The sequence below is a fragment of the Acidomonas methanolica genome, assembly GCF_004346035.1.
Taxonomy (GTDB): Bacteria; Pseudomonadota; Alphaproteobacteria; order Acetobacterales; family Acetobacteraceae; genus Acidomonas; species Acidomonas methanolica.
Window position 1 is genome coordinate 1 of sequence record NZ_SLZN01000002.1, and the last position, 350,949, is coordinate 350,949.

The window sequence follows — 350,949 nt, forward strand, 5'->3', positions numbered from 1 at the left end:
CGCTCCGCCGTGCCGCACGGCCATTGGAAAACCACGACGTTCATCGCCGGGTTGCGACTGACCGGTATCGTGGCGCCCATGGTGCTGGATGGTCCGATCAATAGCCGCAGCTTCCAAGCCTATGTCGATCGTATCCTTGTGCCCGACCTGCGACCCGGCGACATTGTCATCATGGACAACCTCGGTTCACACAAAGGGCCCGGCGTCCAGGCCGCGATCGAAGCGGCAGGTGCCACCCTGAGATATCTTCCCCCATATAGTCCGGACTTCAATCCAATCGAGATGGCGTTCTCCAAGCTCAAGGCCCATCTGCGCCACGCAGCCGAACGCACCCGCGACGCCTTGTGGGACAGGATCGGCATCCTGATCGATCAGGTCTCGCCAGCAGAGTGCGTGAATTTCTTCACCGCAGCAGGGTATGAGCCAGATTGAAAGGAAAATGCTCTAATGCCGGGCGAACGCTTCCCCATATTTTTTGTTGCTGAAGCAGTCCCAAGGGGGGCGCGGACAGCGATGGGGGCAGGCCCGGCTCCGCCGAGGCGGTGTTGAGAAGCATTAAAGGACGTAACCGCCCAGGCCGGCGGCAGCCCGGCCGATCCCCGACCGTCGCAACGCGATCCCCCTTCAGCTTCTCGAAACACGAAAGGGACGCCCCGAACCGGAGCGCCCCTTTCTCATCAGCCGCAATCCTCGAAGCCGCGCCTGCCTTGGATCACTTCCCCCGCGTCTGGCAGGTCATCTCCGTTTCACCAACAAGGTTCCCGCCCGAACTGCACGACACAGTCGCCTCAGCCGTGACTTTGTCATTCTCCGTCGTGGTCGTGTTAGCCGAAGCTGCCGGCGTAACGGCCGCAACAGCGATAACCCCAGGATTCTGGCTCAGCGGCGTCTGCCCGTAAACGCTGGTCTGATCGTCGGGCTTCACGACAACCGTCGCCGGCGTCACCACCCACGATCCGTTCTGGTAATTGATCGTGTAGTTCCCCAGGCCCGTTCCGACCGCCCCGGAAGCCGTCGTCGCATAAACCCCAACGCCGCTTGCAACGGTATGGCCGACATCGACGCTCACAGATGTCACCCGATCACCATTCACAAGCCCCTCAGCCGTCCAGCCCGGCAGTTCGGCCTGTTGCCCGTAAACGCTCGTCCCGTTCCCGGCCACAATCGTCAGCACCGCAGGATCAACAGTCAGAGTGCCGCTCTGGTAAGTGATCGCGTAGTTCCCCAGCCCGCTCCCGCTGGCATTGCTTGCGACGATCCCATACTGACCAACCCCAGACGCGCCCGTCGCCGCCGTTGTCAGTCGCACACCCGAAATCGTATCGCCATTAACCAGACCATCAGCCGTGAAGGCCGCCGTGCCGAGAGCCGGGTTCTGGCCATAGGTGCTGTTCTGGTTCAGGGCCGTGACGGTCAGCGCAGCCGGGTCGATGGTCAGCGTGCCGGACTGATACGTGATGTCATAATTGCCCAGACCCGTTCCCGTCGCTCCACCCGCACGGATCGCATAATCGCCGATCGAGGAAGCCGCAGTTGCCCCCGTGGTCAGATCAACACCGGAAACCGCGTCTCCGTTGACCAGACCGCTGGCCGTGAATCCGGCAGTTTTCGGGGTCTGACCATAGACCGACGAAGCATCATTCGCAGCGATCGTCAGCGTCGCGGGCGTGACGTTCCACGACCCGGCTTCATAGTCGATCACATAGTTGCCGAGGCCCGTGCCGACAGCGTTCGAAGCCGTCGTCGCATACGACCCGACCCCCGATGCCCCCGTCACCGGCTGATTGACAGAGACCCCGGAGACGGTATCGCCATTCACCAGCCCGGCGACGCTATACCCAGCAGCAGCCGGCATCGTTCCATAAACGCTCGAACCACTGCCAGCGGTCACCGTCAAAGGCGCGGGCGTGATCGTCAGCGTTCCCGGCTGATACGCAATCGTGTAATTTCCCAGGCCTGTCCCGACCGCATCGCTGGCATTGAGCGCATACTGCCCGACATTCGACTGCGCGGTCGCCGGGGTTGACAACGTGACACTATCGACAGTGTCTCCGTTCGCCAGCCCGGTTGCGGTGAAGCCATATCCGCCCGCCGTCTGACCATACTCGACCGAACCGCTATTGGCCTTGACGGTCAGCGTCTGCGGCGTGATTGACCAATCCCCAGCGACATACTGCACATTGTAATTGCCCAGGCCCGTGCCGGTCGCCCCCGAAGCATTGACAGCATAATCACCGACGGCGGATGTGGAGGAAGCAGTGTTGTCAACGCTCACAGCCGAAACGGTATCGCCGTTGACCAGGCCGCTGACCTTGTAACCGGGGGTGGACACAGCTTCCCCGTAAACACTGGTTCCGCTTCCGGCGGTCACAGTCAGCGTCGCCGGATCGATGGTCAGCATGCCGGGCTGATAGGCGATCGTGTAATTGCCGAGGCCATACCCGACCGCGCCCGAGGCCGTGATCCCATATGTCCCGACCCCGCTCGCGCCGGTTGCTGAGGTCGAAAGATTGACCCCGGAGATCGTGTCGCCGTTCAGCAGACCATTCGCCGTGAAGCCTGTCGTGCCGAGCGAAGGCGTCTGGCCATAAGTGCCGCTCTGGTCATTGGCAATAACCGTCAGCGCCGCCGGATCGATCGTCAGCGTGCCCGGATGATACACGACAATATAGTTGCTGATCCCCGTGCCGGTTGCGCCGGACGCGGTGATGTCATACGTGCCGACATCGCTGCTCTTCGTCGCAATGGTTGCAAGGTTCACGCCCGAAACGGAATCATTGTTGAGCAGCCCCGAAACCGTGTATCCGGCCCCCGACACATCCGGCACCTGACCATAAGTTGATTCCGCATTGCCAGCCTTGATCGTCAGCGCCGCATGGTCGATCGAAACATTCGCGCGATAAACGACCTGATGCCATGGCGCGGTCACCCCCTCGGCCCATGTCGCATAAGCGTTACCCGCTTTGCTCTGGGTATAGCCGTGCCACGGGCCGATCCCGGCAAGGGCGGATGCCGTATCGATCCCGTCCGAGGCCGTCGCCGTCACCGTCTTCGGCGCCGTCACGGTTGCGGAGCCATATGTTTCATGGGCATTTCCCGTGCCCGTCACGACGATGTAAGGCAGGGCCGACAACACCTTATAGGGCGCCCCGGTCACCCATGATCCGGACAGATACGCCTGGCCCTGAGCGAACTGCCCAGTCGTCAGGCCGTTGATATTGATGACGAACGTGTATTGATCGACCTTTCCGATCGCCGTCTTCGTTCCGGTCGTCACAGTGTCCCAGTAACCGTCAGATGCGCCGGGATTCCCCACACGCACCCCGGCAAACCCGCCGATCTGGCTGGTCTGGCCCGTGACAAGGCCGGTAGAATAAGCGTCAGAAACTGTGCCAGCACCCCACTTCCCGATCAGCCCGCCGGTGTAAGCGTTGACAAGCCCCGTCGCAGAACCTGTTGAGTATGCCTGCGAGATCGCCGCCTCGTTGTCGCCCACAAGCCCGCCGGCATACCCGAGGGAACCAGCAGAACCAGATGCCGTGGCATTGCCCGTCGCATAGGAAACGCTGATGCCGCCCGAGTTCTGCCCGACCAGGCCGCCGGCCGAGCCGCCGACACCTGTGGTCGCGTCCCCGATCGCGATTGCTTGCGTGACCTTGCCATAATTGCGCCCGGCCAGTCCGCCGACCATCGCGCCGTCACCGCCGGTCACATTGCCTGACGCGCGGACACTCGAAAGCGCACCGGATGCCTGACCGACCAGTCCACCAGCAACCCCGCTCGCGCCGGCCGTCACCGTGCCCGTTGCGATCGACGTGGAAATTCCCCCAGTCGTGAAGCCCACCAGGCCACCGGCTTTGACGCCACTCCCCGAGGCGGTGACGTTGCCGGACGAGGATGACCCGGAGACATCGCCCGTCATATAGCCGACCAGCCCGCCGACCCAGGAGCCGGCAACGGCGGAGATCACGTCGCCCGAAGCTGAGGAATCAATGATGGAAGACGCAGTCCCTGCCAGCCCGCCGGCATAGGGTGATCCGTCGAGAGCATAGACATTGCCCGACGCGGTCGAACGCTCGATCGTCGCCGTTCCCGTCGCCGACCCGCCGCTCAGGCCGCCGACATAATAGCCATAGACGGTCGCGGACGAATGGGAATCGCGCACCAAGCCGTTATTCTGGCCGACGATGCCACCAACATAAGACGATGTCGGCCCGCCGCGCCCGTCGATGATACCGGACACGGTGACGTTCGCAATCGTCCCTGACGAAATGCCGAACAGACCGCTGGCGGCATGGGTGGGATCATTGACGTTCAGATTGCTCACGGAATGGCCCAGACCGTCGAAAATCCCGGCAAATCGGCCGGTATGCGCGATCGGGGTAAACGCCGCGCCCCCGTTGTCAACATCTCCAGCAAGGGCATAATTGCTCGTGATGTAACCATCGCCGATGCTGTTCAGCCCACTGAGACCCCAAAGCAGGGTATAGGCCGCGCCGTTGATCGACAGAGAACCAGCGTTCTGGGTGGAATAGGTCAGCGAACCGCCGGTATTGAAAATGTCATCCCCGCCGGTCTTGATCACGACCGACCCGGCATCATTCACGGTGATCGGAGCGTTCACATTCAGATTGCGATACGCATCAAGCGTGAGCGTCGCATTGCCGCTCCAGGCGATGCCGGAATTGACGTTGATGTCTCCATTGCCTGCGGTAACAGTCCCGGCCCCCGACGTTCCGGTTGCTGTCGTCTGTTCCGTGACATTCGTGCCGGCGTTCAGCGATGCCTGGATCGTGCCGGCCGCATCGGAATCAATCGTCAGATCATCAGGGTCAGTCAGCCAGGTTCCGCCCTGGCCCGCATCGATCGTCAACTTGCCGGTCGTGACGTGGTGACCTGATGTCTCGATCTGGCCCGCGCCCTTGCCCCCTGCCGTCAGCCTCGCACCGCTTGCCAGTTTAACGGTCTGAGCCAGATCGCGGCCGTTCCCCGACGTGCCGATCAGGATGGTGCCACCATTGCGGCCCGAAGCGGTCGAACCCGCGTCCATGACAGCATCCGCCATGACCGCGACATCATGACCGTTTGCGACGATCGTCCCACCAGAGCCGTCAGCGTTATGAGCCGACGCCTGGCCGCCAACATCGACCGTGCCATCAGCGGCGGTCAAGAAAACCTCGCCGTTGACCTCTTTCGTGCCTGTCGACTGGATCGCGCCGGTATGATTTCCGCCCAGCGCATAGACGTTACCATGCGCCGATGCCAGTTCAACCGCCGCCGCCTGGATACGGCCCGCGTTCGTGACATCGCCCTTGCCGGTCGAACCTGCGGCGACATAGATACCGGACGGCCCGCCGCCTTCGCTCAGGACAACGGAATCGGCAGCGATCATAGCCGCTGTCCGATGGCCGGTTACGATAACGCCGTCATTCTCGACGCTCCGCCCGATGAGAACGACATTCCCGTCCTTCGACTGGATCGTGCCTTTGTTGACGACAGCGCCGGATGACCGACCCGAAGCCGTCATCGACCCGCCGCGCATAAACTGAGCGTTGTCGATGTCGCGGGTCGATGCAACGAAAGACCCGTTCGTGACAACCTGGCCGCCCGGCCCGACGACGATACCGTTGGGATTGATCAGGAAAACGGAACCGGTTGCCCCGAGACGCCCGTCGATCTGCGACATCTGACCGCCGGTGACCCGGTTCATGGTTGCCCCGGAGCCGTTGTTAAACTGCACCGAGTTACCTGAGCCGATCGAGAATCCGCGCCAGTCGATGACCCCACGGGCCGAGGACTGGTTGATGGTCATCGATCCCCCATGGGCGGTGATCTGGCCCTGGCCGGCAACGAAGGCGCCATCCGTCGGCAAGGTGGCGGCGAGTGACGCGCGGACTGAGCAAAGCGCGGTCGAGAAGAGGAACGCAGCAAAAATGCGATTGCGTGAGCGTGACATGTCATCAGACCTTCTTTGAGATATTGTTGTCAGAGGCGGCTTGTTTTGCCCGCCAGATCATGATCGCTCGCTTGATCGTCCTGTTGATCTGCGGACGGATGGCGAGAGGCACGAAACAACTGAAATCGACCCATCCCTGAGCCTTTTTCTTCGCCCGGTGCCGTGCCGACGCGATGCTCGATGCGGTCTGTTTCCCGCGCCGGCTCACTGCGAGAACTCCAGACGGCCCGGCGCTTCGAGGTTCGGCCCGATTGCCATCCCCGCCGGCGCGGTCGGGAATCCGGACGCGGAGATCGCACTCTCAGCAAATTGACGGATCGTGTCGCCGACCTCACCGATCGTCCGGACTGACGACGGAACCGCGCCGCCCATGCCCATCTGGTTCATGACGTTGACCGCCGGGTTGACCGCTGACAGGAACAGTGTTCCGGCCGCGATGTTCAGTCCGGCCTTGATGATCTTGACCATGATGACTCTCCTTCCTTAGTAGTCGCGCCGGCTTACCCAGCGGCGGGTCACGTCGCGAGGCGGCAGGGCGAGAATGAAGCGGATCAGGGGGCTTACGGCGACCCAGGCGACAACGAGCCGGACAGCGAGAAAACCAACAGTCCCGGCGAAGAGCAGGAACCAGGGCGCCTGGGCCTGAAGCCACCTGTCGAGTTGATCGTCGGGCACGGTGACGTAATCCATACTCATCGTCCCGACATACAGACCGACCGCGAACAGGATTGCCCCACAGGCCCATTGCGTGGTCGTCGCAATATCCAGTTTCGCCTCGGCCCGCTTATCCAGCGTCTGCTCGATCGCCGTTGCCAGCCGATCCGACACCGTCTGCGCCAGTTCCGTCGTGCGGGTCTCAAGCCGTGCCTGAGCCGCCGCTTCACCGTGCGCGGCAGCGTCGCCAAATTCCCGAATGGCCTTGCTCGCGGCGCTTTCCAGGTCGCCGGTCAGCGATGTCAGGGTCGCGCGGATATGTTCATTGATCAGCAGCCGCACCACCTCCGGATCGTCCGGACTGATCCCGGCGGCGCCGACGGCAGACCATGCGCGGTCACGGGTATCCTGAGAGACGCCCAGCGCAACGGCCGTATCGTTGAAGATCGTCATGGCACGTTCTCCCGTTACAGGCCGAGGAAGCCGGCGGCCGGTTCGATGGCCTTGCGGAACTCACGCAGAAACCGGTTCGCGCTGGAACGCTCTGTCACGGTCAGATCGGGATGCCGGGCGCAGTCCGAGAACCGCAGATTGAGCGCGTTGATCTTCGCCCTCACGCCGACCTGCATACCCGGCATTGCAACCTCAATCCCGCCGGCCGCAAGCAGACGGTCGCGTCCTTTGCCGAAGCGCCGCTCACCGTTCACGATGAAGCCGAACCAATAAGGGAAGTCCGTCTTCAGATCGCGGCTCTCACGCATGTTCAGAACGGCCACATGATCGACCCCGTCCGTTCCGAAGGCATTGAGATACTGGCCGACCGACTGGGCGCTTTCGATCTCGTTATCGATGACGTGGCAGAGGGTCAGGCGGACACCGTTGTCGCGCAGGGCTTCGAGGAATCCCTCCACCTGTTCCCCGTCGCCGCCATCGAGAATCTTGCTGATCTCGAAGCGCGAACCACCAGGGAGATCGTGGAGGATCACATCCGCGTCCTCGGCAGTTGAATCGAGAAGCGTGTGACGATCAGTGTCTGTCCGAAGATCATAGAACTTCACGCCCGCATCGCTATAGACGCGCACCAGTCCGCCGATCTGGCCGTCCGCATCGAAGATCGCCGCCTTCGTGCCGCGCTCACGATACACATCAGTCATCAGGCGACTGAACGTTGTTTTACCGACACCGCCTTTGCCCGAGACGGCGAGCACAAGGCGTTTCGTTTTTTCTCCCATTTGAAGCACTCCTGTTCCTTGGAACGCGATCTGCGTTTCCTAAGATCAGTATAGTGTGCTTCGGCGAAACCTCCGGATCGCTGCGCGACGTAACGCGGTCAGGCAGGCATGAAAAAGGCGGAACTAGGTTGCCCCAGTTCCGCCTCTGTCGGAATCAAGTCGCCGCTGTCGGCTGCTATTATGCGTCGAAAGCAGGCGGCGGCCTTGACGAAAAGCCATCCATCGAAGGTGACGCTGCTTTTGCCGGCGCGGAATCGGATGTCGGACGCGCAGACTTTGAAGCGCGGGAATCATCACCGGAATCAGACGAGGGCTTGGGCCGGACGCGGGAATCATTTGGGTTGCCAGCCATGTCGGAATTGCTCGCCGCAATAGCATCCGGCTTCGGTTTCCGTGCCTGGCGTGGACGACTGCTGCCGCGCGTTTCCTTGGCAATGCGCTTCATATATGTCGCAAACGTGCCGGCGCTGATGTCAATGCCCCGTTTCGTCAGCATGTCGCAGATTTCCGAATCAGTCCGGCCGTCCTGTTTCATCTTCAGGAGAGGTTCGTAAATCTGTTTGACCAGATCGTAAACCGTCTGCGGTTTACGAGACAGCCATTCCTCATGCTCCTGCGCCAGTTCCGCCGTCAGTTCCTCGACAGTCATCGTCAGATTGACAGCCGAACGCTTCGTTGTCCTTGCCATGTCGTATTCTCCCTTTCGATCTAACAGGCACATGCCTTGACGTAGAGTATAACCCAATCACGCATCTCAGCAGACCATGACGTATCACGCCCTCGCTTTGCTCACCTCATATACGCCCTGTCTCGCTTACCATGCTATCCGTTCAGACAGACAACATCCCATACGCAGAATCGATATAGCATCTCCATTCCGCCCATAACCTCACGATACCAACCCATATAATTTCCCTTACGCAATTCCCATCCTCATTCCACCATTTCATTCCTCTTATTCCCCATTCATATCCCTATCCCTCACATCATCATTTAATCCTCAATTTCATTCTCCAATTCCCTAAAATAGATATGAATCCGTAAATTCAGCTACGAAACCGAAACACCCAAATCTACTAGATTATATTTTTCAACACACCACGCATCTCTGACGCCCGTAAGCACTCGAACTGGCTGTAAACAGCCATTTCTTCGTTAAAAGCGTCGGGAACAATCGTGCCGATCACCCGACTGATTTCTGCCCTGACCCCGACCGGCTCAGGACAGAAAACGAGCGCGTTTACGAGGCAAACCCGTAGCGGTTCCGGGAACAGGATTCTGGCCTGACAGAGACAATCAGCGAGACTCCTTTTTGCCTCCGGCGGGGAGCGGAGCGTGTGTCGGCAGCCCTCGGCTCCGCCTCGGTCGCGTCTTCGTATCCAACGCGAAAAGCAACCTCATCCACGGATCACCACGACATCCTCCACCCCGGTTCCGCAATCCGATTCCGACAATGACACGGCATAAACGGCGGCATCCTGCCAACCATTGCTGGAACAGGAATCAACGCCTTTCCGGAACCCGCTCCATGCGGGAATCGGAACTACGATCAGTGAACAGAAACACCCATTCGAGGAACGGGAATCATGTTCACCTGCACACCGCTGTCATCCGTCGAGTATTACATCGAGTCGGTCAACCAGGAACTGGTAAACCAGCCTGGTCTGGATGGATCGGAGTCTCACCCGCACCAGCACGGGATAATTCTTCCCGCCAATCGGAAACGCGGAGACTGGTCTGACCGCGACAGAGCCAGCTATTATCTGGACAATGGAACCGGCGAGAAACCCGGCGTCTGGTGGACAAACGCTCGCGTCGAGGTGGGACAGGCATACCCATTTGTGATCGACGGCTCTCAGGTCGATTCAAAAGATTTCAGGAACCTCGCTGCCGGTCGTGATCCGCTCACCCAGGACATCCTTACCCAGAAGGGAAAGGAACACCGGGTCGGCTATGATCTGCAATTTGCAGCGCCGAAAACGGTATCGGTTCTCTATGCCGCTGGGAACAGGGATCAACGCGATATTATGGAAGACGTGCAACAGGAAGCCGTCTTCAAGGCGTTGGAATACATACAGCAGAACGGCCTGATCGTAACGCGATGCGGGAAAAACGGGAAGGATCGGCAGACACCGGCGGAACTGATGGCGGGAACATTCCTGCACACAACCAGTCGCTCCGGTGACCCCCAGCTTCACACTCATGCGGTATTGCTGAACGTGTGCCGAAGAGCAGACGGCACGACAGGAACCATCGACAATATGGAACTGCTGAAACACCAGCAGGAGATCGGCGCCATCTATCGTCTGGCCTTGATTGAGGGACTGGAACGCAGACTTGGCGTAACAGCGGTCAAGGACAATCGGAACTTCCGTATCCTTGGCGTTTCGGAATCACTGGAACAGAAATTCTCAAAGCGCCGCGATGATATTGTCGCTGAAGCCAAAGAAATGGGAATCGATACCGCGTCTCACAGGGATGCGGCGGAGAACATCTCGCGGAACACGCGGGGGTCAAAGGATGACCTGCCGACACGGGCGGAACTGAACGAGCGTTGGGACAGGGAAATCCGCGAAGAGGGATGGACAAGGGAATCGATATGGGAATCGGCTCTGGCTGCGACGGCGGACAAAGCTGCTCGTCCATCCGACAGCAAGACAGCATTTGAACGCGCCCTTGAGCAACTGACATCTACCGAGACCGTCATTGACGACCGGCATCTCATCGGGACAATCCTTGAACACTGTCAGGGACGTTCGATCACGGTCGATGCAGCGATTGCTATGGCAGTCGCTTCACGCAATTCGGAACGCCTGATCGAACTGACCGGGAACGACAAGACGGCGACACGGGAACTCTCCTACGCGACGCCCGAGATGATCGACATGGAACGCCAGATCGTGCGTGTCGCAATCAAACGCAAGGGTGAAGGGCAATGGGTTCCTGACAACCTGATCGAAGCGGCGATTGCACGAAAAGGAACTATCTCCGACGAACAGGCGGAACTGGTCAGGCACGCCCTGAACAGGGACGGCATCTCCGTAGTCGAAGGCTCGGCGGGAACAGGAAAGTCATTCTCCCTGGGAACGGCTGCCGAGGCCGCTCGGGACGCCGGCCTTCGTGTATGGGTAACCGCACCCAGCCACCAGGCGGTATCGGTCATCGCCAAGGACACGGACACGGATCAGACTCAATCCGCTGTCCTTAGGTCATTCCTGAACCGCATTTCTGATCCCGAACACAAACAGCGAATCAGGCTGACGCGCGGTGATGTGGTAATCGTCGATGAGGCCGGCATGACCGGCACACAGGAACTGAATGAACTGCTCCGGGAGACAGCGAAAGCGGGAGCAAAGGTAATTCTTTCCGGCGACACCCGGCAACTCAAACCTGTGGCACCAGGGTCACCTCTCCGGCTGATTTCGGAAACAATCGGCACGGAACGCATAAACCAGATCAGGCGACAGAAAGTGGAATGGCAGAGACGGGCCAGTCAGCACTTCGCTTCAGGCGATGTGGAACAGGCGGTCAATGCTTATGCCAGTCATGATCGCATCATCATCGGTGAAGGTCAGGGACTGAGAAACATGTTGATTGAGGACTACCTCAAGGACGTTCGAAGGAACCCGACCGGGACAAGGCTGGTGCTGGCCCGGACACATAATGAAGTCAAAGCGCTGAACACCGACCTGCGGAATCTTCTGCGGCAGGAGGGACAGATTGCGGGGTCTGATATTGATGTTGACGCACTGAGCCGGGGACAGAAGCCCAAGGCAGGATCGTTGTCCCTCGCAGTAGGCGACCGGTTGATCTTCGGCGAGAACATCCGGGCCGGCGGGAACACGGTCAGGAACAATGACACGGCGACAGTGAAGGCCGTCTGTCGAGACAATACCGACGGCGAACCGGTTGTCACCCTGGCCTTCGATCGCGGCTTTGAGGTGACAACGCGCTGGTCTGAGATGGAACGGCTTTCGAGGTCTTCGGGGAACGAGCCGGATACACGCCCGATCCGCGTCCAGCATAGTTATGCGGTCACCATCCATTCAGCCCAGGGTGCCAGTGTGAATAGGTCTTATGTGCTGAACGCCGCCGGGATGGATCGCGAAAGTCTTTATGTAGGCATGACGCGCCACAAGGAAGATTGCTACCTTTATACTGACGTGACGCGCATCGGAATCAACGTCAGGGACAATCGGATCAGGCGCGACGGCGTGAAGGCCCAAATCAGCAATCAGGGCAAGCTGGAGGCCCCCGATGCTCAGGATCGGGACGATGCTGGAGACAGGGTGAACCGGGAAACCGTCATCCGCCAAATCATCTATGAGGGACAGCAGTCGCGCTCAAAAGGGAACGCGGCAGACTTCAGTGTGGATCGGATGGCATGGGCGTTTTCACGGACTGCCCATGACGCCGTCCAGGGCGACATCGACCGCCGTCGTGTGATGCAGGAGAGAATTCGCGAAGAAGGGCCGTCTGAAGCGCAGCGGGCGGAGGATATGAAAGACGCATGGTCTGAGACAGCCGAGAAGAAGGCGAAGGTCGATAAGGGTGACGTGCTGGAGGTGAAGCCCGACGATAAGGCGGCAAAGGCCGAGAAGGAAGCGGCTGAGCGGATGGCGGCAGAGGCGCGGCGGCGGGCTGAGGAAGAGGCCAGAAGGCGCGAGGCCGGGCGGGGTATGAGCCGATGACCCTCAGCCGGGCTTAGGGTCATCATGATGAGCGGAGGCTCCGGCGCTGTCAGATGGACGGCGTCGGGCCGGGAGATGGCTTCTGACCAGATGACGGTTCAGGCTCAATCACCAGTGGCTTGAGCCTGCTCACTTCATTCAGGCACAGATCGATTGCAGCGGCTGAGAGACGATGCTCATGACCGGGACGCGGGCTGATGACCGCATGTGCCTGAGCTTCGTATGCCGGGCGCATCGCATGAAGGCGGGCTTCAAGCTGTTCGATGATGTCCGGCTGGGCCTTGAAGACCTCGACCGCCGGGTTCAGGACATCGGGCGACCATTCCAGGGCGGCGGCCAGATCGAACACATCGCGCGGCTTGAACGCATGCCGGCGATACAGGATTTTTCGTGCAAGAATCTCGGTCGGTAATTCGACGTTAATGATCCGATCACCATCCGTTCCGCTGTATGCAAGGCCGGACTGGGTGAAGATGTCGTCAAGCGTCATCCCCCGTGTCGGATCGCGGGTCAGGGGCGGCGGCGTCAGGAAATCGATTTCGCCATCGGCCAATTCCAGCTTCAGGTAATAGCCGGGAAACTGGCTCTTCCCGGACGCCCCCAGGACACGTTTCGTCTCGGCACAGAACTGGGAAGTCAGATGGATGAGCGATCCGCGTGTAAAGATGTCAATGTCGTAGCTGATCCTGTGATCCAGCCAGATCGCCAGGGCTGTTCCGCCACCGAATGTCCAGTCGTTGTGTCCGGCGGCGTCAAGGATACTGATCGCTTCAGGGAGCAGATCATACCATCTCGAACCCTGCCATCTCTGTGATCCATCTTCCATTTTCAGTCTCCGTCACGTCGAGGCCGAAGGGGCGGATGCGTTCCATAGCGGCTTTCAATTCATTGTAACTGAACACCCGGCGAGAGACGAGATTTGAGATGGTCGGCCCAGGGACTTCATCAATCAACGCGGCGATACGGACAGCGGCATGGAGGTCGGGATGTGCGCTGAGGACATAATCAACCATGTCTTCGAGCGGCGTCTCGACGGGAAGCGGCGCGTTGACGGTCTTCAGCGCGGCCCGGAGCCAGGCGCGGCCGTCCGGGTCGGCCAGGCGGTTCGATGCTGCGATTGTCATGCCGTCCTCCCGTGCCGGTTGGGGGTAATAGGGAGTGTATAGCACGGCCAGGGCGGGGAGGAGAACGGTGGTGTTGGTGCAGAGACATGCAGCTAACCACCCTTTGGACTGGCCGAGGTGGTTAGTAACCACCCTGGATGAGACGGGGTGGCTATCACATTATACAGCAATATCAATGAGATAACGGCATCTAACCACCCTAACCAACCTAACCAACCTGTTTTACGAGGATGTTTGTGGTGAGACGTAAATATGCGCGGATCGGCTCTGACCGGGGCGGATGGAAGGCGGGCGGGCGCGGGAGGAATGGGAAAAGTGTCGCGCGTGATAATAATATATGAAAATTGGTTGGTTAGGGTGGTTAGGTTGGTTAGTGGCCGGAAAAGTGGCGGAAATCAGCCGTTTTTTGCTAACCACCCTATATCGTCAAGGGTGGTTAGTTGAAGTGGAGGGTGGTTAGCCCCGGCAGAAGGGGGAGATCGAAACACTTCGAAGGGGTTCTGACAGTCTGAAGGGGGGTCTCCGAAGGAGTGATGGGCATGGCGAGGCTCCGCCTCGCGGGCGGTTGCGACGACATGAGTGTTTCGATCCACCATCATCCGTCTCGGACTTCTCTTACCGTCGAACCACCCCCAGGCCGGGCGGAGCGCGGCACTTCACCCAGCGCCCTTCGCGCCCCCCTTCAGCTTGCCACGTAAAGATCACCGCCCTCGGGGTGCCGCCCCGGCTCAGAGCAAAGAAAAACCCCTGCCCAATATCAGGGCAGAGGCCATTCAGATCAAATAGAAGGCGGCAGTCCTCCCCTCAGAACCCCACAGTCAACGCAACATTCCCGAAGCCGCCTTTATTCCCATACCCCTCATCCCGTCGCTCCTCCGGCATCCCCCTCAACCGCCATCCCACATTGAACGACACGCTCAGGTAATCCCTGATCTTCAGCTTCGCATCGACCCCGACACTCGCCAGGTCGAGACCATTCACCCCCTGCGGAATCTTCTTCACCTGCGAAACATGCCCATAATCGACGAACACCCCGACCTGTTCGGTATCCCACCCATTGAAAACACTCCAAGCCGGCGAGTGCAGTTCATTCTGAACCGTCACCCCCTGCGAGCCATACGCCGAACTCGTGAAATACCCCCGCGTCGTGTAAAGCCCGCCCAGGCCGATCTGGTTCGAATACATCAAATTCGACGACGAAACCTGTCCGACCGCGTCCATCGACCAGGACATTCCCCACGGCAAATACGTCAGCCTCGAAAGCGACATGGTGTCATAGACATACCACGCCGAAGCCCCCGGCACGATGACATCCATGGCTTTCCGGCTATTCCCCCTGGTCAATCCGCCCGGCGAAAACGTCAGTGTGTTCCTGAATGTCGTCTGGCCCCACTTGTCCGTCTCTGTCAGCAGATACGAGATCGGAAACTGCGCGACATCCGCATTTCCCGCGTAAACATTGACCCCGCCAAACTCGATCGAGTTGTTCGTCGTCTTGTAGTCAAACCCGCCCGAAATCTGCTGGCGGATCAGGACATCCCCCACGAAGAACGGCCGGAAATCGTGCAGATAACGAAATGACGCCTGCCCGGAATGGCCTTTCTCCGTCATGTGGATCATACCGACCGCGCTGCCCATCGTGATCTCGGGACGCTCCCACGCATAATCTCCGAAAATCTGAATTTTGTCTCGCCACGGGAGCGTCATCGAGTAATTGATTGCATGAGCCGAGTATCGCTCAGAGACAGCGTGGGTGAACTGATATGACAGCACCCCGTCAAGTGGCAGGTTCCCGACCGCCCCACCAACAAACCATTCCTGGCGGCCCAGTATCGGCGTCCCGCCCGTGTCGAAGCCAGCATAACCCCGCACAGGCAGATGATCCGTGACCTTGAGCGTCACATCGCTCTGTCCGCGCTCTCCTCCCGGCGATGCAACGGCCACGGCTGACCGAAACGGGTTGTCGTTGAGCCGGTCAAGCGCCTCCTGCTGCCTGCCGAGCGTCATTCTCTGCCCGGCACGCAAGCCCGCGATCTGGATCAGATCAGGCGTCGAGAACCACCTGTTCCCCGTCACGCTCACATGGTTCAAGGAATACTCGTCAACGATGATCTTGAGATACCCGCTGCTGATCTTCTGGGCCGGGATAGAGACGAAAACGTAAGGCCGGCCAGCGTGGCGATACTCTTTATATATGGTGTCCACCACGGCGTTGATGTCCGCCATCGTCAGCGGCTTGCCTATCCGGTCATTCATGCCCCTCGTAAACGCCCGATTCCTCAGTGTGTCATCGACGCCCCGGCCAATGAATACGCCGTCAGGCACGCCACCTCCTGAACCCGGCGGCAGGATCGCAATCCCCATGAGCCGCTTCGCCCCGACCTTGTCGCTGTCAGGCAACAGATTCCGCGTCTCAACCGGCGCGTTCGTCAGCGCCGGACGGCCCTCATCCATCTCGTGTGGCGCGACACGGTTATATGCCTGAGCGTGGGCATTTGACGAAATGCCAGCAATCAATGCGACAGCAGACACAGTCATCATCAGATGGCGGACAATCATTTGCGTGTTCTCCGAAGCCGAACCGCGACAACCGCAGTTCCAATATGGGCTTTTCAGAGAATTTTAATTCGCCCGGTCGCAATGATCCGGTCTGCCCCAGGCTCGCCCAGCCTTCATTCAGAGCATTGCTGGGCAATGTCGTTATATATCAAACACATATACGGAATACCCCGGAAGGGACAACGGGAATCCGACGGGAATCAGAAGCATCCGATTCCTAAATTTCCCCGTTGAAGGCATATTTTTTCGGAACACGGGAATCATCGAGAATCCTCCCCGGAACCATCCGGGAATCAACAGGAATCGTATCTCCCCGACAGCCAGAAAACCGCAGAAAACCGCCAGAGGCGCGGCGAGCGTCGCCATTCCTGACCAATCCGATTCCTAGCTGCGCGATGTCCCTCAAATTATTTCGCGTCAAGGCATCCGTGAAGAATACTCTTATTTTTCAATGTGTTATCTTGCTGTTCAGATATTTCCTGTCTCAGTCATCTCTTTTCCGCAACGTCCTCGCCCATTGCTGCCCCACATTGCTGCGCGATGCACGAAAATATGGTAATCTAACAGTGACGGCGATGCGATCCCTGCTTCGCCAAATCCGGAGACATCCTATGCAGGAGTTCCAAAAGTTGATCACACCCGGCCATGTCGCCGGGCACCGGGCCAGGGCGGCGCTGATGCCGTTCTATGCCCCGGCATGCGTCGCTTACGGCGCCGGTATCGTCCTTGCCGTTTGTGCGATCTCGGGCGTGGGCGGCAGCACCCTGGCAATGCCGGCATGGTTCGACCGTGCCTTCACAGCGGACGAGGCTGTCTATCAGCGTGCAGCCGAAGCCAAGGCGCAGGCTGCCATGAAGGCGGCGGAAGACCGGGCGGAGGCGGAACGCAAAGCCGCTGAAGCGAAGGCTCAGGCCCAGACGGCCGCGACTGCGTCAGCCCCCGCCATTGCCTCGGCATCCGCCCCGGCCACGATGCCGGTTCCGGCCGCCCCCGTCGCACCGGTTGCTTCGGCTTACACGCCGTCGCCTGTTCTGCTCAAAGCCGCGTCAGAGATCGCAGCGATGCACCCGCCGAAGACGCCGGCTGAAGGCATCCAGGCGAATATCGAGATCGATGCGCTGATCACGAACATCGTCAACGGCGACAAGGCCGTCAGTGACCGCGTCGTGGCCGGCTATGGCTCGTGCAGCAAACAGGCCGACGCGATTGGCGAGAGGGCCGTGGCTGAATCGCCCGATCACAGGGCCAGCCCCGAAGCGCAACTGAGGCAACTGGACTTCCGCCGCACTTGCGTCGGCGCCTTGCTCAACAGCCTGACCGAGAAGGAATAACCCCGTGAAACTCCTGAAGATTACCCCGTCCACCCGCCGCCTGATCGGAGCCGCGACCGGCCTGACCGCCCTTCTGGGTCTGTCCGTCGCACTCACAGCTTGCGGCCCGCTCCATGTCGATGGTCTGCCCCATGTCTCCCTGAGCGACGACGTGTCGGCATCGGAGCAGCCGCATCTGATGGGGCAGTTCATCAACGACCGCATCCTGTCCGTGCCGGACAAAGCATCGACATATGCACAGGCCCGTCAGCAGGCCGATGCTGTCGATGCCGCGCTGATGCAGTTTGCCGAGATGGAGCCGAGCCGGGGCGCGTTCATCCGCTCCGGCCTGTCCGTCTGCATCGGCCGAGAAGAAACGGCCCTGCATGCGAGCCAGATGACGAACACTCGGCGCATCAAAGCGGCGCTCGATCATGAGTCCTGCGCGAAGTCCATGGCAATTGAACTGAAGCCGAAGCGCACCTGACCGACCCCAGGCGCCACAACCTGAAACCTGCTTACACGAACGCACATAAACGCAAACTCGAAGGATTGAAACAATGCACATCGTCGCAATCATCGCTGCCGCCATCATCGCCGGTGGAGCCGTCTTCTCAGGTGGAGCCGTCGCCTACGGCAAGGTCTCAGCGTCTTACGACGTGACCTCGACCCATACGCGGGTCGCCACCTTCCTGCACGGCTGATCCAGCACCTCCCCACCATCACGGAGCCGCCCGATGCGGCTCCGACGCAAACAGAAGTGAGTAACGACAATGGATTTCTTCGGTCAAAACTCAGGAAACCTCGCTGACTCCGGCGCTCTCGATACAACGACCGCGCTTGTGTCAACGCTGTTCAATCTCCCGTCCCTCCACCAGACCGGCGAGGTCGTTGTCGGCCTGTCGATCGCCGCCGCCGTCATCGCCTTCGTGCCTCTCGCCTGGCGCATGAGCGTCCGCACCGCCCGCGCCCCGCGCCGCATCGCTTCCCGCCTCTGGGGCAAGATGATCGACCGCCTGATTCCGCATGGCGTTCAGGAGCGGATCGACCTGTTCTGTGCGCCCGAACGCCTGGACAAATGGCTCGAAGCCCGCACGTCCGGCTCGAACAACCCCCTCCTGGCCGGCGACATCCGCGCGGCTGCCAATACCACATGGCCCGAAACGAAATACCGCTGGCTTTACAAGGACATCCCGGCCGATCTGGTGCGTCCGCCGACCTGGGATGGCCGCCTGCCCGGCGGCGTGCCTGTCACCTGGCTGGCCTGGCGGCACATGACGATCAATGCGATCAGCGAAATCTCTCGCGCCCAGATTCACAAGAGCGTCCGCTATTCCGCCGGCATGGCTATTGTGTTTGCTGCGGCCGCTGTCGTCAGTGTCTGCCTTCAGGGCTTGCATAGCGCTATCCCTTTCCCGGATTGGGCGCGTGGTCTGCATGTGATCACGCCTCAGGCCGCCTGGTATGCGGACGCGATCGTTACGACCGCTGTTTCCGCTGTCGGCACGGTCGGGCTGGCCCTGCTTGCGGCGGCGATCATGGCTCCGGGCCTGGCTTTCTTCAATGTCGTGCGCGGCCTTCAGTCGTATTTCGGCCGAGCATCGGCGGCTCTGGCGACCCCGACGCGCGATTCCATCGTGGCTTGGGGCAACCGGTCGGACATCCGGCAGACCGAGCAGGAGGCATACGCCCGCCAGATCGATCTCGCGCTCATGAACCCCGACGCGCCGACGATCACCGTTGGCCGAGCAACCGGCATTGCCCGCGCCCGTGGCTCCATGCGCTCGCCGGGTGTCGGTCAGACGGTTGCACTCGATGCGGAAAGTATTCGTCAGCATGTCATCGCGTTTGGTGGCACGGGCGAGGGCAAGACACGCGCTTTCCTTCAGCCCATGGCCCGGCGCATCTTCGCCGCGAAATGGGGGGACGGCAGCAAGATCGGCGGATACATCACCGACGGCAAGGGCGTTCTCTATAAAGACCTCGTCGGTCTGCCCGAGATTGCTTCGCGTGGCGATGTCCGCGTCCTGGGAACCGACGACGGGCATTTCGGCGTCAACCTCGTCGCCGGCATGACTCCTCTCGAAGTCGCAACGATGCTGAAGACAGTCACGACCCAGGTCGTGGGCGAAAAAGAGGATGTCTTCTGGAGCGAACAGGCGTCGATCATTGTTTACCATGCGGCAGTGCTGTGCAGCGTGCTGGAGCGCATTGTCCCGCATCCTCTCTCGAAAAGCGGCGTTCAGGAACCCGCTGCTGACGATGTTACCGAAGCCGACGCGCACCCTGAAGTCACCTCAGATTCGTGGGAAGACCTGCTCGCCTCCGGCGTGGACATCGACGACCTGGCTACGTCCGGCGCGGCAGAGGCAGCCCAGGATCAGACCGACGAGGACGCGCCGGCGGGAGCATGGCAGAATTTCAGGCCGTGGTCGCTTCAGGGCATTGCTTACCTCGCAACCAATCCCGATGCGATCCTGGATGCTGCCGCTCAGGTCTCGAAGGAGAGCGAAGCCCTTGCGGCGATAGAGAAGGAACGCGCCCTGACAGTCGATGAGGCGGAACTCAAAGTAATGCTTGAGTCTCGCGAGGTCATTATTTCGCACGGCTATGTCCGCAGCGAATGGGAGAAGATGGCCCCTGATACGCGCTCTGGTGTGATTGCGAACGTGAGCACAATCACCGGCAAATTCGCGGGTGCTCCGCCGGTCGCCGCTCGCTTCGCATCAGGTCTGCTGCCCGCAGATCAGACCACGGATGTCGATTTCGCCCTGAACGGCGGGATTCTCGCCGTGGCCGTAGGTGAGAGCGAATGGGGAACGGTCGGCCAGGTCGTCGCTGTCTGGCTCAAGACCCGGCTGTATATCGCCGCACGCAAGCGCCAGATCGCCGATCCGGAGGCGGCGAAGCGGCAGTCCGTGGCCCTCCTGGTCGATGAATTCCAGATGTTGGCTACCAAGGGCGGCTCGGAATCTGACGCGGAATTCTTCAACATCGCCCGCTCAACAGGCGTGTTTATGGTCGCCGCGACTCAGGGTCTGCCGTCTTTGCAGAAGCGCCTGGGTGACAAACACACGCAAGACCTGTTGAACAACCTTCGCACGAAGTTGTGCCTGCGTATCGAAGAACAGGAAACGCTCGAATTCTTCCAGAAGCTGACGGGCGAAACCCTGCGCGGCCTGGTCATCGATGACGACTATTACGAGACTCAAGGTGTCCGTGAAATCGAGCGTCCTGATGTGCCGGTTCCCGCACTGACCGGCGCTGAACAGGTCAGCCTGATGCCGGCGTCGCCCGTGTTCAACACGTATCCGATGCGCCCCCTGAAGCGGTTCGATCCCCGATTCATCCTCCAGTTTCGTAAAAGCCCGCATGGCGGCAATCAGGATGCGGTCATCGGCAGTCAAAAAGACGCCTTTTGGCGCCAGGAGGACAAGGAGCGCGAAATGCGCGGCAACGGCGTCGAGAACAAGCCCCTGTTCACCGCGACTGACATCAAACAGGGCGGAAGCTACGCTCTGGCTTATGTCCAGCGTGCCGGGGGCCACTCGATCGACATCGTTGACCTGGCGGAGTGATGTGAGTTGCGGTGAGAAACGGTTGCGGCGAGCGCCCATTGCTCGCCGCAACGCCCCGTTGCTCCCCGCAACGCACCCGGCAAATTTGAAAACTGCGCTATAATATAAGCATAATAAGAAGAACGCTCAGTCATCCAGACCGCCTGACAAGTCAAACCTCAGACGGCCTGGATGCCGGAGCAAGTCACGGCAAACGAATGGAGAGTAATCATGTCACTCCACGAAGATGACCTTCTGAAACGTGTCCACCGCCGCCATTTCCAGACCGTCAGCGACGGGAATGTCGGTTTCGTCCAGGCCGCTCCTGCTGGTCTGATCTCAAATAAACAGGCCGAGAAAGAGCGCTCAGACGAGCGGTATGCGCTGCACGTCATTACGAAGATTCGCGATCCCGACAGCGAGGTTCGCAGGGATTATGAAGCCCTCATGGCGATGTCCGATTCCGATCTCCAGAAAGAGGCGGATGACCGGATGTTCTCGTCGAAACCCGGAGAACCATTCCCCAGCCGCGCTCACCTGCGAGCGCTGGCCGTGGGCGACGCTCGCGGGGTGACGGACATCTGGCGGCAGGATCGCGCTCCGGAGCAGGCTCAGGTCGTCAAAATGGAAGATGCAAAGCGGGCAGATTCAAAGATGGGCGATCCCAAGGCGGATTCCGCGAGCCGCACCGCTCCCCTGCCGAAACCGAAGCCCTTAATCCCGCCGCGTTTCGTGTCGCCGCTCAGGCAGATGATGACCCGTTATCAGGACGCAGATGCGCCTGTGATTCCACAGCAATCACGAGCCGTATCAAGGTAGGGCGGCCGATGATTCCTGCCGGTTTCGAGGCAGTCCCAGTCGGGGCTGCGTCGAAACTGGCAGCGACGGGCAGTCAGTTTGACCATGAAGGATGGATAAGATGACCGAAACGCAGGAAGAATACCGCAAGCGCCAGATCGAAGAGGCGGAAGCTCACCTCGACGACCAGATGGCCGCCGAGACCGAAGAGTATCATGACGAAAGGACAGAAGACGAGCGCAGGAAACTGCTCGCGGCGGACGAAACGATCGACGAAGAAGAACCTGAAATCGACAATGAGACATGGTCTTACATGCAGGGGACAGGGAAGAGCAACCCGAACGAAGCCCGCAGAGAAGCAGAAGCGATCATTGAGGCGGGGGTTGAAGACGTGCGGCGGCAAGCAGATGGATGGGAGCCCGGCCTCGACGACGGCGAGGACTACGAGGATGACGATCGCGATTACGGTCACGACGAAGAGCAAAAAACGATCACTGGCGACAAGAAAGATGCTTTGGGCAAAATGAGCGATGCAGAGCTTGTCGCTGAATTCCGAAAACAGACAGACATTGTTGCTGAACGCGAATTCTTCGCGGAAAAGGCCGCTTACGCGCTATCCAACGATCTGTATGACCGCGAAGCTGATCTGCGGAGCGGGGACGATAAAGGCCAAGCCGGGAATGAGGAATGGCAGCGCGTCGAAGAACGTGCTGGCGTCGTCGCTGGACTCAACCGGCAGATCGACCAGGATCACGACCAGATTCGTGATGTCGTTGACGAGATGAAGAAGCGCGATGATCTGCAAATCGAAGATCGTGAGACACGGGAGAAGTTTGAGACCTTCCGGGATCAGGGTGTTCATCGCTGGGAAGACCCGAAACGGGAGATCGATGGTTCGCTCGAAAAATTCAAGTCAGTTTCAGAACTGCGCGAACACAAGGCCGTGTCCTGGAAAGAGGCTGAAGAGCGGAACGAAGAATACCGAAAAGACCTCGCCCGGATGAGCGGCCCCGAACTCATCCAGGAATTCGAGACGCGCACGGCAGTCGCAGACGAGCGCGAATACCAAACCGAAAAGGCTGCTTACGGGCTGTCGAATGACCTCGATGATCGCAAGGCCGACCTGCGGAGTGGCGCTGACAGGGGAGAGAGCGGGAATGAGGAGTGGCAGCGCGTCGAGCAACGGGCCGGCATCGTTGCTGAACTCGACAAGCAGATCGACCATGACCACGATCGGATTCATGATGTCGTCGAGGAGATGAAGAAGCGCGACGATTTGAAGATCGAGGCCGGCGAAACGCGGGAGAAGTTTGAGACCTTCCGGGATCAGGGCGTTCAGCGATGGGAAGACCCGAAACGGACAATCAGCGACTCTCTCGAAAAATTCAGGGATGTGTCTGAATCCCGTGAAGATCGGGCTGAATTCTTGCGCGAGCAGCAGTTCGAGAGAGAACAGGAACGGACGCAGGATCGTCAGCCCGACATCTCAGCGTCTCACAACCACACCGACGATCGCCGCCCGAACCTGACCCAGTCAGACCCGGATCGTGGGCAGAAACGCAACGACGCCGAATTCCTGGGTCGAGAGGCCGCGCATGTTCTGCCCCAGGGCGAGCGTGATCGGCAGCGTGACGCGGCCCGGTTTCAGAACCCGGAGGAGAAACGTGGGCTGGAGCATGAACTGAAGCCGGAGATGTCCTTGGGTGGCGCGTCTAGTGAGCCGCAGGCGGCGCGGGCGAAGGGGGAGGAACGGGAGAAGGCCCCGGCACAGGCCGAGCAGAAGGCAGAAACGAAGGCGCCGGTTTCGGCTCTGGGCAAAGCGGCCGCTTACTTCGACAGGAAGCGCGACGAAGCCGCCAAGCCATCCGAACAGAGGCAGGCAGACCAGAAGGGGGAGAAGGGGGAGCAGAAGGCCGAGACGAAGAAGCCGCTGTCTGTGCTGGGTCGCGCTGCCGCTTATTTCGACCGGAAGCAGGCGGAGCAACCGAAGCCGGCTGAGGAGCAGTCCCGCAAGATGTGATCCTTCGCTTTCCGATTACGACTATGTCATCCTCAAAGGCGGCCACCGAGCCGCCTTTTTTTCTTTGCGGGACAAAACGCGGGATCAAGAAAGGCTGAAGGGGGCGCTGAGAGCGAGAGGTGCAGGGTCGGCTCCGCCTCCCATCGTTTCCGCAAACCTCGGCGGAGCCGAGGCATCCCCCCTGCGCCTACGCAGCCCCCTTCAGCCTTGCTTCGCATCACCCCCAGCGCGGACGCAACACTCTCCCTCTCGGCCTGGGCGCCCTGGGAGCCGGACTGCTTTTCTTGCCAATCCCGACCCGGCTCGTTCCACCCCCGGCAATCCGTCCACCGCCGCCCGGCCGTCCGTCGAACAGTTCCCAATCTCGTGATGAAATTGTCCCCATAATCCCGTGGATTCGTTCGCCGACTTCATTGTCTCGATCCAGCCCGCCCGCACACTGCCTATTCGTGTTGAACATAGCCGGCCCGATAGCATCTCCCAGATCGACGATGGCGGTTATCAGCAGCCGTTCCATTTCGCGCCCTGCGTTCCCGCGTCCGGTTGCCGCCACAAGCGACCTCACGATGACACTCCATGTTGGAACGTCCGGCGGGGCAACTCCCAGGTCGGGCAGAAGCCGCATCCGGACGGGCAATGCCGGCAGGACGAGGTCACCATTCTTGATACAACAATACGTCCGGATGTCCGGCGAGACGGCCCCGATCATGATCCGCAAAGCAACCATCGAAACGTAAATATCCCGGCCGTTCTGGGTAAGATTCTTCTCCGCCCACCTCAGAATCTTCACCTCCTGGCGCGTCAGAATCTGCCTGCCGTCGAGATACTGGACATCGCGCTCGTCGCAGCGAACTGTCGCATCCTCGGCCTGACCGCACATGTAATGGATGATCCGGGGGGCCTCCGGAACAAGCGCGGCAAGGATGGGTTCCATAACCCGACCGCCGCCAACGCGCGGACTCAGAAAAGGCCCCATCAAAGCACGAAGGATCATCTCACTAACGAAATACTCCTCAGCTATCCTCACCGCGACCGCATCGGCTGCCGGGGTGTCGTTCTCTTCGCTTGTCATGATTGTCTCCTGGGCGTTCGTTGCCTCCAGGAGAGTCTATCTACGGACACGGAAACGCCCGGCCTGTGATCACAAGCCGGGCGCGACAGGCAAAGCCATTACCTTCGAAATTGGTAGTTTTCTGCGGGGTGCAGCTATGTTCCGCCCATCACCACCGTCGGAATCAGATGCTTATGCGGCAGCCCCGATATTCGCCACCTTCAGTCGCATCTCTATCCCGTCCGACACAGTCAGCAGCAGGACATCGACGACCGGTGTCGGGCAGGCATCAGTCTTCATCAGCGTCCGAGCCTCCTCGATCGACAGCCCCGGCTTCCCCAGCGAAGGCCCGACCTCGTTCGCGATGTGATCCGCAAGCCATGCCTGAGCGCCATCTTCATCGGTCGAGACGATGGCGGAAAACGCATTGCCGTCATCGGAGATCGCGGCGAACAGCGTCTGTGAATACCCGCCGACGACAAGTGTCTGACCAGGCACGGTAAACGCCGAGATTTTGACATTCGGGTCTCGCATATACGCCTGAATCGCCCGCTCGAAGAACACGTCGATCCTGTCTGGATCAATGTCTTTATTCGACATCAGGAGTTCAATGTCAGGTGTAGTATATATCCCCGAAAACCAGTAAGGCGACAGTTCAGCCAGTTCCGGATATTGCTTTTCATGCGCGGCATGTTTTGCAGCCATTTCCCCAACGAACCCGGCCATCATCCGCATGCAATTCCGCTTCGATTCCGCGCCGAACGGATGGCAGACACCATCGACAACGAACCACCCGACATAGATGTCCCTGCCGTCGGCCGCGTCCTTCTTCTTCTCCGAGATGGCGACATCACGAGCGAGGAAGTCCTCGATCCCATTGCTCGCCGCAATGCCATTGCTCGCCGCAATTCCGTCCACGGGGCAGCGCTCGACGATCAGGCGATCGGGGATACTGCGAGACTTCATCTCCTTGATCAGCGTTGCGAACCACAAATACTCACGCATGGTCATCGGCTGCCCGCCGGCCTTGAAGTGCGAGGTCATCAGGTTGTCGAGCATGGAGGGCTTTCCCTGGCCCGCCCACGCTTCCATCGCCTGAGCCGTCACATACATCACGGTCATGCCGGCCGCTTCGACCGCCTGGGTCACAAGCGCCGCTTCACGCTGACTTGCCTCAAGAGCCGACACGGCACCCTCCGCCTGCTTCAGCCCGTCCTGAAGACGGTCACGATCACCCTGCACAGCCTGAAGAGCAGACTGGGTTCGGGAGGACTCATCCCGCACGGAAGCGAGCGACTGCCGTTCATGGGCAAGCGCATCCTGGGTCGCTCCCAGTGATCCGCGAACCCCGGCCAGATCGGCCTGAAGCTGGGATATGGAGGCGTCCTTCTCGGAGCAAAGCGCCGTCATTTCACGCAGTTCCCGGCCATTCTTTTGGCGAGCAGCAAGCGTGTTCTGATAATCAGCGAGCAGTTCCGTATAAAGCCGCTCATCCTGTGCAACGCGCTCATTGAACTGATGCACGATGGTTTCGGCGTGCCGCTTCCAGCGAAGGTTCTGCTCCTGAACGCCGCTCACAAGCTGACGGTTCACCCTGACCAGTTCGGTATTGGCGACCTCGAATTCATTACGACGCCGCGCGAGCGCTTCCGTCCGCTGAACCTGGGCCACAAGATTATGATACCAGTTTTCACCCGCGCTGAACGTCGCGTTGATGAATTGCGGATTGGTGATAATCGCTAGTTCTTCTGGCCCCATGATCCTGCCCCTTTCTGTCGAAGCGGCGACTGGAAATATGAAATCTCCAGCCCGGCACATTACAATAAGTAATGAGCAGAATCCGTGGTTTATGAACATCCGGGCGTCGTATTGACGTGCCCCGAAAACTACGGATCAGAAACGGGGTTTATGACGATGCGACGCTATGGTTATGCACGGGTTTCAACTGGAGAGCAGACAAACGATCCTCAGATCATCGCTCTGAGGCGCGAAGGTCTGTCTGATGACATGATCGTCCAGGACGTTGTGTCGGGCGGGGTGCCGGCCCTGTCACGGCCAGGAATGTCCTCGCTATTGAAAATGCTGGAGGCCGGAGACAGCCTGGTCGCCGCCAAACTGGATAGATTGGGCCGGGACACCGTGGACGTGATCGGCCTCATCAGGATTCTGAATGATCGCTCTATTAACTTGAGGATTCTGAATATCGGGGTCGAGACAAACACGCCAAACGGAAGGCTCTTCCTGACCATTCTGGCCGCCTTCGCCGAGTTCGAGCGCGAGATCATCAAGGAGCGGACCCTGGCTGGACTTGAGGCCGCTCGGGCCGCAGGGAAGAGATTGGGCCGCCGGCCAAAGCTGACGGTCCGACAGAAGGATCATGCTCTGGAGATGGCAGCGACGGGCAGCACGAACGGGCAAATCGCCGGTGTCCTGGGGGTCTCGATCTCCACGATCCAGCGCATTACAGCCTCAAATCCTCACCATAAAGCCGCTTTTTGAACACTTATTGTTGCGACAAAAGGATGAGTGCTTGACGGCGGTTCGTAAACCACCCTTTTTGAGTCGGATTCGAGGTCGCATATGCGTTTATGAGGATGGCTGAAGGGGCATCCGAAGGAGTGGGAGGCAGGCTCGGCTCCGCCTCGCTGGCGGTTTCGCCGGCTGAAGTGTTTCGAACCACCATCATCAATCTCGGACTTCTCATATTCTTGAACCGCCATACCCCCATCCCCAGCGCCCCTCTATCGGGTAACCAACGGAGCGGCCTCACTGCCCGCCATCCGGCACGCCGATGACGATAATCCCGGCACCAGCATGGAAGCGAAATCGGGTAACAATACGCCTCATGACAATAACGAAATGGCGCCATCTCACAAATACCAGGAAGATTATATCGAATTCAATATATCACGAAATGACAACAATATAATATCGAACATAACTCAGATTTATTTCCGTATTTTCTTGACAATGGGTCGTTTCTACCTAAATAAGTAGTGTGAGGCAGGTTTCCCGGCTTGCTTCACAATCAACGACATCTTCACTGGCGGGCACCACGCAATACGGTCTGCCGGGCATACAGGACGAAACGTCATGGCCTCAGCCGCGATAGAAAAAACACATCAACTCCAGACGATCCGCTGGAAGGACATCGCCGACAGGTTTCCTTGTTACGTCAACCGCGAAGCGCCGAGGACTCTCTACGTCTCGGATCGTGGTGACTTTGTGCGGTTCCACGCTAACGAATACTCCCGTTCGGCCGGCCAGGCCATCGTCGAGATCATCAAGAGCCGAGGTGGAAACTGGGATAGCGGCACTGGCTGGCGGATCACTGATCCCGACACCCTTGATGCTGTGAAGGCGCGAGCGTCCAGGAGCCGCCCGGCGTGGGCCATTGAGTCCGCGAGCCGCCTCCGGTCCCACGGCACCGTTCGCATCGAGGTATCGGACATCGCGGCTGGCTGGGTAATGATGCGCGTGGATCGTTCGGCGCTCGTTGAAGTCGCCGGAACCCTGCCCCACGAAATGCGTGATCTGGTATGGGCATTAAACAGGAAGGCGCCATGGTTCATTGACCCAGCCTCCCAGAATTCTCTCATCAGCTTCCCGATGCCAGCAGAGACAGCCGAAGTCGCCCTCGATCATGTCGAGATGGTGAGCCTCGCCGCCAGCCCGGACGAACGGAGTGCCTGGCGCTCACAACCAGTCATTGTCGTGAGCGATAGCGGGTTGGTCAGGGTCAAAATCGACCTCGCCAACCCCCTCCACCTGATTCCGTGGGTGTCGATGGCGCGAGCGCTGAAGCCGGGCCGCTCCATGGGATGCGAGTTTATGCTGACGGCCGAGAAATGGGCGGAGGCCGCGCAAACCCTGGCGGCAATAGGCATCCCTATCGAAGAAAAAATCGCAAGGTCTTTCTGCTTTAACCCTGAAAGCATCGACCTCACTAGCGTCCCAGGCTGGGCGCGGCCTGCGCCAAATGGTTACAGATTCTTCGCTCACCAGCGCGAGGGTATCCAATTCCTGGCAAGACGGGGCATGCGCGGCCTTCTCGGCGACGAGATGGGCCTTGGAAAGACAGGCACTGCTATCGGGACTGCTGTCGCCGGCGGCGCTCGGCGTATCCTTATCGTGGTGCCCTCCAACGCCCGTTGGGTCTGGGATCGTGAAATTCGCGGATGGGCTGGCCACGACAGCCGGATATTCCACATCACGGAATCGTTGCAGGATATGTCTGGCCTGCCTGATGCCGGTTGGGCAATCACGACCTATGACTTGTTGACGACGCGACAGGAGCAGTTCCTTCCACCGGACCAGCCCACGTCGGACTGGCTGCGGGAGACACTGCTGGCCGCCGGGCATTACGATGTCTTGGCCAGAGCAAAGGCCAGAAGGATCGGCAGTAAAAATGACGATGACGATGACGACGATTGCGCCGCCGATAACCGCCGTGCAAAACGCCACGCTGCGGAGGAAGGACGCCGAGATGAAAGGGGAAAATTCACTCCGTTTCGTTTCGACCATCAGGTCAATCCGCAAATTGGGGCCTTGCTGAAATCGCTGACGGTGCCGGCCGACAAGGGAATCTGCGCCAAGGCGGTCAAGCGGCTGAACCGGATCGGACTCCGCATGTCGGCCGAATTGCTCAACAGGATTCAGGAATGGGAGCCGGACCTGGCTTTCATCGACGAGGCTCATAGGATCAAGAACAGCAGCGCCGGGCGCACTCAGGCGGTCCGTTCTCTGATCGAGGCTCGCTCGCGTGGCGCGATCCTGATGACCGGGACACCGCTCAGGAATCACGGCGGCGAGGGTGCGAGCCTCATTGATGCGCTCCTGCCGGGCGCCAGGGACCACCTGGCCCAGAATCTGGCCACAGGTCACTGGCAGGAGGCCCGGAAGGAGGCGCGGGATAAGGCTGTAGCCGAAATCCTCAAGACCGTGATGATCAGGCGACTAAAGGAAGATACGCTCGACCTGCCAGAGAAGATCAGGCAATGGGTGGACATCGATCCTCAGGGTGACGATCTGGTCGCCTACCATGAGGTTATGGCCGAAGCGGCCCGATGTGTTGGCGAAGCGATCGACAACGGTGCCACGAAGGGGGAAGCCGCCAGGGAGGTCATGGGCCTGTTGTCGATAGCGCGGCGCCTTCTGGGGTTGGCCAAGGCAACCAATCCGGCGGTCGTGGACCTGATCGACGATGTGGTCGAGGCCAAAGGGGCGTGCCTGGTCTTTGCCCATCATCGTGACGTGATCGATCTGCTCGCCAAGCAGATTCGCGCTCAAGGCCGATCCGTGGTGGTCGTGACCGGGGAGACGCCTGCCACGGATCGGGCAAAGGCCGAGGCAGAATTCCAGGCAGGCAAGGTCGATGTCTTCCTTGCCTCGACTGGCGCCGCCGGCGAGGCCCTGACCCTGCACCGTGCGGACACCTGCATTTTCGTGGAACTCGATTGGGTGCCGGCGGCCATGCTGCAAGCTGAGGACCGGGGCCACCGGGCCGGCCAGAAGGCGAAAGGCTATCACATCATCAGTCTGCTCGCCCACCTATCCGACGACGGAAACCTGGACAGGCACGTTGCTGATGCCCTCGTTGATAAATTGAAAAATATCAATGAGATACTTGACGAGCATACCGAGATCAGCGGCCAGCGAATCGCCGGCGGCGACGCCAGCGTAAGGAGCCGTGTAGTTGCGGCCCTCATGTCAGACGCACAACACGCCGCAGCCGCGCAAAACGCAGAGACGCGCAATGCGGCACGAAAGACGCAGGCCGCCTGACCCCACAAAAAGGAGTCGCCGGGTTCCCGCCCGACGACTCCGTGTCAGCACTCGCGTAAGCGGGCACCACGCCCTCCCGCCTTACGCGCCCGATAAAGCTGGAGCAAGTAAAATGCTGAAAATTTCACCTATCCCTCCGACACCCACCGAAATCCGGGCTGCAAGGAAGGCGGTTCGTCTCACCCAGGCCGAGGCTGCTGAGGTCGTCTCGGTCAGCCAGGCAACCTGGAAAAAATGGGAGGCGGGTGTCCATCGCATGCCCCCTGCCTCGTTCCATGCCTTTCAGATGACGGCCTGGAAGTTCGGAGGACACAAATAATGATTCCGAACGCCATCGTCGCCGATCGCAACCTATGATGTAGGCGATGGCCAGTAGCCCGCCGCGAGAACGGCCAATGGTCAGACGATGGACGACCTATATGCAATCCTGACCACTGAAGCCAACCGGAAGGTCGGTGCCGTTCATCCCAAGGCCATGCCTGTTATCCTGACGCGGCAGGAGGAGATGGATTTGTGGATGACGGCACCGGCGGATGAGGCAACGCGGCTTCGGCGGCTGTTGGTGAGAGTTGCTTAATCAACACGGATAAATTGGTGATAGATACAACCAGAAGGTATGATATCTATACATCGGACTAAAAAATAATATTTCGAAGATATAGATTAAATCTAACTTTCCTCTCTGGGGGAGGCTTTATCTTGCACAATACGTCCAAAATAGAAAGCTATCACCGTAAACATTAAATTTTTCATGTATTCTGGTATATTATCAGCCGGTCGGAATAAAACAAGATAAATAAAAGATGAAATTATAACGAAAGAAATAAAAGCGCAGACTATTGATGTAAAATTTAAATTATTGAATATCGTTTTGCGACTCGCCGCAATCTGCATTTGTTGAATAAGTTGACTCTCAGTGTCCGCTGACCCTTCATGTTTTTTGGTTATGACAACCCACAACATATAATCTTGCCAATTTCCGGACTTCGAATCTCTATCTTTAAACTGAACTTGCGCTACAGAACCATCAAGGTATCCATCTTGGCTTAGTATTCTATGTGACGAACTGCTTGGCTTTGAACTCTTAATATAAGAGATAACAGGACTTTTATTTTCCTTCATCTTACACAACCACAATATGCGATCTCGCCAAGTACTCATCAACTCGGCCGCCGACATCAACTATTCTTGCAAAATTTACATCATCGCGACCAACGCTCAAATCAGTGGCTGACTTTGGCATCGGTAAAGTAGCTCTATGTCCGTCAACTGATACTAGAGTGTCTCTTTTGACAGGCGCTGCGCCGTATTTAACCACATACTCTACCGAGACTGCGTTAGGATTGGGATGGCGCGTGGCCCAGTCCTCATTAAACTCTCTGAAAGAATCATAATCTGCACGTTGAATATGTAGATTCAAGTCATGTCTATAAGTGAATGTCCCCGATTCGTCGTCCACGATCCAGTCATCTTGAGATGATGTAGCGAGTATCCGATTAACGTCCTGAATGTTCATCGTCGGCTCCTTTTTTTTCATTGTATCAGCAGCATGCTCTTTGTGAACACGAATTTGACAGTGCCGGTAGAGGCGCGATCATCTTTCTATCCAAGTGGTAAAGCCTTGGCTGCGCCCCATGCGTGATCCAGCCATCAGCGCGCAAACGTGGCGATGATTAGCCAAGCGGCCACAGTCGCCACAGCCAGGACGCTCACGGCTATTACCGCCGCAACGCTCGTGCGCCCTTTACGTGGCCGGACTGGACCGCGCTTGATCGCCGTCGTAGGCGCCACGTCTCCAACCTTGGCCCCATGAATGCCCCTCAAATCAGGAATCGGGGTAATGCTGGAGCCAAAGCTCACCATGATGCAGCACCCAAACCCCGCCGGCGCAAGACCAGGACGGCTACCGGACGCCGGGTCGAGGTCGAGGCTATTCTGGTGTCAGAGGAAGGGCGCGGCATGACATTGCGTCAAGTGGCGGAGATGGTCGGGGTCTCGCCTGCTACGGTAGTGAATCTAAAAAGGATCTTGCGGCGCAAATTCTTTATCGAAGGATAACACCCTTCTTTCGCATTGCGGCGATAAAACCTGGGCCATCCTCAACTAAATGACTTCCGTTTTCTCGGGTCGTGCCGTCGTCATCGGCAGCAAGGATTCCGTTGCCGCCATGCTCAAACTGCGCCTTCCTTAAACACTCTTCGCCAATTCCCTGCCTTTTATAGTCAGAAACGATATTCATGTGAGTCAGATACAAATACTCATCGTCATCGTCGCCACGCGAACTGGGCTCTCTAACCAATTTAAATGAAAATTGTCCAATTGATGCACCAGATGCATCGTATATATCCACCTGATTTTCGGACAAAACATCAATTGTCACCGGACCTTTGGATTTCGTTGCAAAAATATGCTTACACATGTTGATATACTTTATTCTCGCCAAGTTTGCATTCGCGACATTACTTCACGGAGCCAGGCGTGAATAGCCCGTATATTTCTGAAGACATTGGCTCGTAAAAATGAGGACAGGAGAGCCTTGACGATCGGCGCCGTACAGTGTGTTGCGACTCATCCGACATTATAGGCAGTCATGAAGTCCCTGTTGGCACACGAGAACCCTAGCCAAGCTCATCATTCTCCGAGATTTTCCTTCGCCTTGCTCTTCGCTTCTCTTGTCGCCTTCTCGCGACGTTTGTTAAAATGGACTAGCGTTTCATTTACCATCGAAACCCGCCAAGCATCCCGCGCTAGAATATCTTCTTCCTTGTGACTTCGCCTCCTGAACGAATATCTGATCTGAACAGCACGCGGCAAACGCTGCCTCCGCGTCTCTACGGGCATATGCAAAAGGATACGACGGCGACCGTCAGATAAATTGAATTCGGTTTCCAATACCTCTGGGCGCGCAATTCTGACGACATCAGATTGCTCTCGGAACTGATCCAGGGTTCGTTGAACGTTCGCTGCATTCGAAAAATAGACGTTCTCGTATGCGTTACCAAACTGCGCCAAATTCAGGTTAACAACATCCTGTTCCCGGCGCAGCGATGTTCTTCCAGCCTGCTTGTCAACCATGTAGGCTTTGGGATCGCTTAGAAATAAGATTGCCCTCGGGGATATTGGATACAGGATTATCAATCCCGGAGATGCGAAACCAAGATTGCGATCAGATGCTCTGATACCAGGCAAGCTATTGCATAGAACAATTGGATGATCGCTCGTCAGGAAATCTTCAGAAGTCTCGTTAAGGAGTAGCGTGCAATCCAAATCATCAATTAGTGGCCCCATCAATAAATGCTGGCCAATGGAGTCCATCACAGCATCTACCGTCGAAATTTCAACCTTTGGCAGATATTCCAGTAGGTCCACCTTTCCCTCTCGCTCAAAATGATGGCGGAGTAAGGATTTTCCGAATTGATTGGTCAGGTGGTCGGCCCGCACGACGGCAGAAGCGGTCCGCCCCGCTTGAAACATTATTCCACTCGACAACTCGCTTCGACGACGAGACCCCTGCTGAGGGACACTCCGAGAAGAAAGTATCTCATCGAGAAGAATTTTCTGCCTACCCTCAATTTTGGCAAACTCGTCCTCAAATATCGGGTTTTTTGTATAGAAATAATCACGCGAACATTGCGACTTCATTGGTGCTGACGTTATCGTTTTTTCAGACTTTATATTAAAGAGCGAAATCTCCCGATCACTCCCTGAGCGAAACCGTCGCAGATAGCTCCGAGGGACGAAGTGATTATTCTTTTTCTTCGATCTGGATGCCAAGGGCCGCAACTCCCGAAACGCTCTTCGTTACTCTTCATAACCTGCCAAAATAGCCATGACATCACCCCATCGCCAGCGCCCTTTCTCTGGCCCTGATCTGGGCGACGCGATCGACGATGCTTGGATTGTAATACCGCATCAGCATGCGCGGGTCTTTATGCCCGGTGGTCTTGGCCAGTTCGAAGCAGTCACGATGGAGTGGAGCCAAACGGGTGCATCCCACATGGCGCAGGTCGTGGAAGGTCAGTTCGCCAGCAAGCCCGGCCCGGCGTGTCGCGGCGCGGTAATTGTTCTGAACCATAGTCGTTGTGCATCCGCCGTCTTCGGGTGAGGCATCCGGGTCGCCAAAGACCCATCCATCCAACCGGCGGGGCAGAGCCTTCCGCATCTCCTGAACGCAGACCGACGCGGCAAGCGTAAGCGGCACATCGCGGGCAGAGCCATTCTTGGATCGGGGAATGTGGATATGGGTGTCGTGGACATCCTTCCACTTCAAGGCCCGAATCTCGCCCTGGCGCATAGCGGTGAACATGGCGATCTTCACGAACCAGACGAGCCAGCCCGGCCCCTTCTCACAGGCGGTCAGTAGCTTCGCTTCATTTTCGTCAGTCAGATCGACACATCGCCCTTCGTTCGGCTTTGGCCGGGAGACGCCTTCGCATGGGTTATCGACCTTGTATCCATGCTGCCGCGCCCATTTGAACACGGAGGACAGGAGATTCAGGGAATTATAGATGGTCGAGGGGGCCTTGCCATCGCTGACCCGGCGGTCACGCCACGCGACGATGTCACTGATCTCCACAGAGATGATGGGATAGGCCGCGATGACCTCTTTCTTCCACGCCTGAAGGCGATTCGCCTCCTGAACGGCGCCTCGCTTGGTCGGAGTTACCTGCTTGAGATACAGGTCGATGACATCCGAGAGCGAGGTTTCCCGCTCCCTGGTCTGGTCAACATAGGTGTTCCCGTCGATCTTGCTGACCGTCTCGTTCTTGAATTGGACGGCCTCGGCAAAACTGTCGAAGGTTCGGCTGGCGGCGACCCCCTTGCGTCGGATTTTGACCTCGTATTGGCCTGGGCCACGACGGTAAATCCCAGGCTCTTTCGTCTTCTCGTGCTTTGCCATCTCTGCATCCCCACACGAACGAACCCCGTTCGTCTCTGGGGATAATTTTAGCGATTGTCGCAAATTGTCGCAAAAAAGGCCGACGAAAGTCCGTAAAAGCCCCCGAACAGAGCCGGAACAGCCGGGAATCCGACTTCTTAACTTGTTGGTTTATATGGAGAAATTGGCGGAGGGGATGGGATTCGAACCCACGGTACACCTTGACAGTGTACAACGGTTTAGCAAACCGCCGCCTTCAGCCACTCGGCCACCCCTCCGCCTTGAGGGACGCTGTTGTTACACGGCGTTTGCAGGCCTGCTTGTAGGGGGGAACGGCAGCGCCGTCAAACCCCCTACATTGCGATTTTTTCTTATTCGGCGAGAAGTCTGGCCAACAGATCGTTGACCATCGCGGGATTGCCCTTACCCTTCATCGCCTTCATCGTCTGCCCGACGAAAAAGCCGAAAAGCTTCTCCTTCCCGGATTTGTATTCCGCCACCTTGTCGGCGTTCGCCGCGAGAATGTCGCGGATGGCGCCTTCGATCGCGCCGGTATCCGTGACCTGACGCAATCCCTTGCGTTCGACGATTTCCGCCGCGCTCTCGCCCGTCTCGACCATCGCCTCAAGCACGTCCTTGGCGATCTTGCCGTTGATGGTCGCATCCTTGATCAGGGCGAGCAGTTCGCTGAGCCCCGCGGCGCTGACCGGACTCTCATCGATCGACTTGCCCGTCCGGTTGAGCGCGGCGAAGAAGTCGCCGAGCATCCAGTTGACGGCCAGCTTCGGGTCCGACGCCTTTGCAACCTCCTCATAGAAATCGGCCACCGCCTGCTCAGCCGTCAGCACGCCCGATTCATAGCGGGACACGCCATATTCAGCCTCCAGCCTCAGCCGCTTGGCCTCCGGCAACTCCGGCAGCGCGGCCTTGAGCGCCTCCACCCAGTCACGCGAGATCACCAGCGGCAGCAGATCCGGGTCAGGGAAATAGCGATAATCATGCGCGTCCTCCTTCGTTCGCAGGGAGCGAGTCTCCCCCCGCGCGGAATCGAAGAGCCGTGTCTCCTGATCGACGACGCCGCCGGACTCCCAGATCTCCACCTGCCGCGCCGCCTCGACCTCGATCGCCTGCATGACGAAGCGAATGGAGTTGACGTTCTTGATCTCGCAGCGCGTGCGGTACGCCTCCCCTGCCTTGCGGACGGAGACGTTCACATCCGCCCGCATGGAGCCTTCCTCCATATTGCCGTCGCACGTGCCGATATAACGCAGAATCTGACGCAGCTTGCGCAGATACGCCCCCGCCTCTTCCGGCGAGCGGATATCCGGCTCGCTGACGATCTCCATCAACGCCACGCCCGCGCGGTTGAGGTCGATGAAGGAGCGCGTCGGGTCCTGATCATGCATCGATTTGCCCGCATCCTGCTCCAGATGCAGGCGGGTAATGCCGATCTCGCGCTGGCCGCCGTCGGCGAGGTCGATCAACACCTTCCCCTCGCCCACGATGGGATGCGCGAACTGGCTGATCTGATAGCCCTGCGGCAGATCGGCATAGAAATAATTCTTGCGGTCGAACCGGCTTTCCAGATGGATCGTGGCATTCAGCCCCAGCCCGGTGCGGACGGCCTGCGCCACGCATTCATGGTTGAGAACCGGCAGCATTCCCGGAAACCCGGCATCGATCAGGCTGACATGCGTGTTCGGCTCCCCGCCATAAGCCGCCGACGCGCCGGAAAACAGCTTGGCATTGCTGATCACCTGCGCATGAACCTCAAGCCCGACAACGATCTCCCACGCGCCGGTGCGTCCCTCGATGACGTAGCTCATGCCAGCCCCTCCGCGACAATGGCGGGACGATGGGTGAAGCCCGCCGCCTTTTCCATGACGCGCCCGGCAGCGAACAGCGTCTCCTCGTCGAAATACCGGCCGATCAGTTGCAGTCCCAGCGGCAGTCCCTGCCGGTCCAGCCCCGCCGGCAGCGACAGAGCGGGCGCGCCCGCCAGACTGGCCGGAACGGTGAACACATCGTTGAGATAGACCTGCACCGGATCGTCCGGCTTTTCGTCCCACGCAAAGGCGGCGGACGGCGCCGTCGGCGTCAGCAGCACGTCCACTTTCTCGAACGCCGCGAGGAAATCATGCTGAATCCTCGTCCGCACCTTCTGCGCGCGGAGGTAATAGGCGTCGTAATAGCCCGAGGACAGCACATAGGTGCCCATCAGGATACGCCGCCGCACCTCCTCGCCGAACCCCTCCCGCCGCGTCGCCTCATAGAGTGCGTCGAGCGACGCCCCCGGCACGCGCGCGCCGAACCGGACGCCGTCATACCGCGCGAGATTGGACGATGCCTCCGCCAGTGCCGCGATGTAATAGGTCGGCAAGCCGTATTTCGTATGCGGCAGCGACACCTCCACCGGCTCGGCCCCCGCCTCCCGCAACCAGGCAATGCCCTGCTCCCAGAGCGCGTCGATCTCGGGCGGCATGCCGTCGACGCGGTACTCCTTCGGAATACCGACCTTCAGCCCCCGCACACCTCGCTCAAGCGCCTCCGTATAGCGCGGAACCGGACGATCGACGGAGGTGCTGTCCTTGGGATCGAATCCGGCCATCGCCTCCAGCATCAGCGCGCAATCTTCCAGCGTCCGCGCCATCGGCCCGGCCTGATCGAGCGAGGAGGCGAAGGCGATCACGCCGAAGCGCGAGCACCGCCCGTAGGTCGGCTTCACCCCCGCGACGCCGCAATAGGCGGCGGGCTGGCGGATCGAACCGCCCGTATCCGTGCCCGTCGCGCCCAGCACCAGCCCCGCGGCCACCGCCGCCGCGGACCCGCCGGAGGAACCGCCCGGCACCAGCTTCGCGTCGGAGCCCTCGCGTCGCCAGGGATTCGTCACCCCACCGAAAGCGGAGGTGAGATTCGTCGAGCCCATCGCGAATTCGTCGAGATTGAGCTTGCCGAGAAAGACCGCGCCCTGCTTCAGCAGGTTCGCCGTCACCGTACTTTCATAGGGCGGGACGAAATCGCGCAGGATGTTGCTCGCCGCCGTCGTCCGCACGCCCTCCGTGCAAAAGAGATCCTTGATCCCGAGCGGAAGCCCTTCCAGCAGCCCCGCCTCCCCTTTCGCGATGCGCTCATCCGCAGCCCGCGCCGCGGCGCGGGCCCGGTCGAAGCTGGTGGTGATGAAGGCGTTGAGCTGCCCGTCCAGCGAGTCGACGGCCCCGATATGCGCCTCAACCAACTCGACGGCGGAAATCTTGCGCGCTTCCAGCGCCTTGCGCGCCGACGCCAGTGTCATCCCGGCCATTATTCAACCACCTTGGGAACGGTGAAGAACGCCTCGACGCGATCCGGCGCGTTGGACAGCACCGCCTCGCGGCACGCCCCGCCCGTGACCGTACCATCCGTCACCACGTCCTCGCGCGCCCGGGGCGCCGCGAGGCCGGTGCCGATCATCGGCGGCACACCGGCGATTTCCACCTCGTCGAGTTGTTCCACCCAACCCAGAATTCCCCCGAGTTCCCGGGCCAGCCCTTCGGCTTCGGCATCGTCGATGCCGATCCGGGCCAGCTTGGCGATACGCCTGACCGTGCGCGTGTCCAGAGACATGAAACTGGCAGCTTTCCTGATTGTTGGACGAGGGCGAAGCCGCGCTCCGCCACCGTGTCGTCATTGTTTTCCCCGCAGCGCTCCGCGACGCGGACACGGCGGGACGAAGAAACTCCTGGCTCGCAGGACGAGGCGGGATCATAAGCCTTTCCTATGGTTCTGTTCAATCCACACGCCCTGCGCGCCGCCCTCCCGCCCGGCAGGCGCGTTCTCGGTCTCGATCCGGGATCGAAGATCGTCGGCCTCGCCCTCAGCGACGCCTCGCTCACCCTCGCCTCGCCCTATCGCGGGCTGGCGCGGCGCAAGATGGGCGCGATGCTGGAGGAATTCGCCACCATCGTCAGGGCGGAGGAAATCGGCGCGCTGGTCTGCGGCCTGCCCCTCGGGTTGGACGGCAGCTTCGGCCCCGCCGCACGCGCGGCGCAGGACTGGGCGGGCGACCTGGCCGAGCGCCTCGCCCTTCCCGCCTGCCTCTGGGACGAGCGACTCTCCTCGAGCGCCGTGAACCGCTTCCTGATCACCGAGATGGACCTGACCCGCAAGCGCCGCGCCGAAGTCGTGGACAAGGTCGCCGCCGCCTACATGCTGCAAGGCTGGCTGGATGCGACGCAAGCGGCGGAGAAACGATCCGCCGATTGATCATCTCAGGGGAAAAGGCGGCGGGCCAAAAGAAAAGCCGTGACGTAGAACGTCAGATAAAGAAACGGAATAAAGAAGATATAGCGTTCGAGATCGCCGAGCATGGTCAGACCTCCTCACTCGGATTCTGTTCGTTCTGGGCATCCATGAGCACGGCGCCCGCCCCGGAAATGAGGACGATCATGACGGTGCCGATGACCCAGGCGAAATACCACGGCCCCTGATCGCCGACGAAGACGGCGAACAGAAGAGCCACGACGAGGGTGAGCGCAAGGCCCAGAAGGGTGGGAAGGCGCATGGCGCATATCCTCAATAGCTGTGGGTGTCGTTGACGATATCCGCCGTGCGCACCTTGCCGCGCATGACGTAATAGCACCACGAGGTGTAGCTCAGGATGATCGGCACGAAGATGGCGGCCAGCACGAGCATGCAGGTCAGGCCATAGGCGCTGGCGCAGGAATTCCAGATCGTCAGGCTCTGGTCCGGCGTGGTCGAGGACGGCATCAGGAAGGGGAACATCGCGATGCCGACGGTCTTGATCGTCGCGATCCACGATCCCGCGCCGATCCACCAGCCGAGGGCGGGCCGGTTGGCGCGCAGCACCAGCGGACCGACGATCATGCAGGCCAGACCGCCCAGCGGGACGATCCAGAGCGCCGGATGCGCGGAGAAATGGGCCAGCCATCCGCCCGCCACCCGCGCGACATGCTGTCCGCGGATCGGATCGGGCGCCATGCCGGACGCCCCGCCGCTGACGAGCACGTATCCGCTCATCCGGCTGATCCACACACCGCCCAGCGCGAAGAGCACGGCCGCCGTCCAGCCGCCCCAGACCGCATAACGTTGCGCACGGCCATAGATCGGCTCCTCGGCGCGCAGCATCAGCATCGCGCCGCCCTGATAGACGCTGAGCGCGACCGACATCAGCCCGCAGAGAATGGCGAAGGGATTGAGGAGATAGGAGAGGAAGGATTCATCCTGATAATACTGGCCGGTCCAGCTGAAGTGATAGCCGACGCCTTCCATCACGTTGCCGAACGCCGCGCCATAGACGAACATCGGAAACGCGCCCGAGATCAGGAAAGCCCAGTCCCAACTCGCCCGCCAGCGCGAACTCTCCACCTTGGAGCGGTATTCGAACGCCACCGGGCGGAGAATCATGCTGAACAACAGCAGGATCATCACGACGTAGAAGACGGAAAAGGAGGTGGCGTACAATGTCGGGAAGGCCGCGAAGATCGCGCCGCCCCCGAGGATGAACCACACCTGATTGCCGTCCCAGTGCGGCCCGATGATGTTCAGCGCCGTCCGGCGCTCGCCGTCATTGCGGCCCACGAAGCGCAGCAGCGTGCCGACGCCCATGTCCATGCCGACCATGATCCCGAGCCCCATGAACAGGATGCCGAGGATCGCGGCCCAGAAGAATTTGAGTATCGTATAGCTATCCATGATCGGTACCATTTCGTCCGGATGGGTGGCGGGGCGGGAACGTCATTCGCCGAGGGCGACGACGAGGCCGTCCTCATGGCCGGGATCGTCATGACGCGCATGAGCGCCATGCTCCTCGGGGCCGAGACGCGCGAACTTGAACATCAGATACAGTTCGGCGGCGATGAAGATCGAGTAGATCAACGCAAATCCCGCCAGCGAGAACAGCATGTAGCCGACACTGTGCGTCGAGGCGGAAAGATAGGTCGGCAGCAGGTCGAACACCGTCCAGGGCTGACGACCGGCCTCCGCGGTGATCCAGCCGAACTCCGTCGCCAGGATCGGCAGCGGGATCGACCAGAGGCAGAGTTTCAGCAGCAGCGGATTGCGTTCCAGCCGGTTCTTCAGGCTGACATAGGAGCCGAACGCGAACACTGCGAAGAACCACAGCGACAGAAAGACCATGATCCGGAACGCCCAGAAGGTGACGAACACATTGGGCAGGATGTCCGGCTTGGTCTCGTTCACGACCGTGTCGAGCTGGCCGGCGGGAATGGCGGTCACATCCTGGCCCGGCGCGTGGCGCGCGGCGAGGAAACCATACCCCATATCGGCCTTGTGCGCGTTGAACGCCGCCAGATCGCTCGCCGAACCGCTGGCGCGCCACGCCTTGAGGGCGGTCAGCGCCGCGATGCCCGAGCTGATGCGCGGTCCGGCCTGATCCTCCAGCTCCTTCATGCCCGTGATCGGCGCCGTGAAGCTGTGCGTCACCAGCGGCGTGAGAACAAAAGGAATGCCGATTTCGAGATCGTTTTCCTGCTTTGCGTCATCGGGGATGGCGAAGGCCAGCCAGGGCTCATAAGGCGGTTTCGTCGTCCGCCACACCCCTTCCATCGCCGCGAGCTTCGTCGGCTGATGCTCGTAGACCAGCCGCCCGAGCACGTCGCCCAGCGTGATGACCGCGACCGTCGAGATGATGCCGAACAGCGCCGCCATGCGGAAGGAGCGCGCGGCGAAGGCCTTGTGCCGTCCGCGCAGGATGTAGAAGGCGCTTATGCCCATGACCAGCATGGAGGCGCACACATACCCAGCGACGGAGGTATGGACGAATTTCGCCTGCGCGTCGGGATTGAAGATCACCTGCACGATGCTGTCGAACTGCATCCGCATCGTCTCGGGGTCGAAATGCGTGCCCTGCGGCACGTTCATGCTGGCATTGGCGACGAGAATCCACAGCGCCGAAAGATTGGAGCCCAGCGCCACGAGATACGTGACCGCCAGATGGGCGGGCTTGCTGAGCCGGTCCCATCCGAAGAACATCAGCCCGACGAAGGTCGATTCCATGAAGAAGGCCATGAGCCCCTCGATGGCGAGCGGCGTGCCGAACATGTCCCCGAAGAAACGGGAATACATCGACCAGTTCGTGCCGAACTCGAATTCCATGGTGATGCCGGTCGCGACGCCCAGGGCGAAGTTGATGCCGAACAGCTTGCCCCAGAACTGGGCCATGTCCTTGTAGATCTTCCGCCCGGTGACGACATAGACCGTCTCCATCGCGGCAAGCATGAAGGTCAGCCCCAGGGTGAGGGGCACGAACATGAAGTGATAGAGCGCCGTGACGGCGAACTGGAGCCGGGAGAGATCCACGACCTCCGAACTGATCGGTTCCATCAGATTGAGATCCTGTTGATGACGGATAGGGTAGGTAATCCGGGGAGGGGAAAATACGTTCGGGAAACCATGTGAAAGCCTTCCTGCCTAGGGCGGCCTGACGGGAGCGATCGATCCATTCTCCAGTCTCAGCACGTGAAACGCGCGAGCCTGCACGGCGCTCCGATGCGCGAGATGAAAAATGCCGGGATGCCACGGCAACGTGTCCAGCGCGTCCAGCACGCGCCGTTCCGTGTCCGCATCGAGCCCGACCGTCGCCTCGTCGAGAACGAGCCAGGGTTTGCGCCGCAGCAATGCCTGCGCGACGGCCAGACGGCGCGACTCGCCGCCCGAGAGACGGACTCCCGCCTCGCCCGGCCCCGCCGCGCCCAATAACGTGTCCAGCCCCTCGGGCCAGGATCGGACGAGCGGCCCGAGTTGAGCGGCGTGGAGCGCCTCCCATATGGCGTCGTCCTCCGCCTCGGGAACCGCCAGCCGCATGTTCGCGCGCAGCGTGTCGTGAAAGAGGTGCGTGCGCTGCGGCACGGCGGCGACGACGGACGCCCGCGCCCGCGTGTCGCACCCGGCCGCGTCATGCCCGTCGAGGAGAACCGCGCCCTGATCCGGCACGATCTGCCCCATGAGCGTCGCCAGCACCGTGCTCTTGCCGCTCCCGCTCGGGCCGGTGAGCACGGTGGGCTCCTCCCGACGCAGCACGAACGACGCGCCGGACAGCACCGCGTCGCCCTGCTCCGCATGACGCACCGTGACATGGTCCAGCGCGATCGTCTCCGGCACGGCGATCGCACGATCCGTTTCCGGCGTCGCGGCGGGAGTTTCCATCCCCGAGAGCCGCGCGACCGCCAGCCGCAGGCGAACCAGCGCCGCGCATGACGCACCGACGGGAATGAGCGGATCAAACACCGCCAGCGCGCCGAGCGCGAGCATCGGCAGGAACGCTGCCCCTGTTCCCGCCCCAGCATGGAATGTCGCGCTGCCCAGCAGCGCCACGCCCATTGCCGTCAATGCCGCCACGCAAACGACCATCGTTCCATGCAGGGTCTGACGCCCGGCGATACGGTCGGCGCAACCCTGCGCCTGCGCGGCGCGCCCCGTGATCTCCGCCGCAAGCGCCTCCCCGCCGCGTTCGATCAGCAGCGTCTCGAACCCGTCCAGCAGCGCGACCAGCGCCGCCTGATCCTCGATCCGCAGGGCTTCCAGCCGCTCAGTGTCGCCGGACTGGCGGCGCAGCAGGCAAACGGGCCAGACAACCCCCATGCCGAGCAGCGCGACTGCGAGAAGCAGCGCGCACCTCGCGTCGAAGGCCGACGCCGCGGCAAGTCCCGCGATTGCCATGACGCAAGCGACCGCCAGCGGCATCACGACATCGAGCCAGCCACGCCCGATCGCGTCGCTGTCGCTGACGCAGCGATGCAGGAGATCGCCCCCCCGATAGGCCGCCATCCGGACCGACCCGATCCGCGCGATCCGCCCGAACAGCCAGCTCTGGACCAGCCCGCTCTGACGCAGCGCCAGATCATGGGTGACCAGACGCTCGCCATAGCGGGCGAGGATGCGCGTCATCGCCAGCAACCGGACACACGCCGCAGGCAGGACGATGTTGAAGCTCGCCTGCACTGCGGCGGAACCTAGCCCCGCCACCGCCGTCGCCGCCAGGAACCACCCCGCCACCGCGAGCAACAGCCAGTTGCTCAACGCCGCGAGAACGGCCAGCCCCAGCCCCGCCCCGATCAGACCGGCGAAAGGACGGCCGAGACGCCCGAGAAAATCGCGCGTGGTCATGCGCCCGTCGCCTCCCGGGCCGCCGCCGCTTGCGACACGCCTTCTCGCGATTCGGGCGCCGCATCGAGATCGACCCGATGATCCGCCCGCGCGATCAGGGCCTCGTCATGAGTCGCCACGATGATGATCCGGTCCGTGCGAAAAGCCAAGAGCATGTCCGCGATCAGCGCGGCGCTCTGCGCGTCCACATGCGCCGTCGGCTCGTCGAGAAGCAGCACGTCAGGTCGACGCAGAAGCGCGCGCGCCAGCGCCACGCGCTGCGCCTGCCCGCCCGAGAGCGCCTCCCCCCGGTCGCCGACCTGCGTGTCGAGCCCGTCCGGCATGGCCTCGATCTCTTCCAGCACCCGGGCCGCCCGCAAGGCCTCCCGCATCGCCTGGACACTCGCATCCGGCACGGCCTGACGAAGGGCGTCGAGAACGGAGCCCGGCATGAGATGCGGACGCTGCGGCAGCCAGGCGAGACGGCGCGGGATCGCCTGAACCAGGCCGCCCTCCACGAGCTGCGTCCCGTTGATCACGAGGACGCCGCGGCTGACCGGAACGAAACCGAGCAGCCCCCTCAGCAACGTGGTCTTCCCCGCCCCGCTCCGGCCCGTCACCACTGTCAGCGTCCCACGCGGAAAGGCGGCATTGACGGGCGCGAACGCCTCCCCCGCGCCCCGCCGCACGGCGAATCCCGCGCAGTCCAGCCGCGTCACCGGCGTGTCCGGCAGCCGCGTGGCCGCCTGCGCGCAGGGCATGGTTTCCGGCAGGTCGAGGAACTGTCCGATGCGCTCATAAGCCGAAAGCGCGTTCATCCGCGTATGGTAACTCGCGGAAAATTCCCGCAGCGGCGCGAAGAAGCGCGGCACGATGAGCAGTGCGATGAAGGCCCGCTCGAAGCCGATCCCGCCATGCAGCAGACGGGCGGCAAGGAACACCGCCACCATCGCGATGGACAGGCTGGAGAAGAACTCCAGCACCGCGGAAGTCAGGAAGCCGATCCGCATGACCGCGAGGCTCAGGACGCGATGCCGCGCGCTCAGTATGCGGAGCGCGCGCATCTCCTCCCGCACGCGCCCGAACAGTTCGAGCATGCCCAGCCCCTGAAGCCGGTCGAGCAGCGCCGCCGAAAGCGTGAACATCTCCCGCCATTGACGGTCCATCACCGCCTGGGCGCGATACCCGACGATCACCATGAAAAGCGGCACGAGCGGGCCGCAGAACAGCAGGACCGTCGCCGTCACCCAGTCGATGGGCGCCATCGCCACGATCAGACAGACCGGCACAAGGGCCATCGCCGCCGCATTCGGAATCCATGTCCGGAAATACGGCCCCAGCGCCTCCGCCGCGCTCGTGAATAACGCCGCGATCTCTCCCCGCGCCGAGCGATCCGCTCCCGAGGGGCCGAGCCGCACCAGCTTCTCCGCCATTTCCCGCCGGAGCGCGAGCACGGCGGCGGCGGCGGCGCGGCGGCTGAACGCTTCTCCCCCCGTGACGCAGGTCCAATACAGCCCCACCAGCCCCGCGAATATGCCCAGCGCCCGTCTCTCCGCCCAGACGTTGGCGCCCGGACGAAACGCGAGATCGGCGGTCACATGCCCGAGCACGGCGAGCGCCCCGCAAAACAGCAATTCCCCAAGAGTTCGCAAGATGACGGCGAGGGCGAGCGCCGCACGCTCCTTCGAAATGCGGGCCGCGAGTTTTTTTCCGATCTCCCGGGGGCGGGCATCAGTGCGCATGACGTCACGCCCGCAACGGCGCGCGGCGCGCGCAAAGCCAGAGGGAAGCCGCGCCGAGACAGTCATATTTACATAAACTATTTAATATGATCGGCAGAAAGAAGAAGCGCCCGCCCTTCACCGACGCCACGAGCGACGCCACGAGCGACGCCCGACTGACCGCCCCGCCTCCAATGGAAAGCAGGCGGAGAGCAAAACGGCTGAAACGCACCGCGCGGGTCATGAGCCGGCAGGACTCCATTCAATGAGAGACAAGGCAGCAACACGCCTTCACGATCTCGTTGAACTGTCATCTCACATTTTCACAATTATATCAATTGTGAAAATGTGAAGGATAATCCATCCTCACAAGGACCATATCGCGGAAACCTCGCGACGATCTGAAGCCGAGCCACGCAGCACGGGGTATCCCCCCGCCGAAGATGAACGCAGGCGGAAGCGCGGGACGGAGACCGTCCGGCCCCTTCCAGTTTCTCATCTCCCCGCAAAAATGCTACCTCCCGCCCATGAGTGAAGAGCACGACCCCGCCGAGACCGAACCCGCCGCCGAAAACGACACGCCCGACATGGCGCGGGGCGAACGCATCGCCAAATGGCTCGCCCGCGCCGGAACGGCCAGCCGCCGCGATGTCGAACGCATGATCGAGGAGGGGCGCATCCGCCTGAACGGCGCGCCCGTCACCCACCCCGCCAGCTTCGTCACCCCCGGCGACATCGTGTTGGTGGACGGCAAGCCGGTGAACGCGCCGGAGCGCACCCGGCTCTGGCGCTATCACAAGCCCGACGGCCTCATGACCACCCATCGCGATCCGCAGGGCCGTCCCACCGTGTTCGATTCCCTGCCGGAGGGCATGCCCCGCGTGGTCAGCGTCGGGCGGCTGGACGTGAATTCCGAAGGGCTCCTGCTGCTGACCAATGACGGCGAACTCGCCCGCCGCCTCGAACTCCCTTCCAATGCGTGGCTGCGCCGCTACCGCGTCCGCGTCTTCGGTGTGGTGGACGAGAAGCGCCTGGCCGATCTCGCGCGCGGCTCGACCTTCGACGGCGTGACCTACGGCCCCATCGAGGCCGGGCTCGACTCCCGCAAGGGTGACAATGCATGGCTCACCGTCTCGCTGCGCGAAGGCAAGAACCGCGAGATCCGCCGCGTCATGGCCGGGCTGAACCTGCATGTCAGCCGCCTGATCCGCCTCGCCTACGGCCCCTTTTCCCTCGGCACGCTGAAGAAGCGGGAACTGGAGGAAGTCGCGCCCAAGATCCTCCGCGACCAGATTCCCGGCCTGTCCGGCACCACGCCGCCCCGCCCGCGCCGAAGCTGAGTCCATGCGGATCGTCGGCGGCGAGCGGCGCGGCCTCACCCTTCGCGCTCCGGCCGGAAACGCGACCCGTCCCACCGCCGACCGCGCCCGTCAGGCGCTGTTCGACATGCTGCTGCACGCGCCCTGGGGCGGTCGCGCCCTGCTCGACGGCGCGCATGTGCTCGACGCCTTCGCCGGGACCGGCGCGCTGGGGCTCGAAGCGCTCTCGCGCGGCGCGGCCTTCGCCACGTTCTTCGACACCAACGCCGCCGCCCGCGCCGCCATCGCCGCGAATATCGGCGCCGCCCGCTACGAAACCCGCACCCGCCTGCTCAAGGCCGATGCCGCCCATCCGCCCCGCGCCGTCGCCCCCTGCGGCATCGTCTTCCTCGACCCGCCTTACGCGGACGGCCTGATCCCCGCCGCGCTCGACGGGCTGACGCGCGAAGGCTGGATCGCGCAAGGCACGCTCCTCATCGCCGAAACCGCCGCGGATGCGCCGTCTCCCGCGCCGGACCCGCTCGCCACGCGGCGATTCGGTGCGGCGCTCGTCACCCTCTGGCGCGCCGCCTGACCATCAAATCACCATATTCCTCCCGCTAGCGTCGAAATCATTCGTTACACCGCCAACCGCAGGCCCGGACGGCGGCGCGACTCCTTTTCTCCGGAAACTTTCCTTTTTTGTTAATCACTTCGTCATTATAGTTCAGGAAGGAATCCAACACCGCCCCCGTCGCCGCCGGCGGGTCGCATGACAGGGCGGATCACATAACAGGATCGTATCGCTTGGCCTCGTTCAGCCGCCTGACCACTGCGGGGACAGCTTCCCCGGCCCTGCGCAGCGCCCTGCGCGCGCGCTTCGCCGAACTTGGGGGGCTGGTCCTGCTCGCTCTCGCCTTCGTCATCTGTGTGGCGTTGTGGAGCTACAATCCGCTCGACCCGTCCTTCAACACCTCCTCCGAGACACCCCCGTCGAATCTGCTCGGGCAGGTCGGCGCGTCCCTCTCGGATTTCCTCGTCCAGTGGCTCGGCCTCGCCTCGGCGGTGCCGGTCGTCGTGCTCGTCGCCTGGGCCTGGCAGATCGTCCGCACCCATACGCTCTCGGCGCCGTTCCTGCGCATCGTCGCCTTCGGCGGATTGCTCCCGGCCTGCGCCGCCACCTTCTCCGCGATCCAGGTGCTCGTCCCGAGCTTCGCCACCACCTGGCCTTCGCGGGCCGGATTCGGCGGGCAGATCGGCCTGTCCCTCGCCCAGCGCGCCGTCGCCGCCGGACACGCCGCCCTCGGCAAGGGCGGCAGCGTCATCGGTCCGCTTCTGGTCCTCTTCCTCACCCTCCTGCTCATCCCTCTGGCCATGGGCCTATCGCGGCGCGAATGGCGTTTCCTCGGCCGCATCGCCGCGATCCTTCTCCGTCAGCCGCATCGGCTCGTCGCTCGCGCACGCGGCAAACCCGCCGCCGAGCCGGACTGGCGCGCTTACGAGGCGCAGGTCGCCCCCATCGTCGATCGCCCCTCCGCGGCGCGCAACCGTCCCTTCACCCCTCCCAATACCGGCTGGCTCCAACCTCCCGGACAGGACGAGGAACAGGCCTACACGCCGCCTGCCCTGCGCCCGGCCGAACCCGCTCCGGCCAATCCGTACGCGGATCAACTCGCACGCATCGCTCGCGACCGCGCGCCGGAGCACGACGCACCGCACCAATCTTCCGTCGGGTCCACGGCCCTGACCGTGCCGGACGCAGCGGAGAATCCGGCCCCGGCCGAGCCGGTCGGCATGTTCAAGCGCGGCCTGTTCGGCATCTTCCGTGGCGAATCGACCGCCGAAAAAACCTCGGAACCGCGCTCCACCTCTTCCGGACACGCCCGGCGCCCAGGCTGGGACGCCTCCCCTTGGACATTCCCCGCGCTGGGCCTGCTGAAACAACCGCCCGCCGCCGCCTATACCGGACCGTCCAACGAGGTGCTGCAAGCCAATGCCCGGCTGCTCGAACAGGTTCTGGGAGATTACAGCGTGCAGGGCCAGATCGGCGACATCCATGCCGGTCCGGTCGTCACGCTCTATGAATTCGAACCTGCTCCCGGCATCCGCTCCGCCCGTGTCATCGGCCTCGCCGACGACATCGCCCGCTCGCTCTCCGTTCTCAGCGTGCGCATCGCCACCGTGCCCGGCCGCAACGTGATCGGCATTGAAGTGCCGAACGCCCGGCGCGAGACGGTCTATTTCTCGGACCTCCTCGCCGCCCCGCTCTGGACACAGACGCCCGGCGCGCTCCCGCTCGCGCTGGGCAAGGACATCGCCGGCGCGCCGATCTACGCCGATCTCGCGCGGATGCCGCATCTGCTGATCGCGGGGACGACAGGTTCGGGCAAGTCGGTCGGCGTCAACGCCATGATCCTTTCGCTGCTCTTCCGCCTCTCGCCGGAAGAGTGCCGCCTGATCATGATCGACCCGAAGATCCTCGAACTCTCGATCTATGACGGCATCCCGCATCTGCTCACCCCGGTCGTCACCGAACCGAACAAGGCCGTCGCCGCGCTGAAATGGACCGTGCGCGAGATGGACCGCCGCTACCGCGTCATGGCCCATCTCCAGGTCCGCAACATCGCCGGATATAACGACCGCGTGCGCGAGGCCCGCGGCGCGGGCGAATTGCTGACCCGCCGCGTCCAGACCGGCTTCGACCCCGAGACGGGCCGTCCCGTCTTCGAGGAACAGCAGATCAACCTCGAGTCCATGCCCTTCATCGTCGTGGTCATCGACGAGATGGCGGATCTCATGATGGTGGCGGGCAAGGAAATCGAGGCCGCCGTCCAGCGCCTCGCCCAGAAGGCCCGCGCCGCCGGCATCCATGTCATCATGGCCACGCAGCGGCCCTCGGTCGATGTCATCACCGGCACCATCAAGGCCAATTTCCCGACGCGCATTTCCTTCCAGGTCATCAGCAAGTTCGACAGCCGCACCATTCTCGGCGAGCAGGGCGCCGAGCAACTTCTCGGCCAGGGCGACATGCTCTTCATGCAAGGCGGCGGCCGCATCACCCGCGTCCACGGCCCCTTCGTCGCCGATGCGGAAGTCGAGGACGTGGTGCGCGATCTGCGCTCGAAGGGCGAGCCGGTCTATAATGACGATGTTGTCTCCGGCATGGAGGAGGAGGACGACGGCTCCCGCGGCTCCGCCTCCGGCAACGGCATGAACGGTGGCTACGACGCCGAGACCAGCCTGTTCGATCAGGCCGTGGATCTCGTCACCCGCGAGGGCAAGGCCTCGACCTCCTTCATCCAGCGGCATCTTTCCATCGGCTATAACCGTGCCGCGAAGATCATCGAGGAAATGGAAAAGCAAGGCATCGTCAGCGCCGCCAACCATGTCGGCAAGCGCGAGGTGCTGACGCGGCGCGCGGCGGAGGATTGACGCGCCGACCGGTGTTCTACTGCATCCTTTTCGAGAGCGATCAGTCAGATCGCTCGATCTGACCGCCTCCTGTCATACCCCGGCCATGCCGGACATCTGGAGATCAATCTCCCACCTGCTACCTCGCGTAGACATCCTCGAGGCGAACGATATCGTCTTCGCCCAGATAAGGCCCTGACTGGACCTCGATGATGGTCAGAGGGATTTTCCCCGGATTTTCAAGACGATGGATGATCCCGAGCGGCAGATAGATGCTCTCGTTCTCACGCACCAGAATGTTTTCCGTATCCCGCGTGACGATAGCCGTGCCGGCGACCACGACCCAATGTTCGGCCCGGTGGAAGTGCTTCTGGAGCGACAATTTCTGTCCCGGGTCCACATGGATACGCTTCACCTGAAAGCGATCCCCCTGCGTGAGACCTTCGTAAAAGCCCCACGGACGATACATGCGGTTGTGATTGATGGCTTCCGGCCGTCCCGCCGCCGTGAGACGGGCGACCATTTTCTTGACGTCCTGCGCCCGATCCCGATGGGACACCATGACGGCGTCGCCGGTCACGATCACGATCAGATCTTCGACGCCGGCAACGGTTGCGACGATCCCGTCCGAGCGCACGTAACAATTCTTCGCGCAATCGAGGAAGACATCGCCGAATATGGCGTTGCCGTCCGCATCCTTGGGCGTCAGTTCCCAGAGCGCATCCCAGCTCCCGATATCGGACCAGCCGAAAGAGGCGGGAACGACGACCGCGAGTTTCGTGCGCTCGGCCACGGCATAGTCGATGGAAATATTGGGGGACTTGCTGAAGGCGTCCGATGACAGACGCTCGAAATCATGATCCGTGACGCGATTTTTGACCGCGTCCTGAACGCAGCCATAAACCTCCCGCTCGAAGGTCTCGATCTCGCTGAGCAGGACGTCCGCGCGGGCGACGAACATCCCGGAATTCCATGAAAAGCGTTCATCCCGCACGAGTTCGGCCGCGCGGAGTGCATCGGGTTTTTCGAGGAACTGCGACACATGGAAGACGTCCGGCACATCCGCCACTTCAGCGCCGCGTTCGATGTAGCCGTACCCCGTTTCCGGCTTGGTGGGTTTGATGCCGAAGGTCGCGATATACCCTTTGGCGGCGGCTTGCGTGGCCGAGGCCAGCGCGTCCATCAGAAGCTTCTGCTCCTGAATCGCGGCATCCGCGGCCATGACCCATAAAATCGCGTCCGGATTCTGTTCGGCGACGAGAAAGGCCGCCGCCGCGATGGCGGGCGCGGAATTGCGCGCGCAGGGCTCAAGCACGATCCGCGCGCCGGTGACGCCGATTTCTCGCAACTGCTCCGCGATAATGAAGCGATGCGCCTCATTGCAGATGACGATCGGCGCATCCAGCCCGGCCGCCACGCCGCGCAAGGCCGTGTCCTGAAGCAGCGTCTGCTCGGAGAGCAACGGCCAGAACTGCTTGGGGAAACTGCTCCGCGAGATCGGCCAGAGACGACTCCCGGACCCGCCGGACAGAATGACGGGTATGATAGTCTGCAAGCCGGAAGTCCCTGAGACAGGGGCGTTACGAGACATGATATCGAGCAACCTTCAGAGGAACGACGCGCTGAATTATGTATGGGAAATCTTGGGTCGTCACCCTCAAATTTGGCCGGTGACGCCCATCACTCCGACGGATGGCGCGTGGGAGGACTTTCAGGCCACCCCGATCTGCCCGGACGGGACGTTCGCGCGGGCAAGGGGAACGGATTTTCCCCCAAAGACTGAAGCTCTTACGGAGAATCATGCATCTGGTGAACCGGGAGGGACTCGAACCCTCGACCATTCGATTAAAAGTCGAATGCTCTACCGACTGAGCTACCGGTTCAGCGCAGGCGCTCCGCTACCGTGTCTGCCGGGGAACGTCAACCGCCCTCCGGCAGACGCAGACCAAAAAGCGCCGCTCAGGCCGCGGGACGCATGGAGATGATGGTGTCGGGCTCCTTCACCGTGCCGGAGGAGCCGGCGCCGCGCTTGATCTGATCGACATGCTCCATGCCTTCGACAACCTGACCTACGATCGTGTACTGGCCGTCGAGATGCGGAGAGGGCTGGAACATGATGAAGAACTGGCTGTTGGCCGAGTTCGGATTCATGGTGCGCGCCATGCCGATCGTCCCGCGCTCGAACTTCGCCTCGCGTGTGAATTCGGCCTTCAGATCCGGCAGGTCGCTGCCGCCCGTGCCGGTGCCGGTGGGATCACCACCCTGAGCCATGAAGCCCTCGATGACGCGATGGAATTTCACCCCGTCATAGAACCCCTGTTCAGACAGGCTGCGCAGGCGCTCTGCGGCCAACGGGGCGATATCCGGGCGAAGCTGGATCACAACGTCGCCCGTCTTGAGCTTCATCACCAGACGGTCGGAGGTCTCGGTCATCGGAAAGAACCTTATCTGTCAGGCGCGGCGGGAGGCCGTGCCCTTCCGGTTCCCTATGTCGTCCGATTATGCAGTTTCGACAAGACGAGTCGCGCGGTGTATTCGGGAACGAAGCCACTGATATCGCCGCCGAGACGGGCGATTTCCTTCACCAGACGCGACGCAGTGCAGCGATGCGCCTCGCTGGCGAGCAGAAAGACGGTCTCGATCTCCGGCGCCAGCCGGCGATTGGCGCCGGAAAGCTGGGCCTCGAATTCGAAATCCCCCGCCGAGCGCAATCCACGCACCACGCATGACGCGCCGTAATGCCGCACCGTGTCGATCAGCAGCGTCGTGAAGCCGACGACCTCGATCCGGTCGGCGCCGGGCAGATCCGCGACCTCCCGGCGCAAACAGGCGACACGCTCGTCGAGACTGAGGAGCGGGTTCTTGGCTTCATTGTCGGCGACCCCGACGATCAGCCGCGTGAAAATCCCGGTCGCCCGGCTGATGACGTCGAGATGGCCCAGAGTGACCGGATCGAACGTCCCCGGATAGAAGCCGACGCACATCGGATCACTCCCCGGCGCTGTCGGCGGGAGTCGGATCGTCCGGCGCGGCGACATCGTCATCCCCCTCCTCGCCTTCCGATTCCATGACCGGGAAGACGGCGGCGACGCGCTCCTCATCTCCCACGCGGCAAAGAGTCACGCCGCTGGCCTGACGCGCCATGACGCGAATCTGCCCGACAGGCGTGCGGACCAGCCTGCCGACATCCGTGACCATCATGATATCCTCTCCCTCCAGCACCGGAAGTGTCGCGACGACCTCTTTCCCCCGGCGGGGATTGGCCAGGGTCATGTTGGCGATGCCGAGGCCCCCGCGCCCGCTCACGCGATAATCATACGCCGAGGACCGCCGGCCGAACCCCGCATCCGTGACGGTCAGCAGGATTTCCTCCTGCCGCTCCATCTCCTCGAATCGCTCCGGCGCGAGATCGCCGACCGTCGCTACGGCCTCGGAATCCTCGGCGAGTTCCTCTTCGGGCTCCTCCGTCTCCTCGTCCTGTTGCAGCGCGCGACGCTTGGCGTTCGCCGCCTTGAGATAGGCGGCCCGCTCCTCGACCGTCGCATCCACATGGTTGAGCACGCAGAGCGAGTTCACCTCATCCCCCGGCTGCAACCTGATGCCGCGCACGCCGGAACTGTCCCGCCCGGCGAAGACACGCAACGTGTCGTCGGTGATCTGGAATCGGACGCAGCGCGCCTTTCTCGTGGCGAGGAACACGTCCTGCCCCTCGCGACAGGTCGCGACGCCGATCAGCCGGTCCCCCTCGTCCAGCTTCATGGCGATGAGGCCGGATGCGCGGATATTGCGGAAATCGCTCAGCCGATTGCGGCGGACATTGCCGCTGGCGGTGGCGAAGACGAGGTGCAGCGGCTCCCACAACGTCTCGTCCTGCGGCAGGGGCAGCACGGCGGTGATCGAATCGGCGCCCAGCTCCGGCAGGAGATTGACCAGCGCGCGCCCCTTGGCGGTCGGGCTCGCCTCCGGGAGACGCCAGACCTTCTCGCGATAGGCCTTGCCGCCGGAGGAGAAGAACAACACCCATTGATGGGTATGGGCGTTGAAACTGCGGACGACCACATCGTCCCCCCGCCGCCCGGCGGCCGTCCGGCCGCGCCCGCCGCGATTCTGCGCGCGGAAGATATCGAGCGGCGTCCGCTTGATGAAACCGTCGCGCGTGATGGTGACGACCATCTGCCCCGGCTCGACCAGACTTTCGTCCGACTGGTCGCCGAGCGCGTCGGAAATCTCCGTCATGCGCGGCGAGGTCAACGCGGCGCGAACGGCGGTCAGTTCCTCGCGCATCACCTCCATGCGGCGGACATGGCTGCCGATGATCTCCAGCAAGTCGTTGATCTTCGCCGCCACCTCGTCGAGTTCGGCCTGGATTTTCTCGCGCTCCAGCCCGGTAAGACGCTGGAGGCGGAGTTCCAGAATGCCGCGCGCCTGCGCCTCGGTGAGACGGACCTTCCCGTCCTCGACGACATTGCCCTCGTCATGGATCAGCGCCAGCAGCGGAACGACGTCGGCGGCGTTCCACTGGCGCGTCATCAGCGCCTCGCGCGCGGCGGCGGCGTCCGGCGCCGCGCGGATCAGCGCGATCACCTCGTCGATATTCGCGACGGCCAGCACGAGCCCGACCAGCAGGTGCCCGCGATCGCGCGCCTTGTTGAGATCGAAGCGCGCCCGGCGGAGGATCACCTCCTCGCGGAAGCGGATGAACGCCTCCAGCACGTCGCGCAGCCCCATGGTGCGCGGTCGCCCGTCATCCAGCGCAAGGCAGTTGACGGCGAAGGAGGTCTGCAATTGCGTGAAGCGATAAAGCTGGTTGAGCACCACATCCGGCGTGGCGTCGCGCTTGAGTTCGATGACGATCCGCATCCCGGAGCGGTCGGACTCGTCGCGGATGTCGGAAATCCCCTCGATCTCCTTGGCGCGGACGAGATCGGCGATCTTCTCCTGCAACGTCGCCTTGTTCACCTGATAGGGAATTTCCGTGACGACGATCGCCTTGCGGTCCTTGCGGATATCCTCGATCTCGGCGCGCGCGCGGACGGGAATGGAGCCGCGCCCCGTCTCGAAGGCCAGACGGATGCCGCGCCGCCCCATGATGATGCCGCCCGTCGGGAAATCCGGCCCGGGGACGATCTTCATCAGTTCGTCCAGCGTGATCTCGGGATCGGCGATCATCGCCAGCGTCGCGTCGATGATCTCGCCGGGATTATGCGTGGGAATGTTCGTCGCCATGCCGACGGCGATGCCGGACGCGCCGTTGACCAGCAGATTCGGAAAGGCGGCGGGCAGGACGCGGGGCTCATCCTCGCTCTCGTCGTAATTCGGCTGGAAATCGACGGTGCCGCGGTCGATGTCGTCGAGCAGGAAGGAGGCCGATTTCGCCAGCCGCGCCTCGGTGTAGCGCATGGCCGCCGGGCTGTCCCCGTCCACCGAGCCGAAATTGCCCTGCCCGTCGATGAGTGGCACCCGCATGGACCACGGCTGCGCCATGCGGACCATTGCGTCATAGATCGATGAGTCGCCATGAGGGTGGTATTTACCCATGACGTCACCGACCGCGCGGGCCGATTTGCGATAGGGCTTGTCCGCGGTGAAGCCGCTCTCGCGCATCGCGTAAAGAATGCGGCGGTGAACGGGTTTGAGACCGTCCCTTACATCCGGCAGGGCGCGGGAGACGATGACCGACATCGCATAGGCGAGATAGGAGGAGCGCATCTCCTCCTCGATCGTCACCGGCAGGTGGTCGAGCGGGTCTTTCGGATCGTTCAAATCGGTCAAAGGCGGGTCCAGTTTTTACAACGAAACATACCGTTTTCAGACGGCATACGACAGGAGAGGCAGACTAGCACAGGTTCCGCCCTCGCCGGAACCCGAACGGCCCCCGACGCGATATCGGCGCGTCAGGGCGGCGCGTCAGACGGGCCGTACCGTCCAGCCCGCATGGAAACTCCCGCCCGGCGGCAAGTGGAACAGCCCCGACTTCGTTGCGAAATTCCCGTCGAACCCCTCCGGCGCGGCCGTGCCGTGCCAGGGCTCGATGCAGAGGAATCCCGCGCCAGGCTTCGTCCAGACGCCGAGATCGGGAAACCCGTCCCAACTCACCTCGATGCCCCGGCCTGACTGATCGAGAAAGCGCACGCCGCCGCTCGCGACGGGCGCGAAGATCAGCGCATCCGCCTCGAACAACGCATCGGCGAGCACGAGCGTGCGCCCCTCGACCGGGTTGGGAAAGAGCGCCGGGTCCAGCAGCCCACCCGTCACGCGGCGCAGCGGTCCGGTTTCCTCGCGCGAGAAGACGAGACGATGCCCCTCCCGGCTCGCGCCCGGCTGCTGCGGCCAGCAGAAGGCAGGATGCGCACCCAGACTCGCGGGCAACGTCCGTTCGGCATCCGGATTCCGGACGATGTAGCGCACGGACAGCGCGCCGTTCTCGATCGTGTAGCGAATCCGCAAGGAGAACGCGCGGGGAAAGAGAGCGCGGGTCTCGGCGTCGTCCGCCAGTTCCAGCATGCAGCCGGTTTCGGTCCGTTCCAGCCAGCGAAACACACGATCGCGCGCAAAGCCGTGCTGGGTCAGATGAACCGGCGCGCCGTCCAGCTCCGCCCGATCCTCCGGCAAACGCCCGACGATCGGAAACAGCACCGGCGCGTGGCGCGGCCAGGCCGGCCCCGCATTCCAGAGCAAGGGACGGCCATCGGGCCCCTCCACGTGGAGGCGCTCCAACTCCGCCCCTTTCGCAGCTACCGTGGCCGAGAGAGAAGAATCGCCAAAGCTGTGCGTGTCGACGGTCATAAGCGCCCCCTGCAATGAGACCTTCCCTGTATTACGAATGACGGCGCTTTCCAAAAAATGCGTGTCCGCCATGCATGGTTTCCTTTCCGGCGCCGAAGGAATATATCACAGGAATTCGTGATATATTCCTTGACCGACCGAGAGAGCCTCGTGAAAAAAGCGCCCCCCCCCGGCCGCCTTGCCGCCGATTTCGCCGCCCCGCGCGGCCGTGTCTACGACTCCATCACCGAAACCGTCGGCGGCACGCCGCTGGTCGCGCTCCCTCGCCTGACGGCGCAGGACGGGCTCAAGGCGCGCGTTCTTCTGAAGCTGGAATTCTTCAATCCTCTCGGCTCGGTAAAGGACCGCATCGGCGTCGCGATGCTGCGCGATGCGGAGGCGAGAGGGGACATCACACCCGGCAAGACCGTCCTCGTCGAACCTACCTCCGGCAATACCGGCATTTCCCTCGCCTTCGCGGCCGCCGCCATGGGCTACCGCCTGATCGTCGCCATGCCGGAAAGCGCGTCCATCGAACGCCGCAAGATGCTGCGCCTCATGGACGTGCAGCTTGAGCTTACGCCCGCCAATCTCGGCATGGGCGGGGCCATCCGCCGCGCCGAGGATCTGGTGAAAGCCCTGCCCGACGCCTGGATGCCGAGCCAGTTCCAGAACGACGCCAATCCCGCGGTCCACGCAATGACGACGGCCGAGGAAATCTGGACGGACACTTCGGGCGAGGTCGATTGCGTGGTCGCCGGGCTCGGCACCGGCGGCACGGCCTCGGGCATCGCCCATGCGCTGAAACCGCGCAAGCCCGGCCTGAAAGTCTATGGCGTCGAGCCCGCCGAAAGCGCGGTGCTCAACGGCGACGAGCCGGGCCCGCACGGAATCCAGGGAATCGGCCCCGGCTTCTGTCCTCACACGCTCGATCTCAAGGCGCTCGACGGCGTGCTCGATATTTCCGAACGCGACGCACTCGCCACGGCGCGGCGTTGCGCGCGCGTCGAGGGGATTCCGATCGGCATATCTTCCGGAGCCGCGCTTTACGCCGCCCTGCAACTGGCGGCGCAATCGGAGCATGAAGGCCGCACGATCGTCGCCATCGCGCCGTCCTTCGCCGAGCGCTATCTCTCCACGACTCTTTTCACCGGGCTCAGCTAGGCCGATATCAATTAACAAATTTATGTAAGTTGCATATCTTTCATGAAGAAAAACTGTTAACCGTCGCGCCGCCGATCTATACCGGCTCCGATCAGGGACACGCCTGACAGGGATCGGGCACCGCTCTTAAGGAACGACGATCATGACCGCAGCCGATGGCGTTGTCGCTCTCAACTCCGCCTCCCCCGCCGCCAATGCCGATGCCGTCGGCGACAAGGCCGTGCGCGAGCACGGGAAAGTCCGTCTGCGCATCATCGCGATGGTCGTCAGCATCATCCTCGCCCACGCCTTCGTCGCTCTGGCGCTGCACTACACCTGGATGGATGACGACAATAATTTCCATACCAGCTATCTCTCCTTCGGTGCCGCGATCCTCTGCTTCGTCGTCTTTTCCGTCTGCGTCGGGATGCGCTGACACGCATATTCCGCCGCTTATATTCCGCCGGGAGCGGCTGGGCGAAGCGGCGAAACCCCTTTAATAACGTCGCCCATGCTCAGGACTCTCCTCACCGTCGGCGGCTGGACGATGGTCTCGCGCGTGCTCGGCCTTCTGCGCGACCAGATGCTCGCACGGTATCTCGGGGCGGGCCCGACACAGGACGCGCTGCTGGTGGCGTTCCGCCTGCCCAACATGTTCCGCAGCTTGTTCGGCGAGGGCGCGTTCAACGCGGCCTTCGTGCCGATCTTCACCGCGAAGCTGGAACGCGACGGGCATGACGAGGCCCGGCGCTTCGCCGCCTCCGTCATGGGCGCGCTGACGGGATGGCTGCTGTTCCTGGCGATTCTGGGCGAAATCTTCATGCCCTGGGTGGTGCGGCTTCTCGCCTCCGGCTTTACGGTCGGCGGCGAACGCTTCGATCTCGTCGTCACGCTTTCGCGCATCACCTTCCCCTATCTCGTGCTGATCTGCATCGCAGCCCTCGCCGCCGGCGTGCTGAATGCGCTGAACCGCTTCACCATGGCGGCGGCGGCCTATGCCAGCTTCAACGTGGTCGGGATCGTGTCGATCCTGATCGGCGCCTACTGGCTGGGCGACACGGCGCTGTGCAGCGCCTGGGGTCTCACGATTTCCGGCGTGGTGCAGCTCGGCCTGCTTCTCTGGTCCGCCCGGCGCGCGGGCATCACGCTCGTTCCCGGCCTCCCCCGCCTGACCGCGACCATGCGCGACATGCTGAAGCGCCTCGGCTTCGGGCTGATCGGCTCCAGCAGCACGCAGATCAACCTCGTCATCAACACGAATATTGCTTCCTATCTTCCGGCGGGATCGATCGGCTGGATATATTTCGCCGATCGCCTCACCCAACTGCCCCTCGGCGTGCTGGGCGCCGCGGCGGGCACGACGCTGCTGCCCGCCCTCGCCCGCCACGCCGCACGGAACGAAACGCCGGAGGGCCACACGGCGCTGAACAACGCCATCGACTATACCGCCCTGCTCACCCTGCCCGCCTGCATCGGCCTGATCGCGCTCGCCCCCGGAATCATGGCGGGATTGTTCGGCTACGGGCATTTCACCACGCATGACGTCATCGCCTCGTCGCAATCCCTGACCGCCTACGCCATCGGCCTGCCCGCCTTCGTGCTGCTCAAGCTGCTGACGCCAGGCTTCTACGCCCATGGCGACACCCGCACTCCGGTCATGATCGGTTTCCTGTCCATCGGGTTGAATCTCGTTCTGAACCTCCTGTTCTTCCGTCCGCTGGCCCATGTCGGGCCACCGCTCGCCAGCGCCCTCGCCGCGACCGTCCAGGCCGGGATCTTCGCCGTCATCCTCCATCGGCGGAACGTCTTCCGCCCGTCGCCGACCCTGCTCGCGCGGCTGGGCAAGATGAGCGCGGCCTCGGTCGTCATGGGCGGCGTGGCCTGGGCCGCCGCCCGTCACCTCACGCCGGGCCTCGTCGCCTGGCCCGGCCTGGCGCGGATGTCCGCCCTCGCCGCGCTGATCGGCATGTCCGGCGCGCTCTATCTCCTCCTGCTCGCGCTTATGGGGATCGCGGCCCCGCGCGGCATGCTCCGGCGGCTTCGCCGGAGCTGAGCAGGGTTGTCCCCCGTTGCGAGATGGGCCAAAGGCAGAGGAACTTCCTTCACCGGCCCGGGACTGCATGATGAGCGACCGCATTTTCCCCACGATCGACCGCGCGACGGCGTGTCATGTCGTCGCCGCATCGTTCCTGGGATGGATGCTCGACGCCTGCGATTTCTTCATCGTGCTCTTCACGCTGGACAATGTGGCGAACAGTTATCACGCGAGCATCGGCGCGATCCTCTGGGCGCCCACCCTCACCCTGCTCACACGCCCCATCGGCGCGTTTCTCTGCGGGCGCGGCGCAGATCGTTACGGGCGCAAACCCGTCATGATCGCGACGATCACCATCTATTCACTGATCGAGGTCGCCTCGTCCTTCGCTCCCAGCCTGACGGTCTTTCTCCTTCTGCGCGCCCTGTTCGGCATCGCGCTGGGCGGCCAATGGGGGGTCGGCACCTCGCTCATCATGGAAAGCGTGCCGGCCGCCTGGCGCGGATGGTCGTCCGGCCTGCTGCAAGCCGGTTATCCGGCAGGCTACCTGCTGGCGTCCCTGATGTACCTGCTTCTGCCGGTCGTCGGCTGGCGCGGGCTCTACATCATGGGCAGCGCTGCGATTTTCGTGGCGATCTATATCTGGATTCGCATTCCGGAAAGTCCCGAGTGGCGCGGCCGCCTCGCACGGGGCGCGACCCATGCCGACGGTCCGGGCCTGCTGGCGGTGATCCGCGGGAACATGTCCCTGTGGCTGTTCGCCGTCGCGCTGATGACGGCCTTCACCTTCTTCAGCCATGGCTCGCAGGATCTCTATCCCAAGCTCTTCCTCCGCCTGCAACGCGGGCTGACGCCGTCGACCGTCACCCTCATCGTCGTGCTCTACAATGTCTCCGCGATTCTCGGCGGCCTGGTGTTCGGCGCGCTCTCGCAACGGATCGGACGGCAGTTCGCCATCGCCATCGGCGCCTTCGCCGTCCTGCCGCTGCTGCCTCTCTGGACATTGCCGCATTCTCCCTTCTGGCTGGCTCTGGGCGCGATCGGCGTGCAGTTCTGCGTGCAGGGCGCATGGGGAGTCGTGCCCGCCTATCTCAGCGAATTGTCGCCCGCTTCCGTCCGCGCCACCTTCCCCGGCCTCGCCTATCAGTGCGGCAACCTGATCGCGGCCAGCAACGCACTCCTTCAGAACAGGATTTCCGAGATGTTCGGCGGGAATCTGGCGCCCGCGCTGATCGCCGTGGTCGGTGCGGCGGCGGTGGTGCTCCTGACGCTCACCCTGCTCAACGCTTTCCTGCACCCCACCATCGTCCCGCGCCCTTCGAAGACCCGCGCCTGAAAGAGGGACGAGCGGAAGTTTCCGGCGCGATTAAGTCCCGATTAATACTTCGCACCTATCATTGCTGTTCCAATAGGCGGCCGGGGTGGGTAGAAATTCAGTCATGACGAACACGCGAAAAGAATGACCGCGCCCATTCCACCCTCTCCCTCTCCTGAGGGCGCGACTCCGGCCATGGCGCAATGGTTCGCCCTCAAGGCTCAGGAGCCCGAATCCCTGCTGTTCTTTCGCATGGGCGATTTCTACGAACTCTTCTTCGGCGACGCCGAAGCCGCCGCCACGGCGCTCGACATCGCCCTCACCACGCGCGGCCAGCACGCCGGCCAGCCGATTCCCATGTGCGGCGTGCCCGTGGCGGCGGCCCAGGCCTATCTCGCCCGGCTGATTCGGCACGGTTATCGCGTGGCTGTGGCCGAACAGACACAGTCTTCCCCCAAAGCGGGTGGAAAACCTCTGAAAGGCCCCCTGTCCCGGGCGGTCATTCGCGTCATTTCTCCCGGCACGCTGACCGAGGACGAACTTCTCGACGCCCAGCGGCCCAACCTGCTCCTGGCGCTCGCATCGCGGCCCGGACGGGGCGATAGCGCCGCCGCGCATGTCGGCGCGGCCTGGATCGACATCTCCACAGGTCTTTTCGAGACGCAAAGCCTCGAAACCGAAGCCCTGCCGGAACTCCTCGCCCGGCTCGACCCGGCCGAAATCCTGGCCGACGACGCTCTGGTGCCGCCTGAGTTCCTGCCGCGCCTCGCTCCCCCTGCCGCCCCGCTGCGCGCCGACGCGGCAGAACGTGTCGTCGCGGAGACGTTCGGCGTCCCGCAGATCGGCGTGTTGGGCGAGTATGCAACCGAGGAAATCCTCGCCTGCGCCGCCATCCTGACCTATGTGCGGCGCAGTCAGGCAGGGACGATTCCACGCCTCGCCCGTCCGACGCCGTTGGGGGAGCGCGGCACGCTGGGCCTCGATCCCGCCACGCGGGCCAGTCTGGATTTGTTGCAGGCGCGTGACGGAACGACGGAGCACACGCTTTTCGCCGCCGTTGATCGAACGGTCACGGCAGCCGGCGCACGGCTTCTGGCGAGCTGGATCGCGGGACCCAGCACGGAACGGACACTGATCCTCGACCGGCAGGAGGCCTGGCGCTGGCTCGCCGCAGCACCGCCGTTACGCGCCGCGCTCGCCGGATTGCTGCGCCGGGTTCCCGATATGGAACGCGCGCTCGGCCGCCTCTCCGCAGGACGCGGCCAGCCGCGCGATCTGGCCGCGATCCGCGATGCGCTGCTCGCGGCGAATGCCTGCGTGGACATGCTGCGGCCGCAATGCGACGACCACACGCCGAAGCTGATCCGCGCCATTCTCGGCGGTCTGTTCGGCCGGGCCGACGCTCTTCTGGCCCAGCTTGAAGCCGCGCTGGCCGAAGCACTTCCCGCCCGGCTCGACGACGGCGGCGTCATCGCGCCGGGTTTCGACGCCGACCTGGATCGCTATCGCGCCCTGCGCGACGACAGCCGCAAACACGTCGCGGCGCTGCAATCCCGCTACGCCGCGGCCTTTGGCCTTTCCAACCTCAAGATACGCCATCACGCGCAACTCGGCTTCGTCATAGAGGTTCCCGCCGCCGCCGCCGCCCGTCTGCGCGACAGGCCGGAGGTGACCCTCCGGCAGGGAACGGCGAGTCTCGCCCGGTTTTCCACCGGCGAGCTGGCGGAGCTGGACCGCGCGATCCTCGAGGCGGGCGAACGCGCGGCGACGCTGGAGCGGCAGATCTTCAACGGTCTGGTGGCGCAGACGATCGGCATCGCGGCGCTGCCGGAAATCGCGCGGCTGTTCGCTCTGGCCGACGCGCTGCAATCCGCCGCAGCAATCGCGCAGGGCGGCGACTGGTGCTGCCCGGACATCACTGAGGACCAGAGTTTCGAGTTGCGCGCCTGCCGCCATCCGGTGGTGGAGGCCGCTCTCGACTCCGGCGCGCGCTTTGTGCCGAATGACTGCGCTTTGCCGCCCGATCGCCGCGTCATGCTGCTGACCGGCCCGAACATGGCGGGCAAATCCACCTTCCTGCGCCAGACGGCGCTGGCCGTGATCCTGGCCCAGGCGGGCCTCCCCGTCCCCGCCGAAAAGGCGCGGATCGGGCTGGTGGATCGTCTCTTTTCCCGTGTCGGCGCCGCCGACGATCTGGCGCGCGGACGCTCGACCTTCATGGTGGAGATGACCGAGACGGCGGCGATCCTGCGTCAGGCGGGGCCGCGCTCGCTTGTCGTCGTGGATGAGATCGGGCGCGGCACCGCGACGCTGGACGGGCTCGCCATCGCCTGGGCGACGCTGGAAAGCCTCCATTCCCAACTCGGCGCCCGCACGATTTTCGCCACGCATTTCCATGAACTCGGCGCGCTCACGGATTCCATGCCCCGTCTCACGCCCTACACGATGGCGGTGCGGGAATGGCAGGGGAAGGTGATCTTCCAGCACGAGGTACGGCCCGGCGCGGCCCGCAAGAGCTGGGGCGTGCATGTGGCGCAACTCGCGGGCGTGCCACCGCCAGTCGTGCGCCGGGCGGCGCGATTGCTGAGCGCGCTCGAACGCGATCACGCGCAGATGCGCCCGTCCCTGCCGCTCTTCGACGACACGGCGAGAGCGGAAGAAGACGAGACGGGCCAGGAGCGCGACAGGGCACCCCCGCCGGATCGGCTGCGGGAAGTGGTGGAGCGCATGGACCCCGATGCGATGTCACCTCGCGAGGCGCTCCAGACGCTTTACGATCTCAAGAAACTCCTGCTTGAACAGAATGGGCCTTTGGCGTGAGGATGGCCGACGCTCTGCCCTGTCCCCTGATCCCCTTGCCCGGCATGACTGACGGAATTTGATGCGCGACCCGATCTCGACGAATGCAAACGACATGCGGCACCATCTTGCCACGGCGATGACCGCGGCGGGCGGCGTGGGGGAAATCGCGAGAGAGGAGGCGATCGGCATTTTCCGTCGCCATCTCGGCCGTCATTATGGCGAGATCCGCCGTCTGTTCGAGACGCGGAAAATGAAGGGAATCGCTGCGGCCGGAACGCTGGCGGCCCTGACCGACGGCGTCATCGCGACGCTCGCGCAGTTCGTCAGCACGAAGCACGGCGCGGCGGACGCGCCCTCTTTCTGCATCTGCGCCACCGGCGGCTACGGCGCCGGGCTGCTGGCCCCGTTCAGCGATATCGACCTGCTGTTCCTCACGGTCGATCCGCTGACGCCGGACGTCACGGCGCAGATCGAATATATCCTTTATTTTCTGTGGGATCTTGGCCTGCGCGTCGGGCATGCCACGCGATCCGTCGAAGGCTGCTTGCAAGCGGCGGCCGATGATCTGACCATTCGCACGACATTGCTCGACGCGAGACGGCTTTGGGGATCTCGCGCGCTCTACGAGGAATTCGGCCAGCATTTCAATCCCGACCGGGCGGCCGCCGCAACGTTCATCCGCGAGAAGATGAACGAGCGCGAGATGCGCCATCTGAGGTTTTCGGCCAATCCGCATATGGTCGAGCCCAATGTGAAGGAAGGGCCCGGCGGCCTGCGCGATCTCCAGACGCTGAACTGGATGTGCCGCGCGGCACTCGGGCCGTCCGGCCTCAACCCGGCGGCAACGCAGGATGATCCGGTCTTCACCTCCTGCGGCCTTCTGACGGCGCAGGAGGCCAATCGCGCCCGTCGCGCCTGGAACTTCCTCTGGACGGTCCGCATCCATCTTCATTACATCGCGGGCCGCGCCGATGAGCGCCTCCTGTTCGACATGCAGCCCGTCGTCGGCGGTCGTATGGGATATACGGGTCACGGACGCCAGGTCGGCGTCGAACGGTTCATGCGGCATTATTTCCTGACCGCCCGCGAGGTCAGCCGCCTGACGCAGGTGCTCGAACCGGCCATCATGGGACATCTCCTCGGCCTTCCGGCGCCGGACCCCGTCGGCGAGAGGCTCGCGGCGGAACTGGACGCCTGCGACGGGCAAATGCTGGAGGGACAACTCGCCCCGAAGCCGGATAACCGTTTCGAGACCGAGCCGGGCCGCATGATCGCGCTGCTCGATTGCGCGCGCCGACACGGGCTGCGACTCCACCCTCTGGTCCGGCAGCAGCTCATCCGGCATGAACGCCAGGGAATCGCCCTGCGCGCCGATCCTGCGGCGACGCGCATCGTCGCGAGCCTGCTCTGTCAGCCTACAGGCGCGGAGGAGGCGGAGGATCGCGGGATCATGTCCAGCGGCGCCGACTGGGCGGCGTTATTGAGCGAAACGGGGCTGCTCGGCGCGCTTCTGCCCGACTGGTCCCGCATCGTCGGACAAATGCAGTTCGACACCTACCATATCTATACGGTCGATATTCACAGTATCGAGGCGCTGAGAGTCCTCGGGCTTATCGAACAGGGAAAGATGGCGGATGAAATTCCGCTCGCCTATACGCTGGCGCATGACATCCAGTCACGCCGCGCGCTGTATATCGCGACGCTGATCCACGATATCGCGAAGGGGCGCGGGGGCGATCATTCCGAACTCGGGTCCGAAGTCGCGCTCCATCTCTGTCCCGCCCTCGGCCTCGACATGGAGGAGACCGAAACCGTCTCCTGGCTGGTCCTGCATCATCTGCTGCTCAGTCAGACGGCCTTCCGGCGCGATATCGACGATCCGCGCACCATCCTCGATCTCGCTGACACCATCCAGTCGCCCGAACGCCTCCGCCTCCTGTTCCTGCTGACGATCGCCGATATGCGCGCCGTCAATCCGACGGTCTGGAACGCGTGGAAGGCCACATTGCTGCGCGAAATCCACACCCGCGTCGCGGAAGTGCTCGAAGGCGGAATGGCCGCGGAAGAGCGCGACGTGCGTGTGGAACGGGCCAAGGAACTGGCGCGGGACGGCCTGGTCAAGCAAGGCCTGTCCAAGGAAAAGATCGAGCATTTCCTGAATCTCGGCTATGCGGGATACTGGCTCGGCTTCGATGCCGACACTCATATGCGCCATGCCCGGCTCGTCATCGAGTCCGATATCGACGACGCCCCGCTGACTATCGAAGCCCTGCCCATCCCCTCGCGGGACGTGACGGAAATCACGATCCTGAGCGCCGATCATCCCGGATTGTTCAGCCGTATCGCCGGCGCATTGGCGGTGGCAGGAGCCTCCATCGTCGATGCGCGCATCCATACATTGTCCGACGGCATGGCGCTGGATACGTTCTGGGTGCAGGACCCGTTCGGCAGCGCCTTCGAAACGCCGCAGCAATTGACGCGGCTGCATACGCTGGTGGAACAGTCCCTGGCGGGCAAGCTGAATGTGGACCGCGAGATCGAGCGCGCGAACATTCATCGTCATCCGGGACGACGCGTGCGCGCCATCCATGTCCCGCCGCGCGTGGTGATCGACAACAATGCCTCGGACCGCCATACCGTCATCGAAGTGAACGGTCGGGACCGCGCGGGCCTTCTGCACGACGTGACCCAGGCGATCAGCGAGCAGTCACTGCAAATCGCCTCGGCCCATGTCACCACCTACGGCATTCGCGCGGTGGATGTCTTCTATGTGCGGGATCTGTTCGGGCTCAAGCTGACGGATGACAAGCGCATCGCGGCCGTGCGCGCCGCGATTCTCGATGTCCTGCGGGAGCGCGATTCACTCACGGTTTCCGCCGCCTGAAAACGCCGCGAGTTCCTGCCCGATGCGCCGGATCAACCCGTTCCAGCATGTCGGCGGGGGCTCGAGCGTATCGACGTTGAAAATCCGAACGGAGCGATACCAGCGCGGCCCGCGCCACCGCCAGTCGCCCCCGAGGCGATTGAGCAGCCACGCAGGATGTCCCATGGCCCCCGCGAGATGAATCACCAGGCTGTCGACACCGATCACCAGATCACACCCGGCGATCGCGTCCGCCAGATCGCCGAGATCATCCAGCGGCGGACAGATCATGCCTCCTCGGCTCTCCGGCGACGCGTCCTTTTGCAGACAGACGAACTCTATCCCCGGCACGGCGAGAATCGGCGCGAGTTGATCGAAATCGAGCGAGCGCCGTGCATCGAAGCGATAGGTGGGATTGCCTGCCCAAGACAGACCCACCCGCCTGCGCCGTGCTGATGGTGAGAACGGGACATCCAGATACGGCGCATCGGCGGGAGGGCCGTTCAGCCCGAGCAGAACGGGGAGACTCAGCAAGCCGGCGCGCGCGCCCGTTCCGCGCCCCACACGCACGCGGCCATCCGGCACGTCGCGCATGGCCGGCATCCGTTCAAGCAACGGCACGACCTGCTCCGGAAGATCCAGCATCAGGGGCGCCCTTTCGGCCGCCATCGGAATGAAGCGCAAGAACTGGATCGTATCGCCCAAGCCCTGCTCGGCATGCACCGTCACGACCTGGTTCGTCGGCTGGCCGTCCCATGTCCCGCCGTCAGCAGGTCGTGCGCCCGGAAGCGCATGCCGTTCTTCGAAGCGTTTCCAGCCGCGCGCCATAGTCCCGCGCCCGAGATCGATCGTACCCAATGTGAAGAGCGCACGGGCCGTTTCGACAGGATTTTCCATTTCCACGACCTGATGCAACAGGCGCTCGGCGGCGTCATATTCGCCATATTCCGCCAAGCAGGCCCCCTTGCTGTTCAGAACGCGCGCATCCTGCGGCGCATCGGTCAGAGCTTCGTCGAACGCCGCGACGGCCTGCTGATAAAATCCGAGCGCTGTCAGGGCGATCCCGAGATTATGGACCGTCTCGACGCTGGGGCGTCCCAAATTCACCGCGTGTTCAAGCACCGTTCGGGCTTCGCTGAACGCCGCAACCTCGATGAGCGTCGCTCCGAGATTGGCCCAGGCCGCCGGATCGTTCGGGAGAAGGCGGCAAATGACCCGAAAATGCGGCAGGGCAAGGGAAAACGACCGATTTTCAAAATAATGGACCGCCAGAGCCTGTCGCACGCCGACATCCGCCGGAGCGAGGTCCACCGCCCGAGTGAACGCCGCCTCGGCCTCCTCCCGGCGATTCAGCCGCACAAGGCTCTGCCCGAGACGGGCGTGAGCATACGGATCGCCCGGGCGAAACATGACGGCGACCGCGAGGGCAGCCCGCGCGGCTTCGTCATGCCCCGCGCCGCTTAACGCCTCCCCGAGCGTACGATGGAAACGCGATGTCTGTTCATGAGTGAGCACCGGAACGGCGATCGCCTGCCCGGCGTGACCGATCGCGAGGCCGGGCAAACCGCGCGCCAGCGCCACGCAGGCGAGGCCGTGTATCGCCTCCGCATGGCCGGGCCTTTCCCGGAGAGCCATAGTGAAACAGGCTTCCGCTTCCGCCAGATTCGCGTTGGCGATATGGGAAAACCCGGCCGCGATCGCATCACTGTCAGCCATGCCGCTCCTCACGGTTCGACGCGTCCGGACTCCTCATGATTTCTTCGGGCCCGTTTACGATTGATTCAGATTTATGTCGGACACTCAACGCCTGCTGGCTCTCAGCAGAAGACGAGGGGAACCGATCGATGCATGTCGAGCAAAGAACGGGCTCAATCCCGGGGATAGTGTTCGCCACGGTCCGGCATGGGTCAACAGCCAGAACGATCACCGTCTCTGTTGCGCGCACGGAGACCGGCCGCTTCGTGGCCAAACTTCCGTCCGGCAAATGGAGTATCGAATGCATGACCGCGGAGAACGCCATTCTGATGCACGCCGCGCTGATCTTTCCCATAGAGATCGAATCGGCGCCATGGCTCGCGAATGCGCAGAAATGCCCGATCACGAAAAACACACTCTCCGCGACAAAAACGAAGAATCTCGCTTCCTGACATCCATGAGACGCGGCGCCATAACCAGACACAAGAGGGAGAGCCTTGCGTTCGATCCCGAACGGCGCGAGAACACGCCATGCCCGCCTCGCCTTCTCGTCCTTTGTCCCGCCGTGCGGCCTTGCACGGAGTGGGCGTGACTCTGGGAGCAGGCCTGCTTGCCAGACCCCGCCCCGCCCGAGCGGATCGTCCCTGGGCAGAGGCCGGACAGCGCGCCTCGATCATCGACACCCGGACCCTGCCGCCAGGGTCCGATCCATGGCGCGCCGTCGCCGCCGGCGAGGATGGACGGCTGATCGGGCTCGCGGCGAAAGGCGACACGACAGGCCTCCAAAGCCTGGATCAGCAAGGACATGTCACCTCATTCGATCCCGGCATCGTCGCGCCTGACATTCTGACGGTCGGCGGGGATGGGGGACTCTGGTGCGTCAGCCAGGGAAAGACCGGGAACGGCACCAGTCTTCACCTCCTCGACCGCGCGACTTCACGCGTGCGGGATAGCTGGCCGTTGCCTGCCGCGCTGCTCAGACCCGCCTCTCACCTCAGTGCGATGGCCGTTCATGGGCCGCTGATCTATCTGGCGGATGACGGTGTCCCCGCCCTCATCGTCTTCGACCGGCGAAACAATGCCGGACGGCGACTTCTGGAAAACAATCCCAGCCTTCGCGGTCGCCGGGCGACCGTCATCGGCGGCGTGACGCAGATGCGCGACGGGCATGTGCTGGAACGCGACGTCGCGATGCTCGCCCTGTCCCCCGACGGAACATGGCTGTTCTACCAGCCGCCGTGCGGCCCGCTCTATCGCATTGCGACGGAGCTGCTGACGGACCCCTCCATCGGGCCCGTCGAGCAACTGGACGGCTCCGCCGAATGGCGCGACACGCCGACATTGAGCGGCCTGGTCATGACGCCGCGCGGCACGTTGCTGATGATGGACGTCGCCGAGGGCCGTCTTCTGAGTTTCTCCGCCGCGCGCGATCCCCTCTGGCTGCTTGCCGATCCTCGCCTCGCCGGGGCCGGCGCGCCCTCACTCGACACCGACGGCACAGTGCTGGTCCCGATTGCGGCGGGCCCCGCCGTGCTGAAGATTTCCTGCCCCGGTACCTGACGCAACGCTCCACGCATCCGCCCAGCCATGTTATGAGCCTCATATGCGGTACATTTCGACACGCGGGGACGCCCGCCCTCGCTCGTTTTCCGATTGTCTTCTGGCCGGTCTCGCGGAGGATGGCGGCCTTTACATGCCGGAATCCTGGCCCCATTTCCCGGCAACGGAATGGCGCGCGTTGCGGGGCCTGCCCTATCCCGAACTGGCGGCACGCGTCATCGCGCCGTTCGCGGCCGGATCGCTCGACCTTCCGACGCTGGAACGGCTCTGTCACGAGGCTTATGCCGGGTTCGACCATGCCGCGATCGCGCCTCTGGTGGAGATCGAGAACGGGCTGTTCGCGCTCGAACTCTTCCACGGTCCGACCCTCGCCTTCAAGGACATGGCGATGCAGTTGCTGGGGCGGCTTTTCGACCATGTCCTGACCGAACGCGACGAGACCGTCACCATCGTCGGCGCGACTTCCGGAGACACCGGCTCGGCCGCCATCGAGGCCTTCCGCGGCAGCGCCCGCGTCTCCGTCGTCATCCTGCATCCGCAAGGCCGCACGTCCGAGGTGCAGCGTCGCCAGATGACCACCGTCCGGGACGCCAATATCCACAATATCGCGCTCGACGGCACGTTCGACGATTGCCAGGACATGGTGAAGGCCATGTTCGCCGATCTCCCCTTCCGGGACGAGGTGAGGCTTTCGGCGGTCAATTCCATCAACTGGGCGCGCATCGCCGCGCAGATTCCCTATTACGTCCGCGCGGCGCTCGCCTTCGGCGCGCCGGAAAATCCGGTCTCCTTCGCCGTACCCACTGGAAATTTCGGCAACGTGCTCGCGGCCTGGGCCGCGTCACGGATGGGTTTGCCGGTCCGCCGTCTGTGCATCGGCTCCAACCGCAACGACATCCTGACGCGCTTCCTGTCCAGCAACGACATGAGCATCCGAGGCGTGGAGCCGAGTCTCTCTCCCTCCATGGATATCCAGGTGTCGTCGAATTTCGAGCGCCTCCTCTTCGAACTTCTCGGACGCGACTCCGCCGCCTGCGCCGCGACCATGACGGCATTCCGCAAGACGGGCCACATGGCGATTCCGCCGGCGGCGTGGGAAAAGGCGTGCGAAACTTTCGCCGGGCTCCGGCTGGACGATGACGAGACGCTGGCGGAAATGCAGCGTCTCTTCCGTGAAAGCCGCTACCTCGCCGACCCGCATTCCGCGATCGGCCTCGCCGCCGGGCGCGCGGGGCGCGAGACCGGCGTGCCGATGGCCGCCGCCGCGACGGCGCATCCCGCGAAATTCCCTGACGCCGTGCGCGAGGCGACCGGCATGTCGCCCGCGCTCCCGCCCCGCCTGTCCGACCTCTTCACGCGCGAGGAGCGTTACGTCACGCTGCCGAACGATCTCCACGCGGTGCAGTCGGATATTCGCGCTTTTCTTGCGGCGCGCTAGGATAGCGCTGAGGGTCAAAAGACACGGGGAGGCTGGCGATCACGGCCTCGCCGCCCCATATTCGCCTCTGCCCCTTTTTTCGCAGGATATTTGCTTGAGCACCGATCCGATCTCCGTCACCCGCCTGCCCAACGGCCTCACCATCGTCACCGAGCGCATGACACGGGTGGAGACGGTCTCCTTCGGAGCCTATGTCTCGACGGGCGCCCGGCACGAGAAGGCGACCGAGAATGGCGTCTCCCATTTTCTCGAACACATGGCCTTCAAGGGCACGACGACCCGCAGCGCCGCGCGCATCGCCGAGGAAATCGAGAATGTCGGCGGCCATATCAACGCCTACACCGCCCGCGAGCAAACGGCCTATTACGTCAAGCTGCTGAAGGAGGACCTGCCGCTCGGCGTCGATATCATCGGCGACATCCTGACCCACAGCACCTTCCTCGCCGAGGAGGTGGAGCGCGAGCGCGGCGTCATCCTTCAGGAGATCGGCCAGGCCAACGACACGCCGGACGACATCGTGTTCGACCATTTCCAGGAAACAGCCTATCCCGGCCAGCCCATGGGCCGCGCCATCCTCGGCACCGAGGACCTCGTGGCCGGGATGAGCCGCGAGACGCTCACCGGCTATATGCGCGAGCATTACACCTCGCGGAACATGGTGATCGCCGCCGCCGGCAACCTGCATCACGACCAGGTGCTCGATCTCGTCCAGACTCATTTCCGCGACCTGCCGGACCATGAGACCGCGCCTGCGGCGGAGGCCCGCTATACGGGCGGCGAGCGGCGCGTGGCGCGCGATCTCGATCAGGCCCATATCCTGCTCGGCTTTCCTTCCGCCGCCTATCGCGACCCGGATTATCACGCCGTCATGCTGCTCTCGACCATTCTCGGCGGCGGCATGTCCTCGCGCCTCTTTCAGGAAATCCGCGAGAAACGCGGGCTGGTCTATTCCGTCTATTCCTTCGCGCAACCCTTTCTGGACGGCGGGCTGTTCGCGATCTACGCGGGCACGGGAGAGGAGCAGACGCGCGAGCTCATTCCCGTCGCGCTCGACGAACTGCACCGTCTGCCGCAGGGCATCGCGCCGGAGGAACTGTCCCGGGCGCGCGCCCAGCTCAAATCCTCGCTACTCATGTCGCTCGAAAGCACGGGAAGCCGCTGCGAGCAGATCGCCCGGCAGTTGCAGGTTCACGGCCGCGTCATCCCCACCGCCGAAACGGTGGCGAAGATCGACGCGGTGACGGAGGCCGACATCATCGCCGCGGCCCGACGCATTTTCTCGGGCGCGCCGACGCTGACCGCCATCGGCCCCGTCTCCGGAATGCCCGACCTCGACTCCATCCGCGCGAGACTCGCCGCATGAGCGACGACACGGCCCAGCAACTCCGGGATCTGCTGGAGGCGGCACGCAAGGCCGGGGCGGACAAGGCGGACGCCGTCGCGATCTCCTCCCTCACCGTCTCCGCCATGTGTCGCAAGGGCGTGCCGGAAGGGCTGGAGCATTCGGAAACGAGCTCGATCGGACTTCGCGTCTTCATCGGCCAGCGCGCCGCCACCGTCTCGGCGACCGAACTCGACCCCGCACGCTTCGCCGCTTTGGCGGAGCAGGCCGTCGCCATGGCGCGCGTGCTGCCGGAGGATTTCTATCTCGGTCTGGCCGATCCGGAAGATCAGGGCAGTGTGGACGCAGCGGCGCTCGATCTGGCCGATCCCGGTCCCGCGCCCGATCTCGCCGCCCTGCTCGAACGGGCGCGCGCCGTCGAGGACGCCGCTCTGGCCGTGACGGGCGTGACGAATTCCAGCGGCGCCTCGGCGTCCTATGGACGGAGTCGCGTCACCCTCGCCGACACCAACGGCTTTACCGGCAGCTACAGCCGCACCAGCCACGGCGCGGGCGTCAGCGTCCTCGCGGGCGTCGGCGAATCCATGCAACGCGACTACGCCAGCCACGGAACCGTCCATCTCGCCGATCTCGACGCCCCCGAAAGACTGGGGCGCGAGGCGGGCGAACGAGCCGTGCGCCGCCTCGATCCCGGCAAGCCGCGCACCGGCAGACTCCCCGTGGTCTTCGACCCGCGCGTCTCGGGAAGCCTGCCGGGGCATCTCGTCTCGGCGATCAACGGCGCGGCCATTGCACGCGGCACTTCATTCCTCGCCACGAAAATGGGCGAGGCGATCCTGCCGCAGGGCCTCAGCCTTATTGACGACCCCCTTCGCCCCCGAGGCTTGCGCTCCCGGCCGTTCGACGGGGAAGGCCATCGCGCCTCGGTCCTGGCCCTGGTCGAGAACGGCATCTTGCGCGAATGGGTGCTGGATACGCGCGCGGCCCGTCAGTTGGGGCTGAAGCCGAATGGACGCGCCGTGCGCGGCGTGGGCGCGCCGCCGGGTCCGGGAACGAGCAATCTCTATCTGGCGGGCGGCGCGACTCCGGTCGCGGAGTTGATCGCGGATATCGTCGAAGGTGTGTGGGTGGATGAGCTGATGGGGTCCTCCATCAACGGGCTGACCGGCGATTACAGCCGGGGCGCGTCCGGCTTCATGATCCGCAACGGCCAACTGGCCGAGCCGGTCGCGGAACTCACCATCGCCGGAAACCTTCTGGAGATGTTCCAGTCGCTGCGCGCCGCCGATGATCTCGTCTTCCGGCGCGGCATCGACGCGCCGACGTTGCGGATCGACGGCATGCGGGTCGCCGGCTCGTGACGGACGGAAAGAAGGAGTTATCCAGGATGCGCTTGATCCACGCTCTCGCCGCATTGGCGCTCCTCGCCGGCGCGGGGCTGCACCCGGCCGATGCCCGCCCCGGTCGCGGCACCTCTCTCGGCAGTCGCGGCAGCCGCACCTACAGCCTGCCGCCACCGACCGCGACGGCGCCGAATTTCGTGCGCCCCATGGATCGCAGTCTCACCGCCCGTTCGGCCATGCCCTCCGCCGCACCCGCGACGCCGTATCCGATGAACCGACCCTATGGCATGGTCAACCGCCATCCGTTCATGACCGGCTTCGCCGGGGGTCTTCTCGGAGCCGGTCTCTTCGGCCTGTTGTCCGGCCACGGGCTGTTCGGCGGCGTCCACGGGTTGTTCTCGTTCATCGGCTTTCTGATCCAGATCGCAATCATCGGCGCGATCGTCGTCTGGCTGCTGCGCCGCTTCGGGGGCGGCCGGAGCGCCTCGTCCCCGGGCGCCGGAATGAACCGCGCCCCCTCGGGCGGCGTCACCATCACGCCGGATGATTATCGCGCCTTCGAGCGCCTGTTGCTCGATATTCAGGCCGCGTGGAGCGCGCAGAATCTCCGGGCGCTCAATACGATGGCGACGCCCGAGATGGTGTCCCATTTCAGCGAGCAACTGGCCGATTACGCGAGCCGTGGCGCGCGCAACGTCACGTCGAACGTCCGTTTCCAGCGCGGCGACCTGTCGGAAGCCTGGCGCGAGGGCAATTTGACCTACGCCACCGTCGCGATGCAGTACAGCCTGACCGACGTCACGACGGACATGTTGGGCCATGTCATCGACGGCAGCGCGACCGAGCCCATGATGGTGACGGAACTCTGGACGTTCGTTCGCGCGGACGGGCGCGGCAACTGGATTCTCTCGGCAATCCAGCAGGCGGGATAATCCCCCGCCTGTCGCTCAAAGCCGCAGCAGGCCGATGGTGAAGAGGATTGCGCCCAGCAGGGCGATCCCCGCCGCCAGCCCGTAGATGCGGCCGCGCCGGTTGGCGTCGTTCATGCGAAAAACACCCGATCGACGAGCAGGCCCAGAAAGAGAAGGAACAGATAGGCCAGCGAATAGCGGAAGGCGAACTTTGCCGGACGATCGCCGGTCAGGCTCTCGCCGCGCTCGTTCTGCCGGTCGAACAGCACCCGGAAGGCGCAGGCGATGAAGCCGAGATCGAGCATGACCGCCGTGACCGTATAAACCGGCCCGCAAAGTCGCATCACGCTCGGCACCAGCGTCACGGCGCCGAGGATGAAAGTATAGACGAGGATGTTCCAGCGCGTGTGACGCGGCCCTTTCACGACGGGCAGCATGGGAATCCCGGCGCGCGAGTAATCCTTGCAAGCGTAGAGCGACAGCGACCAGAAATGCGGCGGCGTCCAGAGAAAGACGATCGCGAACATCACGACCGGCAGCACGGCCATGCCGCCCGTCACCGCCGCCCAGCCGATCATCGGCGGGAAAGCCCCCGCCGCCCCACCGATCACGATGTTCTGCGGCGTGCTGCGCTTGAGCCACATCGTATAGATCACGGCATAGAAGAAGATGGAGAAGGCAAGGATGCCCGCCGCCAGCGCATTGCTCGCCAGCCAGAGCACGACGACCGAAATCACCGCCAACACGACGCCATAGACCAGCGCGGAATCGGCATCCATGCGACCGCCCGGTATCGGGCGCACGGCGGTCCGCTTCATCACCGCGTCGATATCGCGGTCATACCACATGTTGATCGCCCCGGCCGCGCCGGCGCCGGCGCAGATGCAGGCCATATAGATCAGCCCCGCCGCAACGGGCGGCCAATGCGGCGCGACGGCCATCCCCGCGACGCCGGTGAATACGACGAGGGAAATCACGCGCGGCTTGAGGAGCGCCAGCCAGTCCCGCAACGCTGACCCCGCCGCGCCCGGTCCGCCAGCGCGTGACGGGGCAGCAATCTCCAGCGCGGCACTCATGCGCGTTCCCTCACATGGCTGAACGCCACCCATGCCACCAGAGGCATGACGATCAGAACCGCGAGGCTGGTCAGTTCCGCTCCGAACTGGCCGAGCACGGGCGACCCCCACAAGGTGCAGACCGTTCCCAGCGCCGCCAACAGCACATGCCCCACTTCGAACCAGCGTGGCGCGTCGAGCCCCATCACCCGGCGCATCCACATGTAGCACCCCCCCAGCCCGGCGAACACCGCGCCGAACAGCACGGCGGAATGGAAATCCTCCAGCCCGGATTGAAAGAGGCGGAAGGCCCAGCCTGCCGAACCCAACAGGAGCGCGCCAATCGCCCAGAGGGCGAAGGGTTCCAGCTCGACCCGCTTGCCCCACATGTCCCGGCACAGAACCGCCACGAATGTCAGAGCTGGCAACGCGCCGAACACGATCTCACTCCAGAACGGATAGGCGGCCCCTTCGAGATAATCATGCGCCCAGAGCACCGGCCCCGGCAACGCCATGACGGCAAGAAGCAGAGGCAGCGCACGCCCCGCGCGCAGAGGCGGCAGCGCCTCGCACGCTGTTCCGAAGGAGAGCACCAGGGCTAGCGCCGTCATCGGCGCCCTGCACTGCGTCAGAAGATGCTGCCATATGGCCGATGACGGCGTTGCCCGCGCCAGGTCGTGCGTCACCTCCGCCGCGATCAGCGGGCAGACGATCACGAGCGCCATCGCTCCGAGCAACTGCGACCACACGAACAACGACAGATCGCCGAAGCGGCCCGGCCGTTCTTCCAGCACCGTGACCACCGTGCCGAGCGCCAGTCCGAAAAGACCGGCGGCCCAGAGCAGTAGCGCCACGCCCATGTAGAGCGCGTCATGGGACGAAATGAACGATCCGACAGGCGACATCAGCATGACGGACAGCGCCAGCATCACCCAGCACACCCGGTCACATCCCGGAAAGACCGGCCCGCCTATCCCGAGCCGGGCGGGCAGTAGCCAGCGGCCGCATCCTCCCAGCAACGCCAGCGGCACGGCATAGAAATCGAGCAGGAAACCATGGCGCAGCAGCAGCGACTCGTCCGCGCCGCCCAGTGCCAGCATGCCGCCGGCCATGCCTGCCAGTGCGGAAAGTCCAAAAAAGAGCGCTCCGTCGGCCCAGCTTGCCGGCCGTGATGCGTCCCCGAGCGAGTTCGCCTGCGTCAAAACCCAGTCCTCGTGATCTGCCGCGCGCCCGTTCGTCCGGTCGCGAGGGGCCATCTCCTCTTCCGCCGCCTTCAGGCCACGAGGGCGGCTTGACCTTCTTTAGTCCCCTCGTGCCGCAATGTCACCAAGGTGAAAAGCCCGGCCGGCGGAACGGGAACGATCTCGGCGCGGGCGAGATCATCCGGCGGCAGGAGCGATTCCATCGCGAAATCAGGATGCCAGCCCAGCGAGCGCGAGGCCCGCGCCATGCCGCGCTCCACGGCGAGTCGCATGCCGCCGCGCGCGAGGAAGTGATTGACGAAGAGAATATGGCCGCCCGGCTTCACCACGCGCTTGAGTTCCGTCAGCAGGCGGCGGGGGTGGGGGACGACCGAGGCCACGAACATGGCCACGGCGATGTCGAAACTCGCCTCGGGAAAGCTCGTCTGCTCCGCGTCCATTTCGAGCAGGTCGTCGATATTGCTCAACCGCTCCCGCACCACGCGCTCACGGGCGCGGTCCAGCATGGCGTCCGAGAGATCGATGCCGGTGATGGATTTCGCGCCACTGTAAAACGGCAGGGCGAGGCCGGTGCCGACGCCGACTTCCAGCACCCGGGCGCCCGGCAGGGCGTTCACCGCCGCCACGGCACGGCGGCGGCCGAAGGCGGAAACCCCTCCGAACACATTGTCATAGACCCGCGCCCAGCGGCGATAGGCCGCCTTGACGGACTCGGCGTCCAACGCAGTGTGCGGCCTGTGCATGCCCAGTTCGCGGTCCTGATCCGGACCGACAGCAGACAACTCAGGTCGTTTCATCGGGCTTCCTTTTCCTGCTCGTGCCGTCATGTTCCTCCGGCCCGCGCGTCCCCGCCGGATGCACAGCGACTACCCGATAAAGAGGCGGCTGGCGAGAGGCGGTTTGCACCCGGGCGGCTCGGGCGGCTATAATTTCCATTCCCTTAGCCTGAGCGGATCACGCGAGACCATGCTGATCACACTTCTCGTCATTCTCTCGGTTCTGGCGTGGGTCTCGATCATTTGCGTCTATTTCCATGCGGAAATCGTCTCGGCCCTGGCCAACCGCTTCAAACGGGACAAGCCTCCCGCCGCTCCCGCCACTATGACCGGAAAACTCCCCGGCGCCCCCCCGCAGGACGCGCCCATCTTCGAACGCGCGCCGACCGGCCGCCAGAACTGAGCGCATTGCGTGGGCCGGCCTCATTCCCGCGCCAGCCGTCTCTCGATCGCGTCCCATATCAACCCGGCGCTGTTGATGCCCTCGAAACGGTCCAGTTCCTGAAGGCCCGTCGGCGAGGTCACATTGATCTCGGTCAGAGACGCGCCGATCACGTCGATGCCGACGAAGATCAGCCCGTTCTCACGCAGATGCGGGCCGATCGTCGCGCAGATTTCCCGGTCCCGCTCCGTCAGCACCGCCCGCTCGGCCCGTCCTCCCACATGCATGTTGGACCGCGCCTCGCCCTGCGCCGGCACGCGGTTGATCGCTCCGATCGGCTCGCCGTCCACGAGGATGATCCGCTTGTCCCCGAACCGCACCTGCGGCTCGTAGCGCTGCGCCATGAGAGGCTCGCGCGAGCGGCTGAAATGCATCTCCAGCAGGGAGGCGAAATTCTCGTCATCCTCGCGGATGCGGAAGATCCCCGCGCCGCCATTGCCGTAGAGCGGCTTGAGGATGATGTCCCCATGCCGGGCGCGGAACGCCGCGATCGCCTGCACGTCCCACGTCACCAGAGTCGGCGGCATCAGCTCCGGGAAATGCATCACCAGCAGCTTCTCCGGCGCATCCCGCACCGAGCGGGGATCGTTCACCACCAGCGCGCGCCCAGGGCCCACCCCATGCACATGCTCCAGCATATGGGTGGCGGTGATGTAACCCATGTCGAATGGCGGGTCCTGCCGCATCAGGATCACATCCATTCCGCCGAGATCGATGAGTTCCTCCGGGCCGAATCGCGCGTGATCGCCCTGGACGCGCTGCACCCGCGCCGGACGCGCCGTCGCCTGCAAACGGTCCGTCACCAGCCCGCCTGCCGTGACCGCGCCCTCGTTCAGCCGGAGGCCGCGCACGTCATACACGAAAAGTTCATACCCCCGGCGCTGCGCTTCGAGCATGAGCGCGAAGGTGGAATCTCCGTCGATATTGACTGACTCAAGCGGGTCCATCTGGACGGCGATACGAAATGTCATGCGGCGATTTCCCTAGGGCGAAGCCCTGCCCTTCTCTCCGGCATCGTCTCTCCGGCCCCGTCTTCTATCCGAAAGTATCCCGCTCTTGGCAAGCCGGACCTACGGATAGCCGATCGAGAGGATTTCCAGCACGCGCGCGCCGCCGGGCGTGTTCACCGTCACCTCGTCCCCGACCCGGGTTCGCAACAGGGCTCGCGCGAGCGGCGATACGAGGCTGATTTGCCCGCTCGCCGTGTCCACCTCGTCGCATCCGAGAATCGTGACGCGATGTTCCGCGTCGTCCTCATCCACGTAGGCGACCGTCGCGCCGAAAAACACGCGGTCCCGCAGGGACTGCGCCGCCGGATCGACGATCACCGCCTGGTCCAGCCGCTTCGACAGGAAGCGGATGCGCCGGTCGATCTCGCGCAACCGGCGCTTGCCGTAAATATAGTCGCCATTCTCCGACCGATCGCCGTTCCCCGCCGCCCAGGAGACGATCTCGACGATCTTCGGCCGCTCGACCAACCGCAGATCCGTCAGTTCCGCCCGCATCCGCGCCGCGCCGTCCGGGCTCAGATAGCGCGACAACGCCACCGTCCCGGCTTCAGCCACGGCGGTCCTCCAGCCGGAAGCGGATCACGCCGGAAATCCGCTCGCCCGGCGCCAGCACATGCAGCCCGCGTTCCAGGACGTCCGGATGATGAATCGCATCGTTCATGTTCGTGGCCGGCTCGACCGCGACGAAGGATTTCCCCGGCACGGCGTAGACGACGAGATGCCGGAAGATCGGGTCCGCGTCGATCGTCACCGCGTAGCCCTGCTCGGGCTCCGCCAGTTCCGCGCGCCCCGCCCAGCCCGCGAAGCAATTGTCGATCTTTCCCCCCGCGACCACGCGCGGCGCGGCGAAGGACCATGCGCCCTCCGCCGGAACGGCCCGTTCCGGCAGGTTCCGGCCATCATTCTCCCATACGGTCCCCGCCTTGAAGCTCAGCGTCGCCGAAGCGGAGCAGGCAAGAAAAGGATGGACCCCGAACCCGACCGGCTGCGGACGCGCATCCTGGTTCACCACCAGGATTTCGAGATCGAAGCCGTTGTCATGCAGCACGAAGGACTGCACGCAGCGATAGGCGAAGGGCCATTCCTTCGCGCGCGCCTCGTCCTCGGGCTTGTGATCGAACAGGAGAATGGCGCGGTCCGCGTCGGACTGGACGACCGTCCAGACATGTTCCCAGCCGTTGCCGTGAATGCTGTTCGCCTCGCCGACGAAATTCCCGGCCAGACTGAACGCCTGCCCTTCGAAGGAAAAGGCCGCGCCGCCGATCCGGTTGGAATAGGGCACCAGCGGATAGGCGCCGACAGCCGCGCCCTTCTGCGCCGGCAGGTTGGGGTCGGCCTGCGGGGCAAGGAGATCGCGCTCCGCCACGCGCCAATAGGCCACGCTGCCGCCCAGTTCCGGCAACAGGCCCAGCCGGCTCTCGCCTCGCGCAAGCTCGATCACTCTGCCACGTTCCGGTCCATCCGCTTCTGTCCCGAGTGCTTCAGCTCCAACCGTTTCAGTCATCGTCCCGCTCTTCCCCCTCCCCGCGCGCCGCCGCGTTTGCGCTTCGCCGGGTCATATCCGCCGCCGCCCGGCCCGAGCGGACGCGGCGTGCGATCCTGCCTCGTCCGTTGCGGCGATGCGACGGGCGGCGGCTCGATCCCGAGTTCGATCGCCTCCAGCCGCCGGATCTCGTCACGCAGGCGCGCGGCCTGCTCGAAATCGAGATTGCTGGCCGCCTCGCGCATCCGTTTTTCCAGATCGGTGATCGAGGCGGCCAGCGATTTGCCGACGAATTCCTTCGTGTCTCCGCCCGAATCGGGCGCGACCGTGACGTAATCCTGCTCGAACACCGAGGCAAGCGCGTCGCCGATCTTCGTCCGCACGCTTTGCGGGGTGATGCCGTGCGCCTCGTTCCATTCGTTCTGCCGCGCCCGCCGCCGCGCCGTCTCGGCGATGGCGTAATCCAGGCTGTCCGTCATCTTGTCGGCATACAGCAGCACCCGCCCCTCGATATTGCGCGCCGCCCGGCCGATGGTCTGGATCAGCGAAGTGCGGCTGCGCAGGAACCCTTCCTTGTCCGCGTCCAGAATCGCCACCAGCGAACATTCCGGGATATCCAGCCCCTCGCGCAGCAGGTTGATGCCGACCAGCACGTCGAACGCGCCGAGACGCAGATCGCGGATGATCTCGATCCGCTCCAGCGTATCCACGTCCGAATGGAGATAGCGCACGCGAATCCCCGCCTCGTTGAGATATTCCGTCAGATCCTCCGCCATGCGCTTTGTCAGCGTCGTGACCAGCACGCGCCCGCCCTGCGCGATGGTCACGCGGCACTCCGCGAGGAGATCGTCCACCTGCCCCTCGACCGGACGCACGATGGTCACGGGGTCGATCAGCCCGGTCGGCCGGATCACCTGCTCGGCGAAGACGCCGCCCACGCGCTCCAGCTCCCACCGCCCCGGCGTGGCGCTGACAAACACGGACTGGGGCCGGAACGACTCCCACTCCTCGAATTTCAGCGGGCGATTGTCGATGCAGGAGGGGAGACGGAAGCCGAACTCCGAGAGGATCGACTTGCGGGCGAAATCCCCCCGCTCCATCCCGCCGATCTGCGGCACGGTGACATGGCTTTCATCGACGATGAGCAGCGCGTCCTCCGGCAGATATTCGAACAGCGTGGGCGGCGGATCGCCCGGCCCTCGCCCGGAGAGGTAGCGCGAGTAGTTCTCGATCCCCTTGCACACGCCGGTCGTCTCGATCATCTCCAGATCGAAGGTCGTGCGCTGTTGCAGGCGCTCGGCCTCCAGCAGTTTCCCTTCCGCCGTGAACTGCGCCAGACGCTCGCGCAGCTCCTGCTTGATGCCGATCATCGCCTGGTTGAGCGTCGGGCGGGGCGTGACGTAGTGCGAGTTCGCATAGATGCTGATTTCCGCGAGATCGGCCGTCTTGTTGCCGGTCAGCGGATCGAACTCGATGATCTCGTCGATCTCGTCGCCGAACAGCGAGACCCGCCACGCGCGATCCTCGTTCTGCACGGGGAAAATATCGATCTGTTCGCCCCGCACCCGGAACGTGCCCCGCTCGAAACTCGCGTCGTTGCGGCGATATTGCAGCTCAACCAACCCCTTGATGAGCTTCTCCCGGTCGATCTCGCCTCCCGTCTCCAGCCGGACGACCATGCGCGAGTAGGTCTCGACCGAACCGATGCCGTAGATGCAGGAGACGGAGGCCACGATCACCACGTCGTTGCGTTCGAGCAGGGCCTGCGTCGCGGCATGGCGCATCCGGTCGATCTGCTCGTTGATCTGGCTGTCTTTTTCGATATAGGTGTCCGACCGCGGAACATACGCCTCGGGCTGATAATAGTCGTAATAGGAGACGAAATACTCGACAGCGTTGTCGGGGAAGAACTGCTTCATCTCCCCGTAGAGCTGGGCCGCGAGCGTCTTGTTCGGGGCGAGGATCAGAGTCGGCTTCTGCGTCGCCTCGATCACCTTGGCCATGGTGAAGGTCTTGCCCGAACCGGTGACGCCGAGCAGCACCTGATCGCGCTCTCCGGCCTCGATCCCGCCGACGAGTTCGGCGATCGCCGTCGGCTGATCCCCCGCGGGCTCGTATTCGGACTTGACGACGAGCCGCCGCGTCTTGGGTTTGGGCGGCAACCTCTCCGGCCGGAACCCGGAAAGAGTCTGGGCGGCGCGATCTGGCAGGGTCGAGCGGGCGGGACTGGACATCCCCGGAAGATGGGTGTTTCCGGACCATGCTTCAAGCGGAACTTCGGAAACGGCCCCTGATGATCGTCTGATGTGATATATTGTATTCTTCCATCTCTTGGGCTGAACTGGGCGCAGTTCATTTTTTCAGGATAACGACGTGCGCCTTGCCCTGCCCGCCCTTCTGCTCGCCTCCGTCTCATTGACCTTTCCGGTCTTCGCCGCGGACAAATCCCCTTCCGACGCCAAGACCCCGGACGCCAGGACCGCCGAAGCCTCCCCGGTCAAGGACGGCGTGATCAAGGAGGGTCCCGCGAGCCTGCTCCCCGCCGATTCCGTCACACATCATCGTCTGACCGCCGATGGCAGGGAGATCGCCTATACCGCCCATGCCGGCACGCTTCTGCTGCGCGACGACCAAGGCAAGCCGGGCGCGAAAGTCTTCTACATCGCCTATACGATGGATGGGGCGAAGCCGGGGACGCGCCCCGTCTCCTTCTTCTTCAATGGCGGCCCGGGCGCGGGCTCGGCCTATCTGAATCTCGGCGCGGCGGGTCCGAAGACATTGCGCTTCCCGGCCGACGACCCGACGGACGGCGCCAATGCGAAGCTCGTGGACAACCCCGATTCCTGGCTCCCCGCGACGGATATGGTGTTCATCGACGCCGTCGGCACCGGCTATTCCCGCCCGGTCGATGAGGAGAACGCCGCCAAGGCCTATTACAGCGTGAAGAAGGACGCCGCCGCCTTCGCCAAGGTCATCCAGATGTGGATCGGCGCCAACGGGCGCGAAGCCTCGCCGCATTATCTCGTCGGCGAGAGCTACGGCGGCATCCGCTCGATCCAGGTCGCCGACGCGCTTCAGGAGCAACAGAACCTGATCGTCAACGGCATCGTCATGATCTCGCCCGCCATCGAGATGGGCTTCCTCGACAGCACCGACAATCCGCTCGGCGCGGCGCTGACACTGCCGAGCTTCATCGCGGCGCATCTCGACGAGACCCATCAGTTGACCCCCGCCGCCATCGACGCCGCCTACAGCTACGCGCTCGGCCCCTATCTGACGACGATCGCCAATGCGCGCCCGCAGGGCGATGCGGCGAAGCGATTCTATGCCGAAGTCGCCGAAAAGACCGGAATCCCCGAAAACGTCGTCGCCAAGGAAGGCGCGATGCTCGACCCGATGGCGCATGACGTGCGCTCGCGCGACGGGCGGCTGCATGGGCTGTACGACTTCACCCAGACCATCGCCGACCCCTATCCGGACGGCATCGACAATTCCAACAGCCCGGAAATGACGCTGTCCGGCTTCGGTCGCGCCTATGGCAACGCCTTCACCGGCTATGTCGGCAACGATCTCGGCTTCCGCACCGCGCTCACCTATGACCTGCTGAGCATGAAGGTGAACGGCGCGTGGAAATACGCCGACGAAGGCCCCTTCCCCACCCGCCAGATTCCGGTGCTGCGCAAGCTGCTGGCGCTTGACCCGGCCCTGCATGTTTTCGTCGCCAACGGCTATTTCGACATGGCCTGCCCCTTCGGCACGACGCGCTGGACGCGGGATCACATCCCGGTGGGCGCGGACCGGATCGGCATACATCTCTATCCGGGCGGCCACATGCTCTATGCCCGCCCGGCCAGCCGCGCGGCATTGTGGCATGACGTGCAGGGCTTCTACGCCGCCGCGCGGGGAACCGAAACCCATTGACCACGGGCGGCGAAGGACGGAAAACACCGGCCATGCAACGTGTGTTTTCCGGCATCCAGCCGACAGGTGTCCCGCAGCTCGGCAACTATCTCGGCGCGATCCGTAACTGGGTCGTGCTCCAGCAGGACCATGAGTGCATTTTCTGCCTCGTGGACATGCATGCCCTGACGGTCTGGCAAGACCCCGACTCCCTGCGCCAGCAGACCCTGGGCCAGACGGCCTGCCTGCTGGCCGCCGGAATCGATCCCGCGCGGCATATCCTCTACAATCAGTCCGCCGTGAGTGCTCATGCGCGTCTGGGCTGGATCTTCAACTGCGTCGTCCGCCTCGGCTGGCTGAACCGCATGACGCAGTTCAAGGACAAGGCGGGGAAGGACCGCGAGAACCATTCCGCCGGACTCTATGTCTATCCAAGCCTGATGGCCGCCGACATTCACGCCTTCCATGCGACCCGCGTCCCGGTGGGCGACGACCAGCGCCAGCATCTCGAACTGGCCAACGATATCGGGCAGAAATTCAACCATGATTACGGCGTGGCGTTCTTCCCGATGGTCGAGGGGCTGATCCCGCCCGGCAGCGCGCGGATCATGAGCCTGCGTGACGGCACGAAGAAAATGTCGAAATCCGACCCGTCCGCCCAGTCCCGCATCGAACTGACCGACACGCCGGACGAGATCGCGCTCAAGATCCGCCGCGCCAAGACCGATCCGGAGCCCCTTCCCTCCGAGGAAGCCGGGCTTGAAAACCGTCCTGAGGCGCGCAACCTCGTGACGATCTACGCGGCGTTGACGGGCGAGACCGTGCCGGAGGTGCTGGCGCGTTTCGGCGGCGAAGGATTCGGCCCCTTCAAGGCGGCGCTGACGGAGCGTCTGGTCGCGGAACTCGGCCCGGTGGCGGCGGAGACGCGCCGTCTTCTCGGCGATCCGGGCCATCTGCTTTCCGTCCTGCGGGACGGCGCGGCGCGTGCAAGCGCCGTCGCCGAGCCGATCGTGGCGGAAGCGGAACGCATCGTCGGCTATCTGCGCTGAGATCGCGCCCGCCGCGCCGTCACCTGATCATCGGAGGGAGACCGTCATGCGGCAGGCGCTTCACCACCTCACCATCGAGACGCGCGGCAAGGGCCTGACGGAGATCACCCGTCCCGTCCGGCTCTGGCTGCAAGAGACCGGGATCACGACCGGCCTGCTGACACTCTGGTGCACCCATACCTCCGCGTCGCTGACCGTCCAGGAGAATGCCGATCCCACGGTGCGCCGCGATATCGCGGCATTCTTCGAGGATCTGGTGCCGGAACACAGACAGTACATCCATGACGATGAAGGGCCCGACGACATGCCCGCCCATCTGCGGACCATGCTGACCGGGGTGAATCTTTCCATTCCCGTGGCTCACGGCGCGCCGACCCTCGGCGTCTGGCAGGGGATTTACCTCTTCGAACACCGCCGCCAGCCGCACAGGCGGACGGTGGTGCTGCATGTACTGGGGGATTAGCCTGACGGCGCGCCCCTTACCAGTGCGGTATAAGGAATTGCGCCGGGCAGTTGTCCTGCGCTTCAGGCGAGGACACATAGGACGCCGCGGCAGGGAAATCGTCCAGATGCTTCGGCGAAAGCGTGAACCAGATCTGGGTCAGAACGACCCGTCCCTTGCGATCATAACGACACTGGGTCTGCAACGCCCGCTCCACGGGGCGCGCGCCGACGCTCCCGAAAGTGCTGGCCTCGAAGCTGGCGATCATCGCTTCATGCGAAACCACCCGGCCCTGATGCGCGACAAGCCAGAGCCCCGGCGCGGATTGTGCGAAACGGTCGCGCAACGCCAGCGCCTTGGCGAAGAAGGGCGTCGCGGCATAACCGAAACAGGCCGCGTGCTTGTTCCATTCATGCGGCACGAGCGGCTGGGCGGTATGCGGCACGACGGCCGAGAGCTTCTCCGCGACCGGCGGTTCCAGGACCGGCGCCGCGTCCGGCGCATCTTCAAGCAGCGGGCATCCCTTGCGCCACCACTCCTGAACCGGAACACCCTGCCCCTCCAGCGCATGCGGCTCCGAGGCCCAGAGTCCATGCAGCCCGATCAGGGGCGCATGAGGCTGGTCGGCCTCGCACCCTTCGGACGTGGAACAGAATCCCGGCTGCCAGGTGAGCGCCAGCGTGTCATGATCGAAATCGCCATGCCGCGCCGGAGCGAACGGGGCCGTCTCCGGCCGCGGGGCGACGGTGGCGCAGCCGGCAAGCAGAACCAGCGCGCTCCAGAAGCAGGCCTGCACCCTCATGCTTTCAGGATCGCTGCATGATGGGCGAGATGGTCCTCCACGAAGCTCTGGATGAACCAGTAGCCATGGGCGTACCCCGCATGGCGGCGCAGACGGAGCGGCTGTCCGGCCTCGGCGGCGGCGGTTTCGAAATCCTGCGGCCTGAGTTCCCGCTCAAGGAATTCGTCATCCAGACCCTGATCGACCAGAATCGTCGCCGGGTGGGAATGGCCGCTCCGCAGCAGCTCCGTCGCGTCCCAGCTCTTCCAGCTTTCCCGGTCCGGCCCGAGATAGGCGGCGAAACTCTTCTCGCCCCAGGGCACGACGACCGGATGGGCGATCGGCGCGAAGGCGGAGACGGAGCGCCAGGAGGACGGGTTTCTGAGCGCATGGACGAGCGCGCCATGACCGCCCATGGAGTGACCCATGATGCCGCGCCGCGTTCCGTCGAGCGGGAACGCCGCCTCGGTGAACGCCGGAAGCTCGGAGGCGACATAGCTTCCCATGCGGTAATGCGCCGACCAGGAAGAGTGCGTGGCGTCCAGGTAGAAACCCGCGCCGGTGCCAAGATCATAAGACCCGTCCTCGCCCTCGACACCGGCGCCGCGCGGGGACGTATCGGTCGCAACGAGAGCGACGCCGTGCTTCGCCGCATATCTCAGCGCATTGGCCTTGGTGAAGAAGGTCTTTTCCGTGCCGGTCAGCCCGGCCAGAACATGAATGACAGGCACGCGCCGGCCACCCAGCGCCGCCTCGGGCAGAAACACGGCAAATTTCGCATCCAGCCTCAAAACCTCCGAGGCGTGTCTGTAGAAGCCGACGCGCCCACGACAACACGCCGTTTCTGAAATCGTCTCCATCGTGGTTTTCCTGCCGCTCCTGACCCTGCTCCCAGACTCTCATGCCGTTGTTTCGAACGTATCCTCACGCGCTCGAACGAGTCCATCCGAGCCGGATATGCGCCGGGACGTTACTCCATCCCGCCCCGGCTTGCGAAGAGCTGTCATCACAAACGGTTGCGGCGGCGCGCAAAACGTGAGACCGACTCGCGCGTTCTGACGCGGGCCGGTCTGCATGCGCGCCCGCACCTGATTTGGGAGAATATGCCTCGTGATCATCGATAAAAGTCGCGGCTTGTGGATTCTCCTCCGGGAGACATTCCGGCCGCTCTTTATCCTTGCCATCTGGGACGTCGTGGTCGTCATCGGCTTTCAGATCTATCACCAGCAGTGGATGGAGCAGCCTGCCCTGCCGATCTCCCTGATGGGCTCGGCTCTGGCTCTGTTTCTCGGCGTGCGGAACAACGCCGCCTATGCGCGCTGGTGGGAGGGGCGCACGCTCTGGGGCGCGGTCGTCAACAACACGCGCTCCTTCGGGCGTCAGGCCGCGACCCTGATCGCGGCGCGGCCCGATCTCGCCCGCGCCATGGCGGCCTATCCCTATCTTCTCCGCATGGGGCTGGCGGGGCTCGCCGACAGTCCCGACGCCAAACGCCTGCTCGACCCCGGCCTCTATCGGCGCGTCATGGCGCGGACGAACAAGGCCAACGCGCTGCTCTACGAAATCGGCGTCGAAGTCGCGCGTCAGATCAAACAGGACGGGCTCGACGGGGTCGCCCACGGCTTCATCGACCGCATCCTCGTCGATCTCGCCAACGCACAGGGCGGGCTGGAACGCATCCGCAACACGCCGCTGCCGGTGCAATATTCCGTCCTGCCGCTGATGGTGACACATCTGTTCTGCGCCGTGCTGCCACTTTCCGCCGTGCAGACTCTGGGCTGGATCACGCCGCTCGGCTCCAGCCTCGTCGGCTTCCTCTTTCAGGCGCTCGACAAGAGCGGACGCGATCTGCAAACGCCTTTCGCCCCCGGGATTCATGCCCTGCCCATGCTCTCCATGGCCCGGACCATCGAGATCGACCTCCTCGAACCGATCGGCCAGCACCCCGCTCCGCCGGAAAAACCGATGAGGGGCGTTCTCCTGTAAGAGGCACGGCCGGGAGAAGACGTGGCGAAGACGTGGCGAAGACGTGGCGAAGACGCACACACCCTTCTCCCCTCCGTCTCGGCAAGCGGCGTTCAAGCCGCTATACCCACGGGAAGAAACTTTCTCTTCTCGGCGGGACGACCTGCCTGCCTTGAGCGAGCGTGCAAGTGTCCTATGGGGTGTGCAGGATGAAGGTTGCCGTCTGTCTGGTCGTCAAGGACGAGGAGGCCGAACTGCCCTACTGGATCGCATGGCATAAGGCGGTAGGGTTCGACAGCTTCATCATCTATAACGACTTTTCCGAAGATGCGACGGAAGCGGTCATTCTTTCCCTGCAGGACGGGCTGGACATCCGTTACCACAGAAACGCCGTCAATCGCGACAAGCACGATATCCGTCAGGTGCGGGCATATAACGACGCCGTTGCACGATATGGATCGGAATTCGACTGGATCGCGCTTTTTGACGCGGACGAATATCTGGATCTGTACGGGAAGGACATCAAGACACATCTCGCGGAACGTGGAGACGACATCTCACTCGTCTCGTTCAACTGGTGCTGCGCCGGCACGAACGGATTCATCAGCCGTCCCGCCGGACCTCCCTTCCTCAATTACACCCGCCATGGGCGGAACGACCTGAGATGGAACCGCCATACGAAAGTCGTGTTCCGTCCTGGCCACCTCTCGGGCCCCATCTACTATGTCCATAACGTCCCGGTGACGGGCATTTCCGTAGATAGCGAAGGGTCTGAGGTCACATGGACCAACGAACATGGCGGATTTATTGCGGACTCTCCCACATGGGCAGGCGGTCGTTTGCTTCACTATCAGTCCAGATCACTGGAACACTATGTCAAACGGGATCGCAATCTGGAGGAAATCCGCCGCAACACGGAAGATCCCCTCAATGCCGTGCTCAACAACCCGGAATACAATGCTGTCGAGACCGGATTAAACCCTCTGTACATCGAAAAATTCCGCCATTGGATGGGCGTCATCGTTCGGATTCAAGCGTATTACATGGCGAGAACCGTCAGATCGGTGTCCTCTTCTTTTCTTGAGCAGGCGAAGACGATCTGCGACGCGGCTCCCGTCGCGATATTCGATCCGTCATACCTCCCGGCACTGCATGAACTCGATCACGGCTGGATTTCTTTTCACAAGACCGCCGGCAACATATTTCATGACCAATTCAACGGAACTGACGATAAATTCATCGTGTTTCATATCAAAAACTCCTTTGGGAAATATTTATCGACCCGATCAGGGGAATTGACCGCAACTGAAGCGGATTCCTGTCCGGTATCCGCCCTCTATGTCCGAGGAAGTCATTACGTTCATCTTTTTTCAGCCGGAAGAGAAGGGCTCACCATCAATGGAGACCCACGTGCGCTGCCGGTGAAAACCTACAAGGTATGGGCCAATAGTAACGGCACCCTCTCCTTCTCTCATCCCCGCACGGGGCGCTATATGTTCTTCAGCCCTGAAGGGTCCATGGGCGTGGACAAGATGCGCGCCTTCGCCTGGGAATACTTCACGCCCCTCATCGTCAACCACGAGAAGTGCGAATCCTGGTTGAGGGATGCCGGCGATTACCTGTCGCGTGTGGACAGCGCCGAAGCCTTCAAGCGCGCCTGCGACGAGAACGACGTTCACGACGGTCTTTTGTTCAACGCCCTGACGGCGCTGGACGATGCCACCAGGCGCGCAGTCTCCTTCATCGTTCGCGGTTTCGCGGGCGAACACATTCTTTGAGTTCCGGCGCCTCAAGCCGCCGGGAAACGACAGCGGCACGAGTCTCCGAGACAATCTGACGCGAATGTGCTAGGATGTGGCCATGAGCACATTCAAGACACATCCCAAGGGCGGGATGACCGACGCGATGGCGCGGAGCGCCGCCGCGTTGACCGCAAGCCAGGCGGAATCTCATGGCACTGACGACGATCCTTTCCGCGAGGGCGATTCCATCGTCTACGCCGCGCATGGCGTGGGCCGGGTGGACCGGATCGGCATGGAGGAGATCGCCGGCACGAAGCTGGAGATGATCCAGATCTCCTTTCCCGGCAACCAGATGACGCTGCGCATCCCCCTCGCCAAGGCGCGGAAGGCGGGGCTGCGCAAGATCGTCACGCGCGACATCGTGGACAAGGCGATGGCGATCATCAAGGGCAAGCCGCATGTCAGCAAGGGCATGTGGGCGCGCCGCGCCGTCGCCTATCAGGACAAGATCAATTCCGGCGATCTCATCCAGATCGCGGAAGTCCTGCGCGACCTGCGCCGCAACGTGGACAGTCTCGACGGCAGCTTCAGCGAGCGCAAGCTCTTCGAGGCGGCGCAGGAGCGTTTCGTCTCCGAGGTCGCCGTGCTGGAGAACAAGGACCCGTCGACCGTGCTCCAGTCGCTCACCGAGACCATGAAAGCCGCCTGATCCGGGGACGGCCCTTTTTCGTCGCCGCGTGGCAGGGACGGGATTGTCGCAGCCCTCGACGGGCGCGCATTCCGTCTCATGCGATCTCCCCCATGGATTTCGAAACGAACCGGTCGTCATCGACAGGCGTTCAGAAGACACCCTATCGCGCGAGCCGCATGAATCGGGGCAAACATGAGCAGTCCTCTCTGCGTGCTGATCGTCGAGGATGATTTCCTCATCCGGGCCTGCCTCACCGAGTTCCTGCACGATGACGGCGTGACCGTTCTCGAAGCCGAAAGCTGCGCGGAAGCCTTTTCCTACCTCCGCTCCGAAGCCGTGATCGACGTCATGATCACCGACATTTCCCTGCCCGACGGCAACGGCAAATCTCTCAGCCGCGCCGCCAGGACGGATCGTCCGGACCTGCCGGTGATTTTCACCACCGGCTATAGCGCCGGTGCCGACGGCCTCGCCGGGGAACTGCGCTCCCGCGACCGCGTGATCTCGAAGCCCTATCCGCTCGCCACGGTCCTGCGGCTGCTCCATGAGGTCACGCAGACCGCCGCATGACATCCTCCTTCGCCACGAGACGCCTATTGAAAACCAGTGAGGGCCGCGCGAAGATCGCGGGGTGAAACCTAGCCGATCATGAGCATGTCCGCCCCCGCATCGTCGGCCGCCGACGAAACGCTCGCCGACTCCTTCATGCGTCGCGATCTCGCCGAACTGGCCCGGCTCAGCGCCGCGGAGGCGGAAAACGACCCCGTCGGCCCGCATCCCCTCGCCGCGCTGCTGGATCACGCCGCCTGCGCGAACCGGCGCGACGACCTGCTGGCCACGGTGGACATGCTGCTGGATTCGGGCGATCCGGACGACCCCCGGCTGCTCGAATTGCGCGGCCATCTCCTGCTCCAGACCGGCCGTCTGACGGCGGCCGAAGAGGCGGCACGGCGCAGCCTCGACCGCCGCCCGCATCACAAGGCGGGCATCAATCTTCTGGTCGGCGTTCTGATGCAGCAGGGCCGTCTGTCCGACGCGGAAGCCCTGCTGCGCGAACAGCTCGAACGCGAGCCCGACGACGCCACGCTCAACACCAACCTCGCGGTGATCCTCACGGGTCAGGACCGTATGGACGAGGCACTCCCCTGCTACCGTCGCGCGATCCTCGCCGCGCCCTCGCGGGCGCAGATCCGGCTCAACCACTCCATCACCCTGCTCAAGGCCGCGCAGTTCGCCCAGGGCTGGGCCGAACATGAATGGCGCCTCGATCTTCCGGGCCACAGCAGCCTGCCCCGCGACCGCATCCTCCCCAACATCGTCCCGGGCCTGGACCTGAGGAACAAACACGTCCTCGTCACTCAGGAGGAGGGGCTTGGAGATACGCTGATGTATCTCCGTTTCATCCCGCCTCTCGCGAGGCTGGGCGCGCGGATCACCATTTGGGGGCCGGAAGTGCTCGCACGGCTGGCCGCCCGGGTGGACGGCGTGGCGGAATGCAAGATCGGCGGCGAGACGCCCGAGTACGATTATCACTGCCCCTTCATCAGCCTGCCCCGCGCCTTCGCCGCCAGCCCGACGCCCTTCGGCGCGCCGGTGCCCTATCTGCCCGCCGATCCCGCCAAACGCGCGTACTGGTCGCGACGCCTTTCGGCCGACCGCCATTATCGCGTCGGGCTGGTCTGGAGCGGCGCGCCGCGGCCGGAAAACACCGAGGCCCATATGGTGGACCAGCGGCGCTCCATGCCGCTCGCCGCCCTCGCACCGTTGCGCGAGCTGGAGAACATGACCTTCTACAGCCTTCAGAAAGGCCCCGCCGCCGCTCAACTGGAGGAAGCGCCGTTCGACATCGTCGATCACACGGAGGAATTGACGGATATGGACGACACCGCCGCCCTGATCGCCAATCTGGACGTGGTGGTCTCGGTCGATACGTCCATCGTCCATCTCGCCGGAGGCATGGGCATGCGCGTGCTGATGATGGACCGCTTCAACCCCTGCTGGCGCTGGATGTCGGGCCGGACGGACAGCCCATGGTATCCCGGCCTGACCCTGTTCCGGCAGACGAAACCCTATGACTGGGCCCCTGTCGTGCAGGGCGTCGCGGGCGCGCTCAGGCGGGAAAGCGGGCGGTGACTGCTTTTGCCGAGGCTCTCGCCCGCGCGCGCCATCTTATGGAGTCTCCGGCGCGCGTCCTGCTGGGCATTGCCGGTGCGCCGGGAAGCGGGAAATCCACCCTGGCCACGACCCTTGCCGACGCTCTGGGGCCGGATGCAACGTCGATCGTGGCGAACGTGCCGATGGACGGGTTCCATCTCGCGAATTGCGAACTCGCCCGTCTGGGCCGCGCCGGTCGGAAGGGCGCGCCGGACACGTTCGACATCGCCGGTTTCGTCGCCCTGCTGCGCCGCCTCCGGGAGGAGCCCTCGGCCACGATCTATGCCCCGCTCTTCCGCCGCGAGATCGAGGAGCCCATCGCCGGCGCGATTCCGGTCCCGCCCTCCGTGCGCCTGATCATCATCGAAGGGAATTACCTCCTCTGCGACGGCCCATGGGCGCCGGTCCGCACGCTGCTCGATTCATGCTGGTTCGTGGATACGCCGGAGGACACACGCCTCGCCTGGCTCACGGCGCGCCACATGCGCTTCGGCCGCACCGCCGCGGAGGCGCGCGACTGGGCGACCCATGTGGACGGCCCGAACGCCGCGCTGGTGCGGGAGACCGCGTCGCGCGCCGACTGGAGAATCGTGAACGCCGTCGACGCGATTCCCCGCTCTCTTTCTCCAGAAAAAAGAAGAGATCCGGTCGCCCCTCAGTAATTGAGGCCCCAACCCAGCCCGACGCTGGAGCCGGGATCATTTTCGGGCGTGGTGAATCCGGTCACCTGCCCGCCCGTGCCGACCGTCGTGTTCAGCTTGAGGTGGCGCGTCAGATCGACCTGAACCTGCGCCTGCGTGCCGGAGCCGGACGTCGCCTGTTTCGCCCCGACATACACGCCCTTCATCACGTATTTTCCGGCTTCGACACTGGCCCCGCCATTATTCACGCCGCTGCCTCCGCCCACGGCCAGCCGGTCGAGCCCCAGCGCGCTGCGGAGCTTGCCCATGGGGTCGAAGGACGAACCCCCCGAAAGCTGGGCCACGGCCGCCGCCAGCTCCGCCAACTGGGTCGTCGAAAGTTTCGCCGTGGTTGTGCCGAAGAGCAGCATGGCGAGCACCTGATCGCGCGGCTCTTCCGGATTCGAGTGGAAGTCGATCTTCGGCGCGCTCGCATAGCCCGTCACCAGCAGGCTGGCGAGCGTGCCCTCGACATTGCGGTCGGCGCGGAAATTCAACGTCGGATCGAGCTTGTGGCTTACCCCGCTGCCGTTGAACGCCACCCGTCCCTGGGTGAAGTTGAGGTTGACGCCCGCGAGATTGAAATTGCCGCGCCGAAGATCGAACCCGCCGTCGATCGCCGGTTCCGACGCCGTGCCGCCGATATGGAGCTTGCCGGACATCACCGCGTCCAGCCCGTGCCCGCGCACGAAGAACTCGCCCGGCGAAATCACGGTCAGATCGAGCCCGATGACCCGTTGCGAGGCCGTCTCCTCCGGTGTCGGCGCTTTCTGTCCGGGGCGGATGACGTCGAGTTGCGGCACGGAGGCGGGCAGGGAATTGGGAATGTTTATGGTCGCGGTCGGGATCGTCACCTTCCCGTCCACGTCGATCCGCGTCATGGCCTGACCGTGAATGCGAATCGCCGCGTTCAGCCTCGCGGTCAGCAGGTCGCTGGCGACCGGCTGGGCGTTCTGCGCCGTGACGCGCAGATCGACCGGCAGGCCGGGCCGGAACGCGCCGACCGTGCCGCCGACACCGATCGTCCCCTGCCCCGCATGGGCCACGAAGTCTTCGAACGCGAAGCTGTCGCCCTGCGCCCGGATCGTCCCGTTGATGTCGTAGAGCCGCGCGCCCTGGGCATAATCGTTGATCGTCGCATGACGCAGGCTGACGGAGCCGGTCGCGCGCGGCGCGGACGCCGTGCCGCCGATCCCGAGATCGAGCGCCACCTGCCCGGAGGTGGAAATCCCCTGCGCGCCGAGCACCGCATCGGCGATGGAGAGGTCGACATGCCCGGTCGCCCGCAGGTCGAGCGCTCCCTGCGCGGAGACGGGAGCCGTGCCGCGCAGGGCCAGCGCGATCTCGTCACCCGCCTTGACGGTCGTGTCCAGCCGCGCGCTCCCGCCATGCAACTGCGCCTGCGCGTCGATCGAGGCGGCAGGCAGCGACGACGCCACCCCCTGCGTCATCCGCAGCCCGCGCCCCCTGAGCGTGATCGACCCTTCCGGCCGCGTCGTGCTGCCCGTCAACCGGGCCTGCCCCTCCAGCGTGCCCGCCGCGTTCAGCGACGGGGCGAAAGGCCGCGCCAGCGCAGGTGTGACGTTCTGGAACCGGGCCGTCACATCCAGAGCGGGCTTCACCGTCCCGCCCAGATCGAGGGACGCGGCCGCGCCACGCGGCGGAGTCAGCGTCAGGCGCAGACGGTCCACCCCCATGCGATCGCCGAAACTGACGGCAGCACCGGCCAGCAGACGCAGTTTCTCGCCCTTCACATCCGCGTTCAGGCGGGACAGCGCCAGTTTCCTGCCCGGCAGATCGAGCCGCAAAGCGGTGTCGAACGCAGCCGGACCGCCCATGAGAGTCGCCGCGCGCGCCTGAACCGCGATGTCCAGCGCCGAGAGCGGGCCCTTGAGGCGCGCCTCCGCGCGGGCGGAAACCCCCTTCGCGGCAAGCTGCGCCAGCGCGATCTTCAGATCGAGCGACGGCGTGCCGGAGGGATCGGCCACACTCCCCGACAGCGCCAGCCCGCCGACCCGCGCCTGCGCCGAATCGAACGCCCCGTCCAGCGTCAGATGCACGACTGGCGGCGTGGAGGCGGATGCGGCGGTTGTCGTCTCCGCCAGTTTGAGATGGCCGCTGATGCGCTGACCCAGCAGCGCGTTGAAATCCGCCAGCCGCTTCACCTCGAGGTCCAGCGTCCCCAGCGGCACCTTCGCGCCCGGCGGCAGGATGAGCGTTCCATGACCGGCGGCGCTGTTCCAGGACAGGTTGTTCAGCCCCAGATGCAACACGCCGTCCGCGCCCCGCGACACGGCGGCGTCGAGCGCCAGCGGCGCGCGGTCCAGCATTCCGCTCGCCTTCACCGTTCCTTCCGCATGACCCGGAAGATGCGTGAAGGCCGCATCGAGGGTGAGCGGCCCTTTCGGCACGTCATGCGCGCCGAAATCGGACTGGAGATGCGCGGTGGCCGCCAGATCGTCGAGCGGCCCCTCGGCATGGAGGTTCAGCGCCGCGTCGCCGCGCAGGCTGGGCGACAACTTCGAGAGATCGGACAGAGCCAGGGCGAGATCGGTGCGAAGCGCGGTTTTTGTCCCGAGTTCCACCATGCCCTGCCCCGTCAGAGTCAGGCTTTGCCCGTTGACGCTCACGGAGCGCAGTTCGATCTCCCGCGCAGAGTCCTTCGCGCCCGGACGCAGCACCCGGCTCGCGACGTCCAGAGCGAGCGTGCCGGACGGACCGATCAGCCCCATGATCGCCGGCATGCCGCCCGTCACCCCAAGCGTGCCGGTGAGCTTCAGCGACGCCGCGCCCGCCTGCTGGTCCGGCACGGCGAACGCCGCCCGGAGCCCCGCATGGCCCTTCAGCGCCACCCCGCCGACAGCCGCGAGCGGCGCGAGATCCGGCAGGTCGAGCGTCATAGTTCCGGAGGGCGCGGGCTTCAGCGCCGCCTGCCCGGCGAGATGCAGCAGCTTGTGCGTCACATCCAGTGTGACGGGCAGGGTCGGCAGGCCGGGGCGCAGCCGGAGATCGAGCTCCAGCGGCGCGGCGGCGAGAACCGTCGGCGCGCTCCCGGGCAGCCGTATGCCCTCTGCGATCGCATGGAGATGAACCAGCGCATCCTGGGCGCTCGCCCCCTCCGTTCCGTCGAAACGGGCACGCACTTCGCCCACCCCGGCTCCGTCGGCGGAGAGCGAGCGGATCACCAGATTGCCGGTGCCGACGGGCGCTTTCATCGACCCGCGCAGATCGGCGTCGAAATCGAGCCCGTCCCACGTCACGCCCGTCACCGGCGTCATGGCCGGCGCATGCGCGTGGACGGCCAGCGCGCCGCTTTGCCCGAGGAGATCGACCCGGCCCGCGACGCTCGCCTGAACCGGGCCGGCATCCGCGCCGAAATCGAGCGCCGTCGCGCGCAAGGGACCATGCAGCACCAGACGGAGCGTCGCCGGTTGCAGCGCGTCGAGATGCGTCAGGGAGGAGATGAATCCGCCCGCGCCGTCGGTGACGGCCAGATGCAGGTCGATGGCACCCTTCGGCGTGGCGGTATACAGTTTGAGCGAACCCGGCGCATCAAGCCGTTGCAGAACGACCCCGATTTCCGCCACCGGCAGCGCGGCGAGGGACGGGCCGTCAAGCAGCGTCGCCAGATCCCGCAACAGCAGATACCCGTCCAGCCCGAATACGGCCGGAATGCCCGCGACCGGCGCGGCGACTTCGATCCGTCCCACATGCAGGGAATCGACGATGATCCGCAGGTGAAGCGGGGACGAACCGCCGGAGGGCGAGGACGCCGCCGGAGCGGAAGACGAGACCGGAAGGCGCATGACCGCCAGCCGGTCCGCCGAGAGCGAATGGACGGACACGTTACGTCCGAACAGGGCGAGCGGCGACCACATGAGATGCAGCCCGTCCAGCTCCAGCCACACGCCCTTCGCGTCCCGCACGGCGATCCGGTCGAGGCGGAAATTATGCGGGAACCGCCCGCGCAGCCCCTCCAGCGCCACCATCCCGCCGGTGACGCTCGCGGTCTCCCGCTCGATCAGGCGGCGTCCGGCGCCGGTATTCGCGCCGATCAGCAGGACGGCGACGGCGATGGCCAGCAGCGTCACCGGCACGCCGATCAGCAGCGCCGCCAGCCAGATCAGCCGCCGCCGCCAGCGGCGCGGGCGCTTCCCGTCATCTGTCCCGCCAATCGGGCCGCCAGTCGGCCCGTGGATCATTCCGGGCATCAGAACGTCTCCCCCAGCCCGACATAGAGTTCCCATTTATCGCCCTGCGGCGGCCGGTTGACGGGCAGCGCCACATCCACCCGCACCGGACCGATCGGCGTGAAATATCGCACGCCCGCACCATAGCCGACCCGCAGCGTGCCCTGGAACGGACGACTCCCCGACGCGACCTGCCCGGCATCGGCGAACATGGCGGCGCCGAAACTCTTGAAAAACCGCTGCCGGAATTCAACGCTTCCGGCATCCATGGAGGTCCCGCCGATGGCGTATTTTCCATATTGCGGGCCGACTCCCTGATAGCGGAACCCGCGCACCGTCGCTGGACCGCCGGCATAGAGCCGCTGGTCCGGCGGGATCTCCCAGGTCGAGGCGCCCTGCACGGAGCCCGCGATCCCCCTCACGGCGATCACGCTGCGGCCCGGCCGGGACAGGCCGATGCGGTTGAGATCGAAATAGGTCGAGAACTGGGCGGACAGAATGGTGAAGAACGACGTCTGGTTCTCCAGCGACACCGAGGGCGTCGCCCCGACGGTCGCGCGCACGCCATGCGTCGCGGGTTCGATGGGGTTGGAGACGTTGGTATCGTCGAAGCTGACCTGGAGCGGAATGGAGGCGATCATATAGTTGCGCGTATCGCCGAATTGCCGGATCCGCTCCTGTTCGACGGACAGGCTCCCCGCCAGATTCCAGTAACGGCCCATGTGCCGGATGATGCCGCCCCGCACCAGGAACGCCGTCTGGCGGTAGGAATAGAGAAGCTGGCGGATGGCCTCGACGCGCAGGCTGAGATTCTGCCCGCGACGCAGGAAGTCGGGCTTGAGAAGATCGGCATAGACGTCGTATCCCAGCCCCTGCTGCGCCGTTCCGCCCAGCCCGGTCACGAGCATCGTCAGCTTGAGCTGCTCCGCCGCGCCGAGCAGATTGTGATGCGTCCAGCTCACGCCCGCCCGCCCGCCGAGATCGGTCGAGAACCCGGCTTGCGCCGAGACGGTATGGCGTTTCGCCTCCTGGAAGGTGAAGAGCAGCGGCATGGCCTGCGTCACGCCCGGCGTGCCCTCGCCCCGGGCCAGGCGCACGAGCGGCGGCGCGTTCCGCACCCCCACTGACGCGAAAACGCCGACCGAGGCGAGATCCTGGCGCGCGGCCTCGATCGCCGACGGCTGGTATAGCTGCCCCTCATGCAGTTGCAGCCGCCGCCGGACGAAGCTCTCGCGCACATGGCCGAGGCCGGAGAAGCTGAGCGGCCCGACATCCACCACCGGCCCCACCCCGACGGAAAAGACGAGATCCAGCGTCTTCGTCGCGGGACGCAGATAGGCGACGGGCGGCTGAACGTTCGCCAGCGCGTGCCCTTCCTCCGTCAGGGCGGTCTGGAGGCGCGATTGCGCCGCGAGAATATCGGCGGCGACGGCGGGCTGGCCGTCATGCAGCGCGAAGGCCTTCCGCTGCTCCGCGTTCAGCGTCACCGGCGTCTCGCCGGCGGGCGACCGAACGGCCGGAGCGGCGGCGCCGCGCGGCGTATTGGGCGTGATCGGCGGCGCCTTCCCCTCGTCCGCGAGGGGCCCGCTCACCAGCCGGATCGTGCCCACGTGAAAAAGCGGTCCTGTGCCGATTTTTTCCGTGATCGCCGGAACGACACCGGCCGGAAGCGTCTGCAACCATTGCGGCAGGGAGGGATCGCGGCCGTCCACGGCGGCTTTACCTCGTGCGGAAACGCTGATCGTCACCGTTCCGGCGTAATACCCGTTGCTTTCGAGCGCGGCGGCGACGCGGTCGTAATCCCCCCGGATGCGCCCGGCCAGCGCGAAGGCGCCGGGTGTCCCGGCATGCTGCAAGGAGACCAGCATGGAGGACGAGGTGATCATCCCGTCCAGAGTGGCATTGCCCGTCGGCGCGATGGTCACGGTATAGGCCTCCGCGCGCGGGGTCTTGTGAGCGGGCGCCTCGTGAGCGGCGGCCTTGTCCACCGCCGCCCGGCCGCTCTCCGGGAAACCCGACCCCGCGACACACAGCCCGGCGCAGCACAACAGAAGCGCCAGAACCTGCTGGAAATTCTTCCGCTTTCGCTTCACCGCCCCTCCCGTTTCCGCGACCGCCGACCCCCAGAAGGCGCATCGCGGCGCGGCCTGTCAAGGCGAAGCTCGGTCCAAGATTGCCGGGGCAGCGAGTTCCGGGTTATGTCCCGGCAATGCACCAAACACATGCGCAGCGACGGTCGCTATCGGAAGAGGACGGTCTGGAACCCTGGTTCAGACCCCTCGTGCCGGGGCAGAAACGCCGCGTGCTCCGCCAGATACGCTCGGCCCGGCGCATTCTGACCGTCGCGCTCTGGGCGCTTCCCTGCATCGCCATCCAATCCATTTTCATCCGCTCCTCCGGCACGTTGAAGATTCGCTTCGCCCGCCTCTTCTGGGCAGGGGTGTGTCGCATTCTCGGCCTGAAGCTGACCGTTCGCGGCACGCTCGCCGGCACCTATCGCGACCGCAAGGCGGTGGAGCGGGGCGCGCGTCCGGTGATCTTCGTCGCCAATCATTCCTCCTGGCTGGACATCGCCGTGCTCGGCGGCGTATTGCCGACCGTCTTCGTCGCCAAGAGCGAGATCGCCGACTGGCCGCTCATCAAGACCCTCGCGCGGCTGGGGCGGACCATCTTCGTCACCCGCCAGCGCAACAACACCGGGCGCGAACTCCGGGAAATGACGGATCGCCTCGCCGACGGTGACAACCTGCTGCTGTTCCCCGAGGGCACCTCGACGGACGGCACGCGCGTCCTGCCGTTCCTGTCCTCCTTCTTCGCGATCGCCAAGCCGGGCAAGGCCGAGCGTCCGGCGGACACCGTCGCGCCGCCGCCCGTCATCATCCAGCCCGTCTCGCTCGTCTATGACGCGCTGGAGGGCCTGCCGATCGGACGGACACGGCGCAGCATCTTCGCATGGTACGGCGACATGGACCTCGCGCCGCATGTCTGGCAGTTCGGCCAGTGGCGCAGCGCCCATGCGACGGTCCTGCTCCATCCCCCGATCGACCCGGATGAATTCCGCACACGCAAGGAACTCGCCAACGCCGTTCACCGGATCGTCAACGAGGGAACCGCCGCCCTTCGACAGGATCGCGTAACGGATACTTGACGTCGGCAGGCCGCGCCGCCAAGGTAACGGAAAGTAGCCCGTACCGAGATCCGCTTCCGGGAGACGACTCCGATCGAAACACGCCGCGACCCGCCTGTTTCCGTCCGCCGCGCCCCCTTCGGGAGCGCCAACCTGCATATTCGGGCTTGATCGCCTCTCCATTCCGCACGATGTGTGCGCGCGAGGACTTGCCTGCGGGCGAGGCCGGTCGAGAGGAGAAGCAGGCGTGACATCAGACATCATCAGGCAGGAAGAGGCGCGCGAGGCCGGGACGGGCAAGACGCTGCACGTCATCACCTGGGGTTGCCAGATGAACGTCTATGACAGCGCGCGGATGACCGACGTGCTGCGTCCGCTCGGCTATCGGCCGGTCGAGGCCGCGGAGGAGGCCGACATGGTCATCCTCAACACCTGCCACATCCGCGAGCGCGCGGCGGAGAAGGTCTTTTCCGAGCTCGGCCGCCTGCGGAAACTCGGCGAGGAGCGCCGGGCCGCGGGACACGGCAGGACGGTCATCGCCGTCGCCGGCTGTGTCGCCCAGGCGGAAGGCGAGGAAATCCTCGCCCGCGCGCCCTTCGTGGATATCGTTCTCGGCCCGCAGACCTATCATCGCCTGCCGGAGATGGTCGCCCGCGCCGCGCGCGCGGGGGGCGCGGTCATCGACACGGATTTTCCGGCGGAAACCAAGTTCGATTTCCTTCCCGCCGAGGCCGCGCCGCAGACGGACGGCAACCTCACCGCCTTCCTCACCATTCAGGAAGGCTGCGACAAGTTCTGCTCCTTCTGCGTCGTGCCCTATACGCGCGGCGCGGAGACGAGCCGCCCCGTCGCCTCCGTGCTGGCCGAAGCCCGGCGCATGGCCGCAGGCGGCGTGCGCGAGATCACGCTGCTCGGCCAGAACGTCAACGCCTATCACGGCGAGGACGGGGCCGGCGGCGTCGCGACTCTCGCCAGCCTCGCGGCGGAAATCGCGGCGATCCCGGGGATCGGCCGCATCCGCTACACCACCTCGCACCCCCGCGACGTGGACCAGTCGCTGATCGACGCCCATCGCGACAACCCCGCGCTGATGCCCTTCCTGCACCTTCCCGTGCAGTCGGGGTCGGACCGGATTCTCAAGGCGATGAATCGCGGCCACACGGCGGAGGAGTATCGCGACGTCATCCGCCGCCTGCGCGACGCGCGGCCCGATCTCGCCCTGTCCTCCGACTTCATCGTCGGCCATCCCGGCGAGACGGAAGAGGATTTCGAGGCGACGATGCGGCTCATCCGCGAGATCAGCTTCGCCCAGGCCTTCTCCTTCAAATACTCGCCCCGTCCGGGCACGCCCGCCGCGGGCGCGCCCCTGCAGGTGGACGAGGCGGTGAAGGATCGCAGGCTTCAGGCGTTGCAGGCGCTCCTGCGCGAGCAGCAGGACGCCTTCAACGCCGATATGATCGGCCGCACGCTGCCGGTGCTTTTCACCGCGCGCGGCCGCAAGCCCGGCCAGATCGCCGGGCGTTCACCCTATCTGCAAGCGGTGCATGTCGATGGTCCCGAGACGCTGATCGGGCAGACCGCGCCGGTGCTGATCACCCAGCGGAACAGCAATTCGCTGGGCGGAGTCCTCAAACGGGAGAGAGCCTGCGCTTGAGCCAGACCACCGCGTTCACTCCGTCTTCCCCGCCCGCAACGGGACGGGATCATGCCCCTCACGCCGGACGGGGCCGGAAGACTCCGGCCGACCCGCCTGAAACGGGCGGTCAGCGAACGGCGGCGTTGCGATTCAGCGACAACATCCTTCTCCAGCAGCTCCTCGGCGATCACGACCGCCATCTCGTCAGGCTCGAACAGGGATTCGACGTACGGCTTTCCTGCCGGGGCAACAAGATCGCCATCACGGGCGAAGCCGCCGCCGTCTCCCGCGCGCAGGCCGCGCTCGTGGCGCTCTACAACCAGATCGAGCACGGCGGGCGGATCGACAGCGCGGAAGTGGACAGCGTCATCCGCCTGACCGCCCTGCCGTCGGCCCGCCCTGCCCCGAATCGCGCGGCGTTTCCGCCCGCCTCGCCTCCCGGGGAAAGCGCGGGCGAAGACCCTCCGCGCCTCCCCCTGCTCGACCTGCCCGCCATCCGCACGAAGCGGGGCGCGATCACGCCCCGCTCCCGTGGTCAGGCGGCCTATATGGACATGCTGGCCCGCACGGAACTCGTCTTCGGTGTAGGCCCCGCGGGAACGGGCAAGACCTATCTCGCCGTGGCGCAGGCCGTGGCAATGCTCCAGGCCGGGCAGGTGGACCGGATCATCCTGTCCCGTCCCGCCGTCGAGGCGGGGGAACGTCTCGGCTTTCTGCCCGGCGACATGCGGGAGAAGATCGACCCCTATCTGCGCCCGCTCTATGACGCGCTCAACGACATGCTGCCCGGCGACCAGCTCGCCCGCCGCATGGCGACGGGGGAGATCGAGGTCGCGCCGCTGGCCTTCATGCGGGGCCGCACGCTGAGCCATGCCTTCGTCATTCTCGACGAGGCGCAGAACACCACCCCGGCGCAGATGAAGATGTTCCTGACCCGCATGGGACAGGGCACCCGCATGGCGGTCACCGGCGACCTCAGCCAGATCGACCTGCCCGGCGGCGTCAGTTCGGGATTGCGCGACGCGGTGGAAACACTGGAAGGTTTGCCCGGAATCGGTATAACGCGCTTCCATTCACAGGACGTGGTCCGCCATCCGCTGGTGGCGCGAATCGTGGATGCCTATGATCAGCGTGCGGTGGCGGCACGGGATTTTTCCCGAGGACGGTCGCGCCGGGAAAATGATGGAACCTCGAAGTAGTCACTCCCCTCTCCTTCCCCCGTCCTCCGACGCAGGGGAAGACCCCTCCAGATTTCCGGCGCCCGAACGCCGGGGGACGAAGGTCATCGTCGCCGATCACCGCTGGCGCGGCGCGGTGCCCGGTGTCGAGCGCCGCGTCGCCCGCGCCGTCTCCGCCGCCGGGCAATGGCTCGGCATGGCGCTCGGCCCGACCGTTCTGCTGGACACCGACCATGCGGTGCGCCGCCTGAACCACGATTTCCGCGGCCGCAACAAGCCGACCAACGTGCTGACCTTCGAGGCGATGCCCGGCGGCGGGGACGGCGACATCGTCCTCGCCTTCGAGACGGTGCGGCGCGAGGCGCAGGCGGCCGGCCGCAGCATGGCGGACCATCTGTCCCATCTCGTCGTGCATGGCGTGTTGCATCTGGCCGGGCACGATCATCACCACCCTGCCGAGGCGGGCGCGATGGAAGCGGCCGAGGCGCGCATCCTGCATCGCATCGGCGTGCCGAATCCCTGGCGCAACGGGGGGATCACGCCATGAGCGAGACCGGAGACGCCCCCCGGGCGCGCGGCGCACGCGGATTGTTCGCCTTTCTCGGCCGCCGGTCGAAGGACCAGGGCCTGCGCCATTCCATCGCGGCGCTCGTCGAGGAGGCGGCGACGCCCGATTCGGAAAATGGCGAGCGGCCCGAGCTCGACCGGCAGGAACGGGCGCTCATCACCAACGTGCTCCACCTGCGGGAGATCACCGCCGATGACGTGATGGTGCCGCGCGCCGACATCGTCGCCATGCCCCTCTCGATCACGCTGGATGAGGCGCTGGATTTCATGCGGCGGGAGAACCATTCCCGCGTGCCGGTCTATCGCGAGCAGCTCGACGACGTCGCGGGCATGATCCACGTCAAGGATCTCATCGCCTATGTCGGCACGTCGGAGGCATTCGATCTCGAAAATCTGCTGCGGCAGCCGCTGATGATCGCCCCGCAGATTCCCGTCCTCGACCTGCTGCTCCAGATGCGCCAGCGCCGCACCCATATGGCGCTGGTGATCGACGAATATGGCGGCATCGACGGGCTCGTCACGATCGAGGATCTCGTCGAGACCATCGTCGGCGATATTTCGGACGAACATGACGAGCCCGTCACAGCCATGATGGTCGAGCGCCCCGACGGCACCTACGATATAGACGCGCGGATGCCCGTCGAGGAGTTCGAGCGCCGCATGGGCGCCGTGCTGACGGAGGCCGAGCAGGAAACCGAGATCGAGACGGTGGGCGGCCTCGTCTTCCGTCTGGCCGGCCACGTTCCGGCACGCGGCGAGATCCTGACCCATGAAAGCGGGTTGGTCTTCCGCGTCACCGACGCCGATGCGCGGCATATCCGCTCCCTGCGGATGCGCGTGCCGGAAGGATGGACCATGCGGGAGCGCCGTCCGGCGGCGGAAGATCATGAAAAGCATTGATCGATCCGGGGCACATATTGATCGGGCGGCGCCGGTCCGTCTCTTGACGGCGAAATGAGGCGCGGGCTCTCTTGAGGACAGATCGTTTTCCTGGAGAGCTTTCATGTCGCTGAACCGCCGCTCGTTTCTGACTGCCCTGCCCCTCGCCGCCCTGCCCGTCACCGCGCTCACGATCGCCGCGCCGCGCCGCGCCCGGGCCGAGGACATCCGCCTCACCCCGCGCATGCTCGGCAACCCGCAGGCGAAGGTTCATGTCGGCGAATGGTTCTCGCTGACCTGCACCCATTGCGCCCATTTCCAGCAGACGGTCTTTCCGGAGGTGAAAGCCAAGCTGATCGACACCGGCAAGATCGCCTATTACTATCACGACTTCCCGCTGGACCAGCTCGCGCTTCTGGCCGCCATGCTGGCCCGCTCCCTGCCGGTGGACCGTTACGAGCCCTTCATCAACGCCCTGCTCTTCAGCCAGGATCGCTGGGCCTTCGGCCAGGACACCGACCCGCGCAAGGAACTCCAGCAGATGGCGGCCCTCGCCGGGCTCTCCAACGCGCAGTTCGACGCGGTGGAAAAGGACGACACCCTCCGTCAGGCCATCATCGCCCAGCAGGATCAGGACCAGTCGAAATACATGATTCGCGGCACCCCCTATTTCCGCTTCAACGACCATCCCTATACCCAGGAACTCTTGACCTACGACGATTTCGTCAAGCAGGTGCAGCAGGCCGGGGGCTGACATCCGGCAAAAAACCGCCGGGCGGAACGATCCAGTTCAAGAGCAGGCCCGAATAGAGTAAGTCCGGCCCATGACGGCCAAGATCACCCGCCTGCGCATCACCGGTTTCAAGAGTTTCGCCGACGCCGCGACCATCGACATCCTCCCCGGCCTGACCGGCATCGTGGGGCCGAACGGGTGCGGCAAATCCAACGTCGTCGAGGCCCTGCGCTGGTCGATGGGCGAAAGTTCGGCCCGCGCCCTGCGCGGCGGCGAACTCGACGACCTGATCTTCGCCGGGACCGGCGTGCGCCCCGCCCGCTCCCTGGCCGAAGTCACGGTCTGGCTGGAAGACGCGACGGGACTCGCCCCCGCCCCCTTCGCCGAATCCGCCGAGCTCGAAATCACCCGCCGGGCGGAGCGCGGCGCGGGCAGCGATTTCCGCCTCAACGGCAAATCCGTGCGCGCGCGGGACGTGACGACGCTGTTCGCCGATCTCTCCAGCGGCGCGCGCTCCTCCTCGATCATCAGCCAGAACCGCGTCAGCACGCTCATCGCCGCGAAACCGGAAGAGCGCCGCGCCCTGCTCGAAGAGGCCGCCGGGATCAGCGGTCTGCATGCCCGCCGTCATGACGCCGAACTCAAGCTGCGCCAGACCGAGGCCAATCTCGCGCGCGCCGAGGATCTGCGCGTCCAGATCGAGGCGAGGCTGGAGAGCCTCGGCGAGCAGACCGCGCAGGCGCGCCGTTATCGCGAACTCGCCGCCGCCCTGCGCGCCGACGAAGCCCATCTGCATGCCCTGCTCCACGCCCGCGCCGAACTGGCCGTCACCCGGACCGCCTCCGCTCTCGCCCAGGCTCAGGCAATGCTGGCCGAAGCCGGTGCTCTGGCCGAAGCCGCCGCGGCGGAAGAGACGCGCCATCGCGACGCGCTCTCCCCCACGCGGCAAAAACGCGATACCGCCCGCGCCGCCCTCGAACGGCATCGCGTGCTGGCCGAGAGCGCGGCTCAGGAAGAACAGGAGGCCAGGCGCGCGCTGGACGAGGCGACGCGCCGTGTCGACGAGGGCGCGAAGGACGAGGCGGCCGCAGCGGCCCGATTCGCCGAGGCCGCCGCGCTGCTTCGCGAGGACATCGAAACGGGCGACCGGTTGGAAGCTGCGGCGCGGCTCCTTCCGGACCGTCTCGCCATGGCGGAAGCGGATCGCGACGCGGCCGAGACCCGCTTCGAGACCGCGCGAGGCCAGAGCGAGCAGGCCAACGAGGCGCTGGTGCAGGCCCGCATGGCGCGCGACACGCATAGTCGCCGCCGCGAGGAAACGACCGCCCATCTCGCCCGCATCACGGCCGAACTGGCGAAACTCACATCGACACTCGATGCCCTGCGCGCCGATCTGCCCATGGAAGATGACCTCGCCGCCCTCGCCACGCAGTGCGACGCGCTGGACGGCGAAATCGCCGCCCGGCGTCAGGCGCTCGCCGAAGCCGAATCGGACGCTCAGGAGACCCGCCTCGCCGCCGAACTGGCGGAACGCGCCCTGGCCGAAGGCAGGCGGCTCGACCGGGAACGCGAGGCGGAGCGGCAACGCCTGAGCGCGCGTCTCGGCCAGATGCTGGAGCAGGAGAAATCCCTCCTGTCGGCGCGTGACGCCGCTACGCAGGCCCTGCGCGCGGAGGCGGCGCTGGCCGAGATGGAGACCGCGGAGGCCCGCTCCGCCGCCGCGCTGGACGAGGCCCGCCACGCGGAAGAGCAGGCCCGCGCGGCGGCATCCGAAGCCGCGACCGCGCGTCTGGAAGCCGAATCCCGCGCGCACACGCTGCGCGAGCGCGTCTCCCTTGCCCAACGCGACTGCACGGCGACCGAAACCGCTCTTCAGCGTGCCCGGACACAGGCTGACGAGGCGCGCCACGCCCTGGAGTCGGCACAGGAAAAGCTCGTGCCGTCCACGGAGATCGAGGCTCAGGCCGAAGCGGTGAAGAGGGCGGAGGATGCGCTCGCGGCCCTGCTCGCCGCCATCGCCCGTCTCGAAACCGATGCCGCCATACGGAAGACGGACGTCGAAACGCACGCCGCCGCCCTCGCCGAAGCGGAAACGACTGTCGTGCGTCTGCGCGCGCACTGCGAGGGGCTGGCGCCGGAGACGCCGGAAGCCGCTTCTGATACGGTCCTCCCGCTGATCCGGCAGATCACCTTTCCGCCCGAACTCGCGCGCGGCCTTGCCGTCGCCCTTGCGGACGGGCTGGACGCCCCCGTCGGCGCCGACGAATCGCTTCCGCTCGCCTGGAGGCCGCTCCCGCCCATGACGCCCGCCCCGCTTCCGCCGGGCGTCACGCCGCTGAACGAGCGGGTCGAGGCCCCTTCCGCGCTGGACCGTCTGCTTGCATCGATCGGCGTGGTGACGGACCCGCAAGACGGGTTCCGGTTCCAGCCGCAGCTTCAGCCGGGTCAGGCGCTGGTCACGGCGGAAGGCGCGCTCTGGCGCTGGGACGGGTATCGGATCGCCGCCAACCGCCCCAATCACGCCGCGCGCCAGCTCGAACGTCATCAGGCCTATCTCGCCCTGCAACGCCAGATCGCCGAGGTCGAATCGACTCTTCCCGCTCTTCGCGCCGAGGCTGACGCCAGGATGACGGCGCTGAAATCAACGGAGGACGCGCTGTCCTCGCAGCGGCGCGAGCGGGCGACAACGGAACAAACCCTCGCCCGCGCCCGCTCCGACGCCGCGTCCTGCGCCAACCGTGCCGCCTCGGCCCGTCTTGCCGCCGACGCCGCCGAACGCGGGCTGGAGATCGCCGCCGCCGCCCTTGCCGAGGCCGCCACCCGCGCGGAGGACGCCCGGAACGCCCTCGCCGCCCTTCCCGCCCTCGCCGAAATCGAACTTCAGGCGCATGATCTGTCGGACCGCTCCGAAACGGCCCGCGTCGCGATGGAGATGGCTGCCCGTCGGCGCGCCGAGGCGGCCCGCGCCGCCGAACTGGCCGGCGACACCGTCCGCCAGGCCCGCCTTCGCCATGACAGCGCGGCGGGCAAGCTCGAAACGCTCATCCCCGCCCTCGCCCGGCTGACGGATGACCGCACCGCCGCCGAAACGGCCCTCGCGGCGCTGGAGGTCGAGGCGCGGGCACAGTCTCTCGCCGTGCTGGAGGCCGACGCCGCACGCCATGGCGCCGCGCGCGATGCGGCTCTCAGGCGGCTTCAGGATCTCCGCGCCGGTCTGGCGAAAAACGAGGCGGATCGCGCCTCCTGCGCGACCCGCCACACGGCGCTGAGCCGGCGGCGCGCCGAGGCGCTGGCGCGGGAAGCCGCCCTTCTGCCCGAACATGCCGCGCGCCGTCTGGCGCTCGACGAGCAGCGCGCCGCGCTCGCCGCCCTTGGCGAGCCTCCCGCGCTCGATACCGTGGAGGCCGCCGCCCACGCTGCGCGCGGCGTGCTGGACGAGGCGAGCGCGACGCTGGACGGTGCGCGTACCCGGCTCGCTTTGCTTCACGCCGAACAGCAACGCATCGCCGAGACACTGCCCGCCCTGCGCGCGCGGATCGACTCCGGAACGAGCCGCCTCGACACGCTGCGCCGGGATCGCGAGGAAGCCGCCCGCCGCCTAGGACTCCTGCATGCCGCCCTGCGCGAGGCCGAGGCGCTTCCCGATCGTCTGCACGAGCGCGCCGCGCGTCAGGCCGAAGCGCTGACCCTCGCCGGGCAGGAGGCCGACGCGGCCGATCACGCCCTTCAGGAGATCGAAGCCGCCCTGCGGGATGTGGCCGTGCAGCGGGACAACGAAGCCGCCCGCGCCCGCGCGGCCCGCGAGGATGAAATCCGGCTGACGGAACGGCGCGAGCAGGTCGTTGCGGCGCTGGAGACGCTGCGCGCCGCCGGAGACGCGCCGGACGGCCCGCCGCCCGCCGATCTCTCGGACTCCGCCGAGACCGCGCTCCGCCGCCGGGTCGCGCGGCTGATTCGCGAACGTGACGCGCTCGGCCCGGTCAATCTTCGCGCCGAGCAGGACCATGCCGAGGCCCGCGCCCAGGCTGACACGCTGGCGGCGGAGCAGGGCGAGTTGCACGAGGCCGTCAACCGCCTGCGCGGTTCGATCGGCCATCTGAACCGCGAGGGGCGCGAGCGGCTTCAGGCCGTGTTCGCCCAGGTGGACCAGCATTTCCAGGCGCTCTTTTCCCGCATGTTCGGCGGTGGACGCGCCCATCTCGGCCTCGTCGGCAGCGACGACCCGCTGGAGGCGGGGCTGGAAATCTTCGCCCAACCGCCGGGGAAGAAACTCTCCACCCTCTCCCTTCTCTCAGGCGGCGAGCAGGCCCTGACCGCGCTTTCTCTCGTCTTCGCCGCCTTCAAATGCCAGCCCGCGCCGATCTGCGTGCTGGACGAGGTGGACGCGCCGCTCGACGACGCCAATGTGGAGCGTCTCTGCGCCCTGACGCGCGACATGGCGGAGGAATCCGGCACGCGTTTCCTCGTGGTCACGCATCACCAGTTGACCATGGCGCATATGAACCGGCTCTTCGGCGTCACGATGCAGGAGCGCGGGGTCAGCCGCGTGCTTTCCGTCGATCTTTCCAGCGCAACGCAATTCGCCGAGACCAGCATCGCTCCTCACCTCTCGTAATCTCATTCCCCCATCACCACTTTGTCATATAATGAATGCGTGAGAGGCTCGTTTGCATGTTGTTTCACAACGCAGCGGAAGCCATTGAACAGGATTCGGGCGCTGGATCAGATTCTTCCCCTCGTCGCGCGTCGCCCTACGGTGGCAGCGCCAGATTTGCCGGTCGTCGCGGCCGCGCGCGGGCTGCGCGTGGTCGGCGACGTGCATGGCGATCTGGCCGCGTTCGAACATGCCGTGGCGACCGAGCGCTTCATCATCCAGCTCGGCGATCTGGTCGATCATGGGCCGGACAGCGCGGGCGCGCTACGGCTGATGATCGACCTGATGGATGACGGACGCGGCCTCTTCATCCTCGGCAATCACGACCGCAAGCTCGGGCGCGCGCTCGCCGGGCACCGCCTCCGCCGCGACCCGCCGCTGGAAGCGACGTTGCGCCAGCTTTCCAGCCCGCTCCAGGCGGGATTGCGCGAACGCGCGCTCGACGCGCTGATCTCCGCCCCGGCCTGGCTGACGCTCGGCTCCCTCGTCTTCGTCCATGGCGGTTTCCATACCGGCATGCTGATCGAGGAGCCGCCCCCTGGTCTCGGCCCCATCACCCCGCTGCTGGCGCGCGCGCTGTTCGGCGAGACAACGGGAAAAATGCAGTCGGACGGCTATCCGGAACGAAAACTGAGATGGATAGATCACATTCCGGCCGGACATGTGGTTTATTGTGGCCATGACAGACGCTCGACAGATGGACGCCCCTGGATTCGCGCCGGCCGCAACGGCGGACGCGCGGTCTTCACCGATCTCGGCGCCGGCAAAGGCGGCCACCTCGCCTGGGTCGATATCGATCCCGCCTGAGGAGGCGCGCGCGCGGCTGGAGATGCATCGGCAGAGCATCGACAACATCGACGCCGCCCTGATCCATATGCTGGCCGAGCGCTTCCGCCACACCCAGAGCGTCGGGGAGTTGAAGGCGAAGGCGGGTCTGCCCGCCGCCGACCCGTCCCGCGAGGCCCGGCAGATCGCCCGGCTGCGGGAACTGGCGGCCAATGCGCGGCTGGACCCAGATTTCGCGGAGAAATTTCTCGCCTTCATCATCCGCGAGGTGATCCGCCATCACGACACCATCGCCGGACGCGTCGCGCCCGACGCGCCTGCCGAGGGCCGCTCATGACGCCGCATCTTCTCATTCTCGTCCGCCACGCCAAGGCGATGCCGCATGATTATTGCGCCGATCGCGATCGCCCGCTGGACGGGCAGGGCCGCGAGCAGGCACGCAGTACCGGCGAGGCGCTGGCCGAATCCGGCCTGTTGCCGGAGGGACTTCATGTCTGGTGCAGCCCGTCCGCCCGGACGCGGGAGACCCTCGAAGGGCTCCAGCCCTCCCTGCCCGCGGATACGAAGACGCTGATCGTCGAATCACTCTACGAGGCGGATACGGCCTTGCTGTCCGAGATGCTGCGCGAAACGCCCGAGGGCGTCGAGGCGCTGATGATCGTCGGCCACAATCCGACCATTGCCGAGACGGCGCATGAACTGCTCAGCGCCTCGACGGACCATCCGGACGTAACGATCCTGCTTTCGGGCTTCCCCACCGGCTCCGCCGCCGTTTTCCGTGTGAACTCGGATTGGGCCGGCCTCTCACCGGCGACGTCGAAGCTGATCTTCCACACGATTCCGTAAAAGCGGCGCGCGATCAAATCTTCCCCGGGGCAACGTCAGTCAGGGCGGCGTCAGTCGCAATCACACCCGCGCGTCGCCCCCTGATCGCCACGCACGATGTGATGGTCGATCCATTCGGAAACCAGCCGCCGTGCCTCATTGAGCGACGCCTCGGGATGATGAATCCGATAGAGCGTCGTGCATGCGGCGAAGGCCTGATAGTCAGGCTGGCCGACCTCGCGCAACTCCTGATAGGCGGTGACGACGGCACGTTCACAATTACGACCGATGCGGCGCGGGTCAACAGTCACGGATGGCAATTCCAATTGAGAGTGATTTGCAAGTCCTGCCTATAATAAGACCGGCTCCGCCTATGACGCAAGCACTACCTCCTGTATGAAGAATTTGTCAGCGGCCGCAGGCCGCGCGAGGTCAATTTCGGGAGCAGACGACACGATGACCAATGGCAATCGGGGGACCAACGGCAATCGGGGAACCAGCGGCGACCAGGGCAGCATCTTCGCGGGACGGCAGACCCAGTGGGACCGCGACGCGGCGCTCACCACCGCGCGTATCCTCCTTGAGATCAAGGCTGTGAATTTCCGCCCCGAGGAGCCGTACACCCTGACGTCGGGCTGGAAATCGCCGGTCTATATCGATTGCCGCAAGATCATCTTCTTCCCCCGCGCGCGCGCCAAGATCGTCGAACTCGGCGTCGAGAAGATCGGCCGCCATATCGGATATGAAAGCATCGACGCCGTGGTGGGCGGCGAGACGGCGGGTATTCCCTTCGCCGCCTGGATCGCCGACCGGATGATGACCCCCATGGCCTATGTGCGCAAGAAGCCGAAGGGTTTCGGCCGCAATGCGCAGATCGAGGGCGACGTGCCCGAGAACATGCGCACGCTTCTGGTGGAGGATCTGACCACGGACGGCGCCTCGAAGATCCGCTTCGCCAAGGCGTTGCGCGATGCCGGTGCGATCGTCGACCATACCTTCGTCATCTTCTTCTACGGTGTCTTCCCCGGCGCGCATCGCACGCTGGCGGAAATGAACATTTCGCTTCACGCGCTCTGCACCTGGTGGGATGTGCTCGAAGCCTGCGCGGGCGGTGATTATTTCTCCGAAAGCGACAGCGCCGAGGTTCGGCGCTTCCTCGAAGACCCCTGCGGCTGGTCGAAGCGCCATGGCGGCGTCGGCAGCGCGGAAGAGGCTCTGGCGCTCAAGGCGCAGGCCGAGGGCTGACGCCGTGCCGGAAGAGAGGCCGGGGCGCGTCCTGGCCTTCGATTCCGGGATCGGCGGATTGGGTGTGGTGCGCGCGCTGCGCGCCGCTCTTCCCGCCGCAACGGTGATCGACTACCTCGCCGATAACGCGCTCTTTCCTTACGGTGAACAGCCGGACGACCGTCTCGTCGCCCGCATCGTTGCGCTGATCGGGGCGGCGATCGCGGGTCGACGGCCCGATGTGGTGCTGATCGCCTGCAACACCGCCAGCACGCTCGCCCTCGCCTCTCTCCGGACGCGTTACGACCTGCCTTTCGTCGGCTGTGTGCCGCCTGTCCGCTGGGCCGCGCGCGTCAGCACGAGTCGCGTCATCGGCATCCTGGCCACGGCCGCCACCGCCCGCCGCCCCTATCTGCGCGCGCTGCGGGACGAATTCGCGCCGGACTGCACCCTCATCACCCATGGCGCGCGCGGCCTGGCCGATCTGGCCGAGCGTTCCTTTCTCGGCACTGCGGTGCCGGACGAACTGGTGGCGCGCGAGCTGGACAGTCTGTTCTCCCAGCCCGATGGCGCGCGGATCGACGCCGTCGGGCTCGGCTGCACCCATTACACCTTTCTCGCCGACGCCTTCGCGCGCCTCTCGCCGCCGGGCGTGCACTGGCTGGACCCGGCGGAGGCCGTAGCCCATCGGGTTGCGACGGTTCTCGCCACGCGGAGCTCGATTGCCGGGGACTTGACCGCAGGAGATACGCCACCTCCGTTCCTGGCGGAGGAAATGCTGCTCACCGGCCCGGCCCCGGATGCCGAGGCGCTGGATCGCGCCGTGCGCCGGATCGGCTATCGCGGTTTCCGCGTGCTGACCCCGGTCGAAACCGGGGAAGCGCCTCAGTTGGCGCGATTGACGGTATAGGCCGCCGTGTCGATCAACAGACGCCTGATCTCGCTATCCGGGAAGATCTCCAGCGCCTTTACCGCCGCATCGGCATAACGCGCGGCGCGATCCAGCGTGACGCGAATCGCATCGGCCTTCTCGATGAGCGCGAGCGCATGGGGCAGATCGTCATCCGTCTGCTCGCCCGTCTCGATCACGCGCTGCCAGAAGGCCCGTTCCTCCCCATCCGCCGCCCGATAGGCCGCGAGCACGGGCAGAGTGATCTTGCCTTCGCGGAAATCGTCGCCCACCGTCTTGCCCAGCACCTGCTGGTCCGCGGCGTAATCCAGCGCGTCATCGACAAGCTGGAACGCCATGCCGAGATTGGTGCCGTACGCGTCGAGCGCCAGTTCTTCCGCCTCTGGGCGGTCCGCCACCACCGCCCCCACACGGCAGGCCGCGGCGAAGAGTGCCGCCGTCTTGCCGTGGATGACCTCCAGATAGGTCTCGATCGGGGTCGAGAGATCGTTCTGGGTGGCCATCTGCAACACCTCGCCTTCGGCGATCGTGGCCGAGGCGGCGGACAGAATCGCCATGACTTTCAGCGAGCCGTCCGCCGTCATCAACTGGAAAGAGCGTGCGAAGAGAAAATCCCCGACCAGCACGGACGCCTTGTTGCCGAAGACGGCGTTGGCCGAGGCAAGTCCCCGCCGCATCACGCTCTCGTCCACCACGTCGTCATGCAGCAACGTCGCGGTATGAATGAATTCCACGCAGGCCGCGAGCGCGATATGGCGCTGCCGGTCCGGCCCCGCCTCGTAGCCGCAGAGATGCGCCGCCGCGAGCGTCAGCAGCGGGCGGATGCGCTTGCCGCCCGCCGCGACCAGATGCGCCCCGAGTTGCGGGATCAGCGGGACAGGACTGTGCATGCGCGCCACGATCTCGCGATTGCATGCCTCCATATCCGCCTTCAGATAGGCATTCAGCGCCGCCAGAACATTCGCAGGGGACGGAGCGCCGTGCCCTCTTGCTTGATCGGCGTCGGTCATGCTGTCAGCAGCACCCAAAACGACTCTCCACTTCTCACCGACGCACCACAATGCGTCGGCGTGATATATTGCGCTGCGCAACCGCCGCCCTTAGGCAAGCGCGACGATCCAGCCATGCGGAACAGGTGATGACCATATGAGCGGCGCCGGCGAGACGGTCAACCCGATGCCTTCTTCCAACACCCTTCCCGAAACCACCCAGGGCACGCTTCTGGGCGGGCGCGTGGTCTATCGTCAGTTCCGTCAGGGATATCGCACAGGGATCGAGCCGGTTCTGCTCGCCGCTCTCATTCCCGCCCGCGAAGGCGATTATGTGCTGGAAGGCGGATGCGGCGCGGGTGCCGGGTTGCTCTGCCTGAATGCCAGAGTCGGCGGCCTTCGCGGCATCGGCCTCGAAGCCGACCCTGCGACCGTCACTCTCGCCCGCGTCAATTTCGCCCTCAACGACGTGGCCGGGCTGCTGGACGCGTTGCCGGCGCGGCTGCCGGCTTTGCCCGATGGGCTGCGCACCCACGCCCCCATGCCGAACGGGCGCTTTCATCACAGCTTCGCCAATCCGCCCTGGCACCGCGCCGACTTCACTCCCTCTCCCGAGTCCCGTCGTCGCCTCGCCCTCAGCGCACCGACGGAGGGCTGGACGAGTTGGATCGCCACGCTCGCCCGATGGACTGCTCCGGGCGGGACGCTCAGCCTCGCCCTGCCCGCCGCCGCGACGGAAGATGCGCTTCCCGCGCTGGGCGCCGCCGGGTGCGGCAGCATCGTTCTCTTTCCCCTCTGGCCGAAACAGGGAGTCCCTGCCCGGCTCGTCCTTCTCCGCGCGACGATCGGCGGGCGCGGCGCGTTCCGGCTGGCCTCCGGTCTGGTGCTTCATGAAACCGACGGTAGCTTTACCGCGGAAGCCCAGGCGATCCTACGGGACGGCAGAAGCATCATGTTGTGACGTGGATTGCCCGAGGTTCTTCTTTTTCTGAAGAAAAGAAGCAAAATACTTTTGATACTTTGACTACGGAGTCTCATTGAGAGACTCCGTAGTCGAGTCGCAAATGCAGATTTACTCGAAAACGCTCGCCTCGAAGGCTTCCTCCCATGTCCCGCTCGTCGAGGCGCGCGAATATTCCGTGGCGCGGTTCTCGAAGAAATTGGCGTGCTCGACGGCATTGAGGAGATTATCCAGCCAGGGCAGTGGATTTTCCTCGATCTCGTAGATCGGATCGAGCCCGAGCTGCGTCATCCGGCGATCGGCGATGAAGCGGATATACTGCTTGACCTCCGCGGCCGTCAGACCGTCCACCGGGCCCATCTCGAAGGCGAGGTCGATAAACGCGTCCTCATGCTCGATGGTCGTGCGGCAGATCCAGGCGATCTCGTCACGGAAATCCTGCGTCCAGATTTCCGGATTTTCCCGCACGAAGGTGCGGAAGAGACGGATCATGGAAAGGCAATGCAGCGTCTCGTCCCGCACCGACCAGGTCACGATCTGCCCCATGCCCTTCATCTTGTTGAAGCGCGGAAAATTCAGCAGGATCGCGAAAGACGCGAAGAGTTGCAGCCCCTCCATGAACGCGCCGAAGGCCGCCATGGTCTTGGCGATCTCCCGCTTGTTGGCGATGCTGAAGGACTGCATGAAATCGTATTTGTCCTTCATCTCCTTGTATTTCAGGAAGGCAGAATACTCCGTTTCCGGCATGCCGATCGTATCGAGGAGATGCGAATAGGCGGCGATATGCACCGTCTCGATATTCGAGAAGGCGGAAAGCATCATCAGCACTTCGGTCGGTTTGAAAACCTGGCTGTAATACTTCATATAGGCCGAGTTCACCTCGACATCCGACTGGGTGAAGAAGCGGAAGATCTGCGTCACGAGATGCCGCTCACCCTCGGTCAGCGTGCGGTGCCAGTCCTTCACGTCATCGGCGAGCGGCACCTCCTCCGGCAACCAGTGGACACGCTGCTGGGTCAGCCACGCGTCATAGGCCCACGGGTAGCGGAACGGCTTGTAGACCGGATTGGCGGTCATCAGGTCGAGATGTTCGAGATCCTTGGCGATATCGTCACTCATCGGCGCGTCTCCGGTCCAAATCCAAACAAACAGGCTTCTGTCACTGGCAAGCGAGGCATTCCTCGTAATCTGGGCCGCCACCGGGCTTCTTCTCTGCCGCCGCCGGCATGGCTTCGTCCTCAGCCATGATGTCGTGTTTGACCGCCTTGTCGCTGACGGTGTCCGCGCGCTGCACGGAAAGGGAGCGGCAGTAATAGAGAGATTTCACCCCGCGCTTCCAGGCCAGCATGTGAATCTGGTGCAGGTCGCGCTTATGCACGTCGGCGGGCAGGAAGAGGTTGATCGACTGCGCCTGGCAGATGAAGGGCGCGCGATCGGCCGCATGTTCCACGATCCAGCGCTGATCCAGTTCGAACGCCGTCTTGAACACGTCCTTTTCCTCCTGAGTGAGGAAATCCAGATGCTGGACCGACCCCTTGCTGAGCGTGATCGAGGACCATACCGCGTCGGTGTTCCGGCCCTTTTCCTCCAGCAGCTTCAGCAGATGACGGTTGCGCACGGTAAAGGAGCCTGAGAGCGTCTTCTGGAGGAAGACATTCGCGGCGATCGGCTCGATTCCCGGGCTCGCATTGCCCGCAATGATGGAGATCGAGGCCGTCGGCGCGATCGCCAGCTTGTGGGAGAACCGCTCCATGATGCCGTATTCCTCGGCGTCCGGGCACGGGCCGCGCAATTCCGCCAGATGCCGGGACGCGGCATCCGCCTGCGCGCGGATCTGCTGGAAAATCTTCCTGTTCCAGACCTTCGCCATCACGGATTCGAACGGAATCCCGCGCGCCTGAAGGAAGGAATGGAAGCCCATCACGCCGAGGCCGACCGAGCGTTCGCGCGCCGCGGCGTATTTGGCGCGGGCCATGTCGTCCGGCGCGCGGTCGATGAAATCCTGAAGCACGTTGTCGAGGAACAGCAGCACATCCTCGATGAAGCGCGGCTCGTCCTTCCATTCGTCCCAGGTCTCGAGGTTGAGCGAGGACAGGCAGCACACCGCCGTGCGGTTCTGCCCGAGATGGTCGAGCCCGGTCGGCAGGGTGATCTCGGCGCAGAGATTGGAGGTCTTGACCTCGAGCCCCGCCAGCTTGTGGTGCTCGGGGCGGGCGCGGTTCACATGGTCGGAATAGATGATATAGGGCTCGCCCTGTTCCATCCGCGCCGTCAGCAGGCGAATCCACAACCCCCGCGCGGAGACCGAGCGGATCACCGACATGTCCTTGGGCGAGCGCAGCCCCCATTCCTCGTCCCGCTCGACCGCGCGCATGAAATCGTCCGTGACCAGCACGCCGTGATGCAGGTTCAGCGCCTTGCGGTTCGGGTCGCCGCCGGTCGGGCGGCGCATCTCGATGAATTCCTCCACCTCCGGATGCCAGATCGGCAGATAGACCGCCGCCGAGCCGCGCCGCAACGAACCCTGCGAGATGGCGAGGGTCAGGCTGTCCATCACACGGATGAAAGGGATGACGCCCGAAGTCTTGCCGTTCTTGCCGACATTCTCCCCGATGGAGCGCAGATTGCCCCAGTACGAGCCGATGCCGCCGCCCTTGGAAGCGAGCCAGACATTCTCGTTCCACAGATCGACGATGCCGCGCAGCGAGTCGTCCGCCTCGTTCAGGAAGCAGGAAATCGGCAGCCCGCGCGTCGTGCCGCCATTCGACAGAACCGGGGTGGCGGGCATGAACCAGAGCTTCGAGATATAATCGTAAAGCCGCTGGGCATGCGCCGCATCCGCCCCGTAATAGGAGGCGACGCGGCCGAACAGGTCCTGATAGCGCTCGCCGGGCAGGAGATAGCGGTTGTCCAGTGTCGCCTTGCCGAAATCCGTCAGCAGCGAATCGCGCGCATGATCGACACGGACCGGATGATGGCCTTCAAGCTGCACGACGCTGTCGAACAGCTCGGGCTCGGCGACGTCCGGCCCGGCGACGCCCAGTTCGGGAACAGCCTCCGGCACCGGCGCGTCCGTGACCTCGGAGCGCAGCGTTTCTCCTGACGGAGAAGAGCTTACGGACACGTCCTGTTCCGGAGCACGCTCAGTCACCGATCCTTCATAGAGGCTCACGCATCGTCTCCCAGAACTTTTTCAACGGTTTTCGCCAACAGGCCGCCCCTCGAAAGAGCCTCGCCCGATCCCCGATCCGCCCTCTTCATGGAAGGCATTTTCTTGCAGCACAAGGCTTGTATCATGCGACATTTAGTGATTACGCCGCCCCTGCACCCCTACATATTGTGATGGAAGCGTCAGCGCGTCTGTTTTCTCTAACGCTATCGGCGTCGCTTCCGCACGTTAAAAATGACTGTTCCGTCCAGAAAAATTCCTCCGCATGGCCAGGCGCGAGTCGCGCTCAAATGGCAACATGCGATGCAAATCGTAAACAGACGATGAACAATCCCCTCCCTCCCGCGTTCGCTCCGGCGAAGGGAGCGAAGAATCTCGCTCCTCAGGACCGGCAGGAGTCTCGCATGACCATCAAGAAAACCGCCTCGGCGCATTGGAGCGGGGGTCTCAAGGACGGCAAGGGCACGATCTCGACCCAGAGCGGCGCGCTGAAGGACCAGCCCTACGGGTTCAACACCCGCTTCGAGGAAACGCATGGCACGAATCCGGAAGAACTGATCGGCGCGGCCCATGCGGGCTGCTTCACCATGGCGCTCTCGCTCATCCTTGGCGAGGCGGGATTCACCGCCACCGCCCTCGACACCAAGGCCACCGTCTCGCTCGACAGGCAGGATGACGGCTTCGCGATCACCAAAATCCATCTCGACCTGACCGGCACCGTCCCGGGCGCGGATCAGGCGAAGTTCGAGGAGCTGGCGGGGAAGGCCAAGGCCGGCTGTCCCGTCTCCAAGCTGTTCAGGGCCGAGATCACGCTGAGCGCCAGACTGGTCTGAAAACGGCGGCTATAACAGCGTCTGACGGCGGCGTATTTCCACGGCGCCGCCGGTCATCAGCAGCCCGGCTCCGAGTCCTATCCAGAGGCCGGGCGCGCTGATGCCGTATGCGCCGGAGGCAAGCGCGGCCGCGTTGACCCGAAGCGGCATGCCGGACAGACCCACCGACGTCCCGTGCGTCACGATCTCGAGATTGCCGGCCATGAAAGGCAGAATCGGGCGGAAATGGCCGAGAACGAGCCGGGCCGCATGGCCGGTGCCGAAGGTCATGTACTCCAGGACGATCACGGCCAAGGGCAGGCCGAACGCCCAGAGAAACGGCGAGCGTCTGGCCGCCGCGGACACCAGCAGCAGCCATCCCCAAAGCGGAAACATCCAGAGGAACAGCAGCAGGGTCGCGCCTGTCTGAAACACCGCCTCGCCCGGCAGATGCGCCAGAGCGAGACCCGGACGCCCTCCCAGCAGCATGGAGAACATGATCAGCAGCAGGCAGGCGACCGCCGCGCAGATCATCGCGAACAGGGGCAGCACGAGAATGATGACCAGCATCTTCGCCGCGACCGCCATCGCGTCCGAGACGGGCATGGATTTCCAGAACAGCAACGATCGGTCACGCGCTTCGTTGTGCAAGGCGCCGAGACCATAAACGATTCCCGCCAGAATCGCCGCGGCGATCGCCGGACGGGTGCAGGAGGTGAGCAATGTGCCGGAATCGACATGAAAACCGCCCGTCACGTCCGCCCGGCCCCGCAAGACCATGACGGCGATCACCAGAAAGGCCAACGGAAGGAGCGCGGCCGCCAAGGCGGGCACGACCAGCAGGAACCGATTCTCCCATAATTCCCGCCGCATCGACCAGAACAGCACCTGCCCCCGGGAGCGGGACGCCCGCGTCACTGTCGCGCTCATCGCTCCGTCTCCTGTCGCTGCGTGCGCTCCTTGCCGAGCAGCACCAGAAAGAGATCCGCAAGTCCCGGACGCCGTATTTCGCCCAACGGCTCCAGCCGCTCCCGCGCAACCCCGTCGAACACCATCACGCTCAGCCCCATCAGCAGATGCTCATGCACCGGCCCCAGCGCCCGGGCCGCTTCCACGGCGTCGAGGCGCGGACGCAATTCGACGAAACGCCGCTCGATCTCCTCGATCGACCCGTCCAGCACGATGCGCCCCCGGTCGATGAAGATCGCATCCGTCAGGATGTCCTGAATTTCCTCGACCTGATGGGTGGTGACGAGAATCGTCCGGTCATGGTCGAAATAGTCGTTGAGCAGGGAGATGTAGAAGTCCCGCCGATAGAGGATATCCAGCCCCAGAGTCGGCTCGTCGAGCACCAGCAGCTTCGCATCGACCGCCATGATGAGCGCGAGATGCAATTGCGTGACCATGCCTTTCGACAATTCCCGCACGCGGGACGTTCTGCCGATATCGGTGCGGGCGAGAAAGCCCTCCGCCTTCGCCCGGTCGAAACGCGGGTGAACGCCCTCGACATAATCCAGCGCCTGCCACACCCGCATCCAGCGCGGCAGGACGGCCACATCCGCGATGAAGCACACATCCCGCATCAGCGCCGTCCGCTCCCGCCACGGATCGCGCCCCAGCACTTTCAGCTCACCCTCGAAGGAGACCAGCCCGAGAATGGCCTCCAGCGTGGTCGTCTTGCCCGCGCCGTTGGGGCCGATCAGCCCGACGATGCGGCCCGGCGGAATCGTCAGGTCGATCCCGTCCACGGCGACCTTGCCGCGATAGCGCTTCCGCAGCCCCCGCGCCTCGATGCAGGTCATGACCTCTCCTCCCCGTCCCGCAACAAGGTCTCGACATCGAGCCCGAGCCGGCGGATCGTGGCGCGGATCTCCGGCCAGCGCCCGCTCAGGAACTGCTCCCGCTCACGCCGGCGCAACCGCCCGACGGCCCCGGCCGCCACGAACAGGCCGAGCCCGCGCCGCTTCTCGACCAGCCCTTCTTCCGCCAGTTCCTGATACGCCTTCATGACGGTCAGCGGATTGACCTGACATTCCGCCGCCACCTGCCGCACCGAGGGAAGCGCCTCCCCCTCGCCCAGCCGTCCTTCGAGCATCATCGCGACCACCCGGTCCCGCAACTGCCGGTAGATCGGCTGCGTGTCGTTCCACGACCGCTCCATCCCGCACCCCGCTCACTCTCACGCATCTCGGCCATGCTCGTTCTTCCGTAAGACGCCTCGCTCCAGGCGATATGGTGTCTTACATAACTACATCACCGTGGCGACAGCAAGAAATCTTCACGCGAGTCTTCGCCCTGCGCGAAGTCAAAGCGCCGGACGAAGCGCCGGCCAGCCGCATTGCGCGTGATGGCGCAGGAGGTGATCGGCCAGCACGCAGGCCATCATGGCTTCGGCCACGGGAACGGCGCGGATGCCGATGCAGGGATCATGCCGCCCTTTCGTCGTCACCTCGATCTCCTGCCCCTCGCGATTGACCGAGGGAACCGGAACGAGGATCGAGCTTGTGGGCTTGATCGCAAAACGCGCCACGACGGGCTGGCCGGTGGAAATCCCGCCGAGAATCCCGCCCGCGTGATTGCTCTCGAAACGAACCGTCCCGCCGCTCATCCGCATCGGATCGGCATTCTGCTCCCCGCGCAGACCGGCGACCGCGAACCCGTCGCCGATCTCCACGCCCTTCACGCCGTTGATGCCCATCAGAGCCGCCGCCAGATCGGAATCCAGCTTGGCATAGATCGGCGCGCCAAGCCCGGGCGGCACGCCTTCGGCCACCACCTCCACGACCCCGCCGATGGACGAACCCTCCTTGCGGATAACGGTGAGCAACGTCTCCCAGGCATCGACCATGCCCGGATCGGGGCAGAAGAACGGGTTGCGCGCCACCTCGCTCCAGTCCCAGCGCGCGCGGTCCACGGCGATGTCGCCCATCCGCACGAGCGCCGCCCGGATCGTCACGCTCTCGCCCAGCAGCACCGCCAGCAGTTTCCGCGCCACCGCTCCCGCCGCGACCCGCATCGCGGTCTCGCGCGCCGAGGACCGGCCGCCGCCGCGATAATCCCGATGCCCGTATTTCAGATCATAGGTCACATCCGCATGACCGGGGCGATAGCGCGTGGCGATCTCGGCATAGTCCTTGGACCGCTGATCCGTATTCCGGATTTCGAGCGCGATCGGCGTGCCGGTCGTCCTGCCTTCGAAGACGCCGGACAGAATCCGCACCTCGTCCGCCTCGCGACGCTGGGTCGTGAATTTCGACTGGCCGGGCCTGCGCAGATCCAGCCAGGGCTGGATGTCAGCCTCGGACAGGGCGAGCCCCGGCGTACAGCCGTCGATCACGCAGCCGATGGCCGGGCCGTGGCTCTCTCCCCACGTCGTCACACGGAAGAGATGGCCGAAGCTGTTATGCGACATGACGGCGCGCCGCGCTCATTCGCCAGGTGACACGACGCTGATATCCGGCGCGGCCGGGTTCTTCATGCCGACGAGATGGTAGCCGCAATCGACGTGATGCACCTCGCCCGTGACGCCCGAGGAGAGACCGGACAGGAAATAGAGCCCGGCCCCGCCGACATCGGCGAGCGACACGTTCCGCTCCAGCGGCGCGTTCAGCTGGTTCCAGCGCAGGATGTAGCGGAAATCGCCGATACCATTGGCCGCCAGCGTCATGATCGGGCCGGCGGAGATGGCGTTCACACGAATATTATCGCTTCCCAGATCGGCGGCCATGTAGCGCACCGACGCCTCGAGCGCCGCCTTGGCCACACCCATGACGTTATAATGCGGCATCACGCGCTCCGCCCCGAGATAGGAGAGGGTCAGCAGCGACCCGCCATCCGGCATGAGGGCGGCCGCATGCTTCCCGACCACCGTGAAAGAGAAGCAGGAAATCTCCATCGCCTTGAGGAAGGCGTCCCGCGGCGTATCCAGATACCGCCCGCGCAGATACTGCTTGTCCGCCCAGCCGATCGCGTGGACGAGGAAGTCTATCTTCCCCCATTCCTTCCTGATTTCGGCGAAAGTCGCCTCGATCGCCGCGTCGTCCCCGACGTCGCACGGCAGCACCAGCGTCGAGCCGACACTCGCCGCCAGGGGAAGCACGCGCTTGCCCAGCGCCTCGCCCTGATAGGTGAAGGCGAGTTCCGCTCCCTGCGCCGCGCAGGCGGCCGCGATGGCCCAGGCGATGGAGCGGTCATTGGCGACACCCATGATAAGCCCGCGCTTTCCTGCCATGAGCGAGCCTTTGGGCGGATCGGACAGCGAGCCGGACATGAGAAATTCCCCCGATGACGTCAGATGTGCCGGATCAAGGCGGCCGGCAGGGTTCGACGAGAATAAAACTTCCCGTCCCTCGCACAAGCGCGCGCGGCAAACAAGAGCGCGCCGGAGAGTTTTGCGCGGGCGGAGAACGGCATATGATCGCGCATGCGCTCGGGACCGCTCCGGCCGCCCGGAGCGCATGCCCCGGAAGATATGCCAAGGAGGTTCGCGCGGATGACGGATAGAGCAGCTTCTCCCCTCATCGACCTTGCGGCCGATCCGTTCGACCTTTTCGCCGCCTGGATGCGGGAGGCGGAGGCGACGGAATCCATCGACCCCAACGCCATGGCGCTCGCCACGGCGACGCCGGACGGCCGTCCCTCCGTCCGCATGATCCTGCTCAAGGGCGCGGACCGTCGCGGATTCGTGTTCTATACGAATCTCGAAAGCCGGAAGGGCCACGAACTGCTCGTCAATCCGCATGTCGCCCTGCTCTTTCACTGGAAGAGCCTCCGGCGGCAGATTCGCATCGAAGGCCCGGTCTCGCCCGTCACGCCCGAGGAAGCGGACGTGTATTTCGCCAGCCGCAGCCGGGAGTCGCGCATCGGGGCCGTCGCCTCGGATCAGTCCCGCCCGCTTCCCGACCGCGCGCTGTTCGAACGCCGCGTCGCCGAAGTGCGGGAACAGGTCGGCGACGGGCCGATTCCGCGCCCCGCGCACTGGTCCGGCTTCCGCTGCCGCCCTGAAATGATGGAATTCTGGCAGGACCGCCCCCACCGGATGCATGATCGCGCCACATGGACCCGTAACGACGCCGTGACCGGCGGAGATACGTGGCGCGTGACGCGTCTTTATCCCTGATCCTCCCACATGTCGCTTCCGGCACCAGCAGGACCTCGCCCCATGCCGAACGAAATCCGCAGGATTCTTTTGCCGCTCAATTGCGGTCAGATCATCGAGCCCGCTCTGGATGTCGGCCTGCGTCTTGCCCGCGCCTTTCATGCGCATCTCGCGGCCGTGCTGATCGGCGACGACCCGACCGAGACGGCAACCCTCGCCGGAGAAGGGCTTTCCGGCGCGATGATCAACGACATGATCGTCAATGCCGAGCATGAAGCCCAGCGCAGGCTGCTCCAGACCCGCCTCGCCTTCAACCAGTTCCTGGCAACCCACGATATCGCCTGGACGGGGCAGGACCCCTCTCCCGCAACCGCCGAGGACGCGCGGGTGACGACGAGTCTCGACGTGCTGTCCGACTCCCGGCTGGAGCAGATCACCTGGCTCGCGCGGCTCTCCGACCTCACGCTGATTCCCCATCTGGATAGCGGGGACGACCCCCGCGCCTCGGAAACCCTCCATGCGGCGCTGTTCGACAGCGGCCGCCCGGTGATCATCGCGCCTCCCGCGATACCGGAGACACTGGGACGGCGCATCTGCATCGCCTGGAACGGCACTGCGGAAGCGGCCGTCGCCCTGCGCGCCATTCTCCCTTGCGCGCGGCAGGCGGAGGCCGTCTCCGTGCTGTGCAGCCCCGACTACCAGCGTCGCGGCCCCGAGGGGGAAAAGGCCGTCGAGTATCTCGCCCGGCATGGCGTCAACGCGACGCTGCTCCGCTTCACGCCGCAGGATTGCAGCGTCGGCGTGGCGCTGCTGGGCGCCTGCGCCGATTTCGGAGCGGACATGCTCGCCATGGGCGCCTATTCCCATTCCCGCCTGCGTCAAATGATTCTCGGCGGGGTGACGCGCCATGTCCTCGAACACGCCCCGCTCACCGTCATGATGACGCGCTGAACCGAAGCTTTCCAAGCCGGGTCCGGCGTGCTACCGGCGGCGCGATGCCGCACGCGCCGTCACCTGCCGCTGTCTTGTCCGCGCCATGCGCCGCTTCCCCGTGAGCGCGTTCCCGTGAGCCGTTTCCCCGCGAGACGCTTCATCGACGGTCTGCCCAGCCGCGCCGCACGCGCCTGGCTGGGCCTTGCCCTCCGCACCACGCGCTGGACCGTCACCGGCGCGCCCGCCGCCGTGCCGATCCTGCGACAGGAGAGCGCGCGGCACGGCGCCATCGTCGCATTCTGGCACCATTCCCTGCTGCAACTCGCGGCCCTCTGGCACTGGGTGCGGGACCGCCACTCCCATCTGCATCTGCATGTCGTCGTCAGCCGCAATCGCGACGGACGCCTCCTCGCGGACGCCATCGCCCCATGGGGGATCGTCGGCATCGCCGGATCGAGCGCCCGCAAAGGCAAGGAGAAGGGCGGATCGCGCGCCTTCCGTCAGGCGCTCACGGTGCTGAAAGACGGCTGCATGCTCGCCATCACGCCCGACGGCCCGCGCGGTCCCGCCCGTGTCGTGCAGCCCGGCGTCGTCGCGCTTTCCCGCCTGGCGCACCGTCCTGTCGTGCCGGTCGGCGCGGCCTGCCATGCCCTTCGCCTGCCGAGCTGGGATCGTCTGGCCATCCCCCTCCCCTTCGGGCGCGGCGAGATCGTCCTGGCTCCCCCGCTCGACCCTCCCGCCAGCACCGAAGATCTCGCCGCCGCCCTGAACGCCGCGCAGGCCGAGGCCGAGCGCCGCCACGCCACCTCCGGCTGGAGTGCTCCGGAACGGCTCTGGGCGCTCCTGGGCACGCTTCTGGCTCCGGCGCTGATCGTGATGCTGCGCATCCGCCTCGCACGCGGACGGGAGCTGGAAGACAGGCTGCGCGAACGCCTCGGGCTGACGCGCGTCCGGCGTCCGCGCGGCGCGCTGCTCTGGGTCCATGCCGCGAGCGTGGGCGAATGCCGGTCCGCCCTGCCGCTGATCGACGCGCTGCTGGAACTGCGCCCCGGCCTGTCCGTCCTCATGACCACCGCAACGGTGACGGGCGCGGGAATCGCCGCCGCCCATTTCGCAGCGTCCCCGCCGGAGCGCGCGGCGCGGCTGCGGCATCAGTTCATTCCCTATGACGTGCCGCGCTGGAGCCGCCGCTTCCTGAACCGCTGGCGGCCCGATGCGGCGCTTTTCGTCGAAAGCGAGATCTGGCCGGGGCTGATCGCCGCCTGCGACCGGCGCGGCATCCCGGTCGCGATCGTGAACGGCCGCCTTTCCGATCGCTCGGCCCGGCGCTGGGCGCGGCTGAAGCGCCTCGCCACGCGGCTCTACGGGAGACTGTCCTTCGTCGCGGCGCGCGGCGCGGAGGATGCCGCGCGCTTCCGGACGCTCGGCGTGCGCGAATGCACGGAATATGGCGATCTCAAACAGGCGGCCCCGCCGCCGCCCGTTCCGCAGGACGCCATGGCGGAATTGCGCGCCGCCATCGGCGCCCGCCCGGTGCTGCTGGCGGCCTCCACCCACCCCGGCGAGGAGGAGATGATCGCCGAAGCCGCCCGGCTGTTGCGCGAGACACGGCCCGACCTGCTCTGCATCATCGCGCCGCGCCATCCCGTTCGCGCCGGGGAGATCGCCGCCGGTCTCGGCCATCCGCCCCGCCGCTCACAAGGGAGGCTTCCCGGTCGAAGCGATTCACTCTACCTCGCCGATACGCTGGGCGAACTCGGGCTGCTCTACCGACTCGCCACCGTCGCATGGCTGGGCAACGCGCATCGGCCGCCCGGCGGCGGCCACAACCCCTACGAGCCCGTCCGCCTGGGCGTGCCGCTCGCCACGGGACCGCATATCGACAATTTCCGTCCCGCCTTCGCCCGGCTGGCAGGGCATGTCGCCGTCACCCATGATGCGGGCGCGCTGGCCGACTGGGCCGGACCGCTCCTCGGCGACGCCGCCCGCCGCCGGGAGATCGCGGACGGCGCGCTGAACGCAATCGGCGCGCAGGAGGAGGTTCCTGCCCCACTCCTAACACGGATCGCCCTCATGTTGCCCGCATGAAGATCGGCTTCCCCAGGCTCCGGCCTCCATCTTTCTGGACGACGCCGCAGGTCGGGCTTCCCTCGCGCCTGCTGTCTCCCCTGTCCAACGTGACGGCGGGCGTAAGCGCCTGGCGCGCCTCACGCATGACGACCGCGCATGTCGATGTGCCCGTCATCTGCTGCGGCAATCTCACGATGGGCGGCGCGGGGAAAACGACCCTTGCGCTCGATCTCGTCCGCCTGCTGACCGCGCAAGGCTATCGCCCCCATGTCCTCAGCCGCGGCTATCGCGGCAGCGCGCGTGGCCCGTTGCGGGTCGAGCCGGGGTATCACAGCGCCGCGACGGTGGGCGACGAGCCGCTGCTTCTCGCCCGCGTCGCTCCCACCTGGATCGGGCGGGACCGGGGCGAAACCGCGCGGCTCGCCGTGGCAATGGGGGCCGATTGCCTGGTGATGGATGACGGGCTGCAAAACCTCACCTTGCATCAGGATCTGCGGATCGTGACCATCGACGGCGCGACAGGCTTCGGCAACGGCAAGCTCTTTCCCGCCGGCCCGTTGCGGCAGCTTCCGCGCCAGGGGCTCGCCGCCGCGGGGGCCGCGGTCGTGATCGGACCCGACCGCACGGGCGTCACGGCCCGGATTCCCGGCGGCCTGCCGCTCTTTCACGCCAGGCTGATTCCCGGGCCGGAAATCCGCCGCCTGCAAGGTCGGCGCATCATCGCCTTTGCCGGACTCGCCCGCCCGTCCAAATTCTTCACCACCCTGATCGAGTCGGGCGTGGTTCCCCTGCGCTGCCTCTCTTTCCCCGATCACCATCGCTACACGCGCGCGGATTGCGAGCGTCTGGCACGCTTGCGCCGGGAAGAGGGCGTCACGCTCGTCACCACGGCCAAGGACGCCGTGCGCCTGCCCTTCTGGCTGCACGAGCAGGTGACGGTGATTTCCGTCGAGCTGCTCTGGTCGGAGCCTGACGCCCCGTACCGGCTGCTCGATCTGCTGCGCTCCGCCTGATGCCCGATCGCGACCCCGCCCGCCCCCGGTTCATCCATTATCTGGAAGCCGCGGCCGCGCGCGCGGCCCTTGGGTTATTGCGACGCCTGCCGCCCGCGACCGCCTCCAATCTCGGCGGCGCGGTGACACGCATCATCGGCCCGCTCCTTCCCGTTTCCCGCGTCGCGGAGCGCAATCTGCGCCTCGCCCTGCCGGAGCTGGACGCCACCGCCCGCCGCCGGATCGTCCGGCAGGTCTGGGACAATCTCGGCCGCACCGCCGCCGAATTCCCCCATCTCGCCCGGCTGAACGAATGCGAAGGCGACGAATGCGAGGACAACGGGCCGGGCTGGCGCGTCATCAACGCCCATCATCTGCGCGACGTCGCGGCGCTCGATCGCCCCGCCCTCTTCATCTCGGGCCATATCGGCAACTGGGAGGTGCTTCCACCGGCCGTGGCGCGCTACGGGATGCCCTTCGCCTCCTTCTATCGCGCCGCCGCGAATCCCCTGGTGGACAGGCTGATCGCCGACATGCGGCGCGACGCCATGAAGCAGGACGTGCCGAATTTCCCGAAAGGCGCGCTGGGCGCGCGGCAGGCGCTGCGTCATGTCGCGCAGGGCGGCCATCTGGGCATTCTCGCCGACCAGAAGATGAATGACGGGATCGAGGCGCGTTTCTTCGGCCTGCCGGCGATGACCCCCTCCGCCGCCGCGATCTTCGCCCTGCGTCATGATTGCCCGATCGTCACAGGGCGCGTGCGTCGCGTCGGCCCCGCCCGATTCGAGGTCATCGTCGATCAGCCGCTCTTCCCGGATGCGAGCGGGGACCGCGCCGCCGATGTCGCGCGTCTCACACAGGCGATCAACGACCGTCTCGAAGCCGCCATCCGTGCCGAACCCGGCGCATGGCTCTGGCTGCACCGACGTTGGCCAAAACATCTTACACCCTGATTTCAGAAGAAATTTACAATCCCGTTACCTTGCGAGTCATGCAAGGCGGATCGCTTTACCGTTCTGGTATGCATTTCGTGCATGGAAGAAATGTGGTAATGAACCATTGCTTTTTTGCAACAGGGACAAAGCTTTGTGACCAAAAAAGGCAGTTTCGTGAATTTCAGCGTTGTGAGCCGGAACTTCTGTTGGATAGCGTGAGCGACATCGCAGCCCCCAGAACGAGGATCCGACTGATGCCGCAGTTGCTTCCCCTGTCCAGCAGTTACAACGCCGCATGTCGGTCGCGGAATGTCGTTCCGTTCCGCTTGGGGATTCTACCGCGTCACCGGGAATATCTTTCGCGCTGGCTGGATGCCGGGCAGTGCATGGGCATTTTCGACGCGGACATCGCCATTACGCGCCTGCGTGATACGTCCGAGGTGCTGGATCACGTGCTGATCTGGGTGCGCGAGAACGCCGACCCGGCCTATATGATTCGTCCTCAAGGCACGCATTGGGTGTTGATCGACCAGATTCGCGGCAACGCGCTCGGCAGCTACAGAAGCTTCGAGCTCGCCCTGCACACGATCCGCCCCGTCCTTCCCCTGAACGAGACGGCCGCCGCCTGAGAAGCCGTTTCCGCGCCGTCAGCTCGGCGTATCCGTCAATGTCCTCGGCGCAGGCTGGGCGATCGAAGCTCCGCCGTCCGGCTGGATGGTGAAGATCGCCAAAGCCCGCGCCACATGCCCGCCGGGCTTCAGGATAAACACCCCGTCCACACCCGCGAAACCATCCTCCCGCATGAGCGAGGCAGGCGAGAACCTCTCCGGTTGCGCCGCGAGCGCCCCGGCCACGGCCGCCGTGTCATAGGCGACATCCGCCATCGGCGTCGGCGCCAGACCATAGCGACGACGATAGGCCTGCACATAGCTCGCGCGACTCGCGGGGTCCGGCGCCGCGAACCAGGCCCCATGGAGCGCCCCCAGCTTGCTGGCGAAAGCGCCCCATAGGGCGGGGCCCATGATCCGCACCGTCGCGGGATCGATCTTGTCATCCCGCAACGCATTGATGACCGTCGCCAGTTGCAGGCCCGTGTCCCCGAGCAGCAGGGCGTCAAAGGGGGGCGGCGGCACAGGCGCGGAAGCAGCGGACGCCGACGGCCCGGACGTGTCGGGCGTCGCATCAGGCACCGGATTGACCGCGTTGGGCTCCCCCGCAGCGGGAGACGTCGCGGTCTGGGCCGGGCTCTGACCCTGGGCCTGACGCGCCTCGATCGCCGACAGGGTCTTCAACCCGTCCTGAATGCTCGCGGCATCGGACGCATGGTAGACAACATTCGGCGCCACAACCCCGTTCGCCGCGCAGGCAGCGACCAGACCCGCTCCCAGCGCATGGCCGAACGCCGTGTCCGGCAGGAAGGCCGCGAAGGTCTTGCGTCCCTCCGCATGAGCGGCGGCGACCAGACGCGACACCTGCTGGTCCGGCGTCAGCCCCATGACCCACACGCCCTCCCGCGCGCGGGAAGGATCGCTCGTATAGGCCAGTTCCGGAATACCTGCCGCCACGGCGAGGCCCGAGACTTCCGCCGTCTGCCCGGCCGTCAGCGGGCCAAGGAGAATCTGGTCGCCCGCGCCGATCGCCGCCCGCGCCGCCGCCGCCGCGCCGCCCGCGCCGTCACTGTCCTTCAGATCGATCTGCGCCGTCTTCTGGGTGGCCGGGACAGCCAGAATCGCGGCATTGGCCATCTGCCGCCCGAGACCCGCATTGCGTCCGCTGAGAGGCAGGAGCAGCCCGATCCGCACCGGCCCTGTTGGAGCGGACTCCGCCGACCCGCTTGTCCCCGTGGCGGACGGCGAGGTGCCCTCGGAGCAGGCCGCCAGCGCCAGCGCCGCCCCCATGGACAGGAGCAGCCCCTTGCGCCGCGCCGCCGCGCCGCGCAAGCAGGAGGAAATCCGGAGCGCCGCGCCAGAGCCGGTCTCCGAGGAACCATCCTGAGAAGCGCCCAAAGACCCACCCAGAGAACCACCCCGAGAATTAAATGTCCGACCCGTCATCGTCTGCTCATGCTCCGTCGTCATCGTCATCCGCACCGGACGCGCCGCCTCCATACGTCAAATCCGCCCCACCCGCGACTCCTGCCGGAAAAGCAGGGCTGCTGAGTCTCGTCGCCACGCCGATCGGCAATCTGGGCGACATCTCGCAGCGCGCGCTGGACACGCTGTCCCATGCGGACCTTATCCTATGCGAAGATACGCGCGTCACCGCCAAATTGCTCCGTCATTTCGGCATCGCGGCCGCGACCCAGACCTTGCACGAACATAACGAAGAAGAACGCATCCCGTTTCTTCTCGGCCGTCTTCGCGAGGGCGCGCGGATCGCGGTGGTGTCCGACGCGGGCATGCCGCTCCTTTCCGATCCCGGTTATCGCCTCGCCCGCGCCGCCATCGCGGCTGGCGTGCAGGTGACAGGCATACCGGGGCCGAACGCCGCCTCGCTCGCCCTCGCCCTCTCCGGCCTGCCGCCCATCCCCTCGCTCTTTCTCGGTTTTCCACCGCCCCGATCCCAGGCGCGCCGCACCGCCTTCGCCACGCTGCGCGCCGCCGAACAGGCCGGGCTGAGCGCCACGCTGATCTGGTATGAGGCGCCGCATCGGCTGGTCGAGACCCTCGCCGATCTGACGGCCGTCTTCGGCGAGGCGCGCCCGGCGGCCGTCGGGCGCGAACTCACCAAGCGATTCGAGGAGATGGTGCGGGGCAGTCTCGCCGATCTGGCCGCGCATTTCGCCGCCATCGAGCCGCGGGGAGAAATCACGCTGCTGCTCGGTCCGCCGCCCGACGGGGATGACGGCGCTGAGACTCTCGACAACCACCTGCGCGCCGCACTGAAAACCCATTCCGTGAAGGACGCCGCGACGCTGGTGGCGGGGTTCGTCAACCTGCCCCGCCGCACCATCTACGCCCGCGCGCTCGAACTGTCGCGGGACGATGCGTGATCACCCGGCATCCTTCGGCAACACGAAGAGCGAGTCAGGCAGCGATTCGGGCGTGGTGATGTCGAAGAGATCGACCTGCGTGTCCCGCCCCTGCGCGTCCCGCACCACCCAGCCGCGCAGGGTCAGCGGCTGCTCGTCGAACATCAGCGTCAGACTGCCCTCGGCGGGCGCGGCACTCCGCACCATGGTCAGGTTGACCCGGCCGCCGACATGGCGCAGCGCCGTCACCGTCACATCGCCGGAAAGCTTGAGATCGGGCCGCAGCAGGAGACCGACCGGCGTGCGATCGACCGGGAGCGTCGTCACCTGACCGAGGTCACGATCCACATAGACGATCTGTCCATCATTGGCGACGAGCAGCAGCGGGCTTGGCTTGTCGTAATCGAAGCGCATCCGGCCGGGACGATCCAGCCATGCCGTCCCCGTACTCCGTTTGCCGTCCGGCGCGATCTGCTGGAACCGCGCCTTGAAGAGCGTCGTCGCCGTCAGCGCATCCTGAATGCGGGCGATCCAGCCCTGATCGGCGGGCGTCAAACGGGCCTGAGGCAGATCCTGGGCCGAACCGACCGTCGCGCTCCCCAAGCTTATGCCCGCGATCGCCAGCACCGCCGGAATCGCCTGTCGAATCGTCCGTCTCACCCTGTTCCTCATCGTCATCCTTGCCCGATCAGCACGCCCGCGGCGAAGACCAGCCCCCCGCCCAGCATGATTTGCAGGATCGCGCTGACGAAGGGCGTATCCTGATATCTCCAGCGAATCCAGGAGATCGCCAGCAATTCGAACACCACCACGGCCGTCGCCGCCAGAACGGCAAGATGGAACGCCGGAATCAGGAAGGGCAAGGTATGGCCGATGCCGCCCCCCATGGTCATCAACCCGCAGATCAGCCCGCGCAACAGCGGCCGCCCGCGTCCGGACAGCTTGCCGTCATCGGCCAGCGCCTCCGCGAAGCCCATCGAAATCCCCGCGCCCACCGAGGCGGCCAGCCCGACGAGAAAGGCGTTCCAGGAATCATGGGTCGCGTACGCCGCCGCGAAGACCGGCGCGAGCGTGGAGACGGACCCGTCCATGAGCCCGACCAGCCCCGGCTGGACGACCTGAAGCACGAAGCGCCGCCGCGCGCTTTCGTCCTCGCGCTCGCCACGCCCGCCGCCCAGCAGATCCGCGCGCAGGATCTGCGCATGATGCAGATGACCGTCCTCCACCACCGCGAGATCGCCCAGCAGCCTGCGCGTCTCCGCGTCGGTGCTGCGCGAGGCCGCCACGCGATAGAAGCGCGCGGCGTCACGCTCCATCTCCTCAGTCTGGTCACGGATCGCGTCGAGCCGCAGCGTCTTCATCCGCCAGGCGGGCAGGCGCATCGGGAACCCCCGGATATCCTGCCGCCTCACCAGCGGGATATGGGCGCCGAAACGCCGGGAGAAGAGGTCGATCAGATTGCGGCGATGACTTTCCTCCTCCGCCGCCATGGCCCGGAAGACCGCCGCGCTGTCGGGATAGTTCTCCGCCAGCATCTGCGCGAAATCGGCGTAGATGCGGCCGTCCTCTTCCTCATTCGCGATGGCGAGCGCGAGGATTTCCCGCTCGCCGAGATCGGAGAGACGCGGCATTCAGATCGCGGCGGCCGCGAAGATCGGCGTCACGTCGCCCTGCCACGCGCCATGATAGAGGGAGAGCCAGTGCTCGGCCTGGGTCGGCCCCCCTTCGGCGATCGCGAAAAGCGGGTCGAGATAACGGTCCTCGCCCAGCCCTCGCGCCGCCAGTCCCTGCGCCGCCAGCGTCACCACGCGCCGCGCCAACGCCCGCAATCCGCCCGGAAAACCTGCCTCCATCGCCCGCGCGGGCACCTCGCCGCGCAGCGTCCGATAGACGTCCCAGGGCTGCTCGCGCACGAGCGCCTCCGCGGCCATGAGCGTCGGCGCGTCATAGAGCAGCCCGACCCAAAGCGCGGATTGCGCCACCATCATGTCCGGCGTGCCCGCGTCGGCCCCCCGCATTTCGAGAAACTGCTTGAGCCGGACATCCGGGAAGACGGTCGTCAGATGATCCTCGAAATCGCCGACCGTCGGCGTCAGCTCTGCCAGAACGCCCGTCTCCCGCCCGTCGAGCCAGGCGCGGAAGGACCGGCCCGCCACGTCGATCAGCGTCCCGTCCCGCACGACGAAATACATGGGCACGTCGAGCACCCACTCCACATAGCGGGCGAAGCCGAATCCGTCCTCGAACACGCATTCCGGCATCCCGCTGCGGGCATTGTCCGTATCCGTCCAGATTCGCGCGCGGTTGGACAGATAGCCGTTCGGACGGCCGTCGCAGAACGGCGAATTGGCGAAAAGCGCGGTCGCCAGCGGTTGAAGCGCGAGCGAAACGCACATCTTGCGCGCCATGTCCGCCTCATCGGCGAAATCCAGATTCACCTGAACCGTGCAGGTCCGCTTCATCATGTCGAGGCCGAGCGCGCCGACTTCCGGCATGTAGCGGCGCATGATCGCATAGCGGCTCTTGGGCATCATCGGCATGGCGTCGCGCGGCCAGAGCGGCTGGAAACCGAGCGGCGCGAAACCCAGCCCGAGCGCCTCGGACGGCGCGCGCAGGGCGGCGAAATGCGCCGCCATCTCGGCGGCCGTCTCATGGAGCGTGGCAAGCGGCGCGCCGGAAAGTTCGAATTGCCCGGCCGGTTCGAGCGAGATGGAGCGCCCCGCCTCGGCCCCGCGCCCCTTCAGCCCGATCAGCGCGCCGCGATCCTCGATCGCCTGCCAGGCCGATCCGTCGTCCAGCAGCGCCCGCAGGATCGCCTCGATCCCGTCCGGACTGTAGGGCGGCGGCGAGAACGGGGTGCGACCCCGCGCCGCCTCGGGGCGGACGAAACCGAATTTCTCGTGCTCCGTGCCGATTCGCCACGCGCTCTCCGGCTTGCAGCCGCGCGACAGCACCTCGACAAGCTGCTCCATGTTTTCAATGGGGTGATCGTTCGTTTCGCCGGGATTGGACATGAACGCGGCAGAGTCCTTCAAAATCGCCGCGAATGTTCGCAGCCCGTAAATTTCGCACGTTCGCCGCCACGGCGACAAACGATGAGCCCCCAAGAATACTTACGAGGATATGCGCGGGACCACCCACCCGCCAGATTTCCCTTATGCTCCGGATTCGCCCTCTTACTTCAAGAGTCGATGAGAGTCGAACAATACGCCTTGCGCGCCGAGAAGCGCCAGGGCCGCGCAGGCCGCCGTATCCGCGCGCAGCACGAGCGCACCGAGAGAAAGGGGCGTCACCCCGCTCCGCCCTTCGATCCAGCGCCGTTCTTCGGGCGCGAAACCGCCTTCCGGCCCGATCAGCACGCCATATCCGGCCGCCCATTCGCGCGGGAGGGCCGCCGCGCCGTCGAACCGCTCCATGGCCGCGAAAAGAGGCAGCTCAGCCGGCCACGCCTCCATGGCCTGAACAAGAGGCACGGGATCGTCGATCCGCGGCACGTCCAGCCGTTCGCATTGTTCCGCCGCCTCTATCGCGATCGCCCGCAGACGCTCCGCATTCAGCCGATGCGTATTGGTCCGCGCCGTCATCACCGGCGCGAAACACGACACCCCGAGTTCGGTGCCCATCCGGATCACCAGATCGGTCGCGTCCCGCTTGAGCGGCGCGAAGAACAGCGTCGCCCCCACGCGGATGTCCGGCATGCGCCGCCGCTCCGCGAGCCGCAGCGTCCCCCGGTCCTTCCGCACTCCGGTCAGGACGGCGTCCCATTCCCCGTCCCGCGCGTTGAAGACGCTCACCGCGTCGCCCGGACCGAGACGCAGCACCGTGCCGAGATAGCGCGCATGATCGGGCGACAGCGCCAGTTCCGCGTCCGGGCGGAAGAGAGAAGCGTGACCGGGGTCGATATAGAGGCGTGGCGCGTCCTGCATGCCGCCGCTCTAGCATGACGGGCGCATGAAGGCGATTGACGCGCCGTCGGGGGCGGGACATCAGGGATCAGCACGGCTCAAGGAGGACGATGCCAGATGACGCCAGTCGCCCTGCCCCATTCCGATATTCACGCCGAAGGCTGGATCAGCCGTCTGCCGCCCGGTTTCCGCCCCTATGCCCTGCTCGCGCGGCTGGACCGTCCCGTCGGCACATGGCTGCTGCTGCTGCCGGGCATCTGGGGGATCATTCTCGGCGCTCCGGGCGATCTCCGGCGGCAGATCGGTCTTTCCATTCTCTTCGCCGTCGGCTCGCTGGTCATGCGTTCGGCGGGCTGCGTCATCAACGATATCTGGGATCGCGATATCGACGCGCAGGTCGCCCGCACCGCCGGACGGCCTCTCGCCAGCGGGGCGCTGACCGTGCGTCAGGCGCTCGCGGCACTTGCCCTGCTCCTGCTCGCCGGGCTCGCCGTGCTGCTCTGCCTGCCGCCGCTCTGCTGGGCGCTCGCACCGCTGGCGATGGCGCTGGTGATCCTCTATCCGCTGGCCAAGCGGGTGACATGGTGGCCGCAACTCGTCATGGGCTTCACCTTCGGCTTCGGCGCGCCCATGGGCTACGCCGCCGCGGCCGACCGGATCGACTCCGTCCTGCTGCTGCTCTATGGCGGCACGATTCTCTGGCAACTGGGCTTCGACACGATCTACGGTTTTCAGGACATGGAGGACGACGCGCGCATCGGCGTGCGCTCAACCTCCCGGCTGATGCGCGACCATGCGAAGCTCTTCATCGCGCTCTGCTATGCGGGCGCCGTGACGCTCTTCGCGCTCGCGGGATGGAAAAGCGAAGAGGGACCGGGTTTCTGGCTCGGCGGGACCTTCGCCGCCCTCATGCTCGCGCGGCAGATCGTCCTGCTCGATCCGGGCCAGCCGCGACTCTGCCTCACTCTGTTCCGGCAGAACGTCCCCTTCGGCATGGTGCTCGCCCTCGCCCTGCTGGCGGGACAACTGGTGCGCGGATGAACGCGGCGGAAGCGTTCATCACGGCCCAGACCGCGCCGGGTCGCGCCCCGCTCGTCCCGGAAATCACCCTCCATCTCGCCGGCGAAATCACGCCCATCTGGCAGGCGACCGAAGCCCTGCTGGCGGAGCACGGCATGGAGCCGCCTTTCTGGGCCTTCGCCTGGCCCGGCAGCCAACTGCTCGCGCGGCATATTCTCGATCATCCGGAACTGGTGCGTGGCAAACGCGTGCTGGATTTCGCCTGCGGCAGCGGTCTGGCCGCCATCGCCGCCGCATACGCCGGCGCGTCGGAGGTTCTGGTCAACGACATCGACCCCATGGCATTGACGGCGGCGATCCTCAACGCCGGGCTGAACGGCGTCACCCTGACATCGCTGCCGGGCGATCTCGTCGGCACCGCGCCATCCTGCGATCTCATCGTCTCCGGCGATGTCTGTTACAGCCGAAGCATGGCGGAGTCCCTTCTCCCCTGGCTCCGCGCCCGCGCCGCGCATCATCCGGTCCTGCTGGCCGATCCCGGCCGCGCCTACGCCCCGCGCGACGGCCTGACCCTCGTGACGCGCGCCGAGATCCCGACGACGCTGGAACTCGAGGACCGCACCTCGCGCACCACCACGCTCTACCTGCTGCATCCGGAGGTCGAGGGATAGGCAGACCCGTCGCGCATCCCTAATATTCCGGCAACAACATAATGTGCCGGAGTATCTTTCGTGACCCGTCTTCTCCTCTGCGCGACGGTGGCCTGCCTGGTTTCGCCGCTGACCCCGCTCCATGCCGAATCCGCCTCACACGCACCCGCCGCACACAGCCCCATCCCGGACAGCATCACCACAGGCAGCGTCGCCCTGCCCGGCGGCACGGTCGCCTACAAGGCCATCGCCGGAACGATTCTCGTCCATGCCCGGCACTATGACGATTCCAGCAGCGTGATCGCCTCCCGGACGGAGCAGCCGCCCGCGAGCGACAAACATGAAGGGGAAGACAAGGACGACGCCGTCGCCTCGATGTTCTACGTCGCCTATTTCAAGCAGGGCGTACCCGCCGGGAAGCGCCCTGTCACCTTCCTCTATAATGGCGGTCCCGGATCGGCGACGGTCTGGCTGCATATGGGCTCCGTCGGCCCGCTGCGGCTCGACACGCCGGGCGACACCCATCTTCCCGCGCCCCCTTACACGCTCATCGTCAACCCGCAATCCCTGCTGGACGTCACCGATCTCGTCTTCATCGACGCGCCCGGCACGGGATTTTCCCGCATTGCGGGCCATGATGCCGACAAGGCCTTCTATGGCGTGGACGCGGACGGGCACGCCTTCACCGATTTCATCGTCCAGTTCCTCGCCAAATATGATCGCTTCAATTCGCCGAGATATCTGTTCGGCGAAAGCTACGGCACGACCCGTTCGGCCGTCGTGGCAAACGATCTGGAGGACCGCTCCATCGACCTCAACGGCGTGATCCTGCTTTCGCAGATCCTGAATTACGACAACAGCGTCGACGAACCCGAGGCCAATCCCGGAATCGACGATCCCTACATCCTCGCCCTGCCGACCTATGCGGCGACGGCCTGGTATCACAAGCGCCTCTCGCCCATGCCCGCCGATCTGCCCGCCTTCCTGCGCGAGGTCGAGCATTTCGCCCTCACGGACTACAGTGCGGCGTTGCGTCAGGGAGCGGATCTGCCCGCCGATCAACGCAAGGCGATCGCAGCGAAACTCGCCGCCTATACCGGCCTGCCCGCGCCCTACATCCTGCGCAGCGGCCTGCGCGTCAATGGCGGCCAGTTCACCAAGGAACTGCTCGCCGATGCCGGCATGACGACGGGCCGCCTCGACACCCGCTTCTCCGGCCCGACCCTTGATCCGGTCAGCCGCGAGGCCGGTTACGATCCGCAATCCACCGCCCTGTCCTCCGCCTATGTCTCCGCCTTCAACGTCTATGTCCGCCAGACCCTCCATTACGGCGAGGGCGTGACCTACAAGGAGGGGATCGAGGTGAACTGGGACTTCAAACACCACCGGCCGGGCCCGGACTCGGACAATCCCGGCACCAATGTCATGCCGGACCTCGCCCGCGTCATGAAGGAAGACCCGAAGCTCAAGATCATGCTCAACAGCGGGTATTATGACCTCGCGACCCCCTATTTCGAAGGGGTGTATGAGATGAAGCACCTGCCGATCCCCGCCTCGCTATACGGCAACATTGAATTCAAGCAATATGCGTCCGGCCATATGGTCTATGTGAAGCCGGATGCGCTGCAACGCCTGCACGACAATGTGGCCGACTTCATCCGGCGCACGGACAACCTGTGAGCCTCTCCAACGTATCTTCCGGTTGCGGAATACCTCCGCAACCTTCCCCACTTTCCGCACGGAGCGTCATTCCATGCATCTGATCTGGACCATCATCGTCGGTTTTGTTGTCGGACTGATCGCCAAGTTCCTCATGCCGGGACGCGATCCGGGCGGCTTCATCATCACCGTCCTGCTCGGCATCGCCGGCTCGCTGGTCGCGGGCTGGATCGGGCAACATCTGCATTTCTATGCGCCGGGCCAGCCTGCGGGCTTCATCGCCTCCATCCTCGGCGCGATTCTCCTGCTGATCCTCTACCGGGTCATTTTCCGCCCGAACACTAACGCCTGAGGCGAATGCCGACAGCACCTCAGCCAAACAAAAAGGCCGGTCTCCACTTGGGAGACCGGCCTTTTTTTGAACCGCGGGGACGGAGGATCAGGCGGATTTCGCCATGATCTCGTCGGCCACGTTACGCGGCACCGGGTCGTAATGGTGGAACTGCATGGTGAAGGAGGCGCGCCCCTTCGTCGCCGACCGCAGATGCGAGATGTAGCCGAACATCTCCTTCAGCGGCACCTGCGCGCGAATGACGACCGTCGAACCCGCCGTCTCCTGGTTCTGGATGATGCCGCGACGACGGTTCAGGTCGCCCACCACGTCGCCGACGTGATCGTTCGGCGTCGTGACCTCGACATCCATGATCGGCTCGAGAATGACCGGACCGGCCTTCTTCATGCCTTCGCGGAAGCAGGCCTTGGCGGCGATCTCGAAGGCCAGGGCCGACGAATCGACGTCATGATACTTGCCGTCGAGCAGCGTGTATTTGAAGTCCACCGTCGGGAAGCCGGCGAGCACGCCCGTCGAGGACTGCACGCGAATGCCCTTCTCGACAGCCGGGATGTATTCCTTCGGCACCGAGCCGCCGACGACCTGGTTCTCGAAAGAGATGCCCCCGTTGCGCTCGACCGGCTCGAAGGTGATCTTCACCTCGGCGAACTGGCCCGAGCCGCCCGACTGCTTCTTGTGGGTGTAGGTCTCGGTATGCGCCTTGGAGATCGTCTCGCGATACGCCACCTGCGGCGCGCCGACATTGGCCTCCACGCCGTATTCCCGGCGCAGACGGTCCACGATGATGTCCAGATGCAGTTCGCCCATGCCGGACAGGATGGTCTGGCCGGTTTCCTGATCGGTCTTGAGCTGAAGCGAGGGGTCTTCCGCCGCGAGCTTCTGCAACGCCAGCGTCATCTTCTCGACGCCGTCCTTGGTCTTCGGCTCGACGGAGATGTCGATGACCGGCACCGGGAACTGCATGCGCTCCAGCACCACCGGATCGGCGGAATCGGCCAGGGTGTCGCCCGTGCCCGTGTCCTTGAGGCCCACGAAGGCGGCGATGTCGCCCGCGCCGACGTGATCGACCTCCTGACGCTTGTCCGCATGCATCTGATACATGCGCCCCACGCGTTCCTTATGGCCCTTGGTGGTGTTCAGGACGGTGTCGCCCGCCTTCAGCACGCCGCGATAGACGCGCACGAAGGTCAGCGTGCCGTATTTGTCGGAGATGATCTTGAAGGCGAGACCCGCGAACTTGCCTTCCGGATCGACCGGGATGACCCGCAGGAACGACTCGTCGACCTCCTCACCCTCCGGCGGCGCGACGCGGATGCCCTCGACCTCGTCCGGCGCGGGCAGGTAGTCGATGACCGCGTCGAGCAGGGGCTGCACGCCCTTGTTCTTGAACGCCGTGCCGCACAGGACGGGACGGAACTCGCCGCTGATCGCGCCCTTCTTGATGCATTTCTTCAACGACGCGACATCGACGTCGCCCGTCTCGAAATACTGCTCCAGCGCCGCGTCGTCCTGCGAGAGCACGGTATCGAGCAGGTTCTGGCGCGCCTCGGCGGCCTTTTCCTTCAGATCGTCCGGAATCTCGGCATAGTGGAACTTCGCGCCCAACTCGCCACCTTCCCAGATGATCGCGCGCATCTCGACCAGATCGACCACGCCGATGAAGTTCTCCTCGGCGCCGATCGGGAGTTGCAGCGGGATCGCGACGATATCGAGCTTCTCCTTCAGCGTGCTGAAGGCGTAGTCGAAATTCGCGCCCGTGCGGTCCAGCTTGTTGATGAAGATGACGCGCGGGACGTTGTAGCGGTCGGCCAGACGCCAGTTGGTCTCGGATTGCGGCTGCACGCCGGCCACGCCCTCGATGACGAAGATCGCCCCGTCGAGCACGCGGAGCGAGCGGTTGACCTCGATGTTGAAGTCGATATGGCCCGGCGTGTCGATGATGTTGATGCGGTGGCCGTTCCACTCGCAGGTCACGGCGGCGGAGGTGATGGTGATGCCGCGCTCGCGCTCCTGCGCCATGTAGTCGGTCGTCGTGTTGCCGTCATGCACCTCGCCGATCTTGTGCGACACGCCCGTGTAATACAGAATCCGCTCGGTCGTCGTGGTCTTGCCGGCATCGATATGCGCGGTGATGCCGATGTTGCGGATCTTCGACAGGGCGGTTTCTTGGGCCGACGTCTCGGCGGTGCTGCTCTCGGACACGGAATTACCTCCAGAATGAGGGCGGAATGACAAAAAGGCGCTATCAGAGCGAAACGGACCGTCGCGCCGCAGCCTTCACTCACCAGGCCCGCCGCATGAAGCGCACACAGACGGGGAATCAGGCTGCGCTGGACGAACGGTACGGGCTGAACTCACGAAACCGCCTCCATAACAGTGCGGCCGCACGGCTCAAAACCAATCTTCTATGACCACACGTGCCGGAAGCGAGTCGCCGCCTCCGGACGGGCCGACCCTCAGGCCGGCTGCGCGGCCTTGTGTTCCTGCACACGCAGGATGCGGCGCTTGATGACCTTCGCCTCTTCCGGCAATTTGCGGTCCGGCGTACCGAGCAGGAAGGCGTCGAGACCGCCATTATGCTCGATGGTACGCAGGCCGTGCGTGGTCAGACGCAGGCGGACGCCCGCGCCCAGCACGTCGGACAGCAGCGTCGTCTCCTGCAGATTGGGCAGGAAACGGCGACGAGACTTGTTGTTGGCGTGGCTGACATTGTTGCCCGTCAGCACGGCCTTGCCTGTAACCTGGCAGCGGCGTGACATCGTATCGATCCTCGGAACTGGTTTATTCGGCCGGGCGCAGGAGCCCAACGCAGGACTATCCGTTAAGGCGCGGCTTATGACCGAGAGCCCCTCCCGCGTCAAGCCGAAAGCGACTCAGCCGGGACGCGACGCGCCGTCCGGCCCGGAAACGGAGAGTTCGCCGGCCTTGATGCTGGCGATCGCCGTCTCCAGCATCCGCACCATGGTCGACGCATCCGCCGTGCGGGCAAGAATCCCCAGGCTCCCCGCGAGCAGGGCGGAGGCGATCATCTCCGGCGGCAGTTCCTTGCCCACCAGATACTCTATGGCGTTGTCCACCACCGCTCCGCATTTCCGCAATTCTTCCGGAATCTGCAAAACGGAGGGATCGAAACTCGCCGCCACATCCTCGCGCACCGCGTCTTCCATCGCGCGATCCGGCTCGAAAGCCTTTTCCGTCTCCGTCATGCCGACGCTCATTCCCTGTTCAGTCTTTGCGAAGGTACTTGGGCCGCAAACGCCGCCCTGTCCAGCCCCCTTCGCGCGCCAGCCCCTTGCGGATTTTCACGCCGCCTCCGCGGCTTCGCGCGCCTGCGCGAGCCACATGCGGGCATATTCTCCCCCCAGCGCCATCAGCGCGGCATGCCCGCCGCGCTCGACGATCCGCCCTTTTTCCAGCAGCAGGATCTCGTCGCATCCCACGACAGTGGAGAGACGATGGGCGATCATGACGGTCGTGCGTTCCCGCGCTAGGCGATCCAGCGCCGCCTGAATGCGCCGCTCCGTGCGCGTGTCGAGCGCGCTCGTCGCCTCGTCCAGCAGCAACAGCCGGGGATTGCGCAGCACGATGCGCGCGATCGCCACGCGCTGCTTCTCGCCGCCGGAGAGCTTGAGTCCCCGTTCGCCCACGACCGTTTCATACCCCTGAGGCAGAGCGGCGATGAAATCATGCAGCTCCGCCGCCCGCGCCGCCGCCTCGATCTCGCCGAGCGTCGCGCCGAGACGCCCATAGCCGATATTATAGGCGAGCGTGTCGTTGAACAGCATGGTCTCCTGCGGCACCACCCCGATCAGCGCCGCCAGATCCTCCGGATCGAGCGCCGGAAGCGGCACGCCGTCCAGCCTGATCTCGCCCCGGTCCGGATCGTAGGCGCGCATCATCAGCTTGCCGATCGTCGTCTTGCCCGAGCCCGTCGCCCCGACGATCCCGATCCGCGCACCGGGCCGGGCGGCGAAACTGATGCCCCTCAGCACAGGCCGTTCCGGCAGGTAATGGAAACGCACATCGTCGAAGACCAGATCCGCCGCGCCGGCCGCCGCCAGCGTCGTCGGCAGATGCACCGGCCGCTCCGGCGGCGCGACATCGGAGGGTTGCGCCAGCAGTTCCAGCCAGTTCTCCAGATCGACCCGCGCCGTCCGCCACCCCGCATGCACCGTGTTCAGCCCGAATACCGCCATGTAGAGCGATCGCATATAGGTGCCGATCAGCACGAAATCCGCCACGCTCTGCCGATGCGCGCCGATGTCCCTCATCGCCAGCCACAACACGATGCCGGTCATGCTCGCAATGATCGCATTCCGCAAAATACCGGCCAGCGCCACGATCCGCGTCAGCTTCAGACTGGCCGTTTCCAGCCGCCGCCGCGCCGCGCGATACAGCGACACCTCGTGCCCCGCGGCGCCGAAATGCCGCACGGCCTCGAAATTCAGCAGGGAATCCACCAGACGGTGCTGCACGGCCCCGCTCGCCTCGTTCCGCACCCGGCGCGCGGCCACCCGTCGCAGCGTGGACCAGCGCGCCACGGCCGCGTAACCCAGCAGGCCCGCCAGAATCACCAGCGCATAGAGTCCGCCGAAGACCCGCCAGATGACACCCAGCGTCAGGCCGCAATTCAGCAGGGCGGGACCGATATTGAACAGACACAACCGCAACAGCGTGTCGACCGCGTCCGTCGCGCGGTCGAGCACCCGGGTCAGCGCGCCCGTCTGACGCTCCAGATGGAAGCGCAGCGAAAGCGCATGCACCTGCCGCAGCCCCTCTTCCGCCACTGCGCTTTGCAGCCGCAGGCTGATCGGCTGATACGCCACCTCCTGCAGGCTGGAACAGCTCGCCCGCACCAGCATCAGCAGCGCATAAAGCCCCACCAGCCCGACCGGCAGCGCCATGACCGCCACATCCGGCGTCATCCGCGCCACCATGCGGCTGAACAGCCAGGGCAGCACGACCTGCGCACCATTCTCTCCCAGCAACAGCAGGAGCGTCAGCGCCGCCAGCGCGCAGATCCGTCTTTCCCGTCCTTCGAAGGCCGGACGCAGGCGCAGCAGCGCCGCCAGAAGAGTCAGGCGCGGCGGCGAGTCGCTTTGGGATCGGAGCGTCATACCTTATCTTTTACCCCCATCCCGCTCCGGCCTCGCATCCAGCCGGTGCCCCACCCGTCGGGCGGCCCGCAAACCGCGGGGCGCCTCGTTCCCGGAGTTTCTCTTGCCGCATTCGCCATCCGCCGCTCCTTTCCTCGCCCATATCGCGCGCTGCCACAACATCACGCTTCCCGGCGCCTATCGTCCGTTCTTCTGCGGGATGACCGGCATCGGCTGGGTACACCCTGGACATTTCGAGTCCCTGACGGCGTTCGGCTGCGCGCGCGACACCGGATTCGGCGTCGATCGCGGCGCGGACATCCACCTGCTCGGCGAGAAAATGGCCGAAGCGGGGCTGTATCGCTCCCATGCCGAACTCTTCGACGTCATCACCCCGGAGGGCGCCGTCATCGGCCGGATCGACCGTGGAGCGCTGCCGATTCTCGGTCTCGCGGCGCAGGGCGTCCATATGAACGGGCTGGTGCGAAAGCCGGACGGGCTCCATCTCTGGATGGGTCATCGCGCCCGGAACAAACGCCTCGATCCCGGCAAGCTGGACCATCTCGTGGCGGGCGGCGTCTGCGCCGGCCTTACCCCGCGCGATGCCCTGGCGAAGGAAGCCGCGGAAGAGGCCGCCATTCCCCCCGCTCTCATCGCCCAGGCCAGACCGGTCAGCCATTTGCGCTATACGATGGAGCGCCCCGAAGGATTGCGCCGCGACCTGCTGCACTGCTTCGACCTGTATCTGCCCGAGGCGTTCACCCCCGTTCCGGTCGATGGCGAGGTCGAACGCTTCGAACTGGTCCCCATCGCGACCGCCTTCGCCCTGGTGCGCGATACGGAGCGGCTGAAATTCAACGTCAATCTGGTCCTGATCGATCTCTTTCTGAGGCTCGGCATGGTCCCGGACGAAGACGCATCGGCGCTGCGGCAGGCGCTGGACGCCGTGTCATGAAGCGCCTTTCCTTTCCCGCCATTCTCCTGCTCGCCGGTTGCGCGGCCACGCCGCCCGCCGCCTGCCCGCTTCCCGGTATGCGGTCCATGCTCGATATTCACCTGATGTTCGGTCTCACCCGCCCGGATCATTCCCGGGTCAGCGAGGCGGAGTGGGACCGCTTCCTCGCCGCCACGATCACTCCCGCCTTTCCCGACGGGCTGAGCGTTCTGACGGCGGAAGGGCAATGGCGCGACCGGCGGAGCGACGTCATCGGGCGTGAGGCGTCGCGTCTCGTCCGGATCGTCACCCCGCCGGACGCCGCTCTCGCCGGAAAGATCGAGGCCATCCGCGCGGCCTACAAGGCGCAATTCGCCCAGCAATCAGTCGGACTCGTGATCGAACGCGGCTGCGCGGATTTCTGATCGCGGCGCTACCGGGAGACCCGCGCCGCACGGCATGCTATGAGGACATATCGCGGCTGGCACACGCCGCGCCGAAGAGGATCTCGATGAAGGACGAAAAAGGGCGCATGACGAGGGGCGAAGCCTATATGGAAGACGATGCATTCCCCCTCGTGCTTGACGAACCCGACCCGCCGACGGGAAGTCCGGCGCGCAACAGCCAGCGTCTGGCGCGCACCCTCCTGGCGGTCTTCGTGGTGGGAATCGCGCTCTATACGCAGTGGAATTTCGTCCCCGCCCTGCTCTGGGGCGGCGTGTTCGCGATCGCCGCATGGCCGCTCTATGACCGGGCCGAACGGCGCTTCGGGCGCAGCGACTGGCTCCCGCTGATCTTCACCCTCATCATCGCGCTCATCTTCCTGATTCCGCTGGCCATCGTCGGCGTGAAGGCCGCGGAGGAAATGCGGGGGCTGATCATCTGGATCGACCAGGTGCGGCATACCGGCATCCCCATGCCTGAGGCCCTGAACCGCCTCCCCTTCCGCCATGGCTGGCTTACGGCATGGTGGCAGGAGAATCTGGTCCAGCCCGACCGGCTCTCGGAACTCGTCCACTCCTTCGATTCCGCCCGGGGCATGGCCATGACGCGCCAGGTGGGCTCGCAGATGGTCCGCCGGACCACGCTTTTCCTTTTCTCCCTCCTCACCCTCTTCTTCCTGCTGCGCGACGGGCACGAAATCACCCGGCGCTCACTCATCGCCTCGCACCGCACCTTCGGCGCGCGGGGCGAGACGCTGGGCCGCCAGATCATCTCCTCGGTTCATGGCACCGTCGCGGGGCTGATCTTCGTGGGGCTGGGGGAAGGCGTGATCATGGGCGTGGCCTACGCCATCTTCCACGCGCCGCAGCCGCTCCTCTTCGCCATGGTGACGGCGGTCGCGGCCATGGTGCCTTTTCTCGCCCTGCCGACCATCATCTTCGCCGCGATTCTGGTGATGCTTCAGGGCAGCATGATCAGCGCCATAGCGCTGGTAGCGATCGGGTCCGTCGTCATCTTCGTGGCGGACCATTTCGTCCGCCCCTTCCTGATCGGCGGCAGCACGCGGATGCCTTTCCTCTGGGTTCTGCTGGGCATCATCGGGGGGGCGGAAACCTGGGGCCTGCTGGGCCTCTTCCTCGGCCCGGCCATCATGGCGGCGCTGCACATGCTCTGGCGCATATGGAGTTCGGAGCAGCCGATCAGCGACTGACGGGGAAGGGAACGACCGCAGGACAGGACATATCGGGCAGGCGGGATTCGAACCCACGACCCCCAGTCCCCCAGACTGATGCGCTACCAGGCTGCGCTACTGCCCGTCCGTCCTGCGGTGGTGGCCGTTTAGCAGTGCGGCCCCCGTCCGGCAAGCCCGGGACAGGTATTTCGGAAAGGTTTTTCCATCTCCGGATTCCGGCCCGCGAAATTCAGAAGGGCAGAAGCCGGCGAATGGCGTCGAGCTCTTCCAGCACGGCCCGCAATTCGGCACGCAGCCGCCCTTGCTCCTCGATCGCCGTCCGCAAGGCGAAAGCCGCCTGCTCATCAGAGGCCGCCGTTTGCGCCACGGGAGAATCCGCCGTTGGAACCACTTCCGTCCGGACGACGGGCGCGGGATCGCCCTCTTCCTCCCCAGATGGCTCCGCCCCGACATCCTCGGACGGCGCGACTGCGTCCCCGTCCTCGGTTTCGCCGTCGCGCAAGACACGCTGCACGCCCTTGATCGTATAGCCGCGCACATAGAGCAGATCGGAAATCCGCTTCAGAATCGCGATATCTTCGGGCCGGTAATAGCGCCGGCCGCCGCCCCGCTTGAGCGGGCGCACCTGCGGAAAGCGCGTCTCCCAGAAACGCAGCACATGCTGCGGCACGTGGAGTTCGTCCGCCACCTCGCTGATGGTCCGATAGGCGTGGGGCGCCTTCTTCAGGCGATCCGCAGTCGGGACATCCTCGTCGAACGCCTCATTGTCGTCCTCCATCAGAGATCGCCCTCATCCATCCCTTCCGTCGTATCCCCGTTCACTTTCGCCTTGAGAATCTGGCTGGGACGAAAAATCAGGACCGATCGCGGCAGAATGGGCACTTCCACGCCGGTCTTGGGATTGCGCCCGATTCGTCGCCCCTTCTGACGGACGGAAAATGTTCCGAATCCACTGAGCTTGACGGAATCGCCCTGCTCCAGAACCCGCATGATCTGCTCGAGTACGCTTTCCAGCAACTCCGCCGATTCGTGCCGGGAGAGGCCCACCTGGCTATAGATGTGTTCCGCGAGGGTCGCGCGCGTGACTGTGGTCATGACGTCATCGTATCATGGCATGCAGAAGCGTCAAATGAATCAAGCATCAAGCTGCGCCTTCTCCTCCAAATGGAGAGGAATCACATCCGCAGCAGCGCAGATCCCCAGGTGAGACCGCCGCCCAGCGCCTCCATCAGCACCAGATCCCCCGTCCGAATCCGCCCGTCCCGCACCGCCTCGTTGAGGGCGAGCGGAATGGAGGCCGCCGAGGTATTGGCATGACGATCGACCGTCACCACCACGCGCTCCTGGGGTAGCCCGAGCTTGCGCGCCATGCCGTCGATGATGCGCAGATTGGCCTGATGCGGCACCAGCCAGCGTACATCCTCGGCCTTGAGCCCGTTCGCCGCGAGCGCCTCGTCCACCGCCTCGGCCAGCTTGACCACGGCATGGCGGAACACCTCGCGCCCCTGCATCCGCAGCACGGCCGGCTGCTCTTCCCCGTGCGGCGAGACATAGAGAATATCGCCGAAGCGCCCATCCGAATGCAGATGGGTGGACAGAATCCCGCGCGCCTCTCCGTCCTCGGCCTCCAGCAGCACCGCGCCCGCGCCGTCGCCGAAGAGGACGCAGGTCGTGCGGTCGTTCCAGTCGAGAATACGGGAATAGACCTCGGTCCCGATCACCAGCACACGCCGGGCATGACGGCTGCGAATGAACGACTCCGCCGTGGCGAGAGCGAAGACGAAGCCGGAACATGCGGCGCTGACATCGAAGCCGAAGCCGTGCGTGATGCCCAGCTCCCCCATGATCCGCACCGCGACGGACGGAAAGGGATTGTCCGGCGTCGCCGTCGCCACGATCACGGCGTCCACCTCCGAGGCCGCGACCTTCGCCCAGTCGAGCGCGGCGCGCGCCGCAGCGGCCCCCATGGAGGCGGCCGTTTCCCCCGCGTCGGCGATATGCCGTTGCGCGATTCCCGTCCGCTCGCGAATCCATTCGTCCGACGTATCGATCCGTTCGGCGAGCTCGGCATTGGTGAGGATTCGCGAAGGCAGATAGCCCCCCACACCCGTCAGACATGCGCGAAGAGTCATTCCATTCCTCTCAACATGCCCGCTCACAGCGAGCCTTCAGACGTCGGCGGGGACCGCAGCGCCTTGCGTTTCGTCAGAGCTGAGCGTCAGCGTCGCGATCTGACCGAGACGAGCGCGGATCTTCTCGTTAATTCCATGCGTGACCGCATCCATGGCGACGTCGATCGCCGCCGCGAATCCTTCGGCGTCGGCCCCGCCATGGGATTTCACCACGATTCCGTTGAGCCCCACCAGCACCGCGCCGTTGTAGCGGCGCGGATCGATCCATTCGCGCATGCGCTCCAATCCGGGCCGAACCAGAAGATAACCCAGCCTCGTCAGCAGGTTGGTGCGGAAGACACGCCGCAGAAGCAGGGAGGCCAGCTTGAGCGCGCCCTCCCCGGTCTTCAACGCGACATTGCCGGTGAATCCGTCCGTCACCACCACGTCGGTCGTGCCCGCGGTGATGTCATGCCCTTCGACGAAGCCATGAAACTGCGCCGCCAGCGGCGAATCCCGCAGCGCGTCGGCCGCGAGACGCAGACGCTCGTCGCCCTTGAGTTCCTCGACGCCCACATTGAGCAGCCCAATCCGCGGCGCGGGCAATCCGAGCACCGCCTTGGCGAAAGCCTCGCCCATGACGGCGAATTCGACGAGATTGCGGGTGTCGCAGGAAATATTGGCGCCCAGATCGAGCATCACCACATCCCCGCGCGCCGAGGGATTCACGGCGGCCAGAGCGGGACGGGAAATTCCCGGCAGCGTTTTCAGGACGATCTTCGCCAGGGCCAGCATCGCGCCGCTGTTTCCCGCGGAAACGACACCTCCCGCTTCCCCGCGCGCCACGGCGTCGATCGCCACGCGCAGGGACGAATCACGCAGGCGGAGAGCGGCTGTCGGCTTCATCTCCATCGAGACGAGTCCGGGCGCATGGCGCACCGTGCAAATCTTCGCGGCCTTGGGAAAACGCATCAACGCGACGCGCAGGACCTCTTCGTCCCCGACCAGCAGAAAGCGGCAGCCGGGATGCCGGTCCGCAGCCCGTTCAAGCCCGCCCAGAACAATCTCCGGGGCGTTGTCCCCGCCCATCGCATCGATCGCCAGGCTGAACGGAACCGCCGGATCAGCCGCCGCGTTGTCTTCGCTCATACGCCGCCTCAAACCGATTTCGGACGCGCCGGACCAGGAGCCCGGCCAGACTCCGTTTCAGACTCGGACGGCTGTCTTCAGCGTCTTGCCGGCGGCCACCACCTCGCGTCCGTCATAATGGCCGCAATGGGCGCAGACATGGTGCGGGCGCTTCAGCTCGCCGCAATTCCCGCATTCGGCATGGGCCTCGACGGTGACGGCATGGTGGCTGCGACGCATTCCACGGCGGGACGGGGACGTTTTTCTCTTCGGAACGGCCATTTCAGGAGCCTCTTTATCGGTTACATGCCACGTTCAGTTCCGGGAAGCCCCCGGACACACCGACCGCGTTCCATCATCAGGATCAGGCGGGGGGCTCTAGCAGACACCGCGCCCGCTCGCAAGCATGACGTGATTTCACGCCATCGTAAAAAATCCGCAACCCGCTTTCCCCCGCCCGATCGCGCCCGGCGCCCTTATCTGGCGCGGGAGTCAGTTCTCCTTCCCGCGCAGATGCGCCAGAGCGGCGAAAGGATTCGGGCGGGAATCCTCCGGCTCGCCCGATTCATCGCGCGGCGCCTCGTCAACGGCCTCGTCGAGAAACGCGCCCGGCGCCCGGGGAAAGGGCGGCAGGGCAAGAGCGAACTGCTCCGCCGTCGCCTCGCCGAGATCGATCTCCCTCCCTTCATAAGGTACTTCGTCCACCGCCTCGATCTCCAGCGCCGCCTCCTCGCGGAAGCGGCGCATGGGCACGAAGCGCAAGGTGAACGCCTCCGAAACAACGTCCTCGAAGGGCTCGGCCGTCACCACGCAGTCCAGCGTCACGCGCGCCGTCAGCCACCCTTCGGCCAGCACCGCTCCCTCTTCGCCCGCCGTCAGACGATAGCGGCAGACGAGACTCGCTATCTCCGGCAGGCCGAAGCGACGCGCCAGGGCCGCGCATTCCGCCGGCCGCGCCTCCACTGTTTCCGTCGTGCCGTCCCGTGTCAGGCGGCTGAGCGGCATGCGACGGGAAAACTCCGCGTGCCCTGCCTCGGTCAACGCCATGCGTCTCTCCCTGGAAATCCTGGTGCCGCCCCTCTATGCTGCCACAGCGTGGTTGACAGCACCCTCTCACTGGGGCAGGCGATCAAAAGCACCGCCATGATGGCCGATCGACCGCCCCAAAGGCAACCAAGGACCGGAAAGACAGACGCAGGATGCAGAGCAGCACGAGTTCGCTCCGTGACGTGAACCGCGACAGGGCCCGTGCCATGCGCTTCTCCGCCGTCGCGCGCCACAAGCCCCTCCGGCGGCTGGCGGCGCTGGCCCTCTTGCCGGCTCTCCTCGGCGGCTGCGCCATCTTCCGCCCGATTCCGATCTCGCGCGGTTCGCTGATCGAGAAATCCGACTACGTCCAGCTCAAGCCCGGCACGAGCACACGCTCCGACGTGCTCGACCTGCTGGGCTCGCCCACCGCCAAGAGCACGTTCAACGACAATACCTGGATCTATATTTCACTGGTCACGGCGCCGACGCCTCTCGGCTTCCCGCATATCGAAAAGCAGCAGGTGGTCGTTCTCGCCTTCGATAATGGCGGCGTCCTGCGTCATCTCGAGACGCTGCACAAGAAAGACGCCATCGATGTCGGCATGGTGAGCCAGACCACGCCGACGCCCGGCAGCCACAACAATCTGCTCCAGCAACTGCTGGGCAATGTGGGCCGGTACAACCCGATGGCGAATATGGGCAGCACCTTCGCCGGCAGCCAGGGACCGCTCGGCGGAAGCATCGGCACCGGCAATGGCGGCCAGGGCAACTCGCTGCCCTGATCCGTTCGGCCTGACGACCCGTTCTCGTCACACCGGAATCGTCAGAACCACACGCAGTCCGCCCAACGGGCTGTCAGTCAGGCTGATCGCTCCCCCATGGGCGTGAACGATATCGCGCGCGATCGTCAGCCCCAGCCCGTTGCCTCCGCTCGGCCCGGCCGCGTCATAGGCGCGAAAGACCTGACGCCGCCGCGCGGGCGCAATGCCCGGCCCGTCATCATCCAATATGATTTCCGCCTCTCGCCCGGTCCGACGGACGGAAAACGCCATCCGGCCGCCGTGACGCCGCGCATTCTCAGCCAGATTCGTCAGAACCCGGCGCATCGCATCGGGCCGCACGCACGCCACCACGGCATCTTCCGCATGAATGGCGATCACCTGCCCCCCGGCGCGCTGCGCCGCCTGCGCCACCTCCTCCACCAGAGCACGCAGATCGGTCGGCACAGGCGTCTCCGCCCCCTCACCCCGCGCGAAGGACAGATAGCTCCCGATCAGGCGTTCCATCTCCGCAATGTCGCTGACCATGTCCTCGACATCCTCGCGAAGGATTTCGGCCGGCACCTGCCCTTGAGTCGGCAGCATCGCAAGCGTCAGCCGCAGGCGGGTCAGCGGCGTCCGCAGATCATGCGACACGCCCGCCAGAACCGCCGTGCGCTGTGCCACGAAGCGGTTGACGCGCGCCTGCATGCGGTTGAAGGCGACCGCCGCCTTGCGGATTTCCAGAGCCCCCTGCGGCTCGATCGGTCCGGGATCGCGCCCCTGCCCGAAGGATTCCGCGGCCTCCGCCAGCCGCCGCACCGCCCGCACCTGCTTGCCCGTAAACCATGTCGCCAGCAGAAACAGCGCCAGCGCACTCCCCGACGCCCAGGCGACGAACAGCCAGATCGGCTCGGTGTCCAGCCTCTTGCGCGGAATGGTCGCGGTCAGCACGCCACCTTCCACGAGCGGCACCTCCACGCGAATCAATTGCGCCGCATCATCCCATTCCAGCCGACACGGCTCCCCGAACGCCGCCGACACAGCGCGCCGCAGATCGTCATCCACCGGCCCCAGGACATGACTCGACGGCCCGGCGGGAAAAGGAGCATGCGGCGCGATCGACAGGCTGACCTGCGTGTGCTCCCGCAAGTCCGCGAAGATCCGCGCCTGATCCTGCGGATTGCGCCGCACCGCGTCCATGGCGAGCGCCATTTCCGCCGCCACCGAATCCGACAGGCGGCGCGACACCGTGTGAAGATGAGTGCCATAGAACAGGCCGAGCGCCACACCCTGCGTCACCAGCAGGGGAATGAGCACGATCAGCAGGGAACGCCCCATGAAGGAACGCGGCAAGACGCGCCGCACCAGCCGCTCCCCGCGCCGCAGCCATCCGTTCCGCCTCTCCGCCATCGGGGTCACGCTCCAGGCTTCAGCACATAACCCTTGCCGCGCACGGTCTGAAGAAAGCGCGGCTCCCGCGAATCCGGCTCGATCCGGCGACGAAGCCGCGTCACCTGCACATCCACGGCGCGCTCGCCGATCTCGTCGAGTTCCAGCGTTTCGGCGATCTCTTCGCGCGTCATCACCTCGCCCAGCCGGCGCGTCATCGCACCGAGAAGAGCCGCCTCGCCCCCGGTGAGATGCACCGACCCGTCCGGTCCCGTCAGCAGTCCCCGTTCCGTATCGAACTCCAGCCTGCCGAGCCGCACCAGACGCGGCGCCCCGACGGAGACAGGCGCGCGCCGCCGCAAATGCGCCCGCAGACGCAACGCCAGTTCGCGTGGTTCGAAGGGCTTGCCCAGATAATCATCCGCTCCCGCCTCCAGCCCCTCGATCCGGTCGGCCGGCTCTCCTCGGGCGGTCAGCAGCAGCACGGGCAGAACATGGCCCGCCTCGCGCAGGAAGCGCGTGAGTTCGAGGCCGGTTTCCCCCGGCATCGTCACATCCAGCACCAGCGCGTCGGGCGCCATCACGGAAAGGATCTGCCGCGCCTGCTCCGCCCCTTCGGCGGTGGTCACACGATATCCCTGTTCGCCGAGATAGCGCTGCAACAGACGCAGGAGCCGCCGGTCGTCATCCACGACGAGCACATGTTCGCCGCTCATCCGCCTTTCGCCTCCCCGTCGAGTTGCGCCAGCACGCGCCGGAATCCTTCCACCGCCGGACCGCCTGAAGCGAGATAGGCCTGCGTCAGCCGCTCGCGTTGCAGGGCGAAGAGCTTCCCCTCCAGCGCCTGCCCCGCCTCGGTCAGATAGAGCAGCTTCAACCTCCGGTCGGAGGGCTTCGACCGTCGTTCGATCAGGCCCCGCTCCGTCAAATCCTGCAAGACCCGATTCAGGCTCTGCTTGCTGATATGCAGGGCGCGCAGGAGGCCGCTCATAGTGATCGCCGGATGGCTCGCGATCAGGAACAGGCAGCGATGATGCGCGGCTCCCAGATTCTGCTCTCCCAGCGTTTCGTCGCATAGCCGCGCCAGCGCCCGGCCCGCGCGCAGCAGGGCTTCATACCCCTGCCGCAGTTGCTCCTCGCGCAAATAGAGATGCGCTTGCCCCGGCGCATCCTGTCCACGCGCGGAAAAACCGTCTCTCACGTCGCATTCTCCCGCGTGAGTTCGTCCGTGTATCCGAAGCTGCGGAAATCATCGATTCTCATCGTATAGAGAATACCGTCGAGGTGATCGTTCTCATGCTGCAGCACGTTGGCATGAAAGCCGCGGGCCTCGCCACTCACCGCTTCGCCCCGCTCGTTCCACCCTTCATACCGCACGCAGGCATGCCGACGCACGACTCCACGCAAGCCGGGAAGCGAGAGGCACCCTTCCACGCAGTCCATCCGCTCCTCGCCGACCGGGGAGATGACCGGGTTGATGAGCGCGCGCGGCGCAAGCGCCTCCTCCCCGTCGTCACGCCGCGCCGCGGGAACGTGATAAACGAAGAGCCGCAGCGAATGATGCACCTGCGGCGCGGCCAGCCCGGCACCGGACGCATCCAGCATGGTTTCGATCATGTCCTGCACGAGCGAGGCGATCTCGGGCGCGCCCGGACTCTCCACGGGAAGAGCCGGGCGTAGCAGCACCGGATGACCCATCCGCGCGATTTTCAGCAGTGCCAAGATGTCCTCCTTCCTCCGGCTTGCCCCGGCGAACCATGCGGGCTCGTCAAAACTCCCATGTTTTTCGTCGTCCCCGATGCAAAAAAATTGTGCTCCGGCGTTGAGCGTGCTATGGGCGTCCGCCTTGACGGCAGGGTTGCGCGAGTATGCCTTGTCGGGATGCGAAATCATACAGCACGGCCCGTTGGGCCAGACAGGAGATAACAGACCCGTGCAGGTTCTGGTTCGTGACAACAATGTCGATCAGGCGCTGAAGGCGCTTAAGAAGAAGATGCAGCGTGAAGGCGTGTTCCGCGAGATGAAGCTGCGGCGCCATTTCGAGAAGCCCTCCGAGCGCCGCGCCCGCGAAGCCGCCGAGGCCGTCCGCCGCGCGCGCAAGATGGAGCGCAAGCGTCTGGAGCGCGAAGGGTTCTGAACCCTTCCCGAAGCGTCCCTTCAGCTTCCGAAAAAAACCGCCGTTCCCGGCGGTTTTTTTATGCCCTTTCGGCGGGGCCGACGCTCAATGCGCCGGCTTGTCCATGACCGCGCGGGTCAAATAGACAGCTTCGAGCGCCCGTTCATGAGCGATTTCCCGCGCATTGACCGTGCCCGCATGTCCCCCTTCCGTATCCTCGTAATAGTAAAACGGCTTGCCATAGGCTTCGAGCTTCGCCGCGAAGAGCCGGGCATGAACGGGCCCGACACGATCATCCTTGGTCGACGTGAAAATGAAAGGCATCGGATATCGCGTATCGGGCTTCAGGGCCTGCAACGGAGAGATCCGCTCGAGAAAGCTGCGCTCCTCCGGAACACTCGTGCGCCCGTATTCCGCGGCCCAGGACGCACCCGCCGCCATATGCTCGAAATTCAGCATGTCGAGCAGCGGCACACCGATGACGACCGCCTTCCACATCTCCGGATGCTGGGTGAATTCGACCCCCATCAGCAGACCGCCATTCGACCGGCCACGTATGGCGAGATGCGCCGCGTCCGTGATCTTCCGAGCGAAAAGATCGCGGCCGATCGAGGCGAAATCGTCATAGGCGCGCTGTCGCCCGGACTTCATTCCGGCCTCATGCCAGGCCGGGCCGAATTCGCCGCCTCCCCTGATATTGCCGACGACATAAACCCCGCCGTGCTCGAACCAAGTTTTGCCGAGATCGGGATAATAAGTCGGCAGATAGGACAGATCGAACCCGCCATATGCCGTGAAAAGAACCGGATTCCGCCCATCCAGATGCCAGTTCCGGCGATGCACGACGAAATAGGGAATGGCCGTGCCGTCCGTCGAATGGGTCCAATATTGCTCGGTGACGAGATCGGCGGCCCTAAACAGATCCGGCGTGTGACTCACAGGACGAGTCTTGAACGACTTCGTATCCACGCTCATGAGGGCCGGCGCACGGATGTAACCTTGACTCTCGACATAGGCCGTCCGGTCATCCACGCTGGCGGAGACAATGGTCGCTGACGTGTTCGCCGGCAGCTTGACCTTATGTTCGCTCCATTTACCGTCATGCGGGGTGAAGACGGAGAGGCGCGGCTGAACGTTTTCATACACGACCGCCAGAACGCCGCCTTTCCCGATGTCGATATCGCCGGTGCTCTCACGAGAATTCGGGACAAATATCGTCTGGACCGCCTGCTCGGGCTGCGACGGATCGACGGCAACGATGCTGCCCCGCTGAAAATGCGCGCTCCCGGCTTGCCAGTCCTGATCCAGCCGGAGGACAAGTCTGCCGCCGAAATAGCCCAGAAAACCGATCCGCGACGGCAAGGCGAGCGGCGTCACCGCCGCGCTCACAGGATCAAAGCGGCTATATGTGACCGTGAAGAAATCCTTCGAACGCTCGATCAGCAACAAGCGCCGGCCGCTTTCGTCTCTCAAGGTGACCGGAGCGACCGACATGTCGTCCACACTGCCGCGGGCGACTTCAATGGCCTGATTCAAGGGCGCGCCGCGCCGGACCAGACGGACGATATAAGGATACCCGGATTTCGTCAGGCTGTCCGGCAGGTCATCCCAGGCGCGCGCCACCAGCAGGGACTCACGGTCGACCCAGACCGCCGTCTGCTTCGAATGTGGCAGCAGGAATCCGCCGGGCACGAAACGATGACGACGCAGGTCGAACTCCCGTAGCGTATTCGCATCCTCCCCGGAAATCGAAAGAGCGATCAGACAGCGTTCCGCATGGGGTTCGAGACACTCCGCACCCTGGAACACCCAGTCCGCGTGATCGATCAGGGCGAGGCGATCGACGTCGAATATGGTGGTCCATTCCGGCGCGCCGCTATTGAAAGCGGCGGGTTTGCTCACCCGCCAGATACCACGCGGATGCTCGGCGTCCTGCCAGAAATTGTAGATGCTGCCGTCAATCTGCTCCGGCAACGCAAGACGTTGCGGCGACTGCTCCACCTTGAGCACCTCATTATAGAAGTGCTTGTATCGCATGTCGGACTGCAGATCGGCCGTCGTTCTGGCATTCTGGGCACGAACCCAGCCCAGCGCCGCGTTGCCTTCCACGTCTTCAAGTTGAACACGCGATGGAATATCCGCAGCCCGCGCCAGCCCGAACGCGCTGCAGACGACAAGAAAAAGACCCCAATAACGCTTCACTTTCCACCCGCTCGTCTGATCGATCATTAAGAAGCCACTCTACCCAATCATAGCGCCAGCGAAAAGAATCCATCTCGGATGGCTGCTCCAGATATCCCGATGCCGGGCGGGAACAGGCGGACAACAAACATCGTGTCACACCCCGAGGGACTGCCCGCGGCGTACCTCGCGAAACAGGCCATCAGGCGGCTCGCCCGGCAAGCGCCTCTTCCGTCTGCTGAAAACTGGGCATGAAATCGCCAGGAACTTCCTTGCGGCCGATCTCGATCGCGACCTGCGGCGGATTGCCTTGCAGATGCGCGACGAGAACGGAGCGGATGAGGTTGTGATATCCCGCGTCTTCCCCCACGACTGAGCCGATGCGCGCGGCGAGCGGCCCGACGATTCCATAGGCCAGAAGAACGCCCAGAAATGTCCCGACGAGCGCACCCGCAATCATCTCTCCGAGGACGATGGGCGGCTTGCTGATCGACGCCATGGTCTTGATGACGCCGAGAACCGCGGCGACGATTCCCAGCGCCGGCAACGCATCGGCGATCGACTGCAAGGCGTGCGAAATATGTAAATCCTCCGACAGGTTCTTTTTCAGCTCCCGGGTCATGATCTCGTCAAGTTGGAAGGGATCTTCGACGTTCATCCCGATCATTCGCAGATAATCGCAAATCAGCAGACGCGTCGTCTCGTCGTCGCGTATCCTCGGAAAGGCCGCGAAGACGGAACTGCTCATCGGCTCCTCGATATGGCTTTCGATCGCCATGATCCCCTTCCCCTGAACGAGCCGCAGCAACTGGTAGAGAAGGTCGAGCAGGTCGAGATAATCCTGCTTCCCATAGCGCGGCCCTTTGAAAGCGCGGCCGACAGCCTCGATGAGATGCCTGATCGCCTTGGCCGAGTTCGCCATCAGGAAGGTCCCGGCCGCCGCCCCCAGGATGGTCAGCAATTCGAACGGCATGGACGCGACGAGCGGGCCGATCGCCCCGCCTGACGCAACGAAGGAACCAAAGACGCAGGCCAGAACCACGCCAAATCCGATCAGCAACATCATGGCTGAGCACCTGCGTTTTCATTTGGAGAACCGGAAGGCGGGATTGCCTTGCGCGTCATCGTCAGCACGATGCGCCGATTCACCGGCGAGAGCGGATGCTCCGGGTCCGCCAGACTGCGATCGGCCATGCCCATCACGCCGCCGAAGCGATCCGAAGGAAATCCGCTCTTTTCCAGCACGCCGCGCGCCGCATCGGCCCGCAACGCGGACAAGGACCAGTTATTGACCGGACCCGGACCATAACCGCTGGAATCCGTATAGCCGCTGATCGTGAGCGTGCCCGGCAACTGCTCGACCACCGGCACAATGGCCTCGAGCATCGCAACGACATGCGCGTCCGGCATGGTCTGCCCACGTGCGAACATCGGCTCGTGATCGCTGTCCTCTATGGAAATCCTGATGTCATCCGACGTACCCCCGACACGCACCCGCGCCAGGGCGGCCTTCCCGTCCGGCAACGCCGAAAGCGCCCGTCGCAACCGCTCCCGAACGGCGGCGACCTTGGTCGCGGCTGCCTGCCTGCCGCCGGACGACGCAGTCGCGCCGGGCGGCATCTCCTGCGGAGGCGCAGTCGGACTCACGCCTTGCGGTTTCCATTGACCGATGGAATCGTAGGGCTGTTCCCCCAGTGCGACCCTGCCGTCTCCACGCCGTGCGCCGCGTGTGACGACGCCTCCCGCAGCTCCCGGAGACCGTCCGGGCGGCGACTCGACCGGAGATTTCCTCATGGACCGGGCCAGCACACTGGGATCGGGCGGCGTCATCGCATCGAGCGGCTGGGACATGTTCGTCGCCAGCGGATCGAAGAAATTCGCGATTCCGCGCCGTTGCTCCTCGGTCGTGGCATTGATCAGCCACATCACGAGGAAGAACGCCATCATGGCGGTCACAAAATCCCCGTAAGCGATCTTCCACGCACCGCCATGATGCGCCGCCGCTCCGTCGCCGCCACGCCGGACGATGATCGTGCGTCCTGAGTTGTCGCCACGCCGCGTTGCGCCTCGTGCCATCCTGCCCCCCTGTTCTGCGGGCAGTCTGGGGGAAAGAGCTTAAGCTCTCGTTAATGGCGCCAAGGCAAAATCGTGACGATCTGCGGCGCCGCCCCGCCGCCGAGACGATAGACGTCGTAGCAGGCGCCGCGAAAACGGCATGCCGTCCCGATACGTTGCCCAACCCTGAGCCCCGCCACATCTTCCGGCGGCCGGCGATCGGCGCGCAGGAGAAAGACGCCCGGTGTCGCGCGAGTCTGCGGCAAGCCCGTCGCGCTCCAGCGGGTCTCGACCCCGCGCACCTGCAACACCCCGCCGTAATAGGCCAGTTCGGAGGCCACGCCGTAATCCTCGGCGTAGATCGCGTCACCGGGCGAGGCCGTCGCGCGCAGTGTCGCCGCGAGTTGCTCCCATCCCCCGGTCTGGCGCGCGATCACATCCAGCCGGGGCGGCAGAGGAAGCAGATGCGTGAGCGCCTGCACACACACCAGCAAACCCAGACCGATTCCAAGACCCGCCGCCGCGCCGACGGGACGCGCCAGTCGCGCCGCCGCCAACGCCAGAGCGGGATAGAGCACGACAGGCCAGTTCGCCTGCACGCGATCCCCCAACGCATGCTCAAGAAACACGGCGGCGGGAATGATCGTCCAGAACGCAAGAAACCGCGCGGCCTCGTTCCGGCGCGCCTCGCGCGCCACGTGCCACGCCCCGATCACGAAGAGCAGAAAGATCAGCGGCGTCGCGAGCGCGAATTGTCCCCCCAGCAACTCGCCGAGAAACTGCATCGCGCGCGCCGGACGCCACATGCCCGCACGCCCGCCCTGCTTGAGGAAACTGATCCAGCCATGTTCAACGTTCCAACAGACCACCGGCAGAACGAACAGCGTGCCCACGCCGCCCGCGACGAGCGTCCAAGCCCATTTCCGCCCGCCGCCGCGCGCCGTCACCACCCAGAGAATCGTGGCGAGACTCGTCAACGCCGCCGTATATTTGCTTGAAAACGCCAGACCGAGCGCCGCCGCGACCGGCACGAGCCAACGCCAGTCGGCGCCGGCAATGAGGCGAGCGGCGGCCCAGAGCGCGCAGGCCGTGAAGAACACCAGCGGCGTGTCCGGCGTCATGGTGATCGCGCCGAGGCCGATCATCAGCGTCCCGTTCAGCAACAGCGCCGCGCGCATGCCGCCCCGTCGTCCCGGCGCGAAGACACGCGCGGCGTCCCAGACCAGCGCCGTGCCGAGAAGCGCGGAGACCGGCCCCATCCAGCGCACGCCGAAAGGCGAGTCTCCGGCCAGGGCGGTGCCGATCCGAATCCACAGCGCCACCATTCCGGGATGGTCCAGATACCCGCCCTGAAGATGGTGCGACCACGTCCAGTAATAGGCCTCGTCCGGCGTCAGGGGCAGCACCGCCGCCATGACGAGGCGCAGAGCCGTCAGGGCGACGAACAGGATTATCAGCCAGGGTGCGGCCATCCCGCCTCAGCGCCAGACCAGCGTGGAAGCGATCGCATAATTCCAGACCACGCCGATCAGCGCGCCAATGGCCGAAGAGCGCGTCCAGTGATGCCCGTCCGCGGCGAAAATGACCTGCGCCACCCCGATATTGGCGATATTGCCCAGCGCGCAACCCGTGACGAACACCGCCAGACCCGGCAGCCAACGTGAGCCCCGCAAACGACGGTCGTGATAGGTCAGCCGGTTATTCAATTGAAAATTCGCGAGAATGGCGCATGCCGTGCCGAGAATCTGGGCATTCTTGAAGCCGAGCCCCATGCCGCGCCCGATTTCCATCGCGACGATATTCACGATCACGCCGATGAGCCCGACCAGGGCGAACACCACGAAGCGCGTCGGCAACCAGCCGCCGCACAGGCGCTCCGCCAGCATGCCGGCGAATTGCAGCATGATGACCGGACTCAGTTTGCTTTCACCCGCCAGACGCGGACGGAACACGGCGGGGATTTCCGTCACGCGCACCGTTTCCGGCACGGACAACACGAGTTCGAGCAGGATCTTGAAGCCGGTTCCCACCAGCTTCGGCGCCGCCGCCTCGAAGACATCCCGCCGCACCGCGAAGAATCCGCTCATGGGGTCGGTCAGCCGGGCGGGCAGCACCGTCTGCGCCAGCCGGATGCCGTTCCGGGAGAGCGCGTGACGCCATTTTCCGTTCAGGCCCGCCGCGCTGCCGCCTGCGAGATGACGGCTGGCCACGACGATGTCCGCCTCGCCCGCCAGAATGCGACGCGCCATCTCCGGCAGCACGGATTCGTCATGCTGCAAATCACCGTCCATGACGGCGACCACGCGCGCGGAAGAGGACATCGCCCCCTCGATGACGGCCGAAGACAGACCGCGCCGCCCGACCCGCTTGATGACGCGCACGCGCGGATCGCGACGGGCGATCTCGCGCGCAACGGCGGCCGTGCCGTCGGGAGAGTTGTCGTCGACGAAAACCACCTCCCAGCGCCATCCGGCGAGCGCGCGCGTCAGCGCCTCCACCATCGGCCCGACATTCGGCGCTTCGTCATAGCACGGCACCACGACGGTAAGATCGGCGGGAGCGAAATCGGGAAACGAGACCATCATGACGTCCGCGAAAACCTGCTCACCCTTCAAAGCGGCACACCGGCGCGATCCAGACTCGTGCGGATGGTCTGCAAGGTCTGCACACGCACGACATGCGGCACTTCCGTCAGACGCCGGGTCAGGAGATTCTGATGGGCGGCGTCGCGCGCCACGAGACGCACGAGGAAATCCCCGCCGCCCCGGATCATATGACACTCCCGCACTTCAGGCCATTCCGCCACCTCGGCCTCGAACGCCTCCAGCACGCTGCCCTTCTGGCTCTCCAGCCCGATCAGCGCGAAGAGCATCAATGACCAACCGAGGAGAGACGCATCCACTTCGGCGTGGAAGCCGCGGATGATCCCGGCTTCCTCCAGCCGCCTGACACGCCGCAGACAGGGCGGCGCGGAAATGCCCGTGCGCCGCGCCAGTTCGACATTGGTCATCCGCCCGTCGCGCTGGAGTTCGTCGACGATCTGCCGGTCGATGACATCCAGTTCGATGACTGCACCGCCGCCCGGGGCACCGCGCTGAAGGGCAGGACGATCTTCGGAGTCGCGGTCAATCATTCGTAGTCCGTCAAACAAATGCGCAGGGCCTATGGCATGAGCCACGGCCTATCCTATATCGGCATCTGACAGCGAGGGCCATCATCCGCCTCTCTCTCCTCCTTCCAGCGGCCCAGGGACCGGACATACCGATGAGCGATACCTTCCACACCGACCTTCTCGTCGTCGGAGCCGGACCGGCTGGCTATACGGCGGCGATCTATGCGGCGCGCGCCAATCTGCGCCCGATTCTCGTCGCCGGCCTTCAACCGGGCGGCCAGTTGACCATTACGACGGAGGTCGAGAACTTCCCCGGTTTCGCCGAGCCGATCCAGGGACCCTGGCTGATGGACCAGATGCGCGCCCAGGCCGAGAATGTCGGCACGCGCATCGTCTACGATCTCGTCACCGCCTGCGCTGAAGAAGACGGCGCGGCGTATCCATTTGTCCTCACCGGCGATTCCGGCGATCGCTACCACGCGCGCAGCGTCGTCATCGCGACGGGGGCGCAGGCCCGCTGGCTGGGAATCGAATCGGAGCAGCGGCTCCAGGGCGCCGGCGTTTCAGCCTGCGCGACCTGCGACGGCTTCTTCTATCGCGGCAAGAAGGTCGCCGTCGTCGGAGGCGGCAACACCGCGGTCGAGGAAGCGCTCTATCTCACCCATCACGCCGAACACGTGATGCTGATCCATCGGCGGGACAGTTTGCGCGCCGAGAAGATTCTCCAGGATCGCCTTCTGGCCCACCCGAAGATCTCGGTTTTCTGGAATCGCGAAATCGAGGAGATTCTGGCGGAGGGCACGCCGCCCGTCGTATCCGGCGTCAGGCTGCGCGATACGCGGGACGGCCATATCGAGACCGTCGCGCTGGACGGCGTGTTCATCGCCATCGGCCACTCCCCCAATGCCGGACCGTTCCGCGACTGGGTGGCGTGCGATGAAGAGGGCTATATCCGCACCGTCCCAGGCAGCACCCGCACCTCACGGGCCGGTGTGTTCGCCGCGGGAGATATCCAGGACAAGGTCTTCCGCCAGGCGGTGACCGCCGCCGGAACGGGTTGCATGGCCGCCCTGGAAGCCGAACGCTATCTTGCCGCCTCCTGACGTTTCGCGAAACCTTGACGAGGGATTGACGCACAGCCCAAATTCGTTCGTTAAATACCAAGAATGATTCGAGTGAGGCGCTTCAGCCTGACTCAGGGAAACGGGAATGGATTGGGACAAGCTGCGCATCTTTCACGCGGTCGCGGAAGCAGGGTCGTTCACCCACGCGGGTGAACGTCTGAATCTGAGCCAATCCGCCGTATCACGGCAGATATCGGCTCTGGAAGAGTCCCTGCGCGTCCCGCTCTTCCATCGCCATGCGCGCGGTCTGATCCTGACCGAGCAGGGCGAGACGCTGAATCGTACCGTGCGCGAGATGTTCGCCAAGCTTTCCCTCACCCAGGCCTTCCTGAGCGAGAGCAAGCTGAAGGCGGCCGGGCAGATCAAAATCACCACGACGACGGGTTTCGGCCTCTGCTGGCTGACGCCGCGCCTGAATCGTTTCATCGAGGCGCATCCGGAGATCGACGTCACCCTGCTGCTGGAGGATGACGAACTCGATCTCGGCATGAGGGAAGCGGATGTCGCCATCCGGATGCACCCGCCCAAGCAGCCGGACCTCATCCAGAGGCATCTCACCAATTTTCCCATGCCCATCTATGCGAGTCGCAGCTATCTGGACAAGCACGGCGTACCGACCGACCTCGCCTCGCTCGAACGTCACCAACTGATCGGCTTTTCAGGCTGGCATCCTCCATTGCCGAACGCCAACTGGCTGATCGAACTCAGCCACAAGAAATGTCACAGCCTTCTGCACAACCGGGTCGAGATCAACAGCCTGCCCGCGATCGCACACGCGATCTCTTCAGGCATGGGAGTGGGGTCGCTCCCCGTCTATATTGCAAATTACTATCCGGGGCTGGTTCAGATCATGCATGACCAGTCCCTGCCGGTCGTGGAAGCCTATTTCGTCTATCCGGAAGAACTGCGCACGTCCAAGCGCATCGCCGTCTTCCGCGACTTCCTGCTGGCCGAAATCGCCAGCTATCAGGGGCAGCACGGCTCGTCCGCCGCTTATGCCGAAACTGTCGCGGGTCAAGCCAGGGAAATGTGAGCAGGCCGGCAGCGTCTCGGCATAATCGCACGGGCCGCTTGCCGGCTCACATGTATTCAGCCCGACCGCTGCGAGATCGGTCCCAAGCCGCCCGACTCAGGTCGTCGGGGCTTTCTCGCCGCGTCGCCGCCGCCCGCCATTGCGGTTCACGCGCTCGCGCAACTCCTTGCCTGCCTTGAAGAACGGGACGGTCTTTTCAAGCACGTCGACGGTCTCTCCCGTGCGCGGATTGCGACCGGTCCGCGCTTCGCGCGTCTTGACCACGAACGCGCCGAAGCCTCGCAACTCGATACGTTCGCCGCGCGCAAGCGCCGCAGTGATCTCATCAAATATCGTTTGAACGATCAACTCGATATCGCGGCCGAGAAGATGCGGGTTGGCCGCGGCAAGATCAGCGATCAGCTCCGACTTGGTCACGACGGCAGCACATCTGACGATACCGGAGCGCGCGCCCCGCACGCAATCCCGCTGCCGATCATCAGCCCCTCCGCCATGCCACGCCAAACGCGATGAAGTTGCAATGCTGCAACGGACACGTCAAGAGGCGGATCGACTCGAAGGATTACGCCGTGCCGGAGCGGGTTCCGCCGCTTTGGCGACCGCCGTCTCGCCCTTGGCGCTGATCTTGCGCCCCAGGCCGATCTCTCGTGCGAGATGGGAACGGCGCTCGGCATAATTCGGCGCCACCAGCGGATAATCGGCGGACAAACCCCAGCGCTCGCGATATTGTTCCGGCGTCATGCCATAAGCGCTCTGCAAATGGCGCTTGAGCATTTTCAGTTTCTTCCCGTCCTCCAGACAGACGATATAATCGGGGAAGACGGAACGCTTGATGGGAACGGCCGGCTGAGGCCGCTCCGGTTCCGGCGCCGGACGCGCCACGCCCTTCAGCGCGTCGTAAACCTGCCGGATGAGCGTCACGAGCCCTTCGACAGGCACCGAATTTTTCGTGGTATGGGCCGAAACGATTTGTGCCGTGAGTTCCAGGAGCGCATCGTTGGGCTGGTTTTCCGACATTCTTCGCCTCGCTATTTAGGAATTCGGGAAATATTGCGCATGAATACATCGTTTCCAAGACAGACGCAAATGACAAGCCTCACATAAGGGATCATTTTTTCTCTCGACGGAATGCAGCCCTTCAATTTGCGCGCCTGAAAGGACCGAAGAGAACACTCCCTCTCATCATGTGCACGCACGCTTTTCGCTCGGAATTATTTTTTCCGTCAGATTTTATATTATAAATTCTTGTTTATACCTTCCGCGCAGCGGCAATCGAGGACCGGAAGACACGATCAGGTCCAGTCTCCCTGATCAGAATGAGCATGAGCAACCGCCGGTACAGACGACACAACCATATCGGGATTATGCCCGCGCGCTTGAAAGATGGGCGCCACGTCGCCACCCGCTACGACCGACGAGGCCCGATCCTTCGCTGGAGACGGTAAAACCGTTCAGTGCATGAGACGCTTCAGCGCAGCCTCGACATCGTCCGCCAGATAGGGCTTGTTCAGGAAAACGCCATTCGGAGGCACCCGGCTCGAATCCCGAGGCGTCACGCCGGACGTCAATACGATGCCGATCGGCGGCCAGCGACGCGTGACCTCGTGCGCGAGATCGTATCCGTTCATCGCCCCGGGCATATCGATGTCGGAAAAGATGAGCGCGATATCCTGACGCTGGTCGAGAAGCCTGAGCGCCTCCTGCGCATGCGCGGCCTCAATGGTCCGGAAGCCCGCCTCCTCGACCATCTCGACCGCCACCAGACGAACCAGAGCCTGATCCTCGACGATCAACACCACAGGCGGGGCGCCTAGCGGAGCGGGTCTTTCACAAGGGCCGACATGCGTCATCATACCGATGATATCGCGGGCCACACCGTCCGGTTGCCCATAAACCACTATCTTTCATGCATCTGACGAAGAGCTTTTCCAGACAGTGCCTCGGATGGCGCATCGATGTGCGTCATTATTCCCGTAAGCGTTGCAAATCCGCCACGCCCCGCGCGCGCCAGCACGGCCAACCCGGCGATCCGCCAGCGTCCCGCACCGTCCCGCGCCAGCAGCGGCGCGCCGCTGACCCCGCGCGTCCCGGCGCAATCATGCGCCAGGAGCGGACCCGGCAGCACCGCCGTCACATGACAGGCAAGATCGCCCGCCGCCTGCTCGGGCCGATCCTGCTCATACCCCGCCAGCATCGCTGCCGCGCCGGCCTGGACCCGACCGGCCGGCACGAGATCCTGCTCACGGCCAACGGCTTCGGCAAGCACGACCACGGCACGATCGGCGAACGGCGTGGCCTGTGGATCACGCGGATCATATCCCGCCGCAATCACATAGCGCCGTGCCACGGTATGGGCGCGAAACGCGCCGTCCCGATAGCCAAGCAGAAAATGAATGTCCTGCGCGGGAATGAAGCGCCCGGTCCGCGCGATGAACAGGCAATGGGCGGCGGTCTCGATCACCGCTGGCGCGATCAGAAACCCGGTGCATCGCGTGCCGAGCGGCGTCTGGACGCGCCCCAGAATGCGCCATGGCGCGGCATTCACGTCCACGGGAGTCCGTGTCCCGTCGCCCAGCCCTGGCAATTCCGCCCGAGCCGGCCCTGCGGTCAGGCAGCACGCCACGAGAAGGAGGGCAGCGCGCCTCACCCCCGAACCGAAGAATCCGGAGCCAGATGATCCGGCCCGAACGAATCGGGCAGCAACTCGCCCAGCGTCCGCACCAGCCGCGCGCCGCCATCCACCCCGACCATGCGGATCACAAGTTCCGGCGCGCCGAACTCCCGCAGGCGCTGCCGACACCCGCCGCACGGCGTCACCGGCGTGGCGCCGTCCCCCGCGATCACCACCTCGCGAATCTGGCGCCCTCCCGCCGCCACCATGGCCGAGATCGCCCCCGCCTCCGCGCAATTCCCCTGCGGATAGGCGGCGTTCTCGACATTGCAGCCGGCATGAATCCCCACCTCGCTGCGGATCGCCGCTCCGACGAAAAAGCCCGAATAAGGGGCATAGGCGCACAGGCGAACGGCGACGGCCGCAGCCACGAGATCATCGGCATATTCTGTCATGGTTCCCGCTTATATCGCCTTCTTCCCGCAGGAGCACGCTTGGAAGCGCGGCGAAGCCCCGATAATCTGGCCGGATGACCCGACCCGACCCCGATCCTCTCAACCTCCTCGCCTCGCGCCCCTCCCTCCGGATGGACGCGCAGGCCGGACTGTCGTTCGAGGACGTCCCGCTGCACCTCGTCGCCCGCACGCTCGGCACGCCCTGCTGGGTGACGGGAGCCGGCACGCTGCGCCGGCGCACGCGCAATCTGAAAACCGCCTTCGTCGAGGCCGGGCTCGATGTGGCGATCCATTATGCGCTCAAGGCCAACGATCATCTGGCGACCCTGACCGTCCTGCGCGAGGAGGGATGCGGCGCCGACGTGGTCAGCGGCGGTGAACTCCACCGCGCCATCCATGCCGGACTCGCGCCCGAAGACATCGTCTTTTCCGGCGTCGGCAAGACGCGCGAGGAAATGGCGCTCGCCCTGCGTCTCGGAGTCGGCCAGATCAATGTAGAAAGCGCCGAGGAACTCCACCGCCTGTCGCGGGTCGCGACCGGCGCCGACCGGTCGGCGCGCGTCGCCTTGCGTGTCAATCCGGACATCGACGCCGGAACGCATGACAAGATCAGCACTGGACGCGCCGGCGACAAGTTCGGCATCGCCTGGGATCAGGCCGCCACTCTCTATGCCGAGGCGGCGGCCCTGCCGGGACTCGAGCCGGTCGGACTGGCCGTTCATATCGGCAGCCAGATTCTTTCTCCGGCCCCGTTCCGCGCGGCCTTCGCCCGCGTGGCGGCGCTCGTCCGCCAGCTGCGCGCCGAAGGAATGACGGTGCGCACCGTGGATTGCGGCGGCGGGCTCGGCATCCGCTATCGCGACGAGATCGCACCGCCTCCCGCCGCGCTCGCGGGCGCCATCAAGGAAACGCTGGGCACGCTGGACGTCGCCCTCGCCGTCGAACCCGGACGCTGGATCGCTGCACCCGCCGGGGTGCTGCTGAGTTCGGTCATCGACGTGAAGCGCACGCCGGATGGCGCGCCGGACTTCCTCATTCTCGACGCCGCGATGAACGATCTGGCCCGACCGGCGCTCTATGAGTCCTGGCACGGGATTCTTCCCCTCTCTCCGGAGCGCCTGCACGTCGACCCCACGCCCCAGACCGTGGTCGGCCCGGTCTGCGAAAGCAGCGACGTCTTCGCCGAAGCGCGTCCGCTTCCGCCGCTGCGCGAAGGTGATCTGGTGGCGATCCTCGACACGGGCGCCTATGGTTCGGTCATGAGTTCGACCTATAATTCCCGCCCCTTCGCCGCCCAGGCGATGGTAGAAAACGGCGTCTGGCAGCCGATCCGCGCCCGCCAGCCCGTCGAGGCCCTCTGGGCGGACGAGACCCTCCCCGACTGGCTCCGGCGGGTATCATGAAAGCGCAAGGCGGCCGTTCCGCTGAACGCCGGAGCCAGATCGACAAAGTTCCTCGGTTCATTTTTACAAAAAAGAACGAAGACGCCCCTGAGCATGAACGCGATACCCGCACCACATGCGGGACATGCCCATGAGCGCCACCACCCTTCCCTCGCCCGATGCACTCGCCGCGCGGATCGCACGCGCCCGGCGGCAGGCGCGGCGCGTCCTGCTGCTGGAACGGTGCTGGCCCGCCCTGCGCCTGCCGCTGCTGATCCTCGGCCTTTACCTGCTCGCCAGCCTCTGGCGCATCCCGCAATCCCTGCCCGACTGGCTCCATGCCGTTCTGGAAGCCGGGCTCGCGGCCCTTGGCGGCACGCTTGCCCTGCGCGCCCTGCGCCGGATCGCCGTGCCCGGGGAAGGCGAGACGGATCGCCGCGTCGAGCACGCCTCCCGCCTGCCGTTCCAGCCGCTTCTGACCCTGACCGACCATGCATCTGGATCGGGCGACGCGCTCTGGTCCGTCCATGCCCGGCGCGTCGCCCGGACGCTCGGACCGCTGCGTGCCGGTTGGCCCCGTCCCGCCCTGACCCGCCCCGAACGCTGGACGGCCGCCACGCTGCTCGCCGCGCTCGCCTTGTCGGCCCTTGTCGCGGGATCGCACGCGCCATCCCGCATCTATGCCGGTTTCGTGCCCGGACAGGATGATGCCGACGTACCGCTGCCGCAGATTCAGGCCTGGATCGACATGCCTGACTACGCACCCGGCGCGCCCGTTTTCCTGAACGACCGCGACAGCCATGCCGAGGTTCCCCAAGGCGCAAGGCTCACGGCGACCGTCACCGACGCGAACGGCAGGCCTTATCTCTCAGGCGCCCCCATCGCCGCGCCTGAGACAGATCGACTCGATTCCCGAAGCTGGTCTCTGAAAGCCGCGCTCGAAGGCTCGGGAACGCTGGCTCTCCGCGTGCGTGGGCGCGACGTCGCAGACTGGCGCCTCACGGTCCAACCCGACCTCCCGCCCGCCGTCACCTGGAACGGCACACCGGGCAAGGCGGAGGAAGGCTGGGCGACTGAATTCCGCTGGAAAGCGTCCCAGGCTCATGGCGTCCGCGCGCTTGAAGCTGAAATTCGTCTGAAATCAATCAATTCAAAAAAAGTCCTTCGCGTCCCCCTGAAGTTGGACGGCACACCGAAAGACGCCACGGGCGATGAGGCCGTGGATCTTTCCGCCAACCCCTGGGCGGGCGAAGAGGTGTCCGCCGTGCTGCGCGCCACCAGCGTGAGCGGCCTTGACGGGCGCAGCCGCGCGGTCACCTTCCGCCTCCCTGCGCGCACGTTCCATGACCCCATCGCGCGTGCGCTCGTCGCTTTGCGGCGGCGTCTCGCGCTCGGGCAGGAGAACCGCATCACGGCCGCGAACGAATTGCGCGCCCTCACGGACGTCACGCCCGTTCATGAGACCGGCGTGCTTCTCGCCATGCTGCTTTCCGCCTCGGCCCTGACCGACAGCGACGAACCCGACGCGCCGGAAGAGGTGATCGGCCTCACCTGGGCTGCCGCCCTCTATCTGGAGGATATCCGCGAGTCGGGCCGCGACACCGCCCTCGCCAATCTCGATATCCGCGCAGCACAGGCCGCCGTTCAGGCGCAGATCGAGCATATGCGGCAACTGGGCGCGGCCGGTCAGAAGGAAGCGGAACAGGAAGAACTGTCCCGCCGCATGAAGACCCTGCGCGACGCGCTCGATCGCCGCATGCAGTTGCTGATGCGGGACGCCCTGAGTTCCGGCCTGATCATGCCCGACATGGGCGACGCGCAGGAAGACGCCGACGACGCATTTTCCCGCCTCATGCAACGCCTCCAGTCGGACGCGGCGAACGGTCACGAGGACGACGCGCTCAAACGCCTCCAGCAGCTTCAATCCATGACCCAGGCGATGCGGAAGGCGACACCGCAGGATCTCATGGCGCTCGCACACCAGCTTCGCGCGCAGCAGCGGGCCGCGCTTCAGCGTCAGGCCCTGCATGACCTCGTCCGGCATGAGACCGGCCTGCTCGACCACGCGCAGTCCCGACTGTCCGCCGCGCGCCGCGCCACCGCGACCGATCAGGAAGAGGACGCGATGCCTGACCGGGGGGAGCGCGATCTGGCGACCATGTCCACCGCCGAATTGCTGCGCCGCCTCGGCATTCGCCCTCCCGCCGACATGGAGCAGCCTCAGGCCGAGCCGCAAGCCCCCGCCGGCCCGCTGCCGGCCGAATTGCAGGCGAAACAGTCGGAGCAGCGGCGCGCCGATCACGCTCTCCAGCGCAGCCTGCAACACGCTTCCGGCGTTCTCAACGACGACGTGAAGGATCTCGTCGGGAAGAAGATCGAGGGGCTGACGAAGGCCGGCAAGGACATGGCCAAGGCCCGCAAGGCTCTCGCCGCCGCCAAGGACATCGACGCCCAGACGGCCGAAATCCAAGTGCTCAAGGATCTGGCCGAAGCCGGCAAGCAGATGCGCAAGGCGCAGCAGGGCAAGTCCCATGGCGGCGGTCCGCTTGCCCTGTTGCCAAGCATGGGACGAGGCAGCAAAAGCCATGGCGGCAAGCCCGGCAAGGGCCAGGGCGAAGGCGAGGCGGCCCAGGGCAGTGACGCGCAGACGAAGAATCTCGATCCGCTGGGCCGCAAGCTGGGCGAGGGCGACACCGCGACCGATTCCGACGGTCACATCCCGGAAGCCAGCCAGCGTGACCGCGCGAGGGAGATCGAACGCGAACTGCGCCGCCGCGATTCCGACCGCACCCGGCCGCAAAGCGAACTGGATTATCTCGACCGACTGCTGAAATCCTACTGACGCCCGGCCTTCGGGCTGGAGCCTCAACTCCCCCGATAGGTCGAATAACCATAGGGAGCGACGAGCAGGGGCACATGATAATGCCCCTCCGCTCCCAGACCGAAAACGATCGGCACGACATCGAGAAATGGCAGCCCGGCGATCTCCGTGCCGATCGCGCGGAAATAGGCGGCGACACCGAAATCCAGCCGGTAGGTCCCGGCGGGCAAGACCATCTCCCGCAAGGCGGGACACCGCCCGTCGGCATCGGCCGCGCCCTGAAACAGCAGCGTCTCCCCGCTCCAGAGCGAGACCGCCATGCCCGTGGCGGGACGGCCCGAAACGGTGTCGAGCACATGGGTCGAAAGTGTCGTCATGATGCCAGCCTGCCTTTCAGCCTCAGCGCCGCGATCCTGTCGATCTGCCGCAGCGCCTCGTCGCATTCCTCCCGCGCCGTATGCGTCAGCCGCCGCTCCAGCGCCGCACGGATCGCCGCCTTGCCGCCCGCCTCGCCCACGCAGATGACGAACGGCATGTCGAACCGGGCGCGATACGCCTCGTTCAACGCCCGGAATTCCGCGAATTCCCGCTCCGTCAGCCGGTCCAGCCCCGCCCCGGCCTGCTCTGCCGCGGAAAGCGCGCCGAGTTGCGGGTCCACGCCGAATCTGCGCGCGAGTTCCGGATGGGCGCGGATGAGGGAGAGTTGTGCCGCCTCCCCCGCCTCGCGCACGATGCGCGCCGTCGCGGCGATGAAGGCCGCCGCATCGGCGTAGGGCCGCCCCGCCCACGCCGCGCGAACGATCCAGGACGAATTCTCGTACAGATCGCCGAACCGGGCGACGAAGCTCTCCTCGTCAGGCGCGTCGATCATGCGGGATATGTCTCCAGCCAGTGACGGGCGATCTCGATCCGCCGCGCGACCCAGACCCTCTCATGCGCCGCGACGTGATCGAGAAACCGCCGCACGGCCAGCGCCCGCGCCGGTTTCCCCGCCAACCGGCAATGCAGCCCGACGGACATCATCCGCGGCGTCCGCGCGCCCTCTTCATAGAGCATGTCGAACGTGTCGCGCAGATAACGGAAGAACTGTTCGCCTTCCGTGAAGCCGTTCAACGCGGCGAATTTCATGTCGTTGGCATCGAGCGTGTACGGCACGATCAACTGCGCGCGCCCATGGCGGCGGTCGTAATATGGCACTTCGTCCGCATAGGAATCGGCGTCATAGACGAACCCCCCTTCCTCAGCCACCAGACGCGCCGTGTTCGGGCTCGTTCGCCCCTGATACCAGCCCAGCGGCCGCTCCCCCGTCACCCGCTCATGCAGGGCGACGGCCTCCGCGATATGGGCGCGCTCGACCGCCTCGGGAACGTCCTGATAGTCGACCCAGCGCAGCCCGTGGCTGGCGATCTCCCATTCCTCTTCCTTCATGGCCGCGACCGCTTCCGGATGGCGCGCCAGCGCCAGCGCCACGCCGAACACCGTCAGCGGCATCCCGGCCTCGGTGAAGATCCGGTGCAGCCGCCAGAATCCGACGCGCGAGCCGTATTCGTAAAGGCTCTCCATCTGCATGCAGCGCGCGCCCATGACCGGCCGCGCACCGATCATCTCGGACAGGAACGCCTCGGACCCCGCATCGCCGTGCAGGACCGTGTTCTCGGCCCCTTCCTCGTAATTCAGCACGAACTGCACGGCCACACGCGCCCCGCCCGGCCATGCGGCCCGCGGCGGCGTGCGGCCATAGCCGATCATGTCGCGCGGATAATCGGGCGTCACCATGCCGCCACGCCGCCATCGCTGCGCGGATCGGTCGCGCCCTCGAAACGCCCGTCCGGAAAGCGGCGGATCGCCCCGGCATGGCCCATGGCGTCGGAGAAATCGGACAGCACCTCCACATCGTGCCCCCGCGCGCGCAGCCCCTCGACCACCGCCGCCGGATAGCGCGATTCCAGCTTGAGCGTCGTCGTCGTCTCGCCCCAGGTGCGCCCCAGCAGCCAGCGCGGCGCGGTGATGGCGGGCTGAAGCGCCATGCCCGCGCGAATGGCGCGCGCGATCACCGCGCTCTGCGTTTGCGGCTGCCCCTCGCCCCCCATCGTCCCGTAGGTCAGCACGCTGCCGTCGCGCAGTTCCGCCATCGCCGGATTGAGCGTGTGGAACGGTTTCCGCCCCGGCGCGAGGCTGCGCAGACGCCCGGGACACAGATCGAAGCTCGCGCCGCGATTCTGCCAGTTGATGCCGGTCCGGGGCAGCACGACGCCCGAGCCGAACTCGAAATAGACGCTCTGGATCATGCTGACGACCCAGCCTTTCGCGTCCGCCACGCCGAACCACGTCGTGTCGCCCTGCTGCGGCACGTGCGGCCAGGGCGCGGCGCGCTGCGGGTCGACTCCCGCGATCATCCGGTCCAGCGCGGCGGAATCGTCGAGCAGTTCCTGCGGATCGGCTTCCATCAGCGCCGGATCGGTGACGTGGGAATCGCGCCAGATGAAGGCGCGCTTGGTCGCCTCGATCCAGGCATGAATATCCTCGACCGTATCCGCGCCCCCCGCGCCCAGACGCTCGGACAGGGCAAGAATGAGCAGCGACGCGATGCCCTGGGTCGGCGGCGGCATGTTGAGGAAGCGCCCATGTTCGAGATCGACGGAAAGCGGCGCGACGACGGACGCCTCATGCGTCCGGAGGTCCGCCAGCCGCACCGGCGATCCCGCCGCTTCCAGATCGGCGGCGATGTCCTCCGCCAGCGCGCCCCGATAGAAATCCTCCAGCCCGTCCGCCGCCAGCCGCCGGAAGGTCCGCGCCAGAGCGGGATTGCGATGCCGCTGGCCCATTTCGATCGGCGCGCCCTCCGTGAGGAGACAGGCGGCGAAACCCGGCACGTCCTTCAACACCGCGAAATGACGGCGCATCAGCGTCGCCATGCTCTCCGTGGCGAGCACGCCTTCCTCGGCATAGGCAGCCGCCGGAGCCAGCAGCGTCGAGAGCGGCACTTCGCCTCCCGCGTGACGGAGGGCCAGCGCCCAGCCGGAAATCGTCCCCGCCACCGTATTGGCCGCCAGCGGCCCGCGCCAGGGAATCGTCTCCCGCCCCGCATAAAGCTCCGGCGTGGCGAGCCCCGCCGCGCGCCCGCAGGCATCGATGGCGATCGTCCCGCCCTCCGGCGCACGGATCAGCCAGAATCCGTCCCCGCCGATCCCCGTCATATGCGGATAGACCGCCGTCAGCGTCGCGGCGACCGTCACCGCCGCCTCGACCGCGTTGCCGCCCGCCTTGAGCACGTCGAGCCCCGCCTGCGCGGCAAGATGATGCGGCGCCGTGACCATCCCCCGCAGGGAGCGGGCGCTATGCAACATCGGCATTCTCCCTCGGCAGCGCCGTCATACCGTCCGCCTCGAGACGCGCGGCAAGAGCGAAAAGCTGGTCCTCCCGCCCCGGACGGGCAACGAGTTGCGCGCCGAGGGGCAGTCCCGGCACACGCATCGGCAGGGAAAGCACCGGGAAGCCCGCAAGCGTCAGGGGCTGGGTGAACAGCCCGAGATTGGCGCGCGCCGAAACCTGCTCGCCGCCGATCTCGATCAGCGGCGCGTCGATGCGCGGCGCCGCGCAGGGCACGGCAGGCGCCAGCAGAATATCGACTCCGGCGAAGGCCGCATGCATCTGCCGCCTGAACCAGCCGCGCAGGCGATGCGCGCGGAAAATCAGACTCGCAGGCAATAACGCGCCCGCCAGCAGCCGGTCCCTCACCGCGGGATCGTAGGCCATGGCCCGATCGTTGAGGCGGTCCCGATGAAGCGCCCCGCCCTCCGACGCGCTGATGACGAAAGCGGCGGCGCGCGCCCGCGCCACCTCGGGCAGTTCGACGATCGCGGACACGCCGAGATGCGCCGCCAGCGCCTCCATGGCGTCCGCCATGTCGCGCGACATCGAGTCCATGAACCACCCGCCGAGCCGCGCGACGCGCAGGCCGGACGCCGCGACCGGCGCCAGCGCCGCGCCGTCCAGCGCCTCGAACGCCGCCCGCAGATCCCCCAGCGTCGCGCCGAACGGTCCGACCACATCGAAACTCGTAACGAAAGGATAGCTCCCCGCCACCGGCAGACGCCCCTGCGTCGCGCGCAATCCCCATACGCCGCACAGCGAGGCCGGAACGCGGATCGACCCGTTCGTGTCCGAGCCGAGGCCGAGCGGAAAGAACCCCGCCGCCACACCCGCCGCCGATCCGCCGGACGATCCTCCAGCCAGCCGCGCGGGATCGTGCGGATTGCGGGTGACGCCGTAATGCGCGTTGTCGGTGGCGAACCCGTAGGCGAACTCGTCCATGTTCGTCGTCGCCACCGGGATCGCCCCCGCCGCCACGAGCCGCGCCACCAGCGCCGCGTCCCGCCGCGCGGGTGGATCGGCGGCAAGGACCATCGACCCCGCCGTTGTCACCTCCCCTTCGAGATCGAAAAGATCCTTCACCCCGAAGGGCACGCCCGCCAGCGGGCCCGGATCGCGCCCCCGCGCGACGGCCGCGTCAACCGCCCGCGCCAGATCGAGCGCGCGCGTTTCCAGCACCCTTGTCACGGCGTTCCAGCGTCGGTTCCCGTCCGCGATCCGCGCGAAGGACGTCTCGACCGCCGCGCGCGCCGACAACACCCCCGCGCGGACCGCCGCCGCAATCTCAAGCGCGCCCCGGCTCACGCCTCCGCTCCGGGATCGTAGGTGAAGGCGGCTTCCTCCCGGTCGTCCAGTTCCAGACCCTCGACCAACGCCGCGTAGCGCTCCAGCAGCGCCAAATTCTCCCGCATGCCGGGCAGGCAGGCCCCATCGACCGTCACCCCGCAATGACGGGCGAGCAGCGCGATCTCCGCATCCGTCCGCGCGAACCCGCTCATGCGACCGTCCCCGGCGGCGCGTCGAGGCTGGTCAGTTCCTCGGTGTCATAGGCGAGCAGGTTCTCCAGATGCGCCTCCCCGTCCTCGACGAACAGGTCGTTGGCGATGCCGCGCGCCAGACGCTCGACCCCGAAACGCATCCCGCTGATCGACGCGCCGGACAATCCCATGCTCATCGTGGCGGAAAAGGTAAAATTATGGATCGCCGCCAGCAGCGGCGCTTCCGGCGCCAGGGCGCTGCGCGGCAGGAACTGGCTGTGCGCCCCGAGATAGGGATAGGACGACAGCACCGCGCTCTCCTCCCCGCCGGGCGGGGCGAAGCGATGCGTCCAGAGCGCCACGGCGGAGGCGAAACTCGCGGTCTCGGGCCGCGCGGCGAGGTCGATCACGAACCCCGTGCCGATGATGAGGAAATCGAAGCGCATCTCCCCCTGCGGCGTAACGATGACGATCTCCTCCCCGTCCATCCGCGCATCCAGCCACGGCGTACCGCCATGGAAGGAGAAAGTCGGATGAACGCTGCACCGCCAGAACGTATCCTGCGGCGGCGGCTGGTTGAGATCGAAGATCCGCCGCATGAAGCGCCAGCGCGTCAGATCCGGCAAGGCATGGAAAGATCCGAGAAAACCGGCATTCTCCATCCAGCGATAGGGATTGATGCGCGGCAGGGTCTCGCGCCGGATGCAGAGCGCGACGGACGCGACTCCCGCCTCCAGCGCGGTCGCGGCGTTGTCGAACGCCGACGCGCCCCCGCCGAGCACGCCGATCCGCCTGCCCTTCAGCGCCTCGAAATCGATGGCCTCATGCGTATGGGCGTAGCGCGCCTTCGGAATGGCCGCCTCGATGAAGGGCGGCACGAACCAGCGTCCGCCGCCATTGATTCCCGTGGCCAGCACCATCCGCCGCGCCAGCACGCTCGTCCGCTTGCCATCCGCCGTCGCGAAGCCCAGGCGCAGCAGCCCGTCCTCCCATGCGACGGAGTCCAGCGCATGCTCATGCGTCACGGGCAGGTCGAGCGTATCGCGAAACCAGTCGAGATAGGCCTGCCAGTCCTCCTTGCCGATCTTGTCCAGCGCCCGCCATTTTTCCGCGCCATAGCGTGCCTCGAACCAGCTTTGCGGTGTCAGCGACGGAATCCCGAGATCCGGTCCGGTCACGTGTTTCGGCGTCCGCAGCGTGATCATGCGCGCATACGTGACCCACGGCCCCGCGCCGCCCGGAGATTCGCGTTCGAAGATGCGCACGTTCGACAGCCCCAGCCGCCACAACGCGAAGGTCGTGGCGAGACCGCTCTGCCCGCCGCCGATGACGGCGACGTCCAGCACACGCTCGCCGTCCCGATGGCACGGCAGCGACCACGGCTTCGTCGCATAGGCGATCCGGTCGAGATCACGACGAACCTGTCGGGCGAGGGAATCGAGCTGGTCTGTCATGGCACCCGATAGAATGGATTCGGAAGAAGGAAGCCCCGCACGGCATGGCCACCCGCGAGATCGGAGGGCTGGTCGCCGATATTCGCGATGATGCTGTAGCCCTGAGCCTCGATGGCGGCGCGGGCCGGGGCCTTGTACGCCGCGGCGGACAGAGTCCGCGCGGCGTCCGGCCGAAGCACGAGCCCGCTCCATCCGGCATAGCCCGCCGCGCGCAGATTGGCGTCCGTCGCCGCGCGTTCGGCCTCGCGCCGCCCGGTGATGAAGAACACCGCGACATGCAGCGCACGCGCATGGCGGAACAGCGCCAGCGCGCCGGGAATCGCCGCGGCCTTCCCGCTCTTTTCCCATGCCGCCCAGCCGCAGGGGCCCTTCGGCAGCGCATCGCACGGCCCGTTCGGGAAATAAGCGAAACGGTCGGCGCGGATGACGGGCCAGTTGGAGAGAGAGGTCTCGTCGATATCCATCACGACGGCAGGCTTCGGATGTCTGGACGCCTCGGACGCGATCCACGCATCCGCCTCATTCAGGACGGCAGCGAGATCTTCCTCATAATGCCCGCTGTCATGATAGGCGCTCGCGGCCATCGCCGCGTCGCCGACATTCGCGGGTTCGCGCCCGACGGTCTGGGCCATCGCGGGACTGCCCGCGCAGGCAAGCAGGACGAGAAGGAGCCGCCTCATGCCAGCGCACTCCCGACCTGCGCATTCCGGACCTGCGCACTCCGGGCCCGGAAATCCGGGCCGAAGCAGGGCCGCGCGACATAGCGCCCATCTCCCCGCCTCGCCCGCAGATCCCCGTCATGCACTGCGATCCGGCCGCCGGAAATCACGGTCCGCGCCACGCCCGCGACCGTCATTCCCTCGAAGACATTGTAATCCACGCGCTGGCGCGAGGCCGCGGCGGAAATGGTGCGCGTCGCCTCGCCGTCCCAAAGCACGAGATCGGCATCCGCGCCGACAGCAAGACTGCCCTTGCGCGGGAACATGTTGAAAATCTTGGCGCTGTTCGCGGAGGTGACGGCGACGAACTCCATCGGTGTGAGCCGTCCGCTCCGCACCCCATGATGCCAGAGAACGCTCATGCGATCCTCGATCCCCGGCGTGCCGTTGGGAATCTTCGTGAAATCATTTCGCCCCTTCTCCTTCTGCGGCGCGCAGAAACAGCAATGATCGGTCGCCGTCGTATGCAGTTGGCCGGAGACGAGCCCTGCCCAGAGCGCCTCCTGATGCGCGCGGGGGCGGAAGGGCGGGCTCATCACATGCCGCGCCCGCGCCAGCCAGTCGCCCGTCTCATAGACGCTGTCGTCGATCACCAGATGCTGGGCCAGCACCTCGCCATAGACCCGCTGCCCGGCGGCGCGGGCGCGGGCGATGGCCTCGGCGGCGTCGCGCGTCGAGACATGGACGATATAGATCGGCGCGCCCAGCAGCCCGGCGATGGCGATGGCGCGCTGGGCCGCCTCGCCCTCCACGGCGGCGGGACGCGAGCGCGGATGCGACTCCGGCCCGGTCAGCCCCTCCGCGAGCAACTCCTGTTGCAGCCATGCGACGGCGTCGCCGTTCTCCGCATGGACGTTGCACAGCGCGCCGAGGTCGAGCGCATGACGGATCGAGTGCAGCAACACGTCGTCATCCACCATCAACGCGCCCTTATAGGCCATGAAATGCTTGAAGGAGTTCACGCCATGCTCCCGCGTGAGCACGGCCATCTCCTCCTTCACGCGCTCGTCCCAATGGGTGACGGCGACATGGAACCCGTAATCCGCGACGGCCTTCTCCGCCTTGCCGCGCCAGTCGCGATACGCGTCGAGCAGCGAGCCGCCGGGCGCGGGAATGACGAAATCGAGGATCGTCGTCGTCCCGCCCGCCAGCCCGGCAACCGTTCCGGACTCGAAATCCTCGGAAGCGACCTCTCCCATGAACGGCATTTCCATATGGGTGTGCGGGTCGATCCCGCCCGGAATGACCAGGAGTCCCCCGGCCTCGACCACCTCGCACGCCAAAGGCGCGTCCAGATCCGGGCCGACGGCCACGATCCGCCCGCCGCCGCACAGGATGTCGGCGCGATATTGCCGCTCGGAATCGGTAAGGAGCCCTCCCCGGATCAACAGCATCGCCTTCCTCCCTCCCGTCATGGTCACGGACATTCATTTTGTGCAACGATAAGCGTCAGGTCAAGTGTTGGAAACAGCGCCGGAAGAAGGAGGTTCGTTTTGGGCATGCCACGTGAGATGGCGGAAGCGCAGATTCTCGAGGCGGCGGAGCTGGAATTCGGACGCTCGGGCTTCGACGGGGCGAGCATGGCCGGAATCGCCCGCGCCGCCGGATTGCCGAAGGCCAATCTGCATTATTATTTCGGAACGAAAGAGGCGCTCTACCGCGCCGTGCTGGAAAACACGCTGACGGACTGGCTGGCTGACGCCGAACTCTGGCTCACCCCCGCCCGCGCCGCGCGCGAGGGGCTGCGCGGCTATGTGCTGGCGAAGCTCGTCTTCTCGCGCGACCGCCCGCATGCCTCGCGCCTCTTCGCCCATGAAATGCTCCAGGGCGCGCATCATATCCGCTTCTACCTCTCCACCACCCTGCGCGCCCATGTCGCGCTGATCGGGCGCACCTTCGCCCTCTGGGCCCAGCGCGGACAGATGCACAAGGTGGACACGCCGCATTTCATGTTCGCTCTCTGGGCCATGACACAGGCCTATGCCGATATGAGCGCCCAGATGGCGGCGGTGCTGGACCGTCCCGCACTCCTTCCGGAGGATTTCGAGCGCGGCGCGGCCACGATTCTCGGCCTGCTGCTGAACGAACCGTCTCTCGGGATGGCCGCCGGGGAGACGGGCGCAGGAACGTGGATGGAGCTTCGGGAGAAAAATTGACTCATGAGTCAGCTTTTTAATTGCATCCCGCAACGAAACCCGCAATTCTCCGGTCATCGACTGCAAGGGAGGGGTTGTCGTGACCGAGCGTATCGCCTGTGCACGCCTCGAGTCCGAAACGCTGCGGCACAATTTCAGCGACATCCATCCTCCCCTGTCCGCCCCGCAAGCCGTGATCGAAGCGGAACGGTGTCTGCGCTGCCATGACGCCCCCTGCATCGAGGCCTGCCCGACGGGGATCGACATCCCCGCCTTCATCAACCGTATCGCGACCGGCGACGTGAAAGGGGCGGCCTCCGCCATCCTTTCCTCCAATATCCTCGGCGGCTCCTGCGCCCGCGTCTGCCCGACCGAAATCCTCTGCGAGGGCGTCTGCGTTCGCGTGACGCTCGGCGAACCGGCCGTCGAGATCGCCGCGCTGCAACGTCACGCCACGGACTGGCAGATGGCGCATGGCCCGGCCTTCACCCGCGCCGCCGCGACCGGAAAGCGAGTTGCCGTGATCGGCACCGGACCCGCCGGTCTCGCCTGCGCCCACCGTCTGGCCCTGCTCGGCCATGAGGTGACACTGTTCGAGAAAGCCGCGCGGCCCGGCGGGCTGAACGAATATGGGATCGCCGCCTACAAGCTGGTGGACGATTTCGCCCGGCGAGAGATCGACTTCGTGCTCGCCATCGGCGGCATCACGCTCCACACCGGCATGGCACTCGGCAAGGACATGAGTCTGGAGGATCTGCGCGAGGCGTTCGATGCGGTGTTCCTCGGCCTCGGCCTGTCCGGCGTGCGCGCGCTGGGCCTTCCGGGAGAAACGCTTCCCCATGTCCGCGACGCCGTCGCCTTCATCGCCGAGCTGCGTCAGGCAACGGATCTGGGCGAGATCGCCGTGGGCCGGCGCGTGGTCGTGATCGGCGGCGGCAACACGGCGATCGACGCGGCGGTGCAATGCCGCAAGCTCGGGGCCGAGGAGGTGACGCTCGTCTATCGCCGCGGTCCCGAATCGATGTCCGCCACGCGGGACGAGCAGGATTTCGCCCTCCGGAACGGCGTCGTCATCCGCCATAACGCCCGCCCCCAGCACTTCGAGGGCGGACCGGGCGGCGTCACGGCGGCGGTGTTCCTCCGTGCGGACGGCGAGACTCTCACCCTCCCCGCCGATCTGGTGCTGAAGGCGGTCGGCCAACTCTACGAGGATGGCCCGCCCGCCCTCGAAACGGGGTCCGGACGCATCTGGACCGACGGGTTCGGCCGTACCTCCCTGCCGCGCGTCTATGCGGGAGGCGATTGCGTGGGCGGGCAGGAGCTGACCGTCGCCGCCGTCGCCATGGGGCGTGACGCCGCCATGACCATTCACCGTGATCTGGAGGAGCCGCGCCATGGCTGACCTGCGCTGCGACCTTGCGGGCATCCGGTCCCCGAACCCGTTCTGGCTCGCCTCCGCCCCACCGACGGACAAGGCCTATAACGTCCGCCGCGCCTTCGCCGCCGGCTGGGGCGGAGTGGTGTGGAAGACGCTCGGCGAAGACCCGCCCGTGGTCAATCTCAGCAGCCGCTACGGCGCGATCGGCTTTGAGGGCAGGCGCATGGCCGGGCTGAACAATATCGAGCTGATCTCCGACCGGCCGCTCGCCACCAATCTGGCGGAAATCAAGGAGGTGAAGCGCGACTTCCCCGACCGGGCGCTGGTCGTCAGCCTCATGGTGCCCTGCGTCGAGGAAAGCTGGAAAGCGATCCTCCCGCTGGTGGAGGAAACCGGCGCGGACGGGGTGGAACTCAATTTCGGCTGTCCGCACGGCATGTCCGAGCGCAACATGGGCGCGGCGGTCGGGCAGGTTCCCGAATATGTCGAAATGGTCACGCGCTGGGTCAAGGCCGGCACGCGGATGCCCGTCATCGTCAAGCTGACGCCCAACGTCACCAGCATCCTGCCGCCCGCCCACGCGGCGCTCGCGGGCGGCGCGGATGCGGTCTCGCTCATCAACACCATCCAGTCCGTCATCGGCGTCGATCTCGACCGCATGGCGCCCGAGCCCGTGGTGGACGGAATGGGCACGCATGGCGGCTATTGCGGTCCCGCCGTCAAACCCGTCGCGCTGCGGATGGTCGGCGAGATCGCCCGTGATCCGGAACTCTCCGGCCTGCCCGTTTCCGGTATCGGCGGAATCTCCACCTGGCGCGACGCGGCGGAATTCCTCGCCATGGGCGCGACGTCGCTCCAGGTCTGCACCGCGGCGATGCATCACGGCTTCCGCATCGTGGAAGACATGATTTCCGGCCTTTCCAACTGGATGGACGGGAAGGGCTACGCGCGGATCGCCGATGTCACGGGCCGCGCCGTGCCGAATTTCGTGCCGTGGAACCGGCTCAACATGAACTTCCACACGCTCGCCCATATCGACCAGGAGCGCTGCATCGGCTGCGGCCTTTGCTACATCGCCTGCGAGGATACCTCGCATCAGGCCATCGCCGCCCTGCGCATCGACGGAGCGCGACGATATGAGGTGATCGAGGCGGAGTGCGTCGGCTGCAATCTCTGCGCCCATGTCTGCCCGGTCCCGGACTGCATCGAGATGCGTCCGCAGCCGGTCGACGGCGTGCTGACCTGGCCGGACCATCCCGCCAACCCCCGGCGGCGGGAAAGCGAGAGGGCGGGATGAAGAAGACGGACGGCAGCTTCGGCAACATGACGATCGACCCGGGCGCGCTCTGGGACGACATCCTGACGACGGCGCGGTTCGGCGCCACGCCGAAGGGCGGCCTCCGGCGTCTCGCCCTGACGGAAGAGGACCGTCAGGTCCGCGCCTGGTTCACGCGCACCTGCACGGCGCTGGGCGCGACCGTCTGGACCGACACGCTGGGCAACCAGTTCGCCCGCGTGTCGGGAACGGACGCATCCCTGCCTCCGATCGCCCTCGGCAGTCATCTCGACACGCAGCCCACGGGCGGCAGATTTGACGGCATCATCGGCGTGCTGGGCGGCATCGCCGTCCTGCGCGCCTTGCGTGAGACGAAGCACAGGACGCGCCACCCCGTCGAAATCGTCAACTGGACGAACGAGGAAGGCTCGCGCTTCGCCCCCGCCATGCTCGCCTCCGGCGTGTTCGCCGGCGTCTTTACCGAGGATTACGCAAGGAACCGGCAGGACCGCGAGGGGGTGAGCTTCGGCGCCGCGCTCGAAGCGATCGGCGCCATCGGCGAGGAGTCCTGCGGCGCCCACGGTCTGGCGGCCTATCTCGAACTTCATATCGAGCAAGGTCCGATTCTCGAGGCTGAAGGCTGCGTCATCGGCACGGTGACCGGCGTGCAGGGCATGCGCTGGTACGATGTGACGGTGACGGGGCGCGACAGCCATTCCGGCACCACGCCGATGCCCCTGCGCGCCGACGCGCTTCAGGCAGCAGCCCTGTTGATGACCGCCGTGCGGGAAATCGCCCTCGCCCACGCGCCGGAGGCCGTCGGCACGGTCGGCAGCGTCGAGGTCCTGCCGAACAGCCGCAACGTCGTGCCCGGCGAAGTCCTCTTCACCGTCGATTTCCGCGATCCGCGCGATGAAACGGTCATGGCGATGGAGAACGCCTTCCGGGCGAAAGCGAGGGCCGTCGCCGAGGAACATGGCGTCACCGTCGAGATCAGGGACATATGGGACAGTCCCGCCGTCCCGTTCGACCGCCGCCTGATCGACGCCGTCAGCGAGTCGGCCCGCGAACTCGGGCTGCCCGCGCGCGAGATCGTCTCCGGGGCCGGGCATGATGCGGCCTATGTCGCGCGCATCGTCCCCACGACCATGATCTTCGTCCCCTGCGCCGGAGGGCTCAGCCATAACGAGGAGGAAAGCGCCACGCCGGACGATGTGGCCGCCGGGGCCAACGTGCTCCTGCGCAGCCTGCTCAAGGCCGACGCGCTCCTGTGATCCGCGCGATCAGGCCGCGTGGATCGACCCGTCCGCGATCGCCTTGACGAAAATCTTCCAATCTTCTCGCGTCTGCTCGGCATAGAGCTTGCCGAACCCCGCGATCGCCTCGGAGAAGCCGCGTCCCCGCCCGAGATACCCGGCAAGCGTCGGCAGATCGGCGGAACGCGCATGGGCGCGCGCCAGAGCCTGCCCGCAAAGCCGCGCATAGAACGGCAGGAGATCCGTCCCCAGATGCTCTCCGATCGCGGCCAGCCGCGCGTCCTTCACCTGCCGCACGTAAAAATGCCGCCCCGCCGCGTCGTCATCCGGCGCATCGGCGGTGTCGCGCGTCCAGCCGAGAAAGGCGTCCGACGCCGCCTGCATGATGCGCTGGCCGACGACGACGCGCTCGCCATGATTGGCAAAGCCCGCGCTGCCCAGATGCTCTTCCAGAACCGATTCCCCCGCTTCCTTGATCTGCAACAGCAACGCGTCGCCGTCCGATGAGCTGAACAACCCGATGGCGCAGAATGTCCCGACGCTCCCCACGCCGACGACCTTGAACACGATATCCGTCAGGGTATAGCGCTCCAGCAGGATACGACGCTCCTGCGGGAGTGCCGCGAGATAGCGCGCGAACGCGTCGCGCACCGATTCGTCACGCTCCGGCAGGCGCACCACGAGCGGCGGACGGTCCCGGAAGGTGGGAATTGGCCCCGGCTTGACCATCCCGAACTGGTCGGTGAAGCTGGCGAGTTGCGGCTTCAATCGGGCGCGCAACTGTTCGCGCACCTTGCGGTCGTTGACCGCGTCGATCACGCCGAGCAGATTGATGCGCGCGTTCCAGGCTTGCAGGGGCGGCAATTCGGCAAGCTTGGCGATCTCCATGACATAATTCGCCGCCATGCTCGCGGCGAGTGCCACGGATTTCTTCTCCGAATAGCCGTTCTCTCCGCCCGCGAGCACGAGGCTGGTGGAGAGGCGCTTGAGATCCCACTCGAACGGCGCGGGCGCGGTTTCGTCGAAATCGTTGATATCGAAGACCGGCACGCCTTCCGGCGTCGCATAGGTGCCGAAATTGTTCAGGTGGCAGTCGCCGCAGGACTGGACGAAAATCCCCGCATTGGCCGTGCGCGCGAGGTCGGACGCCATCACCGCCGCCGCGCCGCGCAGAAACGTCAGCGGCGTGGGACGCATCCGCGCGTAGCGGACCGGCAGAAGCTTGGGCAGGCGCGTCGCCCCTTGCCGGATCAGAATAGCCAGCGGATCGATCCGGTCCTTCGGCGAACTCCATTCCGCATTGGCCCGGCGCGGCGACAGGTGGCGCAGGGCCCGCCCCGCGGCGTAGCGCTCGGCACGAGGCAGTTGCGGCCTGAAATGCAGCCTCATGGAGATTTCAACCTGTCCCGAAAGAGCTTGCGCGCCTTGGCGACTTTCGGCGCCACCACGGCGGCGCAATAGGCCGTGTTCGGGTTGCGCGCGAAATAATCGTGATGTTTCGCTTCCGCCGGCCAGAAGCGCGCAGGGCCTTCGATGCTGGTCATGATCGGGTCGGACCAGATCCCCTCGGCGGTGATTTCAGCCGTCACGTCATGCGCGATCTCCGCCTGCTCCGGCGTCAGGGCGAAGATCACCGAGCGATATTGCTCGCCCACATCGTTGCCCTGACGGTTCAGTGTGGTGGGGTCATGCGTCGTATAGAAGACGCGCAGCAGATCGGCATATCCGATCACGCGCGGATCGAAGCGGATCTGCACCACTTCCACATGCCCGGTCGTATTGGCGCAGACCTGCTCATAGGTCGGATTATCCACATGACCGCCCGCATATCCGGGGGTCACGCTCGCGACGCCACGCAGTGAATCGAACACCGCCTCGACACACCAGAAGCATCCGGCGCCCAGCAGCGCGGTTTCCAGCGCTTCCTCCTGCGCGGCAGGCGTTTCGGTCGCATCGCTCATGTCATCTCCGCCCTTTCCGGCGTCATTTCACGACGGGGAGGTAAATGCTGCTCGCCGTGTCGCCGCCAAGATATATCGTCTGGGTCGCACTGTGGTAGTCGCCGGGTTTGGCCTTGAAAATATTCGGCACATAGGTTTGCGGGTTGCGATCGTACAGGGGAAACCAGCTCGACTGGATCTGCACCATGATGCGATGGCCAGGCTGGAACACGTGATTGATCGCCGGCAGGGTGAATTTATACTCCTGCACCTTGTTCGCGGGAATGGGCTGCGGCGTGCTGAAACTGCGCGCATAGCGCCCGCGGAAAATATCCATGGAGAGGGGCAACTCGTACCCGCCCATCTCCGGCCGGTCGCCATCGATGCCGGGATAGACGTCGATCACCTTCACCACCCAATCGGCATCCGTCCCCGTCGTCGCCGCGAAGAGATCGGCCGTGGGGATGCCGGAGACGCGCACCGGATCGGTCAGGACGTCCGTCTCGAAGGTCAGCACGTCCGGCCGCGCCTCGGCGAAGCGCTGATCGCTGGTGAGCCAGGGCTTCCACCGCGCGCTGTCCGCGAACGCATAGGGGCGCGAGATGAACGGCACCGGATGGGCCGGATCGGACAGGTAGGACGTTGTTCCCGGCAGGGCGCGGGAAAAGGCGAGCCCCTGACTCCGCTGGAGATACAGCCGCGTTCCCTGACCAAGACAATTCTCCAGGCATGCCGGCAGCCAGTTCCGGAAATGGTCCCAGTGATTCTCGCCCGTATTGTAGATGATCGCGTCGTCGAAATGCGTCTGCGGGCTGCCCGGCTTGAGATACTGGTTGAAGAACGGCAGCATCACGTTGGCGCGGTACCACAGCGCCGTATCGCCGTCGAAATGCAGCGGGCCGAGCGTCGATCCGTCATAATTCACGCCGCTATGCCGCCACGGCCCCATGACGAGAATGTTCGGCACGTCGGGATGACGCGCGCGAAGAGCCAGCCAGCTATGGATCGCCCCCCACATATCCTCCTGATCCCACAATCCCTGCTCCCATATCATCGGCACTTTCGCGGGATTGCGGGTGATCAGCCGGTCGAGCGCCTGATCCTGCCAGAACGCGTCATAGGCCGGATGGGCCAGCATCCGCTTCCACCACGGGAACTGATCCAGCCCCGCCTCTCGCGCGAAATCCTCGGCCGAGCCCGCCTTCAGGAAATTCGTGTAGTCGTCCGCATCCACGCGCGGAATCCCGTCGCCCTCGCCCCGCACGCTCATCTGCCCGGTGAAGTAGTCGAAGCTGCCCTGCCGGAATGCCCCGTAGTGGAACCAGTCGTCACCCATCCAGCCGTCGACCATCGGGCTTTCGGGCGAGGCGACCTTGAGCGCCGGATGCGGGTTCAGCAGCGCCATCACCACCGTCCAGCCCTCATAGGATGAGCCGGTCATCCCCACGCGCCCGTTGCTTTCCGGCACGTTCTTCACCAGCCAGTCGATCGTGTCCCAGGCGTCGGTCGTGTCGTCCGTCTTGCTGTCGTTCAGCGGGCCGATGGGCGGGCGCGTCATGACGTAATCGCCCTCGGAGCCGTATTTGCCGCGAATATCCTGGAACACCCGGATATAGCCCGCATCCACGAACACCCCGTCTCCCTGTGGCAGCAACGCCTTCATGGTCAGCGCATTCGGCACGCGGGACGCGCGTTTGGAGGCGTTATACGGTGTGCGCGTCAGAAGGATCGGGGCCCCCTGCGTGTTTTTCGGCGCTTTTTTCGACACGCTTTTCGACGCATTTTTCGGAATGATGATGACCGTGTGAAGCTTTACCCCGTCACGCATCGGAATCATGACCTCGCGCCGGATATAATCCTGCCTTTCCGTCATCTCCGTCACATGAGCCGGAATGTCATTGCCGCGCTGGATCATGTCCGGCGTCACCGCGGACGCCGGCGCATCGACGGCAGACGCCTCGGAATCGGACTGGAACGGCGCGGCGAAAACGGGCGACGAAAGGGCGCAGGTGGCAAGAAGCAGGCAAGAGGCCAGGCGAGACGACACGGTGACAATTCCTCCGGCGAAAGGACGATGAAAAGGAAACGACGACATCAACTCCGCATGATCACCCGCGCCGCGCCTCTCTGCAAGCGATCCTCCGGGGTCCGGATCTCGCCCGGTAATTTTCGTTCGTCCATCGCACAAGTGACGCAAGTTTCTCCATTGCGGCGCTTGGCCTGCGCCGCGTTTGACGTATAGTGCGCGCCCTCGACAACCGCCGGATCATCCCGCCATGCCCGCCTATCGCTCCCGCACCACGACCCACGGCCGCAACATGGCGGGCGCGCGCGCACTCTGGCGCGCCACGGGCATGACCGAGGGCGATTTCGGCAAGCCGATCATCGCGGTCGCCAATTCCTTCACCCAGTTCGTTCCCGGCCATGTGCATCTGAAGGATCTCGGCGCGCTGGTGGCCGGCGCGATCGAGGAGGCGGGCGGCGTCGCCAGGGAATTCAACACCATCGCCGTGGATGACGGCATCGCCATGGGTCACGGGGGCATGCTCTACAGCCTGCCCTCTCGCGAGTTGATCGCGGATTCCATCGAATACATGGTCAACGCCCATTGCGCGGACGCCATCGTCTGCATCAGCAATTGCGACAAGATCACGCCGGGCATGCTGATGGCGGCCCTGCGGCTGAACATCCCCGCCATCTTCGTGTCGGGCGGCCCGATGGAAGCCGGCAAGCTCGACGGTCCGGGCGTGGAACGCAAGCTCGATCTGGTGGATTCCATGATCGCCGCCGCCAACCCGAATGTGTCGGACGCCGAATCCGAGCGGATCGAACGCTCCGCCTGCCCGACCTGCGGCTCCTGCTCCGGCATGTTCACCGCCAATTCGATGAACTGCCTCACCGAGGCCCTGGGTCTCGCCCTGCCGGGGAACGGCAGCCTGCTCGCCACCCACGCGGACCGGCGCGACCTCTTCCTTCAGGCCGGAAAGCTCGCCGTCGAACTGGCGCGCCGTTGGTACGAACAGGAAGATCCGACCGCCCTGCCCCGCGGCATCGCCACCCGCGCCGCCTTCGAGAACGCCATGACGCTCGATATCGCGATGGGCGGCTCGACCAACACGGTTCTGCATCTTCTCGCCGCCGCGCGCGAAGCGGAGGTGGAGTTTCACATGGCGGATATCGACCGCCTCTCGCGCAAGGTGCCCAATCTCTGCAAGGTCGCGCCCGCGAAGGCCGACGTGCATATGGAGGACGTGCATCGCGCCGGCGGCATTCCCGCCATTCTCGGCGAACTGGACCGCGCCGGGCTGATCGACACCGCCGTCGCCTGCGTGCATGCGACCTCTCTGCGGGACGCGCTCGATCGCTGGGATATCGTCAACGGCGCGCCGGACGCCGTCACACGCTTCCGCGCCGCTCCCGGCGGCGTGCGCACGACCCAGGCCTTTTCGCAATCCAGCCGGTATCACGCGCTGGATCTCGACCGGAGCACCGGCGTGCTGCGCGATCGCGCCCATGCCTTCTCGCAGGATGGCGGGCTGGCCGTGCTCTACGGCAATCTCGCCGAGGCGGGAGCGATCGTGAAGACGGCAGGCGTTTCGGACAAAATCCTCAGTTTCAAGGGGAAGGCGCGCGTCTTCGAGAGCCAGGACGACGCGGTTTCCGCCATTCTGGCCGGTCGCATCGTGCCGGGCGACGTCGTCGTGATCCGCTATGAAGGGCCGAAGGGCGGCCCCGGCATGCAGGAAATGCTGTATCCGACCAGCTATCTGAAATCCAAGGGACTGGGCGAAACCTGCGCCCTTATTACTGATGGACGCTTCTCGGGCGGCAGTTCCGGCCTTTCCGTCGGGCATATTTCCCCGGAGGCCGCCGAGGGCGGCACGCTGGCACTGGTTGAGGAAGGCGACGAGATCGTCATCGACATCCCCAACCGTCTCCTTGCCGTCACCGTGAGCGATGCCGAACTCGCCGCCCGACGCGACAAGATGATCGAAAAGGGCGAGACCGCGTGGACGCCCGACCGCCAGCGCATCGTCTCCCCGGCCCTTCAGGCCTACGGGCTGATGACCACAAGCGCCGCGAACGGCGCCGTGCGCGATCTCAGGCAACTGACCCGGCGGTAGCGTCCCCGTTTGACGTGCCGGGGTCGGTCTCTCAGGCCCTGATCCGCTCCAGCGCGGCGGCCAGACGCTCTCTGTCCCGCAGGAAGCTGGCCAGCCGCTCGCGATTCTCCTCCACCACCTCCGGCTTCGCGCGGGCGACGAAATCGGGATTATCGAGCTTGCGCCGGGCTTTCTCGATCTCGCCGTCCAGGCGGGCGATCTCCTTCGCCAGCCGCTCGCGCTCCGCGTCGAGATCGATCAGCCCTTCGAGCGGCAGAATCAGCGTCGCCTCGTCCAGAACGCTCTGCGCCGCATAGCGCGGGGCGGCTCCGTCCAGCGGCGCGATCTCGCTGACACGCCCCATGCGGCGGATCGCCTCGCTCCAGCGCATCGCCCGCTCCAGCGTTTCCTGCGTCGCATCCCGCAGGAGCAGCGGCGCAAGCTGGGCCGGCGGCACGTTCATTTCCGAGCGGACAGCCCGCAACTCCGAGATGAGATGAATCACCCAGTCCAACTCGGCGCGTGCCGCCCCGGCTTCGGGCACCTCGTTTCCCCGTGGCCAGCCCGCCGTGGCGATGCTCTCGCCGAAGCCGAAAGACTGCCACAACACCTCGGTCACGAAGGGCACGGCCGGGTGCATCATCCGCAGGATCATGCCCAGCACATGCGCCGCGACGGCACGAATCTCCTCCTGCTCATCCCTGTCGCCCGAGGTGAAGACCGGTTTGGCGAGTTCGAGGAACCAGTCGCAGAAACGGCTCCAGACGAAACGGTAGCAGGCCGCCGCATAGTCATCGAAACGATAGGCGGACAAGGCCGCGTCCGCCTCGTTCGCCGCAGCACTTGCCTCGGCCAGCAGCCAACGCGCCAGCGGGCTGCGCACCGCCGCCGGATCGAAATCGGCCACCGGCGCCACACCGTTCATCTCGCAAAAACGCGCGGCATTCCACAATTTGGTGATGAAGGTGCGGTACTCCTCCACCCTGCCGCGTCCGAACTTGATGTCCCGTCCCGGGCCCGTCAGCGCGCAGATCGTCAGCCGCGTCGCATCCGCGCCGAATTCGGCGACGAGTTCGAGCGGATCGAGCCCATTGCCCTTGCTCTTGGACATCTTCTGCCCGCGTTCGTCGCGCACGAGCCCATGGATCAGAACCGTGCGGAACGGCACCTCGCCCATGAAATGCAGCCCCATCATCATCATCCTGGCCACCCAGAAGAAAATGATGTCGAACCCCGTCACCAGCACGCTGGTCGGATAATAGCGCGCCAGTTCGGGCGTCCTGTCCGGCCAGCCCAGGGTCGTGAACGGCCAGAGGGCGGAACTGAACCACGTATCCAGCACATCCTCGTCCTGCGTCAGCGCCACCTCCGCGCCGAGCGCCTCGCGCGCCTTCGCCTGCGCCTCCTCCGTGGTGCGGGCAACGAAAACCTGCCCATCCGGCGCATACCAGGCCGGGATGCGATGCCCCCACCAGAGCTGCCGACTGATGCACCAGGGCTGAATCGCGCGCATCCATGCGAAGAACGTGTTTTCCCACTGGCGCGGCTCGAACACCGTCCGCCCGTCCTCGACGGCGGCCATGGCAGGTTTGGCGAGCGTCGCGGCGTCGCAATACCACTGCGTCGTCAGGCGCGGTTCGACCACCGCCCCGCCGCGTTCGGCGTAGGGCACGCTCAGCGTGTGCGGCTCGATCTTCTCCAGCAGGCCGAGGCGTTCAAGCTCCGCCACGATCGCCTTCCGCGCCGCGTCCCGCGGCATCCCGCGCAGCGACAGAACGAACGATTTCGACGCCACTTCCGGCACGTCGGTCAGATCGCCCTCAATCTCGTTCAGCCAGATCGCCGCCGATTCGTCGAGAACGGTCAGAGCGGGAAGATTATGCCGCCGCCCGACCTCGAAATCGTTGAAGTCATGGGCAGGCGTGATCTTCACCGCGCCCGTGCCCTTCTCCGGGTTGGAATAGCTGTCCGCGACGACGGGAATGCGCCGCCCGGTCAGTGGAAGAATGACCTCCTTGCCGATCAATGCCGCGTAACGCTCATCTTCCGGATGCACAGCCACCGCGGCGTCGCCCAGCATCGTCTCCGGTCGCGTCGTCGCCACGGTAAGGCTGCCGCCATCGGCCAGCGGGTAGCGAATGAACCACATCGATCCTTTCGTCTCGCGGTTCTCCACCTCCAGATCCGACAGCGCCGAGTGGAACACCGGGTCCCAATTCACCAGCCTCTTGTCTCGGTAGATCAGCCCCTGCTCGAAGAGCGTGACGAAGACTTCCCGTACGGCGCGCGAGAGGCCATCATCCATGGTGAAACGCTCGCGCGACCAGTCGGCGGACGCTCCCAGCACGCGAAGCTGGCGTACGATCTCGCCGCCCGACTGCGCTTTCCAGTCCCAGACACGTTCGATGAAGGCGTCGCGCCCGATCGCCTTGCGCGCCACGCCCTGCCGATCCAGTTCACGCTCGACCACCATCTGCGTCGCGATCCCGGCGTGATCCGTGCCGGGCTGCCACAGCACGTTGCGCCCGTGCAGACGCTGCCAGCGGATGAGAATATCCTGGAGCACGAAATTCAACGCATGGCCGAAATGCAGCGTGCCCGTGACATTCGGCGGCGGGAACATGATGGCGAACGCCTCGCCATCTTCCTCCGGCCTGGCGTCGAAAAGACCCGCCGCCTCCCACGCGGCATAAAGACGGGCTTCGTGGTCGGCGGGGATATAAGCCTTGTCGAGCATGGGCGTCCTGTCAGTCTGCTAACGCCAGACCGCCGGGAGATCCCTACCGGCGGCTGGTGATCCGTGTAATTTCCGCGCGGACCATCGTCTCGACCATCGGCGGAAGATTGGTATCCAGCCAGTTGCGGACGAGTTCACGCACCTCCTGCCGGACCAGATCCTCGACGGTCAGAGACGCGCCGGTCATCACGGACGTCTTGCCGCCGATGGTATGGCCGGGCACGGGCCGCGCATCAAGCGTGGTTTGCAGGGAAGAGAGCGATCGCGTCGCGGCCTCGAACGCTTTTCCGTTCAGCAACCCTCCCTGGACGGGAGCGGGATCGCTGACGCGCATCGTCGGCTCCAGCGTCAGAATGTCATCGTCATGTGATGCGGCCACGCCGGCGTCCGGCGTGGGTAGGGTATCGAAATCCATGGGTTTCTCTCCGACAATTCGCCGGATGGTCCTGAGGAGATCAGCCGTACCCGAATCCATCATATCGACCTGATCTTGGGGCATGAGACTGTCCATGAGCTCCACATTTCCGTCCAGGCCGCTCGGTCAGCGGCCCGGCTGGTTTACCGCATAATCGTTAATGCCCCACAAACGATCCTTAACGGCGTTGTAGTAGGCTTTCTCGTCATAAAGCGGCACGTCGAGCTTGAGATCCGCGGCCGTCAGCCGCCCGATCGCCGCCGCCACGCCATAGGACGCGACGACGAGATTGCTGAGACTCTGGATCAGCGTCTGCTGCGCGGAGAGCAGAGTCGCCTGCTGCTGGAGCACTTCGAGCGTCGAACTCGTTCCGACGATGGCCTGACGCTCGACACCGTCCAGCGCCACGATTCCCGCGGCGATGGCCTGGCGCTCGCTGCCGATTGCCTCCTGATAGGATTGCAACTGCTGCCAGTTCGCCTCCGCCAGTTGCAGAGCGGTGCGACGCTGAATGTCCACATTCCGGTGCGCCGCCTCGAACGCCTGACGCGCCTGCCGGACGGCGGCGTATTCACTGCCTCCCTGATAGATCGGGATCTGGAAGTTCAGCATCGCATATTTATTGTCGCTCAACATATGACCATAGCCCTGGTTCGTCATACGCTGATAGGCGGCCGTGGCCGAGACCTTCGGCATGATGGCCGCCAGCGCCACCCCGATCGCGTCCTTCTTCTGCGCCTCGGTGAAGAGGGCATTGACGACGGTCGGATTGTTCTCGACGGCAAGCTTCACCGCCTCCGTCGCCGAATGGACCGGCAGTGCCAGGGGCTGGGGCGCCTCGAGATTGGGCGCGGCGGGGAGACCGACGACCTGCAGATACGTCGCCTGATCGCTACGCAGCGTCCCCTCGGCCTGCTGCCTTACGGCAGTCGCGTTCGCAAAGGCGACCTGCGCCTGGGCGACGTCGGTGCGCGTCAGTTCGCCCAGCGCCTTGCGCTGCTGGGTGGCCTTCACCTGCTCCTGAAGCACGTGCTCGTTGTTGATGCTGATCTGGAGCAGTTGTTCATCGCGGATGACGTTCACATAGGCCGTGACGACGGAGGCGAAGACCTGCTGTTCGGTGGAGATCAGGTTGGCGCGCTCGGCCATGACCGTGTTCACCGCCTGATGAGTCGCGGCGGAGGTCTTGCCGCCATTATAGAGCGGCTGGGTGATCGTGACGCCGCCCTGATAGCCGGGCGTATTGTAGACCCTGTTATAGGCGGGCGAGCCGAACTGGGAGCCCGGCGCCGGGCCCTGCGCGCCGTAGGAGGTACGCCCCTGATAATAGGTGAGCGCGGCCTGGCCCTGAATCGTCGGGCGCCATCCCGCGAGAGCCGCCGGCACGTTCTCGTCCGTCGCCCGCAGTGTCGCCCGCTCCTGCTGCAAGGTCGGATTGGTCAGATAGGCGGCGGCGAGCGCCTCGCGCAGCGTATGGGGAATGAACGCCGGAGCGCCCTTCCCGTCATATTGCTGGGCCAGCGACGTGCTGCTGTAGAGCAGGGAAACAAGACCGAGCCCCGTCGGTATGCAGCGTTTGAAAATCATGTTCCGCCTCTTGTCTCGCGCGCGCCTCGATGCGCTGTCATAGCACAGCATAACCCGTTCGGCGGCGGAGGGAAATTGCCGCGCCGATCCTCTTGACCTGTCGCGTCACGCAGTGGATATACGCGGGGCGCTCCGAGGTCCGGTGGCAGAATGGTGATGTAGCGGACTGCAAATCCGCGTATGTGGGTTCGATTCCCGCCCGGACCTCCAGCGTTTCCCCCACGTTCCGGACGTCACACCTGCCAGAAATGGCGAATGATCGCCCATTGCGTGACGACTCCGGAAAACAGCAGGAAGACCGCCAGCACTGCGCTATCCGGCCCGCGGCGACGTCCATCCTCTCGCGGCGCATGGGGCAGGAGCAACGCGCCCATGATCGCGACGGGCAGGAAATACCGCCCCTGTATTCCGTCAATTCCCGCCGCGCCGACCGGCGTCCAGATGAGATAGAGCGCGACGAAGACCAGCACCCCCGTCGCGACGAGACAGGCCAGGAGACCGCCCTCCCTGAGGCAGACGCTTCGCCAGTTCCTCACCCTTCGTCCTGGACGCAGGGAAAGCGCCGCGCCGAGGCACAGAAAGATCGCCAGCACGCGATAGCTGCCCGGAGGCAGGCCGATATTCAGCCGCCCCAGCACGCCGAGAAACTGGCGGGCATAGAGACCGCCGGCCACGCGCAGGGTCAACAGCAGCGCATGCGCGAAACGAAGTGGATGATGCAGGACCAGCATCGCCTGGGCATGGGCGTCGACATGATGGGAGATCAGGAAACCCACCTTGGCCGGGCGGCTGAAAATCAGGCCGCAGATCGCGACGATCGCCAGGGCCAGCCCTGTCGCCGACAGCCTGACCGACATCCCGCCACGGAGAAAGAGCGGCAGAAAGGCGAGCGGGACATAAGCCGGTTTCGCCGCGACGACGACTCCCAGCAGGAGGCCGCTCGCCACCATCGCGCGCCTGTCGTTCGACGCTTCCGCCCGGGCCAGCGCGGCCGCCGCGAGCGCGGCACAGGCGGTCTGGATGGCGTCCTGCGAACAGGAGACGCTCAGGGCGAGCGCCATGGGCAGGCCGAGCAGCATCGCCATGAACAGCCGGCCTCGCGGCGTCAGCGCGATGGCCAGCGCGGCGAGGATGCTTGCGGTCAGCAGATTGGCCAGCCGCGCGAGGTAATATCCAGCCAGGGCGTCGAGTCCGCCCCAGCGCGCCAGCACAAGGCACGCAGCCTCGGGAAGATAGAAGAACGGCGGGTAGATGGCCGTGTTGGGATACCCTGTCGGCACCATTTTTCCGGTCAACGGAAAGGTCACGCCGTCCGTCAGGGCGTGGAAACCATAAGATCGCGGCGGCGAGGAGTCCCAGAATTCATAATGCCAGCCGAAATTCGACACGGGTTCCGGCAGGTCTGAACCCGCATTCCCCGCATCGAACCGGTGCGCGACGAGACTCCCCTCGGCGATGGCATCCGCTTTGAAGAAATGGGTCATCTCGTCGGGCATCTGCATCGGCGGCAGCGTGAACAGCAGCGACGCCCCGAACACGATGGAAAAGCACAGAAAAAGCCGGGCGAGCGGGTCGGCGATAAGGCCGCGCGCCGTCGCGTGCCCCGAACGCCGCCCCATCGCCTCGACTCCCGGCCGTTACGGCAGGATTTCGGTCTCGGCGAAGAAGAACGCGATCTCCGACCGGGCGTTCTCCGCGCTGTCGGACCCGTGAACCGAGTTCGCCTCGATGCTCTCGGCGAAGAGCTTGCGGATCGTCCCTTCCGCCGCCTGCGCCGGATTGGTCGCGCCCATGACCTCACGGTTCTTCAGGATCGCATTCTCGCCCTGGAGAACCTGCACCACCACCGGCTCCGTGATCATCGACCCGACGAGGCTGCCATAGAACGGGCGCTCGGCATGGACGGCATAGAACGCCTTGGCCTGGTCTTCCGTCAGCTTGATGCGCTTCTGCGCGACGATCCGCAGGCCGGCCGCTTCGAACACGGCATTGATCTTGCCGGTCAGGTTGCGGCGGGTCGCGTCGGGCTTGAGAATGGAGAGCGTGCGCTCGATGGCCATGATCTGGCTCCTGTCACTTGCGTTGAGGGCCGGCCGCCTGTTGCCGCCGACCGGGAAACCGGCTGCCCTTTACCGCAGATTTCCGCCCCCCGAAAGCATAAGCGCGATATAAATTCCCCGCCTCGCCCATACCGGCGCGCGGCCGATTGCATTACTCTGCCAAGCCCGATCCCCCATAGCGGAGAAAGACCGTCCCGTGAGCCTGCTGACCATCACCGATCTCACCTTGCGCATCGCAGGCCGCACCTTGCTCGATCAAGCCAGTCTCAGCATCGAGGCCGGACGCCGCATCGGGCTGGTGGGACGCAACGGAGCCGGCAAATCCACCCTGCTCGGCGCGATCGCCGGCGATATCGCACCGGATGGCGGCAGCATCGCCCTCTCGGCCCGCGCCACCATGGGACGCGTGAAACAGGAGACGCCCGAAGGCGACCAGTCTCTGCTCGACACCGTCCTTTCCGGCCATGTCGAACGCGCCGCCCTGTTGCACGAGGCGGAAAACGCCGACGACCCGACCCGACTGGCCGATATCCATGACCGCCTCCTGGCCATCGACGCCCACGGCGCCCCGGCCCGCGCCGCGACCATCCTCGCGGGGCTGGGCTTCGACCATGAGGCGCAGGCGCGCCCGGTCTCGGATTTTTCCGGCGGCTGGCGGATGCGCGTCGCGCTGGCGACCGCCCTGTTCCTCAACCCGGACCTGCTGCTGCTCGACGAACCGACCAACCATCTCGATCTCGAAGCGACGATCTGGCTGGAAACCTGGCTCAAATCCTTTCCCGGCGCGGCCATCATCGTCAGTCACGACCGCTCGCTGCTGGACAACACCGTCCACGCCATCGCCCATCTCGATCGCGGCAAGCTTTCCCTGACGCCCGGCGGCTACGACGAATTCGTCCGCATCCGCACCGAGCAGGCGCTGCAACAGACCCGCGCCGCCGAGCGAATCGCGGCGCAGCGGGCGCATATGCAATCCTTCGTGGACCGCTTCCGCGCCCAGGCCACCAAGGCCCGGCAGGCGCAGGCGCGGATCAAGGCGCTCGAACGCCTGCCGCAGATCGACTCGGTGATCGAGGATACGCCGATGCGCTTCGCCTTCCCCGAACCTTCCCCCCTGCCGCCGCCCATGCTGAGCATGGAACGCGTGACGGTAGGCTATGACGGCCGGCCGGTGCTGCGCAATCTCTCACTCCGGCTGGATCTGGACGACCGCATCGCGCTGCTGGGCCAGAACGGACGCGGCAAATCGACCTTCGCCAAGCTGCTCGCCGGGCGTCTCGCGCCGATGACCGGCACGCTCTCCCATTCGCCCCGGCTGCGCATCGGCTATTTCGCCCAGCATCAGACGGACGAGCTGGTATTGAGCGACACGCCGATCGACCATATGGCCCGCCTCATGCCGCAGGCCGCCCCCGCCGCCGTCAGGTCGCAGCTCGCGCGGTTCGGCCTCGACGCGGCGCGGGCGGAAACGAAAGTCAGCGACCTGTCCGGCGGCGAGAAGGCGCGTCTCCTGCTCGCCCTCGCGACGCGCGACGCCCCGCATCTCCTGCTGCTCGACGAGCCGACCAACCATCTCGATCTCGACGCACGCGACGCGCTGATCCGCGCGCTCTCGGCATTCGAGGGGGCCGTCGTGCTCATCAGCCATGATCCGCATCTGGTGGAGGCCGTGGCCGACCGGCTCTGGCTGATCGAGGACGGCGCCATCCAACCCTTCGACGGCGACATGGACGCCTATCGCGGCTGGCTGCTCGACCGCGCGCGCAAGGCGGCAGCGGACCAACGCGAGACCACGTTGCGCCCCGCCGACACGGAACGTCGCGCTTCCCGACGCGACCGGGCCGAACTCCGCCGCGCGCAGGCGCCCCTCCGCAAGGAGGCAAAGGCCGCCGAGGCGCTGCTTGAGCAGATCCTTGCCGAAAGGCGGAAGATCGAAACCAGGCTGGCGGACCCCGTCCTTTACAGCACGGGCGATTCCGCCGAGATCGCACGCCTCAACTCCCGGCTCGCAGCCCTGTCGGCGCAGGAGCGAAAGGCCGAGGACCGCTGGCTGGAGATTCAGGCCGAACTGGAAGACGCCGAAGCGAGTTGAACACGAGTTGATCGACATAACCCCGTGCCGTCCGGGCATTCCTGCCGTGCGTCGTATCGCCGCTCCTTCCGACAAGGCTCTCAGACAGAAATGAAGAACGACCTCTCCGCCCCAGACTCCCTCGATCCCGCCCGCGTCGAACTCTCGAATATCTTCCGTCTGCTCCGCTTCGCGCTGATCGCGACACTCGTCATGATCGCGATCTGGCTGATCGGCGACGTGCTGACGGTCGTCTTCGCCGCCACCCTCATGGCCGTGGTGCTCCACGGTTTCGCGCGTATCGTGCGTCGCCGTCTCCCTTTCCTGCCTTATCAGGCGGCGGTCACGCTCGTCGCGCTGGCGGTCCTTCTGGGCGTGATTCTGCTGTTCTATTTCAGCGGCCCGCAGATCACGGACCAATTCGTGAAGCTGAAAGAAGCCATGATCGCCCAGTTCGGCGACCTCAAGACCCGGCTCTCCGCCTCCACATGGGGGGACATGGCGCTCAATTACCTGCCGCAGAGTCTCGGCGGTCACGAATCCGGAACGAACGGCCTGGGGATCGGCGTCGGCTTCGCCAATTCGGTGACGGGCATTCTGAGTTCGGCGCTCGGCGTGCTGGGCACCATCGTGGTCATCCTGATCGCGGGGCTGTATTTCGCCCTGACGCCGGCCCTGTATGTCGACGGCACAGTGCGCCTCATTCCGCCCGCGCATCGCCCGAAGATCCGGGAACTCGTGCTGGTCGCCGGCGATACGCTGTGGTCCTGGACCATGGGACAGGCGCTCGACATGCTCGTCGTGGGCACGGCCTCCGGCATCGGGTTGGCGCTGATCGGCGTGCCGCTCTCGCTCGCGCTCGGCGTGGTCGCGGGGCTGTGCAACTTCATCCCCTATATCGGCGCGATCATGGGCGCCGTTCCCGCCATCCTGATCGCCTTCTCCCTCGGCGGCAAGGCGGCCCTAACGGTGACGGCGCTCTATTGCGTGATCCAGTTCCTCGAAGGCAATGTGCTGGCGCCCTTCATCCAGCGCCATGCCGTCCATATGCCGCCCGCCCTGGCCATCCTGTCCCAGACCGTCTTCGGCTCCATTCTGGGCATGCCGGGGCTGATCCTCGCCTCCCCCCTCACCGCCGCGCTTCTCGCCATCGGCGACAGGGCGACCCCGCCCTTGGAGGACGAAATGCGCGTCAACAACCCTGCCGGAGAAGACTCCGCCCGCCAGGGCCGTTCGAACGGTCCCGCCTGAACAGACTCCGCTCCGGGACAATTTTCCGCTTGCTCCTGCCATAGTGTCAGGACCGCATAAAGGAGCCGGGTCCAACGGAAGGAGGAAACGGTGGGATGAACCGGCTGATGGCCATCGGCGAAATGGCGCGCGCCTACGGAATTTCCGTCCGCAGCCTGCGCCATATCGAGGCCTGCGGGCTGATCACGCCGTCCCGCAGCGAAGCAGGGCGCCGCTACTACGGCCATAAGGACGTCACACGTCTCGGCCGCATCCTCCTGCTTCGCCGCGCGGGCTTCACGCTCCGCCAGATCGCGGCCATGACCGCCTCCCTTCCGCCGGACCCGCTGGCGCTGCTCGATGCGCAGATCGCCCTTCTCGAAGCACAGCAGGCGCGCCTTGCCACGACTCTTGGCGAAGTCAGGTCAGCGCGCCGCCTGGCCGGGAAAGGGCACGATCTGGACCTCGACAGCCTGTGTCATCTGATCAGGGAAGGACAGAGTTTCATGGAACGGAAGGTCATGCAGCCGGTGCTCGACCGGTATTTCACGCCCGAAGACCAGCAGCGATGGAAAGAGGCGGGCGACATGCTTTTTCCGCCCGACGCGCAAACGGATTACGCCGCCCGGTGGCGTGATCTGATCGCTCGCGTCGAAGCCGCCCTCGCCCGTGGCGTCTCCCCGGACGAGGCGGAAGGACAGAATCTTTGCCGCGAATGGCTCCAACTGCTGGAGGTTCTGGAAAAAATCATGGGAAGCGAGACGGTGGCCAAGACCGGCCGCATGTATGCCGAGATGGAGCACTGGCAGACCCCGGAACGCCGCGCACCGTTCAGCCCGGCCGTGCGCGACTTCATCGCGGCGGCCGCGCGGGCGGGACGGGACGGTCAGGGGGGCGCGGAACGCTGATAGGTTCCCTGCTCCGCGATCTGCCGGAGCGGCGCGAACACGCTGCTTTTGAAATCATGGACGCGGAAGGGGGCGTCGGGTCCGGCCTGGACGATCACCGTATTGTCCCAGTCCGCCCCGCTCAGCCCCGTAAACAGGATCAGGCGGTAGCTCGCGCCCTGATCGGTCACGACGGAAACGACCGCGTCGCCGCTGGACGGCGCCGTCTTCGCCAAGGGCCCCCAGCCGCGCCGGTGGGTCTCGATCCACTGATTGAGACTGGCCAGTTCCCCCGGGTTCAGTGCGCGCTCCTGCCGGGCCGCGCCCACCGAGACGACGGCGCTCTTCGCATGCCCGAGGTTTAGCGGCTTGAAGGCAGGCAGGGCATAGGACCAGATCACCGCCACCGTGCCGAGCACCAGCGTCAGGAAACAGATGACGAGCAGCGTCTCCTTTCTCACGCGACGGCTCCTTCCACTTCACGCTGCTCGCGCCAGCTTCGTACCGCCGCGATCACGCGCGCCACCTCGGCATCGGTCAGTTCCGGATGGATCGGCAAGGCGAGAATCCGCTCGCCGAGCGCTTCGGCGACCGGCAACGACACGGAGTCATCGTGATGCTCCCGATAGGCCGGCTGCCAGTGCAGCGGCTTGGGGTAATAGATCGCCGTCGGCACGCCGCTTTCCCGCAACGCCGCCTGAAGCGAGTCCCGTTCCGCCGCGTCCTTCAGCAGGACCGCATACACGGCCCAGGCGCTTTCCGAATCCGCGACGCGCGCCGGAACGCCGAGAAGATTGCCCAGATCCGCATCATAGGCGCGGGCGATTTCCTCCCGCCGTCGCAGTTCGTCCCCGAACCCGCCGAGCTTCGCCAGCAGCACGGCGGCCTGAAGCGTGTCCAGACGCCCGTTCAAGCCGATGCGCAGCACCTCGTAGCGCATCTTCCCCTCGCCATGGGTCCGCAGGGAGCGGTAGAGCGCCGCGCGTTCCGGGTCATCCGTCAGGATCGCGCCGCCGTCGCCATACCCTCCCAGCGGCTTCGACGGAAAGAAGGACAGCGTGGTGGCGACGGCTTCCCGCCCCAGCTTGCGTCCATGATACGCCCCGCCGAAGGACTGGGCGCAGTCATCGATCAGGACCAGCCCCTCGTTCTCGGAAATCTCCCGCAGGACATCCCACGGCGCGGGCTGGCCGAAAAGATCGACCCCGATCACGGCGCGTGGTTCCAGCTCGCCGGCGGAGCGAACGGCGGCAATCCGCGCGCGCAGGCTGTCAGGCGCGATCTGGAAGGTCGCCGGATCGACATCGACGAAAACCGGCGTCGCGCCCAGGAGGAGCACCACCTCGGCCGTCGCCGTATAGGTGAAGGCGGGAAGAAACACCGCATCTCCCGGCCCGATTTCCTCGCCCATCAGCACCATGAGCAGCGCATCCGTGCCCGACGAGACGCCGACCGCCTCCGCCGCGCCGCAATAGGCGGCCAGGCGCTGCTCCAGCTCCTCGACCTCCGGCCCCATCACGAAGCGGCAATGACGCAACACCGTGTCCAGCCGCGCGCGAATCGCCGGTCCCAGCCGCTCCTGCTGGCGGGCGAGATCGAGAAAGGCGATAGGGGCGTTATCCGTCATGACGCGGAATCCTTTTCTGTTCCGGGCTCATCAATACCCTGCCCGCCCTGCCGGACAAGGGGGCCGGGCGAAGAGGCCGGCCACGAAGACGGCCGCGCAGGCTCGGCGCGATCCGGCTCGCCCGTCGGGTTATGTGCGAATTCCGGCACCAGATCGCGCACGATCTCCAGCACGCGCGACGCATCCCCCGCCAGCGCCGCCCGCTCCATGGCGTCCAGCGCAGCGGCGACGATCACCGGATCGACGCTGCGCGGCGTCGCGATCTTCAACCCCGGCGCGTCGGTCGGCACCGGCGCCTCCCGTCCGTGGAACAACTCCTCGAACAGCTTCTCGCCCGGACGCAGACCGGTGAAACGAATGGCGACATCCTCGTCGAGCCGCAATCCCGCGAGCCGGATCATCTGCCGCGCGAGATCGAGAATGCGTACCGGCTCCCCCATGTCGAGCACGAAGATGCCGCCTTCGCGCAGGCGCAGATCGGTCTCTCCCGCGCCGTCATTCGCCATGCCGCGGACGCTGGCCTGAAGCACCAGCCCCACCGCTTCCGGAACGGTCATGAAATAGCGCGTCATCTCCGGATGGGTGACGGTCAGCGGACCGCCCTGCGCGAGCTGCCGCTGGAAGAGCGGCACCACCGACCCCGTCGACCCCAGCACATTGCCGAACCGGACCGTCACGCAACGCATGCCGCGCCCCTCGCGGCGGCTCTCCTTGTCCAGCGCCTGACACCATATCTCCGCGCAGCGCTTGCTCGCGCCCATCAGGCTGGACGGATTCACCGCCTTGTCGGTCGAGATCAGGACCATGGCCCGCGCGCCGTGCCGCGCCGACGCGTCGGCCATGACACGCGTGCCGACGGCGTTGGTCAGCACCCCCTCGCAGGGATTGGCCTCGACGATCGGCACATGCTTGAGGGCCGCGGCATGGAAGACCAGCTCCGGACGATACATCGCGCAGATCGCATCCACCCGCGCCGCCTCGCGCACATCGGCCACCAGCGCGCGGCGCGGCACCTCGGGCGCGCGCTCGGAGAGTTCGAGATCGATCTGCCAGAGCGCATATTCGCTATGGTCGAGCAGCAGGATCAGCGAGGGGCCCAGCGAGGCGATCTGCCGCACCAGTTCGGAGCCGATCGTCCCCCCGGCTCCGGTCACGAGCACCACGCGCCCGCCGATCATTCTGGCCATGCCGTCAAGATCGAGCGGCCATTGGGGGCGATTGAGCAGATCCTCCAGCGCCATGGGACGCAGTTCCACCCGCGCCGCGGGTTGCAGGCTGGTGAGCGACGGCGCGCGCTTGACCGCGACACCGTGAGCATGCGCCCGCTCCAGAACGCGCGACACGATCGTGCCCCGCATGTGCGGATCGGTGAAGACGATCTCGTGAACCGCCTGACCCTGCGCGTCGAGCCGCGCCAGCACCGCGTCGCACTCTTCGGGCGTGCCGAGGATCGGCACGTTCTGGATACGCCGCCCCACCTGCCCGGCCGCGCCCGTCAGCAGGCCGAGCGGCTGGTACCGTCCGCCGCCATCCGCCTCGACCGCGCGCATGAAGAGATCGGCCGTCTGGTCGGACCCGATGAGCAGCACCCGCCGTCGCTCGCCCGCCGCCTGCTGCCGCAGGCGCGCGCCGAGACGGGTCGCCATCCGGACTCCGCCCAGCCCGACCAGCAGGACGAGCGCGAGGATGGCGGGGAAGGTCGGGGACGGCATCGGATATCCCGTCACCAGCAATCCCAGCGAGAAGAGAATCGCGCTGGCCACCGAGGCGCAGCCGATGCCGATGAGGTCCGCCACGCCGGAGAAGCGCCAGTATTGCTGCGGCATCCGGAACGGCAGACCGCTGATGAGCAGGGTGATCGCCCCGCCTGCCACGAACCAGAGCGGATGCAGCAGACCGCCATAGGGATCGGCCAGAAACCGCGCCAACGGGGCCGCCGCGCCGGAAATGAGACCGTCCAGCACGATGTTGAGTACGATCCGGCGGCCCGCGCGCCGATGGGAGACCGCGACGGGAGGGGAAGCAGGCGGGGGCTGTTGCGAAGCGTTCACGCGCATCTTATAGCCGCGAAAGCGCCCTCTCACACAATCCTGCCCTTGGCCCGCCACTCGGCCCGCTCCATGCTTCATCCCACGGGGCGCCCTTCGTAACGCTTGACTCTGGAGACCCGCCGCATGCTCTGGCCGATCTTCTCGCTTGTGGCGACGACGCTGATCAGCGCTTTTCTCGTGCGGGTGATGATGCAGATGCGCGTCATGGACGTGCCCGGTCATCGCAGCTCGCATACCCGGCCCGTCCCCAAAGGCGGCGGTGTCGGCATCGTCGGCGGGTTCCTCTTCGGCGTTCCCGCCCTCACCCTCGCCGTCGGGCTGCCTTTTCCCACCATGCAGACGCTGTGTCTGATGCTCGGCATGCTGTTGCTGGCGGCTTTCTCCTGGGCCGACGACATCCATCCTTTTCCGCCCAGCACGAAGCTGGTCATCCAGATCGTCGCCGCCGTCATCATATTGGCCGGGGCCGGGTGGATCGACACGCGTTCCACGCAAGGGATCACCGCGCTGCTGGGCCTCGGGCTGAGCCTGGGTCTGGGGCTGGGCTGGATGATCTTCGTCACCAACGCCCTGAATTTCATCGACGGGATCAACGGCCTTTCGTCAGGTACCATGGCGCTCACAGCGCTCGCCCTGAACATGGCGCTGACGGCTTCGGACAGCGCGGCCGCCGGGCTCGCCCCCATGGTGCTCGCCGCCAGCCTGCTCGGCTTTATCCCGTTCAATTATCCGCGCGCGAGCATTTTCATGGGGGATGTCGGCAGTCAGGCGGCGGGCCTCGCCCTCGCCTGGTTCAGCCTGGATTCCTTCGCGCGCCTGCCCGTGCCGTTGCTGGCGCCGCTGATGCTCTCCGCCGTGCTGTTCGACGTGGCCTTTACCCTCGGCCGGCGCGGGCTCGCGGGGCAGAAGCTGACCGAGGCGCATCGCGGGCATCTCTACCAACTCGCCATCCGTTCGGGCTGGCCCGCCTGGAGCGTCACGCTCCTCTATTGGGGGCTCGCCGTCTGGGGCGGCATTGTCGCCGCCCTCGCCGCGAGCTGGACGACCGAGGTGCTTTGCGTTCTGCCGCCGCTGATCGCATGGAGCGTCGTGGTCATCCGCCGCGCCCGGCGGCTCGTCCCCACGCCCTGGTGACGATTTCCGCGCAACAAAAACGCCGCCCTGAAAGGCGGCGTTCCTGTCGTGCCGGATGACGGCCGGATAGCGGAATGCTCAGCCCGCCGCGCGACGCGCGGAGAGACGGGCAACCGGCGCCGGGGCGGCCTTGACCGCGGGCGCCGTCTTCGTCGCCTTCGCGGTCTTGACGCCGCCGGCCTCGTTCATGACCGAGCGCACCTCGCGCAGATAGGCCGAGCCCTTCAGCGTGCGCTGCACGAGCACCGAGCGCCGATCCAGCGGATCGACCTTGCGGCGGGCGAGGTCGAGTTCGCCGAGACGGTCGAGCGCGCGGGTGATCGCCGGCTTGGAGACGTTCAGCTCGGCCGCCAGACCACGGACGGTGTGCGCGCCCTCCTGGAGGTAGCAGGTGAGAAACACGCCGAGCTGGCGGGCGGAAAGATCGGGACCATCCTTGCGGACCATCGAGACGATGGTATCCCGGAGGAGGGTCAGCATCTGGTCGTTATGAGCCTGTGCCATGACTGAATTCCTTTTTCATGCGGCGCCGTATCATGCGCCAAGAGTTCCGAACCTTGCCCGAAGCTCCCGCCTGCGATCAGGCGCCCCCGGGGTTTGTCAATTGCGTGCGCCTCTGCCACCAAACGTATCGTCAGCGCAAGTATTTCCGCTTCCGAACCTGACCGGAGAGTCAGGCTCTTTGAAACGATCCACGTTCATATAGGTTCGATGTGGCAATTGGTTCATTCCACCGGCATAAATATTTTTTGAGATTCTTCGCGAACTCGGCATCTCAATTCATAGTAATGCGCCGTATCGCCTCCGAAATCGCCCTCAGGCCAAGCGTCTCACCCCCTGCAGGACGCCCCGGCGCCGCCGTATCGTTCCAGGCATAAGTATCTAAATGTGCCCATTTTACTGAGGATTTCACGAATCGCCTCAGAAAGAGCGCCGCGGTGATCGCTCCGGCCATCGGCTTGTCGCTCACATTACCCAGATCGGCTGTCTTGCGATCGAGCCATGCGTCGTAAGCATCCCAGAGCGGCAACCGCCACAGATCGTCGCGCGTGTCATATCCTGCGCGCAGCAGGGTTTCGCAAAACGCATCATCCGTCCCGAACACCGCCGGAAGATCGGGGCCGAGCGCGACACGCGCCGCGCCGGTGAGAGTCGCCGCATCCAGCAGCAAATCGGGCTCGGCCTCGCATGCCTCGGTCAGCAGGTCGCACAATACCAGCCGCCCTTCCGCGTCGGTATTCCCCACCTCGACCGTCAGCCCGGCCCGCGTGCGCAGAATATCGCCCGGGCGCATGGCATGGCCGGAAACGCTGTTTTCGACGCAGCCCAGACGCAGTTCGAGGCGGATCGGCAGATCGCGCCAGATCGCCACCAGCGCCACGGCCAGCATCAGCGCCGCGCCGCCCATGTCCTTCTTCATCCGCAGCATCGCCGAAGAGGGCTTGATGTCATATCCGCCCGTGTCGAAGCACACGCCCTTGCCGACCAGCGACACGAGCGGCGCATCCGGCCCGGCCCGCGACCCGGACCAGCGGGCGACGACGACGCGCGGATGACGGTCCGACCCCGCGCCGACCGCGGCCAGACAGGGATAGGCGCCCTCCAGCATCGCCCCGCCGATCACCTCCACAGAAGCGCCGGCGGCGATCAACTCCGCCCGCGCCTGCTCCGCCAGTTCCACCGGCCCCAACTGATTGGCGGGAAGATTGACCAGATCGCGCCCGAGCCAGCAGGCACGCGCGAGCATCAGGGCGTCCTCGACACCCTGTGGCGTCACCACGCGCGCGCCCTCCTTCGCCGCACCCGGCCCGAAGCGATAGGCGCCGAGACAGACTCCCAGCACCGCGTCTTCCGCGAGGGCGGCCCCTTCCGCCTCCATCGCCGAGAAATCCAGACGCCAGAAGCCTTTGGGCAGGATGCCGGGCAGACACGCGAAACGATACGGATCGCGCCGCCTCTCCGCCGCGTCGATCACCAGCACGGCGGACGCGACTCCGTCGCCGCCCGGCAGGAGCGCGCATTCTCCCGAACGTCCTGCGAATCCCGTCTCCCGCAGATATCCCGCCATCGGCCCGATCGCCGCCGCCCAGTCCGCCGTGTCCGGAAGCACCCGGACCACCCGCGCCGCTTCCGGGACGACATCCTGCGCCAGACAGAATTCCAAAGGGTCACGCATCGGTCCAACTCCCATCAGTCTCACTTCGGGAACACGGTGCTTGCATTCCCGGGCCCCATGGGAAACCATCACGCCATGACGGGCAAGCAATCCGGCTCCTTTTCCTTCACCCGGCACCACGCCATGCCCGCCCGCGTGCGCGCCATCCTGGGCCCGACCAATACCGGCAAGACGCATTACGCGCTGGACCGCATGCTGGCCCATGCCTCGGGCATCATCGCCTTTCCCCTGCGCCTGCTCGCGCGGGAGAATTACGAGCGCATGGCGGCGCTCAAGGGCGCGCGCGCCGTCGCCCTCATCACCGGGGAAGAAAAGATCATCCCGCCCGACGCGCGCTGGATCGCCTGCACCACCGAGGCCATGCCGCTCGATCGTCACGCCGAATTCATCGCCATCGACGAAATCCAGCTCTGCGCCGATCCGGATCGTGGCCATGTCTTCACGGACCGCCTCCTGAACGCGCGCGGCGCGGTGGAGACGCTCTTTCTCGGGGCCGAGACCATCCGTCCCCTGCTCCAGCGCCTCGTGCCCGGCATCGAGATCGACACGCGGCCGCGCCTGTCCGCCCTCATCGGCACCGGCCACACCAAGCTCTCCCGCCTGCCGCCGCGCAGCGCCATCGTCGCCTTTTCCGCCGCCGACGTGTACGCCATCGCCGAGGCGATCCGCCAGCGCCGCGGCGGCTGCGCCATCGTGATGGGCCGTCTTTCCCCCCGCACCCGCAACGCCCAGGTGCAGCTCTACCAGAACAAGGAGGTGGACTACCTCGTCGCGACGGACGCCATCGGCATGGGGCTGAACATGGATGTCAACCATGTCGCCCTCGCCGCCCTGACGAAATTCGACGGGTCGGCCCTGCGCCCCCTCCAGCCGCAGGAAATCGCCCAGATTGCCGGGCGCGCCGGGCGCGGCACCCGCGACGGCACGTTCGGGACGACGGGCGAGGCGCGCCTGATGAGCGAGTCCACGACCGAGGCGATCGAGACTCACCGTTTCGACCCGCTGCAACGCCTCTATTGGCGCAACAGCGATCTGGATTTCTCCAGCCCCATGGCGCTCGCCGCCAGCCTTCACCGCCCGCCGACACGTCCAGGACTGACGGCGGGGCGGGAAGCCGCCGATCTTCTCACCCTGGAGGCGCTCGCCGAAGACAATGCCATCCGGGACGCCGTCACGGGGTCGAAGCGCACGAAACTCCTCTGGGAGGTTTGCCAGATCCCGGATTTCCGCAAGCTCGGCGACGATTCCCATACCCATCTCTGCCGGAAGCTCTTCTTCCACCTCCTCGAGGACGGCCGCATTCCCGCCGCGTGGCTCGCCAATCACATCGACTCCTTCTCCCGGACCGACGGCGATATCGACACGCTGATGCAGCGTCTGGCGGGCGTGCGCGTCGCGGCCTATGTCGCCGCCCGCGCCGACTGGACGGAGGAAGCCGGGCGCTGGCAGGAACACGCCCGCATCGCCGAGGACCAGCTCTCCGACGCGCTGCATGAACGCCTGACCGCCCGGTTCGTGGATCGCCGCGCGACCTCCATTCTTCGCCGCCTCGATCCGCAGAGCGACCGTCCCCTCCTCTCCGCCGTCACCCATGACGGCGAAGTGATCGTCGAAGGACATGCGGTGGGCCGGATGGACGGTTTCACCCTGACCAGCAGCCTCGGCGCGAGCGGGCCGGAGCAGCGGCTCATGCTCCGCGCGGGCCGCCGCGCCCTGATCCAGGAAATTCCCCGCCGCGTACGGGCGCTGGCCGAGTCGCCGGACGAGGCGTTCTCGCTGGACAGGGTCACGGCCACAGTGTCATGGCAGGACACGCCCGTCGCCCGGCTGCGCGCCGGCGCGACGCTGCTGGAGCCCGATCTCCGGCTTCTTTCGGGCGAGATCGAGGATGCCCGCCAGCGGGACCGTGTGCGCGATCGTCTGCACGCCTTTTTCCGCACATGCATCGCCCGGGATCTCGCACCGCTCTTCGCGGCGCGCGACTCCGTCACCCTGCCTGAAGCGCGCGGCGTCCTGCACCGGCTGTCCGAAGCGGGCGGCCTCGCGGCGCTGACCACCGCCGATCATGGTCTCGACCGCGCCGCCCTGGCGCAACTCCGCCGCCTCGGTGTCGTCATCGGCAGCCATCGCGCGTTCATCCCCGCCCTGCTGCGTCCCGCGCCGATGACCATGCGCGCCCTGCTCCTGGCCCTGCGTCACGGTTGCGCCCCGCCCCCGCTGCCAGACGCGCATCGCGTCTCCTTCCCGCTCGCGAAACTCGCCCCCGCCGCGCTGCCGTCGAGTGCAATGCTTCAACTCTGGGCGGAACTCGGCTGGATCAGGGCGGGCGACTATCTGCTCCGGCTTGATATCGCCGAGCGCCTGACTCGCGAGATCCGCCATCTGACACGCGGCGGGAATCGTCAGGCCGATCCGCATCTCCTTTCCCTTGCGGGCATTCCGGCACACGACCTGACTGCCGCGCTGCGCGATCTCGGACTCCGGGTCCACGCCCCGCATGCGCTGAATGCGGCGACATTCGGCCCCGCCAGCCCGCTCATGCTGCTTGCGCAAAGGGCTGCCACGCCGCGCCCGCCGCGCCCTCGCGAAGCGCGGGACGACGCCCACTCCCCCTTCGCCGTCCTGCGCACGCTTCAGGTGAAAGCATGACCGACGCCGCGCTGCGTCTCGACCTCTGGCTCTGGTATGCGCGCGTCGCACGGCAACGCTCCGCCTGCGTCAGGCTGATCGAAGAGGGGCGCATTCGCATCAACAGCCAGCCGGTCAGCAAACCCCATGCGCGGCTGCGGATCGGGGACGTGCTCACCCTTCCCGCGATCGGGAGCCGGAGCATACGCGTGCTCTGCGTGACGGGTCTGGGCGATAGACGCGGAAGCGCCGAGGCGGCGCGCCTGCTCTATGAGGAGATCGCCGAGACCTCCTTCTCGAAAAACCCCTGAAATCCACGCAGCAGACGCTTGCCTCCGCCGGCAAAGCGCCGCATACCTCGCCATTCTCTCATAGCCCGGCCGTGCGCCCTCCGGATCCCTGTTCCGGAGGCGGCGCGGTCAAGAACCGGATCGCTGGACGGTCCGCGCCAAAGACAATCGGAGACGACAATGACCTATGTGGTCACTGAGAACTGCATTCGCTGCAAATTCATGGATTGCGTGGAAGTCTGCCCGGTCGATTGCTTCTACGCGGGCGAGAATTTCCTCGTCATCAATCCCGATGAATGCATCGATTGCGGCGTGTGCGAGCCGGAATGCCCGGCCGAAGCGATTCTGCCGGACAGTGACGGCCGCGCCACGTCATGGCTCGAGACCAACGCCAAATATGCCATGTCCTGGCCCAACATCACCCGCAAAGGCACCCCTCCGGCGGATGCCGAGGAATGGAAGGACAAGCCGGACAAGGCCGCTCTTCTCTCTCCCGAGCCGCACAAGGACTGACGTCTCTGCCCCGAACGAGAAAAGGGCCGGTGGATCAAACCACCGGCCCTTTTCTTTTGTCTCCATGTCCAGGACACCGCGCGCGACCCCGGTAAGCCCCGGGACCGCGGCGTGCGCCAACAAAAGATGTCAGCGGGACATCATGTGCATGGCAGTATCGTGCATCACGAACAGGAAGCCGAACACGACGATCAGAACCACGAGGATCGCGAATGCGAACGCAAGGCGGTTCCAGGTCGTTTCGGGGTCGGTATTCATATGCAGGAAGTAGACCACATGAACGAAGACCTGCACGATCGCCAGCACCGAAATGACGGCGATGGTGGTGCTGGGTGACATCGCATGCACCATGACAGCAGCGAAGGCGCCGGCCGTCAGGATAAGCGAAAGGAAGAAACCGATCATATATGACCCGTAGGAGGCGTGGCCTTCCCCGGGTTCATCATGGCCCATGGCCGAATGGTGGGCGTTGCTCATCAGATCACACTCATCAGGTAGACGAAGGTGAAGACACAGATCCAGACGATGTCCAGAAAGTGCCAGAAGAGGCTCAGGCAGGTCAGCTTGCTCATGAAGCGCGGCGTCCATGCCTGCGAGCCGAAGCTCTGAAGCGCCACGACGGCGATCCAGATCAGGCCGCAGGTCACGTGCAGACCGTGCGTAGAGACGAGCGTGAAGAAGGCTGAGAGGAACGCGCTGCGGTCCGGCCCGTTACCTTCGGCGACCATATGCGAGAACTCGCGAATTTCCATGCCGACGAAGGAGAGGCCGAGCAGGAACGTCACGGCGAGCCAGAAGATGAACAGGCCATGCTTCTTCGCCTGGGCGCTGAGCGCCCCGAACCCGAAGGTGATCGAGCTGAGCAGCAGGATAAGGGTCTCAAGACCGACCCCCTGCAAATCGAACAGCTCCTTGCCGGTGGGACCACCGGCAAACTGGTTGCGCATCACCGCGAAGACAGCGAACAGGGTGCCGAACAGCACGCAGTCCGTCATCAGGTAGATCCAGAACCCGAACACCACGGGAGTTTCGTGATGCTCGTGCTCGTCATGCGCCGAACCGGCCGGCGTGATTGCTTGATGTGCCATGATTACTCCGCCGCCTGCGCCATCAGCTTACGGGAATGTTCATCCAGATCGCGCTGGACCTCGCTCGCCGGCACGTAATAGTCGATGTCGAGATTCGCACTCCGCAGAATGATCGTCGCCATGACGCCGAGCAGGCCGAGGGCCGCCAGCCACCAGATATACCAGATCGCGCCGAAGCCGATCAGGAAGGCGAACACTCCGATGAACACTCCGGCGGAGGTGTTCTTCGGCATGTGAATGTCTTCCAGCGGCTTGTCGGTCCCGCCCAGCCCCTGCTCCTTCTCGTTATGGAACGTGTCCAGACCGTTGATGGTGGGGATGACGGCGAAGTTATACGCCGGCGGAGGAGACGGGATCGACCATTCCAGCGTGCGGCCGTTCCAGATATCGCCCGTGAAGTCCCGGTTCGCGGGCAGTTTGCCGTCGCGGATGCTGACATAGATCTGCGTGAGCTGGCAGACCACGCCGCAGGCGATCAACAGCACGCCGATTTCGGCGATCTGCATCTGAAGGTGCCAATCGGGATTGTCGTAGTGGTTCAGGCGACGGGTCATGCCTTCGAATCCCGCGATGTAGAGCGGAACGAAAGCGAAGTAGAAGCCGATGAACCAGAAGAAGAAGGCGCGCTTGCCCCACGTCTCGTTCATCTTGTAGCCCATGATCTTGGGCCACCAGTAGTTCAAACCCGTCACATAGCCGAAATACACGCCGCCGATGATGACGTTGTGGAAATGCGCAATGACGAACAGGGAGTTGTGAAGCACCCAGTCGGCCGCCGGCATTGCAAGCATGACGCCCGTCATGCCGCCGATGCTGAACGTGACCATGAAGCCGAGCACCCAGTACATCATCGAGTTGAACTCGATGCGACCCTTATACATGGTGAACAGCCAGTTGAAGATCTTCACACCCGTCGGCACGGCGATGATCATCGTCATGATGCCGAAGAAGGCGTTTACACTCGGGCCGGCGCCCATGGTGAAGAAATGATGCACCCAGACGATAAATGACAGGAAGGTAATGGCAATCGTCGCCCAGACCATCGTCGCATACCCGAAGAGCGGCTTGCGCGAGAAGGTCGGAACCACCTCCGAGAACACGCCGAAAGCAGGCAGGATGAGGATATAGACTTCAGGATGGCCCCACGCCCAGATCATGTTGAGATACAACATGACGTTGCCGCCACCGTCATTGGTGAAAAAATGCATCCCGAGATAGCGGTCAAGCGACAGGCAGCCCAGCGTGACGGTCAGTACCGGGAAAGCGGCGAGGATGAGGATCGAGGCGCAGAAAGCCGTCCAGGTGAAGATGGGCATCTGCATCAGCCCCATTCCGGGAGCGCGCATCTTGAGAATAGTCGTGAAGAAATTCACGCCAGTGAGCAACGTCCCCACACCGGAAAGCTGCACCGCCCAGATGTAATAGTCGATCCCGACGCCGGGACTGAACTGCATCTCGGAAATCGGCGGATAGGCCAGCCAGCCGACCTGCGCGAATTCACCGACGAAGAGTGACACGTTGATGAGAACGGCGCTGATCGTCGTCAGCCAGAAACTGACCGAGTTCAGGAAGGGGAACGCCACGTCGCGCGCGCCGATCTGAAGCGGCACGACGACGTTGAACAGACCCGTCATGAACGCCATGGCCATGAAGAAAATCATGATCGTGCCATGGGCGGAGAAGATCTGATCGTAGTGATGCGGCGGCAGATAGCCGGGATTGCCGTTATAGGCGATCGCGAGTTGCGTGCGCATCATCAGTGCGTCCGCGAAACCGCGGAACAGCATGACGAGAGCCAGCACGATATACATGACACCCAGACGCTTGTGATCGACCGTGGTCAACCATTCGCGCCAGAGATATCCCCATTTGCCGAAATAGGTGATCAGGCCGAGAACGGCCACGCCGACCACCGCCACGCCGACGAAGGTACCGACGAGAATCGGCACGTCGAACGGTATGGCTGAGAGAGTTAATTTACCGAGCATTGCCTCATTCCTTCATCTGCATGTCGGACATGGCGGACTGCATATGTATGACCTTGCCCGTACTCTTGTCGATCACCGTGCCGTTATTGTACTTGGCCACGACCGCATCGAAGAGACCAGGCTGGACATGTGCGAAATATTCGACCGGGGCCGCTTCCTGCGGCGCGGCTACCTTCGGATAACTGGCGCTATCGAGCGTATCGGAAGACTGCTTGACCTTGTCCACCCAGGCGTCGAAATCGCTCTTCGTCATCGCGAGCGTGCGGAACTTCATGTCCGAAAAACCGCGCCCGGTGTACTGGGCCGCCTCGCCGCGATAATCACCCGGTTCGGACGCCAGCAGATGAAGCTGGGTCTGCATGCCCGCCATCGCGTAAATCTGCGATCCAAGACGCGGAATGAAGAACGACGTCATCACAGCATCGGAAGTCAGACGAAAATCGATCGGCGTATTCACCGGAACGGCCAACTGATTAATCGTCGCGATCCCGAGATCCGGATAGATGAACAGCCACTTCCAGTCGAGCGATACAACCTGGACATTGACGGGCTTGACCGGCGCCCCGGACGCATCGCTCACTTTCAGCGGGCGATAGGGATCGAACGCGAAGGACGACCACGCGCTGATGGCGCCGAGAGCCAGAACGATGATAGCCGGCGCGCCCCAGACGAACACTTCGATCTTCGTCGAATGCGACCATGTCGGCAGATATTCCGCCGAGGTGTTCGATGCGCGATATTTACGCGCGTAAATCAGCGTGGCGATGATCACCGGGATGACGATGAGAAGCATCACGCCCAGTTCCAGGAGGATAACGTTCCGGTTCGCCACGCCGATCGGCCCACGGGGCTCCAAAAGATCGAGCGTGCATCCGGAGAGCAGCAGTGCGGGAAGCCCCAGCGCGAACCGCCCCAATTTCGGCAAAATCTTGCTTTTCATATTGAAACCCCGCTCATTGATCCGTTCATCAGACCATATCGCGATGGGCCGCCAGTGCGGCAGGATCGCACCCTGCCTCGCGTGCCGACAGCTTTGTCAGAGAATATCACGCCTTCTCTCCTCCCGCAGCGAAGGACGGCCTGACGACCGGAGAGACTGGCTGACCGACACAAGGGCCGACTCCGCTTTGCCAGACCCGACGGTGACGGGCTTCATCGCTTCGCAACTCGCTTCTCCTAATGGCCTCCATCATTTTCCACCAATCATGTGGCGGAAAACCTCGCAAACCACCCAATTGCCGGGCTCCAATGCCCGGACATGCCTGCTGTCTTCCTCCCGATCGTCGCGCAACGCAAGTACTCTTCGTTCCAATTTTCACGAAAACCTGATCGAGGAAACCAATGAGTTTCTTGCGATTTCAATATGTTCGAAAAATTTACTGTCCTGCGGCCATCAAATCTTGCTGATTTTTTAGCTGATTGCCCGTGCAGCGCGGCAACACATACTATCAAGGAGACCGGAGCAGTCCTTAAATATTTCCGTCGTTTTTGTGGCCCAAAAATAAAAAAGCGGGGAGCTTCCGCTCCCCGCCTCATGTCCTTCCCGACTTCCGGGAAGTAAAATCAGTTATTGTTATTCGAACGCACACCCATGAACTGCATCAGGAACTGGAAGAGATTGATGAAGTTGAGGTAAAGACCCAGCGCGTCGTAAACACTGCGCTTCGCCAGTTCCTCCGGACCCACATAAGAAAGATATTGCATATAGGACACACGGATACGCTGCGTATCGTAACCCGTCAGGAGGGTGAAGATGCCCACCCCTACGATGCTGTAGATGAACTGCACCTCAGGCGAGTGCAGGAATATGTTGACGACTCCGGCGATGATGAGTCCGAAAAGCCCCATCAGCAGAAACGATCCCATCCGCGACAGATCTGCGCGCGTGGTATAGCCCCACAACGCCATCGCCGCGAAAGTGCCGGCCGTCACAAAGAACGTCCGCGCGATCGACACGCCGGTATAGATGAGAAGGATATTCGCCATGCTCGCGCCCATCACGGCGCAGAACACCCAGAACAGGGTCTGCACGGCCTGACGGGAGAGGCGGTTGATCCCGAAGGACAACACCATCACGAACACCAGCGGGGCGAAGATCGCCAGATAGCCGAGTCCCGTGGGACGCAGGGCGAGACCGCCCGACATCATGGGCACGACGTGATAGAAGACACTCCGGAGCGAGGTTTCGGCCACGGCCCAAGCCACGGCGCCCGTCACGGCGAGCCCGGCCGCCATCCAGCCGAACACCCCGACCATATAGGCGCGCAACCCGGCATCGACCGCATCGAACCTGGCGGTCGCACCGGGACGGGTTTGATCTCCAGAACGAAAATTTGGAACGAAAGCCATGACACCCTTTCCTGTGCCGGGGAAGAGCCCGGCGTCTCAATCCATCAAATGTGGCCCCGGGAGCCGGGAGGTCAAGTCTCGCGTGAGCTAATATCACGCACAAGTCGATTCCCTGTAGCCAGCGCCGGTCAACATGGCATGATGAGACGGGCGGCCCATCCTTGGCTGGAGGCGAACATGCGTCTTTTCACGGCACTCGAGATCGCCAGCGAGCAGAGGCTCTTCCTCGCCGAACGACGCGCCAACCTCCCTGGCGCGATCTGGACCCCACCGGAGAACTATCATCTTACCCTGCGGTTCCTGGGAGAAATCAAGAGTCGTCATATGGCTGAGGAGGTCGATTTCGCTCTCTCCCGCGTCGAGGCAACCACGTTTACCCTTCAGATCTCCGGCATCGGCGTCACGGCGACGCCGCGCGGCGAGCACCTCTGGTTCGGCGTGGAACCCAGCGAACCCCTCGTACGGCTTCAGTCACGCATCGAAACCGCCCTGCGCCGCATCGGCCTCTCGCCCGACACGCGCCGCTTCACCCCGCGCGTGACGGTCGCGTATCTTCCGTGGAGTCCGGCCGCGGCACGCTGGGTGCAACTCAACAATCTGAGCCGGCCGGAGCCCATGCTCGTCCACAGCTTCACCCTGTTCCGTTCCTTTCTCGGCACGGATGCGCCTCATTATGAAAATTGCGCCGACTACCCCCTTGCGCACCCGCTCGTCACCTCCGTCTGAGGCTTCGACGTCCGACACATCGGATCTCGACCGGCTGGTCACGGAGATTCGTAACTGCGCCGTCTGCACGGCGGTGCTTCCACTCGGCCCGCGCCCGCTCCTGCACGTCTCGCTCCGCTCCCGGATTCTGATCGCCAGCCAGGCGCCGGGCACGAAGGCCCATCTCGCCGGACGTTCGTTCGCCGATGCCTCCGGCGACCGCCTGCGCGCCTGGCTGGGCGTGACCGCGGAGGAATTCTACGACACCAGCCGTTTCGCCATCATGCCGATGGGCCTCTGTTATCCCGGCCGCAACCCGCTCGGCGGCGACAACCCGCCCCGGCCGGAATGCGCCCCGCTCTGGCGCGAGCGGCTTCTGACGCTCCTGCCGGACATCCGCCTGACCCTGCTGGTCGGGAGTTACGCCCAGAACCACGTGCTCGGCCCGGGGCGGGTAACGGATCGTGTGCGGGCGTTCCGCAGCTTCCTGCCCCGCTATTTTCCCCTGCCCCACCCGTCATGGCGCACGGGCGCATGGGAAAGACGCTCCCCATGGTTCGCGGAAGACGTTCTGCCCGCGTTGCGCGAGCATGTCGCCGACGCGTTCAGCCGGTAATGGAAAACCCGACCTTCCGCGCGAGCAGAAGCACGAATCCCTCGACGCCGGAAAAGGTGATCTGCACCCCGATACAGAGGAGAATCAGCGCGGCGAGCCGGCTGACGATCCGCGCGCCCATCTCGCCGAGTGCATTGACGATCCGATCGGCATAGACGTAGACGACCCAGATCGTCAGCGCCATGCTCAACGCGGCAAGGGTCAGCCCACAGAAATACCCGACCATCGGCTCCCCCGCCGGACGCTCCGAACTCAGCGCGATCGCCACGGAAATACTGCCGGGCCCGACGGTGAAAGGCATCGTCAACGGAAAGAACGCCAGCCCCCGCAAATCGGGAGCGGCCACGGTGCGGCCGCCCTGGAACGCCTGCCGTTCCTTGCGCGCCTCGTTTTCCTCCGGCGCCGCGAGCATCGTCCATGCCCGGGTCGCGACGACGAGGCCGCCAGCCACCCGGAGCGCGTCGATGGAAATGCCGAAGAACCCAAGAATACTCTCCCCGAACCAGATCGAGACGATCAGCACGACGAAGGACTGGACCGCCACCAGACGGGAAAGCTGCGTGATTTCGGAGCGCAGGCGCCCCATCGTCACCTGCGCGAAAATGAGCGCCGCGCCGAGGGGATTCACGATGGAGAACAATGCGGGATAGGCCAGCAGCCATGCCGTGGCCACGTAGCGGAACCCGACCTGCTGTATCACCCCATGAGCTGTCAGCATCATCGATAAAGACTTGAGGCGCACCCTTCCGCCTGACGCCCGGATTGCCCCCTTCCAAGTCGGCCGCTCCGTCGCCACTCGCTCGCCAGAGCCGCCTGGACAGCCGGAATGTCCTGCGGCAGGCAACACAGCGTGCCGCCCAGCAGTCCCACATGCGGCAAGACGGTCAGGCCGATATCGTAATACACGTCCAGCAAGGCCTGGCCGACGCGTATGAAGGCCGGATGGCGTCCTTCCTGAAGCGCCAGATCACGCAGACGCCAGATCGCCGCGACGCAGGCGTGCTGCGCCCCGGCGGGATCGCCCAGGCCGATGATGAACCGCCCCGTCCGAAGGAAGGGAATGCCCGACTTGCCACTCTCGTCGACAAGCAATCCGCTCGGACGCCGGGGACCAATCTCATCGAGCGCATGGTCGAGACGGCCATACCAGTTTTCGCTTTCCGAATCCCAGACCCGGATCGGAATACGCCCGCGTCGCATCATCTGCACGACCGCGGCCAGGGCGAGAAGCGCGGAAATCCCGAGCGCCCAGCGCGCGACCGAGGTATGCGCGTCGAAAATCAGGGCATGCCACCAGGCCACCCCCATGTGACGCCGCATCGCAAAGAGGCCCAGCGAGGCGAGGCTCAGAATCCAGAGCGTCAGGGACGCGATCATGGACGGACAGAGCGGCTCCACCAGCAGGCGCGCGCGGCGGTAATAACAGCTCCGGAAGGGGGCGATGAGAAACATCACCAACATCAGCGCAAGGGGGACACCCTGGGGCGCCGCCCTCAGCTCCACCAGGAGGATCGACAAGGCCAGCATGCCGAGGCTGGCCTTCCAGGCGAGGGTCACGCGCTGCGACAGGCCGATCGCCAGCCCCAGCAGCGTCACGCCCGCAAAACAGAGCAGCAGATTCGCCCCCTGCGGCACGAAACTTCCCAGAAGCCGGCGATCCAGCGGCGGCGGCACGACGATGGCGTAGAAAACGAGCAGCAATCCGGTGGCCGAAACGACGCCCGTCGCGACGCCCACCGAGAAATCGGCCTCGGATTCCCTGATGAGCTGCCGCTCCCGCCGCGCCACGACCGGCGGCGGAACCGTGCCGAGCCGTCGCGCCAGAACCGCCTCGCCACGCAGGAACAGCTCATGCCCCGCGAACATGAGGCCGGCCAGCAAGAGGGGGATCACATAATAGAAGAGCCGAAAGACCAGCACCACGCCCAGGACCTGGGGGGTCGTCATGTAGCTGCCCAGCGCCAGCAGCATGGCGCTGTCGAAAACACCCAGCCCGCCCGGCACGCTCGCCAGAAGCCCGGCCGTATAGGAAGCGAGATAGATCGCCAGAAACGCGCCGAAGGAGAGCGGCGTGCCGGCCGGGAGTAGCACATAGGCGATCAGCGCCGTCGCCGACATGTCGGCGGAAGCGACCACGACCTGCGCTATGGCGATGGGGGGGCGGGGAATCTCGATCCGCAATCGACGCCACGCGAATTCGCGGCGGCGGAAGGAGAGTATCACATAGGCCGCGACGACCGCCCAGCACGCTGCGCCGCACAGCCACAGCAGCGATCGCGGCAAGGCGCCGAACAGCGGGATATGCTCCGGCTGGAAGAGCAGCACCCAGCCGATCAGCGCGGCCGCGCCGAACAGATAGGTCGTGGAGCAGAAGGCGATGATCTGCGCGATCGCGCCGGGCGCAACGCGCCATGTGCGATAGAGCCGGAAGCGCACCGCCGCGCCGGAAATCGCCGCGCAGCCGAGATTATGCGACAGCACATAGGAGCAGAAGGCCGCGAAGGCGGCGCGGCGCCAGGATTTCCGGGCGCCGACATGGATGCAGCCCAGATAATCGTAAAAGGACAGCACGAAATAGGAGAGAACCGTGCAGGCCGCGCCCGCCAGCAGGGCGCGGTCCGGAATGCCCCGCAGCGCGATCCGGATATCCGCCAGCGACAGATGACGGACCTCGCGCTGGATGACGAAGAACGCGCCCACCAGCAGGACCAGCCCCACTGCCGCCGGAGCGGCATGCAACACGCGGCGTCCGGTCGAGACTGGCCGCTCCCCGCGTGCGCAAAATCCGTCGGGCTCCCCGTCCTCGATCTCCGCCGTCACCAGATCCCGCTGCGGGTTGGTGAGCATCGTGTCAGCCCTGCCCGGCCAGCATCGACGGAGCGCGCGCCGGATCATGGGCCGGATCGCGGGCCAGGGCGCCCTCGATCAGCGCGACGGTTTCCGGCAAACCGAAGAGTGCCGCGAAAATACCGAAGCGCGGCCCCTCGCTCTGCCCGAGCAACACTTCGTAGAGACAACCGAACCATCCGCGCAGGGGCTGGAACTGATGCCGCTTGCCGACCTCGAACACGATATCCTGCACCTCGATGGGCAACAGCTTCGGATCGGCGCGCCGCAATTCCGCCGCCAGATCCTCCAGCGCCAGGCGTTCCTGCTCCGTCGGCGCGCGGAAGGTTTTCGCGGGTTTCACGAACTCCTTGAAATAGACCAGCGCGTGGCGCACCAGCCGGTCCACATAGGGATGCGTCTCGGGCGAAAGCGCCGGGTCGTAGCGCCGCAGGAACTTCCACAACGTCTCCGCCGTCTCCGCGTTGGCGACCGAGGCCAGATTGAGAAGCTGGGTGAAAGAAACCGGACTGGACGTTGACTCATCAACATTTCCGCCCCGGATGAACCAGGCGGGATTGGCCTTCAGAACATCCGGATCGCTCTCCGTTTCCGCTTTCTCCGCATTGGCCAGATATTCATCCATCGCCCGGGGAATAACGTCGAAAAACAGACGCTTGGCACGGGTCGGCTGGTTAAACATGTATTGCGCGAGACTTTCCGGCGGCGCAAGACGAAGCCATTCCTCAATGGACAGTCCGTTGCCCTTGGATTTGCTGATTTTCTGCGCGTTCTGGTCGAGGAAAAGCTCGTAGGTCAGCCCCGCAGGCGGCTCCTTGCCGAGAATGCGGCAAATTTTGCTGGACAGCTTCACGCTGTCGATCAGATCCTTGCCCGACATTTCGTAATCCACGCCCAGCGCGTACCAGCGCATGGCCCAGTCGGCCTTCCACTGCATCTTGGCGTGACCGCCGAGCACGGAGGTCTCGAAAATCTCGCCCGTCTCCGGGTCCGCCCAGACGACCGTCGCCGCCGCCGGATCGACCCTCGTCACCGGAACCTGCATGACACGCCCGGTCCTCGGATGGATCGGCAGAACCGGCGAGTAGGTCGCCCGCCGCTCCGCGCCGAGGGTCGGCGCGATGGTCGCCACCACCTCGTCATGCACCTCCAGCATCCGCCGCAGGGCCGCGTCGAAACGACCGGCGGTGTAATAGCTGGTGGAGGACGCGAACTCGTATTCGAAACCGAAGCTGTCGAGAAACGCGCGGAGCATGGCGTTGTTGTGATGCGCGAAGCTCTCGTAGCGGCCGAAAGGATCGGGAATGCGCGTCAATGGCAGACCGAGATGCTGCGCCAGCATCTCCTGCTCCGGCACATTGGTCGGCACCTTGCGAAGCGCGTCCATGTCGTCGGAAAAGGCGAGGAGCCGGGCCTTTCGCCCCGTCAGCGCCTCATAGGCCTGACGGACCCAGGTCGTGCGCGCCACCTCGCCGAACGTGCCGATATGCGGCAGGCCGGACGGCCCGTACCCCGTCTCCAGCAGGGCGGGACGATCGGCATCGCCCTCAGCCGCCGCGCGGGATTCGACGCGCGCGACGATCTTGCGCGCCTCCTCGAAGGGCCACGCCTTGGGAACCGTCAAAGTCTCGGCGGCAGGAGGTGCATTCATCTGAACTGACATGATTGTGTGGAAACTAGGTATGCAACCCGTCGCGGTCAAGCAATCGCCAACTCTAGGCCCGGCGCGTCCGCCCCTGTAAGCTGCCCGCATGCCCGCCGCTTCATCCCCATCCCCTTTCGGCAGCCCGGCTCTGATCGCGGGCCGACGACACAGTTCGATTCTAACCGCTGATGGCGAACTCATTGACGTTGCAACAGATAATGCCATGCAACACCTCGTCGGCGCGCTACCGCTCCTCGTTCACGCTCCCGCAACGATGCGTGTTCTCGGCATCGAAACGCCTCCGGCGCGCAATGAATGCTTCGATCTGCTGGAACTCTTTCTTTTTGTTTCTCCGGGCCAGAGCGCGACCCCGACCCCGCGCGGTCTCGCCCTCGCGCTCGATCTGCCGCCCCCCGCGACGATCGAGGCGGATTTCCTCCATACGCTGTTGAACGCCCTGCTCCTGCGCCTCCGCAGCGCGCGCGAGACGCCTGCCGGCGCGACAATGCGGATCTTTCTTCCCGTTCTCTCCGCCGCCGGGTGGATCTGGACCGCCACGGTGGAGGAGGCCCTCGGCCCCGGCCCCGCGAACCAGCCCGCCCTGGACGCCGTCCGCATCTGGCGGAGACTGCCCAAATGGGAGGACGAGGCCCCGCGCCCGCCGCCCTCCAGTTTTCCCGTCACCTCCGCCGAAGCGCGCGCCCGCCTCGCCGCGCTGCTGGGGCCGGAAGCGGAGACCCGTCCCGGCCAGGCGGATTTCGCTTCCGTCGCCGCCGGTGCATTCGACCCGCGCCGGACGGTCGGATCGCCCCATCTCGTGCTCGCCGAAGCGGGCACCGGCACCGGCAAGACGCTCGGCTACGTCGCCCCCGCCAGCCTCTGGGCGGAGCGCAATGGCGGCACGGTGTGGATCAGCACCTATACCCGGCATCTCCAGCGCCAGATCGAGCAGGAGCTGACGCGCCTGCATCCCGATCCAGCCGCGCGGCGGAACGCCGTCGTCGTCCGCAAGGGACGCGAGAACTATCTCTGCCTGCTGAACATGGAAGACGCGGTCAACACCGCCGCCTCGCGGGGCGACTCATCCGGCCCCGCCCTGATCGCTCTCGCCCTGCTGGCGCGCTGGGCGGAAATCTCCAGCGACGGCGACCTGCTGGGTGGCGACCTGCCCGGCTGGTTCGGCGAACTCTTCGGCGCGGGGACGGTCTTTGCCGTGGCCGATCGGCGCGGCGAATGCATCCACGGCGCCTGCCCTCATTATCAGCGCTGTTTCGTCGAACATACGATCCGCCGCGCCCGCGTCGCCGACCTCGTCATCGCCAACCACGCCCTCGTCATGGCGCAGGCCGCCTGGACCGCCTCGTCGCCGGATGACGTGCCGGAGGAGGACGCCCCTCCCACGCGCTATGTTTTCGACGAAGGGCATCATTTGCCCGATGCCGCCGACGGTGCCTTCGCCCTCGTCCTGTCCGGGCTGCAGACCGCCGAACTCCGCCGCTGGCTGCTGGGCGCCGAGGGCAGCCGGTCGCGCGCCCGGGGCATCGCCCGCCGCCTTGAGGATCTCGTCGCGACCTTCCCCGCGCTGGACCCGCCGCTCAACGCGGTGCTTCAGGCCGCACGCGCCCTGCCCGCCCCCGGCTGGTCCAGTCGTCTCCGCGCGCCGGACGCGGAACAGGCCCATGTGGACGGGCTTCCCGCCAACCCGGCGGAAGCTTTCCTCGCGGCGCTGAAGCATCAGCTCGACGCCCGCGAGGCCACCCGCGCCGCATCTCCCCATCGCGGGACCGATTCAGAATGCGACCTTCACCCCGCCGATCCCTCTCTCGCCGATGCCGCCGAAGCCTTCTCCCGCGCGCTGAACCGGCTCACCACACCGCTTGAAACGCTGATCCAACGCCTTCACGACCAGCTTGAGGACGATGCCGAAAACCTCGACAGCGCCGCCCGATCACGAATCGAGGGAGCGATCCGCGCGCTGCGCCGCCGGGCGCTCAACCGCGTGCAAGGCTGGATAGCCCTGCTGGACTCCACCGCCGTCCCGCCCGAGCCGGGAGAACGGCCCGTCCATGTGGATTTCATCCGCGCCGAACGCCTCCCCGGGCGAGGCCCGTTCGGCGGCGAACACGATATCGGCCTGCACCGCCACTGGCTCGACCCGACCCTGCCCTTCGCCGCCGTGATGCGCGCGCCCGCCCATGGTCTGCTCATCACCTCGGCGACGTTACGTGACCAGCCGGGACGCGACCAGCCGGGCGAAACCGGTACGGAAAGCGAGGAAGCCGCCTGGGCCGCCGCCGAGACGCGGCTGGGCGCCACGCATTTCCCCGCCCCGGCAATCCGCGCGGCGCTGATGAGCCCGTTCGACTACGCCCGCCAGACCCGCGCCTATGTCATCGCCGATCTTCCCCGCGACGATCTTCCCGCCCTCGCAGGAGCCTATCGCGATCTCTTCCTTGCGGCGGGCGGGGGCGCGCTCGGCCTGTTCACGGCCATCTCGCGACTGCGCGCCGTCCATGCCCGCATCGCGGGGCCGCTCGATGAGGCAGGACTCCCGCTCTACGCCCAGCATGTGGACGCGATGGACAACGCCACGCTCATCGATATTTTTCGCACTGAGATCGATTCCTGCCTGCTGGGCACGGACGCGATGCGCGACGGGGTGGACGTGCCGGGCGAGGCCCTGCGGATGGTAGTGTTCGAGCGCACGCCCTGGCCGCGCGCGGACATCCTGCACCGCGAGCGGCGGCTGCATCTCTCCCACGGCCAGCCGGGCGCCTATGACGACCGGCTGGCCCGCATGAAACTGCGACAGGCCTTCGGGCGCCTCATCCGCAAGACCAGTGATCGCGGTGTCTTCGTCATGCTCGACCGGCGCATGCCTTCGCGCCTCGCCGCGGCCTTTCCAAAAGGCGTGACGCTGCGCCGCATGGGAATATCCGAAGCCATCGCCGACATCCGGGACTTCCTCGACAGCGCCGCCCCCGACACGATCTCCCCCAGCAGGAAAGCGAATTTCCCATGATCCGAGCCGTCCTCCTCGCGCTCCTCCTGTTCATGGTCCCGTCGACTGAAGCCCGCACGCACAAGAAAAATCCCGAGCACGCGACAAACGCAGCGCCCGGCCCTACGCCTGCCGGGCCTCCACCCCAAACCCCGCCCTCGCCCCATGACAGCGCGACGGATCAGATCGCCCGCATGCGAAGCGGCGCGCTCAGCCCCGAAGGGCTCCTCGCTCTCTATGCCGCGCAGATCACGAAGTATGACCACACCCTGCACACCATCATCGCCCTCAACCGGCAGGCGGAAAGCGCCGCCGCGTCGGAATCCCTCGCCGCTCCGCTTTACGGGCTGCCACTTCTGGTGAAGGACAATATCGAGACGGCGGATTTCATCGCCACCACCGCGGGGTCCACCGCGCTCGCCGCCAACCTCACCCATCGCGACGCGCCGCTCGTCACCCGGCTGCGGCAAGGAGGGGCCGTCATCCTCGGCAAGACCAACCTCTCGGAATGGGCCAATTTCCGCTCCAGCAGGGCAACCAGCGGCTGGAGCGCCGTCGGGGGGCTGACCCGAAACCCGTGGGACACGAACCGGAGTGCCTGCGGGTCGAGTTCAGGAAGCGCCGCCGCCATCGCCGCCGGCTTCGCGGGAGCTGCCATCGGCACGGAAACGGACGGCTCCATCACCTGTCCCGCTTCGGTGAACGGCGTGGTCGGGCTCAAACCGACGCTCGGCCTCATCTCCCGCACCGGCATCGTGCCGATCTCGCCCATGCAGGACACGGCCGGCACGCTGACCCGCACCGTGCGCGACGCCGCGTTGCTGCTCACCGTCCTGGCCGGCTCGGACCCCACCGACCCCGCGACGAAAACCGCCGACAAGCATTGGACGGATTACCTCAAGCACCTCGATCCCCACGCATTACAGAGCGTGCGCCTGGGTGTGATGCGCTTCGCCGAGGGTACGGACCCCGCCGTGCGAGTTGCCTTCCAGAAGAGTCTGGACACGTTGCGGGCGGCGGGCGCCACCTTGGTGGATATCCCGACATTCGACGCCCAGGATCTGAATGAGAAGGAATTCCAGGCGCTGCTCGGGGAATTCCATATGGCGATCGACCTCTACCTCGCCCATACGCCGCCGGCCGTGAAGACGCGCGATCTGGAAGCCGTCATCGCCTTCGACCGCGCCAACGCCAGGACCGAGATGCCGTATTTCGGACAGGACGTGTTCGAGCAGGCCGCGGACACCTCCCCGACGACGGACCCCCGCGAAACCCGGCAGGCAGCCTATGAGATCGCGGCCACCAACGGCATCGACGCGATGCTCGCCAAAAATCATCTCGACGCGCTGATCGCCCCGACCTATGGGCCGGCCTGGAGCATCGATCTTGTCTATGGCGATCGGACCGGCGGCGGATGGAACGCCGGGCAGCTCGCCGCCGTGGCCGGCTATCCGCATCTCTCCGTGCCCATGGCGCTCGTCCACGGCCTGCCGGTGGGACTTTCGTTCATCGGTCCCGCCTGGAGCGAGGCCCTGCTGCTGAGTCTCGGCGCGGGATGGGAAGCCGCGCGCGGACCCTGGGCGCATCCGCCCGGATACTGACCGGATGCGCCGGTGACGCCGTCCGACCGGCGCAAAAAAAATCGCCCCGTCCTGCGACGGGGCGACCTTTCTCGCGACACTCTGTGGGCGGAGGATCAGAAATCCATATCGCCCATGCCGCCCATTCCACCCGGGCCACCGGCCGGAGCGGCCTTCTTCTCGGGCTTCTCGGCGACCATCGCCTCGGTGGTGATCAGCAGCCCGGCCACCGAAGCCGCATCCTGCAACGCAGTGCGGACGACCTTGGTCGGGTCGATGATGCCAGCCGCGACGAGATCCTTGTACTCGCCGTTCTGGGCATCGAAGCCGAAGGCATAGTCGCCGTTCTCCAGCACCTTGCCCGCGATCACCGCACCGTCCTCGCCCGCGTTGAAGGCGATCTGACGCAGCGGGGCCTGAAGGGCCTTGCGGATGATCTCCGCGCCGACGCGCTGGTCGTCATTGTGGAAGTGCAGGTGCTCCAGAGCCTTGGACGCACGCGCCAGCGCCGTGCCGCCGCCCGGAACGATGCCTTCCTCGACCGCCGCGCGGGTCGCGTGCAGCGCGTCGTCCACGCGGTCCTTGCGCTCCTTCACCTCGACCTCGGTGCTGCCGCCGACGCGGATGACCGCGACGCCGCCCGCCAGCTTCGCCAGACGCTCCTGGAGCTTCTCGCGATCGTAATCCGAGGTGGTCTCCTCGATCTGGCCACGGATCTGGTTGCAGCGCCCCTTGATATCCTCGGAGTTGCCCGCGCCCTCGACGATCGTGGTGTTTTCCTTCTCGATGTGGACCTTCTTGGCGTGGCCCAGCATTTCGAGACCGACCGTCTCCAGCTTGATCCCGAGATCCTCGCTGATCACCTGGCCGCCGGTCAGGATCGCGATGTCTTCCAGCATCGCCTTGCGACGATCGCCGAAGCCCGGCGCCTTGACGGCAGCGATCTTCAGGCCGCCGCGCAGCTTGTTGACGACCAGAGTCGCCAGGGCCTCGCCGTCCACGTCCTCGGCGATGATCACCAGCGGACGGCCGGACTGCACGACCGCTTCGAGCAGCGGCAGCATCGGCTGGAGCGAGGAGAGCTTCTTCTCGTGGATGAGGATGTACGGATTCTCGAGATCCGCCGTCATCTTCTCCGCGTTGGTCACGAAATACGGCGAGATGTAGCCACGGTCGAACTGCATGCCCTCGACGACGTCGAGTTCGGTGTGCAGGCCCTTGGCCTCCTCGACCGTGATCACGCCCTCGGACCCGACCTTCTGCATGGCAGCGGAGATCATCTCGCCGATCTCATGCTCGCCATTGGCGGAAATCGTGCCGACCTGCGCCGTCTCGGCGGGGGTGGTGATCTTCTTGGTGTTCTTCTTGAGTTCCTCGACGACGGCGACGACGGCCTTGTCCACGCCGCGCTTGAGGTCCATCGGGTTCATCCCGGCGGCGACGGCCTTGGCGCCCTCGCGGATGATCGCCTGGGCAAGCACGGTGGCCGTCGTGGTGCCGTCACCGGCCACGTCGTTGGTCTTGCTCGCGACCTCGCGCACCATCTGCGCGCCCATGTTCTCGAACTTGTCGGCCAGCTCGATTTCCTTGGCGACCGAAACGCCGTCCTTGGTGATGCGCGGCGCGCCGAAGCTCTTGTCGAGCACGACGTTGCGTCCCTTCGGGCCGAGCGTCACCTTGACCGCGTCAGCCAGAATATCCACGCCGCGCAACATTTTCTGGCGGGCTTCACCGCCGAATTTTACGTCCTTGGCAGCCATTTCAATAACTCCGAAAGAGGTTCTTTTGCGAAATCAGGTCAAGCGGAGGCTGGCAGTCAGCCGATCACGCCCATGATGTCGCTTTCCTTCATGATCAGCAGCTCTTCGCCGTCGATCTTCACCTCGGTGCCGGACCATTTGCCGAACAGAACGCGGTCTCCCGCCTTCACGTCCAGCGCCACGATCTGGCCCTGCTCGTTCCGCGCGCCGGGGCCGACGGAAATCACTTCGCCTTCCATCGGCTTTTCCTTGGCGGTGTCCGGAATGATGATGCCGCCCTTGGTCTTCTCTTCGCCGGTGAGGCGACGAACCACGACACGATCGTGCAGAGGCCGGAATTTCGTCATGATGGATCGCTCCATATCTGAGGCCGCGTCCTCGTCGATAAGCGACGCAGCCGGTTTGCGCGCCCGCTAAGCCGCAGCGCGTTAGCACTCCCACTTAGAGAGTGCCAACGAGGTAGGCCCGCATCACCCCGGCGTCAAGACCGCGATCCGGTGATTTTTTTGATGATTTTTCGGAGACTCCCCGTCCGCCCGAAAGAACGCGCGGCCGCTCCCGGCCCGGGACGCATCCCGCCAGCGGCCCGCACGTTGCCGCTCATGGCGCAGGTTGACGATCTCGCCCAATAGTCCTTCCCTTCCCTCAGCCATTCTTCAGCAAGGAGACCGAAACATAATGGGAAAGATGATTTCGCTGACAGCCGCGGACACCCATCATTTCGCCGCCTATGAGGCCGGCAATCCCGAGTCTCCGCGCGCCGTCGTGGTCGTGCAGGAGATTTTCGGCCTGACCGACCATATCAGATCCGTCTGCGACGAACTCGCCGGCCATCACGGCTTTCACGTCATCGCCCCCGCGCTGTTCGACCGCGTCGAGCGGGACGCCGTCCTGCCTTACGATCAGCATGGTCTGGACAAGGGGCTCGCCCTGCGCGCGAAAATCGCGCCGGACGATCTGATGGCGGACATCACCGCCACGGCCCATGCGCTTTCACGCCATGGTCAGGCCCGCGTCGGCATTCTCGGCTTCTGCTGGGGCGGACTCGTCGCCTGGATGGGAGCCACCCGCACCCGCGACTTCGCCGCCGCCGTGAGCTGGTATGGCGGCGGCATCGCGGCGATCAGCCACGAAAAGCCGCATTGCCCCGTCCAGCTCCATTTCGGCGGCGAAGACGACCATATTCCGCATACCGACATACAGACGATCCGCGACAACACGGCGGATGATCGCGAGGCGGTGGAAATCTTCGTCTATGACGGCGCGGGCCACGGCTTCGGCTGCGACGACCGCCCCAGCTTCGACCGCGCCGCCCGCGACCTCGCCCACGAACGCACAGTTGCGTTCTTCAAGGAGAATCTCTGACGGCCGACCTCTCCGGAGGCAGGAGCGGCGGGACGACCCCGCCCTCCCCGCTCAGCGCCAGAGACTCAGCGCCACAGCTCAGCGCTTGAGAACGCGCCCGGCCACGGCGTCCAGCTTCTCCAGCAGGGCCGGGTCGCGCGCCTCCGGCGCGGTGATGATGGCATGCTCCAGCGCGCGGTCGCATCCGGCCGGGCATGGCGGCCGGACGCCGCCCAGCGCGGGGATCACCGCCCGGATGAGATTCCGCGCACGCTCGCTGTTGCGTTGCATGACCTCCACCACCGCATCGACGGTCACGCTGTCATGCCCTTCGTGCCAGCAGTCGAAATCCGTCACCATGGCGACGCTCGCATAATCCATCTCCGCCTCGCGGGCGAGCTTCGCTTCCGGCATGTTGGTCATGCCGATGACCGAGCACCCCCACTCGCGATAAAGCTCGCTCTCCGCGCGGGTCGAGAATTGCGGCCCTTCCATCACCAGATAGGTGCCTCCCTTGCGCATGGTGATGTCGAGCAGTTCCGCCTGGCGCAGGATCACTTCGCCCAGACGCGGGCAGGTGGGATCGGCCATCGGCACATGCGCCACGCAGCCCGTCGTGAAGAAACTCTTCTGCCGCGCGAAGGAGCGGTCAATGAACTGATCCACCAGCACGAAGCTGCCTGGCGGCAGATCGTCACGCAGCGAGCCCACGGCGGAAAGGGAGATGATGTCCGTCACGCCGGAGCGCTTCAGCGCGTCGATATTGGCGCGGAAGTTCAGCTCCGAAGGCGGGATCGGATGGCCGCGCCCGTGACGGGGCAGAAACACGCAGCGCACACCGCGCAACCGCCCGAACAGAAGCTCGTCCGACGGCTCCCCCCAAGGCGTGGCGACTCGCCGCCACACCCGATCCTCCAGCCCGTCGATATTGTAGAGTCCGGAACCGCCGATCACGCCGATGAGCGGCTCGATGCCCGCCTCTTGGCCTACGTCTTGCGTCATTCAGATCTATCCCCCATCAAATCCGGCATGTCCGTCCGCCCCCCTATGTCCCTGCAATCACATTTCTGATATCCGAAAAGCGGCCCTGCCGGCTCGGCCGGGCAAGGGCGAAACTTTGGAGCCTGACAATGAGCGAGACGGCAGAACCCGTCACCTTCGCCGACCTGATACGGGCCGACGTACCCCACGACAAGCTCAAACGCGCCGCAACGGCGTGGTTCGAGTCCCTGCGCGACAGAATTTGCGCCTCGTACGAGGCGATCGAGGACGACGCCGCTGCCCTCGGCTCTCCGGTGCTGAAAGACCGCACCGCGCCGGGCCGCTTCGAGCGGACCCCCTGGACCCGGGAAGGGTCGGACAGCCAGTTGCGTGGCAGCGGCGTGATGTCCGTCATGCGCGGCCGGGTCTTCGAGAAGGTCGGCGTCAACGTCTCGACCGTCTGGGGCAGCTTCGCGCCGGAATTCCGCGGTTCGATCCCCGGGACCGAGGACGATCCGCGTTTTTTCGCCACCGGCATCTCGCTAGTCGCGCATCCCTGCAATCCGCATGTCTGCGCCGCGCATTTCAACACGCGGCTCATCATCACCGGCCATGGCTGGTTCGGTGGCGGCGGAGACATCACGCCGATGTTCCCGGACAGCGCGGCCGCGCGGGAAGACGCCCGCCTGTTCCATGCCGCCTTCGAGAGCGCCTGCAAGCGCCACGACCCGGATTATTATCCGCGCTTCAAGAAATGGTGCGACGAATATTTCTTCCTGCCGCATCGGAACGAAGCGCGCGGGCTGGGCGGCATTTTCTACGATCACCTGACGACCGGCGACGCCGAGGCGGATTTCCACTTCACCCGCGATGTCGGCGACGCCTTTGCGGAGGCCTACCCCGTTGCGGTACGCGCCCGCATGATGCAGCCTTGGACGGAGGCCGAGCGTGACGCGCAGCTCATCCGGCGCGGACGCTATGTGGAGTTCAATCTGCTGCGCGATCGTGGTACGGTGTTCGGCCTGAAGACGGGCGGCAACACGGACGCAATCCTCATGAGCATGCCGCCCGAGGTGAAATGGCCCTGATCCGGATGGACCTCCGGATGGACCGGACGCCACCATTTCGCCGCAAATCCGGCGCAGCTCCCCGTTCCGGCGGCGAGTGATGGCGCGCAGATATGAGACGAGACCGTGACTGATCGTGACCAGTCCTCCGGAGCACCGCAACGGCCCTCCTTCGTCCTGAAGCGACGCGGGTTCCTGTCTGCGGCCGCGACCGGATGGCTGGGCGCCACGGTGCCGGCTCACGCGCTGGAAGCGCTCAATGCCGCGCTCTCGGAGGAGACGGAGGCGGAGCCGGCGCCGGAGGTCACGCTCCTGCTCGGCGGCATGGCCGATACACTGATCGGGCAAAGCGCCCCGCTTCTGGCGGGAAACCTGGCTGCCGGTCTTGGCCTCTCCGCGCCGCCGCGCCTGCGCCGCGATGTCGGACGCGACGGCGTCACCTCGGCCAATAATTTCGACATCGCGATGGATGCGAGCGGGCGGACGGCGCTGCTCGTCCCGGGCGCCGCCATCATCGCCACGCTGGCGGGCGATCCGCGCGTGCATTTCGATTACAGCCGCTGGGTGCCTCTCCTCATTGCGCGCCAGCCGGTCCTCACCCTCGCCCGCGCCGACCTGCATCAAAACATCGAGACGCGTTTCAGCGCCCTGATCCGCGACCGCGCCATCCGGCTCGCCGTCTCGCAGCCGACGGGCGTCGAACTGGCCAGCCTGCTCGGCCTGACCCTGCTCGGCCTGCGTCCCATCCCCGTCCCGGGCCTCGCGTCGATGGAGGACGCCATGAACGCGCTGGCGAAGGGAACGGTCGATGCCGTTCAACTCGTTCCCGACGGCAAGGAGGGTTCGATCGCGGAGATGATCAGTCACGTCCCACCGGGCGTCGTCCCGCTTTTCCACATGGGGCCTTTTCCCGCGGGGCTACAGCCGGATTCCGTGCCCAGTTTCGAGCAAAGCTATGCCGCCCTGCGCCGCCGCAAGCCGACAGGTCCGCTTTACGACGCCTGGCAGGCCGTGTCCGCCGCCGCCGCGACAGGGCTCCTGCTCGTGTTGCCGATGCTGTCCTCACCGGCGCAGGTCGCGCGCTGGCGTCACGCCGCCGGCCTGGCCGCCGGGGACGCGAACGTGCGGCGCTGGAGCGACGCGGAACATCTCTCCCTCGTCGCGGGCGCGGCCTCAGCACCCCTTCTCGGCGACCTCACCCCGGATCTGACGGCCTTGCTGGCGCTCCGCCGCTGGGTCGCCATGAATACCCCGCGCTGGCGCGCCGGACAGGAATCCAAACCGGGTTGAGAGGCAGGCTTTCGTAGCCTTTCAGCGCGTGGGTCGTCGCTCGGCCCTCCCCCGCAGCAGGATACGCACCGCCCCCTGATTGCGGGCATGGGTGTGGACCACGGCCAGGATCAGCGGGCGGAGATCGCCCCGCGCCAGCCAGTGCGGCAATTCGCGCCGGATGACGCCGCCCTCGCGGCCGCTGCCGAGCCCCGTCACCACCTCGACACAGCGAACGCCTTCCGCGCTGCACGCCAGAAGAAAACCATGCAGCCGGGCGAAGGCGTCCTGCGCAATATGGCCATGCAGGTCGAGCCGACGCTGGACGCGCATCTTTCCCGAGACGAGCGCGCGCCAGCTTGTCGTATCCAGCCCCGGCAGGCGCTTGCCGATATCGATCCGCGTCGCATGCGAGGGGGGCACGCGGCTCGCCGCGACCGGACTGCGCGCCGAAACGGCGACAGAAGGCGTAGGGGCCGGGATCGCCGGAGCGGGCTGCTCCCCCGACATATCAGGCAGCGCCGCCTTCCGCCCCTGCCTGTCGACGGAGCGCAATTTCCCCCTCTTTCCATGCAAAGGTGCGATATCGCGGGTGAAGGCGGCCCAAAGCGCAGCCTCGTCCTGCTCCACTTCCCGCCGCGCCACCATCCCTCCTCATCGCCGTCCGCATGCGGCCGCCATTCCTGACCGCTTCGTCCCACCCTCTTTGTTCGGACCCTGTCAGTCAACGGGCCAGAGCCACGCCGCGCCACGCACGCCGGAACTGTCACCGTGCCGATTGCGCAGGATGGGCGTGGTGCAGACAGGCGTGATGACATGCCGCGCCAGCAGGGGAGGAACCCGCGTGTAGAGCGTTGCCAGATTCGACACGCCGCCTCCCAGCACGATCACATCCGGGTCCAGAAAATTGATCGCCATCGCACAGGCGCGGGCGAGCTTGTCCACGTAGCGGTCCAGCGCCGCCGCCGCCCCGGCATCCCCTTCCGCTGCCGCCGCCTCGATTCCATCGGCGCTGTGCGCGTCCGCGCCTTTCCAGTCCCGGGCGAGGGCGGGACCGCAAAGATAGCGCTCGAGACATCCCTCATTGCCGCAAAAACAGCGCGGTAGCGGAAATTCCTCCTGCCGCACCCAGGGAAGCGGCACATGCCCCCACTCCCCGGCGATATGATGCCGTCCGGGCATCAGCCTGCCGTCATGCACGATCCCGGCTCCCATGCCGGTACCGATGATGACGCCCAGCACGACGCTTGCCCCCGCTCCCGCACCGTCCGCCGCCTCGGACAGCGCGAAGCAATTCGCGTCGTTCTCCACCCTGACCTCCCGCCCGAGCGCGCGGGTGAGATCCACGCCGAACGGCTTCGCATTCAGCCAGGTGGCGTTGGCATTCTTCACCAAACCGCTCTCCGGAGAAATCGAACCGGGAATGCCGAGGCCCAGCGACGAGGTCGGATATCCGGCTTCCGCCGAGTCATGCGGCCTGCTGCCCAGGCGCCCGTCGAGTCCGGCCACCAGATCACGGACGGCCAGCACGGCCGCCTCATACACGCCGGGATTGGGGATGCGCTCGCGCAGCAGCATCCCGCCACCGCGATCCAGCACCGCGATCTCGATCTTCGTGCCTCCGAAATCAATTCCCATCCGGTAGTCAGCCATTCTCGCTCCCTGATTTCCTGCCCGGCCCCGTCCGGGATCAACTCCAAGCGACACGGAGCGGCGGAACTTGGCCGTCCGTCCCGGCTCGGGCATAGTGCGCCCATGACCATTCCGACGCCCGTCAACGCCCCGACAAGGGCCGCCCAGACCGGAACCACACAGACCGGCGATACGCTCCTCGACGTTCGCGGACTGAGTTGCCCGCTTCCCGTACTCAAGGCCAATCGCCTGCTGCGCGATCTCGCGCCGGGCCAACGACTCCGCGTCCTCGCCACGGATCGCGCCAGCGTCGCCGATTTCCAGTCCTATTGCCGTGAAACCGGGCATGCGCTGGTCGCCTTCAGCGAGGAAAACGGGCAGTTTTCCTTCGTCATCCGGCGCAAGACTCCTACCGTCCCAGTGTGAAACCGTGTGATTTTTACAGCACAACGACGTCCGATACACGAGTCAGGGTTGGAGTTCACGCTCAATAGGGCTATCCCGACCAGCGGTCGGCGGCGTTGCACGCGGATGTGACCGTATGACGATGCGGGGCAAGAGACAACCGGCAAGGATTCGATGACTGACGCGATTGCAAGACTTTCTTTCGAGGACGCGCTCACGGAGCTGGAGAAGATCGTCCGTGGGCTGGAGAGCGGCCAGATGAAGCTGGAGGACGCGATCAGCGCCTATGAGCGCGGCGCGGCGTTGCGCCGCCATTGTGAAAGCAAGCTCGCCGAGGCGGAGATGCGCGTGCGGGCGATCGTGGTGCGGGAGGACGGATCGGTTGCGACCGAGCCCCTCGCCGACGATACGGCACCCGGCGCGGACGCTCCCTGACGATGCCTTCCGGAACAGACGAGACCATGAGCGACACGCAGATATTCGACCCTGACGCCGGCGCGGCGGAACTGAAGACGGCCCTCGCCCGTGCGGCGGCCGAGATCGAGACATCCATCGACACGCTGCTTCCGCCGGTGACGGGCGGCGAGGCCGTCCTGCTCGACGCGATGCGTTACGCGACGCTCGGAGGAGGCAAGCGCCTGCGCGGTTTCCTCGTCACCGAGATCGCGTCCCTGTTCGGCGCGTCCCGCGACGCCGCCCTGCGGGTCGCCGCGTCGGTCGAGATGCTGCATGCCTACAGCCTCGTTCATGACGATCTGCCGGCCATGGACGACGATGATTTGCGTCGCGGCCGCCCTTCCACCCATCGCCAGTTCGACGAGGCGATCGCCATCCTGGCGGGCGACGCGCTTCAGACCCGCGCCTTCGAGGTGCTGGCGGAGGAGGCGACCGACGCCGATCCGGCCATCCGCGTCGCCCTCGTCGCCGCCCTCGCCCGCGCCTCCGGCGCTGCGGGCATGGTCGGCGGGCAGGTGATCGACATCGAGGGCGAGGGCAAATCCCTGCCGCTCGAACAGGTCCGGCGCCTCCACGCCCTGAAGACCGGCGCGCTGATCCGCTACGCCGCCGAGGCCGGGGCCATTCTCGGACGCGCGGGCGTGAAGGAACGTGCCGCGATCGCCGCCTATGGCCGGGATCTCGGCACCGCCTTCCAGATCGCCGACGACGTGCTGGACGCGACCGCCAGCGCGGAGGAACTCGGCAAGACCGCGGGCAAGGACGAGGCGGCCGGCAAGTCCACCTATGTCTCTCTGCTCGGCATCGAGGGCGCGCGGGCCGAAGCCGCCCGCCTCTCCGGCGACGCCGTCGACTCGCTGAAACTATTCGGCGCCCCCGCGGCGACGTTACGCGCGCTCGCCCGTTATGTCGTCGAACGCAGGAACTGATAGAATGACCAAAGACACCTCGTCGCCTTCGTCCGCCACTGAAACGAGCATCCCGACGATGGGACGATTCCCGGTTCTCGACCGGGTCAATTATCCGGCCGACCTGCGCAATTTCTCTCCCGAGCAGCTCAACCAGCTTGCCGACGAGCTTCGGGCCGAGACCATCGACGCCGTCTCCACCACCGGCGGCCATCTCGGCGCGTCGCTGGGCGTGATCGAACTCACCGTCGCCCTGCACGCCGTGTTCGACACGCCGGACGACCGCGTGATCTGGGATGTCGGCCACCAGGCCTATCCGCACAAGATCCTGACCGGCCGCCGCGACCGCATCCGCACCCTGCGCCAGCCCGGCGGCCTCTCCGGCTTCACCCGCCGGTCCGAGAGCCCCTACGATCCCTTCGGCGCCGCCCATTCCTCGACCTCGATCTCCGCCGGGCTGGGCATGGCCACCGCCCATCATCTGCTGGCGAAGAAGAACCCCGCCTACAGGGAGCGCAACGTTGTCGCCGTGATCGGGGACGGGTCGATCTCCGCCGGCATGGCCTATGAGGCGATGAACAACGCGGGCGCGGCCGACGGCGCGGCCTCCCGCCTTATCGTGATCCTCAACGACAATGACATGTCCATCGCCCCGCCCGTCGGCGCGATGTCGAACTATCTTTCCAAGCTCATGTCGTCGCGCAAGTTCCTCGGCCTGCGCGATCTCGCGGGCAAGATGGTCAAGCATCTCCCCTCGCGGCTGGAGCGCACCGCCAAGCGCGCCGAGGAGCTGACGCGCGGCATCATCACCGGCGGCACGCTCTTCGAGGAGCTGGGCTTCTACTACATCGGCCCCGTGGACGGCCATGACATGAACCAGCTCGTGCCCATTCTGCGCAACCTGCGCGACGCCGAGACGCATGGTCCGATCCTCCTGCACGTCATCACGGAGAAGGGTCGCGGCTACAGACCCGCCGAATCGGCGGGAGACAAATATCACGCCGTGACGAAGTTCAACGTCGTGACGGGCGAGCAGAGCAAGGCTCCGGCCGGACCGCCGAGCTATACCGCCGTCTTCGCCAGGGAACTGGTCGCCCGCGCGGCGACGGACGAGAAGATCGTCGCGATCACCGCCGCGATGCCCTCCGGCACGGGGCTGGACAAGTTCGCGAAGACCTATCCCGACCGCTTCTTCGATGTCGGCATCGCGGAGCAGCATGCCGTCACGTTCGCGGCGGGCATGGCCACCGAGGGCTTCCGCCCCTTCTGCGCGATCTACTCGACCTTCCTGCAACGCGCCTATGACCAGGTCATGCATGACGTGGCATTGCAGAACCTGCCGGTGCGCTTCGCCATCGACCGCGCCGGGCTCGTGGGCGCGGACGGGGCGACCCATGCCGGATCGTTCGATCTCAACTATCTCTGCTGCCTGCCGAACATGGTCGTCATGGCCCCGTCAGACGAGGCCGAGCTGACGCATATGACGGCCACCGCCGCCGCCCACGATTCCGGGCCGATCGCGTTCCGCTATCCGCGCGGCGCCGGCACGGGCCTCGCCCTGCCGGAACAGGGCGAGGTGCTGGAGATCGGGCGCGGACGCATTGTCCGCCAGCCCAACCGCAACGGCGGGGGCAAGGGCGGCATCGCCATCCTTTCCCTCGGCACGCGGCTCGGCGAGTCGCTCAAGGCGGCGGAGCAGCTTTCCGCGCAAGGCTTCGTCGTCACCGTCGCCGACGCCCGCTTCGCCAAGCCGATCGACACGGCGCTGGTCGAGCAGCTCGCCCGCCAGCATGATGTGCTGATCACCATCGAGGAAGGCGCCGTGGGCGGGTTCGGGGCGCAGGTCGTCCAGCATCTGGCGAATACCGGCCTGCTTGATCAGGTCAGGTTCCGTCCGATGGCGATGCCGGATCTCTATATCGACCACAACACGCCGGATGCGCAGCACGAGCAGGCCGGGCTGACCGCCCGCCACATCGTCGCCACCGCCATGACGGCGCTGGGCGCCGGCTGCTCCGCCGCCCAGCAGACGGCCTGACATCTTGACCAGACGCCGGGCGGACCAGCTGCTCGTGGATCGCGGCCTCGTCGAGAGCCGCGCCCGGGGGCAGGCGCTGATCCTCGCCGGACTCGCCTGGAGCGGGGACAGGCGCGTGGCCAAGGCGGGCGACATGCTTGCCGAGGACGCGCCGCTCGCGCTCAAGGGGCAGGATCATCCGTGGGTCTCGCGCGGCGGCCTGAAGCTGGATCACGCGATCCGGCATTTCGGCCTCGACGCGACGGGCCGGACCTGCATCGATGTCGGCGCATCCACCGGCGGTTTCACGGATGTCCTGCTGACGCATGGCGCGGCAAAGGTCTTTGCCGTCGATGTCGGCCACGGCCAGCTGGCGTGGAAGCTGCGTTCCGACCCGCGCGTCGTGGTCATGGAGAAAACCAACGCCCGCGCGCTTTCGGCTGACCAGATCGCCGAACCCGTGCAGTGCGTGGTTTGCGATGCGAGTTTCATCGGGCTGCGCACGGTGCTGCCCGCCGCGCTCGGCCTCTGCGCGCCGGACGCCTGGGCCGTGGCGTTGATCAAGCCGCAATTCGAGGCCGGACGCGCGGAAATCGGCTCGAAAGGCGTGGTGCGCGACCCCGCCGTTCATGAGCGTGTCTGCGCGGAGATCGAAAGCTGGTGGCGCGCCCTGCCGGATTGGCAGGTGCTCGGCGTGGAAAAGAGCCCCATCACAGGGCCGGAAGGCAATCTTGAATTCCTGATCGCCGCGCGTCATGTTGTTCGACGCAAATCGGACAAGGAGGACGTCACGTCATGTCCAGAGCCGTAATCGTCGCTCCTGGAGGCGGCTTCGACAAGGTGAGCATGGGCGAGCGCGCCGCCCCCGCGCCGGGACCGAGCGAGATCATGGTGCGTCTGCATGGGTGCTCGCTGAATTATCACGATTATGTCGTCGTCAGCGGCGCATGGGGGCCGAAAGAACCGCGCATTCCCATGGCGGATGGCGCGGGCGAGGTCGTGGCGGTCGGCGACGGCGTGACGGAATTCGCCGTGGGCGACACCGTGGTCAGCACCTTCTTCCCCGGCTGGCTGGACGGCGCGGCCCAGGTCTTCGCGTTCGGCACCGTGCCGGGCGACGGCGTGGACGGCTATGCGCGCGAGGAGGTCACGGCCGCGGCGACGTCCTTCACCCATGCGCCGGAAGGCTGGTCCGCCGTCGAGGCCGCGACCCTGCCGACAGCCGCCGTCACCGCATGGCGTGCGCTGTTCCGCGACGACCATGTGAAGCCGGGCGACACGGTGCTGATCCAGGGCACGGGCGGCGTCTCCATCTTCGCGCTGCAATTCGCGAAGATGGCGGGCGCCACGGTGATCGCGACCTCGTCGAGCGACGAGAAGCTGGCGCGGCTGAAGGCGCTCGGCGCGGACCATCTCATCAACTACCGTCAGGACGCCGAATGGGGCCGCACGGCGCGCCGCCTCACCGACGGCAAAGGCGTGGACCACGTGGTGGAGGTCGGCGGCGCGGGCACGCTCCCCCAGTCGATGACCGCGCTGCGCGTGGCGGGTCACATCTCGCTGATCGGCATTCTCAGCGGCATTGCCGGCCAGATCGACCTGATGCCTGTTCTCGCCAAGCAGATCCGTATTCAGGGCGTCCTGGTCGGCAGCCGCGCGATGCAGCAGGAGATGATCCGGGCCATCGACGCGCACGGCATGCGCCCGGTCATCGACCGGATCTTCCCGCTGGACGGACTCGTGGACGCCTTCCGCCATCAGGAGAGCAATACGCATTTCGGCAAGATCTGCCTCTCTTTCTGAGGCGGGCCTGCCGAAGCGCGCGATTTCCCTTGCTTCCTGCGGGCCGCCTCATGCTATGCGTCCGGCCGCCATGCATGCCGACATCCTCCCCGCGATCCGCAGCCCCTCCGACCTCGCCGCCGACATGAATGCGGCGGAGCGGGAGCGCATCCGCGCCAAGGCCGCGCTCTTCGCGCCGCCGCCCGCCCAGTTGGCCGACGGCCGGCGGGATCTCGTCGGCCTTTCGCGGGAGGAACTGGTCGCTGAGCTGGACGCGATCGGCGAGAAGCCATTCCGCGCCAAGCAGCTCTGGCACTGGATCTACCATCAGGGCGCCACCGATTTCGCGCGCATGAGCAGCATCGCCCGACCCCTTCAGGAGAAGCTGGCCGAGCGCTTCGTCATCGGCCGCCCCGAGACCGCGACGGCCCAGACCTCCTCCGACGACACGCGGAAATGGCTCTTCCGCTTTCGCGACGGGCAGGAGGCGGAAACGGTGTATATCCCCGACCGCCGGGAGGATCGCGGCGCGGTCTGCATCTCCTCGCAGGTCGGCTGCACGCTCTCCTGCACCTTTTGCCACACCGGCACGCAGAGGCTGGTCCGCAATCTCGGCGCGGCCGAGATCGTCGGCCAGTTCATGGCGGCGCGCGACTCCTACGGCGAATGGCCGAGCCCCAAGGGCGAGACGCCGCGCCTGCTTTCGACCATCGTGCTGATGGGCATGGGCGAGCCGCTCTATAATTACGACAACGTCGCCAAGGCCATGAGGATCGTCATGGACGGCGAGGGCATCGCCCTCTCCCGGCGGCGCATCACGCTCTCGACCTCCGGCGTCGTGCCGATGATGGACCGCTGCGGCGAGGAGTTGGGGATCAACCTCGCCGTCTCGCTGCATGCCGTGCGGAACGACCTGCGCGACGAGATCGTGCCGCTGAACCGCAAATACCCGATCGAGGCCGTCCTCGACGCCTGCCGCCGCTATCCGTCGGCCTCCAACGCGCGACGCATCACGTTCGAATACATCATGCTGCGCGGCGTGAACGACAGCGAGGCCGAGGCGCGCGAGCTGGTGCGCCTGATCCGCGGGCTCCCCGCCAAGGTGAATCTCATCCCCTTCAACCCGTGGCCCGGCTCCAGCTTCAAGCCCTCGACGAAGGAACAACTGGCGAAATTCGCCGCCATCGTCATGGATGCCGGCTTCGCCTCCCCCATCCGGATGCCGCGCGGCCGGGACATCCTCGCCGCCTGCGGCCAGCTCAAGACCGCCAGCGAACGCCTGAGCGCCGGAGTGAAGTCCTGAAGGCGATCCCCGGACGACGGGGCTGAAACACTGTTCGTCCGATCCCGGGAATGCTAGTGTCCCGCCGCCGCGGTCCGCGAATGGATTCCGGAGAGAAACAGTCTCCAATACGTTGATTTATCTACTATTCCGAAACGAAGAGGATTTCGTCAGAATGAGCGCTCCGGACGCCAGGAAAGACATCAGGAAAGTCGTTCTCGCCTATTCCGGCGGTCTGGATACCTCGGTCATCCTCAAATGGCTGCAAACCCGCTACGGCTGCGAGGTCGTCACCTTCACCGCCGATCTCGGACAGGGCGAGGAACTGGAGCCCGCCCGCCGGAAGGCCGAGATGTTCGGCGTGAAGGAAATCTTCATCGAGGATCTGCGCGAGACCTTCGTGAAGGATTTCGTCTTCCCGATGTTCCGCGCCAATGCCCTCTATGAGGGCCAGTATCTCCTCGGCACCTCCATCGCCCGCCCGCTGATCGCCCAGCGCCAGATCGAAATCGCCGAAGCGGTCGGCGCGGACGCCGTCTGCCATGGCGCGACCGGCAAGGGGAACGATCAGGTCCGTTTCGAACTCGCCTATTATGCGCTGAAGCCGGATGTGAAGGTCATCGCCCCCTGGCGCGAATGGGATCTGACCTCCCGCACCAAGCTGCTCGCCTTCGCCGAGGAGCACCAGATTCCCATCGCCAAGGACAAGCGCGGCGAAGCGCCCTTCTCGGTGGACGCGAACCTGCTGCACTCCTCCTCCGAGGGCAAATTGCTGGAAGACCCGGCCCTGCCGCCCGACGAGATCGTCTTCCAGCGCACGATCTCGCCCGAGACCGCGCCCGACACGCCGACGGAAATCACGATCGACTTCCTGCATGGCGATCCGGTGGCGCTGAACGGCGAGACGCTCTCCCCGGCGGAACTGCTCACCCGCCTCAACAGGCTGGGCCGCGACAACGGCATCGGGCGTCTCGATCTCGTCGAGAACCGCTTCGTCGGCATGAAGTCGCGCGGCGTGTACGAGACGCCGGGCGGCACCATCCTTCTCGCCGCGCACCGCAACATGGAATCCATCACGCTTGACCGCGAGGCGGGACATCTCAAGGACAGCCTGATGCCGCGCTATGCGGAGCTGATCTATAACGGGTTCTGGTTCTCGCCCGAACGCCGGATGTTGCAGGCGCTCATCGACACGAGCCAGCACTCGGTCACGGGCCGCGTGCGGCTGAAGCTCTACAAGGGCAACATCATCGTTCAGGGCCGCGAGAGCCCCAACAGCCTCTACGACACCCGCGTCGTCACCTTCGAGGAGGACGAGGGCGCGTACAACCAGCAGGACGCGCAGGGCTTCATCAAGCTCAACGCGCTGCGCCTGCGCCTCGGCGCGCAGATCGGGCGTCGTGGCGGCGCGCTCTGAAAAACGACATTCGGAGGAAGCGGAACACGTGATGGAGCGTTGAATTCCCATCACGTTTTTCATTCGAGACCAGCACGGATGATTTCTTACCATGTCGCATATTTCGACCTTCGCCAGACGACTCCTTTCCGGCGTCGCGCTGGCTGCCCTCGTGGCATGCTCCTCCGGTCCCAAGCCGGAGCCGGAACTCACTCCCGCCCAGTTCATGGCCAAGGTCCGCGCCGAACCCGGCGTCGTCACCCTGCCGGACGGTCTGGCCTACAAGGTGCTGAAATCGGGCCCCAAGGACGGCGATTCGCCGCATAAGGGCCAGATGATGATGCTGATCTACGAAGGTCGCCTGCCGGACGGCGCGATCTTCGACAGTTCCGACCAGCACGGCAACGGCGCCTACATGCAGATGCCGCTGGACGGCCTCGTGAAAGGCTGGATGGAGGCGCTGCCCATGATGCACGTGGGAGATACATGGATGCTCTACGTGCCGCCCCAGCTCGGTTACGGCAAGCGCTCCATGGGCATCATCCCGCCCGACAGCCCTCTCGTCTTCAAGATTCAGCTTCTGGGAGTCGGCGGCGAGGAGCAGTGACGCCGCAAGGCGCGCTGCGGCCGCCTTGCGCGACGCCCCATCGCCGTGCCAGCCTCGCGCGATGCGCCTGCCTTCCCTCGACCGTTCCCTGCGCCTGCCTCTGCTGCTTGCGCTGATCATGGTGGGAGGCGTTCTCACCTGGCGGCTGGAGAAAAATCGCGACGTGGGTCTGCGGCTCTATGAGGAGGAATGCAGCATCTGCCATCACGGCGGAAGCGGGCAGGCCGCCGAGACGCCGCCGATCTTCGACCGGCTGAACGTCATCGCCGCCACGCCCGAGGGCAGGATCTATCTAACCGATGTGCTGCTGAACGGGCTGAGCGGCAAGATCATGGCCGCGGGCAAACCCTTCGACTGGTCGATGCCGAATTTCCGCCGCCTGAGCGATGCGGAACTGGCCGCCATTCTGAACTGGGTCGCGGCCCAGACCTCTTCAGAACCCCAGCCGCATTTCACCGCACAGGATTTCGCGGCGCGCCGGACGCCGGTGCGCTCCTCCGAACTGGTCCATGCCGAGCGCGCGACGCTCGACACGGCTCATCCGCTTCCCTGAGGCGCAGGCGAGGGGGAGAGCAATCCCCCTCGCCGTCTTTCACGCCTGCTCGACCTTATGGCCGTCGATCACCAGCCCGCCATCATCGGCCGTGATCTTCACCGTCTGCCCGTCATGGATCGAACCGTCCAGCAGGAGCCCGGCCAGCGGGTTCTGGAGGTTCCGCTGGATCACCCGCTTGAGCGGACGCGCGCCATAGACGGGATCGTACCCTTCCTGCGCGAGCCAGTGGATCGCCGCCGCGTCCAGATCCATGGCCACCTTCCGGTCCTCCAGCAACTGCCGCAGACGCGCGAGCTGGATGTCCACGATCTTGTCCATGTCCTCGCGCTGGAGCCGCGAGAACAGCACGATCTCGTCCAGACGGTTGAGGAATTCCGGCCGGAAATGCGCCCGGACGACCGCCATGACCTGCGCCCGCACCAGCTCCGTCGGCTCGCCGTCCTTCTGGGTCGCCAGCACGTCGGAGCCGAGATTGCTCGTCAGGATGATGATCGTGTTGCGGAAATCCACCACACGCCCCTGCCCGTCCGTCAGACGCCCGTCATCGAGCACCTGCAACAGGATGTTGAACACATCCTCATGCGCCTTCTCGACTTCGTCGAACAGGATGACCTGATAGGGCCGGCGCCGCACCGCCTCGGTCAGCACACCGCCTTCCTCATACCCGACATAGCCCGGCGGCGCGCCGATCAGCCGCGCGACGGCGTGCTTCTCCATGAACTCGCTCATGTCGATCCGCACCATCGCGCGATCGTCGTCGAACAGGAACTCCGCCAGCGCCTTGGCCAGTTCGGTCTTGCCGACGCCGGTCGGGCCGAGGAACAGGAACGAGCCGATGGGACGGTTCGGGTCCTGCAATCCGGCGCGGGCGCGACGCACCGCGTTGGCGACCGCCTTCAGCGCGTCCTCCTGACCGATGACCCGCCTGCGCAACTCGTCCTCCATGCGCAGCAGCTTGGCGCGCTCGCCTTCCAGCATCCGATCGACCGGAATCCCCGTCCAGCGGGACACGACCGCCGCGATCCCCTGCTCCGTCACGGTATCGGCGAACAGGCCCGATTTCGAGGCCTCCGCCTGCTCGGCTTCCTGCGCCTCGTTGATCTGCTTCTCCAGGCCCGGAATCGTCGAATAGGTCAGCTCGGACAGCTTGGCGAGATCGCCCTTGCGCTGCGCGACATCCATCTCGGACCGCGCCTGATCCAGCTGCTCCTTGAGCTTCTGGATCGCGTTCACACGGTCCTTCTCCGCATGCCACGCGGCGCTCATCGCGTCGGACTGCTCCTGAAGATCGGCGAGTTCCGCCTCGAGCTTGACCAGCCGCTCCCTGCTGGCGGAATCGCTCTCCTTGCGGATCGCTTCCCGCTCGATCTTGAGCTGGATGATCCGCCGGTCGAGTTCGTCCAGCGCCTCCGGCTTGGAGTCGATCTGCATCCGCAGACGGCTCCCCGCCTCGTCGATCAGGTCGATCGCCTTGTCCGGCAGGAAGCGGTCCGTGATGTAGCGGTTGGAGAGGGTCGCCGCCGCCACGAGCGCGTTGTCGGTGATCCGCACGCCGTGATGAAGCTCGTATTTCTCCTTGATCCCGCGCAGGATCGAGACCGTGTCCGACACGGAGGGCTCGCCGACGAAGACCGGCTGGAAGCGGCGGGCCAGCGCCGCGTCCTTCTCGATGTATTTCCGGTATTCGTCGAGCGTCGTCGCGCCGATGCAGTGCAGCACGCCGCGCGCCAGTTCAGGCTTGATGAGGTTGGACGCATCCATTGCCCCGTCGGACCGCCCGGCGCCGACCAGCGTGTGCATCTCGTCGATGAAGAGGATGACCTCGCCCTCCGCGCTCTCGATCTCCTTGAGCACAGCCTTCAGCCGCTCCTCGAACTCGCCGCGATACTTGGCGCCCGCGACCAGCGCTCCCATGTCGAGCGAAAGCAGCTTCTTGTTGCGCAGGGCCTCGGGCACGTCGCCATTGACGATCCGCAGCGCGAGCCCTTCCACGATGGCGGTCTTGCCCACGCCCGGCTCGCCGATCAGCACCGGATTGTTCTTGGTGCGGCGCGCCAGGACCTGGATCGCGCGGCGAATCTCCTCGTCACGCCCGATCACCGGATCGAGCTTGCCCGCCTGCGCCACGGCGGTCACGTCGCGGGCGTATTTCTTGAGCGCGTCGAATCCGGCCTCGGCATTCGCGCCCGTCACCGTGCGCCCCTTGCGGATCTGCGCGACGGCGCGCTCCAGCGCATCGGCCGTGGCCTTGCCGGCGATCAGCGCCTGCCCCGCCGCCGTCTTGCTCCCGGCGATCGCCACCAGAAGGCGATCCTGCGCCACATGGCTGTCTCCGGCGCGCTGGGCGGCGGATTCGGCGGAATCCAGCAGACGCACGAGGTCGGGCGTCGCCTGCGGCTGTCCGGCTCCCGCGCCCTCGACCTTCGGCAGCTTCGCCAGCGCCGCGTCATTCGCCCGACGCACGACGGCGGGATCGCCGCCCGCCGCGCGGATCAGTCCGGACGCCGCGCCCTCCTCGTCGTCCAGCAGCGCCTTGAGCAGATGCTCCGGCGTCAGTTGCTGGTTGTAGTCCCGGAGCGCGATGGTCTGGGCGGCCTGAAGAAAGCCCCTGCTGCGCTCGGTGAATTTTTCGATATCCATCTTGGTCCTGTCTCCCTTCTGCCCCGTTACGGCGGCAAAGCGGCTGACGACGTCCCTTTCATGGCAACGGCGTCCGGCCTTTCGCCCTGAGAAATGGGGATGTTCATCCGTTCCGCAAGAGTATCGCCTCACTCATGGGTTCGGTTTCCCGGAAGCGGGTTTCCGCGCCTCATACAGCCGGTAGCCATAGTCTCCTTCCGCCCGCAGGACGGGACGCCAGGACGTGGCCAGCGCGCCGCAGACGCGCGGCCAACTCCTTTCCTGACAAAGATCCGGGCCGGTCAGGACAAAGGCGGGACGGCGCGCCAACGCGTCGAGATAATATGCCTCCGCCCCGACGCCGAAAAGCCGCCGCACATGGCCGGGAAACAGGAAATGCCCCGCGGGGCTCAGCCCCGCCAGCACCACCGGCACCGGCGTCACCTCGATCCCGAGCACCGGCGCTTTCCCCACGAGTTTCCGCAGCGTCCCGACATGCAGCTCCGCCTCCCGTGCCCGCTCCCGCAGATTATGCCGCACGTCATGCACCAGCCCGACCAACGCCAGCGCGCCCAGCGGCAGGAAGGCCGCCACGCGCCCACGCGTCCAGCCTTCAGCGGTATGGGGCCGGGGCAGTCCCGCCAGCAGGCCGGGCAACAGGACGAGCAGGACATAATGGGGGAAGGGCCGCCCGGAGGCGAGGCAGGCCAGCAGCCCGCCCAGAGCCCACAGACGCAGCACCCGGTCCGGTCGTTTCACGCCCGCCGGCAGGAAGATGCAGAGGGCCCAGACGAGAACGAGGACCGTTGCATGCAGGCGCTCCGCGTCATGCGCGCCGTAATGATGCAGGTAACGCCATTGCAGCGCGAAATACGCCGCTCCCGTGGCGGGATGAGCGAGATAGGGCAGCAGCGGCAGGGCAAATCCCGTCATTCCGCCCGCCAGCAGGGGAAGAATCCGCCGCCGATCCTGCGCCGCCAGAAAGAGCAGCGGCAGGGCGAGGCAGGGAATGGCAAGGTAATTCACCTCAGCCGCCAATCCGCCCAGCACGCCGCCCCAGAACGGTCTTCCGTATCGGACCAGCGTGAGCCCGGCGAAGATCAGCGGCAGCAGCACAAGCTCCGAGTTCCCGCCGAGCACCTGGAACGGCGCGCCGAGCAGGATCATCCCCAGAGCGACGCCGAGCGCGGAGTACCCCTGCCGCGCGGCGATCCAGGCGATTCCCGCGATCGACACGAGCGCAAGGGCCGTGAATTCCCCCGCGCGGAACGGGTAGAGCGCGTCCCAGACGCCATAGACCACGTAGAGCCCGACGGGCTTGTGATCGAACACGCCGCCATAAGGCAGCACCCCCTGCCCGACCAGTTCCCGCCCGATCAGCACATAGAGCATCGTGTCCCGGTCGGCGAAATCCAGCCGCAGGTAGCTCCAGCCGCAGAGGACCGCCGCCACCGCGCCCATGACGAGCGCCAAATTCTTGACCCGCGACATCTCCGGCCGCCCCCTCCTGCCGTTTCTCGGGGCTTTCGCCCGCTCTCCATCCCGTGCCAAACTCCTCCGGCCGCCTCTCATGCCACAGGATTCCATGCCGCCGCTCTCTCTACGCCGTCTCCTCGCCGTCGGCACCCTCCTCCTCGCCGCTCCGGCATACTCGTCCTCCAGCCCTGCGGCGGAAAGCTGCTTTTCGACCCTCGCCACCACGCGCAACTTCAGCCTCGGCCTGCCGCGCGCGGCCGTGCTGACGCCTGACGGCCGCTCGGTCCTCTTCCTGCGCAGCTTCCCGCGCGACACGGTGCTGCATCTCTACCGCTACGATCTCACGGACGGAACGACGCACGAACTCGCGGCGGCGGGCGGCGACACGCCCGAGCATCTGTCCGTCGAGGAGAAGGCCCGTCGCGAGCGCGCGCGGCTTTCGCTGAGCGGCATCACCGAGTTCCATGCCGCCCCGGACGGCGCGACGCTGATCGCCGCGCGCGGCGGTCAGATCCTGCGCGTCCCTGTCGCCGACGGCGCGGCCACGCCGCTCCCCGGCAGTTGGACCGCCCCGCGCCTCTCCCCCGACGGCACGCGCATGGCCGCCGTGCGCGATGACGATCTCTATGTCGTCGATCTCGCCGGCGGCGCGACGACCCGCCTCACGCAGGGCGGCAGCCCCGATTTCACCCACGGTCTCGCAGAGTTCGCCGCCGCCGAGGAACTCGAACGCCCCGACGGTGCCTGGTGGTCGCCCGACGGCACGACGCTGCTGTACGAGGAAGCCGACAGCCGCGCGGTGGAAAAACACTACATCGCTAACCCCGCCACGCCGCAGACGCCGCCGATCATGTTCCGTTACCCGCGCGCGGGCACGAACAATGCCCGGCTCCGCCTCGGCCTCGTTGCGGCGAAGGGCGGCGAAACGCGTTGGGTGGACTGGGATTCGACGGGTTTCCCCTATCTGGGCCGCGTGGTCTGGCGAAAGACGGGCGGACTCTTCCTTGTCGTGCTGAATCGCGCGCAGACGGAAGAGCGCGTGCTCGCCGTCGATCCCGCGACGGGCGCCACCCGTGTCGTCCTGACCGACACCGATCCCGCCTGGCTGAACCTCACCCCGGTCGAACATGCGGGCGGCCTGGCGCTGCCTTACGCGCTCGAAGACGGGCGTTTCCTCTGGGCGGCGCAGCGCGGCGCGCACTGGCAACTCGAACTGCATCGCGCCGATGGCGGCATCGAGCGCGTCCTGACGCCGCAGAGCCTCCCCTATCTCGCGCTTCTCGACGTGGACGAGGCGAAGGGAGCGGCCGTCATCGCCGCCGATCCCTCGCGCATCGACACGCGGATTCTCCGGCTTTCCCTGAAGGACGGCGCCGTCACGCCGCTCGTCACGAGTCCGGGCCGCCACCTCGCCCGTTTCACCAAGGACCTGCATGGCCGCTTCGTCGATGACGCCAATCTGGCGGACGGCACGCGCGCCGTCACCGTCCGGGACGCCGCGACGGGCGCAGTCATCGCAACCGCGCCCTCCGTGGCGGAGCACCGTTCCTTCCCGGTCCACGCGGCGTTCACCAGGGCGGGGCCGCTCGCTCTCGATGCGGTCGTCATCCGCCCGCGGAATTTCACGCAGGGCCGCCGTTACCCCGTGATCCTGTCCGTCTATGGCGGACCCGGCGTCAAGCTGGTGAACGACACGCCCGCCACCTACGCCCCGGAGCAATGCCTGGCGGATCACGGCTATATCGTCGTCAGCATGGACGGGCGCGGCACGCCGGAGCGCGACCATGATTTCGAGCGCGCGATCAAGAACGACCTCATCGACCTGCCATTGCAGGACCAGATCGACGGGCTGAAGAGCCTCGGCGCGCGCATCCCGGAAATGGACCTCTCCCGCGCCGGGGTCTATGGCTGGTCCTTCGGCGGGTATTTCACCGCCATGGCCGTTCTCCGCCGCCCGGACGTGTTCGCCACGGGCGTCGCGGGCGCGCCGCCGGTCGATTTCGCCGATTACGACACCGCCTATACGGAACGCTATCTCGGCACGCCGCAGGCCGATCCGGAGGGCTACCGCAGGAGCAACGTCCTCACTTATGCCGAACATCTGTCCCGCCCCCTGCTGCTCCTGCACGGGTTGACGGACGACAATGTCTATTTCGAGAACACGATGAAGCTCACCCAGGCGCTGCTCCGCGCGGGCAAGCCCTACGACCTGATGCTGCTGCCGGGCACGCATATGCTGGCCGACCCGGTCCTGCGCGCCCGCGTGGACGAGGCGCGGGCGGCTTGGTTCGCCCGCGTTCTCCATCCGTAGAGACCGTTTCTTTCAGGGGTGGAGTTCGTCATAGGCGGGCGATCCCGCCGCCGCGCCGGGAGGGATGGGCGGCTCGTCGGAGACGCGCATCGCCTGGGCACGGCTCGGTCCGAGAATATCGACGCGCACCAGCAGGCCCCAGCTCGTCCGGTATCCCGCGCCACTGGCATAGACCGCCCGCCCCGGCGTGAGATCGGATGACTTCACCCCGGCGGCCGGCACGCGGAGCACCGTACCGTCCTTCAGCAGCGCACCGTTCACCGCGCCGTCGCCGTCATGCAGCAGACGCTCGATGACGCCCTGCGCGCTCACGGGCGGGGCCGCCGTCACCATCTCGGGCACCGGAATGGCGCAGAGCGGCGGCGTACCCGCGAGGGCGAAAGCGCGGATGAGATGCTCGGATGCGGACCACAATCCCCGCACGGAGAGCTTCGCGCCGGGCTTCAATCCCCGTGCCAGAGCCGCCAGCCCCGGCGGCATGACGAGCTCCGCGCCGTTATCGAGCAGCGCGCCGACCACGTCGCCGTTCGTTCCCGGCAAAAGCCGCGCCACCGTGCCGCCGAGCACCGGCAGAACGGAAACGTCGAAGACACAATCGGAACCGCTGACGATCGGCGCGGCCGGCGTGGCGGGACGCGCGTGCCGGCTCAGGAAAGGCGCCGCCTGCGCTCCCGGAACCGCAAGCGTGACGCCCAAGATCCATGCCCCCGCCACTTTCCCGCACGACATCCGTCTCTCCCTGTCTGGATTGAACTGCACTCAGTGCCGGAAATGACGCATCCCCGTAAAGACCATGGCGATGCCGGCGCGATCGGCCGCGTCGATCACCTCCTGATCGCGAATGGAACCGCCCGGCTGGATCACGGCCACGGCCCCGGCGGCGATGACGCTTTCCAGCCCGTCCGCAAAGGGGAAGAACGCATCCGAGGCGGCGACCGAACCGACGGTCAGCGCCTGGCTTTCCCCGGCGATCCCCGCCGCGTCCTCGCTCTTGCGGGCGGCGATCCGCGCCGAATCGACGCGCGACATCTGCCCGGCCCCGATTCCGACCGTCGCCCCGTCCTTCGCATAGATCACTGCGTTGGATTTCACATGCTTGGCGACGCGGAACGCGAAGAGCAGGTCGCGCAGTTCGGCCTCCGTCGGCCTGCGCTGCGTGACCACCTTCAAATCGGCCTCGCCGACGCGCCCGCCATCGCGAGTCTGGCTCAGAAAGCCGCCCGCCAAGGATTTGAACGTCAGCCCGGACGCGGTGGCGTCCGGCACGCCGCCCGTCAGCAGCAGGCGCAGGTTCTTCTTGCGCGCCAGCACCTCGCGGGCCGCGTCGTCCGCCTCCGGCGCGACGATCACCTCGGTGAAGATCTCGGAAATCAGCGCCGCCGTCGCCGCGTCCAGCGGCCGGTTCACCGCCACGATGCCGCCGAAGGCCGAGACGGGATCGCAGCGCAGCGCGGCCGTCCACGCCGCCTCCAGCGAGTCCGCCACGGCCGCGCCGCAGGGATTGGCGTGTTTGACGATCACCACCGCCGGGCGCTCGAACTCCGCCACCGCCTCGAACGCGGCGTCCGTGTCATTGAGATTGTTGTAGCTCAGCGCCTTGCCCTGCATCTGACGCGCCGTCGCGACACCGGGGCGCGCCTCGCCGGTCACGTAGAACGCTGCCTCCTGATGCGGATTCTCGCCGTAACGCAGCACTTCGCGCCGCGCGCCGGAGATTGTCAGCACGGGCGGAAACGTCTCGCCGAGCTGCCTGGCGAACCAGCCCGCGATCATCGAATCATAGGCCGCCGTATGGGCATAGGCCGCCGCCGCCCAGTGCCGACGCTGGTCCGCAGTCGTGCCGCCTTCCGCGAGCGCCGCCGTCAGCGCAGCATATTGATCCGGCGCGGTCAGGATCGCGACGTGATCGTGATTCTTCGCCGCGGCTCGGATCATCGCCGGACCGCCGATGTCGATATTCTCGATGCAGTCGTCCCAGCCCGCGCCGGACGCTACCGTCGCGGCGAAGGGATAGAGATTGACGCAGACGAGGTCGATCGGCGCGATGCCATGCTCCTCCATCTGCACCGCGTGGTCCGCGAGATCGCGGCGGCCCAGGATGCCGCCATGAATCTGCGGCACCAGCGTCTTCACGCGCCCGTCCAGAATTTCCGGGAAGCCCGTGTGCTCGGATACGTCCGTCACCGCGAGCCCGGCCTCGCGCAGCGCCCGCGCCGTCCCGCCAGTGGATATCAACTGCGCCCCATGCGCCGCCAGCGCGCGCCCGAGTTCGATCAGGCCGGACTTGTCCGAAACAGACAGCAAGGCCCGGCGGATCGGCTGGCGGTCACTCGTCGAGGAAAGGGCGGTCATGGGCGTGACAACTCCGGTATAAAGAGACGCGGGAATTGCCGGTAGCTCTTATTGCGCCGCGCCGCCGGACGCAATCTCCGTCATCAGCCGATCCGGGGGCGTCAGGCCCGGGCAGGCCGCCGCCTTTTGGAAACCGTTATCCTTTCCCGGCGGAGCCCGAAAGCCAGACATCCGGCGATAGGAGTCTCACTGCATCCAACGGGGCGGAACGGGTCCCGCGCAACTCAGCCGCCCTCCCGTCGAGGGAGACGACACACCCGTCGTCCCCGGCAGCGACAGGGGCAATCCGCGCAGGCTTCGCACGGCGAGAAAGCCGAAACATTCCGCTTCCAGACTGTCTCCGTCCCAGCCGATCGCCTCGACGGGCTCGACCGCCACACCGAGGCGCGCGCGCAATCCGTCCATCAGCGTCGCGTTGCGCCGTCCGCCGCCGCACACGAACCAGCAACGCGGCCTCTCCGGCAGAATCGTGCGGGCCACCGCCTCGACGGTGAAGGCCGCCAGCGTCGCCGCGCCGTCCGCCGCCGACAGTCCCGCGACGGCGTCCAGCGCCCGGGCGAAGGTCAGGCGGTCGAGCGATTTCGGCGGCGGCAGGGCGAAAAACGGATCGCTCAGCAGCCTCTCGACGAGATCGTCCCGCACGATGCCCGCCGCGGCAAGCGCCCCGTTCTCGTCATAGGGCCGTCCCGTTCGCCGCATCACCCAGTCGTCCAGCAGCGCATTGCCCGGCCCGGTATCGCAGGCATGGACGGCACCCGAGGAGCCGATCAGCGTCACATTCGCGACCCCGCCGAGATTGAGCACCCCGACCGGACCGGGATGACCGCGCAACAAGGCAGCATGATAGAGCGGCGCAAGCGGCGCGCCCTGCCCGCCCGCAGCCACGTCGTCGGCCCGAAAATCATGCACCACCGGCAGGCCCGTCGCCCGCGAGAGCAGCAGCGCGTCTCCCGCCTGAACCGTGATCCGCCGATCCGGCGCATGAAGCAGGGTCTGCCCGTGAAATCCGACCACATCCACCACCAGTTCGGGATACCGCCCACACAGGGTCTGCACCGCCTCGACATGACGCAGGGTCAGGGCTTCAAGCGCCGGATCGTCCGCCCAGCCTCCGCCCATGCTCACCCGCTCCAGAAGCGCCCGCAGGGCGGCGCGCAGTTCCGGCGCGTAAGGCAGCGTCAGTCCCTCGAAGCGGCGGGAAATCTCCTCGCCATCCGTCTCGATCAGCGCCGCATCGACCCCGTCCAGCGATGTCCCGCTCATCAGCCCCAGTGCGACGAGTCTCATGGCTGCTCCAGCGCGCGCCGCAGGCTCCCCCCGTGCCGCGCCAGACGCGCCTCCACCTCGCCTTCGGGGCACCCGGTCCGCAGCAGCACGGCCCGCTTGACGTTCCCTCCCGCCGCGTCGAGCGCCCCGGCGATCTCGGCCTCGGTTCCGCCTGCCAGCGTCGCCACCATGCGCGCCGCGCGCCGCGCGAGCTTGGCGTTGGTGACCTTCATATCGACCATCATCCCGCGATGCACATGGCCGAGCCGGATCATCAGGGCTGTGGAGAACATGTTCAGCGCCGCCTTCTGCGCCGTCCCGGCCTTCAGCCGCGTCGAACCCGCCACGACCTCCGGGCCGGTGGGCAGGGAGACGGGACATGCGGCCAGTTCCAGCAGACGCCCGTCCGGCGTGTTGCTGACCCCGATCGTCAGGCTGCCGCAAACCCGCGCCGCCTCGATCGCCGCGCAGGTATAGGGCGTGGACCCGCTCGCCGCGACGCCGATCACCACGTCGTTTTCTCCCGGCCCCCGCGCGAGAAGATCCCGCCGCGCCGCCGCCTCGTCATCCTCCGCGCCCTCCACCGCCTGCGCGACGGCCTCCGCGCCTCCAGCCAGCAGCAGGACGAGGCGCTCGACCGGAAAACCGAAAGTGGGCGTCAATTCGACCCCGTCCTGCATCCCGATCCGCCCTGACGTGCCCGCGCCGACATAGACCAGCCGCCCGCCCGCCGCGATGCGCGGCGCCGCCGCCTCCACCGCTCTCGCGATCTGCGGCGCCGCCGCGCGCGCCACGGCGGTCGCCGTCATCTGCGCCTCGCCCAACGCATCGAGCACGGACTCCACCGGCCATACATCGAGATCGGCGTAGCGTAGATCGGCCTCTTCCGTCCGGATCATATCGGCATCACTCCCCTGCCCTGCATCCCGCGAGCGTATAAAGTCGCCCCGGACATCACAAGCCGGGCGCGACGCTCGACCCACCCCTTCCCGTTGCACATTTCAGTCCACGGCCTGCCTGTGATAAGGAAGCACGCCCGTCGAACAGGACCAGGTCATTTCGTGCTCATCACCGCGCCCATCGCTTCCCCCTCCATACCGGCAGCCAGCCAGGCGACGCCGCTCGTGCTCGCCCTGCCCAAAGGCCGGATTCTCAAGGCGCTCAGGCCTGTCCTGGCCCGCGCCGGGCTCCTGCCGGACGTGAACTGCCTGGAAGGCGAGAGCCGCCAGCTCCGTTTCCCCACCACGGAGCCGGGGCTGGATGTCGTGCGCGTGCGCTCCTTCGACGTCGCGACCTTCGTCGCCTATGGCGGCGCGCAGATCGGCGTCTGCGGCGCCGACGTGCTGATGGAGTTCGATTACCCCGACATCTATGCGCCGCTGGATCTCGGCATCGGCGCCTGCCGCGTCTCCGTCGCGCGGCCGAAAAACGCCTCTCCGCGTGAAAACGGCGCGGCCAGCTCGCAGATTCGGGTCGCGACGAAATATCCGGCCATCACCCGTCGTCATTTCGCGGCGCGGGGCATCAATGCCGAAATCGTGCATCTCAACGGCGCGATGGAACTGGCCCCGACGCTCGACCTCGCCAGCGTGATCGTCGATCTCGTCGATACCGGCTCGACCCTTCGCGCCAACGGCCTGGAAGAAACCGAAGTGATCGCCCATGTCACCAGCCGCCTGATCGTCAACCGCGTGGCGCTCAAGACGCGGCCCGAGGCCATCGCGGCGCTCATCGCGCGCTTCCGCGACGCACTTCGGGAGACCGCGCCATGAAACGCCTCTCCACCGCCGAGGCGGCGTTCGAGGCGGATTTCGCTGCCCTTCTCGCCGCGCGGGGCGGAATCGAGACCAGCGTGACCGAGCCCGTCCGCGCGATCATCGCGGAGATCCGCGCCCGAGGCGACACCGCGCTGATCGATTATACCGCCCGCTTCGACCGTCTTGCCCTGACGGCCGAAACGCTCCGCATCGCGCCGGAGGAAATCGAGGCGGAAGCCGCGAAAGTCCCGCCCGAACTGCTCGACGCGCTCCGCCTCGCCGCCACGCGCATCGAAAGCTTTCATCGTGCCCAGATGCCGCAGGACCTGCACTACACCGACGACGCCGGGCTGACCCTCGGCCTGCGCTGGACCGCGCTGGACGCGGTGGGGCTGTACGTGCCGGGCGGCAAGGCGGCCTATCCGTCCTCCGTCCTGATGAACGCCCTTCCGGCCCGCGTCGCCGGAGTCGGGCGCATCGCCATGTGCGTCCCGTGCCCGGACGGCGTGCTGAACCCCCTCGTGCTCGCCGCCGCGAAGATTTCCGGCGTGACGGAGATCTATCGCGTCGGCGGGGCGCAGGCCGTGGCCGCGCTGGCTTACGGCACGACGACCATTCCGCCCGTGGACCGCATCGTCGGCCCCGGCAACGCCTATGTGGCCGAGGCCAAACGGCAGGTCTTCGGCCATGTCGGCATCGATTCGATCGCCGGGCCGTCGGAGGTTGTGATCGTGGCGGACGGGCGGAACGAGCCGCGCCTCGTCGCGCTCGACCTCCTGGCGCAGGCCGAGCATGACGAACTCGCTCAGGCCGTCCTCATCACGCCCGATGCGAGCTTTGCCGGGCAGGTCGTCGCGGCCGTGGCGCGGGAACTCGAAACCCTCCCCCGCGCCGCTATCGCCGGACGGTCCTGGGCCGATCACGGCGCGGTCATTCTGGTGCGCGATCTGGACGAGGCCGCGACGCTCGCCAACCGCCTGGCATCGGAACATCTGGAGGTTCTGCTCGACAATGCCGAGGCGTTCGCCGCGCGAATCCGTCATGCCGGTGCGATCTTCATCGGCCGGTGGTGCCCGGAGGCCGTGGGCGACTATGTCGGCGGTCCCAATCACGTGCTCCCCACCAGCCGCACCGCGCGCTTCGCGTCGGGCCTCTCCGTGTTCGATTTCCTCAAGCGCACGACCTCCATCGCCACGGGGCCGGACGGGCTGCGGCGCGTCGGCCCCGCCGGGGTGGCGCTCGCCGAGGCGGAGGGTCTGAACGCCCACGCCATGAGCATTGCAGCTCGGCTCGCGCTGCTGAATGAGCGGAGCGTCTGAGGCGCAGTGATGTCCTTGACGCCAGGAGTTTCCAGAAGGCGCGGCATGGCCGGATGTAGTCACCGCTTGACGCGGGCCGCGCCGATCAGCACATAACGCCAGACCGATTTTCCGGGGCAGGATTTGCCCCGTTTTTTTGATTCGCCCCATCCGCAAGACACCGAGAAAGACCCAGACACAGCATGTCAAAAGAAGATATGATCGAATTCAGCGGCACCGTGACGGAACTGCTGCCCAATGCGATGTTCCGCGTGACGCTCGACAATGACCACACCATCCTCGCCCATACCAGCGGCAAGATGCGCAAGAACCGCATCCGCGTGCTGGCCGGAGACCGCGTGAATGTCGAGATGACGCCATATGACCTCACCAAGGGCCGCATCACCTTCCGCTTCAAGTAAGACACGCGCCATGCCGCCCTCGGCCACCGTAGCGCGGCCCCGCCTGATCCTGGCGTCCGAATCCCCGCGCCGCCTCGCGCTGTTGCGGCAGATCGGGATCGAACCTGACGCCGTCCTTCCCGCCGCACTCGATGAATCGCCCCGTCAGGGAGAGCTTCCTCGCCCATGCGCGCAGCGGCTCGCACGGGAAAAAGGCGCCGCGATCGCCGCGGGGGAAACGACGCCTGCGCTCGTGCTCGCCGCCGATACGATCGTGGCGCTGGGACGCCGTATCCTGCCCAAGGCGGAGACGGAGGAGCAGGCGCGGCGCTGCCTCGCCCTGCTTTCGGGCCGCCGCCATACGGTGGTGACGGCCGTCACGCTGACTCCCGGCGGCGGATGGGAACAGGGGCGCGCCTGCGAGCGTGTGGTGGAAACGAGCGTCGCCTTCTCGCGCCTCTCCGCCAAACAGATCGACGCCCTGATCGAACAGGGAGACTGGCGCGGCAAGGCGGGCGGCTACGCGATCCAGGGCATGGCGGCCGCGTTCATCCGCCAGATCGGCGGCAGCTATTCCGCCGTCATGGGCCTGCCGCTCTTCGAAACGGCGCAGTTGCTGCGCGGCCAGCCGGGCGGCTGGCTGGCATGATCGAACTCCGCGTCGCCTGCTCTCCGGGCGAAGCGCGGATTGCGGCGTGCGACGGCGACACCGTACTGGACCATGCGCTCTGGCGTCCCGGTCTGCCGGACGGCTTCGGCGACCGGCATGTCGTGCGCGTCACACATCCTGTCGAAGCCATGGGCGGCGCGTTCGTCCTGCTCGAAGACGGCGCGACGGGCTTTCTCACCGGCTCGCACCGGCAGGACGACCTGGTCGCCGCCATCGTTACGCGCAGCCCGCAAGGCGGCAAGGGGCTGCGCCTGAAGCCGCTGCCGCCGCCACTGGACGACGCGGCGCAATCCGACGGTCCGCGCCTGCTCAGCCGTGGCGCAACGCCGCTCGCCTCTCTGGCGGCGCTGCATCCGGACGCGCCGATCCTCATCGACGCGCCGGCCTTCACGGCGCGCGTTCCGCCCGCTCTCCGCGAGAGAGTCACGCGCGTCCCCTCCGCCTTCGACGCCGCGCTCGCATCCCGGGTCGCCGCGCTTGCCGATCCCCGAGCGGAACTCTCCGGCGGGGTCGTGGCCACGATTTTTCCCACGCCGGCCCTCGTCGCCATCGATCTTGACAATCCCGCCGCCGCTAGGACCTTGCGGTCCACAATGCTCGTCGGCGCGAACATGGCCGCGATTCCCGCTCTTTGCCGGGAAATCCGGCTGCGCAATCTCAGCGGCGCGATCCTCGTCGATCCCGCCGGGGTTCCGCCCCGGAAACGCCGCGCACTTCTCGAACCTTTCCGCACGGCCTTCGCGGCCGATCCGCTGACACCCCAAACGCTCGGAACAACCGCGCTCGGCCTGATCGAAATCGTCCGGACCCGCACCCGGCCGCCCCTGCACGAATTGCTGTCGAGCCCGCACGGGATCGGACTAGCGGCCTTGCGTTCCATCCTTGCCAGTCGCCCGACGCGCGTGGAGAGACCGCCCGTCCTGAAGGCGTCGATCGCGGTCGTCACGGCGCTCGAAGCCGATCGTCTCGCGCTGGACGAGTTCGCGACGGCGTGGGGCGCGCCGCTGCGGCTGGAACTGGCGCCCGATTATCCGCTCAGTTTCTGGAGCCATGAACCATGAGTTCATGCCCCATCTGCCAACGCCCTTCGGTCCCGGCTTTCCGCCCCTTCTGCTCCCGCCGCTGCGCCGATATCGATCTCGGGCGCTGGTTCAACGGCAGCTACCGCGTGCCTTCGACCCGCGAGGAGGAAGAGGAGGAGACGAAAGATGAAAAAACCGTGTCGCCCCCGCTTGATCCCTCCCCCCGCATAAGCTAAATCCCGCCTCGCCCGGATCGGACCGATCCGGACGTCCGGTGCCCAAGTAGCTCAGTTGGTAGAGCATGCGACTGAAAATCGCAGTGTCGGTGGTTCGATTCCGCCCTTGGGCACCATCAGCCTCATTCCCTCGTGTCTCGGAGCGTTTCCGTGTTGGCCTCGGGAGTCGATCCCGGAGCCGAAAACGCCGCGGCTCTCATGGCTGCCTTCTCGGCGACCTACATCTTCGAGGGCGTTGGCGGGGAATTTCCGCACCTGACGGAGCCCTGACTCATCCGGAAACTGTTTCGGACGTCCCGGTGCTCCTGATCCATTTCCGGTCGGAATCGACCATATAATCGCGCGTGAGCGGCGTCGCGTCGATCGAGCGCGTCAACTGAAGCTGGAAATTCATGTGGCCCTGCACGCGGAAGGAAAGCTCCGCGCCGGTCAGATAAAAAGTGAACATGCGATAGAAGCGCTCGTCATACAGGGCGACGATCTGCTCGCGATGGGCCGCGAAACGCTCCCGCCAGATCGCGATCGTTTTGGCGTAATGCAGTCGCAGGATCTCGCAATCCGTCAGCCAGAGGCCGGAGCGCTCGACAGCCGCCAGCGTCTCGCTCACGGCCGGAGAATAACCCCCGGGGAAAATATATTTCTTCAGCCAGGGATTGGTCGATCCGGGACCATCCTCGCGGCCGATGGAGTGGACCAGCGCCACGCCGTCCGGCTTCAGACGATCGTGGATCACCTGGAAGAACTTCTGATAGTGATCCAACCCGACATGCTCGAACATGCCGACTGAAACGATACGGTCGAAGCTGCTCCGGACGGCGCGGTAGTCGCAAAGCGCGAAACGCACGCGATCCGTCAGCCCGGCCGCCTCCGCGCGCCGCCGGGCTTCCAGCAACTGTTCCTGCGACAGGGTGATGCCCGTCACCTCCGCGCCGTAGTCGCGCGCCAGCGTGAGCGCCATGCCGCCCCAGCCGCAGCCAATGTCCAGCACCGTCAGTCCCGGACGGTCGAGCAGCAGTTTCGAGGCGATATGATGCTTCTTCGCGACCTGCGCCTCTTCGAGAGTCATGTCCTCACGCGCGAAATAAGCGCAGGAATATTGCCGGTCCTCATCGAGAAAAAGCCGGTAGAGTTCGCCGTTGAGGTCGTAATGATGCGCGACATTGCGCCGTGCGCGCCAGCGGGGATTGAACTGCTGGACGCGCCGGAGGAAGAAGCGCCCATATTCTTCCAGCCGGTTGAAGAAGTGATTCGACCCCTTGAGGTTGACCATCAGGACGGTCAGCAGGTCTTCCAGCACACAATCCACCGGAAGAATCTCGCCATTCATATACCCCTCGCCAAAAGCGAGACCGGAATTGAACAGCAGCGCCTTCTGCGCGCGCTCGGTCGTGATCCTCATGCCGGCGGCGGGACCGGGCCTGCGCCCTGCATAGATCTTCTCCGTTCCGTCGGGAAAAACGACGCGGAGCGTTCCCTCGGCAATGAAGTGACGCATGATGCGGTCGAAAACGAACGACATATGGCAGCTCCCGGGCGAGTGTCTCTCCCGTGATTCTGCGAGGCGGAAGGCGTCGCCGTCAACGCAAGGGACCGTCCCGGACAAAAAAACCCGGCGGAGCATGGCTCCGCCGGGTTTCCTCTGGCTTATCCGGCCGGAAGCGGGACGCGATCAGGCTTCGGGCGCGTCGCCTTCCGTCTCCTCGACGGTATCTTCAGTCTCGAGGACGAAACTGTCTTCCTCGGGAACGGTCGCCTCACCCCGCGCCTGACGCTCCGCCTCTTCGGCCGAACGCGCCACGTTCACGGTAACAGGAATCGACACCTCAGGGTGCAGCGCGATCCGCGCGCCGATCAGGCCGAGGCTCTTGATCGGGTGCTCGAGCACGACCTGATTGCGGGTGATCGTCAGCCCCGCCTCCGTCGCGGCGACGGCGATGTCACGCGTCGTCACGGAGCCATACAGGCCGCCCGACTCGCCCGCCTGGCGGATGATGGTGACGGACAGGCCCTGCATGCGCTCGGCGAGACGCTCGGCCTCTTCGCGGCGCTTGATGTTCTGCGCCTCGAGCTGCGCGCGCTCGGTGTCGAAACGGGCGCGGTTCTGGGCGTTGGCGCGGAGCGCCTTGCCCTGGGGCAGCAGGAAATTGCGCGCGTAACCCGGCTTGACGCGCACGACGTCGCCCATCTGGCCGAGATGTTCGACGCGCTGCAAAAGGATCAGTTCGGTCTGGGACATGCCGCCCTCCTCAGCTTACGACGTAGGGCAGCAGCGCCAGGAAGCGGGCGCGCTTGATGGCCTGGGCCAGTTCGCGCTGCTTCTTGGCGGAGACCGCAGTGATACGGCTCGGCACGATCTTGCCGCGCTCCGACAGGAAGCGGCTCAGCAGACGCACGTCCTTGTAGTCGATCTTCGGCGCGTTCGGGCCGGAGAAGGGGCAGGACTTGCGGCGGCGGTAGAACGGCCGGCGGGCGCCCACCGCGAGACGGCGGGCCGCGGGGTTCACTTCAGTGGTGTTGGTCTCGGACATGGCGGTCACTCCACTCCCAGGTCAGCGTCTTCGCGCTCGCCGCGCGCGCGGAATTCCTCGCGATCATCGCCGCGACCGCTGTCGAAACGGCCGGCGGGCTTGCCGCCCACGCCGCGCGGCGCGGCGCGATCGCCACGGTCCTCACCCTTGCGGGAGAGAATGGCCGAGGGGTTCGGGTCGATCTCGTCGACGCGCAGGGTCAGGACGCGGAGGATGTCCTCGTTCAGGCCGAGCTGACGCTCCATCTCGCGGATCTGGTCGGGACGCGCATTCAGCCCCAGCAGGACGTAATGGCCCTTGCGGTTCTTCTTGATGCGATAGGCCAGCGAGCGCAGGCCCCAGAACTCGCGCTTCTCGATCACGCCGCCATCCTGGGCCAGCAGGGTCTCGATATCGGTGACGATCGTCTCGACCTGCGTCTGCGATACGTCGTTACGTGCAATCAGCACGCTCTCGTAAAGTGGCATTGTCACTCCCTTCGGGTTGGTTCAACCCGCTCACGCCGGCCACCGGGCCGAGTGATGTCTCCATTTCGTGAGACGGCGGGTATAGCCGGGAGACGCCACATCCCCCGGCAGGGGAAGCGCGGCGTAAAGCATATCCACCCGGCGAAGGCAAGGGATTTTACGCGGCCCCGTCTCAGGAGAGGCGCAGATGCTCCGGGATCGTCAGGCCGAGATCCTCCGGCACGTCCCAGATTTCGCGAACGGTCGAGGTCTTTTCGAAACCCGCCCTGTAATAGGCCGGCAATGCGCGCTCGTGATCGGCGGTGCAGGTATTGACGCGCAGAACGCGGCAGGACGGACCCCATGCCTGCCGCACCGCCGCATCCAGGAAGGCGCGGCCCAACCCAAGGCCCAACGCATCCGGCGCAAGACCGAGATAGCAGAGATAGGGCGCCTCGGGCGTGCGAAGATCGAGCTCGAAGAAGCCGCGGGCACCCCCCTCGGCATCCAGGAGCAGATGCACCTCGACATCCGGATCGCCCAGCACGCGGGCCAGTTGTCCACGCTCCATTTCGAAGCGCATCCACCAGCACCATGGGGCGCCGACACGGCGATACAGCGCAAGATAGTCGTCCACATGGGGCGCGGGCCAGTGGGCCAGCCGCCATGGCTCCGGCAGAGGAAGCGGCGGCGTGGACGGCCGTACGCGCATCTCGAGGAAGGTCACGTCCACGCCGAGCCGCGCGACGCGCCGCGAGCCGCGCCCCTCCGGCGCGGTGACGTCCGGCATCGTCACGGCTCAGTTGTCGTCGAGGAAGGACCGCAGCTTGCGGCTGCGGCTCGGATGCTTGAGCTTGCGGAGCGCCTTCGCCTCGATCTGGCGGATGCGCTCGCGCGTGACGTTGAATTGCTGCCCGACCTCTTCCAGCGTGTGATCGGTGTTCATGCCGATCCCGAAGCGCATCCGCAACACGCGCTCCTCGCGCGGGGTGAGCGAGGCCAGGACTCGCGTGGTCGCTTCGCGCAGATTGGTCTGGATGGCGGCGTCCAGCGGAATGACGGCCGTCTTGTCCTCGATGAAATCGCCGAGGTGACTGTCCTCCTCGTCGCCGATCGGCGTCTCCAGGCTGATCGGCTCCTTGGCGATCTTGAGCACCTTGCGGACCTTTTCCAGCGGCATGCCCAGCTTCTCGGCCAGTTCCTCCGGCGCGGGCTCACGGCCGATCTCGTGCAGCATCTGCCGGGAGGTGCGGACGAGTTTGTTGATCGTCTCGATCATATGCACCGGGATGCGGATGGTGCGCGCCTGATCGGCGATCGAACGGGTGATCGCCTGACGTATCCACCAGGTCGCATAGGTCGAGAACTTGTAGCCGCGACGGTATTCGAATTTGTCCACGGCCTTCATCAGCCCGATATTCCCCTCCTGGATCAGGTCAAGGAATTGCAGGCCGCGATTGGTGTATTTCTTGGCGATCGAGATCACGAGGCGCAGATTGGCCTCGATCATCTCCTTCTTGGCGCGCGTCGTATCGCGCTCGCCGCGCGAGACGGTGGCATACACGCGACGGAACTCGCCCACCGGCAGGCCGACACTGTGGGACAGCTCGGCCACCTGCGTGCGCAGATCGACGATGCGCTCGTAATAGCGTGTGGTGAAGGTCTTCCACGATTTGGCGGGAAGGGCCGAGACGGTGTCCAGCCAGTTCGGATCAAGCTCGTTGCCGCGATATTTCAATAGGAAATCGTCCCGCGACACCTTGCAGCTCTCGGCGAGACGCAGCATCTGGCCTTCCAGCCCGTTGAGGCGCTGGAACTTCATCTTGAGCTGAAGAACCAGCTCCTCGATCCGGTTATTATGCAGTTGCACCTGCTCGACCATCGCGACGAGTTCATGCCGCAGGGCGTGGTAGCGTTCCTCGGAGGCGCCGACGCTTTCCGAGCCGCTGGTCATGGCCTCGATGCGTTTGACCTGAAGCTGGCGCAACTCGTCGTAAAGCGGCTCGATGATCTCGAAGCGCGCGAGAATCTCCGGCTTCAGCTTCTCTTCCAGCGCCGAGAGGGACAGGCCGCCGCCTTCCTGCTCGCCGCCCTCGTCGCCGCCGGAATCGCTGTCGAACGCCTCGTCGCTCTCCTCGCCCGACACCTCGCTCTCGCCCGGCTCCTCGCCGCCATTCTGGCTGGCTTCGAGGTCGACGATGTCGCGCAGCAGCATCTCGCCTTCCTTGAGGCGGTCATGCCAGGACACGATGGCACGGATGGTGAGCGGGCTCTCGCACAGGCCGCCGATCATCTCGTCGCGCCCAGCCTCTATGCGCTTGGCGATGGCGATCTCGCCCTCGCGGGACAGCAGCTCCACCGCCCCCATCTCGCGCAGATACATGCGAACAGGATCGTCCGTGCGCCCGACGCTTTCGGCGCTGATATTGCCCGTCGGCGAGTCCTCGCTCTCGGGCTCGACCTCCTCGTCCTTCTCCTCGACCGGCTCGGCCTCGTCGTGATCCTCGTTCTCGACGACCTGGATGCCCATTTCGGAGAAAATGGCCATCACATCCTCGATCTGCTCGGAGGACATCTGGTCCTGCGGCAGGACGGCGTTCAACTCGTCGAAAGTGATGTGCCCGCGCTCGCGCCCCTTGGCGATCAGGCGCTTGACGGCGGCTGACTGGGTATCGAGAACGCTGGTGTCGACATCCTGCTCCTGCGCGCCACGATCCGTACTTGCTGCCGCCTTGGTCGCCATGCCTTGCTCCCTGCCCGCGTGTCGCCCTGACGGACGCCGCGCCCTCTCCTCAACTGATCCCGCCGCGCATCTGCCAGAAACGGGCCTGACAGAAACGGGCCTTGCGGAAACGGAAAAGAGCGGCGCTTCCATGACGGAAAGCCCGCTTCCCCGCCGCCTCTCCAGCCGGCAAAGCCAGCCGGAAATTCCGGTAGCGTGCAGGTGGGGGAAAGGAGGGGCGAAGTCAAGAGGCGCTCCCCGCGCCCGGCCGAATGCCGCTTCCAATGTGGCGCGGCAGCCTCACTCCTCTTCGGCCATCGACTCGCCGCGTTGCAGCCGGGCATGCACCTTCAGCCGGGCGATGACCGCCTCCGGCGCTTTTTCGAGACTTGTATCGGCAAACATCAGACGAAGATCCTCCGCGACGAGGCGCTGGAACTCCTCGCGATTGGCAAGGCTGTAGAATTCCCACCAGCGCTCCAGCGGCCCGGCCTCCAGAAGCGCGTCCCCCTCCCCGCTGCGCGGCAGGCGCGGCAGGCGGCTCTCCAGCACGGCCTGCCGCTGCGTGCCGACCCCCCGCTCCACCAGCCACGCATGCAGGGACTCCGCGTCAAGATCGCGTCTGCCGCCCTGCTCGCCCAGCCAGTCGAACATCGCTTCCCGCAGGGTGTCCAGCGGCTCCGGCAGCGCGACCGCCGCCCAGGCCTGCTCCACATCGGGCAAACAGGCGGGATAGACGAGCAGGATCGCCGTCATGGCGTTCAGCCGTTCCCGCGCGCCGGAAGGCGGCGCGGCGGCGACGGGCATCCGGGCCGGGAGCGATCGCGCGAAGACCGGGCTCCCCGCGCGATGCTTCCCGCCACGCGCCATCGCGAAATAGCGGTCCAGCAAACTGCGGCGATATTCGGAAGCAAGCGAGCGATCTCCGATCAGCGCGGCCGAGGCTTCCAGCTTGGCACGCAGGGCGGCGCGCTGCTCCGGCCCCTCCCCGGACACGCCCGCCGAAAGGACGGAGAACAATTCATCCGCAAGCGAGGTCGCGCCGCCCAGCACACGCCGCATCGCCTCTGGCCCCTCGCGACGGATCAGACTGTCCGGATCGTCCTTCGCGTCCAGACGGCAGAAACGCAGGGTGCGTTCCGGACTCAGCAGCGGCAGCGCGGTTTCCGCCGCGCGCAAGGCGGCGCGCGCGCCCGCCGCATCGCCGTCGAGACAAATCACCGGCGCGGGCGCGGCCTGCCAGAGCAGTTCGAGCTGCTCCACACCCAGCGCCGTGCCGAGCGGCGCGACGGCGGCGCGAAATCCCGCCTGATGCAGCGCGATCACATCCATGTAGCCCTCGACCACGAGCAGGGTCTGGCCGTCGTCGCGCAGGGCCTGACGCGCGCGGTCGAGATTGAAGAGTGTGCGCCGCTTGGAGAAGAGCGCGGTTTCCGGCCCGTTCAGATATTTCGGCTGCCCGTCGCCCAGCGTGCGGGCGCCGAAGGAAACGAGTCTGCCGCGCCGGTCGCGAATCGGGAAGGTGACGCGGTTGAAGAACAGTTCTCCCCGTGGCGCGCCGCTTTCGTCGAGGCGCATCAGCCCAGCCTGGGCGAGCATCTGCGGCGTGATCTCCTGCCGCTGCATCTCGTCCGCCAGACCGCCACGCCCGTCGCCGGACCACCCGAGCCCGAACGTCTCGATCGTCTCCTCCGTCAGCCCGCGACGGCGCAGATAGTCCAGCCCCGCCTTGCCGTCCGGCTCCCGCAACTTCCGCCGCCAGACCGCCTGCACCGCCTCCAGCACGTCGCCCAGCGATTTCGCCTCGCGGGCCCGCGCCTCGGCGCGCGGGTCCTGCCGGGGCACGTCGAGTCCCGCCTCGCCCGCGAGCTGCTCCACCGCTTCCGGAAAGCTCCTCCCCTCGGACTGCATGACGAAAGAGATCACGTCGCCATGCGCGCCGCAGCCGAAGCAGTGGAAATGATCGTCATAGACATAGAAGGACGGCGTCTTCTCCCCGTGAAAAGGGCAGCACGCCTTCCAGTTCCGTCCCGACCGCACGAGCTTCGTCTTCCGCCCGATCACCGATGAAAGCGGCAGGCGTGTGCGAAGCTCGTCAAGAAAGGCCGGGTCGAACGCCATCGCTCAGTCTCTCATGGCGCGACGAGGAAGGTCGAAACGTCCAGCGTGAAGCTGCCGTCGGATTCGACTGCGAAGTGCCGGATGACCTCCGGCGGCGCGGCGCGCTGCAGGGACCGAATCGCCTCGATCCGCTCGGCGGGCGTTCTGGCGCGCGCGACCCAGCTTTCGAACGCCATGCGCAGGCGGTGAGTCGCGATCTCGGTGACGGTGAAGCCCGCGCGCGCCAGGAGTTCCGCCCATTCGGCGAGGGCGTAATCCCGCACATGCGTGATGTCGCGCAGGAGTTCCAGCGTCTGGAGCCAGCTATCCGCCAAGGCCGAGGCCGGGGCGGTGACGTCGATAAACAGGGCACAGCCCGATGACGCGAGGACGCGGCGCTCCTCGCGCAAGCCGGTGGCGGCGTCGGCCCAGTGATGCGTCGTGAACCGGCAGAACACCGCGTCGAACAGGCCGTTCGCGAAGGGCAGGCATTCGGCCGGAGCCTGGATCGCCGTGATGTTGGAGAGTCCCTGACGGCGGGCCTCCTCCGTGACCGCCGCCAGCATCGGCGCGGTCACGTCGCACGCCACCACCTCCCCGACATGCGGAGCGAGCCGGTAGCTGACATGACCGCCGCCGCACCCCAGGTCGAGCACCCGGCGCATTCCCTTGCCGGCGACCAGCCGCTCGATCGCGTCGAGATCGGCGCCCTGGCTATGGACCGCGCTGGCCACATAGTCTCCGGCGCGCTCGCCGTAGTGTCGCGCCACGTAATCCCCACTCATCGCCCTCTCCTGCTCCAATGGTGTGAAATCCGTGAGGCCCGCGTCCCAAAAGCTTATGACAACCTGGCCTTCACCACCCCGTTGACGCGCCCCATGTCGAGATCGCCGCCGAACTTCGCCTTCAGCGCCGCCATGACCTTGCCCATGTCCTTGACGCTCGCGGCCTCCGTCTCGGCAATGGCGGCATCGACCGCCGCCGCCAGGGCGGCGTCGTCCATCTCCGGTGGAAGATAGGAGCGGATCGCCGCGATCTCGCCTTCCTCCTTCTCCGCGAGTTCCGGTCGGCCGCCCTCGCGGTAAAGCGTCGCCGACTCCGTGCGGGACTTGATCATGCCGCGCAGCATGGGGACGATTTCGCCGTCGCCGATCTCCTTGCCCGAGACGCGGGCCGCGACGTCCAGATCCTTGATCTTCGCCGTGATGCCGCGAAGCTGCGAGACGCGCTCGGCGTCCTTGGCCTTCATCGCGGTCTTGAGGTCTTCGGCAATCTGTTCGCGCAATCCCATGACGGGCTCCTTGTTGTCTGTGTGACTCTCTGACGGGCATCCGCCTGCGCGTCTGCCCCGGGGGCGGAAGGGGCCGGGAAGTTTCGTCCCACTTCGCACTCATAAAAAACATGTGGGAAAAAACTTCCCACCGCCCCGCCGTGTCGGCTAGTTAGCATGATCGGCGCAAGCGTCCGAGAGGGCAAAGACGAATGGACATCGACGGCATCATCACCCGCATCGGCGGACCGGAGGCGCTGGCCGCGCTGACCGGAGTCGGCACGGAGGCCATTCGCAAATGGCGTCAGGCCCGGGCGATTCCCGCCAGACACTGGGCCGCCCTGCTGCGCACGGGCATCACCCTCGCCGATCTCGCGCCCGGAACCACCCCTGAAGAAGAGACCCACGCCGTGTCCGACGCTGCCCAGAAAACCGTGCCGGCAACGGCCCCGATGACGGGCCCGCCGGGCGCCACCGCCGTTCTCGTCCTCGCCGACGGAACGGCGTTCTGGGGGCGCGGCTTCGGCGCATACACGGACATGGGGGGCGCAGCCGTCGGCGAACTCTGCTTCTCCACGGGATTGACCGGATATCAGGAAACGATGACCGATCCGTCCTTCGCCGGGCAGATCGTGACGTTCACTTTCCCGCATATCGGCAATGTGGGCACCAATGCCGAGGATGACGAAGCCCCGCGCGTCGCGGCGCGTGGCGTGGTCGTCAAGGAGGACGTGACCGCCCCGGCCAACTGGCGGTCCACCGCGCCGCTGGCCGACTGGATGGCGCGGCGGGGCCTGACGGGCATCGCGGGCGTCGACACCCGCCTCGTCACCCGCCGCCTGCGCGACGGCGGCCCACAGACCGCCGTTCTGGCCTTTCCCGAACATGGGCGATTCGATCTCGACTCGCTGAAAGCACAGGCGCGGGACTGGCCCGGCCTGGAGGGCATGGACCTCGCCGGAGAGGTCACCTGCGCGCAGAGCTATACCTGGGCGCTCGGCGTCTGGGAGCGGCCCGTGCCGGAGCGCGCCGTACGCCGCCGTGTTGTCGCGGTGGATTACGGCGCCAAGCGCAACATCCTGCGCTGCCTCGTGACGGCGGGGTGCGACGTGACCGTCGTTCCGGCCACCGCGACGGCGGAGGAGATCCTCCGCCACGATCCGGAAGGAGTGTTCCTCTCCAACGGGCCGGGCGATCCGGCGGCGACGGGCCGCTACGCCGTCCCCACGATCCGCGGCATTCTGGAGAAGGGTGTGCCCGTCTTCGGCATCTGCCTCGGCCACCAGCTTCTTGCCCAGGCGCTGGGCGCGCGAACCTACAAGCTGGAGCGCGGCCATCGCGGGGCGAACCAGCCGGTGAAGGATCTGGAAACCGGCAAGGTGGAGATCACCAGCCAGAATCACGGTTTCGCCGTGGACGAATCGTCCCTCCCCGCCGATGTGATCGTCACCCACAAGAGCCTGTTCGACGGGTCGAACGAGGGCATCCGCTCGACGACGAGAGACGCCTTCTCCGTGCAGTACCACCCGGAGGCGAGTCCGGGACCGACCGACAGCTTCCATCTCTTCGAGCGATTCGTCGCGCTGATGGACAAGAGAGCCGCCTGAGCCATGCCGAAACGTACAGACATCACCTCGATCCTCATCGTCGGCGCGGGGCCGATCGTCATCGGCCAGGCCTGCGAGTTCGATTATTCGGGAACGCAGGCGTGCAAGGCGCTCAGGGAGGAAGGCTATCGCGTCATCCTCATCAACTCGAATCCCGCCACGATCATGACCGACCCGGGGCTGGCCGACGCCACCTATGTCGAGCCGATCACGCCGGATTTCATCGAGCGCATCATCCTCAAGGAACGGCCGGACGCGATCCTGCCCACCATGGGCGGGCAGACGGCGCTCAACGCCGCCATGGCGCTGGACCGCTCGGGCTTCCTGAAGAAACACGGCGTCGAACTGATCGGCGCGGACGCCGATGTCATCGACCGCGCCGAGGACCGGCTAAAATTCCGCGAGGCGATGGACGAGATCGGCATCGAAAGCCCCCGCTCCGCCATCGCGCACACGATCGAGGAGGCGCGCGCCGCGCTGGACGAGGTGGGCCTGCCCGCCATCATCCGCCCGTCCTTCACCATGGGCGGCGCGGGCGGCGGCATCGCCTATAACCGCGAGGAGTTCGACCAGATCGTCCTCGGCGGGCTGGACGCCTCGCCGACGACCGAGGTGCTGATCGAGGAATCGGTGCTCGGCTGGAAGGAGTTCGAGATGGAGGTGGTCCGCGACCGCGCGGATAACTGCATCATCGTCTGTTCCATCGAGAATATCGACCCGATGGGCGTGCATACCGGCGATTCCATCACCGTCGCCCCCGCGCTGACGCTGACCGACAAGGAATACCAGCGGATGCGCGACGCCTCGATCGCGTGCCTGCGCAGGATCGGGGTGGAGACGGGCGGCTCGAACGTCCAGTTTGGCGTCAACCCGGCGGACGGGCGCATGGTCGTCATCGAGATGAACCCGCGCGTCTCGCGCTCCTCGGCGCTGGCGTCCAAGGCGACGGGATTCCCCATCGCCAAGATCGCCGCCAAGCTCGCCGTGGGCTACACGCTCGACGAACTCGCCAACGACATCACCGGCACGACGCCCGCCAGCTTCGAGCCGACCATCGACTATGTGGTGGTGAAGATCCCGCGCTTCACCTTCGAGAAATTCCCCGGCGCGCCCGCACTGCTTTCGACCTCGATGAAATCGGTCGGCGAGGCGATGTCGGTCGGCCGCTCCTTCGCCGAGGCGTTGCAGAAGGGCCTGCGGTCGATGGAGACCGGGCTGACGGGGCTCGATCCGGTCGAACCGCCGGGCGACGGCTCGCTGGACGCCTATCGCGCAGCACTTTCCGAGCCGCGGCCTGAGCGCATCCTGATGGCCGCGCAGGCGATGCGCGCGGGCCTCAGCCTCGACGACATCCACACCGCCTGCCGCTTCGAGCCCTGGTTCCTGCGTCAACTCCACGAGATCGTCGTCACCGAGAACGAAATCGCCGCCAACGGTCTGCCGCACGACGCGCTGAACCTGCGGCGCGTCAAGGCCATGGGCTTCTCCGACAGGCAACTCGCCCGGCTGACCGGCCAGACTCCCGGTGCGATCGCGGCGCGGCGACACACGCTCGGCGTCACGCCGGTCTATCGCCGGATCGACACCTGCGCCGCCGAATTCGCGTCCGACACGCCCTATCTCTATTCCTCCTATGAGGGCGGGTTCGGCACGCCGGAATGCGAGAGCCGCCCGACGGGCCGCGACAAGATCGTCATCCTCGGCGGCGGGCCGAACCGCATCGGACAGGGAATCGAGTTCGACTACTGCTGCGTCCATGCCGCCTACGCGCTGCGCGAGGCGGGGTTCGAGACCATCATGGTCAACTGCAACCCCGAGACCGTCTCCACCGATTACGACACCTCGGACCGGCTCTATTTCGAGCCGCTGACCGACGAGGACGTGATCGCGCTGATCCGCACGGAGCAGGCGGGCGGCACCGTGCTGGGCTGCATCGTGCAATATGGCGGCCAGACGCCGCTCAAGCTCTCCCGCGCGCTGGAGGAGGCCGGGATTCCCCTGCTCGGCACCCCGGCCGACGCGATCGACCGCGCGGAGGATCGCGAGCGGTTCCAGACCATGCTCCGCAAGCTCGGGCTGCGTCAGCCGCATAACGGCATCGCCCGCACGCCCGGCGAGGCGGAAGCCGTGGCGGAAAAGGTGGGGTATCCCGTCGTCGTCCGCCCCTCCTACGTGCTCGGCGGCCGCGCGATGGAGATCGTGTACGACCGCGCCGGTCTCCAGCGTTATCTGCGCTCGACGCTGATCCAGGCCGGAACGGAGGTCTCCTCCGGCCCGATCCTGCTCGATCATTATCTGAACGACGCGATCGAGGCGGATGTGGACTGCATCTCCGACGGCGAGACGGTCTATGTCGCGGGCGTCATGGAGCATATCGAGGAGGCGGGCATCCATTCCGGCGATTCCGCCTGCTCGCTGCCGCCCTACACCCTCCCCCCCGCCATCGTGACCGAACTCAAGGCCCAGACCGAGGCCATGGCGCGGGAGCTGGGCATCGTCGGGCTGATGAACGTGCAATACGCCATCAAGGATGACGAGGTCTTCGTCCTCGAGGTGAATCCGCGCGCCTCGCGGACGGTGCCCTTCGTCGCCAAGGCCACGGGAGTTCCGGTCGCCAAGATCGGCGCGCGGGTCATGGCCGGGGCGAAGCTGGCGGATTTCCGTCTGGACGACGACGCGGTCGCGCCCCATGTGGCGGTGAAGGAGGCGGTCTTCCCCTTCCATCGCTTCCCCAACACGGACACGATCCTCGGCCCGGAGATGCGCTCCACCGGCGAGGTCATCGGCCTCGATTCCAGCTTCGAGCGCGCCTTCGCCAAGTCCCAGCTCGCGGCCGGGGTCAAGCTGCCGCAATCCGGAACGGTCCTGCTTTCCGTCCGCGAGGGGCAGAAGGCGCAGATCACGGCGCTGGGCCGCAAGCTGGTCGAGATGGGCTTCTCCATCATGGCCACGCGCGGCACCGCGGCGCGGCTGGAGGAGGCGGGGCTCGCCGTCACGCATGTCAACAAGGTGCTGGAAGGCCGCCCCCATTGCGTGGATGCCATCCGCTCCGGCGACGTGCAGATGGTCATCAACACCGCCCAGGGCGCGCAGTCGGTGCGGGACAGCTACGATATCCGTCGCTCCTCCCTGCTTGCCGGCGTCCCACACTTCACCACCCTCGCGGGCGCGCGGGCGGCGATCTACGCGATCTCGGCCATGAAGGAGGGCGCGCTGGACGTGGCGCCGCTGCAATCCTACTTCAAGGCGGCGTTCTGACGCAGGGGCAGGTCAAGTGACCGCGATGGAGAGGTCAGGAACGGATCAGCCTCATCTCGTCATCCTCGGCCTCGGCTATATCGGCACGGTCGTCGCCCGGACCGGCGTGGCGCGGGGCTGGAGGGTGACGGGCACGCACCGTCACCTGCGCGAGGGAGAAGAGGACGGCGTGCGGCGGGTGTGTTTCACGCAGGTCGGAGACGCCTTGCGGACCGCCACGCATGTCCTGATCTCGACACCGCCCGAGAATGGGCGCGACCCGGCATTCGCGCTTTTCGCCGACATCATCGCCGATGCGTGCCGCCTGCGATGGATCGGCTACTACTCGACGACAGGCGTGTATGGCGACCGGGCGGGCGGCACCGTCGACGAGACCACGCCGCCTCGTCCCACGCAGGCCCGGGGGAGGATGCGACTCGATGCCGAAACCAGCTGGCAGGCTCTGGCGGCGCGTCGGCGCGTGGCCTGCGATCTCATGCGCCTCGGGGGGATCTATGGGCCGGGCCGCTCCGTTCTGGACGCGTTGCGGGCGGGGACGGCCCGGCTGATCGCCGCGCCGGCTCATCTCTTCAGCCGAATCCATCGTGACGACGCCGCAGGCGCCACATGGGCGGCGATCGACACGGCGGCGGGATGCCGGGTGCTGAACCTGGTCGATTCCCGTCCGTCGAGCCAGAGCGAGGTGACGCGCTTCGGCGCGGAGTTGCTGCGTATCGCGCCGCCGCAGGCCGTTTCGCTGGCCGATTCATTGACCGGCATGAGCGAGACGGGTCAGAGTTTCTGGAAGGAACGCCGGGTCGTGCGGTCCGACATGACGGAGCGGAGTCTGGGCCGATGCTGGCTCTATCCCTCCTATCGCGAAGGGCTCGCGGCGATTCTGGCGGCCGAAGACGGGGTGGGGTAAGCACGGGAGCCCATGACAGACTGCCCTCTCCCTTCCCGCCCGGCCCGCATCATGTCCCGCGTCCTGCCCCGCGCGTGCGGTCTGGTCGGCACGCTGGCGCTGGGCGGGTGTTTTTCCATCGGACCCGGACGGCTGACCCACGACCAGCTCGACTATTCCCGCGCGCTGGGCGAGACGCAGAAGCACGAGATGCTGCTGAATATCGTGCGCATCCGCTACGCCGATCCGCCCACCTTTCTCGACACGACTCAGGTGATCGCCGGATATCAGCTCAGCCGCACGCTGAATGGCGGATTCTATGCCTATCCGGCCGCAGTGACGAGCTATCTCTTCGGCTCGGGAAGTGCAACGATGCAGGAGACGCCGACTTTCACCTACCAGCCCGAGACCGGGCAGCAATATGCCGAGAACGTCGTCCGCCCGATCTCGCCGGTCGTCGTCATGCCGCTCAGCCTCGGCGGATTGCCGATCGATTCGCTGTTGCGTCTGACGGCGCAGTCCATCGACGGGCTGAGCAACGTGCGCGCGCTGGGCGCCGGGCCGGGCGGGGGCGGCTCGCTGAAATTCTACCTGTTGCTTCATGATCTGCGGCAGCTTCAGGTCGCGGGGGCCATGACCATCCGCATCGCCACCGATCCGCCCAAGGGCGGACAGGCTGACGACCACGACAAGTCCGACAGCGCCCATGGCGGCACGGGGAGCGGTTCGGGCGGGGCGAACGGCGTCGAGCACGCCTTCCTCGTTCTCCCCGCGACCTCGGACCCTGCGCTGGCCTCCATTCAGGCCGAGGTGCGCCGCCTCCTCATGCTCTCGCCCCATGCCGAGGAGGCGGAGATCGTCTATGGCCCCTATCCCAAGGTGCCGGGGCAGATCGCCATCCTCACACGCTCGATGTTCGCCATCCTTTCGCAGATCGCCTACGAAATCATCGTCCCGGACGAGGACGTCACCTCCGGCCGCACGCCGCCGACCATCAGTCCGGTCGGAATCGAGACACGGCCGGATGTGGTGGTGCATAGTGGAAAAGAATTGCCCGACGACATCTATACGGGCGTAAAATACCGCAACCGCTGGTTCTGGATCGAGGATTCGGATTTCCATAGCAAGCTGAGCTTCACCATGATCCAGATTCTGGCCGCGCTGGCGGCGACCAGCCATTCGCCCGGCGCGGTCATCACCATTCCGGCGAATTGAGAGGAGAAGGCATCATCATGGCGCGCAAGGAAGAGAGCTTCGTCGGCTGGGGCGTGATCGGCCTCCTCGCCCTGTTCGGTTTCGGCGTCGCGGCGGTGCTGGTGACGGCCATGGCGAATGGCGGTCCCGCGCTCGAGTTCATCCCATAGACCCTGCCCATAGTTCTCGCTCACAGGCCGCGCGTCAGCCCTGGCCAGAAATCCGGTCCGCCATGACATCCACGAGCATCTTTGAATTTCTTCTCTACATCCTCGTGGCGATTCTGGCGCTCGAGGTCGTGGCGCGCCGCCTTGCCCTGCCGCCCGCCGTCGCGCTGATCGCGGGCGGCGTCGTGATGGCCGTCCTGCCCGGCGTCCCGGATTTCGCGATCGAGCCGGAACTGGTGCTCGTCCTGTTCCTCCCGCCCCTGCTGATGGAAGGCGGGTATTTCACCTCCTGGCATGATTTCAGGCGGCATATCGGCGGCATCCTGTCGCTGGCCGTCGGAGCGGTACTGTTCACGACCCTCGCCGTCGGACTGGCGGCACACTGGGCGATGCCGTCCCTCCCCTGGGCGGCCTGTTTCGCTCTCGGCGCCATCGTTTCCCCGCCCGACGCCGTGGCGGCGCGCGCGGTGCTCGAGCGCGTCGAACTGCCGCGCCGCCTGCTGGTGGAACTGCAAGGCGAGAGCTTGCTGAACGACGCGACGGGGCTGACGCTGCTGCAATTCGCGATCGTCGCCGCCATGACGCATCATTTCAGCGCCGGGGCGGCTCTGGGCAAATTCTTCATCCTGGCGGCGGGCGGCGGGATCGTCGGCGTGACGATCGCCTGGGGGTGGCTGAAGACGCTGCCATTGCTGAAAGACAGCTCGCTCACCATCCTCTCCTCGTTTCTCGTGAGTTGGGCGGCCTATATTCTGGGCGAGGGGCTCCGCGTCTCCGGCGTCCTGGCGGTGGTCGCGGCTGGCATGGTGGTGGGCTGGCGCCAGCACGAGGCCTTTCCGGCCTCGCTGCGGGTCCGGATAACGTCCTTTTGGCAGGTCATGGTGTTCCTGCTGGAAGCCTTCGTCTTCATCCTGATCGGCCTGACATTGCGGGAAATCACCCGCCATATCGGCAGCCCGTCCGAGGCGCTGGCCCTTTACGGCAAGCCGGTTCTCGTCGTTATCGCGACGGTGATCGCCGCGCGCTTCGTCTGGGTCTACGGCGCGGGGCTCGCCTATAGCGGCCTGGCGCGTCTGCTGAAACGCCGGGCCGTTCCCTTCTCCTGGCGTTCGGCCTTCGCGATCAGCTGGGCGGGCATGCGCGGCGTGGTGACGATCGCCATCGCCCTCGCTCTGCCCGATGCGATGCCGGGACGCGGCTTCATCATCATTACCGCCTTCGCCGTGGTGTTCGTGACGGTGATCGTGCAGGGCACGTCTCTGGGCCGGGTTATCGGCCTGCTGCGCCTGCGGAAAACGGAGGGGGGCACTCTCTCGCGGCGCGAGGCTTTGGCGCGCGTGATCCGCGCGCAGCATGCGGCCATCGAGACGCTGGCCTATGACGAGAGCGGCACCCTCGTGCATCCGCGTCTGCTGGAACAGTTCAGCCACCGCGTGCGCGCCTCGCAGAACTATGTGGACAACAGGGAGGCTCTTGCCGGGGCGCGTCAGGCCCATTACGAGACGCTTCTCGCAACGATCGAGGCCGGAAGGCAGGAATTGCTGGCGCTGCACCGCGCCGGACGGGTGGAGGACGAGCTGATGCACAATCTGGAACAGCAGCTCGACCTTCAGGAACTCGCCGCCGATCTCGAACGCTCGGCCCCCTGACGCCGACGCCGGAACCCACCCCGCCTGCCTTCGGGCGTACAGGACCCGTCCATCTTTCAATGCGCCCTTCCGCTCCGTCCCCCACCATCCTTCAGGTTCTGCCCGCGCTGGGAACCGGCGGAGTCGAACGCGGGGCGCTGGAAATCGCACAGGCCGTCATCGCCGCCGGCGGCCGCGCCATCGTGGCCAGCGCGGGCGGCCCGGGCGTCGAGACGCTGCGGCGCATGGGCGCGTCACACGTCACGCTCGGCCTGAACCGGAAATCCCCTCCGTCCATCTGGCGCAACCGGAGTGCTCTCGCGCGGCTGATCGAGCGCGAGGGAATCGATCTCGTCCATGCCCGTTCGCGCGCGCCCGCATGGGCGGCGATCGGCGCCTGCCGCCGCAGCGGCGTACCGCTGGTGACGACGTGGCACGGCGTCCATCACGAGAATTTTCCGGGGAAAAAGCGCTATAACGCGGTGCTGGCCAAGGGCGCGCGGGTCATCGCGATCAGCGCCTACGTCGCCGAGCGGCTGACACGGGATTATGATGTCGGGCCGGATCGTCTGCGACTGATTCCACGCGGCGCGGATGTGACCCGCTTCGACCCGGCGCAGGTTTCGGGGCAGCGCGTGCAGGCGCTCGCCGAAGCGTGGAATCTGCCCGAAGACGCGCGGATCATCATGCTGCCGGGGCGGCTGACGCCTTGGAAGGGGCAGATGCTGATGGTCGATGCCCTGCTCCGGCTGGAGCGGCTGATCCATGAGAACTGGATCTGCGTGCTGGTCGGCCCCGTCGATCCGAAGGACAAATTCGTCCGCGCCCTTCATAAGCGAATCAGGTCACTGGGGCTTTCCGACAGGCTCCGCTTCGCCGGAATGTGCAAGGACATGCCTGCCGCCTATGCGCTGGCGGATGTGGTCGTCACGCCCTCGTTGCGTCCCGAGCCGTTCGGAAGGGTCGCCGTCGAGGCGCAGGCCATGGGCCGCCCGGTCATCGCGTCCTCGCAGGGCGGGGCGATGGAAACGGTCCTGCCGGGCGAAACCGGCCTGCTGGTCCCGCCAGGCGATGCGGAGGCGCTCGCCCGGGCGCTGGCTGATGTCATCGCCGCCCCGCCGGACGCGCTGGCATGGCTGGCGGAGCGGGCGCGCGCGCATGTGCTGGCGCATTTCACCACGCGGCGGATGCAGCATGAGACGCTGGCAGTGTATGACGAGGTGCTCGGCACGTCGCTCGCCGCGCGCTTTCCGCTCCCGGAGGAGACGTTTTGAGCGAGGATGACAGGCGGCCGGACAAGCCGCGTCCGACCATGAAGGAAAAGGCGCGGGCCGAGCTGGACGCGCGGCGCGCTCGGGAGGCCGCGGCCTTGCGGGCGAATCTCCGCCGCCGCAAGCAGCAGGTGCGCGACCGGACGGAGAAGGCGCCGGAGGATCGCGAGGGCTGACCCGCCGCCTCCCCGCAGACGCAAATTGCGCCTCTGCGGGCGAAACGCTATGGCTGGGGACAAGAACGATGGGAACGGGGCCGCCCGTTCCGCGAGGGCAGCAAGGAGAGTACCGATGCCGATCATGCCCGATAGCTGGATCCGCCGGATGGCGCAGGAGCATGGGATGATCGAGCCCTTCGTGGAAAGCCAGAAACGTCAGGGCGTGATCTCCTACGGCCTGTCCTCCTATGGCTATGACGCGCGGGTCGGCGAGGATTTCAAGATTTTCACCGATGTGGACAATGCGGTGGTCGATCCGAAGAATTTCGCCGAGAACAGCTTCGTCACGCGCACGGGCGACATCACCATCCCGCCCAATTCCTTCGCGCTGGCCCATACGGTCGAGTATTTCCGCATTCCGCGCGACGTGCTCGTCGTCTGCCTTGGCAAATCGACCTATGCGCGCTGCGGCATCATCGTCAACGTCACCCCGCTGGAGCCGGAATGGGAGGGGCAGGTGACGATCGAGATCAGCAATACGACGAAGCTGCCCGCCCGCATCTACGCCAATGAGGGGATCTGCCAGTTCCTCTTCTTCCAGGGCGCGGAACCCTGCGAAGTGAGCTACGCGGACCGGGCGGGCAAATACATGCGGCAATCGGGCGTCACGCCGCCGCGTCTCTGAATCCGAATTCCCGGGAACTCCGAATCCCCGGCATCAAAAAGCCGCTTTTATCCATCATCGGCCCTGCTCTTCTGACAGGAACGGCAAATCGGGAGTCTTGCATTGGATCGTTTCATCATTCGCGGCGGCAACCGGCTCGAAGGCGAAATCACCATTGGCGGCGCAAAGAATGCGGGGCTCAAGCTCATGGTGGCGGGACTGCTGACGAGCGAGCGCCTGCGTCTTTCGAACGTGCCCCGTATCGCCGACATCGCCACCATGCGCGACCTGCTGATGCAGCATGGCGTGGCGGTGGAGGATGTGACCGGAGACGGGCGCACGCTGTCGATCGGCGGCGCGATCACCTCCGTCGAGGCGCCGTACGACATCGTCTCGAAAATGCGCGCCTCGATCCTCGTTCTCGGCCCGCTTCTGGCGCGGATGCATGAAGCGCGCGTCTCGCTGCCCGGCGGCTGCGCGATCGGCACGCGCCCGGTGGACATGCATCTGAAGGGGCTCGAAACGCTCGGCGCGCAGATCGCCCTGGACGGCGGCTACATCCACGCCCGCGCGCCGGGCGGCCTGAAGGGCGAGCGCGTGATCCTACCCTTCGCCTCCGTGGGCGCGACGGAAAATCTGCTCATGGCGGCCACGCTCGCCAGGGGGCGGACGGAGATCGTCAATGCCGCGCGCGAGCCGGAAATCTGCGATCTCGTGACCTGCCTCAATCGCATGGGCGCGCGGATTTCCGGCTCAGGGACGGGCACGCTGGTCATCGACGGCGTCGAGGCGCTGCACGGCGTGGAGCACGCCATCATGGCGGACCGCATCGAATGCGGCACATATGCGTGCGCCGCCGGCATCACCGGCGGCGATCTCCGCCTGATCGGCGGCCGCGCGAGCGATCTGGGCGCGGTGATCCGCGCTCTGGAGGAGGCGGGCGTCGAGGTCATCGCGGAAGAGAACGCCATCCGCGTGCGGCGCAACGGCCCGCTACGCGGCGTGGACATCATGACCGAGCCCTATCCCGGATTCCCGACCGACATGCAGGCGCAGTTCATGGCGATGCTGTCCATCGCGGAAGGCGCGTCGATGATCACCGAGACGATCTTCGAGAACCGCTTCATGCATGTGCCGGAACTCAACCGCATGGGCGCGCGCATCAACGTCCATGGCTCGTCCGCCATCATTCGCGGCGTGGACGCGCTTTCCGGCGCGCCCGTCATGGCGACCGATCTGCGCGCCTCTTTCTCGCTGATCCTGGCCGGGCTGGCGGCGCGCGGAGAGACGGTGCTGAGCCGGATCTATCACCTCGATCGCGGCTACGAAGCCGTGGACCGCAAGCTCGCCGCCGTCGGCGCGGCGATCGAGCGCGTATCGGACTGACCGGGGAAACGCGAAGAGCGTCAGGCCGCGCCGTTCGGAGCCGTGCCGTCCGGCGTGTGCTGGTCCACGGCTTTCGGCAGGAGTTCGGCGAGGGCGGGCAGGATCGCAGCGGCGGGCAGCCCGGTCTTGGAGACCAGCGTCTCGACCTGCTCGCTCGTCAGGAGGCTACGCAGTTCGTCCGCCGAGATGGGCAGGTTTTCGCCCGACCCGATCCAGGAATGGACCTTATCCTCCAGCCCGGACTTGCGCGCCTGGTCCAGCAGCGTCTGGAGGCCCGGCCCCTGGATGAATTCGCTCACGCTGGAACCGAATTTCTGTTCGAACTGAGCGCCCAGCGCGCCGACGGCGCTGTTGACGAGATTACCAAAAAATCCGCTCACCGATGACGATCCTTTTCTGCTCTGCTCCCGCGCGAGAGCGGTCAGGCGGAATGCCCGACTTCAGTATGGGAATCGAGACGCGGCACCTCGATGTCGATTTCCAGCATCGAGCGGCCGTCCGTTCCCCCATCCAGCTTTATCTGAACCTTGTCCTGATCGACAGCCACATGGCGCTTGATGACTTCGAGAATTTCGCGGTGCAGCTTCGCGATCAGATCAGACTCGCCGCTCCCGGACGATCGCTCATGCGCAAGAAGGATCTGGAGCCGGTCCCGTGCGACGGCGCTCGTATTTCGCTTGGCGAAGAAGTTGGCGAGAAAGCTCATGCGACCCTCTTCTTGAACAGCCAGTCCAGCAGCCCCTTGCGCTCGACGGGAACGGAGATGTCCAGCTTCTCCCCCATCAAACGCCGGGCCGAATCGAAATAGGCGCGCGCGGGGGCGGAGTCCGGATGGGCCAGCGTCACCGGCGAACCGACATTCGAGGAGCGCAGCACTTCCTCGCTTTCCGGAACGATGCCGAGCAGGGGAATGGACAGAATCTCCAGCACGTCCTCCGTGCTCAGCATCTCGCCCTTCGAGGCGCGAGCGGGATCATAACGCGTGACGAGGAGATGTTTTTCCATCTTCTCTCCACGTTTCGCGCGCTCCGTCGTGCTGTCGAGCATCCCGATGATGCGGTCGCTGTCGCGCACGGAGCTGACTTCCGGATTGGTGACGACGACGGCCAGATCGGCGTGGTACATCGCAAGCTGCGCGCCGCGCTCGATTCCGGCGGGGCTGTCGCACAGCACCCAGTCGAACTTCTCGCGCAACTCGCCCATCACCCGCTCGACCCCCTCGGCGGTCAGCGCGTCCTTGTCCCGGGTCTGGGACGCGGGGAGAATCGAGAGAGTCTCGCACCGCTTGTCGCGGATCAGCGCCTGGGCGAGCTTCGCGTCGCCCTGGATGACGTTGATGAGATCGAATACCACGCGGCGCTCCGCCCCCATCACGAGATCCAGATTGCGCAGCCCGACATCGAAATCGACCACCGCGACATTCTGGCCCGTCTGGGCGAGAGCCGCCCCGAGTGCCGCCGTCGAGGTCGTCTTGCCTACGCCCCCTTTGCCCGACGTGACAACCAGAACCTTGGCCATGCGCTCTCCAGTTTCATGATCAGTCTGTTTCCGTTATAACGGAAATATTTCGCCGATATTACATGCAGTTTGCCGATTTTCGCAATGAGCAAACTGCGGGACGCCCCAGCTTCGCAGCTTCAAGCCAGTTTACGGATCACAATACGCTCGTCGTCCAGCATCGCCTGAACGGGTGCGCCGATCATATCCGCAGCCATTTCCTCCGCCATCATGTAATAGCCGTCGATCGCGATCAGTTCCGCATTCATACGGCGGACAAAAATCCGTGCGGTGGCCGCGCCGCCGATCCCCGCAACGGCGCGGCCGCGCAGATTGCCATAGACGTGGATCGATCCGGCGGCGGCGATTTCCGCGCCCGAGGCGACGGAGCCGAGAATGACGAGATCGCCCTCCATGTTGACGACGGTCTGCCCGGACCGGACGCTCTCCTCATACACCACGGCGCCGGAACGGGCCGCCTTCGGCGGCACGGCGTCGTCCCGCGTCTCCCCGCCGTCCTCAGGGAGATCGACCTCCCCGCTGGCCCGGCCGCCCTCGAACGTGGCCGGCCAGTCCCAGCCGGCCAGGGCGGGCCAGTCCGGATTCCCGCCCTCGACGCCGATGATCCGCACGCCGCGTTCGCGCAGCGCCGCCTGAAGCCCCGCCAGTCCCTCGTCATCGGGTTCGAGCAGGCCGAGATCGAGGATCACCGGCTTGCCCATGAAAAATCCGGCCGAACGGGCGATCTGGTCGTCCAGCGCCTCGATCCAGCGGGCAAGGGGACGCTCCGGCGAAAGGACGAGGGCCAGGAAAGACCGTCCGCGCGCGCGGATACGCATGGGCGCGGGGGAATCGGGGGCGGAGGTGGACATCGGCGGGACAGGTTCCGAAACGGGCTCGGGCATGTGTCAGGAATACGCCATCATATCTTGTTGCGCCTCTGTCACATGCCGTAGGATGGGGCCATGCGTATTCTGTACCATTTGCCGCTCTCTCCGCAAAGCCGTCAGGTCAGACTCATGCTCGGGGAGAAGCGCCTGCCCTACGAGCCGATGACCGAGCGCGTCTGGGAGGAGCGTCCGGAGTTCATCCGGCTGAATCCCGCGGGTGACGTGCCGGTTCTCGTGGAGGAAAACGGACTCTCCATCCCGAATGCCGGCGTCATCTGCGAGTATCTCGAGGAAGCCTATCCGGACACGCCGCTCATGGGGCGCACCCTGGCCGAACGGGTCGAGGTGCGTCGCCTCGCCGCGTGGTTCAACGAGAAATTCGCCAGCGAGGTCACACGCAATCTTCTGGGCGAGAAGGTGGACAAGCGGCTCGCCGGGCGCGGCAACCCCGACGGCAACGCGTTGCGGGCGGGATACGCCAATATCCGCTTCCATCTCGACTATATCGGCTGGCTGGCGGAGACGCGCGCATGGCTGGCGGGGGGCATGCTCTCGATCGCGGATTTCGCCGCGGCAGCCCATCTCTCCTGCCTCGATTTCATCGGCGATATCGACTGGAGCCGCGCGCCCGCCGCGAAGGACTGGTACGCGCGGGTGAAATCCCGCCCCTGTTTCCGATCCCTGCTGAACGACCGCATCGTCGGCTTCACCCCGCCCGAACATTACGCCGATCTCGATTTCTGAGGTGGCCGGAACGGAGAGACCATGGGATGTCGCCGTGCTCGGCGCGGGCGCGGCGGGTCTCATGGCGGCGGCGGTGGCCGGCCGGCGCGGCGCATCGGTCCTCGTGCTGGACCATGCCGCGGAAGCCGGGCGGAAAATCCTCATCTCCGGCGGCGGCCGCTGCAATTTCACCCATCTCGATGCCGGGCCGGAGCGTTTTCTCTCGCGGAACCCGCATTTCGCGCGCTCGGCGCTCGCACGCTACACGCCGCGCGATTTTCTTGCCCTCGTGGAGAAACACCGCATCGCCTGGCACGAAAAAACGCCGGGGCAGCTTTTTTGCGACGAGTCCGCGCGGCGGATCGTCACGTTGCTGCTGGACGAGGCGCAGGCGGCGGGAGCGGCGCTCCGGCTCCGGGTGCGCGTCAACGACATCGAAAAAGGCGAGGCGTTTCGCCTCGTCACGGATCATGGCGACGTTCTGGCGCGGCGCGTGATCCTCGCGACCGGCGGCCTTGCGGTGCCCAAGCTGGGCGCGACGGATTTCGCGCTCCGGATGGCGCAGCGTTTCGGGATGCGGCTCGTGCCCCCTGCCCCGGCGCTGGTCCCCCTGACCCTGACCAGCCCCGCGCCGGATCTCGCCGGCGTTGCGCTGCCCGTCGCCGCGCGGATCGGCAAGACGGTTTTCAGCGACGCCATGGTCTTCACCCATCGCGGGATCTCGGGCCCCGCCATTCTCCAGATTTCGTCCTACCGTTCCGGGGACGGACCGCCGCTGGAACTCGATCTGCTGCCCGGCATGTCAGCGGAGGCGGAGATGCGCCGCATCAAACAGGCGCGGCCGAGAGCGGGCGCGGCCGCGCTGCTGGAGGGGATACCCCAGCGTCTCGGACGGGCGATTACAGCGGAAATGCTGCCCGACTTCACCGATCATCTGGCGAATCTGCCGGACAGGCGGATCGCCGCCCTGGCGCGGCGCGTGTCGGCCTGGAGTCCGGACATCAGCGGGACCGAGGGCTACGCGAAGGCGGAGGTGATGCGCGGGGGGATCGACACGCGCGATCTCTCGTCACAGACCATGGAATCGCGCCTCGTGCCGGGGCTGTACGCCATCGGCGAAGCCGTCGACGTGACCGGCTGGCTGGGCGGATATAATTTCCAATGGGCGTGGTCGAGCGGTTACGTTGCCGGGATCGGAGCCGCATCGTGAGCCTTCGTCCTCCCATCGCAGGAGCCTCGCCCGTGATCCCTGAGAGTCCCTCCACCTTCCGCGCCCTGCTCGAGTCCGATCATGTCACGGCGCGCACACGCGCAGTGATGGCGGCGCGCGCTAAACCCGTCTCCGGCGCGCCCCGCGCGCTGTCGGCGGAGGGGCTGGAGCGCCTCCGCGCCCTGCTGGACGGCGTGCTCCCGCAAGGCGACCTCTTCGGCGACGCACGGATCGATCTGGCCGAACGGATCGACGCCCGGCTGGCCGGACCGGGAGACGGCTGGCGCTTCGCCATCCTGCCGCCCGACGCGATCGCCTATGAGCAGGCGCTCGCCACGCTGGACGCCGCCGGACGCGACTCGTTCGGCGCCGGTCTGCCGGCGCTCGACGCGGCGGCGCGCGACCGGCTGATCGCCCGTCTGGCGGAAGGGACCATTTCCGGCCTGCTCGACGGCGCGCAGATGCAACGCTGGTTCAGCGATCTGCGCGCCGACGCGGTGCAGGAGTTCATGGCCCATCCGGCGGTGCAAGGCGCGTTCGGCATCAGCGCCGTGGCGACCGGGGGCGATCGGGAGATTCAGGGCTTCGAGGAGATCGGAGCGGATCGGCGCGAGCGGTGGGAGGCCGGGCTGTGAAGGGCGCGCGCCATGCGCTGACCGATCCGGTGGATGTGCTCGTCATCGGCACCGGCGCGGGCGGCGCGCCTGTTCTGGCGGAGCTGGCGCGCGCCGGCCTCAAGGTCGTGGCGCTCGAAGCCGGGCCGCGCTTCACGGCGCGGGACTACACGCCGGACGAGATCACCGCCGCCACATTCTACTGGCGCGAGGAGCGTCTTTCCGCAGGGGAGACGCCACAGGCCTTCGGCGGCAACAACAGCGGTTTCGGCGTCGGCGGGTCGATGCTGCATTACGGCGCGTTCATGCCGCGGATCGACGCGCGGGATTTCCACCTCTTCTCCGAAACGGGACAGGGCGTGGACTGGCCGTTCGGGCGCGACACGCTGCTACCCTATATGGAGCGCGTCGAGGAGGAGATCGGCGTCTCCGGCCCCATGCCTTATCCGTGGGAGCCGACGCGCCGCTTCACCGATGCCCCGCCGCCGCGCAACGCCGCCGCCGAGGCCATGCTGCGCGGCTGCGCGGCGCTGGGCATCCGCGCGTCGGACGGCCCCGCCGCGCTGATCACCCGGGCGCGGAACGGGCGCGGCGCCTGCGTGAATTGCGGGGCCTGCCATCAGGGCTGCCGCAACGGCGCGAAATCGGGCGTGGACAACAGCTTTCTCCGTCGCGCGGAGCAGGATGGGGCGGAGATCCGGCCCGGCTGCTTCGCGCATGGCATCGAGACGAACGCGGCGGGCCGCGTGACCGGCGTGGTCTATCGGCATGAGGGGGTGGATTACCGGCAGGCCTGCGGGACGCTGATCCTCGCCGCCGGTGCGGTCGAAACGGCGCGGCTGCTCCTGCATACGGGGCTGGCCAACCGGAGCGGTCAGGTCGGGCGCAACTACATGGCGCATGTCTCCACGCAGGTCTGGGGGCGCCTGCCGGAGGAAACGCGGCCGAACAAGGGCTACCCCTCGCTTGCCATCACGGAGGAGATGATGCGTCCCGCCGATGCGGATTTCGTCGGCGGGTATCTGATCCAGTCCCTCGGCATGATGCCGCTCACCTGGGCGACGAATGTCGCGCGCGGGCGCGGCCTCTGGGGGCCCGACCTCACACGCGCGCTCGCGGGATACAACCACGCCGTCGGGCTGGGGGCGCATGGCGACTGCCTGCCCCATGACGGCAACCGGGTCACGCTTTCCGACGAGCCGGGCATGGCGTCCGTGCCCAAGCCGCTGATCTCCTTCAGCTATGGCGCGAATGAGCGCGCCATGCACGCCCATGCGGAGCGCACGCTGCGCGCGATCCTCGCGGCGGCGGGAGCGGAGGATATCTGGGCCATGCCGCGCGATGCGCATATGATCGGCACCTGCCGCATGGGGAACGATCCGGAGTCGAGCGTGGTCGATCCGTTCGGGCGCAGTCACGACATCGAAAATCTGTGGATTTGCGACCACTCCGTCTTTCCCAGTGCGACGGCGGCCAATCCGGCGCTCGCCATCATGGCGCTCAGTCTCCGGATGGCGGAAAATCTGACGGCACGGCGCGGACGCCCATGACGAGCATCGTCATCAACGGGGCGAACGCCGCCGAACTGGCAGCCTGGCGCAAGGAATTCGCGGCCTGTGCCCCGGATTGGGACGTGCTGGACTGGAACGATCCCGCGCTCGATCCGGCGAAACCGGACTTCGCCTTCGTTTACCGTCCGGAAGGGAAACGCCTCGCGGCGATGCCGAATCTGCGCGCGGTCATCAGCCAGGCGGCGGGCGTCGATCATATTCTCGACGACCCCGATTTTCCCCGCTCCCTGCCGGTCTATCGCATGGGCGGCGAGGAGGTGAGCGGGCAAATGGGCGATTATGTCTGCTGGGCCGCCTTCACCCTGCTCCGCAAGACATGGCGCTGGGCGCGCCTCCAGCAGCGGCACGAATGGCACACGGACGCCCTCGACCGCCGCATGGCCTCCGAGGTCACGGTCGGCGTCATGGGGCTCGGTCAACTGGGCCTCGCCACGCTGGAACGGCTGAAGGGCGCGGGATTCCGCGTGGCCGGCTGGGCGCGGAGCGCGCATGTGATCGACGGCGTCGCGACCTTCCACGGCGCGGACGGTCTGGCTCCGTTCCTGCGCGGGCTCGATTTCGTGGTGTCGCTGCTTCCCGCCACGCCCGAAACCGACGACCTGCTGAACGCACGGATGCTGGCGCTGTTGCGACCCGGCGGCGGCGTCATCAATGCTGGGCGCGGCAATCAGGTGAACGAGGCCGATCTGATCGCCGCCCTGCGGTCCGGCGCGCTGAGCGGCGCGGTTCTGGACGTGTTCGCGGAGGAGCCGCTGCCGCCCGACTCGCCGCTCTGGGACTGTCCCGGCATCATCATCTCGCCTCACTCAGCCTCCGACGCCTCCTACCGCGCGCGGGCGCAACGGGCGGTGGAGATCATCCGCGATCTTCTCGCGGGCCGGGAAGCGCCGCTAAAGGTCGATCCCGCCCAGGGATATTGATGGCGGCCACGCGGCCGCTTGCATTTCGACGCAGCCGCGCAGGCTGAAACGCGACGGCCAGCGGGTAGTGTCTCAGGTTGAAATATCCGGTTTTTGGGGGGATGCGGAAGGTCGGCTATTTGTCAAAAATCATGATCAAGCTGCCATGATTTTTCTCTTTATGGAGCTGTCCTTCAAATAATCAGAGCCGTATTATTGAGGTCCAGGCGTAGAGGACGGATAAAGTCTGCGGGCAACCCGCTCCATCGTTAGCCCCTGCACAATGATCGTAAACACCACGACGCCGTAACAGACAGGCAGCAGCAGGTCACGCAAGTTTCCGGGCGGCAACCCAAGCGCCAGCGAAACCGAAATGCCGCCACGCAGACCGCCCCAGGTCAGGATCCCAAGAACACGGCCCCGCTCCCATTGCCTGAAGTGAACCGGAAGCGTTGAAAACAATACGCTCAATACCCGCACGGCAACGGACAGTGGGATCACGGCTAGGGTCGCCAGCACCGTAAACAGATGTGGCGTGACCTCAAGGATTTCAAAGCCGATCAGCATAAACAGCAGGACGTTCAGCACCTCGTCAATGAGTGTCCATGCGATGTCGAGTTCCTTTCGGGATGCCTTATCGAAAACGGAATGGCTATAACTCGTTCCGAAGCACAGTCCCGCCGCCACGACGGCAATCGCACCCGACATGCCAAGCTGGTTGGCAATGCTGAAGGTTCCCGTCGCCAGAGCCAGCGACGTCAGCAGATCGATATGCGGATCCCGCTGTCCCTTAAGCACACGGAGCGCGATCCATCCGGTCAGTGCGCCCAATAGGCCGCCACCGATCGCCTCGCGGCAAAAGCTCAGAGCAATCTCGGAGGCGGTCACTTCCTGACTGTCCCCGGTCGCCAGTCCGATCGTGACGCCGAAAATCACCACGCCCACGCCGTCATTGAACAGGCTCTCCCCTGCGAAAACGGCCTGAAGGGGGGCGGGCAGTCCGAGACGTTTCAGCATGCCGACAACTGAAACTGGATCAGTTGGCGCGAGAATGGCCCCAAGGACGATGCACCACGTGAAAGGAATGGCATGACCCAACACAGGGAAGACGTACCATGCCGCGATCGCCAGAAAGGCAACAGCCAGAACGGTTCCCAGAACAGAGAGAGCGGCCACGGAGGCAAGCTTTGCGCGCAGATGTCCGACATCCACCTGCGTGGCCCCGGCAAACAGAAGCAGGGACAGCGCGCCACTCAGGAGGGCCGTGGGAAGATTGATGGCTCCGAGCACAGATCGCGGGAGAGCCTGAAGGTCATAGGCCGGTATCAGCGGATTCAGGATCATGACCAGCAGGGAAGCCAGCAATGAGAAGACCAGCACGCCGATCGTCACAGGAAGGCGAAACGTGTGGTGATTGACAATGCTGAATCCTGCCGAGAGGGTCAGAAGCAGAGCGAGGAGGCTGATGGTATCCATGCCTTCACCGCTGGCCGCTGCCGTCCCCCACGTCAAGAAAAACCGGCGATGGTCCGCTATCGGAGATAGCCTGACTGGTCTTCCCATGTCCGAGATGAGGCGTGAACAGTCGTTAGGCAAACGGGAATTGAGCTTCAATCGCACTCTATATCCGTCGGAACATGTAGATTGTTGAATGCCGCGTCCTTCCATCTGGGTCCCAAGCATAACCCGGAATGACGCCGGCGACCTCAAAACCTAGCGAGGCGTATAATGACTCCGCAATATCCCCGCTTCGAGTATCCAGCGTGACAAGGGTCTTGCCGAGTTCCCCGGCGCGCTTAATCGCGTGCTCCATGAGAAGGCGCCCCACCCCCAGCCGTCGGAACTTGGGATGAACCATCATCTTTGCAATCTCGCACCGATGCGGCTGGTTGGGCGGCATTGCGATGATGAGCTGTACCGTGCCGACGACCCTTCCGTCATGCACCCCGGCAAACAGCGTACGTCGTTTCGCCGTCACCTCTGTTCGGATATCGTCGGACCAGTAGCGCGCTGCGTCGTTATGTTGCAGGGGAGCCATGAAGCCTATGGCGGCTCCCCCGCTGACGCTCGCCACAAGAATAGCGGACAACGCACTCACGTGCTCGTCCACGGCGAGTGCGTCGACTTCAATGACATTGGTGTTCATCAAGAACTCCTTAGGCCATGGCGATGACATAGCGGGCGGGCAGGTCTCTGGTCTCGAACGAGGAAGGGCCGTGCAGCTGATATCGCAGGCAATCACCTGGCCGCAGATCGCGCGCGACACCGGCCACCACGATCGTCAGTAACCCGTCAAGCATGACGAGATGATGTTCGTGGCCCGGGAAGGCAGGCAGATCGTAAAAGATGCGTTGGTGAGGCTCGATCGAGCACTCGATCATCTCAAGCTTCAGCTCCTGGTTGGGCGGGGAAACAGAGCGCCGCACAAAGCCCTTCTGCGGATCCGTCCAGACGTTTTGCTCTGCGCGCCGCACCAACGGCGGAAAGTTGGGCTCAAGCGGAGCAAGGAGCCGGGACAGTGGTATGGCGAAGGCGGATGCCAAACGACCAAGTGTCTCTGCCGTAGGGCTGACATCTGCGTTCTCGATGCGTGAGAGAGTGGCACGGCTTATGCCACTCTTATCGGAAAGCGTCTGCAAGCTGAGACCGCTGTCGACCCGCAGCAGCTTCAGATGTTTCGCCAAGGCCAGATGGGATTTATCCATTTTGTCCATATATGGGAAATATTCCCACTAACGAGACGATGCAAGCAAAAGTGAGTTCCCTGGGGCGATATGTAGGGGTTGCCTTGAAATGTCCGCACTTGAGACGGATCAGCAAGCGTCAGAATGTCTGAGAAGAGGCGAAACCCAAATTTCAAACTGAGTCGCGGCCGGCCAGCGATAAGGATGGACAAGAGCGGAGCGAGCGACTAAGAGGCGTTCTTAACTGTTTTCGCGGGACGCCGGACATATGGATCTGAATGCTTTGCCGAAAGGTGGCCATGCCGTGATCGACCGTGTCGAGGCCCGCGGCGGTGTCGATCCGATCATGACGCGGTTGCTGGAACTCGGCTTCGTTCCCGGCGAAGCGGTGGAGATGGTGGCGCGTGGTCCGCTGGGCGCTGATCCGGTGGCGGTGCGCGTCGGCACGGCGCGTTTCGCGCTCCGTCGGGAAGAGGCGGCCAGGGTGCATCTTCGCCCGCTGCATCTTTCCCCGGCGCATCTTCGCTCCGCCGCCTGAGCGACGACATCCGGCCTCCTGATGAACGTCGTCGAGCCGCGCACCGCCACTCTTTATGCTGCGCTGGTCGGCAATCCCAATTGCGGCAAGACCGCGCTGTTCAATCAGTTGACCGGCAGCCGCCAGAAAGTCGCGAATTACGCCGGCGTGACGGTGGAGCGGAAGGAAGGGCGCTTCGTCACGCCCCAAGGCCGTCCCGTCAGGCTGCTCGATCTGCCGGGCGCGTACAGCCTCACCGCCACGAGCCCGGACGAGACCGTCACGCGGGCCATCTGTCTGGGCGAACACCCCCGGGAAGGCCGTCCTGAGCTTCTGATCTGTGTCGTGGATGCGACCAATCTGCGCCTGCATCTGCGGTTCGTGCTGGAGGTGCGGCAGCTCGGCCAGCCGATGATCCTCGTCATGAACATGATGGACGAGGCGGAACGGCGCGGCATCGTCATCGATGTGAAGGGACTGTCCTACGAACTCGGCGTCACGGTGATCCCGGCGGTGAGCGTCCGCAAGGGCGGCGCTCACGGCGTGCTCGACGCGCTGGACGCCCCCCTGCCCTCCGCGCCGCCGCCGCTTCCCGAAGGCACGGATCTGCATGCCGAGGTGCGGCGGATTCTCGCCGTCTATGTCACGGACCGCTCGCGCGAGAGCGTGGTGCTGGCGGACCGGCTGGATCACTGGTTCCTGCATCCGGTCATCGGTCCGCTGATCCTGCTGACCGTGCTGTTCACAATGTTCCAGACGGTGTTTTCCTGGGCGCAGCCGCTGATGGATGCGTTGCAGGCGCTGGCTGACGGGCTGGGCGCCGCCGTGCGCGCGACCCTGCCGGACGGATTGCTGCGCAGCCTTCTGGTGGACGGAATCATCGCGGGCGCGGGAACCGTGATCGTCTACCTGCCGCAGATTCTCATTCTCTTCCTCTGGATTCTGGCGCTGGAGGAATCGGGATACCTGCCCCGTGCGGCGTTTCTGCTGGATCGCATCATGGCGGCGGCGGGGCTGTCTGGCCGTTCCTTCATCCCGCTGCTTTCGAGTTTCGCCTGCGCCATTCCCGGCATCATGGCGACGCGGACGATCCAGCATCCGCGCGACCGTCTGGTGACGATCCTCGTCGCCCCGCTCATGACCTGTTCGGCGCGCCTGCCCGTCTACACCCTGCTGATCAGCGCCTTCATTCCCAAGCGGCATGTGCTGGGCGTCTTCGGGTTGCAGGGCCTGGTCCTGTTCGGCCTCTATGCCTTCGCCATTGTCAGCGGCCTGATCGTGGCGCGGCTGATGACGCGCGGCGTCGCGGCCGCGGAACATCCGCTGCTCCTGGAACTTCCGGCCTATCGCCTTCCTGTCCCGCGCAATCTTGCGCTGGGGTTATGGCAGCGCGCCACGATCTTCCTTTCCCGCGTCGGCACCATCATCGTGACGCTGAATGTCCTGCTCTGGGCACTGTCGAGCTTTCCGCCTCCGCCGGCGGGGGCGGCCGGCGCTGCGATCGACTGGAGTCTGGCCGGGCGGATCGGACACTGGATGCTGCCGGTCTTCGCGCCGATCGGCTTCAACTGGCAGATCTGCGTGTCGCTCATCCCCGGCATGGCGGCACGCGAGGTCGCGGTGTCGGCGCTCGCGACGGTCTATGCGCTGGGGGAAACCGGGGATGCCGCGGTAGACAAGCTCACGCCGCTGCTTTCCGCGCAATGGAGCCTCGGCACCGCCCTTTCGCTCCTGGTCTGGTATGTCTTCGCGCCGCAATGCCTCTCGACGCTCGCCGTGATCCGGCGCGAGACCGGAACGTGGAAATGGGTCGCGGTGACGGCGGGCTATCTCTTCGCCCTTGCTTATGGCGCGGCGCTCATTACGTATCAGGGAACCCGGTTTTTGGGGGGAGGCTGAGACATGGTGGAATTGCTGAGTGTCGGGCTGATCGTGGCGCTCTGCGCGGGGTACTGGGCGCGACGGCTCCTGCCCGCGCGAGGCCGCGCGGCGACCGCGCCGGTCTCGAAATGCGGCGGATGCAGCGCCTGCGACAGAAACGGCGGCTGCCACTGAACGACGGACCGAACGGGCGCCTCAGACGTGGCCGGGCGCCGAGCGCCGAGCGCCGGGCGGAGTTTCCGCGGGAAGCGCTTCGGTTGCGCCTGACGCCTCCTCGTCCAGCGCCTTCGCCACGGCGGCGTCGAGGGGTTGAAGCCCCGGCAATTTCGGTTGACGCCCCTTCACGCGGTCTTCGAGCGCCGCGTTCACTTCCGCCCCGAACAGCACGACATAGGCGCTGACCCACAACCACATCATGATGGCGGCCACCGCGCCCAGCGGGCCGTACGTTGCGCTGTAGGCGGCGTAATGCCCGACATAATATGAGAAGCCCAGCGACGCGCCGACCCAGACGATCGTCGCCAGCAGGGAGCCGGGCAATATCCAGCGCCACGCCACATGGTTCCGGGCCGTCCCGTACTGGTAGAGAATCGAAAGCACCATCAGCACGAAGAGCAGCATCAGCACCGGACCGCCCATGCGGATCGCCAGGCGTGTCCCGACGCCCATCAGCAGGCTCGCGGGCCATGGCAGACTCCCCAGGCCGAAATGGACGGGAATGAAATCGACCAGCGCCGGAAGCCCCACCATCAGCGCCAGGGTCAACACCGCGCCGAGCACGGCACAGAGCGTCGTGGCGAGCGCGAAGGCCTGAAAGGCGAGGAAGCTTCGTTTCTCCTCGACGCCGTAGGCGATGCTGAGCGCCGAGAGGATGGATTTCGTCGCCGCCGAGGCGGACCACAATGCGACGGTAAGCGAGAAGACCAGGCCGATGGTCAGCGAACTATGCGGCTGGGACACGAGGTTATGGATCTGGCCGCCGATGAGGTTATAGGCCGAGCGGGGCAGGAGATTCCGCATGACCTGCAATTGCGGTTCGACCGTCTCGAGGCTGAAGGCCAGGCCGTAGAGCGAAATCAGCGTGGTGAGCGCGGGGAACAGCGACAAGGTGGCGTAGAACGCGCAGCCCGCCGCGGCGAGGGAGATCTGGCTGGTGCCGAGTTCGGCGAAGGTCTGCTTGAAAATGATGCTCCAGCCAGCCCGCGGCATCCGCCATGGCGACGCGACCCCGGTGCCCGGCGCGTGAAGCCCCCGTTCCCGCGCCTGCCGAATCGCGATTTCATCCTGACGCAGACGCTCCCGCCCGACTTTCCGTCTCAGGCGATCGTCTTCCGGATCGAACGCCTCGATCGTGGGGTCCGGGATCATGGGGTCCGGCAAGGGCGGTGCTCCTGATGCTGCGGTGGGAGATGCGAAGGCGGCGAGCCCGGCAATCGGCACGGATTGCACTGCGGGACGCGCCCCGGTTCCCTGCGATGTTTCAGCACGTTAACCGGGACGGACGGCGAAGAATATGAAATTTGCGCCTCGACCCGAAATCATTGTTGCACTCCCCTGCGTTTGGGCCCATATGCGCGCCCACGCAGCAACGCACGTGCCACTGGCCCTCTGAAGGTTACGCAACGACGTCAAGCGTTCTGGCAATCGGGTTGCCCCAGTGTGTCTCGGCCTTCCATCCGGGGCGCAGCGTAGCAGCCGAAGTTTGATCGCCGGTCCGTTCGACCGTTTCGCAACACGTGCCGCTCCGCAAGGGCGGCTATTGGGGAGGGAGTAGCCATGACCCCGAAAATCGACCGATTCCTCGCCGAGCAACAACCGGCGACCCCGTGCCTCGTGGTGGATGTCGATCGCGTGGCGGAGCGTTATCACGCGCTGCAAGACGCGCTTCCGCTCGCGCACATCTACTATGCCGTGAAGGCCAATCCGGCGCGCGCGATCCTGGAGCGTCTCGTGACGCTCGGCTCCTGCTTCGACGCGGCCTCCATCGGCGAGATCCGCATGTGCGTCGCGGCGGGCGCGTCGGCGGACCGGATTTCCTTCGGCAACACGGTCAAGAAGGTTTCCGCCATCCGCGAGGCGCGCGAGTTGGGCGTCGATCTCTATGCTTTCGACAGCATGGAAGAACTGGAGAAGATCGCGGCCCACGCGCCCGGCGCGCGCGTCTATTGCCGTCTCGCCGTGGAGAACCAGGGGGCCGACTGGCCGCTGTCGCGCAAGTTCGGCACGACGATCGAGCATGGCCGCGTGCTGATGCTGCGCGCGCGCGAACTCGGCATGGACCCGTACGGCCTGTCCTTCCATGTCGGCTCCCAGCAGACCGACACGGCGGCCTATGAGGCGGCAATCGCCCGTGTGGCCATGCTGCACACGGACCTCGCCCGCGCGGGCATCGAGATCCGCATGGTCAATCTGGGCGGCGGCTTCCCGGTCCGCTACACCAGCGACGTGCCGGAGATCGATGCGTTCGGCATGGCGATCAGCCAGGCGATGACGCGTCATTTCGGCAACGACCTGCCGCTGATGCTGGTCGAGCCGGGGCGTTTCCTCGTCGGCGACGCGGGGGTGGTGTCCACGGAGGTCGTGCTCGTCAGCCGTCGCGGCGGCAAGCAGAGCGATCCGCGCTGGGTCTATCTCGATATCGGCCGTTTCAGCGGTCTGGCCGAGACCGAGGGCGAGGCGATCCGCTATGATTTCCGCACGCCGCGCGACGGCGACGCCTGCGGTCCGACGATCATGGCGGGGCCGAGCTGCGATGGCGTGGACATCATGTATGAGAAGCGCCGCGTCGGCCTGCCGGTTACACTGGAGTCCGGCGACAGGATCGAGATTCTCTCGACGGGCGCCTATGTCTCGACCTATTGCTCCACCGGCTTCAACGGCTTCCCGCCGCTGACCGAATACTACATCTGATCCGTCACGGAACGGCCCGCGCGGCGGGGTGCGGGCCGATCCAGGCGAGAATCCCGGCGAGCGTCACGATCGAGACGATCGTCGTCAGCAGCGTGGCGCGGCTGGCGATCGCGGCCTCGCGGTCGTAAAGCTGGGCGAGCATGAACGGCCCGGTTCCCGTCGGCAGGGCGCTGAGCACCAGCGCCTCCTCCACCCAGAGCGTCGGCAGGGCGAAGAGATAGATCGCCGCGAGCACGGTCAACAGCGGCTGCACGAACAGCTTGAGCAAGGACACGCGCAGCACCGCGCCGAACGGCGCGGGCTGGTCGCGCGTCTCGGCCAGGAAGAGGCCGATCGTCACCAGCGCGCAGGGGCTGGCCGAATCGCCGAGCATCGTCATGAAGCGCGAGATCCCGGCGGGCAAAGGCAGGGCGGCGGCGTTCCAGGCCAGACCGGCCAGCGGCGCGAAGACCAGCGGATTCAGCGCGAGGCCCTTCATCACCCGCCCGAAGGCCGATCCCCCGGCCGTCTTCTCCTGCTCCTCGATTTCGATGAGAAGAATGACCCCGGCCATCAGCAGGCAGACCGTCAGCAGGTTGGAGATGGTCAGGGCAGCGTTCACATGCGCGCCGAAGACGCTGAGGCAGATCGGAATCCCCATGAACGCGGTGTTGGCGTATCCCGCCGCGAGCCCCTCGATCGCGGCGCCGGACAGGCGATGCGCCGTCGTCGCCGGGCGGCCCCAGTCCCAGATCCAGCCCAGCGCGAAGGTCGCCATCATGCCCAGCGCGAAGGCGGAGGTGAAGCCGGCGTGCCGGAGATCGGAAAGCGGCAGGGTCGCCGTGATCTGGAACAGTTCGGCGGGCAGCGCGAGACGGAGGACGAAGCGGTTGAGCACGGTCGTCGCGTTGGCCCCCAGCCAGTTCCGCAGCGCCGTGACATAGCCGAAGGCGATCAGGCCGAAGATCGGGATCAGGAGGGTGAGAATTTCATTCAAGACGGACCGGCCTCCGGGCTCGCATGATCGCTTCGATGGCTGCCGCCGTCCCAACGATGGAAATGTGATTTCCGCGCTCAATGTCACATTTGCATCGTGCCGCGCAAGAGACGCCCGCCCGGCCTTTCACTTCGGCTTGAAAACCGGGCGGTTTCTGTTAGCACCATGGGGTATCACCGGGTCCGTTCATGGACCGCGTCAATCGAGGATCGCCGTCATGACCGCTTCGCCCCGCCAGACAGACGTCGCCATCATCGGCGCGGGGCCGACGGCGCTCTTCGCGGCGTTCGAATGCGGCATGCTGCGCCTGTCCTCCCTGCTGATCGACGCGCTCGACTGCGTCGGCGGCCAATGCGCGGCGCTTTATGCGGAAAAGCCGATCTACGATATTCCGGCGCATCCGGCGATCGAGGGCGGCGCGCTGATCGAGGCGCTGGAAGCGCAGATTACCCCATTCAACGTGCCGCGCCTGCTGGGCCAGCGCGTGGAGGGTCTTCAGGGCCAGCGCGGCGACTTCACGCTCACGACCAGCGCCGGAGAGACGATCCGCGCCAAGGCCGTCATCATCGCCGCAGGCGCCGGAGCGTTCGGGCCGAACCGCCCGCCGCTCGACGGGCTGGACGCGTATGAAAAGACAGGCGCGGTGCAATATTACGTCCGCAGGCGGCAGGATTTCACGGATAGGCGCATCGTCGTGGCGGGGGGCGGAGATTCGGCGCTGGACTGGGCCCTGTCGCTGTCCGACATCGCCAGACATGTCTATCTGCTGCACCGGCGCGACAGATTCCGCGGCGCGCCGGAGACGCTGGCGCGGATCGAGGCGCAGGTCGCCGCCGGGAAGATCGAGAAGGTGGTGCCGTATCAGCTTTCCGGATTGCGGGGCGAAAACGGCCGTTTGCAGGCCGTCGAGGTTGCGACGCTCGATGGCGCGGCGCGTCTGCTCGAAGCCGACACGCTGCTGCCGTTCTACGGACTTTCGACCGATCTGGGGCCGATCGCGGTCTGGCCGCTCGACACCCATCGCAGCCAGATTCCCGTCACCCCGTCCACGCTGGAGACCTCCCTGCCCGGCGTGTTCGCCATCGGCGACGTGGCGAGCTATCCCGGCAAGCTGAAGCTGATCCTGCAAGGCTTCAGCGAGGCCGCCATGGCGGTGCATGCGATTCATGGCGTCGTCCATCCCGACACGCCGCTGCATTTCGAGCATTCGACCAGCCTCGGCCTGCCGGGGGTGGCTTGATTTCCCCCGTCCGCGATATCGGGAACGGGGCCGGCGGCCGGCTGCGCGTCGATCTCGGAGCGCTGGCGGGCAACTATGCCCGGCTCCGCGCCGAGGTCGCGCCCGGTGTCGGCGTCGGGGCGGCGGTCAAGGCGGATGCCTACGGGCTCGGGGTCGCGCGGATCGCGCCGGTCCTGCACAAGGCGGGATGCCGGAGTTTCTTCGTCGCCACTCTGGACGAGGCGCTGGCCCTGCGCGCGCTTCTTCCACCCGATGCGACGGTTTTCCTGCTCAACGGACTTTTCCCCGGCGCGGCGCGCGAGGTGGCCGAGGCCGGAGTCATTCCGGTTCTGAACAGTCTCGATCAGGCGAAGGACTGGGCGCGAGAAGCGGCCGCGCGGGGCCGCGCCCTTCCTTGCGCCGTCCAGATTGATTCGGGCATGTCGCGCTTTGGCATGAACGAGGCGGATCTCGTCGCATTGGCGCCGGAATGCGGGGCGTTCGACATCCGGCTGGTCATGAGCCATCTGGCCTGCGCCGACACGCCCGGCCATCCGCAGAACGCCGCGCAACTCGCCGCCTTCCGCCGCCTGCGGACCATGCTGCCTCCCGCCCCGGCGAGTCTGGCGGCGTCGAGCGGGATTTTTCTCGGTCCAGACTATCATTTCGATCTCGTGCGGCCCGGCTATGCGCTGTACGGCGGCAATCCCACGCCGGACGCGCCGAACCCCATGACCCCGGTCGTTTCGCTGTATCTGCGCCTGGTGCAGGAACGCCGCATCGCGGCCGGAACGAGCGTGGGCTACGGCGCGCATTTCGTCGCCGCCCGGCCGAGCCGGATCGGCACCGTCGCGGCGGGTTACGCCGACGGACTCCTGCGCGCGTCGGGCGGGCGGGCGGTCGCCGTGCTGCCGGACCGGCCCGGGATCGTGCTGCCGGTCATCGGGCGCATCTCGATGGATTGTCTGGCGCTCGACCTCACCGATCTCGGGGAGACGGACCTGCCGCCCGGCACGGTCTTCGAATTCATCGGCCCGCACCTCCCGCTCGACGACGCGGCGGCGCGACTCGACACGATCGGCTATGAGGTGCTGACGTCGCTCGGCCATCGTTATCAACGCGACTATATCGAGAGCATTGCATGAAGATCATCGTTCTGGGCGCTGGTGTCGTCGGCGTGACCACGGCCTGGTATCTGGCCGAGCAGGGCCACGAGGTGGAGGTCATCGACCGCCAGCCCGGCGTTGCGCTGGAAACCTCCTTCGCCAATGCGGGGCAGGTTTCGCCGGGCTATTCCACGCCCTGGGCCATGCCGGGCCTGCCGCTCAAGGCCGCGCGCTGGCTGGTGAGCCGCCATTCCCCTCTGGTCGTCCGCCCCGCCTATGCAAGCCTGCCCATGGCCCGCTTCGTGGCCGGTCTGCTGGCGAACTGCACTTCCCACGCCTATGAGATCAACAAGGGGCGGATGCTGCGCATCGCCGAATACAGCCGCGACTGCCTCCGCGCGCTGCGGCAGCAGACCGGCCTTCAGTACGAAGGGCGGCAGAACGGGTTGATCCAGCTCTTCCGGACGGAAAAGCAAGTCGAGCACGCGCACGAGGATATGAGGCTGCTCGATGACAGCCATATCCCTCACGAGTTACTGGACGTGGACGGCATCCTCAGGCACGAGCCCGGCCTCGCGGGGGCCCGTCACCTGCTCGTCGGCGGCCTGCGCCTGCCGGGCGACGAGTCGGGCGACTGCCACCTGTTCACGAAGCGCCTGGCGGCCCTGGCGGAGGAAAAGGGCGTCACCTTCCGCTTCCGCACGCGCATCGAGGCGATCGAGGCGGCGGCGGACAGCATCACGGGCGTGCGCACGAATGAGGGCCGTGTGCAGGGCGACGCCTATGTGCTGGCGCTGGGCAGCTATTCGCCGCGGATGCTGAAGCCGATCGAGTTGCGCATGCCCGTCTATCCGGTGAAGGGCTATTCGCTCACCGCGCCGATCACCGACGAGACGCGCGTGCCGGTCGGGACGGTGAATGACGAGACCTACAAGGTGGCCATCACGCGCTTCGAGGACCGCATCCGCATCGGCGGCACGGCGGAGCTGACTGGCTGGCGGATGACGCTCTCGCCGGACCGGCGCGAGACGCTCGAACTCTCCTTCGGGGACATGTTCGGCGGCGCCGACCTGTCGAAGGCCAGCTACTGGACCGGGCTGCGTCCCTGCACGCCGGACGGCACGCCGATCGTCGGTCCCGCGCCGCGCTACGGCAATCTGTGGCTGAATACCGGCCATGGCACGCTGGGCTGGACGATGGCGTGCGGCTCGGCGAAGCTGCTGGCGGACCGCATCGGCGGACGGCGGACGGAGATTCCGGCGCTGGATCTCTCGCTGGACCGCTATACGGGCTAACGCCATTCCCATGTCCTCCAGGGCGGCATCCTTTCGAACCGTATTCTGGCCGCTGGCTCTGCTGGCGCTCATGGCGCGGCTCGGCTTCGGCGGCGTTCCGCTGCCGCACGCCGCTCTGGACGACCCGTTGCGCCGCCTCGCCGCCATCGCGATCCTCTGCGACAGTCACGCGGCGGAACACGGCCACCCCGATCATCCGCATCCCGTCGATGGAGATGACGGCTTCCTCCTGATCGACCAGGCGCTGGCCGGCGCGGTTCCGGCGGACGCGCCGGCTTTCCATGCCGCGCGCCTCCGCGTCCCGACCGGCCGAATCTGGTGCTTCCCGCCCATTCGCGGGCCGCCCGCGCGCCGCGCCGCCAGCCTTTACGCACAAGGCCCCCCGTCCCTCACCTGAAAAACGCCTATCCACCCGCCCGAGCCGTGCTCGCGGCGGATCGCGTCATCTTTCAGGTGAGGACACATCATGTCTCCCTTCGCATCCGGCGTCCGTCGCCTCGGGCTGACGGCCGGGCTCTTCGCGCTTTCCGCTCAGCCCGCCGCCTTTGCCCAAACCGCCGAATCCGCCGCACGAACGAAATCCGCCGCGCCGCGTCCGAGGAAAATCCCGACGACGCTCCCGGAGAACATCACCGTCACAGGACTGGCGCGCGGCCCCGCGCTCCTTTATCCCGTCGGCGAGACGACCTATTCCTCCGACCGCAAGGATTTCGCCAATCATGCCGCGCAGAGTGTTGCGGCCATGGTCGTCACCGTGCCCGGCGTGAGCTTCATGCAGGGCAACGGCCCCCGTGACACGGTCATCTCCGTGCGCGGCTCGGGGGCGCGGCAATCCTACGGGTTGAAGAACCTTCAGGTCACGGAGGACGGCTTCCCGGTGACCCAGCCCGACGGCACGGCGCGCGCCGATCTCATCGACCCTCATGCCTATGCGGGAGTCGACGTGTTCCAGGGCCCGGCCTCGACACTCTACGGCAATTACGCCATCAACGGCGCGATCAATTTCCGCACGCGCGACGGCGCCGACATCGAGGGGCTAGAACTCGGCTCCGATTTCGGCAGTTTCGGGATGGTCAACACTTACATGACGCTGGGGACGGGAAACCGGCGCTACGATTTCACTCTCTTCGGCAGCGATGTGCGCGCCGACGGCTTCCAGCCCAATAGTCGCTACGAGACCTCGACCGAGAACATGCGCCTGCGTGTCGCGCTGACCTCATCGGACCGGCTCGTGCTGAAAGTCATCAACAACGTCACGGATACGTACCTGCCGCTCCGTCTCTCGCTGGATCAGTTCCGGACGAATCCGTTCCAGCGGGGCTGCGCGAACGCAGCCGACGCCGCGCCGGGTTGCGCGTCGGTCAGGCTCTTCGTCAACGGGCGCGACGGCGCGACGCAGGCCACGAGCCCGCAACAGGCCGGTCTCGGGCGCTTCGATCGCCGGACCATCGTCGGGCTGCGCTGGGAGCACGACTTCACGCCCCGAACCCTCTGGCGCACCCAGTTCACCTATGACCAGCGTCATATCGACCAGCCGACCTCAACCGCGGCCTATGTCGGTCCCTATAACTCCTATAATGTGCAGACGGATCTGACGTCCCGCTCCCATCTCGGCAAAATGCCGCTGACGAGCTTCGCCGGTGCGAATTTCGACTATCTCGATTACGGCTCTCAGGTCTACGACCTCACCCCCCAAGGCGGCGCGACGCGCGGGGCGCTGAACTCGACCTCCTACGGGCACCAGCAGAATATCGGCCTGCGCTTTCAGGAGGACTGGCAGTTCGACCCGCTCTGGCACGCGGTGATCGGGCTGGGCGGCACATGGTCGAATATCGGCGCGGTCGAAACGCTGTACAGCTACGGGACTCAGCCGCAAGCCCCGCGCTTCGTCACGGCCGACCGGAGTTTCCTCAATCTCGCGCCCGAAGCGTCGCTGGTTTATGCGCCGGACACGGCGTGGACGCTGCATACGCGTGTCGGCACCGCCTATGCGACGCCGGGCTATTCCAGCTTCTTCGTCACGCCGCAGGGGACGTACGGCAATAACGCGCGGTTGAAGAGCGAGACGAGCCTGGGCTTCGATCTCGGCGCGGAATGGCATCCGCGCGCAGGGCTGAGCGTGCAGATGACCGGCTTCTACGAATTCTATCGCAACGAGCTGGTCAGCCAGTCGGCCGGGGTCAATGCGCCCGCCGGGCCTTATACGTTCAACGCGCCCGAATCCGAACATCGCGGCGTCGAACTGGGCGCGACATGGCAAGTCCTGCGGGAAACGCTGCCCGGCGCGCGGCTGAAGCTCTCCTATACGTACGACAACCAGATCTACACCAGATACACGCAGGTTCTCTCCAACGCGACAGCGTCGCGCGGCTTTTCCCTCAAGGGCAATCGCATTCCCGGCGTGGCGCCGCATTTTCTTGACGCGCGCGTGCTGTACGACCAGCCGGACGGCCTGCTGGAGGGAGTCGGCGGCTTCGTGGAAATCAACTGGCGCAGCGATATGTGGATCGACAACGCCAATATGCTCAGGCTGCCGGGCTATACACTGCTCAATCTCGAACTCCATTACGATCCGCCCGCGCGACTGGGCTGGGCGCATCGTCTGCACAGCTATTTCGAAATCATGAACGTCACCGATCAGGTCTATCCGGCGGGCGGCACGGTCATCAGCGACTCCCTGCTCGCCAACGGGCAGCAGGCCGGAGCGGCGGTTCTGGCGAACAAGACGGGTTCGATCTATGCCGGATCGCCGCGCGCCTTCTTCGGCGGCGTCCGGATCAGGTTCTGAGGGAGGGCGAGATGAGCACCATGTCCTCCCGCTTCTGGCCTGATGAACGCACGGTCTGGCGCTGGCATTTCTTCGCCGGACTGTTCTGCCTGCCCTTCGTGGTCCTGCTCTGCCTGACGGGCACGATCTATCTCTTCAAGCCGCAGATCGACCAGTTGATCGACCGGCGCTTCGACCATCTGCCGGGACACCCCACGGCGACGCCCGCCCGGGAGGTGCGCGCCGCCCTCGCCGCCCTGCCCGGCGCGCATCTGCTGGCCTATGAACTGCCGCCCGGTCCCGCCGCCGCCGCGCGCGTGATCCTTGTGCGGCGGGGCGAGGCGATCCGCGTTCTGGTCGATCCCGCCACATCCGCCGTCCTCAAGATCGTGCCGGAGGAGTCGCGCTTCGAGCGGATCGTGTTCAGGCTGCATGGCCAGTTGCTGCTGGGCAATGCCGGCTCGGTCGTCATGGAGATGGTCGCGTCATGGACCTTCGTGCTGATCGGCACCGGGCTTTTTCTCTGGTGGCCGCGCGGAGGGCGCAACGCGGGCGGCGTCCTGCTGCCGCGCCTGGGAAAAGGCCGCAGGACCTGGCGCGATCTTCATGCCGTGACCGGGCTCTGGGTTTCGCTCCTGCTGGCGCTGTTCCTGCTGTCCGGCCTGCCCTGGTCCTTCCTCTGGGGTCATGCGCTGGCGCGGGTCGAAGCGACCGTCGGACGGCTGACCACGATCAAGGCATGGGAGATCGGGGCGGTTCCGGCGGCGGTGTCGATCGCCGGACAGCCGATGGCGGGCATGAACATGGACGCTCCCGCGCAGGAATCAGGCGACGATCTCGCCGGGCTCGACCGGGCGGTGACGGCGGCCTCCCGGCTGGGATGGCCCGCCCCGGTCTTGCTCACCCCGCCCCGATCATCCGGCGGAAACTGGACGGTACGGTCGGACGCGCAGGACAGGCCGCGCCGCGTCAGCGCCGAGATCACGCCCTCCGGCGCGTTGCGCGGAGTCCGCCGTTTCGCGGACAAACCGTTGATGGACCGGCTCGTCGGCTATGGCGTCGCCATGCATGAAGGGCAACTTTTCGGCTGGGCGAATCAGGCGCTGAACCTGATCGTCGCCCTCGGATTGCTGGTGATGAGCGCGGCGGCGCTGGTGATCTGGACACGCCGCAGGCCGCCGGGACGACTGGGCGCGCCGCCACGCCTGTCGAACCGGCGCGTGGGCTGGGGCGCGGTTGTCTCGATGGTCATCTTCGGCGTGATCCTGCCCGAACTCGGCGCGGCGCTGCTCATGCTGGGTCTGGCAAGCGCGCTCGCCGATCTGCGGCGGAAAGGCAAGCCGAGGCCGCCGCGTCAACTCGCGGGCAGGTAGCGCGCGATCTGACGCGCCAATGCGCGCGGCTCCGTCTCCACCGGCAGCACCGCGAGAAGATGGTTGTCGCCGTCCATCAGATACAGCACGGAGCTATGGTCGATCAGTTGGGAGCCGGTGGCGTCCCCTTGCGTCGGCTGGGGATGCACGGCAATATGGAAACGATCGAGCACGGGGCGCAGCGCCGCCTCATTCGCCGTCAGCCCGACGATCCGGGGCGAGAAACGACGGATATACTCGCGCATGACTTCCGGCGTGTCGTGCGCCGGGTCCACGGTGACGAAGATCGGCACCACGGCGCGACCGCGCGGCCCGAGCAGATCGAGCGCCCGGGTCATGACGGCGAGGGTCAGCGGGCAGACATCCACGCAATGAGTATAGCCGAAATAGATCAGCGTCAGCCGTCCGTGGAAGCTGGCTTCGGTGACGGCCTTCCCGTCCGTGTCGTTCAGCGCATAGGGGCCGCCCACCGCGGGGACGGCGCGATCCACGACCAGCATCCGGATGACGGCCCCGCCGCCCAGCAGAAGCACGGCGACGGCCAGCAGCAGGGGAAGCGGGTTTCCACGGGGGCCGGGTCGTCTCGCGGGAGGAACCGAGGGCTTCTTCATCCCGCGAGACATAGCATGACTGCCGGACGAAAAAAGGGACGGCATCAGCCGTCCCTCTTTCATACCGTCAAGGTCTCACGTCGCGAAGGACATGCGCCCGGAACGTCTGTCAGTGACCGGCCTCATCCTGCATCGCGGCCTTCGGGGTCTTGCGGCCATGATGCTTCGCGTGATGATGCTTGTGATGCTTCTTCTTGCCCGTCTGCTCCGGAGCCGCGGCGTCGGAGGAAGCGGGAGCGGGTTCAGCAGCCGGGGCAGCCGTCGCGGGGGCGGCCGCGGGCGCTTCGGTCGAAGGCGCGGGAGCGGTCTGGGCGAACGCGGGAGCGCCCGCGAGGAAAGTCAACGCGGACGCGGTGGCGACCAGACCACGGTTCAGGGAAAGCATCGGGAAATCTCCAAAAATCCGGTTTTACTTGACGTCGGGCTTAGTGACACTGTCCGGCAGTGTCTGGCTGCATCCATCCATCCCCGTCAGTCGCGGTGAATACCATATGAAGACGGGGCTGTCTGCCATTAAACTTTTGTTTTTCTTGCCCATGTCAGAACACGGGCAAGAATATGCCTGAATTATGCCAAGATTGCGGATAGGGCGCGGATCAGGAGGCCCGTGTCTTTTCCATGCGCTTGCGCTCGTTGGGGTCCAGATACCGCTTCCGGATACGAACGGCGGAGGGCGTGACCTCGACCAGCTCGTCATCCTCGATATAGGCGATGGCCTGTTCGAGGCTCATCTTGCGGGGCGGGGTGAGCAGGAGCGCCTCGTCCTTGCCGGCGGCGCGGATATTGGTCAGCTTCTTCTCGCGGATCGGATTGACTTCCAGATCGTTCTCGCGCGAGTGCTCGCCGATGATCATCCCGATATAGACCTTCTCGCCCGCATCGACGAAGAGCGTGCCGCGATCCTGCAACGAGAACAGCGCATATTGCGTGGTCGCCCCGTCCTCGGACGAAATCAGCGATCCGTTGCGCCGTCCCTCGATGACGCCCGCATAGGGACCATATCCCGAAAAGAGCCGGTTCATGATGCCCGTGCCGCGCGTGTCGGTCAGGAATTCGCCGTGATAGCCGATCAGCCCGCGCGACGGGATCGCGAAGGTCAGGCGCACCTTGCCGCCGCCCGAGGGACGCATGTCCTGCATGACGCCCTTGCGGAGCGACATCTTCTCGACGACGACGCCGGAATAGGGCTCGTCCACGTCGATCAACGCCTCCTCATAGGGTTCCTCGCGCTCGCCCGTCTCCGGATTCTCGCGGAAGAGCACGCGGGGACGGCCGATCGTCAGTTCGAACCCCTCGCGGCGCATGGTCTCGATGAGCACGCCGAGCTGAAGCTCCCCGCGTCCCGCGACCTCGAACGCCTCGCTCTCGGGGCTTTCCGTGACCTTGATGGCCACGTTGCCCTCCGTCTCCTTGAACAGACGGTCGCGGATCTGGCGTGACGTGACCTTCTTGCCCTCGCGGCCGCCGAGCGGGCCGTCATTGATGCGGAAGGTCATGGAGAGGGTCGGCGGATCGACCGGCTGGGAGTCCAGCGGCGCCTCGATTTCAGGCGAGGCGATCGTGTCCGGGATGGTGGCGTCGGACAGGCCGGCCACGGCGATGATGTCGCCCGCCCCGGCTTCCTCGACCGGCACGCGGTCCAGCCCGCGGAAGGACAGCAGCTTGGTGAGACGCCCCGTCTCCATCACCGTGCCGTCCGCGCGGAGCACGCGCACCGGCATGTTGACGCGCGCCCGGCCCTGCTCGACGCGGCCGGTCAGGATTCGCCCGAGGAAGTTGTCGCTCTCCAGAATGGTCGCGACCATGGCGAAGGGCTTCTCCGCATCCAGCCCCGGCGGCGGCACATGCCGCAGCACGAGGTCGAAGAGCGGGGCGAGATCCTTCTTCGGGCCGTCCAGCGTCTCGTCCGCCCAGCCCTGCCGCCCGGAGGCGTACAGCATCGGGAAATCGAGCTGCGCCTCGCTGGCGTCGAGCGCGGCGAAGAGATCGAAGATTTCCTCATGCACCTCGTCGGGGCGGGCGTCCTGACGGTCGATCTTGTTGACGACGACGATGGGACGCAGGCCGCGCGCCAGCGCCTTGCCGAGCACGAACTTGGTCTGCGGCAGCGCCCCCTCGGCGGCGTCCACCAGGATGATCGCGCCGTCCACCATGCTCAGGATGCGCTCCACCTCGCCGCCGAAATCGGCGTGGCCCGGCGTGTCGATGATGTTGATGCGCGTGTCGTTCCAGACGACGGAGGTGCATTTCGCCAGAATGGTGATGCCGCGCTCGCGTTCGAGGTCATTGCTGTCCATCGCCCGTTCGGCGACATGCTGGTTCTCGCGGAACGCCCCCGATTGCTTGAGGAGCTGATCGACCAGCGTGGTTTTCCCATGATCGACGTGCGCGATGATGGCGATGTTACGGATGTCCATGCGATTGTCCTGAGCGTGCGGGGCGTGACTGAAGGGGGTTGAGCGCGCTTCTGCCCGCTCTTCCGCCGCGTTGCAAGCATGACGTGCCGTGTTCAGGCCCCGAGAGCGAAGTCCGGGCCCGGCCGCGCGCCGATCCGGGCGATGATCGCCCCGGCGGCGCGGTTGCCGAGCGCGGCGCAGGCGGCGAGACCGTCCCCCCTGCCGAACGCGGCGAGGAAGCCCGCCGCGAAGGCGTCGCCCGCGCCGGTCGTGTCCACCACCCTGACCGGACTTGCCGGAACGTCGTGACGCGTGGCGCCGGACAGCACGACAGCCCCCAATTCGCTGCGCGTGACCACCGCCAGTTCGACGTCCACGGCGGCGAGCGCCAGCGCGGCTTCGAGATCCGCCGTCCCGTACAGCGCCAGGATTTCCGCCTCGTTGGCGAAGAGAATGTCGATATGTCCGGCCACGAGATGCCGGAAGGCGGCGCGATGACGCTCGACACAGAAGGAATCGGACAGGGTCAACGCCACCTTGCGTCCTGCGGCGTGGGCGATCTCGGCGGCATGAATGAAGGCGGCCTGCGCGCCGGGCTTGTCGAAGAGATACCCCTCCATATAGGTGACGGCGGCGGCCCGAACCGTCGCCTCGTCCACGTCCTCCCGCCCGAAATCGGTGCAGATTCCGAGATAGGTGTGCATGGTGCGCTGCCCGTCCGGCGTGACGAGCACGATGCAGCGGGCGGTCGGCGTCGCCGCGCCTGCGACGGGGCGCGACGGATAGACCACCTCCTGCGCCAGAAGATCGCGCGCGTAATGCCGCCCGGCATCGTCGTCGGCGACCTTGCCGAGATAGGCCACGCGCGCGCCGAGCCGCCGCGCGACGACGGCGGTGTTGGCAGCCGAGCCCCCGCCCATGATCGCGGCGGGCGAGAACGTCGCCTCGATGGCCTCCGCGCGGGCCGCGTCCACCAATGTCATGCCGCCGGGCGGCGACCCGAGCGCGGCCAGCGCCTCATGCGTGACCTCGCCCAGCACGTCCACGATGGCGTTGCCGATACAGAGCAGGTCGAGCGACGGCGGGACGATCCCGAAGGACGAAACGGTGGACGGCGTGGACGACATGGAGGCTCCGAAAAAAAGCCCCGGGAGACAGGGGCCAAAAAATACGGCGAAATGCAGCATTCCGCCATGAAACGGACATGATCATAGGCAACCCATTGAAGAACGCCAAATGATGAAGGCGACACCGCTTGTCGCCCTCATCCGGAAGCGTATAAGCGAAGAGCGCGGGAGAGGCCGAGCTTCTGGATTTCCCGAACGGAAGAGCGGCAGATCCGGCACCCGGTCCGCCGTTCCGAAAAGATTGCGTAGCGGGGTTTTCTTGTTCAAACGACGCAAAACCGAGGACAGTTCGAAGACGCAGGCGTCCGAATCCAGCCCGACGCCTCAGGTTGCCTCTGGTTCCTCCCAGTCGATTTTCGACGCACAACAGCCCGACTCCCCCTCCAGCCAGAAGGACAGCTTCATGGGCCGCTCCCCCTTTCCGTCCCCGCCCTCTCCCACGCCGACGGCTCCGGCGCGTCCCGCCGCGCCTGCCGCCACGCCGCCTGCCCTGCACGGCGCCCAGCCGCGCCGCGACGCGGTCGAGCGCCGCACCCTTGTCGTCGGGCGCGGCATTTCGGTTCAGGGCACGGTGCAGGACGCAGAACGCCTCGTCGTCGAAGGGACGGTCGAGGCCAGCATGATTCACGCGACCGAACTCTCCGTCACGCAGGGCGGCGTGTTCCGGGGCGAGGTCGAGGTCGAGGATGCGGAACTCGCCGGCACGATCGACGGGACGCTGACGGTGCGCGGCAATCTCTTCATCCGCTCCACGGGGCGTCTGATCGGCAAGGCGAAGTGCCGCCGTCTCCAGGTCGAGGATGGCGGGCAGGTCACGGGGCATCTGGAAATGATCACGGATGGCGTGTCCACGCGCCCGCTCATGAGCGAGCCGGCCCCGGCCGCCACGTCGACGATAGAGGCGAGCGAGTCGTAAGACCCGTTCGCGTTCATTCCGGCGGATCAGGGCGCGCGCCTCCGGGCGTGCGCCTTTTTTCTTTCCGGACCCGTTCAGGGCATGGCGTCCAGCAACTGCCGCATGGCGTCCAGATAGGCCACGAAAGCGGCGCGGCCCGCATCCGTGATGCTGATATGCGTGACGGGTCGTCGACCGAGAACCGCCTTGACCTGACGGACGTATCCGGCCTCTTCCAGCTTGCGCAGATGGGTGGAGAGATTGCCGTCCGTCGCGTGGAGCCGTGTCCGCAAGCTGCTGAAATCCGCCGTTCCTGTCGATGCGAGATAGGCCATGACTCCCAATCGCATCCGGCCGTGAATCACCTCGTCGATCCGATCGAGTCCGAAATCCTCATCCATGACCGGCGTCTCGCGCGAGACGCATCAGGCGCCAACCGGGAAGAGCGGCGACGCACAGGATCAGCACCCCGTAAACCAGAAACAGCGCGCTGGTGCGGAAGGCCGGGAGAAGCGCCACCGCGCCGATGAAGGACAGGACGGCCACCCAGCGCAATTCCCGCCGCCCCGCTATGAGGCCGGTCACGCTCCAGCCCGCTCCGTAAGTCGCGAGAACGAAGGACGGGAAGGTCATCCAGACGATCTGGGAGCCGGACGTCCATGCGGCGCAACAGGCGGCAAGGAAACTGGCGAAGATCGCCCAGCACACGAGGCTCGCCATGCCATAGATGAGTCCGGCCGAGAAGATCCACGGCCCGGCGGTCAGCGGCCTGTCCCGCCCCTCTGCCGCGATCGCGCGCAGGAAGGAAAGATCGTCGCGGAGCGTTTCATATGGGGCGGGCACGGTCGTCGCGCTTTCGGGTCAGCTATGGTCTCGACAAGCTTTGCGTTTCAAAGTAAATAATGTCAATGCCGATTTCGGTCATGTCCCGTTTCGAGTGACGGACCCTGCCCGAACCCGCGAGGAACCACAGGCCACATCATGCGCAAGCTCTTTCCCTATGGTCTCGACGCACCTCCGGTCGTCGCCGGTTTCGGCGCGATTTCGGGTCTGTGTCTGCTTGTCTGGCTTCTGGACGCGGCCCGTCTGTTGCCGATCCGCGTCACCGGAGCGGAATGGCCCGCGCTCGGTTTCGCCTGCCCCTGCCTGGGGATGATCTGGGACAGCGCGCGCGGAAAATTACGGGAGCGGGAACGGCTTCTCGATCGCCTCACCTGGCGCGGGAACGAGCATGTGCTGGATGTCGGCAGTGGCGCGGGACTCCTGGCGATCGGAGCTGCACGGCGCGTCCCGCAGGGTCAGGTCGAAGCCATCGACATCTGGCAGCGCAAGGATCTGAGCGGCAATTCCGCCGATACGCTGAGGGCCAACGCCGCCGCCGAAGGCGTCGCCTCCCGCATCCGCGTCGTGACGGCCGATATGCGCGACATGCCGTTTCCGGCCGCGCATTTCGAAAAAATCGTGTCGCGCTTCGCGGTCCACAACATCAACGGCGCGGAGGAACGGGCAAGGGCCATTCATGAGATGGCCCGCGTGACTGCGGCCGGCGGCGATATCCTGATCCGCGATATTCTTTATCTCGACGCCTATGCGGCCGTGCTGCGGCAGGCGGGATTCCGGGTGAAGATCACACGCTCGCTGACGGACAGCTTCTGGAGACTGGGCAGTTTCGGCGCCCTCAATCCCGGTCTTCTTGAGGCGACGCAGCACGCGCCGTGAGTCTTTCGGGCCGGAATCCCGTCGCCACGACATAGAGTTCGCTCGACTCCTTGCGGGAGGCAGGCGGCTTGACGTGTCGCACCGTGGCGAAGGCCAGTTTCATCGACTCCAGGATCTGCCGTTCCGATCCGCCCTGGAACACCTTGGCGACGAAGGTGCCTCCCTCCGCCAGAACCTGCATGGCAAAATCCAGCGCGCCCTCCGCCAGCCCCATGATGCGGAGGTGATCCGTGGGGGCGTGGCCCGTGGTGTTCGGGGCCATGTCGGAAAGCACCAGCTCCGCCGGGCCGCCCAGCATGGTCTTCAGACGATCGGGCATCTCCGGGTCGGTGAAATCGCCCTCGATAATCTCGGCGCCCGCGACGGCATCGACCGGCAGGAGATCGACCCCCACCACCCTTCCCGCCCCGCGCTTGACCGCGACCTGCGTCCAGCCACCGGGGGCCGCGCCGAGATCGATCACCTTCATGCCGGGCTTGATCATATGGAAGCGGTCGTCGATCTCGATCAGCTTGAACGCCGCGCGCGACCGCCATCCCTGTTTGCGCGCCGCGGTAACATAGGGGTCATTCAACTGACGGGCCAGCCAGCGTTGCTGGGCCGTCGTGCGTCCGCGCGCCGTGCGCAGGGCGACGGTCTTCTGCCGCGCGATCGCGACCGCGTCCGCGTCTTCGGCGCTGTTCTCGCCGCCGGGGGCGCGGGCGCTCCTCAGGGCGCGCCCCGGAATGCGGGGCGCAGACGTGTCCGACGAAGCCGTGCTCCCGCGGCGTGGTTTCTTGCTCATGTGGAGGTCATAGCCGGAATGGGGCCGGATGCGCCATATCTCCCCGGCACCGTGACGATGGCGATGACGTGAGCATCGTCACACGCGCCTCGCGGGCCATGCGGGTCAACAGCCCGTCGCGCAATCCGCGATCGGCGACGGTAATCGCATCCACCGGCCAGAGACGATGGATCGCCTCGAAGATCGCGCAGCCCGGCAGGACATAGGACGCACGATCCGTTCCCACGCAAGGATGCACCATCAGCCCTCGCATGCCGAGACCGCGCAGGATGTCGATCGCTTCGAGACTGGCGACATCGGTCAAGGTGACGCCGTCGATCACATGGCGATTATAACGCTCCAGCCCGAGTGCTATTCCGGCCAGTGTCGTGATCGTGCCGCTTGTTCCCAGCATCGCGACGTTCCGCTGCCGCACTTCCTCGTCAATATTGTGGAGGCGGCCGAAGGCCTGCAATTGCTGCGTCACGAAGCGGACCATCGCGTCGTACTGCGCGACGTGAACCTCCTCCGGCGCGTCCGGGTCCGGCGCGACGAAATGCTCGGCCATGGTGATGACCCCCCAGGGGATGCTGACCGTGCCGACGAGTTCATGAACGCGGGTGACGGGGTCGAGGTGAAGCCAGGCGATTTCCGTCGAGCCGCCGCCGATATCGAACAGCACGGCGCGCCTGCGGCGATGGTTGTTGGCGTAGAGCAACGACGTGCAGCTCTCCATCGCCAGTTCCGCCTCTTCACGCGGCGAGATGATTTCGAGCGTCAGGCCGGTTTCCTCCCGCACGCGCCGCAAGAAGGCCTCGCCGTTGCTCGCGCGGCGACAGGCCTCCGTCGCCACGCCGCGAATGGCGCGCAGGGACCAGTGACGCATCCGGGCCGCGCAGGCATGCAGGGCGTCGACGGCCCGCTGCATCGCGGCCTCGCTCAACGCGCCGGTATGATGCAGCCCCTCGCCCAGACGAATCGAGCGGTTGAAATTATCGACGACGCGCATCGACCCCGAGCGACCGCCCGCGATCATCAGGCGGCAATTATTGGTGCCGAGATCGATCGCGGCGAAATAGATACCCCCTTCTCCTCGAAGGGCGGTCTTGACCTCGGGCGCGTGATCACGCGAACGCTTCTGGCTCATGGGCGGCTCTCCCGACACCGTCCTGACTGACGTCCTGTTACTCTGGCCACATGAAACGCGAGCCGCAAGAAATTTATAACACTCCGCGATCATTCACCGCCGCAGGCCTGACCGCTCCCCTGCCAAATTCTCGCAGAAAGCGTCTTGCGTCCCGTCCGGCATGATGATACCTCCCCTGCCACCGCGCGCTGGTCGGACCGACCGGCTCGTCTTGGGGGATAGTTTAGCGGTAGAACTACCGGCTCTGACCCGGTCAGCCCTGGTTCGAATCCAGGTCCCCCAGCCATTTCGCGGCAACGCCTTGATTTCCAACTCCTGAGCACGGCCCAACAGGCCGAAAGCGGGTTCGTGACCCGTTTGTAGTACACGCCCCGTCCCGGCCGCATCAGGGATCGGACGAGGTGGGCACAGGAATCAATCATCTCTTCAGGCGCGGGGCAGTCTATTGGTGGCCGCGGCGTCTGCCCGGTCCCTTAAAAGCGAGCTGGCGATGCCCCTCTCACGCGCGGATCGCCCGCTCGCTGCGGACGTGCGATCCCGATCTCGCTCGACAGCGCGCGCGGCGATTTTCTGCTGCCTTCGATCGCGTTATGCTCGACGTCATGACCGCCGAACACCCCCTGACCCGCAAGGACTTGTCGCAGATGCTGGATGTGTCCGGCAAGGGAAACTGCTTCGATAACGCTGCCGTCGAAACCTTCTTCAAGAGCCTGAAAGCCGTCAAGGCGGCAGGCAACCACCGCCATCTCCCAATACATCAATAATCCGCGGCGGCGCCATCCATACCTCGGCAGCATCAGCCCGCTCGCTTTCGAGGACGAAGCCGCTTAACAAGAACACATACCGGCACAAAACCGTATCAAGTCCACTTTTGCGTCGTCTCACTCCAGGAGACATACACATGTGCCAAGCGCGGCGTCATTTTATTCATCTATAGAGGCATGCCGTGCACGTTCGCAGACAAAGTTGTCTCATCCTTGCCCTGGCGCTTCTCGAAGGTTGCGTGCCGCCCGATTTCAACCGCCCCGGTCCCCTGCGTGACACAGCGGTCTACGATGCGTTGTTCTCCGACTGGGCAGAACTTTGTGCCGTGTCGCAGATTTCAAAGAAGCCCGGCAATGGCGCCGACACCTCCGGCGGCCCGGGCGGACATGCGGTGATGTACCTTCAGGGGGCCTGCCTGGACGCACGTTCTCCCTACCCCGTGCTGCACGCCTGTCGCGAGGATGGCACGGGCATCAGCATGAACGCGCATTTCGTTAACGCCAACTGGGTCGGCATCCCGGGGCGCACGCTTTTTTACGATGGAATTTTGCGTCCCGGCGAGGGTCTGACACCAGCGGCATATCAGGCCACGAAAGCCGAAGGGCAACGCCGGGGCCTATATAGCGCAATTGTCTTTCGTGACTGGGCGGTGCGCGACCGTCCGACGGGCACACCACGCGAAGACTGGAAATACGAGGTGTCGATCGGCACGGATTATGCCGTGTCCTATGCCCGCGCCCGGTATTGTGCCCGCGTGCCGATGACACAGCCGCAGATGCAGCGCGTGATCGATTTTCTCAATAGCCGAAACGCGCTCTATCGTAATGGGCCGAAGACGTTCGAGACCAACGTATTGCAGGACAATTGCAACCACCTGACCCACAACGCGCTCGCCGCCGCCGGCATCTGGCGCGCCTGGCCAGTGGACCAATTCATCCTTGCCGCGGCCTTCAGTTTTCCCGTGCCGAAGAACGAGGTCGTCAATCTTCTGGACCGGATGGCCAGACATGATCCCGGCGACCTGCGCGCGCTCTATCGCGACCCATTGACGCGCCGGACGTTGTTGCGTGACGGCTGGTTGCCGGGCGAACCGGGTGTCACTCTCGATTCCAATCCGGTCCGCGCGCCCAATGCGCTCTACAACACGAACTTGTCGTTGATTTTCTATGACGATCCGGTTCTTGGCCATTATCACAAGGCATTTCGAACCTATCTCGACCAGCCACGCTATCACGATCTGCGCGCGAACCTGTTGTGGTATCGCGCGCTCTACCGGCGGATCGAGGGAGAGAAGAAACCCCGCAAGTGGTGGCTGGCACGCGAGCCGGCGGATTTCGCGGCCTTCTATGACGCATATTATGCGTGGCTGGACCGGGAACAGGCATTGGTGGAAACCGGTCTTACGCGTCTCGATGCCGGGCATGATGCCAGCGCATCAAGCCCAACACTGTCCGGAACGCCGCAAGGGACACCTGCACCCGCACGCGTCCCGTGAGATCCCCAGCCAGAAGGGCGATGACACCGTCGCGCATCCGCAGGATGTTCTTCGGATTGAGAAACAGCATACGTTGAACGGGATCGTTGATGCCGTAGATCATCCACGACACTCGGCGCATTTCAGCGCGCGTGCGCCGTTCCTCACGCGTGGCCGCCCGACGGCCGGCTTTAGGGTCGCGCAACCATGCCCGGGCGACGCGCGCGCCGCGATAGGCGCTCCGGGTGGCGAGCAGCACACCCGACGAAAAGACAGGATCGAGGAAAGCATAGGCGTCGCCGATCATGTAATACCCCTCCCCCCAGTTGCGATCGGCGCAATAGGAATAATTCCCGGTGGTCGTGAGATCACCGAGCAGTTCGGCCGAGGTCAGTCGCGCGGAGACGCTTGGGCTTTGCGCGGCCTTCACCCAGAACAGGTCGGTCTTCTGCCCGTTGTGGGACTGAAAGGAATTCCGGTTGCCCACGAATCCGACGCTCATGATATTGTCGCGGAGCGGGATCATCCAGAACCAGCCATCCTCGACCAGATGGATCGAGATATATCCCTCCATCTCCGCCTCGCGCCGTTGGACGTTGCGGAAATGCGCGAAGATCGCCGCCGTCGCGTTATTCTTGTCGGCGTGGCGCGTGCGCAGGCGATGGGCGAGAAACCCGTCGCGCCCGGAGGCGTCGAGCACGAAGCGCGGCGCGAAATGATGCTCCTGCTTCTCGCTGTCCACGGCGATGACGCGGGTTGGCTTCCCGGGCGTGAACTCAGCCTGCGTGACGCGCAGACCTTCATGCGTTGTAACGCCATGGGTCTGCGCATTGCGGAACAGGATTTCGTCGAATTCGGACCGCCGCACCTGATAGGCGTGATCATCCTTCGCACCGATAGCGAAGCGGAACGGAAAGGCAACGCGCCCTTCCCCCTGGTCTGAGACGAACTCCGCGCCGGGTTTGAAGACCCCGATCTCCCGAACTTTTTCAAGCACACCAAGATCGCGCAGGATCGGCAGGTTGCACGGCAGCAGCGATTCGCCAATGTGAAAGCGTGGGTGCGGGTCTTTCTCCAACATGACAACCGACCACCCCTCGCGCGCCAGGAGAGTCGCCGCCGTGCTGCCTGCCGGGCCACCGCCGATGACGAGAATATCGCATGTTTCCACGGAATTTTTCTCGGCGCTCACGCCATTCCTCCGTTGATCCCGATCGTCTGGCCGGAGATATAGGCCGCCTGGTCCGATGCCACGAACGCGACCAGATCCGCGACCTCGTCCGGTCGGCCGAGCCGCCTGGCCGGCACGATCGCGCTAATATCGTTGGCCGTGAACCCGACTGTCGCGGGTGAGTCGATGATGCCCGGCGCGATCGCGTTGACCGTGATACCCCGGCTGCCGACCTCGCGCGCGAGCGACCGCACCGCTCCTTCGAGGCCCGCTTTGGCAGCTGCATAGTTCACCTGCCCCCGGTTGCCGAGCCGCGCGCTGACCGACGAAAGAGCGATGATCCGCCCCCAGCGCGTGCGCGTCATTGGCAGCAGCAGCGGTTGCACGACGTTGAAAAACCCGTCGAGCGAGACTGAGAGAACGCCGCGCCACTGCGCCTCGGTCATGCCGGCCATCGTCACGTCATCATGCGTGCCCGCATTGTGGACGATGACCTGCGGCACGCCTCCGGCCAGCAAGGCGGCCAGCGCATCCCGTGTTGCCGCCGTATCGGCGATATCGCAGCCCCATATCCCGGCGGAACCGCCGCTTTCGCGAATCGCGGTAGCGACCTGCTCAGCCTGCGGCATCGAGCGGTTGGCATGTACGATCACATGCAGACCGTCCGCAGCCAGCCGGCGACAGATCGCAGCACCGATCGGGCTCGCGCCGCCCGTGACCAGCGCGCGCTTCATGACGAGGCGACGGCCGGGCGGAACATCACGATGCCGCGCCCCGATACCAGAGGCTCATCATCTTGCGCGCGCACGACAAAGCCATAAATCATACCCGCCGGGTCCATCTGTTCGCGCGCCACGTCGATGCTCAGCTCTCCGTATTCGGAACGATCGAGACGGTCGCAGTGGAATTCGAGATCCCGCAATGCGGCGAGATAGCCCGCGGCGCGCCGAGATGGCGATGCAGCCTGCCCCTCACCTGCAAGGGTCGCGTGCAGCGCGGCAGCCTGCATCGCCATCTCGGCGCCCACCAGCGGATCGACCCTGTCGCCGAAACGCAGAGGGTTGTCGGAGCGCAGATGGGCCATGGTATGGGCGCGCAACGCCGTCGCCGTCCTGCGCGTGCAGGAATCGATAAGACAGCTTGTCCCCTGATGTGGGACGCAATGCAGAATTTCGTCGCGCCCGATCATGTCACCTCTATCGTCAGATGGCCAGGCAGGCAGGGTATCCGTACTGGCGACCGCGCACCCGTTCCATGACGCGCGATGGCAGCCATTAGAGGAAGCGATGAAGCCGCAGGATTGTTGTCGATCAGGATGCTGCCCAACTGCTCGCCGGCTTCCGCCGGCCCGATCGGCCCCGTCTTATATGAGAGGTCGAGCATGGCGCCTGCACCGGGCGTGCCGCAAGGGACGAGCATCAGCGCGCAGCCGAATGCGTCGCGTGTGACACGGGCAGTGCCGATCGGCCCGGGGATGGGCAGGTCATAGGCCACCAGCAGCACCGGAGCGTCCTCGACCACGCATTCCGCCGCGGCCTTGAGCAGCCCCTGCCCGAACGACCAGTCGAAACAGCCTAGCGCCACCGCCGGGGCAAGCGAAGCATGGCCGATCGTCCAGTATCCTGCGGCGGTGTTGTGGACGGAATTGTGGAATCGCGTAGGCGACACGTCACCCCCCGGCGTGGTCAGGGCGCGCAGGATATCGTCGAGCACCGCGCCGTCGCCATTGGAACTGGCGAACACGCCGCGCACCTCGGCTGGCGCAAATCCGGCCTGGGTGCATGCATCTTCGGCCAGCGCCAGCGCGAGACGAGTGACCGCACCGGCGCGGCGGCGCTCGTTGGCCGGCAGGCTGGCGGGGGGTGGCGGCTGGACCGGGGCGGCTACCCAGGGGGCCTCCCCGCGCAAGACCGGAGCCGCCTGCGCCCAACCCGATAATCCCGGCCCCCAGACGGACACACCGCGCACCGCCACCCGCATTATGCCGCTCCGAATACGAGGCTACAGTTGGTGCCGCCAAATCCGAACGCGTTGCTCATGATCGCGCGGGGCGTAGCGGCGCGATTGCCGGTCAGGACATGGCTGCGGAACATAGGGTCGACAATCTCCACCCCCAGACATCCGGCCAGGAACCCATCGCGCATCATCAGCACGGAGAAGAGCGCCTCGACGATGCCTGATGCACCCAGCGTATGCCCGGTCCAACCCTTTGTCGACGCACAGGGCACGGCATCGCCGAAGACGGCATGCACCGCCAGATCTTCCATTGCATCGTTGGCGATCGTGCCGGTGCCGTGCAGGTTGACGTAATCAATCTCCGAGGGATCGAGCCCGGCGTGGCGCAGGGCCTCGAGCATGGCGCGAATTGCGCCGCGCGCCTCGGGGTCCGGGGTCGACATGTGGTGGCCGTCGCTGCTGACGCCATAGCCGAGCCAGCGCGCCATGGTCCGCGCGCCGGGACGCGCGCCTTCGCGCTCCAGCAACATGAATCCCGCGCCCTCGCCCACCGAGATGCCGCGTCGCCCGGCGTCGCACGGGCGCGCCCTGTCTGGCGCGACCAGCCCCAATGAGTCGAAGCCACGCAGGGTCATTCGGCACAGGCTGTCCGCGCCCCCGACCACCACCGCGTCGCACAGCCCTGTTTCCAGCCAGTGCCGCGCATCCACGAAGGCGCGCGAGGACGATGCACACGCGTTCGAAACACTCAGCAACGGGCCGTCGAGCGCAAGCCGGGCGGCGACGAAGCGCGGCAGGGAGAACAGGTCGTGCGTGCGCGCCTGATCGAACGAGGGCGGCAGGGCGCCGGTCGCAGGGTCGGCCCGCGCGTAAGCGTCCTCCGCACTGAGGATGCCTGAAGTAGAGGTGCCGAGTACGACGGCGATGCGTTCCGGACCATAGAAGGCGCGCGCCTGCGCCACGGCCTCGTCGAAGCCGTCAGTCGTCAGGGCCATATCGGCGAGACGGTTGTTGCGGCAGTCGAAACGCGGATCGGAGCCGCCGATCCTGTGCGCCTGCACACCGCGCACCACGCCCGCGAAACCAACCGCGATCCCCGCGAAATCACATGGCGCCAGCCCCGATCGCCGCGCGCGCAGGGCGTCGGCCGTCTCCGCCAAGCCGCGTCCAGCCGCGCTGACCACCGTACCGGACGTGATGAGCAGGGGCTTCATGATGCGTACGTGCGCTCCGTCTCGCGCCGTTGTCCCGCCAGCAGGAAACCGAAGATCATCGCCAGAATGACACCGGGCGCCACCGTCGTTCCGATATGCCGCAGAATGACCGTGTGACACAATCCAAGCAGTCCGAAGGTGAGCACCGTCATTGCGTTGCAGGTCAGGAGCGTACGCATGGTGCGGGCGCGCTCGGCGTCGTCGAGCTGCGGCCGCGCGAAAAACAGAGCGTAGTCCAGCCCGACCCCCACGACGAATTGCAGCGCCACGCAATGCACCAGCGTCACCCGCACACCCGCGAGCGCGAAGAGCCCCAGCAGGGTAACGACCGCGCCCCCCACGGCGGCGATCACGCGCGCGACACGCAGCCAATCCCGCAACCCGAGCGCGAGAACCACCACAGCCAGCACGGCGCCGAGCACCATGAGACGCAGCGTCCGGCCCATGTAGCGCGCGGCGAGCCCGTCCATCTCGCTGTGTATATCGAGCAGCAGAACGCCATCCTGGCCGGCGAAGGCGCGCGAGAGGGCCAGCGGATCGCGCACGCCCTCGGGCAGGATCACCCCCCACCAGCGCCCGCTGCGTTCAAACAGCAGCGGGCCCAATGCGGTGCCGAGCGGCGTGTTCACGAGGTCAGCGGGCATCAGCGGCGGCATCGCACGGGCAGCCGCGACGTCAGCCATGAACCCGTCCAGAGCTGCCTCGCGCAGCGGCAGGCCCGCGCGCGCGTTCGTCACTGCCTTCCGGAGCGTCACCACGTCCGGCAACTTTTCCAGCCGCCGTTCCTGAAGAGCGCGGGACGGCAGTAGACGCGCGGCATCCTGGATGCCGGCGATCGCACCCTGGGCGCGCAACCGCGCGATCAGCGGCGCGAGGGCTTCCTCGCGTTGAAGCACAGCCTGCGCGTCGGCACCGGAGACGGCGAGCATCAGCGACGGATCGGGCGCGCCGAGTTCGCGGCGCATCGTCGCATCGAGCGCGCGCTGGCTGGCGGGGATCGGGCTGAGCGCGGACAAGGTTGCGTCGATCTGGAGCGGGTGCAGCGCCAGCGCGCCGAGGGCGAGCGCCGCCGACAGCAGGCAGAGCATACGCCAGCGCCGCCATCCCTCCACCTTTCGCAGCACCCGCGACGGACCACTGATGCAGGGCGCGAGATCAGCCGACACGATCAGGCCGGGCATGACCAGCAACGTGACCGCCGCGGCCGTCACAAGCCCCGTCGCCGCGAAGAGCCCGAGTTGGCCGAGGCCCGGCAAGCCGCAGAAGATCATGCCCGTCAGACCCAGCACCGCGGTTGCCACACCGAGGCGCAGGCTGCGCCGGATCCGGTGCAGCGTGGCCTCTGGCCCTTCTCCCCGGTCGCGATGCCCGATCAGCAGCACCGGGTAATCGAGCGAGACGCCCAGCATCGTCATGCCGAAGCCGAACGCGATGCCGTGCACCGAGCCGAAGACCAGACGCACGACGATCATCGCCACACCCAGCGACAGCAGGAAAGGCACCCCGATCGCCGCCAGCACCCAGAGCGAGCGAAACCGCCAGATCAGGATGGTCGCGACGATCAGCAACGAGAACACGGCCATCATATCGATATCGGCGCGCATGGCGGTCGCGGACGCCACCGCGAACACGCCCGGCCCGCTGAGGACAAGGTGCGCGCTTCCCGGATTCAGGCGCGCGAAGGCCGCGCGGATGGCCGATTGCGCGCTGGCCTGTCCGGGGATGTCCAGGCCGCCCGCGCGCGTGCGGATCAGCAGCAGGGCGCGCGGCTCGGCCGCCCGATGGTCGGACGCGAACCAGACGCCATGGTGCAGCGCGACATGCACGTCGGGCTGGAGCGCCATAACTGTCTGAATGAACGCCCCGGTGGGATCGCGCAGCAGGAGATCGCCCATCCCGGTGGCGGCATTCGAGCCCAGCGTGTCGATGGTCCTGGACAGGTCCTGTTTCAGTGCGGCGGGACTGAAATCGCGGGTCGCATCGTCTGTGGCCAGTGCGTAACGATGATCGAACAGCAAGTTCCGCAATGCCTCGCTTTCCGCCGGGGCGAAAGCCCCGTCCAGCACCGCGACGAAGCGGGCGTCATGGGCCAGCGCATCACGCAGGCCGAAGCTGAGGCGCGCCAGATCGGCCTCATCCGCCCCGTCGATGCCAAGGGTGATGACCGTGCCGGCCATGCCTTGCTGCATTTCGCGCAGCAGAAACCGCGCGCCGGCATCCTGCCCTTGCGGCAGGAAACCCGCCATGTCCGTGCGCACGGGCACGAGCATGCAGACGACCGCGGCGAACAGGGCGGATGCCAACAATGTCAGCGCCAGCCGCCATGGCGCGGCCGTCCGAAACGTGACACGCCGGAGCACGGGTCGCCGGATCACGGGTCGATCGTCAGCGTCTGCACGTCGCCATTGGCCAGCACCACGCGCAGCCTGTCGATCGCATTGTTGCGGCCCCACAAGCTGACCGTGCGCACGAGACGCGCCGCGTCCGGGTCGGACGGGGTCATGACCAGCATCCAGGCCCGATCGTCGCCCGTGGCGGACAGGGTATAATACCGCTCGAGCGCCGCGATATCGCCCTCCAGCGGCGCGCGCAGCGTGGTGGCCAGCACGGCCAGCGCCGGGCTCTGGTCGAGCGCGACGACATGGGCACTATCGGTGCCGCGCTGGATCGAGGCAGCGTTGCCGTCGAGGATCATTTCCTCATGATGCGGGACGAGCGTGGATTGCCGCAGATAGGCCGGGCGATGGAAGATGAGTACGCCGCTGGTGACGAGCGGGCGCGTCAGGGCCGCGATCTCGCGCGTTTCGTGAAACGGGCGAGTGCGCTCGGGTACCTGTCCGAGGCGAGTGATGATCTCGCGCGCCAGAGCGCGATCGGGGGCGGTGGCCGGGTCCGGGGCGGCTGGAGATGGCGCGGCGGGCGTGGCGCGGGCATCGTTCACACCGCAGGTCAGCCCGCATGCGACGAGGGCCGCGGCGCATATCTGCTGCACCCGCCTCATGCCACATCCTCCCAGTAATCGTAGAAATTGAACCAGGCGAAGGGCTGCTCGCGGCAAGCAGCCTCCATCCACGCGGCGTAATGCGAGGCCGCTTCCCGGATGAAGCGCGCACGATCCGACGCCGTTGAGGGCATCGTGACGGAGAGCGGTTCGAACCGAACCTCATAGCCGCCATCGCGCTGGCGCAACGCACGAGCCAGCACCACCGGCGCGCCCGTCGCCAGTGCGAGGCGGAACGGCCCATCGGGAAGCTGCACCTCCCGCCCCAGGAACGGCACGCGCACCGTCCGCTCGACCGAGGCGGTGCGGTCGCCCAGCACGCCCACGACCTCCCCCCGCGCAAGGCTTTCGGCGACCCGAAGCATCGTGTCCTCACGCCCGATGGGGATGATGGAAGCGGCATAGCCGGGCGCGAGAGCCTCGAGCGCCGCAGTGGTACCGCCGAGAATTGCGCGATACATCAGCATGCGCATGCGGATGTCGTGACCCAGGCCGATGACCCGCAGGGCCTCGAACGAACCGATATGCGCACTCAGAAGCAGGCAGCCACGACCCTGGGCGACAGCGTCCTCGACCACCGCGCGCCCAGTCACACAAATGGGAGGCCGGTCTGGGGCGTCGAGCAGGAAAAACACGCGGTCGAGCACGTACTGAGCGAAAGCATGCATGTGACATAGCGTGTCGCGTGCCGTCGGCGCGCGGTCGAGCACACGCCGAAGATAGGTCACCGAACCGCGCCGCGCAGCCGGATGGGTCAGGAAGAAATACAGGCAGATCGGCCAGAGCAGCCCCCCTACCCGCCGTCGACCAAGACGCCGTGCCAACGCCAGCAGCATGCCCATGGCGAGCCGGTTGCCACGTTCCGGCACCACCCAGCGCGGATCGGTGCGTGTCATGATCCGGACCGCTGCCGCAGGATGGCTTGCAGCACGGGTTCACCGTCGTTGCGGCCGGTCAGGCGAACGGTGTCGCCCGCGCGGCGCGCGGAGAACGCCACCACCTGTCCCGGCAGAACGGGGCGCACGAACTTGACCGTACTGACCGACAACCCCGGCGCGGACAACCCGGCGCGTTCGAGGCAGGCGAGGCCGCCTAGCACCAGCAACACGCCCGGGACGACGGGTTGGCCGGGGAAATGCCCTGGCAAGGCGGGATGGTCCGGCGGCAGGCTGAATGTCCCGAGTTCCTCCGTGCCATCCGTCCGGTCGGCCAGACCGCGCAGTGCCTGGACAGTGAGCTTACCCACTGCATTGCGCGGCATGGCCGGCACCAGATGGATGCGGCGCGGCAGAAAAGCCGGCTCGATCCGGGCCCGCAGCGCATTGAGTAGTTCGTCGGGATCACGTCCCGGGGCGACCGCGAAGGCCCGCATGCGCGCCCAGGCACCCACCGCCGCCTCATCAGGCGCCAGAAACGCGCCATCTTCCACTCCATCGAGGGCCAGCAGCGTGGCGTTGAGGGCGGCGAGCGAGGCGCGTTTGCCGGCGAGCTTGACGACATCGCCGACACGGCCCAGCAGCCGGAACCCCCGCGCGCCCTCACGCGCGACGAGGTCGGACAGTGGATGAGGCGCGGCACCCGGCGCCGCGATAGTGGCATGCCCGTCAGCCACATCCAGCACGATGCCGTCATAGAGACGCCAGCATGGACCATCGAGCGTGCGGCGCGTAGCGACCGAACCAGTCTCGGTCGCGCCGTAGATCTCCATCACCTCGGTCTGTAGTGCGCGCTCCGCTTCCGCCGCCAGGGCGTCCGGCAATGGTGCCGCGGCCGAGACCACGCGCCGGATCGGAGGCATCGCGAGCCCGGCCCGGGCAAGGCTGCGCAATTGCAGCGGCGTCGTGATCAGGATGCGTGGCACGGACGCCTGTTCGAACTGTCCCTGCCAGTCGGCGGGATAGCGATCCGGGCCAGTGATGGCGGTGACGCGGGTATGCAGCGTCTGAAGCACCAGCGTCTCGAACCCATACATGTGATAAGGTGGCACCGTACCGATCAGGCTGGCTGCCTCCAGGTCAGGGTCGAGCAGGCCACACGCGACGACGCTGCGCGCAACCAGCGCCCCCCAGTGCTTGACGTGCCCCACGGGCTCGCCAGTGCTGCCGGAGGTGAAGACGAGTGCCACCAGCCTGTCGGGCGGCAGCACGGGGTTCGGCGCCAGGGCCATGCCGGGCTGGTACGCACCATGGAACGGGTCGGGGAAAACGAGACCGTCTTCAGGCAGGTGACCGCTTTCCGGATCGTCGGCAATAGTCGCGCAGATCGCGCCGTGCCGGGCGGCAAGCGCGCCGAGATGGGCCGATGTCCGGTCGCTGCTCAGGATCGCGTGCTGTCCTCGCAACAAAGTCGCGGCGAAGAGTAACGTGAAAGCGCGAACCTCCCGGCACATGATGACGACGGGCCGGTCCGGCAAACGGGCCGCGAGCGCGTGGGCTGCATACAGAAATCCGTGCCCCGTCACCGAGCCGCCTTGCCCCCGGAACAGCACCCGGTCGGGCGCAAAGACGAGGGAGAGATCGGGCCAAGCCGGGCGCGCGAAGGTGGGGCTGTCGTACGGCATCAGGCCGCCTTGCGGTGAGCCTGTATGTGGGCGGACAGCGCGCGCAAGGAGGCGAAGATCGTCTTGTTGTCGGGGTCGTCGGATTTCAGCGTGATGCCATAGTCGCGGCTGACCAGCAGGGCGATCTCCAGCGCATCAATCGAGTCGAGGCCGAGTCCATCGCCGAACAGCGGAGCATCGGGCACGATTTCGTCCACCAAGATGTCGAGCTGCAACGCCTGAATCAAGCGTTCGGCCATCTCGTGTTCAAATGGTGTTTGTGCCGCTGCTGTACTGTTCGTATTCACCAGAGTTCATGCCATTAAAGGAATTGAGCGCCGTGCTATCACAGATGCCTACTGACGCAAAGTGGCGCGCCGGTGCCCGGAATGTGGCGGTTCGGCGGAGGGTTGCCACGTTGTTTCTCATCGCTTCGCTCGTTTGCGCGCATCTCCCGCCCATCGGCGGAACGCGCCGGCTCGCGGCAGGGGCGTTGCTTGTGTCGCAAGGGTGTGCCACGGGTCTGGTGCTGGGATCCTGGTTTTCGGTGCCCCTGACGCTCCTCGCGCTGCCACTGGCGCTCCGATGGCCGGTCCTGGCCGTCGACGTTGACGGCGGCCTGATTTACGTCGTCGTTTTCGGCGGGTGTCTGCGTCTGTTCGCGCTGTCGCTCTGCCCCGGGCACGAACCGCTGATTTCGGCCCTCGCCCGGCGCGTCCATGGCGCGTTGCGCCCGGATGTCGCGCGATACACGAGGTGGCTGACAGTATTCTGGAGCGTGTTTTTCGCACTGGCGCTGGCTGCACCGCCCTTTCTTTACGCGCTCGGTCCGCGGGGTGCGTGGCGCTGGCCGATGCGCGGCGGCTCGATCGGCTGCGTGCTGGTGCTCATGATCGCCGAGACCGGGGTAAGACGGATGATTATCCGCGACTTCGCGCATGTCTCAATTAGAACGACCGTGGCGGCATTCCGTGATGCGACCGCACGCTCCGCCATACCCACGTGCCGCCCAGATGCAGATACATGAAGCCGAGCCGGAGATTGTCGCGGCCATAGCGAAAATGCGATATCCCGCCCTCGGCGCGCGAAAGATAGTGCACCACTGTCGGCACGTTGATGGCCGGCACCCCACGCCAACACAGCCGCACGGCCAATTCCGGATCGAAATCGAAGCCCTTCATGAAACGCGAGGGACGCATCACGGCCAGCAGGTCGGCCAGCGGATAGACTCGAAACCCGAACAGGCAATCCCGCACCGCTCCGGCCGTCTTCAGCCTCGCCAACCCGTTGGCGATCTTCCGGCCCCAGACTCGTACAACAGGCGCATCGGCGCCGAAAACCGGCGCGCCGAGAATCATCGCCCCCGGATGTGCGCGGGAGCGTTCGATGAAGCCCCGGATCGCCTCGGGCGGGTGCTGCCCGTCCGCGTCCATGGTGAGCACATGGGTAAAGCCCCGCGCCGATGCCCGCAGGGCTCCGGCCAGCACCGCACTGCCTTTGCCCCCGTTGCGGACGCGGCGGACGATCTCCAGCCCCGGATTGCCGGGGAGCAGCGAGGCCAGAGTCGCGTCGCTACCATCGGTGCTGCCGTCGATCACCACGATGACATCGGGCCATGCACGCAGCACGCCCACGACCGTTTCCAGCAAGAGCGGGCCGGAATTATAGGATGGCATGAGAACGACGTGGCGGCAGGCAGACATCATGAGGATATCTTAAACGCAGGGTAGGCCCGAGACTATCCTGTGCAATCCGTCTATGAGAAACACGATATCCGCCCACATGGCCAGTTGGAGGGATCGAAGAACCGTTGGTTGATGCGCCTGGCTCCTGATTTCGGACTTTTGGTGTGTTGATTGATGGTTGCCATAGTGGCTTTTTATCTGCGTTTTGAGCGGATCGGGAGATATCATCCGCCAGGTTGCTACGCTGCGGCGTTCAACCTCTCGAGGAAGAGGAAGCGGCGCATATTGTAGACGATATTGGCCAGCCCGATCCTCATGGTGGCCCGGGTGATACCCACGGTCCGGACGAACAAACCCATCTGCGATTTCTGGTCGGCAAAGACATGCTCGACGCGGGATCGGATCACCGACTTCCCCGCGTTGGACCGCTGGATAGGCCGGGGCATGGGCTTGAGATGCGGCTTTTTCCTGTGGACCTTCGAGACGAAACCCTCTTTGTCCATGAAGGCCTCATTGGCTTTCGAGCGATACGCGGTGTCGGCCCAGACGCCTGAGGCCGTATTGGTTTTGTCCAGCAAGCCCTCGCGCAGCCTGGCGCCATCACTGGCGGCGGCATCCGTCGCTTTCCATTTCCGGATCAGTCGAAACTTCCGATCGATGGAAACATGCGATTTGTAGCCAAGGAACGGGATGGCGAGGCTCGTGCACATGACGCTGAGCGAGGCCATCGACGCCGTCAGCCCCACCGACGGACTCAAGACCCATCGTTCCTGGTGGGTTGCGCGTCATGCCGTCGAGCGCATCGAGGGCACTCCGCGCGCCATGCGCCTGCATCTGCGCGGCGGTGTTTCAGCGCCCGTCGCGCGCGGGGCTGTTGTCTTGCTCCGCGAAGCGGGCTGGCTCGGGGCTACGGCGGCGTAAGCCAGTGTCGGCGATGAGCGCCCCAGCAACCTCACGTCAGCCAACGCCAGATACCGGCTGGAATTCCGGATAACGGGATGTGCGCCCAGCTTGCCACTATCCACAGCACAAGCCCACCCAGCAGGGAATATGCCCCGAACTGCCCGAACCGCGCCTTGCCCTGCACGATCGCCGCGAATGGCAGGTAGCTCGTCCGGCTTTTCCATGCGGCCCACCCTGCCGGATCGAGGCGTGTTTTCTTGCGATCCTGCAGAAACGAACCGACGAGCGACAAGAAGACGATCGCGCCCGAGAGAATGATATTCCGGGTGATCGGCAGGATCAGGATATGGCTCGTGCCCCAAAGCGCGAAAGACCACATCATGGGATGGCGCGTGATGGCAAAGACGCCGTGCGCCTGCATGGTTGCCGCACTTCCCCCCGCACCCGGAAGGGCCGGATTGCGGATTAACGACCCCATAAGAAGGATCGAGGCCCCCAGCATCATCACGGTCGCCATTGCCCACAACCCGTTACCGACTGGCCAGACAGGCGGCGTTGTCGGTGCTCGCATAAACGTCCAGATCATCGTCCCCAGCGTGATGGCGGCGATGGTCGAATAAAGGCCCGCAAACGCGGCTTCGCCCATCCAGCCGACCAGCATCCTGCGCAACGGGTGCGACAGCGCCAGATGCGTTGCAACGAACGCGATGGCGGCTACCAGTAGCAGAACTGATCCATCCCTCATGATCGCATACCTCCGGGAAATATCAGACCATCGTGTCGGCAGCGTCTTGGCGTTGCGATGGAAATCGTCAGCGGAAAACCTGTTCCAGAAACGCGTCGATCGTCTGCGGGCTGTCTGCGGGGATCAGCCCGCTCAACATCCCGTCTATGGCGAGCGTGGCCACCCCATGCACCTTGCCCCACAGACCGACCATCATAGCCGCGCGATCCGCGCCCGGCGTCGCCTGTGCGAGGCCCGCCAGACATGCGAAGGCGCGTCCCGACGCGGCGCGCAAGCCTGGATCCTGCCGGTCGATCGCATCGCTGCGGAACATCAGGGTAAACAGCCCCGGATTGGCAATCGCGAAGCGCACATAGGCCAGGGCAACATCGCGGGGCTGCACCGCATGTTCGGGCGCCATGACTTCGGCGAGTTCCGTGAAACCAATGGCCGCCAGTGCACTCAGCAGGCCGGTCAGGTTGCCGAAATGCGGGGCGGCGGCGGTTGCCGAAACCCCGGCGTGACGCGTGATCGCGCGCAGCTTCAGGGCGGCAACCCCATCCTGTTCCAGCATCGACCGGGCCGAAAAAAGCAGGGCCGTCGGCAGGTCGCCGTGGTGATAGGGCGTTTTGGCGGGTTCGATCATCAGCGCATCGGAGCCTCCGCCTTATCTTTACGATGTAAAATTTCTCTTGGCCAGATTTTCCGCACGGACGATTCTTTACGCCGCAAAGAAAGAGGCCGGCATGTTGACCGACCACGAACCGATCGCCCACGACGTGCACGTTGAAGCGCTGACAATCGACGGTGCCCTCCCGCCTGAACTCTGCGGCACGCTGTACCGTAACGGCCCCAATCCAGCGGAGGGAACAAAGCCTGCGCACAGGTTTCTCGGAGCAGGCAGGCTGACGACGCGTCCCCTTCCGCCGTGTCCATGAGCGTGGCCCGCTTCGGCAGCGTGGGTCGCATCTGGTCCGCAACCGGGCCTTGACCGTGGCGATGAAGGCCGCGACCACCCTGCGGCGGCTCTTGCCGGCACGGGCGAGCGCATTGCGCTGGAATTGCTCCGGATCGCGCTGCCGGATTGGTGGACAGGACCCGGGCCATAGCCGCATCGCTGATTGCCAGCTTCACGCCCGAGAGGCCGCGGCGGACTGGATCGGGGAGAAACGCCATCCGGAACGGCTCGGCCCCGAAAGCCCCAAGCGCCATGCCCGGCACTTCACGGCGGCCGTCGGTGTTCACGCCCACGGCAATCGTCACGGCAACGGAGACGATCCGACTTCCTTGGCGCAGCTTGAGATATGTCGCGTCGATCCAGAGGCAGGGCCATTCGCCCTCGATCGGGCGGGTGAGGAAAGCATCGACCCGTTCGTCGATCTCTTCGCAGAGCCGGCTGACCTGGCTCCCGGAAGGCGAATGGCACGCGACGCTTACGGCCTGTGGAGCAGCAGGATACCGGCTGGCAGATGCGTCACCGTCATTCCGGCTGTCGCAGCAATGGTCGTGATGGCCGCGTCCGCCTGATCGATACGAAAGGCGCCGCTGATGCGGGGCGTTTCCACATCGTTGGCCAGGACATAGACCCGACCCCGCCGGTATCGTGCAATGGCCGCGATGGCTTCGTGGATCGGCGCGTTGTCCAGAATGAGATCACCATGTGCCCAGGCGGCGATCTCTTCCGCCGCGATGCCGTGTTCGACCGGGGCGATCCTGCCGTCGGTATAGCTCGTGCGGTCCCCGGCCTCCAGCCTGACTGCGGTCGGGGCGCCACGCGGCGCATGAACGTCCACGACGCCGCGCGCGACCGTCACGCGAACACGCGCCTCTTCCCGGCGCACCTCGAACACGGTTCCCACATCCTCCGTCGCCCCATCCCGCGCCACCACCCGGAAGGAGCGGCGCGGATCGTGCTTTACCTCGAACAGCGCGTTACCCTTCAGCAGCGTGATCGTCCGGGCCGACGCGGTGTAGCGCGTGGCGATGGCGGTATCGCTGTCGAGAATGGCGCGCGATCCGTCGGCCAGCGTCAGCGTCTTTATTGTGATTCCTGTCCATTGATCGGCCCTGAGCCAGATCGAGGCGACCGGGGCATACAGCACGAGAGCCAACGCAACCATGGCGGCGCTGCCGAGGAACAGGCCCCGACGCAGGTGGCGTCTCCGGCCCAGCCGTTGCCATGTGCCCCGCGTGATGCGATCCTGTTCCGGCGTGACGTGAAGCGCGCGCCACAGCGCCCGCTCCTGCTCGAAGACCGCGTTGTGCTCCGGGGATGCCGCACGCCACTCCCGGAATGCGCTCAGTTCCTCGGCCGTCATGGCGCCGGACGCCATCCGGACGATCCAGCGGCGCGCCGTTTCCGCGATATCGTGCGGTTCGTCTGTCACATAGTGCCCTTCGCCGTGTCTCCGCCCCTCTTTCTGGGACGGATGACTGTCGCACGATTTAACAGACGATCCATTGAACCGGGAAGATCAGCCCGATCGAGATGACGAAATGATGTCCAGCGCGCGGCAAATATGGCGGCTGACAAGCGCGATGGACCGGCCCATGCGCGCGGCGATCTCCTTCTGGGGGACGCCATGGAAGCGGTTGAGCGTGAAGATGGTTCTCATCGGTTCCGGAAGGGCCGCGACGGCTTTTTCGAGCGCCTCCAGCTCGTGCCGGGCGAACAGAGCGCGTTCGGGCGACGGCGTGTCGTCCTCGATCCAGAGAAGGTCATGGATGTCGCTCTGGACTTCCTCGCGCCGTCTGACCTGCCGGGCATAGTCGACCGCAAGATTGGACGCGAGGCGATAGAGGAAGGCACGCGGATTGACGATGTCCGCCGCGTTCTCGATGCGTCGGATCTTCTCGAACAGGGACTGTACCGCATCCTCGGCCGTCTCCGGGTTGCGGACGATCCTCTGGATGACGTTGAGCAGTTTCGGCCGTTCCGCGGAAATCAGGTCCGTCAAAACCGCGATGTTGTCCTGCATGACGCGCCACCTGTCCGATGCTCTTTCCCGCCTCCTACCATTCATGAGAATGATTCGCAAATCCGTCTGACGTGACAGCTGTTCCGCTCGGTCGACGAAACCATCAGCCTCACTTCCCGAGCGAAGGGCAAAAAAAAGAGCGTGGCAGGTGTAGAGAACGGCGCCGCTGCGTCGTCATAGGTCTGTGCTTATTAAGAATACGTTTCATTTGCAGCGAGGAAAATTTTGGTGACAGCCCATGAGCGCCATCGCGGAATCAGATCACTCTCGCGGCTTTACGCCTTTGCCCTGCTGACGGGTTCTTGCCTCGCGGGTCCAGGAGTCCGCGCGGCTGAAGGGCCAATTGCCCCCTCGCCCCCTGCGGCGATCCGGCATTTCTCGATCCCGGCCCAGCCTCTGCAAAGCGCGTTGCAGGCGTATCTTCGGCAAACCGGTGTTCAGGTCGCCTATCCGACGGCCGAAGCGAGAGCCGTCAGCAGTGCTACCGTGACGGGTGACTTCACGCCTCAGGAAGGACTATCCCGCCTGCTGAACGGAACGGGCCTGACCTACCGTTTCACAAGCGCGAACAGTGCGATGCTCGGCAAGGCGTCTTCCGCCATTACGCTTGGTCCGGTGCGCGTTGGGGGCACCGTGAGGTCATCTGGCGGGGATGCACAATCCGCCTACGGTCCCGGCGTGGGTTTCGTCGCCACGCGGAGCGCGTCGGCCACCCGGACCGATACGCCGCTGATCGAAACGCCGAAATCGGTCTATGTCGTGACGCGCAAGCAGATGGACGATCTGCAGCCGCTCACGATCGGTGCGGCGTTGCGCTATACGCCGGGCGTGGTCAGTCTGAGCTCCAATGACAGCACGCCTTCGGCCAGTCTGTTCCAGCCTGTGCATCAGCGTGGTTTCGAATCCTACACCTTCGTGGACGGGCTTCTGAATGGCACCTCCGTGAGCGATCCCTTCTTTCTGGACCGGATCGAAGCCTTGAGTGGTCCGTCGTCGGTTATGTATGGGCAGGCCAATCCCGGCGGCCTCATCAACATGACGCTCAAACGCCCGACCGAGCGGGCGCAAGGGCAGGCGAATGTGGGTTTTGGCAATTACGACCGTTATGAGGGGCAAGTCGATTTCAGTGGCCCGCTCAATAAAAGCCGGACCTTGCTTTATCGGCTGATCGGTGTGGGTATCACTCAGGGATCGCAGACCCGATACAATCATTACAAGCGATTGGCTGCGCAGGGTGATCTTGAATGGAAGATTGATAGAAAGACCGATCTTACCATTATCGGGCAGTTTTCCTACGATCCTCAAAGCTGGAGTCCCTGGATCGGCGTTCCTGCTTACGGAAGTCTCATAAAAAGTCCGACCGGACGTATTCCGGTCTCAACATTTTATGGCGACCCGGCTTTCAACGAAAACTGGGATCGGGAATATATGCTGGAAGCTATCTTCCATCATGAGTTCACGAGAAACCTCCAATTCAATATGACGGCGCGGTTTGACGCACAAAGTGGCGGAACTTGCAGCCTGATGGCTGGAGCCGTGAATATTGCCAGGAATACGATCGCACGATCGGCGTTTTGTAATAGTCATATTGGTGGGCGTTCGTCGCAGATGACGGCCAATCTCAGTTACAAACTGCGCACGGGACCGGTGTCCCATTCCTTTCTCGTCGGCGTCGATTATCGCGGGCAATGGGCTAAAGGCAACTGGGCATTTGCTACGGCACCTGCGGCAAGCATTACCAATCCCATCTATAATCAATATACATACGTCGATTATTTTCAGGCGACAAATGGCAAATCCAGATGGGCCAAATATGCGTATTGGCAGGACGGCATCTATTTTCAGGATCAGATCAAATGGCGTCGTTTCTACGTAACGCTCGCCGGACGTCAGGACTGGAACGGGTATGGCACTCTTTTCAATCGACCCTTCACATGGAATGCAGGGATCAACTATGTTTCCAGTATCGGGCTCGCGCCCTATTTCAACTATGCGAAATCTTTCATGCCGCAGATTGGAAAAGTGTATAGCGCGGGAAATATCATACAGCCTGATCCATTGAATGGGCATCAATGGGAAGTTGGATTGAAATACCAGATTCCGCACACCCAGTCCCTTTTGACCGCTGCCTATTACGATCTGGCCGAAAACAATGTTCTGGTGAGCAATCCGGACTTTCCACAATATAGCAGTGAAATCGGGCAGGTGAGGTCGAAGGGTGTCGAATTTTCGGCTCATGCCAATCTGGCGCAGGGTCTGGACCTGATCCTGAACTACACATGGAACCGGGTCTATAACTCCCGCACCACGCTGACAGGGCAGACGATCGGCGGCCAGACGGTCTCTCTGGCCGGCAAGCGTCTGGTCCAACAGCCGACGAACGCCGCATCGGGCCTCCTCGATTATACACTACCGAAAGATCTCGTGCCGGGTTTATCCGTGAATTTTGGGGTTCGGTATCAGGGAAAAAGCTGGGCGGATCAGGCCAATTCATTCCGGAATCCCTCCTTTATTCTATTTGACATGGGGTTTAGCTGGGATGCGGGACAGGTGTTCAAATCGGCCAAGGGTCTTAATGTCAGGCTGAGCATGACCAATTTCGCCAATAATACCTATGTTCAGTGCGGGAGTGCCCGGTTCTGTCATTATGGCGATCAGCGCATCGCGTATGGGACGATCGGCTATCATTTTTGAAGAATGATGCCTTCAGGCCGGCGCCGATTTTCCAAAGCAAATTTCAGGGTGCTCCGCGCGCAAGTTCGTTCCGAAAAATTTCCATTAGAAAATCCGGCCTCATAATCGTCTTAGAAGAAGAGGGCTGAAATCAGGCAGGGCGAGACACGGAGACGATGACGCTTTATATCTTCAAGAAATGCGACTTAGTATCATCATCATTTTCAAACGATGAGCGAACGCCATGACCACCACGACGTTGCGCCGCTGGTTCGTCGTCCACAAATGGACGAGCCTGATCTGCACGCTGTTCCTGCTGGTGGTCTGCGTGACCGGGCTGCCGATGCTGTTTTCCGAGCAGATCTGGGATGCGTTCGTGGGGGATGACGATCCGCCCTATGAAGTGCTGCCGCCCGGCACGCCCAACGCCAGTCTCGACGTCATGGTCGCGAAGGCGCGGGTGATGTTTCCCGGCCAGATCGTCACACAGGTCAACCCCGACGACGATGAACCGGCGGTGCTGGTGTCGATGGCCCCGAGCTGGCAGGCGCTCAAGGACGACGAGAAATACCCCGACCGCCATTCGGGTCACTGGATCAAGTTCGACGCCCGCACCGCGAAGGTGCTGAAACAGTCTCCGCCTTCCGATGCGCCGAAAAAGCCCCGCACCTGGACCGGGATCATCCTCGGCACGGCGACACGCCTGCATATGAACCTGTTTGCTGGCCTGCCCGGCGCGCTGTTCATGGGTGTTATGGGCGTTCTGTTCGTCGCCTCTCTGGTCTCGGGGACGGTGCTTTACGGCCGCTATATGAAGCGCCTGCCTTTCGGCACCGTGCGGCGTGATCGGGCGGCGCGCCTGACATGGCTGGACCTGCACAATCTGCTGGGCGCCGCCACGCTGGCCTGGGCGCTGGTGGTTGGTTTCACCGGCTTCGTCAATGAATTGCAGACGCCGCTCTTCGGATTGTGGCGCATCACGGATGTGCGCCAGATCCTCAAGCCTTATGCCGGTTTGCCTGAGGTCTCGCAGGCGCATCTGTCCTCGGTGCAGGCGGCGTTCGACACGGCGGCGAAGGCAGCACCCGGCAACAAGGTCACGGGGCTGTCCTTCCCCGGCGCGCCCTTCGGCAGTCCGGTGCATTATGTGCTGTGGACGCATGGTGCAACACCGTTGCGCGGCCGCCTGTTCACGCCGGTTCTGGTCGATGCACGCACGGGTGCGCTGACCGGGGCTTACCCGATGCCATGGTATCTGCGCTTCCTCGAAATCTCCCGCCCGCTGCATTTCGGCGATTACGGCGGACTTCCGCTCAAGGTGCTCTGGGCGTTGCTCGATCTGGTCGTGATCGCCGTTCTGGTCAGTGGTGTCGTGCTGTGGGCCGCGAAGCGTCGGATCGCGACCGATATGCGCCTGCGCGCGCTCGGTTTCGATCCGGACGATGTGGAGACTGTGCCGACACTTGGGGAGGCGATGCGATGAACGCCGCGCCGCCGATGCCGCCACCGTCATCTTCCCCCTCGCGCACGCCTGTCGCGGTCTGGCCCTGGCCGATTGCTCTGAGTCTGCTGACGGTATTCGGTTTGCTGTCGGCACTGTTGGGCCAGCATGGCATCTGGCTCGCGCTGTCCTGGACAAGCCTTTCCATTCCCCTCGTCGTGATGTTCGCCTGCCTCGTCCGGGCACGGCGCCGCACGCCCCTTTCCAATGGAGGTCAGTCATGACCCCGATCTCGTTTTCTCCGTGGGATATGTTCCTCAACGCCGGCAGCGTCGTGCGCGGCGTCATGGTTCTGCTGGCCGTGGCCAGCCTGCTGAGCTGGACGATCCTGATCGCCAAGTCGGTGGAACTCGTGCGTGTCCGCCTGGCACTCAGCCGCGCGGAGCGTGTGCTGGGCGAGGCCAACACGCTCAACCTTGGCGAGGAATGGACGCGCGATCGCGGTGGCATCGCCCATCGCCTGGTCATGGCCGCCGAAGCGGAGCGAGAGCAGTCGCAGGACATTCCCGATGACCGTGAAGGGCTCAAGGAACGGATCGTCCTGCATCTGGAGCGGCTGGAAGCGGCCGAGGGCCGCCGCCTGATGCGCGGCACCGGCCTGCTGGCGACCATCGGCGCGACCTCGCCCTTCGTCGGCCTGTTCGGCACGGTCTGGGGCATCATGACCTCCTTCACCGGCATCGCCGCCAGCAAGGCGACGAGCCTCGCCGTTGTCGCGCCCGGCATCGCCGAAGCCTTGCTGGCAACGGCGCTGGGACTGGTGGCGGCCATTCCGGCCGTGGTGATCTACAACCATCTCGCCCGTCAATCCGCCGCCTGCCGGGCGCAGGTCGCGGACCTGACGTCACTGGTCATGCGGCTGGTGTCGCGCGATCTGGGGCGCATGCAGGCCCCGACGACAAGTGGACAGATTGTGCGCCTCGGCACGACACGCGATGCCCGTACGGCGGGAGGGGAATGAACGGCGATGATCCGCATCCGCCACGCCGACGAAACGCCGCATGAGGCGCACGAGATCAATGTCACGCCGTTCATCGACGTGATGCTGGTGCTGCTGGTGATCTTCATGGTCACCGCTCCGCTGACGACCGTGAACGTGCCGGTCGATCTGCCCTCCTCCTCCGAGAAGCCGACGCCACGACCGGACGATCCGGTGTTCCTGACCGTCAAGGCCGATCATGGTCTGGCGCTCGGGGAGGATGACATCGCTGCCGATGCACTGCCCGGCGCATTGGAAACTGCAACCAAGGGCAACAAGGACGAACGGATTTTCCTGCGTGCCGACAAAACCGTGGATTACGGCACGCTGATGGGCGTGATGGACAGGCTGCGCCGTGCTGGCTATCTCAAGGTCGCGCTGGTCAACCTCCAGGGCCAGGAAGAAGGAAGCGAAGCGGGGGCAACAGCCGGGTCCGTTGGCAATGTCGCTCCTGCCGTGGCCGCTCCTCCGGGAGGGCGACCATGACCGACGGAGCCACGACTTCCACCGCTCCCGCCCCGGCGTTCGCCGAGTGGTATGAAGGTCAGCTTCACCGGGAACGCCGGGCAGAGGCGATCCGCTGGGGCGCTTCGCTGCTGATCGTGGCGGCGGTGACGGGCGGCATGATCGGGTGGATCATGCGTCTGCCACCTCCGGTGATGCCGACGCCGGAGCCCCCTCCCGCCGCGATTGCCATCGACATGGCCCCTGAACCGGTCTCGACCCCGGCGCCGCCGACCGATGTCCCGCCCGGTCCACAACAGACCCAGTCCATTCCCGATCCGGAACCGGTCGATCCGCCCAAGATCACGGCGCCGCCGTCGCCTGCGCCCCATCCCTCGGTTCCAGTGCCCAAACCGGAAAAACCCCGCAAGGTGGTGAAGAAACACAAACCCGCGCCGATGCTCAAAAAGCCGATCCCGGACAAGACGCCACCCGCCGACGCCACGACCGCGCCGCCATCGTCGGAAGCTCCGCCTGCGCCAGTGCAGGCGGCCCCCGCGCCGGGCGCGTCGTCGTCAAAAGCGTCGCACGACCCGGCAACCTGGCAGGGCGCGCTTCTGGCACGGCTTGAGCAGTTCAAGCGCTATCCGTCCGACGCCATGGAAGACCATCAGGAAGGCGTGCCGATCGTTACCTTTTCCATGGACCGCAAGGGTCATGTGCTCTCGGTGCATCTGGAGAGCAGTTCCGGGCACAGGCTGCTGGACCAGGAAGCCGTGGCGCTGCCCAAGCGCGCTGATCCCCTGCCGCCGCCACCAGTCGACGTGACGGGCGATCCGGTCACGCTGACCGTGCCGATACAGTTTTATATCAACCAGGAACACAACTGATATTCGCCGCCTTTCCCGCAGATCGTGACAGGATCAATGCCATGCTCGCCTCTCCCGAACACCGCCTTTCGCCTCCCGACGTGCAGAAAATCCGGGCCGGCATGGGGGCAAGCGGCAAGCGGGTCCGGCAGATCGAACGGCGCTGTCGCGCGGTCGGCTTCAAGATGACCGACGTGCGCCGCGTTCTCCTGCACGGTATTGTGGAAGCCGGTGAAGGCGCCACGGCTGTCGAGATCTGGAAGGTCCTGCGTGGGATGATCGCAGGCCATGTCCCCAGTCAGGGCTCCCTCCAGCGGAACCTCAATCTTCTGGTTGAACACGGCGTGCTGCATCGTGATGTCGGCAGCGACAGGGTGTGGCGTTATCGCGTCGCGCCGAAAGACAGGCCGACGCTGGCGGTGACGTTCGTGGACGCCGGCACCGGGCGCGAGATCGCCTGTCATGCGCCGGAAGTCGCGGAGCTGCTGCGCCGGATCGCTGCCCGGCACGGTCTCGCCGTGCGGGAAGCCTCGATCACCGTTGCGCCGTCATCGGTCTGCGCCGGGGAGGCTCGCTGAATTCCGGAATATTTTTTCGTCCGGCCGGTGAAAAGCCGCCGGCGTCGATCGTCTTATAGACAGAGCCCTCCGGCGGGGACGGGGCGTTCCCTTTGACCTTCATCGCCTTTTTCGTCCGTCGCCCGGTCGCGACGACGCTGCTTCTGGTCGCCGCCGTGCTGTCGGGTCTTCTGGCCCTGCCGTCGCTGCCCGTTTCCGATCTGCCGGATGTCAGTGTCCCGGTCATTTCCGTCTCCGCCAGCAATGCGGGCGGCACGCCGGAGACCATGGCCCGCACGGTCGCCGCACCTCTGGAGCGTCATCTCGGCGCCATCGCCGGCGTCACGCAGATGCAGTCGGTCTCCACGCGCGGCGAGACCATGATCTCGCTCGGCTTCGAGGTCGGGCGCGATCTCAACGGCGCCGCGCGCGACGTCGAGGCGGCTATCCGCGCGGCGCGGGCCGATCTGCCGAAAACACCGGGTTTCGATCCCCGCTATCATCGCGCCAATCCGAATGCGACGCCGGTGCTGATCCTCGCGGTCACACCCGGAATGATGGCGATGCCGCGTCTGTATGATCTGGTGAACGTCACGCTGCGCCCCATGCTGCTTCAGGTGCCGGGGGTGGGCGATGTCAAGCTCCTGGGCAGTTCGGCGCCCGCCGTGCGCGTGGCCATGAATCCACTGGCCTTCTTCAAATACAGCATGGGCTTCGAAAACCTGCGCGCGGCGCTGGCCTCCGCCAACGCGCATACGCCCAAAGGCGTCATCGATACGCATGGCCAGCGTTTCCAGCTGTTGGTCAACGATCAGGCGGAACGCGCCGCCGACTACCGGAACCTGATCATCGCGTACAAGAACAATCGTCCCATCCGGCTCAACGACGTCGCGACCGTGAGCGACAGCATGCAGGACGTCAACGCCGCCGCCTTCTTCGATGGCAAGCCGGCCCTGACGCTCATGGTGCGCGCCCAGCCGGGGGCCAATCTGGTCGGCAGTCGATGCGGTGACAGCGCGCCTGCCACGCCTGCGCACGCTGATGCCGCCGGGGGCGGACATCGTCATCGCCCGGGACGGCTCCGTCGTGATCCGCTCCTCCCTGCGCCATACGATCGTCACCCTGCTGCTCGCCTGTGTGCTGGCGCTGGGCGTGGTCTGGGCGTTCCTGCGCTCCGCCACCGCGGCGCTGGCGGCGGCAATCGTCGTGCCATGCTGCCTGATCGCCAGTCTCGGCCCGATGCACCTGGCAGGGTTCGGGCTGGACAATCTCTCGCTGATGGCCCTGACCGTGGTGACGGGGCTGGTGGTGGATGACGCCATCGTGGTGATCGAGAACATCATGCGCCATCGTGCTCTCGGGCTGTCGATCGAGGATGCGGCGATCATGGGCGGAAGCGAGGTGGTGTTCACCCTGCTGTCCATCACGATCTCGGTGCTGGCGGTGTTCGCGCCGATCGGACTGGCGCCCGGCCTCACCGGGCGGCTGTTCGGGGAATTCGCGGGCACGGTCGGGATTGCGGTTACGGTGTCGCTGGTGCTGTCCTGTGTCGTGACGCCTTGTCTGACGGCGACCCTTCTGCGGCTCACGGAAGCCCGGCATCCCGCCAGGAGCGGGAACGCGCCGAGCGAGGAGGAAAGCCGGGTCGCCGGTCTCTATCCGCGCATCCTGGATCTCTGTCTGCTTCATCCGGGCAAGACGGTGCTGCTGCTGCCCCTGACGCTTCTGGTCGCATTGATCCTGTTCGCCCGCATGCCGAAGATCGTGTTCCCGAAACAGGATATCGGCATCGTCTCCGGCGGCTCGCGCGCCGACGGCGCCACGTTGGAGGATACGAGGGCACGCATCGCGCGCTTCAGCCGGGTCATGCTGTCCGATCCGGCCGTCTCGCATGTCGTGGCCTATCTGGATACCTCGGAGGGATCGAGCCATGGCATGGTCTTCGCGACCTTGCGCGATATGACCGACCGAAGGGACAGCGCCGCCACGATCGCCCGGCGCATCGCGGCGGCCATGCGGCATGAACGCCACGGCGAATATCATGCCCAGGCCCCCGGCAACCTGATGACGCGGGTGGGGTCGAACAGTTCCGGCCTCAGCTACATCCTGCGCAGCGACGACGAGCGGCTGCCCGGCCCAGCGGCCCGACGACTGGCGCGGGCGCTCAGGCGACATCCGGAATTCACCAATGTCGAAGAGGACAGCGATCCGCCAGGCGAGAGCCTGTCCTTTGCCATCAACCGTGATATCGCCGCCCGGCTGGGTGTCACGCCGCAGGTGATCGGCTCGGCCCTCTCCGACGCATTCGGGCAGATCACCGCCTCGGTCGTCTATAGCTGGCGGGGGCAGTATAATGTCGTCATGACATTGCAGGACCAGTTCCTGCACGATCCGGCGCTGCTTCGGAATTTCTGGGTCAGCCCGTCCGGCGGTTCGGCCTCCGGCAGTGCGGCGTCGAACACGATCCGTGTGACCACGCAGGGAGCGGCCGGCGGGTCGTCCGCGCTTGCGGCGACGGCGTTTCGCAACCAGATCGCCAATGCGCTGGCCGGCGGCGTCACGGCCTCCACAGGGGCGGCCGTTGCGACAGGAACCGAGACGCTGGTGCCGCTTTCAATGGTGGCAACGCTTGCCCCGACCCTTGACCCGGCAAGCGTCACGCATCTGGGCTATGCCAGCTCGGCCTCGATCGCGCTGGACCTGGCCCCCGGCGTGAGTCTTGAGCGCGCGCACGCCATCATCGATGCGGAAAGCCGCGCGCTGTCTTTGCCGGCGGCCCTCAGCGGCGTCCTGCAGAGCGATGAAGGGGACGCGGGCAAAAGCACGCAGGATAGCGAGATGCTGGTGCTCGGCGCGATCGTCGCGGTCTATCTCACGCTGGGCATCCTCTATGAAAACCCGTTTCACCCGCTGACGATCCTGTCCACCGTGCCCTCGGCAGGCATCGGCGCGGTTCTGGGGCTCGACCTGTTCGGGCTGCCGTTCTCGGGCATGGCGGTCGTGGCGATGCTGCTGTTGACCGGCATCTCGCTCAAGAACGCCATCATGCTGGTCGATTTCGCGGTGCTGGCCCAACGCACACGGGCTCTCACACCCCGCGCCGCGATCCGCGAGGCGGCCCTGCTGCGGCTGCGGCCCATCCTGATGACCACTGGCGCCGCCGCTCTCGGCGCGCTGCCGCTGGCCGTCATGGGCGGCTACGGCATGGAATTGCGTCAGCCGCTCGGCATCGCCCTGATCGGCGGCCTCGTGGTCAGCCAGATCCAGACCATGCTCACCACGCCCGCGCTTTATATGCTGATCGCACATCTCCAGGCCGCCAGCCGCGCATATCGGGCGCGCCGCGTCGGAGAGAAGGCCAAAGGCAGGGGGTGTGATGCGCCGCACGACCACGGCAAACGTCGATGACAGCTTTGCCTCCGGCCATTTCGCTCGACAGTCTTGCGCCCGCGGAGCGGATCGCCCTGTGTTGGATTCGTGCGTTGATGGGACGCGTCATGCACGGCAAAAGCGTTACATGGAAGGGCGCGCGCCGAAAGCTCCGCGAAGCCCTCTATATCGCGGCCACATCTGCCTCCCGCCGCGTGCCCGTACTCATCGCCATGCGGGATGAGCGCCAAGGGCAAGGCACCCAGACCATCCTTATCGCCGTCGCGCGCCAGCTTCCCGTCATCCTCAATGCCATGATCCAGAAAGGTCAGCCTTTGCAGATCACATGATCAACACAGTTGGCCCCCCGTAACTGCCTGTAACAACCGGGCGTCACATAGCGCTGGCGTTCCGACGCATGGCCTGGGGCGGCTGGCCAAACGCTCGGAGAAACGCCCTGCGCATGCGTTCGGGATTATGGAAGCCCGCGTTGGCCGCGATGGTCTCAATAGGGGTATCGGAATGCTCCACGCGCTCTCGGGCGGCTTCGAGACGCAGCCGTTCGACGGCTTTGGCCGGACTCATGCCGACGGAGAGGCGGAACGTCCTCGTGAAGTTGCGTGGGCTCATCGCCATCCGGTCGGCCAGCGTCTCGACGGTCAACCGGTTATGGAGATGGGAGCGTATCCAACCAAGCAACTCGGTGAAGCGTCCCTCACCCCCGCCCATCTCCAGCAATGCCGAAAACTGCGATTGTCCGCCTGGTCGCCGGTGGAACACGACCATCTGTTGTGCCACGCGTCGGGACAGCGCGTCCCCCAGATCGTCGCCGATCAGGGCCAGCGCCAGATCAATGCCCGCGCTGATCCCTGCCGAGGTCCAGACGGCCCCATCCTGAATATGGATGGCATCGGGGTCGACCCGCACATGGGGAAACAGTCGTATAAACTCCTCGGCTCGCTGCCAGTGGGTTGTGGCGCGTCTTCCATCGAGCAGACTGGCCGCCGCCAGCAGGAAGGCTCCGGAGCAGACACTGCACAGCCGCCGTGTATCGTTCGTCCGCGCGCGAAGAAACGCACGCAGATCCGGACAGTGCATGGCGTTACGGCTGCCGTCACCGCCGACCACGATCAGCGTGTCGAGCGGGCCTGCGTCCCGCACCCCCGTCGTGTCCAGCACAATGCCGGCGGAAGACCGGATGGAGCCACCGTCGCGTGACAGGAGCGTCAGCGCATAGGCGTCGCCCGCCATGCGCCCGGCAATCTCGAACGCCGTAATCGGACCGGCTGCGTCGAGGAGCTGGAAATCGGGATAGAGCAGAATGCCGATGCATCGTGTCATGGCCCGGAATGAGGGATCATTGTCCTTTCGTCAAGCGCGGCTCCGGGGAACAGTGATGCCCGTGCCCGAAGGAGTCCCTCATGAGCCGATTGCCGTTCCGCATCCTCTTTGCCGTCTATCCTGGCATGACCCAGCTGGATTTTACGGGACCACACCAGTTTCTCTCCCGCATGCCCGGCAGCGAGACCATCGTCGCCAGCCTCATCGGGGGCGCGGTGCCCAGCGAAGGCCTGGTCTTCGCCGACACGCGTCGGCTGTCTGACGTGGCCGGGTGCGATCTGCTGTGCGTGCCAGGGGGTCTCAATGCGCTCGATGTGGCGCTGGACGACGCATTCGTCGCAGAAATCCGGCGGCTCGGCGGTGGCGCGCGTTACGTCACATCGGTCTGCACCGGCTCTCTCATTCTTGGAGCAGCGGGTCTGCTGCATGGCAAACGGGCGGCCTGCCACTGGGCGTGGCGTCATCTTCTGCCGCTGTTTGGCGCCATACCCGACGAAGGGCGCGTAGTGCGGGACGGGCGCGTGTTCACTGGTGGCGGGGTAACCGCAGGTATTGATTTTGCTTTGACCGTATTGGCCGAGATCGCTGGCGCGGAGGTGGCTCAGACGCTACAGCTCGGTCTCGAATACGCTCCCGCACCGCCATTCACTTCCGGCAGGCCGGAAACCGCATCGCCAAAGATTTTGGCTGGTTACCGCGATCAGATCGCACCGCTTCTGACCAGACGCGAGGCACAGGCGCGGGAAGCGGCAGCCTCTTTATCTTTGATCTCTTGAACAGGAGGCATACCATGTCCCGTCCGCCGTTGCCGCCTTTCGATGCCGAGACCGCCGCGATCAAGACACGGCTGGCCGAGGATGCATGGAACAGTCGTGATCCCGAGAAGGTCGCGCTCGCCTATACGCCTGACAGCCAGTGGCGCAACCGGGAAACATTCGTGCGGGGGAGGCAGGAGATCGTCTCTTTTCTGGTCCGCAAATGGGCCCGTGAGCATGAGTATCGGCTCATCAAGGAGGTCTGGGCGTTCCGGGAGAACAGGATCGCGGTGCGGTTCGCTTATGAGTGGCATGACGAGGAGGGACGGTGGTTTCGGTCCTACGGCAATGAAAACTGGGAGTTCGACGAGAGCGGTTTGATGCGACGTCGCATCGCCTCGATCAATGATCTGACGATCGATGTCGGCGCCCGGCTTTTTCATTGGCCGCAAGGGCGCCGGCCGGACGATCATCCGGGCCTTTCGGATCTGGGACTTTGAAGGATCAAACGATGGGAGAGAAGAAAGCTGTGCATTTTTCAGTCATTTGGCGACGCTTCCAGACGTTCGGTCCGGCACTCGGCCTGTAGAGCCTTCCGGGAAAGCGGTTCTGCATGCCTTCGAGATCGCTCAGAAATGCACAAGCACATAAACGCATGATCTCCGTCCCCTCCTTGATTGTCATCCGCCGTCATGAGCGATGTCGGCGATCAGGGCGGTCAATTTCGAGACCGAACGGCCCAATTTTCGGTTCTTCCGCACTTTTCGTGATGGGTATCTTGTACTGAGGTTCCGGAACTGGGAAATCCAGAAAGTCGTTCACTTTCATGGATATTCCCCAGTG

Annotated in this window: 313 protein-coding genes, 6 tRNA genes and 6 pseudogenes; 156 read left to right on the top strand and 169 right to left on the bottom strand. The window is 65.5% G+C overall.

The genetic code is table 11. The features are described from left to right. A partial coding sequence (locus tag EDC31_RS01875; RefSeq protein ID WP_132126883.1) for an IS630 family transposase occupies window positions 1-432 on the top strand: 432 nt, incomplete at its 5' end. A 280-nt stretch (window positions 433-712) separates the two neighbouring features. Here the strand turns inward: EDC31_RS01875 and EDC31_RS01880 are convergent. From EDC31_RS01880 to EDC31_RS01905, 6 genes are all read right to left on the bottom strand, one after another. Next, complete coding sequence (locus EDC31_RS01880; RefSeq protein ID WP_042056769.1) at window positions 713-5,956, bottom strand: MBG domain-containing protein; 5,244 nt, start codon at window positions 5,954-5,956, stop codon at window positions 713-715. A gap of 4 nt (window positions 5,957-5,960) precedes the next feature. Then, complete coding sequence (locus EDC31_RS01885; RefSeq protein ID WP_042056767.1) at window positions 5,961-6,164, bottom strand: hypothetical protein; 204 nt, start codon at window positions 6,162-6,164, stop codon at window positions 5,961-5,963. Beyond that, a complete protein-coding gene (locus tag EDC31_RS01890; RefSeq protein ID WP_042056766.1) occupies window positions 6,161-6,424 on the bottom strand; it encodes a hypothetical protein in 264 nt (87 codons plus the stop codon). The genes EDC31_RS01885 and EDC31_RS01890 overlap by 4 nt, the downstream gene beginning before the upstream one ends. 15 nt (window positions 6,425-6,439) lie before the next feature. Further along, entirely contained in the window at window positions 6,440-7,063 is a 624-nt protein-coding gene (locus EDC31_RS01895) for a hypothetical protein (RefSeq protein WP_042056765.1), read from the bottom strand. A gap of 14 nt (window positions 7,064-7,077) precedes the next feature. After that, entirely contained in the window at window positions 7,078-7,842 is a 765-nt protein-coding gene (locus EDC31_RS01900; RefSeq protein WP_042056763.1) for a nucleotide-binding protein, read from the bottom strand. 178 nt (window positions 7,843-8,020) lie between these two features. Then, on the bottom strand, window positions 8,021-8,530 hold the full coding sequence (locus EDC31_RS01905) for a hypothetical protein (protein WP_042056761.1): 510 nt from the start codon (window positions 8,528-8,530) through the stop codon (window positions 8,021-8,023). 898 nt (window positions 8,531-9,428) lie between these two features. On the opposite strand from EDC31_RS01905, the gene mobF reads away from it, so the two are divergent. Beyond that, window positions 9,429-12,533: a MobF family relaxase gene (mobF, locus tag EDC31_RS01910; RefSeq protein ID WP_081797446.1), complete on the top strand. Its 3,105-nt coding sequence runs from the start codon at window positions 9,429-9,431 to the stop codon at window positions 12,531-12,533. A 49-nt stretch (window positions 12,534-12,582) separates the two neighbouring features. Here the strand turns inward: mobF and EDC31_RS01915 are convergent, their stop codons facing one another. The 3 genes from EDC31_RS01915 to EDC31_RS01925 all read right to left on the bottom strand — a co-directional run bounded on the left by EDC31_RS01915 (window position 12,583) and on the right by EDC31_RS01925 (window position 16,021). After that, window positions 12,583-13,359: a nucleotidyl transferase AbiEii/AbiGii toxin family protein gene (locus tag EDC31_RS01915; protein ID WP_042056759.1), complete on the bottom strand. Its 777-nt coding sequence runs from the start codon at window positions 13,357-13,359 to the stop codon at window positions 12,583-12,585. Further along, window positions 13,316-13,657 carry a hypothetical protein gene (locus tag EDC31_RS01920; RefSeq protein ID WP_042056758.1) on the bottom strand — a complete coding sequence of 114 codons (342 nt, stop codon included), beginning with the start codon at window positions 13,655-13,657 and terminating at the stop codon, window positions 13,316-13,318. The genes EDC31_RS01915 and EDC31_RS01920 overlap by 44 nt, the downstream gene beginning before the upstream one ends. Before the next feature lie 804 nt (window positions 13,658-14,461). Beyond that, window positions 14,462-16,021, bottom strand: a complete 1,560-nt coding sequence (locus EDC31_RS01925; protein WP_165920195.1) for a ShlB/FhaC/HecB family hemolysin secretion/activation protein — start codon at window positions 16,019-16,021, stop codon at window positions 14,462-14,464. An 806-nt stretch (window positions 16,022-16,827) separates the two neighbouring features. Between EDC31_RS01925 and EDC31_RS01930 the strand changes: the two genes are divergently transcribed. From EDC31_RS01930 to EDC31_RS01950, 6 genes are all read left to right on the top strand, one after another. After that, window positions 16,828-17,547 carry a hypothetical protein gene (locus EDC31_RS01930; protein WP_052511703.1) on the top strand — a complete coding sequence of 240 codons (720 nt, stop codon included), beginning with the start codon at window positions 16,828-16,830 and terminating at the stop codon, window positions 17,545-17,547. A 4-nt stretch (window positions 17,548-17,551) separates the two neighbouring features. After that, window positions 17,552-18,013 (top strand): hypothetical protein, encoded by a 462-nt coding sequence (locus tag EDC31_RS01935; RefSeq protein WP_042056754.1) that lies wholly within the window; start codon window positions 17,552-17,554, stop codon window positions 18,011-18,013. Between the two features lie 73 nt (window positions 18,014-18,086). After that, complete coding sequence (locus tag EDC31_RS17610; protein ID WP_158310307.1) at window positions 18,087-18,230, top strand: hypothetical protein; 144 nt, start codon at window positions 18,087-18,089, stop codon at window positions 18,228-18,230. A gap of 69 nt (window positions 18,231-18,299) precedes the next feature. Next, window positions 18,300-21,104: a TraM recognition domain-containing protein gene (locus tag EDC31_RS01940; RefSeq protein WP_042056752.1), complete on the top strand. Its 2,805-nt coding sequence runs from the start codon at window positions 18,300-18,302 to the stop codon at window positions 21,102-21,104. A 210-nt stretch (window positions 21,105-21,314) separates the two neighbouring features. After that, window positions 21,315-21,902 carry a hypothetical protein gene (locus EDC31_RS01945; RefSeq protein WP_042056750.1) on the top strand — a complete coding sequence of 196 codons (588 nt, stop codon included), beginning with the start codon at window positions 21,315-21,317 and terminating at the stop codon, window positions 21,900-21,902. A 100-nt stretch (window positions 21,903-22,002) separates the two neighbouring features. Further along, window positions 22,003-23,901, top strand: a complete 1,899-nt coding sequence (locus tag EDC31_RS01950; protein ID WP_132126884.1) for a hypothetical protein — start codon at window positions 22,003-22,005, stop codon at window positions 23,899-23,901. A 217-nt stretch (window positions 23,902-24,118) separates the two neighbouring features. Here the strand turns inward: EDC31_RS01950 and EDC31_RS01955 are convergent, their stop codons facing one another. Together EDC31_RS01955 and EDC31_RS01960 are read right to left on the bottom strand one after the other, a co-directional pair. Next, entirely contained in the window at window positions 24,119-24,973 is an 855-nt protein-coding gene (locus EDC31_RS01955) for a hypothetical protein (protein ID WP_042056747.1), read from the bottom strand. Window positions 24,974-25,144: 171 nt separating this feature from the next. Next, window positions 25,145-26,710 (bottom strand): hypothetical protein, encoded by a 1,566-nt coding sequence (locus EDC31_RS01960; RefSeq protein ID WP_042056746.1) that lies wholly within the window; start codon window positions 26,708-26,710, stop codon window positions 25,145-25,147. A gap of 84 nt (window positions 26,711-26,794) precedes the next feature. On the opposite strand from EDC31_RS01960, the gene EDC31_RS01965 reads away from it, so the two are divergent. From EDC31_RS01965 to EDC31_RS01980, 4 genes and pseudogenes are all read left to right on the top strand, one after another. After that, the gene (locus EDC31_RS01965) at window positions 26,795-27,451 is read left to right on the top strand and encodes a recombinase family protein (protein ID WP_243697787.1); all 657 of its coding nucleotides are present in this window, start codon (window positions 26,795-26,797) and stop codon (window positions 27,449-27,451) included. A 594-nt stretch (window positions 27,452-28,045) separates the two neighbouring features. Further along, the gene (locus EDC31_RS01970; RefSeq protein WP_042056744.1) at window positions 28,046-30,736 is read left to right on the top strand and encodes a DEAD/DEAH box helicase; all 2,691 of its coding nucleotides are present in this window, start codon (window positions 28,046-28,048) and stop codon (window positions 30,734-30,736) included. A 112-nt stretch (window positions 30,737-30,848) separates the two neighbouring features. Beyond that, window positions 30,849-31,055: an Aca2/YdiL-like domain-containing protein gene (locus tag EDC31_RS18480; RefSeq protein WP_158310306.1), complete on the top strand. Its 207-nt coding sequence runs from the start codon at window positions 30,849-30,851 to the stop codon at window positions 31,053-31,055. 66 nt (window positions 31,056-31,121) lie between these two features. Continuing rightward, a pseudogene (locus tag EDC31_RS01980) lies at window positions 31,122-31,313 on the top strand (SOS response-associated peptidase family protein); the annotation flags it as partial. Between the two features lie 92 nt (window positions 31,314-31,405). Here EDC31_RS01980 and EDC31_RS01985 read toward each other — a convergent pair. The 9 genes from EDC31_RS01985 to gatC form a co-directional block, all read right to left on the bottom strand. Further along, window positions 31,406-31,858, bottom strand: a complete 453-nt coding sequence (locus EDC31_RS01985; protein ID WP_132126885.1) for a hypothetical protein — start codon at window positions 31,856-31,858, stop codon at window positions 31,406-31,408. A gap of 1 nt (window position 31,859) precedes the next feature. Continuing rightward, window positions 31,860-32,252 carry a hypothetical protein gene (locus tag EDC31_RS01990; RefSeq protein WP_132126886.1) on the bottom strand — a complete coding sequence of 131 codons (393 nt, stop codon included), beginning with the start codon at window positions 32,250-32,252 and terminating at the stop codon, window positions 31,860-31,862. 528 nt (window positions 32,253-32,780) lie between these two features. Continuing rightward, on the bottom strand, window positions 32,781-33,155 hold the full coding sequence (locus EDC31_RS01995; protein WP_132126887.1) for a hypothetical protein: 375 nt from the start codon (window positions 33,153-33,155) through the stop codon (window positions 32,781-32,783). Between the two features lie 212 nt (window positions 33,156-33,367). After that, window positions 33,368-34,510, bottom strand: a complete 1,143-nt coding sequence (locus EDC31_RS02000) for a DUF4238 domain-containing protein (RefSeq protein ID WP_158310305.1) — start codon at window positions 34,508-34,510, stop codon at window positions 33,368-33,370. A 61-nt stretch (window positions 34,511-34,571) separates the two neighbouring features. Beyond that, on the bottom strand, window positions 34,572-35,636 hold the full coding sequence (locus tag EDC31_RS02005; protein ID WP_042056743.1) for a tyrosine-type recombinase/integrase: 1,065 nt from the start codon (window positions 35,634-35,636) through the stop codon (window positions 34,572-34,574). A gap of 164 nt (window positions 35,637-35,800) precedes the next feature. Continuing rightward, window positions 35,801-35,893: transfer RNA gene (locus EDC31_RS02010), tRNA-Ser, on the bottom strand. 93 nt (window positions 35,894-35,986) lie between these two features. Next, window positions 35,987-37,441: an Asp-tRNA(Asn)/Glu-tRNA(Gln) amidotransferase subunit GatB gene (gene gatB / locus EDC31_RS02015; protein WP_042056742.1), complete on the bottom strand. Its 1,455-nt coding sequence runs from the start codon at window positions 37,439-37,441 to the stop codon at window positions 35,987-35,989. Then, window positions 37,438-38,916 carry an Asp-tRNA(Asn)/Glu-tRNA(Gln) amidotransferase subunit GatA gene (gene gatA, locus EDC31_RS02020; RefSeq protein ID WP_042056741.1) on the bottom strand — a complete coding sequence of 493 codons (1,479 nt, stop codon included), beginning with the start codon at window positions 38,914-38,916 and terminating at the stop codon, window positions 37,438-37,440. Before gatA ends, gatB begins: the two co-directional genes overlap by 4 nt. Continuing rightward, entirely contained in the window at window positions 38,916-39,218 is a 303-nt protein-coding gene (gene gatC / locus EDC31_RS02025) for an Asp-tRNA(Asn)/Glu-tRNA(Gln) amidotransferase subunit GatC (RefSeq protein ID WP_042056740.1), read from the bottom strand. Before gatC ends, gatA begins: the two co-directional genes overlap by 1 nt. A gap of 153 nt (window positions 39,219-39,371) precedes the next feature. Between gatC and ruvX the strand changes: the two genes are divergently transcribed. Then, a complete protein-coding gene (ruvX, locus tag EDC31_RS02030; protein WP_042056738.1) occupies window positions 39,372-39,857 on the top strand; it encodes a Holliday junction resolvase RuvX in 486 nt (161 codons plus the stop codon). A 106-nt stretch (window positions 39,858-39,963) separates the two neighbouring features. On the opposite strand, the gene EDC31_RS02035 is transcribed toward ruvX, so the two are convergent. From EDC31_RS02035 to EDC31_RS17620, 6 genes are all read right to left on the bottom strand, one after another. After that, on the bottom strand, window positions 39,964-40,155 hold the full coding sequence (locus EDC31_RS02035; protein WP_042056737.1) for a hypothetical protein: 192 nt from the start codon (window positions 40,153-40,155) through the stop codon (window positions 39,964-39,966). Between the two features lie 11 nt (window positions 40,156-40,166). Next, window positions 40,167-41,306, bottom strand: a complete 1,140-nt coding sequence (gene cydB, locus EDC31_RS02040) for a cytochrome d ubiquinol oxidase subunit II (protein WP_042056736.1) — start codon at window positions 41,304-41,306, stop codon at window positions 40,167-40,169. 42 nt (window positions 41,307-41,348) lie between these two features. Then, complete coding sequence (locus EDC31_RS02045) at window positions 41,349-42,956, bottom strand: cytochrome ubiquinol oxidase subunit I (RefSeq protein ID WP_042056734.1); 1,608 nt, start codon at window positions 42,954-42,956, stop codon at window positions 41,349-41,351. 87 nt (window positions 42,957-43,043) lie between these two features. Next, a complete protein-coding gene (locus tag EDC31_RS02050; protein WP_042056732.1) occupies window positions 43,044-44,738 on the bottom strand; it encodes an amino acid ABC transporter ATP-binding/permease protein in 1,695 nt (564 codons plus the stop codon). Beyond that, window positions 44,735-46,459, bottom strand: coding sequence for a thiol reductant ABC exporter subunit CydD (cydD, locus tag EDC31_RS02055; RefSeq protein WP_052511701.1), 1,725 nt, complete (start codon window positions 46,457-46,459; stop codon window positions 44,735-44,737). Before cydD ends, EDC31_RS02050 begins: the two co-directional genes overlap by 4 nt. A 4-nt stretch (window positions 46,460-46,463) precedes the next feature. Next, window positions 46,464-46,682 carry a hypothetical protein gene (locus EDC31_RS17620; RefSeq protein ID WP_148303891.1) on the bottom strand — a complete coding sequence of 73 codons (219 nt, stop codon included), beginning with the start codon at window positions 46,680-46,682 and terminating at the stop codon, window positions 46,464-46,466. A gap of 343 nt (window positions 46,683-47,025) precedes the next feature. Between EDC31_RS17620 and EDC31_RS02060 the strand changes: the two genes are divergently transcribed. The 3 genes from EDC31_RS02060 (at window position 47,026) to EDC31_RS02070 (ending at window position 51,168) form a co-directional block, all read left to right on the top strand. After that, on the top strand, window positions 47,026-47,778 hold the full coding sequence (locus EDC31_RS02060) for a pseudouridine synthase (protein WP_239641568.1): 753 nt from the start codon (window positions 47,026-47,028) through the stop codon (window positions 47,776-47,778). A 4-nt stretch (window positions 47,779-47,782) separates the two neighbouring features. Then, window positions 47,783-48,331 carry an RsmD family RNA methyltransferase gene (locus EDC31_RS02065; protein ID WP_042056729.1) on the top strand — a complete coding sequence of 183 codons (549 nt, stop codon included), beginning with the start codon at window positions 47,783-47,785 and terminating at the stop codon, window positions 48,329-48,331. A 212-nt stretch (window positions 48,332-48,543) separates the two neighbouring features. Continuing rightward, entirely contained in the window at window positions 48,544-51,168 is a 2,625-nt protein-coding gene (locus EDC31_RS02070; protein ID WP_042056727.1) for a DNA translocase FtsK, read from the top strand. Between the two features lie 118 nt (window positions 51,169-51,286). Here EDC31_RS02070 and EDC31_RS02075 read toward each other — a convergent pair whose 3' ends face one another. The 6 genes from EDC31_RS02075 to EDC31_RS02100 all read right to left on the bottom strand — a co-directional run bounded on the left by EDC31_RS02075 (window position 51,287) and on the right by EDC31_RS02100 (window position 57,933). Next, window positions 51,287-52,738 carry a mannose-1-phosphate guanylyltransferase/mannose-6-phosphate isomerase gene (locus EDC31_RS02075; protein WP_042056778.1) on the bottom strand — a complete coding sequence of 484 codons (1,452 nt, stop codon included), beginning with the start codon at window positions 52,736-52,738 and terminating at the stop codon, window positions 51,287-51,289. 216 nt (window positions 52,739-52,954) lie between these two features. After that, window positions 52,955-53,030 (bottom strand) — tRNA-Lys (locus EDC31_RS02080). A gap of 76 nt (window positions 53,031-53,106) precedes the next feature. Further along, window positions 53,107-53,580: a peptidylprolyl isomerase gene (locus tag EDC31_RS02085; RefSeq protein ID WP_042056726.1), complete on the bottom strand. Its 474-nt coding sequence runs from the start codon at window positions 53,578-53,580 to the stop codon at window positions 53,107-53,109. Between the two features lie 53 nt (window positions 53,581-53,633). Next, on the bottom strand, window positions 53,634-54,131 hold the full coding sequence (gene coaD, locus EDC31_RS02090) for a pantetheine-phosphate adenylyltransferase (RefSeq protein WP_042056777.1): 498 nt from the start codon (window positions 54,129-54,131) through the stop codon (window positions 53,634-53,636). A 4-nt stretch (window positions 54,132-54,135) separates the two neighbouring features. After that, window positions 54,136-56,919: a DNA gyrase subunit A gene (gene gyrA, locus EDC31_RS02095; RefSeq protein ID WP_042056725.1), complete on the bottom strand. Its 2,784-nt coding sequence runs from the start codon at window positions 56,917-56,919 to the stop codon at window positions 54,136-54,138. Window positions 56,920-57,054: 135 nt separating this feature from the next. After that, on the bottom strand, window positions 57,055-57,933 hold the full coding sequence (locus EDC31_RS02100; protein ID WP_042056776.1) for an aldose 1-epimerase family protein: 879 nt from the start codon (window positions 57,931-57,933) through the stop codon (window positions 57,055-57,057). A gap of 150 nt (window positions 57,934-58,083) precedes the next feature. Between EDC31_RS02100 and cysK the strand changes: the two genes are divergently transcribed. The 6 genes from cysK to EDC31_RS02130 all read left to right on the top strand — a co-directional run bounded on the left by cysK (window position 58,084) and on the right by EDC31_RS02130 (window position 68,091). After that, window positions 58,084-59,076, top strand: a complete 993-nt coding sequence (cysK, locus tag EDC31_RS02105) for a cysteine synthase A (RefSeq protein WP_042056774.1) — start codon at window positions 58,084-58,086, stop codon at window positions 59,074-59,076. Between the two features lie 142 nt (window positions 59,077-59,218). Next, window positions 59,219-59,491 (top strand): hypothetical protein, encoded by a 273-nt coding sequence (locus tag EDC31_RS02110; protein WP_052511699.1) that lies wholly within the window; start codon window positions 59,219-59,221, stop codon window positions 59,489-59,491. A 75-nt stretch (window positions 59,492-59,566) separates the two neighbouring features. After that, a complete protein-coding gene (murJ, locus tag EDC31_RS02115) occupies window positions 59,567-61,108 on the top strand; it encodes a murein biosynthesis integral membrane protein MurJ (RefSeq protein WP_042056723.1) in 1,542 nt (513 codons plus the stop codon). Window positions 61,109-61,178: 70 nt separating this feature from the next. Next, on the top strand, window positions 61,179-62,426 hold the full coding sequence (locus EDC31_RS02120) for an MFS transporter (RefSeq protein WP_239641565.1): 1,248 nt from the start codon (window positions 61,179-61,181) through the stop codon (window positions 62,424-62,426). Window positions 62,427-62,549: 123 nt separating this feature from the next. Continuing rightward, complete coding sequence (gene mutS / locus EDC31_RS02125) at window positions 62,550-65,225, top strand: DNA mismatch repair protein MutS (RefSeq protein ID WP_243697788.1); 2,676 nt, start codon at window positions 62,550-62,552, stop codon at window positions 65,223-65,225. A gap of 61 nt (window positions 65,226-65,286) precedes the next feature. Further along, on the top strand, window positions 65,287-68,091 hold the full coding sequence (locus EDC31_RS02130; protein ID WP_042057636.1) for a [protein-PII] uridylyltransferase: 2,805 nt from the start codon (window positions 65,287-65,289) through the stop codon (window positions 68,089-68,091). Here the strand turns inward: EDC31_RS02130 and EDC31_RS02135 are convergent. Next, window positions 68,068-69,786, bottom strand: coding sequence for a tetratricopeptide repeat protein (locus EDC31_RS02135; RefSeq protein ID WP_052511811.1), 1,719 nt, complete (start codon window positions 69,784-69,786; stop codon window positions 68,068-68,070). The two genes, EDC31_RS02130 and EDC31_RS02135, sit on opposite strands and share 24 nt — an antisense overlap. A 128-nt stretch (window positions 69,787-69,914) precedes the next feature. On the opposite strand from EDC31_RS02135, the gene EDC31_RS02140 reads away from it, so the two are divergent. From EDC31_RS02140 to EDC31_RS02165, 6 genes are all read left to right on the top strand, one after another. Next, window positions 69,915-70,217, top strand: a complete 303-nt coding sequence (locus EDC31_RS02140; RefSeq protein WP_042057637.1) for a hypothetical protein — start codon at window positions 69,915-69,917, stop codon at window positions 70,215-70,217. Window positions 70,218-70,353: 136 nt separating this feature from the next. Beyond that, window positions 70,354-71,325, top strand: a complete 972-nt coding sequence (locus EDC31_RS02145; protein WP_052511815.1) for an L-dopachrome tautomerase-related protein — start codon at window positions 70,354-70,356, stop codon at window positions 71,323-71,325. Between the two features lie 43 nt (window positions 71,326-71,368). Further along, window positions 71,369-72,763, top strand: coding sequence for a threonine synthase (thrC, locus tag EDC31_RS02150; protein ID WP_042057639.1), 1,395 nt, complete (start codon window positions 71,369-71,371; stop codon window positions 72,761-72,763). Between the two features lie 94 nt (window positions 72,764-72,857). Next, window positions 72,858-74,126 (top strand): M16 family metallopeptidase, encoded by a 1,269-nt coding sequence (locus EDC31_RS02155; RefSeq protein ID WP_261753694.1) that lies wholly within the window; start codon window positions 72,858-72,860, stop codon window positions 74,124-74,126. Next, window positions 74,123-75,466, top strand: coding sequence for a TldD/PmbA family protein (locus EDC31_RS02160; RefSeq protein ID WP_042057641.1), 1,344 nt, complete (start codon window positions 74,123-74,125; stop codon window positions 75,464-75,466). The genes EDC31_RS02155 and EDC31_RS02160 overlap by 4 nt, the downstream gene beginning before the upstream one ends. 26 nt (window positions 75,467-75,492) lie before the next feature. Then, a complete protein-coding gene (locus EDC31_RS02165; protein ID WP_042057643.1) occupies window positions 75,493-76,380 on the top strand; it encodes a Tim44 domain-containing protein in 888 nt (295 codons plus the stop codon). A 110-nt stretch (window positions 76,381-76,490) separates the two neighbouring features. Here EDC31_RS02165 and EDC31_RS02170 read toward each other — a convergent pair whose 3' ends face one another. The 3 genes from EDC31_RS02170 to EDC31_RS02180 are packed head-to-tail and all read right to left on the bottom strand — an operon-like array spanning window position 76,491 to window position 79,359. Then, on the bottom strand, window positions 76,491-77,468 hold the full coding sequence (locus EDC31_RS02170; RefSeq protein WP_408735056.1) for a heme o synthase: 978 nt from the start codon (window positions 77,466-77,468) through the stop codon (window positions 76,491-76,493). Further along, on the bottom strand, window positions 77,432-78,670 hold the full coding sequence (locus EDC31_RS02175; RefSeq protein WP_042057647.1) for a heme-copper oxidase family protein: 1,239 nt from the start codon (window positions 78,668-78,670) through the stop codon (window positions 77,432-77,434). The genes EDC31_RS02170 and EDC31_RS02175 overlap by 37 nt, the downstream gene beginning before the upstream one ends. A 17-nt stretch (window positions 78,671-78,687) precedes the next feature. After that, window positions 78,688-79,359: a class I SAM-dependent methyltransferase gene (locus EDC31_RS02180; protein ID WP_042057689.1), complete on the bottom strand. Its 672-nt coding sequence runs from the start codon at window positions 79,357-79,359 to the stop codon at window positions 78,688-78,690. A 223-nt stretch (window positions 79,360-79,582) separates the two neighbouring features. On the opposite strand from EDC31_RS02180, the gene EDC31_RS02185 reads away from it, so the two are divergent. Next, a complete protein-coding gene (locus EDC31_RS02185) occupies window positions 79,583-79,795 on the top strand; it encodes a hypothetical protein (protein ID WP_132126889.1) in 213 nt (70 codons plus the stop codon). A 20-nt stretch (window positions 79,796-79,815) separates the two neighbouring features. On the opposite strand, the gene gshB is transcribed toward EDC31_RS02185, so the two are convergent. The 4 genes from gshB to uvrB form a co-directional block, all read right to left on the bottom strand. Then, on the bottom strand, window positions 79,816-80,805 hold the full coding sequence (gene gshB / locus EDC31_RS02190) for a glutathione synthase (RefSeq protein ID WP_042057650.1): 990 nt from the start codon (window positions 80,803-80,805) through the stop codon (window positions 79,816-79,818). A gap of 99 nt (window positions 80,806-80,904) precedes the next feature. Beyond that, window positions 80,905-81,399, bottom strand: coding sequence for a transcription elongation factor GreB (greB, locus tag EDC31_RS02195; protein WP_042057652.1), 495 nt, complete (start codon window positions 81,397-81,399; stop codon window positions 80,905-80,907). After that, a complete protein-coding gene (locus tag EDC31_RS02200) occupies window positions 81,392-82,348 on the bottom strand; it encodes an aldose 1-epimerase (protein WP_239641613.1) in 957 nt (318 codons plus the stop codon). The genes greB and EDC31_RS02200 overlap by 8 nt, the downstream gene beginning before the upstream one ends. Beyond that, entirely contained in the window at window positions 82,345-84,561 is a 2,217-nt protein-coding gene (gene uvrB / locus EDC31_RS02205; protein ID WP_042057656.1) for an excinuclease ABC subunit UvrB, read from the bottom strand. Before uvrB ends, EDC31_RS02200 begins: the two co-directional genes overlap by 4 nt. A 139-nt stretch (window positions 84,562-84,700) precedes the next feature. Here uvrB and EDC31_RS02210 point away from each other — a divergent pair, with 139 nt between their 5' ends. The 3 genes from EDC31_RS02210 to EDC31_RS02220 are packed head-to-tail and all read left to right on the top strand — an operon-like array spanning window position 84,701 to window position 87,739. Continuing rightward, window positions 84,701-86,248: a S10 family peptidase gene (locus EDC31_RS02210; RefSeq protein WP_042057658.1), complete on the top strand. Its 1,548-nt coding sequence runs from the start codon at window positions 84,701-84,703 to the stop codon at window positions 86,246-86,248. 32 nt (window positions 86,249-86,280) lie between these two features. After that, window positions 86,281-87,276 (top strand): tryptophan--tRNA ligase, encoded by a 996-nt coding sequence (trpS, locus tag EDC31_RS02215; RefSeq protein ID WP_042057659.1) that lies wholly within the window; start codon window positions 86,281-86,283, stop codon window positions 87,274-87,276. A 46-nt stretch (window positions 87,277-87,322) separates the two neighbouring features. Continuing rightward, window positions 87,323-87,739, top strand: a complete 417-nt coding sequence (locus tag EDC31_RS02220; RefSeq protein ID WP_042057661.1) for a secondary thiamine-phosphate synthase enzyme YjbQ — start codon at window positions 87,323-87,325, stop codon at window positions 87,737-87,739. Window positions 87,740-87,755: 16 nt separating this feature from the next. On the opposite strand, the gene EDC31_RS02225 is transcribed toward EDC31_RS02220, so the two are convergent. After that, a complete protein-coding gene (locus tag EDC31_RS02225; RefSeq protein WP_042057663.1) occupies window positions 87,756-88,520 on the bottom strand; it encodes a ribonuclease T2 family protein in 765 nt (254 codons plus the stop codon). Beyond that, window positions 88,517-89,359, bottom strand: a complete 843-nt coding sequence (fghA, locus tag EDC31_RS02230) for an S-formylglutathione hydrolase (RefSeq protein WP_042057665.1) — start codon at window positions 89,357-89,359, stop codon at window positions 88,517-88,519. The genes EDC31_RS02225 and fghA overlap by 4 nt, the downstream gene beginning before the upstream one ends. Before the next feature lie 250 nt (window positions 89,360-89,609). Here fghA and EDC31_RS02235 point away from each other — a divergent pair, with 250 nt between their 5' ends. The 6 genes from EDC31_RS02235 (at window position 89,610) to EDC31_RS02260 (ending at window position 95,713) form a co-directional block, all read left to right on the top strand. Next, on the top strand, window positions 89,610-90,485 hold the full coding sequence (locus tag EDC31_RS02235; protein WP_042057666.1) for a bestrophin family protein: 876 nt from the start codon (window positions 89,610-89,612) through the stop codon (window positions 90,483-90,485). 188 nt (window positions 90,486-90,673) lie between these two features. Continuing rightward, window positions 90,674-92,242: a glycosyltransferase family 2 protein gene (locus tag EDC31_RS02240; RefSeq protein ID WP_042057668.1), complete on the top strand. Its 1,569-nt coding sequence runs from the start codon at window positions 90,674-90,676 to the stop codon at window positions 92,240-92,242. Window positions 92,243-92,324: 82 nt separating this feature from the next. Further along, the gene (locus tag EDC31_RS02245) at window positions 92,325-92,915 is read left to right on the top strand and encodes a CarD family transcriptional regulator (protein ID WP_042057670.1); all 591 of its coding nucleotides are present in this window, start codon (window positions 92,325-92,327) and stop codon (window positions 92,913-92,915) included. A gap of 174 nt (window positions 92,916-93,089) precedes the next feature. After that, entirely contained in the window at window positions 93,090-93,467 is a 378-nt protein-coding gene (locus EDC31_RS02250) for a response regulator (protein ID WP_042057672.1), read from the top strand. 78 nt (window positions 93,468-93,545) lie between these two features. Continuing rightward, entirely contained in the window at window positions 93,546-95,030 is a 1,485-nt protein-coding gene (locus EDC31_RS02255; protein WP_052511817.1) for a tetratricopeptide repeat protein, read from the top strand. After that, window positions 95,027-95,713, top strand: a complete 687-nt coding sequence (locus tag EDC31_RS02260; protein ID WP_132126890.1) for a nucleoside/nucleotide kinase family protein — start codon at window positions 95,027-95,029, stop codon at window positions 95,711-95,713. The genes EDC31_RS02255 and EDC31_RS02260 overlap by 4 nt, the downstream gene beginning before the upstream one ends. On the opposite strand, the gene EDC31_RS02265 is transcribed toward EDC31_RS02260, so the two are convergent. Both EDC31_RS02265 and EDC31_RS02270 read right to left on the bottom strand, forming a co-directional pair. Beyond that, window positions 95,707-99,942: a translocation/assembly module TamB domain-containing protein gene (locus tag EDC31_RS02265; RefSeq protein ID WP_239641614.1), complete on the bottom strand. Its 4,236-nt coding sequence runs from the start codon at window positions 99,940-99,942 to the stop codon at window positions 95,707-95,709. The two genes, EDC31_RS02260 and EDC31_RS02265, sit on opposite strands and share 7 nt — an antisense overlap. Beyond that, window positions 99,942-101,909 (bottom strand): autotransporter assembly complex protein TamA, encoded by a 1,968-nt coding sequence (locus tag EDC31_RS02270; protein ID WP_042057696.1) that lies wholly within the window; start codon window positions 101,907-101,909, stop codon window positions 99,942-99,944. Before EDC31_RS02270 ends, EDC31_RS02265 begins: the two co-directional genes overlap by 1 nt. Before the next feature lie 221 nt (window positions 101,910-102,130). Here EDC31_RS02270 and EDC31_RS02275 point away from each other — a divergent pair, with 221 nt between their 5' ends. From EDC31_RS02275 to EDC31_RS02320, 10 genes are all read left to right on the top strand, one after another. Then, the gene (locus EDC31_RS02275) at window positions 102,131-103,069 is read left to right on the top strand and encodes a lysophospholipid acyltransferase family protein (protein ID WP_052511819.1); all 939 of its coding nucleotides are present in this window, start codon (window positions 102,131-102,133) and stop codon (window positions 103,067-103,069) included. A 226-nt stretch (window positions 103,070-103,295) separates the two neighbouring features. Further along, complete coding sequence (gene miaB, locus EDC31_RS02280; RefSeq protein WP_081797514.1) at window positions 103,296-104,702, top strand: tRNA (N6-isopentenyl adenosine(37)-C2)-methylthiotransferase MiaB; 1,407 nt, start codon at window positions 103,296-103,298, stop codon at window positions 104,700-104,702. Window positions 104,703-104,827: 125 nt separating this feature from the next. Further along, complete coding sequence (locus EDC31_RS02285; protein ID WP_042057674.1) at window positions 104,828-105,883, top strand: PhoH family protein; 1,056 nt, start codon at window positions 104,828-104,830, stop codon at window positions 105,881-105,883. Continuing rightward, window positions 105,867-106,409, top strand: coding sequence for an rRNA maturation RNase YbeY (gene ybeY, locus EDC31_RS02290; protein ID WP_042057676.1), 543 nt, complete (start codon window positions 105,867-105,869; stop codon window positions 106,407-106,409). Before EDC31_RS02285 ends, ybeY begins: the two co-directional genes overlap by 17 nt. Next, the gene (locus tag EDC31_RS02295; protein ID WP_042057679.1) at window positions 106,406-107,329 is read left to right on the top strand and encodes a hemolysin family protein; all 924 of its coding nucleotides are present in this window, start codon (window positions 106,406-106,408) and stop codon (window positions 107,327-107,329) included. Before ybeY ends, EDC31_RS02295 begins: the two co-directional genes overlap by 4 nt. A gap of 103 nt (window positions 107,330-107,432) precedes the next feature. Then, complete coding sequence (locus EDC31_RS02300) at window positions 107,433-108,062, top strand: thioredoxin domain-containing protein (protein WP_042057680.1); 630 nt, start codon at window positions 107,433-107,435, stop codon at window positions 108,060-108,062. A gap of 70 nt (window positions 108,063-108,132) precedes the next feature. Next, window positions 108,133-112,656: an AAA family ATPase gene (locus EDC31_RS02305; RefSeq protein ID WP_132126892.1), complete on the top strand. Its 4,524-nt coding sequence runs from the start codon at window positions 108,133-108,135 to the stop codon at window positions 112,654-112,656. Between the two features lie 141 nt (window positions 112,657-112,797). Next, window positions 112,798-113,502, top strand: coding sequence for a metallophosphoesterase (locus tag EDC31_RS02310; RefSeq protein ID WP_042058016.1), 705 nt, complete (start codon window positions 112,798-112,800; stop codon window positions 113,500-113,502). Then, on the top strand, window positions 113,486-113,818 hold the full coding sequence (locus EDC31_RS02315; protein WP_256888309.1) for a chorismate mutase: 333 nt from the start codon (window positions 113,486-113,488) through the stop codon (window positions 113,816-113,818). The genes EDC31_RS02310 and EDC31_RS02315 overlap by 17 nt, the downstream gene beginning before the upstream one ends. Next, window positions 113,815-114,327, top strand: a complete 513-nt coding sequence (locus EDC31_RS02320) for a SixA phosphatase family protein (RefSeq protein WP_052511823.1) — start codon at window positions 113,815-113,817, stop codon at window positions 114,325-114,327. Before EDC31_RS02315 ends, EDC31_RS02320 begins: the two co-directional genes overlap by 4 nt. 50 nt (window positions 114,328-114,377) lie before the next feature. Here EDC31_RS02320 and EDC31_RS02325 read toward each other — a convergent pair whose 3' ends face one another. After that, window positions 114,378-114,617, bottom strand: coding sequence for a hypothetical protein (locus tag EDC31_RS02325; RefSeq protein ID WP_042057721.1), 240 nt, complete (start codon window positions 114,615-114,617; stop codon window positions 114,378-114,380). A gap of 145 nt (window positions 114,618-114,762) precedes the next feature. On the opposite strand from EDC31_RS02325, the gene EDC31_RS02330 reads away from it, so the two are divergent. Together EDC31_RS02330 and EDC31_RS02335 are read left to right on the top strand one after the other, a co-directional pair. Next, window positions 114,763-115,551, top strand: a complete 789-nt coding sequence (locus tag EDC31_RS02330; protein WP_239641619.1) for an orotate phosphoribosyltransferase — start codon at window positions 114,763-114,765, stop codon at window positions 115,549-115,551. Window positions 115,552-115,555: 4 nt separating this feature from the next. Continuing rightward, a complete protein-coding gene (locus EDC31_RS02335) occupies window positions 115,556-116,440 on the top strand; it encodes a glutamate racemase (protein WP_239641620.1) in 885 nt (294 codons plus the stop codon). On the opposite strand, the gene EDC31_RS02340 is transcribed toward EDC31_RS02335, so the two are convergent. Beyond that, complete coding sequence (locus EDC31_RS02340; RefSeq protein ID WP_081797522.1) at window positions 116,416-117,450, bottom strand: polyprenyl synthetase family protein; 1,035 nt, start codon at window positions 117,448-117,450, stop codon at window positions 116,416-116,418. The two genes, EDC31_RS02335 and EDC31_RS02340, sit on opposite strands and share 25 nt — an antisense overlap. A gap of 136 nt (window positions 117,451-117,586) precedes the next feature. Here EDC31_RS02340 and EDC31_RS02345 point away from each other — a divergent pair, with 136 nt between their 5' ends. Then, a complete protein-coding gene (locus EDC31_RS02345; protein WP_081797523.1) occupies window positions 117,587-118,390 on the top strand; it encodes a tRNA1(Val) (adenine(37)-N6)-methyltransferase in 804 nt (267 codons plus the stop codon). Between the two features lie 111 nt (window positions 118,391-118,501). Here the strand turns inward: EDC31_RS02345 and EDC31_RS02350 are convergent, their stop codons facing one another. Beyond that, window positions 118,502-119,509 carry a ribonucleotide-diphosphate reductase subunit beta gene (locus tag EDC31_RS02350; protein WP_042057724.1) on the bottom strand — a complete coding sequence of 336 codons (1,008 nt, stop codon included), beginning with the start codon at window positions 119,507-119,509 and terminating at the stop codon, window positions 118,502-118,504. Between the two features lie 40 nt (window positions 119,510-119,549). After that, window positions 119,550-121,433 carry a ribonucleoside-diphosphate reductase subunit alpha gene (locus EDC31_RS02355; protein ID WP_252349628.1) on the bottom strand — a complete coding sequence of 628 codons (1,884 nt, stop codon included), beginning with the start codon at window positions 121,431-121,433 and terminating at the stop codon, window positions 119,550-119,552. Window positions 121,434-121,963: 530 nt separating this feature from the next. On the opposite strand from EDC31_RS02355, the gene EDC31_RS02360 reads away from it, so the two are divergent. Further along, on the top strand, window positions 121,964-122,392 hold the full coding sequence (locus EDC31_RS02360) for an OsmC family protein (protein WP_042057726.1): 429 nt from the start codon (window positions 121,964-121,966) through the stop codon (window positions 122,390-122,392). A 9-nt stretch (window positions 122,393-122,401) separates the two neighbouring features. Here the strand turns inward: EDC31_RS02360 and EDC31_RS02365 are convergent, their stop codons facing one another. The 5 genes from EDC31_RS02365 to fabI all read right to left on the bottom strand — a co-directional run bounded on the left by EDC31_RS02365 (window position 122,402) and on the right by fabI (window position 126,641). Beyond that, window positions 122,402-123,301: a hypothetical protein gene (locus EDC31_RS02365; protein ID WP_042057728.1), complete on the bottom strand. Its 900-nt coding sequence runs from the start codon at window positions 123,299-123,301 to the stop codon at window positions 122,402-122,404. Continuing rightward, window positions 123,298-124,173, bottom strand: coding sequence for an ABC transporter ATP-binding protein (locus EDC31_RS02370; protein WP_042057731.1), 876 nt, complete (start codon window positions 124,171-124,173; stop codon window positions 123,298-123,300). The genes EDC31_RS02365 and EDC31_RS02370 overlap by 4 nt, the downstream gene beginning before the upstream one ends. Beyond that, window positions 124,170-124,532, bottom strand: a complete 363-nt coding sequence (locus EDC31_RS02375) for a GntR family transcriptional regulator (RefSeq protein ID WP_042057733.1) — start codon at window positions 124,530-124,532, stop codon at window positions 124,170-124,172. Before EDC31_RS02375 ends, EDC31_RS02370 begins: the two co-directional genes overlap by 4 nt. A gap of 144 nt (window positions 124,533-124,676) precedes the next feature. After that, complete coding sequence (aroC, locus tag EDC31_RS02380; RefSeq protein WP_042057735.1) at window positions 124,677-125,783, bottom strand: chorismate synthase; 1,107 nt, start codon at window positions 125,781-125,783, stop codon at window positions 124,677-124,679. A gap of 15 nt (window positions 125,784-125,798) precedes the next feature. Then, window positions 125,799-126,641, bottom strand: a complete 843-nt coding sequence (fabI, locus tag EDC31_RS02385; protein WP_042057737.1) for an enoyl-ACP reductase FabI — start codon at window positions 126,639-126,641, stop codon at window positions 125,799-125,801. Between the two features lie 222 nt (window positions 126,642-126,863). Here fabI and pdxH point away from each other — a divergent pair, with 222 nt between their 5' ends. From pdxH to EDC31_RS02415, 6 genes are all read left to right on the top strand, one after another. Next, window positions 126,864-127,490, top strand: a complete 627-nt coding sequence (gene pdxH / locus EDC31_RS02390; protein WP_081797524.1) for a pyridoxamine 5'-phosphate oxidase — start codon at window positions 126,864-126,866, stop codon at window positions 127,488-127,490. 42 nt (window positions 127,491-127,532) lie between these two features. Then, a complete protein-coding gene (locus EDC31_RS02395) occupies window positions 127,533-128,420 on the top strand; it encodes a universal stress protein (protein ID WP_042057740.1) in 888 nt (295 codons plus the stop codon). Window positions 128,421-128,534: 114 nt separating this feature from the next. Beyond that, the gene (locus tag EDC31_RS02400) at window positions 128,535-130,490 is read left to right on the top strand and encodes a glycosyltransferase N-terminal domain-containing protein (RefSeq protein WP_052511825.1); all 1,956 of its coding nucleotides are present in this window, start codon (window positions 128,535-128,537) and stop codon (window positions 130,488-130,490) included. Beyond that, window positions 130,487-131,485: a tetraacyldisaccharide 4'-kinase gene (lpxK, locus tag EDC31_RS02405; RefSeq protein WP_042057742.1), complete on the top strand. Its 999-nt coding sequence runs from the start codon at window positions 130,487-130,489 to the stop codon at window positions 131,483-131,485. Before EDC31_RS02400 ends, lpxK begins: the two co-directional genes overlap by 4 nt. After that, entirely contained in the window at window positions 131,485-132,417 is a 933-nt protein-coding gene (locus EDC31_RS02410; RefSeq protein WP_042057744.1) for a lysophospholipid acyltransferase family protein, read from the top strand. Before lpxK ends, EDC31_RS02410 begins: the two co-directional genes overlap by 1 nt. A 236-nt stretch (window positions 132,418-132,653) precedes the next feature. Next, the gene (locus EDC31_RS02415; protein WP_042057746.1) at window positions 132,654-133,028 is read left to right on the top strand and encodes a hypothetical protein; all 375 of its coding nucleotides are present in this window, start codon (window positions 132,654-132,656) and stop codon (window positions 133,026-133,028) included. A gap of 18 nt (window positions 133,029-133,046) precedes the next feature. Here EDC31_RS02415 and EDC31_RS02420 read toward each other — a convergent pair whose 3' ends face one another. Continuing rightward, entirely contained in the window at window positions 133,047-134,339 is a 1,293-nt protein-coding gene (locus EDC31_RS02420; RefSeq protein WP_239641621.1) for a penicillin-binding protein activator, read from the bottom strand. A gap of 98 nt (window positions 134,340-134,437) precedes the next feature. Between EDC31_RS02420 and rsmI the strand changes: the two genes are divergently transcribed. Next, entirely contained in the window at window positions 134,438-135,391 is a 954-nt protein-coding gene (gene rsmI, locus EDC31_RS02425; RefSeq protein ID WP_081797525.1) for a 16S rRNA (cytidine(1402)-2'-O)-methyltransferase, read from the top strand. On the opposite strand, the gene EDC31_RS02430 is transcribed toward rsmI, so the two are convergent. From EDC31_RS02430 to EDC31_RS02445, 4 genes are all read right to left on the bottom strand, one after another. After that, window positions 135,392-136,030, bottom strand: coding sequence for a LolA family protein (locus EDC31_RS02430; RefSeq protein ID WP_239641622.1), 639 nt, complete (start codon window positions 136,028-136,030; stop codon window positions 135,392-135,394). A gap of 14 nt (window positions 136,031-136,044) precedes the next feature. Then, window positions 136,045-137,001, bottom strand: a complete 957-nt coding sequence (mbfA, locus tag EDC31_RS02435) for an iron exporter MbfA (RefSeq protein ID WP_042057750.1) — start codon at window positions 136,999-137,001, stop codon at window positions 136,045-136,047. After that, window positions 137,002-138,384 (bottom strand): glutamate--cysteine ligase, encoded by a 1,383-nt coding sequence (locus tag EDC31_RS02440; RefSeq protein ID WP_042057752.1) that lies wholly within the window; start codon window positions 138,382-138,384, stop codon window positions 137,002-137,004. Window positions 138,385-138,546: 162 nt separating this feature from the next. Continuing rightward, window positions 138,547-139,296: a 16S rRNA (uracil(1498)-N(3))-methyltransferase gene (locus EDC31_RS02445; protein WP_042057754.1), complete on the bottom strand. Its 750-nt coding sequence runs from the start codon at window positions 139,294-139,296 to the stop codon at window positions 138,547-138,549. Window positions 139,297-139,392: 96 nt separating this feature from the next. Here EDC31_RS02445 and ubiA point away from each other — a divergent pair, with 96 nt between their 5' ends. The 4 genes from ubiA (at window position 139,393) to EDC31_RS02465 (ending at window position 142,956) form a co-directional block, all read left to right on the top strand. Then, complete coding sequence (gene ubiA, locus EDC31_RS02450; RefSeq protein WP_042057755.1) at window positions 139,393-140,316, top strand: 4-hydroxybenzoate octaprenyltransferase; 924 nt, start codon at window positions 139,393-139,395, stop codon at window positions 140,314-140,316. Next, a complete protein-coding gene (locus EDC31_RS02455) occupies window positions 140,313-140,966 on the top strand; it encodes a class I SAM-dependent methyltransferase (RefSeq protein WP_042057758.1) in 654 nt (217 codons plus the stop codon). Before ubiA ends, EDC31_RS02455 begins: the two co-directional genes overlap by 4 nt. 60 nt (window positions 140,967-141,026) lie before the next feature. Next, complete coding sequence (locus tag EDC31_RS02460; RefSeq protein ID WP_052511827.1) at window positions 141,027-142,625, top strand: S10 family peptidase; 1,599 nt, start codon at window positions 141,027-141,029, stop codon at window positions 142,623-142,625. A gap of 73 nt (window positions 142,626-142,698) precedes the next feature. Next, window positions 142,699-142,956, top strand: a complete 258-nt coding sequence (locus EDC31_RS02465) for a GlsB/YeaQ/YmgE family stress response membrane protein (protein ID WP_042057761.1) — start codon at window positions 142,699-142,701, stop codon at window positions 142,954-142,956. Window positions 142,957-143,043: 87 nt separating this feature from the next. On the opposite strand, the gene fusA is transcribed toward EDC31_RS02465, so the two are convergent. The 4 genes from fusA to EDC31_RS02485 all read right to left on the bottom strand — a co-directional run bounded on the left by fusA (window position 143,044) and on the right by EDC31_RS02485 (window position 148,073). Next, a complete protein-coding gene (gene fusA, locus EDC31_RS02470; RefSeq protein WP_042057763.1) occupies window positions 143,044-145,158 on the bottom strand; it encodes an elongation factor G in 2,115 nt (704 codons plus the stop codon). A 254-nt stretch (window positions 145,159-145,412) separates the two neighbouring features. Next, on the bottom strand, window positions 145,413-145,715 hold the full coding sequence (gene rpmB / locus EDC31_RS02475) for a 50S ribosomal protein L28 (RefSeq protein WP_042057765.1): 303 nt from the start codon (window positions 145,713-145,715) through the stop codon (window positions 145,413-145,415). A gap of 114 nt (window positions 145,716-145,829) precedes the next feature. Continuing rightward, a complete protein-coding gene (locus tag EDC31_RS02480) occupies window positions 145,830-146,162 on the bottom strand; it encodes a hypothetical protein (RefSeq protein ID WP_239641623.1) in 333 nt (110 codons plus the stop codon). A gap of 96 nt (window positions 146,163-146,258) precedes the next feature. Then, window positions 146,259-148,073 carry an ATP-binding cassette domain-containing protein gene (locus EDC31_RS02485; protein WP_042057767.1) on the bottom strand — a complete coding sequence of 605 codons (1,815 nt, stop codon included), beginning with the start codon at window positions 148,071-148,073 and terminating at the stop codon, window positions 146,259-146,261. A gap of 103 nt (window positions 148,074-148,176) precedes the next feature. Here EDC31_RS02485 and EDC31_RS02490 point away from each other — a divergent pair, with 103 nt between their 5' ends. From EDC31_RS02490 to EDC31_RS02500, 3 genes are all read left to right on the top strand, one after another. Next, complete coding sequence (locus EDC31_RS02490; RefSeq protein ID WP_042057770.1) at window positions 148,177-149,007, top strand: NUDIX hydrolase; 831 nt, start codon at window positions 148,177-148,179, stop codon at window positions 149,005-149,007. Next, window positions 149,004-149,411, top strand: a complete 408-nt coding sequence (locus EDC31_RS02495; RefSeq protein WP_042057773.1) for a DUF3574 domain-containing protein — start codon at window positions 149,004-149,006, stop codon at window positions 149,409-149,411. Before EDC31_RS02490 ends, EDC31_RS02495 begins: the two co-directional genes overlap by 4 nt. An 86-nt stretch (window positions 149,412-149,497) precedes the next feature. Next, complete coding sequence (locus EDC31_RS02500) at window positions 149,498-150,640, top strand: AI-2E family transporter (protein WP_239641624.1); 1,143 nt, start codon at window positions 149,498-149,500, stop codon at window positions 150,638-150,640. 32 nt (window positions 150,641-150,672) lie between these two features. Here the strand turns inward: EDC31_RS02500 and EDC31_RS02505 are convergent. From EDC31_RS02505 to EDC31_RS02535, 7 genes are all read right to left on the bottom strand, one after another. Continuing rightward, window positions 150,673-150,746: transfer RNA gene (locus EDC31_RS02505), tRNA-Pro, on the bottom strand. A 105-nt stretch (window positions 150,747-150,851) separates the two neighbouring features. Continuing rightward, on the bottom strand, window positions 150,852-151,400 hold the full coding sequence (locus tag EDC31_RS02510) for a MerR family transcriptional regulator (RefSeq protein WP_042057774.1): 549 nt from the start codon (window positions 151,398-151,400) through the stop codon (window positions 150,852-150,854). Next, complete coding sequence (locus tag EDC31_RS02515; protein WP_042057776.1) at window positions 151,400-151,717, bottom strand: integration host factor subunit alpha; 318 nt, start codon at window positions 151,715-151,717, stop codon at window positions 151,400-151,402. The genes EDC31_RS02510 and EDC31_RS02515 overlap by 1 nt, the downstream gene beginning before the upstream one ends. 80 nt (window positions 151,718-151,797) lie before the next feature. Beyond that, on the bottom strand, window positions 151,798-152,754 hold the full coding sequence (locus EDC31_RS02520) for a beta-ketoacyl-ACP synthase III (protein WP_042057778.1): 957 nt from the start codon (window positions 152,752-152,754) through the stop codon (window positions 151,798-151,800). Window positions 152,755-152,790: 36 nt separating this feature from the next. Continuing rightward, complete coding sequence (gene plsX / locus EDC31_RS02525) at window positions 152,791-153,882, bottom strand: phosphate acyltransferase PlsX (protein WP_042057781.1); 1,092 nt, start codon at window positions 153,880-153,882, stop codon at window positions 152,791-152,793. Between the two features lie 57 nt (window positions 153,883-153,939). Then, window positions 153,940-154,143, bottom strand: coding sequence for a 50S ribosomal protein L32 (rpmF, locus tag EDC31_RS02530; protein ID WP_042057784.1), 204 nt, complete (start codon window positions 154,141-154,143; stop codon window positions 153,940-153,942). A gap of 210 nt (window positions 154,144-154,353) precedes the next feature. Further along, window positions 154,354-154,908 carry a YceD family protein gene (locus EDC31_RS02535; protein ID WP_042057786.1) on the bottom strand — a complete coding sequence of 185 codons (555 nt, stop codon included), beginning with the start codon at window positions 154,906-154,908 and terminating at the stop codon, window positions 154,354-154,356. Between the two features lie 206 nt (window positions 154,909-155,114). On the opposite strand from EDC31_RS02535, the gene EDC31_RS02540 reads away from it, so the two are divergent. Beyond that, complete coding sequence (locus EDC31_RS02540; RefSeq protein ID WP_042058047.1) at window positions 155,115-155,672, top strand: outer membrane protein assembly factor BamE; 558 nt, start codon at window positions 155,115-155,117, stop codon at window positions 155,670-155,672. A gap of 27 nt (window positions 155,673-155,699) precedes the next feature. Here the strand turns inward: EDC31_RS02540 and EDC31_RS02545 are convergent, their stop codons facing one another. From EDC31_RS02545 to def, 4 genes are read right to left on the bottom strand one after another with little or no spacing between them, the layout of a single operon-like run. Next, window positions 155,700-157,061 carry an ATP-binding protein gene (locus tag EDC31_RS02545; RefSeq protein ID WP_042057789.1) on the bottom strand — a complete coding sequence of 454 codons (1,362 nt, stop codon included), beginning with the start codon at window positions 157,059-157,061 and terminating at the stop codon, window positions 155,700-155,702. Between the two features lie 5 nt (window positions 157,062-157,066). Next, window positions 157,067-157,756 carry a response regulator gene (locus EDC31_RS02550; RefSeq protein ID WP_042057792.1) on the bottom strand — a complete coding sequence of 230 codons (690 nt, stop codon included), beginning with the start codon at window positions 157,754-157,756 and terminating at the stop codon, window positions 157,067-157,069. Beyond that, window positions 157,753-158,241, bottom strand: a complete 489-nt coding sequence (locus EDC31_RS02555) for a MarR family winged helix-turn-helix transcriptional regulator (RefSeq protein ID WP_042057795.1) — start codon at window positions 158,239-158,241, stop codon at window positions 157,753-157,755. Before EDC31_RS02555 ends, EDC31_RS02550 begins: the two co-directional genes overlap by 4 nt. Next, window positions 158,238-158,762, bottom strand: coding sequence for a peptide deformylase (def, locus tag EDC31_RS02560; RefSeq protein WP_042058049.1), 525 nt, complete (start codon window positions 158,760-158,762; stop codon window positions 158,238-158,240). Before def ends, EDC31_RS02555 begins: the two co-directional genes overlap by 4 nt. A 211-nt stretch (window positions 158,763-158,973) precedes the next feature. Here def and rpsU point away from each other — a divergent pair, with 211 nt between their 5' ends. Next, window positions 158,974-159,177 (top strand): 30S ribosomal protein S21, encoded by a 204-nt coding sequence (gene rpsU, locus EDC31_RS02565; RefSeq protein ID WP_007283570.1) that lies wholly within the window; start codon window positions 158,974-158,976, stop codon window positions 159,175-159,177. 84 nt (window positions 159,178-159,261) lie between these two features. Here rpsU and EDC31_RS02570 read toward each other — a convergent pair whose 3' ends face one another. The 6 genes from EDC31_RS02570 to EDC31_RS02595 all read right to left on the bottom strand — a co-directional run bounded on the left by EDC31_RS02570 (window position 159,262) and on the right by EDC31_RS02595 (window position 166,525). Further along, entirely contained in the window at window positions 159,262-161,385 is a 2,124-nt protein-coding gene (locus tag EDC31_RS02570) for a prolyl oligopeptidase family serine peptidase (protein WP_052511829.1), read from the bottom strand. Window positions 161,386-161,539: 154 nt separating this feature from the next. Further along, the gene (gene motA, locus EDC31_RS02575; RefSeq protein ID WP_042057800.1) at window positions 161,540-162,403 is read right to left on the bottom strand and encodes a flagellar motor stator protein MotA; all 864 of its coding nucleotides are present in this window, start codon (window positions 162,401-162,403) and stop codon (window positions 161,540-161,542) included. Continuing rightward, window positions 162,400-163,413 carry a flagellar motor protein MotB gene (locus tag EDC31_RS02580; protein WP_042057803.1) on the bottom strand — a complete coding sequence of 338 codons (1,014 nt, stop codon included), beginning with the start codon at window positions 163,411-163,413 and terminating at the stop codon, window positions 162,400-162,402. The genes motA and EDC31_RS02580 overlap by 4 nt, the downstream gene beginning before the upstream one ends. A 50-nt stretch (window positions 163,414-163,463) precedes the next feature. Further along, window positions 163,464-164,864 carry an ArnT family glycosyltransferase gene (locus EDC31_RS02585; protein WP_052511831.1) on the bottom strand — a complete coding sequence of 467 codons (1,401 nt, stop codon included), beginning with the start codon at window positions 164,862-164,864 and terminating at the stop codon, window positions 163,464-163,466. 6 nt (window positions 164,865-164,870) lie between these two features. Further along, window positions 164,871-165,977, bottom strand: coding sequence for a glycosyltransferase family 2 protein (locus EDC31_RS02590; protein ID WP_042058054.1), 1,107 nt, complete (start codon window positions 165,975-165,977; stop codon window positions 164,871-164,873). Window positions 165,978-166,003: 26 nt separating this feature from the next. After that, entirely contained in the window at window positions 166,004-166,525 is a 522-nt protein-coding gene (locus tag EDC31_RS02595) for an Lrp/AsnC family transcriptional regulator (RefSeq protein WP_081797526.1), read from the bottom strand. 131 nt (window positions 166,526-166,656) lie between these two features. Here EDC31_RS02595 and trxB point away from each other — a divergent pair, with 131 nt between their 5' ends. Next, on the top strand, window positions 166,657-167,607 hold the full coding sequence (gene trxB / locus EDC31_RS02600; protein ID WP_042057805.1) for a thioredoxin-disulfide reductase: 951 nt from the start codon (window positions 166,657-166,659) through the stop codon (window positions 167,605-167,607). A gap of 106 nt (window positions 167,608-167,713) precedes the next feature. Further along, complete coding sequence (locus EDC31_RS02605) at window positions 167,714-168,661, top strand: LysR family transcriptional regulator (RefSeq protein ID WP_042057808.1); 948 nt, start codon at window positions 167,714-167,716, stop codon at window positions 168,659-168,661. A 96-nt stretch (window positions 168,662-168,757) separates the two neighbouring features. Here the strand turns inward: EDC31_RS02605 and EDC31_RS02610 are convergent, their stop codons facing one another. The 5 genes from EDC31_RS02610 to EDC31_RS02630 all read right to left on the bottom strand — a co-directional run bounded on the left by EDC31_RS02610 (window position 168,758) and on the right by EDC31_RS02630 (window position 171,727). Continuing rightward, on the bottom strand, window positions 168,758-169,078 hold the full coding sequence (locus EDC31_RS02610) for an integration host factor subunit beta (protein ID WP_042057810.1): 321 nt from the start codon (window positions 169,076-169,078) through the stop codon (window positions 168,758-168,760). 120 nt (window positions 169,079-169,198) lie between these two features. Continuing rightward, window positions 169,199-169,678 (bottom strand): MucR family transcriptional regulator, encoded by a 480-nt coding sequence (locus EDC31_RS02615; protein ID WP_042057813.1) that lies wholly within the window; start codon window positions 169,676-169,678, stop codon window positions 169,199-169,201. A 434-nt stretch (window positions 169,679-170,112) separates the two neighbouring features. Beyond that, a complete protein-coding gene (locus EDC31_RS02620; RefSeq protein ID WP_204366651.1) occupies window positions 170,113-170,460 on the bottom strand; it encodes a response regulator in 348 nt (115 codons plus the stop codon). A 98-nt stretch (window positions 170,461-170,558) separates the two neighbouring features. Further along, window positions 170,559-171,308: a trypsin-like serine peptidase gene (locus EDC31_RS02625; RefSeq protein WP_186819977.1), complete on the bottom strand. Its 750-nt coding sequence runs from the start codon at window positions 171,306-171,308 to the stop codon at window positions 170,559-170,561. After that, window positions 171,305-171,727, bottom strand: a complete 423-nt coding sequence (locus EDC31_RS02630) for a cytidine deaminase (RefSeq protein ID WP_042057815.1) — start codon at window positions 171,725-171,727, stop codon at window positions 171,305-171,307. The genes EDC31_RS02625 and EDC31_RS02630 overlap by 4 nt, the downstream gene beginning before the upstream one ends. Window positions 171,728-171,801: 74 nt before the next feature. Between EDC31_RS02630 and lysA the strand changes: the two genes are divergently transcribed. Continuing rightward, the gene (gene lysA / locus EDC31_RS02635; RefSeq protein ID WP_042057818.1) at window positions 171,802-173,130 is read left to right on the top strand and encodes a diaminopimelate decarboxylase; all 1,329 of its coding nucleotides are present in this window, start codon (window positions 171,802-171,804) and stop codon (window positions 173,128-173,130) included. A gap of 130 nt (window positions 173,131-173,260) precedes the next feature. Then, window positions 173,261-175,951, top strand: a complete 2,691-nt coding sequence (locus EDC31_RS02640; protein WP_052511844.1) for a DUF4175 domain-containing protein — start codon at window positions 173,261-173,263, stop codon at window positions 175,949-175,951. 23 nt (window positions 175,952-175,974) lie between these two features. Here EDC31_RS02640 and uraH read toward each other — a convergent pair whose 3' ends face one another. From uraH to hydA, 9 genes are read right to left on the bottom strand one after another with little or no spacing between them, the layout of a single operon-like run. Continuing rightward, the gene (gene uraH, locus EDC31_RS02645; protein WP_042057819.1) at window positions 175,975-176,307 is read right to left on the bottom strand and encodes a hydroxyisourate hydrolase; all 333 of its coding nucleotides are present in this window, start codon (window positions 176,305-176,307) and stop codon (window positions 175,975-175,977) included. Beyond that, window positions 176,304-176,801: a 2-oxo-4-hydroxy-4-carboxy-5-ureidoimidazoline decarboxylase gene (gene uraD / locus EDC31_RS02650; protein ID WP_042057821.1), complete on the bottom strand. Its 498-nt coding sequence runs from the start codon at window positions 176,799-176,801 to the stop codon at window positions 176,304-176,306. Before uraD ends, uraH begins: the two co-directional genes overlap by 4 nt. Further along, the gene (gene puuE / locus EDC31_RS02655) at window positions 176,798-177,706 is read right to left on the bottom strand and encodes an allantoinase PuuE (RefSeq protein WP_042057824.1); all 909 of its coding nucleotides are present in this window, start codon (window positions 177,704-177,706) and stop codon (window positions 176,798-176,800) included. The genes uraD and puuE overlap by 4 nt, the downstream gene beginning before the upstream one ends. Beyond that, window positions 177,700-179,277 (bottom strand): gamma-glutamyltransferase family protein, encoded by a 1,578-nt coding sequence (locus EDC31_RS02660; RefSeq protein WP_042057825.1) that lies wholly within the window; start codon window positions 179,275-179,277, stop codon window positions 177,700-177,702. Before EDC31_RS02660 ends, puuE begins: the two co-directional genes overlap by 7 nt. Continuing rightward, window positions 179,267-180,607: an AtzE family amidohydrolase gene (locus EDC31_RS02665; protein WP_042057827.1), complete on the bottom strand. Its 1,341-nt coding sequence runs from the start codon at window positions 180,605-180,607 to the stop codon at window positions 179,267-179,269. The genes EDC31_RS02660 and EDC31_RS02665 overlap by 11 nt, the downstream gene beginning before the upstream one ends. After that, window positions 180,604-180,801, bottom strand: a complete 198-nt coding sequence (locus EDC31_RS02670; RefSeq protein ID WP_042057830.1) for an AtzG-like protein — start codon at window positions 180,799-180,801, stop codon at window positions 180,604-180,606. Before EDC31_RS02670 ends, EDC31_RS02665 begins: the two co-directional genes overlap by 4 nt. After that, complete coding sequence (locus tag EDC31_RS02675; protein ID WP_042057832.1) at window positions 180,798-182,234, bottom strand: SidA/IucD/PvdA family monooxygenase; 1,437 nt, start codon at window positions 182,232-182,234, stop codon at window positions 180,798-180,800. The genes EDC31_RS02670 and EDC31_RS02675 overlap by 4 nt, the downstream gene beginning before the upstream one ends. Further along, the gene (locus EDC31_RS02680; protein ID WP_052511833.1) at window positions 182,231-182,914 is read right to left on the bottom strand and encodes an HAD family acid phosphatase; all 684 of its coding nucleotides are present in this window, start codon (window positions 182,912-182,914) and stop codon (window positions 182,231-182,233) included. Before EDC31_RS02680 ends, EDC31_RS02675 begins: the two co-directional genes overlap by 4 nt. Next, a complete protein-coding gene (gene hydA, locus EDC31_RS02685; RefSeq protein WP_042057835.1) occupies window positions 182,911-184,347 on the bottom strand; it encodes a dihydropyrimidinase in 1,437 nt (478 codons plus the stop codon). The genes EDC31_RS02680 and hydA overlap by 4 nt, the downstream gene beginning before the upstream one ends. 105 nt (window positions 184,348-184,452) lie before the next feature. Here hydA and EDC31_RS02690 point away from each other — a divergent pair, with 105 nt between their 5' ends. The 4 genes from EDC31_RS02690 (at window position 184,453) to EDC31_RS02705 (ending at window position 189,016) form a co-directional block, all read left to right on the top strand. After that, window positions 184,453-185,109 carry a TetR/AcrR family transcriptional regulator gene (locus EDC31_RS02690; RefSeq protein ID WP_042057836.1) on the top strand — a complete coding sequence of 219 codons (657 nt, stop codon included), beginning with the start codon at window positions 184,453-184,455 and terminating at the stop codon, window positions 185,107-185,109. Between the two features lie 79 nt (window positions 185,110-185,188). Further along, window positions 185,189-186,490 carry an NAD(P)-dependent oxidoreductase gene (locus tag EDC31_RS02695; protein ID WP_042057838.1) on the top strand — a complete coding sequence of 434 codons (1,302 nt, stop codon included), beginning with the start codon at window positions 185,189-185,191 and terminating at the stop codon, window positions 186,488-186,490. Next, window positions 186,483-187,763: an NAD-dependent dihydropyrimidine dehydrogenase subunit PreA gene (gene preA / locus EDC31_RS02700; RefSeq protein ID WP_042057841.1), complete on the top strand. Its 1,281-nt coding sequence runs from the start codon at window positions 186,483-186,485 to the stop codon at window positions 187,761-187,763. Before EDC31_RS02695 ends, preA begins: the two co-directional genes overlap by 8 nt. Continuing rightward, the gene (locus tag EDC31_RS02705) at window positions 187,760-189,016 is read left to right on the top strand and encodes a Zn-dependent hydrolase (protein ID WP_042057844.1); all 1,257 of its coding nucleotides are present in this window, start codon (window positions 187,760-187,762) and stop codon (window positions 189,014-189,016) included. The genes preA and EDC31_RS02705 overlap by 4 nt, the downstream gene beginning before the upstream one ends. 9 nt (window positions 189,017-189,025) lie before the next feature. Here EDC31_RS02705 and EDC31_RS02710 read toward each other — a convergent pair whose 3' ends face one another. From EDC31_RS02710 to EDC31_RS02720, 3 genes are read right to left on the bottom strand one after another with little or no spacing between them, the layout of a single operon-like run. After that, complete coding sequence (locus EDC31_RS02710) at window positions 189,026-190,387, bottom strand: DUF2252 domain-containing protein (protein WP_042057846.1); 1,362 nt, start codon at window positions 190,385-190,387, stop codon at window positions 189,026-189,028. Beyond that, complete coding sequence (gene msrA / locus EDC31_RS02715; RefSeq protein WP_042057848.1) at window positions 190,384-190,959, bottom strand: peptide-methionine (S)-S-oxide reductase MsrA; 576 nt, start codon at window positions 190,957-190,959, stop codon at window positions 190,384-190,386. Before msrA ends, EDC31_RS02710 begins: the two co-directional genes overlap by 4 nt. Window positions 190,960-190,981: 22 nt before the next feature. Then, a complete protein-coding gene (locus EDC31_RS02720; protein ID WP_042057851.1) occupies window positions 190,982-193,033 on the bottom strand; it encodes a CocE/NonD family hydrolase in 2,052 nt (683 codons plus the stop codon). A gap of 181 nt (window positions 193,034-193,214) precedes the next feature. Here EDC31_RS02720 and ilvD point away from each other — a divergent pair, with 181 nt between their 5' ends. Next, window positions 193,215-195,062, top strand: coding sequence for a dihydroxy-acid dehydratase (ilvD, locus tag EDC31_RS02725; RefSeq protein WP_042057854.1), 1,848 nt, complete (start codon window positions 193,215-193,217; stop codon window positions 195,060-195,062). A gap of 31 nt (window positions 195,063-195,093) precedes the next feature. Here ilvD and EDC31_RS02730 read toward each other — a convergent pair whose 3' ends face one another. The 3 genes from EDC31_RS02730 to EDC31_RS02740 form a co-directional block, all read right to left on the bottom strand. After that, window positions 195,094-197,778: a valine--tRNA ligase gene (locus EDC31_RS02730; RefSeq protein ID WP_042057855.1), complete on the bottom strand. Its 2,685-nt coding sequence runs from the start codon at window positions 197,776-197,778 to the stop codon at window positions 195,094-195,096. 43 nt (window positions 197,779-197,821) lie between these two features. After that, window positions 197,822-198,193, bottom strand: coding sequence for a DUF2497 domain-containing protein (locus EDC31_RS02735; protein WP_158310320.1), 372 nt, complete (start codon window positions 198,191-198,193; stop codon window positions 197,822-197,824). A gap of 126 nt (window positions 198,194-198,319) precedes the next feature. Beyond that, window positions 198,320-199,780, bottom strand: coding sequence for a TolC family outer membrane protein (locus EDC31_RS02740; protein WP_042057857.1), 1,461 nt, complete (start codon window positions 199,778-199,780; stop codon window positions 198,320-198,322). 136 nt (window positions 199,781-199,916) lie between these two features. On the opposite strand from EDC31_RS02740, the gene EDC31_RS02745 reads away from it, so the two are divergent. Beyond that, a tRNA-Cys gene (locus tag EDC31_RS02745) sits at window positions 199,917-199,990 on the top strand. Window positions 199,991-200,013: 23 nt separating this feature from the next. Here the strand turns inward: EDC31_RS02745 and EDC31_RS02750 are convergent. Both EDC31_RS02750 and ndk read right to left on the bottom strand, forming a co-directional pair. Next, window positions 200,014-201,399, bottom strand: a complete 1,386-nt coding sequence (locus EDC31_RS02750) for a DUF2142 domain-containing protein (RefSeq protein WP_042057859.1) — start codon at window positions 201,397-201,399, stop codon at window positions 200,014-200,016. Window positions 201,400-201,417: 18 nt separating this feature from the next. Further along, on the bottom strand, window positions 201,418-201,840 hold the full coding sequence (gene ndk, locus EDC31_RS02755; RefSeq protein WP_042057862.1) for a nucleoside-diphosphate kinase: 423 nt from the start codon (window positions 201,838-201,840) through the stop codon (window positions 201,418-201,420). 196 nt (window positions 201,841-202,036) lie between these two features. Here ndk and EDC31_RS02760 point away from each other — a divergent pair, with 196 nt between their 5' ends. The 3 genes from EDC31_RS02760 (at window position 202,037) to EDC31_RS02770 (ending at window position 206,049) form a co-directional block, all read left to right on the top strand. Beyond that, on the top strand, window positions 202,037-203,932 hold the full coding sequence (locus EDC31_RS02760; RefSeq protein ID WP_042057864.1) for an ABC-F family ATP-binding cassette domain-containing protein: 1,896 nt from the start codon (window positions 202,037-202,039) through the stop codon (window positions 203,930-203,932). A 90-nt stretch (window positions 203,933-204,022) separates the two neighbouring features. Then, the gene (locus EDC31_RS02765; protein ID WP_042057866.1) at window positions 204,023-205,162 is read left to right on the top strand and encodes an AI-2E family transporter; all 1,140 of its coding nucleotides are present in this window, start codon (window positions 204,023-204,025) and stop codon (window positions 205,160-205,162) included. Between the two features lie 95 nt (window positions 205,163-205,257). Next, complete coding sequence (locus tag EDC31_RS02770) at window positions 205,258-206,049, top strand: MerR family transcriptional regulator (protein WP_042057868.1); 792 nt, start codon at window positions 205,258-205,260, stop codon at window positions 206,047-206,049. Here the strand turns inward: EDC31_RS02770 and EDC31_RS02775 are convergent. The 3 genes from EDC31_RS02775 to EDC31_RS02785 are packed head-to-tail and all read right to left on the bottom strand — an operon-like array spanning window position 206,028 to window position 209,712. Continuing rightward, window positions 206,028-206,489 carry a hypothetical protein gene (locus EDC31_RS02775; protein ID WP_042057871.1) on the bottom strand — a complete coding sequence of 154 codons (462 nt, stop codon included), beginning with the start codon at window positions 206,487-206,489 and terminating at the stop codon, window positions 206,028-206,030. The two genes, EDC31_RS02770 and EDC31_RS02775, sit on opposite strands and share 22 nt — an antisense overlap. Continuing rightward, window positions 206,486-207,655, bottom strand: coding sequence for a DegT/DnrJ/EryC1/StrS family aminotransferase (locus EDC31_RS02780; RefSeq protein ID WP_042057873.1), 1,170 nt, complete (start codon window positions 207,653-207,655; stop codon window positions 206,486-206,488). The genes EDC31_RS02775 and EDC31_RS02780 overlap by 4 nt, the downstream gene beginning before the upstream one ends. Continuing rightward, window positions 207,652-209,712 (bottom strand): polysaccharide biosynthesis protein, encoded by a 2,061-nt coding sequence (locus EDC31_RS02785; RefSeq protein ID WP_081797527.1) that lies wholly within the window; start codon window positions 209,710-209,712, stop codon window positions 207,652-207,654. The genes EDC31_RS02780 and EDC31_RS02785 overlap by 4 nt, the downstream gene beginning before the upstream one ends. A 117-nt stretch (window positions 209,713-209,829) precedes the next feature. On the opposite strand from EDC31_RS02785, the gene EDC31_RS02790 reads away from it, so the two are divergent. Continuing rightward, on the top strand, window positions 209,830-210,840 hold the full coding sequence (locus EDC31_RS02790; protein ID WP_042057876.1) for a glycosyltransferase family 4 protein: 1,011 nt from the start codon (window positions 209,830-209,832) through the stop codon (window positions 210,838-210,840). Between the two features lie 78 nt (window positions 210,841-210,918). Here EDC31_RS02790 and EDC31_RS02795 read toward each other — a convergent pair whose 3' ends face one another. Together EDC31_RS02795 and EDC31_RS02800 are read right to left on the bottom strand one after the other, a co-directional pair. Continuing rightward, window positions 210,919-211,344 carry a MarR family transcriptional regulator gene (locus tag EDC31_RS02795; RefSeq protein ID WP_042057878.1) on the bottom strand — a complete coding sequence of 142 codons (426 nt, stop codon included), beginning with the start codon at window positions 211,342-211,344 and terminating at the stop codon, window positions 210,919-210,921. Window positions 211,345-211,615: 271 nt separating this feature from the next. Beyond that, entirely contained in the window at window positions 211,616-213,016 is a 1,401-nt protein-coding gene (locus EDC31_RS02800; RefSeq protein ID WP_132126895.1) for a leucyl aminopeptidase family protein, read from the bottom strand. Window positions 213,017-213,091: 75 nt separating this feature from the next. Here EDC31_RS02800 and EDC31_RS02805 point away from each other — a divergent pair, with 75 nt between their 5' ends. The 3 genes from EDC31_RS02805 (at window position 213,092) to fdxA (ending at window position 216,447) form a co-directional block, all read left to right on the top strand. Further along, a complete protein-coding gene (locus EDC31_RS02805) occupies window positions 213,092-215,665 on the top strand; it encodes a helicase-related protein (RefSeq protein WP_042057882.1) in 2,574 nt (857 codons plus the stop codon). Continuing rightward, the gene (locus EDC31_RS02810) at window positions 215,662-215,955 is read left to right on the top strand and encodes an RNA-binding S4 domain-containing protein (protein WP_042057886.1); all 294 of its coding nucleotides are present in this window, start codon (window positions 215,662-215,664) and stop codon (window positions 215,953-215,955) included. Before EDC31_RS02805 ends, EDC31_RS02810 begins: the two co-directional genes overlap by 4 nt. Window positions 215,956-216,114: 159 nt before the next feature. Then, window positions 216,115-216,447 (top strand): ferredoxin FdxA, encoded by a 333-nt coding sequence (gene fdxA, locus EDC31_RS02815; protein ID WP_042057889.1) that lies wholly within the window; start codon window positions 216,115-216,117, stop codon window positions 216,445-216,447. 129 nt (window positions 216,448-216,576) lie between these two features. Here the strand turns inward: fdxA and cyoD are convergent, their stop codons facing one another. The 5 genes from cyoD to EDC31_RS02840 form a co-directional block, all read right to left on the bottom strand. Beyond that, the gene (cyoD, locus tag EDC31_RS02820; protein WP_042057891.1) at window positions 216,577-216,924 is read right to left on the bottom strand and encodes a cytochrome o ubiquinol oxidase subunit IV; all 348 of its coding nucleotides are present in this window, start codon (window positions 216,922-216,924) and stop codon (window positions 216,577-216,579) included. Then, window positions 216,924-217,535 (bottom strand): cytochrome o ubiquinol oxidase subunit III, encoded by a 612-nt coding sequence (gene cyoC, locus EDC31_RS02825; RefSeq protein WP_042057893.1) that lies wholly within the window; start codon window positions 217,533-217,535, stop codon window positions 216,924-216,926. Before cyoC ends, cyoD begins: the two co-directional genes overlap by 1 nt. 2 nt (window positions 217,536-217,537) lie before the next feature. Next, window positions 217,538-219,523 (bottom strand): cytochrome o ubiquinol oxidase subunit I, encoded by a 1,986-nt coding sequence (gene cyoB, locus EDC31_RS02830; protein WP_042057897.1) that lies wholly within the window; start codon window positions 219,521-219,523, stop codon window positions 217,538-217,540. Window positions 219,524-219,527: 4 nt separating this feature from the next. Continuing rightward, complete coding sequence (cyoA, locus tag EDC31_RS02835; protein WP_042057898.1) at window positions 219,528-220,463, bottom strand: ubiquinol oxidase subunit II; 936 nt, start codon at window positions 220,461-220,463, stop codon at window positions 219,528-219,530. Window positions 220,464-221,086: 623 nt separating this feature from the next. Further along, a complete protein-coding gene (locus EDC31_RS02840; RefSeq protein ID WP_081797528.1) occupies window positions 221,087-221,872 on the bottom strand; it encodes a Bax inhibitor-1/YccA family protein in 786 nt (261 codons plus the stop codon). Window positions 221,873-222,049: 177 nt separating this feature from the next. On the opposite strand from EDC31_RS02840, the gene thpR reads away from it, so the two are divergent. Next, entirely contained in the window at window positions 222,050-222,598 is a 549-nt protein-coding gene (gene thpR / locus EDC31_RS02845; RefSeq protein WP_042057900.1) for an RNA 2',3'-cyclic phosphodiesterase, read from the top strand. Next, complete coding sequence (locus tag EDC31_RS02850; RefSeq protein ID WP_081797530.1) at window positions 222,546-223,193, top strand: uracil-DNA glycosylase family protein; 648 nt, start codon at window positions 222,546-222,548, stop codon at window positions 223,191-223,193. The genes thpR and EDC31_RS02850 overlap by 53 nt, the downstream gene beginning before the upstream one ends. Here the strand turns inward: EDC31_RS02850 and EDC31_RS02855 are convergent. Genes EDC31_RS02855 through EDC31_RS02865 form a run of 3 tightly spaced genes read right to left on the bottom strand, consistent with a single transcriptional unit; the run spans window position 223,183 to window position 227,691 of the window. Next, on the bottom strand, window positions 223,183-223,911 hold the full coding sequence (locus EDC31_RS02855; protein ID WP_081797539.1) for a MarC family protein: 729 nt from the start codon (window positions 223,909-223,911) through the stop codon (window positions 223,183-223,185). The genes EDC31_RS02850 and EDC31_RS02855 overlap by 11 nt on opposite strands. After that, window positions 223,911-226,040 (bottom strand): lysylphosphatidylglycerol synthase domain-containing protein, encoded by a 2,130-nt coding sequence (locus tag EDC31_RS02860; RefSeq protein ID WP_042058075.1) that lies wholly within the window; start codon window positions 226,038-226,040, stop codon window positions 223,911-223,913. The genes EDC31_RS02855 and EDC31_RS02860 overlap by 1 nt, the downstream gene beginning before the upstream one ends. 4 nt (window positions 226,041-226,044) lie before the next feature. Beyond that, a complete protein-coding gene (locus EDC31_RS02865) occupies window positions 226,045-227,691 on the bottom strand; it encodes a lysine--tRNA ligase (protein ID WP_042057904.1) in 1,647 nt (548 codons plus the stop codon). A 100-nt stretch (window positions 227,692-227,791) separates the two neighbouring features. Between EDC31_RS02865 and EDC31_RS02870 the strand changes: the two genes are divergently transcribed. Next, complete coding sequence (locus tag EDC31_RS02870; protein ID WP_042057906.1) at window positions 227,792-230,707, top strand: ATP-dependent DNA helicase; 2,916 nt, start codon at window positions 227,792-227,794, stop codon at window positions 230,705-230,707. Beyond that, window positions 230,704-232,287, top strand: a complete 1,584-nt coding sequence (locus EDC31_RS02875; protein WP_239641626.1) for an amidase — start codon at window positions 230,704-230,706, stop codon at window positions 232,285-232,287. Before EDC31_RS02870 ends, EDC31_RS02875 begins: the two co-directional genes overlap by 4 nt. Before the next feature lie 95 nt (window positions 232,288-232,382). Here the strand turns inward: EDC31_RS02875 and groL are convergent, their stop codons facing one another. Both groL and groES read right to left on the bottom strand, forming a co-directional pair. Next, a complete protein-coding gene (groL, locus tag EDC31_RS02880) occupies window positions 232,383-234,026 on the bottom strand; it encodes a chaperonin GroEL (RefSeq protein WP_042057908.1) in 1,644 nt (547 codons plus the stop codon). Window positions 234,027-234,082: 56 nt separating this feature from the next. Continuing rightward, window positions 234,083-234,373, bottom strand: a complete 291-nt coding sequence (groES, locus tag EDC31_RS02885) for a co-chaperone GroES (protein ID WP_042058078.1) — start codon at window positions 234,371-234,373, stop codon at window positions 234,083-234,085. Between the two features lie 331 nt (window positions 234,374-234,704). Here groES and EDC31_RS02890 point away from each other — a divergent pair, with 331 nt between their 5' ends. Continuing rightward, the gene (locus EDC31_RS02890; protein ID WP_307188340.1) at window positions 234,705-235,391 is read left to right on the top strand and encodes a dienelactone hydrolase family protein; all 687 of its coding nucleotides are present in this window, start codon (window positions 234,705-234,707) and stop codon (window positions 235,389-235,391) included. A 78-nt stretch (window positions 235,392-235,469) separates the two neighbouring features. Here EDC31_RS02890 and EDC31_RS02895 read toward each other — a convergent pair whose 3' ends face one another. Next, on the bottom strand, window positions 235,470-236,372 hold the full coding sequence (locus EDC31_RS02895) for an S-methyl-5'-thioadenosine phosphorylase (RefSeq protein ID WP_042057910.1): 903 nt from the start codon (window positions 236,370-236,372) through the stop codon (window positions 235,470-235,472). Between the two features lie 128 nt (window positions 236,373-236,500). Between EDC31_RS02895 and hemF the strand changes: the two genes are divergently transcribed. Both hemF and EDC31_RS02905 read left to right on the top strand, forming a co-directional pair. Then, window positions 236,501-237,439: an oxygen-dependent coproporphyrinogen oxidase gene (gene hemF / locus EDC31_RS02900; RefSeq protein WP_042057913.1), complete on the top strand. Its 939-nt coding sequence runs from the start codon at window positions 236,501-236,503 to the stop codon at window positions 237,437-237,439. A 105-nt stretch (window positions 237,440-237,544) separates the two neighbouring features. Then, a complete protein-coding gene (locus EDC31_RS02905) occupies window positions 237,545-238,708 on the top strand; it encodes a hypothetical protein (protein WP_052511839.1) in 1,164 nt (387 codons plus the stop codon). 21 nt (window positions 238,709-238,729) lie between these two features. Here the strand turns inward: EDC31_RS02905 and EDC31_RS02910 are convergent, their stop codons facing one another. Together EDC31_RS02910 and EDC31_RS02915 are read right to left on the bottom strand one after the other, a co-directional pair. Then, complete coding sequence (locus EDC31_RS02910) at window positions 238,730-239,335, bottom strand: Smr/MutS family protein (protein WP_186819978.1); 606 nt, start codon at window positions 239,333-239,335, stop codon at window positions 238,730-238,732. A gap of 72 nt (window positions 239,336-239,407) precedes the next feature. Then, a complete protein-coding gene (locus EDC31_RS02915; RefSeq protein ID WP_042057915.1) occupies window positions 239,408-240,340 on the bottom strand; it encodes an ROK family protein in 933 nt (310 codons plus the stop codon). A 102-nt stretch (window positions 240,341-240,442) separates the two neighbouring features. Here EDC31_RS02915 and EDC31_RS02920 point away from each other — a divergent pair, with 102 nt between their 5' ends. The 10 genes from EDC31_RS02920 to EDC31_RS02965 all read left to right on the top strand — a co-directional run bounded on the left by EDC31_RS02920 (window position 240,443) and on the right by EDC31_RS02965 (window position 249,725). After that, complete coding sequence (locus tag EDC31_RS02920; protein ID WP_081797531.1) at window positions 240,443-240,745, top strand: sulfurtransferase TusA family protein; 303 nt, start codon at window positions 240,443-240,445, stop codon at window positions 240,743-240,745. A 153-nt stretch (window positions 240,746-240,898) separates the two neighbouring features. Beyond that, a complete protein-coding gene (locus EDC31_RS02925) occupies window positions 240,899-241,159 on the top strand; it encodes an exodeoxyribonuclease VII small subunit (protein ID WP_042057917.1) in 261 nt (86 codons plus the stop codon). A 26-nt stretch (window positions 241,160-241,185) separates the two neighbouring features. Then, window positions 241,186-242,109, top strand: a complete 924-nt coding sequence (locus EDC31_RS02930; protein ID WP_042058091.1) for a polyprenyl synthetase family protein — start codon at window positions 241,186-241,188, stop codon at window positions 242,107-242,109. 4 nt (window positions 242,110-242,113) lie between these two features. Continuing rightward, window positions 242,114-244,126 carry a 1-deoxy-D-xylulose-5-phosphate synthase gene (dxs, locus tag EDC31_RS02935; RefSeq protein WP_042057919.1) on the top strand — a complete coding sequence of 671 codons (2,013 nt, stop codon included), beginning with the start codon at window positions 242,114-242,116 and terminating at the stop codon, window positions 244,124-244,126. A gap of 4 nt (window positions 244,127-244,130) precedes the next feature. Next, window positions 244,131-244,916 (top strand): TlyA family RNA methyltransferase, encoded by a 786-nt coding sequence (locus EDC31_RS02940; protein WP_042057921.1) that lies wholly within the window; start codon window positions 244,131-244,133, stop codon window positions 244,914-244,916. Beyond that, window positions 244,901-245,908 (top strand): zinc-dependent alcohol dehydrogenase family protein, encoded by a 1,008-nt coding sequence (locus tag EDC31_RS02945; RefSeq protein WP_042057923.1) that lies wholly within the window; start codon window positions 244,901-244,903, stop codon window positions 245,906-245,908. Before EDC31_RS02940 ends, EDC31_RS02945 begins: the two co-directional genes overlap by 16 nt. Before the next feature lie 70 nt (window positions 245,909-245,978). Next, window positions 245,979-247,190 (top strand): 23S rRNA (adenine(2503)-C(2))-methyltransferase RlmN, encoded by a 1,212-nt coding sequence (gene rlmN / locus EDC31_RS02950; RefSeq protein ID WP_042058093.1) that lies wholly within the window; start codon window positions 245,979-245,981, stop codon window positions 247,188-247,190. Window positions 247,191-247,344: 154 nt separating this feature from the next. Then, the gene (locus EDC31_RS02955) at window positions 247,345-248,586 is read left to right on the top strand and encodes an argininosuccinate synthase (protein WP_042057925.1); all 1,242 of its coding nucleotides are present in this window, start codon (window positions 247,345-247,347) and stop codon (window positions 248,584-248,586) included. Between the two features lie 91 nt (window positions 248,587-248,677). Continuing rightward, complete coding sequence (locus EDC31_RS02960) at window positions 248,678-249,172, top strand: FKBP-type peptidyl-prolyl cis-trans isomerase (RefSeq protein ID WP_042057927.1); 495 nt, start codon at window positions 248,678-248,680, stop codon at window positions 249,170-249,172. 61 nt (window positions 249,173-249,233) lie between these two features. Next, window positions 249,234-249,725 carry a c-type cytochrome gene (locus EDC31_RS02965; RefSeq protein ID WP_042057928.1) on the top strand — a complete coding sequence of 164 codons (492 nt, stop codon included), beginning with the start codon at window positions 249,234-249,236 and terminating at the stop codon, window positions 249,723-249,725. Window positions 249,726-249,764: 39 nt separating this feature from the next. Here EDC31_RS02965 and clpB read toward each other — a convergent pair whose 3' ends face one another. Together clpB and EDC31_RS02975 are read right to left on the bottom strand one after the other, a co-directional pair. Beyond that, window positions 249,765-252,368, bottom strand: coding sequence for an ATP-dependent chaperone ClpB (gene clpB / locus EDC31_RS02970; RefSeq protein WP_042057930.1), 2,604 nt, complete (start codon window positions 252,366-252,368; stop codon window positions 249,765-249,767). A gap of 132 nt (window positions 252,369-252,500) precedes the next feature. After that, on the bottom strand, window positions 252,501-253,838 hold the full coding sequence (locus tag EDC31_RS02975; RefSeq protein ID WP_132126896.1) for a hypothetical protein: 1,338 nt from the start codon (window positions 253,836-253,838) through the stop codon (window positions 252,501-252,503). 94 nt (window positions 253,839-253,932) lie between these two features. On the opposite strand from EDC31_RS02975, the gene EDC31_RS02980 reads away from it, so the two are divergent. Then, window positions 253,933-256,134, top strand: a complete 2,202-nt coding sequence (locus EDC31_RS02980; protein ID WP_239641627.1) for a DPP IV N-terminal domain-containing protein — start codon at window positions 253,933-253,935, stop codon at window positions 256,132-256,134. Window positions 256,135-256,146: 12 nt separating this feature from the next. On the opposite strand, the gene EDC31_RS02985 is transcribed toward EDC31_RS02980, so the two are convergent. From EDC31_RS02985 to EDC31_RS03000, 4 genes are all read right to left on the bottom strand, one after another. Continuing rightward, entirely contained in the window at window positions 256,147-256,863 is a 717-nt protein-coding gene (locus tag EDC31_RS02985; protein WP_132126897.1) for a hypothetical protein, read from the bottom strand. Between the two features lie 30 nt (window positions 256,864-256,893). After that, complete coding sequence (gene purH, locus EDC31_RS02990; protein WP_042057937.1) at window positions 256,894-258,486, bottom strand: bifunctional phosphoribosylaminoimidazolecarboxamide formyltransferase/IMP cyclohydrolase; 1,593 nt, start codon at window positions 258,484-258,486, stop codon at window positions 256,894-256,896. Window positions 258,487-258,672: 186 nt separating this feature from the next. Continuing rightward, a complete protein-coding gene (locus EDC31_RS02995) occupies window positions 258,673-259,773 on the bottom strand; it encodes an anhydro-N-acetylmuramic acid kinase (RefSeq protein ID WP_081797533.1) in 1,101 nt (366 codons plus the stop codon). Beyond that, window positions 259,770-260,651, bottom strand: coding sequence for an N-acetylmuramic acid 6-phosphate etherase (locus EDC31_RS03000; protein ID WP_042057942.1), 882 nt, complete (start codon window positions 260,649-260,651; stop codon window positions 259,770-259,772). Before EDC31_RS03000 ends, EDC31_RS02995 begins: the two co-directional genes overlap by 4 nt. Before the next feature lie 162 nt (window positions 260,652-260,813). Between EDC31_RS03000 and hisG the strand changes: the two genes are divergently transcribed. From hisG to EDC31_RS03035, 7 genes are all read left to right on the top strand, one after another. Continuing rightward, the gene (gene hisG / locus EDC31_RS03005; RefSeq protein WP_186819980.1) at window positions 260,814-261,524 is read left to right on the top strand and encodes an ATP phosphoribosyltransferase; all 711 of its coding nucleotides are present in this window, start codon (window positions 260,814-260,816) and stop codon (window positions 261,522-261,524) included. Further along, a complete protein-coding gene (gene hisD / locus EDC31_RS03010) occupies window positions 261,521-262,828 on the top strand; it encodes a histidinol dehydrogenase (RefSeq protein ID WP_042057944.1) in 1,308 nt (435 codons plus the stop codon). The genes hisG and hisD overlap by 4 nt, the downstream gene beginning before the upstream one ends. Before the next feature lie 182 nt (window positions 262,829-263,010). Then, a complete protein-coding gene (gene infA / locus EDC31_RS03015) occupies window positions 263,011-263,229 on the top strand; it encodes a translation initiation factor IF-1 (protein WP_042057947.1) in 219 nt (72 codons plus the stop codon). 10 nt (window positions 263,230-263,239) lie between these two features. Then, window positions 263,240-263,857: a Maf family protein gene (locus EDC31_RS03020; RefSeq protein WP_042057949.1), complete on the top strand. Its 618-nt coding sequence runs from the start codon at window positions 263,240-263,242 to the stop codon at window positions 263,855-263,857. Then, on the top strand, window positions 263,854-264,939 hold the full coding sequence (locus EDC31_RS03025) for a ribonuclease E/G (protein ID WP_042057951.1): 1,086 nt from the start codon (window positions 263,854-263,856) through the stop codon (window positions 264,937-264,939). The genes EDC31_RS03020 and EDC31_RS03025 overlap by 4 nt, the downstream gene beginning before the upstream one ends. Beyond that, a complete protein-coding gene (locus EDC31_RS03030) occupies window positions 264,936-265,136 on the top strand; it encodes a DNA gyrase inhibitor YacG (protein ID WP_042057954.1) in 201 nt (66 codons plus the stop codon). Before EDC31_RS03025 ends, EDC31_RS03030 begins: the two co-directional genes overlap by 4 nt. A 40-nt stretch (window positions 265,137-265,176) precedes the next feature. Then, a tRNA-Phe gene (locus EDC31_RS03035) sits at window positions 265,177-265,252 on the top strand. 155 nt (window positions 265,253-265,407) lie between these two features. Here EDC31_RS03035 and EDC31_RS03040 read toward each other — a convergent pair. The 9 genes from EDC31_RS03040 to EDC31_RS03080 form a co-directional block, all read right to left on the bottom strand. Continuing rightward, window positions 265,408-266,655: an SAM-dependent methyltransferase gene (locus EDC31_RS03040; protein ID WP_042057956.1), complete on the bottom strand. Its 1,248-nt coding sequence runs from the start codon at window positions 266,653-266,655 to the stop codon at window positions 265,408-265,410. A gap of 150 nt (window positions 266,656-266,805) precedes the next feature. Beyond that, the gene (gene rplI, locus EDC31_RS03045) at window positions 266,806-267,372 is read right to left on the bottom strand and encodes a 50S ribosomal protein L9 (protein WP_042057959.1); all 567 of its coding nucleotides are present in this window, start codon (window positions 267,370-267,372) and stop codon (window positions 266,806-266,808) included. 10 nt (window positions 267,373-267,382) lie between these two features. Then, window positions 267,383-267,664, bottom strand: coding sequence for a 30S ribosomal protein S18 (gene rpsR / locus EDC31_RS03050; RefSeq protein ID WP_042057961.1), 282 nt, complete (start codon window positions 267,662-267,664; stop codon window positions 267,383-267,385). A gap of 5 nt (window positions 267,665-267,669) precedes the next feature. Beyond that, entirely contained in the window at window positions 267,670-268,131 is a 462-nt protein-coding gene (gene rpsF, locus EDC31_RS03055; RefSeq protein WP_042057965.1) for a 30S ribosomal protein S6, read from the bottom strand. Window positions 268,132-268,303: 172 nt separating this feature from the next. Next, window positions 268,304-268,900: a GNAT family N-acetyltransferase gene (locus tag EDC31_RS03060; RefSeq protein WP_042057968.1), complete on the bottom strand. Its 597-nt coding sequence runs from the start codon at window positions 268,898-268,900 to the stop codon at window positions 268,304-268,306. Window positions 268,901-268,909: 9 nt separating this feature from the next. Next, on the bottom strand, window positions 268,910-270,853 hold the full coding sequence (gene rpoD, locus EDC31_RS03065; protein WP_042057971.1) for an RNA polymerase sigma factor RpoD: 1,944 nt from the start codon (window positions 270,851-270,853) through the stop codon (window positions 268,910-268,912). 279 nt (window positions 270,854-271,132) lie between these two features. Then, window positions 271,133-272,953 carry a DNA primase gene (dnaG, locus tag EDC31_RS03070; RefSeq protein WP_042057973.1) on the bottom strand — a complete coding sequence of 607 codons (1,821 nt, stop codon included), beginning with the start codon at window positions 272,951-272,953 and terminating at the stop codon, window positions 271,133-271,135. Between the two features lie 11 nt (window positions 272,954-272,964). Further along, window positions 272,965-273,717: a class I SAM-dependent methyltransferase gene (locus EDC31_RS03075; protein WP_042057975.1), complete on the bottom strand. Its 753-nt coding sequence runs from the start codon at window positions 273,715-273,717 to the stop codon at window positions 272,965-272,967. A 53-nt stretch (window positions 273,718-273,770) separates the two neighbouring features. Then, complete coding sequence (locus EDC31_RS03080; protein WP_042057978.1) at window positions 273,771-274,223, bottom strand: GatB/YqeY domain-containing protein; 453 nt, start codon at window positions 274,221-274,223, stop codon at window positions 273,771-273,773. A gap of 191 nt (window positions 274,224-274,414) precedes the next feature. Here EDC31_RS03080 and carA point away from each other — a divergent pair, with 191 nt between their 5' ends. From carA to murA, 10 genes are all read left to right on the top strand, one after another. Beyond that, a complete protein-coding gene (gene carA, locus EDC31_RS03085; RefSeq protein ID WP_042057980.1) occupies window positions 274,415-275,809 on the top strand; it encodes a glutamine-hydrolyzing carbamoyl-phosphate synthase small subunit in 1,395 nt (464 codons plus the stop codon). Between the two features lie 3 nt (window positions 275,810-275,812). After that, the gene (gene carB / locus EDC31_RS03090; protein ID WP_042057983.1) at window positions 275,813-279,067 is read left to right on the top strand and encodes a carbamoyl-phosphate synthase large subunit; all 3,255 of its coding nucleotides are present in this window, start codon (window positions 275,813-275,815) and stop codon (window positions 279,065-279,067) included. A 25-nt stretch (window positions 279,068-279,092) separates the two neighbouring features. Further along, entirely contained in the window at window positions 279,093-279,971 is an 879-nt protein-coding gene (locus EDC31_RS03095) for an SDR family oxidoreductase (RefSeq protein ID WP_042057985.1), read from the top strand. Window positions 279,972-279,983: 12 nt separating this feature from the next. Then, complete coding sequence (locus tag EDC31_RS03100) at window positions 279,984-281,165, top strand: hypothetical protein (RefSeq protein ID WP_239641628.1); 1,182 nt, start codon at window positions 279,984-279,986, stop codon at window positions 281,163-281,165. Between the two features lie 17 nt (window positions 281,166-281,182). Further along, window positions 281,183-281,314, top strand: coding sequence for a hypothetical protein (locus EDC31_RS18340; RefSeq protein WP_256888105.1), 132 nt, complete (start codon window positions 281,183-281,185; stop codon window positions 281,312-281,314). Between the two features lie 62 nt (window positions 281,315-281,376). Then, window positions 281,377-282,960, top strand: coding sequence for a Na+/H+ antiporter (locus EDC31_RS03105; protein WP_042057990.1), 1,584 nt, complete (start codon window positions 281,377-281,379; stop codon window positions 282,958-282,960). A gap of 59 nt (window positions 282,961-283,019) precedes the next feature. After that, window positions 283,020-284,213, top strand: a complete 1,194-nt coding sequence (locus EDC31_RS03110; RefSeq protein WP_042057992.1) for a glycosyltransferase family 4 protein — start codon at window positions 283,020-283,022, stop codon at window positions 284,211-284,213. Next, window positions 284,210-284,386 carry a hypothetical protein gene (locus tag EDC31_RS17625; RefSeq protein WP_158310321.1) on the top strand — a complete coding sequence of 59 codons (177 nt, stop codon included), beginning with the start codon at window positions 284,210-284,212 and terminating at the stop codon, window positions 284,384-284,386. The genes EDC31_RS03110 and EDC31_RS17625 overlap by 4 nt, the downstream gene beginning before the upstream one ends. 115 nt (window positions 284,387-284,501) lie before the next feature. Then, the gene (dcd, locus tag EDC31_RS03115) at window positions 284,502-285,053 is read left to right on the top strand and encodes a dCTP deaminase (protein WP_042057994.1); all 552 of its coding nucleotides are present in this window, start codon (window positions 284,502-284,504) and stop codon (window positions 285,051-285,053) included. Between the two features lie 102 nt (window positions 285,054-285,155). After that, entirely contained in the window at window positions 285,156-286,418 is a 1,263-nt protein-coding gene (murA, locus tag EDC31_RS03120) for a UDP-N-acetylglucosamine 1-carboxyvinyltransferase (RefSeq protein WP_042057996.1), read from the top strand. A 20-nt stretch (window positions 286,419-286,438) separates the two neighbouring features. Here the strand turns inward: murA and EDC31_RS03125 are convergent, their stop codons facing one another. From EDC31_RS03125 to minC, 4 genes are all read right to left on the bottom strand, one after another. Beyond that, window positions 286,439-286,843, bottom strand: a complete 405-nt coding sequence (locus EDC31_RS03125) for a YidB family protein (RefSeq protein WP_341767852.1) — start codon at window positions 286,841-286,843, stop codon at window positions 286,439-286,441. After that, window positions 286,840-287,124 (bottom strand): cell division topological specificity factor MinE, encoded by a 285-nt coding sequence (gene minE / locus EDC31_RS03130; RefSeq protein ID WP_042058001.1) that lies wholly within the window; start codon window positions 287,122-287,124, stop codon window positions 286,840-286,842. The genes EDC31_RS03125 and minE overlap by 4 nt, the downstream gene beginning before the upstream one ends. Next, window positions 287,121-287,936 carry a septum site-determining protein MinD gene (minD, locus tag EDC31_RS03135; protein ID WP_042058005.1) on the bottom strand — a complete coding sequence of 272 codons (816 nt, stop codon included), beginning with the start codon at window positions 287,934-287,936 and terminating at the stop codon, window positions 287,121-287,123. Before minD ends, minE begins: the two co-directional genes overlap by 4 nt. 119 nt (window positions 287,937-288,055) lie before the next feature. After that, a complete protein-coding gene (gene minC, locus EDC31_RS03140) occupies window positions 288,056-288,787 on the bottom strand; it encodes a septum site-determining protein MinC (RefSeq protein ID WP_042058007.1) in 732 nt (243 codons plus the stop codon). Between the two features lie 93 nt (window positions 288,788-288,880). Between minC and fzlA the strand changes: the two genes are divergently transcribed. Genes fzlA through EDC31_RS03165 form a run of 5 tightly spaced genes read left to right on the top strand, consistent with a single transcriptional unit; the run spans window position 288,881 to window position 293,843 of the window. Further along, the gene (gene fzlA, locus EDC31_RS03145; protein WP_042058009.1) at window positions 288,881-289,549 is read left to right on the top strand and encodes an FtsZ-binding protein FzlA; all 669 of its coding nucleotides are present in this window, start codon (window positions 288,881-288,883) and stop codon (window positions 289,547-289,549) included. 1 nt (window position 289,550) lies between these two features. Then, window positions 289,551-290,738 carry a BaiN/RdsA family NAD(P)/FAD-dependent oxidoreductase gene (locus tag EDC31_RS03150; protein ID WP_132126898.1) on the top strand — a complete coding sequence of 396 codons (1,188 nt, stop codon included), beginning with the start codon at window positions 289,551-289,553 and terminating at the stop codon, window positions 290,736-290,738. Between the two features lie 32 nt (window positions 290,739-290,770). Continuing rightward, window positions 290,771-291,373, top strand: a complete 603-nt coding sequence (locus EDC31_RS03155) for a gluconate 2-dehydrogenase subunit 3 family protein (RefSeq protein ID WP_052511841.1) — start codon at window positions 290,771-290,773, stop codon at window positions 291,371-291,373. Continuing rightward, window positions 291,370-292,902 carry a GMC family oxidoreductase gene (locus EDC31_RS03160; protein WP_042058105.1) on the top strand — a complete coding sequence of 511 codons (1,533 nt, stop codon included), beginning with the start codon at window positions 291,370-291,372 and terminating at the stop codon, window positions 292,900-292,902. Before EDC31_RS03155 ends, EDC31_RS03160 begins: the two co-directional genes overlap by 4 nt. Beyond that, complete coding sequence (locus tag EDC31_RS03165) at window positions 292,899-293,843, top strand: 2-hydroxyacid dehydrogenase (RefSeq protein ID WP_042058010.1); 945 nt, start codon at window positions 292,899-292,901, stop codon at window positions 293,841-293,843. The genes EDC31_RS03160 and EDC31_RS03165 overlap by 4 nt, the downstream gene beginning before the upstream one ends. A 192-nt stretch (window positions 293,844-294,035) precedes the next feature. Here EDC31_RS03165 and EDC31_RS03170 read toward each other — a convergent pair whose 3' ends face one another. From EDC31_RS03170 to EDC31_RS03180, 3 genes are all read right to left on the bottom strand, one after another. Further along, window positions 294,036-295,298: a cation:proton antiporter gene (locus EDC31_RS03170; RefSeq protein ID WP_132126899.1), complete on the bottom strand. Its 1,263-nt coding sequence runs from the start codon at window positions 295,296-295,298 to the stop codon at window positions 294,036-294,038. Between the two features lie 145 nt (window positions 295,299-295,443). Beyond that, window positions 295,444-295,968, bottom strand: a complete 525-nt coding sequence (locus EDC31_RS03175; protein ID WP_042060899.1) for a GNAT family N-acetyltransferase — start codon at window positions 295,966-295,968, stop codon at window positions 295,444-295,446. Between the two features lie 10 nt (window positions 295,969-295,978). Next, window positions 295,979-296,536, bottom strand: coding sequence for a helix-turn-helix domain-containing protein (locus EDC31_RS03180; protein ID WP_042060901.1), 558 nt, complete (start codon window positions 296,534-296,536; stop codon window positions 295,979-295,981). Between the two features lie 238 nt (window positions 296,537-296,774). On the opposite strand from EDC31_RS03180, the gene EDC31_RS03185 reads away from it, so the two are divergent. The 3 genes from EDC31_RS03185 to EDC31_RS03195 are packed head-to-tail and all read left to right on the top strand — an operon-like array spanning window position 296,775 to window position 299,078. Further along, window positions 296,775-297,044, top strand: coding sequence for a FeoA family protein (locus EDC31_RS03185; protein WP_042060903.1), 270 nt, complete (start codon window positions 296,775-296,777; stop codon window positions 297,042-297,044). A 21-nt stretch (window positions 297,045-297,065) separates the two neighbouring features. Then, window positions 297,066-298,922 carry a ferrous iron transporter B gene (gene feoB, locus EDC31_RS03190; RefSeq protein ID WP_042060905.1) on the top strand — a complete coding sequence of 619 codons (1,857 nt, stop codon included), beginning with the start codon at window positions 297,066-297,068 and terminating at the stop codon, window positions 298,920-298,922. 3 nt (window positions 298,923-298,925) lie between these two features. Beyond that, window positions 298,926-299,078 carry a FeoB-associated Cys-rich membrane protein gene (locus EDC31_RS03195; RefSeq protein ID WP_132126900.1) on the top strand — a complete coding sequence of 51 codons (153 nt, stop codon included), beginning with the start codon at window positions 298,926-298,928 and terminating at the stop codon, window positions 299,076-299,078. 21 nt (window positions 299,079-299,099) lie between these two features. On the opposite strand, the gene EDC31_RS03200 is transcribed toward EDC31_RS03195, so the two are convergent. Next, complete coding sequence (locus EDC31_RS03200) at window positions 299,100-300,284, bottom strand: YihY/virulence factor BrkB family protein (RefSeq protein ID WP_408735065.1); 1,185 nt, start codon at window positions 300,282-300,284, stop codon at window positions 299,100-299,102. Between the two features lie 396 nt (window positions 300,285-300,680). On the opposite strand from EDC31_RS03200, the gene EDC31_RS03205 reads away from it, so the two are divergent. After that, window positions 300,681-301,814, top strand: coding sequence for a type III PLP-dependent enzyme (locus EDC31_RS03205; protein WP_042060907.1), 1,134 nt, complete (start codon window positions 300,681-300,683; stop codon window positions 301,812-301,814). A 4-nt stretch (window positions 301,815-301,818) separates the two neighbouring features. Here the strand turns inward: EDC31_RS03205 and EDC31_RS03210 are convergent, their stop codons facing one another. Then, entirely contained in the window at window positions 301,819-302,790 is a 972-nt protein-coding gene (locus tag EDC31_RS03210) for an AEC family transporter (protein WP_042060909.1), read from the bottom strand. Window positions 302,791-303,007: 217 nt separating this feature from the next. On the opposite strand from EDC31_RS03210, the gene EDC31_RS03215 reads away from it, so the two are divergent. From EDC31_RS03215 to EDC31_RS03240, 6 genes are all read left to right on the top strand, one after another. Further along, window positions 303,008-304,030 (top strand): NAD(P)/FAD-dependent oxidoreductase, encoded by a 1,023-nt coding sequence (locus EDC31_RS03215; RefSeq protein WP_042060912.1) that lies wholly within the window; start codon window positions 303,008-303,010, stop codon window positions 304,028-304,030. Beyond that, on the top strand, window positions 304,027-305,154 hold the full coding sequence (alr, locus tag EDC31_RS03220) for an alanine racemase (RefSeq protein WP_042060914.1): 1,128 nt from the start codon (window positions 304,027-304,029) through the stop codon (window positions 305,152-305,154). Before EDC31_RS03215 ends, alr begins: the two co-directional genes overlap by 4 nt. Continuing rightward, complete coding sequence (locus tag EDC31_RS03225; protein ID WP_042060916.1) at window positions 305,151-306,410, top strand: D-amino acid dehydrogenase; 1,260 nt, start codon at window positions 305,151-305,153, stop codon at window positions 306,408-306,410. Before alr ends, EDC31_RS03225 begins: the two co-directional genes overlap by 4 nt. Before the next feature lie 10 nt (window positions 306,411-306,420). Then, window positions 306,421-306,807: a hypothetical protein gene (locus EDC31_RS03230; RefSeq protein WP_042060918.1), complete on the top strand. Its 387-nt coding sequence runs from the start codon at window positions 306,421-306,423 to the stop codon at window positions 306,805-306,807. Window positions 306,808-306,876: 69 nt separating this feature from the next. Then, complete coding sequence (locus tag EDC31_RS03235; RefSeq protein WP_042060920.1) at window positions 306,877-309,198, top strand: TonB-dependent receptor family protein; 2,322 nt, start codon at window positions 306,877-306,879, stop codon at window positions 309,196-309,198. 11 nt (window positions 309,199-309,209) lie between these two features. Then, window positions 309,210-310,550: a PepSY-associated TM helix domain-containing protein gene (locus EDC31_RS03240; RefSeq protein WP_042060922.1), complete on the top strand. Its 1,341-nt coding sequence runs from the start codon at window positions 309,210-309,212 to the stop codon at window positions 310,548-310,550. Here the strand turns inward: EDC31_RS03240 and EDC31_RS03245 are convergent. From EDC31_RS03245 to EDC31_RS03260, 4 genes are all read right to left on the bottom strand, one after another. Continuing rightward, entirely contained in the window at window positions 310,532-311,161 is a 630-nt protein-coding gene (locus EDC31_RS03245; RefSeq protein WP_158310350.1) for an SCO family protein, read from the bottom strand. The two genes, EDC31_RS03240 and EDC31_RS03245, sit on opposite strands and share 19 nt — an antisense overlap. Window positions 311,162-311,270: 109 nt before the next feature. Further along, window positions 311,271-311,546: a hypothetical protein gene (locus EDC31_RS03250; protein WP_042060924.1), complete on the bottom strand. Its 276-nt coding sequence runs from the start codon at window positions 311,544-311,546 to the stop codon at window positions 311,271-311,273. A 211-nt stretch (window positions 311,547-311,757) separates the two neighbouring features. Continuing rightward, window positions 311,758-313,578, bottom strand: coding sequence for a translational GTPase TypA (typA, locus tag EDC31_RS03255; protein ID WP_042060926.1), 1,821 nt, complete (start codon window positions 313,576-313,578; stop codon window positions 311,758-311,760). A 92-nt stretch (window positions 313,579-313,670) separates the two neighbouring features. After that, window positions 313,671-314,684, bottom strand: coding sequence for an adenosine kinase (locus tag EDC31_RS03260; protein WP_042060965.1), 1,014 nt, complete (start codon window positions 314,682-314,684; stop codon window positions 313,671-313,673). 403 nt (window positions 314,685-315,087) lie between these two features. Between EDC31_RS03260 and EDC31_RS03265 the strand changes: the two genes are divergently transcribed. Further along, a complete protein-coding gene (locus EDC31_RS03265) occupies window positions 315,088-315,600 on the top strand; it encodes a bactofilin family protein (RefSeq protein ID WP_042060928.1) in 513 nt (170 codons plus the stop codon). A gap of 74 nt (window positions 315,601-315,674) precedes the next feature. Here EDC31_RS03265 and EDC31_RS03270 read toward each other — a convergent pair whose 3' ends face one another. After that, on the bottom strand, window positions 315,675-315,980 hold the full coding sequence (locus EDC31_RS03270) for a winged helix-turn-helix domain-containing protein (protein WP_042060929.1): 306 nt from the start codon (window positions 315,978-315,980) through the stop codon (window positions 315,675-315,677). Beyond that, window positions 315,973-316,422 carry a hypothetical protein gene (locus EDC31_RS03275; RefSeq protein WP_042060933.1) on the bottom strand — a complete coding sequence of 150 codons (450 nt, stop codon included), beginning with the start codon at window positions 316,420-316,422 and terminating at the stop codon, window positions 315,973-315,975. The genes EDC31_RS03270 and EDC31_RS03275 overlap by 8 nt, the downstream gene beginning before the upstream one ends. 138 nt (window positions 316,423-316,560) lie before the next feature. Here EDC31_RS03275 and EDC31_RS03280 point away from each other — a divergent pair, with 138 nt between their 5' ends. After that, on the top strand, window positions 316,561-317,298 hold the full coding sequence (locus tag EDC31_RS03280; protein ID WP_052512131.1) for a class I SAM-dependent methyltransferase: 738 nt from the start codon (window positions 316,561-316,563) through the stop codon (window positions 317,296-317,298). Here the strand turns inward: EDC31_RS03280 and EDC31_RS03285 are convergent. Further along, window positions 317,258-318,082: an RlmE family RNA methyltransferase gene (locus EDC31_RS03285; protein ID WP_042060935.1), complete on the bottom strand. Its 825-nt coding sequence runs from the start codon at window positions 318,080-318,082 to the stop codon at window positions 317,258-317,260. The genes EDC31_RS03280 and EDC31_RS03285 overlap by 41 nt on opposite strands. Before the next feature lie 7 nt (window positions 318,083-318,089). After that, entirely contained in the window at window positions 318,090-319,208 is a 1,119-nt protein-coding gene (locus EDC31_RS03290; RefSeq protein WP_052512133.1) for a Ppx/GppA phosphatase family protein, read from the bottom strand. Between the two features lie 212 nt (window positions 319,209-319,420). On the opposite strand from EDC31_RS03290, the gene EDC31_RS03295 reads away from it, so the two are divergent. The 4 genes and pseudogenes from EDC31_RS03295 to EDC31_RS03305 all read left to right on the top strand — a co-directional run bounded on the left by EDC31_RS03295 (window position 319,421) and on the right by EDC31_RS03305 (window position 321,468). Then, window positions 319,421-319,494, top strand: a tRNA-Gln gene (locus tag EDC31_RS03295). Window positions 319,495-319,609: 115 nt separating this feature from the next. Continuing rightward, a pseudogene (locus EDC31_RS18485) lies at window positions 319,610-319,738 on the top strand (DUF6538 domain-containing protein); the annotation flags it as partial. Between the two features lie 117 nt (window positions 319,739-319,855). Next, a pseudogene (locus EDC31_RS03300) lies at window positions 319,856-320,039 on the top strand (IS3 family transposase); the annotation flags it as partial. 115 nt (window positions 320,040-320,154) lie between these two features. Then, the gene (locus tag EDC31_RS03305) at window positions 320,155-321,468 is read left to right on the top strand and encodes a hypothetical protein (RefSeq protein WP_132126902.1); all 1,314 of its coding nucleotides are present in this window, start codon (window positions 320,155-320,157) and stop codon (window positions 321,466-321,468) included. Here EDC31_RS03305 and EDC31_RS03310 read toward each other — a convergent pair. Genes EDC31_RS03310 through EDC31_RS03355 form a run of 10 tightly spaced genes read right to left on the bottom strand, consistent with a single transcriptional unit; the run spans window position 321,374 to window position 331,636 of the window. Then, on the bottom strand, window positions 321,374-322,639 hold the full coding sequence (locus EDC31_RS03310) for an FAD-dependent oxidoreductase (RefSeq protein ID WP_042060940.1): 1,266 nt from the start codon (window positions 322,637-322,639) through the stop codon (window positions 321,374-321,376). The two genes, EDC31_RS03305 and EDC31_RS03310, sit on opposite strands and share 95 nt — an antisense overlap. After that, window positions 322,636-323,352 (bottom strand): 3-oxoacyl-ACP reductase FabG, encoded by a 717-nt coding sequence (fabG, locus tag EDC31_RS03315; RefSeq protein ID WP_042060941.1) that lies wholly within the window; start codon window positions 323,350-323,352, stop codon window positions 322,636-322,638. Before fabG ends, EDC31_RS03310 begins: the two co-directional genes overlap by 4 nt. After that, window positions 323,349-323,807, bottom strand: coding sequence for a hypothetical protein (locus EDC31_RS03320; RefSeq protein ID WP_042060943.1), 459 nt, complete (start codon window positions 323,805-323,807; stop codon window positions 323,349-323,351). Before EDC31_RS03320 ends, fabG begins: the two co-directional genes overlap by 4 nt. Further along, window positions 323,804-324,598 (bottom strand): beta-ketoacyl synthase chain length factor, encoded by a 795-nt coding sequence (locus tag EDC31_RS03325; protein ID WP_081797796.1) that lies wholly within the window; start codon window positions 324,596-324,598, stop codon window positions 323,804-323,806. Before EDC31_RS03325 ends, EDC31_RS03320 begins: the two co-directional genes overlap by 4 nt. Then, window positions 324,598-325,788, bottom strand: a complete 1,191-nt coding sequence (locus tag EDC31_RS03330; RefSeq protein ID WP_042060946.1) for a beta-ketoacyl-[acyl-carrier-protein] synthase family protein — start codon at window positions 325,786-325,788, stop codon at window positions 324,598-324,600. The genes EDC31_RS03325 and EDC31_RS03330 overlap by 1 nt, the downstream gene beginning before the upstream one ends. Continuing rightward, a complete protein-coding gene (locus EDC31_RS03335; protein ID WP_239641732.1) occupies window positions 325,785-328,163 on the bottom strand; it encodes an MMPL family transporter in 2,379 nt (792 codons plus the stop codon). The genes EDC31_RS03330 and EDC31_RS03335 overlap by 4 nt, the downstream gene beginning before the upstream one ends. Then, the gene (locus tag EDC31_RS03340) at window positions 328,160-328,789 is read right to left on the bottom strand and encodes a LolA-related protein (protein ID WP_052512135.1); all 630 of its coding nucleotides are present in this window, start codon (window positions 328,787-328,789) and stop codon (window positions 328,160-328,162) included. Before EDC31_RS03340 ends, EDC31_RS03335 begins: the two co-directional genes overlap by 4 nt. Further along, window positions 328,786-329,685 (bottom strand): LpxL/LpxP family acyltransferase, encoded by a 900-nt coding sequence (locus EDC31_RS03345; RefSeq protein WP_042060949.1) that lies wholly within the window; start codon window positions 329,683-329,685, stop codon window positions 328,786-328,788. Before EDC31_RS03345 ends, EDC31_RS03340 begins: the two co-directional genes overlap by 4 nt. Then, window positions 329,682-331,349, bottom strand: coding sequence for an AMP-binding protein (locus EDC31_RS03350; RefSeq protein ID WP_052512137.1), 1,668 nt, complete (start codon window positions 331,347-331,349; stop codon window positions 329,682-329,684). The genes EDC31_RS03345 and EDC31_RS03350 overlap by 4 nt, the downstream gene beginning before the upstream one ends. Beyond that, window positions 331,349-331,636 (bottom strand): phosphopantetheine-binding protein, encoded by a 288-nt coding sequence (locus EDC31_RS03355; protein WP_081797798.1) that lies wholly within the window; start codon window positions 331,634-331,636, stop codon window positions 331,349-331,351. The genes EDC31_RS03350 and EDC31_RS03355 overlap by 1 nt, the downstream gene beginning before the upstream one ends. A gap of 110 nt (window positions 331,637-331,746) precedes the next feature. Between EDC31_RS03355 and EDC31_RS03360 the strand changes: the two genes are divergently transcribed. Continuing rightward, entirely contained in the window at window positions 331,747-332,355 is a 609-nt protein-coding gene (locus EDC31_RS03360) for a COG4648 family protein (RefSeq protein WP_042060956.1), read from the top strand. Here the strand turns inward: EDC31_RS03360 and EDC31_RS03365 are convergent. Together EDC31_RS03365 and EDC31_RS03370 are read right to left on the bottom strand one after the other, a co-directional pair. Continuing rightward, the gene (locus EDC31_RS03365; RefSeq protein WP_042060959.1) at window positions 332,276-333,034 is read right to left on the bottom strand and encodes a glycosyltransferase family 2 protein; all 759 of its coding nucleotides are present in this window, start codon (window positions 333,032-333,034) and stop codon (window positions 332,276-332,278) included. The two genes, EDC31_RS03360 and EDC31_RS03365, sit on opposite strands and share 80 nt — an antisense overlap. Window positions 333,035-333,252: 218 nt before the next feature. Beyond that, window positions 333,253-333,711, bottom strand: a pseudogene (locus EDC31_RS03370) (transposase); the annotation flags it as partial. Between the two features lie 10 nt (window positions 333,712-333,721). Between EDC31_RS03370 and EDC31_RS03375 the strand changes: the two are divergent. Continuing rightward, window positions 333,722-333,934, top strand: coding sequence for a LytTR family DNA-binding domain-containing protein (locus EDC31_RS03375; protein ID WP_042061596.1), 213 nt, complete (start codon window positions 333,722-333,724; stop codon window positions 333,932-333,934). Between the two features lie 31 nt (window positions 333,935-333,965). Here EDC31_RS03375 and EDC31_RS03380 read toward each other — a convergent pair whose 3' ends face one another. Continuing rightward, window positions 333,966-334,661: an NnrU family protein gene (locus EDC31_RS03380; RefSeq protein ID WP_042061595.1), complete on the bottom strand. Its 696-nt coding sequence runs from the start codon at window positions 334,659-334,661 to the stop codon at window positions 333,966-333,968. 67 nt (window positions 334,662-334,728) lie between these two features. Next, window positions 334,729-335,286, bottom strand: coding sequence for a TetR/AcrR family transcriptional regulator (locus EDC31_RS03385; RefSeq protein ID WP_042061592.1), 558 nt, complete (start codon window positions 335,284-335,286; stop codon window positions 334,729-334,731). 100 nt (window positions 335,287-335,386) lie between these two features. On the opposite strand from EDC31_RS03385, the gene EDC31_RS18490 reads away from it, so the two are divergent. Beyond that, complete coding sequence (locus tag EDC31_RS18490; protein ID WP_132126910.1) at window positions 335,387-335,578, top strand: carotenoid oxygenase family protein; 192 nt, start codon at window positions 335,387-335,389, stop codon at window positions 335,576-335,578. Here the strand turns inward: EDC31_RS18490 and EDC31_RS03395 are convergent. The 3 genes and pseudogenes from EDC31_RS03395 to EDC31_RS03405 all read right to left on the bottom strand — a co-directional run. Further along, a pseudogene (locus EDC31_RS03395) lies at window positions 335,556-336,053 on the bottom strand (transposase); the annotation flags it as partial. The gene EDC31_RS18490 and the pseudogene EDC31_RS03395 overlap by 23 nt on opposite strands. Window positions 336,054-336,073: 20 nt before the next feature. Further along, entirely contained in the window at window positions 336,074-337,027 is a 954-nt protein-coding gene (locus tag EDC31_RS03400; protein ID WP_042061590.1) for a FecR family protein, read from the bottom strand. A gap of 87 nt (window positions 337,028-337,114) precedes the next feature. After that, on the bottom strand, window positions 337,115-337,618 hold the full coding sequence (locus EDC31_RS03405; RefSeq protein ID WP_042061587.1) for an RNA polymerase sigma factor: 504 nt from the start codon (window positions 337,616-337,618) through the stop codon (window positions 337,115-337,117). A 228-nt stretch (window positions 337,619-337,846) separates the two neighbouring features. Here EDC31_RS03405 and EDC31_RS03410 point away from each other — a divergent pair, with 228 nt between their 5' ends. The 10 genes and pseudogenes from EDC31_RS03410 to EDC31_RS03450 all read left to right on the top strand — a co-directional run bounded on the left by EDC31_RS03410 (window position 337,847) and on the right by EDC31_RS03450 (window position 348,360). After that, window positions 337,847-340,312 carry a TonB-dependent siderophore receptor gene (locus EDC31_RS03410; protein ID WP_239641747.1) on the top strand — a complete coding sequence of 822 codons (2,466 nt, stop codon included), beginning with the start codon at window positions 337,847-337,849 and terminating at the stop codon, window positions 340,310-340,312. Between the two features lie 223 nt (window positions 340,313-340,535). Further along, the gene (locus EDC31_RS03415; RefSeq protein ID WP_042061585.1) at window positions 340,536-341,774 is read left to right on the top strand and encodes a PepSY-associated TM helix domain-containing protein; all 1,239 of its coding nucleotides are present in this window, start codon (window positions 340,536-340,538) and stop codon (window positions 341,772-341,774) included. Next, a complete protein-coding gene (locus EDC31_RS03420; RefSeq protein ID WP_042061583.1) occupies window positions 341,771-342,016 on the top strand; it encodes a hypothetical protein in 246 nt (81 codons plus the stop codon). The genes EDC31_RS03415 and EDC31_RS03420 overlap by 4 nt, the downstream gene beginning before the upstream one ends. Next, window positions 342,013-342,753 (top strand): tonB-system energizer ExbB, encoded by a 741-nt coding sequence (gene exbB, locus EDC31_RS03425; protein ID WP_042061580.1) that lies wholly within the window; start codon window positions 342,013-342,015, stop codon window positions 342,751-342,753. The genes EDC31_RS03420 and exbB overlap by 4 nt, the downstream gene beginning before the upstream one ends. A gap of 6 nt (window positions 342,754-342,759) precedes the next feature. Beyond that, window positions 342,760-343,257 carry a TonB system transport protein ExbD gene (gene exbD, locus EDC31_RS03430; protein WP_042061578.1) on the top strand — a complete coding sequence of 166 codons (498 nt, stop codon included), beginning with the start codon at window positions 342,760-342,762 and terminating at the stop codon, window positions 343,255-343,257. Then, the gene (locus EDC31_RS03435) at window positions 343,254-344,105 is read left to right on the top strand and encodes an energy transducer TonB (protein WP_042061576.1); all 852 of its coding nucleotides are present in this window, start codon (window positions 343,254-343,256) and stop codon (window positions 344,103-344,105) included. Before exbD ends, EDC31_RS03435 begins: the two co-directional genes overlap by 4 nt. A 41-nt stretch (window positions 344,106-344,146) precedes the next feature. After that, window positions 344,147-344,662: a Fur family transcriptional regulator gene (locus EDC31_RS03440; protein ID WP_042061574.1), complete on the top strand. Its 516-nt coding sequence runs from the start codon at window positions 344,147-344,149 to the stop codon at window positions 344,660-344,662. A gap of 155 nt (window positions 344,663-344,817) precedes the next feature. Beyond that, window positions 344,818-345,573: pseudogene (locus EDC31_RS18345) on the top strand (efflux RND transporter permease subunit); the annotation flags it as partial. 109 nt (window positions 345,574-345,682) lie between these two features. After that, the gene (locus EDC31_RS18350; RefSeq protein WP_261754083.1) at window positions 345,683-348,049 is read left to right on the top strand and encodes an efflux RND transporter permease subunit; all 2,367 of its coding nucleotides are present in this window, start codon (window positions 345,683-345,685) and stop codon (window positions 348,047-348,049) included. Further along, window positions 348,046-348,360, top strand: coding sequence for a hypothetical protein (locus tag EDC31_RS03450; RefSeq protein WP_132126904.1), 315 nt, complete (start codon window positions 348,046-348,048; stop codon window positions 348,358-348,360). The genes EDC31_RS18350 and EDC31_RS03450 overlap by 4 nt, the downstream gene beginning before the upstream one ends. Before the next feature lie 43 nt (window positions 348,361-348,403). Here the strand turns inward: EDC31_RS03450 and EDC31_RS03455 are convergent, their stop codons facing one another. After that, the gene (locus tag EDC31_RS03455; protein WP_042061572.1) at window positions 348,404-349,351 is read right to left on the bottom strand and encodes a GlxA family transcriptional regulator; all 948 of its coding nucleotides are present in this window, start codon (window positions 349,349-349,351) and stop codon (window positions 348,404-348,406) included. 80 nt (window positions 349,352-349,431) lie between these two features. Here EDC31_RS03455 and EDC31_RS03460 point away from each other — a divergent pair, with 80 nt between their 5' ends. Both EDC31_RS03460 and EDC31_RS03465 read left to right on the top strand, forming a co-directional pair. Continuing rightward, window positions 349,432-350,127, top strand: coding sequence for a DJ-1/PfpI family protein (locus EDC31_RS03460; RefSeq protein ID WP_042061570.1), 696 nt, complete (start codon window positions 349,432-349,434; stop codon window positions 350,125-350,127). 14 nt (window positions 350,128-350,141) lie between these two features. Beyond that, complete coding sequence (locus tag EDC31_RS03465) at window positions 350,142-350,606, top strand: nuclear transport factor 2 family protein (protein WP_042061568.1); 465 nt, start codon at window positions 350,142-350,144, stop codon at window positions 350,604-350,606. The last annotated feature ends 343 nt before the right edge of the window (window positions 350,607-350,949 follow it).

What these genes read in the sequence shown, in the direction of transcription:
- mbfA (WP_042057750.1), bottom strand. Translation starts at nt 137,001, where the DNA reads ATGCCGCGTCTCTCCGATCTCGGCGAGCGGGAAATCCTCGCGCTCGCC.
- cyoA (WP_042057898.1), bottom strand. Translation starts at nt 220,463, where the DNA reads ATGAAAAGCAAGATTTTGCCGAAATTGGGGCGGTTCGCGCTGGGGCTT.
- lpxK (WP_042057742.1), top strand. Translation starts at nt 130,487, where the DNA reads ATGAAGATCGGCTTCCCCAGGCTCCGGCCTCCATCTTTCTGGACGACG.
- EDC31_RS02535 (WP_042057786.1), bottom strand. Translation starts at nt 154,908, where the DNA reads ATGGCGTTGACCGAGGCAGGGCACGCGGAGTTTTCCCGTCGCATGCCG.
- dcd (WP_042057994.1), top strand. Translation starts at nt 284,502, where the DNA reads ATGCCGATCATGCCCGATAGCTGGATCCGCCGGATGGCGCAGGAGCAT.
- uraH (WP_042057819.1), bottom strand. Translation starts at nt 176,307, where the DNA reads ATGACGACACTTTCGACCCATGTGCTCGACACCGTTTCGGGCCGTCCC.
- EDC31_RS02160 (WP_042057641.1), top strand. Translation starts at nt 74,123, where the DNA reads ATGAGCGACGACACGGCCCAGCAACTCCGGGATCTGCTGGAGGCGGCA.
- EDC31_RS02945 (WP_042057923.1), top strand. Translation starts at nt 244,901, where the DNA reads ATGTCCAGAGCCGTAATCGTCGCTCCTGGAGGCGGCTTCGACAAGGTG.
- purH (WP_042057937.1), bottom strand. Translation starts at nt 258,486, where the DNA reads ATGACCGCCCTTTCCTCGACGAGTGACCGCCAGCCGATCCGCCGGGCC.
- EDC31_RS03385 (WP_042061592.1), bottom strand. Translation starts at nt 335,286, where the DNA reads ATGATCGAACCCGCCAAAACGCCCTATCACCACGGCGACCTGCCGACG.
- EDC31_RS02780 (WP_042057873.1), bottom strand. Translation starts at nt 207,655, where the DNA reads ATGACGGATAACGCCCCTATCGCCTTTCTCGATCTCGCCCGCCAGCAG.
- EDC31_RS03075 (WP_042057975.1), bottom strand. Translation starts at nt 273,717, where the DNA reads ATGAGTGGGGATTACGTGGCGCGACACTACGGCGAGCGCGCCGGAGAC.
- EDC31_RS02265 (WP_239641614.1), bottom strand. Translation starts at nt 99,942, where the DNA reads ATGCCCGGAATGATCCACGGGCCGACTGGCGGCCCGATTGGCGGGACA.
- feoB (WP_042060905.1), top strand. Translation starts at nt 297,066, where the DNA reads ATGAACGTCGTCGAGCCGCGCACCGCCACTCTTTATGCTGCGCTGGTC.
- EDC31_RS02465 (WP_042057761.1), top strand. Translation starts at nt 142,699, where the DNA reads ATGCATCTGATCTGGACCATCATCGTCGGTTTTGTTGTCGGACTGATC.
- rpsR (WP_042057961.1), bottom strand. Translation starts at nt 267,664, where the DNA reads ATGTCCGAGACCAACACCACTGAAGTGAACCCCGCGGCCCGCCGTCTC.
- EDC31_RS02985 (WP_132126897.1), bottom strand. Translation starts at nt 256,863, where the DNA reads ATGTCGTGCGGGAAAGTGGCGGGGGCATGGATCTTGGGCGTCACGCTT.
- EDC31_RS02045 (WP_042056734.1), bottom strand. Translation starts at nt 42,956, where the DNA reads ATGGAACCGATCAGTTCGGAGGTCGTGGATCTCTCCCGGCTCCAGTTC.
- EDC31_RS02515 (WP_042057776.1), bottom strand. Translation starts at nt 151,717, where the DNA reads ATGACCACAGTCACGCGCGCGACCCTCGCGGAACACATCTATAGCCAG.
- EDC31_RS03170 (WP_132126899.1), bottom strand. Translation starts at nt 295,298, where the DNA reads ATGGATACCATCAGCCTCCTCGCTCTGCTTCTGACCCTCTCGGCAGGA.
- EDC31_RS03320 (WP_042060943.1), bottom strand. Translation starts at nt 323,807, where the DNA reads ATGATCGGGCGCGACGAAATTCTGCATTGCGTCCCACATCAGGGGACA.
- EDC31_RS02320 (WP_052511823.1), top strand. Translation starts at nt 113,815, where the DNA reads ATGACGCCGCATCTTCTCATTCTCGTCCGCCACGCCAAGGCGATGCCG.
- motA (WP_042057800.1), bottom strand. Translation starts at nt 162,403, where the DNA reads ATGATGTTGCTGATCGGATTTGGCGTGGTTCTGGCCTGCGTCTTTGGT.
- EDC31_RS01985 (WP_132126885.1), bottom strand. Translation starts at nt 31,858, where the DNA reads ATGAAGGAAAATAAAAGTCCTGTTATCTCTTATATTAAGAGTTCAAAG.
- EDC31_RS02690 (WP_042057836.1), top strand. Translation starts at nt 184,453, where the DNA reads ATGCCACGTGAGATGGCGGAAGCGCAGATTCTCGAGGCGGCGGAGCTG.
- mutS (WP_243697788.1), top strand. Translation starts at nt 62,550, where the DNA reads ATGACCGCGCCCATTCCACCCTCTCCCTCTCCTGAGGGCGCGACTCCG.
- rlmN (WP_042058093.1), top strand. Translation starts at nt 245,979, where the DNA reads ATGCATGCCGACATCCTCCCCGCGATCCGCAGCCCCTCCGACCTCGCC.
- EDC31_RS02540 (WP_042058047.1), top strand. Translation starts at nt 155,115, where the DNA reads ATGCGCTTCTCCGCCGTCGCGCGCCACAAGCCCCTCCGGCGGCTGGCG.
- EDC31_RS02165 (WP_042057643.1), top strand. Translation starts at nt 75,493, where the DNA reads ATGCGCTTGATCCACGCTCTCGCCGCATTGGCGCTCCTCGCCGGCGCG.
- EDC31_RS03175 (WP_042060899.1), bottom strand. Translation starts at nt 295,968, where the DNA reads ATGAACACCAATGTCATTGAAGTCGACGCACTCGCCGTGGACGAGCAC.
- EDC31_RS02800 (WP_132126895.1), bottom strand. Translation starts at nt 213,016, where the DNA reads ATGCGTGACCCTTTGGAATTCTGTCTGGCGCAGGATGTCGTCCCGGAA.
- carA (WP_042057980.1), top strand. Translation starts at nt 274,415, where the DNA reads ATGGACATCGACGGCATCATCACCCGCATCGGCGGACCGGAGGCGCTG.
- EDC31_RS02680 (WP_052511833.1), bottom strand. Translation starts at nt 182,914, where the DNA reads ATGAGGCGGCTCCTTCTCGTCCTGCTTGCCTGCGCGGGCAGTCCCGCG.
- EDC31_RS02630 (WP_042057815.1), bottom strand. Translation starts at nt 171,727, where the DNA reads ATGACAGAATATGCCGATGATCTCGTGGCTGCGGCCGTCGCCGTTCGC.
- EDC31_RS02100 (WP_042056776.1), bottom strand. Translation starts at nt 57,933, where the DNA reads ATGACCGTCGACACGCACAGCTTTGGCGATTCTTCTCTCTCGGCCACG.
- EDC31_RS02305 (WP_132126892.1), top strand. Translation starts at nt 108,133, where the DNA reads ATGACGGCCAAGATCACCCGCCTGCGCATCACCGGTTTCAAGAGTTTC.
- fabI (WP_042057737.1), bottom strand. Translation starts at nt 126,641, where the DNA reads ATGTCCGGCTCGCTGTCCGATCCGCCCAAAGGCTCGCTCATGGCAGGA.
- EDC31_RS01990 (WP_132126886.1), bottom strand. Translation starts at nt 32,252, where the DNA reads ATGAACATTCAGGACGTTAATCGGATACTCGCTACATCATCTCAAGAT.
- EDC31_RS01920 (WP_042056758.1), bottom strand. Translation starts at nt 13,657, where the DNA reads ATGACAATCGCAGCATCGAACCGCCTGGCCGACCCGGACGGCCGCGCC.
- EDC31_RS02075 (WP_042056778.1), bottom strand. Translation starts at nt 52,738, where the DNA reads ATGTCTCGTAACGCCCCTGTCTCAGGGACTTCCGGCTTGCAGACTATC.
- EDC31_RS01955 (WP_042056747.1), bottom strand. Translation starts at nt 24,973, where the DNA reads ATGACAAGCGAAGAGAACGACACCCCGGCAGCCGATGCGGTCGCGGTG.
- EDC31_RS02785 (WP_081797527.1), bottom strand. Translation starts at nt 209,712, where the DNA reads ATGCGCGTGAACGCTTCGCAACAGCCCCCGCCTGCTTCCCCTCCCGTC.
- EDC31_RS02370 (WP_042057731.1), bottom strand. Translation starts at nt 124,173, where the DNA reads ATGACCTGCATCGAGGCGCGGGGGCTGCGGAAGCGCTATCGCGGCAAG.
- EDC31_RS02035 (WP_042056737.1), bottom strand. Translation starts at nt 40,155, where the DNA reads ATGCGCCTTCCCACCCTTCTGGGCCTTGCGCTCACCCTCGTCGTGGCT.
- EDC31_RS02605 (WP_042057808.1), top strand. Translation starts at nt 167,714, where the DNA reads ATGGATTGGGACAAGCTGCGCATCTTTCACGCGGTCGCGGAAGCAGGG.
- EDC31_RS02865 (WP_042057904.1), bottom strand. Translation starts at nt 227,691, where the DNA reads ATGAATGCACCTCCTGCCGCCGAGACTTTGACGGTTCCCAAGGCGTGG.
- EDC31_RS03330 (WP_042060946.1), bottom strand. Translation starts at nt 325,788, where the DNA reads ATGAAGCCCCTGCTCATCACGTCCGGTACGGTGGTCAGCGCGGCTGGA.
- EDC31_RS01900 (WP_042056763.1), bottom strand. Translation starts at nt 7,842, where the DNA reads ATGGGAGAAAAAACGAAACGCCTTGTGCTCGCCGTCTCGGGCAAAGGC.
- EDC31_RS03215 (WP_042060912.1), top strand. Translation starts at nt 303,008, where the DNA reads ATGACCGCTTCGCCCCGCCAGACAGACGTCGCCATCATCGGCGCGGGG.
- EDC31_RS02720 (WP_042057851.1), bottom strand. Translation starts at nt 193,033, where the DNA reads ATGTCGTCGTTTCCTTTTCATCGTCCTTTCGCCGGAGGAATTGTCACC.
- EDC31_RS03185 (WP_042060903.1), top strand. Translation starts at nt 296,775, where the DNA reads ATGGATCTGAATGCTTTGCCGAAAGGTGGCCATGCCGTGATCGACCGT.
- EDC31_RS02870 (WP_042057906.1), top strand. Translation starts at nt 227,792, where the DNA reads ATGCCCGCCGCTTCATCCCCATCCCCTTTCGGCAGCCCGGCTCTGATC.
- EDC31_RS03340 (WP_052512135.1), bottom strand. Translation starts at nt 328,789, where the DNA reads ATGAGGCGGGTGCAGCAGATATGCGCCGCGGCCCTCGTCGCATGCGGG.
- EDC31_RS03375 (WP_042061596.1), top strand. Translation starts at nt 333,722, where the DNA reads ATGACGCTGAGCGAGGCCATCGACGCCGTCAGCCCCACCGACGGACTC.
- EDC31_RS02960 (WP_042057927.1), top strand. Translation starts at nt 248,678, where the DNA reads ATGTCGCATATTTCGACCTTCGCCAGACGACTCCTTTCCGGCGTCGCG.
- EDC31_RS02415 (WP_042057746.1), top strand. Translation starts at nt 132,654, where the DNA reads ATGCCGCAGTTGCTTCCCCTGTCCAGCAGTTACAACGCCGCATGTCGG.
- murJ (WP_042056723.1), top strand. Translation starts at nt 59,567, where the DNA reads ATGCTCAGGACTCTCCTCACCGTCGGCGGCTGGACGATGGTCTCGCGC.
- rplI (WP_042057959.1), bottom strand. Translation starts at nt 267,372, where the DNA reads ATGTCCCAGACCGAACTGATCCTTTTGCAGCGCGTCGAACATCTCGGC.
- EDC31_RS02850 (WP_081797530.1), top strand. Translation starts at nt 222,546, where the DNA reads ATGAAAATTGCGCCGACTACCCCCTTGCGCACCCGCTCGTCACCTCCG.
- pdxH (WP_081797524.1), top strand. Translation starts at nt 126,864, where the DNA reads ATGACGGATAGAGCAGCTTCTCCCCTCATCGACCTTGCGGCCGATCCG.
- cyoC (WP_042057893.1), bottom strand. Translation starts at nt 217,535, where the DNA reads ATGGCACATCAAGCAATCACGCCGGCCGGTTCGGCGCATGACGAGCAC.
- infA (WP_042057947.1), top strand. Translation starts at nt 263,011, where the DNA reads ATGTCAAAAGAAGATATGATCGAATTCAGCGGCACCGTGACGGAACTG.
- groES (WP_042058078.1), bottom strand. Translation starts at nt 234,373, where the DNA reads ATGACGAAATTCCGGCCTCTGCACGATCGTGTCGTGGTTCGTCGCCTC.
- EDC31_RS18490 (WP_132126910.1), top strand. Translation starts at nt 335,387, where the DNA reads ATGTTGACCGACCACGAACCGATCGCCCACGACGTGCACGTTGAAGCG.
- EDC31_RS01940 (WP_042056752.1), top strand. Translation starts at nt 18,300, where the DNA reads ATGGATTTCTTCGGTCAAAACTCAGGAAACCTCGCTGACTCCGGCGCT.
- EDC31_RS02615 (WP_042057813.1), bottom strand. Translation starts at nt 169,678, where the DNA reads ATGTCGGAAAACCAGCCCAACGATGCGCTCCTGGAACTCACGGCACAA.
- EDC31_RS02240 (WP_042057668.1), top strand. Translation starts at nt 90,674, where the DNA reads ATGAAGGTTGCCGTCTGTCTGGTCGTCAAGGACGAGGAGGCCGAACTG.
- EDC31_RS02740 (WP_042057857.1), bottom strand. Translation starts at nt 199,780, where the DNA reads ATGATTTTCAAACGCTGCATACCGACGGGGCTCGGTCTTGTTTCCCTG.
- fabG (WP_042060941.1), bottom strand. Translation starts at nt 323,352, where the DNA reads ATGAAGCGCGCGCTGGTCACGGGCGGCGCGAGCCCGATCGGTGCTGCG.
- EDC31_RS01950 (WP_132126884.1), top strand. Translation starts at nt 22,003, where the DNA reads ATGACCGAAACGCAGGAAGAATACCGCAAGCGCCAGATCGAAGAGGCG.
- EDC31_RS03440 (WP_042061574.1), top strand. Translation starts at nt 344,147, where the DNA reads ATGCTCGCCTCTCCCGAACACCGCCTTTCGCCTCCCGACGTGCAGAAA.
- EDC31_RS03265 (WP_042060928.1), top strand. Translation starts at nt 315,088, where the DNA reads ATGGGCCGCTCCCCCTTTCCGTCCCCGCCCTCTCCCACGCCGACGGCT.
- EDC31_RS02510 (WP_042057774.1), bottom strand. Translation starts at nt 151,400, where the DNA reads ATGGAGGACGACAATGAGGCGTTCGACGAGGATGTCCCGACTGCGGAT.
- cyoD (WP_042057891.1), bottom strand. Translation starts at nt 216,924, where the DNA reads ATGAGCAACGCCCACCATTCGGCCATGGGCCATGATGAACCCGGGGAA.
- hydA (WP_042057835.1), bottom strand. Translation starts at nt 184,347, where the DNA reads ATGCTGTTGATCCGGGGAGGGCTCCTTACCGATTCCGAGCGGCAATAT.
- EDC31_RS03180 (WP_042060901.1), bottom strand. Translation starts at nt 296,536, where the DNA reads ATGGACAAAATGGATAAATCCCATCTGGCCTTGGCGAAACATCTGAAG.
- EDC31_RS01915 (WP_042056759.1), bottom strand. Translation starts at nt 13,359, where the DNA reads ATGGAAGATGGATCACAGAGATGGCAGGGTTCGAGATGGTATGATCTG.
- EDC31_RS03450 (WP_132126904.1), top strand. Translation starts at nt 348,046, where the DNA reads ATGACAGCTTTGCCTCCGGCCATTTCGCTCGACAGTCTTGCGCCCGCG.
- EDC31_RS02670 (WP_042057830.1), bottom strand. Translation starts at nt 180,801, where the DNA reads ATGAGCGGGTTCGCGCGGACGGATGCGGAGATCGCGCTGCTCGCCCGT.
- rpoD (WP_042057971.1), bottom strand. Translation starts at nt 270,853, where the DNA reads ATGGCGACCAAGGCGGCAGCAAGTACGGATCGTGGCGCGCAGGAGCAG.
- EDC31_RS01995 (WP_132126887.1), bottom strand. Translation starts at nt 33,155, where the DNA reads ATGTGTAAGCATATTTTTGCAACGAAATCCAAAGGTCCGGTGACAATT.
- EDC31_RS02455 (WP_042057758.1), top strand. Translation starts at nt 140,313, where the DNA reads ATGAACGCGGCGGAAGCGTTCATCACGGCCCAGACCGCGCCGGGTCGC.
- EDC31_RS03285 (WP_042060935.1), bottom strand. Translation starts at nt 318,082, where the DNA reads ATGAGCAAGAAACCACGCCGCGGGAGCACGGCTTCGTCGGACACGTCT.
- EDC31_RS02520 (WP_042057778.1), bottom strand. Translation starts at nt 152,754, where the DNA reads ATGACTCTTCGCGCATGTCTGACGGGTGTGGGGGGCTATCTGCCTTCG.
- groL (WP_042057908.1), bottom strand. Translation starts at nt 234,026, where the DNA reads ATGGCTGCCAAGGACGTAAAATTCGGCGGTGAAGCCCGCCAGAAAATG.
- EDC31_RS02135 (WP_052511811.1), bottom strand. Translation starts at nt 69,786, where the DNA reads ATGGCTGACAGTGATGCGATCGCGGCCGGGTTTTCCCATATCGCCAAC.
- EDC31_RS02860 (WP_042058075.1), bottom strand. Translation starts at nt 226,040, where the DNA reads ATGCTCACCAACCCGCAGCGGGATCTGGTGACGGCGGAGATCGAGGAC.
- cydB (WP_042056736.1), bottom strand. Translation starts at nt 41,306, where the DNA reads ATGGATAGCTATACGATACTCAAATTCTTCTGGGCCGCGATCCTCGGC.
- EDC31_RS02180 (WP_042057689.1), bottom strand. Translation starts at nt 79,359, where the DNA reads ATGCACAGGCCGCACACTGCGTTGGACGCCGAGTCCGTCAAGGCGGCC.
- ndk (WP_042057862.1), bottom strand. Translation starts at nt 201,840, where the DNA reads ATGGCCATCGAGCGCACGCTCTCCATTCTCAAGCCCGACGCGACCCGC.
- aroC (WP_042057735.1), bottom strand. Translation starts at nt 125,783, where the DNA reads ATGTCGCATAACAGCTTCGGCCATCTCTTCCGTGTGACGACGTGGGGA.
- EDC31_RS02895 (WP_042057910.1), bottom strand. Translation starts at nt 236,372, where the DNA reads ATGACGCAAGACGTAGGCCAAGAGGCGGGCATCGAGCCGCTCATCGGC.
- carB (WP_042057983.1), top strand. Translation starts at nt 275,813, where the DNA reads ATGCCGAAACGTACAGACATCACCTCGATCCTCATCGTCGGCGCGGGG.
- EDC31_RS03225 (WP_042060916.1), top strand. Translation starts at nt 305,151, where the DNA reads ATGAAGATCATCGTTCTGGGCGCTGGTGTCGTCGGCGTGACCACGGCC.
- fghA (WP_042057665.1), bottom strand. Translation starts at nt 89,359, where the DNA reads ATGGAGACGATTTCAGAAACGGCGTGTTGTCGTGGGCGCGTCGGCTTC.
- EDC31_RS17620 (WP_148303891.1), bottom strand. Translation starts at nt 46,682, where the DNA reads ATGACCCGCGCGGTGCGTTTCAGCCGTTTTGCTCTCCGCCTGCTTTCC.
- EDC31_RS02005 (WP_042056743.1), bottom strand. Translation starts at nt 35,636, where the DNA reads ATGGCAAAGCACGAGAAGACGAAAGAGCCTGGGATTTACCGTCGTGGC.
- EDC31_RS02220 (WP_042057661.1), top strand. Translation starts at nt 87,323, where the DNA reads ATGCGGCAGGCGCTTCACCACCTCACCATCGAGACGCGCGGCAAGGGC.
- minC (WP_042058007.1), bottom strand. Translation starts at nt 288,787, where the DNA reads ATGTCCACCTCCGCCCCCGATTCCCCCGCGCCCATGCGTATCCGCGCG.
- EDC31_RS02955 (WP_042057925.1), top strand. Translation starts at nt 247,345, where the DNA reads ATGAGCGCTCCGGACGCCAGGAAAGACATCAGGAAAGTCGTTCTCGCC.
- EDC31_RS03270 (WP_042060929.1), bottom strand. Translation starts at nt 315,980, where the DNA reads ATGGATGAGGATTTCGGACTCGATCGGATCGACGAGGTGATTCACGGC.
- gatB (WP_042056742.1), bottom strand. Translation starts at nt 37,441, where the DNA reads ATGAGCTACGTCATCGAGGGACGCACCGGCGCGTGGGAGATCGTTGTC.
- EDC31_RS03325 (WP_081797796.1), bottom strand. Translation starts at nt 324,598, where the DNA reads ATGCGGGTGGCGGTGCGCGGTGTGTCCGTCTGGGGGCCGGGATTATCG.
- EDC31_RS02980 (WP_239641627.1), top strand. Translation starts at nt 253,933, where the DNA reads ATGCCGCCGCTCTCTCTACGCCGTCTCCTCGCCGTCGGCACCCTCCTC.
- EDC31_RS03105 (WP_042057990.1), top strand. Translation starts at nt 281,377, where the DNA reads ATGACATCCACGAGCATCTTTGAATTTCTTCTCTACATCCTCGTGGCG.
- EDC31_RS01895 (WP_042056765.1), bottom strand. Translation starts at nt 7,063, where the DNA reads ATGACGATCTTCAACGATACGGCCGTTGCGCTGGGCGTCTCTCAGGAT.
- EDC31_RS02495 (WP_042057773.1), top strand. Translation starts at nt 149,004, where the DNA reads ATGAAGCGCCTTTCCTTTCCCGCCATTCTCCTGCTCGCCGGTTGCGCG.
- EDC31_RS02200 (WP_239641613.1), bottom strand. Translation starts at nt 82,348, where the DNA reads ATGACTGAAACGGTTGGAGCTGAAGCACTCGGGACAGAAGCGGATGGA.
- EDC31_RS18480 (WP_158310306.1), top strand. Translation starts at nt 30,849, where the DNA reads ATGCTGAAAATTTCACCTATCCCTCCGACACCCACCGAAATCCGGGCT.
- EDC31_RS18350 (WP_261754083.1), top strand. Translation starts at nt 345,683, where the DNA reads ATGCCGCCGGGGGCGGACATCGTCATCGCCCGGGACGGCTCCGTCGTG.
- EDC31_RS03345 (WP_042060949.1), bottom strand. Translation starts at nt 329,685, where the DNA reads ATGACACGCACCGATCCGCGCTGGGTGGTGCCGGAACGTGGCAACCGG.
- EDC31_RS03110 (WP_042057992.1), top strand. Translation starts at nt 283,020, where the DNA reads ATGCGCCCTTCCGCTCCGTCCCCCACCATCCTTCAGGTTCTGCCCGCG.
- fdxA (WP_042057889.1), top strand. Translation starts at nt 216,115, where the DNA reads ATGACCTATGTGGTCACTGAGAACTGCATTCGCTGCAAATTCATGGAT.
- EDC31_RS02640 (WP_052511844.1), top strand. Translation starts at nt 173,261, where the DNA reads ATGAGCGCCACCACCCTTCCCTCGCCCGATGCACTCGCCGCGCGGATC.
- EDC31_RS03240 (WP_042060922.1), top strand. Translation starts at nt 309,210, where the DNA reads ATGAGCACCATGTCCTCCCGCTTCTGGCCTGATGAACGCACGGTCTGG.
- EDC31_RS01880 (WP_042056769.1), bottom strand. Translation starts at nt 5,956, where the DNA reads ATGTCACGCTCACGCAATCGCATTTTTGCTGCGTTCCTCTTCTCGACC.
- EDC31_RS02795 (WP_042057878.1), bottom strand. Translation starts at nt 211,344, where the DNA reads ATGGCACAGGCTCATAACGACCAGATGCTGACCCTCCTCCGGGATACC.
- EDC31_RS02580 (WP_042057803.1), bottom strand. Translation starts at nt 163,413, where the DNA reads ATGGCACGAGGCGCAACGCGGCGTGGCGACAACTCAGGACGCACGATC.
- EDC31_RS02500 (WP_239641624.1), top strand. Translation starts at nt 149,498, where the DNA reads ATGAAGGACGAAAAAGGGCGCATGACGAGGGGCGAAGCCTATATGGAA.
- EDC31_RS02840 (WP_081797528.1), bottom strand. Translation starts at nt 221,872, where the DNA reads ATGGCTTTCGTTCCAAATTTTCGTTCTGGAGATCAAACCCGTCCCGGT.
- ilvD (WP_042057854.1), top strand. Translation starts at nt 193,215, where the DNA reads ATGCCCGCCTATCGCTCCCGCACCACGACCCACGGCCGCAACATGGCG.
- EDC31_RS01925 (WP_165920195.1), bottom strand. Translation starts at nt 16,021, where the DNA reads ATGGGGATTGCGATCCTGCCGCCGGGTTCAGGAGGTGGCGTGCCTGAC.
- EDC31_RS02790 (WP_042057876.1), top strand. Translation starts at nt 209,830, where the DNA reads ATGCTCTGGCCGATCTTCTCGCTTGTGGCGACGACGCTGATCAGCGCT.
- EDC31_RS02750 (WP_042057859.1), bottom strand. Translation starts at nt 201,399, where the DNA reads ATGGGGCGGCGTTCGGGGCACGCGACGGCGCGCGGCCTTATCGCCGAC.
- EDC31_RS03250 (WP_042060924.1), bottom strand. Translation starts at nt 311,546, where the DNA reads ATGCTTTCCCTGAACCGTGGTCTGGTCGCCACCGCGTCCGCGTTGACT.
- EDC31_RS02770 (WP_042057868.1), top strand. Translation starts at nt 205,258, where the DNA reads ATGAACCGGCTGATGGCCATCGGCGAAATGGCGCGCGCCTACGGAATT.
- EDC31_RS02225 (WP_042057663.1), bottom strand. Translation starts at nt 88,520, where the DNA reads ATGAGGGTGCAGGCCTGCTTCTGGAGCGCGCTGGTTCTGCTTGCCGGC.
- EDC31_RS02345 (WP_081797523.1), top strand. Translation starts at nt 117,587, where the DNA reads ATGAGCGGCGCCGGCGAGACGGTCAACCCGATGCCTTCTTCCAACACC.
- cyoB (WP_042057897.1), bottom strand. Translation starts at nt 219,523, where the DNA reads ATGCTCGGTAAATTAACTCTCTCAGCCATACCGTTCGACGTGCCGATT.
- EDC31_RS02590 (WP_042058054.1), bottom strand. Translation starts at nt 165,977, where the DNA reads ATGATGGTCTCGTTTCCCGATTTCGCTCCCGCCGATCTTACCGTCGTG.
- EDC31_RS02275 (WP_052511819.1), top strand. Translation starts at nt 102,131, where the DNA reads ATGCACCAAACACATGCGCAGCGACGGTCGCTATCGGAAGAGGACGGT.
- EDC31_RS03235 (WP_042060920.1), top strand. Translation starts at nt 306,877, where the DNA reads ATGTCTCCCTTCGCATCCGGCGTCCGTCGCCTCGGGCTGACGGCCGGG.
- EDC31_RS02585 (WP_052511831.1), bottom strand. Translation starts at nt 164,864, where the DNA reads ATGGCCGCACCCTGGCTGATAATCCTGTTCGTCGCCCTGACGGCTCTG.
- preA (WP_042057841.1), top strand. Translation starts at nt 186,483, where the DNA reads ATGGCTGACCTGCGCTGCGACCTTGCGGGCATCCGGTCCCCGAACCCG.
- EDC31_RS02925 (WP_042057917.1), top strand. Translation starts at nt 240,899, where the DNA reads ATGACTGACGCGATTGCAAGACTTTCTTTCGAGGACGCGCTCACGGAG.
- EDC31_RS02330 (WP_239641619.1), top strand. Translation starts at nt 114,763, where the DNA reads ATGACCAATGGCAATCGGGGGACCAACGGCAATCGGGGAACCAGCGGC.
- plsX (WP_042057781.1), bottom strand. Translation starts at nt 153,882, where the DNA reads ATGAGCGAAGACAACGCGGCGGCTGATCCGGCGGTTCCGTTCAGCCTG.
- EDC31_RS02170 (WP_408735056.1), bottom strand. Translation starts at nt 77,468, where the DNA reads ATGGGTGGCGTTCAGCCATGTGAGGGAACGCGCATGAGTGCCGCGCTG.
- EDC31_RS02920 (WP_081797531.1), top strand. Translation starts at nt 240,443, where the DNA reads ATGACCATTCCGACGCCCGTCAACGCCCCGACAAGGGCCGCCCAGACC.
- EDC31_RS02440 (WP_042057752.1), bottom strand. Translation starts at nt 138,384, where the DNA reads ATGTCCAATCCCGGCGAAACGAACGATCACCCCATTGAAAACATGGAG.
- EDC31_RS02050 (WP_042056732.1), bottom strand. Translation starts at nt 44,738, where the DNA reads ATGACCACGCGCGATTTTCTCGGGCGTCTCGGCCGTCCTTTCGCCGGT.
- EDC31_RS03290 (WP_052512133.1), bottom strand. Translation starts at nt 319,208, where the DNA reads ATGAGCCAGAAGCGTTCGCGTGATCACGCGCCCGAGGTCAAGACCGCC.
- EDC31_RS03435 (WP_042061576.1), top strand. Translation starts at nt 343,254, where the DNA reads ATGACCGACGGAGCCACGACTTCCACCGCTCCCGCCCCGGCGTTCGCC.
- EDC31_RS18340 (WP_256888105.1), top strand. Translation starts at nt 281,183, where the DNA reads ATGGCGCGCAAGGAAGAGAGCTTCGTCGGCTGGGGCGTGATCGGCCTC.
- EDC31_RS03280 (WP_052512131.1), top strand. Translation starts at nt 316,561, where the DNA reads ATGCGCAAGCTCTTTCCCTATGGTCTCGACGCACCTCCGGTCGTCGCC.
- EDC31_RS02175 (WP_042057647.1), bottom strand. Translation starts at nt 78,670, where the DNA reads ATGGCCCCTCGCGACCGGACGAACGGGCGCGCGGCAGATCACGAGGAC.
- gatA (WP_042056741.1), bottom strand. Translation starts at nt 38,916, where the DNA reads ATGGCCGGGATGACACTGGCGTCGGCGCGCAAGGCGCTGGAAGCGCGC.
- EDC31_RS02295 (WP_042057679.1), top strand. Translation starts at nt 106,406, where the DNA reads ATGAGCGAGACCGGAGACGCCCCCCGGGCGCGCGGCGCACGCGGATTG.
- EDC31_RS01930 (WP_052511703.1), top strand. Translation starts at nt 16,828, where the DNA reads ATGCAGGAGTTCCAAAAGTTGATCACACCCGGCCATGTCGCCGGGCAC.
- EDC31_RS03350 (WP_052512137.1), bottom strand. Translation starts at nt 331,349, where the DNA reads ATGCCGTACGACAGCCCCACCTTCGCGCGCCCGGCTTGGCCCGATCTC.
- EDC31_RS02855 (WP_081797539.1), bottom strand. Translation starts at nt 223,911, where the DNA reads ATGCTGACAGCTCATGGGGTGATACAGCAGGTCGGGTTCCGCTACGTG.
- EDC31_RS02735 (WP_158310320.1), bottom strand. Translation starts at nt 198,193, where the DNA reads ATGGATTTCGATACCCTACCCACGCCGGACGCCGGCGTGGCCGCATCA.
- coaD (WP_042056777.1), bottom strand. Translation starts at nt 54,131, where the DNA reads ATGTGCGTCGGCTTCTATCCGGGGACGTTCGATCCGGTCACTCTGGGC.
- EDC31_RS02365 (WP_042057728.1), bottom strand. Translation starts at nt 123,301, where the DNA reads ATGAGCGCGACAGTGACGCGGGCGTCCCGCTCCCGGGGGCAGGTGCTG.
- rpmF (WP_042057784.1), bottom strand. Translation starts at nt 154,143, where the DNA reads ATGGCCGTTCCGAAGAGAAAAACGTCCCCGTCCCGCCGTGGAATGCGT.
- EDC31_RS02975 (WP_132126896.1), bottom strand. Translation starts at nt 253,838, where the DNA reads ATGTCGCGGGTCAAGAATTTGGCGCTCGTCATGGGCGCGGTGGCGGCG.
- ruvX (WP_042056738.1), top strand. Translation starts at nt 39,372, where the DNA reads ATGGTTCTGTTCAATCCACACGCCCTGCGCGCCGCCCTCCCGCCCGGC.
- EDC31_RS03465 (WP_042061568.1), top strand. Translation starts at nt 350,142, where the DNA reads ATGTCCCGTCCGCCGTTGCCGCCTTTCGATGCCGAGACCGCCGCGATC.
- mobF (WP_081797446.1), top strand. Translation starts at nt 9,429, where the DNA reads ATGTTCACCTGCACACCGCTGTCATCCGTCGAGTATTACATCGAGTCG.
- EDC31_RS02570 (WP_052511829.1), bottom strand. Translation starts at nt 161,385, where the DNA reads ATGATCGATCAGACGAGCGGGTGGAAAGTGAAGCGTTATTGGGGTCTT.
- uvrB (WP_042057656.1), bottom strand. Translation starts at nt 84,561, where the DNA reads ATGTCCAGTCCCGCCCGCTCGACCCTGCCAGATCGCGCCGCCCAGACT.
- EDC31_RS02910 (WP_186819978.1), bottom strand. Translation starts at nt 239,335, where the DNA reads ATGGTGGCGCGGCGGGAAGTGGAGCAGGACGAGGCTGCGCTTTGGGCC.
- lysA (WP_042057818.1), top strand. Translation starts at nt 171,802, where the DNA reads ATGACCCGACCCGACCCCGATCCTCTCAACCTCCTCGCCTCGCGCCCC.
- thpR (WP_042057900.1), top strand. Translation starts at nt 222,050, where the DNA reads ATGCGTCTTTTCACGGCACTCGAGATCGCCAGCGAGCAGAGGCTCTTC.
- EDC31_RS02410 (WP_042057744.1), top strand. Translation starts at nt 131,485, where the DNA reads ATGCCCGATCGCGACCCCGCCCGCCCCCGGTTCATCCATTATCTGGAA.
- EDC31_RS03460 (WP_042061570.1), top strand. Translation starts at nt 349,432, where the DNA reads ATGAGCCGATTGCCGTTCCGCATCCTCTTTGCCGTCTATCCTGGCATG.
- EDC31_RS02375 (WP_042057733.1), bottom strand. Translation starts at nt 124,532, where the DNA reads ATGGAGCGGTCGTGGAACGACACGCAGCCGATCTACCGGCAGTTGCGG.
- EDC31_RS03040 (WP_042057956.1), bottom strand. Translation starts at nt 266,655, where the DNA reads ATGTCGTTCGTTTTCGACCGCATCATGCGTCACTTCATTGCCGAGGGA.
- EDC31_RS02360 (WP_042057726.1), top strand. Translation starts at nt 121,964, where the DNA reads ATGACCATCAAGAAAACCGCCTCGGCGCATTGGAGCGGGGGTCTCAAG.
- uraD (WP_042057821.1), bottom strand. Translation starts at nt 176,801, where the DNA reads ATGATCGACGCGCCTGACGAGGAGAGCTTCGTCGCCCGGTTCGGCGAT.
- EDC31_RS02395 (WP_042057740.1), top strand. Translation starts at nt 127,533, where the DNA reads ATGCCGAACGAAATCCGCAGGATTCTTTTGCCGCTCAATTGCGGTCAG.
- EDC31_RS03405 (WP_042061587.1), bottom strand. Translation starts at nt 337,618, where the DNA reads ATGCAGGACAACATCGCGGTTTTGACGGACCTGATTTCCGCGGAACGG.
- EDC31_RS02545 (WP_042057789.1), bottom strand. Translation starts at nt 157,061, where the DNA reads ATGGCGGAGAGGCGGAACGGATGGCTGCGGCGCGGGGAGCGGCTGGTG.
- fzlA (WP_042058009.1), top strand. Translation starts at nt 288,881, where the DNA reads ATGCGTATTCTGTACCATTTGCCGCTCTCTCCGCAAAGCCGTCAGGTC.
- EDC31_RS02120 (WP_239641565.1), top strand. Translation starts at nt 61,179, where the DNA reads ATGAGCGACCGCATTTTCCCCACGATCGACCGCGCGACGGCGTGTCAT.
- EDC31_RS02930 (WP_042058091.1), top strand. Translation starts at nt 241,186, where the DNA reads ATGAGCGACACGCAGATATTCGACCCTGACGCCGGCGCGGCGGAACTG.
- hisD (WP_042057944.1), top strand. Translation starts at nt 261,521, where the DNA reads ATGAAACGCCTCTCCACCGCCGAGGCGGCGTTCGAGGCGGATTTCGCT.
- EDC31_RS03365 (WP_042060959.1), bottom strand. Translation starts at nt 333,034, where the DNA reads ATGATGTCTGCCTGCCGCCACGTCGTTCTCATGCCATCCTATAATTCC.
- EDC31_RS03030 (WP_042057954.1), top strand. Translation starts at nt 264,936, where the DNA reads ATGAGTTCATGCCCCATCTGCCAACGCCCTTCGGTCCCGGCTTTCCGC.
- EDC31_RS02085 (WP_042056726.1), bottom strand. Translation starts at nt 53,580, where the DNA reads ATGACCGAGACCTCCGACCGTCTGGTGATGAAGCTCAAGACGGGCGAC.
- EDC31_RS03245 (WP_158310350.1), bottom strand. Translation starts at nt 311,161, where the DNA reads ATGAAGAAGCCCTCGGTTCCTCCCGCGAGACGACCCGGCCCCCGTGGA.
- EDC31_RS02060 (WP_239641568.1), top strand. Translation starts at nt 47,026, where the DNA reads ATGGCGCGGGGCGAACGCATCGCCAAATGGCTCGCCCGCGCCGGAACG.
- EDC31_RS02550 (WP_042057792.1), bottom strand. Translation starts at nt 157,756, where the DNA reads ATGAGCGGCGAACATGTGCTCGTCGTGGATGACGACCGGCGGCTCCTG.
- EDC31_RS02065 (WP_042056729.1), top strand. Translation starts at nt 47,783, where the DNA reads ATGCGGATCGTCGGCGGCGAGCGGCGCGGCCTCACCCTTCGCGCTCCG.
- EDC31_RS03025 (WP_042057951.1), top strand. Translation starts at nt 263,854, where the DNA reads ATGATCGAACTCCGCGTCGCCTGCTCTCCGGGCGAAGCGCGGATTGCG.
- EDC31_RS02710 (WP_042057846.1), bottom strand. Translation starts at nt 190,387, where the DNA reads ATGAGGCTGCATTTCAGGCCGCAACTGCCTCGTGCCGAGCGCTACGCC.
- EDC31_RS01970 (WP_042056744.1), top strand. Translation starts at nt 28,046, where the DNA reads ATGGCCTCAGCCGCGATAGAAAAAACACATCAACTCCAGACGATCCGC.
- ybeY (WP_042057676.1), top strand. Translation starts at nt 105,867, where the DNA reads ATGGAACCTCGAAGTAGTCACTCCCCTCTCCTTCCCCCGTCCTCCGAC.
- EDC31_RS03420 (WP_042061583.1), top strand. Translation starts at nt 341,771, where the DNA reads ATGAACGCCGCGCCGCCGATGCCGCCACCGTCATCTTCCCCCTCGCGC.
- EDC31_RS02595 (WP_081797526.1), bottom strand. Translation starts at nt 166,525, where the DNA reads ATGATTGACCGCGACTCCGAAGATCGTCCTGCCCTTCAGCGCGGTGCC.
- EDC31_RS02705 (WP_042057844.1), top strand. Translation starts at nt 187,760, where the DNA reads ATGAAGAAGACGGACGGCAGCTTCGGCAACATGACGATCGACCCGGGC.
- EDC31_RS03455 (WP_042061572.1), bottom strand. Translation starts at nt 349,351, where the DNA reads ATGACACGATGCATCGGCATTCTGCTCTATCCCGATTTCCAGCTCCTC.
- EDC31_RS02480 (WP_239641623.1), bottom strand. Translation starts at nt 146,162, where the DNA reads ATGACGGAGACGGAAAAGGCTTTCGAGCCGGATCGCGCGATGGAAGAC.
- EDC31_RS02300 (WP_042057680.1), top strand. Translation starts at nt 107,433, where the DNA reads ATGTCGCTGAACCGCCGCTCGTTTCTGACTGCCCTGCCCCTCGCCGCC.
- EDC31_RS01890 (WP_042056766.1), bottom strand. Translation starts at nt 6,424, where the DNA reads ATGGTCAAGATCATCAAGGCCGGACTGAACATCGCGGCCGGAACACTG.
- trpS (WP_042057659.1), top strand. Translation starts at nt 86,281, where the DNA reads ATGCAACGTGTGTTTTCCGGCATCCAGCCGACAGGTGTCCCGCAGCTC.
- EDC31_RS02660 (WP_042057825.1), bottom strand. Translation starts at nt 179,277, where the DNA reads ATGTTGCATAGCGCCCGCTCCCTGCGGGGGATGGTCACGGCGCCGCAT.
- hemF (WP_042057913.1), top strand. Translation starts at nt 236,501, where the DNA reads ATGAGCGAGACGGCAGAACCCGTCACCTTCGCCGACCTGATACGGGCC.
- EDC31_RS02130 (WP_042057636.1), top strand. Translation starts at nt 65,287, where the DNA reads ATGCGCGACCCGATCTCGACGAATGCAAACGACATGCGGCACCATCTT.
- EDC31_RS17610 (WP_158310307.1), top strand. Translation starts at nt 18,087, where the DNA reads ATGCACATCGTCGCAATCATCGCTGCCGCCATCATCGCCGGTGGAGCC.
- EDC31_RS03230 (WP_042060918.1), top strand. Translation starts at nt 306,421, where the DNA reads ATGTCCTCCAGGGCGGCATCCTTTCGAACCGTATTCTGGCCGCTGGCT.
- EDC31_RS02805 (WP_042057882.1), top strand. Translation starts at nt 213,092, where the DNA reads ATGACGGGCAAGCAATCCGGCTCCTTTTCCTTCACCCGGCACCACGCC.
- EDC31_RS01960 (WP_042056746.1), bottom strand. Translation starts at nt 26,710, where the DNA reads ATGGGGCCAGAAGAACTAGCGATTATCACCAATCCGCAATTCATCAAC.
- typA (WP_042060926.1), bottom strand. Translation starts at nt 313,578, where the DNA reads ATGGACATCCGTAACATCGCCATCATCGCGCACGTCGATCATGGGAAA.
- rpsF (WP_042057965.1), bottom strand. Translation starts at nt 268,131, where the DNA reads ATGCCACTTTACGAGAGCGTGCTGATTGCACGTAACGACGTATCGCAG.
- EDC31_RS03205 (WP_042060907.1), top strand. Translation starts at nt 300,681, where the DNA reads ATGACCCCGAAAATCGACCGATTCCTCGCCGAGCAACAACCGGCGACC.
- EDC31_RS03415 (WP_042061585.1), top strand. Translation starts at nt 340,536, where the DNA reads ATGACCACCACGACGTTGCGCCGCTGGTTCGTCGTCCACAAATGGACG.
- msrA (WP_042057848.1), bottom strand. Translation starts at nt 190,959, where the DNA reads ATGAGCGATGCGACCGAAACGCCTGCCGCGCAGGAGGAAGCGCTGGAA.
- EDC31_RS02730 (WP_042057855.1), bottom strand. Translation starts at nt 197,778, where the DNA reads ATGCTCGACAAGGCTTATATCCCCGCCGACCACGAAGCCCGTCTTTAT.
- EDC31_RS03020 (WP_042057949.1), top strand. Translation starts at nt 263,240, where the DNA reads ATGCCGCCCTCGGCCACCGTAGCGCGGCCCCGCCTGATCCTGGCGTCC.
- EDC31_RS03100 (WP_239641628.1), top strand. Translation starts at nt 279,984, where the DNA reads ATGACAGACTGCCCTCTCCCTTCCCGCCCGGCCCGCATCATGTCCCGC.
- dxs (WP_042057919.1), top strand. Translation starts at nt 242,114, where the DNA reads ATGACCAAAGACACCTCGTCGCCTTCGTCCGCCACTGAAACGAGCATC.
- gatC (WP_042056740.1), bottom strand. Translation starts at nt 39,218, where the DNA reads ATGTCTCTGGACACGCGCACGGTCAGGCGTATCGCCAAGCTGGCCCGG.
- cydD (WP_052511701.1), bottom strand. Translation starts at nt 46,459, where the DNA reads ATGCGCACTGATGCCCGCCCCCGGGAGATCGGAAAAAAACTCGCGGCC.
- EDC31_RS03080 (WP_042057978.1), bottom strand. Translation starts at nt 274,223, where the DNA reads ATGGGATTGCGCGAACAGATTGCCGAAGACCTCAAGACCGCGATGAAG.
- EDC31_RS02765 (WP_042057866.1), top strand. Translation starts at nt 204,023, where the DNA reads ATGAAGAACGACCTCTCCGCCCCAGACTCCCTCGATCCCGCCCGCGTC.
- EDC31_RS02350 (WP_042057724.1), bottom strand. Translation starts at nt 119,509, where the DNA reads ATGAGTGACGATATCGCCAAGGATCTCGAACATCTCGACCTGATGACC.
- thrC (WP_042057639.1), top strand. Translation starts at nt 71,369, where the DNA reads ATGCGGTACATTTCGACACGCGGGGACGCCCGCCCTCGCTCGTTTTCC.
- EDC31_RS01945 (WP_042056750.1), top strand. Translation starts at nt 21,315, where the DNA reads ATGTCACTCCACGAAGATGACCTTCTGAAACGTGTCCACCGCCGCCAT.
- EDC31_RS02995 (WP_081797533.1), bottom strand. Translation starts at nt 259,773, where the DNA reads ATGAGACTCGTCGCACTGGGGCTGATGAGCGGGACATCGCTGGACGGG.
- EDC31_RS02890 (WP_307188340.1), top strand. Translation starts at nt 234,705, where the DNA reads ATGGGAAAGATGATTTCGCTGACAGCCGCGGACACCCATCATTTCGCC.
- EDC31_RS01905 (WP_042056761.1), bottom strand. Translation starts at nt 8,530, where the DNA reads ATGGCAAGGACAACGAAGCGTTCGGCTGTCAATCTGACGATGACTGTC.
- trxB (WP_042057805.1), top strand. Translation starts at nt 166,657, where the DNA reads ATGAGCGATACCTTCCACACCGACCTTCTCGTCGTCGGAGCCGGACCG.
- minE (WP_042058001.1), bottom strand. Translation starts at nt 287,124, where the DNA reads ATGAGCTTTCTCGCCAACTTCTTCGCCAAGCGAAATACGAGCGCCGTC.
- EDC31_RS03095 (WP_042057985.1), top strand. Translation starts at nt 279,093, where the DNA reads ATGGAGAGGTCAGGAACGGATCAGCCTCATCTCGTCATCCTCGGCCTC.
- EDC31_RS02245 (WP_042057670.1), top strand. Translation starts at nt 92,325, where the DNA reads ATGAGCACATTCAAGACACATCCCAAGGGCGGGATGACCGACGCGATG.
- minD (WP_042058005.1), bottom strand. Translation starts at nt 287,936, where the DNA reads ATGGCCAAGGTTCTGGTTGTCACGTCGGGCAAAGGGGGCGTAGGCAAG.
- EDC31_RS02110 (WP_052511699.1), top strand. Translation starts at nt 59,219, where the DNA reads ATGACCGCAGCCGATGGCGTTGTCGCTCTCAACTCCGCCTCCCCCGCC.
- EDC31_RS02485 (WP_042057767.1), bottom strand. Translation starts at nt 148,073, where the DNA reads ATGACGCTCCGATCCCAAAGCGACTCGCCGCCGCGCCTGACTCTTCTG.
- EDC31_RS02340 (WP_081797522.1), bottom strand. Translation starts at nt 117,450, where the DNA reads ATGACCGACGCCGATCAAGCAAGAGGGCACGGCGCTCCGTCCCCTGCG.
- EDC31_RS02915 (WP_042057915.1), bottom strand. Translation starts at nt 240,340, where the DNA reads ATGGCTGACTACCGGATGGGAATTGATTTCGGAGGCACGAAGATCGAG.
- EDC31_RS02185 (WP_132126889.1), top strand. Translation starts at nt 79,583, where the DNA reads ATGCTGATCACACTTCTCGTCATTCTCTCGGTTCTGGCGTGGGTCTCG.
- EDC31_RS02810 (WP_042057886.1), top strand. Translation starts at nt 215,662, where the DNA reads ATGACCGACGCCGCGCTGCGTCTCGACCTCTGGCTCTGGTATGCGCGC.
- EDC31_RS02255 (WP_052511817.1), top strand. Translation starts at nt 93,546, where the DNA reads ATGAGCATGTCCGCCCCCGCATCGTCGGCCGCCGACGAAACGCTCGCC.
- gshB (WP_042057650.1), bottom strand. Translation starts at nt 80,805, where the DNA reads ATGACATTTCGTATCGCCGTCCAGATGGACCCGCTTGAGTCAGTCAAT.
- EDC31_RS02675 (WP_042057832.1), bottom strand. Translation starts at nt 182,234, where the DNA reads ATGACAGACCAGCTCGATTCCCTCGCCCGACAGGTTCGTCGTGATCTC.
- EDC31_RS03165 (WP_042058010.1), top strand. Translation starts at nt 292,899, where the DNA reads ATGACGAGCATCGTCATCAACGGGGCGAACGCCGCCGAACTGGCAGCC.
- ubiA (WP_042057755.1), top strand. Translation starts at nt 139,393, where the DNA reads ATGACGCCAGTCGCCCTGCCCCATTCCGATATTCACGCCGAAGGCTGG.
- EDC31_RS03260 (WP_042060965.1), bottom strand. Translation starts at nt 314,684, where the DNA reads ATGTCGTCCACGCCGTCCACCGTTTCGTCCTTCGGGATCGTCCCGCCG.
- rpmB (WP_042057765.1), bottom strand. Translation starts at nt 145,715, where the DNA reads ATGTCACGCCGCTGCCAGGTTACAGGCAAGGCCGTGCTGACGGGCAAC.
- clpB (WP_042057930.1), bottom strand. Translation starts at nt 252,368, where the DNA reads ATGGATATCGAAAAATTCACCGAGCGCAGCAGGGGCTTTCTTCAGGCC.
- EDC31_RS02875 (WP_239641626.1), top strand. Translation starts at nt 230,704, where the DNA reads ATGATCCGAGCCGTCCTCCTCGCGCTCCTCCTGTTCATGGTCCCGTCG.
- EDC31_RS03195 (WP_132126900.1), top strand. Translation starts at nt 298,926, where the DNA reads ATGGTGGAATTGCTGAGTGTCGGGCTGATCGTGGCGCTCTGCGCGGGG.
- exbB (WP_042061580.1), top strand. Translation starts at nt 342,013, where the DNA reads ATGACCCCGATCTCGTTTTCTCCGTGGGATATGTTCCTCAACGCCGGC.
- exbD (WP_042061578.1), top strand. Translation starts at nt 342,760, where the DNA reads ATGATCCGCATCCGCCACGCCGACGAAACGCCGCATGAGGCGCACGAG.
- puuE (WP_042057824.1), bottom strand. Translation starts at nt 177,706, where the DNA reads ATGGTGACGCCCGATTATCCGCGCGACATGATCGGCTATGGCCGCACG.
- EDC31_RS03000 (WP_042057942.1), bottom strand. Translation starts at nt 260,651, where the DNA reads ATGATCCGGACGGAAGAGGCCGATCTACGCTACGCCGATCTCGATGTA.
- EDC31_RS02445 (WP_042057754.1), bottom strand. Translation starts at nt 139,296, where the DNA reads ATGCAGGACGCGCCACGCCTCTATATCGACCCCGGTCACGCTTCTCTC.
- EDC31_RS02965 (WP_042057928.1), top strand. Translation starts at nt 249,234, where the DNA reads ATGCGCCTGCCTTCCCTCGACCGTTCCCTGCGCCTGCCTCTGCTGCTT.
- EDC31_RS02140 (WP_042057637.1), top strand. Translation starts at nt 69,915, where the DNA reads ATGCATGTCGAGCAAAGAACGGGCTCAATCCCGGGGATAGTGTTCGCC.
- EDC31_RS03060 (WP_042057968.1), bottom strand. Translation starts at nt 268,900, where the DNA reads ATGCCGGACGTCACCGCGCCGGAGGGGCGCGGCTCGCGGCGCGTCGCG.
- EDC31_RS02250 (WP_042057672.1), top strand. Translation starts at nt 93,090, where the DNA reads ATGAGCAGTCCTCTCTGCGTGCTGATCGTCGAGGATGATTTCCTCATC.
- rsmI (WP_081797525.1), top strand. Translation starts at nt 134,438, where the DNA reads ATGTCCGACCCGTCATCGTCTGCTCATGCTCCGTCGTCATCGTCATCC.
- EDC31_RS03380 (WP_042061595.1), bottom strand. Translation starts at nt 334,661, where the DNA reads ATGAGGGATGGATCAGTTCTGCTACTGGTAGCCGCCATCGCGTTCGTT.
- dnaG (WP_042057973.1), bottom strand. Translation starts at nt 272,953, where the DNA reads ATGGCGTTCGACCCGGCCTTTCTTGACGAGCTTCGCACACGCCTGCCG.